Annotated in this window: 422 protein-coding genes, 1 other RNA gene and 4 pseudogenes (2 of these 427 only partly in view); 254 read left to right on the top strand and 173 right to left on the bottom strand. The window is 62.1% G+C overall.

Annotated features, from left to right (window positions below):
* Window positions 1-614, top strand: partial view of a LysR family transcriptional regulator gene (locus PCO31010_RS02555; protein ID WP_246184410.1) — the 3' portion only. Its footprint begins 301 nt before the window's first position; 614 of the gene's 915 nt are visible here — the last part of the coding sequence; the start codon falls outside the window, past its left edge; it ends in the stop codon at window positions 612-614.
* Window positions 615-700: 86 nt separating this feature from the next.
* On the opposite strand, the gene PCO31010_RS02550 is transcribed toward PCO31010_RS02555, so the two are convergent.
* Window positions 701-1147 (bottom strand): type II 3-dehydroquinate dehydratase, encoded by a 447-nt coding sequence (locus tag PCO31010_RS02550; RefSeq protein ID WP_150574287.1) that lies wholly within the window; start codon window positions 1145-1147, stop codon window positions 701-703.
* A 4-nt stretch (window positions 1148-1151) separates the two neighbouring features.
* Window positions 1152-2495 carry an MFS transporter gene (locus PCO31010_RS02545; RefSeq protein ID WP_373275311.1) on the bottom strand — a complete coding sequence of 448 codons (1344 nt, stop codon included), beginning with the start codon at window positions 2493-2495 and terminating at the stop codon, window positions 1152-1154.
* A gap of 127 nt (window positions 2496-2622) precedes the next feature.
* Between PCO31010_RS02545 and PCO31010_RS02540 the strand changes: the two genes are divergently transcribed.
* Window positions 2623-3408, top strand: coding sequence for an IclR family transcriptional regulator (locus PCO31010_RS02540; RefSeq protein WP_039398139.1), 786 nt, complete (start codon window positions 2623-2625; stop codon window positions 3406-3408).
* A gap of 68 nt (window positions 3409-3476) precedes the next feature.
* Complete coding sequence (locus PCO31010_RS02535; RefSeq protein WP_246184409.1) at window positions 3477-4154, top strand: HD domain-containing protein; 678 nt, start codon at window positions 3477-3479, stop codon at window positions 4152-4154.
* Window positions 4155-4170: 16 nt separating this feature from the next.
* Here PCO31010_RS02535 and PCO31010_RS02530 read toward each other — a convergent pair whose 3' ends face one another.
* Window positions 4171-5070 carry a LysR family transcriptional regulator gene (locus PCO31010_RS02530; RefSeq protein ID WP_150662851.1) on the bottom strand — a complete coding sequence of 300 codons (900 nt, stop codon included), beginning with the start codon at window positions 5068-5070 and terminating at the stop codon, window positions 4171-4173.
* Window positions 5071-5179: 109 nt separating this feature from the next.
* On the opposite strand from PCO31010_RS02530, the gene PCO31010_RS02525 reads away from it, so the two are divergent.
* Both PCO31010_RS02525 and PCO31010_RS02520 read left to right on the top strand, forming a co-directional pair.
* On the top strand, window positions 5180-5701 hold the full coding sequence (locus PCO31010_RS02525) for a DMT family transporter (protein WP_217426124.1): 522 nt from the start codon (window positions 5180-5182) through the stop codon (window positions 5699-5701).
* A 325-nt stretch (window positions 5702-6026) separates the two neighbouring features.
* Window positions 6027-7664 (top strand): methyl-accepting chemotaxis protein, encoded by a 1638-nt coding sequence (locus PCO31010_RS02520; RefSeq protein WP_150662849.1) that lies wholly within the window; start codon window positions 6027-6029, stop codon window positions 7662-7664.
* Between the two features lie 25 nt (window positions 7665-7689).
* Here the strand turns inward: PCO31010_RS02520 and PCO31010_RS02515 are convergent.
* From PCO31010_RS02515 to PCO31010_RS26565, 9 genes and pseudogenes are all read right to left on the bottom strand, one after another.
* Window positions 7690-8175 (bottom strand): annotated as a pseudogene (locus PCO31010_RS02515) (dihydrodipicolinate synthase family protein); the annotation flags it as partial.
* 202 nt (window positions 8176-8377) lie between these two features.
* Window positions 8378-9610, bottom strand: a complete 1233-nt coding sequence (locus PCO31010_RS02510) for a phage head morphogenesis protein (protein ID WP_150662848.1) — start codon at window positions 9608-9610, stop codon at window positions 8378-8380.
* 23 nt (window positions 9611-9633) lie between these two features.
* Window positions 9634-9999: a Gp49 family protein gene (locus PCO31010_RS02505; RefSeq protein ID WP_150662847.1), complete on the bottom strand. Its 366-nt coding sequence runs from the start codon at window positions 9997-9999 to the stop codon at window positions 9634-9636.
* A 48-nt stretch (window positions 10000-10047) separates the two neighbouring features.
* Window positions 10048-11577 carry a phage portal protein family protein gene (locus tag PCO31010_RS02500; RefSeq protein WP_150662846.1) on the bottom strand — a complete coding sequence of 510 codons (1530 nt, stop codon included), beginning with the start codon at window positions 11575-11577 and terminating at the stop codon, window positions 10048-10050.
* Window positions 11567-13183 carry a phage terminase large subunit gene (terL, locus tag PCO31010_RS02495; protein WP_150662845.1) on the bottom strand — a complete coding sequence of 539 codons (1617 nt, stop codon included), beginning with the start codon at window positions 13181-13183 and terminating at the stop codon, window positions 11567-11569. The genes PCO31010_RS02500 and terL overlap by 11 nt, the downstream gene beginning before the upstream one ends.
* 6 nt (window positions 13184-13189) lie before the next feature.
* Window positions 13190-13687 (bottom strand): DUF1804 family protein, encoded by a 498-nt coding sequence (locus tag PCO31010_RS02490; protein WP_150662844.1) that lies wholly within the window; start codon window positions 13685-13687, stop codon window positions 13190-13192.
* Window positions 13688-13690: 3 nt separating this feature from the next.
* The gene (locus tag PCO31010_RS02485; protein WP_246184408.1) at window positions 13691-13975 is read right to left on the bottom strand and encodes a hypothetical protein; all 285 of its coding nucleotides are present in this window, start codon (window positions 13973-13975) and stop codon (window positions 13691-13693) included.
* Entirely contained in the window at window positions 13972-14199 is a 228-nt protein-coding gene (locus PCO31010_RS02480) for a TraR/DksA C4-type zinc finger protein (RefSeq protein WP_150662842.1), read from the bottom strand. Before PCO31010_RS02480 ends, PCO31010_RS02485 begins: the two co-directional genes overlap by 4 nt.
* The gene (locus PCO31010_RS26565) at window positions 14192-14338 is read right to left on the bottom strand and encodes a hypothetical protein (RefSeq protein ID WP_174984237.1); all 147 of its coding nucleotides are present in this window, start codon (window positions 14336-14338) and stop codon (window positions 14192-14194) included. The genes PCO31010_RS02480 and PCO31010_RS26565 overlap by 8 nt, the downstream gene beginning before the upstream one ends.
* Window positions 14339-14486: 148 nt before the next feature.
* Between PCO31010_RS26565 and PCO31010_RS26560 the strand changes: the two genes are divergently transcribed.
* Complete coding sequence (locus tag PCO31010_RS26560) at window positions 14487-14813, top strand: hypothetical protein (protein WP_174984234.1); 327 nt, start codon at window positions 14487-14489, stop codon at window positions 14811-14813.
* Here the strand turns inward: PCO31010_RS26560 and PCO31010_RS02470 are convergent.
* The 5 genes from PCO31010_RS02470 to PCO31010_RS02450 all read right to left on the bottom strand — a co-directional run bounded on the left by PCO31010_RS02470 (window position 14771) and on the right by PCO31010_RS02450 (window position 17707).
* Window positions 14771-15451: a transglycosylase SLT domain-containing protein gene (locus PCO31010_RS02470; RefSeq protein WP_150662840.1), complete on the bottom strand. Its 681-nt coding sequence runs from the start codon at window positions 15449-15451 to the stop codon at window positions 14771-14773. The two genes, PCO31010_RS26560 and PCO31010_RS02470, sit on opposite strands and share 43 nt — an antisense overlap.
* The gene (locus tag PCO31010_RS02465) at window positions 15448-15765 is read right to left on the bottom strand and encodes a putative holin (RefSeq protein WP_150662839.1); all 318 of its coding nucleotides are present in this window, start codon (window positions 15763-15765) and stop codon (window positions 15448-15450) included. The genes PCO31010_RS02470 and PCO31010_RS02465 overlap by 4 nt, the downstream gene beginning before the upstream one ends.
* A gap of 119 nt (window positions 15766-15884) precedes the next feature.
* Window positions 15885-16478, bottom strand: a complete 594-nt coding sequence (locus PCO31010_RS02460; RefSeq protein ID WP_150662838.1) for a hypothetical protein — start codon at window positions 16476-16478, stop codon at window positions 15885-15887.
* 4 nt (window positions 16479-16482) lie between these two features.
* Window positions 16483-16980 carry a hypothetical protein gene (locus tag PCO31010_RS02455; RefSeq protein WP_246184407.1) on the bottom strand — a complete coding sequence of 166 codons (498 nt, stop codon included), beginning with the start codon at window positions 16978-16980 and terminating at the stop codon, window positions 16483-16485.
* Window positions 16981-17056: 76 nt separating this feature from the next.
* The gene (locus PCO31010_RS02450) at window positions 17057-17707 is read right to left on the bottom strand and encodes a helix-turn-helix domain-containing protein (RefSeq protein WP_246184406.1); all 651 of its coding nucleotides are present in this window, start codon (window positions 17705-17707) and stop codon (window positions 17057-17059) included.
* Between PCO31010_RS02450 and PCO31010_RS02445 the strand changes: the two genes are divergently transcribed.
* The 36 genes from PCO31010_RS02445 to PCO31010_RS02270 all read left to right on the top strand — a co-directional run bounded on the left by PCO31010_RS02445 (window position 17631) and on the right by PCO31010_RS02270 (window position 42885).
* Window positions 17631-17795, top strand: coding sequence for a helix-turn-helix domain-containing protein (locus tag PCO31010_RS02445; protein WP_246184405.1), 165 nt, complete (start codon window positions 17631-17633; stop codon window positions 17793-17795). The two genes, PCO31010_RS02450 and PCO31010_RS02445, sit on opposite strands and share 77 nt — an antisense overlap.
* On the top strand, window positions 17792-18835 hold the full coding sequence (locus PCO31010_RS26850) for a hypothetical protein (RefSeq protein WP_246184404.1): 1044 nt from the start codon (window positions 17792-17794) through the stop codon (window positions 18833-18835). Before PCO31010_RS02445 ends, PCO31010_RS26850 begins: the two co-directional genes overlap by 4 nt.
* 69 nt (window positions 18836-18904) lie before the next feature.
* Window positions 18905-20500, top strand: coding sequence for a Mu transposase C-terminal domain-containing protein (locus PCO31010_RS02435; RefSeq protein ID WP_246184403.1), 1596 nt, complete (start codon window positions 18905-18907; stop codon window positions 20498-20500).
* A gap of 9 nt (window positions 20501-20509) precedes the next feature.
* Window positions 20510-21502: an AAA family ATPase gene (locus PCO31010_RS02430; protein ID WP_150662833.1), complete on the top strand. Its 993-nt coding sequence runs from the start codon at window positions 20510-20512 to the stop codon at window positions 21500-21502.
* Between the two features lie 7 nt (window positions 21503-21509).
* On the top strand, window positions 21510-21707 hold the full coding sequence (locus PCO31010_RS02425; protein ID WP_150662832.1) for a hypothetical protein: 198 nt from the start codon (window positions 21510-21512) through the stop codon (window positions 21705-21707).
* A complete protein-coding gene (locus tag PCO31010_RS02420; protein ID WP_150662831.1) occupies window positions 21694-21999 on the top strand; it encodes a hypothetical protein in 306 nt (101 codons plus the stop codon). Before PCO31010_RS02425 ends, PCO31010_RS02420 begins: the two co-directional genes overlap by 14 nt.
* The gene (locus PCO31010_RS02415) at window positions 21986-22573 is read left to right on the top strand and encodes a hypothetical protein (protein ID WP_150662830.1); all 588 of its coding nucleotides are present in this window, start codon (window positions 21986-21988) and stop codon (window positions 22571-22573) included. The genes PCO31010_RS02420 and PCO31010_RS02415 overlap by 14 nt, the downstream gene beginning before the upstream one ends.
* Window positions 22570-23196 (top strand): DUF3164 family protein, encoded by a 627-nt coding sequence (locus PCO31010_RS02410; RefSeq protein WP_150662829.1) that lies wholly within the window; start codon window positions 22570-22572, stop codon window positions 23194-23196. The genes PCO31010_RS02415 and PCO31010_RS02410 overlap by 4 nt, the downstream gene beginning before the upstream one ends.
* Before the next feature lie 10 nt (window positions 23197-23206).
* Entirely contained in the window at window positions 23207-23608 is a 402-nt protein-coding gene (locus tag PCO31010_RS02405; protein WP_150662828.1) for an ASCH domain-containing protein, read from the top strand.
* A 51-nt stretch (window positions 23609-23659) separates the two neighbouring features.
* On the top strand, window positions 23660-23944 hold the full coding sequence (locus tag PCO31010_RS02400; protein ID WP_150662827.1) for an HU family DNA-binding protein: 285 nt from the start codon (window positions 23660-23662) through the stop codon (window positions 23942-23944).
* An RNA gene (locus PCO31010_RS02395) (hammerhead ribozyme type II) lies at window positions 23944-24010 on the top strand. The genes PCO31010_RS02400 and PCO31010_RS02395 overlap by 1 nt, the downstream gene beginning before the upstream one ends.
* A 12-nt stretch (window positions 24011-24022) precedes the next feature.
* A complete protein-coding gene (locus tag PCO31010_RS02390; RefSeq protein ID WP_150662826.1) occupies window positions 24023-24373 on the top strand; it encodes a DUF2528 family protein in 351 nt (116 codons plus the stop codon).
* A 15-nt stretch (window positions 24374-24388) separates the two neighbouring features.
* Entirely contained in the window at window positions 24389-24841 is a 453-nt protein-coding gene (locus tag PCO31010_RS02385) for a hypothetical protein (RefSeq protein WP_150662825.1), read from the top strand.
* Window positions 24842-24868: 27 nt separating this feature from the next.
* The gene (locus PCO31010_RS02380) at window positions 24869-25192 is read left to right on the top strand and encodes a hypothetical protein (RefSeq protein WP_150662824.1); all 324 of its coding nucleotides are present in this window, start codon (window positions 24869-24871) and stop codon (window positions 25190-25192) included.
* A gap of 1 nt (window position 25193) precedes the next feature.
* Window positions 25194-25622: a regulatory protein GemA gene (locus tag PCO31010_RS02375; protein WP_150662823.1), complete on the top strand. Its 429-nt coding sequence runs from the start codon at window positions 25194-25196 to the stop codon at window positions 25620-25622.
* Window positions 25623-25651: 29 nt separating this feature from the next.
* A complete protein-coding gene (locus tag PCO31010_RS02370) occupies window positions 25652-26020 on the top strand; it encodes a hypothetical protein (RefSeq protein ID WP_246184402.1) in 369 nt (122 codons plus the stop codon).
* Between the two features lie 158 nt (window positions 26021-26178).
* Window positions 26179-27387 carry a hypothetical protein gene (locus PCO31010_RS02365; protein WP_246184401.1) on the top strand — a complete coding sequence of 403 codons (1209 nt, stop codon included), beginning with the start codon at window positions 26179-26181 and terminating at the stop codon, window positions 27385-27387.
* Window positions 27388-27433: 46 nt separating this feature from the next.
* Window positions 27434-27790: a capsid cement protein gene (locus PCO31010_RS02360; protein WP_150662821.1), complete on the top strand. Its 357-nt coding sequence runs from the start codon at window positions 27434-27436 to the stop codon at window positions 27788-27790.
* Between the two features lie 59 nt (window positions 27791-27849).
* Entirely contained in the window at window positions 27850-28794 is a 945-nt protein-coding gene (locus tag PCO31010_RS02355) for a phage capsid protein (protein ID WP_150662820.1), read from the top strand.
* Between the two features lie 72 nt (window positions 28795-28866).
* Window positions 28867-29262 carry a hypothetical protein gene (locus PCO31010_RS02350; RefSeq protein ID WP_150662819.1) on the top strand — a complete coding sequence of 132 codons (396 nt, stop codon included), beginning with the start codon at window positions 28867-28869 and terminating at the stop codon, window positions 29260-29262.
* Window positions 29259-29762, top strand: coding sequence for a phage protein Gp36 family protein (locus PCO31010_RS02345; protein ID WP_150662818.1), 504 nt, complete (start codon window positions 29259-29261; stop codon window positions 29760-29762). Before PCO31010_RS02350 ends, PCO31010_RS02345 begins: the two co-directional genes overlap by 4 nt.
* On the top strand, window positions 29759-30190 hold the full coding sequence (locus PCO31010_RS02340) for a phage virion morphogenesis protein (protein WP_150662817.1): 432 nt from the start codon (window positions 29759-29761) through the stop codon (window positions 30188-30190). The genes PCO31010_RS02345 and PCO31010_RS02340 overlap by 4 nt, the downstream gene beginning before the upstream one ends.
* The gene (locus PCO31010_RS02335) at window positions 30190-30789 is read left to right on the top strand and encodes a phage protein Gp37 (RefSeq protein ID WP_150662816.1); all 600 of its coding nucleotides are present in this window, start codon (window positions 30190-30192) and stop codon (window positions 30787-30789) included. The genes PCO31010_RS02340 and PCO31010_RS02335 overlap by 1 nt, the downstream gene beginning before the upstream one ends.
* On the top strand, window positions 30773-31048 hold the full coding sequence (locus PCO31010_RS02330) for a hypothetical protein (RefSeq protein ID WP_150662815.1): 276 nt from the start codon (window positions 30773-30775) through the stop codon (window positions 31046-31048). The genes PCO31010_RS02335 and PCO31010_RS02330 overlap by 17 nt, the downstream gene beginning before the upstream one ends.
* A gap of 53 nt (window positions 31049-31101) precedes the next feature.
* On the top strand, window positions 31102-32580 hold the full coding sequence (locus PCO31010_RS02325) for a phage tail sheath subtilisin-like domain-containing protein (protein WP_150662814.1): 1479 nt from the start codon (window positions 31102-31104) through the stop codon (window positions 32578-32580).
* 44 nt (window positions 32581-32624) lie between these two features.
* A complete protein-coding gene (locus PCO31010_RS02320; RefSeq protein ID WP_150662813.1) occupies window positions 32625-32996 on the top strand; it encodes a hypothetical protein in 372 nt (123 codons plus the stop codon).
* An 84-nt stretch (window positions 32997-33080) separates the two neighbouring features.
* Window positions 33081-33635: a phage tail assembly protein gene (locus tag PCO31010_RS02315; protein WP_150662812.1), complete on the top strand. Its 555-nt coding sequence runs from the start codon at window positions 33081-33083 to the stop codon at window positions 33633-33635.
* Window positions 33636-33683: 48 nt separating this feature from the next.
* Window positions 33684-36056, top strand: a complete 2373-nt coding sequence (locus PCO31010_RS02310) for a phage tail tape measure protein (RefSeq protein ID WP_150662811.1) — start codon at window positions 33684-33686, stop codon at window positions 36054-36056.
* Window positions 36056-37534 carry a DNA circularization protein gene (locus PCO31010_RS02305; protein WP_150662810.1) on the top strand — a complete coding sequence of 493 codons (1479 nt, stop codon included), beginning with the start codon at window positions 36056-36058 and terminating at the stop codon, window positions 37532-37534. The genes PCO31010_RS02310 and PCO31010_RS02305 overlap by 1 nt, the downstream gene beginning before the upstream one ends.
* 3 nt (window positions 37535-37537) lie before the next feature.
* On the top strand, window positions 37538-38704 hold the full coding sequence (locus PCO31010_RS02300) for a phage baseplate assembly protein (RefSeq protein ID WP_150662809.1): 1167 nt from the start codon (window positions 37538-37540) through the stop codon (window positions 38702-38704).
* Window positions 38701-39222, top strand: a complete 522-nt coding sequence (locus PCO31010_RS02295) for a phage baseplate assembly protein domain-containing protein (protein WP_150662808.1) — start codon at window positions 38701-38703, stop codon at window positions 39220-39222. Before PCO31010_RS02300 ends, PCO31010_RS02295 begins: the two co-directional genes overlap by 4 nt.
* 83 nt (window positions 39223-39305) lie before the next feature.
* Window positions 39306-39890 (top strand): phage GP46 family protein, encoded by a 585-nt coding sequence (locus tag PCO31010_RS02290; protein ID WP_150662807.1) that lies wholly within the window; start codon window positions 39306-39308, stop codon window positions 39888-39890.
* Window positions 39887-41008, top strand: a complete 1122-nt coding sequence (locus PCO31010_RS02285) for a baseplate J/gp47 family protein (protein ID WP_150662806.1) — start codon at window positions 39887-39889, stop codon at window positions 41006-41008. The genes PCO31010_RS02290 and PCO31010_RS02285 overlap by 4 nt, the downstream gene beginning before the upstream one ends.
* Window positions 41008-41604: a putative phage tail protein gene (locus PCO31010_RS02280; protein WP_150662805.1), complete on the top strand. Its 597-nt coding sequence runs from the start codon at window positions 41008-41010 to the stop codon at window positions 41602-41604. Before PCO31010_RS02285 ends, PCO31010_RS02280 begins: the two co-directional genes overlap by 1 nt.
* Window positions 41605-41615: 11 nt before the next feature.
* Complete coding sequence (locus PCO31010_RS26845; RefSeq protein WP_246184400.1) at window positions 41616-42431, top strand: phage tail protein; 816 nt, start codon at window positions 41616-41618, stop codon at window positions 42429-42431.
* Window positions 42432-42525: 94 nt separating this feature from the next.
* Window positions 42526-42885, top strand: coding sequence for a phage tail protein (locus PCO31010_RS02270; protein ID WP_150662804.1), 360 nt, complete (start codon window positions 42526-42528; stop codon window positions 42883-42885).
* Between the two features lie 116 nt (window positions 42886-43001).
* Here the strand turns inward: PCO31010_RS02270 and PCO31010_RS02265 are convergent.
* Window positions 43002-43520 (bottom strand): annotated as a pseudogene (locus PCO31010_RS02265) (dihydrodipicolinate synthase family protein); the annotation flags it as partial.
* A gap of 577 nt (window positions 43521-44097) precedes the next feature.
* Between PCO31010_RS02265 and PCO31010_RS02260 the strand changes: the two are divergent.
* Complete coding sequence (locus PCO31010_RS02260; RefSeq protein ID WP_150662802.1) at window positions 44098-45225, top strand: BON domain-containing protein; 1128 nt, start codon at window positions 44098-44100, stop codon at window positions 45223-45225.
* Window positions 45226-45303: 78 nt separating this feature from the next.
* On the opposite strand, the gene PCO31010_RS02255 is transcribed toward PCO31010_RS02260, so the two are convergent.
* Window positions 45304-46254, bottom strand: coding sequence for a sigma-54 interaction domain-containing protein (locus tag PCO31010_RS02255; protein ID WP_150662801.1), 951 nt, complete (start codon window positions 46252-46254; stop codon window positions 45304-45306).
* Window positions 46255-46422: 168 nt separating this feature from the next.
* Here PCO31010_RS02255 and PCO31010_RS02250 point away from each other — a divergent pair, with 168 nt between their 5' ends.
* From PCO31010_RS02250 to PCO31010_RS02240, 3 genes are all read left to right on the top strand, one after another.
* Window positions 46423-47838 carry a sigma-54-dependent transcriptional regulator gene (locus tag PCO31010_RS02250; protein ID WP_150662800.1) on the top strand — a complete coding sequence of 472 codons (1416 nt, stop codon included), beginning with the start codon at window positions 46423-46425 and terminating at the stop codon, window positions 47836-47838.
* 40 nt (window positions 47839-47878) lie between these two features.
* Window positions 47879-48499, top strand: coding sequence for a DUF4142 domain-containing protein (locus tag PCO31010_RS02245; protein ID WP_246184399.1), 621 nt, complete (start codon window positions 47879-47881; stop codon window positions 48497-48499).
* A 99-nt stretch (window positions 48500-48598) separates the two neighbouring features.
* Window positions 48599-51565: a VTT domain-containing protein gene (locus tag PCO31010_RS02240; protein WP_150662798.1), complete on the top strand. Its 2967-nt coding sequence runs from the start codon at window positions 48599-48601 to the stop codon at window positions 51563-51565.
* Between the two features lie 11 nt (window positions 51566-51576).
* On the opposite strand, the gene PCO31010_RS02235 is transcribed toward PCO31010_RS02240, so the two are convergent.
* Together PCO31010_RS02235 and PCO31010_RS02230 are read right to left on the bottom strand one after the other, a co-directional pair.
* On the bottom strand, window positions 51577-52047 hold the full coding sequence (locus PCO31010_RS02235; protein WP_039398153.1) for a VOC family protein: 471 nt from the start codon (window positions 52045-52047) through the stop codon (window positions 51577-51579).
* 55 nt (window positions 52048-52102) lie between these two features.
* Complete coding sequence (locus PCO31010_RS02230; protein ID WP_150662797.1) at window positions 52103-52291, bottom strand: hypothetical protein; 189 nt, start codon at window positions 52289-52291, stop codon at window positions 52103-52105.
* Between the two features lie 52 nt (window positions 52292-52343).
* On the opposite strand from PCO31010_RS02230, the gene PCO31010_RS02225 reads away from it, so the two are divergent.
* Window positions 52344-52805, top strand: coding sequence for a hypothetical protein (locus tag PCO31010_RS02225; protein ID WP_150662796.1), 462 nt, complete (start codon window positions 52344-52346; stop codon window positions 52803-52805).
* A gap of 145 nt (window positions 52806-52950) precedes the next feature.
* Complete coding sequence (locus PCO31010_RS02220; RefSeq protein ID WP_150662795.1) at window positions 52951-54351, top strand: GGDEF domain-containing protein; 1401 nt, start codon at window positions 52951-52953, stop codon at window positions 54349-54351.
* A 31-nt stretch (window positions 54352-54382) separates the two neighbouring features.
* Here PCO31010_RS02220 and PCO31010_RS02215 read toward each other — a convergent pair whose 3' ends face one another.
* Complete coding sequence (locus PCO31010_RS02215; protein WP_150574278.1) at window positions 54383-55168, bottom strand: FRG domain-containing protein; 786 nt, start codon at window positions 55166-55168, stop codon at window positions 54383-54385.
* A 159-nt stretch (window positions 55169-55327) separates the two neighbouring features.
* Complete coding sequence (locus tag PCO31010_RS02210; protein ID WP_150662794.1) at window positions 55328-55843, bottom strand: DUF2938 domain-containing protein; 516 nt, start codon at window positions 55841-55843, stop codon at window positions 55328-55330.
* A gap of 103 nt (window positions 55844-55946) precedes the next feature.
* On the opposite strand from PCO31010_RS02210, the pseudogene PCO31010_RS02205 reads away from it, so the two are divergent.
* Window positions 55947-56327, top strand: a pseudogene (locus tag PCO31010_RS02205) (helix-turn-helix domain-containing protein); the annotation flags it as partial.
* Window positions 56328-56469: 142 nt separating this feature from the next.
* Here the strand turns inward: PCO31010_RS02205 and PCO31010_RS02200 are convergent.
* A complete protein-coding gene (locus PCO31010_RS02200) occupies window positions 56470-57393 on the bottom strand; it encodes a helix-turn-helix transcriptional regulator (RefSeq protein WP_150662792.1) in 924 nt (307 codons plus the stop codon).
* 217 nt (window positions 57394-57610) lie between these two features.
* On the opposite strand from PCO31010_RS02200, the gene PCO31010_RS02195 reads away from it, so the two are divergent.
* The 5 genes from PCO31010_RS02195 (at window position 57611) to PCO31010_RS02175 (ending at window position 63421) form a co-directional block, all read left to right on the top strand.
* Complete coding sequence (locus tag PCO31010_RS02195; RefSeq protein WP_150662791.1) at window positions 57611-58369, top strand: crotonase/enoyl-CoA hydratase family protein; 759 nt, start codon at window positions 57611-57613, stop codon at window positions 58367-58369.
* Window positions 58370-58397: 28 nt separating this feature from the next.
* Entirely contained in the window at window positions 58398-59324 is a 927-nt protein-coding gene (locus tag PCO31010_RS02190; RefSeq protein WP_150662790.1) for a 3-hydroxyacyl-CoA dehydrogenase NAD-binding domain-containing protein, read from the top strand.
* Between the two features lie 65 nt (window positions 59325-59389).
* Window positions 59390-60310, top strand: coding sequence for a beta-keto acid cleavage family enzyme (locus tag PCO31010_RS02185; protein ID WP_150662789.1), 921 nt, complete (start codon window positions 59390-59392; stop codon window positions 60308-60310).
* Between the two features lie 64 nt (window positions 60311-60374).
* Window positions 60375-61556, top strand: a complete 1182-nt coding sequence (locus PCO31010_RS02180; protein ID WP_150662788.1) for an ABC transporter substrate-binding protein — start codon at window positions 60375-60377, stop codon at window positions 61554-61556.
* On the top strand, window positions 61541-63421 hold the full coding sequence (locus PCO31010_RS02175) for a feruloyl-CoA synthase (protein ID WP_150662787.1): 1881 nt from the start codon (window positions 61541-61543) through the stop codon (window positions 63419-63421). Before PCO31010_RS02180 ends, PCO31010_RS02175 begins: the two co-directional genes overlap by 16 nt.
* Window positions 63422-63526: 105 nt before the next feature.
* Here the strand turns inward: PCO31010_RS02175 and PCO31010_RS02170 are convergent, their stop codons facing one another.
* Entirely contained in the window at window positions 63527-64789 is a 1263-nt protein-coding gene (locus tag PCO31010_RS02170) for an MFS transporter (RefSeq protein ID WP_150662786.1), read from the bottom strand.
* A 210-nt stretch (window positions 64790-64999) separates the two neighbouring features.
* Here PCO31010_RS02170 and PCO31010_RS02165 point away from each other — a divergent pair, with 210 nt between their 5' ends.
* Both PCO31010_RS02165 and PCO31010_RS02160 read left to right on the top strand, forming a co-directional pair.
* Window positions 65000-65677 (top strand): cupin domain-containing protein, encoded by a 678-nt coding sequence (locus tag PCO31010_RS02165; protein ID WP_150662785.1) that lies wholly within the window; start codon window positions 65000-65002, stop codon window positions 65675-65677.
* 33 nt (window positions 65678-65710) lie between these two features.
* Complete coding sequence (locus tag PCO31010_RS02160; RefSeq protein ID WP_150662784.1) at window positions 65711-66568, top strand: IclR family transcriptional regulator; 858 nt, start codon at window positions 65711-65713, stop codon at window positions 66566-66568.
* Window positions 66569-66586: 18 nt separating this feature from the next.
* On the opposite strand, the gene PCO31010_RS02155 is transcribed toward PCO31010_RS02160, so the two are convergent.
* Together PCO31010_RS02155 and PCO31010_RS02150 are read right to left on the bottom strand one after the other, a co-directional pair.
* Complete coding sequence (locus tag PCO31010_RS02155; RefSeq protein ID WP_174984231.1) at window positions 66587-67102, bottom strand: DUF2165 family protein; 516 nt, start codon at window positions 67100-67102, stop codon at window positions 66587-66589.
* Between the two features lie 112 nt (window positions 67103-67214).
* Complete coding sequence (locus PCO31010_RS02150; RefSeq protein ID WP_150662782.1) at window positions 67215-68237, bottom strand: NAD-dependent epimerase/dehydratase family protein; 1023 nt, start codon at window positions 68235-68237, stop codon at window positions 67215-67217.
* A gap of 96 nt (window positions 68238-68333) precedes the next feature.
* Here PCO31010_RS02150 and PCO31010_RS02145 point away from each other — a divergent pair, with 96 nt between their 5' ends.
* From PCO31010_RS02145 to PCO31010_RS02095, 11 genes are all read left to right on the top strand, one after another.
* Entirely contained in the window at window positions 68334-69224 is an 891-nt protein-coding gene (locus tag PCO31010_RS02145) for a LysR family transcriptional regulator (protein ID WP_150662781.1), read from the top strand.
* A 104-nt stretch (window positions 69225-69328) separates the two neighbouring features.
* Window positions 69329-70072 carry an alpha/beta hydrolase gene (locus tag PCO31010_RS02140; RefSeq protein ID WP_246184398.1) on the top strand — a complete coding sequence of 248 codons (744 nt, stop codon included), beginning with the start codon at window positions 69329-69331 and terminating at the stop codon, window positions 70070-70072.
* Between the two features lie 29 nt (window positions 70073-70101).
* Window positions 70102-71727 (top strand): AAA family ATPase, encoded by a 1626-nt coding sequence (locus PCO31010_RS02135; protein WP_150662780.1) that lies wholly within the window; start codon window positions 70102-70104, stop codon window positions 71725-71727.
* Window positions 71728-71955: 228 nt separating this feature from the next.
* On the top strand, window positions 71956-73455 hold the full coding sequence (locus PCO31010_RS02130; protein ID WP_217426134.1) for an NCS1 family nucleobase:cation symporter-1: 1500 nt from the start codon (window positions 71956-71958) through the stop codon (window positions 73453-73455).
* A gap of 64 nt (window positions 73456-73519) precedes the next feature.
* Window positions 73520-74248: an aspartate/glutamate racemase family protein gene (locus tag PCO31010_RS02125; protein WP_150662778.1), complete on the top strand. Its 729-nt coding sequence runs from the start codon at window positions 73520-73522 to the stop codon at window positions 74246-74248.
* Window positions 74249-74487: 239 nt separating this feature from the next.
* The gene (locus tag PCO31010_RS02120; RefSeq protein WP_150662777.1) at window positions 74488-75588 is read left to right on the top strand and encodes a PAS domain-containing sensor histidine kinase; all 1101 of its coding nucleotides are present in this window, start codon (window positions 74488-74490) and stop codon (window positions 75586-75588) included.
* The gene (locus PCO31010_RS02115) at window positions 75579-76223 is read left to right on the top strand and encodes a response regulator (RefSeq protein ID WP_150662776.1); all 645 of its coding nucleotides are present in this window, start codon (window positions 75579-75581) and stop codon (window positions 76221-76223) included. Before PCO31010_RS02120 ends, PCO31010_RS02115 begins: the two co-directional genes overlap by 10 nt.
* A gap of 261 nt (window positions 76224-76484) precedes the next feature.
* Window positions 76485-77756 (top strand): amidohydrolase family protein, encoded by a 1272-nt coding sequence (locus tag PCO31010_RS02110; RefSeq protein WP_150662775.1) that lies wholly within the window; start codon window positions 76485-76487, stop codon window positions 77754-77756.
* Between the two features lie 28 nt (window positions 77757-77784).
* Window positions 77785-78321, top strand: a complete 537-nt coding sequence (locus PCO31010_RS02105; RefSeq protein ID WP_150662774.1) for a DUF1097 domain-containing protein — start codon at window positions 77785-77787, stop codon at window positions 78319-78321.
* Window positions 78322-78684: 363 nt separating this feature from the next.
* Window positions 78685-80235: a gamma-glutamyltransferase family protein gene (locus tag PCO31010_RS02100; RefSeq protein WP_425495000.1), complete on the top strand. Its 1551-nt coding sequence runs from the start codon at window positions 78685-78687 to the stop codon at window positions 80233-80235.
* A 129-nt stretch (window positions 80236-80364) separates the two neighbouring features.
* The gene (locus PCO31010_RS02095; protein ID WP_150662772.1) at window positions 80365-81255 is read left to right on the top strand and encodes a LysR substrate-binding domain-containing protein; all 891 of its coding nucleotides are present in this window, start codon (window positions 80365-80367) and stop codon (window positions 81253-81255) included.
* 47 nt (window positions 81256-81302) lie between these two features.
* Here the strand turns inward: PCO31010_RS02095 and PCO31010_RS02090 are convergent, their stop codons facing one another.
* From PCO31010_RS02090 to PCO31010_RS02070, 5 genes are all read right to left on the bottom strand, one after another.
* On the bottom strand, window positions 81303-82142 hold the full coding sequence (locus tag PCO31010_RS02090) for a bifunctional allantoicase/(S)-ureidoglycine aminohydrolase (RefSeq protein ID WP_039398200.1): 840 nt from the start codon (window positions 82140-82142) through the stop codon (window positions 81303-81305).
* A 186-nt stretch (window positions 82143-82328) separates the two neighbouring features.
* A complete protein-coding gene (locus tag PCO31010_RS02085; RefSeq protein WP_150662771.1) occupies window positions 82329-83564 on the bottom strand; it encodes an amidohydrolase family protein in 1236 nt (411 codons plus the stop codon).
* 244 nt (window positions 83565-83808) lie between these two features.
* Window positions 83809-84342, bottom strand: a complete 534-nt coding sequence (locus tag PCO31010_RS02080) for an AidA/PixA family protein (protein ID WP_174984228.1) — start codon at window positions 84340-84342, stop codon at window positions 83809-83811.
* A 101-nt stretch (window positions 84343-84443) separates the two neighbouring features.
* Entirely contained in the window at window positions 84444-84947 is a 504-nt protein-coding gene (locus PCO31010_RS02075; RefSeq protein WP_150662769.1) for an inclusion body family protein, read from the bottom strand.
* A gap of 301 nt (window positions 84948-85248) precedes the next feature.
* Window positions 85249-85902: a GntR family transcriptional regulator gene (locus tag PCO31010_RS02070; protein ID WP_150574252.1), complete on the bottom strand. Its 654-nt coding sequence runs from the start codon at window positions 85900-85902 to the stop codon at window positions 85249-85251.
* Between the two features lie 262 nt (window positions 85903-86164).
* On the opposite strand from PCO31010_RS02070, the gene PCO31010_RS02065 reads away from it, so the two are divergent.
* The 3 genes from PCO31010_RS02065 (at window position 86165) to PCO31010_RS02055 (ending at window position 89893) form a co-directional block, all read left to right on the top strand.
* A complete protein-coding gene (locus tag PCO31010_RS02065; protein ID WP_246184396.1) occupies window positions 86165-86632 on the top strand; it encodes a VOC family protein in 468 nt (155 codons plus the stop codon).
* 292 nt (window positions 86633-86924) lie between these two features.
* A complete protein-coding gene (locus tag PCO31010_RS02060) occupies window positions 86925-87974 on the top strand; it encodes a porin (protein ID WP_150662767.1) in 1050 nt (349 codons plus the stop codon).
* A gap of 113 nt (window positions 87975-88087) precedes the next feature.
* The gene (locus PCO31010_RS02055; protein ID WP_150662766.1) at window positions 88088-89893 is read left to right on the top strand and encodes an LVIVD repeat-containing protein; all 1806 of its coding nucleotides are present in this window, start codon (window positions 88088-88090) and stop codon (window positions 89891-89893) included.
* Between the two features lie 148 nt (window positions 89894-90041).
* Here the strand turns inward: PCO31010_RS02055 and PCO31010_RS02050 are convergent, their stop codons facing one another.
* Entirely contained in the window at window positions 90042-91010 is a 969-nt protein-coding gene (locus PCO31010_RS02050) for a 2-hydroxyacid dehydrogenase (protein WP_150662765.1), read from the bottom strand.
* Between the two features lie 156 nt (window positions 91011-91166).
* On the opposite strand from PCO31010_RS02050, the gene PCO31010_RS02045 reads away from it, so the two are divergent.
* The 9 genes from PCO31010_RS02045 to PCO31010_RS02005 all read left to right on the top strand — a co-directional run bounded on the left by PCO31010_RS02045 (window position 91167) and on the right by PCO31010_RS02005 (window position 100220).
* Window positions 91167-92123, top strand: a complete 957-nt coding sequence (locus PCO31010_RS02045; RefSeq protein WP_150663459.1) for a fumarylacetoacetate hydrolase family protein — start codon at window positions 91167-91169, stop codon at window positions 92121-92123.
* Between the two features lie 37 nt (window positions 92124-92160).
* Window positions 92161-93195 carry an ABC transporter substrate-binding protein gene (locus PCO31010_RS02040; protein ID WP_150662764.1) on the top strand — a complete coding sequence of 345 codons (1035 nt, stop codon included), beginning with the start codon at window positions 92161-92163 and terminating at the stop codon, window positions 93193-93195.
* 62 nt (window positions 93196-93257) lie between these two features.
* Window positions 93258-93815, top strand: a complete 558-nt coding sequence (locus tag PCO31010_RS02035; RefSeq protein ID WP_150574247.1) for a VOC family protein — start codon at window positions 93258-93260, stop codon at window positions 93813-93815.
* A 36-nt stretch (window positions 93816-93851) separates the two neighbouring features.
* Complete coding sequence (locus tag PCO31010_RS02030; RefSeq protein ID WP_052653280.1) at window positions 93852-94595, top strand: ABC transporter permease; 744 nt, start codon at window positions 93852-93854, stop codon at window positions 94593-94595.
* Window positions 94592-95452 (top strand): ABC transporter ATP-binding protein, encoded by an 861-nt coding sequence (locus PCO31010_RS02025; RefSeq protein ID WP_246184394.1) that lies wholly within the window; start codon window positions 94592-94594, stop codon window positions 95450-95452. Before PCO31010_RS02030 ends, PCO31010_RS02025 begins: the two co-directional genes overlap by 4 nt.
* Entirely contained in the window at window positions 95452-96408 is a 957-nt protein-coding gene (locus tag PCO31010_RS02020; protein ID WP_150662763.1) for an alpha/beta hydrolase, read from the top strand. The genes PCO31010_RS02025 and PCO31010_RS02020 overlap by 1 nt, the downstream gene beginning before the upstream one ends.
* 86 nt (window positions 96409-96494) lie before the next feature.
* Window positions 96495-97400, top strand: a complete 906-nt coding sequence (locus PCO31010_RS02015) for a dihydrodipicolinate synthase family protein (protein ID WP_150662762.1) — start codon at window positions 96495-96497, stop codon at window positions 97398-97400.
* A gap of 93 nt (window positions 97401-97493) precedes the next feature.
* Window positions 97494-98759 (top strand): porin, encoded by a 1266-nt coding sequence (locus PCO31010_RS02010; RefSeq protein WP_174984225.1) that lies wholly within the window; start codon window positions 97494-97496, stop codon window positions 98757-98759.
* Window positions 98760-98810: 51 nt separating this feature from the next.
* Window positions 98811-100220: an amino acid permease gene (locus PCO31010_RS02005; RefSeq protein ID WP_150662760.1), complete on the top strand. Its 1410-nt coding sequence runs from the start codon at window positions 98811-98813 to the stop codon at window positions 100218-100220.
* 16 nt (window positions 100221-100236) lie between these two features.
* Here the strand turns inward: PCO31010_RS02005 and PCO31010_RS02000 are convergent, their stop codons facing one another.
* Window positions 100237-101727, bottom strand: a complete 1491-nt coding sequence (locus tag PCO31010_RS02000; protein WP_150662759.1) for an MFS transporter — start codon at window positions 101725-101727, stop codon at window positions 100237-100239.
* 105 nt (window positions 101728-101832) lie between these two features.
* Window positions 101833-103410, bottom strand: a complete 1578-nt coding sequence (locus PCO31010_RS01995; protein WP_150662758.1) for a hypothetical protein — start codon at window positions 103408-103410, stop codon at window positions 101833-101835.
* A gap of 222 nt (window positions 103411-103632) precedes the next feature.
* Here PCO31010_RS01995 and PCO31010_RS01990 point away from each other — a divergent pair, with 222 nt between their 5' ends.
* Together PCO31010_RS01990 and PCO31010_RS01985 are read left to right on the top strand one after the other, a co-directional pair.
* On the top strand, window positions 103633-104319 hold the full coding sequence (locus tag PCO31010_RS01990) for a class I SAM-dependent methyltransferase (protein ID WP_150662757.1): 687 nt from the start codon (window positions 103633-103635) through the stop codon (window positions 104317-104319).
* A 13-nt stretch (window positions 104320-104332) separates the two neighbouring features.
* The gene (locus tag PCO31010_RS01985; protein WP_150662756.1) at window positions 104333-104776 is read left to right on the top strand and encodes an Rrf2 family transcriptional regulator; all 444 of its coding nucleotides are present in this window, start codon (window positions 104333-104335) and stop codon (window positions 104774-104776) included.
* Here the strand turns inward: PCO31010_RS01985 and PCO31010_RS01980 are convergent.
* Window positions 104773-105489, bottom strand: coding sequence for a hypothetical protein (locus tag PCO31010_RS01980; protein WP_150662755.1), 717 nt, complete (start codon window positions 105487-105489; stop codon window positions 104773-104775). The two genes, PCO31010_RS01985 and PCO31010_RS01980, sit on opposite strands and share 4 nt — an antisense overlap.
* 89 nt (window positions 105490-105578) lie before the next feature.
* Window positions 105579-106109, bottom strand: coding sequence for a thioredoxin family protein (locus PCO31010_RS01975; RefSeq protein ID WP_039398233.1), 531 nt, complete (start codon window positions 106107-106109; stop codon window positions 105579-105581).
* Between the two features lie 229 nt (window positions 106110-106338).
* Here PCO31010_RS01975 and PCO31010_RS01970 point away from each other — a divergent pair, with 229 nt between their 5' ends.
* The 5 genes from PCO31010_RS01970 to PCO31010_RS01950 all read left to right on the top strand — a co-directional run bounded on the left by PCO31010_RS01970 (window position 106339) and on the right by PCO31010_RS01950 (window position 109401).
* Window positions 106339-106707, top strand: a complete 369-nt coding sequence (locus PCO31010_RS01970) for a GFA family protein (RefSeq protein ID WP_150662754.1) — start codon at window positions 106339-106341, stop codon at window positions 106705-106707.
* A complete protein-coding gene (locus PCO31010_RS01965) occupies window positions 106704-106895 on the top strand; it encodes a hypothetical protein (RefSeq protein WP_150662753.1) in 192 nt (63 codons plus the stop codon). Before PCO31010_RS01970 ends, PCO31010_RS01965 begins: the two co-directional genes overlap by 4 nt.
* A gap of 8 nt (window positions 106896-106903) precedes the next feature.
* Complete coding sequence (locus PCO31010_RS01960; RefSeq protein WP_150662752.1) at window positions 106904-107644, top strand: response regulator; 741 nt, start codon at window positions 106904-106906, stop codon at window positions 107642-107644.
* Complete coding sequence (locus tag PCO31010_RS01955) at window positions 107641-108978, top strand: ATP-binding protein (RefSeq protein WP_150662751.1); 1338 nt, start codon at window positions 107641-107643, stop codon at window positions 108976-108978. The genes PCO31010_RS01960 and PCO31010_RS01955 overlap by 4 nt, the downstream gene beginning before the upstream one ends.
* Before the next feature lie 189 nt (window positions 108979-109167).
* On the top strand, window positions 109168-109401 hold the full coding sequence (locus PCO31010_RS01950; RefSeq protein WP_039398243.1) for a DUF4148 domain-containing protein: 234 nt from the start codon (window positions 109168-109170) through the stop codon (window positions 109399-109401).
* Between the two features lie 127 nt (window positions 109402-109528).
* Here PCO31010_RS01950 and PCO31010_RS01945 read toward each other — a convergent pair whose 3' ends face one another.
* Window positions 109529-110500, bottom strand: coding sequence for an AraC family transcriptional regulator (locus PCO31010_RS01945; protein ID WP_150662750.1), 972 nt, complete (start codon window positions 110498-110500; stop codon window positions 109529-109531).
* Window positions 110501-110594: 94 nt separating this feature from the next.
* On the opposite strand from PCO31010_RS01945, the gene PCO31010_RS01940 reads away from it, so the two are divergent.
* Window positions 110595-111428: an oxidoreductase gene (locus PCO31010_RS01940; RefSeq protein ID WP_150662749.1), complete on the top strand. Its 834-nt coding sequence runs from the start codon at window positions 110595-110597 to the stop codon at window positions 111426-111428.
* Between the two features lie 85 nt (window positions 111429-111513).
* On the opposite strand, the gene PCO31010_RS01935 is transcribed toward PCO31010_RS01940, so the two are convergent.
* The 19 genes from PCO31010_RS01935 to PCO31010_RS01845 form a co-directional block, all read right to left on the bottom strand.
* Window positions 111514-111801, bottom strand: coding sequence for a YciI family protein (locus PCO31010_RS01935; protein WP_046292047.1), 288 nt, complete (start codon window positions 111799-111801; stop codon window positions 111514-111516).
* Between the two features lie 85 nt (window positions 111802-111886).
* Window positions 111887-112303, bottom strand: coding sequence for a DUF4440 domain-containing protein (locus PCO31010_RS01930; RefSeq protein WP_150662748.1), 417 nt, complete (start codon window positions 112301-112303; stop codon window positions 111887-111889).
* A gap of 144 nt (window positions 112304-112447) precedes the next feature.
* On the bottom strand, window positions 112448-113776 hold the full coding sequence (locus PCO31010_RS01925; protein ID WP_150662747.1) for an NAD(P)/FAD-dependent oxidoreductase: 1329 nt from the start codon (window positions 113774-113776) through the stop codon (window positions 112448-112450).
* 49 nt (window positions 113777-113825) lie between these two features.
* Window positions 113826-114593 carry an ABC transporter ATP-binding protein gene (locus tag PCO31010_RS01920; protein WP_150663457.1) on the bottom strand — a complete coding sequence of 256 codons (768 nt, stop codon included), beginning with the start codon at window positions 114591-114593 and terminating at the stop codon, window positions 113826-113828.
* A gap of 65 nt (window positions 114594-114658) precedes the next feature.
* Window positions 114659-115426 carry an ABC transporter permease gene (locus PCO31010_RS01915; protein WP_174984222.1) on the bottom strand — a complete coding sequence of 256 codons (768 nt, stop codon included), beginning with the start codon at window positions 115424-115426 and terminating at the stop codon, window positions 114659-114661.
* A 70-nt stretch (window positions 115427-115496) separates the two neighbouring features.
* Complete coding sequence (locus PCO31010_RS01910) at window positions 115497-116510, bottom strand: ABC transporter substrate-binding protein (RefSeq protein ID WP_150662745.1); 1014 nt, start codon at window positions 116508-116510, stop codon at window positions 115497-115499.
* A 105-nt stretch (window positions 116511-116615) separates the two neighbouring features.
* A complete protein-coding gene (locus tag PCO31010_RS01905) occupies window positions 116616-117578 on the bottom strand; it encodes a LysR family transcriptional regulator (protein ID WP_150662744.1) in 963 nt (320 codons plus the stop codon).
* A 433-nt stretch (window positions 117579-118011) separates the two neighbouring features.
* Window positions 118012-118974: a formimidoylglutamase gene (gene hutG, locus PCO31010_RS01900; protein ID WP_150662743.1), complete on the bottom strand. Its 963-nt coding sequence runs from the start codon at window positions 118972-118974 to the stop codon at window positions 118012-118014.
* A gap of 25 nt (window positions 118975-118999) precedes the next feature.
* Window positions 119000-120217, bottom strand: coding sequence for an imidazolonepropionase (gene hutI, locus PCO31010_RS01895; protein WP_150662742.1), 1218 nt, complete (start codon window positions 120215-120217; stop codon window positions 119000-119002).
* A 7-nt stretch (window positions 120218-120224) separates the two neighbouring features.
* Window positions 120225-121604, bottom strand: a complete 1380-nt coding sequence (locus tag PCO31010_RS01890; RefSeq protein ID WP_150662741.1) for an amino acid permease — start codon at window positions 121602-121604, stop codon at window positions 120225-120227.
* Window positions 121605-121802: 198 nt separating this feature from the next.
* Window positions 121803-123359, bottom strand: a complete 1557-nt coding sequence (hutH, locus tag PCO31010_RS01885; protein WP_425494994.1) for a histidine ammonia-lyase — start codon at window positions 123357-123359, stop codon at window positions 121803-121805.
* Between the two features lie 25 nt (window positions 123360-123384).
* On the bottom strand, window positions 123385-125064 hold the full coding sequence (gene hutU / locus PCO31010_RS01880) for a urocanate hydratase (RefSeq protein ID WP_150662739.1): 1680 nt from the start codon (window positions 125062-125064) through the stop codon (window positions 123385-123387).
* A 128-nt stretch (window positions 125065-125192) separates the two neighbouring features.
* Window positions 125193-125948: a histidine utilization transcriptional repressor HutC gene (gene hutC / locus PCO31010_RS01875; RefSeq protein WP_150662738.1), complete on the bottom strand. Its 756-nt coding sequence runs from the start codon at window positions 125946-125948 to the stop codon at window positions 125193-125195.
* A gap of 323 nt (window positions 125949-126271) precedes the next feature.
* Window positions 126272-127480, bottom strand: a complete 1209-nt coding sequence (locus PCO31010_RS01870; protein WP_150662737.1) for a porin — start codon at window positions 127478-127480, stop codon at window positions 126272-126274.
* Between the two features lie 93 nt (window positions 127481-127573).
* Complete coding sequence (locus tag PCO31010_RS01865; RefSeq protein ID WP_246184393.1) at window positions 127574-128149, bottom strand: TIGR00725 family protein; 576 nt, start codon at window positions 128147-128149, stop codon at window positions 127574-127576.
* Window positions 128127-128942: an ABC transporter permease gene (locus PCO31010_RS01860; RefSeq protein ID WP_150663455.1), complete on the bottom strand. Its 816-nt coding sequence runs from the start codon at window positions 128940-128942 to the stop codon at window positions 128127-128129. The genes PCO31010_RS01865 and PCO31010_RS01860 overlap by 23 nt, the downstream gene beginning before the upstream one ends.
* A gap of 92 nt (window positions 128943-129034) precedes the next feature.
* The gene (locus PCO31010_RS01855) at window positions 129035-130150 is read right to left on the bottom strand and encodes an extracellular solute-binding protein (RefSeq protein WP_150662736.1); all 1116 of its coding nucleotides are present in this window, start codon (window positions 130148-130150) and stop codon (window positions 129035-129037) included.
* Between the two features lie 70 nt (window positions 130151-130220).
* On the bottom strand, window positions 130221-131258 hold the full coding sequence (locus PCO31010_RS01850) for an ABC transporter ATP-binding protein (protein WP_150662735.1): 1038 nt from the start codon (window positions 131256-131258) through the stop codon (window positions 130221-130223).
* Window positions 131255-132154 carry an ABC transporter permease gene (locus PCO31010_RS01845; protein WP_150662734.1) on the bottom strand — a complete coding sequence of 300 codons (900 nt, stop codon included), beginning with the start codon at window positions 132152-132154 and terminating at the stop codon, window positions 131255-131257. Before PCO31010_RS01845 ends, PCO31010_RS01850 begins: the two co-directional genes overlap by 4 nt.
* A gap of 261 nt (window positions 132155-132415) precedes the next feature.
* Here PCO31010_RS01845 and PCO31010_RS01840 point away from each other — a divergent pair, with 261 nt between their 5' ends.
* Together PCO31010_RS01840 and PCO31010_RS01835 are read left to right on the top strand one after the other, a co-directional pair.
* The gene (locus PCO31010_RS01840; protein ID WP_150662733.1) at window positions 132416-133312 is read left to right on the top strand and encodes a LysR substrate-binding domain-containing protein; all 897 of its coding nucleotides are present in this window, start codon (window positions 132416-132418) and stop codon (window positions 133310-133312) included.
* Window positions 133313-133725: 413 nt separating this feature from the next.
* Window positions 133726-134343 (top strand): hypothetical protein, encoded by a 618-nt coding sequence (locus PCO31010_RS01835; protein ID WP_150662732.1) that lies wholly within the window; start codon window positions 133726-133728, stop codon window positions 134341-134343.
* A gap of 62 nt (window positions 134344-134405) precedes the next feature.
* Here the strand turns inward: PCO31010_RS01835 and PCO31010_RS01830 are convergent, their stop codons facing one another.
* The 4 genes from PCO31010_RS01830 to PCO31010_RS01815 form a co-directional block, all read right to left on the bottom strand.
* Window positions 134406-135419 (bottom strand): ABC transporter substrate-binding protein, encoded by a 1014-nt coding sequence (locus tag PCO31010_RS01830; RefSeq protein WP_246184392.1) that lies wholly within the window; start codon window positions 135417-135419, stop codon window positions 134406-134408.
* 55 nt (window positions 135420-135474) lie between these two features.
* Window positions 135475-136563 (bottom strand): LLM class flavin-dependent oxidoreductase, encoded by a 1089-nt coding sequence (locus tag PCO31010_RS01825; RefSeq protein WP_217426123.1) that lies wholly within the window; start codon window positions 136561-136563, stop codon window positions 135475-135477.
* 130 nt (window positions 136564-136693) lie between these two features.
* Window positions 136694-137851, bottom strand: a complete 1158-nt coding sequence (locus tag PCO31010_RS01820) for a DSD1 family PLP-dependent enzyme (RefSeq protein ID WP_150662731.1) — start codon at window positions 137849-137851, stop codon at window positions 136694-136696.
* An 11-nt stretch (window positions 137852-137862) separates the two neighbouring features.
* A complete protein-coding gene (locus PCO31010_RS01815; protein WP_150662730.1) occupies window positions 137863-138528 on the bottom strand; it encodes an HAD family hydrolase in 666 nt (221 codons plus the stop codon).
* A 107-nt stretch (window positions 138529-138635) separates the two neighbouring features.
* Between PCO31010_RS01815 and PCO31010_RS01810 the strand changes: the two genes are divergently transcribed.
* Window positions 138636-139619 carry a LysR substrate-binding domain-containing protein gene (locus PCO31010_RS01810; RefSeq protein WP_150662729.1) on the top strand — a complete coding sequence of 328 codons (984 nt, stop codon included), beginning with the start codon at window positions 138636-138638 and terminating at the stop codon, window positions 139617-139619.
* Window positions 139620-139624: 5 nt separating this feature from the next.
* Here PCO31010_RS01810 and PCO31010_RS01805 read toward each other — a convergent pair whose 3' ends face one another.
* Both PCO31010_RS01805 and PCO31010_RS01800 read right to left on the bottom strand, forming a co-directional pair.
* Window positions 139625-140890 carry an MFS transporter gene (locus PCO31010_RS01805; protein ID WP_150662728.1) on the bottom strand — a complete coding sequence of 422 codons (1266 nt, stop codon included), beginning with the start codon at window positions 140888-140890 and terminating at the stop codon, window positions 139625-139627.
* 98 nt (window positions 140891-140988) lie between these two features.
* Window positions 140989-141963 (bottom strand): LysR family transcriptional regulator, encoded by a 975-nt coding sequence (locus tag PCO31010_RS01800; RefSeq protein WP_150662727.1) that lies wholly within the window; start codon window positions 141961-141963, stop codon window positions 140989-140991.
* A gap of 147 nt (window positions 141964-142110) precedes the next feature.
* Here PCO31010_RS01800 and PCO31010_RS01795 point away from each other — a divergent pair, with 147 nt between their 5' ends.
* Together PCO31010_RS01795 and PCO31010_RS01790 are read left to right on the top strand one after the other, a co-directional pair.
* Entirely contained in the window at window positions 142111-142845 is a 735-nt protein-coding gene (locus PCO31010_RS01795; RefSeq protein WP_150662726.1) for an SDR family NAD(P)-dependent oxidoreductase, read from the top strand.
* A gap of 66 nt (window positions 142846-142911) precedes the next feature.
* A complete protein-coding gene (locus PCO31010_RS01790; protein WP_150662725.1) occupies window positions 142912-143127 on the top strand; it encodes a tautomerase family protein in 216 nt (71 codons plus the stop codon).
* Window positions 143128-143197: 70 nt separating this feature from the next.
* On the opposite strand, the gene PCO31010_RS01785 is transcribed toward PCO31010_RS01790, so the two are convergent.
* The 5 genes from PCO31010_RS01785 to PCO31010_RS01765 all read right to left on the bottom strand — a co-directional run bounded on the left by PCO31010_RS01785 (window position 143198) and on the right by PCO31010_RS01765 (window position 149455).
* Entirely contained in the window at window positions 143198-145417 is a 2220-nt protein-coding gene (locus PCO31010_RS01785; protein ID WP_174984219.1) for a TonB-dependent receptor, read from the bottom strand.
* 97 nt (window positions 145418-145514) lie between these two features.
* Complete coding sequence (locus PCO31010_RS01780; RefSeq protein WP_150662724.1) at window positions 145515-145913, bottom strand: hypothetical protein; 399 nt, start codon at window positions 145911-145913, stop codon at window positions 145515-145517.
* 271 nt (window positions 145914-146184) lie between these two features.
* Window positions 146185-147180, bottom strand: a complete 996-nt coding sequence (locus tag PCO31010_RS01775; RefSeq protein ID WP_150662723.1) for an aliphatic sulfonate ABC transporter substrate-binding protein — start codon at window positions 147178-147180, stop codon at window positions 146185-146187.
* A gap of 103 nt (window positions 147181-147283) precedes the next feature.
* On the bottom strand, window positions 147284-148825 hold the full coding sequence (locus PCO31010_RS01770; protein WP_150662722.1) for a glycosyltransferase family 39 protein: 1542 nt from the start codon (window positions 148823-148825) through the stop codon (window positions 147284-147286).
* A 225-nt stretch (window positions 148826-149050) separates the two neighbouring features.
* Window positions 149051-149455 (bottom strand): hypothetical protein, encoded by a 405-nt coding sequence (locus PCO31010_RS01765; RefSeq protein ID WP_150662721.1) that lies wholly within the window; start codon window positions 149453-149455, stop codon window positions 149051-149053.
* A gap of 215 nt (window positions 149456-149670) precedes the next feature.
* Here PCO31010_RS01765 and PCO31010_RS01760 point away from each other — a divergent pair, with 215 nt between their 5' ends.
* The 3 genes from PCO31010_RS01760 (at window position 149671) to PCO31010_RS01750 (ending at window position 152520) form a co-directional block, all read left to right on the top strand.
* Window positions 149671-150621 carry an extracellular solute-binding protein gene (locus PCO31010_RS01760; protein WP_246184391.1) on the top strand — a complete coding sequence of 317 codons (951 nt, stop codon included), beginning with the start codon at window positions 149671-149673 and terminating at the stop codon, window positions 150619-150621.
* 25 nt (window positions 150622-150646) lie between these two features.
* Window positions 150647-151483, top strand: coding sequence for a molybdate ABC transporter permease subunit (locus PCO31010_RS01755; RefSeq protein WP_246184390.1), 837 nt, complete (start codon window positions 150647-150649; stop codon window positions 151481-151483).
* A gap of 131 nt (window positions 151484-151614) precedes the next feature.
* On the top strand, window positions 151615-152520 hold the full coding sequence (locus tag PCO31010_RS01750; protein ID WP_150662720.1) for an alpha/beta hydrolase: 906 nt from the start codon (window positions 151615-151617) through the stop codon (window positions 152518-152520).
* 88 nt (window positions 152521-152608) lie between these two features.
* On the opposite strand, the gene PCO31010_RS01745 is transcribed toward PCO31010_RS01750, so the two are convergent.
* A complete protein-coding gene (locus PCO31010_RS01745; RefSeq protein ID WP_150662719.1) occupies window positions 152609-153910 on the bottom strand; it encodes an aspartate aminotransferase family protein in 1302 nt (433 codons plus the stop codon).
* 102 nt (window positions 153911-154012) lie between these two features.
* Between PCO31010_RS01745 and PCO31010_RS01740 the strand changes: the two genes are divergently transcribed.
* From PCO31010_RS01740 to PCO31010_RS27050, 3 genes are all read left to right on the top strand, one after another.
* Complete coding sequence (locus PCO31010_RS01740) at window positions 154013-154903, top strand: LysR family transcriptional regulator (RefSeq protein ID WP_174984216.1); 891 nt, start codon at window positions 154013-154015, stop codon at window positions 154901-154903.
* A gap of 214 nt (window positions 154904-155117) precedes the next feature.
* Window positions 155118-155246: a hypothetical protein gene (locus tag PCO31010_RS27055; protein ID WP_257125724.1), complete on the top strand. Its 129-nt coding sequence runs from the start codon at window positions 155118-155120 to the stop codon at window positions 155244-155246.
* Between the two features lie 207 nt (window positions 155247-155453).
* Entirely contained in the window at window positions 155454-156992 is a 1539-nt protein-coding gene (locus PCO31010_RS27050) for a methyl-accepting chemotaxis protein (RefSeq protein WP_174984213.1), read from the top strand.
* Between the two features lie 6 nt (window positions 156993-156998).
* Here the strand turns inward: PCO31010_RS27050 and PCO31010_RS01730 are convergent, their stop codons facing one another.
* Window positions 156999-157616, bottom strand: a complete 618-nt coding sequence (locus tag PCO31010_RS01730; protein ID WP_150662716.1) for a nitroreductase family protein — start codon at window positions 157614-157616, stop codon at window positions 156999-157001.
* A 265-nt stretch (window positions 157617-157881) separates the two neighbouring features.
* Here PCO31010_RS01730 and PCO31010_RS26550 point away from each other — a divergent pair, with 265 nt between their 5' ends.
* The 3 genes from PCO31010_RS26550 to PCO31010_RS01720 all read left to right on the top strand — a co-directional run bounded on the left by PCO31010_RS26550 (window position 157882) and on the right by PCO31010_RS01720 (window position 159188).
* Window positions 157882-158049, top strand: coding sequence for a hypothetical protein (locus tag PCO31010_RS26550; RefSeq protein WP_174984112.1), 168 nt, complete (start codon window positions 157882-157884; stop codon window positions 158047-158049).
* Between the two features lie 18 nt (window positions 158050-158067).
* Window positions 158068-158667, top strand: a complete 600-nt coding sequence (locus tag PCO31010_RS01725) for a hypothetical protein (protein ID WP_150662715.1) — start codon at window positions 158068-158070, stop codon at window positions 158665-158667.
* A gap of 128 nt (window positions 158668-158795) precedes the next feature.
* A complete protein-coding gene (locus PCO31010_RS01720; RefSeq protein ID WP_150662714.1) occupies window positions 158796-159188 on the top strand; it encodes a carboxymuconolactone decarboxylase family protein in 393 nt (130 codons plus the stop codon).
* 46 nt (window positions 159189-159234) lie between these two features.
* Here PCO31010_RS01720 and PCO31010_RS01715 read toward each other — a convergent pair whose 3' ends face one another.
* Window positions 159235-160482, bottom strand: coding sequence for an NADH:flavin oxidoreductase/NADH oxidase family protein (locus PCO31010_RS01715; RefSeq protein WP_150663449.1), 1248 nt, complete (start codon window positions 160480-160482; stop codon window positions 159235-159237).
* Between the two features lie 92 nt (window positions 160483-160574).
* Here PCO31010_RS01715 and PCO31010_RS01710 point away from each other — a divergent pair, with 92 nt between their 5' ends.
* Window positions 160575-161030, top strand: coding sequence for a MerR family transcriptional regulator (locus tag PCO31010_RS01710; protein ID WP_150662713.1), 456 nt, complete (start codon window positions 160575-160577; stop codon window positions 161028-161030).
* Between the two features lie 22 nt (window positions 161031-161052).
* Here PCO31010_RS01710 and PCO31010_RS01705 read toward each other — a convergent pair whose 3' ends face one another.
* The 3 genes from PCO31010_RS01705 to PCO31010_RS01695 are packed head-to-tail and all read right to left on the bottom strand — an operon-like array spanning window position 161053 to window position 164516.
* Window positions 161053-161877, bottom strand: coding sequence for an HpcH/HpaI aldolase/citrate lyase family protein (locus PCO31010_RS01705; protein ID WP_150662712.1), 825 nt, complete (start codon window positions 161875-161877; stop codon window positions 161053-161055).
* A gap of 3 nt (window positions 161878-161880) precedes the next feature.
* Complete coding sequence (locus PCO31010_RS01700) at window positions 161881-163068, bottom strand: CaiB/BaiF CoA transferase family protein (RefSeq protein WP_150662711.1); 1188 nt, start codon at window positions 163066-163068, stop codon at window positions 161881-161883.
* A gap of 50 nt (window positions 163069-163118) precedes the next feature.
* Window positions 163119-164516, bottom strand: a complete 1398-nt coding sequence (locus PCO31010_RS01695) for a 2-hydroxycarboxylate transporter family protein (protein WP_246184389.1) — start codon at window positions 164514-164516, stop codon at window positions 163119-163121.
* A gap of 248 nt (window positions 164517-164764) precedes the next feature.
* Here PCO31010_RS01695 and PCO31010_RS01690 point away from each other — a divergent pair, with 248 nt between their 5' ends.
* Window positions 164765-165742: a LysR substrate-binding domain-containing protein gene (locus PCO31010_RS01690; RefSeq protein WP_150662710.1), complete on the top strand. Its 978-nt coding sequence runs from the start codon at window positions 164765-164767 to the stop codon at window positions 165740-165742.
* A 31-nt stretch (window positions 165743-165773) separates the two neighbouring features.
* On the opposite strand, the gene PCO31010_RS01685 is transcribed toward PCO31010_RS01690, so the two are convergent.
* Window positions 165774-166205, bottom strand: a complete 432-nt coding sequence (locus tag PCO31010_RS01685) for a carboxymuconolactone decarboxylase family protein (RefSeq protein ID WP_150662709.1) — start codon at window positions 166203-166205, stop codon at window positions 165774-165776.
* A gap of 148 nt (window positions 166206-166353) precedes the next feature.
* Here PCO31010_RS01685 and pdxR point away from each other — a divergent pair, with 148 nt between their 5' ends.
* Window positions 166354-167799, top strand: coding sequence for a MocR-like pyridoxine biosynthesis transcription factor PdxR (gene pdxR / locus PCO31010_RS01680; protein WP_150662708.1), 1446 nt, complete (start codon window positions 166354-166356; stop codon window positions 167797-167799).
* A 192-nt stretch (window positions 167800-167991) separates the two neighbouring features.
* Window positions 167992-168933: a serine O-acetyltransferase EpsC gene (gene epsC / locus PCO31010_RS01675; protein WP_150662707.1), complete on the top strand. Its 942-nt coding sequence runs from the start codon at window positions 167992-167994 to the stop codon at window positions 168931-168933.
* 18 nt (window positions 168934-168951) lie between these two features.
* Here the strand turns inward: epsC and PCO31010_RS01670 are convergent, their stop codons facing one another.
* Complete coding sequence (locus PCO31010_RS01670) at window positions 168952-169974, bottom strand: MerR family transcriptional regulator (RefSeq protein ID WP_150662706.1); 1023 nt, start codon at window positions 169972-169974, stop codon at window positions 168952-168954.
* Window positions 169975-170192: 218 nt separating this feature from the next.
* Here PCO31010_RS01670 and PCO31010_RS01665 point away from each other — a divergent pair, with 218 nt between their 5' ends.
* Entirely contained in the window at window positions 170193-172868 is a 2676-nt protein-coding gene (locus PCO31010_RS01665) for a penicillin acylase family protein (RefSeq protein WP_150662705.1), read from the top strand.
* A 14-nt stretch (window positions 172869-172882) separates the two neighbouring features.
* On the opposite strand, the gene chrA is transcribed toward PCO31010_RS01665, so the two are convergent.
* Complete coding sequence (gene chrA / locus PCO31010_RS01660; RefSeq protein WP_150663448.1) at window positions 172883-174157, bottom strand: chromate efflux transporter; 1275 nt, start codon at window positions 174155-174157, stop codon at window positions 172883-172885.
* 368 nt (window positions 174158-174525) lie between these two features.
* Here chrA and PCO31010_RS01655 point away from each other — a divergent pair, with 368 nt between their 5' ends.
* The 8 genes from PCO31010_RS01655 (at window position 174526) to PCO31010_RS01620 (ending at window position 188877) form a co-directional block, all read left to right on the top strand.
* Window positions 174526-177696 (top strand): deaminase domain-containing protein, encoded by a 3171-nt coding sequence (locus PCO31010_RS01655; RefSeq protein ID WP_174984210.1) that lies wholly within the window; start codon window positions 174526-174528, stop codon window positions 177694-177696.
* A gap of 96 nt (window positions 177697-177792) precedes the next feature.
* Entirely contained in the window at window positions 177793-179532 is a 1740-nt protein-coding gene (locus PCO31010_RS01650) for an ABC transporter ATP-binding protein (RefSeq protein WP_150662703.1), read from the top strand.
* 490 nt (window positions 179533-180022) lie between these two features.
* On the top strand, window positions 180023-183784 hold the full coding sequence (locus PCO31010_RS01645) for a nitrate reductase subunit alpha (protein ID WP_150662702.1): 3762 nt from the start codon (window positions 180023-180025) through the stop codon (window positions 183782-183784).
* On the top strand, window positions 183781-185307 hold the full coding sequence (narH, locus tag PCO31010_RS01640) for a nitrate reductase subunit beta (protein WP_150662701.1): 1527 nt from the start codon (window positions 183781-183783) through the stop codon (window positions 185305-185307). The genes PCO31010_RS01645 and narH overlap by 4 nt, the downstream gene beginning before the upstream one ends.
* 1 nt (window position 185308) lies before the next feature.
* On the top strand, window positions 185309-186049 hold the full coding sequence (gene narJ / locus PCO31010_RS01635) for a nitrate reductase molybdenum cofactor assembly chaperone (protein WP_150662700.1): 741 nt from the start codon (window positions 185309-185311) through the stop codon (window positions 186047-186049).
* A gap of 24 nt (window positions 186050-186073) precedes the next feature.
* Complete coding sequence (narI, locus tag PCO31010_RS01630; protein WP_150662699.1) at window positions 186074-186757, top strand: respiratory nitrate reductase subunit gamma; 684 nt, start codon at window positions 186074-186076, stop codon at window positions 186755-186757.
* Between the two features lie 37 nt (window positions 186758-186794).
* The gene (locus tag PCO31010_RS01625; RefSeq protein ID WP_150662698.1) at window positions 186795-187598 is read left to right on the top strand and encodes a peptidylprolyl isomerase; all 804 of its coding nucleotides are present in this window, start codon (window positions 186795-186797) and stop codon (window positions 187596-187598) included.
* 10 nt (window positions 187599-187608) lie between these two features.
* A complete protein-coding gene (locus tag PCO31010_RS01620) occupies window positions 187609-188877 on the top strand; it encodes an MFS transporter (protein WP_150662697.1) in 1269 nt (422 codons plus the stop codon).
* Here PCO31010_RS01620 and PCO31010_RS01615 read toward each other — a convergent pair.
* Together PCO31010_RS01615 and PCO31010_RS01610 are read right to left on the bottom strand one after the other, a co-directional pair.
* The gene (locus PCO31010_RS01615; protein ID WP_150662696.1) at window positions 188855-189559 is read right to left on the bottom strand and encodes a cupin domain-containing protein; all 705 of its coding nucleotides are present in this window, start codon (window positions 189557-189559) and stop codon (window positions 188855-188857) included. The two genes, PCO31010_RS01620 and PCO31010_RS01615, sit on opposite strands and share 23 nt — an antisense overlap.
* Window positions 189560-189561: 2 nt before the next feature.
* Complete coding sequence (locus PCO31010_RS01610) at window positions 189562-190770, bottom strand: MFS transporter (protein WP_150662695.1); 1209 nt, start codon at window positions 190768-190770, stop codon at window positions 189562-189564.
* A 553-nt stretch (window positions 190771-191323) separates the two neighbouring features.
* Here PCO31010_RS01610 and PCO31010_RS01605 point away from each other — a divergent pair.
* The 19 genes from PCO31010_RS01605 (at window position 191324) to PCO31010_RS01515 (ending at window position 218026) form a co-directional block, all read left to right on the top strand.
* On the top strand, window positions 191324-191899 hold the full coding sequence (locus PCO31010_RS01605; protein WP_150662694.1) for a Pvc16 family protein: 576 nt from the start codon (window positions 191324-191326) through the stop codon (window positions 191897-191899).
* Window positions 191900-191913: 14 nt separating this feature from the next.
* Complete coding sequence (locus PCO31010_RS01600; protein WP_150662693.1) at window positions 191914-192855, top strand: hypothetical protein; 942 nt, start codon at window positions 191914-191916, stop codon at window positions 192853-192855.
* A 22-nt stretch (window positions 192856-192877) separates the two neighbouring features.
* Complete coding sequence (locus PCO31010_RS26830) at window positions 192878-194638, top strand: phage tail sheath family protein (protein WP_150662692.1); 1761 nt, start codon at window positions 192878-192880, stop codon at window positions 194636-194638.
* A 134-nt stretch (window positions 194639-194772) separates the two neighbouring features.
* A complete protein-coding gene (locus PCO31010_RS01590) occupies window positions 194773-195231 on the top strand; it encodes a phage tail protein (protein ID WP_039398341.1) in 459 nt (152 codons plus the stop codon).
* 116 nt (window positions 195232-195347) lie between these two features.
* Window positions 195348-195812 carry a phage tail protein gene (locus PCO31010_RS01585; RefSeq protein WP_150662691.1) on the top strand — a complete coding sequence of 155 codons (465 nt, stop codon included), beginning with the start codon at window positions 195348-195350 and terminating at the stop codon, window positions 195810-195812.
* Between the two features lie 31 nt (window positions 195813-195843).
* Window positions 195844-196038, top strand: a complete 195-nt coding sequence (locus PCO31010_RS01580; protein ID WP_150662690.1) for a DUF5908 family protein — start codon at window positions 195844-195846, stop codon at window positions 196036-196038.
* A 3-nt stretch (window positions 196039-196041) separates the two neighbouring features.
* Window positions 196042-196725 (top strand): CIS tube protein, encoded by a 684-nt coding sequence (locus PCO31010_RS01575; protein WP_150574167.1) that lies wholly within the window; start codon window positions 196042-196044, stop codon window positions 196723-196725.
* A 4-nt stretch (window positions 196726-196729) separates the two neighbouring features.
* On the top strand, window positions 196730-198520 hold the full coding sequence (gene vgrG / locus PCO31010_RS01570) for a type VI secretion system tip protein VgrG (RefSeq protein ID WP_150662689.1): 1791 nt from the start codon (window positions 196730-196732) through the stop codon (window positions 198518-198520).
* Window positions 198521-198568: 48 nt separating this feature from the next.
* A complete protein-coding gene (locus PCO31010_RS01565; RefSeq protein ID WP_246184387.1) occupies window positions 198569-198865 on the top strand; it encodes a PAAR domain-containing protein in 297 nt (98 codons plus the stop codon).
* Window positions 198866-198880: 15 nt separating this feature from the next.
* Window positions 198881-199324 carry a GPW/gp25 family protein gene (locus tag PCO31010_RS01560; protein WP_150662688.1) on the top strand — a complete coding sequence of 148 codons (444 nt, stop codon included), beginning with the start codon at window positions 198881-198883 and terminating at the stop codon, window positions 199322-199324.
* Window positions 199325-199384: 60 nt separating this feature from the next.
* Window positions 199385-203236 (top strand): baseplate J/gp47 family protein, encoded by a 3852-nt coding sequence (locus PCO31010_RS01555; RefSeq protein ID WP_150662687.1) that lies wholly within the window; start codon window positions 199385-199387, stop codon window positions 203234-203236.
* Window positions 203208-204056 carry a hypothetical protein gene (locus tag PCO31010_RS01550; protein ID WP_150662686.1) on the top strand — a complete coding sequence of 283 codons (849 nt, stop codon included), beginning with the start codon at window positions 203208-203210 and terminating at the stop codon, window positions 204054-204056. Before PCO31010_RS01555 ends, PCO31010_RS01550 begins: the two co-directional genes overlap by 29 nt.
* On the top strand, window positions 204053-204403 hold the full coding sequence (locus tag PCO31010_RS01545) for a hypothetical protein (RefSeq protein ID WP_150662685.1): 351 nt from the start codon (window positions 204053-204055) through the stop codon (window positions 204401-204403). The genes PCO31010_RS01550 and PCO31010_RS01545 overlap by 4 nt, the downstream gene beginning before the upstream one ends.
* Window positions 204400-206988 carry a hypothetical protein gene (locus PCO31010_RS01540; protein WP_150662684.1) on the top strand — a complete coding sequence of 863 codons (2589 nt, stop codon included), beginning with the start codon at window positions 204400-204402 and terminating at the stop codon, window positions 206986-206988. Before PCO31010_RS01545 ends, PCO31010_RS01540 begins: the two co-directional genes overlap by 4 nt.
* Before the next feature lie 2 nt (window positions 206989-206990).
* Window positions 206991-211211, top strand: coding sequence for a contractile injection system tape measure protein (locus PCO31010_RS01535; RefSeq protein WP_150662683.1), 4221 nt, complete (start codon window positions 206991-206993; stop codon window positions 211209-211211).
* Complete coding sequence (locus PCO31010_RS01530) at window positions 211208-212581, top strand: ATP-binding protein (RefSeq protein WP_174984207.1); 1374 nt, start codon at window positions 211208-211210, stop codon at window positions 212579-212581. Before PCO31010_RS01535 ends, PCO31010_RS01530 begins: the two co-directional genes overlap by 4 nt.
* Before the next feature lie 76 nt (window positions 212582-212657).
* Window positions 212658-215762, top strand: coding sequence for a hypothetical protein (locus PCO31010_RS01525; RefSeq protein WP_150662682.1), 3105 nt, complete (start codon window positions 212658-212660; stop codon window positions 215760-215762).
* Window positions 215763-215983: 221 nt separating this feature from the next.
* A complete protein-coding gene (locus PCO31010_RS01520; protein WP_150662681.1) occupies window positions 215984-217189 on the top strand; it encodes a GGDEF domain-containing protein in 1206 nt (401 codons plus the stop codon).
* A 150-nt stretch (window positions 217190-217339) separates the two neighbouring features.
* Window positions 217340-218026 carry a hydrolase gene (locus PCO31010_RS01515; protein ID WP_150574157.1) on the top strand — a complete coding sequence of 229 codons (687 nt, stop codon included), beginning with the start codon at window positions 217340-217342 and terminating at the stop codon, window positions 218024-218026.
* An 82-nt stretch (window positions 218027-218108) separates the two neighbouring features.
* Here the strand turns inward: PCO31010_RS01515 and PCO31010_RS01510 are convergent, their stop codons facing one another.
* Window positions 218109-219452 (bottom strand): MFS transporter, encoded by a 1344-nt coding sequence (locus PCO31010_RS01510; protein ID WP_150662680.1) that lies wholly within the window; start codon window positions 219450-219452, stop codon window positions 218109-218111.
* Window positions 219453-219627: 175 nt separating this feature from the next.
* On the bottom strand, window positions 219628-220566 hold the full coding sequence (locus PCO31010_RS01505) for a LysR family transcriptional regulator (RefSeq protein ID WP_150663446.1): 939 nt from the start codon (window positions 220564-220566) through the stop codon (window positions 219628-219630).
* Window positions 220567-220688: 122 nt separating this feature from the next.
* Here PCO31010_RS01505 and PCO31010_RS01500 point away from each other — a divergent pair, with 122 nt between their 5' ends.
* Together PCO31010_RS01500 and PCO31010_RS01495 are read left to right on the top strand one after the other, a co-directional pair.
* Window positions 220689-221828 (top strand): iron-containing alcohol dehydrogenase, encoded by a 1140-nt coding sequence (locus PCO31010_RS01500; RefSeq protein ID WP_150662679.1) that lies wholly within the window; start codon window positions 220689-220691, stop codon window positions 221826-221828.
* A gap of 79 nt (window positions 221829-221907) precedes the next feature.
* Window positions 221908-223353 carry an NAD-dependent succinate-semialdehyde dehydrogenase gene (locus PCO31010_RS01495; protein ID WP_150662678.1) on the top strand — a complete coding sequence of 482 codons (1446 nt, stop codon included), beginning with the start codon at window positions 221908-221910 and terminating at the stop codon, window positions 223351-223353.
* Between the two features lie 76 nt (window positions 223354-223429).
* Here the strand turns inward: PCO31010_RS01495 and phnF are convergent, their stop codons facing one another.
* The gene (phnF, locus tag PCO31010_RS01490) at window positions 223430-224182 is read right to left on the bottom strand and encodes a phosphonate metabolism transcriptional regulator PhnF (RefSeq protein ID WP_150662677.1); all 753 of its coding nucleotides are present in this window, start codon (window positions 224180-224182) and stop codon (window positions 223430-223432) included.
* A 264-nt stretch (window positions 224183-224446) separates the two neighbouring features.
* Between phnF and PCO31010_RS01485 the strand changes: the two genes are divergently transcribed.
* The 5 genes from PCO31010_RS01485 to PCO31010_RS01460 all read left to right on the top strand — a co-directional run bounded on the left by PCO31010_RS01485 (window position 224447) and on the right by PCO31010_RS01460 (window position 229647).
* Window positions 224447-225346 carry a phosphate/phosphite/phosphonate ABC transporter substrate-binding protein gene (locus PCO31010_RS01485; RefSeq protein WP_039398374.1) on the top strand — a complete coding sequence of 300 codons (900 nt, stop codon included), beginning with the start codon at window positions 224447-224449 and terminating at the stop codon, window positions 225344-225346.
* Window positions 225347-225351: 5 nt separating this feature from the next.
* Window positions 225352-226212 carry a phosphonate ABC transporter ATP-binding protein gene (locus PCO31010_RS01480; protein ID WP_373275308.1) on the top strand — a complete coding sequence of 287 codons (861 nt, stop codon included), beginning with the start codon at window positions 225352-225354 and terminating at the stop codon, window positions 226210-226212.
* Window positions 226209-227021, top strand: a complete 813-nt coding sequence (gene phnE, locus PCO31010_RS01475; protein ID WP_150662676.1) for a phosphonate ABC transporter, permease protein PhnE — start codon at window positions 226209-226211, stop codon at window positions 227019-227021. Before PCO31010_RS01480 ends, phnE begins: the two co-directional genes overlap by 4 nt.
* Window positions 227022-227033: 12 nt before the next feature.
* Window positions 227034-227693: a DapH/DapD/GlmU-related protein gene (locus PCO31010_RS01470; RefSeq protein ID WP_150662675.1), complete on the top strand. Its 660-nt coding sequence runs from the start codon at window positions 227034-227036 to the stop codon at window positions 227691-227693.
* A gap of 109 nt (window positions 227694-227802) precedes the next feature.
* Window positions 227803-229647, top strand: a complete 1845-nt coding sequence (locus PCO31010_RS01460; RefSeq protein WP_174984201.1) for a hypothetical protein — start codon at window positions 227803-227805, stop codon at window positions 229645-229647.
* 126 nt (window positions 229648-229773) lie between these two features.
* Here PCO31010_RS01460 and PCO31010_RS01455 read toward each other — a convergent pair whose 3' ends face one another.
* From PCO31010_RS01455 to PCO31010_RS01445, 3 genes are all read right to left on the bottom strand, one after another.
* Window positions 229774-230712, bottom strand: coding sequence for an SDR family oxidoreductase (locus PCO31010_RS01455; RefSeq protein ID WP_150662672.1), 939 nt, complete (start codon window positions 230710-230712; stop codon window positions 229774-229776).
* A gap of 103 nt (window positions 230713-230815) precedes the next feature.
* Window positions 230816-231352, bottom strand: a complete 537-nt coding sequence (locus PCO31010_RS01450; RefSeq protein WP_150662671.1) for a hypothetical protein — start codon at window positions 231350-231352, stop codon at window positions 230816-230818.
* 11 nt (window positions 231353-231363) lie between these two features.
* Entirely contained in the window at window positions 231364-232098 is a 735-nt protein-coding gene (locus PCO31010_RS01445) for an SDR family oxidoreductase (RefSeq protein ID WP_150662670.1), read from the bottom strand.
* Between the two features lie 164 nt (window positions 232099-232262).
* Here PCO31010_RS01445 and PCO31010_RS01440 point away from each other — a divergent pair, with 164 nt between their 5' ends.
* Window positions 232263-233165: a LysR family transcriptional regulator gene (locus PCO31010_RS01440; protein ID WP_150663444.1), complete on the top strand. Its 903-nt coding sequence runs from the start codon at window positions 232263-232265 to the stop codon at window positions 233163-233165.
* Between the two features lie 27 nt (window positions 233166-233192).
* On the opposite strand, the gene PCO31010_RS01435 is transcribed toward PCO31010_RS01440, so the two are convergent.
* Window positions 233193-234047 carry a helix-turn-helix transcriptional regulator gene (locus PCO31010_RS01435; RefSeq protein WP_150662669.1) on the bottom strand — a complete coding sequence of 285 codons (855 nt, stop codon included), beginning with the start codon at window positions 234045-234047 and terminating at the stop codon, window positions 233193-233195.
* A 208-nt stretch (window positions 234048-234255) separates the two neighbouring features.
* Between PCO31010_RS01435 and PCO31010_RS01430 the strand changes: the two genes are divergently transcribed.
* Together PCO31010_RS01430 and PCO31010_RS01425 are read left to right on the top strand one after the other, a co-directional pair.
* Entirely contained in the window at window positions 234256-235179 is a 924-nt protein-coding gene (locus tag PCO31010_RS01430; protein WP_150662668.1) for a PhzF family phenazine biosynthesis protein, read from the top strand.
* A gap of 162 nt (window positions 235180-235341) precedes the next feature.
* Window positions 235342-236442 carry an asparaginase gene (locus tag PCO31010_RS01425; RefSeq protein WP_246184385.1) on the top strand — a complete coding sequence of 367 codons (1101 nt, stop codon included), beginning with the start codon at window positions 235342-235344 and terminating at the stop codon, window positions 236440-236442.
* A gap of 55 nt (window positions 236443-236497) precedes the next feature.
* On the opposite strand, the gene PCO31010_RS01420 is transcribed toward PCO31010_RS01425, so the two are convergent.
* Entirely contained in the window at window positions 236498-236830 is a 333-nt protein-coding gene (locus PCO31010_RS01420) for a hypothetical protein (RefSeq protein ID WP_150662667.1), read from the bottom strand.
* A 98-nt stretch (window positions 236831-236928) separates the two neighbouring features.
* Here PCO31010_RS01420 and PCO31010_RS01415 point away from each other — a divergent pair, with 98 nt between their 5' ends.
* Window positions 236929-237768: an inositol monophosphatase family protein gene (locus PCO31010_RS01415; protein WP_217426121.1), complete on the top strand. Its 840-nt coding sequence runs from the start codon at window positions 236929-236931 to the stop codon at window positions 237766-237768.
* Here PCO31010_RS01415 and PCO31010_RS01410 read toward each other — a convergent pair.
* Window positions 237765-238136, bottom strand: coding sequence for a VOC family protein (locus PCO31010_RS01410; RefSeq protein ID WP_150662666.1), 372 nt, complete (start codon window positions 238134-238136; stop codon window positions 237765-237767). The genes PCO31010_RS01415 and PCO31010_RS01410 overlap by 4 nt on opposite strands.
* A 451-nt stretch (window positions 238137-238587) precedes the next feature.
* On the opposite strand from PCO31010_RS01410, the gene mqo reads away from it, so the two are divergent.
* Window positions 238588-240303 carry a malate dehydrogenase (quinone) gene (gene mqo, locus PCO31010_RS01405; protein ID WP_150662665.1) on the top strand — a complete coding sequence of 572 codons (1716 nt, stop codon included), beginning with the start codon at window positions 238588-238590 and terminating at the stop codon, window positions 240301-240303.
* Window positions 240304-240392: 89 nt separating this feature from the next.
* Here the strand turns inward: mqo and PCO31010_RS01400 are convergent, their stop codons facing one another.
* From PCO31010_RS01400 to PCO31010_RS01380, 5 genes are all read right to left on the bottom strand, one after another.
* Window positions 240393-241382, bottom strand: a complete 990-nt coding sequence (locus tag PCO31010_RS01400) for a hydroxymethylglutaryl-CoA lyase (protein ID WP_150662664.1) — start codon at window positions 241380-241382, stop codon at window positions 240393-240395.
* A complete protein-coding gene (locus PCO31010_RS01395) occupies window positions 241379-242593 on the bottom strand; it encodes a CaiB/BaiF CoA transferase family protein (protein WP_150662663.1) in 1215 nt (404 codons plus the stop codon). Before PCO31010_RS01395 ends, PCO31010_RS01400 begins: the two co-directional genes overlap by 4 nt.
* 26 nt (window positions 242594-242619) lie before the next feature.
* Complete coding sequence (locus tag PCO31010_RS01390; RefSeq protein ID WP_150662662.1) at window positions 242620-243942, bottom strand: MFS transporter; 1323 nt, start codon at window positions 243940-243942, stop codon at window positions 242620-242622.
* A 233-nt stretch (window positions 243943-244175) separates the two neighbouring features.
* On the bottom strand, window positions 244176-245078 hold the full coding sequence (locus tag PCO31010_RS01385) for a LysR substrate-binding domain-containing protein (RefSeq protein WP_150662661.1): 903 nt from the start codon (window positions 245076-245078) through the stop codon (window positions 244176-244178).
* Window positions 245075-246328, bottom strand: coding sequence for a citrate synthase (locus PCO31010_RS01380; protein WP_246184384.1), 1254 nt, complete (start codon window positions 246326-246328; stop codon window positions 245075-245077). The genes PCO31010_RS01385 and PCO31010_RS01380 overlap by 4 nt, the downstream gene beginning before the upstream one ends.
* 155 nt (window positions 246329-246483) lie before the next feature.
* On the opposite strand from PCO31010_RS01380, the gene PCO31010_RS26825 reads away from it, so the two are divergent.
* Entirely contained in the window at window positions 246484-247257 is a 774-nt protein-coding gene (locus PCO31010_RS26825; RefSeq protein ID WP_246184383.1) for a cupin domain-containing protein, read from the top strand.
* Window positions 247258-247370: 113 nt separating this feature from the next.
* On the opposite strand, the gene PCO31010_RS01370 is transcribed toward PCO31010_RS26825, so the two are convergent.
* From PCO31010_RS01370 to PCO31010_RS01345, 6 genes are all read right to left on the bottom strand, one after another.
* On the bottom strand, window positions 247371-248345 hold the full coding sequence (locus PCO31010_RS01370; RefSeq protein WP_150662660.1) for a zinc-dependent alcohol dehydrogenase family protein: 975 nt from the start codon (window positions 248343-248345) through the stop codon (window positions 247371-247373).
* A gap of 73 nt (window positions 248346-248418) precedes the next feature.
* Entirely contained in the window at window positions 248419-248721 is a 303-nt protein-coding gene (locus PCO31010_RS01365) for an ArsR/SmtB family transcription factor (protein ID WP_150662659.1), read from the bottom strand.
* 107 nt (window positions 248722-248828) lie between these two features.
* Window positions 248829-250181 carry an acetyl-CoA carboxylase biotin carboxylase subunit gene (locus PCO31010_RS01360; protein ID WP_150662658.1) on the bottom strand — a complete coding sequence of 451 codons (1353 nt, stop codon included), beginning with the start codon at window positions 250179-250181 and terminating at the stop codon, window positions 248829-248831.
* A gap of 80 nt (window positions 250182-250261) precedes the next feature.
* Entirely contained in the window at window positions 250262-251203 is a 942-nt protein-coding gene (locus PCO31010_RS01355) for an IclR family transcriptional regulator (RefSeq protein WP_150662657.1), read from the bottom strand.
* Window positions 251204-251348: 145 nt separating this feature from the next.
* On the bottom strand, window positions 251349-252137 hold the full coding sequence (locus PCO31010_RS01350; RefSeq protein ID WP_150662656.1) for an enoyl-CoA hydratase/isomerase family protein: 789 nt from the start codon (window positions 252135-252137) through the stop codon (window positions 251349-251351).
* Between the two features lie 56 nt (window positions 252138-252193).
* On the bottom strand, window positions 252194-253732 hold the full coding sequence (locus PCO31010_RS01345; RefSeq protein ID WP_174984198.1) for an acyl-CoA carboxylase subunit beta: 1539 nt from the start codon (window positions 253730-253732) through the stop codon (window positions 252194-252196).
* A 261-nt stretch (window positions 253733-253993) separates the two neighbouring features.
* Here PCO31010_RS01345 and PCO31010_RS01340 point away from each other — a divergent pair, with 261 nt between their 5' ends.
* Window positions 253994-255583, top strand: a complete 1590-nt coding sequence (locus PCO31010_RS01340; protein ID WP_246184382.1) for an ABC transporter substrate-binding protein — start codon at window positions 253994-253996, stop codon at window positions 255581-255583.
* A gap of 71 nt (window positions 255584-255654) precedes the next feature.
* Here PCO31010_RS01340 and PCO31010_RS01335 read toward each other — a convergent pair whose 3' ends face one another.
* The gene (locus tag PCO31010_RS01335) at window positions 255655-255876 is read right to left on the bottom strand and encodes an acyl-CoA carboxylase biotin carboxyl carrier protein subunit (protein ID WP_150574115.1); all 222 of its coding nucleotides are present in this window, start codon (window positions 255874-255876) and stop codon (window positions 255655-255657) included.
* A gap of 72 nt (window positions 255877-255948) precedes the next feature.
* On the opposite strand from PCO31010_RS01335, the gene PCO31010_RS01330 reads away from it, so the two are divergent.
* The 14 genes from PCO31010_RS01330 (at window position 255949) to PCO31010_RS01265 (ending at window position 271204) form a co-directional block, all read left to right on the top strand.
* Window positions 255949-257559: an FAD-dependent oxidoreductase gene (locus PCO31010_RS01330; RefSeq protein ID WP_150662654.1), complete on the top strand. Its 1611-nt coding sequence runs from the start codon at window positions 255949-255951 to the stop codon at window positions 257557-257559.
* Window positions 257560-257918: 359 nt separating this feature from the next.
* Window positions 257919-258692 carry an SDR family NAD(P)-dependent oxidoreductase gene (locus PCO31010_RS01325; RefSeq protein WP_150662653.1) on the top strand — a complete coding sequence of 258 codons (774 nt, stop codon included), beginning with the start codon at window positions 257919-257921 and terminating at the stop codon, window positions 258690-258692.
* 61 nt (window positions 258693-258753) lie between these two features.
* Complete coding sequence (locus PCO31010_RS01320) at window positions 258754-260319, top strand: ABC transporter substrate-binding protein (protein ID WP_150662652.1); 1566 nt, start codon at window positions 258754-258756, stop codon at window positions 260317-260319.
* Between the two features lie 58 nt (window positions 260320-260377).
* Window positions 260378-262138, top strand: a complete 1761-nt coding sequence (locus PCO31010_RS01315; RefSeq protein ID WP_174984195.1) for an AMP-binding protein — start codon at window positions 260378-260380, stop codon at window positions 262136-262138.
* Complete coding sequence (locus tag PCO31010_RS01310; RefSeq protein ID WP_150662650.1) at window positions 262135-263052, top strand: ABC transporter permease; 918 nt, start codon at window positions 262135-262137, stop codon at window positions 263050-263052. The genes PCO31010_RS01315 and PCO31010_RS01310 overlap by 4 nt, the downstream gene beginning before the upstream one ends.
* Entirely contained in the window at window positions 263045-263944 is a 900-nt protein-coding gene (locus tag PCO31010_RS01305; protein WP_150662649.1) for an ABC transporter permease, read from the top strand. Before PCO31010_RS01310 ends, PCO31010_RS01305 begins: the two co-directional genes overlap by 8 nt.
* Window positions 263944-265014 carry an ABC transporter ATP-binding protein gene (locus PCO31010_RS01300; RefSeq protein ID WP_150662648.1) on the top strand — a complete coding sequence of 357 codons (1071 nt, stop codon included), beginning with the start codon at window positions 263944-263946 and terminating at the stop codon, window positions 265012-265014. Before PCO31010_RS01305 ends, PCO31010_RS01300 begins: the two co-directional genes overlap by 1 nt.
* Window positions 265014-266084, top strand: coding sequence for an ABC transporter ATP-binding protein (locus PCO31010_RS01295; protein WP_150662647.1), 1071 nt, complete (start codon window positions 265014-265016; stop codon window positions 266082-266084). The genes PCO31010_RS01300 and PCO31010_RS01295 overlap by 1 nt, the downstream gene beginning before the upstream one ends.
* Window positions 266081-267259 carry an acyl-CoA dehydrogenase family protein gene (locus tag PCO31010_RS01290; RefSeq protein WP_150662646.1) on the top strand — a complete coding sequence of 393 codons (1179 nt, stop codon included), beginning with the start codon at window positions 266081-266083 and terminating at the stop codon, window positions 267257-267259. The genes PCO31010_RS01295 and PCO31010_RS01290 overlap by 4 nt, the downstream gene beginning before the upstream one ends.
* Before the next feature lie 63 nt (window positions 267260-267322).
* The gene (locus PCO31010_RS01285; RefSeq protein ID WP_150662645.1) at window positions 267323-268510 is read left to right on the top strand and encodes an acyl-CoA dehydrogenase family protein; all 1188 of its coding nucleotides are present in this window, start codon (window positions 267323-267325) and stop codon (window positions 268508-268510) included.
* Entirely contained in the window at window positions 268507-269673 is a 1167-nt protein-coding gene (locus tag PCO31010_RS01280) for a thiolase family protein (RefSeq protein WP_150662644.1), read from the top strand. The genes PCO31010_RS01285 and PCO31010_RS01280 overlap by 4 nt, the downstream gene beginning before the upstream one ends.
* 34 nt (window positions 269674-269707) lie before the next feature.
* Entirely contained in the window at window positions 269708-270193 is a 486-nt protein-coding gene (locus PCO31010_RS01275) for an FAS1-like dehydratase domain-containing protein (RefSeq protein ID WP_150662643.1), read from the top strand.
* Window positions 270190-270618 (top strand): MaoC/PaaZ C-terminal domain-containing protein, encoded by a 429-nt coding sequence (locus PCO31010_RS01270; RefSeq protein ID WP_150662642.1) that lies wholly within the window; start codon window positions 270190-270192, stop codon window positions 270616-270618. The genes PCO31010_RS01275 and PCO31010_RS01270 overlap by 4 nt, the downstream gene beginning before the upstream one ends.
* 82 nt (window positions 270619-270700) lie before the next feature.
* A complete protein-coding gene (locus tag PCO31010_RS01265; protein ID WP_046293714.1) occupies window positions 270701-271204 on the top strand; it encodes a flavin reductase family protein in 504 nt (167 codons plus the stop codon).
* A gap of 32 nt (window positions 271205-271236) precedes the next feature.
* Here the strand turns inward: PCO31010_RS01265 and PCO31010_RS01260 are convergent, their stop codons facing one another.
* Window positions 271237-272058, bottom strand: coding sequence for an IclR family transcriptional regulator (locus PCO31010_RS01260; RefSeq protein ID WP_246184381.1), 822 nt, complete (start codon window positions 272056-272058; stop codon window positions 271237-271239).
* A 271-nt stretch (window positions 272059-272329) separates the two neighbouring features.
* Here PCO31010_RS01260 and PCO31010_RS01255 point away from each other — a divergent pair, with 271 nt between their 5' ends.
* Window positions 272330-273823, top strand: a complete 1494-nt coding sequence (locus PCO31010_RS01255) for a lyase family protein (protein ID WP_150662640.1) — start codon at window positions 272330-272332, stop codon at window positions 273821-273823.
* An 89-nt stretch (window positions 273824-273912) separates the two neighbouring features.
* Here PCO31010_RS01255 and PCO31010_RS01250 read toward each other — a convergent pair whose 3' ends face one another.
* Entirely contained in the window at window positions 273913-274629 is a 717-nt protein-coding gene (locus PCO31010_RS01250) for an SDR family oxidoreductase (protein WP_150662639.1), read from the bottom strand.
* Between the two features lie 129 nt (window positions 274630-274758).
* Here PCO31010_RS01250 and PCO31010_RS01245 point away from each other — a divergent pair, with 129 nt between their 5' ends.
* Window positions 274759-275685, top strand: coding sequence for a LysR family transcriptional regulator (locus PCO31010_RS01245; RefSeq protein WP_150662638.1), 927 nt, complete (start codon window positions 274759-274761; stop codon window positions 275683-275685).
* Window positions 275686-275922: 237 nt separating this feature from the next.
* Here the strand turns inward: PCO31010_RS01245 and PCO31010_RS01240 are convergent, their stop codons facing one another.
* Together PCO31010_RS01240 and PCO31010_RS01235 are read right to left on the bottom strand one after the other, a co-directional pair.
* Window positions 275923-277260, bottom strand: a complete 1338-nt coding sequence (locus PCO31010_RS01240; RefSeq protein WP_150662637.1) for an MFS transporter — start codon at window positions 277258-277260, stop codon at window positions 275923-275925.
* 76 nt (window positions 277261-277336) lie between these two features.
* Entirely contained in the window at window positions 277337-278032 is a 696-nt protein-coding gene (locus PCO31010_RS01235; protein ID WP_150662636.1) for a DJ-1/PfpI family protein, read from the bottom strand.
* A gap of 50 nt (window positions 278033-278082) precedes the next feature.
* On the opposite strand from PCO31010_RS01235, the gene PCO31010_RS01230 reads away from it, so the two are divergent.
* Complete coding sequence (locus tag PCO31010_RS01230; protein WP_150662635.1) at window positions 278083-279084, top strand: GlxA family transcriptional regulator; 1002 nt, start codon at window positions 278083-278085, stop codon at window positions 279082-279084.
* A 289-nt stretch (window positions 279085-279373) separates the two neighbouring features.
* Window positions 279374-279631, top strand: a complete 258-nt coding sequence (locus PCO31010_RS01225; RefSeq protein ID WP_150662634.1) for a hypothetical protein — start codon at window positions 279374-279376, stop codon at window positions 279629-279631.
* Between the two features lie 7 nt (window positions 279632-279638).
* Here PCO31010_RS01225 and PCO31010_RS01220 read toward each other — a convergent pair whose 3' ends face one another.
* Complete coding sequence (locus PCO31010_RS01220; RefSeq protein WP_150662633.1) at window positions 279639-280466, bottom strand: MBL fold metallo-hydrolase; 828 nt, start codon at window positions 280464-280466, stop codon at window positions 279639-279641.
* Between the two features lie 143 nt (window positions 280467-280609).
* Here PCO31010_RS01220 and PCO31010_RS01215 point away from each other — a divergent pair, with 143 nt between their 5' ends.
* Window positions 280610-281119: a DUF4822 domain-containing protein gene (locus PCO31010_RS01215; protein WP_150662632.1), complete on the top strand. Its 510-nt coding sequence runs from the start codon at window positions 280610-280612 to the stop codon at window positions 281117-281119.
* A gap of 127 nt (window positions 281120-281246) precedes the next feature.
* Here PCO31010_RS01215 and PCO31010_RS01210 read toward each other — a convergent pair whose 3' ends face one another.
* The 3 genes from PCO31010_RS01210 to PCO31010_RS01200 form a co-directional block, all read right to left on the bottom strand.
* Window positions 281247-281954, bottom strand: coding sequence for a cysteine hydrolase family protein (locus PCO31010_RS01210; protein ID WP_150662631.1), 708 nt, complete (start codon window positions 281952-281954; stop codon window positions 281247-281249).
* A 253-nt stretch (window positions 281955-282207) separates the two neighbouring features.
* Complete coding sequence (locus tag PCO31010_RS01205; RefSeq protein ID WP_150662630.1) at window positions 282208-282501, bottom strand: DUF1488 family protein; 294 nt, start codon at window positions 282499-282501, stop codon at window positions 282208-282210.
* The gene (locus PCO31010_RS01200) at window positions 282491-283906 is read right to left on the bottom strand and encodes an MBL fold metallo-hydrolase RNA specificity domain-containing protein (RefSeq protein WP_150662629.1); all 1416 of its coding nucleotides are present in this window, start codon (window positions 283904-283906) and stop codon (window positions 282491-282493) included. Before PCO31010_RS01200 ends, PCO31010_RS01205 begins: the two co-directional genes overlap by 11 nt.
* Before the next feature lie 240 nt (window positions 283907-284146).
* Here PCO31010_RS01200 and PCO31010_RS01195 point away from each other — a divergent pair, with 240 nt between their 5' ends.
* From PCO31010_RS01195 to PCO31010_RS01175, 5 genes are all read left to right on the top strand, one after another.
* Window positions 284147-284650 (top strand): universal stress protein, encoded by a 504-nt coding sequence (locus tag PCO31010_RS01195; RefSeq protein ID WP_150662628.1) that lies wholly within the window; start codon window positions 284147-284149, stop codon window positions 284648-284650.
* 4 nt (window positions 284651-284654) lie between these two features.
* The gene (locus PCO31010_RS01190; protein WP_174984192.1) at window positions 284655-285122 is read left to right on the top strand and encodes a universal stress protein; all 468 of its coding nucleotides are present in this window, start codon (window positions 284655-284657) and stop codon (window positions 285120-285122) included.
* Window positions 285123-285235: 113 nt separating this feature from the next.
* Window positions 285236-285880: a response regulator gene (locus tag PCO31010_RS01185; RefSeq protein ID WP_150662626.1), complete on the top strand. Its 645-nt coding sequence runs from the start codon at window positions 285236-285238 to the stop codon at window positions 285878-285880.
* A 137-nt stretch (window positions 285881-286017) separates the two neighbouring features.
* A complete protein-coding gene (locus PCO31010_RS01180) occupies window positions 286018-286806 on the top strand; it encodes a cyclic nucleotide-binding domain-containing protein (RefSeq protein ID WP_150662625.1) in 789 nt (262 codons plus the stop codon).
* Between the two features lie 28 nt (window positions 286807-286834).
* Complete coding sequence (locus PCO31010_RS01175; protein WP_150662624.1) at window positions 286835-287830, top strand: zinc-dependent alcohol dehydrogenase family protein; 996 nt, start codon at window positions 286835-286837, stop codon at window positions 287828-287830.
* Between the two features lie 14 nt (window positions 287831-287844).
* Here the strand turns inward: PCO31010_RS01175 and PCO31010_RS01170 are convergent, their stop codons facing one another.
* Entirely contained in the window at window positions 287845-289827 is a 1983-nt protein-coding gene (locus PCO31010_RS01170) for a PAS domain-containing sensor histidine kinase (protein WP_150662623.1), read from the bottom strand.
* Between the two features lie 218 nt (window positions 289828-290045).
* Here PCO31010_RS01170 and PCO31010_RS01165 point away from each other — a divergent pair, with 218 nt between their 5' ends.
* Window positions 290046-290888 (top strand): universal stress protein, encoded by an 843-nt coding sequence (locus PCO31010_RS01165; RefSeq protein WP_174984189.1) that lies wholly within the window; start codon window positions 290046-290048, stop codon window positions 290886-290888.
* A gap of 24 nt (window positions 290889-290912) precedes the next feature.
* The gene (locus PCO31010_RS01160) at window positions 290913-291956 is read left to right on the top strand and encodes a zinc-dependent alcohol dehydrogenase family protein (RefSeq protein ID WP_150663438.1); all 1044 of its coding nucleotides are present in this window, start codon (window positions 290913-290915) and stop codon (window positions 291954-291956) included.
* 49 nt (window positions 291957-292005) lie between these two features.
* On the opposite strand, the gene PCO31010_RS01155 is transcribed toward PCO31010_RS01160, so the two are convergent.
* Together PCO31010_RS01155 and PCO31010_RS01150 are read right to left on the bottom strand one after the other, a co-directional pair.
* Window positions 292006-292914, bottom strand: a complete 909-nt coding sequence (locus PCO31010_RS01155; RefSeq protein ID WP_150663437.1) for a ribose-phosphate diphosphokinase — start codon at window positions 292912-292914, stop codon at window positions 292006-292008.
* Entirely contained in the window at window positions 292914-294452 is a 1539-nt protein-coding gene (locus tag PCO31010_RS01150; RefSeq protein ID WP_150662621.1) for a thymidine phosphorylase family protein, read from the bottom strand. Before PCO31010_RS01150 ends, PCO31010_RS01155 begins: the two co-directional genes overlap by 1 nt.
* 597 nt (window positions 294453-295049) lie before the next feature.
* Between PCO31010_RS01150 and PCO31010_RS01145 the strand changes: the two genes are divergently transcribed.
* From PCO31010_RS01145 to PCO31010_RS01135, 3 genes are all read left to right on the top strand, one after another.
* Window positions 295050-295565, top strand: coding sequence for a hypothetical protein (locus tag PCO31010_RS01145; RefSeq protein ID WP_150662620.1), 516 nt, complete (start codon window positions 295050-295052; stop codon window positions 295563-295565).
* Window positions 295566-295632: 67 nt separating this feature from the next.
* Window positions 295633-296664, top strand: coding sequence for an Acg family FMN-binding oxidoreductase (locus PCO31010_RS01140; protein WP_246184379.1), 1032 nt, complete (start codon window positions 295633-295635; stop codon window positions 296662-296664).
* Window positions 296665-296703: 39 nt separating this feature from the next.
* Window positions 296704-298011: an NRAMP family divalent metal transporter gene (locus PCO31010_RS01135; RefSeq protein WP_150662618.1), complete on the top strand. Its 1308-nt coding sequence runs from the start codon at window positions 296704-296706 to the stop codon at window positions 298009-298011.
* A gap of 51 nt (window positions 298012-298062) precedes the next feature.
* Here PCO31010_RS01135 and PCO31010_RS01130 read toward each other — a convergent pair whose 3' ends face one another.
* Window positions 298063-298890 (bottom strand): universal stress protein, encoded by an 828-nt coding sequence (locus tag PCO31010_RS01130; RefSeq protein ID WP_150662617.1) that lies wholly within the window; start codon window positions 298888-298890, stop codon window positions 298063-298065.
* Window positions 298891-299123: 233 nt separating this feature from the next.
* Here PCO31010_RS01130 and PCO31010_RS01125 point away from each other — a divergent pair, with 233 nt between their 5' ends.
* From PCO31010_RS01125 to PCO31010_RS01115, 3 genes are read left to right on the top strand one after another with little or no spacing between them, the layout of a single operon-like run.
* A complete protein-coding gene (locus PCO31010_RS01125) occupies window positions 299124-299777 on the top strand; it encodes a BON domain-containing protein (RefSeq protein ID WP_174984186.1) in 654 nt (217 codons plus the stop codon).
* A 58-nt stretch (window positions 299778-299835) separates the two neighbouring features.
* Window positions 299836-300309, top strand: coding sequence for a pyridoxamine 5'-phosphate oxidase family protein (locus PCO31010_RS01120; RefSeq protein ID WP_150662615.1), 474 nt, complete (start codon window positions 299836-299838; stop codon window positions 300307-300309).
* A 46-nt stretch (window positions 300310-300355) separates the two neighbouring features.
* Window positions 300356-300817, top strand: coding sequence for a universal stress protein (locus PCO31010_RS01115; protein ID WP_174984183.1), 462 nt, complete (start codon window positions 300356-300358; stop codon window positions 300815-300817).
* Between the two features lie 28 nt (window positions 300818-300845).
* On the opposite strand, the gene PCO31010_RS01110 is transcribed toward PCO31010_RS01115, so the two are convergent.
* Window positions 300846-301856, bottom strand: a complete 1011-nt coding sequence (locus tag PCO31010_RS01110; RefSeq protein WP_150662613.1) for a universal stress protein — start codon at window positions 301854-301856, stop codon at window positions 300846-300848.
* A 127-nt stretch (window positions 301857-301983) separates the two neighbouring features.
* Between PCO31010_RS01110 and PCO31010_RS01105 the strand changes: the two genes are divergently transcribed.
* The 5 genes and pseudogenes from PCO31010_RS01105 to PCO31010_RS01085 all read left to right on the top strand — a co-directional run bounded on the left by PCO31010_RS01105 (window position 301984) and on the right by PCO31010_RS01085 (window position 306761).
* Entirely contained in the window at window positions 301984-303240 is a 1257-nt protein-coding gene (locus PCO31010_RS01105; protein ID WP_150662612.1) for an MgtC/SapB family protein, read from the top strand.
* Between the two features lie 118 nt (window positions 303241-303358).
* Entirely contained in the window at window positions 303359-303787 is a 429-nt protein-coding gene (locus PCO31010_RS01100; protein WP_150662611.1) for an Hsp20/alpha crystallin family protein, read from the top strand.
* A 301-nt stretch (window positions 303788-304088) separates the two neighbouring features.
* Window positions 304089-305360: a putative glycoside hydrolase gene (locus tag PCO31010_RS01095; RefSeq protein WP_150662610.1), complete on the top strand. Its 1272-nt coding sequence runs from the start codon at window positions 304089-304091 to the stop codon at window positions 305358-305360.
* A 187-nt stretch (window positions 305361-305547) separates the two neighbouring features.
* Window positions 305548-306054: a BCAM0308 family protein gene (locus PCO31010_RS01090; protein WP_343039053.1), complete on the top strand. Its 507-nt coding sequence runs from the start codon at window positions 305548-305550 to the stop codon at window positions 306052-306054.
* A gap of 53 nt (window positions 306055-306107) precedes the next feature.
* Window positions 306108-306761 (top strand): annotated as a pseudogene (locus tag PCO31010_RS01085) (nitroreductase family protein).
* 2 nt (window positions 306762-306763) lie between these two features.
* On the opposite strand, the gene PCO31010_RS01080 reads toward PCO31010_RS01085, so the two are convergent.
* The 6 genes from PCO31010_RS01080 to PCO31010_RS01055 form a co-directional block, all read right to left on the bottom strand.
* On the bottom strand, window positions 306764-307225 hold the full coding sequence (locus PCO31010_RS01080; protein WP_150662609.1) for a universal stress protein: 462 nt from the start codon (window positions 307223-307225) through the stop codon (window positions 306764-306766).
* A 51-nt stretch (window positions 307226-307276) separates the two neighbouring features.
* A complete protein-coding gene (locus PCO31010_RS01075) occupies window positions 307277-307906 on the bottom strand; it encodes a rhomboid family intramembrane serine protease (RefSeq protein WP_150662608.1) in 630 nt (209 codons plus the stop codon).
* Window positions 307907-307924: 18 nt separating this feature from the next.
* Window positions 307925-308278, bottom strand: coding sequence for a hypothetical protein (locus PCO31010_RS01070; RefSeq protein ID WP_150662607.1), 354 nt, complete (start codon window positions 308276-308278; stop codon window positions 307925-307927).
* A gap of 126 nt (window positions 308279-308404) precedes the next feature.
* A complete protein-coding gene (locus PCO31010_RS01065) occupies window positions 308405-308878 on the bottom strand; it encodes a carboxypeptidase-like regulatory domain-containing protein (RefSeq protein WP_150662606.1) in 474 nt (157 codons plus the stop codon).
* 47 nt (window positions 308879-308925) lie between these two features.
* On the bottom strand, window positions 308926-309582 hold the full coding sequence (locus tag PCO31010_RS01060) for a BON domain-containing protein (RefSeq protein ID WP_150663435.1): 657 nt from the start codon (window positions 309580-309582) through the stop codon (window positions 308926-308928).
* Window positions 309583-309721: 139 nt separating this feature from the next.
* Window positions 309722-310672, bottom strand: a complete 951-nt coding sequence (locus tag PCO31010_RS01055) for a universal stress protein (RefSeq protein WP_150662605.1) — start codon at window positions 310670-310672, stop codon at window positions 309722-309724.
* Window positions 310673-311009: 337 nt separating this feature from the next.
* On the opposite strand from PCO31010_RS01055, the gene PCO31010_RS01050 reads away from it, so the two are divergent.
* Window positions 311010-311447 (top strand): hypothetical protein, encoded by a 438-nt coding sequence (locus PCO31010_RS01050; protein ID WP_150662604.1) that lies wholly within the window; start codon window positions 311010-311012, stop codon window positions 311445-311447.
* A gap of 11 nt (window positions 311448-311458) precedes the next feature.
* On the opposite strand, the gene PCO31010_RS01045 is transcribed toward PCO31010_RS01050, so the two are convergent.
* Both PCO31010_RS01045 and PCO31010_RS01040 read right to left on the bottom strand, forming a co-directional pair.
* Entirely contained in the window at window positions 311459-312352 is an 894-nt protein-coding gene (locus PCO31010_RS01045) for a sulfurtransferase (RefSeq protein ID WP_150662603.1), read from the bottom strand.
* 136 nt (window positions 312353-312488) lie between these two features.
* Complete coding sequence (locus PCO31010_RS01040) at window positions 312489-312716, bottom strand: hypothetical protein (protein ID WP_174984181.1); 228 nt, start codon at window positions 312714-312716, stop codon at window positions 312489-312491.
* A gap of 220 nt (window positions 312717-312936) precedes the next feature.
* Here PCO31010_RS01040 and PCO31010_RS01035 point away from each other — a divergent pair, with 220 nt between their 5' ends.
* Window positions 312937-313311, top strand: coding sequence for an ElaB/YgaM/YqjD family protein (locus PCO31010_RS01035; RefSeq protein WP_150662601.1), 375 nt, complete (start codon window positions 312937-312939; stop codon window positions 313309-313311).
* A gap of 149 nt (window positions 313312-313460) precedes the next feature.
* Here PCO31010_RS01035 and PCO31010_RS01030 read toward each other — a convergent pair whose 3' ends face one another.
* The gene (locus tag PCO31010_RS01030) at window positions 313461-313979 is read right to left on the bottom strand and encodes an aspartate carbamoyltransferase (protein ID WP_150662600.1); all 519 of its coding nucleotides are present in this window, start codon (window positions 313977-313979) and stop codon (window positions 313461-313463) included.
* Window positions 313980-314188: 209 nt separating this feature from the next.
* Between PCO31010_RS01030 and PCO31010_RS01025 the strand changes: the two genes are divergently transcribed.
* Window positions 314189-314728 (top strand): cytochrome b, encoded by a 540-nt coding sequence (locus PCO31010_RS01025; RefSeq protein ID WP_150662599.1) that lies wholly within the window; start codon window positions 314189-314191, stop codon window positions 314726-314728.
* Window positions 314729-314807: 79 nt separating this feature from the next.
* Here the strand turns inward: PCO31010_RS01025 and PCO31010_RS01020 are convergent, their stop codons facing one another.
* Window positions 314808-315287, bottom strand: a complete 480-nt coding sequence (locus PCO31010_RS01020; protein ID WP_150662598.1) for a nuclear transport factor 2 family protein — start codon at window positions 315285-315287, stop codon at window positions 314808-314810.
* Between the two features lie 23 nt (window positions 315288-315310).
* Window positions 315311-315889, bottom strand: a complete 579-nt coding sequence (locus PCO31010_RS01015) for a TetR/AcrR family transcriptional regulator (protein WP_150662597.1) — start codon at window positions 315887-315889, stop codon at window positions 315311-315313.
* Between the two features lie 241 nt (window positions 315890-316130).
* On the opposite strand from PCO31010_RS01015, the gene PCO31010_RS01010 reads away from it, so the two are divergent.
* From PCO31010_RS01010 to PCO31010_RS01000, 3 genes are all read left to right on the top strand, one after another.
* On the top strand, window positions 316131-316325 hold the full coding sequence (locus PCO31010_RS01010; protein ID WP_150662596.1) for a YqaE/Pmp3 family membrane protein: 195 nt from the start codon (window positions 316131-316133) through the stop codon (window positions 316323-316325).
* Between the two features lie 326 nt (window positions 316326-316651).
* Window positions 316652-318688 carry a hypothetical protein gene (locus PCO31010_RS01005; RefSeq protein WP_150662595.1) on the top strand — a complete coding sequence of 679 codons (2037 nt, stop codon included), beginning with the start codon at window positions 316652-316654 and terminating at the stop codon, window positions 318686-318688.
* 10 nt (window positions 318689-318698) lie between these two features.
* Window positions 318699-319676 carry an ATP-binding protein gene (locus PCO31010_RS01000; RefSeq protein WP_150662594.1) on the top strand — a complete coding sequence of 326 codons (978 nt, stop codon included), beginning with the start codon at window positions 318699-318701 and terminating at the stop codon, window positions 319674-319676.
* Window positions 319677-322084: 2408 nt separating this feature from the next.
* On the opposite strand, the gene PCO31010_RS00990 is transcribed toward PCO31010_RS01000, so the two are convergent.
* Window positions 322085-322756, bottom strand: a complete 672-nt coding sequence (locus PCO31010_RS00990) for a hypothetical protein (RefSeq protein ID WP_150662593.1) — start codon at window positions 322754-322756, stop codon at window positions 322085-322087.
* Window positions 322757-323281: 525 nt separating this feature from the next.
* Between PCO31010_RS00990 and PCO31010_RS26540 the strand changes: the two genes are divergently transcribed.
* The 6 genes from PCO31010_RS26540 (at window position 323282) to PCO31010_RS00965 (ending at window position 331014) form a co-directional block, all read left to right on the top strand.
* Entirely contained in the window at window positions 323282-323479 is a 198-nt protein-coding gene (locus PCO31010_RS26540) for a hypothetical protein (protein ID WP_174984178.1), read from the top strand.
* Complete coding sequence (locus PCO31010_RS00985) at window positions 323476-325881, top strand: AAA family ATPase (protein ID WP_174984176.1); 2406 nt, start codon at window positions 323476-323478, stop codon at window positions 325879-325881. The genes PCO31010_RS26540 and PCO31010_RS00985 overlap by 4 nt, the downstream gene beginning before the upstream one ends.
* 361 nt (window positions 325882-326242) lie before the next feature.
* Entirely contained in the window at window positions 326243-327175 is a 933-nt protein-coding gene (locus tag PCO31010_RS00980; protein WP_174984173.1) for an AAA family ATPase, read from the top strand.
* Window positions 327176-327222: 47 nt separating this feature from the next.
* On the top strand, window positions 327223-327384 hold the full coding sequence (locus PCO31010_RS27155) for a hypothetical protein (protein WP_425494993.1): 162 nt from the start codon (window positions 327223-327225) through the stop codon (window positions 327382-327384).
* Window positions 327385-327393: 9 nt separating this feature from the next.
* Window positions 327394-328905 (top strand): hypothetical protein, encoded by a 1512-nt coding sequence (locus tag PCO31010_RS00970; protein WP_150662590.1) that lies wholly within the window; start codon window positions 327394-327396, stop codon window positions 328903-328905.
* 39 nt (window positions 328906-328944) lie between these two features.
* Complete coding sequence (locus PCO31010_RS00965) at window positions 328945-331014, top strand: PIN-like domain-containing protein (protein WP_150662589.1); 2070 nt, start codon at window positions 328945-328947, stop codon at window positions 331012-331014.
* 1456 nt (window positions 331015-332470) lie between these two features.
* On the opposite strand, the gene PCO31010_RS00960 is transcribed toward PCO31010_RS00965, so the two are convergent.
* Window positions 332471-333853: an AAA family ATPase gene (locus PCO31010_RS00960; protein ID WP_174984170.1), complete on the bottom strand. Its 1383-nt coding sequence runs from the start codon at window positions 333851-333853 to the stop codon at window positions 332471-332473.
* A 285-nt stretch (window positions 333854-334138) separates the two neighbouring features.
* Between PCO31010_RS00960 and PCO31010_RS00955 the strand changes: the two genes are divergently transcribed.
* The 4 genes from PCO31010_RS00955 to PCO31010_RS00940 all read left to right on the top strand — a co-directional run bounded on the left by PCO31010_RS00955 (window position 334139) and on the right by PCO31010_RS00940 (window position 339707).
* Entirely contained in the window at window positions 334139-335371 is a 1233-nt protein-coding gene (locus PCO31010_RS00955; protein WP_150662587.1) for a site-specific integrase, read from the top strand.
* Window position 335372: 1 nt separating this feature from the next.
* Complete coding sequence (locus PCO31010_RS00950; protein ID WP_150662586.1) at window positions 335373-336920, top strand: site-specific integrase; 1548 nt, start codon at window positions 335373-335375, stop codon at window positions 336918-336920.
* Window positions 336917-338971 carry a hypothetical protein gene (locus PCO31010_RS00945; protein ID WP_246184377.1) on the top strand — a complete coding sequence of 685 codons (2055 nt, stop codon included), beginning with the start codon at window positions 336917-336919 and terminating at the stop codon, window positions 338969-338971. Before PCO31010_RS00950 ends, PCO31010_RS00945 begins: the two co-directional genes overlap by 4 nt.
* Before the next feature lie 259 nt (window positions 338972-339230).
* On the top strand, window positions 339231-339707 hold the full coding sequence (locus PCO31010_RS00940) for a hypothetical protein (RefSeq protein WP_150662585.1): 477 nt from the start codon (window positions 339231-339233) through the stop codon (window positions 339705-339707).
* Between the two features lie 76 nt (window positions 339708-339783).
* Here PCO31010_RS00940 and PCO31010_RS00935 read toward each other — a convergent pair whose 3' ends face one another.
* From PCO31010_RS00935 to PCO31010_RS00915, 5 genes are all read right to left on the bottom strand, one after another.
* The gene (locus PCO31010_RS00935) at window positions 339784-340107 is read right to left on the bottom strand and encodes a helix-turn-helix domain-containing protein (protein WP_174984167.1); all 324 of its coding nucleotides are present in this window, start codon (window positions 340105-340107) and stop codon (window positions 339784-339786) included.
* Window positions 340108-340248: 141 nt separating this feature from the next.
* Window positions 340249-340659, bottom strand: a complete 411-nt coding sequence (locus tag PCO31010_RS27150) for a Mov34/MPN/PAD-1 family protein (RefSeq protein WP_174984164.1) — start codon at window positions 340657-340659, stop codon at window positions 340249-340251.
* A gap of 56 nt (window positions 340660-340715) precedes the next feature.
* Window positions 340716-342359, bottom strand: coding sequence for a ThiF family adenylyltransferase (locus PCO31010_RS00925; protein ID WP_150662582.1), 1644 nt, complete (start codon window positions 342357-342359; stop codon window positions 340716-340718).
* Window positions 342356-343489, bottom strand: a complete 1134-nt coding sequence (locus tag PCO31010_RS00920) for a CBASS cGAMP synthase (protein WP_150662581.1) — start codon at window positions 343487-343489, stop codon at window positions 342356-342358. Before PCO31010_RS00920 ends, PCO31010_RS00925 begins: the two co-directional genes overlap by 4 nt.
* Complete coding sequence (locus PCO31010_RS00915) at window positions 343483-344496, bottom strand: CBASS cGAMP-activated phospholipase (RefSeq protein ID WP_150662580.1); 1014 nt, start codon at window positions 344494-344496, stop codon at window positions 343483-343485. Before PCO31010_RS00915 ends, PCO31010_RS00920 begins: the two co-directional genes overlap by 7 nt.
* A gap of 86 nt (window positions 344497-344582) precedes the next feature.
* Between PCO31010_RS00915 and PCO31010_RS00910 the strand changes: the two genes are divergently transcribed.
* Window positions 344583-345494: a helix-turn-helix transcriptional regulator gene (locus tag PCO31010_RS00910; protein ID WP_246184376.1), complete on the top strand. Its 912-nt coding sequence runs from the start codon at window positions 344583-344585 to the stop codon at window positions 345492-345494.
* A gap of 233 nt (window positions 345495-345727) precedes the next feature.
* On the opposite strand, the gene PCO31010_RS26820 is transcribed toward PCO31010_RS00910, so the two are convergent.
* Window positions 345728-348631 (bottom strand): DEAD/DEAH box helicase, encoded by a 2904-nt coding sequence (locus PCO31010_RS26820; protein ID WP_150662578.1) that lies wholly within the window; start codon window positions 348629-348631, stop codon window positions 345728-345730.
* A gap of 347 nt (window positions 348632-348978) precedes the next feature.
* Between PCO31010_RS26820 and PCO31010_RS00900 the strand changes: the two genes are divergently transcribed.
* Together PCO31010_RS00900 and PCO31010_RS00895 are read left to right on the top strand one after the other, a co-directional pair.
* Window positions 348979-349917: a hypothetical protein gene (locus PCO31010_RS00900; RefSeq protein ID WP_150662577.1), complete on the top strand. Its 939-nt coding sequence runs from the start codon at window positions 348979-348981 to the stop codon at window positions 349915-349917.
* 204 nt (window positions 349918-350121) lie between these two features.
* Complete coding sequence (locus tag PCO31010_RS00895) at window positions 350122-350772, top strand: hypothetical protein (protein WP_150662576.1); 651 nt, start codon at window positions 350122-350124, stop codon at window positions 350770-350772.
* Between the two features lie 378 nt (window positions 350773-351150).
* Here the strand turns inward: PCO31010_RS00895 and PCO31010_RS00890 are convergent, their stop codons facing one another.
* The 8 genes from PCO31010_RS00890 to PCO31010_RS00855 form a co-directional block, all read right to left on the bottom strand.
* Complete coding sequence (locus tag PCO31010_RS00890) at window positions 351151-351666, bottom strand: DUF2127 domain-containing protein (RefSeq protein ID WP_150662575.1); 516 nt, start codon at window positions 351664-351666, stop codon at window positions 351151-351153.
* Window positions 351663-353057 carry an ATP-binding protein gene (locus PCO31010_RS00885; RefSeq protein WP_174984145.1) on the bottom strand — a complete coding sequence of 465 codons (1395 nt, stop codon included), beginning with the start codon at window positions 353055-353057 and terminating at the stop codon, window positions 351663-351665. Before PCO31010_RS00885 ends, PCO31010_RS00890 begins: the two co-directional genes overlap by 4 nt.
* A complete protein-coding gene (locus tag PCO31010_RS00880; RefSeq protein ID WP_150662574.1) occupies window positions 353033-353698 on the bottom strand; it encodes a response regulator transcription factor in 666 nt (221 codons plus the stop codon). Before PCO31010_RS00880 ends, PCO31010_RS00885 begins: the two co-directional genes overlap by 25 nt.
* A 23-nt stretch (window positions 353699-353721) precedes the next feature.
* Window positions 353722-354480: a COG4705 family protein gene (locus tag PCO31010_RS00875; RefSeq protein ID WP_150662573.1), complete on the bottom strand. Its 759-nt coding sequence runs from the start codon at window positions 354478-354480 to the stop codon at window positions 353722-353724.
* 21 nt (window positions 354481-354501) lie between these two features.
* A complete protein-coding gene (locus tag PCO31010_RS00870) occupies window positions 354502-354702 on the bottom strand; it encodes a hypothetical protein (protein ID WP_246184375.1) in 201 nt (66 codons plus the stop codon).
* 23 nt (window positions 354703-354725) lie between these two features.
* Window positions 354726-355322 carry a phosphatase PAP2 family protein gene (locus PCO31010_RS00865; RefSeq protein ID WP_150662572.1) on the bottom strand — a complete coding sequence of 199 codons (597 nt, stop codon included), beginning with the start codon at window positions 355320-355322 and terminating at the stop codon, window positions 354726-354728.
* A 273-nt stretch (window positions 355323-355595) separates the two neighbouring features.
* Window positions 355596-356006 carry a DUF4148 domain-containing protein gene (locus PCO31010_RS00860; protein WP_150662571.1) on the bottom strand — a complete coding sequence of 137 codons (411 nt, stop codon included), beginning with the start codon at window positions 356004-356006 and terminating at the stop codon, window positions 355596-355598.
* A gap of 604 nt (window positions 356007-356610) precedes the next feature.
* A complete protein-coding gene (locus PCO31010_RS00855; RefSeq protein ID WP_150662570.1) occupies window positions 356611-357513 on the bottom strand; it encodes a LysR substrate-binding domain-containing protein in 903 nt (300 codons plus the stop codon).
* A 231-nt stretch (window positions 357514-357744) separates the two neighbouring features.
* On the opposite strand from PCO31010_RS00855, the gene PCO31010_RS00850 reads away from it, so the two are divergent.
* The 5 genes from PCO31010_RS00850 to PCO31010_RS00830 are packed head-to-tail and all read left to right on the top strand — an operon-like array spanning window position 357745 to window position 362230.
* A complete protein-coding gene (locus PCO31010_RS00850; protein ID WP_150662569.1) occupies window positions 357745-358608 on the top strand; it encodes a transporter substrate-binding domain-containing protein in 864 nt (287 codons plus the stop codon).
* A 13-nt stretch (window positions 358609-358621) separates the two neighbouring features.
* Window positions 358622-359287 carry an amino acid ABC transporter permease gene (locus PCO31010_RS00845; RefSeq protein ID WP_150662568.1) on the top strand — a complete coding sequence of 222 codons (666 nt, stop codon included), beginning with the start codon at window positions 358622-358624 and terminating at the stop codon, window positions 359285-359287.
* Window positions 359288-359301: 14 nt separating this feature from the next.
* Window positions 359302-359988 carry an amino acid ABC transporter permease gene (locus PCO31010_RS00840; RefSeq protein WP_150662567.1) on the top strand — a complete coding sequence of 229 codons (687 nt, stop codon included), beginning with the start codon at window positions 359302-359304 and terminating at the stop codon, window positions 359986-359988.
* A 2-nt stretch (window positions 359989-359990) separates the two neighbouring features.
* Complete coding sequence (argH, locus tag PCO31010_RS00835; protein ID WP_150662566.1) at window positions 359991-361496, top strand: argininosuccinate lyase; 1506 nt, start codon at window positions 359991-359993, stop codon at window positions 361494-361496.
* On the top strand, window positions 361493-362230 hold the full coding sequence (locus PCO31010_RS00830; protein WP_150662565.1) for an amino acid ABC transporter ATP-binding protein: 738 nt from the start codon (window positions 361493-361495) through the stop codon (window positions 362228-362230). Before argH ends, PCO31010_RS00830 begins: the two co-directional genes overlap by 4 nt.
* A 69-nt stretch (window positions 362231-362299) precedes the next feature.
* On the opposite strand, the gene PCO31010_RS00825 is transcribed toward PCO31010_RS00830, so the two are convergent.
* Entirely contained in the window at window positions 362300-362950 is a 651-nt protein-coding gene (locus tag PCO31010_RS00825; RefSeq protein WP_150662564.1) for a carbonic anhydrase, read from the bottom strand.
* 349 nt (window positions 362951-363299) lie between these two features.
* Between PCO31010_RS00825 and PCO31010_RS00820 the strand changes: the two genes are divergently transcribed.
* The 9 genes from PCO31010_RS00820 to PCO31010_RS00780 all read left to right on the top strand — a co-directional run bounded on the left by PCO31010_RS00820 (window position 363300) and on the right by PCO31010_RS00780 (window position 371857).
* On the top strand, window positions 363300-364268 hold the full coding sequence (locus tag PCO31010_RS00820; RefSeq protein ID WP_246184374.1) for a MerR family transcriptional regulator: 969 nt from the start codon (window positions 363300-363302) through the stop codon (window positions 364266-364268).
* 34 nt (window positions 364269-364302) lie between these two features.
* The gene (locus tag PCO31010_RS00815; protein WP_150662563.1) at window positions 364303-364878 is read left to right on the top strand and encodes a lipocalin family protein; all 576 of its coding nucleotides are present in this window, start codon (window positions 364303-364305) and stop codon (window positions 364876-364878) included.
* Window positions 364879-365068: 190 nt separating this feature from the next.
* The gene (locus PCO31010_RS00810) at window positions 365069-365860 is read left to right on the top strand and encodes a DUF1295 domain-containing protein (protein ID WP_425494999.1); all 792 of its coding nucleotides are present in this window, start codon (window positions 365069-365071) and stop codon (window positions 365858-365860) included.
* 39 nt (window positions 365861-365899) lie between these two features.
* A complete protein-coding gene (locus PCO31010_RS00805) occupies window positions 365900-367015 on the top strand; it encodes an SAM-dependent methyltransferase (RefSeq protein WP_150662562.1) in 1116 nt (371 codons plus the stop codon).
* The gene (locus tag PCO31010_RS00800; RefSeq protein ID WP_150662561.1) at window positions 367012-367605 is read left to right on the top strand and encodes a lipocalin family protein; all 594 of its coding nucleotides are present in this window, start codon (window positions 367012-367014) and stop codon (window positions 367603-367605) included. The genes PCO31010_RS00805 and PCO31010_RS00800 overlap by 4 nt, the downstream gene beginning before the upstream one ends.
* Window positions 367606-367620: 15 nt before the next feature.
* Entirely contained in the window at window positions 367621-368922 is a 1302-nt protein-coding gene (locus PCO31010_RS00795) for an NAD(P)/FAD-dependent oxidoreductase (protein WP_150662560.1), read from the top strand.
* A complete protein-coding gene (locus PCO31010_RS00790; RefSeq protein ID WP_150662559.1) occupies window positions 368919-369707 on the top strand; it encodes a DUF1365 domain-containing protein in 789 nt (262 codons plus the stop codon). The genes PCO31010_RS00795 and PCO31010_RS00790 overlap by 4 nt, the downstream gene beginning before the upstream one ends.
* Entirely contained in the window at window positions 369704-370915 is a 1212-nt protein-coding gene (locus PCO31010_RS00785; RefSeq protein ID WP_150662558.1) for an SAM-dependent methyltransferase, read from the top strand. The genes PCO31010_RS00790 and PCO31010_RS00785 overlap by 4 nt, the downstream gene beginning before the upstream one ends.
* An 87-nt stretch (window positions 370916-371002) precedes the next feature.
* On the top strand, window positions 371003-371857 hold the full coding sequence (locus PCO31010_RS00780; RefSeq protein ID WP_150662557.1) for a class I SAM-dependent methyltransferase: 855 nt from the start codon (window positions 371003-371005) through the stop codon (window positions 371855-371857).
* Here the strand turns inward: PCO31010_RS00780 and maiA are convergent.
* Window positions 371854-372507, bottom strand: a complete 654-nt coding sequence (maiA, locus tag PCO31010_RS00775) for a maleylacetoacetate isomerase (protein WP_174984142.1) — start codon at window positions 372505-372507, stop codon at window positions 371854-371856. The two genes, PCO31010_RS00780 and maiA, sit on opposite strands and share 4 nt — an antisense overlap.
* A gap of 302 nt (window positions 372508-372809) precedes the next feature.
* Between maiA and PCO31010_RS00770 the strand changes: the two genes are divergently transcribed.
* Complete coding sequence (locus PCO31010_RS00770; RefSeq protein WP_150662555.1) at window positions 372810-373688, top strand: hypothetical protein; 879 nt, start codon at window positions 372810-372812, stop codon at window positions 373686-373688.
* 44 nt (window positions 373689-373732) lie between these two features.
* Here the strand turns inward: PCO31010_RS00770 and PCO31010_RS00765 are convergent, their stop codons facing one another.
* Window positions 373733-374473, bottom strand: a complete 741-nt coding sequence (locus PCO31010_RS00765) for a lysozyme inhibitor LprI family protein (protein ID WP_150662554.1) — start codon at window positions 374471-374473, stop codon at window positions 373733-373735.
* Window positions 374474-374624: 151 nt separating this feature from the next.
* Here PCO31010_RS00765 and PCO31010_RS00760 point away from each other — a divergent pair, with 151 nt between their 5' ends.
* Window positions 374625-375974, top strand: a complete 1350-nt coding sequence (locus tag PCO31010_RS00760; protein ID WP_150662553.1) for an MORN repeat-containing protein — start codon at window positions 374625-374627, stop codon at window positions 375972-375974.
* Here the strand turns inward: PCO31010_RS00760 and PCO31010_RS00755 are convergent.
* The 7 genes from PCO31010_RS00755 to PCO31010_RS00725 form a co-directional block, all read right to left on the bottom strand.
* The gene (locus PCO31010_RS00755) at window positions 375965-376618 is read right to left on the bottom strand and encodes a hypothetical protein (protein ID WP_150662552.1); all 654 of its coding nucleotides are present in this window, start codon (window positions 376616-376618) and stop codon (window positions 375965-375967) included. The two genes, PCO31010_RS00760 and PCO31010_RS00755, sit on opposite strands and share 10 nt — an antisense overlap.
* A 12-nt stretch (window positions 376619-376630) precedes the next feature.
* Window positions 376631-378058: a BatD family protein gene (locus tag PCO31010_RS00750; RefSeq protein WP_150662551.1), complete on the bottom strand. Its 1428-nt coding sequence runs from the start codon at window positions 378056-378058 to the stop codon at window positions 376631-376633.
* Window positions 378055-379734, bottom strand: a complete 1680-nt coding sequence (locus tag PCO31010_RS00745) for a vWA domain-containing protein (protein WP_150662550.1) — start codon at window positions 379732-379734, stop codon at window positions 378055-378057. Before PCO31010_RS00745 ends, PCO31010_RS00750 begins: the two co-directional genes overlap by 4 nt.
* Window positions 379724-380827 (bottom strand): vWA domain-containing protein, encoded by a 1104-nt coding sequence (locus PCO31010_RS00740; RefSeq protein WP_174984140.1) that lies wholly within the window; start codon window positions 380825-380827, stop codon window positions 379724-379726. The genes PCO31010_RS00745 and PCO31010_RS00740 overlap by 11 nt, the downstream gene beginning before the upstream one ends.
* On the bottom strand, window positions 380814-381389 hold the full coding sequence (locus PCO31010_RS00735) for a DUF4381 domain-containing protein (protein WP_246184373.1): 576 nt from the start codon (window positions 381387-381389) through the stop codon (window positions 380814-380816). Before PCO31010_RS00735 ends, PCO31010_RS00740 begins: the two co-directional genes overlap by 14 nt.
* Window positions 381386-382291 (bottom strand): DUF58 domain-containing protein, encoded by a 906-nt coding sequence (locus PCO31010_RS00730; RefSeq protein WP_373275403.1) that lies wholly within the window; start codon window positions 382289-382291, stop codon window positions 381386-381388. The genes PCO31010_RS00735 and PCO31010_RS00730 overlap by 4 nt, the downstream gene beginning before the upstream one ends.
* Window positions 382292-382456: 165 nt before the next feature.
* Window positions 382457-383416: an AAA family ATPase gene (locus PCO31010_RS00725; protein ID WP_150662548.1), complete on the bottom strand. Its 960-nt coding sequence runs from the start codon at window positions 383414-383416 to the stop codon at window positions 382457-382459.
* Window positions 383417-383684: 268 nt separating this feature from the next.
* Between PCO31010_RS00725 and PCO31010_RS00720 the strand changes: the two genes are divergently transcribed.
* The 5 genes from PCO31010_RS00720 (at window position 383685) to PCO31010_RS00700 (ending at window position 391462) form a co-directional block, all read left to right on the top strand.
* The gene (locus PCO31010_RS00720) at window positions 383685-384929 is read left to right on the top strand and encodes a formylglycine-generating enzyme family protein (protein ID WP_150662547.1); all 1245 of its coding nucleotides are present in this window, start codon (window positions 383685-383687) and stop codon (window positions 384927-384929) included.
* 57 nt (window positions 384930-384986) lie between these two features.
* Window positions 384987-386045, top strand: coding sequence for an HAD family hydrolase (locus tag PCO31010_RS00715; RefSeq protein ID WP_150662546.1), 1059 nt, complete (start codon window positions 384987-384989; stop codon window positions 386043-386045).
* A gap of 17 nt (window positions 386046-386062) precedes the next feature.
* A complete protein-coding gene (locus PCO31010_RS00710) occupies window positions 386063-387679 on the top strand; it encodes an arylsulfatase (protein ID WP_150662545.1) in 1617 nt (538 codons plus the stop codon).
* 85 nt (window positions 387680-387764) lie between these two features.
* Window positions 387765-390395, top strand: a complete 2631-nt coding sequence (locus PCO31010_RS00705; protein WP_246184372.1) for a fused MFS/spermidine synthase — start codon at window positions 387765-387767, stop codon at window positions 390393-390395.
* A 23-nt stretch (window positions 390396-390418) separates the two neighbouring features.
* Complete coding sequence (locus tag PCO31010_RS00700; protein ID WP_246184371.1) at window positions 390419-391462, top strand: SphA family protein; 1044 nt, start codon at window positions 390419-390421, stop codon at window positions 391460-391462.
* A 67-nt stretch (window positions 391463-391529) separates the two neighbouring features.
* On the opposite strand, the gene PCO31010_RS00695 is transcribed toward PCO31010_RS00700, so the two are convergent.
* Together PCO31010_RS00695 and PCO31010_RS00690 are read right to left on the bottom strand one after the other, a co-directional pair.
* Window positions 391530-392567, bottom strand: a complete 1038-nt coding sequence (locus tag PCO31010_RS00695; protein WP_150662544.1) for an alpha/beta fold hydrolase — start codon at window positions 392565-392567, stop codon at window positions 391530-391532.
* Between the two features lie 234 nt (window positions 392568-392801).
* Complete coding sequence (locus PCO31010_RS00690) at window positions 392802-393584, bottom strand: alpha/beta fold hydrolase (protein ID WP_150662543.1); 783 nt, start codon at window positions 393582-393584, stop codon at window positions 392802-392804.
* A 157-nt stretch (window positions 393585-393741) separates the two neighbouring features.
* On the opposite strand from PCO31010_RS00690, the gene PCO31010_RS00685 reads away from it, so the two are divergent.
* The 3 genes from PCO31010_RS00685 (at window position 393742) to PCO31010_RS00675 (ending at window position 397411) form a co-directional block, all read left to right on the top strand.
* Window positions 393742-395196, top strand: coding sequence for an HD domain-containing phosphohydrolase (locus PCO31010_RS00685; RefSeq protein WP_150662542.1), 1455 nt, complete (start codon window positions 393742-393744; stop codon window positions 395194-395196).
* Window positions 395197-395275: 79 nt separating this feature from the next.
* Entirely contained in the window at window positions 395276-395710 is a 435-nt protein-coding gene (locus PCO31010_RS00680; protein ID WP_150662541.1) for a DUF2946 domain-containing protein, read from the top strand.
* Between the two features lie 141 nt (window positions 395711-395851).
* Entirely contained in the window at window positions 395852-397411 is a 1560-nt protein-coding gene (locus PCO31010_RS00675) for a PepSY-associated TM helix domain-containing protein (RefSeq protein ID WP_150662540.1), read from the top strand.
* 39 nt (window positions 397412-397450) lie between these two features.
* Here PCO31010_RS00675 and PCO31010_RS00670 read toward each other — a convergent pair whose 3' ends face one another.
* Complete coding sequence (locus PCO31010_RS00670) at window positions 397451-398662, bottom strand: citrate synthase family protein (RefSeq protein WP_150662539.1); 1212 nt, start codon at window positions 398660-398662, stop codon at window positions 397451-397453.
* Between the two features lie 266 nt (window positions 398663-398928).
* Between PCO31010_RS00670 and PCO31010_RS00665 the strand changes: the two genes are divergently transcribed.
* Entirely contained in the window at window positions 398929-400311 is a 1383-nt protein-coding gene (locus PCO31010_RS00665) for a CoA transferase (RefSeq protein ID WP_150663425.1), read from the top strand.
* A 55-nt stretch (window positions 400312-400366) separates the two neighbouring features.
* Here PCO31010_RS00665 and PCO31010_RS00660 read toward each other — a convergent pair whose 3' ends face one another.
* Both PCO31010_RS00660 and PCO31010_RS00655 read right to left on the bottom strand, forming a co-directional pair.
* A complete protein-coding gene (locus PCO31010_RS00660; protein WP_150662538.1) occupies window positions 400367-402142 on the bottom strand; it encodes a GGDEF domain-containing protein in 1776 nt (591 codons plus the stop codon).
* A gap of 212 nt (window positions 402143-402354) precedes the next feature.
* A complete protein-coding gene (locus tag PCO31010_RS00655; protein WP_150662537.1) occupies window positions 402355-404385 on the bottom strand; it encodes an NADPH-dependent 2,4-dienoyl-CoA reductase in 2031 nt (676 codons plus the stop codon).
* 180 nt (window positions 404386-404565) lie between these two features.
* Between PCO31010_RS00655 and PCO31010_RS00650 the strand changes: the two genes are divergently transcribed.
* From PCO31010_RS00650 to PCO31010_RS00620, 7 genes are all read left to right on the top strand, one after another.
* Complete coding sequence (locus PCO31010_RS00650) at window positions 404566-405135, top strand: PadR family transcriptional regulator (RefSeq protein ID WP_150662536.1); 570 nt, start codon at window positions 404566-404568, stop codon at window positions 405133-405135.
* A 151-nt stretch (window positions 405136-405286) separates the two neighbouring features.
* Window positions 405287-406321, top strand: coding sequence for a YVTN family beta-propeller repeat protein (locus tag PCO31010_RS00645; protein ID WP_150659332.1), 1035 nt, complete (start codon window positions 405287-405289; stop codon window positions 406319-406321).
* A gap of 12 nt (window positions 406322-406333) precedes the next feature.
* Window positions 406334-407338, top strand: a complete 1005-nt coding sequence (locus PCO31010_RS00640; RefSeq protein WP_150662535.1) for a sterol desaturase family protein — start codon at window positions 406334-406336, stop codon at window positions 407336-407338.
* Between the two features lie 331 nt (window positions 407339-407669).
* The gene (locus PCO31010_RS00635) at window positions 407670-408857 is read left to right on the top strand and encodes an efflux RND transporter periplasmic adaptor subunit (protein WP_150662534.1); all 1188 of its coding nucleotides are present in this window, start codon (window positions 407670-407672) and stop codon (window positions 408855-408857) included.
* Window positions 408854-412009 carry an efflux RND transporter permease subunit gene (locus tag PCO31010_RS00630; protein ID WP_150662533.1) on the top strand — a complete coding sequence of 1052 codons (3156 nt, stop codon included), beginning with the start codon at window positions 408854-408856 and terminating at the stop codon, window positions 412007-412009. Before PCO31010_RS00635 ends, PCO31010_RS00630 begins: the two co-directional genes overlap by 4 nt.
* Window positions 412006-415299: an efflux RND transporter permease subunit gene (locus PCO31010_RS00625; RefSeq protein ID WP_150662532.1), complete on the top strand. Its 3294-nt coding sequence runs from the start codon at window positions 412006-412008 to the stop codon at window positions 415297-415299. Before PCO31010_RS00630 ends, PCO31010_RS00625 begins: the two co-directional genes overlap by 4 nt.
* Complete coding sequence (locus PCO31010_RS00620) at window positions 415296-416846, top strand: efflux transporter outer membrane subunit (RefSeq protein ID WP_150662531.1); 1551 nt, start codon at window positions 415296-415298, stop codon at window positions 416844-416846. Before PCO31010_RS00625 ends, PCO31010_RS00620 begins: the two co-directional genes overlap by 4 nt.
* A 1-nt stretch (window position 416847) precedes the next feature.
* On the opposite strand, the gene PCO31010_RS00615 is transcribed toward PCO31010_RS00620, so the two are convergent.
* On the bottom strand, window positions 416848-417246 hold the full coding sequence (locus PCO31010_RS00615) for a hypothetical protein (RefSeq protein ID WP_174984137.1): 399 nt from the start codon (window positions 417244-417246) through the stop codon (window positions 416848-416850).
* 185 nt (window positions 417247-417431) lie between these two features.
* Between PCO31010_RS00615 and PCO31010_RS00610 the strand changes: the two genes are divergently transcribed.
* Together PCO31010_RS00610 and PCO31010_RS00605 are read left to right on the top strand one after the other, a co-directional pair.
* The gene (locus PCO31010_RS00610) at window positions 417432-418505 is read left to right on the top strand and encodes an Lnb N-terminal periplasmic domain-containing protein (protein WP_150662530.1); all 1074 of its coding nucleotides are present in this window, start codon (window positions 417432-417434) and stop codon (window positions 418503-418505) included.
* Window positions 418502-420625, top strand: a complete 2124-nt coding sequence (locus PCO31010_RS00605; protein ID WP_174984134.1) for an esterase/lipase family protein — start codon at window positions 418502-418504, stop codon at window positions 420623-420625. Before PCO31010_RS00610 ends, PCO31010_RS00605 begins: the two co-directional genes overlap by 4 nt.
* 16 nt (window positions 420626-420641) lie before the next feature.
* On the opposite strand, the gene PCO31010_RS00600 is transcribed toward PCO31010_RS00605, so the two are convergent.
* Together PCO31010_RS00600 and PCO31010_RS00595 are read right to left on the bottom strand one after the other, a co-directional pair.
* Window positions 420642-421295, bottom strand: a complete 654-nt coding sequence (locus PCO31010_RS00600; RefSeq protein WP_246184370.1) for a putative pterin-binding protein — start codon at window positions 421293-421295, stop codon at window positions 420642-420644.
* A 115-nt stretch (window positions 421296-421410) separates the two neighbouring features.
* Window positions 421411-423303 carry a sulfatase family protein gene (locus PCO31010_RS00595; RefSeq protein WP_150662529.1) on the bottom strand — a complete coding sequence of 631 codons (1893 nt, stop codon included), beginning with the start codon at window positions 423301-423303 and terminating at the stop codon, window positions 421411-421413.
* A 210-nt stretch (window positions 423304-423513) separates the two neighbouring features.
* Between PCO31010_RS00595 and PCO31010_RS00590 the strand changes: the two genes are divergently transcribed.
* The 5 genes from PCO31010_RS00590 (at window position 423514) to PCO31010_RS00570 (ending at window position 431026) form a co-directional block, all read left to right on the top strand.
* The gene (locus tag PCO31010_RS00590) at window positions 423514-424491 is read left to right on the top strand and encodes a LysR family transcriptional regulator (protein ID WP_174984131.1); all 978 of its coding nucleotides are present in this window, start codon (window positions 423514-423516) and stop codon (window positions 424489-424491) included.
* Window positions 424492-424579: 88 nt separating this feature from the next.
* Window positions 424580-426868 carry a 5-methyltetrahydropteroyltriglutamate--homocysteine S-methyltransferase gene (metE, locus tag PCO31010_RS00585; protein WP_150662527.1) on the top strand — a complete coding sequence of 763 codons (2289 nt, stop codon included), beginning with the start codon at window positions 424580-424582 and terminating at the stop codon, window positions 426866-426868.
* Window positions 426869-427176: 308 nt separating this feature from the next.
* Window positions 427177-427836, top strand: coding sequence for a response regulator transcription factor (locus PCO31010_RS00580; RefSeq protein WP_150662526.1), 660 nt, complete (start codon window positions 427177-427179; stop codon window positions 427834-427836).
* Window positions 427815-429245, top strand: a complete 1431-nt coding sequence (locus PCO31010_RS00575) for a sensor histidine kinase (protein WP_150662525.1) — start codon at window positions 427815-427817, stop codon at window positions 429243-429245. Before PCO31010_RS00580 ends, PCO31010_RS00575 begins: the two co-directional genes overlap by 22 nt.
* 53 nt (window positions 429246-429298) lie before the next feature.
* The gene (locus PCO31010_RS00570; RefSeq protein WP_150662524.1) at window positions 429299-431026 is read left to right on the top strand and encodes a glycosyltransferase family 39 protein; all 1728 of its coding nucleotides are present in this window, start codon (window positions 429299-429301) and stop codon (window positions 431024-431026) included.
* Window positions 431027-431054: 28 nt separating this feature from the next.
* On the opposite strand, the gene PCO31010_RS00565 is transcribed toward PCO31010_RS00570, so the two are convergent.
* The 4 genes from PCO31010_RS00565 to PCO31010_RS00550 form a co-directional block, all read right to left on the bottom strand.
* Entirely contained in the window at window positions 431055-432383 is a 1329-nt protein-coding gene (locus PCO31010_RS00565) for a type II toxin-antitoxin system HipA family toxin (RefSeq protein WP_150662523.1), read from the bottom strand.
* A gap of 3 nt (window positions 432384-432386) precedes the next feature.
* Entirely contained in the window at window positions 432387-432635 is a 249-nt protein-coding gene (locus tag PCO31010_RS00560) for a helix-turn-helix domain-containing protein (RefSeq protein ID WP_150662522.1), read from the bottom strand.
* A gap of 254 nt (window positions 432636-432889) precedes the next feature.
* A complete protein-coding gene (locus tag PCO31010_RS00555; protein ID WP_150662521.1) occupies window positions 432890-433717 on the bottom strand; it encodes a family 1 encapsulin nanocompartment shell protein in 828 nt (275 codons plus the stop codon).
* Window positions 433714-434835 (bottom strand): Dyp-type peroxidase, encoded by a 1122-nt coding sequence (locus PCO31010_RS00550; protein WP_150662520.1) that lies wholly within the window; start codon window positions 434833-434835, stop codon window positions 433714-433716. Before PCO31010_RS00550 ends, PCO31010_RS00555 begins: the two co-directional genes overlap by 4 nt.
* A 348-nt stretch (window positions 434836-435183) precedes the next feature.
* On the opposite strand from PCO31010_RS00550, the gene PCO31010_RS00545 reads away from it, so the two are divergent.
* The 5 genes from PCO31010_RS00545 to PCO31010_RS00525 are packed head-to-tail and all read left to right on the top strand — an operon-like array spanning window position 435184 to window position 443390.
* Complete coding sequence (locus PCO31010_RS00545; RefSeq protein ID WP_150662519.1) at window positions 435184-438408, top strand: efflux RND transporter permease subunit; 3225 nt, start codon at window positions 435184-435186, stop codon at window positions 438406-438408.
* A 56-nt stretch (window positions 438409-438464) separates the two neighbouring features.
* Window positions 438465-439712: an efflux RND transporter periplasmic adaptor subunit gene (locus PCO31010_RS00540; RefSeq protein ID WP_150662518.1), complete on the top strand. Its 1248-nt coding sequence runs from the start codon at window positions 438465-438467 to the stop codon at window positions 439710-439712.
* On the top strand, window positions 439709-441199 hold the full coding sequence (locus tag PCO31010_RS00535; protein WP_150662517.1) for an efflux transporter outer membrane subunit: 1491 nt from the start codon (window positions 439709-439711) through the stop codon (window positions 441197-441199). Before PCO31010_RS00540 ends, PCO31010_RS00535 begins: the two co-directional genes overlap by 4 nt.
* Window positions 441200-441208: 9 nt before the next feature.
* Window positions 441209-441883 carry a heavy metal response regulator transcription factor gene (locus PCO31010_RS00530; protein WP_039398512.1) on the top strand — a complete coding sequence of 225 codons (675 nt, stop codon included), beginning with the start codon at window positions 441209-441211 and terminating at the stop codon, window positions 441881-441883.
* A 31-nt stretch (window positions 441884-441914) separates the two neighbouring features.
* Window positions 441915-443390 carry a heavy metal sensor histidine kinase gene (locus PCO31010_RS00525; RefSeq protein WP_150662516.1) on the top strand — a complete coding sequence of 492 codons (1476 nt, stop codon included), beginning with the start codon at window positions 441915-441917 and terminating at the stop codon, window positions 443388-443390.
* On the opposite strand, the gene PCO31010_RS00520 is transcribed toward PCO31010_RS00525, so the two are convergent.
* Complete coding sequence (locus PCO31010_RS00520) at window positions 443378-443959, bottom strand: hypothetical protein (RefSeq protein WP_150662515.1); 582 nt, start codon at window positions 443957-443959, stop codon at window positions 443378-443380. The two genes, PCO31010_RS00525 and PCO31010_RS00520, sit on opposite strands and share 13 nt — an antisense overlap.
* Window positions 443960-444083: 124 nt before the next feature.
* On the bottom strand, window positions 444084-444704 hold the full coding sequence (locus PCO31010_RS00515; protein WP_150662514.1) for a hypothetical protein: 621 nt from the start codon (window positions 444702-444704) through the stop codon (window positions 444084-444086).
* Between the two features lie 570 nt (window positions 444705-445274).
* On the opposite strand from PCO31010_RS00515, the gene PCO31010_RS00510 reads away from it, so the two are divergent.
* The 7 genes from PCO31010_RS00510 (at window position 445275) to PCO31010_RS00480 (ending at window position 451582) form a co-directional block, all read left to right on the top strand.
* Complete coding sequence (locus tag PCO31010_RS00510; RefSeq protein ID WP_150662513.1) at window positions 445275-446108, top strand: DUF2092 domain-containing protein; 834 nt, start codon at window positions 445275-445277, stop codon at window positions 446106-446108.
* 605 nt (window positions 446109-446713) lie between these two features.
* A complete protein-coding gene (locus tag PCO31010_RS26530; RefSeq protein ID WP_174984110.1) occupies window positions 446714-446899 on the top strand; it encodes a hypothetical protein in 186 nt (61 codons plus the stop codon).
* Between the two features lie 113 nt (window positions 446900-447012).
* Window positions 447013-447429, top strand: a complete 417-nt coding sequence (gene arfB, locus PCO31010_RS00500; RefSeq protein WP_150663423.1) for an alternative ribosome rescue aminoacyl-tRNA hydrolase ArfB — start codon at window positions 447013-447015, stop codon at window positions 447427-447429.
* Window positions 447430-447552: 123 nt separating this feature from the next.
* Window positions 447553-447840 carry a helix-turn-helix transcriptional regulator gene (locus tag PCO31010_RS00495; protein WP_246184368.1) on the top strand — a complete coding sequence of 96 codons (288 nt, stop codon included), beginning with the start codon at window positions 447553-447555 and terminating at the stop codon, window positions 447838-447840.
* Between the two features lie 69 nt (window positions 447841-447909).
* Window positions 447910-449205 (top strand): type II toxin-antitoxin system HipA family toxin, encoded by a 1296-nt coding sequence (locus PCO31010_RS00490; RefSeq protein ID WP_150662511.1) that lies wholly within the window; start codon window positions 447910-447912, stop codon window positions 449203-449205.
* Between the two features lie 112 nt (window positions 449206-449317).
* Entirely contained in the window at window positions 449318-449938 is a 621-nt protein-coding gene (locus PCO31010_RS00485; protein WP_150662510.1) for a DUF2239 family protein, read from the top strand.
* A 213-nt stretch (window positions 449939-450151) separates the two neighbouring features.
* Complete coding sequence (locus tag PCO31010_RS00480) at window positions 450152-451582, top strand: MATE family efflux transporter (protein ID WP_217426120.1); 1431 nt, start codon at window positions 450152-450154, stop codon at window positions 451580-451582.
* On the opposite strand, the gene PCO31010_RS00475 is transcribed toward PCO31010_RS00480, so the two are convergent.
* The 9 genes from PCO31010_RS00475 to PCO31010_RS00435 form a co-directional block, all read right to left on the bottom strand.
* Window positions 451480-452694: an MFS transporter gene (locus PCO31010_RS00475; RefSeq protein WP_150662509.1), complete on the bottom strand. Its 1215-nt coding sequence runs from the start codon at window positions 452692-452694 to the stop codon at window positions 451480-451482. The genes PCO31010_RS00480 and PCO31010_RS00475 overlap by 103 nt on opposite strands.
* A 372-nt stretch (window positions 452695-453066) precedes the next feature.
* A complete protein-coding gene (locus tag PCO31010_RS00470; protein WP_150662508.1) occupies window positions 453067-453303 on the bottom strand; it encodes a ChaB family protein in 237 nt (78 codons plus the stop codon).
* A gap of 29 nt (window positions 453304-453332) precedes the next feature.
* Window positions 453333-453488: a DUF3309 family protein gene (locus tag PCO31010_RS00465; protein WP_072633275.1), complete on the bottom strand. Its 156-nt coding sequence runs from the start codon at window positions 453486-453488 to the stop codon at window positions 453333-453335.
* A gap of 345 nt (window positions 453489-453833) precedes the next feature.
* A complete protein-coding gene (locus tag PCO31010_RS00460) occupies window positions 453834-454274 on the bottom strand; it encodes a PRC-barrel domain-containing protein (protein ID WP_150573993.1) in 441 nt (146 codons plus the stop codon).
* Window positions 454275-454439: 165 nt separating this feature from the next.
* Window positions 454440-454802 (bottom strand): BON domain-containing protein, encoded by a 363-nt coding sequence (locus PCO31010_RS00455; RefSeq protein ID WP_150662507.1) that lies wholly within the window; start codon window positions 454800-454802, stop codon window positions 454440-454442.
* A 229-nt stretch (window positions 454803-455031) separates the two neighbouring features.
* Window positions 455032-455982, bottom strand: a complete 951-nt coding sequence (locus tag PCO31010_RS00450; protein ID WP_174984128.1) for a BON domain-containing protein — start codon at window positions 455980-455982, stop codon at window positions 455032-455034.
* 332 nt (window positions 455983-456314) lie between these two features.
* The gene (locus PCO31010_RS00445; protein ID WP_150662505.1) at window positions 456315-457865 is read right to left on the bottom strand and encodes a GGDEF domain-containing protein; all 1551 of its coding nucleotides are present in this window, start codon (window positions 457863-457865) and stop codon (window positions 456315-456317) included.
* 19 nt (window positions 457866-457884) lie between these two features.
* On the bottom strand, window positions 457885-459294 hold the full coding sequence (locus PCO31010_RS00440) for a DUF2252 domain-containing protein (RefSeq protein ID WP_373275401.1): 1410 nt from the start codon (window positions 459292-459294) through the stop codon (window positions 457885-457887).
* Window positions 459295-459406: 112 nt separating this feature from the next.
* Window positions 459407-460036, bottom strand: partial view of a mechanosensitive ion channel family protein gene (locus PCO31010_RS00435; RefSeq protein WP_150662503.1) — the final stretch only. It continues 1095 nt past the right edge of the window; the window shows 630 of its 1725 coding nt (coding positions 1096-1725); the start codon falls outside the window, past its right edge; its stop codon occupies window positions 459407-459409.

The raw sequence follows: 460036 nt of genomic DNA, 5'->3' as shown, positions 1-460036 counted from the left end.
TGAACATCGATCCGTTCTTCTCGCGTCTGATTCTCGGGCCGAGTCTTGAAGCGTTCCTCGCACAACATCCCGCGTTGCACCTCGAACTGATCACGCGGGACAGTCTGGGCGACATGATTGCCGACGGCTTTGATCTGGCGGTGCGTTTCGGCGTGCCGCCCGACTCGACGCTCGTCGCACGCAAACTGCTCGACACACCGATCCTGACGGTCGCTGCACCCGCCTATCTGAAGCGCTGCGGGCGGCCGCTCAAGCCGGAGGAACTGGCGTCGGACGCGCACACCTGCATCGAATTTCGCGATCCGCGCACGGGGCGTCCGTTCCCGTGGGAGTTTCATCGCAAGCGCAAGCGTCTCGTCGTACCGACGAACGGGCGGCTCGTCGTGAACGATGCAGGCACGCTGCTCAGCGCCTGTCTGGCCGGTTACGGTGTCGCGCAGGTGATGGGCTTCGGCACCGAAAGCTGGCGCGAGAGCGGCCAACTCGTCGATCTGTTCCCCGACTGGCCCGACGAGCGGTTTCCACTCTATGCCTATCATCCGTCGCGGCATCATCCGCCCGCCAAGACGCGGGCGTTTCTCGACTTTGTGACGTCGCTCACGGCGCAGACATAAGGGACATCCTTGCGAAGCACCTGTATCTGCTGTGTTTGCGGCGCTTTCGGGATCAGGTCGTGAGCACGCGCATGCATGCGCTAACGTCAGCGCGGGGCGTTCCACAGATCGTCAATCGCGCGGATGGCGAGCAGATACCCGTTCGCTCCCGCGCCGCAGATCACCGCTGTCGCCGCGACGGAAATCGTCGAATGGCGATACTCCTCCGAGCGCCGGTGAATGTTGGTGATGTGCAGCTCGACCACGGGCCGCACCAGTAGCTTGACGGCGTCCAGCACGGGAATCCGCCCGAACGAAAAGCCGGCGGGATTCAGGATCAGTGCCGCGTCCTGAAGGAACGCTTCCTGAATCCAGTCGACCAGTTCGCTCTCGCTGTTCGTTTGACGGAACACGCAATCGAATTCGAGCGTCGCGGCCAGCTTCAGACAGTTTTGTTCAATGTCCGCCAGTGTGGTGGTGCCGTAGAGCTGCGGCTCTCGCAAACCCAGCATGTTCAGGTTCGCGCCGTTGAGGATGTAGAGTTTTCGGGTCATGACGTCAGTGAGTGGATGATCGGTCCAGGGGCGTGCCCTTCGTTTCGGGCGAGATGGCGATCATCAGGAAGGAAAGCAGATTCAGCGAACCGCACACTGCGACGATGGCCCAGGGCGAACCGTTGAAGGCGCCCAGCAGCGCCACGGCAACGATGGGCATCGGTCCGCCCGTCAGCAGATTGGCCCCCGAGTACGACAGGGCAGAACCGGTGTAACGGGCTTCGGTCGGGAAGGACTCCGCGAACCACACGGGTTGAATGCCGCTCTGGAACTGCGTAAAACCGAGGAACGCGCCCATCACGATCATCGTCAGGGGCAGCGAGTTCTGACCCAAAATCGGGAAGTAGATCAGGCAGCAGACCAACGTGCAGAACGAACCGAGCAGCAGCGCGCGCTTGCGTCCGATCCGGTCGCTCAGATAGCCGCCTGCCAGCGCGCCTACGATGGCGCAGACGTTCGCCACCATCAACAGCATGAACCCCGTTTGCTTGGGCACGCCGAGTTGTTTGGTGAGATAGCTGAGCGAGAACACCACGATCAGATAGAACAGTGCAGCGGGTCCGCAGAAGAACAGCGTCAGACGCAGCGCCGTACGCCAGTGATGTTTGAAGACGATGCCGAGCGGGTTCGACACGCGGGTGCGCTGCCCGTTTTTCTTGAGCGCTTCGAACGCTGGCGTCTCGCTGACCTTGCGGCGAATGTAGATCCCCAGCAGCACCAGCACGAAGCTGGCGAGGAACGGCACGCGCCATCCCCACGATTCGAAGGCGTCCGGCGAGAGCAGACCGGCCAGCGCAAAGAGCGAGAAGTTGGCGAGGATCTGGCTCAGCGGCGAGCAGATGCCCAGCAAGCCGGAATACCACCCACGCCGCTCGGCGCTCGCGTGCTCCACGGCCATCAGTTGCGCGCCGGTCGATTCGCCACCAAGCGCGAAGCCCTGGATGATGCGCAGCGTCACGAGCAGCGTCGGTGCAATGATGCCGACCTGTGCGTACGTGGGCAGCAGCCCCATCAGAAACGACGAAGCGCCCATTACCGACACGGTAATCAGCATCAGCTTGCGACGTCCCCAGCGGTCGCCAAGCATGCCGCAGATCACTGCGCCGAGCGGGCGTGCGGCGAGTCCGGCCCAAAAGCTCGCGAGCGAGGCGAGCAGCGACGCCGTCGGATCGAGCGACGGGAAGAACAGCTTGGGAAAGATCGTGGCCGCGACCACACCGTAGAGTGCGAAGTCGAACCATTCGAGCGCGGTGCCGACCGTTGCCCCCGCGACCGCCCGACGCGCCATCAATTGGGCCTGCGTGGATTGTGCTTCCACGTTCAGGTCCGAATCCACCAAAGTTGACATGTTGTCTCCTGAGTTCTCGATATATTGAAACGTTCGTTTCTGGCGACGAACAAGTGCTATTGTTTGCGCGCACCGGAGAGGTCGTTCCAGACCGGAACTCCATTCCACATTATGGAAGATGACGTCGATGTCACTGAAAAACGGGCTGAGAATTCTCGATTTGCTGGCGTCGGAAGGTGAGGGCGCGGGCCTTGTCGCGATTGCCGAAGCGCTGTCACTGCCGCGCAGCACCTGTCACCGCGTGCTGACCGAGCTGGTCGAGAGCGGATACGTCAGGCAACTGGTCGATCACGGCCGTTACATCCTCACGATGCGCATGACGTCGAACGGGCTCGAATTTCTGAGTCTGACGGGCATCGCGGACATCGCACAGCCGATCATCGAACGTCTCGCTGCGCAGACGGCCGGGCTGGTGCGTCTGTCGCTGGTCGACTGCGACGCCATCATCTGGGTGGGCCGCGCCGACGGTCAGCGAACGGGCTTTCGCTACGACCCGGACATGGGACATGCAGCGCAACTCTCCTGCACGTCCACGGGCCATGCGTGGCTCATGACGATGACCGACGAACAGGCGGCGTCGCTCGTGCTCAAGCAAGGCTTCGGACAACCGAACGAGTTCGGACCGAATGCGCCGACGACGCTCAAAGCATTGCTGGGTTTTCTGCACGCCGCGCGCGTGCGGGGTTACGCGATGATCGACGAAGTCTTCGCACCACGCATGGCGGCGGTGGCGGTGCCTGTCGTGAGCGGCTCGCGTTGCGTGGGGGTCATCAGTCTCGCAGCGCCCCGGGTGCGGCTCACGGCGAAGAAGATTCACGAGTTCTCCGGGCTGATGCTCGAAGCGGCCAACGAGCTGGCACAACTGAGCAACATGGCGGGCTTTCCGAGCCGTCCGCCGCTGGGTAAGGGATAAGCACTCACGCTGATGCGCCGTGAACGGGAATCGCGGCGATAATCGTGGGCTACCCAATGGAGTATCAGATGGACATGCGTAATCAGCGCGATGCAACGCACGCGGAACCAGAGGCGGCGAGCGTGAACATTCCGAGCGATTTCAGCCGGATCGATGTGCCCGCTCGTCTCAGAGCACAGTTGTTGTTCATGCGCGAAGTGGATGCGCTCAAAGAGACCTGGCGCAACACGTTGCTGATCACCGGAAAGCGTTTCGAGAACGATGCCGAGCACAGTTGGGAAATGGCATTGATGGCGACGGTGCTGGCCGAGTATGCGCCACAGGGCACGCAGATTGCCCGCGTCATGCTCATGCTGCTGATCCACGATCTGGTCGAGATCGATGCTGGCGACACCTATGCCTACGACGCCGTGGCCGCGCAGGATCAGCACGAACGCGAGCAGGCGGCGGCCGAGCGCATCTTCAATCTGTTGCCCGTGGATCAGGCGAAATCGTATCGCGCGCTGTGGGAGGAGTTCGAAGCGCGCGAGACGGTGGACGCCAAGTTCGCGCGCGCGATGGACCGGCTCCAGCCGCTGCTGCACAGCTATCACACGCACGGTCGCGTCTGGGCCGAGCGCTCGATCAAAGCATCGCAAGTGCGCAAGCTGATGCATGTGATCGGCGACGCGTCCCCCGCGCTCGGAGAACTCGCCCACCGGATGATCGCCGACGCTATCGACAGCGGCTTCCTCGAAGATCACTGACGTCTAACGGCGGATTCTAGCGGCAGATCTCCGCGATCTGTTCGCGCAGCCATCGATGCGCGGGGTCCACATCGCGTCGCGCATGCCAAGCCGCCTGAAACAGAAAAGGCGGTACCGCAAACGGCGCGGCGAAGCGGCGCAACTGGCGGTCGTGGCGCAGATGCGCGACGGCCGTTTGCGCGACCGTCAGAATTAGATCCGTCCCCGCAATCAACTCCGGCGCGATGCTCCAGTGCGGCAGCGTGACGGCTACGCGCCGCGTGTGTCCCAGCTCCCCAAGTGCCTGATCGATCTCGTTGTCCGCCCCCGGACGCATCGCGACCAGCACATGCGGGCGCGCCAGCCATGCCGCCATCGTCAGACCACCGCGCGCAGGCAGCGTGGTGCGATCCGCCAGACAGATGAACGATTCTTCGAACAGCGTCTGCGTCTCCAATTCCCCCGGAAATTCGTGAAACACACCCAGCGCCAGATCGATTTCACCGTCGAGTAGCTGGGTGAGCATCGCTTCGCGGCTTGCTTGCGTTGCCGCAAGGTCGATGCCCGGTGCTTGCTCTCGCACGCGTCGCGTGAGTTGAGGCAGCGAGACGCGCGAGCCGTAATCGGAGAGCGCGATACGAAAGGTCCGCTTCGCCCGGCGTGGATCGAACGCCGGCGCGTGCAGCAACCCTTGCAACTGGTCGAGGGCGTCTTCAAGCGGACGTTGTAGTTCCAGCGCTCGCGAAGTCAATGCGAGGCCGCCGTCGCGTCGTACCAACAGCGGGTCATCGAAGATGCCGCGAAGTTGCGCCAGCGCGTGGCTTACTGCCGGTTGGCTGCGATGCAGCCGCAACGCTGCGCGCGACACATGGCGCTCCGCGAGCAAGGCGTGCAGCGTCAGCAACAGATTGAGGTCGATTCGACGCAGGTCATCCATGTAACGAATAGTTTATGTGACGAATTAGAATTTCCATTATTGAAATGGATGACTCATGCTGAAGGCAAGCGATTTTTACGAATAAAGAGGTCACTTCATGAATGCATCAATGACACCCCAAATCCCCGCGACAGTCTTGCTGCCGCTCGTCATCGCGATGCTGGCCGGTGCTGTTGTCCCGTTTCAGGCTGGCAGCAACGCAGCGCTTGGGCGCGCACTGGGTCATCCGCTGTGGGCGACGGTGGCGTCGTTGCTCGTGAGTCTTATCGTTGTGCTGCCCGTGCTGATCGGCATGCGCGCCGGGTTGCCGGACATTGGCGCCGCCGCGCGCGGGCCGTGGTGGCTGTGGATCGGCGGTATTGCGGGCGTGGCTTACATCACGGCGGCGCTGGTGCTCACGCCGCGTCTGGGGGCGGCGAACTTCATCGTCTGTGTTGTGGCGGGGCAGGTCGTCGCGTCGCTGATCATCGACCACTTCGGGCTGATGGGACTTGCCGCCAAGCCCGTCAATCTCGCGCGTATCGCAGGCGTGGCGCTCATTGTCCTGGGCATGCTCGTCGTGCAATGGGGAACGCGCGCGGCATCAACGGGGGCGACAGGGGCGGTCGCGGCGAAGTCCATCGTTTCCTGAGAGGGACGCAACCCGCATCGTCGTCACCCGTTCGGCATTGCGCTCAACGTCGATGTAATCAGGTGGCTTGATATATTTGGTGGATACGCAATTAGCGTTGTTAGGACCCCATTTTGGTGCGCTTTTCCACCAGTGGAACGCCCTGCCTGGCGGGCGTTTGCGGGGTGTCGCGCGAATTTGTCGCGGCAAGGCTCAAGTTTCGTGAAAAGCACTCGTTAAGTCTCGTCAGAGGTACCGAAAGCGGTACGCAGAGAGACAGTGACCTGCCGCGCGTGCCGGCGGCAGGGCGAAACCAAGACCCCCAGGACGAATCGCGCAACCACCGATGTTCAAGAATCTGAGTATCAGCAAACGGCTCGCCGCCGCCTTTTCCCTTAACGTTCTCATGCTGTTGGTCGTGGCGGTCGTCGCCGTGACGAAGATGGCGACGATGGACACGAACACGCAACTCATCGTGTCCGACCTGAACAACAAGATTCTCGAATTCCATAACCTGAAGGATCGCGCGGCCTATGTGGCTGTGCTGCTGCGCGACATTGCGATGTCCGAAGACGCTTCGCAGCTCGATACGCGCCTGAAGAAGATCGAGGAGCTGCGTCAGGCGAACCTGAAGAGCATCGAGGGCATGGCGACGATGTTCTACACGGAGAAAGGCAAGGCGCTCTATCAAACGCTCACGCAGGCCAGCGCGGAGTACGGCAAGCAACTTGACGTGTTCAAAACGCTCGTGCACAACGGCGACTACGCCGGTGCCAAGGCGCAACTGCTGGGCAGTCTCCAGAAGGCGCAACTGGCGTTCTTCTCGCCACTCGACGACCTGATGGGCGTTGGCAAGGCGGTGAGCGCGAAGGAAGCGGCCGACGCTAACGACGCCTATCTGTCCGCCCGCGTTTGGCTGTTCGCGACGTTATTGCTGTCGGTGACGTTGTCCGTGGTGGCGGGTATGGCGATTGCGCGTTCGGTGACGCGTCCGGTGCGTGCCGTCTCGGAAGGGGCTTCGGCGCTCGCCAACGGCGATCTGACGCATCGCGTGCAAGTGGCAAGCCGCGACGAAATCGGCGAGATGGCCAACGCGTTGGACACGGCCATCGCACAACTGAGTCATCTGGTGCGCAACATTCAGGGCGCATCGGGTGCCATCGACACCGCCGCGCGTGAGATCGCGCAGGGCAACACTGATTTGTCGCAGCGTACGGAAGAGCAAGCCGCCTCGCTTGAGGAGACGGCGGCGTCGATGGAAGAACTGACGTCGACCGTGCGTCAGAACGTCGAGCATGCCGTCGAAGCGAAGCGTCTGTCGCAGGAGGCGTCGGGCGTGGCGGATGCCGGGGCAAGCAGCGTGCGCGCCGTCGTAGAGACGATGCAGGCCATGGCCAGCGCCTCGGCACGTATGAGCGAGATGATCACTGCTATCGAAGGCATCGCCTTCCAGACCAACATTCTCGCGCTCAATGCGGCGGTGGAAGCTGCGCGTGCGGGCGAGCAAGGTCGCGGGTTCGCTGTCGTGGCGGGTGAAGTGCGTACGCTGGCGCAGCGCTCGGCGGGCACCGCCAAGGACATCCGCGAACTGATCGCGGCGTCGGTTCAGCAGGTGCAGGACGGCTCGTCGCGTGTGGAAGTCGCCGGTCGCACGATGGATCAGATCGTGGTGTCCGTGCGTCGTGTGAGCGAACTCATCACCGAAATCGCGGCGGCGAGCGATGAGCAGGCACGTGGCATCGAACAGGTCAATCAGGCCGTCGCGCAGATGGATCAGGTGACGCAGCAGAACGCAGCACTCGTCGAGGAGGCTGCGGCGGCGGCTGAGCATATGCGTCAGCAGGCCGCCGACCTCGTGAGCGAGACGTCGAAGTTCCGCGTGGACAGCGGCGTCGTTGCGCACGGTGACTTTGCGCACCATCCCGTGTCCATGACGCCGAGGCTCGCCGCACCCGACGACAGGCATCTGCGCGTCGTCGCCTGACGACGCGCCCATCGCCGTCTTCCCGTCAGGCGGCGTCGGCGATCGCGGCCCCTTGCGCTGCCTTCGCACCGAACGCAGTGTCGATGGCGGCGACCGCATCCACTAACTGCTGCGCAAGCGCCGGTGATGCACTCGTCATCGGCGCGCGCAGCACGTCTTCCAGCCAGCCTTCACGCGCGAGCCACGCCTTCACCGGACCGGGGTTCGCTTCGGCAAACAGCAACTTCACGACTGGCATGAGTGCATGAAAGAGCACGCGCGCGACGTCGAGTTGCTGCGCGCGTACGGCACGATAGAGCGCCGCGAAATGGGCCGGACGGCAATGCGACGACGCAATAATCGCGCCGTGGCCGCCCATCGTCAGTGTCGACAGTAGTTGATGATCTTCGCCCGCAAGGACGGACAGACGTCCATCGGCGATCAATGCCTGCGTCGTGTGCGCGTTGCCGCCGCAATCCTTGATGCCACGAATGTTGGCGTGACCGGCCAGCGTGAGCAATGTCTCTAAAGAGGGGGACTGTTTAGATTGACCTACTCCAGGAAGGTCTAAAAAGGTCGAAAAATGCCCGAAAAGCCTTGTCGGGTGGTCCTCGGGCTGTGGATAAGTCAAATTGTTGATCAGACGTTTAATTTGACCCAAAAACTAACAAAATCCGACGACAATTTCGCCAATAATTCGTCCGGCATCTGCCAAGAACACATCCACTGATCGCTCAAAGTGAGCCGCCAACGACCCGGAATCGAGGCGATGACATCTCGGCCGGGTCCATTGTCCCGAGTTCGATTCCGGTTCCTGTTTGATTCCCGTTCGAAACCTGGTCGAGTCGCAGCCGAATGACAGGCTGTTTCCCCGCGATCTTCCCGTCTGGCACAAGAATGACAAGCGGAGTTGCCCCGTTATCTGTCGTGTCGACCAGCACAGCCTTGTAATCCCACAGCAGCGAGGGCACGCGCTCCTGCCACGGGCGGGGCCAGCTCGACAGCGCGGCCATTTCCCCGGCCGACGCGATGGCTTCGTCCGCCCCCGCCTGGGCGACCGCGACAAGCGATTCCGTCGAGTACGCGGGGAACTCCTGCGCAATGATCGCCGGCAGTTCGGCTTCCATAAAGCCGGCAACCGCAGGCTCTGCCACTTGGGTTGACGTCACCGGCCGATCAAGCCAATCACTCCAGCGCTGCCGCATCGCATTGCGATACTCAAGGCCGACCGAATTCATGATCGCGTTGTTTTGCATGTCCACCGGGAGGCTCGCCAGCTTCTGGCCAAGTGCCATATCCGGCCCCAGCCAGGACTGGCCGACGTTGTGATCCCAGCCGGGATCAATCCCTTGAGGCACGCGATCGGTGACTTCACCGTCGGCGTTGGTGATCAGCCGATAACGGACGTCGGGTTCGTTCGACGCCTGTTTGCCGGCCGTCGACATTTCAGCCTCGGAGTATGAACGTACTGTGCATCGGCAATTCCAGCCGCATGGAGGGTAATGCGTTCGCCAGAACGGCGACGTGACCGGCAAAATTGTGCCATTCCACGCACGATGTTGAGGCCGAGTCTTGCTGTCGAGCACAGCCCGATATTCAAGGAACGGGCGGCGGTCAGCATTCTCAACGATTTGCTGCCAACGCCCGGCCATATAGGCCGAGTGCATGTTCGCCCGAAAAATCAACTCCGTGCGCCAGCCGCGCGAGCCACGATAAGCCCAGCCTGATCGCTGTACCGTCGCGTCGAAGTCTTTGCGGAACTGCGACAAGGTCGTACCGGCTTCCTGCGCACGCACCAGCGCGGCCTGGATGTCCTTGACCACGTCGAGCGGTGCGCCCGCGACGGTGAAAGCCGTGGCATGCATCGGCCCGAGCATGTCATTCCAGCGATCCGTGGCTACGGGAACCTTGTCACGCAGGTTTGCGATGGCATTGTCGGCACGTACGCCGAAAGGTTGAACATCCATATTGGTGAGCCAGGAGGTAGAGGTTACGCGCCAGCTTGGTCATGCAGCCGTTGACGAAGCAAATAGCCTTCGTATTGCCAGATCCTGGACACCGCATTTTGCCGAGCGATTTTGCGACCGATTTCAACGTCGAAGTTCTCCGGACTCACGCATGCGCTTTCGCCTGTCACGGTGAAACCGTTACGCAGACGCAGTACGCAGATGGTCAGAACACCCAACGCCGAGTACGAACCGGCGGGGATGCCTTCGTCTTCGTTGGCGCGCTGATATCCTTGCTCGGCGGTGAAATACACCTCATCAATGATGGTCGCCTCGATATCGGCGGGAGTCAGTCGGGGAGCGGTCTTCCCCGTCTCCTGAATCAGTTGTTCGACGGCTTTATCGTTCATGGAAATCTCCTTTAATGGTGCTTGAAACCCCGATCAAACGGGGGGATGTCAGCCTTCGCTTGACGAGTCGACATAGCCCTGGGTCGCTGACCAGTCCAGCGCTTGTCGCATGATCGTGATGAGCTCGGAGTTGTCGATCTCGCCGACCAATTGCGTCAGCTTTACGTGAATATCCGCCAGCGACAGCCCGTCGCGCTCGGCTTGCTCCAGCATGCGGGCGATCGGCTCGATTACAGCCGCACTCAGTGCCGCGTCGGCCGCGTCGGACGCCGCGCGCACGCGAGAATCTTCGGCACGAGCTGATGCAAAAACGGCTGCGTCGTCTGATGCCGCGAACTCAGCCTCCGATGGGTGGCTGTCCATCGGCATGAGCGCGTCGCCTTCTTCCGTCGCCTGCGGAATATTCAACTCTTCGAGCATTGCCTTACGAGACGGACGTGCGCCCATGTTCGCGGCGATCTGGTACGTCTGGGCGCGATCCTTGCCGGCCGCGTTGATCTGGAAGAACTCCAGCTCGGGCGACGGTACGTCTTCACCGAAATTGAAGGTCGTAATCCACCTGAAAATCTGTGACATCGATGCCGACGCAATATCGCGATCGGAATCGTTGATATTGCTTTGCCGCGTCATCGCAGTCTCGGTGGCGGCGCGCGCTCCGACGTTTTGCAGCTCAGCGAGCATTGCCTGGCCGGTAAGGCACTTCGACATTTCGCGGTTGGCCGCGTTGATCATCGATTCCTGCGGCAGCATCGAGCCGGTGGTGTTTGCGATCAACAGCTCCACGCCAGTTCCTTCAGGGACGATGGCATATCCGCTGTCAATCATGGCCTCAATCGCCCGCGCCAGTTCTTCCTGTTCGCCTTCGGTCGCGCCCATTCCGTAACGTGCCACGGGCCACGGCAGCCCGTGGCGCTCGCAGAACTTCACGAAGTACTTCCAGCCCCCGGTCTTGAAGGTCCACGGCCAGAAACACCCGGACAGGAGTGCGGATCCGTACGGGTTGGACATCGTGGCCATATGGCGCGACACGATGAAGCGATACGGGTCTTCCACCACAGCGCCGACCGGTTCCGATCGGGTCTTCAGCATCAATTGAGCGTCGACATCAAAACCGAAACGACGGTTCGGCCGGTCAATGACACTCGTTGGAACGATAAAGCCGTCCCAGTTGTTCCACACCAGCTCGTGCACGCGATAGCCGGTGAAAATGGCTGTGAGCATTTGCCACATGACCTCAAGCCAGTCGGTAACGACGCCGTTCGGCTGAAACCTCTGCATCCACTGCTCACACAAGTCCCGCGCTTGTTGGGCTTTTGCGTCATCTTCTGCCCACGTCACGATGCGGTAGTCCATACCGCGAAACTCACCACGAATAGAGCGAACTTCGCCGATAACGTGAGCGTCGGCCAGGATCGACGCATAAACCGTGTCTGCGACACCCATCGCGCGAAGCACCGGATCCGGGTTCGGCAGCATATGGAGCTTGCCGAAGAAATTCGGATCCGAATCGGCCGCAGCCGCCTGCTTTCCGAATGCGTTACGCACTGAGCGCGCGAATCCTTTGATATCAAGCCCCATAGAGAGACACCTTTCGCTTGCCGAATTTGATTTTGGGAATGACCGAGCCCAGTCCCGAGTACGCGAGCATGAAGAGCATTTGCAGCGCGTCCGGACCATCGTCGTGGTCGGCCTCCGGGTAATGCGTCAGCTGCTCAATCAGCACTGTCTGGTTTTTGTGAAGCCGCACTGTGCCGTTCGCGGTGTGAGGCTGTAGCGATAGGATCCGCAAATCCTTGTCTTCGTCTGAACGAATGCCACGCGCCGGAATCGGGACGCCTCGCTCTCGCGACCGCTCGACCAAAACGTCCTTGAAAAACTCCTGAAACTGGATGATCTCGATGCCCCAAACTAGGCAGCGATATTCCTCCTGGAAGCTGATCATCGTTTCGATCTGCAGGTTTGGCACCATGCGTGCGATCTTCGCTTCGACCACATCAAGAACGCCTGTTTTGCGGTTGAGTCCGCCGACTAGGCACGCGCAAGGGTCGCGGCCTTTGTTGCGTTTGCCCATTGACGGATCGTGGGCCCCGTAGAAGATCCATGCATCCGATGGGTGGACCCAAAAAACGAGCTTCTGGAACGGGGCGTCTTCGCTGTTCGTCGGATCGTTCTGATACTCGCAATCGAACGCATGATGATCGTTCGCACGAATCTTCATCAGGCGCAGCAACGGCCGCATACTCGGCCAGGAAACGATTGCGCCATCGTCCATTTCGGCGCGGCGCTGCTCATAGAATTCGTCTGCAGCTTCCTCGCCTTCGTTGAGAAACGCTTCCTCCCACTTTTCCCAAAGGTCCATACGCTTGGGCCACTCGATGATGGCCCGGAACTTCCGGGACTCCCACAACGGGCTACGGTGCACACGGTTGGCCACACCGTCGTAATGCAGAATCGTGTTCAGATAGATGATGTCCATCGAACCATCCGGCGGGCCGAGCGGCATCACGACCTTCTTGAGCCAACGTTCGAGCTTGTCACGCTGGGTCTTCTGTTGGACGTTCTCATCGTTTTCAATATCGTCCAGGAGCACCAGGTCCGGACGGAACGGGCCATGCCGAATGCCGCGCATGCGCTTGCCCGAGCCGAATGCCTGCAGCTTGATATCCGTAGCAGTCAACGCAACGCCCACGTTCCACACGCGGCCCTTTCCGACGTGCTCCGGAAAGTCCATCGCCAGGCGTGGATTGTCCGTTAGCTCTACCTTGATCGCTTCCAGCATCATCTGCGCCTGGTCGCTGCTGTCCATCACAATCGGGATGAAGTGCTTGGACTGGCGCACGATGCAAAGCAACGTGAACACCTGCGTGACCAGGGTTGACTTGGCCTCACCGCGCGGCGCAGACAGATTGATCAGCTTTCCTTGTTTGGCGGCTACGCGCTTTGGCAGGTTGTCGAAACACCAGTCATGGAACACCGACGACTCGGCGCTGTTGCTGTAGTGCGGAAAATACGTCTGGAAGAAGAACCGATAGTCGCCTGCGAAAACACGCATGCGGCGCTCCAGGCGCGCATCTTCGTTCGGCGTGAAGCCGTCGCACGCGGCTTCAATCAGCCTGCGCTGGTCATCGGTGAATGCCATCAGCTCCTTCAGGAACTGTTCGGCGGCGTTAGATTTTTTGGGCATCTTCTATCAGGAGTACTTCTTCGCGACTTCCTGGCCGAACTCTTCCAGGTATGCGATGAACCGGGCGTGCTCTTTCGGGTACTTCGCCTGCACGAACGCGGCAAAGTCTCGCAGCACGTCCATGCAAACCGACAGCGTGGCCAGCTTAGGATTGGAGCGACCAGCCGCGTTGACGGTCTTGATAAAGCTGTCTGAGAGGCGAGCGAGAATGTCGGCCTTTTGAACCGGCTGCAGTTTGCTGTTGTTCTTGAGCTCTTCGAGAGTAGCGAGAAACTGAACCGACATCTCTTCGACCACTTGGCTCGTCATGTTCTCGATGTTGCCGCGAGACATGCGCTGGGCCGAGCGAGCGATATCCCAATCGTCGCCCGCTTCTTTTGCCGCTCGCTTCCAGTTCCGTGCGGTTTGGTAAGACACCTTGCAGACGTCGGCAGCCGTCGTGAGGGGCATGCCCTGCAGGTATTTCGCGCGAAGTTGGTTGCGAGTCTTCGGGTCGTGAGCCATGCTTTAGCCCTTGGTCACAAACTGCCGCACGATCTCGCCTAAGGCGACCATCGCGACACCCGCAATGCTGCCCATGCCCGCAGTCTTGACGACAAGCTTCCCGTGATCGCCTTCCAGTTTGCTCACCCGATTTTCGAGCCCGTCGATACGGTCGGTGACGGCCCCTTTTAGGTCATCAATGCGCTGATTCGTGGCCATCTGACCGCTCTGGACCATTGCGCGAATGCCGCTCAGCTCCCCTTGGATTTTCCCGAGCGCAATAAGCACTTGGTCGTTGGTGTCACTCATGCCCATCGTGGATTCCCCGTTCTCCGCACTTCAAATTGTCCCTGGCACTCCGTGCAGCGCGTGGCATATGGCACGCATGCGCGTCGCTCGGCGGGGATCGTTACGCCGCAATCGACACATTCCGATGTGCCGGATCCCCGGCATTGGGCGCGTGCGAGCGCGATCGCGTCGTCTCGCTGCGCCTGCTCTAACTGCTGCGCCAGCTCGAACTGACGTTCATTCATTGTTGTTGTCGTCCTTCAGTAGATACGGCTCGCATTCCGCCGGCATTGCGTCGATCGCTTGCAGCACTCCACAGAACCGTGCGGCAAGGCGGTAGTACAGCTGCGCGACATCACGGTGATTGGCCTCCAGATCCTTCATCTGCCCGCTCTGCGGTTGCGGAAGAGGCTCGGGGGCTCGCGTCAGGTTCGGCGGTGGGGGCACTCGCAAAGGGGCCTGCATTGGAGGCACGCCAACGCTGCAGGCGCTCATTAGGCAACACGTAATCGTCAATAGGAGCAGTCGCGTCATGGCGGGCTTCCTCTTCGAGTTTCTTGTAATAGCGATCGACACGCTGTGCGCTCTTGTCCGCACGTACGCCGGCTTTTTGGCCTCGCTCGATGTCACCCTCGACCCGGTTTCGGTCGGCCTGGTAAGCGCGTTGTGCGTCGGCCAGTCGCTCATCCGCCGAAACGCTCTTCCCGTCAGCGCGCCCGACCAGATAGGCCGCGAGGTGCGTCGCGATTGGTGCGAGTACTGCGAGGACGATGAGGATCACGCGAACGAAAGGCTTGACGTCAGGAAGTTCAATATTCATTTCGTGCAACTCCCCAAGCCCCAGCCAGCGCGCACATAAAGCGGTTCGTGCTGCATCAAGATCCGGCGCGGGTAATCAGCGTTTTCACGCTGATTACCAGGTGTTATCCCAGGATTGATGTCGCATGTTTTTGCCAGGCAGTAGTCGGGGAATCCGGACAGCTTTTGCCGCTTGTAGACCCAGCCGAGACCGCCGTTGTAGCCGCTCAGCGCGAACGCCATGCGCTCGCAGTGGTTTGCGGCCTTCACGCGGTCATAAAGGTGTTTGTCGTAAGTGACGAGCGCACGTAGCGCCCAGGTGGGATTGAATGGATCGTTCTCGCGAAGGCCTGCGTATGCACCGCTGATCCAGCTCGCGGTCGACGGCATGAACTGGGCCAGACCTTCGGCACCGACAGGACTCTTTGCGTCAGCGCGCCATCGGCTTTCTTGATGAATCTGAGCGGCAAACGTGGAAACAGGTGCGTCGATGCCCCAGACGAGCTGCGCCTGGCGGCGAAGGTCGAGGCGATAACGAGCTGCGTCCTGAGGCACCTGTGCATGCGAGGGCGTCGAAGCCACCAAGCCTGCCACTGTGATCGCAAGAATGAGGACGAGCGCAGCGAGAGCTGCGAGCAGTGCACGAAACGCTCGCAAGGTGTCTTCACGCACGGCGCGCATGATCAGATCGAAAATCATGCGGCGAGGCCCACGCAGATCAGGCTGGCTGCGACGATGATCGCGCGACGCAAGGATGCCGCCTGAAATCCATCGACGCACTGCTTTCCGTCGACATCGCAGTCGTCCAGGAACTCATGCGGACGAGCGTAGGGAAAGATCAGTCGATCAAGCCAGTAGCCGCCCCAGCCGCCGAGCGACATAAGATGGGCCTTGTAGAACGTGATCGAGAGTAGCGGATCGGACTGCCGAGTGATGTAGGCCAGAACGGCCAGCACGATACTGGCAAGCAGCCAAACGGTGAGGCGCGGGGTTTTGAGGCGAGACAGTTTCACGTAGAGCACTCCATGACTCGGGGTGCACTCGTGAAGGTGGCACCCGTAACCTGAGACCTCAGGTTACGGATTGGGGGACGCTAGGGCATTATGAAACGTTTCACCAAATGCACTCAGGCTCAGCCAGTGGCGGCACTCGCCTCGCGGCAGCGCCAAAGCGCTTTCCCCTCAGCGACTTGTTTCAAGAGCTCAGGCTGACAGCTCTCGCCGGGAGCCGCAGCACCTGCTTGCGTTTGAATGAAAACTTGTGCCTGAGGTTCGGACTTCAGTTGCCTATCGCAGTCCGCAATGGTGATTTGATAAGCCTTAATTCTCTTTTCGGCCGCAGTCGTAAGCTCCGGTTCGGAGGCACTGCGGATCGTCTCGTCTATGGCCGAAAGAGCAGCGGAGCCGAGCATGCCGCAGGTGCCCAGTGGCTCCGACATCGGCTTGCCGAATACATCAGACGCCTCGCTCGCTAGACGGACATTCTCAAGCGCGATTTTGAGCGTGGCCGCATCGCCTACGCCGAAGTTTTCGGGCGTAGAAACCATCTTGACCATGAGAGCAGTCGACCGATTCATTGAGTTCACGACAGCGTCACGATAGCGCTGAGCGTGTTCGCGATGCTCCCGGTAAAACCTGATCTCGTCAGCGTTATTTCCAACAACAGTGTGTGAGCTGTCGCAGCCGGTGACGACAAGCAGGGCTACGCAGCCGGCCAATATCTTCATGCGATTAAACACCTCTCGCCTCCCAGTAGGAATTCCATCTCGTCATCGTGAAAGCCAGAGTGGCCCGCAACTCCCACACGGTCATGTCGCGAAGCAACTCGTTGTTGAAGTTTGCTCGTGCGAACTCGATCGTCGGCATTTTGAGGAGAGGAACGATGCCCCACATTCTCATCACTTGGGCCACCATCGCGTCGTTCGACAGTTCTCGACCATGAGCACAATTCCGCCATCCGTTAAGGAAAATGGCCGCTTTCGGAATCATGTCTGGCGTGATCCCCTCGACGCTTTGCACGCCCAGATATGAGTTCAACGCGCCACGCACGATCTTGCTCGAGACGCATCCATGCTCAGCCGTCACTACCTCTTCGGCCCACGCAGATAGTTGCCCTCGTTCTTGGCGCGACAGTTTTCCGACCGAAGTGGCTTTTGCCCGTTGGACAACTATATTTGTAACAGACAAGTCCCCCGAGACTTGAATGATGTTGCTGCCCATCGCGGTCATCAATGGAGTGTCGTTTTCTGGTGCTCTGGTCATCCGTCGGTGTTCCCCTTAGCAAATACGATTCACACTTTGTACATCATTTGGTGTTCATTTTACTGCCACGAGAAATAGAAATTCGGCCTCCTACCTGAGTAATTCCGCTGCCGGTAGCGATCATGTTCCTACGTCCCACCGGTTCGCGCGCAGATGCCGCCTCTTCGGGCGGGAGTGCTCTGATCGTCTGCGGCATCAGCGTTTTTACCATTTGCACAAATTGGTTCGATGACACCTCCACTCCGGAGGTCTTAATCATTTCGAACGCCGTAGCGACGGCCTTCTCCATTGCATCGATCGGAACACTGTTCTCTACGGTGCGAGTCCCCGTCGTTATGTACTGAATGTCAACGCCCACCGATGCGATCGCGACCAAGTAATTCAGGTCCGGCGAGCGCTTACCCGTTTCGTACACAGTCTGAGAACGTTGGGTCGTTCCCGCGACGGCAGCGAAGTCCGTTTGGTTGTATCCAAGGCGAATTCGCTCCTCACGAAGCCTGTCGTGAGCACCAATTAGTGTTGACATAGCACCAAATGTTCCTATAATGGGTGTCAGTTGTACTTCTATCGACGTATGAATGGGGTTCAATATGACAGGTGAGCAAGTCAAGCGCAAGTTGCGCTCCGAAGGTAAGACCATCCGCCAGTGGGCGGATGAGAACGGTTTTTCGTACATCCTTGTGTCGCGGGTCATTCGTGGTGTCCAGCGAGGCAACTACGGAAAGGGCCACGACATCGCGGTCGCATTGGGAATGAAACGGGCTGTCGGGGAGGACGCATGAGCCGCGCAAAAAGCATCGTGTCGTCCGAAAATGCGCCCGAATTCAAGCCCGGATCGGGAAGCACCGACATCGTGGAGATGAAATCCCCGGATGTTCGGGGATTTGGTGACGCAGAACGTGCGTTGGCCGATGCGCTCGGCGTGTCTGTAATGGCCCCCCCGGAAATGCGCGTCGGCTCTGCCGTTTCGAAGATGAACTCCGCCCTGCGCCTCATCATCGAGGCCGGGCTTGAGCTTCTTAGCGTTCGCGTCGAATGCCCCCACGGAAGATTCGAAGAACTGCTCGCAGATCGAGGCATCCCCAGCCAGCGCGCCAGCGAGGCCATGACCTACGCTCGATTCGCAGCATCGCTGTCGCCCGATGATCGGGACCGCGTCATCGAAATGCCGAAGTCGAAGGTTCTCGAGCTCGCCAAGGCAGACCCTGAAGTTCTGCAGGATTTGTTCGAAGACGATGCGAAGTTTGACGAGCTGACAGCGCTGTCGGTGCGCGACCTTCGCGTCGCACTGCGCGATGCCAACGCAAAACGCACGGACCTCTCCACCCGTAACGAGACGCTGGAGCGCGAACGCGATCGCTTGCAGGAAGAGCTGCGCGTGTTGCGCGAGGGTCGGGTGCGCACTGGTGGTGACGTGCCAGCCGTCGTGCAGGACATTCGTCTGGAATGCGCTGCACTTCACAAGAAGGCGCTTATGGCGGTCGAGGATGTCGGGCGACTCGGGCGGGAATTCTTTGCGAACGGCCTTCCCGAAGACTCCGAGTGGAACGTACCCGTCGTGCGTCATCTGTACGGCTCACTCGCCTCCCTGCATGCCGTCATCGGCGGGCAGCTCGCGGACCTTCATAAGAGCTTTGGCCCTCGCGTGGGCGGTGAATTGTCGGTGCTCGATACGTTTTCGCCGGAGGAGGCGACGCGGTGCGCGCTTGAATACCGCGCGTTGATCCAAGAGCACGACCACGAAGCCAAGGCTCGCGAGTGGGAGCGTGAAATGGACCGCCCGCGCAAGGCTGGTCGACCACGCACCACTCCGAAGAAGTAATCCCCCGATCAGATCGACTACCGCCCATCAAGGTGCGATATGCGCTCCGTACTCATCAAATCCGACACCATGACCAGCCAAGTTCCGGCTGCGCTGAATAGCGACCCCTGGCTGGTCGCCACCGAAGCGCAGCGGCAGACGGCTGAGCTGCGATATCAGTTGATCGGCCCAGGCGTTCAACTGATCCAGTCCGGCGCCAGCGTCAACAACGTTGCGGCGTTGCTTTGCGAGCGTCTGCGCGATGCAGAGTCCGCTGTCCAGAAACAGCTGCTCGCCCACTTGGGTGAGGTGCCGTCCCTGTCCACGCTCAAGCGCTGGCTCTCAGCGTTCCGCCGCCAGGGCAAGGTCGGTCTGCTGTCCCATCACACCGGCCGCGTCCGCAAGGAATATGGCTGGGAGCTGCGCGCCACGGCGTTGTTCAATCTGCCGAGCAAGCCGAGCTATTCGGCCGTGTCGCTGAAGCTGCGCAAGGAAGGATTCGATACCGCGACGGAATCGCGCGTGAAGACATACCTGAAGTCTTTGCCAGCGACGTTGGGGGAGAACAGTCCCGCCCGCGTTGGCAAGCACCTGCATAAGTTGCGTCACCAGAAGTACCAGCCCCGCACATTGGAGCAGATCAAGGTTGGCGACATCTACGCAGGCGACGGCCATACCTGCGACTGCTATGTCGCGCATCCGAACACGGGCGGCTTGTTCCGTCCCGAACTTACCGCGTTCATCGACATTCGTTCGCGGTACGTGCCCGGTTGGTATCTGTCGGAGTCAGAGTCGGCGCTGTCGACGGTATTCGCGCTGTCGCATGCGATGCAAACCCACGATCACCTGCCGCTCTTTCTTTACCTGGACCGAGGCGCTGGCTATCGGGCCAAGATGCTCAACGACGAATCGACGGGCTTTTATGCGCGATTCGAAATGGACGTCATCGGCGCGCTGCCCGGCAATCCACACGGCAAAGGCTGGATTGAGCGGTGGTTCCGCACGGTGCGTGACCATCACGACAAGTTCTTTGCCGGTGGCCAGCTTTACTGCGGCGACGACATGGCCGAGGAAGTGAACCGCCGCTTGTCCGTACAAGTGCGCTCGGGCAAGCGCCAGTTGGCGTCCCTGGCCGAATACATGGCCAGCCTCGCCAACTTCATTCACGAGTACAACCACACGCCGATGGAAGTACTGGAGGGCCGCACGCCCGCCCAGGTATGGGCATCGCTTGATCGCAATCCCGTTGTGTTGTCTGCCGAAGCCATTGTCCGGCCGCGCGAGAAGCGCACCGTTCGTCGTCAGATGGTGGAGCTGCACAAGCGCCAGTACTACGCCGCCGAGCTGGCGCTGTACGACGGCAAGTCACTCACGATCGAGTATGACCTGCACGATGACAAAACCGTGTGGCTTTACGACGCCAAGGACCGATTTATCTGCCAGGCGTCCATCGTTCGCACGATCGGCGTCGTACCGCAGTCGCGCATCGATGAGCAACGCGAGAAGCGTCTGCAAGGCCAGATCAAGCGCCTGGAGCGAAAGACCGACGAAGCCCGCGCCAGGTCGTTGGACAGCGTGACCGTCCAGGACCAGCTCGCGCAACTGCCCGACCTGCAAGTTCAACCTGTCATCGATCTGGAGCGCCCTGGCAAGGGAATCGTGATCGATTTGCTCGATAACAACTAAGGAGCGTCCATGACTTCCAAGAGCCAAAACGAAGCGTCGCTGCCGGTGCCGACCGAGTGGACCGAGCACTACAGCGACAAGAACCGCGCCGAAGCACTCGCGATCTCGACGCAACTGGCCGACATCGGCAAGACGCGTGCTTGGCTCGCACGACTTTCGCGCGTCAATGTCACCACGCTGTCGACCGTACTCAACGGCAACTATGCGTCGGATCCGTCGAAATGGCTGCGGATGATGGCTGACGCGCTGGAGACGATTGTCGGGCGCGCGACGATCGCCGCCATGCCACACGTCCAAACCAGCGTGTCACAGCTTGCGACCGTGGTGTGCGATCGCGCTCGCAAATATCGCAACTTCGGCGTACTCACCGGATTCGTCGGTGTTGGCAAGACGGACGCCGTACGCCAGTACAAAGAGCAGAACAGTCACACGATCATCATTGAGGCGAATCCGAACATGTCGCCTGCCGTGATGCTCGATGAGCTGCGCGCGAATCTGTCGGCACCGATGGCACGCACGCTCGATGGGAAGTTCGCGACCATCGCTGAAGCGCTTTCGAGCTCAACGTATCTGATCATCGTGGACGAAGCCGAAACGATGATGCCGAACTGTCTGCACTACCTCCGTCGGATCCGCGACAAGGCAGGCATTGGCATCGTCCTTGTCGGTACGGACCGCCTGCTCCAACTCATCAAGCCCAGCTACGGCCAGTTCGACCAGATCCGCTCGCGTGTGGGCTTCTGGCCGCAGAACGTTCGCGGCATTTCGCGCGACGACGCTGACGCCTTGGCGCAGGCCGCACTGGACGACCAGGGCGAACTGTCCGCCGAGGTGCTGGAGGCGCTTTGGCATTACTGCCGAGGTTCCGCCCGCATGCTCATCGAGAACTTCATTCCGGCACTGCGCGACTACGGCCTGAAGAAGAACCACGAACTGTCTGCTGAGCTGGTCCATGCCGTCGCTCGCGACGCGCTGCTGCTCGGCGATCAACGCACCGTGTGAGGCAACCATGACGAAGAAAACGCGCTCATGCATCACCATCACTCAGAAGCCTGGCCGCACGCGTATCAGCGTAACGGGACGCTTCGCGCTGCCGATGCTCGAAGCACTGGCGAATGGTGCCCCGACGCCTCAGGCGGCAGCGATTACCGCGTGGCTCACGACACCGCCGACGGCAGAACAGGAGGCGCAGCATGAACCGGTCTAACCGATGGAAGCGGGGCCCAGTGCTGGCGGAAGTACTTGCTGGCCTGCAGCGAGTCGCTGCGGAGGCGCGCCTTACTGCCCAGCGCGTGCGCGTGCACTTCCAATTGCGCGCGTTGGAGCGCGACGAGCGTCGAGCGATTCGGGAGCTCGCGTGGCTGCACGGCGAGTACTTGAGTGCCCAGGCCAATTTCGCTCTGATCGAGCGGCGTTGCAAGAACCAACGGCGCGCACTTCAGCGCCGCTTGCAGGAAACCTTGCGTGATCGCTCGGGGGGCTGCGATGCCGCTTCCTGAAATCACCTGCCCGAACTGCCGTGTGCGCATGAGCCTGGATGTCGTGCTCGCTGACGACAGCATGCGCGACATCGTGCTCGCGCTGACCGACATTCACCCGGCCGGCGATGCCTTCATCAAGCCGCTGCTGCGCTATCTGAGCCTGTTCGCGCCGCGCAAGTCGCAGATGGCCTGGGGACGCATGGTGACGTTGATCCGCGAGCTTGAGCCCGAAATGCGCGCCGCGCAGTTGACCTGGAACGGAACGACGTACGCCGCGCCGCTCGCCAATTGGTCGTCCGCGATGGCTTATGCCGTCGACCAGGCACACCAGGGAAAGCTTGATCTGCCGCTCAAGTCGCACGGTTGGCTTCGTTCCGTGATGGCCAGCCAGATCATCCGCGCCGCTGGGCGTGCGGAAGAAGCACGCGAAGCGCAGCTGCGCGGCGTCTCTGGCGCAGGGACCGCCGAAGAACGTCGCGCACAAACCGGGCCTGAGGGAGGCCCGATCCGATTGGACGCTTCCCTGCCCAAATCGAAGATGCCGCAGCACATCCGTGAACAGCTGAAGTTAAAACCGAGGGATCCATCATGACCAAGCAGACCAAAGAAGTTATTCCGACGGGCTACCGCAAAAACGCTGTGGGCCACCTGGTGCCCGAGGCTACGATCCGCGACATCGATCTGGAGCGCGACGGCCTGGTCCGGGAAATGATCGACGCAGCAAAGGCCGCGCAGGAGAGCTTGAGCGGGCTCAAGCAACGTCTGTTTGGCGATGCCAACGCCTTTATCTCGCTCTCAGCGGACAAGTACGACGTGAAGCTGGGCGGTGCCAAGGGCAACGTGACGCTGCACTCGTTTGATGGCTCGCTCAAGGTCGTCATCCAACGCGCAGAGAACATGTCGTTCGATGAGCGTCTGCAGGCCGCAAAGGTGCTCATCGATGAGTGCATCACGGAGTGGGCGCGCGGTAGCGATCCGAAGATTCAGGTGCTTGTCCAGCAAGCATTCGAGACGGACAAGGAAGGCAAGATCAACGTGGGCCGTGTGCTGGCGCTGCGTCGCCTGGAGATCGATGACGAGAAGTGGCAGCGCGCCATGTTGGCCATCGGCGAGTCGGTGCAAGTCGTTGGCACGAAGACGTACATGCGCTTCTACGAGCGCCTGGAGGGCAGCGAGCAGTACACGGCAATCAGCCTTGACTTCGCTTCGCTGTGAGGCCCTGGACATGCACCTGCTCAACTTTCAATCGCACTTCGAGCCGCTGATCATCAGCGGCCGCAAACCTCACACCATTCGCGCCAAGCGCGTCGACGGACGGGATCCGGAGCCAGGCGACGTGCTGCGCATGTACGTTGCTCTCCGATCGCCGCGCGCCCGGATGATCGCCCAAGAGGTTTGCGAGTACGTGTCCGAGATCCAGATCCTGCCGCCGCTCGCCGACCGCTTGCCGCAGGTGTTCGTCGGCGATCGCTTGCTGGAGGAAGCGCAGGTCGAGGCGCTGGCCCGTGCCGACGGATTCGACGGATGGCGCGACATGGTCGCTTTCATCGCAGGCCAGTACGGATTGCCGTTCACCGGCAACCTCATCGGCTGGGTTCACACGCCGTCCTACGTTCGATTGCAGTAACGCCCGCCGCGAGCGTTTCGCGGCATCTCAATCCAACTGGAGAGCTACCTCATGAACAAGTCGCAACTGATCGAAGCCGTCGCCAAGAATGCCGAGCAAACCAAGGCGCAAGCCGCGCAATCCGTCGATGCGGTGCTCGACGCCATCCGTATCGGTCTGCAGGAAGACGGCGATGTCTCCCTGTCGGGTTTCGGCACCTTCGGCGTCTCGCAGCGGGATGCGCGCACTGGCCGTAACCCGGCGACCGGTGAGGCGATCGAGATTGCTGCCAGCAAGGCCGTGAAGTTCAAGGCCGGAAAGACGTTGAAAGACGCTGTAAATACGCCTGCGTTCTGATGCGAAACGCCCGCGAAAGCGGGCGTCTATCCGGCGTGGTTGCCGGGTACTGACGAGCAGCCACATTTGAGGAAGCCAATGCCTACCATCAAGAAATACACCTTGGAGCACGAGTTCGGTGCCCAGATTGACGTGGAGGTCGATCACGACATCCTGACGCCTGAAGTGCTCACCGAGTTTGTGATGTTTTGGGGTGACGGAGCCGAAAAGCTCGCAGAGCATGGGCCGCTCCACGCGTTTCTTCGCCGCTTCACGGTCGCGTTTCTGGTCGAGGCCATCACGTCAATCTCGCCATGCGACAGCTTCGATCGAGGGTGTGTCGAAGGCTACCCGGCAGTGGACGGATCTACTGGCCTGCGAGTGCTGCGTTACGACGCTTTCGACTTTGATGACGTTGACGTCTACGTGCGGGAACGCGCCGCAGCTTAAGGAGCGAGACAAGACATGACAAAAGACACGCCCGTGAAATGCACGCGTTGCCGCTTCCAACATCGCGAAGCCGAACGCATTCTGAAACCACGTCCACGTCAATCGGCCGCTGCGCTTCAGGTTAGCGATACCTGTTGCCCGCGATGCAACTGCAAGAGCTTCTACGACATGCGCCCACAGGTCGCGTGGTGCTGGGCCTCCGGTCTCATTGAGATCGGTGACGCGGCACCAGAGAGCAGCGCAGATGGTCGCGGCCCTATCGTCATCGCTATAGGACCGAAATATGCACTGAAGCCGTTTCTGGATGCTGTTGCCCGGCACGGTAAGGGGGAGAGCTCGGGATTGCTGCTCGTTCCTGGTGTGCCCGAATCGACGGATCCGCTCTGTGCCGCCCTCGCGCTCCGGACTTGGATCGACTGGTGCGCGAAAGGCAAATCGTGCCGGCGCGACGGGATCAAATTTTCCTAATCGCCGCTTCGGCTTCGGGGCATACGCATGAAGGACGTGAAAATCTATTACGAGGTTGTCGTTGGCGAACAGCTGACTACCGTATGCGGGGAATGCATTCGTCTGCCGTACACGAATGCGTCGTTCGGCATCCACGCACGCCACAGCGCCTTAGGGGAGTTCCAGGGGTGGACCGTAACGCACCTCCTGTCTGGCGCGTGCTTCGGTGAGGGTGGTACGAAAACGGCTGCATTCCGAAATGCGGTCGAGCACGTTCGCAAGTATGGGAGCGAAATGCCTTCAGTCCTGGCGCGCGCCATCGAATTCCGGGCGCAGCTTGAAAGCGCCCTTGTTGCTGCTCAAGGAGGTTGACATGGCACTGTCTCAAGATCCGGCAAAGCGCGACACACAGATGGTCCGTCTGAAGGCCATGAAGGCGGGCATGACCGAGGACCAATACAAGGATTGGCTGTTCGCCCAGTTCGGCGTGCGCTCGGCAACCGCGCTGACGGAGCGGCAACGAAGCCAGGCACACGGACGCCTGCACAAGCTGCTCGATGCGGGCAAGCCGCAATCCTGGAATGAGCCGCAGTTGCGCAAGCTGCGTGTCTTGTGGGGGATGCTCGCTGAGCGCGGAGCGATCCAGGTCAAGACAGAGGACGCGATGGAGGCCTGGGCCAAGCGTCGTATTCCTGGACTCGACTCGCTTCGCTTTGCGCGAAGCGAGGAACTGCAGCATCTGATCGAATCGGCCAAGAAGTGGCTACTTCGGGTAGATCCCGAAGTCGACCTGACGCTATGAGCACGGGGGCCGTCATCAATCGCGCTGCGTTGCCCGAGCTGCTGCGCGAGCTCATCGATTGTATCGGTGAGGCCGCTGCATTCGCACTGATCGACTGGCGCGGTGGCGCATATCTTTCGGTGCCCAAGCGGGTCGATCCGCAGCATATGCTGGTCGATCATATTGGCCCGGTCGCCTTCGTGGCCCTCGTGGATCGCTTCGGTGGCGAGACGGTCATGCTACCGAAGAAAGACGCCATCACGCGCCAGCAGCGCCACCAAATCGTGCGCCATCTTCGCTACTTCGAGCGACTGACCGTTGATCAGATCGCCATCCGTACCGGATACACGATGCGCCGCGTTTTCCAGATTCTCGGAGAGCGCCCCGCCGAACCATCGAGCGGCGATTTGTTTGAGTGAGGTTCACTGTCCAAGGGAACCCCATTCAAAAACCTTCAAACCGTATTTCAAAACCGCTGCTACCCTCCGGGACGACCCTTCGGTCACCTAACCCCGCCAACGGCTCCTAGGCCCTCTCAGTCCGCCTGCCTCAAACCGTCCCAACGAACCGTTTGCTTGTGAAATGGTTCACCAATTTTTCCTGGTCCGAGCCGCGCACACTGCGAGGCATGGACAAGACCACTCTTCCTCAAGCTAAGGGCCTCGCCAACTGGATCGAGGTGTTTCGGGCCGGCAGTCATACCGACGCCAAAGGTCAGCACATCACGTTTTCGCGTGCCGATCTCGATCAGATGGTCGCCAATCACGCATTGGGCGCAGCCCCGGCAGTGCTTGGTCATCCGAAACACAACGATCCGGCGTACGCCTGGACCAGCGACATTAAGCGGGACGGCGACACGCTGTTCGCGCGCTTCGAAGACATCAACCCGCAATTCGCCGCAGGCGTTGAGTCGGGTGCATACCGGAATCGCTCCGTGTCGGTGTTCAAGGATCCGCAGCACGGCTGGCGTGTTCGTCATGTTGGCTGGCTCGGTGCGACGCCTCCTGCCATCGATGGCCTGCGCCCCGTCGAGTTTTCAGACGGCCAGGAGTGCTTCGAGTTCGCCGCACCCGGCGTTGCGCAACTCGGCTGGGGCCTCAATTCGGCAGCTCGACTGTTTCGCGGCATCCGTGAATGGATCATCGGCTCCCAGGGCATGGAGGTAGCTGACTCGGTGCTACCGAACTACCAGGTCGAATCCATTGAAGAGGCAGCGCGTGCGGCGAACGATGCCGACACGGCGTCCGCCATTCCCGCTTTTTCCCACCCCGGAGGTAATGACGTGAACTTCACGAAAGACGACCTGGACCGTGCGCGCCAGGAAGGCATGGCACAGGGCCGCGAGACGGCAACCGCTGAATTCAGCCAGCGCGTGGACGAGGCTGACGCCCGCACGGCGCGCGTCGAGGGCGAACGTCGCGCCGAGCGAATCCAGACGCAGATTGCCGGTTGGCTCGATGAAGGCCGAGTGCTGCCGGCCGAAAAGACGGGCCTGGCCGAGTTCATGGCGCAGATCGAGACCGCCGGCCAATCGTTCGAGTTTTCGGCGAACAACGGCACGGTCACCAAAACCCCCGCGCAATGGTTCGCAGAGTTCATGTCGGCTCGTGCCCCGGTTATCAAGCTCGGCCAGCGCGAAGACGGCGGCACGCCGACCGATGTCAACGACGCAGCAGCGCTTGCCGAGAAGGCCAAGGAGTTCATGACGAGCCAAGCGGCTAAGGGCGTCACGGTGTCGTATGCCGACGCCGTCATGAAAGTCTCCACCAGCGCGGCAGCCGGCTAAGCCAGTCGAGGCACACGCACTTCCACTTATCCGATAGAGGATCGAAATGCTCACCAACAAACGAATTTTGGTCGCCAACTACGTTGCGGCCACCGCGATCGCCTCGCACCAACTTGTTGCGTATGGCGACGCTGATGACCAGATCAAGACCGGGACCGGCACGGCCGGCGAAAAGCTGCTGGGCGCGTCCACTGACGCGACGGCCGCGATCGGAGAGCGCGCCGACGTCGTGCTGCTCGGTCCGACGCCGGTCATGTACGGTGGTGTGGTCACGCGTGGCGACCGCATCAAAGCCGATGCACAGGGACGCGCAGTAGCGGCGGCCGAGGGTGACGTCTCGGTCGGCGAGGCGTTGATTAGCGGCGCAGTTGGGGACATCGGCTCGGTGTTCATCGGTCGCTAATCGCCCAGCTTCGCCTTCAGCACACACATCGCAGTTCACTCTAAGTTTAGGAGCACTCTATGGGTCCGTTTCCGATCGATCCGCAGTTGACCGCCATTGCGGTGATCGTGCGCAACCAGGCGATGATCGCCGACCTGGTCCTGCCGCGCACGTCACCGCTGGGCAAGCCGACTTTTGCGTACCAGTACTACCCGCCCGAGCAGCAGTTCACCGTGCCGGACACGAAGGTCGGTCGTCGCTCGCAAGTCAACGAAGTCGAGTTCAACGGCGAGCGCAAGACCTCGGAGACCGAGGACCACGGTCTGGATCACCCGCTGCCTCAGACCGATATCGACAACGCGCCGGATAACACCAATTTGCAGGCGCTGACGACCGAGATGCTGTCCGGCCTGATCCTCCTGGGGCGCGAGATCCGTGTCGCCCGCCAGGTGTTCAACGCTGCGACGTACAACGGCAACTCGGAGAACGTCGCCGCGACGGATCGCTTCGACAACGCGAACAGCGACCCGCTCGAATACCTGCTCGATGTGCTGGATCGCCCGATCATGCGCCCCAACGTCGCGGTGCTTGGCCAGTCCGAATGGCGTGCATTGCGCACCCATCCGGTCATCGCCAAGGCTGTGCACGGCAACGCGGGCGACAAGGGCGCAGCGACGCGTGAGCAAGTGGCCGAGCTGCTCGAAATCGACCAGATCCTGGTCGGCCGTGCTCGTGTGAACCTCTCGAAGCCTGGTCAACAGGCCAAGATTGCACCGGCCTGGAGCGGTGGCATGTCGTTGCTGTATCAGGACACCGCTGCCGCCAAGATCGCCGGCGTTGTCGACGGTGCGAACGTCACGTTCGGCTTCACCGCTGAATACGGCTCGCGCATCGCTGGTGCCGAATCGGACTCGAAGATCGGCCTGCGTGGCGGCGTTCGCGTGCGCGTCGGCGAATCGGTCAAGGAAGTCGTCTGCGCACCGCAGCTCGGCTTCTTCCTCAAGGACGTCATCACGCCGGCATAACAACCCGCGAGCGTGCCAGCGACCCCGGCCGGTGTGGAGTGCAGCGCCGGCCGGGCAACGGCAGGAGAGATCATGAGCGAGAAGAAAACGTATGAGGTGGTGCAGCCGATTCGCCTGGAGCGTCGTTCGCATCCCATTGGTGCGCGTGTTCACGCTGAGCCCGATCACGTCGCCGACCTGGTGGCCGGCGGCGTGCTGCGTGAAGTGGGCGACGCCGTCGCACAACAGCGCCCGACCGATGGCGCACAGTCGAAAGCCGGTGCAAATCCCGATGCCGCGCTGGACACTGCCCCGAAGGGTACGTCGGCTGGGGTTGAAAGCGGCTCGCAAGCCGCCAAAGCGCCCGACAGTACGGCGCAGGCAACAAACGACCAGCCGACGCGCAGCCCTGTGAAGAAGCCGGCCGCAAAAGTCGCAGCGTCGAAAAACGCCCCGAAGCGCGGCACCGCAGCGAAGAGCCGGCAATGACCGCATACGCGACGCTGGCCGAGTATGTGCAGGAGTTCGGGCTTGAGGAAACCTGCCAACTGTTGCGTGATGAAGGCGGCGATCTCCTGACGCCCGAGCTGTTGCGCGAAGGCATCGCTGACGAGTACTCGCCGGAACGTACGGCCGACGAGCGCGACGCCTGCGACCGCGCAATGGCCAGATTGAGCGCCATGCTGGATCAGACCAGCCGATTCATGGACGGGTATTTGCGTGCGAACGTTCGCTTGCCGCTTCTGCAAGCGGATATCGACCAAACGCCTCTGAAGACGTGCTGCCTGGCGCTCACCCGGTGTTCCCTGCAAGACGACCCGGACAACGCGACAGACCTGCAGGAGAAGCGCTGCAAGTCCTGGTACGACTGGCTGCGGGATGTCTCAACCGGGCGCGTGCGGCTGCTGCCGCCGCCAGTGGCAAGCGGTCGACGTGTGCTTTGGGGCAAGGTCGATAGCGGCTATGACTGGGGGAACTACGGGCGATGAACGGCGCATCCGTCCAGTGGTCGTTTGACGACGGCCAGATCCGCAGGCACCTCGCCGCAATCGGGGGCGCGACGTTTGAGCGTGTGCGTCAAGACATCGGCGAATACATGCTCGGGCAGATTCAGGATCGATTCGATCAGCAGCAGCTCTGGGATGGATCGGCGATGCCGCAGTCGCGCGCAGCTCTGGCGCGCGGTGGCCAGACACTCATGAATACCCGGCGACTCTATAGCAGCTACGTTTATCGGCTGGTTAGTGGCGGCGTGGAGATCGGTAGCAACCTCGTCTATGCCCGGATACACCACTTCGGCGGCGATGCCGGGCGCGGGCACGCCGTGCGCATCGAGGCCCGGCCGGTGTTGGGTGTGAACGATGAAAACGCGTCCGTGATCGGCAACATGCTGCTCGACGCCATAAGGATGATGTGATGTCCCACCCGCTGAAGTCCGTTGAAATTCTGGACAGCGTGAAAGCTGAGATCCGCGCGCGCATGGGCTCGATGTTTAAGACCATCGAAGATTACGGCGGCGATTTCGGCGACGAAGAGATCGGCGCGAAGTCGTTCGTATCTCCTGCTGCGTTCACGACCTGCCTGGGATGGCGCAAAGCGGCAAAGGGGTCGTACGTCGGCGGGAAATTTGTCTGGGAAGCCCGCTTCGCCGTATTCATCGTAACGAAGCATAGCGAGCGAGCCGAGCGCATGCGCGAGGCAATGGTGCGCGCTGAAATGGTGTCGCGCGTGCTTCAGGCGTGGTCGCAGCCACCGTGCGCGGGCCGTCCCGAGGGCTTGATGGCAGAGAACCTTTACAACCGCAAGCTCGACACCAAGGGTCTGGCGCTCTGGATGGTTGCCTGGTGGCAGGAGGCCGAGTTTAACGGCGCGCCGTCTCCTGACGATATCCCTGCGATGGACGCGGTTGGTATCACGAGCGAGCCGATGGTGTCGGTAGAGGATCCGCCTGGCGAGATGCCTGATTTGACTGTGGAACATGAAATCAAAGGAGTGACGAATGGCAACGAAATCTAAGTCCGGCGGCAGCGCCTCCACCGCGCCGACGCAAATCGCAACGGAATTCGACGTGACCGAGTCTCCCGTCCCGCAGGTGCGTTTGCCCGCACCGCGAATGGGGCAAGTGATCCGTGTCGTTGCCGGCGCTGACCGTTTCGTCATCAATCGTGAATTCGGCGGACGCTACAGCGAGACCGAGGCGTCCCCTGCGACCGTCAATCTCCGCATCATTCGCTTGCTCCAGGACAGCGACCTGATCCGCCAGCCCGACGAGTGATCTTTCCCGCCGACTGAAACGCACTTTCAACGAACTTTAATGAGGCTTTCGACATGTTGCCGAACCTGCTTTCCTTGAACTTTCTGGTGCCGTTCGTGGCACACAAATTCGATGCATCCAAGGCGATCCGTGGTCTTCGCGGCATGCCGCGCAGCCTGCTGCTCATCGGCCAGGCGAGCCCTCCCGTCGGCGTCGATATCACGAAGCGCCAACGGGTGACCAGCGAGGCCGAAGCCGTAGGCCTGCTTGGCGAAGGCTCGATGCTGCTCTCGATGTGGCGCAAGGCCAAGGCGAATGCCGACCTGGGCATGCCGATCGATCTCGTGATCCTCGCGGATGACGAGACCGCGATCGCATCGACCGGGAAAGTGACCGTGCAAGTCAGCGCGCAACACGCTGCTGGCGAATTGCCGCTGTACATCGGCGGCGTACGTGTGCGCATCGGCGTTGCCATCAACGACACGGCGATCACGGCGGCGACAAAGCTGGTCAACGCTATCAACGCTGTTCCCAGCCTGCCCGTAATCGCTGCGGCGGGTGCGGTGGACGGCGAAGTGAAGCTGACCTGCCGCTGGAAAGGCGCGACCGGTAACGGCATCGATCTGCGTGGCACGTATTACGCGGACGACCGTCTTCCTCAGGGCGTGACGTTGGCGGTTTCACCGATGGCTGGCGGCGCGGTCAATCCCGACATTACGCCCGTGGTGTCCGCAATTCAGGGCTTCTGGCCGACGGAATACGCAATGCCGTACACCGACAGCCCGAACATGGGGGTGCTGGAAACCGAGCTGGAGCGGCGCTGGAACTTCGACAACATGAAGGACGGCCAGGCCGTGACGGTGATGCGCGGCACCGAAGGTGAGGTCGTCGGCTGGCTGGCCCCCCGGAACAGCCCGCAGGTACACACCATCTGCGTCACTCGCGACCTGACGAATACCTGGGAGACGGCAGCCGCTGCTGCGGCTGCGATCGAAAGTCAGGCTGCGATCGATCCCGCTCAGCCGTGGACGGGCGTGAAACTCGGCGGGTATGTCGCGGCACGCCTGGAGGACGACTGGGAAGTCGAGCAACGCAACAACATGCTCGTGGCCGGCGGCTCGGTACTCGAAACCATGGAGGACGGTACTGCGAACATCCTGCGCATGGTGACGAACTACACCACGCATCCGACGGGGGCCGCAGATGCTTCCTGGCGCAATCTGAACTGGGTGAAGACGCTGTCGTATTACCGGTGGTTCATCGTCTCCGAGTTCCAGACGAAGTATCGCGGGTACAAGCTGGCTGAATACGTCACGGAGCCGATTCCGGGCCAGAAGATCATGACGGCCCAGCTCGGCAACGACATCATGCTCAACTGCTACGAGCAGTTCATGGGGGCGGGCCTGTTCCAGAACATGGAGTACTACAAGAACGCGCTTCTGGTGGAGGTCGACGGGCCGAACGGGAAGCTGAAGATTGTGGATCAGCCGGTCCTCATCACGCAGCACTACCAGACAGAAATCACCAGCGAGTTCATCGCCGGGCACGTCTGATCAACCGCACATCACACAATTTTCTGACTGACTGGAGGGGCTAAATGGCCTGCGATAGCGAACTTTTCCGCGTGGATAGCTTCACCGTCGATGGTGAGGAATGGGCGATTGAAGACGGCAGCGCAACGATCGAAGGTGCAGCCGGCTTCGAGCGCGAGGCTGCTCTGGCGGCAAACGGTCCGGATTTCACGACGCGTAAGCGCGTGGCCCGTGTCATCAAGGCCAAGCTGCTGTTCACCGGGTCGCGCAACCCGGACACGATCAGCCAAATCTGCGAAGCGCAGATCGTTATGACCAACTTGCATACCGGTCGACGCGTGCGGGCTGGCAAATGCTCATTCATGAGCATGGGCGAGGTCGGCACGGGGGCTGTTGATATCCAGTTCGCGGTCCTCACGGCGCTCCAGTGGCTTTAAGCATCATCAGCTGACACAACTCTCCCGAAGGCAGGATTTTTCCTGCCTTCGTTACTTTCCGCCCACACATTCGAGGCTCACACCATGAATCAGCAAGACATCCATGTCGTCACGCTCGTTGACGGCCTGCGCTCCCAGGTCGGAGATCAGGAAGTCCGATATCGCACGGTGCGCCTGCGCGAGACGACCGTCGCAGACGAATACGCTGCCATGCAGCTCGCGGAACGCGTTGTCGACGTGAAGGGCAAACCCACGCTGCTCGTGTCCGACGAGTTGTATCGCGTCGCGTTGACGCTGCGCCATTGCGATCGCTTCCAGTGCGCCGGTCTGGACGACATCCCGTTGAGCCTCATGACGCTGGAGATGTTCGGCCGTCTGTCGCCGCTCGATTTGGCGCGCATCGAAGAGCGTTGTGTCCTGGTCGACTTGGCGGCGCAGCTTCGTCACGGTCTGATTTCGCAGGACGCATTCGAAACGATGCTCAGCGACGTGTCCAAATCGGAGGGCACCGGCCCGCGATCCGAGGGCCAGGCTGCAGAACTGGGAGACGTTGGCGCGTCAGCTCAGTCTGGCCCTTCCATGCTCACTGACTACGCTGCGCGAGACACCGAAGGTGCAACTGATGGCGCAGGCCGCTGACTTGGAGCGGATGCATAAAGCACGGCAGGCAGAAGCGAGGAAGAGACGATGAGCAGCATGACGTTGCGTTACATCATCAATCTGGCGGGCGACCTTAAACGACGCGCAGCAGAAAACGCACGCGCGGTCGAGCAAGCTGGAAAGCGGCAAACCACGGCGCTGACCAACACCGACAAGGCAGCCCAGAAGGCCGAGAAGTCTGTAGAAAAGGTCGGAGCCAAGACGGGCGCGAGCAAGCTCGAATCCGATGCGCGTCGCATGCAATCGGGCTTGAACAATGTCACGTCGGCCACACAGCGAGCGGACAGTGCGCTGGCCCGCCTGGGCAGCTCAACGGCACTTGATCGGCAGTTTCGTTACCTGGGCAGCATCGCACGACGGATGAGTGATATTCGCCGTGACGCGGATCGCATGGCTGCTGTGCTCGGTCGTGCTGGCCAGACGGCCGGCGCTGTCACCGGCGGCGTAGTCGCAGGCGGCGCGGCTGCAGTGGCTACGCTCAAGCGGCCGGTGCAATTCGACACGCGGTTGGCCAACATGGCAAACGTGGCCTATGGCGATCGTAATCTCGCGGGCCGCCTGCTTGGCATGAAGGAACTCGAAGGCACCATCAATGACGCGGTCCGCCAAGGCGGCGGTACGCGTGACTCTGCTGCAGAGGCGTTGAACAAGGTCATTTCGTCCGGCGTTGTGAAGATTGATACGGCCAAGGCCATGCTGCTTGATCTCCAGCGCGGAGCAACCGCTGGAGATGCCGACGTCGGAGATATCGGAAACATTGCGATTGCCGGCCTACGAAACTATGGGCTGACCGAAAAGAATATCGGCCAAGCCATTTCCAAAGCCGTCGTCGCCGGACAAGAGGGAGGATTCGAGCTGAAGGACATGGCTCGTTGGTTGCCTGAGCTCATGGCTGCATCGAGTGACAAGCTGGGCATGCGCGGGATGGCCGACTTCGAGCGGCTGGTGTCATACGCACAGGCCTCCATCATGACGGCTGGGAGCGCCGACGCTGCAGGCAACAACCTCAAGAACTTGTTGTTGAAGATCAACTCAGCCGATACGGAAAAGGACTTCGCTCGTTTGGGCGTTGACCTTCCGAAGTCACTTGCGCGCGCGCGCGAGCGAGGCGTTGACGGTATCGCGGCGTTTGTAGATTTTGCCGAGCAGATTGCCGGCAAAAACAAGAGTTTCATATCTCTTCGCGATCGCGCCGCGTCCGAACAGGGCGACGAGAAAAAAGCGACGCTTCAAGCAATGGCGTCGATTCTTCAGGGATCGGCCATCGGACAGGTTATTCAAGACCGGGAAGCCCTGATGGCGCTCGTCGGCATCATGCAGAACAAGGGCTACGTGAAAGATGTGCTGGCGAAAGTCCATGAAGACACAGGGCAAGCCGTCGCTTCCAACTTTGATGTCATCTCTGGGCGCGCGGGATATAAGGCGCAACAGGTCGCAAACGAAACGGACATGGCGCGAAGTCGCGTGTTCGACCAAATCGACAGCCCGCTCAAAGCGGTGCTGACGAGCGCGACGGATCTCGCTCAAGCATTTCCAGGCGTAACAACTGCGCTGACCGGATTTGGCCAGGCGGTCGGTATCGCTACCGCTGCAGGTGCCGGCGGCGCATTCACCGCTTTTCTGTTGTCGCGCGGCCGCTCGGGTGCTCCTGGTGGTGCAGGCCCCGGTGGACTCGGAGGGTTCGGAGCCGGTCCTATTCCGGTCTGGGTGGTGAACAAGATGCCTGGCTGGGACGCCCCCATGCCTGGAGGCCCAGGCGGAGCCGGTGGCGCTGGCGGTGCTGGTGGTAAGCGTGGCGCTGCATTCCTTGGCGGTGCGCGCGGTGCTGGCATGGCGGCGGCCGCGTATGCCGCTTACGAGGCGATCCCGACGCTGCTCGATGGTTCGAAATCAGCGACGGAGAAGGTCAATGATCTCGGCCGTATTGCGGCAGGAGCAACTGGCGCGTGGGCTGGGATGCAAGCCGGTGCAGCAATCGGTGCATTTGGCGGTCCCCTCGCACCGATCACGGTTCCGATCGGCGGCGCAATTGGCGGGGCGCTCGGCTATTTCGGTGCGACGCGCGCCGGTGACGCCCTGGCACGCATGACGGCCACGCCGTCCCAGCGGGCAGGACTCCTGGCCGATGCGGCTGGATTGCCCACAGATACGCAGGACCGTATGAGCGTCCTGCGTACTGCGCCCGCCTACATGGCAAACCCGCTCATGCAACCATCCGTCGGGCTCGACATGATCAAGCGCATCCAGGCGGAACCGCAGCGGGTCGAGATCGGCAACGGCCAGCTCGGCATTAACGTCACCGTGCGTGACGATCGCGTGATGATTGGAACGCAGGTTTTCCGGCAGCCCAATGCGCTGCGCATTGATCCCGGCGCAACAAATCCAGGGGGAACGAACTAATGTCACTGATCGACAATCTGCCAAGCGTCCCGAGTCTGCCGAGCGTGCCCAGCCTGGGGAGCCTGACCAACTTGGCCGGCTTAGGCGGTCTATCGAGCCTCGCCGGTGCTGGCAAAAACACCTGGTTGAATCAGCTTCGTACTGCATCGTGGCGCGACGTGCCGTTCCAGGTCGATTCGACCGAAATGACCGATGGTGACAACACCGTCCTACGCGAATACCCGTTTCAGGATCTGCCGACGGTCTTTCGCATGGGCGCTGGTGCGAATGAGATTAAATTCTCGGCGTACCTCATTGGCGACGATTACCTGGATCAGCTCGGCAAGTTGCGCCAGGTGCTGACGGGTGATGGCGTGCTAGTCCATCCGACGCAGGGCAGCATTCGCTGCTGGTGCAATGGCAAGTACACCATCAAGGAAGCGCCGACGTCTGAGGGCGGGTGCGCTCGCCTGGAGCTGTCATTCGTCAGGGCCGAGCCGCGTCGGTATCCGGCCGGGGTAACCAACACCACCGACCAAGTTTCCGATGCGGCCGACAACGCAGAAAAGTCGCTCATTGACTCGCTGGCTGCCAATTTCAATGTCGCAGACCTGACAGGCTGGGCCAAGGACAACGTGCTGTCGCGCATGCGCTCGGCTCTTGATACTGTCTGGGACGGTATCTCGGCGGTCAATGGCGCTTTCGACACGTACAACAGCCTTGTGCGCCAGTACATCACGTTTCCGCTGAACGAGTTGTCGGCCATCTCATCGGTGCTCGGCAGCCGATTCTCGGACCTCACGAAGATCCCAGATACGCTGACGTCGAGCGATGCTTGGTCGGTCTTCGGCGCGGCACGCAATCTGTGGAAAGCGCCGACGGCGACTCAGAGCCTCCTGTCTCAGTCGACGCCGGCGTCACCGTCTGGATTGCCGCAAGCGATCAGCCCTGACGTCGCGGCTGCGTACGCTTCCACGGGCTTCACCCCCTCGTCCGCACAGGCCAAGCTGGCCGAGGCCTTCACACCGCCCGTGAGTCCTTACCAAACGGCGTCGCGTCAGGCAGAAGCGCAAGCGCTCAAGACGCTCGAAGGCTTCGTCAACGGTGTCATGACGATCATGGCCGTTCGGGCGGTGACGCAGATCGACCTGGACAACTATGACCAGGCGCTTGCGCTTCGCTCGGACTTCGGCCAGCAAATCACTGAGCTGATTCTAGCCAGCGCAGCTGAGCCGATCGGCGGCGTTGGCACGACGACGACTCACGATTCTCTTGTGCGCCTGAAAACCGCCGTGCTCACGGACCTGCAGGCCCGATCGCGTGACCTGGCGCGTCTCACGACATACACGCCCGAGTCCTGGCAGCCGGCGCTGTACGTTTCGTATCGGATGTTCGGCACGACTCGCTGGGCTGACGAGATCATGGCCATGAACCCCCATGTCCGTCATCCGCTGCTTGTGCCGCCTGGTACTCCTTTGCGCATCACGAAGCACGACTGACCTATGGCAAAACCCACTCAGTTCACGCGCGACGACGCGAAGATTTACGTGACGGTCAATGGCCGCGACTACCAGGGGTGGCTTTCGTCCAGCGTCGAGCGGTCACTGGAGACGCTGTCGAGTCGCTTTAGCATCCCGGTTTCCCTTATTCCCGGCAATCCTCCGAACATCAATCGCCAGGACAGCATCAAGATTCGGATCAACGAAACGCTGGTCGTAACCGGGACGGTACTCGCCGCAGAGCCGTTCTACCGGCGTGATGACTGCGGATTCAAGATCGAGGGCCGCAGCCGTAGTGGCGACCTGGTGGCGTGCTCGGCGATCTATCGCGGCGGTCAGTGGCGAAATGCGAAACTCGATAGGATCGCGCGGGATCTGTGCTCACCTTTTGGCATCGACGTGCGTATCGATACGGACATCGGCGAGCCGATCCGGGATCTGAAGATCGAGCATGGAGAGAAGGTCGTCCAGGTACTCGCCCGAGCCGCGCGATTGCGCGGTGTTCTGGTGACGACCGATGCCGAGGGGCGTGTGCTCATTACCCGCGCGGGACAAACGAAAAGCCACGGTGCCATCGTGCGAGGCGTCAACGTGATCAGCATGGAGAGTGCCAGCACCGACGCGAATCGCCACTCGGATTACTTCTGTTACGGCCAGGGCAACGTCACGCACCACAAGAGCCTTCAGACGCTCGATGTCGGGGGAACGATGGGCGACGTCGCCAAGGCATTCGGCCAGGCCGTGCAGCAGAAGGCCCATGCCAAAGATCCCGGCATGAAGCGATATCTGCCGTTGGTGATCCATGCGGATGGCAACAACGAAGCGCCGGACATGCAGCGCCTGGTCGACCACACGATGCGCGTTCGCCGTGGCCACGCGTTCGGCTTTAAGTACACAGTGGAAGGCTGGACGTGGCAAGGCAAGCCGTGGGAAATCAATACTCTTGTGCCGATCTATGACGACATCGCGGGTCTGGACGGTGAAGAATGGCTGATCTGTGAGGTGAAACAGACTGTGGACCTCAAGGAAGGCGACGTAACCGAACTGCTGGTACGGCCGACGGAGGCATACGACACTGTGCCGCTCAAGACGAAGGTGCGACGCGGTCGCGGCAAGGGGAAGCGCGGAAAGGACGGTTCCGTACTCGAATTCAAGGGAGACCCGTCATGAACCTCATGAACATGCTACGCCGGGCGCTGCTACGCGGTCTCAAGGAAGGCCCCGTCCAGGAAGTCTCAGTGCAGGTTTTCGACAGCAGCGGTCGTGAAAGCGTCGAGCGCTGGCAAGACTACGGCTTTGCGGGCAATCCGATCGACGGTCAAGGGCTCGTCATCGAAGCTGGTGGACATACGATCGTGTTACGCATGGACCGCATCGACGGCCGCCCCCACCTAGCACCTTACGACGTGGCCGTATGGCACAAGGAAGGGCATTGCATTCAGCTCAGCCAGGGCGGGAAGATCACGGCGAAGTGCACAGATTTCGAGGTGGAGGCCGACAATATTGCTCTCAAAGGCAAGAACGGCGTAGCAGTCACGACGCCAACGTTGTCGACCAGCGAAGCGCTTACGGTCGGCACGCGCGCGGAAGTCGGCGAGTCGCTGCAGGTCTCAGAAAGCGAGTATTTCGGCCACAAGCACGACAACGTTCAACACGGTAGTGACCAGTCAGGCGGCGTCTCCCGCTAACTCCCTCCTGTCGTTTGTGAAATGTTTCACAGCGACTTAACTCCCTCCTGAACCGATCATGAAGGCCTAATCAATAGGCCATCATGATCGATATCCTCACCACCTCCCGAGCATCCGTTGATACCGGCATCCCGTTCGACTGGAGCGTCGTTCGGAGCGGTCGCACGACCAAAGGTGCCTGGCACGATTTCTCGAATCCCTGCATCGCCGTTGGTCACTATGCCGACCTCCTGGAGGTTCGCGCTCTGGAGCTCGATGACAGCCTTTGCACGGCAGTCATTCTGTCGCTCTTTTGCGACCGCCGAGCTGACGACGACACGGTGTTGCCTCAGAACCAGACGGACCGTAGAGGCTGGTGTGGCGACGAGTTCGCCATGCCTGCTGCTGAAGCGCCGCGCGATGAAACCGACGCGTGGGGCTCGCATCTGTGGCTCTGTTATGTCACCAAATCGACGGTCGACATGCTGGAGCGGGCTCGCTTCGCCGCGTGGGAGTCCCTGCAGTGGATGGTTCGCTCTGATGTCGCCAGCCAGGTCGACGTAGTCGCGCAGTGGACCGGCGCGACAAATGAACGTCTCGCGCTACGCCCGCGCATTTTTCAAGGGAACACCGAGCGCCCGGTCTACGACGTACTTTGGGGCACAAGCCTTCGGAGGGCTGCTGCATGAGCACATCCGTCCAGGTAGCGATCCCTTCAATTGCAGAGCTCAAGGACAACGCCGCTCGCCAGCTCCAGCAAGGACTTGTCGACGCCGCGACTGAGCAAGGGGCGGACTTGTCCGCCGCGGACGTGGCGCTCGCACGCTCGAACATCGATGTGCAGGCGTTCGTCCAGGGCGTTGGAATTCACGGCGCATACCGTTATCTGCGCGACTACATCGCCAAGCAAGCCATTCCGACCAAGTCGAGCGACGCGTTTCTGGACGATTGGCTGGTCGCCTACGGCTTGCCGCGTAAGGAGGCGAACGTTTCACGCGGCGTGGTGGTCGGCACCGGCACCGCGAATTCCTTGCTGGAAGCTGGCAACGTCATTCGGGCTGATGGCGACCAAACGTTCACGATACTGGAAGACGCTCGCGTCGCCGCCGATCTGAGCATTACGGCCAAAGTAGCTTGCGACATCGCAGGTAGCGCCGGCAACCTCGCGGCCGACACGCCGCTGGAGCTGATTGCGACTGTCCCCGGCATTGATGTCAGCTTCAAGGTCGGCCCGGATGGCATTGCCGCCGGCACGGACCGTGAGACAGACGCCGAAGGCATCTATCGGTTGGGACAGCGTTTGGCTAACCCGCCCCGAGGCAGTGCGCCTGGCGACTACGAACGCTGGGCACTCTCCGTGCCGGGAATCACGCGCGCATGGGGTGTTCGCAACCCGAGTGGCCCGACAACGGCAGGCGTCGTCATCATGGCCGACAACAACACGCCGTACGGTCTGCCGACGGCCGCGCAGAAGCAACTGGTGTACGACTACATCCGTGATCCGATGCGTGGTCCGCCCGACGAGCTGTTTGTGATTGTGCCGGATCCGGTCTTCGTCGACATCGAGCTGGAGATTACGCCGGATACGACCGCAACACGCGATGCGATCGAGCTGGAGCTGAAAGACCTGTTCTTTCGCGAGGCAGCACCGCATGGCCGCATTCCGCACTCACACCTGCGTGAAGCCGTTTCGACAGCGCCAGGCGAGTTTGATCATCGGTTTATCGCGCCGGTACTCACGGAGGGCGGCTTTCTGGTCGCCGGTGCGTACGAGATTCTGATCCTTCGGTCGGTGACGTTCCGCTGATGGACAAGTTCTGGCAAGCCCTCACGCACCTGTTGCCACCTGGCTTCGCGTTCCCCCGCGCGCCCGGATCCGTCGTCATGCGCTGGCTCAAGGCATGGGCGGGCGTCCTGCGCGAGCACCACGAGTGGGTCGAAAGTGCCGTTCGACAGTGGATTCCCCACCGGACGTGCTCACGCCTTGAGGAATGGGAGGAAGCGCTGGGCTTACCTGATCCCTGCTTCGAGGGCGAACAGGATGGCGAGCAACGGCGCACGAACATGCTCGCGCGGCTGCGTGGCGACGTTGACCTGGCATACGACGACAGCTCGGCGGAAAGCCCGGAGGCGATCAAAGCCTATCTGGCCAGATACGGCTATCAAGTCGAAATCTGGTATTCGACGCCGTTTCGCGTTGGGCGAAACCGGGTCGGCGATCGGCTCGGCAGCCTATCAGGCGTGCTCAACGTGAAGGTGCTGTATCTGTGCGTCCCTTTCCGGGTTGGGGCGAACCGTGTTGGCCAACGTCTGCGCATCTGTAGCCAGGACGGCATTGAAATCCAATGCCTGCTTGGCCGAATCGCGCCAGCGCGCTTTGAAATCAACGTAATCTACCTTTAAAGAGGCTTTGAATGGACTACACAACCAGTGCCGACAATGTGGTGCACGGCCCGACTGGCCACCGCATGCACAGCGACAGCGTCGCCGTGCCGACGGTCTGGTCCGGGGATGACGGCAATATGATCATCTGGAGCCTGATGGAGCTGCTGAAGCTGGCCAACATGGACGGCCAGCCGTTTAATCCTGATGATCCCGACAGTTACACGCTCCTGCGTGACGCACTCCTGGCCGTCTTTGCCAAGCGCTCTGACTATCCCCGCGTCTACTCAATTACGTCGCTGCCCACGCAGAATATCGGTCCGATTACCGTGGCCGAGGCCGGGGAGGTTTGGATCTGGAGCGCCAGCGCGTATTTCACCGGCTACCGTTCGCCGCTTTGCGGCCGCCCGATCGACGGACATACATTGACTCCGCTGGCCAGCGAAATCGACGCCGTTGGTGGCACGTTGAGCAAGACCGCATACGCCGGTCTGTGGGGCTACGCGCTGGAAAACAACCTGGTTGTCGCCTCCGGTGCGTGGACGGCCGGCATGCACAAGTTTGTCGACCTGGGCGGGGACAATTTCCGGTGTCCGGACCTACGCAACCAATTCCGCCGATATACGGGGACCGACGCTGACACTGCAAATGCAAGAACGCTCGGTTCCGCTCAAACCGCTGCATTTTTGCATCACTCTCACGCCTACGGTACGGCCGCTATCGTGCAGAGCGGCGTGGGTGCTGGCGTGGTGACTGGCGGTAATTCAAGGGCAGGCACCACTGAGGAAAACGGCGGGTCGGAAACGCGCCCCGTGAATACTGCATTCGCTCCGCGGATTCACGTATAAATGTGCACGCGCGGCGCGTACGTGGTGCTAGGCGGCCGTGCTTCCGCGCCCCGAGCGCTCGTGCATTCGCTATGAAACGGCCCTATGAGGATGAATGATGGAAGAGAAAATTGTGTATCAAACCGATCCGGCGGGATTCTTCCTGTACCAGGAAACGGCCCATGAGCTGTTTATGTCGCCCGGTGAATTCAACGTGCCCTACGGTGCGGTGGAAGTAGGGCCGCCGGCAGCGAACGAAGGCTATGCTCCCAAGTGGGACGGTGAGAAATGGGCGATCGTTGAGGATCATCGCCAGAAGTCGTTCTATGTTGTTACTACGGGTGCCCCCTATATGTTGGGCGATTCCATTGAATTGGAGAACGAAAGCGTCAGGTATGACGGGGGCGGTCCTATCCCCGTTTGGCTCACTTTGGATGTTCCGCCTGTCACCGATCCGCAGCTTGGCGTGAATTGACACTCGGGCCATGGCTTTGGCGTCTCGCACCGCGAGAACACTTCTCGGCTTTCCGGACGAGCCAAAAATTGCGGCCGTAATTGCTGGGTCAAATTAAACGTCAGCGCGGGTCAAAATAAACGGCGCGCTACTTCTAACGTCAGCGTGGCCCCTGTGCGATACGGAATGTCGTAGAGCACCAGCGGCGCGGCCGAGCGGTCGGCCAGCGCATGGAACCAGTCGACGAGCCCCGCCTGCGACGGGCGGATGTAATACGGCGCGGGCGTCAGCACACCAGCGAGCGGCAGTGCGTTCAGAGCGTCCATGCGCGTGAGCGTATGCCCGAGATGATTCCCCGCGAGACCGGCGATGACAGGCAGCCCGTCGGCTTCTGCCAATACGGTCTCAAGCACCGCGATTTGTTCGACATCCTCCAACGCGGCCGCTTCACCGGTCGTGCCACAGATCACGAAGCCCGCAATTCCCGAGTGACGGTAGTGCGCAACGATCCGCCGCAGTGCGGTGTGATCGACCGGCGCATGTGCGCCTTCGCGCTTGAAGGGCGTGATGAGCGGCAGCCAGATCCCACGAAAGCTGGACGATGCGTGAAGCGAAGTCGACTGAGCGGCGGCGATGGGCGATTGCGAGTCTTGCATGGTGTCTCCCTGATACGAATGCGATGAACGTGTGGTGACCTTGTACGGAAACCGTTCAGCAGGGCGACGCAAGATTTGACGCGTGGTGTTCGGGGCAGATTGGCCGGTGATGCGGGGCGGTACGGGTATTGCAGGCGCGCACTGGGCGCTGGGCGGGACTGCCGGTCCACGTGGCTATTCCGTCGCTCAACTGACGGAACAGCACGCTCCGGTCAGTTGAGCGACTGTTTTTTGCTTTTGACGAACGCACCCCGTTGTCCCGGAAGGGCAACGCGCAGAGCCTGCGAGCGGAGGTGGGCGGAATTCGTCATGCGGTGACTCTATACGCAATGCGCGGGTAACGTCAAGCACGTCAACATGAAACATCAGGTCCATGTCCACACTGTCACAGACAGGACGAACTTGCCACGAATGGAAAAAACGCCTCGGCGGTCGTCCACCCGACCGGGATTCGCGAGCGTCGTGGCTACGTCCGACGCATGGCATGCGACTTGCACAAGTATGGGTCCGGTGCCGGAATGGTTGAACAGGAGCCGTTGCTTCTGGACCGCTGGCGCTGCTCATCTGGAGAATCATCATGCAACGACGATACGCAACGCGCGATAACGAGCGGCAAATGCAAGGTGGCGGACAGCGCAGCCAATACCGTCGCGATTTCGACGAGGAGGCCATGCAGCGGGATTTCTCCGCGTACGACCAGGAAGACGAGTACGGCACGCGGCCGTCGCGCGAGCGTGGCGAACGAGAAGGACAAGGGGCATGGCAAGCCGACTGGAGCGAAGCAGGCCGTGCGCGCATCGACGATCCGCGCAATGAGCGTAACGAACGCCATGGCAACAGCGGCGATTCGCGCTACGGCTATTCCCGCGACACCTACGGCCGTTCGCAAGCCGGGCAAAACCGCGACACCTACGGCCGTTCGCAAGCCGGGCAAAACCGCGACGCCTATGGGGCACGCAGCGGTTTAGGTGGCGCAGGCGGCTATGGACGCAGCTATGGCCGGGATTACGGTCGCGATTACGAGGACGCCTTCATGGGCGAATACGGCGGCGACTACGGTGGCGATTTCAGTACCGACTATGGTCGCGATTACGGGCGTGACTATGACCGTGATTACGGCAGCCGTGTGTCGCAAGGCGGCGGACGTCGCCAGAGCGGCGGGCAGTCGATGCAGCGCGGGCCGCAAGGCTGGGAAGGTCGGGAATCGCAGGCGCAGCAGCGGGGCTACGGCAACTATGGCAGCTACGGAAGTCAGGGCGGTCACGGTGGCGCCTCGATGGACATGCGTCATCGTCAGGGGCCGAAGGGCTACAGCCGTTCGGACGAACGCATTCGTGAGGATGTCTGCGAGCGCCTTTGCATGGCGCATGAGCTTGAAGTCCACGACGTCAGCGTGCAGGTGAAGGACGGTCGCGTCGACTTGCAGGGCAGCGTGCCGGAGCGCTGGATGAAGCACGCCATCGAAGACTGCGCTGAGCAGTGCTTCGGCGTGCAGGACGTCGAGAACCGCATTCGTACGCAATCGTCGCATCGCGACCACCCACACGGTGGCACCGGTTCGGGCACCTCGGCGTCGCAACGTACCTCGGGGCAGACGGGTACGGTCGGCACCCCCGGGGCGCAGACTGCGTCAAGCGCAGCAGGCTCGACCGGCTCGTCGTCGGGGACGTCCGGCTCGGGTAACGACGCAGGTAAGCACCACTAAGCAGGATCGCGGCCGCCACGTAGGTTGCACACAGGGGAGCGGCCGCTACTTCCGAGCGCTGTGGGGACATCAGTGCACTCAATGTCCGCCATACGTCGCCAGCCGGTTGTATAGCGTTTTCAGACTGACACCGAGTGAGCGTGCGGTGCGTGGCTTGTCGTTCTCATGATGAGCTAGAGACGCCGCGATGAAGTGATGTTGCGCGTCGGCAAGCGTCACGACACGCGGTAATTCGAGCGTGCCGTCATGGACGACGGGATCGGCGGGCGTGACGGTGTCGGTCGTCACATGCAGCACGTCGTCGGAAAGAATGAACGCACGTTCGATCACGTGATGCAGTTCGCGCACGTTACCCGGCCACGCATGCGCGCCGAGCGCACGCACGGACGTGGCCGACAGACGTTTCGACGTTCGCGCCCGCGCGTTGAGCGCGTCCACATGGGCATGCGCGAGCGTCGCGATGTCCCCGTCGCGATGGCGCAGTGCGGGTACATGCAAGACGAACGCGGCGAGCCGGTAGAGCAGGTCGTCGCGCAACGCGCCATTTCGCAGCGCCTCGGTAACGTTGTGACGCGTCGCCGCAATCACGCGAACATCCACAGGCACCGGCTGACTGCCGCCGACGCGGCACAATGTACCCGATTCGAGCGCCCGCAGGAGCTTCACCTGCATCGCTGGCGGCATATCGCCGATTTCGTCGAGGAACAATGTGCCGCCGTGCGCCGCTTCGAAGTAGCCGCGACGCTGGTCGACCGCACCCGTAAAGCTGCCACGCTCATGCCCGAACCACTGGGATTCGGCGAGGTCTGCGGGCATCGCGCCGCACGGCACGGCAACGAACGGCCCGTCGCGACGATCGCTCGCGGCATGCAGCGCACGCGCAGCAAGCTCTTTTCCGCTGCCGCTTTCGCCAAGTATCAGGACACTGACGGACGTTCGCGAAACACGCTCGATCTGCGCGCGCAAAGCGCGAATCGCTGACGAATTGCCGAGCAGCGAAACGACGGGAATGTCGGGCTGAGGTGTCATGCCGTTGTGACGCGAAGTGCGCCGCGAATATCCCGTCCGATCCGAAATTCGACATTGAAATTTTGTAGTCGATGCGCGTATCGCATAGGAAGTTTCGATGACATCGCGCCGAACGGCATCGCAGATTACGTAGTCGAACAGAGCATCTGCGGTACCCCGGAGGAGTTCATGTCAGTCCTTTCTGACGCGTCACGTCATGCTGCCGACCGGTCGCCCATTTTGTTGGTCGGCGCGGATACGGCGACACGCGATGCGTTGTCCGACCTGTGTCGCGCCGTCTGCCCGCCGACGTTTCCACCGCCCGCATGGGCCGGTACGCTGGCCGAAGCCGATGCGTGTCTCTCGCATCTCTCGGATGCACCGCCTTCGCTCGTGATGACCGACGTCGACATGCCGGACGGTTCCGGTTTCGACGTGCTCGACGGCTGGGCAAATCATCGCAACCTGGATGTGGTGATGTGCACGGCGTGTCCTGGCTGGGAGAGCGCCGTGCAGGCGCTGCGCCGGGGCGCAAGCGACTATCTCGTGCTGCCGGGGGACCGACAGCGCGCGGGCGCGTGGATCGCGAAGGCGTCGGAGAGCGCGGTTGCGAGCGAGGCAATGTGGGATGCTGCGGCGTCGTCGGTCGTCGGCGCGTCGACCACCGAAGCATTTGCCGCCTTGCTGGGCAAGTCCGTGGCGATGCAGCGTGTCTTCGATGCACTCTCACGCGTTGCACCCACCGATGCCGCTGTACTGCTCACGGGAGAATCAGGCACCGGCAAGGAACTGGCGGCACGTGCAGTGCACGATCTCAGCGAACGCCGGGATGGGCCTTTCCTTGCTGTGAACTGTGGCGCCATCGCACCGAACCTCGTCGAGAGCGAAGTCTTCGGTCACGACCGTGGCAGCTTCACGGGGGCCGAGCGCCGACATCGCGGCTTCTTCGAGCGCGCCCATGGCGGCACGCTGTTTCTGGACGAAGTGGCCGAGATGCCGCTCGCGTCGCAAGTCAATCTGTTGCGCGTACTGGAGACCGGCAGGCTTATGCGTCTGGGGGGCTCGGAAGAAATTGCGGTGGACGTGCGCATCGTCGCCGCTACCAATGTGTCGCCCGAGGCTGCCATGCGTGCGGGCAAGCTTCGTCCGGACCTCTATCATCGGCTGAACGTGTTTCCCGTCACCATGCCCCCGTTGCGCGAGCGTGAGGACGACGTGACGTTGCTCGCACAAGCGATGTTGAGCGAGGCCAATGCCCGCGATGGCCGCGCAATGCGATTCGCGCCGCACGTGTTGACGGCGTTGCGCCGTCACGACTGGCCGGGCAATGTGCGCGAGTTGCGCAACTTCATTCAGCGCGTTCGCATTCTGAGCGCGACGTCCGTTATCGATTCTCTGCCGCCGCCGATCTTTGACGAACTCGCCCGCTATCCGGTGCGCGACGACCGTGCGACGATTGCGCTCGACGCGCCGCTGGCCGACCTCGACCGTCAGGTCATTCTCGGCGCGCTTTCGCAGTGCGGCGGTGTCAAAGCACAAGCCGCCAGACAGCTCGGCATCAGTCTGAAAACGCTGTATGCGCGGCTGGCGCAGATGCAAGCATAGACATCTCACAACAATGCCGGGAGGACATATGTATTCACGAATGACGAAAGTGCATGGCGCTTGTGTGCTAAGCGCGGCGCTCATGGCGAGTCCGTTCGCCATCGCGCAGGAACTGCCGAAGGGCGAACCGGGGCAGGGCGGCGGCACCGATCAGGCGTCGCCCACGGCGGGCGTCGAAGTGACGCAGGCGACCCCGAAGGCCACGCGCACGGCACAGCCCAGCGCGGGCATCGACGTGGAATTTGTCGACAAGGCCCAAAAGGCGGGTAAGGCGGAAGTGCAGGCGAGTCAGGTGGCGGTGCAACGCTCCAGCAACCCCGCCGTTAAGCGCTTCGCCCAGCAGATGGTGAAGGATCACAGCAAGGCGAACGAAGCGCTGCGTCAGTTGGGCGCGCAGAAGGGCGTGAGCGTGCCGAACGACGCCGCCGTCGATCCGGATATCGAAGCGCTCAAGAGCAAGAAGGGGCGCGAGTTCGATGTGGCCTACATGGCGCTCGCCGGTCCCGAGGCGCATGAGAAAGCCGTCACGCTCTTTCAGACGGAGTCAGAGAAGGGGCAGGACCCCGATCTGAAGGCCTTCGCCACGAAGACGTTGCCGACGCTTCGTCATCACCTGAGCGAAGCCCGGGAGGTGTCGGCCAAGGTCGAAATGGGGAAGTAAGTGCCCGGCGCGAGCTCAGGCCACGGATCGGCATCGCCGGCACCCCCGACACTACTGCGCGAAGGGCGGAACTGCTGGCGCATCGCGCCGGCGGCACGCATGCGCATGCTGGTGGATGGCGAGCAGTACTTCAGTGCGCTGCGTGAAGCGCTGCTGGCCGCACGTCACACCGTGTTCATTCTCGGGTGGGACATCGACAGCCGGATGCTACTCACCCCCAATGGACCGGACGACGGATTTCCGCCGGGACTACGTGACTTCCTCGACGCGCTCGTGCGCCGCCGCAAGACGCTGCGCATCTATTGCCTCAGTTGGGATTTCGCGATGCTCTACGCGTTGGAGCGCGAGTGGTTGCCGTCGGTCAAGCTCGACTGGAAGACGCATCGGCGGCTGAGCTTTCGGCTTGACGGCCGCCATCCGACGGCGGCGTCTCATCACCAGAAGGTCGTAGTGATCGACCAGCGCGTGGCGTTCGTGGGTGGCCTCGATCTCACGCGCAATCGCTGGGATACAACGGCACATGCCCCCAATGACCCCGGCCGCAAGGATCCGTCAGGGCACGCCTATCCACCGTTTCACGACGTCCAGGCGATGGTTGACGGTCAGGCGGCGCACGCACTGGCGGAACTGGCCGAGGATCGGTGGCATCGCGCGACGGGTATGCACGTCGACCTGCATCTGCGCACCCCACGCGACGCCCCTTACGCGCCGCTCGACCCGTGGCCGGTATCGGTCGCCCCCGACCTGACGGATGTCGACGTTGCCATATCGCGCACGGCACCGGCGTTCGAGGGCCGGCCGGCGGTGCAGGAGATCCAGTCGCTCTACCTCGATGCCATTGCCAGCGCGCGTCATCGTCTCTATTTCGAGAACCAGTACTTCACCGCAAAGTGCATCGGCGACGCGTTGATCGAGCGCCTTGCGTCGCCCGACTGTCCGGATGTAGCCGTCGTCTCACGTCGCGCAGAAACGGGCTGGTTGCAGGAGCAGAGCATGGGCGTGCTGCGTGCACGGCTCTACCGACGCTTGCGCGAAGCGGATCCGCAGTCGCGCTTTCGTCTCTACTGTCCTGAAGTGCCTGGCATCGCCCCGGCGTGCGTGAACGTCCACAGCAAAGTGATGGTCGTCGACGACGCGTTGCTCGTGATCGGATCGGCCAACCTCAACAACCGATCGATGGCGCTCGACACCGAGTGCAATCTGTCCGTCGCCGCCAATGGCGATGCGCGTATCGCGGCGGGTATTGCGCGGGCACGCAACCGTCTGCTCGCCGAGCATCTCGACGTGCCGGAGGCGGCAATGGCGTCGGCGTTGTTGCGAGACGAAGGGCTGCACGAGGCCATCGACGAACTGCATCGCGACGGTGAGCGAACGTTGTCCGCGTTCACGCCCGCGCTGAAGGACGCTGACGACGCAGCCTCGCCCGGTGCGGTCGTGCTCGACCCGATGGAGCCGATTGACTTCGAGAACGTGATGGGGACGTTCATCGAGACCGAGGCGCGACCACTTCTTGCCGGGCGCATCGTCGCGCTCGTCCTACTGTTGCTGGGGCTTGCCGGACTGGCATTGGCGTGGCGTTACACGCCGTTGCGTGAGTGGGCCGATCTGCCGCGCGTGTTGCGTGTCGTCGAGCGCATTCGCCTTCTGTCGTTCGCGCCGCTCGTGATCATGGCGGTGTACCTGCTGGGCACGCTGGTCATGGTGCCGGTGACAGTGCTGATCATCGTGACGGTGGTCGTGTTCGGGCCGTTCGCGGGCGCGGCGTATGCGCTCGCAGGAACGTCGCTCGGCGCGGCGGCCGGGTATGGTGTCGGCCGGACACTGGGACGCGACGCGGTGCAGCGCTTCGGCGGTGAGCGGCTGAACGCGTTGAGCCGTCAGATCGGCAATCACGGGTTGCTGGCGATGGTCGTGTTGCGTCTGATGCCCATTGCGCCATTCACGCTTGTGAACCTTGTCGTGGGCGCGTCGCGCATCCGGCTGCGGGATTGTCTGCTGGGTACCGTCATCGGCATGTTGCCGGGCATTCTGATCGCGGCCGCGCTGGTGGATCGCGTGGCGGCGCTGGCACAACGTCCCAACGGCTGGACGGCTGCACTGCTGGCCGCCGTGCTCGTGTTGCCGGGCATGGGCGTGGTGGCGCTGCGGCGACGTATCGGGGGGATGCGGGGCATGGGCGGCGAGACGTCGGAAGATGACCGTGCGCCACGGCGCTTGGGCGATGACGAGATTGTGCGTCCGGCGTTCCAGGATGTCTCGTCGCTGCGCGTTGAAACCCTTAGCCGCGAGATGAGTGTGGCGAGCTACAACGTGCACGGATGTGTCGGCACGGACGGCGTTCACTCGCCGGACCGCATCGCGCAGGTACTCGACGAGATCGACGCGGACATCGTCGCGTTGCAGGAGATCGAAGCCAGTGCGACGGACGTCGGCACGTTAGCCCGGCTGGCCGCCGCGCGAGACATGCATTTCATTCCGGGACCGACGCTGCGGCGCGGCGGACAGGATTACGGCAACGCCATCATGACGCGCTTCGCGCCGGTGGCCGTACGACACATCGATCTGAGCGTGGCAGGACGCGAGCCGCGCGCTGCCATCGACGCAACGCTTGCGTGGGAAGACGCATACGGACGGGAAACGCAACTGCGCGTGATCGCGACGCATCTCGGCCTGAGGCCTGGCGAGCGGCGCGAGCAGGTGCAACGTCTGCTGGAATGTTTGGCAAATCAGCCGGGGGCGGCGACGGTGCTGATGGGGGATGTGAACGAGTGGTGTCTGTGGGGGCGGCCGCTGCGATGGCTGCATCGCTTCTTCGAACGTGCGCCGCATGTGGCGACCTTCCCGTCACGCTGGCCCATACTCGCCCTCGACCGCATCTGGACGTCACCGCGCGCGCATCTCGGCACCGTGCGCAGCCATGCGACGCCGCTCGCGCGACGCGCGTCCGACCATCTACCGTTGGTGTCGGTGTTGCGCATCACCGTCCCGGTGCCGCAGCGCGCCAGTGCACGCCGCGACCCCGAGACAGCGACACAAGCCGTGGCCGCTGTGGCGGGCGGCCGCTGACTCGACCGGCTTCAGCCCGCTGCCGCGCGATCGAGCGTGGCGATATCGATCTTGTGCATGGTCATCATGGCTTCCATCGCACGGCGCGCTTTGGCGACGTCGGGATCGGCCATGAGATCGAGCAGTCGCTTCGGGGTGATCTGCCACGAGAAGCCCCAGCGGTCCTTGCACCAGCCGCAGGCCGATTCGGCGCCGCCGTTGCCGATGATGGCGTTCCAGTAGCGGTCGGTCTCTTCCTGATCCTTCGTGACGACCATGAAGCTGATCGCCTCGTTCGGCTTGAACTCCGGGCCACCGTTCAGGCCGACGAACGGCTGACCCAGCACGGTGAACTCGACCGTCAGTTCCTGCCCGGCGCCAATGCCCGGAATGGGCGAGACATGGCGCGCCTGCACGTGACTGTCGGGAAAGGTGGCGGCGTAGAATTCGGCGGCCTGGCGGGCCTCGCCGTTGAACCAAACACATGTGACGAGCTTCGTCATGAACGTCTCCTGTCGTGAGTCGCCGACGCGAAGAAGGCGAAGGCGAGTCAGGTTACTACACCGGTTCGTTGTGGAAGCCGGGCATCCCACGGCCGGTGTAGAGCGACGGTGCTGCGCGTGAGTACGCCGCCGCCAGTTGGAAGGCCGAGAGGTCGTCGAGCGTATTGGCCACGATCTGCAGTATCGGTACGTTGCCCGGACCGATACCGGCAGGCGCAGAGACCACCGGATACAGGCCCAGCAAATCAGGGTATTTAATTCGTATTCCGATGCAATGAAGGGAATAAAAATATCTGATGAATTTTCGCGGCCATCGCGTCGAAAACAATCGGCGGATCGATAGTCGATTCGTGGCCTCCGTCGCCCGGAAAGCCCCGTCGCGCGGGCGCCACGGGTCTGTTTTGCCGGTTGCTTATTTGAAAAGTCCAAGTGACAATCACCGAAACCCGGACAGTCAAAAATATCGGGGGGAAGAATGGCGGGCAATAACGAATAAGAATCGGGACAAGATGGCAGCCAAAGTGGTGAAGTATTCGCGCGACGGGGTAATTTATTACGAAATTCGAGGCGCTTTACCGGACGGCACGCGATACGTCGACCGGGTGGGCTTCAGCGAACGGGAGTTGGGATTCCGTCATCTGGTGGCGGCGAGAATCAAGCTGCTGCGTACCGAGTACGCGGCGGCATGCAGCAAGGTGCGGGAGGAATGCGCGGCGGATGTCGTCACACCGCGTTGGGTCAAGCAATTGATTTTTTAAGCGAAATCGGTCGGAGTGGCTGGTCGGTCCTGGCAACGGCCGTCGCAGGAAGGCAATCGCAGGTCTTGCGTTGTCATGGTGATGAAATATTCACATGTTGAGATTGCCTTATCGGGGCCGGGCGCTTGATGGCCGTTCGAAATAAATGGAATTCGTAACAAAAGACGTCCTGGCAAGTTGCATGGAGTTGCTGCTGGACGCAGTGTTTCTCGTCAATCGGTCCGGAACTCTCGTCTACGTGAGTCCGGCCTGCGAAGCTATTCTCGGCTATAGCTCGCAAGAGTTGATGGGGCGCTCGATGATCGATTTCGTGGCGAAGGAAGATCGCGACAGAACCATCGAAGAATCCAAGCTGGTCATGGCGGGCCGCCCGCGGATCGGGTTCGAAAACCGTTACATCCACAAAGACGGTCATTACGTCCACATCATGTGGTCGGCGCGCTGGTCCGAAGAACACGGCATGCGAATCGGTGTCGCCCGCGATGTCTCGGCCCGCAAGCGCGCCGAAGCCTTGCAGCGCGCTACCTACTCGATTTCCGAAGCGGCCCACGACGCCGCCGATATTCGCTCCCTCTGCAAGGCCGTCCACGACACGCTGGGCACGCTATTTCCCATCGACGCTATTGTCGTCGCGACCTGCGACGCCGACCTGCGTGTGTGGGACAAGGCTTATCAGTACCGCGATAGCACGGACGTCCCGCTGCTCGACTGGACGCAGGCAGAAGCGCTTTCGACGCACGCCACCAATGCACAGGAGCCGCTCTGGCAACTGATCGAGACGGTGCCCGACGCCGATCCCGCGAAGGATGCCGTGCACGTGCGCACCGAGTCATTCTCACTGAGCGATAACGTTGAGGCCGCACGGCACGCGCTGGCGGTGTTGCCCATGCATACGGCGCGGCGCGCCGTCGGCACGCTCATGATTTACGGACCCGTGAAGGCGTTGCAGGCGGAAGCGGCACAACGGCTGTTGGCGTTCGTGTGCGATCAGACGGCGCTCGCTATCGAGCGCAAGCAACTCATCGACGATCTCTACAAGGCCGCGCGGTTCGACGAGCTGACCGGACTGCCGAATCGCCGTACATTCGGCGAATTCGCCAGCGAAGCGGTACGCCGCGCGCAGCGCACCAACGGCAAACTGGCGCTACTCTTCGCCGATATCGATGGATTCAAGGACGTGAACGACAGCCTCGGACACGCGACCGGCGATCTGCTGCTCAAGGAGATCGGACGCCGCATGAAGGCCGGGGTGACGGACTGCGGATTCGTGGCGCGGCATTCGGGCGACGAGTTTGTCGCCATCGTGCAGGACGCCGAGATCGTCGAGCGCATCGACTTCGCCGTGAACCGGCTGCGCTCGGAGATCGAACAGGCAATTTCGGTGAACGATGCGAGCCTGACGGTGCGGGTGAGCGTGGGCGTCGCCGTCTTCCCTGACGATGGCGAATCGATGAGCGAACTGATCCGCGTGGCCGATCAGCGCATGTACGCCAACAAGGCGGCGCGCAAGTCAGGTGGCGCGAGTTTTCTCGAACGTTTGATGTGACGCGGCACTGAGCATCGCTGTATCGCCTGCATTACCCCAGCGTCTGCGTTGGCCAGACCATTTCGATTTCGACGGCAATTGAGCGCGCGAGTCCGTCGAGATCCGGAAACAGGGACGCGTTCGTCACGTTCATCCGGTAGAGCCACTTCATCGCGTCGGCGCGCAGCGCGACCGGTAGCACGATCTTGCGCAGCAACGGTTCGTCGCTCTCGTAGCCGTCCAGAATGCGATGCATCGGCCGGTCGATCACGCCGGGCACGACGAAGGTGCCGGACTGCGCGATCAGGCGGCCATCCATTTCTTCCGGCTCGCCGAACCAGACCACCTCGTTGTCGTTGCCGAGGAAGTACTTCTCCATATTCCCCTTGACGCGCGGATCGATGGTATCGCGGGTGAGCCACGGCGCATGGCGCGGGCGTGCGCGGTCGTCGTACAGCGCGGGTGTGTTCAGCGCAAAGATGGCAGAGTCGGACGTTGCGCGTTCCAGTGCAAAGAACGCCGCCACGAATGGTGACTTGGTGAAATCGAGCAGACGAGTGGGCGCGCCGTGGTGCTGCATCAGCCCGAGGCAGCGCAGGTCGTCGTGCAGCAGCTCGGGCCAGGGCACGTGATTGTGCGCCTTGCGACGGAAGATGCGAATCGCGCGGGCCTCGCGGCTGCGCCACTGCTCTTTGTCCGACACGTAGGCGTGCAGGTAGCGGGAGAGCGAACTTTGCAGATGCCAGCGGGCGTCTTGCTGCCCGCGAAACGCCCAGCCTTCGAAGCGGGAGGACAGCTCCATGAAATCCTTCCAGCTCTCGACGACAGTGGTGTCCATAGTGGGCGAAATCCTTGTGTCGGCGTGCCACGGTGCCCTGTGCCGCCATGCAATTTTGTGAGGACGCCACAGCGCAACGAGTGCGGCATGGCGTCGGCCACTATAGTACGGCGTCCGTGACAGCTCAAGCGCGAAGGGTTCGTTCGCGCGGACTTGCGTTCAGTCCGAGGTGGCGATTATGACCACTGCGGCGCTCACCACCGACGCGCCCGCATATAAACCCAGACCGAACACCGTGTGCGTCATCAGGCTGCGCAGGCGTGCCTGTGCCGGTTTGGGTGTCTTGCTGGCGGCAATGCCGGCGCCGAACGCGGGTTGCATGACGAAGAAGGGCATCACGACGGTGGCTACGCCGAATGCGAGCGGCATGGGCCACGTCGGCGCATCCAACCACTCCGAACCCGCGAGCATGACGAGGGCGGCCGCGAAGCCAACACCGATAGCGTAGTGCGCAAACCACCCGAGCGCTTTCTCGCCCGCAACGGGCGTCGCACGGGCGATGCCAGCGTGAGCAAAGCGACCGGCAGGCATATGCCCAAGCCAGCGTCCGACCATCGCGAAGTCGAGCGATGCAATGCCGAAGACGCGGCGAAGCAACAGCGCCCAGAGGTCCATCACAACCGTCGCGAAGACGCCGATCGCAAGGATCTGCGCGACGAAGGTAAGCGTTGTCATTGTCATCTCCTGAGTCGACAGTGCGTCCGTGCCGTGACGGCAAGTCCGCGATTAGGGCACTATACGAATTCAAGTCAACTTGAAGTCAAGCGGGAGTCTCGACATGACACTGGACATTGGCGACGTCGTCGCGCATGCGGGTGTGCCGCCGTCCACGCTGCGGTTTTACGAAGAGAAGGGGCTGATTGCCGCGACGGGCCGACGTGGGTTGCGACGGCAATACGATGAGTCGGTCTTGCAGACGCTGTCGCTCATCGCATTGGGTCGCACGGCCGGATTCTCGCTGGACGACATCGCCGGGATGTTGTTGCCGCAAGGCAAGGCGAATATCGACCGAGAGCGGTTGCGGGCGAAGGCGGAGGACATCGACAAGACGATCCGGCAACTGAGCGCGTTGCGTGACGGCTTGCGCCACGCGGCGGAGTGTCCGGCGACGGAGCATCTGGCATGCCCGCAGTTTCAGCGTCTGATGCGGCTTGCCAGCATGAAGGGCGTGAAGGGCGTGAAGGGCGTGAAGGGCGTGAAGGGCGTGAAGGGGGCGAAGGCGGCGAGGGGCACGAACGCGTCCCCGCTGGAGACGCGTGCACCCCGATCCGGCAAGCCTGCGAAGCAGCCCTCGCGAAGCGTCATCCGCGCGATATCCCGCAGGACGACAGACGGACCTTGATGTCGGCAAGCGCGGCCTCGGGCGTGATGTCCGACGTGTCGAGCGTGATGTCGGCGAGCCGGTACAGCGACTCGCGGGCGTCGAGCATGCGATGGATGTGATCGAGCGCCTCGTTGCGCAGGGCTTCGGTGGCGATGCGTGCGTCGTTCTGCTGCATCACGCGCTGGAAGTGGACTTCCGGGCGCGCGCGCAGCCATACCGTACGGAACGCACGCAGCACACGTTCGAAGGTCGGCGCTTCCGAAACGATGCCGCCGCCGGTGGCCAGCACGACACGCTCTTGCTCGCCGATGATCCGCTCGATGCACTGCCGCTCGATGCGACGCATCGCGGCCTGCCCGTATAGGGTGATGACTTCGCCGATGGCAATACCGGCTTCGCGTTCGACTTCCTTGTCGAGTTCGATGAAGGGCGCGCCGATGGCTTGCGCCAGTTGAGGCCCGAGCGTTGACTTGCCCGCACCGCGCAGACCGATGAGCGCGATGCGCTGGCCCATCCGTCCCGTGTCGGCCGCGACAGGCACGACGAGTTGGCGGCGCAGCCGCGAGAGTACCTCCGGCGATTGCTGACGCAGGTACTCGATCAGGATGAGCAGATCGCCGTCGTGAATGGAGCGCTCGGCAACCAATGTTTCGACGCCCACGTTCAGAGCCTCGGCCAGCTTGTGCAGCACCGCGAGAGACACGTTGCCGGTACCGGCTTCCACTCGGGCGAGATACGGCAGCGAGACGCCGGACTGCGCAGCGAGCTGTTTGCGCGTCATGCCGCGCTGGGCGCGCAGCATGCGCACCTGCCGGGCGAGGGAGGCCAGACGCGACGTCACCCCGGCGTCGGCATCTTCGGCCGGATCGGGCTGTGACGTGGCGGCAGGCGGTGTTTTCATGGGCTAACGGGGTAGGGTGCGGTTGCTGATAAATATACTATGAGATAGCACATAGGAAGCGTCTCGCCGCTCGTTTCCTGCATCGGTGCCTCTAAATATGCATTAAATTGCTTTTAATGACAAAATATCCCTGTTAACCCTGAACTGCATTGCACAAATCGCGCAACGAGGAAAATATCTTATAAGATACTTTTCACGATTTGGAGCGATGCAGACCATGACCTATCCCCACCTGCGCGTGCGCGTCGAAGACGCCATCGCGTTCGTCACCCTCGACCGCGCCGAGAAGCGCAACGCGCTTTGCGATGCGGCCATCAATTCGCTCGAAGCCGCCTTTCGCGATTTCGACGACAGCGTCCGTGCCGTTGTCCTGAGCGGTGCTGGCGAGCACTTCTGCGCCGGGCTGGATCTCTCGGAGAACAGCACGCGCGATCCCATCGACGTGCTGCGCGTCTCACAGCGTTGGCACAAGGTCTTCCATGAGATTCAGTTTGGTGGACGCCCGGTGGTTGCCGTCCTGCAAGGCGCTGTCATTGGTGGCGGGCTGGAACTGGCGCTGGCCGCCCATGTGCGCGTGATCGAGCGCAACGCGTTCTTCCAACTGCCCGAGGGCAAGCGCGGCATCTTTGTCGGCGGCGGCGCCTCGGTGCGTGTGGCGCGCATTCTCGGCCCGGACCGGATGACGGAAATGATGCTCACGGGCCGCCGTTACGACGCCGTCGACGGTGAGCGCCTGGGCCTCGGACACTATCTAGTTGACGGTGGCGACGGACTCGCGCTGGCGACGCAACTCGCGCGTGACACGGCGGCGAACAGCCCGCTGTCGAATTGGGCGACGATACATGCGCTGTCGCGCATTCACGATATGTCGATGGCCGACGGCCTCTTCACCGAATCGGTGACGAGCGCACTCATGCTCGCCACGCCCGAAGCGCGCGAGCGTATGGAACGCTTTCTGGGCCGCGCGGCGCGCTAGCCGTCCGGCCATCCCCACGGAGACGAATGTGAAATACGACAACATCGAACAGGTCGCCGTCATCGGCACCGGCGTCATCGGCGCGAGCTGGGCCGCGTACTTTCTGGCACGCGGTCTGCGCGTGAGTGCGTGGGACCCCGCGCCGGGCGCACGTGAGCGCCTGCGCGAAGCCGTCGATGCGCACTGGCCGACGCTTATCCGCATCGGGCTGACGGCGGGCGCAACACGCGACAGCCTCACGTTCCACGACACGCTTGACGCCGCGCTCGAAGGGGCTGACTTCGTCCAGGAGAGCGGCCCCGAGCGCGAAGACCTGAAGCAGGATCTTTTCCGCAAGATGGACGACGCGTTGCCGCCGTCGGTGGTGATTGCGTCGAGTTCGTCGGGATTGTTGATGAGCCGGGTGCAGTCGGTGTGCGCGCATCCCGAGCGCGTGGTGCTCGGGCACCCGTTCAATCCGCCGCATCTGATTCCGCTCGTCGAGGTGATCGGTGGCGAACAGTCGTCGCAAGCCGCCATCGACACCGCCATGCAGTTCTATCGCGCCATCGGCAAGCGCGCGATCCACGTCCGCAAGGAAGTGAAGGGGCATATCGCGAACCGCCTGCAAGCGGCGCTGTGGCGCGAGGCGATTCATCTGGTGGATACGGGCGTGGCCTCGGTAGCGGATATCGACGACGCCATCGCTTACGGTCCCGGCCTTCGCTGGGCGGCGCTGGGGCCGTTTCTGAATCTGCATTTGTCGGGCGGCGCGGGCGGCATCGCGCATCTGCTCGAACACCTCGGCCCGCCCATCGAGTCCTGGTGGGCAGACCTTGGCGAGCCGGTGCTGACGGACGACCTCAAGGCGCGCATCACCGCGGGTGTTGAAGCCGAGTTGGCTGGCCGGGGCAATGCGCGTCTTGAAGCACAGCGCGACGCCGTCATCCTCGGCATTCTCGCGAGCAAGCCCTGAACCCTCCGCATCCCCGCTGAAAGTATCCGATCCAACGAACGACCGATTCGAAGAAGGAGACACGCATGAGCAAACCCAAAGTCATCGTCACCATCGCGCCCACCGGCGGCATGGCGTACAAGTCGCAGAACCCCCACCTGCCCACGCAGCCGGACGAGATCGCACGCGATGTCTACGACTGCTACAACGCTGGCGCAAGCGTTGTGGCGATTCACGCGCGGCGTCCAGGCGACGACGGCGCGACATGCGATCCGGCGATTTATCGCGACATCAACCGCCGCATTCGCGACAAGTGCGACATCGTCATCAATAACTCGACGGGCGGCGGCGTCCACGGCGACATGATCGGGCAGGCCGACAACGGCTATTGGGAAATCCTCTGGGAAGAACGCCTGAAAGGCATGGATGCGGGTGCCGAGATGTGCACGCTCGATGCGACGACCATCATCGCGAGCTTCGGCGGCCGCGAGCTGCTGATGCACACCTCGCCGGAGCGCTCGAAGCATCTCGCTATTGAGATGAAGAAGCGCGGCATCAAGCCGGAGTGGGAGGTCTTCAGCCCCACGCACATCGTGCAAGACCTCGCCACGCTGACCGCCGCCGGATTCGACGACGAACCGTTCTTCGTCAATCTCGTGCTCGGCGTGCATCGCGGCTTCCAGAACGCCATGCCGTACACGCCGCGCGTGTTGCAGTCGATGGTCGATCTGTTGCCCAAGGGCAGCATCTTCTGCGTGAGCGGCATCGGTCCGGCGCAACTGCCGTCGGCGATGAATTCACTTCTGCTCGGTGGCCACGTGCGCGTCGGTCTGGAGGACAACCTGTATTACGAGCACGGCGTGCCTGCGACGAACCAGCAACTCACCGAGCGCGTCGTGCGGCTCGTGCGCGAGATGGGTTACGAACCGGCCACGCCGACCGAAGCCCGCGAAATCATGGGCCTGCCGCGCAACCGTGAAGTGCTGCCGGAGTTCGCCGTGCGGTAAGGCGAAGGTGTGCGTCGCAAGCTGTCCGGCCCCTAGAACGAAAACATCCCAGGAGACAAGTCACATGGCGGCAAACAGATTCACACGCAGTTTCGCGCTATCTCGCATCCTTTCGTTGTCGACGCTCGCCGGTGTGGCGATGCTCTGCGCGACCTCGCAGGCGAACGCGCAACCGGCGGGCGTCACCATAGGCGTTACGCTCTCGACAACCGGCCCGGGTGCTTCGCTCGGGATTCCGGAGAAGCAGGCCGTCGGCATGTTGCCGCCCACGCTCGGCGGTTTGCCAGCGCGCTACATCGTGCTCGATGACGCTACCGATCCGACCACTGCGACGAAGAACGCGCGCCGTCTCGCGACGGAAGACAAGGTCGACGCGATCATCGGGTCGTCGACCACGCCCGCATGTCTGGCCGTCGCCGCTGTAGCAGCCGATACCCGCACCCCGCAGCTCGGCCTGTGTCCGTTCGTGCCGAGCGCCACGCAGATGCGCTACGTCTTCTCGCTGCCGCAATCGGTCGCCGTCATGGCCGACGCGGTACTCGACGACATGAAGGCGCACAAGGTGAAGACGCTGGGCTTCATCGGCTTTAACGATTCCTATGGCGAAGCGTGGCTCAAGGACATTCAGGCGCGCGCCGTCGCTCGTCAGATTCAGGTCGCACCGGTCGAGCGTTACGCGCGCAACGATCAGTCCGTGACCGCGCAGGTGCTGAAGGTCATGTCGTCCAACGTGGACGCCGTCATCATCGCGGCGAGCGGCACGCCGGGCGCGCTGCCCATGAGCACGTTGCGCGAGCGCGGCTACAAGGGACGTATCTACCAGACGCACGGGGTTGCTAACAACGACTTCCTGCGCGTCGCGGGCAAGAGTGCAGAGGGCGTGATTCTGCCGGTGGGTAACATCCTCGTCGCTGAGCAATTGTCGGCGAACCATCCGGGCAAGGCCGTCGCCACCGACTTCGCGAAGCGTTACGAAGCACAGTACGGTGCGGGCTCGCGCAACCTGTTCGCCGGTTACGCCTACGACGCTTATCTGGTCCTCGACCGTGCCGTCGCGGTGGCGGCAAAGCAGGCGCAACCGGGCACGCAGGCGTTTCGCGACGCACTCGTTACCGCCGTCGAACAGACGCGCGGTCTGGCGGCCACGCACGGCATGATCAATGTCAACGCACAGGACCACTCGGCTTATGGCGAAGACGGTCGCGTGCTCGTCACGGTGAAGGGCGGAAAGTGGACCATCGAGTGAACCTCGCGGCGGCGGGCGCGCGCCGCCTCGCCCGGCCCGATATCGAACGCGAGGTGCGCGCAGACGGCAGCTTCGTGATTCGCTCGCGCACTACGCTCGACGAGTTCGAGCGCAGCCCGGCCGACTGGCTCGTGCAATGGGCTTCAAGGACGCCGCAGGCTGTTTTCGTGGCCGAGCGGCGGCAGCCCGGCGATGCCGCGTCCGGTACAGGCCTCTGGCGTGAGATCACGTATGGCGAAGGGCTGGCGATGGCGCGCGGGATCGGGCAGGCGTTGCTCGATCTCGACGTGCCGCGTGAGCGTCCCGTCGTGATTCTGTCCGACAACAGCGTCAACCACGCGCTGCTCGTGCTCGGCGCGATGATGGCGGGGCGCCAGACGGCCATCGTGTCGTCGGCGTATTCGCGCATCGCCAAGGACATGAGCAAGCTGCACGGTATTCTCGCGCGGCTCGACCCGGCGCTCGTGTATGTCGAAGACGGCGATGCCTACGCGCGCGCGCTCGACGGCGCGCCGATCCGTTGCCCCGTCGTCGCCACGCGTAATGGGCATGCGGAGTGGTTGCGTTTCGACACGCTTGCGTCGACGTCGGCATCGGCGGCGCTGGATAACGCCTTCGCGCAAGTGCGCCCCGAGGATACGGCGAAGCTGCTGCTGACCTCCGGCTCGACGGGCAAGCCGAAGATCGTCGTCAACACGCACCGCATGCTGGCAGCGAATCAGCAGATGATTGCGCAGTGCTGGCATTTCCTCGACGAGACGCCGCCGGTCGTGGTCGACTGGCTGCCGTGGAGCCACACGTTCGGCGCGAACCATAACTTCCACATGGCGTTGCGCAACGGCGGAGCATTCTATGTAGACGACGGTCGCCCTGTGCCCGAACTCGTGGGGCGCTCCGTCGAGGCACTGCGCGACGTGTCGCCCACGCTGCACTTCAACGTCCCCAAGGGGTTCGAAGCGCTCGCGCCGTTTCTCGAAGACGACGAGGCATTCGCCGCGCGTTTCTTCGGTCGTCTGCAAGTGTTGTTCTACGCGGCGGCGAGTTTGCCCCCGGCGGTATGGCAGCGCTTCGAGCGACTGGCCTCGCGGCACTGCGAGACACTGCCGTTCTTCACGTCGGCATGGGGGGCGACCGAGACGTCGCCGTTGATCACCAGCGTTCACTTCCCGATCCCGGGCGCGGGCAATATCGGTCTGCCCGCACCGGGTAACGAGCTGAAGTTCGTGCCCAATGGCGACAAGCTGGAGATGCGCGTGCGGGGTCCGTCGGTATTTCGCAGTTATGCGGGCGATCCCGAGGCGACGGCGCAGGCGTTCGACGAAGAAGGCTTCTATCGCACCGGCGATGCGGGTCGTCTGTCCGATGCGAACGATCCCGGCGCGGGGGTGATTTTCGACGGCCGGGTGTCGGAGGACTTCAAGCTGACGAGCGGCACGTGGGTTTCCGTAGGTGCACTGCGGCTGCGGGCCGTAACGGCGTTGGCCCCTTACGCGTCGGATGTCGTCATCGCGGGCCACGATCGCGATGAAATCGGGCTACTGATCTTCCCGAGTCCTGCCATGCGGGCAAAGGCGGCGTCTGCTCAGGTGTCCGCGGACGATCACGCAGGCAAAACGCTCGCGATGCACGACGATGTCCGCTCACACATCGCACAGGCGCTTGCGCAACTGGCGCACGACGCCGGGAGTTCGCAACGCGCGGCGCGCGCGGCCATCCTGGCATCGCCGCCGTCGCTGGAGCAAGGTGAGATCACAGACAAGGGATACGTGAATCAGCGCGCAGTGCTGACGCTGCGTGCCGACGACGTTACACGGCTTTACTCGGACTGCCCGTCGGTCATTCGCTTGCCGTCTTCCAACGGTTAAGTGCGACAACTTGAGAGGCGGGGGAAGTGAGAGCGACGACGCGCCGGTGGCGGGGAATGCCACCGGCGCGTCAGATCGCCGGAACTGAGTGTCTGCGCCGAGTGATCAGGCGAGCGCTTCGCCGTGACTTTCCGGGAGGAAGAAGTAGACGATGATGGCGGCAAGCAGGAAGAAGCCTGCCGTGGCGCCCAGTGCGACGCTCACGTTCTCGCCGCGCGACAGCAGGCCGACGGCCGCCGGGGCGAGGGCGCTCGCGGCGCGTCCCGTGTTGTAGATGAAGCCTTGTGCCGTCGCGCGCACCTGCGTCGGGAACATCTCGGCGAACGTCGGAGCGAAGCCGCTATAGAAGCCCGTGCCGAAGAACGCCACGACCGGACCGAATACGAGCAACAGCATCGGCTCGCGAATCGCGACATAAAGCGGCACTGTAATTGCCGACACGATGAAGAACAGCAGAAACGACTTACGGCAGCCGATGCGATCCGCGATGTAGCCGAAGCAGATGAACCCTGCCGCCGCGCCGATCTGCATGATGACGATCCACGTCGTCGAGCGCATCAGATCGAAGCCCGGGCCGCCCTGATCGACTGGCGTCGACAGATATGCGGGAATCCACGTGAACAATCCCCAGTAACCGCACATCGCCGCCGCCGTGAAGGCGAGGCCGACGATCGTGCTGCGGGCGTACGGCCCAAACAGCATTCCGAGCGTCTGACCGAGCGTGAGACGCACGCGCTGCTCGCGCCAGATCGCAGGCTCTTCCACGTGACGACGCACCCAGAACGCCAGCACCGTCGGCACCAGACCGAAGGCGAACACCCAGCGCCAACCGAAGTGCGGCAGGATGACGGCGGCCACGATGGCCGCGACTGCATAACCCACAGCAAACGCGCTCTGCACCCAGGCCATCACCTTGGCGCGGTGCTCGGCTGGCCACGTTTCGGTAATCAGCGCAGCACCCGCCGACCACTCGCCGCCAATGCCCAGACCCAGCAGGAAACGGAAGATGAGGAGCGACGTCACCGAATCGGCGAAGCCGCACAGCGCGGTGCCGATGGAGTAACACAGGATCGAGAGAATCATCGACTTCGTACGGCCGATGCGGTCGGCGAGGAAGCCGAAGAACAAACCGCCGAAGGCCGTCGCCAGCAACGTGAGCGAAGCAATGATGCCCGCCACGCCCTTGTCGAAATGCAGGTCGACGCTGATGTAGCGAATCACCATCGCGAACAGCATCAGATCCATGATGTCGAGCATCCAGCCGATATAGGCCGAACCAAATGCTCGCCATTGCGCAGGGCTCGCGCCGCGATACCACGGCCGACGTGCCGTGCCCGCCGCTTTCAGGGCGGTCGTGCCAGTGTCCATTCTTGTCTCCTTCATGGAACCATCCTAGTGTCAGACCTCGTGTATCGATTATCGATACGCATGGGAATGATTTCGTTTGAATAATATCAGCACATTTCCCCGTCATGTCTCGTGGTAAACCATAAATGGTACTTTGCGTATCGATGATCGATACTCAATGCCAGTGTTGTCTCGATGGTCGGGGCAATCGACTGGTCACAGGAGATCGAAGTGAAGCCGTTTCAATTGCGTTTGTACGAGGATGTCATCGCACCGAACCATCCGCCCGTGTATCTGCCCTCAGCGCGTCGCGCAATTTACGTCGTGCGTGGCGACGTCGCTATCGAGTTCGACACGGGCGCGCAGCATCATCCGGCAGAGAGTGCGTGGCTGGGCGACGACAGCGTCGCGCTGATCGCGGGGAGTGAAGGGGCGACGCTATGGCGTTGGGAGCTGATGTCGGGCAATGAGCCGACGCCGGGCGAGATCGCGTCCGCACCGGGGGCGTCGTCGACGCTCAAGCTCGACGCACCTGTCGAGCTGGACCCGCGTCAACAGTGGCTCATGCGTTGCGACAAGGTACAATTCCCCCCCGGCGGCGTGGCGCATACGCACGTGCATCAGGGGCCCGGCGTGCGTTGCACGCTCGAAGGCGAGATCACGATCGAGACGTTGGGCGCGTCGCACACCCATGCGGCAGGGCAAGCCTGGCTCGAACTCGGTCACGCACCGGTGCTGGCGCCGACGACCGAGGCACGCGATACGACGTTCATCCGTTGTTTCATCCTGCCGCGGGCGTGCCGTAATCGCAGCTCGATTCGTTACGTGCGCCCCGAGGACGCGAACAAGAACAAGCCGCAGCGCTATCACGTGTTCGGCGAGCGTTTCATCTCGCTCGACGCACAGTAATCGGCGCGCGACGACAGTGACAAAGGACACGCAGTGAAAGGATCGAAGGACACCCCGAACGACGTCACCCGTCGCCCCCGCGCCGCCGCTGTGCCGAGTGCCGCCAGCGACGAACAGGGCGGCGACGAAATCAACACGTCGTCGACTTCGGTCATTTCGTTGCGGATTCTCGAGTTGCTGGCCGAGCGCAATGCCGAGTGCGGCGTCACGCACCTGGCCGAAGCGCTCGGCGTCCCCAAAGCGCGGGTTCACCGGCATCTCACGGCACTGCGTCAGGAAGGGTATGTCGTGCAAAACCCGCGCACGAGCCGTTACCGGATCGGCTGGCGGCTCTTTCTGCTCGGACAGAAGCTCGTCAAACAGTTCGACGTGGTGGGGCTGGCACGCCCGGTCATGGAAGAATTGCGCGACGCCGTGGGACAGACCATCGTCATCAGTTCGTTCACGGAGACCGATGTGGTGGTGCTCGACGTGATGCGTGGCCGCAGTCCGCTGGAGATCCTGCTGCACCCCGGCACGCAGTTCAAACTGCACAGTGTGGCGCAGGGCAAGATTGCGCTGGCGTTCGGCGCAAAGGAGCGGCGCGACGCCGTGCTCGAAGGTCCGCTCGACGCTTGTACGCCGCACACCATCACCGATCCGATGCGCCTGTCGCACGAACTCGCGCTGGTGCGCGAGCGTGGATGGGCCGATGCGCCGGAAGAAGTGTTTCTCGGCGTGAACGCGCTGGCGGCGCCGATTATGCAGGACGACGGAACGCTCTTCGGCACGCTCGCCATCGTCGGCTCGATTCACTATTTGCCTGCGCACCCGAACCCGCAAACGGTCGCAGCGCTCACCGACGCGGCACGTCGCATCTCGCTTCTGCTCGGGAGCGGGCGCGGTAACTGAGCGCCACGTTCACCTCCCTCACATCCGCAATACAGCGGCCATGGCAATCGTTAGCGTCAGCAACATCATGTGCGTGAGTTGCAGGCCTTCCTGACGAATCCAGTAGCCGAACCACAAGCCGCCGATCATCATCAGCAGCCACGCTGCGCTCAGGGCCGAGAGGCCCAGCGTCGCCCATGCAATGGCGGCGTGGGTGGCATGGGCGGTACCCACACGGATGGCCCCCGCCAACTGAATACCGCCCCAGCCGAGGCACACCGTCGCTGTGAGCTGAAGCGCGATCAATACGAGCAACGCCAGCACGGACCAGCCTTTCGCATGCATCGCGCGACGCAGCAACGGAATCTCGATCGCCGGTACTTCGCGCAAGGGCGACATGTTCAGCGTTCGTCCGATGGCCCATGACGACGCGCCGAACGCCACCACGTTGTTCAACGCGGCAATGGCCGACCATAACGTCAGGCCGGTCACGAGCACCAGCTTGAAAATCACGAACGCATCGAAGGCATCGAGAACACTGACAGCACCGGGCATCGATAACGGCTCCTGTGGTTTGAGATTGCACGTTTTCGCAAAGACGAGCATGGGGAAGTAGGCCAAAGGATAGGAGCGCATCGTTATTTATGCAAGTTAATACTTGTATAAATCAGGGGTATGCGAAACCTATGGCGGAAGGCTTTCCCGGCAAGCATCCGAGGCCGTCGAGGGTCATGTGGATGGCGACGTCGAGCGGCGTGTGCGGCTCCTCGCCAAGCGCATCGACGAGACGTGCATTGTCCATGCGAACCGGCTGCTTCCAGAGATAGCGCATCTCCTGCAACTCACGCAGCGTCGTGACGAAGGGCGACGCCAGCGTCATCAGCCACCACGGGAAACGGCGGGTTTTGACTTCGACGCCATGACGCGCCATCACACGCGTGATCGCTGCGGCCATTTCCGTGCCGTCGGCATCCCAATGCCCGGCCATGTGGAAGTTGGCGAACGCGTCGAGCGTGTGGCGGCGTTCGATCAGCATGACCATTGCGCGGGCTACGTCCGGCAGATACGACCATTGATGGCCGATGCCGGGGGCGTTCGGGATTTGCACCACGCGTGTCGTCTGTCCCGGCTTCACCAGACCCTGAGCGAACCAGCTATTGCGGGTGAGCGGGCCGAAGAAGTCGCCCGCACGCACGATGATCGTCTGCACGCCGTTGCTGCTGGTTCGGCTGGCATCACGCAGACGGCCTTCCATCGTCGCGCGAATACGGCCCTTACGGGTCAGCGGCCGTTGGGGCGCATCTTCGTGCAGCACGGGGAACGTCTCCGGACCGAAGTTGTAGACGGTGCCCGGCAGGACGATGGTCGCGCCATAACGCGTAGCGGCGGCAATGGTGTTGTCCAGCATGGGCAGCACCTGCGTGTTCCAGTTGCGATAGCCCGGCGGGTTGACGGCGTGCACGATCACGGCGCAATCGCGGGCGGCGGCGAGGACGTCGTCGGCGCGCATGGCATCGCCGTCGATCCACTCGATGCCAGTGTCCGTCATCGAACCGGGCGCGCCGCCCCGGCGCAGGGCACGGACTTGCCAGCCCGCCGCGAGCAACTGCCGCGCGACTTCGCCGCCGATGCCGCCCGTAGCGCCCAGCACCAGTGCACGGGATGTTGTCTGTTGAGTGGAATGGCTCATGAGGAGACTCCTCGTTGGTTGTCGGTGATGCCATTCTCCGCGCGAAGTGATTGGAATAAAATTACTGAAAACAATCGATCAGCTATACATTTTTGTATGACCTCAAATCTCAGCTGGGATCTCTACCGAACATTCCTCGCCGTGCTGACGGAGGGCTCGCTCTCAGGCGCGGCGCGTGCGCTGGGCATCACACAGCCGACGGCGGGACGGCACATTGTTGCGCTGGAGCAAGCGCTGGGGCAGACGCTCTTCACGCGCTCGCAAACGGGCTTGCTGGCGACGGATGCAGCGCAGTCGCTGCGTTCGCACGCGCAGGCGATGCAGCACACGGCGCTGGCCTTCGAGCGGGCGGCGGCGAGTCATGGCGACGGGGTGAACGGGGTGGTGCGCATTTCGGCGAGCGAGGTCGTCGGGGTGGAAGTCTTGCCGCCGATCCTGACAGCGTTGCGTCGCGCCCACCCGGATCTGACCATCGAGCTGGTGCCGACGAACCGCATTCAGGATTTATTGCATCGTGAAGTGGACATCGCGGTGCGCATGGCGCCGCCGCAGCAAGAGGCGCTGATTGCCCGCCGCGTCGGCGTTATCGACGTCGGTCTGCACGCGCGCGACGACTATGTCGCTCGCTATGGCGCACCGACTTCGCTGGCCGACCTCGCGCATCACACGGTGATCGGATTCGATAAGTTGACGCCGTTTCTGCGCGAAGCGACGCGGGGCGTGCCGATGTGGGCGCGGGAGACGTTCGCGTTCCGGGCAGACAGCGATCTGGCGCAACTGGCGATGATTCGCGCCGGATACGGAATAGGTGGGTGTCAGGTGCCGCTGGCCAGACGCGACCCGCGACTGGTGCGTCTGCTTCCGAGCGCGTTCCGATTCCGACTACAGACGTGGGTCACGATGCACGAAGACCTGCGCGCCAATCCACGTTGCAAAGTCGCGTTCGACGCGCTTGTGGCCGGATTAACCGCCTACATGGCCGGATAAGACGCAGAGAAGTCGCGAGCGCGACAAATAACGAACGTCATCGACGATGTGTGTGATATACAATATATCAATAACATCAACGATTACGGGACAATCATCGCGCCATGTTCGACCCTTCCTTGTTCGGACGCATGCCACCGGACGTCATTGCGTCCGCCGCCCCGAGCGCGCCAGCGTCGGCCTCTGCTTCTTTGCCATCTCCCGCGTCACCTTCCGACCCGCTGCCTGAACCGTTCGCGCCCGGTCGTCATCCGCTGGGCCTGAGCGAGACACGCGACGCAGTCCTATACGTCCCCGCCGATCTGCCCACCGACAAACCGGTACCGCTGTTCGTGATGTTTCACGGCGCAGGCGGATTCCCGGAGAAGGTGTTGCCGTTCATCGAGCCGCACGCGGATCAGCACAAGTTTCTCGTGCTCGCACCGCATTCGACCTTCCCAACGTGGGACATCGTGATCGGCGGCAACGGTCCCGATCTGGAGCGTCTGCAAGCGGCGCTGCGAAGCGTTGCCACGCGCTATCGCATCGACGCGCAGCGCGTGGCCTTCGCGGGTTTTTCCGACGGCGCGAGCTACGCGCTGTCGATTGGCGTGACGAACGGTGATATCGCGAGCCATGTCATCGCATTCTCCGGCGGTTTCATGTCGATCTTCGTGCAGGAAGGGCTGCCGAAAGTGTTCATCGCCCACGGGCTGATCGACGAGCAATTGCCGATCGCCACGAGCGGACGTCAAAACGCAAACAAACTAAAAGCGGCGGGCTACGATGTGCAATACGTCGAATTCGACGGGCTGCACATCATCGAGCCGGGCGTCGTGGCGCGTGCCATCGACTTCTTCCTCGCCTGAACCGACACGCCATACGGGGAGTGCCGTCCATGGATTTCGAAATTCCTGAATCACTGATTCATCCGCTGATGCAACTGATCGGCACCGACTCACCGCTGGGCAAACAACTGACCGCCTATGGCGTGTGTCGCGGCAATATGCTGGTCTCCAGCGAATGGTTCGACGCGAAGTCGCTCAACACGCTTTACGTCCTGAGCAAGTCGCAGAACGAGCGCGCACTGATGTTCCAGATGCTCGCACTCGATAACGTCTACAACGCGCCGCAAGCGCGCGTGATTCCCAGTCTGGACAAACTCGTGCCGGGGCTGGTCGCCTACCTCGCGCGCGATGTGATCGACGGCTGGCTGTATCAGCGCCATCGGGACGGTGCGTTGTTGCCGTGGCTGGTGCGACGGTTGCGCTACGTCGAACCGGATCAGGGCTCGCCGTACGTCGTCGTCGACATGCTGGCGAACACCATGCAGTCGGCGAACCTGAGTCCGACGGAGCATCGCCCGCGTCGCTCGGGCATGACCACGTCGCTCGTCTTCACGCGCGACGACATCGCGAATCGCACCATTCCCGAATTGCTCGCGGAGTTCGGTTTCTACAAGGAATGTGCGGAGTTCAAGACCGAATACGAACAGCATGCGCAACGCTTCCTGCGCGTGCAGCGCGCGTTTGGTGCGCAGTTCGTGCTGAGCCGCGCGGCGTTCTCCGTCGACCCGAAGGGCGCGACGGAACTGATTCGTGTGGGCGACGGCGTGACGGCTAAGTGCGTCAACGACGAAGAGCGGCTGGAGCGCAACTTCGAGATGGCGTGCGATGCCGATTTCTGGCGCAACGCCGAGATCGGGCAGGCGTTCGAGACGATTCCGCTGCACTGCTACGTGCACGTCTTCCATCTCGACTGGCACCGCAATCTTTGGGTCCACGTGCAGAACATGACCGAGTACGAATATCAGCCGAGTCTGCGCGACAAGCTGGTGTTGCCCGCACATCATCACGATCTCATCGACATCCTGACGTCGAACATGGATGTGATGATGCCGGACTTCGTCCCGGGAAAATCGGGGGGCGCGACGATCCTGTGTCAGGGCGCACCGGGCCTCGGCAAGACGCTGACCGCAGAGATCTACTCGGAAGTGGTCGGCAAGCCGCTGTACCGGGTGCACTCGGGGCAGTTGGGGACGACGGCGGCGTCGGTGGGGGCCACGCTCATGAGCATCTTGCGACGTGCCATGCGATGGAACGCGATCCTGTTGCTCGACGAGGCCGATGTGTACATCCGGCGTCGCGACAACGATCTGGAGCACAACGCCATCGTTGCGGAGTTCCTGCGCTCGCTGGAGTACTTCCACGGTTTGCTGTTCATGACGACGAACCGTATCGGCGACGTGGACGACGCGATCCTCTCGCGCTGCATCGCCACGATCCACTACGAAGTGCCTTCGGCGGTGGATGCGCGCAGGCTCTGGCGCATGCAGGCAGATCAGGTGGGTGCGCATCTCGACGACGGGCTGATCGAGACGCTGGCCGCGAGATATCCGAAAGCGAGCGGGCGCGACATCAAGGAGTTGATGAAACTCGCGAGCCGCTATTGCAAGGTCAAGGAACTGCCTTACACGGAAGACGTGTTCCGCTTGTGCGGTCTGTTCCGTGGCTACGACGCGTAGCGTTTCTACCCTTTGTTCGTATCCATTTTCCGAATACCACTCAACCAAACATTTAATTTCCCAATTCAAAACGTCCCACCCATACTCCATTGCACCAACACGCATTCAGCAAGGGCGATGCATAGACCGCGCCAATAAGCGGTCAGACCGAACGGTCAGGTCGTCCTTGCTTCAATCAAGGAGACAATGCGGATGCAATTGGACGTTTCGAACGAGGTCCTGGGCGGCATGCCCACGACCGGGCAGTCCCGTGCCCAAACTCACGCTCATCACACCGCGCATGGGCTCAGCCCACGGCTGCATAACGCCGATCTGGCCCCGACAAAGGCCGAAGGACGGCGCTGGGGCCGCTACAGCATCTTCGCGCTGTGGACCAACGATGTGCACAACATCGCCAACTACTCCTTCGCGATCGGACTCTTCGCACTGGGTCTGACCGGCTGGCAGATGCTCGCGTCGCTCGGCATCGGCGCGGCGCTTGTCTACGTCTTCATGAACCTGACGGGCTACATGGGCCAGAAGACCGGTGTGCCGTTCCCTGTTGTCAGCCGCATGAGCTTCGGCGTCTACGGCGCACAGATTCCTGCCATCGTGCGTGCGGTCATCGCCATTGCGTGGTTCGGCATTCAGACGTATCTCGCCTCGGTCGTGCTGCGCGTGTTGCTCGTAGCGGTTTGGCCTGCGGCCGGCGCCTACGATCACAACAGCGTGCTCGGTCTGTCGACGCTCGGCTGGCTCAGTTTCATCGCCATCTGGCTCGTGCAACTCGCGATTCTGGCTTACGGCATGGAGATGGTGCGCAAGTACGAAGCGTTCGCCGGGCCGATCATTCTCGTCACCGTGACGAGTCTTGCGGTGTGGATGTATCACCGTGCCGGAGGCCATATCGCCATGTCGGTCGGCACGCCGCTCACGGGCCTCGCCATGTGGACGAAGGTCTTCGCGGGCGGCGCGTTGTGGCTCGCGATCTACGGCACGCTGGTGCTCAACTTCTGCGACTTCACACGCGCTTCGCCGAGCCGCAAGGTCATTCGTACCGGCAATTTCTGGGGGCTGCCCGTCAACATCCTGATCTTCGCGGTGATCAGCTTCGTGCTCGCCGGTGCGCAGTTCAGCCTGAACGGTCAGATCATCCATAGCCCGACCGATATCATCGCCACGATTCCCGACAAGACGTTCCTCGTGCTCGGCTGTCTCGCGTTTCTCGTCGTGACGGTCGCCGTCAACATCATGGCGAACTTCGTCGCTCCGGCGTTCGTGCTCACGAGCCTCGCCCCGCATCGGCTGACGTTCCGTCGCGCAGGTCTCATCAGCGCCACGATTGCCGTCGTCATCCTGCCGTGGAATCTCTATAACAGCCCCATCGTGATCGTGTACTTCCTGTCAGGTCTCGGTGCGTTGCTCGGCCCGCTCTACGGCATCATCACCGTGGACTACTGGCTGCTTCGCAAGACGTGCGTGCACGTGCCGCATCTGTACAGCGAAATGCGCGAGGGCACTTACCACTATGTGCGCGGCGTGAACCCGAAGGCGGTGGTCGCGCTGGTGCCATCGGCGCTGGTCGCGGTGACGGCGGCGCTCGTGCCGGCGTTCAGCGCGCTCACGCCGTTCTCCTGGCTGCTCGGTGCGGGCATTGCCGGTGGCGTGTACTACGCGATCTCGGACCGTCGCCGGGCATTCGAAGATTGCTCGGGCGAGCACTTCGCCGTCGACAGCGCCGCACACTAGGGTCTGTGCTGCGCCGGTAGCGCAGGCGAGTTTCACCTCTGTATTCATCCCCTCTGGAGTGTTTATGAAGATCCTTGTCGTGAACGTCAACACGACGGCCGCGATAACCGACGCCATCGCGCACCATGCACGTGCGAGCGCGTCGCCGGGCACGGAAATCGTCGGACTCACGCCGCACTTCGGTGCGGAATCCGTCGAAGGCAATTTCGAAAGCTATCTCGCGGCCATTGCCGTGATGCAGCGCGTGATGAGCTACGACGAACCGTACGACGCCGTGATTCAGGCCGGTTATGGCGAACACGGACGCGAAGGCTTGCAGGAATTGCTGCACGTGCCCGTCGTCGACATTACCGAAGCCGCCGCGAGCATGGCGATGCTCCTCGGCCACCGATACTCGGTCGTCACCACGCTCGATCGTACGGTGCCGCTCATCGAAGATCGTCTGAAGCTGGCCGGTCTCGACGCTCGCTGTGCCTCGGTGCGCGCGAGCGGCATGCCGGTGCTGGAACTGGAGCGCGATCCGCAGCGGGCCATCGCGGCCGTTGTCGCACAGGCGGAGATCGCCGTGCGCGACGATCATGCCGAAGTCATCTGCCTTGGTTGTGGCGGGATGGCCGGACTTGACGCCAAGATTCGCGAGCGTACGGGCGTGCCGGTCGTCGATGGCGTGTCCGCTGCCGTTGCACTCGCCGAATCGCTGGTGCGGCTCGGCCTGAGCACGTCCAAGGTGCGCACGTATGCGCCTCCCCGTCGCAAGCAGATCGTCGGCTGGCCACAGGCGCTGTTCGGTTGAAGCGGATGACATCTGCCTGTCGCTCCCGCCACGCTGCGGCATCCATCAGAAAAACTCATGAATCAACGCAGCATGCCGATATGCGGGAAAACTAGAGGCGCGCTCGCACGCCGGTCTGGCTATATTGGTTGCGGACCGGTGTCGACGTCATGGCGAACCTCTGACAGGGCAGACGCCTTGTTTGCAAGCCTTTGACTGTGCTGCGCCGCGTCATTTCATCGGTACGGCAAGGAGACGCAGTGGAGACGCATGGCGAACTGCACCGGGCGATTCTGAACAACATCCCGGATCAGGCGTGGCTTAAGGACACCGAGTCGCGCTACATCCTCGTCAACGACGCCTTCATGGCCGCATGCGGGCGCACCGAGGCTGACATCATTGGCAGCACGCCGGACAAGGTATGGTCCTCCGAGTGGGGACGTGTGTACCTTGCCACCGACCGTGCCGTCGTCGCGAGCGGCGTACGTCGTCGCTACGAAGAGAGCCGCCCGGGTGCAGACGGCGCACCGCGCTGGTTCGACACCGTCAAGATGCCTGTGCGCGATGCCCACGGACGCATCGTCGGCACCGTCGGCATCTCACGCGACATCACCGACCGCAAGCGATCCGAGATGGCGCTGCTCGATTCGCGCGCTCAACTGCGTCAACTCTCGGCGTATCTGCAAACCGTACGTGAAGCCGAGCGTACGCGCCTGTCGCGCGAATTGCATGACGAACTCGGGCAGTGGCTGGGCGGCCTGCGTCTCGGTCTGAACTATCTGGAGACGCAACCGAACCTGCCTGCGGCCGATCAGTCGGCGCAGATCCAGATGCTCAAGGAGCTGGTCGACGAGACGATCGACGCCGTGCATCGCATCGCGGCGGACCTGCGCCCGGCGGTACTTGACGAACTCGGCCTGCACGCCGCGCTGGAATGGCTCACGGAATCGTTTGCACAACGTCACGGCTTACCGTGCGAACTGGTGATGCCCGAGTCGGTGACGGCGTGTCTCGATAGCGAGTGCAGCACGGCCATCTTCCGCATCGTGCAGGAGTCGCTCACGAACGCGAGCCGGCACGGACAGCCGACGCAGGTCCGCGTGACGCTCGAATTGCGCGAGGGTCACTGCCACGTGTGCATCAGCGACGACGGGCGGGGCATGGACCCGTCGCGCGCCGGACACGGCCAGCGGCTCGGTCTCATGGGCATGCGAGAGCGGGCGCTGATGCTGGGCGGTGCCTTCGATATCGAAAGTGCGCCAGGGCAGGGCACGCGTATCGTCGTGCGGATTCCTGCGCGGCCAGCCACGCATGCCTCGACGATTCCTGCAACTCACGATGCGGGGTGGCCATGCGTGTGATGATTGCCGACGACCACGCGATCATTCGTGACGGTCTGAAAAAGATCATTTCGATGGCCCCCGACATGGCCGTCGTGTCCGAGGCGGTGGATGGCGAAGACGTCCTGAAGCGCCTGCGCCTGACCACCATTGACGTGCTGTTGCTCGATATGTCGATGCCCGGGAAGAGTGGCATCGCGCTCATCGCCCAGATCAAGGCAAGTTATCCGTCACTGCCGATTCTGGTGCTCAGCATGTATCGCGAGTCGCAATATGCGGTGCAGGCCATTCGCGCTGGCGCAGCGGGCTATCTCACGAAGAACGCCGAATCGGAGCAACTGATGAGCGCTATCCGGCGCGTGTCACGGGGTGGCACGGTCGTGTCGCCGCTAGTGGCCGACAAGCTGGTTCGTCAGTTGCAACAACCCGCCGAGGCGTTGCCGCACACGCGTCTGACCGCGCGCGAGTTCCAGATTTTCCAGATGCTGGTCGAGGGCAATGGCATCAACGACATCGCCCGCTGCCTGTCGTTGTCGGCCAAGACCGTCAGCACGCACAAGGCGAACATCCTGACCAAGATGGACATTCCATCGACGGCGGGGCTTGTGCATTACGCCATTGAGCACGGTCTGATCGTCGCCGGTACCGACGCCTGATCCGGCGTTGGATTGCCCTGGCCGGACGTTCTGTCCGGTCAAACCCTTCCCCACGTTTTGATTGCTGCACCGCGTCTAGGGAAATTCTTAGACGAAAACCAGCAAATCCCGATGCCCCGTATTCGGGCGCTCTTCTTATCTTGGTTCAGGCCTTTCAGAACCTTTGCCACCCCGGCCGCCGACGCACTCCGGCCAAGTCCATCAACCTCACTCTGCGACCCTATTCGCAAGTGCTTTTCGTGACGTAAGGAGACCCGCACCATGCATGTGGACCTGCTGATCAACAATGTGTGCGTACGCGACGACGCGCCGCTCGTGGATATCGCCATCAAGGGCGGGCGCATCGCCGCGATAGAGCCGGGCATCGACGCCACCGCCGAGGAGCAGATCGACGCGCAGGGCCGGGCCGCGATTCCCGGCCTCGTCGAAGCGCACCTGCATCTCGACAAGGCGCTGCTGCATCGTCGTCTGCCCGCACGCTTCGGCACGCTCGACGAGGCCATTCGCGTGACCGGCATTCTCAAGAGCAAGCAGGAGCGTGAGGACGTGCTCGACCGCTCGCGTCAGGTGCTCGACATGGCGGTCAAGAACGGCACGGTCGCCGTGCGTGCGCACCCCGACGTCGACCTGATTCAGGGCCTCATCGGTGTGGAGACGCTGCTTACGCTTAAGGACGAATACGACAGCCTGCTCGACTTGCAGATCGTGGCGTTCCCGCAGGAGGGCATTCTCAAGTCGAAGGGCACCTATGAGCTGATGATCGACGCGCTGCGCATGGGCGCGGACGTCGTGGGCGGCTGCCCGTACAACGAGCTGAACTGGGAAGACACGAAGCGCCACATCGATATCGTGTTCGAGCTGGCGCAGCGCTTCGATGCGCCCATCGACATGCACGCGGACTTCGCCGACGACACCAGCGATCAGCGCTTCGCCGCTATCTCCTACATCGCGCAGCGAACCATCGACACGGGCTATCAGGGACGCGTGTCCCTCGGCCACGTGACGAGTCTGGGCGCGCTCGACAACGACGAACTCGCACCGGTGATCGAACAGATCCGCCTGGCGGGCATCAGCATCGTCACGTTGCCCGCGACGGATCTGTATCTGGGCGGGCGCAAGGATGCGCAGAACCAGCGTCGTGGACTGACCCCTGTGAAAGCGTTGCATAGCGCCGGTGTGAACGTTGCGTATTCGTCGAACAACGTGCGCAACGCATTCACCCCGTTCGGCAAGGCCGACATGTTGCAGATCGGCAATCTGCTCGCACACGTGGCGCAGTTCGGCGTGCCCGAGCATCAGCAGGCGATTCTGGACATGGGCACGCATAACGCCGCGCGCGCCATCGGCCTGTCGCACGACTACGGCATCGCCGTGGGCAAGCAGGCCGATCTGATCATTCTCGATACGTTCCGGGTGGCCGACGCGCTGCTCGATATCCCGCCACGTCTGTGGGTCATCAAACGCGGCCGCATCACGGTCGTGACGCAGCACAGCTGCGAGATTCACCGGCATTCATGTTGTTGTGCGCAATGAAGTTCTTATAAAACTCAAGGAGACAATCATGAAGAAGCTGCCTGCGGAAGTCGTTGCCTCACTACTTGCTGTCACCACCATCCCGATTGCGATGCTGCCGTTGCATCTGCCGCCATGGGCGATCTTTATCAGTTGGGCGGCCACGTTCGCGATGGGCGGCCCGACGCTGGTGAACCTAAAACGTATCTGGGCGACGCTACCGATCGGATCGTTCTTCGCGTTCCTGATCGTGCTGGGCTTCAAACAGGCCGCCACGCAGTTCAGCGGCAACACGCTGGTGGTCGCGGAGATGGTGATTCTTTTCGCAGGCAACGGCTCGATGATGGCGCTGGCGCGCTTCTTCCCCGGCCTGAACTTCATCCCGGGCATGTTTTTCGGCTTCGCGACTTACTTCGCCACGCTGTTCGGCGGCTTCGGTCCCGTTGCACAGGACCCGCTGGCCGCACTGGCCGCCGCCGTGGCGATGAACGCGCTCGGTCCGGTCTACGCCTGGCTCAAGGAGCGCTACTCCGCCCCGGAAGTCTCGCATCAACGCAACTGGAAGGGCTGGAAGGCGGAAGTCTGACCTCCAATCCCACGACGATTTGACGATTCAACGATGTACGGGCGAAGCGCTGCCAGTGTCGGGTGCGCTTCGCCTTCCAATGACATCCCCAAGGGAGACGGCATGACGTTCGCACCAAAACTGGCCGATGGCCTTACTCCGACACCACCGCAATCGACGCCGCAGCCGTCTGCCGCTGGCGATGCGAGCAGCATCAACACGCGTCGCAATTTTCTGATGGGGACGGCGGCGCTGGCCGGTAGCGCTGTCCTGCCGCTCTCGGCCGTGGAGGCTGCCGAAGCTGTGGCAGCCGCACCGTCGGTGACGACGAAAGCAGACACGAACGCAAAGCCGGACGGGCGTCTCGCACAATCGACGCGTGGCATGGTGACCAGTCCGCATGAGCTGGCGAGCGAAGCGGGGCTGGAAGTGCTGCGCGCGGGCGGGAACGCCATCGAAGCGGCGATTGCCATTGGCGCGGTGCTGAGCGTGACGTATCCGCATTTCACCGGTCTGGGCGGCGACGCCTTCATGGTCATCAGTGATCGTGACGGCAATGTGCGCACGCTCTCTGGCATCGGTCAGGCCGCAGCCCAACCGCCCGAGTACGGTAGCGCGATTCCTGTGCGCGGCCCCGGCGCGACGCTGACCACGGCTGCGACGGTCGCCATCTGGGACAAGGCATTCGAATTGAGTCGCACGCAGTGGGGCGGTCAGCAATCGTGGCCGTCGCTTTTTTCGCGCGCGACCGAGTACGCTGCGAACGGCTTTCCCGTGACGCCGTCGCAGCACTTCTGGCAGACGTTCCGGGCCAACGAGTTGTCCGGCTGGGAAGGCTTCTCAACCACTTTCATGCCGAACGGACGCATCCCGCAGGCCGGTGAGCGCTTTCATCAGCCAGCACTGGCGCGAAGTCTCGACAGCATCGCCACCCACGGCGGACGCGAATTCTATGAAGGCGATCTGGCCGGACGCATCGCGGCCGGTCTGAAGAAGGTAGGCTCGCCGTTACGCGCGAGCGATCTGTCCCGTGCGCAGGCGCGTGAGGAAGTGCCGTTGCGCGTGGCGTATCGGGACGGCGAGTTGCTCGGGCTGCGTCCGCCGACACAAGGCGTGACGACGCTTGAGATCATGGGCATCCTCAATCGCTTCGATCTGAAGTCGATGCCGGAGGGCAGCGCCGACTACTATCACGTGCTGGTCGAAGCGGTGAAGCTCGCGTTTCTCGACCGCAACCGCTACGTGGCCGATCCCGATTTCGTCGATGTGCCGGTGGATCGTCTGCTATCCAGTGTGAATCTCGACGCCCATGCCCGCAGCATTCGCATGGACCGCGCGATGCCTTGGCCGCACGTCTTCAAGACGGGCGACACGGTGTACATCGGGGCGGCGGACAGTCAGGGCAACTGCGTGAGCATGCTGCAAACCGTCTACTTCGACTGGGGCAGCGGTGTGGTGCTGGGAGACACCGGTGTGCTTTGGCACAACCGAGGGGCGTCTTTCAGCATGGACCCGGCGAATCCCAACGTGCTGCGCGGCGGCAAGCGTCCGTTCCATACGCTCAATCCCGGTATGTACCTGAAGGGCGGACGTCCACAATTGCTTTACGGTACGCAAGGCGCAGACGGGCAGCCGCAGACGCTCGCAGCCGTGCTGACCCGTCTCATCGACTACGACATGGATCCTTTGACGGCATTGAAGCGCCCGCGCTTCCTGCTGGGCAAGACGTTCTCCGATTCGCGCGACAGCCTCAAGCTGGAACAGGACGCCGGTGCGGGTGTATTCACCGCGCTCGCCGCGCGAGGGCACGAGATGAGTCCGCTGCCACCCCAAAGCCAGTTGGCGGGGCATCCCGGCGCGATTCGTATCGGCCCGCAAGGGCAGATGAGCGGCGCACACGATCCGCGTAGCGACGGACGGGCGTTGGGTGTCTAGCCAGGCACTACATGCACGACGCGGTGCCGGTAGCCATCACGGCGCGGGCACCGCCGAAAACCCCAGTTGTCGGGCGTTCGTCGCGCGTGATACAAGTTCTGCCATTCATCGCAAAAATAAATACGAGACATGGCTGGCAGTGCGAAATCGAATCGACCGCTGTTCGATCTGGACCTCTTGCGCTCGATCATCATGGTGGCCGATTGCGGCAGCTTCACGACGGCGGCCGCCCGTCTGCATTCAACGCAGTCCACCGTCAGCCAGAAGGTGAAGCGTCTGGAGGACATGGTCGGCCATAAGCTGCTCGACCGGGGCAATCGCGAGGTGCACGCGACCGATGCGGGCGAGTTGCTGCTCGGTTATGCGCGTCAGATGCTCGCACTCAACGATCAGATGTTCGAAGCGCTTTCGGGCGCGGTGGTGGCGGTGACGGTGCGTCTCGGTGTGCCGGAGGACTTCGCCACCGGCGCGACGACGCAGGTGCTCGCCCGTTTCAACCGTCAGTATCCGCAGGTCAAGCTGGAAGTCACGAGCGGCCTGAGTCGCGATTTGCTAGGTAGTTACGATCACGGTGAACTGGATCTCGTGCTGGTCAAGCAGCGCCGCAACAGTCGCGAGTCGGTGGCGAGCAGTCCGGAAAAGCTGGCATGGATCGACAGTGCGAAGCATCCGTCGTTCGGTCTCGATCCCGTACCACTCGTGACGTTCCCGACGCGGGGGCTGTACCGCGACGACATGATCAACGCGCTCGAAGCGATGGGGCGCAACTGGCGCATCAGCTTCACGAGTTCGAGTCTGAGCGGTATTCAGGGCGCTGTGGCCGATGGTATGGGGATCAGTCTGGTTCCGCCGCGCGCGGTGCTGCCGGGGCATGTGGTGCTCGGTCGTGCGCAGGGGCTGCCTGTTGTCGACACGTTCGAGCTGGCGATCTTTCATCGGCCGACGGCCGACCCGATGGTGGGTGCGCTCGCCAAGGTGCTTGTCGGGATGCTGGAATCGAAACCGCGTGCGTCGAAGTAATCACGACGCACGCGGCTTAGCGACTATTTAGCTCGGCTGAGTGCCGCTTACTTCGGCTGAGCGCCCAGCGTCAGATTCATGTGGCGGTTGACGTCTTTGTACAGCAGGTAGCGGAACGGGCCGGGGCCACCGGCGTAGCAGGCCTGCGGGCAGAACGCACGCAACCACATGAAGTCACCGGCTTCGACTTCCACCCAATCCTGATTCAGACGGTAGACGGCCTTGCCTTCGAGCACGTACAGGCCGTGCTCCATCACGTGCGTTTCCGCGAACGGGATGACGCCGCCCGGCTGGAACGTCACGATGTTGACGTGCATGTCGTGGCGCATATCCTGAATGTCGACGAAGCGCGTCGTTACCCAGCGGCCGTCGGTGCCCGGCATCGCGATCGGCTCGACGTCCTGCTCGTTCTTCACGAACGGTTCCGGATACGGCAAACCTTCCACGGCCTGATAGTGCTTACGGATCCAGTGGAAGCGCGCCGTGCTCTGGCTGTTGTTGCGCAGTTGCCAGTCGGTCGCGGGCGGGATGAACGCATAGCCGCCCGGCGTGAGCGTATTCGCCTTGCCTTGAATCGTGACGGTGATTTCGCCTTCCACGACGAACAGCACGCCTTCGGCCTTGTCGTCCTGCTCGGGCTTGTCGCTACCGCCGCCTGCACCCACTTCCATGATGTATTGCGCGAACGTCTCGGCGAAACCCGAGAGCGGACGTGCCAGCACCCACAGACGCGTGTTGTCCCAGAACGGGAGGTGGCTGGTCACGATGTCGCGCATCACGCCCTTCGGGATGACGGCGTACGCTTCGGTGAACATGGCGCGGTCGGTGAGCAGTTCCGTTTGGCCCGGATGCCCGCCGTGCGGCGCGTAATACGTAGTCTTCGACATGCTTGTTAGCTCCTGATGATTCCGATGCGTCGTTCTGTTGCGTCGTTCTGTTTTCTCCCCATCGTCCGCCGCCGGGTTCCTGGGTCACGATCCACGCTTGGGGGCGCGCACGGATCGCTTCACCTCGGTGCGACGAACGTGAGCGACGCCGTCGCCTCGCGCAGGCGGCTGCGTCGCGCATGACAGTCAGGTCGGGGTGACCCCTGCTGTGTCCTTGAGCAGGGCGGGGTCCAGCGCGAGTTGCGCCGGGCCGCCCCAATAACGTCCGTGACGAATCACTGCGCGCGCCGCCGGTGCGGCTGCCACAGCGGCGGCGGCGTTCGGTGCGTCGAAGACGACGAAGCTGGCTTCGTTGCCCGCGCGCAGGCCGTAGTCCGCTTTGCCGATCACGGCGGCAGCTGCCGTCGTCGCCATTTCGAGTGCGACGTGCAGGTCTTCGTCCGTATAGAAACCCGACCGATAGCCGATGAGCATCGCGCGTTGCAGCATGTCGCCGTTGCCGTACGGCCACCAGCTGTCCTGAATGTTGTCGTTGCCCGTGAACACACGCACACCTGCTTCGCGCAAGCGCAGAATCGGCGGGAAGGCACGGTCGCCCGGGGCGTTGGTCATGATTGAGACGTCGGCGTCGGCCAGCGCGCGGGCGATGGTGTCGAGTTCCTCCGGGCCGATGTCGCCCAATCCGTAGGCATGGCTGACGGACACACGTCCCTGCAATCCGGCTGCCTGCGTGCGCGCCGCAATGCGATGCAACTGTGCGAGACCGATGTCGCCCGGCTCATGCAGATGGATGTCGATCTTCGTGCCGTGCTTCTCGGCGATGCCGAAGATCACGCTCAGTTGCCCGTGCGGGTCGCCGTCGAGCGTGGTCGGGTCGATGCCGCCCACGACCTGCACACCGGCGCGAACGGCGTCGTCCAGAACCTCGGCTGTACCGGGGCACGTCATCACACCCGCTTGCGGGAAAGCGACGAGTTCGATATCCAGCCATTCGCGCCACTTTTCGCGCATGGCCAGGATTTCGTTCAGGTGCGTGAGGCCGGTGCTGGCGTCGACGTCCACATGACAGCGCATGGCGACGGTGCCGAACGACACCGTTTGACGCATCAGGGTGTCGGCACGCTGAGCCATTGGCGCTGCGGCGGTGATTTCCTGCTTCTCGGCGGCAAGGCGCTCGCGCAGGGTCGCAGCAGGGCGATGGGGACGCCAGCGATCGCCGACGAAGCTCTTGTCCAGATGGATGTGACCGTCGACAAATCCGGGCAGCACGAGCTTGCCTTGCAGATCGATGATCTGAGCGCCGGTGGTGTCGGGGGTGTACGAGTCGGGCGCGCCGACGTAGGTGAAACGTCCGTCGCGCACAGCGAGGGTGATGGGGTTGCCGTCGGCACCGACGGCGCCGACGAAAACGCGGTGAGTCATTGGGAACGCCTCTATGCTGCCCGGGGCCTCGCTGGCGCTGCCTCACAACGTGCCGTATGAACGTGTCGTGTGGCGGGACGCAGCCGCGCTGCGGGGTCTCGTGGGGGGTGAAACTGCGGGGTAAGACTTACAAGATAGCGAACCGATCGGGCATCGACAAATTAAATATCAGAATGCATACCATTCGATTTCTAAATGGATGGCGAGGGGGCCGCGATGCGTGAGGGGGAAGCAGGTGGACGCATCAGGGCACGACGATTTGCAGCGACCACGTGAAGCGCCCGAGGACGTTGGCGTCGCGATCGGTCACCGTGGCGTCGACATTGACGTCGGCCGTCCCGCTGGCGATCACCTCTGTCTCCCAGTAAGCATCTGGTGCTTCACGCGGAACCGGTTCGTCGGGCTTTCCTGACTGCGGCGCGTAGCGCGTGGCGTGGCTCTCGACATGCAGGCTCGACCGTCCCAACGTGGTTTCGTCGACGAGCGCGAATTGCAGCAGTGCCGCGTGCTCGCCACGCATCGCGAGCGGCGTCCAGCGCAGCTTCATGCGGGTGCCGGGGGGCGCGTCGATGACCCACTTTGCGCCGTTGACGCCAGTCAGGGCGTCGGCGTTCGGGGCCAAGGCGTAGTAAGCATTGTCTGGGGCGGGCTGCGGTTTCCCGTCACTAGCGGACGCTCGGTCGAGCAGCGTCACCGTATCGACTACGAGCAATACGTCGGTGCTGGCGGCGCTGCGGGCGTTGTCCCGCGTATCGCCGCCGGGCTTCGCTTCGGACATGGAGGCTCCCTGCTGTGGGCCGTGACGACCGCCACGCATCGTGTGCCTTAAGCCGCTTAAGGCACACAACAAATGGCGGATCGGCATGATGACGTAACGACTCAATGGTTGCGAATGGTGATGAACGGATCCCACTGATAGCAGCCACAAACATTGCCGCTACGGTCGAGAATCATGAACTGGAAGTGATAGGTGACGCGACCGGTCTTGAGCGTTTCGCTCGACCAGAAATAGTTCGAGCAGGATTGCTTCTTCGGTTTGGTCGGGTCCGGCGGGTTCGGCACGGGGATCGTCACCTCGGCTTCGCGCGGGGAGGGCGGAGAAATCAGCTCATTACCCTGATTGCCCACGAACTTGTAGAAGATGCACGACTGCTCGAAGCCCAGCGAGAGCGAACATTCGCGCCACCGGATGACATCGCCGACCGTGGCCGCGACGTCCAGCTCGCCGCCTGCTTGCCCGCTCACCACGTTGCCCTGCGTCACGATCATGAAAACATGCTTGAAGTCGATGAGCGGCGGATTCGCCATGCTGGAATTCTTGCCGTAGCGGTCGACGATGGTCTTGGTGTCGATGCTGACCAGCACATCGGTGATTTGCGACATGTGAGTCTCCACGAAAGGCTGAGTTGAATGCCGTCGATGACAACGACGACGGCGCCGAAATGACGAAACGACGTAGCGTTTCTGTTGTGGAGGCTAGGCAGCCGTGGCGGATGTTCAACCTCGCAACGGATGAACACTATTAGTGACATCTCCGTGCAAAGCGGCATGGCGTCTCGATTGGCACTCGCGGGCCCGCCGCTGACCAATCGACGGATTGGAAGGGGACACACAAAAGAAAAGCCCATGCGCGCGCGGGGCGGGCATGGGCCGGATGACGTGGTGTGCGCGCAATGGCGCCGGATCAGTCGTCCTTGCGGCTATGTTGCAGACGTTCGAGTACGTGGATGCTCAGACGCGCCGTGTGGCTGCGCATTGCGTTGTAGGCAGCTTCGGCATCGGCCGCCAGCACGGCTTCGACTACGCGGTCGTGTTCGTCGAACGATACGGTGAAGCGCTCTTCGACGTCGGACTGGGCCGCCCGAAACGGGGCGAGCCGTTCGCGGTGGCTGTCGATCAGCGCCATCAGCGTCTTGTTCTGCGTGCCTGCGCTCAGCAACTGATGGAACTCGCGGTTGAGCGCGAGGTAACCGGCTTCGTCGCCCGCGTCCATGCACTGCTTGCTCTGGACGTGAATCATCTCCAACTGCTTCTTCTGCATGGCGCTCATGCGCTGTGCACTCAGACGACAGCAAAGCGCGTCGAGCTCGCACATCGCTTCAAGCATGTCGGACAGGTCGTCGACGCTGATGCTTGCGACGACACCGCCCTTGTGCGGCGTGAGTTCGATGAGGCCACGGGCGTTCAGCTCGCGCAGTGCTTCGCGAATGGGCGTGCGAGACGCCTTGAAGCGCTCGGCCAGCACGACTTCTTCAAGCTTCTGTCCGGGAGGCAGGCGGCCGTCGATGATTTCGCCCGTCAGTACGCGGCAGATCCGTGCGGCAATGGTTTCGGCCATGCTGGTTTATCTCGCTCCGTAGATGCGTCGTTTGAGTCGGATTGTATACATGCGGATTATACGAGTATTTTTCCTTATGTTCTCGTGTAAAAAGGGCGCAACGCCATATGGGACGGGGTTTGATCGATTTCCGGAACGATGGGAGGCTCAACATGCATTCAAAAATACGTTTTTGAATGCAATGTGCTGAGATAGTATACATAAGCCATTCGCCGGAGGTGCCGGCGAGGCCTATCACCTCAATCCGAAGGAGACATTCATCATGGCCAAACTGCGTCACATTGCGCTTTCCGTGCCGGACCCCTGGAAGGCGGCCGAGTTCTATATGCAGGCGTTCGATTTCAAGAAGGTCGGGGAGACGGACTCCTCGCTCGCCCGGGGCGTCTACCTCTCGGACGGCGTCATCAATCTCGCGCTGCTCAACTATAAGAACGACGAAGCGGCGGGCGACCGCGGCCGCGAGTTCGTCGGCCTGCATCACATCGGCATCTGGGTGGAAGACGTGGCCGCCACGCGCGCGAAGATCGAAGCCGCTGGCGGACGCTATTACATGGGCGAAGTGCCGGTGAAGAGCAACATCTTCTACGAAGTGAAATTCTTCGACCCGAACGGCGTGATCTTCGACGTCACCGCCCACGGCTGGGGCGGCGCTTCGAAAGACGGCACCGGCAGCGACAACGCGCCGAAGCTGCGCCATGAAGGCCTCCAGGCCGACCGCAGCGGACTTTGATCCGTGCGCGACCCATCTCGATATTCCCCACGTTAGTGCCTCAAATCGCCGCCGAACACCTCGCGTGCATTGCGCCTGGTGTGTCGGCGGCGATTCATCATCCGAAGTCCTAAGGGGTAACCCGCTATAAAAAAATAGCCCGTTTGTATAAGCAAATAGCAGTAGAAATTCAATTTCTTTGATATGTATAATCCATCGAAAGATTGTATACATACAACGGGCGAGCGGCAGACATCCCAGCAGTTAAACAGGGGAGGCGTCGCAAATAAAACGAGAAACATCAGGAGACAGCATGAAGAAGCGAGTGTTGTGTGCATTGCTGCTGGGTGCAATGCAGGGCGGTGCGTACGCGCAGTCTTCCGGGGGTGTCACGCTCTCGGGGTTTATCGACCTGAACATGGAACAACTGTGGGGGTCGGGCGCGAATGGCGGCAAGGTCACGAGAATGTCCAGTGGTGGGCTGAACAACTCTCGTTTCAACCTGAGCGGCTATGAAGAACTGGGCGGTGGCAATCGCGCGTTCTTCACGTACGAGCCGATGTTCTCAGCCAACAACGGCACACAATCGGCGCAGGCGCGTCAGTCGTTCGTGGGGATCAAAGGGCCGTGGGGCGATCTGTCGTTGGGCCGTCAGTTCACGCCGTCGTACTGGATCGCGGGTTACGCCGATCCGAGCTGGGCGGCCGACTTCAGTATGGTCAACAACATGGAGTTCTTCTACGCGTCGTATCGCGTCGACAACTCCATCCAGTACAAGACGCCGACGTGGTACGGCCTGAACGCACGCTTCATGGCGACGACCGGCGTGGGCGACGGCACGCGCTCCGGCCGCTTCTACTCCGCTGCATTGGAATATCGTCACGGTGGCATTTTCCTCGGCGCGGTCAGTGAGCTGCAATACACCCGCGACATCTACTCGGCTAGCCAGATCCGCTCGTCGCGCGACAACTATTTCGCGGCGACGTACAAGTTCGGCAGCATCGAGCCGACGTTCATCTATCACACTTACAACGGCTACTACGCTTATCCCCCGTACGTCGCGTTCAACGTGCGAGGCTGGGACATTCAGGCAGGCGTGCGCTATGCGCTGACCGACCGCCATCGCTTCTACGCGAGCTTTGTCCACCGTCAGGACGACGACAACAAGGCGCTCTCCAACGCCAACGGCTTCGTGGTCGGCTACATGTACGGCTTGTCGAAGCGCACCACGCTTTATGCGACCTACGCTCGCGTGCAGCACAGCAACGACACGACCGTCCACTACCCGGTGACGTTCCAGGTCACGCCGACCGGCTCGCAGAACCCCTCGGGCGTGCAGTTTGGTATTCGTCACGCGTTCTGACGCAGACGTCGTTCGGCAACAGCATTTCCGCATTCCCGCTTTTCAGTAATACGCCGCCGGCGAAGGTCGTTCACAGCGCCGGCGAGAAGACTTTTGAGACGAAGGAGGAAGACATGTTTCGCATGCAGACACGCGGTGCAGCCCCCGCCATGTTGACAGCCACGGCAGTGCTCGCGGCGCTCACGATGACGCTCGCCGCGCACGCCTCGGCTCCCGAAGGCGCGCCGGTCGCGCAGACAGCGCCCGCCGAGAATCCGTCGGGCACGCCCGGCACGCCGAACGTCAAGGACCCGTATCTGGCCGGATGGCTGCGCCTCACGCCGGACCGCGAACCGAAGCCGCTCAAGGCTGGCGTCGACTACGGTATGGATCCGGCCACGGGCAAGTTCATCTGGCCGAAGGCATCACCCGAAATTCACACGGGCCAGCGCTTCCCCGGCGAACTGACTACGTGGGACAAGAAGAGCTATTCGAAGAACGTGAAGGTGTTGGCGTTCTATCCGGGCGTTGATTCGCCGTTCCACGCGTGGAACAACATCGCCGACTTCAACGGCAAGCGCTATCTCTACATCCATGACCGCGACTACCTGCGCATCATGGACGTGACCGATCCGGCCAACGGTAAGGTCGTCTATTCGAAGGGCGGCGTGTGGGGGCCGAAGGGATCGAGCGAGAAGTTCGATGCCAACAACGTGCAGGACTACCTCGGCGGCGCCACCATCGTGTGGAACAAGAAGCTGGGCAAGCCGATCCTCGTCGCGTCGTTCGAAATCGGCCGCTACGGGTTGATGCAGGACAAGTCGAAGCAGCCGGACAAGGTGGCTGCGCAACGCAATTACAACTCGCTCAAGGGCTTCAAGGTCTTCGAGATGGATGGCCCGTTGCCGTCCGACTGGAAGCTGATCGCGACGCGCACGACCGACTACAAGCATCCCAATGCGCCGGTCGGCCAGCAGCAGGGCTCGGGTTCGCTCGACTCTCCGGAGTTCTACGGCGGCAAGTACATGATTCTCTCGTCCGCTCCGGACGACAGCTACGCGCTCACCGAATACCCGAACTATCTCTACTCGCCGGGCTACCAGGTGTGGGATATGTCGGACCCCGCGAATCCGAAGTTCATCTCGCAGATTTCGGTGCCGGGCCAGATTCTCGGCAACGAAGAGCATGAGCAGGCCTATCTTCAAAACCCGCGCGCGGGCAACCGTACGTCATGGATGGGCTCGCGTATGCCGATCTTCCTGCCCAAGCCGCTGGAGCAGGGCGGCAAGGTGGGCTTCGGCGCGATGGGGGGTCTCGGACTGTGGTCGTTCGATCTGAGCGATCCGGCGCATCCGAAGGTCGTTGGCAACGTGAACACGGCACCGAGCTTCGCAGGCACGGAGTATGACAACGCCGACGTCAGCCAGTACGAGCGCACGGGTTACGTGCTCACTAGCGGCTACCCGATGAACCGCGACTGCTACGAGCCGTACAAGGACATCTTCGTCGTCGACGCGCGCAATCCCGCCAAGATGAAAGTGGCTGGCAAGCTGCCCGAGCCGGAAGTGCCCGAAGGCGCGCCGTTCACCAGCTTCTGCCAGCGTGGCGGCAACTACGGTCCGAAGCGTTCGAACTCCATCGGTCAGCCGGGTACGTGGCGTCAGGGCATCGTGCCGTACTCGTTCTACAACGCGGGCGTGCAGATTTTCGACGTGAAGGACCCGACCAAGCCGCGCATCGCCGGTTACTTCGTGCCGGGTCTGGCCGACGAGACGGAACTGCCGGTCTACACGCTGGGTAAGGGCGTGTTTGCGATGTACACGGAGTACGACCGCAACATCATGTGGGCCTTCACCGAGAACGGCGCCTACGCATTGTCGAGCCCGCTGCTGGGTGAGCCGGTGATGGGCGCGCCTGCTAAGCCGTACCCGGCACGCTAACGAACGATTCGACGTCATGGGCGGCGCGACCGGAGGGATCGGTTCGCGTCGTCACCGCCGACTTCACAGGGCCTCCAAAGCGTGAAGTGTTGAAGCGGGCAACCTCCGATGGTCTCCCGGTTGCCCGCTTCTTTTTTTGCTTCCTCTTTTATTCCGATGCGCTGCGATGTCCAGCGGAGTTGACGATAGCCGGTAGCGTCGTGCCAGCGAGATGGGCGCGTACGTTGGCCAGCAGCAGGTCGATCTGTGCTTGTAGTGCCGCCGGTGAGCGACCGGAGATATGCGGCGTGAGCACCACGTTCTCGAGCATGCGCAGTGCGGACGGCACCTCGGGTTCGGTCTCGAAGACGTCGAGCGCGGCACCTGCAATCACGCCGTCGCAAAGTGCTTCGATCAGTGCCACCGTATCCACCACGCTGCCTCGGGCCACATTGACGAGAAAGCCGTGTGTGCCCAGACGTGCCAGCACATCGGTGTTCACGAGGTGATGCGTGGCTGGACCACCGGGACAGGCGAGCACGAGGAAGTCGCTCACGTCGGCCAGCGCGCCGATGTCGTCGAAGTGCTGCCAGCGACAGTTCGTGCGGGCCGTGCGCGTGTGATAGCCGATGGACATGCCGAAGGCTTCCGCGCGCGTCGCGATGGCCTGACCGATGTTGCCGAGGCCGACGATGCCGAGTTGTGCGCCACTCAGCGTGGGACGCGGTGCGCGATGTTTCGCCCAGCCTCCCGCTTTCACGGCGCGGTCGAGCGTGACGAGTCCACGGGCGCTGGCAAGCATCAGCGCGAGCGCGTGATCGGCGACGGTCTCGCCGTTCGTGTTCGGCGCATGCGCCACGGCGATGCCGCGTTGCGTGGCGGCGTCGACGTCGATGTTTTCAAAGCCCGCACCGAAAGCGCAGATGAGTTCGAGCTGGGGTAGCGCGTCCATTTGCGCAGCCGTGAGGCCGGTGGTGCCGTTCGTGAGCACGAGGCGCACATGGGGCGTCACGGGGTCACCAGCGACGCAGAGCATGGTTGTGTCGACGTCATGCAGACGCAATCCGGCAGCAAGCAATTGCGCGCGGGCCAGCGGTTCGAGCGGGATGAGATTGAGCAGGAGCGGCATGTCGTTCATGGGCCTTAATCGTCTCGACGAGATGGATTGAAAAATAAAATACAAATCAGTTGCTATGTATACATATGCTATGTATTGTGTTTCAACATAGCAATCAAAAAGACAGCCGATACGTGAAAACGAGATCGGTTACCGATGGAAGACAAGGAGGAAGGTGTGACCTGGTTTGGATTGGCAACTTATGAATCGCTGGCGCCGGGCGCCGTGGCCGCACGTCGTACGGCACTGGTGCAGCACGGCCGTCTGTATGACCTCGAAGCGGTGCTGCGTCACGTGGGCGCGGGTGCGGAAGATGGCCTCGCGTCGGCACAAGACCTGACGGCGCTGCTCTCGGACTGGTATGTGCATGGCGATGCCGTATCGGCCGCCGTGCGTCGCGCGTTGGACGCAGGCGTTCCGGCCAAGGTGGGTGCGCTGGCGACCGATAGCTACCGTCTGTGCGTGCCGTATCAGCCGGGCCGCATCTTTGCCACGGCGTCCAACTTCTACGAACACGCGGCGGAAATGGGCACCAAGCTCGCGCCGCGCAGCGAAAGCTCGCCGTACATGTTCATGAAGGCCGAGACGAGCGTGACGGCGACCGGTACCGATGTGGTGCTGCCTCCGCATGCCGAGCGTGTCGACTGGGAGGTCGAGCTGGCCGTGGTGATCGGCCGCCCGGGCCGTCACGTGCCGGTTGAACAGGCCCACGAATGGATCGCCGGTTACACCGTCATCAACGACGTGAGCGCACGGGATTTGAACCGTCGCACCGACTATCCGTTCACGCACGACTGGTTTCGCGGCAAGAGTTTCGATACCTTCGCTCCTCTGGGGCCGTGGTTTGTGCCGCGCGACGTCATTCGCGATCCCCAGAACCTGCGCATGACCCTGTCGGTGAACGGCGAGTCGATGCAGGACGACACAACGGCAGGAATGATCTTCAACATTGCGGAGCAGATCGCTTACCTGTCGGAAATCCTCACGCTCAAGCCCGGCGATCTGATCGCCACGGGTACGCCGACCGGCGTGGGCATGGGGCGTGGCGTGTATCTCAAGGCGGGTGACGTGATGGTGGCGGGTATCGAGGGCATCGGCGCCATCGAGAACCGCGTCGTGGCACAACGCAAATAAGAAAGACCGCTCATGTGGCGGTCAGGAGGAGGCAGCAATGCAGCAGTGGCAGTGGACCCGGCGCTGGTGGACGGCGCTCGCATGTGTCGGCACGATCGGCATGGCAGGGATTGTCGGCGCAGGCGCGTTGTGGGCGACGCCGGTCGCCGCACAGGACAAGGTCAAGTTCAACCTCTCATGGCTGCCGCAGGGCAGTACCGGCGGCGTGCTCGTCGCGATCAACAAGGGCTATTACCGCGAGGCAGGGCTGGAAGTCTCGGCCATTGTCGGTCACGGCGGGCAACGCACCGTCAATGAAGTCGATCAGGGCCTGTTCGAGTTCGGCTACGGCGACCCGATCAGCGTCATGCTCAATCGCGCTCAGGGCGGTAAGACCCGCATGGTCGGTTCGATCAACGCGGTCTGGCCCGGCGCGATCTGCTATCTCGCCAAGCCCGGGCGCACCATCACCAAGCCTGCCGATCTGAAAGGCATGTCGATGGGCGGTGGCGGCGCGTCGCCGTTGCAAAACATCGTACCGGCGTGGCTCAAGGCGAATGGCTTGCCGCCGACGTCTGTCAAGCTGCTTCGCCTCGATCCGTCCACGATCAATCCTTCGTTCTTGCAAGGGCGTGTGGATCTGACCGAGTGCTGGGAAGGCGCGAATCTGCCGGTACTCAAGTCGCTGGCGTCGAAGCAAGGCCGCGAGATCGGCTCGCTGCGCTATCGCGATTTCGGGCTGGACATGGTCGGCAACGGCATCGTCACGACCGAAACGATGATCGCCCAGAAGCCGGACGTGGTGCGTCGCTTCGTGCAGGCAACCTACCGGGGTTATGCCTGGATGCGTGAGCATCCGGAGGAGTCCGCTGGTGTGATCGTCTCGCAGTACCCGATGCTCGACAAGCAGGTCATGGTCGAACAGATTCGCCAGATCGGCGCGCTGGAGACCGATAGCGAGACGAAGGGCCACAAGCCGGGCTGGCTGCCGGTGCCGCGTATGGAGTCCACCGCGAAGTTCGTGCGCGATGCCTTCAATCTCGCGCCGACGCTCAAAGCCACCGACATCTATACCAATCAGTTCGTCGAGTGATTCTCGGTGATCGGGAATCCGATCGCGACCCGATGAGAACTGATGCAATGCAAGGAGTGGAGATGACAAGCCCCAAACCCAAACTCAATCCGAAGCGTCTCGGCCATCTGGTGCTGGTCGTGCGCGATATTCAGAAGTCGGTGAAGTTCTATACCGAAGTGCTCGGCCTCACGGTCTCCGACTGGATCGACGACCAGATGGTGTTCCTGCGTGCGGGCAGCGATCACCACGATCTGGCGCTGTCGCAGATTCCGAAGAACTCGCCCGATATCGACGATCTGCCGCGTTACGGTCGTCCTGGCATGGAGCACTTCTCGTATCTGGTCGACAGCGTCGAGGAGATGGAGAAGGCCGTGGAAGTGCTGCGCGCGCATGAAGTCGAGATCGTGCGCGGCATCGGCCGTCACGGTCCCGGTGCGAACTACTTCCTCGTGTTTAAAGATCCGGATGGCAACAACGTCGAGCTGTATTGCGAGATGACGCAGATCGACGCCGAGCATCCGTACGAGGCGAAGGTGTGGGAGCGCAACATCGAGAGCTTCGACCGGTTCCGGTTCGAGCGTTTCGTCGTGCCGCCCCCGCCGGGGATGGTCAAGGAGAAGTCGGGCGGCAAGGCCTAACCCGGCTTACCCCATCCATCCGGAGGAGACATTCGAATGAAACGCATCGCACAGACGATCGTATTCTGGGGCGTGCTGCTCGCCCTGTGGGAAATGGCCGTGACGTACTTCAAGGTGCAGTCGTACCTGATGCCGCCGCCGTCGGCCATCTTTCGCGCCGCGTGGGAAGTGCATCCGCAGATGCTGGCGGACACGTGGGTGACGACCGTCGAAGTGCTGACGGGGTTTGTCGCCGCCGTCGTCGGCGGGCTGGTGATCGGTGTGGTCATCAGCTACAGCGCGTTCGCGCGCCGCACGCTGTATCCGCTCGTCACCGCTTTGCAGAGCATGCCGAAGATCGCGCTCGCGCCGCTCATGATCGTGTGGTTCGGCTACGGCTTTGCCTCGAAGCTGGCGTCGACGTTCCTGTTCGCCTTCTTTCCTGTCGTGGTGGCGACGATGGGCGGTCTCGCGTCCGTGGCCCGCAATCTCGACGAGCACTTCCGTGCGCTGGGCGCAAGCCCGTGGGACACCTTCTGGCGGTTGTATCTCCCGGCGGCGCTGCCCGCGTTTGCGGACGGTCTCAAGATCGCCATGCCGCTCGCGGTCATCGGCGCCATCGTCGGTGAGTTCATCGGCTCGGAAGAAGGGCTGGGGCATCTGATCGTGTTCGCCTCGGCAGCGGCACGCACCGACGTGATGTTCGCGGCGATTCTGATGGTGACGTTGCTGGCGGTGGTGCTCTACTGGGCTATCGAACGGCTGGCGCGGTTTGTCTGGTGGCGGGGGATCAACGTATGAGCGGTCTGACTAATTCGAAGGCGAATACCGTGACGCCTCTGCATTCGACGCGCGCGGCTGATGCGCCGTCCACGGCCCCTCAGACGTCGGACGCCATGATCGAAGTGCGCCACATTGACAAGACCTTCCCTGCGAAGAACCGCAAGACTGCGCCAGTGAAGATCCTCGACGACGTGTCGCTCTCCATCGCAGACCAGGAGTTCGTGTCGATTCTCGGCACCAGCGGTTGCGGTAAGAGCACGCTGTTGCGCATCGTGGCGGGCTTGGTGCCCCATGACGGCGGTGAAGTGCGCGTGGCGGGGCAGCGCGTGTCGCGTCCGGTGCCCGAGATTGGTGTCGTCTTCCAGACGAGCAACATGCTGCCGTGGCTCACCGTGCGTCAGAACCTGCTGCTCGGCACCAGCCTGCGCAAGATTCCGAAGGAGAAGAGCGAGCCGCGTGTGACGGCGCTGCTGGAGATGCTGGGACTCGCTCAGTTCGCCGACCACCATCCGCACGAGCTGTCCGGCGGCATGCGTCAGCGCGCGTCCATCGGCCAGATTCTGGCGCTCGAACCCAAAGTGCTGCTCATGGACGAGCCGTTCGGCGCGCTCGATGCGCTCACCCGCGACAACCTGAACGTCGAGCTGCTGCGTATCTGGCAGGAGCATCGGCAGACAGTGTTGCTCGTCACGCACAGCATCGAGGAAGCGGTGTTCCTGTCGGATCGCGTGATTGTGATGTCGGCGCGTCCGGGCAAGGTCGAGCAGGAAGTGGTGATCGATCTGCCGCGTCCGCGCTCGCCGCAGACGATCAAGCAGCATCCTCGCTACGCCGGGTACATCGCGCAGCTTTCGCAGTTGATGGGAGTCTATTGATGGACGGACAGACGTCAGCCGTCGCCGAGTGGGAAGTCGCGCGCGCGACCATGCGGGTGCTCGGCCCCTCGTGGACCGACGACATCGCCGCCGGACGCCGCGCCGTGCTCGACACCTACACGCCGTTGCTGGCGAAAGCGTCGACGGAAGGCTTCGCTGTCGTGCGGGATCTGGCCTATGGTCCGCATGCGCGGCATCGGCTCGACGTCTACCGTCCGACAGCGCCAATAGTGCCGGCAGGACCGGTGAGCGCACCCGCGCCCGTGGTGGTCTTCGTGCACGGTGGCGGGTTCGTGCGCGGCGATATGAATGCCAACGCGCAGATCTACGGCAATGTGCCGCGCTACTTCGCGCGTCACGGGTGCGTGGCCGTCAACGTGGAGTATCGGCTCGCACCGGAAGCCGCGTTCCCGGGCGGCGCAGAGGATGTCGCGCTGGCGATGCGATGGATTCGCGAGCACATCACGCAATATGCGGGCGAGGGCGGGGCCGACTTGTCCCGCATTCTGCTGATCGGGCATTCGGCGGGCGGCTCGCACGTCGCGAGCTATCTGTGCGATCCACGTGTGCGTCCGGCGGCACCTGAAGTGGCAGGGGCCGTGCTGATCAGCGCGCGTCTGCGTGCCGACGTCCTGCCGGACAATCCGAACGCCCCGGGCGTCATCGCTTACTACGGCGACGACGCAGCGCGTCACGAGGCGGACGCCCCGATGGCGCACGTCGATGCCATGCCGGTGCCGGTGATGACGGTCGTTGCCGAGTTCGAGAATCCCCATCTCGATACTTACGCGCTCGAATTCTGTCATCGGCTCGCGAAGCGAGATGCCCACGCGCCGCGCTTCGTTCAGGTGCACGACCACAACCACACGTCGGTCGTTGCGCATCTCGACACGGGCGACGATTCGCTCGGCCGCGAAATTCTGCAATTCCTGCACGAAATCAACCCATCGCCCTGATGCGGTCCGCGCCTGCCTGAATCGCTGAACGGGGACGTTCAGCGAGGGCAGCGCCGCAACTCTCTCCCTCTCTCTTAGGAACTGTCATGGTCGATCACGAATTGACCGGGGCGTTTGCGCCCGTCGTCACGCCGTTTCACGCGGATCTGACGCCGGATGCCCCCCGTTTTCTCGCGCATTGCGAATGGTTGCTCTCGCAAGGTGTCGGTCTCGCGCCGTTTGGCACGAACAGCGAAGCGAACTCGCTCGGACTCGGCGAGCGCATGGCGTTGCTCGACCTGCTCGTCGACAACGGTCTCGACACGCGGCGCATGCTGCCCGGCACCGGTTGCTGCTCGTTGCCGGAAACGGTGGCGCTCACGCGTCATGCCGTCGAGCGTGGCTGCGCCGGTGTACTGATGCTGCCGCCGTTCTTCTACAAGGGGATCTCGGACGACGGCTTGTACGCCTACTACGCCCGCGTGATCGAGCAGGTGGCCGATGCGCGTCTGCGGCTGTACCTGTATCACATCCCCGCGCTGTCGGGCGTGCCGATCACGCTGCCGGTGATCCAGCGGCTGATTCGCGACTTCCCGCAAACAGTCGTCGGCATCAAGGACAGCTCGGGCGACTGGAACAACCTGAACGCCATGCTCGATGCTTTCCCTGGCTTCGGCATCTTTCCGGCGTCGGAGTCGCTCGTTTCGCGCGCGTCGGCCAAAGGCGCGAAGGGCTGCATCTCGGCGACGGTCAACGTCAACCCGCAAGTCATCGGACGGTTGTGCCGCGAGTGGGCGGACGGAGCGGGCACGGCGCTTCAGGCGCAAGCAGATGCTGTGCGCAGCATCGTGCAGTCGTACCCCATGATTCCGGCGCTCAAGGCGGTGCTGGCGTCGCATCGCGACGACCCGGCGTGGTCGCGTGTGCGTCCGCCGCTCACGCAGTTCTCGGATGAGCAACACGAGCGGCTGCTTGCGCAGTTGGCCGCTTGCGGTTTCACGTTGCCGGGTTAAGCGACGATGCGCGGCGCGTTGCGGTATCGGTTCTCACGCCGACGGGACACGAGTCATGCGACACGTTCGGGCATTGCGCGCGCTGGCGCGCGCATGCCCGGCGCGGTGCTGGCGATGGCCGTCGGACTCGGCGCTTGCGAGATGTCGCAGGCGCAGGTGCAGATCTATGGACATCTCACGCCGATGACGGACTGGGTCAGCGTGAGCGGACGTCAGGTGCCGGCCTCCGCGCCGCGTCCGACGCAAGCGCCCGCAGGCGCGATCAATGTGCCGGAGATGAGCGGCACACGCATGCTGTCGAGCATTTCTTACTTCGGTATGCGAGGCAAGGAAGATCTCGGCGATGGTTATGCCGCCATCTGGCAGATCGAAACACCGGTCTCCATCGACGGCAAGGCCACGGGCTCCATCGGCGGGCGCAACTCGAACGTTGGCCTGAAGGGGCCGTTCGGTACGGCGTTTCTGGGCAACTGGGACACGCCGTATCAGTGGTCGACGCTGTCCGTCGGCTCGCCGGTGCGCAATCCCTATACGGGCGATCTCAGCACCATCCTGAGCAATCCGGGCTTCAACGTGCCGAATACGACGACGCAATCGGGGCGCGTCAACAACGCGTCGGATGCGACGTTCAATCGCCGTCAGGGCAACAGCCTTCAGTACTGGACACCCGAGTGGTACGGGTTGCAAATGCGTTTTTCGTACTCGCTGTCGAACGGCAGCGTAACGACACCGGCAGGCAGCATTTCGCCACAAGTGTTCGGCGCGGGGCTGGAGTACGTAAACGGTCCGTTGCGCGTGCGTTACGCGTACGAGATGCACAAGGACTACTTCGGTCTGGCGTGGCTTGGCGCACCGGCGAGTGGGAATCCGTCCAACGTCGGTTCACGTGCGACGGGGTCGCGCGACGACGGGCACAAAGTGCTGGTCGTCTTCACGTACGCGAACACGAAGTGGGTGGCGGGCTGGGATCGGCTGACTTATCGCACGGACGACGGCACGAGCGGCAACCTCAACCACTACCGCCGCGACGCCGTCTACGCGATGGTCCAGCACTTCTTCGGCGGGGGAAAGCACTCCGTCTGGCTCGGTGGCGGCTATGCGATGAACGGTTCGTGCTCGCGCGTGGGGGGCGCGGTGTGTAGCACTGCCGACCTCGGTGCGACACAGATGAACCTCGGCTACCGCTACGACTTCTCGAAACGCACCGACGTGTACCTCGCTTATTACCAGGTCATCAACCGGGCGTGGGGCAGCTACGGCTTCTCACCGCGTCCGAACTTCAGCGCCACCAATGGCGGGGCCGCGCCGCCCGGTGCGCACTACCGGGGCATCGGCTTCGGCATCGAACACACTTTTTAGTCATTTCAATACTGCAATAGCGAAGTAACGCAAGGAATATAGGAGACGATCTTGAGTACGACACAACCGGGCTTCGACAGCATTGTCGAGCGAGAAAAGGGACTGCACCGTGGCCTGACCAGCGGGCAGTTATCGATGATTGCGATTGGCGGTGCGATCGGCACTGGCCTCTTTCTGGGCAGCGCGTTCGCCATCGGCTTTGCCGGTCCGAGCGTCCTGCTGAGCTATGCCATCGGCGGTGCGATTGCGCTGCTGCTCATGGGCTGCCTCGCGGAGATGACCGTGGCGCATCCGACGTCCGGCTCGTTCGGCGCGTACGCCGAGCACTACATCGGGCCACTGGCTGGGTTTCTGGTGCGCTACGGCTACTGGTCGTCGATTGTCTTTGCCGTGGGCACGGAAGTCACGGCGATTGCCGTCTACATGAAGTACTGGTTTCCGGCCGTGCCGGGCTGGTACTGGATCGTCGGCTTCTCGGTCGGCCTGATCGCGATCAATGCGGCGAGCGTCAAGGTGTTCGGCGCGGTCGAGTATGCGTTCTCGATGCTCAAGATCGTGGCCATCGTCGCGTTCCTGATTCTCGGCGCGTACATCGTGTTCCGCGCCCCGGCGGAAAGTGGCATCGGGCTGGCGAACTACACGTCGCACGGCGGCTTCTTCCCGAAGGGGGCTTGGGGCATGTGGGTGGCGGTGATCGTGTCGATCTTCAGCTATCTGAGCATCGAGATGATTGCCGTGGCGGCGGGCGAGGCGCAGGACCCGCAGCGCGCCATCACGCGGGCCTTCCGCGCGACGATGTTCCGTCTCGTGTTTTTCTATCTGCTCACGCTGGCGCTGACGCTCGCCATCGTGCCGTGGAATGCCGCAGGCGAGGACGGCAGTCCGTTCGTGAAGGTGATGGCCGCAACGCACATTCCGGGCGCAGCGGGTGTGATCAATCTGGTGATTCTGGTCGCGGCGTTATCCGCGATGAACAGTCAGTTGTACATCACCACGCGCATGATGTTCTCGCTCTCGCGTGCAGGGTATGCGCCGCGCCGCTTCGGTGAAGTCAGCCGCAACGGCGTGCCGGTCGCCGCGCTCATGCTCTCGACCATTGGCATTGCGCTGGCGGTTGCGCTCAACGTGTTTGCCCCGCAGGCATCGTTCACGCTGATGATGTCGGTGTCGATGTTCGGCGCGATGTTCACGTGGCTGATGATCTTCGTCACGCACCTGTTCTTCCGCCGTGCGCACGACGCGAAATCGCTGAGCTTCCGCATGTGGGGATATCCGTACGCCAGTCTGGCGGGCGCGTTGCTGATGCTGGCGACGCTCGTCACGACCTACTTCACCGACGAGTTCCGCATGACGCTGGTCTACGGCGTGCCGTTCGTCATCGCGTTGTCGGTGGTATATGCGGTCTGGTACCGCCAGCGAGGCAACGCCGCCGCTGTTCCTGCTCAGGGGCAGGGTAACTGAGGCTGCACGCCAGCTGTCAGGGTGGATCGCGCCGTGCCGTGGACAGCGGCGCGGCCACTGATTCGAGCGCTCGACGTTCGGCCGCGACGCCCCAGCGTGCGGCGACACCAGCCGCTATGAGCATCAGCGCGGCCCCGATCGCGTAGCCGATGGCGACATCCGCACGGTGCCCCGTATCGATGAGCCAGCCGAACAGCGCCGGTCCGGCCACGCCGCCGAGCAGCGTGCCGATGGCGTAGAACACGGCGATGGCCAGCGCGCGGATCTCCAGCGGAAACGTCTCGCTCACCGTCAGATAGGCCGAACTCGCGGCCGCTGAAGCAAAGAAGAAGATGACGGACCACGCAAGCGTTTGCGTGGTCGTCGTCAGCCACCCTTGTGCGAATGCCCAGCCGCTCAGCGCGAGCAGTGCGCCGGAGACGGCATACGTTGCGCTGATCATCACGCGTCTGCCGAGCACGTCGAACGCGCGGCCCAGCACGATGGGACCGAGCACGTTACCTGCCGCGAAAGGCAGCAGATACCAGCCGACGCTCGCCGCAGGCACAGCGTAAAAATCCGTGAGCACCAGCGCATACGTGAAAAAGATGGCGTTGTAACAGAACGCCTGCGCGATCATCAGCGTGAGGCCGACGAGGGAGCGGCGACGATACGTGTGGATGAGCGTGTGCCAGACCTCGCGTAGTGGCGTTGCCTGCCGGGCGTGCAATCTTAGACGTGTGTGCGCATGGGGTGGAATCGCTTGTCCGTGCACACGGATCGAGCACTCGATCTCCTCGACAATCGCCTCGGCCTGCGCCGTGTGTCCGCGAAGGATCAGCCAGCGTGGACTTTCAGGCACCCACATGCGCATCAGCAAGATGCCAAGGCCGAGCGCCGCGCCGATGAAGAAGCACGTCCGCCAGCCCCAGTCCGGCGGGAGGACACCCGGTGCGAGCAGCACGAGCGACCCCGCAGCGCCGAGCGCCGCACCGGCCCAGAAGGTGCCGTTGATGACGAGGTCGGCCCAGCCGCGAACCCGGGCGGGTGTGAATTCCTGAATCGTCGAGTTGATGGCGGTGTACTCGCCGCCAATACCCGCACCCGTCAGAAAACGGAACGCCACGAAGCTCGCAAAGTTCCACGAGAAGCCGGTGGCGGCCGTCGCGGCAACATACAGCAGCAGGGTGACGAAGAATAGCTTGCGGCGTCCGAGCCGGTCGGTAAGCCAGCCGAAGCCCAGTGCGCCGAGTACAGCCCCGGCAATGTAGGCGCTGCCAGCAATACCGACTTGCGCGTTGGTGAGGGCGAGGGCAGGGCTTGTTTTGAGCGCTCCGGCGACTGCGCCTGCGAGGGTGACTTCGAGGCCGTCGAGCAGCCATGTGACGCCCAGCGCGACGACGATCAGCGTGTGAAAGCGCCCCCAGGGCAGGCGATCAAGGCGAGCGGGCAGGTCGGTGTCGACCAGATGCGGCGCGGCGTCGAGGGAAGGTGAGTGGGTGGTTGTCTCGTCTGTCGTCCGTGACATCAGGCGCTCGAGAACTCCGGAAATCCCCGTGGTTCGTCAATATTTGCCTGACATCATACTCCCGCGACGGTGACGGACCGTCGCGGGGTGACGCGCATGTCGTGCTTACGACTTGTGCGTGCCGTCCAGACGAAGGGGATCGATCTCCAGCGCGGTGCGCTTGCGTACGGCATCGGTTGCTGTGTCGTCGCTGGTGCCTGCCGCATCGTTGCGCATGATGGACTGGAGCAACGTCATCAGATCGGAAGTGCTCGATGCCGACAGCGGCGTGGTGACGTCGCTCACCAGCTTCGCCATCTCATAGCGTTGCACCTGCGTCTTCTGGCTAGCCGAGCGGCTGACCTGGGCGTGGGCAAGCAGGCCGTCGCGATAGTCCACGTCGACATTGCTCGATGCCGAATCCTGCACTTTCACGTATTCGTAGTTCTGCGACTTCGGATCGCTCGTCAGTTGCAACGCCACCCCTGCCCAGAGCGAGCGGTGATAGCTCGCCGTCAGTGTGGCCTGCGTTTGCTGCTGAATCTTGCGGTTAAGCGTATCGGTGCCGCCGATCTGAGTGCTCTGCGAGATCTGGTAATCGAAGCCGTCGACTTCCGACGGACGCATCGGATTCGGCGACGTTTTCGTCTGCGACAGCGAAGCGCTGAAGTCTGCAAGACCGCTCAGCGTAGCCTTGTCCGTGTTGCTAAGCGTGATGCGCGGCAGCGTGGGCGCGGGCGGGTAATGGCTGTTCAGACCCGTGAACGCGGCCTTGAACATGTTCATAAGCGACTTATCGCCGTCGCCTCGCGCCTGAGCGGTGTCGAAGCGGGTGAGCCAGGCGTCCAGCGCGGCGGCTTGCGCCTTCGGGCTGCCGATAGCCTGAAGATTCTTCAAGTCGACGTTGACGTCGAACTTGCCGCTCGCGCCGTCGACGTGCATCGAACGTTGCGTTGCGTCCGCGTGGAACACGAAGTTCTGCGGTGTCGTGCCGTTGGCATTCAGCGTAGCGTTCAGATCTACCGACGTGAGCACGGACGTGTCGAAGCCCGTCAGAGCGCTGAAGTCCACGACCGGTGGTTGCTGCGCAAGGCCGTTTACGGCGTTCTGGAAGGCGTCGCTCAACTTGCCGAGCTGATCGCGTTCAGCGTCGGTCAACGTGCCTTTCGTGACGGAGAACTCGACGGACAGGCCGTCGTCGCTGCTGCCCAGCTTGACGTTGACCTGCGCGCCGCTGGCGGTCGTGACCGTCAGTGCGAACTGATTGTCGGCGCTCGTTTGCAGCTTGAATTGTTGCAACGCAAGCTCGGCGTCGGTGGCGGGCGTGGCGGATGTCGAGCGCACCACGCTTTGCGAGAAGGACGTAGCACCCGTCGCGATGGCGGACATCAGCTTCGATCCGAGTTGATCGAGGCGATTGCCTAGCGAGGTGGTCGACAGGTTGCCCGACATCAGTAGCGAGATGGCATCTGAGGGCAACTGCCGCCAGTTCAGCGCGGCCCCATTGGCGACCGGCTGGGTGTACGTCGGCCAGTTGGCGACGGGCGGGGTCTGCGTGAGCGTGACGCGCGTGGATTCGGGGACTATAGAAGCACCCGAGCCAGTGGCGCCGGTGCCGGACACCGCGCTCGGACTGGCGGCACGCGACGCAATGTCGCTCGTCGTCAGAGGAATCAGATTCGTTGCTGTGTTGATAGACGTCATCGGGGGGCGTGTCGTCAAGAGGGTTTTTGTAAGGCCTTGTAAGGAAGGCGGGCCAATCCTATGCATTAACGACCACAGGTCGCCAATATTTAGCGGTACCCCTCAAATTGCATGGGCCTCGATGGCGTTCTCCGTGCGGCCTTGTGGAATAAGGCGCTTGCATCCATCGGATCTCTCATGGCATGATGAAACATCAAAAGTTACATGAATGTGGAGCCAGCCATGCAACAAGACACCATCGCGATGTTCGACCAGCACGCGGCAACGTACGACCAGACCTGGAGCGCGATGACGCCTTTGCGCGATGCGCTCCAACTGGTGCTCGATAACGTTTTCGCACCGCTGCCGGTTGAGGCGAACGTCTTGTGTGTCGGCGCTGGAACGGGCGCGGAGATTCTGTATCTGGCCGAGCGCCATCCGGCGTGGCGCTTCACCGCCGTAGAACCGTCTGGGCCGATGCTTGACGTGTTCCGCAGCAAAGCCGAAGCGCAAGGCATTGCGTCGCGCTGTGTCTTCCATCAGGGCTTTCTCGACTCGCTGCCCGAGAGCGAACCGTTCGACGGTGCAACTTCGATTCTCGTCTCCCAGTTTGTGACGGACCCGGCCGAGCGGCGGGCATTCTTTCGCGGAATTGCCGACCGGCTGAAACCGGGTGGCTACCTGGCGAGCGCAGATCTGGCGTGCGACATGACGTCCGAAGCGGGGCGACGGCTGCTGGAGGTCTGGTTCGGGATGATGTCCGTGTCGCCCGAAGCACGTGAGCGTGCGAAGGCCATCTATGGGACGCAGGTGGCGGTTGTGCCGCCGGAGGCGATGGACGACATCATCTGGGAAGGCGGCTTCGACGAGCCGGTGCGCTTCTTTCAGAGCGGGCTGATTCACGCGTGGTTTGCGCGTCAGGTGCTGTGAGCGGGGGGCGACGATGAGAAGCGATAGCCGACTCTCGCGCATGCTCCACGTGCTGCTGCACATGGCGCGGCATGACGCACCTTTCACCTCGGAGCAGCTCGCGCAGATGCTGCGCACCAATCCCGTTGTGGTCCGTCGCACGATGGCGGGGTTGCGCGACGCCGGGTACGTTCGCTCGGACAAAGGGCATGGGGGCGGCTGGAGCATCGCCTGTGATTTGCACAAGGTGACACTGCTCGACATTCATCGCGCTGTCGGTGGTCCGAACATCTTCGCCATTGGCGTGGAGAGCGATAACCCCGAGTGCGCCGTCGAGCGCGCGGTGAACGCAGCGCTCGACGGGGCGTTGCGCGAGGCGGAAGCGATCCTTATCGCAAGGCTCGGTGCCGTGTCGCTCGCTGATCTCGCGCAGAACTTCGATGCGTTGTGCTCCCAGCACGAGGCGATGGCGAATTAAACGACGACTGGGGCGGACGTGAAATCGAAGGTGGTGTCCTCGTAGATATCTTCGTGGCTGTCCAGCAAATCTAGTTCTTCCACGAACGCTTCGATGGTCGGGCCTCCCGCCTCCCCGGGGTGTGCCTCGTTAGCGTACGAGAAAATCACTTTCTGCAAGGCTTCGACCCTCCATTCGGACGCGTCGCCGGACAGGCCAGCGAGCATATGACGTGCCCCGTGCCAAAGCAGCGTGCGCCCGAACGGGCCGTATTCGTGAACGCCCAATGCGAGTGAGGGCAGCAGACTATTGAACGTGCGCGAGCTCGGCTGGAATTCGCCGGGTTCAAGCACGGTGAGATGCGGCAGATCGAGGCATTTGAATGCCTTTGCCGCAAGATGCTCGGTAAGGGGCGTTTTGCCCCCGTCAAAACAGTTGTCGAGGATGCTATCGAGTAGCAGGTCGTCCGGCGAGTCCCGGCGGACGCCAGTCATGCATTGACGAATGTTGTTCACGAAGGTGCGCGCCTCAACCGATGCGAGAGGTTTTGCTAGCGCAGCCAGTCTGCTGAGCGCGTCCCAGGCGAGATTATCAGGCACCCACGGATCACCCGATTCTGGCCGGTTTGCGAGCGCCAGGTTAAGCGTCGAAGCGAGGGCGCCGATAACGAGATCATCTGCGCGACTCTGGTGGGTGGCAGGGATAGCGCTTTGGGTACCCTGAATTCCGTGCATACAACCCTCCATAAGAAAGTGGCGAGAGCTGTCTACTGTCTCGCCACTGAAGGGTTTGCGCTTACGGATTTGGCTCTTTTACGTTCGATTTACGACGGTTGCGCCGCCAACTGTGCCTTGATGGCCGCTTCCGTCTTGTCGTAATCGCCTTCGCCGAAGTGGGTGTAGACGATCTTGCCCGACTTGTCGACGAGATAAAACGCGGGCCAGTAGAGGTTGTCGTAGGCCTTCCACGTGGCGTAGCGGTTGTCCTGCGCGACCGGGTACGTGATGCCTGCGCGGCGTACGGCTTCCTGCACGTTCTTGGTGTCGCGCTCATAGGCGTATTCCGGCGTGTGCACCCCGACCACAACCAGTCCCTTGTCCTTATACTTTTCGTACCACTGCTTCACGTACGGCGTGGTGTGGATGCAGTTGATGCAGGAGTACGTCCAGAAATCGACGAGCACGACCTTGCCGCGCAACTGCGACAGGGTGAGCGGCTGACTGTTGATCCAGTTGTCGATGCCGGTGAACTCGGGCGCAGTGCCGCCGGAGATCGGACGAGCCTGCGACGGTGCGCAAGCGGTAAGGCCAGTGAGGGCGAGGGCGACGAAGGCACTTCTGAGTAGCGTCAACATGGCAGTTCTTCTCCTGTGAACAGTGCAACGGTTTCGGTGAGTCGGTAGCCGTATTTCACTGTCCGCGCGTATCTGCCATGTGTGCAAAAGGCTGCATTTCGGCAATGTCGTGTATCGGCGTGCCGTCCAGACACATTGAGATACAAACGGGGATAACACGCGCGGCCGATTGCGATATAAAGCTTTCAACGACCGTGCCGCCGGCGCGGGCTTATCCGGGAGTCGATCCATGTCCGAAACGTTGCAAGGTTCCTGCCACTGTGGCGCTGTCCGATTTGAAGTAGTCACGCCGGTCGAACCGGCCGCGCGCTGCAATTGCAGCTTGTGTCGTCGTAAGGGGGCACTGATGACGCCGCCTTTCCCGGAAGCCAATTTGCGCATTTTGTCCGGCGAGGACGATCTGACCCTCTATCAGTTCAATACTCACCTGGCGAAACACTACTTCTGCAAGCACTGTGGCATTTACCCGTTCCACGCCTCGCGCATGATGCCCGGCATGTGGCGCGCCAATATCGGTTGTCTCGAAGGTGTGGACCCGTACGCACTCGAATACACGGTCGCCGATGGCCAGAAGCACTCCGTGGTGGAGGATGCATGAGGCGTCTGCTGAGTCTGCTGGCATTTCTGGCGGGTGGCCTGACGACCGAAGCCGTTCATCCGCTGCAATGCGATCTCGCGCCTGCGAGCCGTCGCCTGATGCCTGAGGCAGAACGAGCGCGACCGCGCAAAACACCTGATCTGACGGGCACTGGCGGCGGCCGTGGGCGCGGGGACTCGTCGCTATAATCGTTCACATGGAAAAAATCGATCATGTGCTGATCGTCGACGACGATCGCGGGATTCGGGAGTTGCTCGCCGACTACCTCGAAAAGAACGGCATGCGTGTGAGCGTGGCCGCCAATGGACGTGAGATGCGCGCGGTGCTGGCCGACGGCGCGCCCGATCTCATCGTGCTCGATCTGATGCTGCCCGGCGACGACGGCCTTGTGCTGTGCCGCGAGCTTCGTGCGGGCAAGTTCAGGGCGGTGCCGGTGCTCATGCTCACCGCGCGCAGCGAAGAGACCGACCGCATCGTCGGCCTCGAAATGGGCGCGGACGATTACCTGGCCAAGCCTTTTGCCGTGCGTGAGCTTCTGGCACGCATCAAGTCGGTGCTGCGTCGTACGCGCATGCTGCCACCGGGGATGCAGGTCACGGAAACGGCCGAGATTCTCGGCTTCGGCGAATGGCAGCTCGACACGACCGCGCGTCACCTGCTCGATACCGACGGCACGCAGGTCGCGCTCAGCGGCGCGGAGTATCGCCTGCTGCGCGTATTGCTCGATCATCCGCAACGCGTGCTCACGCGCGACCAGTTGCTCAATCTCACGCAGGGCAGACAGGCCGACGCCTTCGACCGGTCCATCGATCTGCTCATCAGCCGGTTGCGCCAGCGCTTGCGCGACGGCGCGCGTGAGCCTCGTTACATCAAGACGCTGCGCAACGAAGGCTATGTGTTCTGCTCGGCTGTCACCGTCGTCGCCGCGCCAGAATGACTCCAACCCTGACACAAGGCCCCGCTACCGGGGCGTTCCAATGGCACTGGCCGCGCTCGCTGTTCGCGCGGCTCGCACTCATCCTCTTCGTGGGGCTGGCGCTCGCGCAGGCGCTCTCGTTCTGGCTCACCATGACCGAGCGCAATCGAGTGACGTCCAACATGATGAGCGTGTACATCGAGAGCGAAGTTGCCAGTTCCGTCGCGTTGCTCGATCATTTGCCCGCCGCCGAGCGGGCACAGTGGTTGCCGCGTCTGGCGCGTCGCAGCTATCGCTTCGAACTTGGCACCGGTGCGGCAGGTGGCAAGCCCGATGCGGGTGCCGCCGCGCAGGTCGCACGCGTCATCGAAGATTCCATCGGTGTGTCGTATCCCGTAACGGTCAATAGTGTGCCCGGCGACCCGGATCAGCTTCAGGCGCACTTGCGTCTGAGCGATGGCTCGCCGCTGACCATCGAGGTCTTCCCCACGCCGACCTTGCCGCTTTCCGGATGGCTCCCTGCGATACTGGTGCTGCAACTGGTGCTGATTGCCGGGTGCTGCTGGCTGGCGGTGCGTGTCGCGACGCGTCCGCTGAATGCGCTGGCGAAGGCCGCCGATACGTTGGGGCCGGACTTGCGGGCGGAGCGTCTGAGCGAAGACGGACCGTCGGAAGTGGCGCGTGCCGCGCGGGCGTTCAATGCGATGCAGGATCGCATCGGCGGCTACATGACCGAGCGCATGCAAATTCTCGCGGCCATCTCCCACGACTTGCAGACGCCGATCACGCGTATGCGCCTGCGTGTCGACACGATGGAAGACGAAACCTCGGCGGTGCGTCTGCAACAGGATCTGAAGGAGATGGAGTCGCTGGTCAAGGAAGGGGTGACGTACGCCAGGACGTTACACGGTGCGTCAGAAGCGCCTTGCAAGGTGGATCTCGATTCGCTGCTGGATAGTCTTGTCTGCGACTATGTGGATGCGGGTTCGCCCGTCACGCTGACCGGGCAGGTGGGACAGCCGATTGTGACGCGTCCGCAGGCGTTGCGGCGCATTGTGGGAAACCTCGTGGACAACGCGCTCAAGTACGGCAGTGAGGCACATCTTGACGTAACGCGGCGTGCCGGAGGGATCGACGTGATCGTGACCGATCGTGGTCCGGGCATTCCGGAGGACATGCTTGAAGCCGTCTTCGCGCCGTTCGTGCGGGTGGAGACGTCGCGTAACCGTCACACCGGCGGCACGGGATTGGGGCTGGCGATTGCGCGTCAGCTTGCGCAGGCGATGGACGCGACGCTCACATTGCGCAATCGCGATGGCGGTGGTTTGGAGGCGCGCTTGTCGCTCAAGGCATAAGCCGGAACGACGAATTCCGTAGCGGCTTTGTATCGCAGTGTGTCTGGCAGCGTTGCAGGTACTTACGATTGCACTGGGCGCTGTATCGGACAAATGCCAGATACCTCCGAGAGGTCTAATGGTTTCAACGGCGGCGCAACAGAAACACACCGCGCGTTACCTAACCTTTACATCCTCTGGAGTTACACCATGAAAGCCCTTCTGATCGCAGTTTCGCTCGCTACCCTCGGCACCGCTGGTGTCGCTTACGCCGCAGGCACCGATGAAATCCTGACGAGCACCGGCAACTCGCTGTCTGCCGCTCACTGGACGCCGGACAACGGTCCGACGCTCAGCACGGCGCAAGTGCAGGCGCAACTGAAGAGCGCCGAAGCCTCGGGACAGATCGACCACCTGAACATGACGCTGTACAAGGGTGCATGAAGCGCATCGATAGGCGATGCCGGGCGCACATGCCTGGCATTGCCGAGCGGCTTGCCGGTTTGAAACGGGGTGGGTTCTGTCTTGCGCAGATCTCAGCCCGTTTTGTTTTGGTGGCGTCGCCATAGCCTCAGTGGGACGACACATAGATCCCATCGGCGAACGCCTCGGGAAGCGCGAAGCTCTCGCGCATGCGTTTTGTTTCGGCGGCGGGTGTCAGACCGAATAGCCGCTTGAATTCCCGGCTGAATTGAGACGGGCTCGTGTAACCGACGGCATGGCTTGCCGCCTCGGCAGTGAGGTCCTGACGCACCATCAACAGCCGTGCCTGATGCAGGCGTGTCGACTTGACGTATTGCATCGGCGAGACCTGCGTAATCGTCTTGAAGTGACTGTGGAAGCTCGGCACGCTCATGCCTGCCTCGTCTGCGAGCTGCGTTACGTCGAGCGGCTGGGCGTAACCGGCATGAATCAACCGCAGCGACCGCCCAATCCGGCCGAACTGGCCCCGCATCGAAAGCGCCTCGCGCATCGCGCCGCCTTGTGCCCCTGTGAGTACCCGGAAGTAGAGTTCACGCAGCAGACCGTGTCCAAGGACGGCGGCTTCAAGCGGTTCGCTCATGGCTTCGAGAAAACGGAGTACGGACGTTTGCATCCGTGCGTCCATCGGCGTGGACATCATGCTTTGCGGCGCGGCTTCACGCACGGCAATGCCTTCCCGGTCGATCTGCGCCGCGAGTTCTGCGGCCAGTGTGAAATCCAGATGCAGATAGAGCGCCAGCAACGGCCGCTCGCGCGTCGCGTCCGTCTCCATGCTGAAAGGGACGGGGACGGAAACGGCCAGATAGTGGTCTTCGTCGTACTCGTACAACCGCTCACCGAAATATCCACGCTTGCGCCCCTGACACACGATCACGATGCCAGGGTCGTACAGCACCGGCGTGCGCGATAGCGTGCGGTCGGAGCGCAGGATACGGACGCTGGGCAGTGCAGTCAGGTTGTAACCTTCGGCAGGCGCGAGGTCACCCAACAGGGCAATCGTGCGCGAGCGTACGTCTGTGCCCGCCGCTGGCGCCTTCCGCGCAGATATCTTCGGTTTCATAGTTTTAGGCAAGAAAATAAGTCAATTTTAACTTAAACGTCCATTTCAATGAGACTAGTATGCACCCATCGATTAACGTTTGGGAGAGGTAACGATGTCATCAGGAAAGATCTTGCTCATTACGGGCGTGAGCAGCGGCTTTGGTCGGGCGCTGGCACAAGAGGCGCTGGCGGCGGGGCACAAGGTGGTGGGAACGGTGCGCAGCGAGCAGGCGAAGCGCGACTTCGAGTCGCTCTCGCCGACTTTGGCATTCGGTCGTTTGCTCGACGTCACCGACTTCGATGCGATCGACGGTGTAGTGGCGGAGATCGAAGCCAACGTCGGTCCGGTCGACGTCCTCATCAACAATGCGGGCTACGGACACGAGGGCATCATGGAAGAATCGCCGCTGTCGGAGGTGCGACGTCAGTTCGACGTCAACGTTTTCGGCGCAGTGGCGATGATGAAGGCCGTATTGCCGTTCATGCGTAAGCGCCGTCGCGGCCATATTCTGAACATCACGTCGATGGGCGGGCATATCACCATGCCGGGCATCACGTACTACTGTGGCAGCAAGTTCGCGCTAGAGGGGATTTCGTCGAGTCTGGGCAAAGAAGTCAAGCCGTTCGGCATTGCCGTGACGGCAGTCGCGCCCGGGTCTTTCCGAACAGACTGGGCGGGACGTTCGATGGCGCGTACCCCGCGCTCGATCCCGGACTACGACGCTAGTTTCGATCCGGTGCGTCGCGCTCGTGAGGAGAAGAGCGGGAAGCAGCTTGGGGACCCGGTGAAGGCTGCGCGCGCCATGCTCGCCGCCATCGACTCGGCTCATCCGCCTGCGCACCTCTTGCTCGGTAGCGATGCGCTCAGACTCGTTCGGGAAAATCTCACGGCATTGGAATACGAGTTCAGCCAATGGGAGACGGTCACGCTCTCGACGGATAGTTGAGGCGGACGACGGGCGTCCAATCGGCCCGCGCGATGCGAGAACCCCTTGAGGAGTCGCGAAAGCGCGGGCCGGTGGTCGATGCCGCTCAGAGCAGATCGGCGATCTGCGGATGGAACTTGACCGGATCGAAGACGGTGACGCGATAGTCGGCAAGACCGTGAATGCGGAACGGGTCTTGCTCGATGAGTGCGTCGAGTTCGTCACGCGAAACCTTACCGGAGACGATGAAGACGCCACCGTTGCGCGGCTCCTTCGGTCCGGAGGCGATGAAGATCCCGCGCTCGTACTGCGTGGAGAGAAACGCGCGATGCGCCTGCAACTGCGCATCGATGGCATTCAGCGGTTGAATGTAGGTCAGTTCAACGATGTACATCAGGGTGGCCCCGTCAGGAAAATACGGCGATTGCCGCTTGAAAGGCAGTGTAGCAATTTGCCTGCCGACGCGTACGGCACATCGATCAATCAGCGTTGGCCGGTGTTTCGTGCAGGTGACGCCAAACGATATGTCCGTCGGTCTCGCGTTCGAACACTGCCGTGGAGCGGCGCACCGTCGTGAGACCTTCACCGTCGGTTTGCGTTTCGCGGTACGCCACGACACCTCCTGTCGGCGATTCTGCGATTGTGTCGACCTCGTCGACGACGATTCGCAATCCGGGCCGCTTGCCATGTCCCTGTCCGAACAGCGCGTCGAGCGCGGCGCGATTCACACGAGCGCCGGAGAGCGCGATCATTGAAAACGCCGATGAGAATCGGGCCAGCAGCGGTTCGAGCGCCGAGGGGGCCGCGCGGCCGCTCAGCCACTGTTCGATGGCGACGTGAGCGTCGATGACTTCCTGAACCAATGCGGACGAGAGCTGAGAGCGATGGTTTGTCATGACGTGGCAGGCGTGAACGGGAAGACGGACATTTTAGCGAGGTCCCATCCGACCTGCACAGCGCGTTACGGCGGCGGCGCGCACCGATCTGCTGCGCTGCCGCTGCCACTGTGACCGCCGTGGACGGAGGCAAGAGGTGTGGCCTTATCGCTCCAGCCCCGCGCGATGCTTCTGATACTGGATCGCGGAGACGATGGCAACACGTCGGATTGGTTCGGGCGGCAACCACGTCGGGCGCTCGAAGCCCAGCGCGTCTGCCAGTTCTGGTGACTGCTGGCCGCAGGCCATCTCGCCGAGCAGCTTGCCGAACATGCTGCCCTTGAGCACGCCCGCGCCGTTACAACCGAGCGAAGCGAACAGGCCTTGCCGGATCTCACCGAAGTACAGCGCGCCGTTGCGAGTGAGCGCCGTCACACCGCCCCACACATGTTCGAACTTGTGCGAGGCCATCTGCGGATAACGGCGCTGATAGGCGTCGGTCAGCATGGCGTTGACGTCGCCCAGCGGACGCTCCTTCTCGTACGAGTAGGCGCTACGCACGACGAAACGGCCGCCGAGCGTTTTGCGCAACGTTGTCCCCAAACGGTTCGCCGGGATCACGCCCCATTCGGCCGCCGGGCCGAGCTTGGCGAGTTCGTCGGCGGACAGCGCGGGAGTCATCGCCGCGTACGTGTAGATCGTGAAGACGCGATCGCGCGCTAGTCCCAGTTTGCTGGCAAAGCCGTTGTTGGCGACGATGACTTGCCCTGCGCGCAGTTGTGTCGTCGCCGTCGTCACCGTGAAGGGGCCGGTGCCGTCGAGCGACACCACCGGCTCGTTTTCCCAGAGTTGGACATTCGCGGGCAGGCTGTCGGCGAGCCCGCGCACGAGGGCGGCCGGTTGCACGAAGACGTTGTTGTCCGAGTGGTAGCCGTAGCCGTAATAGCTGGTGCCGATCTCGCTGCGCAGGGCGTCGCGCGACAACTCACGGTACGTCACTCCCCATTCGCGGTATTGCGCGAGCGTGTCGCGCAGACGTTGCTCGCCGTCGGGCGTGGCGGCCGCATGGTACTTGCCGACCGGGTTCCATCCGCAATCGATGTCATACGTCGTCACGAGTTCATGCAGCCATTTCAGACCGAGGTCGTACAGGCGGATCTGCTTGCGCGCGACCTCGACCGGGCTGCCGTGTCCGCCCATGCCGGTGTTATGGGGCAGGTTGATGAGAAAACCCGAGTTGCGTCCTGCGGACCCGTTGCCGACGGTGGTGGCGTCGATCACGAGCACCGTAGCGTCCGGGCGAAGTTCCGCAACGCGACGTGCCGCCGCCAACCCGGTGAAGCCCGCACCGATGACGATGACGTCGAAGTTGCGCGCGACCGGCGCTTGCGTGTGGGGCACGCGAGACGGCAGCAGCGCGTTCCAGCCTGCGCCCGCCTGATAGGCGGGGAAAGTACCCCGCGAAGCGCGGGAGGGAGTGACTTGATTGGACATGACGATTGAAGTGCGGGGGCTTGCGAAACGTTGCTGAGGGAGTAAAGCCTTATGCCGCCTGACTCTCCAGGCTGCGCATGACTTCGGTTTGCACCGTGTTCCAGATTTGCGATTTGAGTTCGTTGTAGCGCGGCGAGAGCTGCACCTGTGCGTCGCGCGGCATCGGGAGATCGTTCGTCAGATCGCAGGCCACGCGACCCGGACGGGCGCTCATGATCACCATGCGCGTCGAGAGCATCAACGCTTCGTCGATGGAGTGCGTGATGAAGACGATGGTCTTGCCGCTCTTCTGATAGATCTGAAGCAACTCTTCCTGCAACACCTGACGCGTCATGGCGTCGAGCGCGGCGAACGGTTCATCGAGCAGAATCACGTCCGGATCGTTGGCGAGCACGCGGGCAATCGACACGCGCTGACGCATGCCACCGGAGAGCGCCTTCGGGTAGCGGTCTTCGAAGCCTTTGAGGCCGACCATGTCGATATAGCGTCGCGCCGTGGCGTAACGTGTGGTCTTGTCGATGCCTTTCATCTTCAAGCCGAACGCGACGTTATCGAGCACGCTCAGCCAGGGGAACAGCGCGTACTGCTGGAACACCATGCCGCAATGCGGGTCGATGCCTTTCACTTCGCGGCCGTTCACGCGGATGCGGCCGGTCGTCGGCTCGTCGAACCCGGTGATCAGGTTGAGCAGCGTCGACTTGCCGCAGCCGGACGCGCCGAGCAGTACCACGAACTCGCCACGGGCGATGTTCATGTCGACGCGCTCCAGCGCCTGAAAGTCGCCGTACCGCTTCGATACGCCTTCGATGGCGATCATCGTGTCGGACGAGCCGTTGCCGTGATGCGCCGCTTGTGCGCCTGCGTGGGAATCGATGCGATCGTTCATGCTTGCCACCTCAACACCTTGCGCTCGATGGCGCGAAATACGATATCCGTCACGAGCACCGTGACGCTGATCATCACCATGCCGAGCACGACGACTTCCGTCTGGAAGAACTCCTTGCCGTTCATGATGAGAAAGCCAAGCCCTTCACGTGCGGCGACCAGTTCGGCGGAAATCACGCACGTCCACGACAGGCCGAGAATGATCTTCATCCCCGAAAGGATCTGCGGCAGGCTCGCGGGCAGGATGACCTCGCGCATGACTTGCCAGTTGCTCGCGCCGAGGTTTTTGGCGGCGCGCACCAGCAGCGGGTCGACGTTGCGCGTGGCCTCGATCACATAGACCAGCGCCGGGGCGAACGTCCCCATGAACACGATGCTGTACTTCTGCGTCTCTGAGATACCGAACCACAGCAGCGAGAGCGGAATCCAGCTCATCGACGGTAGTGGACGCAGGAAAGACAGAATCGGGTCGAAGGCGGCGCGTGCGTAGCTCGACGTACCCAACACGATCCCTAACGGAATGGCCACGACCGTGGCGGCGATGAAGCCGGTCATGACGCGACGCGTGGAGGCGAGCACGTTCGAGAGCAGCGTGCCGTCGCTCAGCATGGCGACGATGCGCTCGCCCACGGCGGAGGGCGGCGGCAGGAACAGGGGATCGATGACCCCGGTGCGGCAGGCCGCTTCCCACGCCAGCAGGAAGACGACCACGGACGCAAATCCCACGCTCAGCAGCGTGGCGCGGGACGGTTGACGATGATTCACAATCAGACTCCTCAGGCGGAAGCCGGTACGTGTCGGGGGTGTAGAGGGGGACGTACCGGCGCGCGGATGCTTACAGATACGACGTGTTGATCCACTGGCGCACGGCGGGCGCCTTGTCGATCTGCTTGTACGTCACGAGCATTTCGGCCAGACGCTGGAGGCCGTCGACATAGCTGCCCGGCGACTTCAACAACTGCGTCTGTTGCGCGTGGCTATACCACTCCGCTCCCTTGATCGTCTCGATCTGGTCGAGTGCCGACATGCTGGTGAGGCCGACGAGCGTGCGTGCGGCTTCGTCCGGCTTGTCGCGCAGGGTCTGGCAGGCGTCGAAATACACCTTCAGGTACTTGCGCACCACGTCGGCGTTCTTCTCCGCCCATGCATTGCGGACGATCAGGACGTCAGGCCCCGGCGTCACGTTGTACTTCTTGTAGAGCGAGAACTGCGTGTCGTCGGCGAGCAGCCTCATGCCCGTCATCGCGCGGATGCGATTGAACTGCGGCGTCCAGGCGGCCGCGGCGTCGATCTGTCCGGACTGAATGGCGCCGGGAATTTCCGGGGCGGGGACGTTGAGTACCGTGACGTCGTTCGACAGACCAGCGCTGCCCAGTAGATCCAGCACCAGCAGATGGGCACTCGACGCGAACGTCACGCCCAGCTTCTTGCCCTTGAGGTCCTGAAGCGAGTTCACCCCGTCACGCACGAACAGTCCCTCGACGCGCCCGAAGCTTTCCGGCACGGCCACAATCGAGAAATGCTTCGAGCCGCGTGCCATCAGGGCCTGCGCTGAGACGATCCCCGTGCAGGCGATATCGATGCCGCCGGAGAGCACTGCGCTCATGCGGGCCGACGACGTGCCGAACGATTGCCATTGCTGATCGATGCCTGCTGCGCTCAGTGCGCCCGACTTCATCGCGAGATAGGCGGGATAGTGGCCCAGCCATGCCGAGCCGCCGTACTGGACCGTCGTGGCGTCGGCGGCGCGGGCGATGCCCGACAGCGACAGACCGCCGACGGCGGCAGCGGCGGGCAGGGCCGAGAGTGCGGCGCTCGTGTGGAGGAATTTGCGTCGTGAGAGGTTCATGCGTGTCTCCTTTGTAGGCTATGTGTTATTCGCGTTGAACGGTGGGCGCACTTCAGGTGAGGTTCGGTGTGAAATTCATCTGGCCCGGCGCCCCGGGGCGGTGGATCAGCAGAGCGCCAACCGCTCGCCCAGCCAGGGCATCACGCGGCGCAGTTCCGGGAAGGCTTCCTGCGCGAGTGCGAGACGCCCGGCAAGAAAGCATTGCGAGGCCATCTCCGAGACCTCGCCTTCGCGCGAGACCTGATAGATCGTTCGCGAGAGTGCGGGGCCGGGCAGCGGCAGGGCGGCGACTTGCGAGAGCGACGCGCGGCCTTGCAGCAGACAGAGCGGTGTCGCGATCGTGAAACCGACTTCGGCGGCGACCATCGACATCACCACGTCCGACGTATCGATTTCGAGGTGCATGCGCGGCGAGTGCCCGGTGCGACGCAGGTGGCGTTCGATCACCGCACCAAAGTGCGAGCGCCCGGAAAAGCGAATCAGCGGCATCGACCGGATCAGTTCACTGAGATCGGCGTTCGCAAGCTCGGCTTCGCGCGCTTTCGGCACGACGACGATGAACGGCTCGGTGAAAATCGGACGGCGCACGAGACGTTCCATGTCGTGCATCGGATCGCTGGTGACGATCAGATCGAGTTGGCGGGCGAGGAGCGCTTGTGCGTGACCGTTAGCGAGGCCGGACCAAAGAAGCAACTCGCTGGTGCTCCCCGACATCTGCTTGACGATGGAGGGGCCGACGGTGGCGGCGAAGGAGTCGATCATGCCGACGCGCACGGCGGCGCGGCTGGCGACGTCGGCGTCCTGTACCTGAGCGATGAGCCGGTCCATATCGTCGACGATTTGTCGGGCATGACGCGAGAGCGCGAGACCGGCGGGCGTCAGTTTCAGCGGACGGCGCGACCGGTCGAGCACACGGGTACCGACGGTTTGTTCGATCTGTGCGATAGCTTGGGAGATGGCGGACTGGGTGACGCCGAGGGTTTCGGCGGCGCCGGAGAGGCTACCGGCGCTGGCGACGGCTTCGAAGATCCGGAGTGATCGGACGTCGAGGTCTGCGCGCTTTTTCATCGGCGTGTCTCCATTCGGGGCGGCGAGTATCAGGAGATGAGAAAGACTTTCCTGAGGCACCGCGATGAATCGGTATAAGAATTTCTGGCGATTGTAGGGATACGGAGGGCTAAAACAAAACTAAGTTAAGCAAAACTAATACTTGGTATTAGACGGTGGGAATCGAGAGCGAAAGAAGGGGGAATTCTGACGATGTCGGTCTCAGTGGATGAAATCAGCGAGACGAAAGAGAGAGGGGGGAGGTTTCGGTCGAGGGACTGATAGCGCTGAGAGGGACGGATCGGCGCCCCCTTCTGAATCGAGTTGGGTTTATGTCTGAGAGGCGGAAGGGGGCGGCGGTCCGTCGGACTGAGGATGCGTGAAGCGGGTCAGTCGAAAGACAAATGCCGAGGCATAAGACAATGCCTCGGCAGGATGACATCGGAAACCCAAATCAGAACAACCGATAAGCCAACCGCGCGGCAACACGCGCTCCGGTGCCTTGCGCATCGAAGCGGGGGTTGTATTCGGCGAGATCGGCCACGCGGAGTTTGCCGGAGCGGCGCACGTGGGTGACGATGGCTTCGATGACGGAGATCGGCACGCCATAGGCCGCAGGGGCGGAGACGCCGGGCATGACGGGGGCGGGGAGCACGTCGAGATCAATCGTGAGGTAGACGTGACTCACGTCGGCAATCAGTGCGTCGATCTGTGCAAGACGCTCGTCGAGATGGCGGTCCTGCATCTCCGTATCTTCGACGTACGTCACGTTTAGCGCATTGGCGCGTTCGAAGAGGGATGCCGTATTGCTCAACCGGCTGACCCCAAGACATGCATAGTCGAACGCAAGCCCCGCAGCCTCGCAAGCCTGAGCGATCTGATCGAACGGCGTGCCCGACGTACCGGGTCGTGCTGTGCGCAAGTCGAAATGCGCGTCGAGGTTCAGGATGAGCACCCGGGAGCGATCACCCCGTGCGTCGAGGTGAGCGCGCAGCCCTTGCCATGTTCCCCACGCAATCTCGTGTCCACCGCCAAGCACCACCGGCTGTGCCCCGGCGTCGAGTTGTCGGCGCACAGTGTCGGCGAGGGCTTGCTGTGCGGCTTCGAGGGCGTCGCCGTCGCAGACCACGTCGCCTGCGTCATACAGACAGGCGATGTCGTGCGCAGGCAGGTTCGCCAATGCACGGCGAATGGCAAGCGGGCCTTCGGCGGCACCGATGCGGCCCTGATTGCGTTTGACGCCAGCGTCGCTTGCAAACCCGAGCAGCACGGGGGCGCCGCTTGCCGGAGCATCGGTCAGCGCGTCGATCTCGCGCACGACATTAAAGAGACGGCGCGTGTCGCCGCGCTCGCCGACGTCCGTACGACCGTGCCAGATTGGCGTGTCGCCGGATACCGGTTTCAATTGTGTTGCCATGAAGATGTCTCCAGTTCGCGGATGCTCAGCGCGTCGAAAGATCGCGCCACTCACCGTTGCGCACTGCGCGCGAGGGCAGTTCCCCGCCCAGCCAGTACGACAGCTCCGCCGGACGCTCGATTTCCCAAGCCACAAAGTCCGCCGTTTTACCGGCTTCGATCGTGCCGTGCGTGTCGAGCATGCCGAGCGCTTTGGCTGCGTTGCGCGTCACGCCAGCCAGGGCTTCTTCCGGCGTCAGCCCGAAAAGCGTGCAGGCCATGTTCAGCATGAGACGCAGGGACAGCGCAGGCGATGTGCCCGGATTCAGATCCGAGGCCACCGCAATGTCCACGCCGTGACGCCGCAGCAGATCCACTGGCGGACGACGCGTCTCCTGCAACATATGGAACGCGCCGGGCAACAGCACAGCTACAGTGCCCGCGCGGCCCATCGCAGCAGCGTCTTCCGGCGTCATGTACTCAAGATGGTCTGCCGACAATGCGCCCAGCTCGGCGGCCATGCTCGATCCGCCGAGCGGGGACAACTGCTCCGCGTGCAGCTTTACCGGCAGCTTCAGCTTTTGAGCGCGAAGCAGCACACGCATGACCTGCGCCGGTGAGAACGCAATTGTTTCGCAGAAGGCGTCGACCGCGTCGACCAGACGTTCTTCCGCGAGCGTCGGCAGAATTTCCGAGCAGACGTAATTCACATACTCGTCTGCCTTGCCTGCAAACTCCGACGGCACCGTGTGAGCGGCCAGACAGGTCGTCTTCACCGTGACCGGCAGCGTCTCACCGAGACGACGTGCCACGCGCAGCATCTTGCGTTCGCTATTCAGATCCAGCCCGTAGCCGGACTTGATCTCGACGGTGGTCACGCCGTCGCGCATCAGCGCGAGCAAACGCTTGCGGGCGGATTCGTAGAGGGCGTCCTCCGTGGCGTCGCGGGTGTGACGCACCGTGTGCTTGATGCCGCCCCCGGCCGCCGAAATCTCCGCATAACTCACGCCTTGCAACCGCTGCTCGAACTCGAGACTGCGGTTGCCACCGAACACCAGATGCGTATGGCAATCGATCAGACCGGGCGTGACCCACGCGCCCTGAAGATCGATGCACTCATCCGCGCCAGAAGCCGAGCGCTCGCCACGCGGGCCAACCCATTCGATTTGCTTGCCGCGCGTGACGATCACGGCGTCTTCGATAGTGTTGTAGCGGCCGTCGCGCATTGTCGCGACATGGCAGTGCTTCCAGTAGGTACGTTTCATGTGAGGCTTATTCCAGACTCATTTGGTTGCGCAGTTGCGCTTCCTTGGGTTTGACACCGAATTGATACGCCACCGACATCAGCGCGATCCAGCCTGCACCGACGTAGAGCGCGACGCGCGTGTCTTCCATATACCCGAGCACACCGATCACGAAGAGCATGAAGGCGATAGCCAGCGCCGGACCCACCGGCCACAGGGGCACCTTGAACTTCAGGGCGGCCACTTCCTCTGCCGAGAGACGACGGCGCATCGCCACCTGCGAGAGCAGGATCATCAGCCACACCCACACCGTCGCAAACGTGGCGATGGACGCAATGATCAGGAACACGCCTTCCGGAATCAGGTAGTTCAGCACCACACCGCCGAGCAGCGCGAACGTCATCACCAGCACCGTGACCCAGGGCACGCCATGACGCGACGTCGCCGAGAAGGCGGCCGGGGCCTGACCATGCTCGGCCATGCCGAACATCATGCGTCCCGCGCCGAAGATGTTGCTGTTGATGGCCGAGATCGCCGCCGATATCACGATCACGTTGAGAATCGCTGCGGCCGACTTGATGCCCAGTCCCGAGAAGATTTGCACGAACGGGCTACCCTGGCTGCCGATGCCGGTCCACGGGAAGATCGTCATGAGCACGCACATCGTGAGCACGTAGAACAGCAAAATACGGGCCGGTACAGCATTGATCGCACGCGGAATCACCTTCTCCGGATTCTTTGCTTCGCCGCCCGTAATGCCGATGATCTCGATACCACCGTAAGCGAACATCACCACCGCCAGCGAGGCCACCAGCCCACCCCAGCCATTCGGCAGGAAACCGCCGTGCGACCACAGATTGCTCACCGCCGGCGCATGCTCGCTGTGCAGTTGCACACCGGCAAAGAGAATGACACCCCCGCCCACAATCATCGCGACGATGGCGAGAATCTTCACCAGCGCCAGCCAGAACTCCATCTCGCCGTAGACCTTGACGTTGCAGAGGTTCAGCCCACAGATCAGCATCACGATGCCGAGCACCCAGATCCACTGGGGGACGTCCGGGAACCAGAAACCCATGTAAATCCCGAAGGCGGTTACGTCCGCAAGACAGACGATCACCATCTCCAGAATGTAAGTCCAACCGGTGAGGAAACCGGCCAGCGGGCCGAGGTTGTCGCGAGCGTAGCGGCCGAACGAGCCGGACACCGGCTGACGAACGACCATTTCGCCCAGGGCGCGCATCACCATATAGACGGCGGCACCGCCCACGATGTACGCGAGAATGACCGCCGGGCCTGCGAGTTGGATGGCCGACGCCGAGCCGTAGAACAGACCGGTGCCAATGGCTGAGCCGAGCGCCAGAAAGCGGATGTGCCGCGCGCTCAGATTGCGTTGCAGGTTTTTCAAGCTGTCTCCTGAATGCCTAATGAGCCGGCCCGCGTGTGCGGGCGGCAGGTGAACTCGGGTTGTGCGTGGACCGGTCCGACGGACGAACCCGTGGACCGGCGAACGAGGGGGCAACCCGGTACGCCACAATGCCGGTGCGCGAATCACTGTTCGTTTCGCCCCGGCAAGGGGCCAATTCAAACGCGAATCAACGGTGAATCAGACGCTCGGCAACGTACCGGCGGGCACAAGTGCGCTCAGTTGTCGTTGCGCAATCAGTTCGCTGGCGCCCTCGATGTCCGGTGCGAAGTAGCGATCCTTATCGTAGAACGGAACCGACTGGCGCAGCAGTGCGCGTGCCTTTTCAAGGGCCGGCGTGGTCTTCACACCTTCACGGAAGTCCAGTCCCTGCACGGCGCTCAGCCATTCGATCGCAATGATGCCCTTGACGTTATCGGCCATCTCCCAAAGCCGCTTACCGGCATTCGGGGCCATCGAGACGTGGTCTTCCTGGTTGGCCGAGGTCGGGAGACTATCAACGCTGGCCGGATGTGCCAAGGCTTTGTTGTCGGACGCGAGCGCGGCAGCCGTTACTTGCGCGATCATGAAGCCGGAGTTCACGCCGCCGTTGGCTACCAGGAACGCGGGCAATTGCGACATGTGCTTGTCCATCATCAGCGAGATGCGACGCTCGCTCAGCGCACCGATTTCGGCCAGTGCCAGCGCGAGATTGTCGGCGGCCATTGCCACCGGCTCGGCGTGGAAGTTGCCGCCGGAGATTACATCGCCCTGTTCCCAGAAGACGAGCGGGTTGTCCGACACCGCGTTCGCTTCGACGGCAAGGACGTCCGATGCCTGACGGATCTGCGTCAGACACGCGCCCATCACTTGCGGCTGGCAGCGCAGCGAGTACGGATCCTGCACCTTCTCGCAATTGGCGTGCGACTGGCCGACTTCGCTCGTCTCACCCAGCAGGTGACGGAACACCGCCGCCGCGTCGATCTGGCCGCGCTGACCGCGTGCCGAGTGAATACGGGCGTCGAACGGTGCGCGCGAGCCGAGCATCGCTTCGACCGTCATCGCGCCGCACACACTGGCGGCTGCGTACATGTCTTCCGCTTCGAACAAGCCGCGCAGCGCATAGGCTGTCGAGACTTGCGTGCCGTTGAGCAGCGCGAGGCCTTCCTTCGCGGCGAGCGTCAGCGGTTCCAGACCCGCGATGGCGAGCGCTTCACGGGCGTTCATCCACTGACCGCGATAGCGCGCCTCGCCTTCGCCGAGCAACAGCAGCGACATGTGGGCGAGCGGGGCGAGGTCGCCCGACGCGCCGACCGAGCCCTTGAGCGGAATGCGCGGATAGACTTCGGCGTTCACCAGCGTGACGAGCGCGTCGATCACCTTGCGGCGAATGCCTGAGAAGCCGCGCGCCAGACTGTTGATCTTCAGGACCATGATGAGACGCACGAGGGCGTCGTCGAGCGGTGCGCCCACGCCAGCGGCGTGCGAGAGCACGAGCGAGCGTTGCAGGTTCTCGAGGTCGTCGTGTGCGATGCGCGTGGAGGCGAGCAGGCCGAAGCCGGTGTTGATGCCGTAGGCGGTGCGGCCTTCGGCCACGATGGCTTCCACACAGGCCACGCTCTTGTCGATGGCGGCGTACGCCTTCTCATCGAGCGTAACGGTGGTCGGGGTCTGATAGACGTCGCGCAGTTGCGCCAGCGTGAGGGTGCCGGGCGTCACGAACAGTTGTGCCATGGACGGATTTCCTTGATTCGACATATCGGGGGGTGTCTTGTCTTGATGTTTACTTTGCGGTGTTCAGCATCGGCAGATTGAGGCCGTGTTCGCGGGCGCAATCGATGGCGATGTCGTACCCGGCGTCGGCGTGACGCATGACGCCAGTCGCCGGATCGTTATTCAGCACGCGGGCGATGCGTGCGGCGGCGGCATCGGTGCCGTCGCACACGATCACCACGCCGGAGTGTTGCGAGAAGCCCATGCCGACGCCGCCGCCGTGGTGCAGCGAGACCCACGTCGCACCGCTGGCCGTGTTGAGCAGCGCGTTGAGCAGCGGCCAGTCGGACACGGCGTCCGAACCGTCGCGCATGGCTTCCGTTTCACGATTGGGGCTGGCGACCGAACCGGAATCCAGATGGTCGCGGCCGATCACGACCGGTGCCGAGAGTTCTCCCGAGCGTACCATTTCGTTGAACGCCAGTCCGAGCTTGGCACGCAGGCCGAGCCCAACCCAGCAGATACGTGCCGGCAGGCCCTGGAAGGCGATGCGCTCGCGCGCCATGTTGAGCCAGCGGTGCAGATGGGCGTCGTCGGGGATCAGTTCTTTGACCTTGGCGTCCGTCTTGTAGATGTCCTGCGGATCGCCCGAGAGCGCAGCCCAGCGGAACGGGCCGACACCACGGCAGAACAGCGGACGGATGTACGCCGGTACGAAGCCGGGGAAATCGAACGCGTTCTGCACGCCTTCTTCCTTGGCCATCTGGCGGATGTTGTTGCCGTAGTCGAACGTCGGCACGCCCATGGCCTTGAAGTCCAGCATAGCCTTCACATGGACGGCCATCGATTGCTTGGCGGCCTTCACGACTTCGGCGGGCTTCGAGCGGGCGCGTTCGCGGTATTCGTCCCACGTCCAGCCGATCGGCAGATAGCCGTTGAGCGGATCGTGGGCGCTGGTCTGGTCGGTGACCATGTCCGGGCGCACGCCGCGACGCACCAGTTCCGGCAGAATTTCGGCCGCGTTGCCACACAGGGCGATGGAGACGGCCTGACCTTCAGCCGTGTATTTGGCGATGCGGGCGAGGGCGTCGTCGAGATCCTTGGCTTGCTCGTCCACATAGCGCGTGCGCAGGCGGAAGTCGATGCTCGTCTGCTGGCACTCGATGTTCAGCGAGCAAGCCCCGGCCAGCGTGGCGGCCAGCGGTTGTGCGCCGCCCATGCCGCCCAGACCGGCGGTCAGTACCCAGCGGCCCTTGAGGTTGCCGCCGTAATGCTGCCGGCCCGCTTCCACGAACGTCTCATAGGTGCCTTGCACGATGCCCTGGCTGCCGATGTAGATCCACGAGCCGGCGGTCATCTGGCCGTACATGGCCAGCCCCTTGGCGTCGAGTTCGTTGAAGTGCTCCCAGGTGGCCCAGTGCGGCACCAGATTCGAGTTGGCGATGAGCACGCGCGGCGCGTCGGCATGCGTCTTGAACACGCCGACCGGCTTGCCCGACTGGACGAGCAGCGTTTCGTCGTCGCCCAGCGTCTTGAGGGTCTCGACGATCTTGTCGAAGCATTCCCAGTTGCGTGCGGCGCGGCCGATGCCGCCATAGACCACGAGCGCGTTCGGATTCTCGGCGACGTCCGGATCGAGGTTGTTCATCAGCATGCGCAGCGGCGCTTCGGTCAGCCAGCTTTTGGCATTGAGCTGCGTGCCGCGCGGGGCGCGGATCGTGACGTCGCGATATCGGGTGAATTGGCTCACGGTAAGTCCTCTAGTTCTGAGCAGATGATGGCTTGTACAGTATTGTATATACAACCAATCGGGAACTAGGGTTTTCACGAACGCCGAACCTGGGTAGGGCGTTCGTCGGGCCTTACTTGTTGACGAGATTACTCGGCGTCGCCGAAACGCCCTTCGAGACGATGGCGCGAACCCGGATGCAGCAAACGGGCGACAGAGACGACACGCTTGCCCGACCATGTTCTCCGGCGAATCAGCAGGCAGGGTTCGGTGCGCTGGATTTGCAGCATGTGCGCTTCGTCCGGCGTCGCTGTGACGGCTTCGACCACATGCTCGCCCGACGTCAGTGGCGAGGTGCGCTGCAGGTAGGCGTTGGGCGTGAGCTTGGTGAAGTCTTGTTCGAGATAGTTGGGGGCGAGCGAGGGATTGACGAAGCGGTCTTCGATCTGTACCGGAATGTTGTCCTGATAGTGGACGATGACCGAATGGAACAGCTTCTCGCGTTCCTGCAAGCCCATCGCCAATGCGCGCTCAGGCCCGGCCAGTTCCTCGCGCAGCAGTTTCACTTCGGCGCGATGGCGGTGGCCGTGCTCGGAGATTTCGTCGGCAATGTTGTTGACAGCGAGCAGCGGCGAGTGTGACTTCGGTTCGGCGACGAACGTGCCTACACCCTGCATGCGCACGAGTCGGCCTTCGGCAGTCAGCTCACGCAGCGCGCGATTGACCGTCATGCGGCTCACACCGGACTGTTCGACCAGTTCGTTTTCCGATGGCACGCGGTGGTGCGGCGGCCAGGCGCCCGTGTCGATCTGACGGCAGATGAACTGCTTGAGCTGCAAGTAGCGCGGCGCAGGCCCTTGTTCGTTGAGCGTTTCGGCAGTGGGCTGAGCAGTTTGGCGTGGCACCTTGTTGGCCTCTCCGGTCACGAGTGTGCGTGTGGGGAAAGCCTGAAGGATAAGCCAATCGCCTGCCGGAGACGAGAAAAAAAGCGGCACGCCTGCGCACGGCACGGCTTGAGGCAAGGCCGTGCGAGGGGGGTGCGAAAGCGTGCCCAAGGGTGAGCCGGTCCGTCATGCAACGCCACACCATGTCCACAACGTTGCCTGTCGATCCGGTTCTCGCGAAGTCCCCGAGGTGAGACCAGAGCCCCCCGCCGTGGGGCGGCGGGGGACCGTCCAACGTGACCCTACTTCTACTACGGTGCTACCACTACGATCCGCTCAGACGCTTAGAACGTCTGACGGACACCCACGCGCACGAACGTCTGCGTCGCCGTGGCGGAGGAGATGCCGTTGCCCACGTCGCCGACCGAAGCCGTCGCCGAGACAACGTTGCCGAACGTGTCGAGCGTGTTGCCCGACGCCTTCTGATAGCCGACCAGACCGTACAGCGACGTGCGCTTCGACAGCGCGTAGTACGAGGCGAAGTTCACCGTGTGGTACTTCGGACCGCCCGAACCCTTCACGTCGCTGCCTTGCGTGTAGTTGTACGCCGCGGCCAGACGCAGGGCCGGCGTGAACTGATAAGCGATGCTCGTGCCGATCGTGTTGAACGTGAAGGAGCTGGCGAACGTCGACAGCGCGCCCGGCGTGTACTGCACATTGCCGTACTGGATACCGACCTGCGTGGCGCCGAACGTGTAGCTACCGGCGGCCGAGATGATGCGCTGGCTGGCAGCCGAGGCGAAGCCTTCGTTGATCGACGAAGCGAACGTGCCGTCATACGAACCGGACCACGTGCTCGACGACGTGCCGTAGGCGTTCGTTGCCTGCAGGTAGCCCACGGCCACGGCGAACGGGCCGGTGGCGTACGAACCGCCGAAGCCCCACGTGTTCTGGTTCTTCACGCTGCCGGGTTGACCGCCGAAGCCATAGATCGCGCCGAACTGGAAGCCGGCGTAGTTCGGGCTGGCCCACTTCACCGAGTTGTTCACGCGCGACTGGTTGTCCTGGTTGTCGATATCGCCCGGGTGTGCACCCATGCCGGTCACGAACGTACCGGCGCTGATCGGGCCGACGTAGTCGACGATCGGATCGTACTGACGGCCGAACGTGAGCTTGCCGAGCGTGGCGCTTTGCAGACCCATCCACGATTGACGACCGAACTGACGGCCACCCTGACCCGACGTACCGTTACCGATGTTGAAGCCGTTTTCCAACTGGAAGATGGCCGAGTTGCCGCCACCCAGATCTTCCGAGCCCTTCAGGCCCCAACGGTCGCCCGACCAGGTTCCGCTCGCGAAGCCCCAGACCGAACCGTTCGTGTAGTTGATCGGTGCGCCGACGCCGCCCTTGGAGTTGGCCGTGCGCTGACCGCTGGCATAGCCCACGCCGGCATCGACGATGCCGTACAAGGTCACGCTGCTCTGAGCGTAGACGGGAGCCATGATGCCGGCCATACCGCCAAGGCCGAGTGCAGCGAGAAGAATACGTTTCATAATATTAGTGGTCCTAAATTTATATTGCAGGAACATCACGAAAACGCACCGGCAGTTCCCCGGTGTGGGTCGGTTTTTATCGAACTGCCGGTGTTACTTTCCGGGGTGATCACCTCCGGGAAGTCCGGTGACGCTCAGCCAGGTGGCCACGGCCACGACCAATGCGTCGATATCGTCGAAGCTCTCCGTGCCCGGTACTGCCGGGGCGTCGAGGACGGTAAAGACCGGTTTGCGCCACTGAAGGCCGAGCGCGATTTCCGAAAGCGTGCCCAGCCCGCCGCCCACGGCGACGAGGCAGATCGAAGCACGCGCGATCAGGGCGTTGCGCGTGATGCCGAGGCCAGTGGGCAGCGCCACGCTCAGGTACGGATTGGCGTCGTTCGCATGCTCCTCGGGCAGCAGGCCGATCACGATGCCGCCAGCGGCCGATGCCCCGGCGGAAGCTGCTTCCATCACGCCACCCTTGCCACCGCATACCAGCGCGATACCGGCCGCCGCCAGCGCTTCGCCGATGCATTGCGCGGCGTAGAGTTGTGCGGGCGAGGCTTCGCGCGGGCCGATGAGACCGACGGGCGTCACATGACGCGAGGGACCTGCCTGACGGGCTGCGAGTTGATCGAGAGCGTGGCGGGCCGCAGCCGACCACTCATTGAGGATGACGCCGTACAAGACACTCTCCGAGAGCGAGCACACCGCTGCATACCGCCATCAACACGAGCGACAGCGCGGCAGCCTGAGGGAAATCCGTTTGCCCGTCCGACATCTTCAGGAACATGAGCAACGGCAGGATGTTGATCTGAGTACCGGCGAGCGCCAGTGCCGTGCCGTACGTCCCGAGCGCAATCGCCGTGACGAGACACCACGCGGCGGCCAGCGTGGGCCACAGTTCGCGCAGGGCGACGTCGACGATCGCGCGCAACGGCGTTGCACCCAGCGTGAGCGCAGCTTCGATGGGGCGGCGATCTAGGTTGGCGATGGCCGGATAGACCATCAGCGCCACGCGCGGGATCAGGTAATACGCATAGGCGGCGACGAGTCCGGGTGCGGTGTAGATCAGCGCACCGAGGTGCACCGGATCTGCGCCGAGCGAGGCGAGGGTCATCGTCACGAAGCCGGAGCGGCCGAACGCCAGAATGAAGCCATACGCAATCACCAGCCCCGAGAAGGCGAGCGGCACGCCCATAGCCGCCAGCCAGATTCGACGACGGCGCGGCGTCTGACGCGCAAGCGTCACGGCGATCAGCGCGCCGACGATCAGCGAGACGGTACCCGCGCCGACGGCCAGCGCCAGCGAGTTGACGAAGGCATCGCGCACCAGCGGATCGAGGGCAATGGCGGAAATCGCTCCACCATGTCCTTCGAACGCCGCCACGACCAGCGACGCGAGCGGCAGGCCGAAGCCGAGTGTCAGTACCACGGCGGCGGGCAGGCCACCGAAGCGGCGCACCCAGCCACGCGGCATGTCTTTCACACGCTGCGGTCCTGGCGACACGTGGGGATCCGGTGGCTCGACGATGCCGGTCGATGCGCGCGCTGACGTCATGGTCTGCGAACTCACTTGGCGAGCGCGGCGGCCGACCACAGACGATCGACTTCGGCCTTTTGCGCAGCGGCGCGAGCGACGTCGAGCGGATGCACCTGCGGGGCGTCCGGCATGCGGGCGCGCATCTCGGCAGTGAACGGCGTGCCGGGCACGGCCGGTCGCACATAGCCCTGCGCGAACAGCGACTGACCGACCGGGCTCATGATGAGGTTCAGCCACAACTTGGCTGCTTCCGGATTGGGGCCGTTCTTCACGAGGCTGATCGCGTAGGGTGCCGAGACGCTGGCTTCCTTCGGAATCACGACCTGTGCGGCGTCGCCCATCCCGTCGGTGTACTTGGCCTTCAGGCCATCGTTCTCGTAACCGATGAGAATCGGGATCTCGCCCTTGACGAACTTGGCATACGGCGTGGTGCCTTCGACGCGCATCACGTTGCCTGCATCACGCAACTTGCCGAAGAACTCGGCACCCGGCTTCGGATTGTCGACGTTGCCGCCGAAGGCGTAAGCCGCTGCAAACACGGCGACCTGACCCTGACCGGTCGAGCGCGGATCGAGGTACACCACCGAGTTCTTGTACTCGGGCTTGAGCAGGTCGGCCCACGACTGCGGCACGTGCTTAACCAGCTTGGTGTTCACGAGGAACGCGATATTGAGCGAGTGGATGGTGAACCAGCGACCGTCGTTGTCGCGGAAGACCTTCGGCAGCGTGTCGAAGTTGATCGGCTTGAACGGTGCGACCACATCCTTCTGGACGGCGTCGAGCGCTGAGCCTGCGAAGTAGTAAGCCGTGTCGGCTTGCGGACGGCGACGGGACTTGTCCAATGCGGTGACGGTCGCGGCGGAGCCGATGTCGTTGTACGTGATCTCGACCTTCGGATAGCGCTTGCGGAATTCGGCGAACAGCGCCTTCCAGTTGGCCCACTCCGGGCCGGTGTCGAACGACACGACCAGACCTTCTTCGGCCGCCTTGGCATACAGTTCAGTCTCGCCCGGATACAGCGGCGCGGTAGCGCTGGTTTGAGCGGACGCGGAACCCGCGGCACCCGACAGCAGTGCAAATGCAGTCGCGAGCGTCGCCAGTGCGGGCAGGGCGCGCGGGCGCAGGTAAGAGGCGGGGTGGATCATCGACATAGCTCCGTCTTGGACATGAATCGGGAAATGTTGGGCAGCTCGCGCGGTCATGAGGGCAGGCATCTCAGGCCCCCGCCGGCGGCAATACGCGCAGATGCGCGGGGTCAAGCGCGATGGCGAACGACGCGGGCGTGCGACTCTCGCCGAGCAGTGGGGTCGTTGCGCCTTCGGGCAGGAAATCGAATCGGCAGGTCGCGCCGAAGAAGCGCACCGCGCCCGGATGACCGCCGAGACGGTTGATGGTGCTCACAGGCGGGTCACACTGGATGTGTTCGGGGCGCACCAGCAGCGAGACGGCCGTCCCCGGCCGCCATGCGCCGGTCTCGACGTGCAGCTCGGCGAAGCCGGTATCGACCATGCCGGGACGCGTCACCCGCGCAGGCAACACCGTCGACAACCCGGTAAAGCTCGCCACCGTTGCGCAGGCAGGGGCGTCGTACAGGCGTTGCGGCGTATCGATTTGCAGCAGGCGGCCGTTATCGATGACGGCAACGCGGTCGGCCATGCTCAGCGCCTCGTCGCGGTCGTGCGTGACGATCAAAGTGGTTGCGCCGCTGGCCTGTTGCAGCGCGCGAATTTCGTCGCGCAATTGTTGACGGATGCCTGCGTCGAGCGCGGCGAGCGGTTCGTCGAGCAGCAACACGCGCGGCGAGATGGCCAGGGCGCGGGCAAGTGCCACGCGCTGTTGCTGACCGCCGGAAAGGGACATCGGGCGACGCGTTGCGAATTCGGCCAGCCCGACACGTGTGAGCATGTCGAAGGCCGCACGCTGACGCTCGGCCGCCTTGACGCCTTGCATCCGAAGTCCATAGGCGACGTTATCGACGACGCTCAGATGCGGGAACAGCGCGTACTGCTGGAACACCATGCCGACGTGACGACGCCAGACCGGCACGCCGCCGACGTCTTCACCGCCGATGGCAATGCGTCCGCGATAACCGTCGAGCAGACCTGCGACGAGGCGCAGTACGGTGGACTTGCCCGAGCCGCTGCGGCCCATCACGGCAAGCAATTCGCCCTGACGCGCTTGCAAGCTGACGTCGTCGAGGCCATTGGCCGCGCCTGCGTAGCGGAAGCTGACGTTTTCGAGAGTGAGGCTCATGAACTGACCTTCTGGCGGGACGCAGCAACGATCGACATGCCGGTCGCGGCAAGCGCGAGCACGAGCAGCACGACGGTGGCCGCGCAGGCGAAGCCGGTCGCACCGTAGAACGCCTGAAGCAACACCACCGGATAGTTGCGATAGCGGAAACCCGCGATGAGATTGGAAATCTGGAATTCGCCGATTGAGAGCGCTGCGACCATCACAAGCCCGGCCACCAGACTGTGCGTGAGATTCGGCACGGCAATCGTCAGGAACTGACGCAGCGGCGATGCGCCCAGCGTGGCCGCGCAATCCTCAAGTTTGGCAATGTCTAGATGCCGCAGATCGGCAAGCAACGTCTGCGTGAGATAGGGCAGCGTGAGTACGGCGTGCGCCAGCACGAGCAGCCAGAGCGAGCCGAGCCACGGCAGGGTGTCGCCGCTGAAGACGGCGATGTAGCCGAAGCCGAGCGTGAGGGCGGGCACCGCCACCGGCAGCAGTGTCACCAGCCGTGCAATCGCGCCGCGGCCGCTGCGCGAGCGGTGATGAAGCGAGTACGCCAGCGGCAGACCGATCAGTGCGGTCATCGCACAGCAGCTCAGCGCGACGATGAGGCTCGTCGAGAACGCACGGCGAAACGACGGGTCGCCCGCCAGATCGGTGAACCAATGCCCCGTCACCCCCGTCGGCAATACGGTATTGGTCCACGTCTGGCCGAAAGCGCCGATCAGCAGTAACAGCACGGGCAGGCAGAGGTAGATCAGAAACAGCGCGGCCACGGCGCGCACGGTCCAGATCAGCAGCCCCGTCTTCGCACTTGGCGCGGCATGCCCCACGGCACCTGCGTCGGCAGGGGCTGGGTTGTGCCGGGGTGGCACAGTTTGGGCAAGGCGGTCGGCGTGAACGTCGGACATCGGGGAAACCTGAACGGCATACGGTGACAAATTCGCATCGGTCGGCCGGATGTCTTGCAATCCCTTACTGCAAAAGGGCAGGCGGGGAGACAGCCGGATCGACGTTGGGCGAGAGTTTCACGGTCTGAAATGTCATCGTCATGAAGAAAACACACGATTCGGGCATCGTCCTGTGCGAAAACGGAACAGTTGGTGCGTCGTCGGAATCGACGGCGAACCGCTGTTTCTGACCGGAACCCAACGCCAGCCTGACATTCCCCGATGCGCCACTGCTATCCGAACATCGCAGAACTGCTCGCCTTCACCAGCGCCGCGAGACACTTGAATTTTTCTCGTGCCGCTCGTGAGCTGGGCCTGACGCCGAGTGCCGTGAGTCGGCAGATCGGGGCGCTTGAGACGCTGGTCGGCACTGCGTTGTTCGTGCGCGAAGGACGTCATCTGGTGCTGACCGAGGCGGGGCGTCGTTATCACGACCGCGTGGCGGAGCCGCTTCGCGAGATCGGCAATGCGTCGCTGGAACTGATGACGTCGCGCGGCGAAAGCGATCTGCTGACGATTGCCAGCGTGCCGACGTTCACCACCAAATGGTTGATCCCCCGTTTGCCCGACTTCCTGGCGAGCACGCCTGGCGTTACGCTAAGTTTCAGCCGTCATCTGGCGCATGGCGATGCTTTCCCTTTCACGCTGGACGCGGCCGTGCGCTATGGCGATGGCTCGTGGGAGGGTGTCGTGAGCGAGTATCTGGATGGACGGCGGTTCGTGCCGGTCTGTGCGCCTTCGTTCGTTGCGCGTTATCCGCTGGCGAGCGCAACGGATGTGGCTCGCGCACCGAGGCTCGTGCACAATCAGGCGGAAGAAGTGTGGGGAACATGGGCAACGTGCTTCGACGTCGCGCCCCATGCGCAGCGCCCGGGGCCTCGCTTCGAGCAGTACTCGGTGCTGCTACAGGCGGCGGAGGCGGGCATGGGTATGGGACTGGTGCCGGAGTTTCTGGCGCGCGAGGCGATACAGGCTGGCCGCCTCGTCGTGCCCGTCGATGCTGGCGTGGATGTGCCGCGTCATGGGCATTACCTCTGCTATCCGAAGGAGCGCCTGCAACAACGTTCGGCATTGCGGACCTTCCGCGAATGGATGCTCGCTCAGGCATCGCAGAAGTAAGTTGCCTATCAGGGACGACCACGCGACGGCACCGCCTGTGATGATGGCTGAGTGGTGGGTCTTGCACCGGGCCGCGAGGTGCAGTGTGTGCAGCATCACGCGCACGGCGCGCAGGGAGCTGCGGCACTAAAGCGCAGCTATAGCGATGTACCACTGGCGTGGTTCAGGATCGGGTCTGCGCCAAATCTCGTGCCGAAATCGGTGCACTAGTCGGCCGGACGGTTGAGTCAACGCAGGGGCGTCGTACATCGCTTGCCAGCGAGGATCTTGAGCGGTTGCCTCAAGGTTTTGTTGGGAGAGGACGCCTCCTTCCGCGTCCGGTACGCAAATACCAAAGGCAGAGGGTGGTAACGCAAAGTGGTGTGCGCTATCGGTGCCAGAGTGGAATCTCCACTCACCGATGGAGAACCCTCATGAATCCTCCGACAGTCTCGTCAACGGGCGTCCAGCCGCTCGCATTAGTCTTGTCTGAAACGCAGACTCAAGCGCCGACCAAAGATGGCGTCGCCAGTGGCTTGCTCAAGGTCAGTCAAGTGGACTACTCGTACGAAGCGCCTCACTACGACTACACCCCACCTTACTACTCCTACACCCCGTCGTATCAGCCATCGTCTCAGGCGTCGTCTCAGCCGTCGTACTACCCTTCGAACCATCCCGCATACGCTCCAACGCCCACTGAAAACGCTAACACCTCCTATCAGGGCTATGGCTATTCGGCTCCGCTTGACCCCAACCTTCATCCGAACGACGCTGGTCAGCCGGGCGCCGGACATGCCGCCGGAATGCCGGGCGACCGCTTGGCGAAGATGTCGCCACGACACGGGAACAATCCGCCGGACGTTCGGCGCTGGTCTGGCGCTGTCGGCAAGGGGGACGGTAGGCCCGTAACTGCGAACCTATCGATCGCGGTTCAAGGGACGGCTGCCGTGGGGTTCCAGATTAGTTCCGACGGCGTGGGCCCTAGCCGCTTCAAGGCGGATGAGCAGGCGTACTGGAAGGCGCTCGGATTCCAGAACACATCGAGAACATGAGTCAGCCCAAGCCGCCTGTCGACGCGGCTTGTGTCCGAGTCCTTGCAATGCCGGACCTCAGATCATCGCGACGCGCTTTGACGCGTCGCCGATCCCTTCGCCTCAAGCACGGTATTGAACGACGTATCGACGATCTTGCTCACATCGAAGCGATTCGGCAGTGCACCGGTTTGCGTCAGGAAATCACTCGTGCCTTGATAGTCGGCCACGGCTTGCTTGTCGACGGCATCGACCGTCATTCCAGCCTGACCGATCCAGTGTCGTGCGACGTCGCGATCCAGCCCGGCTTTCTTCGCCCATTGATCGGCATACACTTCCTTGTGGCTCTCCACCCACGCACGCGCCTTTTGCAGCCGTGCGAGGAAGTCCCCAATCGCCGCGTGCTTTGCGCTGACCGACGGTGCATACGCGGCAACGCTACTCAGTCCCGGCATCAGATTGCGCGCGGTGATGATCGGACGCGCACCGTTGTGCACCACTTGCTGCGAGATATACGGCTCCCAGACGGGAAACGCGTCGATAGCGCCATTCGGCAGCGCGACGGCAGCATCGACCGGCATCAGCTTGACGAACTGGACGTAATCGGTCGGAAGCCCGGCTTTCTCCAGCGCGCGCAGCGTCAGTTGCTGACTCCACGCGCCCGGCCAGTAGGCGACCTTCTTTCCCTTGAGATCCTGAATCGATTTGACGGGCGAATCCTTCGGCACAAGTAATGCAATCGTGTCGGGGTTCTGACGCGAGACGGCGATGAGCTTGACGGGGGCGCCTTTCGCGGCGAGGAACAGGAAGCCCGAATCGCCGAGGAAGCCGAGGTCGAGCGCCCCGGCGTTGAGTCCTTCGGCCACCGGCGCTGCCGACTGGAAGTGTTTCCATTCGACCTGATAGTTCGCCCCTTCGAGCGCACCCGAAGCCTCCATCGATGCCCGCACGTTGTAGTAGTTCTGATCCCCGACACGCAACGTGACGCCTTGCGCGTTCACCACGCCGACGTGCATGACGCCGAACGCAGTGAAAGTGAAAATAGAAAAGGCGGGAAGGGCAAAGCGGGCGCGACGAATCCAGCGCAGCAACATCATGACACCTATGAAAAACGATTGAAAAGAGGACGAGGAAAAGTAATCGCGACGCGAATCACGCCGCCTGAGGCGTGCGCTGTCGGTCGAGTTCCGCGGTATGGCGGCGGATAACGGGAATCAGCGATTCGCCGTAGCGGATCGTGTCTCCGAGCGGGTCGAACCCGCGAATCAGGAATGTATCGACGCCAAGCGCGTAATAGCGCCCCAGCGCTTGCGCCACCTGTTCTGCGGTCCCGACGAGTGCCGTCGAATTCCAGCGCGCGTCCGTCGCTTTTGCTACGCCCATCCACAGACGTTCGTCCACGACGTCACCGCGCTGGGCGGCGGCCAGCAAACGCTGTGAGCCGACGTTCTCCGGGGCTTCGGTACGAAGGCCAAGCCGCGCGCGCGTTGCCTTGACCTGACGCAGCACGTCGTCGGCCCGGGCCCATGCTTGTTCTTCGGTGTCGGCGACGATGGGGCGAAACGAGATCGAGAAGCGCGGCGTGCGGCCGTGGCGTTGGGCTGCGGTGCGCACGCGGTTGATTAGCGACTCGACGGCGTCGAGCGGCTCGCCCCAGAGCATGTACGTATCGGCGTGGCGTGCCGCGACGTCGATGGCGGCGTCGGACGCGCCGCTGAAGTAAATCGGAATGTGCGGCTTCTGCCACGTCTGTACGGCAGGCGATGCTTGCTCGAAGCGATAGTGCTCGCCGTCGAAGTCGACCGGACTGTCAGCCGTCCAGATGCGCTTGAGGGCGTCGAGATATTCGTCGGTGCGGGTGTAGCGCGCATCGTGATCGAGGAAGTCGCCGTCACGACGCAGGTCGGCGTCGTTGCCGCCGGAGACGACGTTCAGCGCCACGCGTCCGCGTGAAAACTGATCGAGCGTGGCGAGTTGACGCGCCGCAAGCGGCGCTGCAATGACCCCGGGACGGTAAGCGAGCAGAATGCCCAGCCGTTGCGTCGCGGCGGCGACATGACTGCTGACGAGACTGCCTTCCGGGCCGTTAGAGAAGTAGCCGATGAGTGCGCGGTCGAAACCGGCGGTCTCATGCGCTTGCGCCATGCGCGTAATGAACGTGGGGTCGACGGCTGCGCCCGTGGGTTGATCGACTTCGGACCCCGGCGCTGCCGTGATCATCCCGATAATTTCTACGCTCATGAGTGCACTCCATACAGGCAAAGTGCGAGCGTAGCGGGCGCACGGCCCGCCGTGAACGAAGGAAATCGGGATACGTTATGCCGCGAGGCGGCATAAGCATCGCCAGCGTGCTTAAGACACGCCCCGACGCTTACCAGCCATGCAGACGCGGCCACGTTGCGACATCGCGATCCGGATCGATGGCGTGGTACTCGGGAAACTGCGCGCCTGTCGCGCACGCGTGATTCGGAAGAATGCGAAGCAGCGTGCCGATGGGGAAGCGCGCCACGATGTCCGGGTCGGCTTCGCCCTCATGCGAGAGAATGCCGTGTTCCTGATTCGCACCGCTCAGCACGTAACCGGGCACGACGCTGCCGTCGATTCGGCACACCTGCCCGTAACCGAAGTCGCGCTTTTGCTTTTGCGTGCCCCGGTCGCGGCTCATGGCCATCCAGCCAGCGTCGACGATGGCCCACCCTTTGTCCGCCTGATGCCCGATCACCGTCGTGAGCACGCTCAGCGCCAACTCGTCAGTCGTGCACACGCCAACGTTATGCATCACCAGATCGAAGAACACATACACCCCGGCGCGGACTTCCGTCACGCCTTCGAGATGTTCGGCGGCGAGCGCGGTGGGCGTCGAGCCGACGCTCACAACCGGACACGGCAGACCGGCGTCGCGCAGCCGCGTCGCCGCCAGCACGCAGCCCGCGCGCTCTTGTTCGGCGATGGCGGCGAGCGCTTCGGGTGTGTCGAAGTCGTAGCTCGATCCGGCGTGCGTCATGACGCCGCCTAGCGTCGCGCCGCCGTCGTGCAGCACGTGGGCGACATCGATCAGCGCGTCTTCATCGGGACGGATGCCCGAGCGGTGTCCATCCGTGTCGATCTCGATCCACACGTCGAACGTCTCGCCGTACTCGGCCCCGAAGGCGACGATTGCCTGCGCCGATGCCACGCTGTCCGTGATGATCTTCAGATCGCAACCCCGGCGACGCAACGTCAGCGCGGCTGGCAACTTGCTCGCCACCATGCCCACGGCATAGAGGATGTCGGTTACGCCGTCGTCGAAGAAGCGCGCAGCTTCCTTGAGTGTGGACACCGTGATGCCCGACGCGCCTGCCTCGATCTGCGCATGCGCAACCTCCACGCACTTGCTGGTTTTGACGTGCGGTCGGAATCGCACGCCGAGCGCGTCCATGCGAGACTGCATGCGGCGGATGTTGTGCTGCATGCGCGGCACGTCGATAACTGCGGCGGGCGTTTCCAGCGTTTGCAACGACGCGAGCGGAACGTTGTGGATCGAAGTCATGGCGATGAATCTCAGGCGGTGGCGTGGAAGTGGCGAAGCCAGTCGAGCGCAGGTGCAAGCGTAGGCGCTTCGCTGTCGGGGGCGGGTGCGCCGTCAGGACGGGACAGGCCGACACGGTTATGCCAGAACGTGCGCAAGCCAACGGCCGACGTGCCGAAGAGGTCGTAACCGGAACCGGCGACGAAGGCTGCATCGCCGGCGTCCACGCCGAGATTATCGAGTGCGAGACGGTACGGGCGCGGGTCGGGCTTGTAGAACCCGGCTTCCTCCGACGTCACGACGACATCCCAGTCGATGCTGAGCAACGCGGCTGCCTGATGTCCGAGCGACTTCGAACAGTTCGTGACGACGCCCAGTTTGCAGTGCGGGCGAAGCGCCTGAAGCAACTCGCGCGCGCCATCCCAGGCGGGAAGCGTCAGCCACTCGGCTTCGAGTGCGAGAGGTGCCGATGGCGGCAGGCCGACGTGCGCCGCCGCCTCACGCACCAGTTGTTCGTAGCTCACGTATGCGCCGCAACCGTATGTGCGCCGCAAATACTCGGCGCGCCACGTCCGGCCAGCAGTTTCGCTACCGGCGGCGCGATTCCATACGGTCCACGAGTCGAGCAGCGCGGTCAGAAGATCGAAGAGCACGGCGCGCGGCCAGCCGGTCTCGCGGGCGGGGGATATGTCGGACATGACAGCCTCTTTCGTTGTGATTTTGCGTGAGATGACTGGACGCAGTGTAGGAAGGATAGGGCGTGCCGTGGTTAAATTACGGCACATCAAACATTAAGCCCAGGTGAATGATCCAGATCGAAGACCTGCGTCTGATCGAGGCGCTGTCGCAGTCGGCATCGTTGAGTGCGGCGGCGCGCATGCTCAATGTGACGCCGCCCGCATTGTCCGCCCGTCTGCGCAAACTCGAAGCGTTGCTCGGACTGGCGCTCGCGACACGCACCTCACGTCAGCTCAGCCTGACGGCCGAAGGCGAGCGTCTGGCCCGCGAAGGGTCGGCGCTGCTCGCACAACTGGACGCGCTGCCTGAGTCGTTTCGACGCGAAGACAAACGTCTCACCGGCACGCTGCGCATTTCTGCCCCATTCGGTTACGGACGGCACCACGTGGCCCCGGTGCTCGCGCGCTTCGGACTATTGCATCCGGATCTGAAGCTGCAACTGGAGCTGCGTGAAACCCCGTGGCCGGACAAGCACGACTCGGACGCCGTCATTCATGTGGGCGCCGTGCGCGATTCGTCGTGGATTGCCCGACCGCTTGCGCCGAACGACCGCTGGCTGTGTGCGAGTCCCGCCTATCTGCAACGACACGGCACGCCGACTGAGCCGCACGCGCTACTACAGCATCGCTGCATCTGTATTCGGGAGAACGACGAGGACGCTTCATTGTGGCGGTTCCGACGTCGCACGAAGACATCTGCCAAAGCGGCACCCGCGACGTCTCGGCGTGCCGCGGCACGCGACAGCGTGCGCGTGGTGCCCGCCTATACCACCAACGACGGCAGCGTCGCACGTGAGTGGGCGGAGCAGGGGCTGGGGTTGGTGCTGCGTTCCGAGTGGGACACGCGCGACGCCGTGGCGGCGGGACGTCTCGTGCGCGTGCTCACAGACTGGGACTTCGACAGCGCACCCGTCACGCTGCTGGTGCCGACGCGTCGCGGGCGCACCGCACGTCTGCAAGCACTGATGGCGTTTCTCGAGGAGGCGCTGGCGGCGTCGGCATCTGCCCGCCGTCCTACACGTTCTGAACGTCCTGCACGCACGGGGCGCTGAAGTGCTCAGGCGGGTTGATGGGAGAGCCGGGCGCTGAGGGTGCGCGCCCGGTTGGCCAGCCCACTGCACAGTACGAGCAGGATCGCCGTCATGAAGAACACCGCCGGGAGTCCGAACACCACGGCGATCTGGCCGCCGATGATCGGGCCGATGACCTGCCCGCTGAATTGCGCCGACTGCAGATACCCGAGCAGCTTGCCAGTGCTGCGCTCGTCCACGGCGTGACGCGCCAGCTTGCCGATCGCGGGCAGCAGACCGGCCAGCGTCATCCCCATCAGCACGCGCAGCGCAGCCAGTTGCCACCATTCGGTGACGAACGCCTGTGGAATCATCACCAGCGCGGTCGCGATGAGACACCCGACGATCACGCGCCAACTGCCTACGCGGTCCGCGAGCGCGCCGAGCTTCGCGGCCGTCAACATGCTGCCCAGCGCCGAGCTGGCCATCACCACACCGGCCACGCGCGTGAGGTGCGCACCGTCCACACCCAACTGTCCGATGTAGACGGTAATGATCGGTTCAATGGACATGTTGGCAAGCAGCACCATCATGCCGGTGAACAGAATGGCGGCGATGATGCCCACGCGCGCACGGGGCATGGGCGCGGTCGTACCCGGTGCGGCTTTGCGTTTGCTGTCGCGTATGCGGTCGAAGTCTTCGCGAACGCCGAAGATGGTGAGCAACGCCGTGATCGAGATCATGCCCGCACAGGCGAAGAACGTACCGCGAATGCCGAGCAACGGCGGCAGCAGGCCGCCGATCAGCGGGCCGATCAGGTTCCCCGCAAGTGCGCCGGTCGAGAGTACGCCGAGCGCCCAGCCTGCACGATCGCGCGGCGCTTGCGTGCCGATCATCACCGTGGAGGCCGACGCATAACCGCCGATCAACCCTGTCAACAAACGCAACGCGACGAGTTGATAAACATTGTGCGCAATACCGATGAGCGACGTCACGATCACCATGCCCACAGCGGCGCGAATCAGCATTGGCCGCCGCCCGAAGCGGTCCGCCAGATGTCCCCAGATCGGCGCGGTTACGGCGGTGCCGAGAAACGTCGCACTGAACGCGACGCCGGACCACTGAATGACTGCCGATTCCGGCGCCACGCCGAGTTGCTTGACGTACAGCGGCAGGAACGGCAGCAACATGCTGAGTCCGGCAAGCGTCGTGAACGAGCCGAAGACACAGATGGCGAGGTTGCGTTGCCAGTAGGGATGGTTGCGTTCGGTGTAACTGGCGCTCGGGGGAGTGGATTCGGACGGGGGATTCACAAAAGCCTCTGAATTTCGCGATGCGTGTGCGGCACGGTGCAGACATCGTCTGTTGGCAAGCAGCGCGAAAGCTGCATGCCGACGGTCATGTGCCGAGTCTATTCCGCGCGAGGGCGCTCGGATACGGCTGCGGCGCGTACGTCACTCTTACGCGGCGCGGATGAATGCGCAAGCGTCTCCATCAAATAATCGACGAAAACCCGCGCGCGGGACGGCAGCGTCTTGCTGTGTGGGTACATCAGACTCACCGGGCGAGAACGTCCCGCGTAATCGGCGAGTACCTCGACGAGTTGACCCGACGCGAGATCCGCTTCGACGATGAAGCGGTAGGTCTGGAAAATGCCGCCGCCGTTTCGGGCGAGCGTCACACCGGCAAGCACATCGTCGGCACACCGAAAGTTGCCGTGCGCGTGGTACTCGATGTCGTTGCCTGCATCGCGGAAGAGCCACGGGATCGGGCGTCCCGTACTCGGCAGATCGAACTCGATGCATTCGTGGGCGGCGAGATCGTCCGGTGTCTTGGGCGTGCCCGCGCGCTGGAGATAGCCGGGATGCGCGACGACGACCAGTGCCGCGTCTTCGAGATGCCGCGCCACCATGCGCGACTCGGGTTGGGCCCGGAAGCGAACCGCAAAGTCGAAGCGCTCCTCGTGCAGGTCGATGTTCTGGTTGCTGACCTGAATGTCGAGCTTGATGAGCGGGTAGCGCGCCCGGAACGCGGGCAGGACCGGTAGCAGCCGGTAATGTCCGTAGGTCGTAGGCACGCTGATGCGCAACGTGCCCGACGGCTGCGATTGCGCGCCCGAGACTCGTCGTTCGGCCTCCGCCAGCAGGCTCAGCGCAGTCCGGCATTCCTCGAAATACGCGGAGCCGCCCTCCGTAAGACGGATGCTGCGCGTGGAGCGCACGAACAGGCGCACGCCCAGTCGTTGCTCCAGCCGTGCGACGGACCGGCTGACGGCAGCGGGCGTCACGCCCGCCTGATTGGCTGCGGCCGTGAAGCTGCCAGCCTCCGCCGCCAGACAAAACAGCTCGATGCTGCCAAGCAGCACATCGTCGAATTGACGTTGCATATTCGCGATTGATTACATGATGTAAAAAGACAAGTGTAATCGCATGCGTTTTTCGCGTCTTCAATCATGAATAGAGTGTGTTCAACCGGCGGGGCGGACGGATTGGCCGACGCCCCGGCAGGCGAAATGACACCAAGGACACACATCATGAGCAAGTCGGAACGTACGGTCATCATCACGGGTGCCACGAGCGGCATTGGTCTTGGCCTGGCAGAGGCATTCTTGCGCGACGGATACAACGTCGTGGGCACGGGGCGCAGTGCCGCTCGCCTCGAACAGACGGCAGCATTGCTAAACGCCGGTGAGCGTTTTCTCCCGGTCGCGGGCGACGTGGCCGATCCGTCGGCGGCCACCACAGCCTTCGCGAAGGCCATCGAGACGTTCGGTCACGTCGATGTGCTGATCAACAATGCAGGCATCTTCGCGGCGAAGCCGTTCGTCGACTTCACGCCGGAGGAGATCGAAGTGCAGATCGCCACCAATCTGAAGGGCACGCTGTACTTTTCGCAGGCGGCGGCACGCCACATGAGCGAGCGCTGCAACGGACGGATCGTGAACGTGACGGCATCGATCGCCCTTCAGGCAAATTCGGGCGTGCCCGCCTTGCTGGCTGCGGTGCTCAAGGGCGGGATGAATCAGGCGACGAAGGCGCTGGCGCTGGAACTGGCGCCGTTCGGCGTGACTGTCAACGCCGTGGCCCCGGGGGTGGTGAACACACCGATGCATGCGCCTGAGACGCACGACGCGCTGGGCAAAATGCATCCGCTGGGCCGTATCGCAGTGGTCGAGGATGTCGCGCGCGCGGTGCGGTATTTCGTGGAGAGCGATTACGTGACCGGCACGATTGCACCGGTGGACGGCGGTTACGCCGCGGGTCGTTAATTACTGCGATGACCGGTCATTTGCAATGAGTCGGTCGTCTCACCCCAACATTAATAGGAGCCAGTCATGCCGTTCGTCAGCATTCGCATTACCCGTGAGGGCAACACCGTCGAGCAGAAGGCGCAGGTCATTCGCGAAGTCACCGACACACTGCAACGCGTACTGGGCAAGACGCCGCATCTCACGCACATCGTGATCGAGGAAGTCGATACCGATAACTGGGGCTACGCGGGCCAGACAACCACTGAGTTTCGGCGTCAGTCTGCCGAGAACAAGGGCTGACGCCCGCGCGTTTCCGATGGCACGCCGCCGTCATGCGTTGTGACGGCGACGTGCTTTCGTTCGGACGTTGTCAGAACGGCTTCGACATCGCCAGATAGAACGTCCGGCGCGGCCCGAACTGCGGGGCGCCGACACCGATGCCAGTGCCGTCGCGCAGCTCGTAGACACGGTCGAAGACATTCAGCACCGACAGCTTCGCGTCGAAGCGGCCGACGCCAGGCAAGTTGAACTTCTCGCCGACACCGAGGTTGACCTGAAGGTACGCCGGAAGGTGCTCGCTGTTGACGAACCCGCTGCGCAGGCCTGAGCCGAACAGCGCATCGGCCGATAGCAGCGTTCTGCCCCATTGATACGAAACACCGGCCGAGCCCGTCACCTGCTGGTCGTGGTCCAGATGCACCCAGTGATTGGCGATGTAGGCCAGTTCGTCGGCACCGAAGTTGAACTGGCCGGTCTCGATGCCTTGCCCCATCGCGCGCGAAACGGCGACGTTCAGGTACGCGCCGACGTTGCCCTGACGGTAGTTGACGGTGCCTTCCACGCCGTAAATGCGGCCCTTCTCGTAGTTGAACGTCGAATAGATGAGCGCATTGCCGAACTGACCTTCGTCTTGCAGATGGTTCACGCGTCGATAGTAGGCATCCAGCCCGACGGTAATCGCCGACGTCAGTTGATGCGAGACACCCAGATCGAAGTAGTCGGAGCGTTCGGCGCGTACGGCGGTGTTGGCGTCGGAGGGCAGGGCATTGGTCGTGTTGAGGAATTTCGCGACCGACGTCGTATCGATCTTCTCGGTGGCTGGCGGCGTGAAGTAACGCGAATACCCGGCGTGCAGACGCGTGCGGCTCGTCAGGTCGTACGTCAGCCCAAGACGCGGTGACAGTTGCCCCTCGTTCGTCACGGTATTCACATGATCGTAGCGAGCGCCATAGTTGACCGTCAGACGATCGGTCGCCTTCCACTCGTCTTGCAGATACAGGCCGTAGGTGGTGCCCCGGTCGTTGGCGTTGTCCACGATGGTCAGCGGCGTGCCGCTCGTCTGCTGACCGTTGTCGTCGGCCGGGAAGACGTTCGACGTGTTGTCGACGCTGAAATGCTCCTGCTGCACGAACAGTCCGAAACGCAACGTGTGACGGTCGGTGAGCTTGTAGCTGCTGTCGGCCTGCACGCCATAGGCTTCATTGCGGCGCGTGATATTCGATGCCACGCCGTTGTAGACGAGATCGCCGATCGGATCCGGTGTGTAATCGACGCGGCTGGTGCGATGGAACAGGGAGATCTGGGTGTCGAGCTTTGACGAGACGTGGCTCTGCCACGACAGCACCTGGAAGTCGGTCAGCTCGCGTTGGTGCGCGTCCAGGCCCGACGAATCGGGAATCGCCCCGTTGTCCAGCGTGAACTGTGGCGCAACGCCCGGCAGGTTCGGAATCTGGAAGCGGTTATTCGACGTGCCGAACATGAACGACACGCGGTTATCCGGGTTCAGCAGGTACGACATCATGCCGAACGCATTCGTCTGATTCGTATGGTCGTGAATCGCGTTGCGGTCGCCGGTTGGATTCTCGATCCCCATGTCGTTGGCCGAAACACGCGCGCTGAAGTAGTAGCTGAGCGCCCCTTTGGTGCCGTACAACTGGGTGTTGACCTCGCGGTCGGCATGACTGCCGAACACCACGCCCACTTCGCCGCCGAAGGCCTTGGGAGGCTCGCCGGTGTCGGCGGTGCCGTCGGCGAGACCGGGTGAGCCTTTGGTGTGAATGTCGACGATGCCCGCTGTGCGATAGCCGAACTGCGCGGGTAGCGCGCCGGTGATCAGATTGATTTGCGACGCGATGCGCGCGTCGATAGCCTGACCGAATCCGCTGATCGATTCGGGAATGATCACACCGTCGATACGGTATTGCAGGTTTGCGTGATCGCCGCGCACGTGCAATTGGCCGTATGAGTCCTGCACAACGCCGGGCGCTTGCAGGAGCACTTGATTGAGCGGTGTGTTTGCGCCGAGCGGCAGCGTCTGAATATCCGTCTGGTCGAAGTTGTAGACCGAGCTGCCGGTATCGGGCGAGAGTGCGTTACGCGCGGCGTCGAGGCGCTTGGCAGAGACGGTCGTGCCTGAGAGCGCGACGTTGGCGTCGCCCGGACTGCCGGACGTTTGGGCGTGCACGTTGACCGCGAAGGCGGACGCCGCTGCTGCCGCGAGGGCATGACGGGTGAAGCGGGTTAGCTGCGGGAAATACTGGGAATGCTGGAATTGCGTGAGACGAACGAAAGGAATCCATCGGGCAGACATGCCGGACCTCAGTGTGTTTGACGTGTGGACGCCGCGCAGCCGGTGGCAGACGCGCCAGCGTTGGCGCGTCGCGACCTGCGACGGCGAATGTTCTGATTTAGACGAACGACACGGAGGGGCGTGGAGGGTCGCGATTACGTGTCGGCCCCCGCAAGACGGAGCGCACCTGCACCGGTACAACCGGTGGGTAGTGCCACTCGCGCAGCGGCGGGAGCGCACCGAAGACGGGCAGTGCGGGGAGTGCAACGTCGACCGCGATGAACGCCAGACATTGCTCGCAGACGGCGTCTTCGTCGTCCGAGCGCTGGCCGTTACCGCCATTGCCTCCGTTGCGACCGACATCGCCGTGTTGGCGTTGCGCGTTTGTCGATTCCACGGCGGCCGCCGACGCAGCCGCCAGCGCGGACGCAGTGTGAAACACCACGTGCCGTGCAAGGGCCATCTGCGAGACGAGCACGCAGACGATCAGCCAGAAAGGAAGCCAGCGGCGATGCATGAGCCGACGAGAATCGGAACGAGAAATGGGGATAGGGGACGTCGAAAACCCGACGACAAATCGTGACGAAATTAAATGCAACTCAATTGCAATGCAACTGAGTTGCGAATTCTGTCACATTCGCGGGGGCTTTGCCAAGTCGGAAAGCCAGACGGGAGCGAGCGGGGAAGATCGGGAAAGCGCGGAAGATGGAGTGCACCGCGAGGCGGGGCGACGCGCCACCGATGGCGGCCACACGGCGGTGGCGTCCGTTCAGGTGGCGCGCAAGAGCTTAGGCAATCGGCTGACGCAGCGTGGCGTCGGCGACACGAATTTGTCGCGGAATCAGTTTGAGTTGCAGGAACGTGTCGGCAATCCGTTGTTGCGCCGCCAGCAGGGACGGTGACACCGGCTTGTAGACATGGGCGTAATGACGCAGTCCCTTCTCGATGATTCTGGCGTCAAGCCCCTGAATGGGGGCCAGTTGCGCGGCGGCTGCGGCATAGTCGCCACGAATCTGCTGACCCGTCTGGCCGAGGGCGTCAAGCGTCGCCTTGATGACGTCGGCACGTTTTTCCGCGAAGGCCCGTTGACTGAGGAAGAACTGATGATGGTCGGCCGCGCCTTCGGCATTGGCGAGCAGACGCACCGGACTCTGGTCGAGCGCAGCGGTGAGGAACGGGTCCCAGATGGCCCACGCGTCGACTGAGCCGCGCTCAAGTGCTGCGCGCGCGTCGGCGGGCGCAAGAAACACAGGGCTGACGTCGCCATAATCGAGGCCGTGCTTGCGCAGCAACGCAACGAGGAACCAGTGGACATCCGATCCCTTGTTGAACGCCACGCGCTTGCCGCGAAGACCGGCCACTGTCTTGACGGGCGAATTGTTGGGCACGACGACACCTTCGGCGAGGGGCGTAGGCACCTCGTAAGCGCTGTAGACGAAGTCGGCCCCGGCCGCTTGCGCGAAGACTGGCGGCGCTTCGCCGACGTATCCGAAGTCGATTGCGCCGACGTTCAGCGCTTCGAGCAACTGCGGCCCGGCCGCAAACTCGGCCCACGTGACCTCCACGCCCAGCGGCTTGAGTCGCGCCTCCAGCGAGCCATTCGCTTTGGCCAGCACGAGGGTGCTCGCTGCCTTCTGATAGCCGATGCGGAACTTGCCCGGCTCGTGGGCGGCGCGCGCCGGAAACGACGGCAGCGCGGCCGCAGCCGCCCCTGCACTAAGGACCGTAAGGAACTGACGGCGTGAGATAGCTGGGATGGCCGAGATTGTGTTTCGCGGTTTCATGAGCGTTGCCCCGTGCAATGGCGTTGTAATGGATGTCAGTCGATGCACAAGAATTATCCGGACCGGGTCCACGCGGGCAACGAAGCGATTCTGCTTTAGATATTCACGGCTGCGGTGCAATGTAAGCGACGCAAAGCGGCATTGCCGAGCCGGGCTTGTTGCCGCCGTGGTACGAGAACGGCAGCGTTTCGCGGGCGTCGATCGTCAGCGACGGCCACAGGGCGAGCGTGTGCGCGAAACTGGCGCGTCGACACGACCGGCCGGGGTGGCCGAGCAGGATCGCCCCGCGCGCGCGGACCTCCACCTCGTCGATGTCCTTTGTGTAGATGTTGGGGCGCTTTTTCTCCGACCAGCGGGTGAGCAGGCGCGGGTGGCCCGGTGCGTAGAACGTCAGCCACGTGGCGAGATGGTCGTTGCCGACGTAAGCCAGCGGCGCGTGATAGCGCGCCCACCAGCGCTGTTCGAGGGCGATGCTCGCGGCCTTGATACCGGCGAACTTCTCCCCGGCGTTACGCAGGTTCAGGCCCAGCACCGTCGCATAGCCGATCCACACCGTCAGCCCGACGACCGGTAACCAGCGAGAAATTCGCGGAGCGCGCTTTGCCGTGACGGGTACGACGCACGCGACGAGCAGCGCGGGCAGCGGGACGGCAAACGGTTGCAGCCATTCGGAGATGCGTCCGCCTTCATGCAGAGTGAAATACATGAGGATGGGCAGTAGCGGCGCAAGCATTGCGACCGCGACGAGCCGGACCGGCGCGGCCGGACGCGTGAAGCGCAGACCGGCCAGATGCATGACGAAAGCGAGCGTCGCCACAGGATAGAACGCAGTGAGTGCGCCGCGCAGACCGCGCCAGTTCAGCCGTTGATGAATCTGGTCGTCGACCCAGCGCAACGCTGCGAAATCGTGCTGTACAAGCCAAAGCATGTTCGGCGCAATCAGTGCGAAAAGAACGAGCAGCCCGAGCAGGAAGGCCGGATGGCGGTAATGGCGGCGTGTCTCAGTTGTCCACAGCGTCATAACAAACATCGCGCCCAGCAGTGCGAACGTCGAATACTTGGTCATGGCGGCCAGACCGGCGACGACGCCGAACGCCAACCAGAACCTTGGCGAGTCGAACATCGCGCGCACGAAAAGCCAGAGCATCCACGGCCAGAGCATGACCAGCAGATAGTTGTCGTTGTACGGGAGGATGTCGATGTTGATCGCGCCCGTCAGGTGCAGGCTCAGCATGGCGAGCCAGGCGAGACGCCGGTCCCCCGACAACCGTTTGGCCAGATGCCAGACACCGAGCATCCCGACGGCAACCACAGCGAAGTGCGACGCGTACCAATAGAACGCAAGCGCTTCGCCGTTCAGCCCTAACCCTAAAGCTGGCCACATCGAGAACCCGACCAGCCAGGGGTTCTTCGGTGTTCCCCATTCTGCATTGCGCGCCCAGTTCAGGGCCTCGACGGCGTCGAAAGGCACCGTGGGATCGAGGGCTGCGCTCGTGAGCGTCCAGACGATGGCGTACACCGTCACATAGAGCGAAGGCGAAAACTGAACGGCGACGGCCGCGCGGCTGACGAGTGCTCGCAACGAGAGCGTGCGACGCACCGGCGCATCGGTCGGCGAAGTGGAGGTGGCGGCGTGATTTTGCATGCGCGCTTCGACCGGGCGAACGCGCGCATGTTCTTCACGTTATTTTGCAATCCGAATCAAAGAAAGTGGTGATGAATTGCAATGTATGTTGTTGTTTTTGTTGGGATTGTTGGCGCCTGAGCGGCGTGCCGCAAGCCGTTTCCGGTCAAGCTTGTTCACAAACGCCAACAAAACAAAACGAATGAAAAAGGACGACAACAAACTTCCGGTCGACGACGTCGCCCGTCAGCCGTTTTCGAGCGGTGCGTCGACGATCAGTGCCACGTTCACCTGACGAATGCGTTGATCGACAAAATAGCCGCCGCCTTCCTGATAGCGCAGATACAGACGACCGCATTCGCGGCACCGGCAGACGTTCGCGCGGTTGTAGGGAAAGTAGCGCGGCGCGATGGGCGCGTTCGTTGCCCAGTAGGACGTGCCGTCGGGGTGATATTCGCTGAACGTCGGTTCCGGCTCATCTGGCGCGAACAACGTGCCGACGACTTCGAGCTGCGCATCGGGCAACGAGTTGGGCAGACTCGCCCAGCCGTCGAGCGGCGTTCGGGTGCATTGGCAATCGGCGCAAAGGGAGGTGGACGATTCGGCGAGGGCGGCGAAGGCTGTGTGATCGAGGTAAGGAAGATCGCTCATGGGGGCTTTGGGAGTGGCGTCTGGCCGTCATCGTGCCCGAACATGCGTTAGCGGGGCGGCACGGTGCGACGGTGTTCGCCATGGTAGCGCGCTCCGGAAAATGAAACACGGCTCATCGCCGCAAACCATTGAATTTCGCAGGGATGTCATGAAGCCGCGCATGGACTGATATATGATATTCGCTATATATCTAACTATATAACGGAGTTCAGGCTGTGAAGAAGACGGGGTTTTCGCGCGCTGTCGCGACGATGACGCTGGCGATGTGTGTCGGCGCGACGATGGTGATGGCAACGCAGGTGCGTGCCGACGACACGTTCCGTGTCGCGTATGCCGGTTCGATGGGCGTGGTGATGGACAAGGGGCTGGGTCCGGCCTTCGCGCAACGCGAGCATGTGACCTATCAGGGGCAAGGCGAAGGCGCGTACGGTCTGGCCCGTCTGCTGGCTTCGGGGCGTTCGACGGTCGACGTGTTCGTCTCGATCACCCCCGGGCCGATGGCGATTCTGAAGGACGCGGGACTGATCGACGAAGCCGTGCCGGTCGCCAGCACCCGGATGGTCATCGCCTACAACCCGAAGGGGCGCTTCGGCGAAGCTTTCCGTCTCGCGGGCGCCGACGCGGCGCATCCGGCGTGGTGGAAGGTACTGCAAACGCCGGGCCTGCGTTTCGGTCGCACCGATCCGGCAACGGACCCGCAGGGACAGAACATCGTCTTCACCCTGATGCTCGCGCAGAAATACTACGAACAGGCGGGTCTCGCACAATCGGTGCTGGGCGACGTTCGTAATCCGCAGCAGGTATTCGGCGAAGGCGGATTGCTCACGCGTCTCGAAGCAGGGCAGGTCGACGCGGCGTCTGGCTACGAGAGTGCGACGCGCTCGGCCAAACTGCCTTACGTGGCACTACCCGACGAGATCAACCTGAGCAATCCCGTCTTCTCGAAGTCGTGGTACGACACGGTGTCGTTCACCTTGCCGAGCGCCGACGGCAAGGAAAAGACGGTGCGTCCCCAGGCGCTGGTGTTCTACGCGGCGAAGCTCAAGAACGCCGCGCATCCGAAGGCTGCCGATGATTTCCTCGCTTTCATGACGTCGTCGCAGGGGCAGAAGCTGTTTGACGACAACGGTTACGGCAAACCCAAGGGCGACGCCCTGTACCACTGACCTTCACCGATTGGCGGAACGTTTCGTGCAGAAGTGGAGGGATGACCTGCCTGTTGACGCGGAAGTCGGCAGCCGGGTCGGATCGGGGCTGGGTCGGCTGGGCGAGGTCGTGACGTGGGTGTTGCTGGCGGTGCCCTTCGTCGCTCTGGCAGTAGAAACGCCGTGGCGGCACTTTCGTCTGGCCTACGGCGACTGGGATGCCGTTGCCGTCTCGCTCGGACTGTCGTGCCTGTCGATGACGATCATCGTCGTCCTCGGCACGCGCGTCGCGCATTGGCTGGCTTCGACCCGCTCGCGCCTCGCACGTCTCGCGCAAGGGCTCGTGCTGGTTGCCCTCATGACGCCGCCACTGGCGATGGGCATCTTGCTGGCGACGGCCTATGGGCCGGTCGGCACGTTCGGAGCGCTGCTGGCGCGTGGCGGTATTCTGCTCGGCAACAATGCGCCTGCGTTCGTTCTCTCTCAGGTCTACGGTGGGCTGCCGTACTTCATCCTCGCGGCGCGCGCCGCGTTCGAAGCTGTGCCGCCGGTCTTGCCGGTGGCCGCGCGCAGTCTCGGCGCAACGCCGTGGCAAGTCTTCCGTCGTGTGACCTTGCCGCTCGCGCGCGGCGGACTTGCGGCGGGACTCGTCGTTGCGTGGGTGCGCGTGATCGGTGAGTTCGGCATCGTCATGATCTTCGCCTACTTCCCGCAGGGCATCCCCGTGAAGCTCTACGTCAACCTGCAAAACGACGGGCTGGGTGCGGTCTATGCGCTGCTCTGGCTGTTGCTCGTCGTGGCGCTGCCGTTGCCAATTCTCGTGCTGATGATGACGCGCCGTCGGCACCTTGCGGATCACACAAGCGACGACCCGGTGTTCTGACCCCTGATATTCGCTGCCCCGAAATTCACTTCAGATGTTAATCTTTCGCGCGTCCGTCCTCGAAGGCGGATGTTATGCATAACTAGCGATTCACTAGACATCGATTGACATCAGGAGGGTATGTGTTCGAAATGTTCCGTCAACAAGGTGGGCGTCTGACCCGGCAGTTGCCGAAGGTGGCAATGGGTTTGATGGCCGCGGCAGCATTGCTCGGTGCACCAGCGCACGCGAGCGAGGTGTTGTCGAGCGAGGTCTACAGCAAGAATCTTTCGCGCCCGCTGACCTACAACGTCTACCTTCCGACAGGCTATGAAGCCAACGGCAAGACGACGTACCCTGTGCTGTATCTGCTGCACGGCAACGACGGCGTGAAGAACGACTGGGCGGTCAAAGGCCACATGCAGTCGACCATGGACAAGCTGATCGGCCGCGGCGACATTCCGCCTGCCATCGTGATCATGCCGGACGCCAATACCAACTGGTACGTGGATCTGAAGGAGCGCATGGAAACGGCGTTCTTCAGCGAGCTGATCCCGCACGTCGAGAAGACGTATCGGGCGATCAAGACGCGCGACGGACGCCTGATCGGCGGCCTGTCGATGGGCGGGTATGGTGCGATGCGTTACGCGCTCAAGTATCCGGAGAAGTTCAAGGCGGCTGCGCTCTTGAGTCCGGCTATCTACAATCCGGAGCCGCCGAAGGACTCGTCGGCCCGCTTCGTGAAGGTGTTCGCCGAGCCGAACACGAACGGCGAGTACAGCGCACGTGTCTGGCAGCAGAACAACTACCCGGCGTACTTCGACGAGTTCCTGAAGAAGGGCATCAAGGTGCCGATGTACATCAACTCGGGCGACGACGACGATTTCAACATCGAGATGGAAGCCACGCGCTTCTATGAGTTGCTGCGTGCGAACAAGCAACCGGCGGAATTGCGCATCGTAGACGGCAAACATGAGTGGCCGGTTTGGGCGAGCACGCTGCCCGACGCGCTGAAGTACATCTTCCGCGATGTTCAGCGTCCGCAGCGCAACGACTGACGTCCGATCCAGCTGTTGACGTGATTCAACATCGGCCCCTCGAATCCATGCGATCGAGGGGCCGGTCGTTTTGACGCGATGGTGTTGACTACAGCGAACGCTCGATCGCCTGCCCGAGCAACGACAGGCCCAGATCGACTTCATCCTCGCTGACCGTCAGTGGCGGGGCAATACGAAACACGCCGCCCATGCCGGGCAACTGCACGATGTTCATGCTCAGGCCAAGGTTCATGCATTCGCGCGTGATCTTCGCGCCGAGGCCGTCTGCGGGCGCTTTGGTGCGTCGGTCTTTCACGATCTCCATACCGAGCAGCAAGCCGCGTCCGCGAACGTCGCCCACGCACTCGAAGCGCTCCATCAATCCCAGCAAGCCGTTGCGCAGCCGCTCGCCCATCACGTTGGCGCGGGCGACGAGGCCATCGCGCGCCACCACGTCGAGCACGCGCAGGCCGACAGCCGCCGGTAGCGGGTCGGAAACGTGGGTCGTGTAGAACAGATAGCCGCGCTCGTGGGCGCGCTCCTCGATTTCCGCCGACGTCACGATGGCCGCGAGCGGCAGGCCTGCGCCGAGCGTCTTCGAGAGGGTCAGAATGTCAGGCGTTACGCCGTCGCGTTCGAACGCGAACATGGTGCCGGTGCGTCCGATGCCGGTCTGCGCTTCGTCGAGAATCAGCAGCATGCCGCGCTCCTCGCACTTGCGCTTGAGGGCAGCGAGATAGCCGGGCGGCAGTTCGATGATGCCGCCGGAACTCAGGATCGGTTCGGCGATGAACGCAGCCAGATTGCCGCTCGATTGACGATCGATCAGGTCGAACGCGTAGTCCAGCTCGGCAAGATAGTCGTATTGTCCGGCCGGACCGAAGCGCGGGCGGTACGTGAATGGCGCGGGAATGGCAAACGAGCCCACGGCCGCCGGGCCGACGCCTTTGCGTCCTGCGCTGTAGGTCGCAGAGGCTGCTGCGCCCGTCATTCCATGCCACGACTGTGCGAATCCCACGACTTCGTACTTGCCGGTGACAAGCTTGGCCATGCGAATGGCCGCCTCGTTCGACTCCGCGCCCGTGCTCAGCAGCATCACGCGGTCCAGTCCCTCGGGCGTGATTTCGGCCAGCCGGGTGGCCAGATCCACGACCGGGCGCGACAGCATGCCGCTGAACAGATGATCGAGCTTGCCGATAGATTCCGTCACAACCGAGACGATGTCCGGGTGGCTGTGGCCGAGCACCGCGCTCATCTGTCCGGAGGTGAAGTCGAGGATGGCACGCCCGTCGGCGTCGTAGACGAAGCTGCCCTGGGCGCGCTCGACGATCATCGGCTCGAAGGTGCCGCCGTAGCGGATCAGATGCTCGCGGGCATTGCGCCAGAAGTCGGCGTCTTGGTTCTTTGACACGGCAAATCTCCGGAGAACGGCATTGGACGAAAAGCAACGGGAGGCACAACACTCGCTTGCAGTCTAAGCAGCGCTCTGCTTTCATAAAAGCGAATAATGCTAATGAGAGATAGTAGTGAGGCTAATATCGTGAGCGCGACTCTGGAAATCGATTTGCTGCGCTCGTTCACGGCCATTGCACAAGCCGGTTCGCTCAGTCGCGCCGCGCAACGCATCGCCCGAACGCAGTCGGCGCTGAGTCAGCAGATGAAGCGTCTGGAGGAGATCGTCGACCAGCCGTTGTTTCAGCGCACGGGCCGTGGGGTGGTGCTGACCGGCTCCGGCGAGCGTCTGCTCGGTCACGCGCAGCGCATTCTTCGCGCGCACGACGAGGCGATGGCCGACATGTCGGGGCGCGGACTGACCGGGACGATCCGGTTCGGCTGTCCGGATGACTATGCTGCGGCGTTCCTGCCCCATTTGTTGCGTGAGTTCGCAGTGGCGCATCCCCACGCGCAAGTCGAGGTCATTTGCGAGCCGACACCGAGATTGCTGGAGCAGTTATCGCGTCATGCGCTCGATCTGGCCCTGATTTCTTTACCTGACGGCGTGGACGCGCCCAATGTGATCCGGCGTGAAGCCCTGGTCTGGATCGGGAGTCCGGGGCTCGACGGGGTACTGTCGAATCCGGACGAACCCTTGCCGCTGGCGCTCTCCGATCCCGACACGCTGGACCACATCGCCGCCTGCGATGCGCTGTCGAAGGCCGGAAGGGCGTACCGGATTGCCTACGCGAGCAGCAATCTGGCCGGACTGACGGCGCTCGCGCGCTCGGGACAGGCGTTCGCGGTGATGACGCAGACGGCGGTGCCACCGGACTTACGCATTGTTACAGCTGATACCGTGCCGACGTTGCCGTCCGTGGGGATTACGGTAAAGTTCGATCGCGCGCGTCCCAGTCACCTGAGCGTGGCGTTCGCCGATCACATTCGGCAGACGCTGGCAGTGATGTGAGGCGGACGTGCATCGACAGGGCGTCGGTATGCGTTCCCGTGGCGACGAATTTCAAGCACAATTGCGCGTTGCGCAGGCGAGCGGGCCAAGTCCCGGGCAGGCGCGGCAGTCAGTCAAAAGAATCCGGGTTCTGTGCATTGGGGGCATCGATCGCCAGAGATCCGGGGTAATGCAGTCTTCGCAAGTTTTTGCGATTTTTTGTATCGAGGTCGATATGTTGGCGCGTTTCGTGGCGTTTTCTCTGGTAATCGGTTCGCTGTTTGCACTGGCGGGTTGCAATACGGTCGACGGCGTCGGTCAGGACATTTCGGGCGCTGCTCGCACCGTCAAGCGCGCGCTGTAAGCGTTCGTGTCGCGTTAGCGTTTTTATGCCTCGCTTTGGTGCCAATTCGCCGAAAAGAGGCCGCGCTTTACACGCTATCTCAAGTTTTCCGCTTTCTCGCCGTTGGAGCCGCTAACGCTGTCATGAAGGTACGGGTATCGTGCCGGGTGGCAGACGGTGGCGGCCGCTCTCGGTGGCCACGAAATGGAAAGAAAGGCGGAAGCGCAAATGTTGAAAAATTGGACGATTCGTTGGCGGTTGCGGATGGCCGTGGCCGGTCTGGCGGCCCTTGTGCTGATCATCGGTGGGCTGGCGCTCATTGGATTGCACGATACCGTGGGGAGCTTGCGCGAGGTCTACGACAAAGAACTGGCGAGCACCCGTTTGCTGGGCGAATCGGAAATTCATATCGGCCGCGCGCGTGCTGTCGTGCTGCGTGCACCGCAAGCGCCGTCCGAAGAGATCAAGGCGGCTGACGTCAAGAAGGGCACCGAGTACTGGGGCGAGTCCGAGAAGGCATGGCAGGCTTATCTTGCGTTGCCGTCGGACGCCGACGAACAACGTCTTGCGAAAGACGTGACTGGCACCCGGCAGGCGCTCAAGGACGCCTTCACGTTGGTCCAGAACAGCATTGCTGCGGGGCAGACCGACGTCTACTACGCGCAGGCGGCGGTGCTGGGCAAGCGCTACACGTCATACGTCAACGCTAACGAAGCGCTCAAGAAGCTCTACGACGAGCGGGCGAAGTCCAGCTTCGATTCGGCGGTGTCAACCTACGATCGCTTGTTTGTCGTGACCTTCGGCGCGATTGCGTTTGCGATTATCGCGGCCTTCCTGACGGCGCGCTCGCTGAACCGCGCGATCACGCGACCGCTCGACGATGTCCTTGAACACTTCCAGGAAATCGCCGACGGGAATCTGCAACGTGCCGTCCATGCAACGTCGACCGACGAGATGGGCCGGTTGCTGGGCGCGCTCGCCAATATGAAGACGCAGCTCAACGATACGGTCTCCCGCGTGCGCAAGAGCGGCGAAGCGATTGCGGCCAGCGCGCGTGAGATTGCCGCGGGCAATCTGGATCTGTCGGCGCGCACGGAGCAACAAGCGGCCTCGTTGGAGGAGACGGCGGCCAGCATGGAGCAACTGACAAGTACGGTGCGTCAGAACATGGAGCATGCGCGTCAGGCGAACCAACTGGCGCGGCAGGCAAGCGATCAGACGGGGGCGGGCGACACCGCAATGACCGAGGTCACCGACACCATGCGTGCCATCGATGCCGGGTCTGCGCGGATTCGGGACATCATTGCGCTGATCGACGGCATCGCTTTCCAGACCAACATCCTCGCCTTGAATGCGGCGGTCGAAGCGGCGCGTGCGGGCGAGCAGGGGCGTGGGTTCGCGGTCGTCGCCGGTGAAGTGCGGACGCTGGCACAGCGCTCGGCGAGTGCGGCGCGCGACATCAAAACGCTGATCGAGACGTCGGCCGAGCGCTCGGCGGCGGGCAGCCGTATCGTCGGTGAGGCGGGTGCGGCGATGAGCAGCATTGCGAACAGCGTGCAACGCGTGACGGACATCATGGCGGAGATTTCGGCGGCGTCGGAAGAGCAGACGGCGGGCATCGATCAGGTGGCACGTGCCGTGACGCAAATGGACGAGGTTACGCAGCAGAACGCGGCGCTGGTCGAGCAGGCGTCGGCGGCAGCGCAGTCGCTGGCCGAACAGGCCGAATCGCTGAAGTCCGCCGTCGCGGTGTTTCGTCTGGCGTAAGCCCCGTCAGATCGAGGAACGCCCCCACCATTCGCGCACGAAGTCGCCACGATCCGGGCGGGGCGTGACTTCCGGGTTCTCAGGCGACGTACCGACGAAGAGGAAGCCGAGCACTCGTTCGTTCGGTTCGAAATCGAGAATGCTATGGATGTCGGGGTCGTAGGCGTCGACGCCGGTGGCCCAGAAACCGCCATAACCCAGCATATGAATGGCGTTCAGCAGATTCATGCTGGCCGCGCCCACGCTGAGGAGTTGTTCGATTTCCGGTACTTTCGTCGCCGTCGAAATAGACGCCGCAATCACGATGATCATGGGGGCCGCAAAGGCTTTGCGACGGCGCTGCTCGTGCGCTTCGGCAGGCGCTTCGGGGTCGCGTCTGGCGGCGGCTTCGACGAGGGCTTGTCCGAGATCGTGACGGGCCTCGTCGCGCACGACCACGAAACGCCACGGACGCAGACGTCCGTGATCGGGTGCACGCAACGCGGCGTCGAAGATCAGGTTCAGTTCGGTATCGCTCGGCGCTGGCGCCGCGAGCGGCCATTGGGACTGTCTCGAGAGCAGTGCTTCGAGGGCCAATTGGCGCGAAGCCACGTCCGGCGGTGAGAATTCAGGGGTCGTACCCATCGGGGGGATTCTCCAGAAACGGAACCCCCATCATCCGCCATCTACGTATAAATTGCAAAATGATTCTCATTTGCAATATTGCGATCGACTTTTCGACGACACCGTTGTCGAGCGAACTTCGACGGGCGCAGAAAACGTGGTCCTACTATCGCGTGCTAGCATCGATTTCGCATTTGCAGCCCGGTATCAAAAGGAGGAACACCTTATGGCGAAGCGCTCGACAGCAAGTCAATCCAGGAAGAGTTCATATCCACTGTTCGGCGAAATGACTTCTCCGGCGAAGAACATCCGACTCTCCGACCCGGAAGCCAGGGAAGCCATGGCCGCCGCGAAGGCGGTGGTGACGGCCAGCAAGGAGAACGCGTTACGGTTCCTCCAAAGCGTCGGCATCGTTACGGCGTCGGGACGGTTGGCGAAGCGCTACGGTGGGTGAATGACGCGTCGGTGGGATATGTACAAGCGGCAACCCGGTTTCGTTCTTGGCTTTCACGGTTGCGACCAACGTGTTGGGGAGTCGGTGCTTGCCGGGGAGCGGCACCTGACGCCGAGCACAAACCCATATGACTGGCTCGGCTCAGGAATTTACTTCTGGGAAAGCAGCCCGGCTCGCGCACTTCAGTTCGCGGAAGCCGCCGCGAGCACGGCGAAAATGATAACGAAGGGCAATATAAAAACGCCGTTTGTGCTCGGTGCAATTATTGATCTGGGAAATTGCTTCAATTTGATCGATGCATCGGCGCTGAAGGAGTTACGAGAGGCGTACGACTTCGTTTCCAGTGCGTTGGCAGCGACCGAACTGCCCAAAAATGTCGGTGGCCCTGACAAGTTGATGCGGAATCTGGATCGTGCAGTACTCGAGACGATGCACCAACTGCGAGCCGGGTTTCACGAGGCTTCGCGGGCAACCCCGCCTTATGACACGGTACGTAGTCCCTTCGGGGAGGGCGGTGAACTCTATCCGGGTTCGGGCTTTTCGAGTAAGGCGCATATTCAAATTGCGGTACGCAATTCAGATTGCATCCGCGGTTACTTCCGACCCATTCAACGATGATTCAGCGCCTCGTCTTCGGACGAGGCGCAGTTGTTTGATGCGCTGAATCCGGTGACGGAGCGCCCTTTCGCGAAAGCTTGTAACCTACGCGTTCACTTCCTCGCACGCCTGTCCGGCGCACGTCATCCATGAGCCAGCAAAAACCTGTCGAATACGTTTGCGCGACGCCCGAAGTCAAAGCCGTCTTCGACGACATCAAAGCCACGCGGGGTGTCCCCGACGTCAACAACTTCTGGAAGTACATCGCACAGCATCCGCCGACTCTGGAGCGCACCTGGAGCAGTCTCAAGGGCATCATGGCGGACGGTGCGCTTGATCCGCTGGTCAAGGAGCTGATTTACGTCGCCGTCAGCGTCACGAACAACTGCGGATATTGCGTTGCGAGTCACACCGCAGGCGCGCGTCGTGCGGGGATGACCGACGAGATGTTCGGCGAGCTGCTGGCCGTCGTGGGCATGGCCAACGAAACCAACCGGCTCGCCGTCGGCTATCGGGTGCCGATCGATCCGGCCTTCGAGTAAGCGGCTCGGCTGCGACGTCGATATTCAGTCGACACTCAGCCGACAATCAGCGCGCCAAGTTACGTGTCGTGTCCCGCGCCATCCAACGGCGATATCGGCGCGTCTGACATGCCGCCCCAAGTTGCTGGGCAATCAGCGCTCGCATCGGTGAGACGGTCGGGTTCGTCGCCCGGCCGGTACTCAGGCGCATGAGCTGAAACTTGACGACGGCCATGTTCGCCATCGACCCCAGCATCTTGTTCTTCCAGCGAATCGGATTGAGTTGCGGCTCCGACGTCTGACCCAGACGCCAGCGATTCGGCAATTCGGGATCGATGGAGAGTGCCGTCGCCATGCCCACCATCGCGACACCGCTCGCGATCACCTGGTCTGCGACCGTCCGACGGCGAATGCCGCCCGTCACCATCAGCGGCATCGTCGCCACGCCAATCATTTCACGCGCGAACTCCAAAAAATAGGCCTCGCGTGCCAACGTCCGTCCGTCGCGCGACTCGCCCTGCATCGCCGGGGCTTCATAGCTGCCGCCGGAGAGCTCCACAAGGTCCACGCCAAGAGAGCCGAGCATCTGAATGACGCGACGCGCGTCGTCCGGACCGAACCCGCCACGTTGAAAATCGGCCGAATTCAGTTTGACGGCGACGGCGAAGTCGGTCGCGACAGCCGCACGTACGGACCGCACGATGTCGAGCAGCAAGCGTGCGCGATGCTCGAGACTCCCGCCCCAGCGATCCTGACGCTTGTTCGTCAGCGGTGAAAGGAACTGACTGAGCAGATACCCATGCGCCGCGTGAATCTCTACGCCGGTAAAACCGCTGCGCTCGGCGAGCATCGCGCTTTGGGTGAAACGTGCAATGACGTCCGCAATGTCCGTCTCCGTCAATTCTCTGGGCATCGCGAAGCGCTTCGAGAAACTGCCGAGTTCAAGGGCCACCGCAGACGGTGCGACAGTGGCCTGACCCAGCGCGGACTGCATTTGGCGACCCGGGTGATTGAGCTGCATCCAGATCTGCGCGCCATGCTGCCGCGCCGCCTGAGCCCATTGCTGGAAGCGTTCGAGGTGCGCGTCGTCCTCCAGCACCACGCCTCCCGGACCGGTCATCGCCCGCGCGTCGATCATGACGTTACCCGTGATGATCAGGCCAGCGCCCCCTCGACCCCATGCGTCGTACAGGCGCAGCAGTTCGTCCGACGGGGCGTGATCGGCATCCGCCATGTTTTCTTCCATCGCGGCCTTGGCGATGCGGTTGGGGATCGACGTGCCGTTCGGCAGGGCAAGGGGAGCAAAGAGAGACATGGTTGACATGGCCGTACCTCGAATCTTCAGTTGACGATGGCACGACCATAACCTTAAAGTTCACTTCAAGGTCAAGTGCTTAGAGCGCGAAAATGAAAATCGGAGAGTTGGCGCAGGTGAGTGGCGTGGCGGCGTCTCGAATCCGCTTTTACGAAGCGCAGGGCTTGCTGCCCAATGCGCTGCGACAGACCAATGGCTACCGCGAGTACGAGGAAGACGCGCTGACGCGTCTCGATTTGATTCGGCGCGCACAAAACGCAGGGTTTTCGTTGGACGAAATCCGCGCTATTTTGCCGCCGGATCTCAACGACTGGCCACACGACAAATTGCTCGAAGTGCTGCGCCGCAAGGTGGACGAGATTGAGGCGCTGGAGCGGAATCTGGCGCTATCGAAGCACAATCTGAAGGCGTTGATCGATGCCATCGAGCATCGCGAGGAAGGGGAAGACTGCCGGGCCGCGTCGCAACGTGTGCTGACGTCGGTGCGTCGTGCCGACGACAGCCCCGAGCCTGCGTCCCGGCGCGCCCCGATTAAAAAGCGCACCTGACGCGGGTGACATCGCGGCATAGTCAGCGACTGGCAAGAATCTCGTGTGCCTTCGCGATGACAGGCGCGTCGATCATCTTGCCATCCAGTGCGACGGCGGCCCCTGCGCTGGCATTGGCGGTGGCGACAACGCGTTCGGCCCACGCGATTTCATCGTCCCGCCACGCGAATGCGGCGTGAACCGCCGCCACCTGACGCGGGTGGATGCACAGCTTCCCCCGGAACCCGAGCGCACGGGCACGGCGGGCGGCGGCTTCGATCAGTGCCGGATCGTCGAGCACCGTAGTCACGCCATCGACCGGCGCAGCGATGCCCGCGATACGTGAGGCCAGCGTGAGCTGCGAGCGGAAGTACAGCAGTTCGTCGGCGTCGCCTTCGATGCCGATGTCCAACTGGAAGTCGATGGTGCCGAACATCAACCGGTCGACGCGTGGCGCAGTGGCGATCTCTCCCAGCACGGCAAATGCCTGCGCCGTCTCGATCAGCGGTACGAGTCGCAGCGATGGTGCTGCACCTTGCGCAACGCGGGCGAGGGTGATGGCATCTTCCGTCTTCGGTACGACGAGACCGCTCAGCTGCGACAGGCCAGCGAGTGCATCGACATCCTCGTCAAACCAGGGTGTCGATGCAGCATTGATGCGCACATAGACCGGGACCGACGTTGCGGGACTTTGCTCAGCTAGCCATTGCACAACCTGTTCCCGGGCAGTCAGTTTGTCGGCGGGCGGCACGGCGTCTTCCAGATCGAGAATGACGGCGTCAGCGCCCGAAGCACATGCCTTGTCAAAACGCTCCGGACGGTTGCCCGGCACGAAAAGCCAGCTACGAATGACGGGATGTTTTTGCATCGCTCACACCGCCTGCGCTGCGTGCAGCGCTTCGATCTGCGCCGACGTGCGGCCAAGCTCGGTGAGGATCGCGTCGGTGTGCTGCCCCAACGCGGGGATCGGATCCATGCGCGGCGTGAATGCTGCGCTGGCCGACGGCATGCCCGGCGGAATCGGTGCCTTGATCGTGCCGTTGGGCGTTGCGACGTCTGCCCAGCGCTCACGCGCGGCGAGCTGGGCGTGCTGCCACACGTCGTGCATCTCGTTGAGGTTGGCGTTGGCGATACCCACGGCATCGAGTCGGCTCACCAGTTGCGGTGCCGAGAGTCGCATGAAGACCTCGCGGATGATGGCACGCAGGGCATCGCGATTCTCAAGACGCTTAGGGTTGGAGGCAAAGCGTCCGTCTTCGGCGAGCGTCGGCTGTTCGAGCACCTTGTCGCAGAAAATCTTCCACTCGCGCTCGTTCTGCAAGCCCAGCATGACGGTCTTCCCGTCACCCGTTTCGAACGGGCCGTACGGGAAGATCGTTGCGTGCGCCGCACCCGCACGGGGCGGGGGCGTCTGATCGTCGACGGCGTAATACAGCGGAAAGCCCATCCATTCGACCATGCATTCGAGCATCGAGATGTCGATGCGCGAGCCTTTGCCGGTCTTGCCGCGCTGGATCAGCGCGGAGAGGATGTTCGTGTAGGCGTACATGCCTGCCGCAATGTCGGCAATCGAGCAGCCAGCCTTGGCTGAGGCGTCGGGCGAACCCGTCACCGACAGAAAGCCCGATTCGCTTTGGATGAGCAGGTCGTAAGCCTTCTTGTCGCGATAGGGGCCGTCCGGACCGTAACCCGAAATGCCGCAAACGATGATGCGCGGATAGCGCGCCGACAGCGCTTCGTAGCTCAGGCCAAGGCGGTCGGCCGCGCCGGGGGCGAGATTTTGCACGAGGACGTCGGCGTCGGCGAGCAGGTCGTGAAGGACCGACTGAGCAGCGTCCTGTTTCAGGTCGAGCGTCAGACTTTCCTTCGAGCGGTTCGTCCACACGAAGTGCGACGACATGCCGTTCACGCGCCCGTCGTAAGCGCGGGCGAAGTCGCCTGCGCCGGGACGCTCGATCTTGATGACGCGCGCGCCGAGATCGGCCAGTTGACGGGTGCAGAACGGTGCCGCAATGGCGTGTTCGAGCGCAATGACCTTGATGCCGTCCAAGGGCCTCATGACAGAAATCTCCGAGAAAACCAGTTGAGTTGAGCGAGGCGGTGGCCGGGTCAGACGATCTTCGCGAGCACGATAAGGCTCAGCGTGATCGTGATGGCACCGCCGATGCGTGTGGCGATTTGTGCAAAAGGCATGAGTCGCATGCGGTTCGCTGCGGTGAGGATGGCGACGTCACCCGTGCCGCCCATACCGCTGTGCGTGCCGACGACGATGGCCGCATCGATGGGATGCATGTTCATGCGACGCGCCACGACGAAGGCGGTGGCCATCAGCGTGAGGACCGTTGCGACGATGGTCACGAGCGTCGGCACGTTGAACGAGGCGACGACTTTCTGCCACGGCGTGATCACGACACCGATGGCGAACAGCAGCGGGTACGTGACCGCCGTCGCGAAGAATTTGTAGACGACGCCGGCACCGGCTTCGAGTTTCGGCGAGAAGATGAAACCGATCTTCGCGGCGACGGCCAGCACCAGCATCATCACCGGGCCGGGCAAGCCGAGCGTGTTTTGCGCGAGCATGCCGACGAAGTACAGGCACACGGCGATCATGCCAGCCGCAGCGATGTCCGTCGCATCGACCGCCTTCGCAGGCTCGGCGTGAACGTCGTGCGCGCCGATGTCGTCGCTTCCCGTTCGCATGAGCTGCCCGTTACCGGTCAACGAGGGGTAACGTTTGCCGAGCGCGTTGAGCACACCTGAGAACACGATGGCGCAAACGTTGCCGAGCATGACGGCGGGCAGTGCCTGCGCGAGGAGGTCGCCCGCGCCCTGATGCATGACTTCCGAGTAGCCGATGGTCAGTGGAATAACGCCTTCGCCCAGGCCACCGGACATGACCGGGATCACGACGAAGAACACGGTGTGGAACAAACCCATGCCGAGCATTGTGCCGACGGCTGTGCCGACAATGCCCGCGAGCACCGAGCCGATGGCGAGCGGGACGAAGATGCGCACAAAACCACCGATCAGCACCTTGCGGTCCATGCTCAGAATGCTGCCGACGATAATCCCGGGAATGAACAGGTACAGGAAGTTGCTTTGCTTCCAGAACGCCACGATGGGTGTGACGACAGACGGGGGCAGCACGTTCGCGAATACCAGCCACGAGGGCAGGAACGTCACGAGAATCACCGGGCCGCCGATGCTGCGAAAGATGGGGATTCGCTGACCGACTTCCATGCAGGTAAAGCTGCACACGGCCAGCAGCGCGATGATCGGCGAGAGTTCGGCGGAGAGCTTGCCGGTGGTGAGGACCGTCGTCGCGATAGCGGCGATGAGCACCAGATGGACGGGCAACGGGACGATGCCCACGCGCATGTCCATGATTCGCCACCACAAGTCGCGCAGTGGATGGTGCTGTGCTGCCTGAGAAGTTGCCTGACCGCTTTGATTGCTTTGGCCGCCCTGACCGCGTTGTGCGGCAGTGGCCGAGAGTCCGTCTCGCATCCTGCTGTCTCCGTCCATTTGGAATTGGTTTGTTGACCGGACTATAGGCGCGTAGCCAGCGTCGAAGGAAATACCGATTTTGGATGCGGGTATAGGGTGAGGCTATGGCTTGTGCTTCTCGTTGAGCGGGAATGACGTGGCGATGCCTTTCAATGTCACGAAAACCTGAGTTTCACGATGCGTTGTATAGCAGTACGCTATGGCTTTTCATTGCTTCCAACCGACCCGTCTCGGAGGCCGATGCCGTTATGGACGTGAGACAACTCAGGAATTTCGTGGCTATCGTCGATAGCGGCAGCTTGTCGAAGGCGGCGGAGCGGTTACATATCGCGCAGCCATCGCTGAGCGCGCAATTGCGTGGGCTGGAGGACGAATTGCAAACGCAACTGCTGGTACGCAGTGCGCAGGGCGTGACGCCGACCGAAGCGGGCAAGGCGTTGTATCGCCATGCACGCGTGGTGTTACGCCAAATGGAGCAGATACGTCAGGAAGTGAGAGAGGGCGGCGGCAGCGAGGCGGGGCCAGTGGCGGTGGGGTTTCCGACGACGATTGCATCGATTCTCGCCGTGCCGTTGTTTGCGCGCGTGAGGGAACAGTATCCGGGGATTCGATTGCAGATATTCGAGAGCATGAGCGGGTACATCGGCGAGTTGCTGGCCAACGGACGGCTCGACCTCGCGATGCTCTTTCGCGACTCCGAAACGCGGGGCATCTCGGTGATGCCGTTGTTCGACGAGGAGCTGTATGTGCTGGGCGGACACCGGGTGTGTCCATCGATCTATGAGGATGCCGAGGACAACGCGGACGGGACTTGCGCACTGGGGAAGCTGGACAACGTCCCGATTGTGGCACCGAGCGCGTCGAACGGCTTGCGGCTGCTGATCGAGCGGAGTTTTGCGCAGGCAAACGCGGAGTTGAACATCGTCGCGGATATTGACTCGCTGCCGACGCTCATCGACATTGCCCGCTCGGGCGACGCGTGCTCGATCCTGCCGGTGTCGGCATTGGCGTCGCGCGACCCGGCCTTGCGCCCGCCCTCGCGTCGCATCGTCGCACCGCACCTGCAACGCCCGGCCAGCGTGTGCTGGTCCAACTCACTCCCGGTCGGCTCGGCGACGGTCGCCGTGCGTCAGTGCATCGCAGACCTCATCCGCGAGTTGCAGGCGGATGGACATTGGACGGGGATTACGTTGCGTGCGGTTGACAAAGACGCCGTGATCGTGTGATGCGACGATCACGGCCTTCCGTCCGAGCGACTTACTGACGCATCCCGATCGCCAGACGGTTGAACGCGCTCATCAATGCGATGGCGAAGGTCAGGTCGGCGATTTCCGCGTCGGTGAAGTGTTCGCGCAGCGGGTTGAAGTCTTCGTCCGGGGCGTTGGTGCGATCGATGGCGCCGACAGAGTCGGCCCAGGCGAGGGCGGCACGCTCACGGTCGTTGAACTGCGAACTCACGCGCCAGCCGCCGACACTGTCGATCTTGGCGTCGGCCATGCCACCGGCGCGCAGCGCCTTGCTGTGCATCTCCAGACAAAAGGCGCATCCATTGATCTGCGACACGCGCAAATAAACCAGCTCGATCAGCGGTTTGCCGAGGCTGCTTTTCTCCAGCGCCTTTTTCGTCGCGACGAACCCTTGATAGGCGTCGTTCGACAGCGTGAAATAGGACAGGCGAAGCGTACTCATCGAAATTCTCCAGAAATGAACTGAGCAAGGGGCATTGGTTAAGCTTGATGCGAACTGCAGGCGGGGCTTGTCGCAACGTCACCAATTTACGAGAATCATGGCCTAGTGATCAGATGCAAGAATTGACGAAATCAATGGGACATCGCGAATGGATTTTCCGCTTTTAAGCCCGCACCTGAAACCCGGACCGGGTGACGACGCGCCGCTCTACCTCCAGCTCTATCGGCGCTTTCGCGACGCCATCGCCTCCGGAAAACTCCGGGCGGGAGACCGCGTGCCGTCCGTGCGTAGTCTTGCCAGCGAACTCAATCTCGCACGCGGCACCGTAGAGCTGGCCTATCAGATGCTCACCAGCGAAGGCTATTTCACGCCGCGCGGCGCAGCCGGAACGTTTGTGTCGCCACGTCTGGAGCATCTCAGCGAGACTGCCGCGCCGGTCACCGCCGCAGTGACGTCGATCCCCCCGCCACGGGATGCACTCGCGGCCGTCGGTGCGCCGCGTCCGTTTCAACTGGGCCTTCCTGCTCTGGATGCGTTCCCCCGCAAGACCTGGGTGCGTCTGGCCGGACGGAGTCTGCGCGTCATGGACCTTGCGTCGATGGCTTATCCGGACCCTGCCGGGTACGCGCCGCTGCGCCATGCCATTGCCACCTATCTCGGTATCTCTCGCGGCATCGTATGCTCCGCGCAGCAGGTCTTTGTGACGGCGGGCTATCGTGCTGCCCTCGATCTCGTGTGTCGGACATTGATCGAGCCCGGCGCGCAAGGATGGTTCGAAGATCCCGGATACCCCTACGCTCGACATTTCCTGACGAGCGTCGGCATGCGCCTTGCATCGATCCCGGTGGACGAGGAGGGGCTTAACGTCGACGAGGGCGTGCGCCTTGCACCGAAAGCCCGCTTCGCCGTCGTGACCCCGACGCATCAAAGTCCCACCGGGGCGACGATGTCCTTGCCCCGGCGGTTCGCACTGCTCGAATGGGCGAATCAACAGCAGTCGTGGATCGTGGAAGACGACTATGACAGCGAGTTTCGCTATCACGGACGTCCGTTACCCGCGCTCAAGAGTCTCGATCACGACGGGCGGGTACTGTACACGGGCACGTTCAGTAAAGTGCTGTTCCCCGGACTTCGTCTTGCGTACCTCGTGGTGCCCGACGCCCATATCGAGCGCTTTACGCAGGCCGCGAATCAACTGGGCGGACCGGGAGCGGTCCACGTGCAGACGACGGTGGCGGACTTCATGGAGCAGGGACATTTCGCACGGCACTTGCGCAAAATGCGTGCGTTGTACGCCGAACGGCGCGGCTATCTCGTCGATGCGCTGGCCGACGTGTTTGGTGAAGACCTGTACGTGCAACCACAGGCTGGCGGCATCCAAACGCTGGCGTATCTGCGTCATGCGTTCGCCGAACAGAATGACGAAACCATCGCACTTGCCGCCCACGCGCAAGGGCTGGCGGTGCATGGGCTGCGCCACTGGTACGGCAACGCGCCCTCGCGATCGGCCTTGCTCCTGGGCTTCACCAACATCCCGGATAGGGCGACGGCACAGGCGCTGAGCCTGCGTTTGCGCGCATCGATAGCGGGCTGAACGAGACCGGATCGCGCAGTTCGTCAGCGCCCATAGGGGTTTCGGTGCGCGGCGCCCGATAAGACCACGTCAGGACAGGTGCTTTCGAAACCCGCTATGCTTCGTTGACTGGCGCACGCGCGTCCCAAAAAAGACCATGTCGGTGGCGACTCAGGCTCGCCCCGCATCCCATGCTTCTCAGGAGTCCCCCTCGTGGCAGCGTTCGACATCGACGATATCGTTTCTTCATTGCATTCGGCCCGCCTGCGCTGGCGCGACGGGCAGCGACGCCTGCTCGAACCCGGTGGCCGCGATCTGCCTTCGCGCGAACGTCTCGCAGACATCGTCGTGCAACTCAAGGGTGCGCTGTTCCCCATGCGTCTCGGCCCGCTAGACTTGCACCAGCAAGGCGAGAACTATTACGTCGGTCATACGCTGACGAGCGCACTGAACGGTTTGGCCGAGCAAGCGCGCCTCGAATGGCGCTACAAGGCGCGTCACGACGCCGCCATCACGGCAACGCTCATCGAAGAGCGTGCGCATTCCGCCATTCAGCAATTCGCAGGCAAGCTGCCGGAGATTCGCGAATTGCTCGATCAGGATGTGCTCGCCGCCTATCAGGGCGATCCGGCGGCGGGTAGCGTCGACGAAGTGCTGATCTGCTATCCGGGCATCCACGCGATGATTCATCACCGCATTGCCCACGAGCTGTACCGGCTCGAACTGCCGCTGCTCGCCCGCATCATCGCCGAGCAGGCGCACTCTGAAACCGGGATCGATATCCACCCCGGCGCGCGTATCGGTGCAGGCTTCTTCATCGATCACGGGACCGGCGTCGTCATTGGCGAGACGGCCATTCTTGGCCAGCGTGTGCGCGTGTATCAGGCGGTCACGCTGGGAGCCAAACGTTTTCCGGCCGACGACGATGGCAACCCGCGTAAAGGCCTTGCGCGTCACCCGATCGTCGAGGACAACGTCGTCATCTATGCCGGTGCGACGATTCTGGGCCGCGTCACCATCGGCGAAGGCTCCGTCATTGGCGGCAATGTGTGGCTCACGCAAGACGTGCCGCCGTTCAGCAACATCACGCAGGCACGCTCCCGCACCGAAGCTGGCTCGCCGCCGGTCTCCGGCTGCGATAACGATCGTTCCTGATGTGAGCGACGCGCGTCGTCAGAGCCGTGTCGGCGGCGCAGCGATGCGCGCGCGTACCTCGGGCGACGCAAGGCACGTCGCCACCGCTTCGAAGCCCGGCGCGCCCGCATACGGCGCGACGCGCACCGGCGGGCTGTGATTCGCCGGACAAAGGACGATGGCTTCGTCGCTGCCGACAGCGCTCAGGTCGAGAATCGACGACGAGCGCGTCATCATGAAGAGCGGATGTGCACGTGTTCGCGCCCGCAAGCGAAGATAGCGAATCAGCGCCTCCTGCGTCGGCTGCGCCAGATCCTGTTCGATCATGTCGACAACAAGCGCACCTGCATGATCAGCTTCCAACGCCGTCAGCAAAGTCGTCAGGGCAGCGGAGGCTTCGGCCCCGTCATCCTTTAGCCAGATGAGCGCCCGATCGACACGTTGTTGCAGCGCATCGTCGTTCGAAGCCGATGGACAAGCTGCCGTGCGCGGCGCGTCCAATCGGTCCAGTCCAAGAAACGCTCCGTTCGGCAAGGCTTGCGCCAGACGCATCGCCAGTCGTGTCTTCCCGCTACCCAGCGAGCCGATGATGTAGTTCAACGGACGAATGTCGCGCATTTCGAACCACTCGCCGCCCCAAGGCCAGGGGAGTTCGAAGGCGACACTCGGTGCCGCTTGTTCGACAAGACTTGGTAGTTCGCCGTGAGCGGGCATTCTGCCGCTGGCGAGCCCGGCGCGAAGGCTTCGCACCGTCTCCAGTCGACCCAGTCGCTCCCGGATCTCGACATCGAGCGCGTGTTCGTGCACTTCAAGCGCTGTCGACAACGTTTGCACATTGCCCTTCAAGACACCCGCGACCTGCGCGAGGCTCAAGCCCAGTGCCCGCAGTGCGACAACTTCGGACGCGCGCGCCATCTCTGCACTGCCATAAGTGCGATAACCGGCCGAGGATCGTTTCGGCGACAGCAGACCGTGCTGCTCGTACAGTCGAAGCGCCTTGTTCGAGACGCCAAGCCGCCGCGCTGCCTCGGAGGCATTCAGGCGCATCACAGAATCCTTCATCGTTCACCTCTTGGTGTTTGTCGGGGTGACGCCATCGTCAAGCCGTCCCCAAGGGGCAGGTCAAGTCTTTGCGATCTGTCGGGACGATTCACGACCGCTCCATACGCTACGCAAGCCACAGATAACTGTCGAGTTATCTTGGGAATAATTAACCGACCGGTCGGTTTTTGTCATGTTAGGCTTCAATGCGCTTTCTCAAAAAAACTACGGAGACATTGATGACTTTGATTTTCCGCTCGCCTGTTTCAGTGAATGCAACATCCACTGGCATTCGACGTCAAGCTGCGCGTCCCGGCCGTAGTCGGGTTTCGCTGGTGTCTGCAAGCGTCTCGGCGGCGCTGCTGAGTCTGGCGCTGGTCGCGCCGAGCGTTGTGACTGCCGCGCCGGGCGCACCGACGGCCACCGCCGTCGACAAAGTGCCGGGACGTACCGACGTCACCATCAAGCGCGACGAATTCGGTGTGCCGCACATCTACGCGTCGACGACATACGCGCTGTTCTACGGCTACGGCTATGCCATTGCGCAGGACCGTCTGTTCCAGATGGAGATGGCGCGACGCAGCACGCAGGGCACGGTGGCGGAAGTGCTGGGCGAGAAGTTCGTGGACTTCGACAAGTCGATTCGCGGCAATTACTGGCCCGCGTCGATCCGTCGCCAACTGGCCGATCTGCCGCAACGCGAGCGGGATATTCTCGACGGCTATGCGGCTGGCATGAACGCGTGGATCGCGCAGATCCGCGCGCAGCCAGGCCAGCGCATGCCCAAGCAATTCAACGACTTCGGTTTCCAGCCGACGAACTGGGACGCGTTCGACGTCGCAATGGTCTTCGTCGGCACGATGGCGAATCGCTTCTCAGATGCGACGAGCGAGATCGACAACCTGGCGCTGCTCACCGCACTCAAGGACAAGTACGGCGCGCAGAAGGGCATGGCGCTGTTCAACGAGCTGAAGTGGATCGTCAATCCGGATGCGCCGTCGACGGTCCCCGCGTCGGAAGGCACCTATCCGGTGAAGGTCGGCCCGGCTACCGGAGCGCCCATGCAACCGCTCGCACGCTACGACGGGCCGGCACCGATGTTCGCGCGACTGGCACGTGGTAACGACGGCGCGCTCCTGCATCAGGACACCGAGACCAATGCCGCGACGATGCTCGCGCAATTTGCCGAGTCGGGGCAGCCGGGTCTCGCCGGTTTCCCCACGACGAGCAATATGTGGATCGTCGGCAAGGGCAAAGCCCGCGACGCCCGCGCAATCATGCTCAACGGCCCGCAGTTCGGCTGGTTTGCACCGGCCTACACCTACGGCATCGGTCTGCATGGCGCGGGCTTCGACCTCGTCGGCAATACGCCGTTTGGCTACCCCTGCATTCTGTTCGGTCATAACGGCAAGGTGTCCTGGGGCTCGACGGCTGGCTTCGGCGACGACATCGATATCTATGCCGAGAAGCTCGACCCGGCCAATCCGAACCGCTACTTCCACAACGGTCAGTGGCACGACATGGAAAAGCGCGTCGAGATCATCAAGGTGAAGGGCGGAGAGCCGGTCGTGCAGGAGGTGTACCGCACCGTGCACGGCATCGTCATGCAACGCGACGCAAAGCAGCCGATCGCCTACGCCAAGGCGCGTGCGTGGGATGGCCTCGAAGTGCAGTCGCTGCTTGCATGGACGCATCAGGCGCAGGCGCAGGACTGGAAGTCGTGGACGGCGCAGGCCGCACGTCACGCGCTGACCATCAACTGGTACTACGCCGACGTGTCCGGCAATATCGGCTACGTCCACACGGGGGCATATCCGGCACGTCAACCCGGCCACGATCCGCGTTTGCCGGTGCCCGGCACGGGCGAGTGGGACTGGAAGGGACTGCTGCCGTTTTCCACCAATCCGAAGGTCTACAACCCGAAGCAGGGGTGGATCGCCAATTGGAACAATTCGCCACAGAAGGGTTACCCGGCGAGCGATCTGTTCGCGTTCCTGTGGGGCGGCGCTGACCGCGTGGTCGAGATCGACAAACGCATCGAAGCGCACGACAAACTCGGTGTCGACGAGATGTGGCAGATCCTCAAGGATACGAGCGCGGTGGATGTCAATCGTCGTCACTTCCTGCCGTTCATCGAACGCGCGACGGCGAACCTCCCGGCCAGCGACGCACGCCGTCAACTCGCTATCCAACTGACCGCATGGAATGGGCTGAGTCGCGATGAGAAGCACACGGGCCATTACGACACGGCAGGTCCGGCTGTCATGGACGCCTGGCTGAGCGCCATGCTCAAGCGTACGCTGGGTCAGGTCGTGCCCGCACCGTACGACAAATGGTTCCTCGCGAGCGGTTACGCCGCCCCGCAGGACGGCCCGACGGGTTCGCTCAATATCGGCAACGGCAGTAAGGTGCTGTACGAGGCGTTGCGCGGTGACAAGGCTGGCGTGCCGCAGACGTTCGACATCTTCGACGGCAAGCGTCAGGACGACGTCATTCTGGCGGCGCTGGACGACACCATCGCGTCCCTCAAGACGAAACTTGGCCCCGACATGGCGGCATGGCGTGCGCCCACGGTGCCGCTGACGTTCCGAGCGAACAACTTCTTCGGCGTGCCGCAGGCCAATGCGGCGGAAGCGGTGCGTACGCCCGTCTACATGAACCGGGGCACGGAGAACGACCTGATCGTGTTCGGGCCGAAGGGTAGCGCTGCAAAGGTCGAGGCGTTCGACATCGTCGCGCCGGGGCAGAGCGGTTTCATCGCGCCGGACGGCACCCGCTCGCCGCACTACGCGGATCAGGTAGAGATGTACACGTCGTTCGGCCGTAAGCCGCTGTGGCACGACACGGCGGACGTGAACCGGGCAGCGAAGTCGGTGGAGCGACTGCGTATCGAGCGCACGTCGGACGGTCAGTAAGTCGCACCAAGGCGTCAGACAAGCCCCGTCGCACCGGCGATCACGCACAACGCGACGACCGCCAGCGGCGGGGTTTTCCATCGGATCAGCAGCACGCAGGCAACGACGGCGAGCACGACGTCGGCAGCGCTGTGAACGGCGCTGGTCCACACCGGCGAATACAACGCCGATGCCAGAATCCCCACGACCGCAGCATTAACCCCCGCGAGCATGGCCGCTGTCGACGGCCGTGTCCGAAGCGTCTGCCAATGCGGGAGCGCCGCGATCACCAGCAGAAGTCCCGGCAAGAAGATGCCGAGCGTGGCGAGTGTCGCGCCCAGCCATGCGTGAGACGGTGCGCCCGACATCCACCCGAGATAAGACGCGAACGTGAACAGCGGGCCGGGCACGGCCTGCGCCGCGCCGTAGCCTGCAAGAAAGTCGTTCGCGGACACCCATCCTGTCGTGACTGTCTGCGCCTGAAGCAGCGGTAACACGACATGGCCGCCACCGAAGACCAGCGCGCCCGAGCGGTAGAAGCCATCGAAGATGGCGATGGCGCGTCCGCTCGTCCACTGATGCAAGAGGGGCAGGCCAGCCAGCAATGCGACAAAGAGCGCGAGAGACAACACACTCGCCGTGTGCGAAATGTGGAATCGCAGTGTCGGTATGGCCGGAGACGCCGGGGTGGCGTTCGATGTGCGGAGCAGCAAATAGCCGAGCGCTGCGCCGAAAGCGATCACGATGAGCTGCGCAAAGACCGTCGTCGTCAAGGCAAGGATGGCAATCGCCGCCAGCGCAATACCCGCCCGCCGTACGTCGGCGCATAGCCGACGCGCCATGTCCCAGACGGCTTGCGCTACGACGGCGACTGCCACCAGCTTCAGCCCGTGCACGACGCCATCGCCGACCGTGCCGCCGAGATGTGGCGCGAGTATGGCGAACAAGAGCAGCACGCACACCGACGGCAACGTGAAACCGCACCACGCAGCAAGACCGCCCAGCCATCCTGCGCGCAGCAGCCCGATGGAAAAGCCGACCTGACTGCTCGCCGGGCCGGGCAGGAACTGACACAGGCCGACCAGATCGACAAAGCTTGCGTCGTCAAGCCACTGGCGTCGCGTGACGAATTCGCGGCGAAAGTAGCCGATGTGCGCGATGGGACCGCCGAAGCTGGTCAGCCCCAGCACGAGGAACGCGCGTAGCACGTCGAGTGCGGCGCGCGGACCCGCAGCGGTGGCGGAGGACGGTGTGAGGTTGGACGAAGACCGGTCGGGCACGGCGCGTTCAAGAGAGGGTGTCGATGTCATGACGGTAGCACGTCCGGATGTCACGCCGTTGCGCGGCGATGCGTCCCGCCACGCGCTGCGCGTCGTCATGAGTTTCCCAATCTCGCGACGAGATTGGGGCAATCGGCTATTCCGGCACAGTTGCCGGTTCGTTTCAGCAATCGTGTGGCGTGTCGGCGCGATAGCGTTGGCTCCCGTGCCGCCTGCGGCGATCTGCCATGCCTTCGCATGGCGGCCGCTGGCGGCCCGACACTCAGGAGAGACGCTTCATGACTCGTATGCATCCATCGATGCCACACCATGCCCATCGTCCAACCGCTCACGTGCGCGATGCGCCACCGCGCAGGCGCTGCCATGCCCTTGCGGACGACTGGCGCGCGGGGTGCGCATTGCCCCGCAGACAGGTGCGCAACAGCGCACGGGTACAACGCGGCAACGTCGAGTCGTCGCGTGCGACGCGTGCTGACGCGTGCAATCAGGCGGCCGCTGCCGCGTTCGCTGTGACGCTGCTGGCGGTCGCGAGTGTCGCAAGCGTCGCCAATCTGGCTGCGGCGGGCGTGCCGAGAGGGCCTTTCACCGGTTTGCGGGCGATGGGGAGGAGCCGGGCGGCGTCGCCCGTCGTCAGCACCGAACCCCCAGCGACGTTGGCGCACTCTCAGGCCATCAGCGGCATTCGCACGCTGCTCAAGTTGCGTCCGGCTCGTGAGGATAACGGCGGTGTCACACCTCAATGCCTGCCGTCGCGGAGCGCATTGGCGATTGGCATGTCGCCGCCCGCAGCCGACAGCGACGCGGCGCTTCGCATGGGGCTGTCCGCCTATCGGGAGGACTTGCAGCGGGTGGTCGTCGCCATGATCCGCGACGCCGTGGCCAACGCCGATCACGACACGCGCGAAGCGTTCGCGAACGCCGAGGTGCTGCGTCCCCGGTACATGACGCTACGTGTAAGCCACAAGGGAACGAAGGGCTGGCCACCGCCCAGCATTTACTTCGCATCGTCCGGCATCACGCTCAATTTGCGCGACGAACAGGGCCGCTGGCGACCGTTCGCGCTCACGCTCGCCGAGCAGGCGTCTGCACTCGTCGTGCCGCTCTCGGCTTGTCGGGTGCGGAGCCCGTCCGACGTGGACTGTATCAAGCGGACACTGGGTCCGTTGTTCTGGGGGGACCGATGGGCCTCGATTGCCGAGAAGATCGATGACACCGACACGATACGGTTCGTATCGATGCGTGCCGGTGCAACGGTGTCGCCGGGATGGCCGTCGCCCGACACCCCGGTGCTTGAATCGCCCGACATGGAGGAGGTCGCCGAAATCCTGCTGGAGACGGTGATTCGCGGTGAACCGTCGAATGAAAGGCTCGGGTCACGTTCCCGGCGAAGTGCGATGGACGACGCTGGCGGCGCACGGGCGTTGGCAACACGTTTGAGTGCGTCCGGGCTCGAGTGCCTCGCCGCCGTAGTCGGAACCGGCGGGTTCCACGACGATGCCATCACATTGCTGCGGCACCTCTGGCCTGCAAGTCCCGTCAAGGTTGCCGATGTCGTCGCTTCGCCGCCGCTCCCCGCGCTGGCGACGTTCCCGCACGAGTCGTTCAGCGGCCCGCTCGGACGCGGCGTGCAGTGGGTCTTGCCCGCAAACGTCTATGTCGAGTATCGGCCTGACCTCACGCAGAACGGCGTGAAGGTCTTCGATGTCGACGGGACGCTATATGGCACAACCGTCGCCCGCACGCGCAAGCACGCTTCCGACCTGCGTCCGTTAGACCAAATGCGCAACGAACTCGGACCGCTCGCGTTATGCCGCATTTCGCGCGGCGTCGGTATCGATGTCGATGGCATGTGTCTGGAGTGCCATACCGAACGGGACGGTGAGGTATCTGTCACCGAGCAGGGCGCAACAGTCACGCAGCATCAGGTGCTTGAGGCATCGCCGCTGGCGCGTCTGCGGGTCGCGGTGTATTCGCAGCCGTTCGAAGCCGGGGACGGACGACGGCAGTTCTTCGCTTTTGGACGTCTGGGCGAATTCGACGCGCAGGGCGTCCCACAGGTGACGTCGAATTCCCCACTGGTGGCGGGTGACGTCTACGCAAGAGCGCTGGAGGGCGAACTCGGCTACTTCGAGCAGGCGACGACTGCCGGACCGGTGGGCGGACGCCGCGTTCGTCTCACGCTCGGGAACATGCATGTCGCGGCGCCCTTCGGCACGTATCGCGACCGTCACGAGGTATTGCACGGCGTGGTGCAGTTGTCCCGTGAGGTCTATTACCGCTTCACGTTGCCCGGCGCGAATGTGGGAGAGGCGGGCGGTGCGCCGGGGCGAGTGCGTTTGCAGTATCGCCACGTCGGGCATCGAGATATCCGCGAATACTGGATCGCACAGCATCACCGTGCGGCGGCTGAGAGCGCGAGCGTTCTGCCAACGATCTCGTACGGTGAGACGCGCACGCTGTTGCAACTGTATCTGCGCATGTGGGAGCAGGCGCCTTCACCGTCCGACGTGTGGCAGGGGCTGGAGGATGTTCCGCTGTCGGTCGCCGAAGCCCGCGAAGCTGTGGGGCAGCTCACGCATGCCATCGAGTGGCATGTAGCTTCAGCGCGAGGCGCTGATAGCGGGGAGGGCGCGGGCGGCGATGAACTCGATGGTTCCCGCGCGCGCTCATCTCCCGATGTCGATCCGGCATTGCTTCCGATGTTCAACCGTCTCTGGTCGCATTGGCAGCGCTATCCCGGTCAGGCGGACGCGTTCATCGGAGCCATGGCACGCAACTTCATATCGCGTCCGTCGCCACTGGCCGTATGGTCGCAACTGCCCTTCACCGGCGACGTGCAAACGACCCGTGATGTGCTCGCGCTGTTCGAGGAGGTCTTTCCCGGCATGCCGGACCTTCAATCGTTGGTGTCAGGCGAGGCCCGAGCCGCGCGCGACGTCGACGATGATATGCGCCTCGTGTCGCTGAACGCCAACATCGCACTTGCGGAAGTCACGCTCGCGGACGGCACACGGACGATCTACTACTGCCTCTCGGGGCTCCAGCGGCGTGTACTACCGACGAACTCCCCCACGGTGAGATTCGTCGACGCCGGGCGCGCCTATCTCGAACGGGAGAACAATGTCATCACGCAGCAAGGCGAGGGTCCACGCGCTCGCGCGCAGGCGTATCCCACTGAGCCACCCGAATTGCGCTATGTCGTCGCCGACGCCAATCTGCCGACATACCACGCCGCGTCCGGCACTGCGAAGTCCCGTACGCTCGATACCGAGCGCCTGATTCTGGCGCAGATCTACGCGGATCATCCGGCTGGCGAAAACGTCGTTCGCTCGATCGTGCTGTGCTCGCGTCTGCCGTTCTGCGACTCCTGCGCGGTCAATCTGGCGATGGTGCCGTATCACTATCCGGATGCGGCATTGCGCTTCTACTACGTCGCAGGGTCTTCCGCCCGCACGCCGCCCGAGGCCGTGCCAGTGCCCATCGCCGTTACGGCGCCGGCGATGCCACCGGACGCTGTGGGCAGCGCAGGTGCTCACGCGCCCGACAGTCACGTGCATTCGACCCTGTAAGCGGGACTTCCGCAGATTTTTCCCCTATATTGACCGGTCGCGCCTGCATCGCACGGCGATATCTCAGCCATTTCCACATTTAGGAGCGAAGAACGCATGACGGCGCCAGAGGCTTCCCCGCGCAAACCTGCCATCGGACTCGGCAGTGCCGCTCGTGACCTGTATCGCGCGCTGTGGCGACATGCGCAGGGCGTACGCATGCATCTGCTGGGCGCAGCGGGGTTGCTCTCAGTGGCACAGTTGCTCCGGCTGACCATGCCGTGGCTCGCCGCGCAGGCCATCAATGCGCTTCAACAGGGCGATATGACGGTCGCGGGACGCTGGATCGTCTACCTCGTCGGCATTTATCTCCTGTCATGGTTACTGCACGGACCGGGGCGAATTCTTGAGCGTAACGTCGGCGTTCGGGTGCGCTTGCGTCTGGCCGATCAGTTGTATGCACGCATTGCGGCCGCGCCGCTGGCATGGCGAGACGGTCGACATTCGGGCGAGTTGCAGCATCGCGTCGTGCAGTCCAGCCGCGCACTGTCGGACTTCGCGCAGAACCAGTTCGGTTATCTGCAAAGCGTATTCAACTTCGTCGGCCCGCTGGTCGCACTGGCGCTGTTGTCGCGCACCAGCGGTGCGATTGCCGTGACCGGGTATGTCGTCATCGCCATCATCATCCTTCGATTCGACCGCGTACTGATGCAGCTCGCGCGTGCGGAGAACGATGCCGAGCGGCGCTATGCAGCGGCACTGCTCGATTTCGTCGGTAACGCGGGCACGGTGATCGGTCTGCGCTTGCAGGCGGCATCGCGCAAGCTGCTCGGACACCGGATGGACGCTGTGATGGTGCCGCTACGCCGCACGGTGACGGTCAACGAAGGCAAGTGGTTTGCCGTCGACATTCTGGGCATGGGGCTGACCTGGATTCTCGTCGTGGTCTACGTGTTGCAGTCGCGCGAACCGGGACAGGCCGTGATGCTCGGCACGGTATTCATGATCTACCAGTACGCGCAACAGGCGGCGACGGTGGTCGGTGCGATGGCGTCTAACTTTCAGAGCTTCGCGCGGATGCACACGGACTACGGCAGCGCCGAGCCGATATGGGACGCCCCGAGCGATCCGGATGCCGTCGTCCCGGCGGTCATCGCGGACGCGCCGTGGCAAACGCTGACGCTACGCAACGTCTCGTGGAACTATTCCGACGATGCGCGCGGCGGGTTGCGTGGCGTCGATCTCACGCTTCGACGCGGATCGCGCGTAGCGCTCATCGGCCCGAGTGGCGGTGGAAAAAGCACCTTGCTGCGAACGCTTGCCGGTCTTTACCTTCCCCAACATGGCGAACTGCTACGCGATGGCGACGTCGCCGATTGGTCGGACCTGCGCACATTGGCGACGCTGATTCCCCAGGAAGCCGAAGTGTTCGAGGCGAGCGTCGAAGAGAACCTGACGTTCGGTGAACCCGCCGATGCACAGGCGCTCCACACTGCCGTGCATGCAGGCGTGTTCGACGACGTGCTGCAACATCTCCCGGACGGCCTGTCGAGTACGCTCAACGAGCGCGGTAGCAATCTCTCCGGTGGGCAGCGCCAACGGCTTGCGCTGTCGCGCGGTGCGTTGGCGGCGCGGGGGAGCTCGCTGTTGCTGCTGGACGAGCCGACGAGCGCACTCGACCCATTGGCCGAAGGGCGCGTGTTCGACCGCATGTACGACGCGTTTCCGACGGCGTGCATTGTGGCGTCCGTGCACCGGCCGAGTTTGCTTAGCCGTTTCGACACCGTCGTGGTCATGGAAAGCGGTCGTGTCGTAGACGCGGGACCGAGAGACGAAGTGCTCGCCCGGCGCACGTGATCGTTTCGTTGTGCAATGCGACTGTCAGACCCTGATGGTGCCTCGGGCGCGGCTGCGACGCGGGTGGAAATTCAACGCGACGATCATCGCTTTTCATGGTTCCAGAGATTCGCTGTGTCGCCGAACGGTATGACCTGCTAGATATAGCGGCCTGCGTTAAAAGCTGTAGAGCGTGGACAAGGTAACAATTCGATCCATCTTCGATCACCACTAAACGGCTGGCGCAAACCTACCGGAAATCCGGCTTCGCCGTTGCTGCATGGCGAAAAAAATCGCGTCCCGTTGAGCCAGCGCAAGACTTCAGTTCGACGTGCTTTACATGACGTCCGCAACGAGGCAATAATCGCCCCGTAACTGAAGACCCGACTGCGCAGTCGTTACCATAATGCCGGCGGGACCGCCCCCCAGAACACTCGGAATCGCGTGGCGTTCCTGCTTTCGCTCGCCTGTCGGTGCAGGTCTCTGCACCGGCTCAAGCAAGGGAAACGCCATGAGTCACTTCGTTGACCGTCTTCGTTTCTTTACGTCGTCCCGGCCGCAGTTCTCCGACGGGCACGGTGCGACGACAGACGAAGACCGCCGCTGGGAAGACGCTTACCGCCAACGCTGGCAATTCGACAAGATCGTGCGCTCCACGCACGGCGTGAATTGCACCGGATCCTGCTCCTGGAAGGTCTATGTCAAAGGTGGCATCGTCACCTGGGAAACACAGCAGACCGATTATCCTCGCACCCGTCCCGACATGCCGAACCACGAGCCACGCGGCTGCTCGCGCGGGGCCTCGTACTCGTGGTATCTCTACAGCGCCAACCGCCTGAAGTATCCGCTCGTGCGCAGCGCGCTCGTCTCCCGATGGCGCGAGGCGCGCAAGACGTTGCCACCGGTCGAGGCGTGGGCGTCCATCGTCGGCGACGAGACCTCGCGTCGCGCGTATCAGTCGCGTCGCGGACTCGGCGGCTTCGTGCGCGCCTCATGGGATGAGGTCAACGAAATCATCGCGGCGGCCAACGTGTACACGGTCAAGCGTTATGGTCCGGACCGTGTGACCGGTTTCTCGCCGATTCCCGCAATGTCGATGGTGTCGTACGCGGCCGGCGCGCGCTACCTGTCGCTGATCGGCGGGGTGTGTCTGAGCTTCTACGACTGGTATTGCGATCTGCCGCCGGCATCGCCACAAACGTGGGGCGAACAGACGGACGTGCCCGAATCCGCCGACTGGTACAACTCGACGTTCATCGTAATGTGGGGCTCGAACGTGCCGCAAACGCGCACGCCGGACGCGCATTTCATGACCGAGGTGCGATACAAGGGCACGAAGATCGTGTCGATCTTCCCCGATTACGCGGAAGGCGCAAAGTTTGGCGATCTGTGGTTGCATCCGAAGCAGGGGACCGACGCAGCGTTGGCGCTCGCGATGGGCCATGTGATCCTCAATGAGTTCCATCTCGCAGGCAAGAGCGATTACTTCATCGACTATTGCCGTCGCCTCACAGACATGCCGTGTCTTGTCCGTCTGGTGAAACAGGGCGATGGATATGTGCCGGAGCGTCAACTGCGTGCGGCAGATTTCGACGGCGCGCTGGGTCAGCCGCACAACGCCGACTGGAAGACCGTCGTCATTGACGAGCTGAGCGGTGACTTCGTCGCCCCGGTCGGTTCGATCGGCTATCGCTGGTCGCAGGCTGACGAAGCGAACAAGGGCAAGTGGAATCTACGCGAGGAAGGACCTGAGGGTCAGCCGATCAAGGCGCGACTCAGTCTGGTCGAAGGGCACGACGAGGTTGTCGCGGTGCAGTTTCCGTACTTCGGCAATCAGCCGCATGCGCATTTCACCTGCACGTCGCATGCGTCGATTCAGCGCCGTAACGTCGGTGTTCGACGAATTCAGACGACCGAAGGCGAAGTACTTGTCGCCACCGTCTACGATCTATTCGTCGCCAACTATGGCCTCGATCAGGGTCTCGGCGGAGAACACATCGCACACACCTACGACGACGATGTGCCGTACACGCCTGCATGGCAGGAGAAGATCACCGGAGTGAAGCGTGAGGACGTGATTTCGGTGGCGCGTCAGTTCGCCGAGAACGCGCACAAGACGCAAGGCAAGTCGATGGTCATCATCGGCGCTGGGATCAACCACTGGTTCCACATGGATATGTCGTATCGCGCCATCATCAATATGCTGGTGATGTGCGGATGTATCGGCAAGTCCGGCGGCGGCTGGTCGCATTACGTCGGTCAGGAGAAGCTGCGACCGCAAACAGGCTGGACGCCGCTCGCCTTTGGTCTGGACTGGCACCGTCCGCCGCGTCAGATGAACGCAACGTCGTATTTTTACGCGCATACCGATCAGTGGCGATACGACAACAGCGACCCGTCCGGCCTGCTGTCGCCGCTGGCTGACAAGACGCCGTTCCACGGCCGTCCCATCGACTACAACGTACGAGCGGAGCGCATGGGATGGCTGCCGACGGCCCCCCAGTTACAAACCAATCCGCTGGAGGTCGGACGCTCCCTGCCCGATCCCGCCAGGGCAGGTGAGTTTGTCGCGAACGCCCTGAAAGACGGCACGCTGCGCATGTCGTGTACCGACCCCGATCATCCGGACAATTTCCCTCGCAACCTGTTCGTCTGGCGGTCGAACTTGCTGGGGTCGTCCGGCAAGGGGCATGAGTATTTCCTGAAACATTTGCTCGGCACGACCAACGGCGTGCAGGGCGAAGACATCGGCAAGCGTCATGGGGCGCGTCCGGAGGAAGTCAAATGGCGCGATGAAGCGCCCAAGGGCAAGCTCGATCTGCTCGTGACGCTGGACTTCCGTATGTCGACCACGTGTATGTATTCCGACATCGTGCTGCCGACGGCCACATGGTACGAGAAGGACGATCTGAACACGTCCGACATGCATCCATTCATCCACCCGCTGTCAGCTGCCGTTGACCCTGCGTGGCAAGCGCGCAGCGACTGGGACATTTTCAAGGGCCTCGCAAAGCGCTTCTCGGAACTCTGCGACGGTCATCTCGGCGACGAGACGGACGTGGTGCTCGCCCCTATTGCTCACGACGCACCCGGCGAACTCGCGCAGCCGTACGAGGTAAAGGATTGGGGCGCGGGGCAGTGCGATCCTGTGCCGGGCAAGACTGCGCAGGGCGTGGTCGTCGTCAAGCGAGACTATCCGAACACGTATCGCAAGTTCACGTCGCTCGGCCCGCTGATGGACAAGCTGGGCAACGGTGGCAAGGGCATCCAGTGGGAGACGCACGAGGAAATCGACCTGCTCGGCAAGCTCAATTACAGGGTGACGGACGAGGGGGTGTCGCACGGCCGCCCGCGCATCGATTCTGCACTCGATGCGGCCGAAGTCATCTTGTCGCTGGCACCGGAAACCAATGGCGAAGTTGCCGTACGCGCATGGCAGGCGTTGTCCAGGGTCACCGGTCTCTCGCATCAGCATCTGGCCGAAACCCGCGCCGATGAAAAGATTCGCTTTCGCGACATTCAGGCGCAGCCGCGCAAGATCATCTCGTCGCCTACGTGGAGCGGGATAGAGTCGGAGCACGTGTCGTATAACGCGGGCTACGTCAACGTCCATGAACTCGTGCCCTGGCGCACCCTGAGCGGACGTCAGCAGCTCTATCAGGACCATCCGTGGATGCGGGCGTTCGGCGAGTCGCTGTGTGTGTACAAGCCGCCCATCGACACGGGCAGCTATGCCCATATGCTCGGTCAGCGCACCAACGGCAATCCGGAAAAGGTGCTCAACTTCCTCACGCCGCACCAGAAGTGGGGTATTCACAGCACCTATACCGATAACTTGCTGATGCTGACGATGTCGCGCGGCGGCCCGATCGTATGGATGTCGGAAGACGATGCGCGCTCGCTCGATATTGTGGACAACGACTGGATCGAGTGTTTCAACGCGAACGGTGCGCTGTGCGCGCGTGCGGTGGTCAGTCAGCGCATTCCGAGCGGCGCGGTGATGATGTATCACGCGCAGGAGAAGATCGTGAACACGCCGGGCTCTGAAATTACCGGCACGCGTGGCGGCATCCACAACTCGGTCACGCGCATCAGCGTCAAGCCCACGCACATGATCGGTGGTTACGCGCAGCTTTCGTATGGCTTCAACTACTACGGCACCGTCGGCTCGAATCGCGACGAGTTTCTGGTGGTGCGCAAGATGAATCGAATCGACTGGCTCGACGATACCGCCGACCAGGTTCTCGTGCCCCCGACCGGAGAACGCCAATGAAAGTGCGCGCTCAGATTGCAATGGTGCTCAATCTGGACAAGTGCATCGGCTGCCATACCTGCTCGATCACTTGCAAAAACGTATGGACGAGCCGCGAAGGCATGGAGTACGCGTGGTTCAACAACGTCGAGACCAAACCGGGCATCGGTTATCCGAAGGACTGGGAGAACCAGAAGCGCTGGCGCGGCGGTTGGACGCGCAAACCCAACGGCAAACTCGAACCCTTGCAAGGGGGCAAGCTGAAGCTGCTTGCGAGCATTTTTGCGAACCCCCATCTCCCGGAGATCGACGACTATTACGAGCCGTTTACGTACGACTACGGTCATTTGCAAACGGCCTCGGATGCGAAGGCCATGCCGGTGGCGCGCCCGCGCTCGCTGGTCACTGGCGAGCGCATGGAGAAGATCGAGTGGGGGCCGAACTGGGAAGAGATTCTCGGCGGCGAATTCGCCAAGCGCTCGCAGGACTACAACTTCGAAGCGGTGCAGAAGGATATCTACGGACAGTTTGAAAACACGTTCATGATGTACCTCCCGCGCCTTTGCGAACATTGCCTGAATCCGGCGTGCGTGGCGTCGTGTCCGTCGGGTTCGATCTACAAGCGCGAGGAAGACGGCATCGTGCTGGTCGATCAGGACAAGTGCCGCGGCTGGCGCATGTGTGTCTCGGGGTGTCCGTACAAGAAGATCTATTACAACTGGCATAGCGGCAAGGCGGAGAAGTGCATCTTCTGTTATCCGCGCATTGAAGTCGGCCAGCCGACCGTGTGTTCCGAGACGTGCGTCGGACGCATCCGTTATCTCGGCGTCTTGCTTTACGACGCCGACCGCATTAGCGAAGCGGCCAGCGTGGCCGATGAAAAAGACCTGTACGAAGCCCAGTTGTCAGTGTTCCTCGATCCGAACGATCCTGCCGTCATTGCGCAGGCAAAGCTCGACGGCGTACCTGATGCGTGGATCGAAGGCGCGAAGGCGTCGCCCGTCTACAAGATGGCGATCGACTGGCGCATTGCCTTCCCGTTGCATCCGGAGTACCGCACGTTGCCGATGGTGTGGTACGTGCCGCCGCTCTCCCCGATTAACGCGGCAGCCAATAGCGGCGATCTCGGTATGAATGGCGCGCTGCCCGACGTGTCGTCTTTGCGCATTCCGCTGCGCTACCTCGCGAATCTACTGACGGCCGGCGACGAAGCGCCGGTGAAGCTCGCACTCGAACGGTTGCTGGCGATGCGGGCGTTCATGCGTGCGCGGCATGTGGACGGCGTGCAGGCGGATGACGTCTTGCAGCAAGCCGGGCTGACAGTGGCGCAGATCGAGTCGATGTATCGCTATCTGGCGATTGCCAACTACGAGGATCGTTTCGTCATTCCGACGGCGCACCGTGAGTATGCGGAGAACGCCTTCGAGCTACATGCCGAATGCGGCTTCTCGTTTGGCAATGGTTGCTCGACCGGCAACGACACCGGCAATCTGTTCAATCCGGTCAAGAAGAACAAGCGGACCATTCCGATTCAGGAGATTTGAGATGGCCGTGCCCCATGCTCAAAATCACGTCAGCACCCTTAGCCTGCCGTGCCGTCTGCTCGGCGCACTGTTGCATTACCCGGGCGAAGACGTCACCGATGCGATGACCGACATTCGGCAAGCGCTGTTGAATACGCCGCGTCTTAGCGGTGTTGCCCGTCGCGAGCTGGTGTCCTTCTTTGACTATTGGCAGACGCGGGAGCTGCTGACGTTGCAAGAGAATTACGTTGCGCAATTCGACCGGGGGCGTGAAACGTCGCTCTATTTGTTCGAGCATGTCTATGGCGAATCCCGCGATCGCGGGCAGGCCATGGTCGATCTCATGCAGACCTATGAGCGCAGTGGCATTTATCTCGCGCCCGGTGAGTTGCCGGACTATCTGCCAGCGTTCCTGGAGTACGTGTCGGTCTTGCCCGAGCCGGACGGCATGGCCCGTCTTCAGGATATCGAGCACCTTGTGCAAACCATTGACGCGGGACTGGCCAAACGCGGCTCGCCTTACGCAGGACTGACGCGCGTATTGCTGTGGTTGGGCGGCGCGTCGACAGCACTGCGCGACCCGCAAGCCCCACCCGAGCATGTCGACGACGCGTCGGTCGTGCCGCAAGCGCAGGACTTCGAGGCTATCGACGCGAGCTATCAGGACGCCCCCGTGCGCTTCATGGGCGCGGGCCATCCCGGTGGGCAGGGCAATACCGTCGGCGAACCGATTCAGTTTTACGCGCGCCGTCCCGGGCGCTGAATGCGAACAGCAAGGAGTTTGACCATGGACGCTTTCATTCATCAGTTCCTGTTCGGCATTTATCCGTACATTTGCCTCACCGTGTTGCTCGTCGGTAGTCTGATTCGCTTCGACCGAGAGCAGTACTCGTGGAAGAGCGATTCGTCGCAGTTGCTCAAGCATGGCATGTTGCGTCTGGGCAGCAACATGTTCCACTGGGGCATTCTGGTGGTCGTGGCCGGGCACTTCGTCGGCTTCCTGGCGCCGCACTGGCTTGTCGCGCCGTTTCTGTCGGCCTCGCAGCACCAGATGCTCGCGATGGTGGGGGGCGGCGTGGCCGGCGTGGTGGCGATTATCGGCCTCACGGTCCTCATCATCCGCCGGATCGGCACACCGCGTGTACGCGCTACGAGCCGCACGTGGGATATCGTCATCGTCTTCATGCTCTGGTTCCAGCTGGCGCTCGGCCTCGGCACCGTGTTGTTATCGATGCGCCATATGGACGGTGCCATGTTCGAGCAGTTGACCGACTACGTGAAGGGTGTGGTGACGCTCCAGCCGGGCGTGGCCGCATTGCTCGAAGGCGTGCCACTGACGTACCGCGTGCATATCGCGCTTGGATTCACGATCTTCCTCGTATCACCGTTCACCCGAATGGTTCACATCTGGAGCGGTTTGGCCTCCATTGTGTATCTGATCCGTCCGTATCAACTGGTGCGCAAGCGCTGAGTGAGTGCCGTTCGGCAATCTTCTGAAGGTCATCGACATGGAAAATCTGTTGACGGATGCGCACGCGCCGCTGCGCGTGAACGGTATCGAAATATCGGCGAGCGATATCGATGCTGCAGTGGCCGAACTGGCCGACGCCCCGGGGCCGGGCGAAGCGCCCGCAGCGGACGTGGCGCAAACGGCCCGTTACGCGCTGGCCATTCGCGAATTGGTGCGTCAGCGTGCCGTCGAGCTTGGGGTGCCGATCGACACCGACCGGCCCGACACGATGGCCGACGCGGTCTTCGCCAAAGAGGTCGTGACACCGGTCGCGACGCCCGAAGAGTCCCGTCGCTATTACGAACAGCATCGCGAGCGTTTCACCAGCGGAGAACTTGTGCACGCGAGCCACATCCTGTTCGGTGTGACAGGGCGCGCGCCGCTCGCGCTCGTGCGCGCCAAGGCCGAAGAGACGCTGAACGCCATTCTGCAAGCGCCGGACCAGTTCGAGAGCCTGGCGCGGGAGCGTTCGAATTGCCCGTCGGCACAGGTCGGCGGCAGTCTCGGTCAATTGGATCGTGACAGTTGTGTGCCGGAGTTCGCGCAAGGCATCTTCGGCTCGCAGGAGACGGGGGTATTGCCTCGGCTTATCAAGACTCGCTTCGGCTTCCATCTCGTTCGCATCGATCACCGCGTTCCCGGTACGTTGATTCCGTTCGACGCGGTGAAGGACGACGTGGCCACGATGCTCACCGAGCAGGTTCGCTTGCGCGCAACGCGTCAGTACGTGCTGCTGCTTGCCGCTCAGGCGGAATTGGAGGGCGTGAGCTTCGCACCCGCCGATGGTCCGCTCGTTCAATGAGGGAGAGGGCATGGAAAACGCACTCGTTACCGTATCGAAGTCATCTGCCGACGGCACGCCTGCACCGGGTGGCAAGGCGTATTCGGTGCTGTTTGCCAGTACGCTCGCGTTTCTCGTGTGCTTCGTTGTATGGATGATGTTCGGCGTGTTAGGCATCCAGTTGCGCGAGGACCTGGGGCTGAACAGCACCGAATTCGGTCTGCTCACAGCAACGCCGGTGCTGACCGGTGCGGTGATGCGCTTGCCGCTCGGGATCTGGACGGACCGCTTCGGCGGCCGCATCGTGATGACCGTGCTGCTCGTCGCCTGCGCGATTCCGGTGTACATCGTGAGCTACGCCACACAGCTTTGGCAGTTCTTGCTGATCGGGTTGTTTCTGGGGTGCGTCGGGGCGTCGTTTGCTGTCGGAACGCCGTACGTAGCGCGATTCTTCCCGCCCGAGAAGCGGGGTTTTGCGATGGGTTTTTTTGGCGCGGGGACAGCGGGCGCTGCTGTCAATCTGTTCATTACGCCGAGTCTTCAAGCCGCGTACGGATGGCGGGAAGTGCCGCGCATTTATGCGATTGCGCTGCTCGTCACGGCGGTGATCTTCTGGGTTGCCTCGGCACCAGACCCGGGCGCGGGAAAGAAGGGCGGCTCGATCCTGCAATCCTTCAAGGTGCTGGGCAACGTGCGCGTCTGGCGGCTGTGCCAGTACTACTCGATCACGTTCGGGGGCTTCACGGCGCTCTCGTTGTGGATTCCGCAGTACCTCAAGGCGGAGTACGGCATGACGGTGGTGATGGCTGCGGCGGTGGCTGCGGGCTTTTCGCTGCCGGGGTCGGTGCTGCGCGCCGTCGGCGGCGTGCTTTCCGATAAGTTCGGCGCGCATGCGGTGACGTGGTGGTGCCTGTGGGTGGCGTGGATTTGTCTGTTCCTGCTGTCCTACCCGAAGACGGATTTCGTCATCTACACGATCGAGGGGCCGCAGACGTTCCACATTAGCGTGTCGGTGGTGGCGTTCGTACTGCTTGCGTTCATCCTCGGTGCGGTGTTCGCGTTCGGCATGGCGTCGACATTCAAGTACGTCTCGGACGAATTTCCGGAAAATCTTGGCGTGGTCACCGGTATCGTGGGGCTTGCCGGCGGACTCGGCGGTTTTCTGCTGCCGATCATGTTCGGCGCACTGCTCGACATCCTCAAGATCCGGTCGAGCTGCTTCATGCTCATGTACGGCATCGTGTGGGTGTCACTGATCGTGATCTATCTATCTGAAGTCAGGCGTACGCGGGTGATGTAGCCGATGCCGGGGGCAGCGGTCTCGGGGACGCATAGGCCTTGTGGTAGACCGTCACGCCGGTGTTGCCAGCGGCCAACGAGGCGATATCGTCCGCAGGCAAGCGTATCCAGCTTCCTGCCGCGTGAGCATCGCCATCGACCAGCAACGTCCCATCGAGAACAAGCAGTTCGACGATGCGTGGCTGAGTGATGAGGCGCGGTGAGCGCAACGGCGCATTTGCCGCGAGACGGATCAACACAACGCGCTCCTGTTCATCGCTGAACAGTGGACAGACATCCTGTCCGGGGAGCGTACGCCAGTTGGCCGCGTCGCTCGTGTCGATGCGCACTACGGTGTCTTGTGAAGCAGGCATCTGCATGAGCTTGACGAAAATCGTCGCACCGTCCCGGCTCGACGGACGATGTGAAGAGCCAGGTGGATTACGCAGATACCATCCGGCCGGATAGTCGTGTCCGTCGGCGGAGAACGTGCCGGACAGGACGAGAATCTCTTCGCCGCCCGGATGGCTATGCGCGGGAAAGTCGGACGCCGCGTCGTAACGAACGATACTCGTCGCACGCGCCTTTTCTGTGCCGATGCGGTCGAGCATCACGCGCTCGACCCCAGCTTGCGGTGACGGTACCCATACGTACTGCGTGGGCGTGACAGCGGCTCGTTGCGAGAAATCGGCGTTCACGCGCATGGTCAGACAGCCTGATGCTTTCGCGAGCGGCTCCATTGAAGCCACACGACGCCGATCACACCAATGGCCAGCGGCGGCAGCATGAGACCGGCCACGGCCGTCCAGCCCAATGACGTTAGCAGACTGCCCGAGGCGAACGAACCGATGACCATTGCGCCGAAGACGACGAAGTCGTTGACCGACTGCACGCGCGGACCTTCCTCAGGGGAGTGACACGTCAGCACCATCGCTGAGGCACCGAGGAAACCGAAGTTCCAGCCCAGTCCGAGCAGCACGAGTGCGACCCAGAAGTGGCCGACCGTGAGCCCGGCCATACCGGCGAACGCCGCACACGCGGTCAGCACCAGCCCCAGCAGCACGATGCGATGCGCGCCGAAGCGTGTGATCAGGCGTCCGGTGAAGAAGCTGGGGGCGTACATCGCAATCACGTGCAGTTCGATGCCGAAGTTTGCATGCTCGCGCGCAATGCCGCACAGCTCCATCGCCAGCGGTGCGGACGTCATCATGAAATTCATCAGCATGTACGTGACGACACCGCAGAGCATGGCGACGAGCAATCTCGGGTCGCGCAGGAAGACAGCAACGGGACGGCCTTCCTGCGCGGTTTGCGATGCCCCCGGCTGAGCGGGCTTGCGCGGCATGTCGAACTTGCCGCCGGCCAGCACGATGGCAGACAGCAGGGCGACGACAGCGGCGCTCAGATACGTCACGGCGTAAGCGTGCGGTGGCCACGCGTTCATCGTGCCGGTCACGAGTTGCGGGCCGAGCACACCTGCGGCCACACCGCCCGCCAGCACAGTCGATAGCGCTCTGGGCCGTTCTTCAGCGGACACGCACTCTGCCGCCGCGAACCGGAACGTCAGCACGACGGCCGCATACGCGCCGCCGAAAATCATGGCGAAAGTGAAGAGCGCGAACGAATGGAAGATGAGCGCGACGGCCGCCAGAAGACCCATCGCCACGCCGCAGGCATTGCCCGCGATGAACGCAGCGACGCGTCCGTAGCGCTTGGTGATGGATCCGACGGGCAGTGTGGAGATGGCCATGCCCAGGACAAAGACAGAGATCGGTAGCGTCGCCAGCGTCGGATCGGGCGAGAGCATGTGGCCGATGATCGCTGCCGTCGCGTAGACGACCGTCGAGTTGGCACCGGCAAGGGCTTGCGCGAAGGACAACCGCAGCACGTTGCGGTTGGTGATCAGGCCGAACATCGTTGGCGTCCTCTTGAGGCATGGCGAAGCGGAGAAGTCTGACGTGTTCCGGCCGACGTCGCAAATCAGTTTATCTGTGCCAGTGCGAAAGAAATTCTTTGTCGCAACCGTCGATCTTCGAGATGCGAACGCCCGGTCCGGATCGCGGGGCAGGGCGAGAAGGTCTACCCGGCCTTTGGGGCGCGTCTGAGCGAAGCGGAACGCTTTGCGCTGCGTCAGGACAAGTATTCGGGACGTGCGCCAGGGCATCTCTACTCGCTCGAAATGCACAGCCCGCCGGTCCGATAACCGGTGGGCTGTTTCCATTGGAAGACTGCGCAATTCATTACGAATTTTCACGAGCGCGCTATTCGCCACCCGCTTGTGCTACAGTTCCGCAGCAAAAAATCAAAAGCCAACATTCCGGGCGGCGCAAGAACGCTCAGGAATCCAGATCGTCGTGTTTCGCCATACGACACGATGTAAGAAATTTTGCGACACGCAAGTTCCGGTAGTTGAAAGTGTTGTACCGAATCAGATTTTGCAACCGCATTGCGAAAGGGTATCGGGGACCATGATTAACGCTGCTGTGGGGCACCTTGCGGGGCGGCTCAACGAACACTTAAAACAAACGTATACGCTCGACGGCGACATCGTGACGATGTCCGGTCTGGTCGACGTCAACGGTCAAGCTGTCGCCAACACCAGCAACCGTCTGGTCGTAATGCTCACGCACATCGAGCGCGACTCCGGCCCGGTGCGCAAGGGCATTCCGGGAGACGCGGGTGCATCGAGCCTGTCGCTTGGCGTGGCACCGTTGTATCTCAATCTCTATGTGATGGTGGCGGCCAATTTCACGGGCGGCCATTATCAGGATTCGCTTAAGCTGATCTCAGCGGCCATCGCATTCTTCCAACGCAATCCCGTGTTCGATCATCGCTCGTCGCCGTCGCTCGATCCGCGTATCGACCGGCTGATGCTCGAGATCGAGAATCTGGATATCCGCGAACTCAGCAACCTCTGGACGATGCTCGGCGGCAAGTATTTGCCGTCCGTGTTGTACAAGGTTCGCCTGATGGCACCGGATACCGGCGACATTACCGGCACTGTGCCGACCGTGCGTGCGCCGGTTCCGGCGATCAGTCACTGAGCGGACCTAAGGGGATGCCCACGTCTGCTTCCACGCCGGTGGTGCCGGGCTATACGCGCCTGTTTTCCATCGACGTTACCCACGCCTACTGGACGGTGCCGCATCTGTGGCTTCGCCATGAAGCCACGCCGGACACTGCCGAGTGGGTGCGCCGCCGCGACCTGCTCGTGCGTGCGCATCGTCAGGGTGTGGCGGTTTTCTGCGCCACTGAGCGTCGCGACGTTCTGCTCCACGGCCTCCGACGCGGTGATGCAATGGCGACCTTCAAGTGGTACGCGCAGGACACCGCATTTTCCCTTTACACGTCACCGACACGCCCGGCCGCGCAGCTTGGCCCGTCAGTGTGCTTCGTCACCAGCGAAGCGAGTGTGCCCGTCGATGGACTGCCGTCGTCACGTCGGCTGCATGCGCAACCCTACGTCGATGCTAGCGATGTCGTTCCCGTCGATACGCCATCGCTCTCGCCGTATCTCGAACGCGCCGATCGTGTGAATCCGCCTGTGCTGGTGGTGCAGATCGATCTCGCCGATCAGGTGACAGGCGGCGAACCGGGCGGCGTCGACTACGTGGCGAATTTTGGCGCGCGTGAGAGTTGCTGGCGTTATTACTACGTGTGCGCGGATGGAGCAGAAGCCGCGGATAGCGCGGACGCGCTCAATATCGTCGATCTGGACGAGAAGGTGAGCTTTGTCACGGCAGGCCGCGAGGCGCGGCCGGGTGGACGTCACGCCGTGATCTTCGAGAGTGAGCAAGCGATTGCAATGCAGCAGCAATACCCGCAGCGATTTCAGTTGCGGGAACGGGGCCGGTCGGGTGAACGCGTGTTGATCCGGAGACTGCCCAATGCCGACATCGGCAGCCTGACGCAGAAGACGCCGAAGGTGCACAAACCGCAGGACGCTGAACTAGCGGCGCAAAGCCGGGCAGTACTGGTATCCGAGATCTACATCAATTGACATCGATGACCGAGGTGAACACATGGCGCAATACAAAACACCAGGCGTATACGTAGTCGAGCAAAACGCGTTTCCCAATTCCGTGGTCGAAGTCGCCACGGCCGTGCCTGCCTTCATCGGCTACACGCAGTTCGCCGATAACAAGGGCACGCCGCTGGCCGGTACGCCGTGGCGTATCAGCTCGATGGCCGAATTCCTGATGTACTTCGGTGGCCCGCCGCCGACGACTTACTCGCTCGACGCGGTGGCCGCAGCGACGGCACCGACCAAGCCAGCGACCGATGCTGCGGCCGGTGATGCCGCCGGGGGCGACGCTGCCGCCACGCCGCCCGCACGTCCCGTCGTTACCGACCTCTTCATCGGTGCACAGGGCGCACGCAAGCCGTTCAAGTTCACGCCGCAAGGCATCGAGTACTTGCTGTACTACAGCATGCTGTTCTTCTTCCAGAACGGCGGCGGCCCGTGCTATATCGTGTCGGTCGGCACGTACGATGGCGGCAGCGTCAGCTCAGACGACCTGATCAAGGGAATTCAGTCGCTCGTGAAGGAGCAGGAACCGACAATGGTGCTCGTGCCCGACGCGGTGCGTCTGTCGCGTCAAGACTGTGCCTCGGTGCAGAAGGAAATGCTCATGCACTGTGGTTACACCATGCGTAATCGGTTTGCGATTCTCGACGTGTTCGGTGGCGCGTGGGACCGTCAGACGCCTGGCGGCGATTGCATCACCGACTTCCGCGACGACGTCGGTTCCTCCTTCCTCGACTTCGGCGCGGGGTACTACCCGTGGGTCAACACGTCGATCGTGACGGAGAAGGATCTCGACTTCACGAAGCTCGCCAACCTGAGCCAGCTCCAGACGCTGATCACCGCCGAACTCGATTCGGTGCTCAATCCTCCGGCACCCGTGTCACCGGCCGCACAAGCGAAGGCCGCACAGGTCAAGGCTGTCCTGGCGAAGCTCACGGGCGGCGACGCAGCGAAGACGGATGCCGCACCGGCAGGTGCAGCCGATGCCGCCGCCACGCCAGCAGCCGCACCGGCCGCCGAGGGTGACGCAGCCGCAGCCGTCCCCGCCAAGGCGGACGCCACGGCCGCAGCCAAGCCTCCGGTCATGACGAAGGCTGCCATCGCCGATCTGCACAAGACGTTGAGCGTCATCAGCGCTGTCTATGTGCAGGTGCTCCAGTCGCTTCAGAAAAAGATCAACCTGATGCCGCCCGCCGCTGGCATGGCGGGTCTTTACACGCTGGTCGACAACACGCGCGGCGTGTGGAAGGCCCCGGCCAATATCAGCCTGAACGGCGTAGTGTCGCCGTGCGTGAACATCTCGAATGCCGATCAGGAAGACCTGAACGTGCCGACCACGGGCAAGTCTGTCAACGCCATTCGCAGTTTCATCGGCGAAGGCGTGATGGTGTGGGGCGCACGTACGCTCGACGGTAACAGTCTCGACTGGCGCTACCTGAGCGTGCGCCGCACGATGATCATGATCGAAGAGTCGCTGCGCCTCGCGTGCAAGGCCTATGTGTTCGAGCCGAACACGGCCAATACGTGGGTGACGATCAAGAGCATGGTGCGCAACTTCCTCACCAGCGTGTGGAAGCGCGGCGGTCTGGCGGGTGCGAGCCCGGACGATGCCTTCCAGGTCTTCGTGGGGCTGGGCGAGACGATGACCGGCGAGGACATTCTCGAAGGCATGCTCAAGGTGACGGTGCTGGTGGCGGTGAGCCGTCCGGCCGAATTCATCGAGCTGACGTTCCAGCAACAGATGCAGAAGTCCTGAGCGCGCTCGGGCGCGATCCGCTAGGCCGGACGATAGCCGCTGCGCGCTGAGGAGATCGACAGATGTCGACGCGAAGCGCGAAACGTGGGCACGGTCCGGCATTTTCCGCATGCAATCAATAGACGAGGTGTGTGATGGCAGACGATGGTTCGAAACAATCCACCACGGTTTGGCCCCTTCCCAAGTTTTACTTTCAGGTCAAGTGGGACTCGCAGGTCATGTCGTTTCAGGAAGTGAGCGGCCTGGACGTGCAGTCCGAAGAAATCAAATACCGTCATGGCGATAGCCCCGAGTTCTCCGTGATCAAGATGCCGGGCATGAAGAAGTACGGCAACGTGACCATGAAGAAGGGCGTGTTCAAGTCCGATAACAAGTTCTGGGACTGGTTCAACCAGATCAAGATGAACACGATCAAGCGGGTGCCGGTGACGATCAGCCTGCTCGACGAAGCGGGCAAGCCGACGATGGTCTGGACGCTCGCCAACGCGTGGCCGACCAAGATCACGGGCACCGATCTGAAGTCCGAAGGCAACGAAGTCGCCATCGAGACCATCGAGATCGTGCACGAAGGGCTGACCATCGCCAATAGCTGACGTGTGTATGCCGCACTGGTGTGCCCGCCTCGCGGGCCGCCAGCGTCGGCCGCCGTCGTGCATGTCCGGGGGATGCGTTCGATTCCCTGCTGTTCCGATTACCACGCTTGTGCGCTATGCCGTCATCGCCGTTCGATCCCTATCCACCGTCAGCCTTTCATTTCCGCGTGATGTTCGCGTCCACCGCCGGTGCGATGGATGCTTCGTTTCGCGATGTGTCGGGTATCGCGACGGAACTCGATACGGAAGCAGTGCCCGAGGGCGGGGAGAACCGCTTTGTGCATACGCTGCCGAAGGGCGTCAAGCATCCGCATCTGGAGCTCAAGCGGGGCATCGCTTCAATGACTTCGCCCTTGGTGATGTGGTGCCGTTCGGTGTTCGAGGGCGAGTTCACCGTGCCGATCCGGCCACAGTCGCTGATGGTGCAGTTGCTCGACGAATTGCATCTGCCGATTCGCATCTGGACGTTTGCGAACGCTTTTCCGGTGAAGTGGGAAATCGAGAGTTTCGGTTCGACGAAAAACGAAGTGGCCATCGAGAAGATCGTACTGAGCTACACCTACTCGAACCGCATGGCGTGAAGACAAGCAAAGCGCACAAGGGGATTCGCCGATGCCAATCGAAATCGGTCATCTGAGCATCAAATCTACGGTCGTGCAGCGTGCCTCCGACACCGTCGGTGCACTGACGACGCCGATCGACGAGCCGGGCGTGTCGCGCAGCTTCGACGAACAGGCGCGAGCCGATTTGCTCGCCGAATGCCGTTCGTTGGTGCTCGACCTGCTCGAACGGGCGAAGGAGCGTTAAGCCGTGGCGACCAGTCTTACCCGTCGCAAGTTCAGCATTGCGCCGTGCACGGTGTCGAGCGGCCAGATTGCCGTTGACAACAGCCGCACGCCGTTCGAAGCGCTGATCAACCCGGTCGGCTATAAGCGCAAGCTGAGCATCGAGTACAACAAGAAGCAGACGCTCGGGCAGCCGAGCGCTACGCCGCGCTTTAGCGCCGTGCGGCCCGAAACCATCAGCATCGACAATCTCGTGCTCGACGGAACCGGCGTGGTGGATGGCACCGACTCGCGCAGCGTCAAGGACATGATCGACGCCATGCTGGCGGTGATCTACAAGTACGACGGCAAGAAGCACGAGCCGAATTACGTGCGTCTGTTGTGGGGCACGTTCATCTTCTTTGGCCGTGTCGAGTCCATCGGGCTCGACTACACGATGTTCAAACCCACCGGCGAGCCGCTGCGTGCCCGTGTGTCGCTGGGCATTGTCGGCTGGGTGAGCGCGACCGAGAGTTCGCTGCGTGCAAATCTCAGCTCGCCGGACCTGAGTCACCTCGTCGAAGTCACGGCGGGCGACACGCTGCCGCTGCTGTGCAACCGCATCTATAACGATCCCTCGTATTACCGCGAAGTCGCGCGCATCAACAATCTGACCGGTTTCCGCAAGCTGGAGCCGGGCATGATGCTGCGCTTCCCGCCGCTTGTCTGACGCTATGGCCGATTCTCCCGCACTCAATTCCAGCGGCGTGCTCAAGCTGACGATCACCAGCAACGGCTCGCCCCTTGCCGACACGATCCGCGTGATTTCGGTAGATATCGAGCGCGCCGTCGGGCGCATATGTCAGGCGCGCATCGAGATCCTCGACGGCGATATGCCCGACAACGACTTTCCGGTCAGCGACATGGACACGTTCGCGCCCGGCGCGGCCATCGTGATCAGCGCGGGCTATGGATCGAATGCCACACAGATTTTCGACGGCGTGCTGATCCGCCACAGCATTCGCATTACAGGCGGTAACGAAGCACGGCTGGTGCTGGAATGCCGTCACAAGGCCGTGAAGATGACGATTGGCAGTTGCAACGCCAACTACATCGACATGAAGGACAGCGACATCATCGGCCAGTTGATCGGCAAGGCGGGTGCGACGTCCGATGTCGCCGCGACCACCACCCAGCACAAGGAAATCGTCCAGTTCTACAGCACGGACTGGGACTTCATGCTGCTGCGCGCAGAGGCGAACGGTGCGCTGGTCATTGCCGACGACGACGGCAAGATCACGGTGAAAGCGCCGCAAACCAGTGCAGCCGCCGTGTTGAAAGTGACCTACGGCATGGATCTCATGTCGTTCTCGGCCGACATCGATGCGCGCACGCAGTTGCAGAGCGTCGTGGCTGCTGCGTGGGATCCGTCCACGCAGGCGATGGTGCAGCAAACGGCGGGGTCCGCGTCGCTCTACGAGCAGGGCAATCTGAGCGCATCGACACTGGCGAGCGTCGCAGGGCCAGCCACGTTCCGTCTGCAATCGACGGTGCCGGTGCCGTCCGACGATCTCAAGTCCTGGAGCGACGCCACGCAAATGCGCGCGGCACTGGCTCGCATTCGCGGACATATGTCGTTTCAGGGCAGCGCATTGGCTAAGCCGGGCACGATGATCGAAGTTGAGGGCGTGGGCAAACGCTTCAGCGGCAGCGTGTTCGTGAGCGCCGTGCAGCATCGCATTGCCGACGGCAACTGGATCTCCGAGGTGGATTTCGGCATGTCGCCCGAACGCTTCTCCGAGCGCCGGGGCGCGGGGGATGTCATGGCGTCGGGCCTTGTGCCGGGTGTCGGCGGCTTGCAGATCGGCGTCGTCACGAAGCTCGATGCCGACCCCGAGAGTCAATACCGGATTCAGGTCGCGGTGCAGGTGTTGCAGGCGGAGACGGTCGGTGTCTGGGCACGGCTCGCGAGCTTCTACGGTTCGTCAGGCGTTGGAGCATTCTTCATCCCCGAGATCGGCGACGAGGTCATTCTGGGATATCTCAACGGAGACCCGTCCTATCCCGTGGTGCTGGGCAGCGTCTACAGCAGCCAGCACAAGATGCCTTACGAGCTGACCGCCGAGAACTTCACCAAAGCACTCTGGACGAAGGGGCTGCTCAAGGTCATCTTCGACGACGACAAGAAGGTCATCACGCTCATCACGCCGCAGAAGAACACGATCGAGATGAGCGACGATGCCAAGTCGATCTGCCTGACCGATCAGAACGACAACAAGATCCAGATGACGCCGGACGGCATCACGCTCGACAGCCCCAAGGACATCGTCATCAATGCGAAGGGCAAGGTGAGCATCAGCGCGGTGGGGAATATCGAGCAGACCGCGCAGGCCGACCTCAAGAGTCAGGCGCTCAACATCACCAGTACCGCGAACGTTGGCTTCACGGCCAAGGGATCGGCCACGGCCGAGCTTTCGGCCAGCGGCCAGACGACGGTCAAGGGCGCGCTGGTGATGATCAACTGACGCGCACGCCACGCGTCGGAAAAAGACAAAGGAGATAACGACATGCCGATGGCCGCCAGATTGACCGACATGCACACCTGCCCGATGCAGACACCCGCCGTGCCTGCGCCGATCCCGCACGTCGGCGGTCCGATCATCGGTCCGTGCGTGCCCACGGTGCTGGTCGGCAAGCTGCCTGCCGCCGTGGTGACGGACAACTGCGTCTGCGTCGGTCCGCCGGACAGCATCGTGATGGGCTCGACGACGGTGATGATCGGGGGGAAGCCGGCGGCACGCGTGGGAGACACGTGCGCGCACGGCGGCGCGATCGTGATGGGATGTCCGACCGTGATGATCGGCGGCTGAGCGCGGGAGGCGCGTTTGAGCACAGATAAATCCTTTCTCGGCACTGGCTGGGCGTTTCCGCCGCGCTTCGGCGACAGCGCGGGCAGCGGCCGCACGCAGATGGTCGAAGCCGAGGCCGATATTCGCGAAAGCCTCGGCATCATCCTCTCCACGGTGCCGGGCGAGCGCATCATGCAGCCCACGTTCGGTTGCGGGATCAAGGCGTACGTCTTCGAGGAAATCAGCGAGAGCGTGATGACCGAGATGCGCGACGCCATCGATCGGGCGATTCTGTTCTTCGAGCCCCGCGTCACGGTGGAGCGTATCGAGATCGACGCGTCGAACGCGATGGAAGGGCGCGTCGACGTGCTGATCGATTACACGGTGCGCGGCACGAACACCCGCAGCAACATGGTCTACCCGTTCTATTTCCTCGAAGGCACCAACGTGCCGACGGTGCAGATCGAGCCGCAACGGTAACCCGGCCCGGTGTCCCGATAACAAGAATCGTCACGATCAGCGCAACGACAACACGAACCGATGCACAACCTCATCATTCGAGATGGCACCAGTCAGGCGATGCGGGCGCTGCCCGCGTTGCAGGATGGGTATTTCCATCTCGACGAGATGACGTTTCACGAGCTGCTCGATGTCGTTGTCGAGTTCGCGGCGCTGGTGCGCTTTCACAACGCCGACGACAAGCCTGAGGGCGACTGGTCGCCATTCTTTCGCGCCGACGAAACCGTCGTCATGAGTCGCATTCTGGCGTTCGATTTGTCGCGCGAGACGGAGCGGTTCGCGCAATGGTGGCGGGACACCCCGGAATATGACGGCGTGCGCGGCCACGGCGCAGGCGTTCGCGCGATGATCGGCGCATCCCCGGTCCCGGAACTTGTCGTCACGCTCAACGGCTGGTATGTGGCGCTCTCGCAAGCGCAGACGGACAACGGACTGGCACTGCGCACGGTGCTGCGGGCCGTCATCATGCAACTGAGTCGGCGGGCTTCCGGCGTGCCGCGCGTGATCGAATCGATGTCGCTGCGCGAGCCGCTCGACGCCGTCTGGACCGAGGCGGAGCGCTCGCCGCATGCGCCTGTGACCAACACGGCTACGCCTGAACCTGACGCCGTGCCGGGCAAGGCCGACGTGCGCGCGGATTTTCATGCGTACATGAAGGCCATTGAGATGGTGCGCAAAGAGGCGCTGGCCCGCCTGCCTGCGTCGCTCCAAAGCGGCAATCACGATCCGGCCATCGGCTTGCTGATCGCGTTCGTCAAACAGTTCGAAAAGCTTCAGAACAAGCTCAACGGGTACACGCAGAAGTTCATCGATTTCTACTACGAACGTATGCTCGGCAGTGCGCCGCGTGGCGTGGTACCCGATCGGACGTGGTTGGTATTGCGTCGCAATCCCGATGCCAGGGATGTTGTGGTCCCCGCAGGGACGGCGTTCCCCGCCGGGGTCGACGCACACGGTCACGACATCGTCTACGAATCGGAAGACGAACTGCGTGTGAGCGGTGCACGTGTGACGCGCGTGCAGACGCTGTATCTCGACCACAACGGATACAGCATGCCGGAGAACCTGCTACCGGAGGATCCGGACAACGGTGCGACGGGGCGCAAGTGGCCCACGGCGGCGTGGTTCGAAGACGTGCCATGCGGGCCACCCGGCGTGGAGCATCCGCAAGCCTGGCCGGTGCTTGGCGCGCCGAAGCCCGGCGCGGGTATCAGCCCGCATAGTGCCGCGCGGGTCGGCTTTGCGCTGGCCAGCAAGGTGCTGTTGCTCAAGGAGGGCGAGCGCGTCATCCGGCTGACGATTACGTTTGCCGACGAACGGCTGGTCACGCAACTGGGGCACATCGCCGACGCCGTATTCAATACGCCGGTAGAAAGCACTGCCATATCCGTTGACGGCAGCGAGGCGCCGGACGGGAGGCAATCGTCGGATGAAACCCATCTGCGTCGTCAGGACCTCTATCTGAAAATTCTACGCAGCTTGTTCTCCGTCTCACTGACGGGCGAGAAGGGTTGGATCGATATTGCCGGTTACGTGCCCGGACTGTTCGGCAACGAACTGACGCTCAGCTTCGCGCTCGCTCCGGAGGCGCCGTCGGTGGTGCGCTATTCGCCCACGCTGCACGGTGAGAATTTCGACGTCGACACGCCGCTCGTGCGCTGCGTCATCAATCCCGGCGCGTATCTGTTCCCGTATGGCCTGCTGCGCAATCTGCCCGTGACCGGCGCGCAAATCGATGTCGACGCGCATGGCTGTCGCGATCTGGTGCTTTATAACAACATCGGTCAGCTCAGCGCGGCAACACCGTTTGCACCGTTCGGGCCGCTGCCGCGACTGGGTAGCTATCTGGTGGCGGGCAGTACGGAAATGGCGGCCAAGCGCATCACACGGTTCGGTCTTCGCATCGAGTGGGCAGACCTGCCGCGTGTGACCGGCGGCTTCGGCACGTGGTACGACGGCTACGACGTGCGTCTCACGAACGAAGATTATGTGGCGTCGGTCGAGGTGCTCGCCAAGGGTGGATGGTTGCCCGCTGGGGACGCGCCGCGTCCCGTCGTGCCGCTCTTTCACACGCGGGTCACGCCCGGCAAGGGCGAGCGCATCGACAACGTCATCGTGTGGGAGGCGGGTTCGCTCGCGCATCTCTTCGAGCCGGACGAGGGTGTTAGCGCCGCGCATCCGCTCACGTGGGGGCCGGGGGCGAAGAATGGATTCTTCAAGTTCACATTTGCCGCGCCCGCATTCGCTTTCGGGCATGAGGCGTACCCGCAGGTGCTGTCGTCGACGATGCTCGCCAACTCACGCAAGCGTATGTGGCGCAAACAGCGCCCGATGCCGCGTGCCCCATACACGCCCATCGTCAACACCATCTCGTTCGATTACAGCGCGACGGGGGCGATCAGCGTCGAGCGGATTGCGAATCGAGACGAAGACGGGCGCTTCCTGCATCTGTTCCCGTCCGGCTGGGAATCGCTCGACATGACGAGCTATCCAGCCCCCGAGCTACTCCCACGCTTCGAAGATGCGGGCAACCTGTACATCGGCATCGATGCGAACGACCTCGGCGACACATTGACCTTGCTGTTCCAGCTTCGCGAAGACTCCCGGCCGGTGACGGGAGCCGCGGACGACGCCAGCGGTGACGGACGACCGGCAGGCTTGCGCTGGAGCTATCTCGGCAACAACGTTTGGAAGCCGCTCGCGCTTCGCGACGTCCTCACGGACGGCACGCACAAGCTCATGACTTCGGGAATTGTGACGTTGCGGGTGCCGGACGATATCGGCCGTCGCAACACCGTCATGCCCGACGGGCTGTACTGGCTGCGCGTGAGCGCCAACCGCGATATGGAGAAATATTGCAGTTTGTACGCGGTGCATGCGCAAGCCGTGCAGGTCCGTCGCGGGGCAGACGTGCCGCCGGAAGTGCCGATGGTCCTGCCAGCAGGCACCATTGCGCGCAGTCGACGTCCGCTCCCGGGCATCGTGTCCGTCGTGCAACCGCTGCCATCGTGCGGCGGCCGGGCACAGGAGACGCGAGAACAGATGCGTACGCGTGTGAGCGAACGGTTGCGCCACAAGCAGCGCGCGGTCACGCCCGCCGACTTCGAATCGATGATTCTCGAGGCGTTTGCCGAAGTCTACAAAGTGAAGTGCTTCGCGAACCTGTCGACCCGGCACGGTCCGGTCGATTGTGTTCGCCCAGGGCAGGCGCTCGTAGTGCCGCTACCGTACTGGCCTGCCACGAAAGACGGTGAGCAGATGCCCATGCTCGACGGCAACGTCGTCCAGCAGATCGCCGAGTTTGCGAATGCGTTGTCGTCGCCCTGGGCGAGTGTTTCCGTCGAGAACCCGGTCTACGAACGCATTCAGGTGCGCTGCAAGGTGCGCTTCACCGATCGCGCGGGCAACGGTCATTACCTCGCGCTGCTCAACGCGGCGATCTCGCGCTATCTCACGCCGTGGCAGGACGATGTGGGCTACCGAACGCACTTCGGATGGTGTATCCGGCAACACGATCTCGAGGCGTATATCGGCTCGTTGCCGTATGTGCAGTACGTCTCGGGCTTTTCGATGCTGCGCATCGCGACGGTTGTCACGGACCCCTACGCGACCGCAGCAGCGGGCACCGACATGCAGACCTTCACGCTGTTCGACACCGCCCGGCGCTCGGGCGCTGCCACGGCCCCGCAGACGGACATCGTTCCGCTGTATCCGTGGAGCATTGCGATCCCGGTAGCGAATCACGCCATCGAAGCGGTGGACGACGACAAGGATTACGCGGGCGTGCCGACCACGCTCAGTCAGTTGGAAATCGGCACCACCTTCATCATTTCGGATGACGACCATGAACGGAAAACCGATCGCCCGGCGTAACCGGGACACTTTGCGGCGTAAGTTCGGCAACGGCGAGATGCCGTCGGCCACGGCATTCTCCGAACTGATCGACTCCATGCTCAACATCGTGGACGAGGGGTTCGACAAGACCCCGGTCGATGGCCTGAAGGTCTCCCAGCTCAATCAGGGCAAGTTGCTGAGCTTCTATCAGAACATCGACCTGAAGAGCCCCATCTGGACGATCCAGCTTGACAGCGAGGCGGGCGGACTGGCTTTCGGCAACCCCGACAACCCCAACGCGCTCACCTTGCGACAGTTAGGCAAGAAGCCTGCGCGCGACGCGGTATCGGGGCCGCCTCAGGGGCAGGGCGCGCTGGGAGCGCCTGCGACCATACCCACGTTCGAACTGGACGTGGCCGGGCGCGTGGTTGCCGACGGACGTCGCGGCCGCCCGGGCGCGCGCAGCGTGCAGGCCGATGGCAAGTGGCACGACATCACGGACCCGCTCACGGGATGTCAGGCGTTCGAGATCACCGCCGGTGTCGGCAAGCGCGGCAGCGGCAAGTTCGCGCTGATGCATGCGTACGCCGTGATGGCGTACAACGGCAAAGGGGACATCGACTACCGTCAGTCCCATTTCGGCAGCAAATGCAATCGTCTTCAACTGCAATGGGTCGATGCCCCCGACGGCGCGAAGCATAGCTATGTGCTGCAAATGCGCGTCGGCTGTCCGTACGACTCGACGCGGGATGCCGCCGGTGCGCCCAAGACATGGGTGACGTATTACCTCACCACGCTGTGGTTCGATCCCGACATGACGGGCAGTGCTACCGACCCGGAACCCAAGGGGGCGCAATGACCCACGAGAACGAGCGCGCCACGCCCGCGACGGTGGACATCGTCATCGGCACCGACGACGCGCAGCTGCTGATGGCCGCGCTGGGCGAGTTGCCGTTCAAACGGGTCTTCGAGCTGATCGGCGCGTTGAACCGCCAGGCCAACGCCGTCGCGGCGGGCGCGCCGGTCGTCTGTGCGCTCGACGCGTCGGCTTTCGCACTGATCGTCGAAGCGCTGGGGCATCTGCCGTATCACCGCGTGCACGGGCTGATCGACGACCTGAAGGCACAACTGCATGCGGCGAGGCATGCGTTCGGCAACGCGGCGATAGATAGTTCTGGCCGTATGCCCGGGGCGAGGGTGCAATGAACGCCCCCGAGTCCATTGCCCGCTTTGCGCCCGATCCTCAGGGGCTCGATTTCGATGCGCTGCGTCGCGCCGGGATCGCGACTTTGCAGGCGCTGTGCGGCGATTGCTGGACCGATTACAACCTGCACGACCCCGGCGTCACGATCCTCGAACAGCTGTGCTACGCGATCACCGAACTCGGTTACCGCTCGGACTTTCCGCCCGAGGACTATCTGACCGATGCCGACGGACAGATCGATTACCGGCATCACGCGCTGCATCCGGCGGACGAGATTTTCCCGAGCGAAGTCCTGACGTTCGAGGACTATCGCAAGGTGCTTTACGACACGATCCCGGAGCTGGAAGACGTCTGGCTGACGCGGGACGAACGCCCGACGAGCACCGGCCAGCCCGCGCACGGGTTGTGTCGCATCGCCATCAAACTGAACGATGCATTGCACGACAGTGCCGACGAGGCGTCGCTTTCCCAGATCGAAGCCGACGTGTGTCTGCGGGTGCGGGAAGTCTTTCACGCGCACCGGAATCTGGGTGAAGACCTGTCGGACGTAACCGTCGTGCCGGTTCAGCCGGTGTATCTGAGTGGCGATATTCAGATTCACAGCGAGCGCGACCCGGCGTCCATCTTTGCGGATGTTTTCTTCCAATGTGCGCGTGCCGTGCATTCGGGATTTCGCATCGAGCGGTACGTGAAAGCGTTCGAGGCCGGATTGACGCTCGACACGTTGTTCGCCGGGCCCCGGACGGTGCACGGATACGTCGCCAGCACGGGTGCGCAGGCGCAAGGCGCACCGGTTGCGGTGGCGCGCCTCGTCGGACTGGTGCAAGCGGTGGACGGCGTGGCGCACGTGCAACGTCTGGCGCTGTGTACCGCCGATGGAACGCCCGTGAGCGGCGACAGTTTGACGGGTGCGTCCGGTACGGTATTGCGCCTGCGGTTTCCCGGCGACGCGCAGAGCAACTTCCTGCGACTGCATTTCGCCAGCGGGGCGCTCGGGAGTGGCGCGCATGCGGCGACGTCGGCCAGCGATCATCGACGTGAGGAGAAGTCGCGGGTCGTACTCGACGACGCTCGCGTGGCGCTCGCCAAAGCACGCTTCGAGTTCGATACGCTGCGAAATACGAAGCAGTCGCTGGCGACTGTGGTGCCTGCACCGACGGGCGCGTCGCGCGAATTGCGCGAATACTTCTCGATTCAGCATCAGTTTCCGGCAATCTACGGCATCAATCGCTTCGGCGTGCCGCCCACGGCACCGCTGGAGAACCGTGTCAGTGCGCACCAGTTGAAGGCTTATCTCTATCTGGCCGAGCAACTGATGGCGAACTATCTGGAGAATCTGCAATCGGTCGGCCGCATGTTCTCGGTCGACACGCTGTACGAGACCTATTTTTCGCAGCGTATCGACAACGAGGCGTTGCCGGACATCGAAGCGTTCTATACGGATGCACCGGACGCCATCCGCAGTCAATTGGCCGGGATCGTCTCGCGCAAGGACCGCGCGGAGGACCGTCGCAGCCGGTTGCTCGACGTGCTGCTGGCCATGTACGGCGAGACGTACTCACAGAAGTCCCTGCGACGATTCGACGATTATCAGGACGTGCACGGCGCGCGCTGGCTGATCGACAACAAGCTGGATTTTCTACGTCACATTGCGACGCTCTCTCGCGACCGGGCGTCGGCGTTCGATATCACGGCGGTGGACGTGCGGGTGGACGGACGGCCCAACGTGGCGGGCGTGCACGCGAAGATCTCGATCCTGCTGGGCTTGCCTGCCGAGCCACCCGGTGCACCGCTGAGCGATGCGCTGAAGCGTTGGCATTTGCGGTTGCAGGGAGATCACACGGCGACGAAGGAAAGTTACGAATTCGCGGCGGCGCGTCTGATTGTGCTTAAGTCTCAGGGCGAGCCTGAGGAGCGTCCGGCCGGGGCACACGCTCAGCCCGGCGACACGTTGCCCGGTGGCCTGCTCGTGCATGGCGTGCGTCTGGAGAACTTCATTCTCCGACAACACGACGACGCGGTGCACGTCCATTTCCGCACGCACGACGCGCGCCTTGGCAGCGACTCACCCGGCGAAGTGCCGCTCGCGCGATTTCATGGCGACGACGCGGTGACTTATGCCGGACGCTATGTCGAAATTCTGCGCGAATTTCTCTGCACGCTGAACCAGGCATCCGAGGGCTTCTATCTGGTCGAGCATGTGCTGTTGCGGCCAAGGCGTGCCGGTGCGACGCAAGACGGAACGACGGCAGACGCCGACGCGCAGGCGCGTGAGGCCGAGTCGTTTTTCAACGCACGGGTCAGCGTAGTCTTCCCCGCGTGGACGTCGCGCTTTAGCGATCCCGACTTCCGCCAGTTGGCGCAGGAGACGGTATGCCGCAATCTGCCCGCGCATCTGCTGCCGGAGTTTCACTGGATGGATTACGTCTCCATGCGCGACTTCGAGCATCGATACGGACTCTGGCGCGCACGGCTGCGCGAGCGGGAAACGGCAACCTCACCGGACCGGCTTGACGCCGCGAGTGCCAGCTTGCGCGCGCTCCTGATGCGACGCCGTCGCGCGCACAACCTGACGTTGTGGGTGTAGCGATGGATACGCGACATCGGATCCGCTCGCTCGATTTCGATCTGACCTTTGCGTCGGGCGGCATGGCCATGTCGCAAGGCGACCCGCTACGAGCGCTGGTCGTCGACCAGTTGCTGCCGGTGGTGGCGTCTGTGTTCGATGAGGCGACGGGCGATGGCGCAGCGGCCGACATCTACCGTATCGATCGGCTCGATGTCGACCTTGGCGAGGTGTACGCAGAGGATCTGCCCGAGACGCTGGCCGAGCGGCTGGCGGAAGCGCTGGCGAGTGTGTTGGTCATGTGGCGGGGCGAAGGTTCGGCAGTGGATGGCGCTGCGGAGCATAGCGGAGCAGGTGAGGGTATTGGTGGCGTCGGCATTGGTAGTCGTGCTGTTGGAAGCGGTCATCGTGGTTCGGCGGTCGGGCAACGGCAACCGGACGGTGCCGATGCTTCCGTGCAGTCTCAGGCGGCGTCGCGACCTCATGTCAGCAAGTTTGCGACCGCCGCGACGGCTGATGCGACGGATCTGATGGCGTTTCTGGCGTCCGGCCAATGGGTGAGGCCGGGTTCGATGCCAGGGTCCGTGCAGACAGAACCTAACCATGTGTTACGCCGCGACGAAGGTCCGCATCGAGATACCGACGCAGCGGCAGCCGACGGTATCGAAGCGCTTCTGGCCCGGGTGCTGGCGGGCGACGTTCAGACCGTGCGGCAACGAATTCGGGCAAGCGCTTCGTCGGACACGCTGATCCAGCGGCTGGCGAAGCAGTTTCCGGCGGACGGAGTCGAAGCACTCATTCGGGCATTGCGTCCGGCGGAGGCGTCCGGGTGGTTGCGACAGCTGGGTGGGCTGGATCGCTTGCTGGAGAGCGTCGGTTGGAATTCGAGCCAGCGCGCCGAGGCGCAAACGGCCGCACGTGCTCGGCTGCTCACGATGGGCCTGCTTCCGCCGGGCGTCGACCTGCGAGAAATGCCGTGGCATGGTGTCTGGCAAGCGGTGCTGTCGATCGCGTCGGTGCGGGGGCTGGTGCACGACGAGTTAGATTTCGTCGCGAAGGTGCGAGAACACACGCGGGCTGATGAGGGACGCGCGGGTGCGGAAGACGCTGCGAGGACGGGCCAGGTATCTCAAGCGGGTTCGGCACGTTCACCGATGATCGATGCCCTGCACCGCGTTGCCGAAGCGAAAGCGAATGGGGCGGTGAGGGAAGGCGGTATGGCTGGATTTCTTTCACCCGACGCCACACCCAGCGCGATTCACGACGCGAGATCCGGTGGACTGCCTCATGCGCCGGTACTCACCTCCAACGCATCGCCGAGATCGCTCACACGGTCTGGCCTGAAGGCACTACTCGCTACGGCCCTGATGCGTGCACAGGCGAAGGCGCTTTACGGCGTCTGGCCGACGCTTGTGGCCAACGAGGCAGACACTTTGCGCGAAGCGCTGCGTCGCTATCTGTCTGTCTCCGATCTGCGCGAGCACATCGCACTGACGTTTCCGGTGTCGATGCTTGAGGACATGTTGACGCTTCTGGTGGCGGTGCGTCTTGATGTGACACAAGGATCGGCGCAGGGACATGGCAAACAAGCCGATGCCTCTGTCGTTGCGACAAGTTCACAGAGTACCGACCATGACGTCTATCGAACGTGGGGGTGGCGAAACGCGTGGTCTAACGACATCGCAGCGATATTGGGCATCTACGATTCTGACGCGATGCCCGCAGCCGTAGGCGCACCGGCAGGTCGATCGCAAGCATCAACGCGCGGCGAGAGTCGTCTCACTGACGGCGATCGGCGTGACGACGATGGTTTGCCACTGGCGAGCAGCGATGCCAGCAGTACCGGACTCGCTCATCGAAGTATTGGCGGCGAGCCGACGTCGGCCGAACCCGCAGTGCCACCATCTGTAGCAGACGCGCAGCCAACCTCAGACGACTTCGACCCGCATGTGCAGGCGAAGAGCCGCCGTGACACGCTGATCCAGGCGCTGTTGAGCGGTTCAGCTGTGGCACTTCATGAGGATTGGGCTGAATGGACCGACGCAGAGCGCGCCGCGCTTGCGTCCATCTGGCGTCATTATGCGACGTACGACACGGTGTTGATGCGCGTCGTGGAGGGCTTTCCGGAAACGATGCTTGTCGATCTGGCAACGTTGACGGTGCCGTCCGCAGCGGCCATTTGGGAGGCGTTCGCCGAGGTTTCAGTCGGTCAACTGGTTGATGCGGTTCAGGTGTCGGCGAGTTCTATTGAGCGGCCGCCCGGCGACACTTCCCGTGTGCTCGACGGATTTCTCAGCCTTGCCCATACCGGCGGACGTGAGACGCACGCCGAGCCGATCACACGGAACGTGCCGTCGCAGACCGAGTTCGACCGATGGAAGCGGGAAGTCTGGCATGAAATCTTCATGCGGTTACGTGCCATTGCGCCGGTCACGTCCACGTCGTCAATCCCATCCGTTTCGTTCGCTGCGCTAGAAGCCGTCGCTCTGAGTCGCGGGACGACAGCATGGACACGTCAGGCGCTTGATCTGTGGCGAGCCACCGTCACAACTGCTACCGCTACCACCACTTCGCCGGGCACGGTTGCGCATTCCCGGAGAACGGCCAACAGGATCGACACGGATGACAGTGACCGCCGACAGCTGGAGTCATCGACGGCCGATGCAGTACCTCCAGCGCCGGTGCCAGTCCCAATGGGCCTTCACACCGCTACCGCAACGATCCAGCGTCTCATTCAGTTTCGCCAGCAGGTGAACCTGCAAGGCGGGGATCTGATCGCCCGCGCCTCGTCGCTGTCCGACGCTCAGCGACTCGACCTCCGGCAAATGGTCGCGGAGATAGCTTCGACGCGCGAGTCCGCTCTTGCCGGGATCGACGCGCACCACTGGCAAGCCATCATCGACACGATGATCGCCGTCAGCGTGTCGATTCCCGATGCGCACAGAGAAGTGCTTTATCGCTCGATTCTCGACAATGCGCCCGACATCGACATCGACATCGACATCGACATCGACATCGATGCTGAGAACGGTGTTTTACCTGCCTACGCGACCGGGCGCTATTACGCGAGCGTGGCTACCGCGCTTGCCAGCGACACCGTACTTGATCTTGATCTGTTAGCGGAGTCGGCGATTGCGCAAGCCGCTTCGTCATCCCCGGACGATCTGGATCTCAATGCACTCGGCCCATTTCCCCCGACATCCCCAACCCGTCCGCCCGCCATGCCGGAAGACTTCATCGCCTACCTTACCTCCACGGACTTCCGCCAGGGCAGGACTCCGCCTGCAGGCTTCGACATCTGGCTTCGACAGTCGGTCTACTCGGGCGCGTATGTGCTGAGGCCGGTCATCGCGACGGCCGCTGAAGACGAGGCGCTGGCCGAGCGTTGGCTGGATCTGATTCCGCAGCCGCTGTGGCCGGGTATCGCGCGGCTGTCGTCCCGCGATACGCCGCAAGTGGCGCAAATGCTGCGCGTCTCCAGCGACATCACGGATCTGTTCGCGACGACCGTCGAGACGGTCGCACCGGCGAGTCTGCAACGTGCGCGCTGGCGTTTCCTGTTCCCGTGGCTATTCCTGCCGCAGCGTCCGTTCGACGCCGCAACGTTCGCAATATCACTTGTGGCGCAACTTGCCCGTCACGCGAACGTCGCCGTGCCACCCGCGCTCGCCTCGCGCGTTCAACAGCAAACCGGCATCGATATGCGCACTGCCGACGTCACCGATGATGCCCACCTCTTGCAAACCCCGTTGATGGTGCCGTACGCCGGGATGGTCCTGACCTGGCCGTTCACGACTCACCTCTGGGACAAACTCGGCCTGACAAAGGAGCACCGATTCGTCAGCGACGAAGCCGCAGAGCGCGCCGTGCTGCTGCTGCATTACGTCGGCTCGGGCCTTACCGAAGCCCCTGAGCCGCATCTGACGATGCACAAGCTGCTTTGCGGACTGCGCTTCGACACGCCAGTGGCACGCCATCTCGACATCACGGAAGACGAGTCGATGATGTGCGAGCAGATGCTCGACGTGATCATTCAGTATTGGTCCGCCCTCGGTAACACCTCTCGCGACGGGCTCCGCGGAAGCTTTTTGCAACGTGAGGGCCGGTTGTCGCTGGAGGAGGATGGCTGGCATTTGAAAGTGAGACGAGCGCCATACGACATGCTGCTGGATCGTCTGCCGTGGAGCATCGCGACAATTCGTCTGTCCTGGATGGAGCAGACGCTATGGGTGGAGTGGGCATGACCGATCCATCAGACCCCCTCGACCCGTTGGGTGCGAACGCCGCGAGCCTGTCGCGCGAGATCGACTGGTTCGGCGCAGTGCTGGAGACGCGGCTGCACGCATATTTCATGCATGAGGGCGTGCCGCATGACATCTATGCGCATACGCCGCCGGATCTGACGGACGATCCCTCGCCGTTCGCCCGTGCCTTGCTCGAACACGCGCTGGCGGATGATTTCGACGCACGTATCGTGCTCATGCTCGCGATGCTGCCGCACGTCCGCCCGCAAGCCCTGGATCTACTTTTTACGCAGAACAAGAACACCGAGCGCCAGTTCACCGAGTTCGGGGGATGGCGCGCCCAGCATCACAACGGTCTGCTGCCGACCGGGGAGACCGCTGCGTTCGTCCTTGCAGGGGACAATCTGAGCCGCCGCTTCGACGTCATGGCGCTGTTCGATGCGGACCACGTCTTCGCCCGCGCCTCGATTCTGCGACTCGAACGCCGGGCGGACGGCGAACCTGCCCTCGCCGCCGCGTTGCATATCGAGCGCGACTTCCTTGAGCGCAGCACATCGGGCCGCGAGCATAAGCCGGACTACAGTGCCGGATTTCCTGCCAAGCGCATCACGACGCAGCACGACTGGAAAGACCTCGTGCTCACGCCGGACGTCATCGAGGAGATCGACCAGATCCGGCAATGGCTCGACGACGGCGAGGGCATCATGCAACGCTGGCAACTCGATCGCATCGTCAAACCCGGCTTCCGGGCATTGTTCTACGGTCCGCCGGGCACGGGCAAGACGCTTACGGCAACGTTGCTCGGCAAGGCGGCTGGCGTGGATGTGTATCGCATCGACCTGTCGAAGATCGTCTCGAAGTACATCGGTGAGACGGAGAAGAACATGGCGAACGTCTTCGATCAGGCGCAGAACAAACACTGGATTCTGTTCTTCGACGAAGCCGATGCGCTGTTCGGCAAGCGCACCGAGGGCAGTACCGCCAACGACCGTCATGCCAATCAGGAGGTCGCTTATCTGCTTCAGCGCATCGAAGACTATCCCGGTGTGGTGCTGCTCGCGAGCAACCTGAAGGACAACATCGACGAAGCTTTTGCTCGGCGCTTCCAGAGTGCGATCCATTTCCCCATGCCGGATGAAATCCAGCGACTGCAACTGTGGCGCAATCTCTTCCCAGCACGCCGGGGGCTGTCGGATGACGTCGATCTGCCCGCGCTCGCAGCGGAACACGTGCTCTCGGGTGGTGCGCTGCTCAACGTGGCGCGGCATGCCGTCATGTGGGCGGAGCGCGACGGCCGTCAGGTCGTGAAGCAAGGCGACTTGCTGCGCGCGATCCGACGCGAACACATCAAAGAAGGACGCACGATCTGATATGAGCCCTGTCGACTTTCTGAGATGTGCCCGCAGGTGGATGCCGTTACTCGGCGCGGCGGTGCTCGGATTTTTCATGCTCACAGCGGCCGTCGACGCAGAGCCGATATTGGCGAGCGCGGCGGTGGCGTCAGCACCGCAAGCGGCTTCTGGCACGGTCGCGCCGGTCGCGTCGCGCGCGTCGGCCGCTGTCGCGAAGCCTTCGTCTGCCGTCACTACACCAGCGGCGCCGGTGGCGACTCCTGCGTCATCTCCCGGAGTCCCCTCCGACCCTGTCGAAGCGACTGCACCAGCCTCGCAACCCGTCGGCGTCAAAGGTGCGCCCACGCAAGCCGTCGCGGCACCCGCCGAAGCGTCCACGGCGAAGTTCTCACGCATGGCGCCACCCATCGGCAGCGATGGCAAGCCGATGACGCCCGAGCAGGCATGGCACATCGTGAACACCGTTCAGGTGAAGCCCGAACCGACGTCCGGCCCCGCCACCGTGCTGATTTCAGCGGATCTCGTGCGGCATCTTGCCCCTGCCACGCGTCGTGCCATCCAGCAAGCGTTGCTCATCATCTACTCGGAAGATCCGGCCTATCTTCAGGCGTACCGCGAGAGCACGCGGCCCCTGTCCGACAACCTCGTCGGCCCGATCACCTTGTCGTGGCTGAACCGATTCTGGCTCGACTTCAAAATGCAGCCAGTGGGTAATCTGACGAGCGCGTCGGTGCAGGCGCTGCTGAAGTTCGCATCGATTGTGCGCGCGCATCCGCAATGGAAGGCCGATCTGGTCGGCGCAGACCTCGGGAAGTGGATCGACGGCTTCGAGCCGAAAGAGCAGGCGCGCTACTACCAGATCCGTCTCGCGGGCACGGACGACGAGATCGCCGCCATGTTGTGGCTGTATCACCTCGACACCGACGGTAGCCGCAACGCGGGTCCCGATCCCGACCGCGCGCTGCTCACGATCTACAACTACACGCTCGACGCCGCCGACTTCACATTGCTGGCGTCGAAGTCGAAGGTCATCGATCACCTTTCCGCGTTGCAGGACAAGGTGTATCTGAACCAACCACTGTTCGACGCCGCGGTGCTCGATGCGCTCAAGGACCTGGGCAAGCAGGCGGACGCCTATCTGCCGGAAGCGCGTGCGGTCGCGATCACAACGACCTATCAGCTGACGGATGCCTCGCTTGCGCAACTTCGCAACGACGCCCGTGTGCCCACGGCGATCATCGATGCCGTCTCCGGGCTGACGGAAGAGTATGCGAGTCAGGCGGACTTCAACGAAGCCATTCTCGACGCCACTGCCGACATCAAAACCCCGGTCGACCCATATGTCCCCGAGATCGTACGGGCGGCCCAATCGCAAACCACCTATGTGCTGACGGCGCAGGCGCTCGCGGAGCTGGCATCAAGCCGGAGGAACGAGTCGGTGCCACCGGTCATCCTCGGCATGCTCAAGGGGCTGCAAGGGTTGCAGTATCCCCAATTGTGGCTGTTCGACCGGGCCGTGATGGCGCGTTTGCGCGAGGGCGTGGGCGCGTGCCCCACAGGCATTCCGGGCAGCGTGGCCGACGCACGCAAGGTCTCCGCCGAACAGATGCAGCAACTGTCGGCGGTCCTGCGCGATCCCGCGCTGTTTGCACAACTCGAAGCACTGTGGCGCAAGGGCGCATGCAGCAACGTCGACACGTTGTCGCTGCCGCAACTGATGCAGGCGCTGTACGACCGATTCCGCCCGTCGCTGGTTGCCACCGCGCGCAAGAAGCCCGCGTTCGACCCGAACAAACAGGTGAGTTGGGACGGCAACGGCTGCGGGTGTGTACTGGACCGTCTGGACGGGGAGGTGTACGGCTTCTTCCCGTTCTGGATGGCCGGGCCGAAGCAGAACGTCGACTTCAGCACGCTCTCGCGCATTGGCTACTACGGGGCGACCTTCGACGATACCGGACGGCTGGTGCAAGCCAACTACGGCAGTAGCTTCGTGGATCTGGCACAGACGTCGGCGTCATTGCCCGCAGACTTCGTGTCCGTCGCTCAGCGCCATCAGAGCAACGTGCAGTGGGTCATTCAGCGCAACGACTGGCGCTCCTGGACCCGGCTCGACAAGGACCGTAAGGTGGCCGTCCTCAATCGTCTGAGCGACGACATCGTGCGGCTGCTCTCGACCGGGCTGAAAAACTGGACCGCCACCGTCTCGAATCATCTTCCATTCGGCGCGCGCTTTGCACCGACCAACGGCAGTGGCGTGGTGCTGTTCTTCGACGGCTATCCGGAAGACCCGGTGTCGGTGCAGGCCTTCAACCAGTTCGTGGATCAGTTGCGCAGCCGTTTGCGCAAGGCAAGGGCGGGGGATCGTATCGACGTCATGCTACGGCACGACCGCGTCGGGCATGGCGTCTACAGTTACGCGAACCTCATGCAACTGGTGACGGACAGCGACAAGAACGCCGTGACGGACCTGCTGGCCCGCGTCGACCGCGACCAGAAGCGTCGGCCGAACTTTCTGGTGCTGCTCGACGAGCCGACCACCGATTCGAAGAAGGCGCTGCGCGAATCGGTCGAAGCGGGGCTACACGGTGAGGAGCGCATGACCGTGCTGCGCCAGATCGTGCCCGTCATCACGTTCGACAACGACAACTGGCAGCAACTGCAAGACGATATCGTCTATGCGCAGGACAATTTCGGCGGGATCGGTTTCTGGCCAATGCCGCTGAGCGCCGCCGACGCAGCGCAGAAGACCGATCCGACGATGCCGACGGTCGACTCGCTGGTCCCCAAGGCGATGGAGGGCGTGCAGGCCTGTACGCTGACGCGCAGCATCAGTGAGTGCATCGCGGATCACTATCAGGATCCGCCCGGCGCGCAATCGTCTGCCGTGTGCAAGACGGTCTGCGAGAACCTCTACGCGTTCCGGCTGGCGACAAAGCTCGTGCTGCTGTTGCTGATCGGGTGCGGCGTGGCGTACTACGCGTCGTGCCGCTGGCGGGAATGGATGGCGCGTTACCATCACGCACCTGCGGTGGTCATGGCTGCCATGTGGATTCTGCTGGGACTGGCGTTGCTGTTCTGCGATCCGTTCCTGCGATGGCTCGCGCGCGGCTACATGATCCCGATTTTCCTGGTGCTGTTCATCATCGCGGTGATTGCCTGGTACCAGTACCAGCTCAAAGCGCGCGACGATCAGCCTTAATCGGACAAGATTCCTCAACCTTGGCGGTAAGAGAGCGAAATAGGACGGGCCACGCCGTTTGTAAAACGACGTGGGCCCGTCACCGATTTCAGCTATGCTGGCGACTAAACAAGCCGAGAGACGGGGTCATCGCGGGGATGACCATCGAGGGGGCCGCGCAGCACTCATAGCCCATAGCCCGTCCCGGCGATATACGAAACAAAATACTTCGCCAGGCCTACATGTCTATCCCGGCAGTCTTCATCAGCATCGCGATCCTCTCGTGCGTCATGAGCGTGGCGGTTCTCGGCTCGCTGTATCAGGCGCACGTGCCGGGGGTTCGCTTGTGGAGCGTGGCGAGCGGACTGCTGGCGGTGACGTCTGCGCTGTTGCTCTCCGGCACGTCGGATATCGTCGTCGCTACGTCGAGCAGCCTGCTGATGATTGCCTCACTGCTCGGAGTACAGGGTTTCCGCCAGTTTCTGAACACACGACCCGACTACGCGTGGGAATACGTGGCGATTGCCGCGGTCCTCGGTTTGCTGATGTACTGGACGTTCGTGTCCCCGCACGTCGATGCCCGCAGCGCAATGATCTCGGGCGTCATTGCCTATGTACGCTTTAACATCGGCTGGATGGTGCTGAGGCACCGTCCGCCCGGAAGGCCCAAGTACGCGTATTACTTTGTATCGGTGGCCGCAACGCTCGGGGCGGTTGTGCACGGGGTTCGCTCGATTGCCTATGCCGTGGGCCTCGTCCATGAAACGGTATTTCTTGAGCCGACACCCCTGAACGTGCTCTTCCTCGGCATGGCGACGCTCACACTTCCATGTCTGTCGGTCGGCATGGTGCTGCTGGCGCACGACCGGCTCGCGGACCGGATGGAGCGGCTCGCCACCTACGACGACCTGACCGGCGTGTTGGCGCGCCGCGCCTTCATTGCACGCGCCGAAACGGTTGCCATGCAAAGCGGGATGGGGCGCGTGCCATTGTCCGTCGCCATTCTCGATATCGATAACTTCAAAAGCGTGAACGACCGGTATGGGCACGCTGCCGGGGACTGTGCATTGGCGCATGTGGCGTCAATGATCTCGCGCTCTGTCCGAGCCGAGGATGTCGTCGGGCGCATCGGCGGGGAAGAGTTTGCCTTGCTGCTGCCGCACGTCACGAAAGAAGAAGCGGGCCGCCTCGTCGATCGGTTGCGTGACATTGTGGCAACCTCCGGCTCATGCGTCCCGAACCGGGATGTGGTGCCCACGCTCAGTGCCGGTGTGGACGCTTTCGGCGCGGACGACACCCTGGCGACTGTGATGGCCCGAGCCGACGCTGCGCTCTATGCCGCAAAGGCACACGGTCGGAACTGCGTCGTGGTCGTGCCGGACACGATAGTGCGTCCAGCCGAGGGCTGGGACCGGCGCGCGGGCGCTGGCAAGGCGGCTGCGGGCTGACGGCCGCGCGCTTGCCGCGCCACCGTTTTGAGGACTAATACCATCAGGTGATATTCCGGCATCCCCTGGGTCGACTAGTCTTTCGTCGGGTTGCACTGTGCACCCGCGCGCGTAATGTAACGTCAAAGGTAAAGTCAAAGGACCCTGACCATGTCGAATCCCAAGCTCGAAGTCTTGACCCCTCAGAACAGCCAGCTCATCATCATCGACCACCAGCCGCAAATGGCGTTCGGTGTTCAGTCGATGGACCGTCAGGCACTGAAGAACAATGTGGTCGGTCTGGCCAAGGCCGCAAAGATCTTCAATATCCCGACGACGATCACGACCGTCGAGAGCGAATCGTTCTCCGGCTACACCTATCCGGAAGTCCTCGATGTATTCCCCGGCGCGAAGACGCTTGAGCGTACCTCGATGAATTCGTGGGACGACCAGAAGGTGCGCGACGCGCTCAAGGCCAACGGCCGCAAGAAGGTGATCGTGGCGGGTCTGTGGACCGAAGTCTGCAACACGACGTTCGCCCTGTGCGCCATGCTCGAAGGCGACTACGAAATCTACATGGTCGGCGACGCCTCGGGCGGCACCAGCAAGGAAGCCCACGATTTCGCCATGCAGCGCATGGTGCAGGCGGGTGCGGTGCCGGTCACGTGGTTGCAGGTGCTGCTCGAATGGCAGCGCGACTGGGCACACCGTGATACCTACGACGCCGTGATGAAGCTCGTCAAGGAGCACGCCGGTGCTTACGGCATGGGTGTCGACTACGCCTATACGATGGTGCACAAGGCTGCGCAGCGCACGTCGGGCACGCACGAATCGCTGCCCCCGGTCCCGGCCCGCTGATCGTTCTGAGCCGTTCGACGCAATAAGAAAGGCCGCCAGTTTGACGCTGGCGGCCATTTTTTGCGAGTTGCGAGCGAGACGGTTAGTCGTCCAGCGGCAATCCGCTACGATCCTTCACCAGCGCGACGGCAACGACCGACACGAGCGCACACGCGATCATGAAGAAGACCACCGGCACGTAGCTGCCGCCGAAGTAGGCGACGAGCGCGGTGGCAATCAGCGGCATCGGACCGCCCACGAGCGCAGCACCGATCTGATAGCCGAGCGACATCCCGGTATAGCGAATCGACGGTGGGAACGCCTCAGCGAGCAATGTGCCGATCATTGAGCCATAGGTCGTCCAGATCACGCTCAGGCCCACGCCCACGGCCACCGACGCCAGCACAATCGACTTCTGATTCAGTAGCCAGAAGTACGGCCCGATCCACACGATGAATGCGACTGTGCCCCACAGAAAGACCTTCTTGCGCCCGATCTTGTCCGACAGATGCCCGAAATAGAGCATGAACGGGAAGGCGATCAGCGCGCAGACCAGCACGATGTTCAGAATGTCCGAGCGCTGGAAGCCGTGGCCGATCATGTACGAGATCGTGAACGTGGCGTACAGGAAGAACGTAGACGTCTCCACGACCTTCGCGCCAATGGCGATCAGCACCGAGCGCCAGTGATCCTGCAACGTTTCCTTGAGCGGAATGCGCGTCTCGGTTCGCGTGGCCATGATCTTCTTGAACGACGGCGTCTCGCCCACGGCGTTACGAATCCACATGCCGATCAGCACGAGCACGATCGAGCCGACGAACGGAATGCGCCATCCCCAGCTTTGGAAGTCGGCGTCGCTGATCGAGTTGCTCAGCAGCGACGTGATGATGTTGCCCAGCGCCAGCCCAAGCACCGCGCCAGTCTGCGGTACCGCACCGTAGAATCCACGACGATGGCGGGGCGAATATTCGACCGCCAGCAACACACCGCCGCCCCATTCGCCGCCCAGCGCCAGCCCTTGCATCAGGCGCAGCAGGGAGAGCAGGATCGGTGCCCATACGCCAATCTGGTCGTAATTGGGCAGCAAGCCCATGAGTACCGTCGACATGCCCATCATCGTCAGTGTGATGGCCAGCGTCTTCTTGCGCCCGACACGGTCGCCGATGTGCGCGAAGATCACGCCGCCCAGCGGACGAATGACGAATGCCAGCGCGAACGTCGCCAGCGCCAGCAGATTGCTGACCAGCGGGTCGGTGCTCGGGAAGAATTGCTTCGCGAAGATGATGGACGCCATCGTTCCGTAGAGGAAGTAGTCGTACCACTCGATGGTGCTGCCCACGGCACTGCCAAGGAGTGCGCGCCGACGCTCGGCGTCGGGCACCATCGATTCTTTCATTGCTGACGTCAGGCCGGGGGTGCCTGCGCTGTTGGGCGCTATTCCGCTCATTGTCTCCACCTTGTTTTTTAATGACCGGACGAAGTCTACAAAGGCGGAGGGCGGCAGTACACTGAACGTTTGCGTTAGCGCTATAACTTTTACTCAGAGCAGACGGCCGTTTTGCGTCCCTTAGCCATGCGAGAGACGCATACCTGCAACTCCGTGGGCGAGAAGGGCGTGCGGCTTATTCGCCCGGGGCGGCGCCGTTCGCGACGATGGCATCCATTAGCATCTGTGCGCCGTGCGACAGCGGGGCACCGCGTCGCGTGACCAGTTCGTATGGCTCGCTGAGCGACGACAGCGTCAAGGGCAGCGTGCAGGCGATGCCGTGTCCGGTATGGAAGCGCGCCACGTCGATCGACACCAGCGCGACCAGCGACGGGTTCTTCTGGAGCAACGACACAGTCGCAAAGGCGGACGTCGTTTCCAGTAAATGCGCGGGAAACCGCAGCCCTGCGTCATGAAACTCCCGCTCCAGCAGCCGTCGCATCGGCATGTTGGCCCGGTAGACGACCCAGCGATAGTGTGCGAGATCTTCCAGCGACACATGGGCGGCGTCGGCCAGCGGGTGCGCGGTATTGGCGATGACGGCGAGCGTTTCGTCCTGAACGAAGGTGCTGTCGTAGAGGTAGGGCGTCTGGCTGACGCTTGTGCGGCACACGGCGAGATCGAGCCGACCGGCATCGATTTGGCTGAGCAGGGCGGCGCTCGTGTCTTCCACGATTTCAATCGACATCTCGGGCTGCGCTTCACTGACCGCCGTGATGGCGTCGGTGAGCAACGGCACGGCCCCCATGATCACGCCCACCGACACGCGCCCACCATGTCCGCGCATGATCCCGACCATCTCTTCGCGCAGGTGCGCCAGATCCGACTGGATCAGGCGCGCGTAGCGAATCACACAGTGCCCGACGGCGTTTGGCTCGAGGCCGCGGTTCGAGCGTTCGAACAGCGCGGTGCCGAAGGTCGTCTCGATCTCATGCAACGCCTTGCTCGCCCCAGGTTGCGTCATCGCGAGCTGCTTGGCCGCGCCCAGCAACGAACCGTGTTCCTCGATGGCGATGAGCAATCGGAGTTGTTTGACGTGCAGCCGGGAAATGATCGAATTGAGCGAGGGAGGCATCATTGTCTTGATGAAAAGTTATATCGCTATCAAATGCTGTCAATATCGCCGCAGCGCGATGGGCCATACACTGCGAAATCTCTGCGTGAGCATAGCTTTCCTATAACTTTTCGTCATCCACTATGTCCCTCATCAACTACATCACCCAGATCCAGTTCGGCTTCGACTCGATCCGGCTTCTCGCGAGTGAATGCGAACGCATCGGTATCCGCCGCCCGTTGATCGTGACGGACGCGGGCATTCGGGCCGCCGGTTTGCTCAACACCGTATTGAGCGCGCTGGGGCAGAGCGAGTCGGTGCCGGTCTTCGATGGGACGCCGCCGAACCCGAACGAATCGGTCGTGCGCGAGGCGGTCGCTATGTACCGGTCGAACGAATGCGACGGTGTGATCGCGCTGGGCGGCGGCTCGTCCATCGATCTGGCCAAAGGGGTTGCGGTGTGTGCAACGCACGAGGGACCGTTGCAGAGTTTCGCCGTGATTGAAGGGGGCGCGGCGCGCATCACGTCGGCGACAGCCCCGGTCATCGCCATTCCGACGACCGCCGGTACCGGCAGCGAAGTCGGCCGGGGCGCCATCCTGATCCTCGACGACGGCCGCAAGGTCGGGGTGATCTCTCCGTACGTCGTGCCGCGCGTGGCCATCTGCGACCCAGCACTGACGCTGGGTTTGCCTGCCGGAATGACGGCAGCGACCGGCATGGACGCCATCGCGCACTGCATGGAAACGTTCATGGCCCCGGCGTTCAACCCGCCCGCCGACGGTATCGCGCTCGACGGCCTGTGGCGCGCCTGGCGGCACATCGAGCGCGCGACACGCGAGCCGTCCGATCGTGAGGCTCGCCTGAACATGATGAGTGCATCGATGCAAGGGGCGCTTGCCTTCCAGAAGGGCCTTGGCTGTGTGCACAGCCTGAGCCACTCGCTGGGCGGCATCAATCCTCGCCTGCACCACGGCACGCTCAACGCTATCCTGTTGCCTGCCGTGATCGCGTTCAACCGCACGGCACCTTCGATGCAGGACGATGCAAAGCTCGACCGGCTGGCGCAGGCGATGGGGCTAGCCTCGGGCGACGACGTCGGTCCGGCGATTGCCGCGATGACCGCAAAACTCGGCCTGCCGGGCGGACTTGCGGAACTGGGGGTGACTCGCGAGCAGTTCCCGCGCATCATCGAGGGTGCGCTGAAAGATCACAGCCACAAGACCAACCCGCGAGATGCCTCGGCTGAGGATTATCGCGAGATGCTGGAAGCGTCGATGTAATGCGCAGCGAGGCGTACGGAGGGCCGATGACGGTCGGTTCGTGCACCTTTCATTGCCCAATCATTCTCAGGAAATACATATGGTTACGTCAGGTTATACAGACACCAAACTTCTGATTAACGGCGAGTGGTGCGATGCCGCCAGCGGCAAGACGCTCGATGTCGTCAACCCGGCGACGGGCAACGCCATCGGCAAAGTCGCACACGCGGGCATCGCAGACCTCGACCGCGCGCTCGAAGCCGCCCAGCGTGGTTTCGCCACGTGGCGCAAGATTCCGGCCGCCGAGCGTGCCGTGACGATGCGCAAGGCTGCTGTCCTCGTGCGCGAGCGTGCCGATTCGATTGCGCGCCTCATGACGCAAGAGCAGGGCAAGCCGTTCGCCGAAGCGCGTGTCGAAGTGCTCTCCGCCGCAGGCATCATCGAATGGTTCGCCGACGAAGGCATGCGCGTGTATGGCCGTGTCGTGCCGTCGCGCAATCTGAATGCGCAGCAGACGGTGCTCAAGGAGCCGATCGGTCCGGTCGCCGCCTTCACGCCGTGGAACTTCCCCGTCAACCAGGTCGTGCGCAAGCTGAGCGCTGCGCTGGCCTGCGGCTGTTCGTTCCTGGTCAAGGCGCCGGAAGAAACCCCGGCGTCGCCTGCCGCGCTGCTCCAGGCCTTTGTCGATGCGGGTGTTCCGGCAGGTGTGGTGGGGCTGGTCTTCGGCGATCCGGCCGAGATTTCCAGCTATCTGATTCCGCACCCGATCATTCGCAAGATCACGTTCACCGGCTCGACGCCGGTCGGCAAGCAACTGGCCTCGCTGGCCGGTCTGCATATGAAACGCGCGACGATGGAGCTGGGCGGTCATGCGCCGGTGATCGTGGCCGAAGACGCGGACCTCGCACTGGCCATCAAGGCAGCAGGCGGCGCGAAGTTCCGTAACGCCGGTCAGGTGTGCATCTCGCCGACGCGTTTTCTCGTGCACAACAGCATCAAGGACGAATTTGCGAAAGCGCTCGTCAAACACGCCGAATCGCTGAAGCTGGGCGACGGTCTTGCCGAAGGCACGACGCTCGGCCCGCTCGCCAACGCACGTCGTGTCACGGCCATGAGCCGCGTGATCGAAGATGCTCGCAAGACGGGCGCGACGATTGCAACCGGTGGCGAGCGCGTCGGCACGTCCGGCAACTTCTTCGCACCGACCGTGCTGACCGACGTGTCGCTCGAAGCCGATGTGTTCAACAACGAGCCGTTCGGACCGGTGGCCGCCATCCGTGGCTTCGATAAGCTCGAAGACGCGATTGCAGAAGCGAACCGTCTGCCGTTCGGCCTGGCCGGTTACGCGTTCACGCAATCGTTCCGCAACGTGCACCTGCTCTCGCAGCAGTTGGAAGTGGGCATGCTGTGGGTCAACCAGCCGGCCGCGCCGTCCCCCGAAATGCCGTTCGGCGGCGTGAAGGATTCGGGTTACGGTTCGGAAGGCGGACCGGAAGCGATGGAAGCCTATCTCGTGACGAAGGCCGTCTCGGTTATGGCGAACTGATGTCAATGAAGTGATTGCGGGACCGGTGGCACGGCATCGATATCGATCAATGCCGCCGTTGCCGGTCCCGCGCTGCTTAGGTCGAAGTATCGACCATCAGCTGAACGCGGTCCGCAGCGAAGTGCGTGATGCCGTATTTGATCGGCACACCGTCGAGATCGACGTCGACATTCTCGACCCACAGCACTGGTTGCTGCCGATTGACGCCGAGCCGCCACGCGATCTCGGTGTCCGGCAGGACGCTGCCGATACGACTCCACTTGCGCAGATAGTCGGGCACGCCCATCGAGGCGAGGGCGTGCGTGATGCTGCTGTCTTCTTCGAGCAGGCTAGGCAGATCCGGGAAGCGCGCAGCAGGGTACCAGTTGCAGGCGTAGGTCAGCGCCACGCCGTCGGCCGCATGCAGCGACTCGATGCGCCACACCGGGGCGCGCACACGCAATTCCAATTCCTTAGCGACGGCCGCATCGGCCTGAAGACGCACCGCTGAGAGCATCCGTCCCTCGGCTGCGTGATGTTGCTGACGCAGATTCTCGGTGAAGCGCGTGCGTCGTCCGATCAGATAGTCGATGGCGCCGCGCTGTACGAAGGTGCCGCGTCCTTGTTCGATGCTCACCAGACCGTTCGCGGCCAGCCCCAGTACCGCGCGTCGCACCGTGTGACGGTTCACGTCGAAGCGTTTCGCGAGTTCCCCTTCGCTCGGGAGGCGGCCTTCGTCACCGAAGCCGTTGGCGGCAATCTCCCTGGCGAGAATCTGCTCGATCTGACGCCAGACGGCTACGCCTGCGCCGCGCTCCACACGCGCCCCATTGCCTGCATTTGTACTCAATACTGCATTCCCGCTCGCTGTCATAGCGACGTCATCCTCTGGACTTCATATGTTCATCGATCAGGGCGCATTGTAGTGCGCGCGACGTGATGGATGTGTGACGTTGGCGTGTCCGTATGCAGAATCGTCACGAATTCAGGGCGTAATTTTTAGTAACAAAATCGTCTAGACGTTCAGATAAATGCATCACGGTTCTGTCATATCCGATTCCTAGAATCCGCAGCAGAGTTTTCGCACGCCCGTAGTACAACCCAGAGGGAATTCATGAAAGCTATCAAACGCTTCGCCGCGCTCGCCTTCTTTGCCGCTGTCGCCAGCGGTGCAGCACACGCCGCAGGCGAGTGCCCGAACAATGGAGTCGTGCGCTTCGGCGTCGAGCCGTACGAATCGTCGGCACGCATGCTGCCGGTCTACACCGATCTCGCCAAGCTGATCGGCGACAAGCTTGGCTGCAAGGTCGAGTTGTACATCGCGACGAGCTACAACGCCGAGATCGAAGCGATGCGCAACAACAAGCTCGAATTCGCACAGTTCGGCCCGCTCGGCTACGTGCTCGCGCATCAGGTCGCGCACGCCGAAGCCGTCGCCACGTTCGCCAACGAAAACGGCTCGCCGCAGAACTACTACGCATCGATCGTCACATGGCCGGGTTCGGGGGTGACGACGCTTGCCGACACGGCGGGCAAGTCGTTCGCGTACGCCGATCCGGCATCGACCTCGGGTCACCTGTTCCCGGCCTACGGTCTGCGCAAGAACGGCATCGACCCGGACAAGGGGGTGAAGGCCATCTATGCGGGTAGCCACACGGCGTCGTTCGAAGCCCTGCGTAACCACAAGGTCGTCGCTGGCGAGCTGAACAGCGAAGAAATCTCCAGCGCACGTCTGCACGGCGAATACGACGACAAGGCTTACGTCACGCTGTGGAAGTCGGACCCGATCCCGGTGGACCCGATGGCCGTTCGTGGCGATCTGCCTGCTGAGTTCAAGTCGCGTCTGGCGAAGATCCTGTCCAACCTCGACCTGAAGGAACTGCCCGAAGCCGACCAGAAGTTCATGGCCGCCAACGCGACCCCGGCGCTCAAGACCGTGCCGCAGAACGACGCGGCTTACAACCAGATTCGCGATCTCGTCTCCACCCTCCATATCGATCTGTCGAAACTGTGAACACCTTGTCCAAATCAACGGACGGATTGGCATTGACCCCGGCTGGCGCGTTCGCGGCCACCGGGGCTGCCCATGCCAGCACGCCGGGAGCGTTTCGCCGCACCAAACTCGCCCCCGGTGTGAAGCTCGCCGTTCAGAATCTGACGATGTGCTACGCGAACGGTCATACCGCGTTGCGCGATTTCAATCTGTCGGTCGAGGCCGGCGAAATGGTCGTGGTACTCGGCAGCAATGGCTCCGGTAAATCGACCTTCATGAAGTGCGTGGTCGGCATCAACCGGCCGACGCAGGGCAGCGTGAATCTGGCCGGACGCGATCTGGTCAAGCTGTCCGGCGAGCCGCTGCGCGAAGCGCGTCTGCCGCTCGCACTGATCTCGCAGAACGCCAATCTGGTCAAGCGCCGCAGCGTGATCGCCAATGTGTGCTGTGGCGCGCTCGGACGTCATCGCACGCTCGCGACCGCACTCGGACGTGTGCCGCGCGAAACTGTCGAACCGGCGCGGGCTTATCTCGACGAAGTCGGTTTGTTGCATCTCGAAAAGCAACGTGCTGGAACGCTGTCGGGCGGTCAGGCGCAACGTGTCGCCGTCGCCCGTGCCCTCGCGCAGGAGCCGCATGTGTTGCTGGCCGATGAACCCGTCGCGAGTCTCGATCCCGAGGCCGCCGACGAAGTCATGCGCCTGTTGCGCCGTCTTGCGACCGAGGACGGACTGGCTGTGGTCGTGGTGCTGCATCAGCCGGATCTCGCCATGCGCTATGCCGACCGTATGGTCGGACTGCGTCGCGGTGTGATGGAGTTCGACCAGCCGGCGAGTGAAGTGTCCGCCCGTCAAATCGCCAATCTTTATGTCGCCGAGGCTTCATGAGTACAGTGCTTGAAATGCGGGGCGGTCGTGGCCCGGGAGAGATGCCTGCGGGCGTGCGCCACGCGCTGACGCTGATCGGTGTGTTGATCGCCATCGCGTTGTTCGTGCAGGCGTGGATCGTCGTGCAGGCGCGTCCGCAGGATCTGATCACCGGTGCACACGGTATGGCCGACATCATCTCGCGTGCCATGCCGCCGGATTTTGCTCAGTTCATTCCGAACCTGCGCCCGGTACTCGAAACCATCGACCTGGCGATCTTCGGCACGGTATTCGGCATTCTGCTGGCGTTCCCGCTGGCGATTCTCGCGGCGAAGAACGTCACGCCGGGATTGCCGCTGTACTACGGTGCACGCGCAGTGATCGGTGTGACGCGCGCGGTGCCCGATCTGGTGTGGGCGTTGCTGTTCGTGACGGCGGTCGGTCTCGGTCCGTTCCCTGGCGCACTGGCGCTCGCCGTGCACTCGGTCGGCATGCTCGGCCGTCTGTTCGCTGAAGTCATCGAAGACATGGACATGGGGCCGGTGGAAGCGCTGACGCTCACCGGCGCGGGACGCATCGCGGTGCTCACTCATGCGGTCATTCCTGGCGTGTTGCCTTCGTTGTTGGGGATCGGGCTGTTCCGTTTCGACGAGAACCTGCGGTCGTCGCTGGTACTCGGCTTCGTGGGTGCGGGCGGCATCGGTTTCCAGTTGCTCACGGCGATGAACCTGTTCGACTACCAGACGGTGTCGTACCTGCTGATCGTCACGTTCGTTTTGGTTGCTTGTGCGGAGCGCGCTTCGGCGTACCTGCGCAGTCTGGTGCATTGAGGGCAGGGCGGTATGCAACGTATCAATTGCGGGGAGGGCGTCGATCCGTGGACCGGCGCGCGAGTGTTGAGCGAGGTGCCGGAGATCGATCCCACGTCACTTGTGCGCGATAGCGATTTCGGGCGCTTTACCTATCTCGGACCGAATTCGGCGGTGCGGGCGTCGACAATTGGCGACTACGGCTACGCGATGGGCAGCAACCAGATCGCGCACGCGCACATCGGCAAGTTCGTGAATATCGCGACGGGCGTTCGCATCAATCCGTCGAATCATCCGATGTGGCGCGCGACGCTGCATCACTTCACGTATCGTTCGCGCTCATACGGTATGTCGCTCGACGACGATGCCGAGATTTTCGACTGGCGGGCGCAGGACGCGATCACGATCGGCCCGGACGTCTGGATCGGCCACAACGCGATCATCATGCCGGGTGTGAGCATCGGCACGGGGGCTGCCATTGGCTCCGGTGCCGTGGTGACGAAGGACGTGCCGCCGTACGCCATTGTCGTCGGTGTACCCGCCCGGGTGCTGCGCTATCGCATGGACGACCGCACCGCCGAGCGTATGCAGGCGATTGCGTGGTGGGACTGGAATCCAGCGCAACTGGACGCGGCGCTCGCCGATTTCAGAAACCTGAGTTCGGCGGCGTTCGTGGAGAAGTACGAGCGGTAGGACTCGCGGTTTGGGGCTGACGCGCCGCAGTTTCAGGTGCGTCAGCCCCACGCTTCCGTAGTAGAATCCGCCGGAATTGCCGGGACAACCGACGGGAGCGTCACCGACCATGCAATTCCATGCGAAGCCGCATCAGGATAACGACAATCGGACCCCGGTCGCGCCGGAGATGTCCCGCGCTGAAGCGGCCACACAGCGTTATCAATTTGTCGATAACCGGCCGGCCACCGCGCAGTTGCACAGTCTGCAAAGCGCCATGAACGACAGCCCTCGAGTCATCGCACAGCGCAAACGCATCGGCAGTCTTTTTCCCTCGGAGGCCACGCCCGCGCAACTGCGTGTCACCGACGATCTCTACACGCGCGGTCTCGCAGGTGCACTCAACGACGGCGAAGTTACGTTGAGTCGGCGGCCCGACGTCGGTGCCGTCGATCTCCACCATCTGGCGCAATCGCTCAAACCCGTCATCCAGCCCAACGCGACGCCAGTGGCCGATGCACTGAACGGCAACACTGCCGCGGTCACGTCCGGCCAGGTGCAGATGAAAGGCATCGACGCGAGCTCCGATCCGATTTCGATTGCGCGTCAGGTGGGCCAACTTCGTCCGAAGGACGCACGTATCCGACAGTTTGCCGGTGGACGTTTCGAGCTTCAGGCGCGTCTGAATCCCTGGGTTTCCGTGGTGACGGGTACCGTCGTTGAGGGTCTCGCCAGTGGTTCGGAGAAACCGAAGAACGGGGAGCGACATTCCGACCGGCCGGACGTCGTTTGGCGCGATGAAGCGCCTGAAGATGACGATGCAGATGCCTACGCAGCATTCATGCAGTGCCTTGCGGAAATCGATGACGACGAATCGCTGAAGCCAAAAGTCAAACAAGCGCTTAAGAGCGAGATGCTGCTCGCGTTCCACGGCCACCTGCAAACGCTACCGGCTGCCGCCATACTGAAGTTTGGCACTGACCTCAAGGGCGCGATCGACGCGCATGAGGAAGCGGATTCGCTCGACACGGCATTTGGCGAGAACCGGGCGATTTACCGCACATGGCACGAGCCTAAGCGCATCGCAGAGTCGACCACATTGGGGGAAAGCGAGGAGGGCGGGAAGGAACTGGTGGGCGCCGACAGTCTGAACGTTGCCCTCGATCCGGTGCGATTCAGGGCGCACAAGGAGCAAACGAAAAGGGCCGAGTCAGGACTCGCGCCACTCGGCGCCGCACCGTCGTCGTTGCTCTACGGCGACCTCAAAGGCAATCTGAGAAATACCGTCTTCTTGCGAGATCGCGCCACCGCCGCCGCGCTCCTGCCGGAAAATCTGAACGCGGGTTTCAGTCTGTTCAACGAGACCGCCAAATCGATCTTCCGATCCAAAGCGCCTGATGACGAGCTGGACCCTGTCGAGCAAGAGTTGCACCAGCACGCAAAATTGATGCGGTCTTCGGTTACCCGGCCGGTTTTCTTCGACAACGGAGACATTCAATCGTCCGTGGGAGCCTATCGGCATGACGAAAAGGGCGAGGGTCTCCACGTCAGGAAGACGCATTCTGCCTTGGGTGAAGATCACAACCCCTTGCGCGAATCCCTCGAAGAAAAGCTACAAGACCCGCTGCGTCGTAATGCCATCTTCTACCAGACGTTCTCCCAACATTCGCGGGCCAATGTTCATGGTGGCGCGTGGAACGAGATGGTCGTCAAGTATCGGGGGACGGGGAAAACTGCGGCACTTGATGACAACGTGGCGCAATGGGTGCCGGGCATCCCTACGAACGACACCATCGCCCCGCAACTGCTCGACAGCGGCAAATTCAGCAAAGAGTATGCGGCCGCCACGAAGGCAGAGGCAGACACGGCGCTGGACGGGAAAGCGTTCGACCCCGACGCAGAACAACTTGACGTCGAACAGGCCGTATCGGCAGTCGGCAAGCGTCGGGGAAAGAAGAAAAAGGGCGGGCAATAACGGCGCATGCACTGAGGCACTAAGCCGCTTCATGCAGATGGCGCTTTGCGTAAGGCTGAGGGCGTCCGCCGCGCGCGTAAAACTGAGCAGCTTCGCCGCCACGGGCGGCGTGCCGGGCCTCTTTGCTTACCGCGATACGTTGTCGCAGACTGCGGCGGCCACCTGACGTGGCGTCAGCAAATCGCCAAGCCCGATGGCGTTGTGGATTTCACGGCGCATGCGGTCGGCCACCGCATTGACGACTTCCGCGCCATCCTGCGACGGGTCGACGTGCACGCGGAACGGCCGACGGCCGTGCGGCAGATCGACGACACGCACGATCTCTCGCGCGACTTCCGCAGGGTCGGCGTCGCTTGGCTCCAGACTGGCGAGCCCTTTGAGCGCAGCTTCGGCCACCCCCGCGTACGGCCCTTGCTCGTACTCGGCGGCGATATGTGCATCGGCAGGCTTACCCGAGTGGGCGAAGTGATTCGTCCCCTTGGTGAATGCGCCCGGCACCATGATGGTGGTCTCAATGCCCCAACGCGAAAGCTCTGTCGAATACGACACGGCCAGCGCATCCATGGCGGCCTTCGCAGCGAAGTACGGTGCGAGGAACGGCGGCGTACCGCCCCGCGTCGACGACGAGCCCACCCACAACATCAGCGCGCGACCCTGCTTACGCAGGTGCGGCAAGGCGGCCCGATTGACGCGTTGTGCACCGAGCACATTGACGTCGTACTGCTGAATCATTTGTTCGGGCGTGAAGGCTTCGGCGGGACCGAAGACCATATGTCCCGCGTTGTGGATGAGGACATCCAGACGGTCCACGTCGGCGAGCACGCTCTGAATGGCAGCAGCAGCCGACGCCTCCGACTGTACGTCCAGCTCGACGGTGCGCAGGTCCACGGCATTGTCCGACGCCCATTGCGCCACTTCCTCTACGCGCGGCGCATTCCTGCCCAAGGTGTCGCGCATGGAGGCGTAGACGGTGTGGCCAGCCTTGGCGAGCGCCTTGGCGGTCATAAGGCCGAAGCCCGACGAGGCACCGGTGATAAGAATGGTTCGAGGCACGGCTTGAGACATGACGATGGCTCCCTATGAAGAGAAAATCACGAGAAAACGCAGATTGAATTCGATGGAATCGGATGGAATCGGATGGAATCGGATGGAATCGACACCGCCTGCGCTACTGCGCGGCAGGCAATCCGTTGCTTGCATTCAAACCGCCGTAGAACCGCTTTCCTGCGGCGAGGTGACGATCGAACCTGAAACCTCGCGCCAGCATGTCGTCCATATCGGCGGCGGCGATATGCATGACGTAACTGTGGTCGTTGGCAACGAGCCGGAAATCGTGGTTGCTAACGAGACCACGGTTGAACCATTTCCCCGGATCCGCGTGTCCGCTCGGGTAGCGTTGACCGCCCACGACCAGATCCCATCCACCATCCAGCAAGATCCAGTACCCGTCGAAATCGTTCTGGCTTTCCGGTGTGACGATGGGTTGCCCCTTGGTCACCTCCCACTCCTGCGAGTGTCCGATGACCCACCGCAACTGCTCGGTCGTCAGCTCGGTGAAAAACGGGGTATGGCGCAGCAAGTGCAAGTAGGTCACGCTGGGTTTCATGGACGGTGTCTCCTGCGGGTCGGGGCGCGCACATGCGGCCATCGCTCCGATCAGCGCCGTGAGCGACAGCAGCACGGCGGCTTGGCGAAAGCGCTTCATGGCTGTGACGTTCAGACCACGCCGCCGTTGGCGCGCAGCACCTGACCATTGACCCAGGCGCTGTCCGGACCGGCGAGAAACGCCACGACGTTGGCAATATCGTCGGGCTGCCCGAGGCGTTCGAGCGGTGGCATCTTGGCAAAGGTCTGAATCTGCTCGTCGGTCTTGCCGTTCAGAAACAATTCAGTCGCCACCGGCCCCGGCGCAACGGCGTTGACGGTGATGCGACGTCCGCGCAACTCCTTGGCGAACACACGCGTGAAGGACTCCACCGCCGCTTTGGTGCCGTTGTAGATGGCGTAGCCGGGCATGTTCAGACCGAGCGTAGTGCTGGACACATTGACGATATGACCGCCTTCGTTCATGCGCGTCGCCGCTTCGCGCAGCGTATTGAACACGCCACGTGTGTTGATCGCGAAATTCTGTTCGTACAGTTCGTCGCTGGTCTGCGCGAGGGGCGCCGTCTTGAGAATCCCGGCGTTGTTCACGAGCACGTCGATCTTGCCGAGCTGCTGCTCGACCGTGTCGAACATCGCTTTCACCTCGGCCGACTTCGAGACGTCGGCCTTCACGGCGATGGCCGCGGTCCCTGCCTCGATCAGTTCGGCCACCAGTGCGTCGGCCTCGGCGGCGTTCGAGGCGTAGTTGATGGCGACGGAGAAGCCGTCACGTGCGAGACGTCGCGCGATGGTGGCGCCAATGCCGCGCGAAGCACCGGTGATCAGAGCGATTTGAGACGTTTTCATGGTGGTTTCCAGTTCAGGTGGTTGGTGAAGACATTCTGGTTCATTCCATTTGAAAGATAATTGGTGTCGATTTGTTTTCAGAATTCCATTTGCTTTAACAAATCGATGGCACTATGACGGGCAACGGCGCGGATGACCGACAACACCCGGGGGGGCGGAACACCATGGACAGATTTCAGGAAATGCAGGTTTTCGTGCGCATCGCCGACCGGCACAGCTTCTCGCTCGCGGCCGACGACCTGCAGATCCCGCGTGCGACTGTCACCAATCTGATCAAGCGGCTGGAGGCACGCATCGGCGTACGGTTGCTGGAGCGCACGACGCGCCAGGTGCGGTTGACGCTGGAGGGGGAGGAGTACTACCGCCGCTGCGTGCGACTGCTGGCCGATCTGGAGGAGACCGACGGGGCATTTCGCAATGCGCCGCCCAAAGGGTTGTTACGGGTGAATCTTCAGGGGACGCTCGCCAAACACTTCATCATGCCCACGCTCGGCACTTTCCTTGACGCCTATCCGGGCATCGCCTTGCATGTCGGGGAGGACGACCGGCTGATCGACATGGTTAGGGAAGGGGTGGACTGCGTGCTGCGCGCGGGGGTGCTACAAGACTCGTCGCTGGTCGGAAGGCAGGTCGCGACGATGGAGCAGGTCACGGTCGCCAGTCCGGCGTATTTGCAGCGTTATGGTCTGCCGGCCGACATTGAGGATTTAGATGCGCACCTTGCCGTCGACTATGTATCCAGCGCGACCGGGCGGCCCGTACCGCTGGACTTTCGCCTTGACGACGAATACGTCACCCGGCGGTTGAAATCGAACATTTCCGTGAACGGCGCGGATTTATATACCGGTGCGGCCCTCGCCGGTCTTGGGCTCGTTCAGGTGCCGCGATATCGCATCGAAAGCGAGTTGGCGGCGGGGCGGTTGCAGATCGTTCTGGCGGACAATCCGCCGCCGCCGATGCCGGTCTCGGTGCTTTATCCGCACAGCCGTCAGTTGTCGCGTCGCGTGAAGGTCTTCACCGAGTGGCTCTCGGAGCAATTCGCGCGCGCTCAGGACAATAATCGCTGAAGGTGTGAACTCGCAAGCCCGCGAAGATTAGTCGATATCCGGTGCGCCCTGCTTGAAGGCGTTTGGCGGTGCGTAGCCGTGTTGTCTGAACAGGCGCGCGAGATAAGACGGAGAGTCCAGTCCGACAGCCGCTGCGACGGCCAGCACCGTCATGCCGGGCGCGCGCAGCAATGTTGCCGCGACTTCCACGCGGCGTCGCGACTGGTAATCGACGACGGACTCGCCTGTGGCGTCCCGAAAGATCCGCGTCAATGTGCGCCGTGACAGGCCGAATTCATAGGCGACGCGATCGAGCGTAACTGGCTGATCGAGCGTTGCATTCAGAAACGTCTGGATGTCGCGCACGATCTCGGCATGGGCATCGCTAGGACTTTGCGGGATCGGAGCGGACGTCAAACCGGCTTCGACGCAACTCACAGCCACCGTGCGCACCGCGAGATCCGCGCGGAAAGCAGCCAGCTCAGGGAGGGGGACGTCGTTTGTCGTGCGCGTGTCGCCTGCGACACGAACCGCATCGAGCAGGGCCAGCGGTGCCGACCAGATCGAGATGCGGCTGCACGCGAGCTTGCGTCGTGCCTTGCGTTCGCAAAAGGCGACGAAATCGCTCGCGACATACACGGCGACATGCTCCTGCCCGGGTCGGTAGCCCCGCGTATCGTGAACACGCTGCGGCGGCACCACCACGAACGACTTTGGCGCTACACGTACCGGCGCGACATTCGACTCGACGTTGAGCACGAGTTGCCCGGTCCTGGGGAGCAGGAACATGTACTCGTCGTCATGCGCGTGAGGGTGGGTGCGGTATTCACCGACGCTCACGTGCCGGACATCGGCAATGCGATCTCCGTACAAATGACGCGATGCGGTGGGATAGGGCTTCACTCTCGATTCCTTAGCTGGACAGGCCGGATGACACGTTTGCCAGAGCATATTCCGGCGTGCAGGCGACCAGTATAGTCTTTGTCCAAAACGTCGGTGGTACCGCCCTGAGCGAGGTTTGGCCCGATCGGACGCATGGACTGGCCCGATTGACGGCGACTGTCGTTCCGACGTTGGGCATGCTTGCGTCACTTGCCATCAGGAGTGTCCGATGACCACCCCAACCCTCGTTCCCCACAGCATTCCCTCGCCCGGGGTCGCCGCACCGGATTTGCGCTTCGTCAATGTGTTCTCTGCCGGTGCTGGTGGCGGCAACCCGGCCCCGGTCGTGTTCGACGCCGATAGCCTCTCGTCGGATGACATGATGGCAATTGCGGCCCGCTACGGTCACGAAAGCGCATTCGTCTGCCGGGCCAGCGATCCGCGCAACACGGTTCGTCTGCGCTTTTTCGTCCCCGCACATGAGATGGAGATGTGTGGGCATGCCACGCTCGGCGCGATGTGGCTGTTGCGTGAAGCGGGGCGCTGGACGACCGCAAGTGCGACCGTGGAGACGCTGAGCGGTCTGGTCGATGTACGTTTCGACGAAGCGACGCAGCGCATTGACGTCGGCCAGCCGCGCGGCATCGTCGAACCGGTGGACGACCCGACGCGGGTAGCCGCCATTTGCGAAGTGCTTGGCATCGGTGTGGACGATCTGGCGCCGATGGGCGTTGTCAACGCCCGCACGAGCCGCACGAAGACGCTGGTGCCCATTCGCTCCGTGGAAAAGCTGAACACGCTCACGCCGAACCTCGGTGCAGTCGCTGCATTGTGCGACGTCCTCAATTCGACCGGACTGTATCCGTTCGCCGTCGAGCGTACACGCCCGCTGGAGTTGCATGCGCGGCAGTTCCCGCGTTCGTCGGGGTATCCGGAGGACGCCGCCACGGGCATCGCCGCCGCCGCCACGCTTTACGGCGTGCTGCATTACGGGCTGCTGGCAAACGGGGAGTCGGCCATGCGCGTCTATCAGGGCTTTGCCATGGGACGTCCATCGTGCATTCGCGTGGCGCTACGCGAACCCGGCAATCGCGAATCCGGCTGCTGGATCAGCGGCGCAGTCGAGTTTGCCATGCTTGAGCCTCATGGGTGAACCCCACGCATGAGCGCGCCGACGTCACTCGACGACACCTGAAACGTCGACCTCGTGGGAATCTTCGGCCTCTTCCTTCGCAGTCCAAAAATTGTCAATATGTCGGACATCACGCCAGCTCTCGGCGCGATGCTCGATAAACGACATAACAGGAGCGAATTCATGACATCGTCGAAGACCCCTTGCCAGGTTCTGATGCACTCGATCGCGATTGCTGCACTGACGTTGAGCGCTGGCAGTTACGCCTTGACGGCCAACGCCGCCGGTTCGGACCAACCCAAGCCGCGCATTCTCGTGCTCGCGACCGGCGGCACTATCGCCAGCACAGGCGACGCGCGCTCGGCCATCGGCTACAACGCCGGCGGCGTAACGGGCGAGCAACTGACGGCCAGCGTGCCGGGTCTGGACAAGCTGGCCACGATCAAAGCGGAGCAGATTTCGAACATCGGCTCGCAGGATATGAACAGCAAGGTCTGGTATCAGCTGGCCGCGCGCATCAAGCAGGCGTTCGAGCGCAACGAGGCCGACGGCATCGTGATCACGCACGGCACCGACACCATGGAGGAAACCGCGTTCTTCCTCGATAACGTGCTCGCCACGAGCCAGCCGGTCGTGCTGGTCGGCTCGATGCGCCCGAGTACGGCGGTGAGTGCCGACGGTCCGGGCAATCTTTACGAAGCTGTCGAAGTGGCCGCCAGTGCGCAGTCCCGCAACCGGGGTGTGCTCGTCGTTCTGAACGACACGATTCACTCGCCGCGCTGGGTCACCAAGACGAATACAACATCAGTGCAGACGTTTCAAAACCCGAACGGCGGGCCACTCGGATACGTCGATCCTGCATCGATCCGGTATCTGGCCGCAGCACCGGCGGGTCGAAAAGGTTCGCTGGCCGTGCCCAATGCCGGTTTGCCGCGCGTCGACATCGTCTACGCGCACGCCGACATGGATGCTACCCAGATCGACGATGCCGTGCGACGCGACGCCAAGGGCATCGTGCTCGCGGGCGTAGGCGATGGCAATGCCTCCAAAGCGGCACTCGATGCACTCGAAGCCGCTGCGCGCAAGGGCATTGTCGTGGTCAGGTCGTCGCGCGTGGGTGCCGGGTTCGTCAACCGCAACGTCGAAGTCTCCGACGACAAGACGGGGTTCGTCGTCTCGTACGATCTGAATCCGCAGAAGGCCCGGGTACTGACGCAACTCCTCATCGGCAACGGCGTGAGCGCCGCAGACAAAGTGCAAAAGGCGTTCGACGCCACCTATTGACAGGCGTTTCCCGTGCGACTGGCGCTGACGCGACGCTGGTGTTTCGCCGTCCGCGTCAGTCCAGCGCAGGCTCTTCTGCGACCTTTCGTTCGTGCAGTTGGCGGAAGAATCGGGCGTTGTGGTGATCGGCGACGGTGAAGACGTCGTCCGAGGCACGGGCTAGCGCGGCGAAGAGCCGTTCGAGTTCGTCGTACGCCGGGCCGGACATGCCGCAGCGAACGACCAGTGATTGCCGTATCTCGTCCATTGCGGCCTCCCGGAAGCAATCGAAGGCAGGGGCAGGTGTGGCATCGAGATGATTGATGTGCGCAAGTAGCATGCCGAGCACCTGCGCGTGCACGAGCGCCGTTGCTCGCTGTTCGATAGCCAGTACGTCGGTTTCCGTCATGATGACCTCCGTCGGACGCGGGTGGGAATGCGAACGAATGCACTTGCAGCATAGCATCGGCGCACGGGACAGGCCGGTGCAGAGAAGCGCTGTCGGTAATGACGCAAAAGTGTCGCGTCAAAAAGCCAGAATGTCGTGAGCCGATTCCGGCCAGCCATCGAACCTCATTTATGCCTGACATTGACCAACGATTGGCCGTCGCAGTGTGCATCGTCCACGAGGCCGCGCGCTCGGCGCTTGAATTGTTTGACGCACGCGGGCGCTTCGCGCTCGAGGAGAAGGGGGCGCGCGAATATGTGTCCGAAGCCGACCGGATGATCGAACGCCGCATTCGCGAAGCGCTGGCGATCGACTTGTCAGAAGACGATGTGATGGGGGAAGAGATGGGCGGAAAAGGCTCGAACGCCTTCTGGGCCATTGATCCCATCGACGGCACCGCCAATTTTCTGCGCGGATCGCCGCTGTGGGGCGTGTCGCTGGGTTTTGTCGAGGACGATGAGCCGGTCGTCGGTGTCATCGCCTATCCCTCGCTGGGCGTGACGCTAAGCGCTGCGCGCGGGCGCGGCGTATCACGCAACGGGCAGTCGTTTGAACGAAATATCGACTTTCCGTCCGTTCATCTTGCAGCCGTAGGCGACAACGCCCGTTGGCCAGCCACCGAAATCGCTCAGGTCGAATACGCGTTGCGGACATCGGGTTGGGGCTTGGCCGAGTATCGGTGCGCCACCATTGGCCTTGGCTTCGCTGCGCTCGGGTTCGTCGACGGCTATCTGGAAAAACACACAAGCATCTGGGATATCGCCGCCGGATCGGTGATTTGCCGTGAAGCCGGGTTAGGCGTCCACGCGCACGGGACGTATGACGGCGGCGGCCAGACGATCTTCGCCGGGACCGACGCGTTGCACGCCGTCGTCGACCGCCATCTCAGCCGAAGCTAGTCGCGCTGTGAAAGCTGGAAGACGTTGCCCTCCGGATCCTCCCCATCGCACATCGATTGTGGGAAGCCATCGTAGCGCTTCATTTCACGCATCTTGACGCCCGCGTTAAGCAGCGCCTCCCGCAAATCCTCCAGCCCTGATTCCACCGAGAAGACGAGTTTTGCGTTCGACGTCTCGCCGCTCGACGGACGGTCTCGATAGGCCGCGCCGACGCGGTGCAGTGCAATCTCCACTTCACCGGCTTTGAGCGCCGCCCATTCGTTCTCGATTTCTTCGATCACAGGGAAGGCGAAATGCGTCCGGTAAAACGCTTTCAACAACTCAACATCACGGACGTAGAGGATCAATCTGGACATGAAAACCGGCATTGCGCGCTCCGAAATGACTGGATCGTATTAAGAGGATCGATGTTGCCGGATTCACGTCATTTCGAAAACAAAGTCCCGCTTTGGGACGGCATTCGAACGTCAACCCGCACGCGTTTAGCATCAAGACGATTCGGCTTTGCGGATATTCAAGCAGACGCTCGATTAAGGCCGAAATAGGGTCGAAATAGGGTCAGAAAGCGGGTGAAAAGCCGTTGTTTCTCGGGAAATTTCATCTGACCCCCACTTCAATATTAGGGTTTCCACCCATGTTTTAGACGGTTTCAGCTACAATCCGGCGTTTTCGATGCTCGGCTTGTGCTATCTGCCGAAACACCGGCTGGATGACGTCTGTCGGTCCGAATCCCGCCAGCACGCCCGCCAAGCGTGCGCTTTCCCCCCGGCGTGTGGAAGATGGCGACGCCACACGTAATTGATAAGGTGACTGATTCCCATGACTCAAACCGATAAGAAGCCGGTGCCAGGTAGCGGCCGCAAGCGCTTTACCCGCCGCAAATTCCTGGGCACCGCCGTTGGCGCCGCTGCGGTGTGGGCCGGATATTCGTACTTCTTCGGCAGTCAGTACCGCGCCGCCAAGGCGGACCGTAAGGTCGACGTGCTGCTGATCGGCGGCGGCATCATGAGCGCGACGCTCGGCGTTTATCTGTCCGAACTGGAGCCGAACTGGACTTACGAAGTCTTCGAACGTCTGGACAAGGTCGCAGAAGAAAGCTCGAACGGCTGGAATAACGCCGGTACCGGTCACTCGGCCCTGTGCGAACTGAATTACACGCCGATGGACGATAAGGGCAACGTCCATATCACGCAGGCCATCAACATCAACGAGAACTTCCAGATCTCGCGCCAGTTTTGGTCGCATCAGGTGCGCCAGGGCGTGCTGGGCAATCCGCGTGAGTTCATCAATTCCACGCCGCACATGAATCTTGTGTTCGGCGAAGAGAACCGCGAGTTCATCAAGAAGCGCGTGGAAGCACTGAAGGCTTCGCCGCTGTTCGCAGGCATGGAAATGGCGACCGACCCGGCGAAGATCGCCGAGTGGATTCCGATCATGATGGAAGGCCGCAAGCCTGACGAGGTGGTCACCGCCACGCGCTCGCCGCTCGGCACGGACGTCAATCTGGGCGAGATCACCCGTCAGTTCTACAAGCACCTGACCGAGAAGTCCGGCGTGAAGGTCTCGACCGGTTACGAAGTCCGTTCGATCACCCGTAACGAAGACGGTAGCTGGCGCGTATCCGCGTTCGATATGAACGACAGCTCGAAGATCCAGACGGTGGATGCACGCAATGTGTTCATCGGCGCGGGCGGCGCTGCACTCCCGCTGCTGCAACTGTCAGGCATTCCGGAAGCCAAGCAATACGGCGGTTTCCCGGTGGGCGGCGAGTTCCTCGTCACCGAAAAGCCCGAGATTGCTTCGCGCCATCTGGCCAAGGTCTACGGTCTCGCGGATACCGGTTCGCCCCCCATGTCGGTGCCCCACCTGGACACCCGCGTGCTCGACGGCAAGAAGGTCATCCTGTTCGGGCCGTTCGCGACGTGGTCGAGCAAGTTCCTCAAGAACGGCTCGTACTTCGACCTCGCGAAGGCAGCAACGCCGTCGAACGTCATTCCCCAGTTGCAGGTGGGCGTGCATGAGTTCGCGCTCGTGAAGTACCTCGCGCAGCAACTGCGACTGTCGATGGACGAGAAGATGGCGGCGCTTCGTCACTACATGCCGGAAGCGAAGAACGAAGACTGGCGTCTGTGGGAAGCCGGTCAGCGCGTGCAGATCATCAAGAACGATCCGGAGAAGGGCGGCGTACTGAAGCTCGGTACGGAAGTCGTGGTGTCGAGCGACCGCACGGTGTCGGCCCTGCTCGGCGCATCGCCGGGCGGCTCGACTTCGCCTGCGATCATGCTGTCGCTTCTCGAGCGCGTTTTCCCGGAGCAGATGAAGACGCCCGCGTGGCAACAGAAGATTCGCGAGATCGTGCCGAGCTACGGCAAGAAGCTCCACGACAATCCGCAGATGCTCGCCACCGAGTGGGCGACGACGGCCGAAACGCTGCAACTGGCCATCGCACCGCCGAGCCTGAATGGCGTTGTGCCTGACAATGCGCCGATGGCGAATCCGGGTGTCGTGAAGAAGACGCCGGATATGGCGCTGTAATGACCTTTAAGTAGCGCGAAGCATCAAAGGGTTCCGGGATCTCCCGGAACCCTTTTTTCGTTGGAAGACGCAAAGCAGAGGGCCGCGTTTCAGACTGTGGCGCGTGGCGTCACGCCCAGCGCACGTTCCCGAATGGCGTCCATATCCTTGGGCAGCGGATGGAGGTCAAGTCGACGACCCGCTTTCACGATCTGACTGGGTGTATCGTGACCGATCAGCGCCGGAAGGCGATTCGACGCATCGATCAACTTCGCCAGATCGACGCCGGTGTCGTACCCCATCAGCTCCAGCGCATGCACGATTTCCTCGGTGCACACATTGCCGGTCGCGCCCGGTGCGTAAGGACATCCGCCGATGCCGCCCAGCGACGCGTCGAAGCGATCCGCCCCCGCGTCGATGGCCGCCAGCACATTCGATAAGCCCATGCCGCGCGTGTTGTGGAAGTGCAGCGTCAATTCGGTCTGAGGCCACCGCGCCCTGAATTCGCTGACCAGCGTGCGTACCTGACCGGGGTAGGCCATGCCGGTGGTGTCGCACAGCGTCACGCCCGCAACGCCCATGCCGCCCACGAAGCGCTCGCACAGTGCGAAGACGTCCGACTCCGGCACATCGCCTTCCATGGGGCAGCCGAAGACGCATGAGAGCGAGATATTCACCGGAACCGAAGCCCCCTTGGCCGCGTCGACGACCTGGCTCAATGCGTCGATGGACTGATCACGGGTCATGCGCAGGTTGGCCAGATTGTGGCTCTCGCTGGCCGACATCACCAGATTCAGTTCGCCCACGCCGCAGGCCATCGCGCGCTCAGCGCCCTTGAGGTTCGGCACCAGCGCGCTGTAGACGACGCCCGGCATGCGCTCGATCCCTTGCATCACCGCCTCGGCATCGCGCAACGCGGGAATGACTTTCGGCGACACGAACGCGGTCACTTCGACCTTGTTCATACCCGCGCGCGAAAGCGCGTTCACCATCGCGATCTTGTCGTCGGTTGGAATGAACGCCGACTCCGCCTGAAAACCATCGCGGGTTCCCACTTCGTTCATGTAAATGCGTCGGCCGCCGCCATGCCACACGGTCATGCAATCACTCCTTTGCTTCTTAAGACGTCGACGTCCTTTGCCGAGAGTCCGAGTTGTGCCAATACGTCGTCGGTATCGTCGCCAAGTCCCGGGGCGGACGACCGGATCGTGCCCGGTGTGCCCATCAACTTCGGTATGACACCGGGCACTTCCAGCGCATAGCCGTCGCGCGTGGTCTGCGAAACGATCATGTCGCGAGCGCGGTAATGCGGATCGGCGACGATGTCCGCGACGGTGTACACCTTGCCTGCGGGCACACGCGCCTCACCCAGTGCGTCCAGCACCTCGACGACGGTCTTCGTCGCCGTCCAGACGCCAATGGCGGCGTCCAGTTCTACAACACGCTTCGTGCGACCGGCGTTGTCCGCGAGACTGGGATCCTCGGCGAGATCGTCACGTCCGATGGTCTGCATCAGGCGCTTGAAGATGCTGTCGCCGTTGCCAGCGATCAGCACATAGCCGTCGGTGCACCGATAGGCATTTGAGGGCGAGATGCCGGGCAGGGCGCTGCCAGCGGCTTCGCGCACGGCGCCAAACGCGCTGTACTCGGGAATCAGACTTTCCATCACGTTGAGTACGGCTTCGTTGAGCGCCACGTCGATGACCTGTCCCTTGCCACCATTCACCTTGCGGTGATGCAGCGCGGTCAGGACACCGATGGTCCCGTGCAAGGCAGCCAGCGTGTCGCCGATCGAAATGCCGCAGCGCACCGGCACGCGCCCCGGTTCGCCCGTCAGGTGACGCAATCCGCCCATGGCTTCGCCGATGGCGCCGAACCCCGGCAGATCGCGGTAGGGGCCGGTCTGACCGTAACCCGAAATGCGCAGCATGATCAGCCCGGGATTGAGTTCGGACAGGACATCCCAGCCCATGCCCCAGCTCTCCAGCGTTCCCGGGCGAAAGTTCTCGATCAAAACGTCGGCCGAAGCGATCAACTGACGGGCGATGTCCTGACCTTCGGGGCTGCGCAGATCGAGCGCAATCGAGCGCTTGTTGCGCGATTGCACTTGCCACCAGACTGACGTGCCTTCCTTGAGCATGCGCCAGTTGCGCAGTGGGTCGCCCGCACCCGGCGGCTCGATCTTGATCACGTCTGCGCCAAACTCGCCCAGCGTCTTCCCGGCGAACGGCCCGGCAATCAGTTGCCCCATTTCGATGACCCGAATGCCGCGCAGCGCAACATCGGGACGGTCTTGTTCATCGGTCTTCATACGTCGTCTCTCAAAAAGCGGATCTTTCAGTCACGCGCTCGCAGCTTCTCCGGCATCGCAATCGTCAGGATCACCACACAGACCAGCCCGAGGCCACCGATCAGATACAGCGCCGGTGTAGTGCTACCCGTCATGTCCTTGATCCTGCCGACCACGACCGGGCTGACGATCCCGCCCAGTTGCCCCAGCGTATTGATGAGCGCGATGCCACCGGCGGCGCCTGCGCCGGTCACGAGCTTCGGAGGCAACGCCCAGAACGCGGGAATCGCAGCCACGACGCCTGCACCGATGGCGGCGAGCGAGATCACCAGCACGGCGGTCTGCTTGTCGAACATCCCCGCGCTGAAGAAGCCCAGCGCAGCCAGCAGCATCAGTCCGATCACGTACTTGCGGCGCTCGCCGGACCGGTCGGACAACTGCCCGACGATCACCATCGCAATCGCACCGCAGAGGTAGGGCACCGCCGTCAGAAGACCGATGGTCGTCGAGTTGCTGATACCGGACGCGCGGATCATGTGGGGTGCCCAGAAGTTCAGGCCGTAAGAGCTGACCTGAATCAGGAAGTAGACGAGACCCAGCGTCAGGAAGCCCGGCGTCTTTACGGCATCGAGCAACGAATGCCCGCCGATATGTCGGTTCTGATGCGTGATGTTGGCGAGCAGCACAGACTTCTCCGCAGGCTTGAGCCAGCGCGCATCTTCGATTCGGTCGTTAAGCACTTTGTAGACGACGAAGCCGAGCAGCACGCAAGGGATACCGCCCACAAGAAAGAGCCAGTGCCAGCCACGGATGGCGAATACGCCGTCGAGTTGCGATAGGACAAGACCCGACGCGGGTGCGCCCAGCAAGCCTGCAAAGGCCGACGCGAGAAAAAGCAGGGAGGTCATGCGTCCCCGATAGGCCGTAGGAAACCACAGCGTCAGATAGAACAGCACGCCGGGCGCGAAGCCCGCTTCCATCGCGCCGATCAGAAAGCGCAGGAAGTAAAACTGCCACTCGGTCTGAACGAAGACCATCAGCGCCGTAGCGATGCCCCACGAGACCATAATGCGGGCGATCCAGCGTCGTGCCCCCACTTTGTAAAGCATGAGATTGCTCGGCACCTCGAACAGCACGTAGCCCACGACGAACAGGCCAGCGCCCAGCCCGTAAGCCGTGTCGCTCAGCCCCAGATCCGTCTGCAATGAGAATTTGGCAAAACTGATGTTGATGCGATCGAAGAACGCAAACAGGTAGCACACCATGATCAACGGCATGATGCGCCAGGCGATCTTGCGAACGATTTGCGATATTTCGGTGTCCGCCAGCGTACCGGTGGATGGAACGGGAATCGACTCGGTGCGAGCCATGACTGTCTCCTGATGAATTGGATGGCAGCGGAGGCCGCAAGCGCGAGGACTTGCCGGACGACTCGCACTGCATCGCCAGAACGGCGCTCTGTGTGGCGCGTACTGGAATTCTGGTCGCAGGCAAGTCAGGACTGAAGCCCAAAGGCGCGAACCGAGCTTTCGCGAAATGCGAAAGCTGGTGATACAGGAAGGACAGTGGGTGGGATATTGGGGGATCGTGAGCGTCGAGGGAATCAGGCGTCGCGACTCGAGCGAAGGTGCTCGATCAGCGTGCGGACGTGGCGCGGCACGGCGTTCACGTCGCGCAATCCGATCAGCAACCGCCGCTCGGCCCATGCGTCTTTCAACGAGATCTGACGCAGATTCAGCGAGCGCGCCAGCGCCCGCACGGCGTCGGACGGCAGTACGGCAATGCCCATGCCCGCCGCCACCATCTGACACATCGCGTCGAAGCTGCGCACCTGAATGTGCAACTTCAGACGGCGTCCAAGCGCTTCCGTCTCCATCTGAAGCCGATTGGCGAGCGATGTCCCCTCCGACAGGCTGACGAAATCGTAGTCCAGCACTTCATTGAAATACACCTCGCGACGACGTGACAGCGCATGCCCCTTAGGCACCACGAGGCTCAGATGATCCTCGCGATAGTCGAGGCATTGCAGGCCCAGCGCCGGTGTTCGATCCGCAAAGATGCCGATGTCGGCGCGCCCGTCGAGTACCGCCAGCACGATCTCGTTACTGTTCTTCTCTTCAAGCTCGATCCGTATACCGGGATTGGCTTTCGTGAAGCTCGCCAACTGACGTGGCAGGAACTGCGTCACGGCCGATGTGTTGGCCCAAAGGCGCACCACGCCGACGATACCGGAGGTGAAGTCGGAGAGCTCGGCGGCCAGCACATCGACATCGGTCAGGATGCGTTGCGCGTGCCGGTACAACGCCTGACCGGCGACCGTCAGCGTCACGCCGCGCGAATGACGTTCCAGCAACGCCGTGCCGACCGCGTGCTCCAGGTCTGAGATCCGTTTGCTGGCCGCGCCGACCGCGAGGTGCGCCAACGCCGCGCCCTTGCTGATGCTGCCCGTGCGCGCGATCAGATTGAAAAGGGACAACGAAGCGAAATCGATACGGTGAGGGTTCATGACACGGAGGAAATGTAGGTGGCGCGCGGACGCAACATGAACGCCTGCGCGTATTGCTCGACCACGTGGGCGCACCATCCGGCGGTGCGTGCGAGTATCCAGACGGCCGCAGCGCTGCCGCGCGGCATGTCCAGCGCACGGGCGAGGGCGACGAGCGCGACAGCGAGGCCCGGCGTCATCTTCGTCTCGTCTTTCACGCGCTCGATGAAACCCAGGATGTGCTTAACATCAGGACGGTCGGCACCGCATCGGGCGGCGAGCGAAAGAATCAACGTTGCACGCGGATCGCCTTCGGGGTAGAGCGGATGATTGAAGCCGAACAGCGCGACGCCGTGATCGCGCACGCGTTTGATTTTCCCCGATAAGGCCTTCGGCGTGCACGTCTCGAACAGTTGGGTCTCGACGCGTGCCGTCCCCGCCCCCGTCGCGTAGCCGACATGCGTGCTGATCGCCGATGCGATGCAGTTGTACAAACCGGCATCGCTCGATGCGGCCACGCGTGCCGCAAACGTCGCCGGAGCAAGCTCGTGGTCGGCGAGGATGATCAGCGTGGCGTCGATAGCGGCAACCGCTTCGGGCGTGACCGGCGCACCGCTGGCACGCAGCGCATGGACGGCCAGCCGCTCGCCGGGCCTGCGCGCAACATGGCGACCCGTCGGCGACAGGTAGCCGAAGCCCCCGGCAAAGACCTCCAGCATCGTGCGTAGCGCAGGCATCGCCGCCTCGCTGGAGACGTCATGCAAATCGCGCCCCCGTGTGCTCATTGCGAGCGCGAGCATCGCCATGAAGTGACCGATGTCGGCGGGCGCGACCTCACCGGCACGCATGTCCAGCAGCGATTGCACATCAGGAGGGACGTGGGTCGCCGGCCAGTCGGCCTCGGCGTCGTGCCACTGTCCCGTCACGAGGAACTTGGCCACGACCTCGAACGCATATCCGGCCATGGCGAGGTCTGCCGCCGGACGATTGCGATAGGCCGGGCCGCGTGCGTCGATCGCCGTAATGGACGACATCACCACAGGCTCGCCCCAGCGCATCGACGTCGCGGCGGCGACGGCACGCGGCAGACGTCCGCGGCCACGAGCGGCAAAGCGCTCGACATCGTCGCGCGCATATAGATGCCGGTTCGTCCCCTGCGCGGGCGTGCTGCGAATCAGACCCCGGCTCACATAGGTGTAGAGCGTCGCGGTCTTGACGCCCAACGTCGCCAGCGCCTCCTCACGCGTCAGGAAATCCTTCTTCGATGTCATGGTCGATTTTCAGAATCAATCTTGTTCGCCTTGTGGCGATTTCCTAGTATCAGTGCCGGGATCGACAAATCGATGGATCGAGTATAGCCGCGCACTTCGACCGCTGTGCCTCTGCGCATACGAAGCGTTCCGGCGAGAACAGAATGGAGACAACCATGAACGCCGTTGCAAGCGAACTTTCCGGGTCGGCCAACGAGGCCACCACGACCGACGAAGGCAAACCCGTCACCTGGCACGTCGACGACGCTCCCTGGATTCCCCTGACTGGCCTGTTCATCAATCGGTCTGGCTACAAGACGGTGACCGATGCCGCCTATACCGGCAATGCGTACAGCATCGAGTTGACGTCCGTCGGCGCGGGCGGGTCGTCGCCCACGCACGTCGAACCGCACGCGCATTTGTTCTACGTGCTCTCAGGTCACGGTGAGGTGAGCGTCGGGGAAGAGGTGACGGAAGTCCGCGCCGGTTCCGTCAGCCCGATTTCAGCGGGGATGCCGCATTCGTTCCGCAATCTCGGCGACGACGCACTCGAAATGCTCGTCGTCTACCATCCGCCGCGCGTGCGCAAACCCGTTACGGGTGATCAGGCGGATGCCGAACCGAGTGGCGAGCGCGCATCCGTCGAGCGAGTTGCCCCGCGTGAGGCACCGGCCGAGCGGCCAACGGACTACGAAGTCGAGCTGCGACGCTCGGGCCGCACGCTGGAAGTGAAGTCGTCGGAATCGTTGTTACAGACACTGCTCGATGCGGGCGTCGAGGTCTCATACGGGTGCATGCAAGGCATGTGCGGCGAATGCAAGACGCGTGTGCTCGAAGGCGAGCCCGATCACCGGGACTCTGTGCTGACGCGTGACGAGCAGGCGAGCGGCGAGGTAATGACGATCTGCGTTTCCGGCTGCAAATCGGGAAAGCTGGTACTTGACCTGTAGCTGCTAGTCGGCGGCGTCGAGCAGGCGTGCCAACGTCAGCACGCCTTTTTCGATGTTTTCCGTCGAGATGGCGGAAAAGCCCATCACGAAGCCAGACGGCGCACGCCGACGAATTACGCTTCGGACGAGGGAACGACCGCAATCGCAATCTTTCCCCGCAGACCGTTGTTGCGCCGCTCCAGCAGGGCGTGAGCCGCCGGAATGTCGGCCAACGAGTAAATGGCGCCGACATGTGGCCGCAGCTGGCCGCGCTCGACCAACGCGCTCAGTTCGTCGAGCTTGCCCCGGTTTTGCCGTGTGAAGACGAAGTGATAGCTGGCGTTCTTGCCCCAGGCCTGTACGAGGTTCTGCGGCTGCGCAATATCCACGATCGTGACGACGCAGCCAAGTTGTGCGAGCACATCCGGGCTGCGCGACAAGGTGTCGCCGCCGATGGTGTCGAAAACGACGTCGACGCCGCGGCCGCTCGTCTCTCGCAGGATGACGTCGACGTAGTCCTCCTTCTCGTAGTCGATCACAACGTCGGCCCCCATTTCCCGGACGAAAGGGACGTTTGCTTCACGCGCGGTCGTCAACACGCGAGCGCCCATGGCTTTGGCGAGCTGAATCGCCACGTGTCCGACACCACCGGCACCGCCGTGAACGAGAACGCTCTCGCCGACGCGCAGCGCCGCGCGTTCGACCAGCGCTTCCCACGCCGTGCCACCCACCAGAGGCAGACTGGCCGCTTCGAGATGAGTCAGGGAAGGGGGCTTCTTGCCGACGATGTGCTCGTTGGCGACGTGATACTCGGCATAGCTGCCGGGACCGTCGAAGATCTGCGGGGTGTACCAGACCTCATCGCCCACGGAAAAGCCCGTGACGCCCGGCCCGAAAGCTTCCACAACGCCGGAAACGTCATGTCCTGTAATCGACGGCAACGGGACGAGGTCCGGATAGTCGCCACGTCGCACCTGATAATCCAGTGGATTGATGGACGTGGCATGGACCCGAACCAGCACCTGTCCGGCCCGAGGTACGGGCGTCGGCACTTCCTCAAGCGCGAACGATTCCGGACCGCCAAACGACTTCAGCACGACTGCTTTCATTGAGAGCTCCTGATTCGATAAAAAGGGATATCGGGATTTATCGATATTTAGGGATAAAAAAATTGAACGTCGATTACAGCTCCTTCCCGATCATGCGGGCAAGGGCACTGATGGTGGCTTCATTGCGCTTGTAGTAGGTCCACTGACCGATGCGTCGCACTTCGACGAGGCCAGCGCGTTGCAGCGTTGCCAGGTAGTCGGACACGGTCGACTGCGACAGTCCGACCCCTTCCTGAATGCTGCTGACGCAAACACCCACCGTATGAACGTCGCCTTCGTCCTGAGGCGGAAAGTTCTTCACGGGATCCTTCAGACCCTTCAGGATCTCAAGGCGGGTGCGGTTCGAGAGCGCTTTGAAGATTTCGAGCAAATCCATGAGCGGGATTGTATCGAGATTTTCCGATATGTCAATGCGCTGCGGAAGTCAGAGGAACGAGGGCGAGTCGCTGTCCAGCCCAGAATATGCATGACGGCGAGGCCAGCTCAATGACGTGCGGCAGCGAGAATATCGGTCCCGAGTCCGGTGTGGATGTGTCCGAGCTGAAAGAGCTCGTCGTCGAGCACCTGGAGCGCGAACGGGATATTCGTTTTTACCCCGCGGATCTGCGTCGCACTTAGGGCTTCGCGCATCCGGCGAATCGCCGCGGCGCGGTCTGTCGCGTGCACGATGACCTTCGCCAGCAGCGGATCGTAATACGGCGTGACCGTATTGCCCTGCCCATATCCAGTCTCCACGCGGATGCCATCCCCCTTAGGGAGTTCGAAAGTGTCCAGCTTTCCGGGCGACGGGAAGAAGCGCACCGGATCCTCGGCGTACACACGCACCTCGATAGCGTGGCCGGTCACGCGTGGCGAATCGGGTATGACCGTCGCCAGCGCTTCCCCCGCCGCCAGCCGGATCTGCGACGTCACCAGATCGATACCCGTGATCGCCTCCGTCACCGCGTGTTCGACCTGCAAACGCGTATTCATCTCCAGGAAGTTGCAGGTGCCATCGGCGCCGAACAGCGTTTCGGCAGTGCCGATGACGTCGTAACCGATCTCCTGAAGCAATCCGGCAATCTTCTCCGCAGTGGTCTCCATGTCGCGACGCGGCAATAGCGGGGCAGGCGACTCCTCAATGACCTTCTGATGTCGGCGCTGCACCGAACAATCGCGCTCGAACAGGTGACATGCGTTACCTGCCTTGTCCGCCAGTATCTGAAACTCGATGTGGCGCGGGCGCTCGATGAGCTTTTCCAGATAAAGCTCGCCGTTACCAAAGCTCTTTTGCGAGACGGAGCGGGCCTGAGCGATCGCCGCAAGCAGCGAAACTTCGTCGCGCGCAGGCACCATGCCGATGCCACCGCCGCCGGCCGCTGGCTTGATCAGCACCGGGTATCCGATGGCGCGTGCGGCGGCACTGATCGAATCGGCATGGTCGTCGAGCAGTCCCGAGCTGGGTGACATTGGCATGCCGTAGCGAGCCATCAGCTCTCGTGCGCGGGTCTTGTGCCCCATCGCTTCGATCCAGCGCGGCGACGGTCCGATGAACGTTGCCCCGGTTTCCATCACGCGGCGCGCGAAGGTCGCGTTTTCCGAAAGGAAGCCGTACCCCGGGTGCACGGCATCCGCCTTCGAGCGTGCCAGCACGTCGATCAGGCGATCCTGATCGAGGTAGCTCGACATCGCGGGTGCGGGACCGATGGCGTACACCTCGTCGGCCTGCGCCAGATAGGGGAGTGTGGCATCCGCTTCGGAACAGACCGCCACGGAACGAATGTTCATCTGGCGCAACGCACGGATGATGCGTGCTGCGACCGCGCCGCGATTCGCTACGAGAACCTTCGCAAACATGTCTTCTCCTTCGTCGTTTTCATTCTCCACCGCAACGGGTGCGCAAAGGCGCTACGGTTAAGTCGCGGCACAGGCAGGCGTCAGGCGCAAAGGCTGTCGGCCAATCCTCCCCAGGCGATCCGTGCGTCGTCCAGGTGACGACCGAGCGCATCGGATTCGAGACGCAGCGCGTGCAGCGCCTCCTCAAGGTGCTCACCAGTCATTCGCGACGCAATGGATGCAACGCTGATTGAGACGAACGCAGGACCTTCCTTGCGCGGCAACGTCATGCCGATGGCGCTTACGTCGGCGATCACCGTTTGCACGTTCGTCGCGTAGCCATCAGCGCGCGTTCGTGCGACCAGCTCGCGCAGGCGCGCTGGCGAGATGTCGCGATAGCGGGGCAAATGCACGGCGTTCGCTGCGATTGCGGCTTCTACGGCGTTGTCAGGCAACGCAGCGAGCAACGCCATCGCGCCGGCACCCGCGCCGAGTGCCCGGCGCGCACCGATCTTCAGGCTATGGGTGCGAATCGGGTAGCTGCCCTGCAAATGATCGAAGCACACGGCGTCATGCCCGCTTCGCACCATCAGAAAGACAGAGTCGCCCGTCAGGTCGGCCAGCCGTCGCAGCGTTGGCTGGCAGCGTTCACGAAGATCGAATGCCGGCGACGCATTGAGGCCGAGCAGATACGCGGTATGACCGAGCGTGTAACGGCGCGCCTGCGGGTCGAGTTGCAGCATGTTGCTGAACGCCAGCCCTTTGACGATGCGATGCGCAGTGATGCGCTCCAACGCCAGGCCCTCGGCGATCTCATGAAGACGCAAGCCTTGGGGGCCGCACATGGCAACAAGGCGCAGCACGGCGATTGCGCGCTGGATGCTCTGCGTGCCTTCGCTGGCCCGGCGTCCGGCAGCGGCGTTTGCATGGTTGCCGTTCGTCGTGAGGTCGGGCATGAAGTCTGCGGCGTCGGCGATGCCATCGGCGATATCCTCGGACGAGGTGTCGTCAATATCGCTGGCGTGTCGTGGAGGCAGGCTCATGAAAATCTATCCGTTTCGGCGTCTGCTGCGGGCAGACAAAGTGGAGCTGACAAACAAGGGAAGTGGCATGGCATCGTCGATGGTGTGGCGCCGCAGTGTTCGGAGGACGAAGGAAACCGGTATTGTCTCGCAAACCGGGATTGCGTCAGCGGCCTCGAAACACCGCTGCGCGCTTCGCAGCGAAAGCCTCACGTCCCTCCTTGCGATCTTCGGTGTCGCGCAACAGCCCCCACAGATGACGCTCGTAGGTCAGCGCAGGCGACAGTGGCATATCCAGACCATTGCGTGCCGCCTGTTTGATCGCCCGCACCGCAAGTGGCGCCGCGTTGGCAATGCGGCGTGCGATCGACGTCGCCACCTCCATCAGTTCGTTCTGCGCGACCACGTGACTCACCAGGCCGATGCGTAGCGCCGTCTGCGCGTCGATGGCATCGCCAGTCAGCAGCATCCACATGGCATTCGCGTTACCAATCAGACGCGGCAACCGCTGCGTTCCACCCGAGCCAGGCATGGAGCCGACGGTCACTTCCGGCAGTGCAAAGCGAGCCGTGTCGGCGGCGATGCGGATGTCGCATGCCAGTCCGATTTCAAGTCCGCCACCGTACGCCAGCCCGTTGAATGCGCAAATCACAGGGGTGTCGAAGTCCATGCCCAGCGTGAGCGATCCTGCTTCGGGCTCGGCACCTTCGCCGCGAAACGTCTGTGCTGCGAATGAGCTCGTCGGTGGCGGTGTGAGCCGAAGATCTGCGCCGCTGCTGAATGCACGATCCCCGGCCCCCGTGATGACGACCACGCGAATCTCCGGCGTGCCGCCGATGTGCCGCCAAAGCGCCTGCAGTCGCGTACGCATCGGATAGTCGATCGCATTGAGCGCTTCGGGGCGGTTTAACCGTACCGTCGCGACGCCGTCGCTCACACTGAAGTCGATAGTCATGGTCGCAATGCCGCGCTTCGCAAATAGGTAGATATGTAGAGACGCAGTGCGTTGTCTCAGGGATCGATACGGTGCTTGAATCCGGGCTGACGTGAGTCTGCTGCTGCCGCAAGCGCCTGACGGATCGCGTCGCGCGTTTCGGCAGGGTCGATCACGTCGTCGATCCAGCCCTGTGCCGCAGCTTCGTAGGCGCTCGATTGCTCGTCAAGACGCGCCATAATCTCCGCCTTGCGTGCGGCCGGATCCGGTGCGGCGGCAATCTCCCGACCGAACACCAGTTCAACGCCAGCTTCAGGCCCCATCACGTCGAAATGCGCCCCCGGCCAGGCCGCAAGATAGTCGGGCCGCATGGCGCGGCCGCACATCGCCAGATACGCCAGACCAATGGCTTTGCGGGCGACGAACGTAATCTTGGGGACCGACGCCGCGCACACGGTGTTGAGCAGCCGGGCAGCGAGCGACACCATGCGATGTTTCTCGATGTCGGGGCCGACGAGAAATCCCGGTGCGTCGCAAATGAAGACCAGCGGGACGTGAAACGCGTCGCAAACATCGACGAACTTGCGCGCCTTCTGTGCGGTTTTCTCGTCCATCACACCGCCGCGCGCCATCGGATTCGACGCGACGAAGCCGACCGGCTGCCCATCGATCCGGCCGAACGCCGTAATCAGATTGGGACCATAGCGCGGCCGATAATGGAAGAGGTCCCCTGCGTCGACGATCAGACTCAGCACTCGCTTCATGTCGTACGCCTGACGCCCGACATCCGGAATGAGCGTGCGCAGCTTTTCGCGTCCTTCCTCCGTATCGAGCGCCGCAGGCTTCGCCTCGACGACCGGCGGCAGCTCGCCGCTGTGGCTCGGGAGAAACGACAGGAACGTTCGCAGACTGCGCAGCGTGTCGGCTTCCGTGTCACCGACGTAGTCGACCTGACCGGTGACGGTCTCGCTGACATCCGCGCCACCAATGGCGTCGGGGGTGACCATCTCGCCGGTGCCAACCTTCACGACGAGCGGTCCCGACATCCCCATCACGCCCGTGCCGCGCGCGAGCGCGGTGAAATCGGACTGTGCGGCAGTGAAGGACGGACCGCCAAATGCCGGTCCAAGAATCGCGGCGAGCTGCGGAATCTGTCCGGACATCCGGAAGTGATCCGCAAACCGCGCGCCCATGTTTGCAGCCATCGCGCCAAAGCTTTCTTGCACACGCGCCGCACCGGCTTCCATCAGTGCAATGAAAGGTTTTCTGTGACGCAACGCAGCATCGCGCACGCGCGCGATCTTGATTTCCCCCACACGTCCTCGCGTGCCGCCCAGCACGGTCGCATCGTCCGCTGCGACATAGACAATGCGCCCGTCGACGGTGCCGTGCCCGGTCACGATGCCGTCGGCCGGCGTTCGCTCGCGCAATGCCGGGTGCGCACTGTGCGCGTGCACGCCCATCTCGACAAAGCTGCCGTCGTCGAGCAGCAGCGCGATACGCTCGCGCGCCGTGAGCTTGCCTTGCTCTCGCAGTTTGTCGATTGCAGCCGCCGATGTCGATGACCGGATGGCGTCGCGGCGGTTTTGCAGTTCTTCGATCTTGCGTTTGTCCATGAGCGTCCTGGCGGTGCGATGGGCACGGAAAGCAGGTGGGTCTTTCCGTATATCCATATATTGAAATAGATAGCGATTATATGGTGCGCTACGTGAGCATCGATGTCGTGTCGGTATGATCGCTTATTGACATCGTTAATCATGTTTCCTAGCTTTTATAGCGGATATTTCAACAAGGCGCCAGATAAATTGGTGCAAATCCGGGTGGAGTTTTCGATGCTTCTGTAATTCCAATATGTGTACAAATTAAGAGAGGTCGAAATGAATCGATTGACGGGACGGCGCGTCGTGACGCGCATGGCATCGGGGTTGCGGGCAGGGGCGGCAGTGGCAGCACTGGCCGCGGGAGTGCTGGGCGCAATGGGTGCGTCGGGTGCGATGGCAGCCGACAAGACGGGGCCTGCTGTAGATCGGAACACGCTCGTCGTGGCGCTCGACAAGGAAATCCAGAGCCTCGATGCACTGGTTACGGCGAGCGGCGATTCCCAGCGTTATGCGATGTCGATCTTCGACACGCTCTACGGCTTCGATGCCAAGGGCAACATCGTGCCTCGCATGGCGACCAGCTACACCATGTCCTCCGACGGCCTGACGTATACGTTCAAGCTACGGCCGAATATCAAGTTTCATAACGGCGACCCGTTCACATCGGGCGACGTGAAGTACTCCATTGAGCGCGTGATCGATCCGGCCTCTAAAAGTACGCGACGCCCTTATTTCGCCCCCGTCATCGATGCCATCGACACGCCGGATCCGCTGACGGTCCGCATTCGCCTGAAGCAGCCGGACGGTGTCTTCCTCAACAAGATCGCAGGCTTCCTGTTCATCGTTCCGCAGAAGTACACATCGTCGTTACCGAGTGTCGAGGCTTTTGCGGCCGCGCCCATCGGCTCGGGGCCGTATCGCGTAAAGACGAACAAAGTCGGGCAGTACCTTGAGCTCGAACGCTTCGATGACTTTTACGGCGACAAACCAGCGATCAAAACGTTGGTATTCAAGTACATCCCCGAGCCGTCGAGTCGCGTGAATGCGATCGTCTCCGGCGAAGTGGATATCGCCGCCATGATCCCCCTTGCCGAAGTTGCGCGACTGCGCCAGGACGCAGCCCTGGATGTCATCACAAATCCGGTGTCGTCGCCTATGCACGTGCGCCTGTACTCGAACGTACCGGACTCGCCGCTAGCCAAGCGAGACGTTCGACTCGCACTGAACTACGCTGTCGACGCCAACGCCATCATCAAGGGCGTTTTCCACGGCGTTGGCGCGCCGATGGGCACTTTCATCTCGAAATACTTCCCCTACGGCGGCGACCCGAGCGTCGCGCCGTACCCATATGACCCGGCAAAAGCGCGCGCATTGCTCAAGCAGGCCGGCTACCCGAACGGCTTCTCGATCAAGCTCTACGACGCTGTCGGGACGCCCAAAGAGTTTGCCGAAGCACTGGCCGCCTATTGGGGGCAGGTTGGCGTCAAGGTGGACATCAATCGCATCGACTACGCGGCGTGGAGTCGACTGAACAACACGCACAAAACCGGGCCGATGACGACCACCCAATTCACCAACGCGATCTACGACCCGATCCATCCGGTCGCGGGATCGTTCTCAAAGGACGGCGCCTGGTCCGACTACTACAACCCGGAAGTCGAGGCACTGCTCAAACAACTCGATACGACAACCGGCGCCGAAGCGCGCGGCGCGCTCTTCCGCAAGATCGGCAAGATCCTGCACGACGACGCCTCAGCCGTGCTCGTGACAGAGCTGTTCAACGTCTTTGCGAAGAAGAAAACGCTGACATGGGAAGTGCAGCAAGGCTCGGGCTTCCTGAACTTCCGCAAGGTGGCCTGGCATTGAGATGCGTTGCCGTGCGTCACGCGAAGCGACGCACGGCGACTCGATCTGACGGGCAGGCGAGGGCGCAGCCTTCAGCCGTCGAGACTGACGGCGGCGTCGCCCTCGCCAATCGGATCGCCCACATTGAAGTGCACTTTCGTCACGCGCCCGGCGCGCGGCGCAATGACGGGAATCTCCATCTTCATCGATTCGACCATGAGCAGCGCCTGATCTTCGGACACCGTGTCGCCCTCGGCGACAAGCACCTGACAAACGGTGCCGGTGATTTCAGAGCGAATGGCTTGGTGGGACATCTCGGTTTCCTCCGGGTGGTGATGAATGGCTCAACAGATGATGGTCAGTGAACAACGAGGAGTCGTCGACACATGGTTGCATTCTTGGAAGCTTCGGAACATCGGGGTGCGCACGCGCAGTGGCACGCGACGTACGACGTCATCGTCGCGGGCTACGGCGCAGCCGGGGCGGTTGCCGCCATCGAGGCCGCGGATGCGGGTGCGCGAGTGCTGCTGATTGAAAAGATGCCCGACCCCGGCGGCATTTCGATCTTGTCTGCTGGCGGCGTGCGCGTCTCCGACGATGCCGAGGCAGCGTTTGCCTACTTGCAGCACACGTGCGGTGGCCGCACGCCGGACGATGTGTTGCGCGTGCTCGCCGTCGGCATGACGGAAGTGCCCGGCTATCTGCGCGAACTGGCACGCACGAACGACGCCGTCGTGCGCGTCGACGCAGCACTCGGCAACTATCCATTCCCCGGTTGCGATTCGCTGGCTTACGCCGACATCGAATCGATTCCCGGTTTCGGTGATCCGGCCGGTTATCTTGCGGCGCGCCCATTCCGCCCGGGCTGCCTGCTCTTCAAGTTGCTGCTCGATAACGTCGAGGCGCGTCGCGCTCAGGGGCGCATCGACGTTTGGCTCTCGGCCAGCGTCGAACGACTGGAGCAGGGAGAGCGGCGCGAAATACTGGGTGTGCGACTGCGACGCGGCAGCGAATCGCTGCGTGTTCGCGCGCAGCGTGCCGTCGTGCTCGCATGCGGGGGATTCGAAGCGGACGAAGAAATGAAGCGTCAGTTCTTTGTCTCGACGCCCGTTCTGCCGGGCAGCTTTCGCGGCAACACCGGCGACGGCATCCGCATGGCGCAAGCCGCAGGCGCGGCGCTCTGGCATATGTGGCACCACCACGGGCCGTACGGCATCCGACACCCCGATCCATCGTATCCGTTTGGCATCTACGCGAAGATCCTGCCGATGTGGACGCCCGAGCGCGAGTCGAAGCCGCTGCCGAAGATGGCGTGGATCGTTGTAGATCAGCGCGGACGCCGCTACGTCAATGAGTATCCGCCGTACATATCGGACACCGGCGTACGCCAGTTCGATCACTACGACCCGTCGGCTTACCGACACGACCGCCTGCCGTCGTATTTGATCTTCGATGAGGCCGGACGTCGCATGTATCCGATGGGGCGCTCGATCACGAATGATCGCGAGGCCTGGTACGAGTGGAGTAGCGACAACCTGAAGGAGGTAGAGAACGGTTTGCTGCAAAAGGCCGACACCCTCGAAGCGCTGGCGCAAAAGCTTGGCATCGACGCAGCAGGACTTACGCGCACAGTGAGTGAATGGAATGCCAGTTGCGAGGCCGGGCGCGACGACGCATTCGGCCGCCGCCCCGAGACGATGACGCCACTCACCGAGGGGCCGTTCTATGCCGCATCGCTGTGGCCGGTCGTCATCAACACGCAGGGTGGCCCCGTACACGACGCCGCCCAACGGGTGCTGGATCCCTTCGGCGAGCCGATTGCTGGCCTCTATGCGGCGGGTGAGCTCGGCAGTGTGTTCGGGCACATCTATATGGCGGGCGGCAATCTGGCGGAATGCATTGTCGGCGGGCGAATTGCCGGCCGGAATGCGGCCCGCGCTCGCGACGCCGCCGCGACGCGTGACGAAGCGAATTCCGCCGATGTGCGGCGCGCTTGATGCGCCCCGGGCATCCGGGTGCATCAAGCGACTGACATGAACCGCACTTCGGATGCCCATGCTTCAAATCCCGTATAAATGTTCAAATAGTGGAATAAATGACGTGTTAATTTTCGCAGAAAAACGTGAATGAAGCACTGTGATTTGCTAAGCAAAAATCCATATAAAGACTGGCTCACGCTTGCGTTATAAAGATAACCGATGGTGTATCGATTGAACTGAGAGTTATCCCTGATGAAAATTAAGCAAAGTTATTTGTTTCAAATATTGACCATCGCGTCATGCGTGACTAGACTGGTTTCCATTACGACGACTGCCGACACAGATCAGGCAGCGCCACAACCAGGAGACGCAAGCGCATGAGCAATCGCTTCCAGGGAAAGGTGGTTCTAGTGACGGGCGGCGCGCGTGGCATCGGCTACGCAACAGCCGAACGGTTCGCGCAGGAGGGTGCGCGCGTAGCGATCTGCGATATCTCGGCAGATGCAGCGCAATCCGCGGCCGAAGCGCTGAAGCGCGACGGCGGGCATGACGCCGCAGGCTTTGGTTGCGACGTCACGGATGAGGCGCAAGTCGAAACGCTCTTCACGCAAGTGATCGCGCAACTCGGCGGACTCGACGTCCTCGTGAACAACGCAGGCGTCACACGAGACAATCTGCTGTTCAAGATGTCGGTGGACGACTGGGATCGCGTCATGAACGTCCATTTGCGCGGCACTTTTTTGTGCACGCGCGCCGCGCAACGACACATGGTCGAACAACGCAGCGGCAAGATCGTCAATCTTTCCTCAACATCGGCACTCGGCAATCGTGGGCAGGCGAATTACTCGTCGGCCAAGGCGGGGTTGCAAGCCTTCACGCGCACCGCTGCCATCGAGCTGGGCCCCTTCAATATCAACGTCAACGCGGTAGCGCCGGGGTTCGTCGACACCGAAATGACGCGCCAGACGGCGGAGCGTCGCGGCATCGATCCCGAGGAATACAAACGGCAGCGCGCCAAGAGCATTCCGCTCGGCCGCGTCGGCGTTCCCCGTGACATCGCCAATGTCGTCGCTTTCCTTTGCAGCGAAGACGCGTCGTTCGTTTCGGGGCAGATCATCTATGTCAAGGGCGGGCCGGAGACGTTGCGCTAACGTCGGTTGATCTTTGTCAGCCGGGTATCGCTTCGTTCATCGCTCTTCTTCGGAGAATTCAATGCACACACGGGCATTGCATGCATGGTCACGCCAGGTAGCGTGGATCGGTTCGGGTATCGCGCTGTGCGCGGCGCTCCTGACGTCGACGGCCGCATACGCCATTGGCGGAAAGCCCGCCGTCGACCGCGACACAGTGGTCTTCGCCGTCGGCAAAGATATCAATAACCTCGATGCTCAGGTCGCCGCCACGGGCGATTCTCAGCGCTACGGCTGGCAGTTGTTCGACTCGCTGTACGCGTTCGACATCGACGGCAACCTGAAGCCCAGCGTCGCCACAGGCGTGAAAATCGCGCCCGACGGCCTTCAATACACGTTCACGCTGCGCAACGACGTCAAGTTCCACAACGGCGCGAAGCTCACAGCCAGGGACGTGAAGTATTCGCTTGAGCGCATCGTCGCGCCCGAGACGAAGAGCACACGGCGACCATACTTCGCGAACCTCGTCGACCACGTGGATGCGCCGAACGACACGACCGTCGTGTTTCATCTGAAACGACAGGACGGGGCGTTCCTCAACAAGATCGCAGGTTATCTGCTGCTGGTGCCGAAGGCGTACACCGAAGGACTCGCGTCGCCCGAGGCATTCGCCCGCGCGCCGATCGGGTCCGGACCGTACAAGTTCGTCGAACAGAAGATCGGGCAGTCCGTGACGCTCGACCGTTTCGATGGCTACTGGGGCGCGAAGCCGGGCATCAAGCGGCTTGTCTTCAAGGTCATTCCCGAGGCGAGTAGCCGCATCAATGCGCTGCTCAACGGTGAGGTCGATGTCATCGACTATGTCCCGAGCGTCGACGTGGCGCGCCTGAAGGCTAACGCTGGCCTCACCGTCAAGTCGGTGCCGGTGGGCAGCCCGCTCGCCGTGCGACTGTACTCGAACGTGCCGGGCACGCCGCTCTCGAAGCGAGAGGTGCGCCTCGCGCTGAACTACGCGCTCGATACCAAGGCGATCATCGGGCAGGCGTTGCATGGCGTGGGCGCACAGATGTCCTCCTATGTTTCGTCCAGCTATCCGTACGGTGTCGATCGCACGCTCAAGCCGTATCCGTACGATCCCGCGCAGGCGAAGAAACTGCTGGCGCAAGGCGGCTACCCGAACGGCTTTACGACCGACTTGCTGTGCCCGACAGACAACCCGAAGGAACTCTGCGAGGTGATCGCGGCGTACTGGTCGGCCATCGGAGTGAAGACGAATGTGAAGGTCATCGATTACGCCGCGTGGAGTCGCCTGAATAACACACACAAGGGCGGGCCGATGACGATGATGCAGTTCTCCAACGCCATCTACGACCCGGTCCATCCGATCAGCGGCGCGGCAACGAAGGACGGCACCTGGTCGGATTACTTCAACCCGGAAGTCGAAAAGCTCGTGGCACAGGGTGATGCCGCGACCTCGCGCGAACAACGCGACGAGATCTTCAAGAAGATTGGTCGCTTGTTGCATGACGATGGCCACGCCGTGCTGATTACCGAGCTCTATTACACGTTCGCGCAGGACGTGAAGCTGAACTGGGAACCACAGCATGGCAGCGGGTATTACAACCTGCGCAGCCTGAGCTGGAAGTGATCTTCGAGATGTCGAGAACTCAGGCCACCAGAGCAGCCCCGAACCGATGAATCCGAACATGAACCGACACGACGACAGTGTTCCGCCCCCGGCCCACACCGCCTCGGCGGTGGTGGCCGCGCGGGTTGACGCGATCGACTGGACGCACGAGACGTTCGCGAGCGCGCTGACATGGATCGCCCAGGCACATGGCGAGCGCGAGGCGGTGGTCCATGGCGACACGCGCCTGACCTTCAGCCAGCTCGTGCAGCGCATTCATGCGTTCGCCCGTGGCCTGATGTCGCTGGGTGTGGGGCCCGGCGAGAACGTAGCACTGTGGATGTCCGACAGCACGGAGTGGCTAATCGCCCGCTGGGCCGTGCCCCTCATTGGCGCGGTGCTTGTGCCCGTGAACACCCGGTTTCGCGACAGCGACGTGGCGTATGTACTCAGCCAATCGGAAGCCACCACGCTTATCGTTCAGGAGCGAGGCGGTTCGTCGGGGCGGGGCGTGCGCTACTTCGACATTCTCGCGCAGCTCGTACCCGACTGGACCACGCAGCGGCGCGGCGCGTGGCAGTGCGAGCGCATGCCGGCCCTGCGCCGTGTCATCGGTCTGCCGGATGAACGCACGCTGCACGCTGGCATGGAAAGCTTTCACGCTGTCGAAGCACACGGAAAGAGCCGGTTGGACGACGGGACACTGGAGCGCCGTTTCGCAAAGGTGAAGGCCGACGACGTCGCCCAGATTCTCTACACGTCAGGGACGACATCGTTCCCGAAGGGCGCGATGGTCCGCCACGGCGCATTGCTCGCCAATAACCACTACGCGGCGCAGTGTCTGCGGCTGACATCGCAAGACCGCTACCTCTCGTGTGTGCCCCTTTTTACCGCGACGGGCACGTTCTACACGCTGGCCATGGCGCTCTCCGGCGCGGCCATGGTCATTGCCGACCAGTTCTCGCCGAAGGGCTTCTGTGAACTTGTCGAGCGTGAGCACATCACCGTCAGCTTCTTCGTCGACACCATCGTGCAGGACCTCAAGGCGTTCCCCGATATCGGGAATTACGACCTGTCGAGCCTGCGCACCGGCACCGGCGCGCCGCTACCCACGGCGTCGTTCGAATGGGTCAGCCGCACGCTGGACGTGCCTGAACTGGTCAGCGCGTACGGTATGTCGGAGACGTCCAACGCGGTCGTGCGCACGCGCTGGGATGATCCGTACGAAAAGCGCTCGCGCACGAACGGCCGCCCCGTGCGTGGGGTGAAAGTACGCATTACCGACATCGAGACCGGTAAGGAGCTGCCCGCCGGATCTATCGGCCAGATCTGCATTTCCGGTTACGTGGTCATGAAGGGCTACTACCGCATGCCGGACGAAGATCGCAAAGCCATCGACGCCGGTGGCTGGCTGCTCACCGGCGACCTCGGCGAACTCGACAGCGATGGCTATCTGACATATCGGGGCCGCGTGAAGGAGATGATCAAGCCCGGCGGCTTCAACGTTGCGACGCAGGAAATCGAAGTCTTCCTTAAGACCTATCCGGGTGTGCGCCAGGCCGTCGTGGTGGGTGTGCCCGATGCGCGTCTGGGCGAAGTCGGATATGCGTACGTCGAACGGCAGGAGGGCGCGGATATCTCGCCCTTCGCCTTGCAACAGTATTGTCGCGAGCACATCGCGAGCTACAAAGTGCCGCGCTACGTGGAGTTTATCGATGTCTGGCCGCTGACCGGCAGTCAAAAGATCCGCAAGCTGGAGCTGCGCGATCGTGCCACGCGCAATCTGAAGGGCGACGACGAGTCGACCAGCGCGACGGCCGATGGGGGAGCACACGCATGATTCGCTATCTCACGCGACGCGTGGCGCAGTCTCTGATCACGGTGTTGCTCGTCACGCTGGTCATCTTCCTGATCGTGCGGCTGATCGGCGATCCGACGCACCTGATGCTCCCGCCCGAGGCCACCGAAGCCGACCGCGCGCTGCTTCGTCACGAAATGGGGCTGGATCGTCCGGTGGCCATGCAGTACGGGAGCTACCTCTGGCATCTGCTTCAGGGGCAACTCGGCATCTCCTACCGATTCTCGCGTCCCGCCCTCGACGTGGTGCTCGGCGCGCTGGGCCCGACGTTGCTTCTCACAACGTCGGCGCTCGGATTGGGCATTCTCGTCGGAGTACCGCTCGGGGCCATCGCCGCAGTGCGTCGCGGCGGCGCGATCGATCAGTGCGCCAAGCTCTTCGCCGTCTTGGGGCAGGCCGCACCGCCATTCCTGTTCAGTCTGCTCTTCATCCGCCTGTTTTCCATTCAGTTGTCGTGGTTCCCTACGAACGGCTACGGCACGTTCTCGCATCTCGTCATGCCCGCTGTAGCGCTGGGGTGGTATTCGGCGGCGGGGATCATGAGACTGACGCGTTCGAGCATGTCGGAAGTGCTCGACACGGAGTACATCAAGTTCGCGCGCATCAAGGGCGTGCCCGAGCGCACGATTGTCTTTCGACACGCGTTGCGTAATGCGCTGCTGCCGATGATTACGTTCACGGCGTTGCAGTTCGGCATTCTGATGGGCGGCGCTGTGTCGGTCGAATTCATCTTCTCGTGGCCGGGCATCGGCCGCCTGATACTCGATTCGATCTCCAATCTCGACTACACGGTCGTGCAGGCCGCTGTCACTGTCGGTGCGCTGATCTTCACCTTGCTCAACCTGGCGGTGGACGTGCTCTACGCCTACGTCGATCCGAGGATTCGTTATGCATGAGATCACTCCCCAGGACTTGCAGCAACGCCCGGCCGAGGTCAGTGTGCCGGTGCCGCAGATGCGTGCGCGCCGCCAACTCTGGCGCGACGTACAGCTGTGGGTATGCCTGGCGCTTGCCGTGGCGCTGATCGTCGTCGCGCTGGCCCCGCAATGGCTCGCGCCCTACGACCCGAACGCAATCTCGTTGAGCGACATTCTCAAGCCACCATCGGCGGCCCACTGGTTCGGCACCGATCAGTTGGGCCGCGACCTGCTGTCGCGTGTGATCTGGGGCTCGCAGATTTCGTTGTATGTGGCGTTTTGTGCAGTGCTCATCGCAGGCATCTTCGGCAGCCTGTTCGGCATTGCTGCGGGCTATCTCGGCGGGTGGGTCGACGCCGTCGCCATGCGCATCGCCGACATCCAACTGGCCTTGCCGGCGGTGATTCTCGCGCTGGTGCTCGTCGGCGCCATCGGGTTCAGCGTCTTCAATCTGGTGATCGTGCTGAGTCTGGCCAACTGGGCCCGCTTCGCCCGTGTCACCCGCGCCGAGGCGTTGTCGTTGCGCTCACGCGACTTCGTGCTGCTCGCCAAACTCGCGGGCGCGTCGCGCTTTCGCGTGATGTTTGCCCATATCGTCCCGAACGTGGTCAACACCTTCATCGTGCTTGCCACGCTCGACATCGGCACCATCATCATTCTCGAGGCAACGCTCTCGTTTCTCGGCCTGGGCGTTCAGCCGCCGACGCCGTCGTGGGGCGCCATGATCGCCGATGGCCGGGGCTATCTGGAAACCGCGTGGTGGATCTGCGGTATTCCGGGGATCGTATTGATGGTGACCGTGCTGCTGGCGAACCAGCTCGGCGACGCGCTACGTGACCGGCTAAGTCCGACGATGTCGAGGGGGTGGTGATGACGATACTCCTCGAAGCGAAGAATCTTACGACGATGCTGCGCGGCAAGCAGGGTGTCGTCACGGCGGTGGACAACGTGAGCCTGCGCGTCGAAGCAGGGCGCTCGCTGGCACTGGTCGGCGAGTCCGGCTCGGGCAAGAGCATGACGTGCAATACGCTGCTCGGCCTGCTACCGTCGAACGGTCGGGTCGTACAGGGGGAAGTGCGCTACAAGGGGCGCGATCTCACTCGGCTCTCGCATGCGGAAATGGCAAAGATTCGCGGCCGCGAGATCGGCATGATTTTGCAGGATGCCATGACGTCGCTCAACCCGCTGCTGACCATCGGCGACCAGGTCGCCGAGATCTTTCGCGTGCATCGGGGCATTCGCGACAAGGCCGAACTGCGCCGTCTGTGTGTCGATGTGCTCGAGCGCGTGAAGATTCCGGCTGCGCTGGAGCGTCTGGACAGCTACCCGTTTCAGTTCAGCGGTGGCATGCGTCAGCGCGTATCGATCGCCATCAACATTGCGCTCTCGCCGGAATTGCTCATTTGCGACGAGCCGACGACCGCGCTCGATGTCACCGTGCAGCTCCAGATTCTCAAGCTCCTGCGTGAGCTTCAGCAGCAACGCAACATGGCGTTGATCTTCGTCACACACGACCTGCACCTGGCATCGCAGTTCTGTGACGACGTCGCGATCATGTACGGCGGTCGCATTGTCGAATCGGGGCCGATTGCCGATGTGTTCGCGCGCCCGGCGCATCCGTACACAGCAGGATTGCTGCGTGCCGTGCCGTCGCTGGGACGCTACGAGAAGCGTCTCGAAGCGATTCCGGGGCAGCAGCCGGGCCTCACCGAGTGGCCTCAGGGTTGCCGGTTCGCGCCGCGCTGTCCGCTCGCGACGCAGCAATGCCGCGACGAGTATCCGGATTGGTTCGAGTGGCAGGGCGGGGCGCGCCGCAGCGCGTGCTGGCAGACCATGCAGATGTGGACGCAACCGTCTGCACCGCGCGGTCATGAGACTGGCGACGCCAATGCCGACGCCGCAGTGAATGGTGCAGCGCGCGTGCGCAGGGAGGTGGCGTGATGTCTCAACCGTATCTTTCCGTGCGCAATCTCCGAAAAACCTACGATGTGCGCCGCGGCTTGCTGGGTCGCGCCCGGCCGCTGCATGCCGTGGCCGGCGTCACCTTTGACGTGGAACCCGGTGCGACCTTCGGCCTGGTGGGAGAGTCAGGCTCAGGCAAGAGCACCATCGCCAAGATGCTGATGCTGGCCGAACCGGCAACGAGCGGCGAAGTCAAGGTTGACGGGCAAGACATCCAGCAACTAAGCGCACAGGCACGCGAACACTTTCATCGTGTGTTGCAACCCGTCTTGCAAGACCCGTACAGCGCGCTGAATCCGCGCATGCGCGTCGGCCGGATTATCGACGAGCCGTTGCGCATCCATCGCACGCTCGACGATGCCGGTCGCGTCCAGCGCGTCGACGAACTCCTGCGACTCGTCGGGCTGCCGAGCGGCGCAGGACGCAAGTTCCCGCATGAGTTGTCCGGCGGACAACGTCAGCGCGTAGCGATTGCACGCGCGCTCAGTCTCAGCCCGCGCTGCATGATCCTCGACGAGCCGGTTTCCGCACTCGATGTGTCGATTCAGGCGCAGATCCTGAACCTGCTCAAGGACCTGCAGGGCACGCTCGATCTGACCTATCTGCTGATCTCTCACGACCTGGCGGTCGTGGCGTACATGAGCCAGCGCATCGGAGTGCTGTACCTCGGAGAGTTCATGGAGGTCGCGGATACCGCGACGCTGATGCGAGGCGCGCGTCATCCGTATACGCAGGCGCTGATTGCGTCCGTCGACGCGCGCGGCGGCAGCGGCGAACAGGCGGTGGCCGGCGAAATTCCGTCGCCGATGAATCCCCCGTCGGGATGCCCGTTTCATCCGCGTTGCCCGCATGCGGCAGCGCGGTGTCGTGAGGAGAAGCCGGTCGCGCGGGAGATTGCGCCGCGCCACTGGGTGACGTGTCATTTCGCGGAGACGATTCCCGTCGCGACAGCGAACACCGCTGCGCGCGCCATCGGCCCGAAAGCGATAGAAACCGCCAAGACCTCCGCTCCGGAAGCTCAGGCGGTCCCCTTTCAGGAGGCAACATGAATTTTGCGGAAACCCCTTCATTGTCCCGGCAGGGCAACCCCGAGGTGCTCGCCGCACTGGAATCGGTCGTGCAAAGCCGCTTTCCGGCACGTGAGCGCGCGTATCACGACGCGGCTGGCATGCCGTTCGAGAACTTGCAGGACCTGTTCGAACTCGGCCTGCTCACCGCCACCGTGCGTAAGGAGCACGGTGGTCTTGGCAGCAACGTCATGTCGTCCGATCCGGCCACATTCCTGCAAGCGATGCGGCGCGTGGCTCGTGTGTCGCCGGGCACAGCGCACTGCATGCAGGTACAGAACCACGTGGCGTGGGCACTCGACGAACTGGGGACAGATGCGCAGCGCGAGCGCTTCGTGAAGCCTATGACGCAGGGGATGAGCGTGTCTTCGTTCGTCGGCAGCGAGGCCGGGCGCAAGCACATGTACGTGCTTAAGACCACGGCAAAGAAGGTCGACGGCGGCTACATCGTCAACGGCAACAAGAACTATGCGACGAATGGCTATGAGAACGGCGTCGCCATCGTATTCGCGACCATCGAAGGGGAAACCGAGTACTTCAAGTCGCATCTGATGGTCATCGTCGAGCCGGGAATGGAGGGGCTCAGCGTCAATCACGACTGGTATCGCCCGACCGGCATGCGCGTGTGTCCGAGCCCGGAGATCTACCTGAACGACGTCTTCATCGACGAACTCCACGTGCTCGGCGAGCCAGGCGTCTACCCGCGCGGACGCTGGCAGGGACGCTTCCACCTCGGATTCACGGCGAACTACCTCGGCATGATCGAAGGCGCTTACGAGTGGGTGCGTCAGAGTCTGGTCGAGCGCGGCCGGGGCAAAGACCCGTTCGTGCAGTTGCGCATGGGCGAGGCGAAGACCCAGTTGCATGGGGCACAAGTCGTCTTCGAGAACGCCATCGACGCCTGGCGCACGGGCGATGTGCAACGCGCGGAACTGATCTCCATGCAAGCGAAATCGATCTGCGCGCATGCGGCACTGGAGATGTCGCACACGCTGATCATGCTGGCCGGTTCGACGGCACTGTTCGACGAGTTCCCGCTGGCGCGTCTGATTCGCGATCTGAACACGCACATCCTGCACGTCGGGCACGACAAGACGGCACAGATCGTAGGTGCAGCCGAACTGGGCGAGTCCTTCGATTCGACGCTGCAGCGCTGAGCCCCGCGCTTATACGTTGGATACACCGGACCTATCCCGTCAACCAAGACTTCGAGAGTTTTCATGGATTTTCAGCTCACCGAATCGCAGCGCGAACTGATTGATGCCACCGAGAAGTTGTGTCGTCAGTTGCTCCCGTTCGCCAAGGAGGCGCACGAGGCCGAGACCAAGGGCGACTTCGCGCCGTTGCAACGGCTACGCCGACAGATGGCCGAAGCCGGACTGCTGGCGTTGAACATGCCGCAGGAGTATGGCGGCATGGGCCTGCCGCTGCTGGAGACCCTGCTGCTGATCCAGACCATTCAGCGTGTCGACTCCACGCTGGGCGGTCTGGCGCACCGCACCTCCACCGGCGCCATCGGCGCCGTGCTGGAGCTGGGCACGCAGGCGCAGAAGACGCGTTTCGTGGGCGGTGTCGCACGCGGCGAGATCGGCGTGTCGATCGGCATCACCGAGCCGGATGCGGGATCGGCCGCCACGGCAATGAAGACGCGCGCGCGCATCGAGGGCGACGACGTCATCATCAATGGCCAGAAGATCTTCATCAGCGCGGCAAAAGGGCATCACTACACGATGCTCTATTGCCGCTTCGGCAATACCGGCCGTGCGAGCGACATCGGCGCCATCATGGTGCCGCACGATGCACCCGGATTCTCGTGCAGCGGCGGGACGTTGAACATGGCTGGCGAACGGCAGTATGAGCTGTACTTCGACGACTGCCGCGTGCCGAAGGTGAACATCCTAGCGGAGAGTCGTGCATTTGCGAAGCTGATCAGCGTGTACAACGTGGAGCGGCTGGGCAGCATCTCGCGCATGCTCGGCTCCGCGCAGGCGGCGTTCGAGTTCGCGCTGCAGTATGTGCAGGAGCGTAAGCAGTTCGGCCGCGAACTGGCCGACTTCCAGGGTTTGCAATGGATGCTGGCCGACATGAAGGTCAAGCTCGAAGCAGCCCAGATGCTGACCTACCGTGCGGCATCGAACACCGCAAGCGGACTGCCGTCGCCGCTGGAGACGTCGGTGGCAAAAGTCTACGTCGCACAGGCCGCGAAGGAAATCTGCGACGACGCTATTCAGCTTCTCGGCGGCTACGGCTACATGGCGGAGTATCCCGTCGAAGGGTTGTATCGCGAAGTGCGCGGCGGATCGATTTACGGCGGCACCCTGCAGATTCACAAAAACATGATCGCCGGGCACCTGCTTGGTCGCAAGAACAGCCAGTGGGCACCGACGTCCGGGGAGTCAGGCGAATGAAAGCCAGTGCGCTTGCCGACCGGGAGCCGGTCATCGTCGACGTCGTGCGCACGCCTGTCGGGCGTCGCAATGGCGCGCTCAGAGAATGGCATGCTGCGGCGCTGCTTGCTCAGGTCCTGAGTGCAGTGCTGGTGCGCAACGGCGTGCCAGCAGGCGATGTCGACGACGTGGTCGCCGGATGTGCGACGCAGGTGGGCGAACAGGCTGGCAACATTGCCCGCACCGCGTTGCTGATGGCCGACTTCCCGGTGACGGTGCCGGGAACGACCGTGCAGCGTGCTTGCGGATCGTCGCAGCAGGCCATTCACTTCGCCGACAACCTGATTCGTAGTGGCACGTGCGACGTGGTCATCGCGGGTGGCGTAGAGCTCATGTCCACAACGCAAGGCGGGAACGACGACACACGTTACGGACGCCGTTATCCCGAGTCGCTGGTGGAGCGGTTTTCGATGCCCTCTATGGGCATAGCAGCCGAGCGCATCGCCGCGCACTGGAAGCTGGGACGTTCCTATCTGGACGAACTGGCGCTGCGCAGTCATGCACTGAGCGCAGCGGCGCACGACGCCGGCAGGTTTTCGCGCCAGCTTCTGCCCATAGCCGGGGCCGATGGCCAGCCCCTCACGCGGGACGAAGGGGTACGACGCGATACCTCGTTGGAAAAGCTGGCCTCGCTGAAACCGTCATTCCGTGAAGACGGCAGGGTAACCGCAGGCAACGCCAGCCAGGTGTCCGACGGCGCAGCAGCCATGCTGCTGATGACGGCCGCGAAGGCGCGTGAGTACGGCTTGCGTCCGCGTGCCGTATTGCGTGCGCAGCTCGTTGTCGGCGTCGATCCGGCGATGATGCTCACCGGCCCGATTCCGGCGACACAGCAGATTCTCGCACGTACCGGGCTGGCGCTCGAGGACATCGATCTGTTCGAGATCAACGAGGCCTTCGCATCGGTGTTGGGCGCATGGCTTGCCGAGATCAAGCCCGATCTCTCGAGAGTGAATGTGAATGGCGGCGCCATCGCAGTGGGGCATCCGCTCGGGTCGACGGGGGCACGCCTGATGGCCGGTTTGGTCGACGAGCTGGAGTTGCGCGGTGGCCTGTACGGATTGCAGTCGATGTGCTGCGGCGGCGGACTCGGTACGGCGACCATTGTCGAACGTGTCGAGTGAGGCGGCCCGCAAGCGACGAATGAGGAGTGTGACGATGACAGAGATCGACCATTCTCTGATTGGCACGAGCGCACCGCCGTTTCTGGTGGAAGTCGAACGCGGGGCGATTCGCAAGTTCGCAGACGCGATCGGAGACGACAACCCGCTGTATCGCGACGAAGGATTCGCGCGTCGACACGGCTACGACGGCATCGTGGCACCGCCCACGTTTCCGACCTGCTTTCGCGCGCCGAAGGATCCCCCCTGGATGGCGACGCTGGACCGGCGTCGCATCGTCGCCGGAGAGATGGGGTTTCACTACGCTCAGCCCATCGTGGCGGGCATGCGTTTCGAATGCCGCCTCCAGCTCGTCGGCGTCGACGAAAAGACAGGCGCGCGCGGTGCAATGTCGCTGATGCGCCAGGTGATGTCCGGCTACCGGATAGGCGACGACGGCGTGGCTCGGGAATGCGTGTTCACGGTGCGCCGCACAACCGTCTATCGATCGGCGCAGCAAGTCGCGTCGGGGAGTCTGGCATGAACGAGAAGCCGCTGTTGCAGGCGCGCGTAGGCGACACCTTCGCGCTTTCGATTCCGGCGGTGACGACCACGCAGCTCGTGAGATATGCGGGTGCGTCGGATGACTACAACCGTATCCACTACGACCAGCACTATGCGCAAGAGGCTGGTCTGGGCGGCGTGATCGCCCACGGCATGCTCACGATGGGATTCATGGGGCGCGCGGTATCGGACTGGGCGGGTCCGGCGGCGGCCATCGTCGACATCGAGGCGCGCTTCAATGCGCCGGTGAGACCGGGTGACGTGGTCGTCGTGACGGGCACCGTGGCAGACAGCGCCCCCGGCGGCGACGGACGTCAGCGTCTGCTGTGCGAGATCGTGGCACGCGTCGGCGAAAAGACGGTCGCCAGTGGTGCTGCCGTGGTGGCCGCGACGTTGGCGCACTGAAGAGGTTGCAAGCGCTGTCGTGCGTCGGCGACGCCGGGCACGACAAACAGAGATCGTTTTGACGTCTTTCGAGGAGGCTTCCGTGACTACCACGTTCGATGCCAGCCACTTTCGTCACGCGTTGGGGCGCTTCGCCACCGGCGTGACCATCGTCACGACCACCATGCCCGACGGCACGCCGGTGGGGCTGACGGCAAACTCATTCAATTCCGTGTCGCTCTCGCCGCCGCTCGTACTCTGGAGCATCAACAAGCGCTCGCGCAGTCTGGAGGTATTCGAGACTTCGGGACGCTTTGCGATCAATGTATTGTGTGCAGATCAAATGCCGCTCGCAGCGCGGTTCGCGTCTCCGGTGCCGGATCGCTTCGAAGGCGTGGAGTGGCGCAGCGGCCGTGGCGGCATGCCGCTCTTCGACGGGTGTGTGGCGTGGTTCGAATGCGATCTCGCCTTCAAGTACGAGGGCGGCGACCATTTCATCTTTGTCGGCGAGGTGATGGATCTGCATCACTGTGACCGGGTGCCGCTGCTGTATGCAGGCGGGGCGTATGGGGTGCCCACGCCACACCCGGATATCGCGCTAGGCTAATGGAGGGGCGGCGAGCTATTTGCCTCGCCGCGTTATTCCCAGAGGAGCGATTCCGCGTCCAGCTTCTTTTCCAGCGCGCGCACTTCTTTTTGCAGGAGTCTGGCCATCTCGATGCGTCGCGCGCCGGAAAGCCGCGATTCGATAGCCGCAATGCTGATCGCCGCATACGGTGCACCCTGACGCGGACGGATCGACAACCCGATGGCCGACACGCCCGGCAGCACATCTTCCTCGTTGATTGCATAGCCGGCGTCCGTCGATGCTGCAATCGCCTTTTCCAGTCGTGACTGAGTGAAATTGCCAAACGTATTGAGACGTCCTGCATTGGTCGACATGACACGCTCGCGTTCGTCGGGCGGCAGCGAGATGAGCAGGGCCAGACTGCCCGCACCGACACCCAGCGGGCGTCGACCGCCAATTTCCAGCGTGCGCGTCTGAATCGGGTAGCTGCCTTCGAGCAGATCGATGCAGACGGCGTCGAGGCCGCTACGCACCATCAGGAAGACGGAATCGCCCGACTTGTCGGCCAGTGTTTGCAGTGTGGGCTGACAAAGCTCGCGCAAGCTGAAATGCGGCGACGCAGCGAGTCCCAGTTCGTAGACGACGTGGCCGAGATGATAGTGCCGCGTCTCCCGGTTCTGCATCAGCATGCCCTGCGCGACAAGTCCTTTGACGATACGGTGGGCGGTCGGACGTTCGAGCGAGAGCGCGTCGGCAATGTCGGACAGGCGCAAGCCCTTCATGCCGTGCGCGGCGATTTCTCGCAGAACGGTCACGGCCCGATGGACGCTCTGAGTGCCGAGCGGCGGTGCGTTGCCGACGGGCTTCCCAGTGACCTTGTTGGCAGCTTTCACGGGTTGACCGGAGGCGCCCGCCTTGGCTTTCGCATTGGCGGACTTGGGCGCTATTTCGACGCTTTTCGTGGGCACGATGAAATGGGGCAGGGGAGTGAGCGCAATATTGAGATCCTACTATATCGGCGCAGCCGAATGTGGCGCGCAAACGTCGACCGGAGTATCGTGGTCGACTGCACAAAACATCGGCGCCGATCCCCCTTCGGACGCCGTCAGGATCAGGAGACACGCAGTGCGCAAGACAAGAATTGCCGGACTAGGAGTGTGCCTTATGACGATGCTTTGCGCGCCGGGCATGGCGCAGACCTCAACCGATACCACGGCGGCGACGGCGCCTCAGCGAGACGCGTTTTTCTGGCTGGGCGAAATCAACAAGGCGTCGCTCGTCATCAACACTCGCCAGGGGTTGCTGGATGCGAAGCTGGCGCCGCACATCGCTCAGGGACTCGATACGGTGCTGCGCGCGGGCGATCAGCCGGGCGGCGCGCGTCCGGATCTGGTGATCACGTTCGAACCGTTGCTGATCAAGGCGGCGGGCGTCGAAGCGACACTGCTGCATGCCGGACGCTCCAGCCAGGACATGCTCGCGACAGTGCGCGCTGCAATGTATCGCGACCGGTTGCTCGTCCTCGCCGCCCAATTGCGTACGACGACCGCCACGCTGCGCCGGCTCGCGCAACAGTACGAATCGACCGTCGTGCCCAACTATACGAATGGCGTCGCAGCGCAGCCGAACAGCTACGGGCACTATTTGTTGGGTCATGTGGCCGGATTGCAGCGAGACGCTCAACGTCTGCATGAGCTGTATGCACGGGTGGATCTGTCGCCGATGGGCACCACCGTGCTCAATGGCACCAGTTGGCCGCTCGATCGCGACAAGATGGCGCACGCACTCGGCTTCGCCGACAAGGTCGACAACGCGTACGATGCCGCCCAGATCGCGGCGACGGACTTGCCGGTGGAGATTGGCGCACTGTCGACGAGCATTGCGCTGCATACCTCCGCGTTTGTGCAGGATGTGATGGTGCAGTACGCGCAGCCACGTCCGTGGATCTTGCTGCGCGAAGGCGGTGGCAACACCTACGTCTCCAGCGCCATGCCGCAAAAGCGTAACCCTGGGCTGCTCAACGACACCCGAACGGCGGCGTCGATGGTCGTGACGCTCGGCGTCGGGCGTGCGATCACCGCGCACAACATCCCGCCCGGGATGAGCGATGCAAAGCACATCGACGAAAACATGGCGGTACTCGACAAAACGACGGCGCTGCTCAAGCGCTGGGATCGTGTGCTCAACGCACTGGTGATCGATCCGCAGCGCGCGCTCGACGAACTCGACAGCGACTGGACGGCGTCGCAGGAAGTCGCCGACGTGCTGATGCGCGACTACGGACTGCCATTCCGCGTGGGGCATCACTTTGCGTCGGAGATCGTCGATTACGCCAAGGCCAACGACCTGCGTCCGAGCCAGTTTCCCTACGTCGAGGCGCAGCGCATCTTCAAGCAGACGCTCAGTGAGATGAAGGTGAGCGGGGGAGACCTACCGATGAGCGAGGCGCAATTCCGCGCGGCGCTCGATCCGGTCGCCATCGTCAAACATCGTGCAACGTCCGGTGGCCCGCAACCGGCCGAAATGAAGCGCATGCTGGCGCGCACGGATAGCGAACTTAGCGCCGACGGCAAGTGGATCGATACCCATCGTCAGACGATCGACCGGTCGCTCGCGTCGCTGGACGGGGATTTTCGGAAGTATTTGACGGCGAATTAAGGCTTGAGAAGCCGTCGCCATTGCCGGACGATCGCCGCGTCGTCCGGCATATCATTTAGACGCATGCGACTCGGGTGCGGAGGTCGCTATCACCAGCGAACCGTCTGCCCCCGGTAATCCCGATACTCCAGCCCCGGTCGCCCACGTTTCGCGAGAAGCACGTCCACGACACCGGGGACACTTTCGTCAATCGACAGTCGCCCCTCGGGGCCGCCCAACTCGGTACGCACCCAGCCCGGTGCGACGAGCAACATGGCGCGCTGCGTGGCCGCTGCCTGACGTGCCGCAAAGCTGCGCATGAACTGGTTCAACGCAGCCTTGGTGCCGCGATAGAGTTCGCGCTGGCCGGATTCGTTATCCGCGATGCTGCCTTGCCCCGACGACATGATGCCGATGAGACCATCCGTGGGCACAAGGTCGCACAGTCGTTCTACGACCCGCATCGGACTTAACGCATTGGTGATCATGAGGTCCACGAAGTCCTCGGTCGACACCTCACCGATGGTCTGCGTCGGATCGGGGTTCGTCGTTCCCGCATTGACGAAGAGAATGTCGAATTTCCGTTGATCAAGCCGCTCACGCAGAGCCGTGATCTGCTCCGGGCGCGTGATATCGAGCGTCTCGATGTCGACTTGTTCGGGGTGCGCGGCGGCCAGATCGTGGAGGCGCGTGCCGTGGCTGCCCGCTCGTACCGTCCCCACAACGCGCCAGCCGCGCTCGACGAATTCGACGGCCATCGCATGCCCGAGGCCGCGCGACGCGCCAACGAGCAAAATGGTGGGTACGGAGTCGATGGATTTATGCATGGTGTTCTTCCTTGACGGGTTGACCTGGTGAATTTTCCAGCGCTCCCTTCGGTTGCACAAGACGCCTCACCTGCAATCATCGTTTGCGTCTGACGCCATCCGTCGCGGATTTTGGCTTATCCTGAGCGAATGTCACGTATCGACCTCAACCTTCTGACTGCGCTGGATGCCCTGCTGAGCGAACGTAGCGTTACGAAAGCGGCTGAGCGCATGAAAATCAGTGTGTCCGCCATGAGCCGGACGCTCACACGCTTGCGCGCGACGACCGGCGACCGCCTGTTGTTGCAGGCAGGGAGAACGCTCGTGCTGACGCCGTACGCGGAGCGTTTGAGTCAACGCATCCCGGCACTGGCCCGCGAAGCCGAAGCAGTACTGAGTCGGGCCGAATATCGATTTGATCCGGCCACGCTCGAACAGCGCTTTACGTTGCGAGCGGGGGAAGGGTTCATCGACTTGCTTGGCGCGGCGTTGGTGGAACGGATTCATCGTGCAGCGCCGGGCGTGCAGTTGCGCTTCGCGCCCAAGCCGGACTGGAACGCGCAGCCGTTGCGGGAGGGTTTGATCGATCTGGAAATTGGCGTCGTCAAAGTGTCGGCACCGGAGGTGCGCGCGCGTCGGCTCTTCCGCGACCGATATGTCGGCGTGTGCCGCAAGGGGCATCCGTTGCGGGGCAAGAAGCCGATCACCATCGAGCGATGGCTGGCGTATGGCCATGCGATGGTTTCACGCACCGGCGACGCTGAAAATCCGGTCGACGCGGCATTGGAACTTGGTGGGCGGAGGAGGGCGCTGCCTATCGTCGTGCCGTCCTACACGAGTGCGATGCAACTGGTGCGCCAGTCGGACCTGCTCACAGTCATTCCCCATTCCTGTCTGGGCCATTCGCGTTCGCCAGACTATGCGGCGGAACAAGGCTTGCAGTCATTTGTTCTGCCAATCGAAGCACCGGAATTCAACGTCTCGGCAATCTGGCACCCCCGCCTCGATCATGACCCCGCGCAGTGCTGGCTTCGCGCGCAGGTCATGGCGGTGTGCGCTGCGCTTTATCCGGAGTGAGGAAGGAGCGAGGAGGAGTCAGTGGAGCAAACGAATGATGTCGTTGGCGATTGATCCTGCAAGACCATAGAGGGCAGCGGCAATGACGATCGGGTTCATGATGTCTTCTCCTTGATCCGTGATTCGGTGGGTGTGTCGACTTTCGACGTGTCGCGTCAGTCGGTGAATGAAGTATCGGCATTCGCCTTAACATCCGAAACTGAGACAAATACAAGTGCGTGCTCAGCCGCATTGCGCTTAGGTCAGGGTCGCCTTGCCACCACCATTCCGCCGTTTCGCCACAAGAATCGCGACGACCGAAACCACACCGACGACCGATACCGCAGCGATGAAAATGCCCGGCGCGGCGTGGTCTTGTGTGAGGCCGGTCAGCAATGAAGTCACCAGCGGCGTAAATCCCCCGAGCAGCGCCGCAGCGGCGTTGTAGGCAATGGCAAGTCCGCTGAACCGCAGGTTCGTTGGAAACAGGTCGGCAGCCAGCGAACCGAACGTTCCTGCAATCAGCGATACGATCAGTGCCGCCACGCCAAACAGCAGATATGGACTGATGGCACCGTTCGCTACCGTGACATAGAACGGATAGCCGCCCGCCGAAATCATCACGGCCCCGATCAGGTAAAGCGTCGGCTTACCAAGGAAATCGCTGAGATACCCCACGATCACGATGAAGATCGACAAGGTGGCAATGGAGAACATGACAAGTTTGCTTGCCACGTCGGGCGAATACATTGCGACTTGCGTCAGATATGGGACCATCGCGACGCTCAGCAGTGCGATGAGGGCTTGATTGAGCCCGACGATGCCAATCGTGGCGATGACCTGAAACCAGTGACGCTGCAAGACCTCGACCGCCGGAAGCTTCGTGCGCTTGTGCTGTCTGATCGACAAGAAGAGTGCCGTCTCCTTGAGTCCGCTACGCATCAACGCACCGGCAGCCCCGAGTGCGCCGCCCACGAGAAATGCCGTCCGCCATCCGTAGGCCAGCATTTCCGCGTCCGTCAGCCAGGCGTGCAAACCGATACTGACGATGGCCGCCAGCAGGCTCCCCGAGTTCACACAAGCAAACATGACCCCGCATGCCAATCCGCTTTTCCTGGGGGCCGACTCGACAACATAGGCAATCGCGCCAGGCAACTCTCCGCCAATACACGCGCCCTGTAGAAAACGTAACGCCACGAACGCGATGCTCGCCGTCACGCCAATCGACTGATAAGACGGCATGAGGGCCATGCCCGCCGTGGTCGCGGTCATCAGCACGAGCGAAAGCTGGAAGGCCATCCGACGTCCGAACTTGTCCCCAATGTGACCGAGAATGATCCCGCCAAGCGGGCGCGCTAGATAGCCCACGGCAAAGGCAGCAAACGTCGCGATCATCGACGTCGCCCCGTTGCCCGTCGGGAAAAAGGACTTCGCCACATAAGGGGCAAAAATGCCGTACACGATGAAGTCGTAGAACTCCAGTCCACCGCCAACACTGGCCAGGAAAATCGTTCGCCAGTCGACCGGCTTTTCGGACACCCCTTCCGCGCCGTGCGGAAATGTCTGATCGTCTAACACCATGTCATTTGCTTTCATTTGACGCTTCCTGTCTGCCGTGTCGTATGCGCTTCGGTGCGCTTGTCGTTATCAGCCATCAAATCCTGCATTGCCGTTATGCGAACCCGGCAGCTTTCGATGCGCTTAGTACGGCTTGCAATCGACGCTCCCGACGCGCCGTGGTGGCCGCCTTAAGTCGCTCGACGACAGCAGCAGGGGCTGTCTCGGGAACGCCCGCCTGAAACGGCGGCTCCGGGTCGTATTCGATGAGCAGTTGAATGCCCTGTGCGACGTCAACGCCCGCCAGTTCGCCGACGACTTTGAGGGCCATGTCGATGCCCGCAGTCACACCGCCGGAGGTAAAGAAACGACCGTCGATCGTCATTCGATCCCGGCTCGGGATCACACCGAAGTACGTCAGGAATTCGACGGCTTGCCAATGACAACTGGCGCGACGCCCGGTCAGGCATCCGGCGGCCGCGAGGAGCAGGGAACCGGTACAAATGCCGAACACGTAACTGCTGTGGGCGGCCTGCGTCCGCACGAACGCGACGATGGACGGGTCAAGCATCGCGTCGTCTACGCCGGGACCGCCGGGCACAACAAGCAGGTCGTACTGGGGAGCGTTCTCGAAGTCGACAGTCGGCGTGAACGCAAACCCTCTGCCACAGAGTACCGGCGACATCGTCGAGGCGACGAGATCGACCGTCCAGCCGGGCACGGCGCTCAGGACCTCCAAAGGCCCGGTCATATCGAGCTGGGTCATGCCCGCAAACATCACCACACCCACACGGAGTTGCGCATTCGTCATAACATCGGTCTCTCGTCGAAAGTGAACGATCCGATTCTAGGTAGCGAGGAATGGAAAAAAACTCAAAAACCCCGCCTTTTCCGTCACCGCCGACGCGTCGCGTCGTTTTTCTTGTCTACGACGGCTACCAGCCACTCGATCTGGTCGGTCCGATGCAGGTCTTCGCGCTGGCGAACCGGGACGTTCTCCATCCGCCTTACGAACTGACGACGATCACGGCGACACCCGGCCGGGTGCATGCCAGCGCAGGACCGGACATTCTGGTGGAGGAAGGGCTGGAGAGGCTCTCGCAAGCAGATACCGTCATCATTCCGGGCGGCCCCGGCGTCGACGCGGCTTGTACCGACATTGGCATCACCGACGCGATTTCCCTCGCGCAACCCACTGTCCGGCGGCTCTGCTCTGTGTGCACCGGTGCCTTTCTGCTGGCGGCCACCGGGGTGCTGGACGGACGTCGCGCGACGACCCACTGGGGGCGTTGCGATGCACTTCAGGCCGCCTATCCAAACATCGACGTTCAAACGACACCGATCTTCGTCAATGACGGCAACGTCTGGACATCGGCGGGGGTCACGGCGGGCATCGATCTCGCGCTGGCGCTGGTGGAGCAGGACTGCGGCTACGGCGTTGCTGCGTCGATTGCCAGAAAGCTGGTCGTCTATCTGAGACGCCCGGGAGGGCAGGCGCAATTCAGCGAAACTCTGTTGATGCAGGAAAGCGCCGGTGCACAGGAGTTCTCCGCGTTGATGACAAAGGTCTCCGTCAGCCCGAATAAGCGCTGGAGTGTGGAGGAGCTAGCCGCCGAGATGGGCCAGACGCCGCAAACATTTCAGCGACGTTTTAAGCTTGCCACGGGATGTTCACCATACGCTGCCGTACAGGATGTACGGCTTGCGCGGGCCAGATTGATGCTCGAGACGACAACCAGCGGCATTTCACTCATCGCTGACCGATGTGGGTTCACGTCGGAAGAGCAAATGCGTCGGGCATTCCAACGGAAATTCGGATTGCCACCTGCGGCGTTTCGAAGTCATTTTGGGATTGAGGGGTGAATCATGCGACTTTCATTACACTTAGTGCTTGCGACGACTTTGATGACTATGGTCACGAGCAGCTTTGCCGTTCTCCCACCCAAATACCTTGGGATTAAGGATTTCGACAATTGCCTGACTGACAGGCAAGTCGACACATACAGGGCGCTGTGCATACCGGCCAGCAAGCCCAAAGCCTGTCCGAGATCAAGCTGGAAACAACTACGTTCATTGAAGGGCCAGGACCGCATCCCCCGATGTTCGGAAAAGTGATTGCTATATTGAGTACGTTTTTAGATAGGAAAGCACCATGGCCAAGAAGAGCGATGGCGAAGTACAGGCTGAAATCAACGCGCTGACGGAGTTGCTACCGCAACTTCCGCAGCGCGCCCGGCAGGCAGTCGAAGCCGCCATTGAAGTTCTGCGAGACGACTTGTCGAACGATGCGATCCACGAGAAGTTCGAGGAGGACACCGAGGAATTTGAGGACGCATTGACGGCATGCCTGTGGCGCAACGGCGTCGCGGGTAGCGACGCGCTTTCGGCGTGGTATCGGGAACTGATGTGATCATGAATTACGGCGAGGGCACGGTGCCGCACCCGGCGACAGCGTGAAACGCAAATGCCCCATCGCGTTCGGTGACGCGTCCGATGCCGGGAAAGTCCAGGTGTGCCCCGGCCACATATAGATTCGGTTGCGTCTGACGCTGAAGCAGTGATTTACGCGATGCCACTGCCGTGGTCGGGTCATCGTCGTACTCCCAGGCGATGTCCGGATGAAAAAACTGCACGGACGGCACATGAACGAGATCGCCCCAAGCCAGCAATCGGCCCGCGCTGCTTGTCGCTTCGTAAGCGGTGTGACCGGGGGAATGGCCGACCGCACGGATTGCCGAAACGCGATCCGTAATACGCGCGCCATCTTCAACCACGCACACGCGGCTGCGTAGCGGCGCAAGCCGTCCGGTGAAGACGGATATCTCCTCCTTGGCGACGAACACCTGCTTTAGCCTCGGAAAGGCTTCCGAGCCGTCGGGCGCGATCAGTCCATTGACATGGTCTTCATGGGTATGAGTCAACGCCACGTACGACACCGAGTCTCGTTCCACACCGGCCTCTTTCAGACCTTCCAGAAGTGTGCCCGTCGTGTCGTGCCAAGTATTCGATGCGCCGGTATCCACGAGGACCGAGACGTCCTTGTCGATAATCAGAAACGCATTGACCGACAAGCGCAAATGTCCGTCGACCAGCTTCAGGCCAACGGGCGACGTACTCAGAAGAGCACCTGAACCAGTGCGCAAGCGAGTCGGCGGCAAGTCGGCATATCCGTCGCGAAGCGCAATGATCTGCAGCTCACCGAAGTCGAACGACGCGTGGTTCTTTCCCTGAGATTTGAGCTTCATTTGTTTTGTGTGCACACAAGAGGAGGGCGCCCCGATGATGGCCTCGCGGCCACCGTCACAAAAGGGCTATGGGCCGACGCTCTTGATGCGCAGAAAAGTGGTGTATAGATGTCGATCCGAAATCGGCAGACAGACAACTATCCATGAAGCGCATATCGACGTACGGCTTGTTGCTATGGTTTGCGACCGTTATGTTACCGGCTGCCCACGCCGAACGTGCGGCAGACATCGATCCTGCCGCGTTGACCTCGACAGTCTGGCAAACGACAGCGGTGTATGAAGGGGAAGATCGATCTCGGAACGTGATGGAACGTTACCCGGGCGTCGTGGGTATTTCGATCTGGGATGCGAGCAGCAACCGATTTGAATACTTTGATCCGGCGACAGGGCTATCGAGGCGCACTCAGGGCGGCGAGGGCTACTTTCTCATCACCGGCGACCGACGCCATCAGATCAACGCCTTCGACGCTGGGGGCAAGCCGCTGGTGCGCCGCCTGGAAGTGCTGAACGAGCACGAGTTTACCTATTCCAGAGTCGTGCCACGGAACATGGTCGACGGGAATCCGAATGTCACGATTCGTGTCGTCCATACCCCGTATGTCGGCCCGTTTAGCATTCACTTCAGCGAGCGAGAGTCCACGTCCACGCGTTGATGCGTGAGGACATCGACACAATGCCGGTGATAACGCTCACCGGCATTGGTCAAGGCGAAAGGCGTGTGCTGCGGTTGACCAGCGCCACGCCCGGTGTCGCCTCCGTCCGCTTGAGGCGAGACGTATTTCAGCGCTGCGGCAACTTCAGGATCTGGGCCGTCGTCAGCACATCGCCGAAGGTGTCTTCGATCTCCGAGAGGGCCGCCTGATGAAGCGCGGCGCTCTTGACGCGGGTGCCGTCGAGGCGCTGAATGTCACGGGTCGCGGACGCGTCCGATGCCACCACGACGCGATAGCCCAGCGGTGCGGCGTCACGGGCGGCACCGGCGACGCAGGCGTGCGTCATCAGGCCTGCGATCACCACCGTATCGATGCCCTTGGCCTTGAGGCGTTTGTCAAGGTCGGTGCTCGCGAATACGCTCACGGTCGTCTTTTGCAAAACGGTGTCGCGAGCACGCGGTTCGGCACCGGGTGCGAAGTCGACGGTCTTGCCGCCCAACGCAAAGACGGCGGAACCGGCGGGGGCCACGTGCTGAACCTGATAGACCTCGATACCGGCACGGTCGGCCATGTCGATCAGCTTCTTCGTATTGGCCAGTGCCTGTGCACGATCCGGGATCGGCATACGACCGGTGAAGTACTCGTTCTGGAAATCAATCACGATCAGGGCCGTACGCTTCGGGTCCAGATGGTCGATCGGTGTCGCGCCCGACATGGCACGGATGGTGGGCGCAGCGGCGGCCTTGTCTGCTGCGTGTGCAGTGGCGGACACGGCGGCGGACAGCGAGAGACCGAACGTTACGAGTTTTAAAGTCTTGAGTAGCAAATGCGTCATGATGAGGCTCCTGGGTTGTCGGTTCAAAGGAGCGCCCAGTCTAGGGACGTGCGCCCATACCGACCAGATGTCGCCGCACACATCATATGTGCATCCGCTGCACAAATGGATTTGGGGAATCGGGCGCTCATGGCGACTTGTGATGCGCCCTGAGACTGAATGTACAACCCGGTCGGACGCGGATTTCCGACGCACCCAAACTCGTTGGGGCGAAGGTATTGCGCGCGATATCCTCACACAGACGCTCCGGCTTCTATTCACCGGGCCTGCGACCTGACTTCCATCGAAAGTGCCCACTACGCAGCAGAACCGGGGCGCCGTGACACAACAGCAGATAGCGTTCAGCGGTCTTTTCGATGGAAGCTCTGTGCGCTTTGAAGGCAACCATCAGATCATCGACATGGCACGACTTTGCGTCGAAATGATCTTCCAGTGCTTCCGCTGAGATCGCACACACAATTCGCTTACGCTCACAGTCCGCAGCAAATTCGATCGTCATGTCGTCTGCGTTATACGCGGGCGCGACGTGCGGGAATTCAATCTTCACGGTGTTCGCCATCGAAATAGGAATCGCCAGTCGGAGCGACGGTGCTGTCATCCAGGCAAACGCTTTGCATCGGCTCTACCACCTGACAGGGCCATCCAAAGCGATCGGCAATACGCCTGCGCAAGCTGTCGGCTGCGGCAGGCTCGCCATGATTCAGGAAGATGCCGCCCACCGGTTTGCGAAACTTCGAAAGCCAGTTCAAAGTTTCGACGTAGTCTGCGTGAGCAGATAGCGTGTCGAGTTGAACGACTTCCGCATTGACGTGAACGTAATCACCAAATATTTTGACTTCGCTGCCGCCGTTCACCATGGTCGAGCCGCGCGTACCCGGCGCCTGAAACCCGGTGAAGAGCACCGTGTTTCGCCAATTGCCGCTCATCACCTTGAGATGGTGCAGGACACGTCCGCCCGTGGCCATGCCGCTTCCCGCGATGATGACGGAAGGCATCGCGCGCGTGTCCAGCCATTTGGACTGATCGACGCTGGTGACGAACGTGGCTGCGCCGCACATTTGCGCGCACTCCGACGCACTCAAGCGCTGGTCGGCAAGATGTGAAGAGTAGGTTTTCGTCACATTGATCGCCATTGGGCTGTCCAGATAGACGGGCACATCGGGCATCTCTCCGGCCGATTTCAGCCGGGCAATCCAGTAAAGCAGGCTTTGCACCCGTCCAACGGCAAACGCGGGGACGATGACACTCCCTCCGCGTGCAAACGTCCGATGCAGTATCTCCGCCAACTGAGCCCCGGGATCGGTGCGGTCATGCAGACGATCCCCGTATGTGGACTCAAGGACGAGGAAATCCGGCGTTTCGGGATTGGCCGGTGCGGGCATGATCGGATCGTCGGTGCGACCAAGATCGCCCGAGAAGAGAATCCTCCTCCCGTTGGCATCCACCTGAGCCATCGCGGCCCCAAGGATGTGCCCCGCATGCCAAAAGGTCACTTGAACTTCCGGGCAGACCTCAAACGGGGTGTCGAACGCTCGCGGCGTCAATCGCTCAATGGCTCGCCGGGCATCGTCCGTCGTGAAAAGCGGCAGTGCAGGGTGGTGTTTCGACTTGCCGTGACGGTTCAGGAAGTCGGCTTCCTCCTCTTCAAGATGCGCACTATCGAGCAACAGAATCTCGCATAAATCTCGTGTCGCGGACGTGCAATAGATCGGCCCGGCATACCCTTGGCGAACGAGCACCGGAAGATAGCCACTGTGGTCGATATGGGCGTGTGTCAGCACAACCGCATCCAGACCCCGGACATTGAACGGCGGGGGCGCCCAATTGCGGTTGCGTAGATTCTTGACACCCTGAAACAGGCCGCAATCCACCAGCACATTCCTGTCCGCGACGCGAAGTAGCGTCTTCGATCCGGTTACCGTGCCCGCAGCACCGAGGAAACTCAATTCCATGAAGGCACCTCTCGCGTCGACTCGGCAACGGAATGTCGCCGGGCAATCACAGCATAGTCGTCCGGTACCTGGAGACACGATTTCAGAACCTGCCACGTTGATGTGCGTCAAGGAGGTGGCTCATGCCAGCGCACGCTCAGGCGACGTTGGGCTACCGTCTAATCGCAACATTGACCGTCGCCGCGTAGATCGACATCTGCGGCACAGTCCGAACGCGTCAAACTCAGCGAGGACGACACAATGTCTCATCGAATCCTGCTCGCCATCGACGGCAGCGAAACCTCATGGCACGCCTTGCGCGAAACGATCCGATTCGCCATGCCGGACGACGTCGTCCGAGTCGTCAACGTCATCGACGATCCGTTCGCCCACTATCAATCTGCGTTTTCTTCGTACATCGACCTCGAAGCCGTAAGAGAGTCTTTGATTGCGGAGAGCCAGGAGATATTGAGCACCGCTTACAAGCGGCTGCATGAAGAAGGTATTCAAACGGATACCCGCTCCATCGACCTACGGACGTGGGGCGGCACCATCGCTGGCGCCATTATTCGTGAAGCCCGGCGTTGGCAAACCGACCTTCTGGTCCTTGGCACGCATGGACGCAAGGGCGTTCGCCGCATGCTGCTCGGCAGTGTGGCTGAGCAAGTCTTGCGGCACTCGCATCGCCCCGTCATGCTGGTCAAAGAATCTACGACGCTGCCTACGGGGGCGGCCAGCGTACCGACTGCTGTCGCGGAGAACTGACACCATGTATGAACGAATCCTGGTTGCCATCGATGGCAGCCCCACGGCGGACACCGCCTTCGACTATGCGCTGTCGCTTGCCAAAGCGCGTAAGGCGAAATTGCATGTGTTGTTTGTCGTCGATATTCCCGTGGCCTACATCAGCGACGCGGATCCGTTTCCCTTCATCGAAGCTTTGCGAATTCAGGGGAACAGCATCCGGGAGCAAGCCACGAAGCGCCTGAAGGACGAGAAGGTCGCGGGCGACGTGGAGATCCGTGAACTCCTGCCGCTCGGCGGCGATGTCGCGTTTCAGATCAACGCCGCAGCGCAAGAATGTCAGGCCGACCTGATCGTGATCGGGACCCACGGTCGGCGCGGCGTGCGACGTCTGACGCTGGGCAGCGTGGCGGAAAACTGCGCCCGGCAGGCGCAGCGGCCCGTCATTCTTATCCCGCCGCCAGGAACCGAGGAATTCGCCGAAGTGTTGTAATCCGCCAGTGCGCGAAGACTTGCGCCGCCCGGGAGTCGCGCGTGTAGAATCGATTTCATGGATGTCCGGGCATGGACATCCCGAAACGACGTACACGATCCAAAGGCGGACGCATGATTCGCATCATCGTGACAGACGACCACACGTTGGTACGTGCCGGATTGCAACGCATTCTGGCAGGCACCGGCGATATCGAAATCGTTGGGGAAGCCTCGAACGGCGCGCAAGCGCTGGCGCTGCTCGCGGATACGCCGTGCGATGTCTTGTTGCTCGATCTGTCGATGCCCGGGCGTAGCGGCGTCGACCTCATCGCGCAGATCAAGGCGTCGTTTCCCCACCTGACCATTCTTGTCCTCACGATGCACGGCGAAGAGCAGTACGCCGTGAGAGCGCTCAAGGCCGGGGCGGCAGGCTATCTGACGAAAGAGAGTGCGCCGAACGAACTGGTGAGCGCCGTACGCAAGGTCAATGACGGTGGGGTTTACCTGAGTCCCTCGATGGCGGAGCGAATCGCCCGGGATCTCTCATCTGCCGCCATCGAAGGCCCAAGTTTTCGTCAACTGTCCGACCGTGAGTTCGATGTTTTTCTGATGCTTGCCCGTGGTCTGACATTGGGTGACATCGCTAGTCGCCTTTGCGTGAGCGCCAAAACGGTCAGCACGTACAAGGCACGCGTACTGCAGAAGCTTCAACTCAAGAACCAAACCGACCTGGCGCATTACGCGATCCGCCACGATCTGCTGCGCGATAAGCTCTGAGGCGCGTCTTGTAGTCCGTTGCCTACAGGCTGTCATACCGGCTGACATCAGATCGCGCCCGTCGCTTATTTTTTTTCCCCGCTTCGTCTCCGATACTTCAGACGTGATGACACGATGCTGAATTGCCGGAGTTTGCCATGCATGCCATTTCCCGCCAGTTGGACACCGTCCCCGTCGAAGCCCCTCAACACGTGAGGGTGCATCGCGCCTTCGACGTCGTCGAATCCGCAAGCCCAAGATGTAGCACTTGTCTGATGCGCCGGTTCTGTCTGGCCGAAGGACTCAATGATGAGTCGATCCGCCGTCTGGACGGTGTGACACGTGTTCGGCGCACGGTTCGCCGCGGCGAAGTGCTGTTCCGACCGGGGGACACGCTCGAGTACATCTACGCCGTGCGCGCCGGTTCGTTCAAGACGGTGCTGACACACCCCGACGGACGCGAGCAAGTCACAGGCTATCTGCTTGGCGGAGAGCTACTGGGTCTGGGAGGCATTGCCAGCGGCCGATATGTCTCCGAAGCCGTGGCCCTCGAAGACAGTCAGGTCTGCGCAATCCAGTTCGCAGAACTGGAGGCCGTTGCCGCGAAGGTGCCGGTCGTGCAGCATCAGCTTCATCGGCTGATCGCCGCGGGCATCGTGCGTGAACAACAACAATTACTTCGTCTGGGAACGGCTCGCGGGGAGGCCCGACTGGCGAGTTTTCTGCTGGACGTGTCATCGCGGCTGGCCGCGCGGGGATACTCACCGAACGCGTTCCTGCTTCGCATGACGCGCGAGGAAATCGGCAGTTTTCTTGGACTACAACTTGAAACTGTCAGTCGCATGTTCTCCCGCATGCAGGCACAGGAAGCGTTGCGGGTACGCCAACGCGAAATCACGCTGCTCGATACGCAGCGACTGAGTCAAATGGCGAACGCCGTTCAGTAATCGCGTTACATTCACGGAGCACGACGGCATGCGAGCGATGCAACTCTCCAAGTCTGACGGCACGCTCAGACTCGTCGACATTCCTGTGCCGACGCCACCCCCCACACAAGTGCTGATACGTGTCAGTGTGTGCGGGGTTTGCCGCACCGACCTGCATGTCGTGGATGACGAATTGCCCGGCGTGCCCGACGGCATTGTTCCCGGCCACGAAATCGTGGGGATCGTCACGGCCACAGGGGCGAGTGTAGGGGATTTACACATTGGCGACCGTGTCGGTGTGCCGTGGCTGGGATCGACCTGTGGCCGCTGCCGTTTTTGCCTGAACCACAAAGAAAATCTCTGCGAAGCGGCGCAATTTACCGGGTATACGCTCAACGGTGGTTACGCCGAATATGTCGTCGCCGAAGCGCAGTTCACCTTCAGGCTCCCTGATGCCTATGATGACGCGACTGCCGCGCCGCTGCTGTGTGCTGGCCTCATCGGCTACCGATCGCTCAGCATGACCGGCGACGCGCGGCGTCTGGGGATCTACGGTTTTGGCGCTGCGGCCCATCTCATTGCGCAGATCGCGAGCGCTCAGGCGCGCGAAGTGTATGCCTTCACCCGGCCGGGCGACGACGAAGGCGCGACGTTCGCCCTCTCGCACGGCGCCCGTTGGGTTGGCCCGAGCGATGCGGATCCGCCCGTTCCGCTGGATGCCGCCATCATCTTCGCGCCGGTCGGCTCACTGGTGCCTCAGGCGCTCGCGGCCGTCGACCGGGGAGGCGTCGTCGTGTGCGCCGGCATTCATATGAGCGACATCCCGAGGTTTGCTTACCGACTGTTATGGGGCGAGCGTCAGGTGCGCTCCGTCGCGAATCTGACGCGCGCAGATGGTCTGGCATTTCTCGCCCTTGCCGAGAGGATCGCGTTGAAAGTGGCCACGACAGCGTACCCGCTCGAAAAGGCCAACACAGCACTCGACGACCTGCGTCGCGGTGCCATCTCGGGCGCTGCTGTGCTCCAAGTGCGGGCGGCTGCCTAGATATCCGCCTGCGTTCAATGCGCTGCAGGCGGCGTCGAAGCCGAGGGTTCCAGCGGAATGATGGTGGTAACCACGGTGCCGCCCTCCAACGGGCTGCGGACTTCCAGCGTCCCACCAAGCAGGCGTGCCCGTTCCCGCATGCTGATCAGCCCCAGGGAATCCGGTTTCGGACGCGTCGGCGGCAATCCTCGCCCGTTGTCGGAAATACGAAGTCTGTACTCCCGGTCGCAGGTCAATTCGACCGTAATCGCGGTGGCATGCGCGTGTTTGGCGACGTTGTTCAGGGCCTCCTGCACGATACGGAACAAGGTCGTCGCCACTGCCGGTGCGACAGCGGGTAACCCATGGGTGCCCGTCACATCGACGGCCACGCCATAGCGACGTGAAAACTCCTGCGCATACCATTCGATCGCCGGACCGAGCCCCAGATCGTCGAGCATCGGCGGACGCAGATCCGCCGCCATCTGGCGAACTGCACTGACCATGCCGTCGATCGATTGCTCGATGCGCTTGACGTCTGCCGACACTGCGGGCTGCCCGTCCAGCGCTTGTCTGAGCATCGCCGCGTCCATTTTCAAGGCGGTGAGACGTTGGCCGAGATCGTCATGCAGCTCTCGCGCGATACGGGACTTTTCGTCTTCGCGAACCTCCTGAAGGCGCGCGTTAAGTTTCTCGAGTTCGTGGCGGGATGTTTGCAGAGCGCTCGCCATCTGACGTTGTTCCGTGACGTCACGCAACACGACCGTAAAGAACTTGCCTCCGGCGTCGGCACTCTGTGAAATGGACGCCTCCATCGGAAATTCCTCACCGTCCGCTCGCAGCCCCCAGAGCGCACGACCGCGTCCCATCAATCGCTCCGACACCCCGGTCGCACCGAAGCGTTCGATGTGCTGAAAGTGGGCGCCGCGGAATCGTTCGGGAATGAAGCGTTCGATCGGTTCGCCGATCACCTCCATGGCGCTGCACTTGAAAATGCTCTCGGCGGTCGGGTTGAAGATCTGGATTCGCTGCTGGGCGTCGATGGTGATGATCGCCTCCCGCACCGATTGGATGACGCTGAATAACCGACTTTCGGAGCGTTGCTTGTCGATGGCCTCTCGCTCGTTGACCGCCATGGCGTGCCGACGGGAGAGCAGGGCGACGACCCAGGCGAGTACCGTGATGACGCTCAGCAAGATGCCAAAGGCAAGCGCCCAATTGGCGACGCCCGCGCCGCGCAGTGCAGCAAACTCGCCCGAGGCCGTGTAGGCCAGTTCCAGCGCTGGCCGGTCCGCGTAAGTCACGTTTGCGACCGTCCGATAATCGACCGGCGGGCGCGGCTCTGCTGGCGCGCGAGGCGAGAGGCTGTCGAATATCAGTTGCCCGGGCCCTTTGTCGCCGTCCACGGTAATTGTCAATGTCAGGTCATGAAGCAGCGGTCCGATGGCCGCGTGAACCAGCGTATCGACATTGGCGATGGCATAAGTACAGTCAGGCGACGGCCCCTTGCTCGTCAGAAAGACAAGTGATGGCGGAGTACCGGACACGGTGGCGCTGGCAAACAGGCGTTCCCGAACATCAGGGCCGGAGGGAAGGCGCACGCGGTCTCGGGTGCCGAGCACTGACTCCCCGCTCGGTGAGTAGCCGGACGTTCTAACGATGTCCCCACCTGATTGCTCGCACTTGCCGAAACTTGTGAGACCGGGCAAACGTTCCGACAGCTTCATCCCTTTGACGTAATCCATCCAGCGGGCGTCGCCGGGCTTGGGCGTAGCGGACAGGAGGTCGGACGCGCCATGCAAGGCGTCCCGGTAGGCGGTCAGTGCAATCGAAAGCTTGTCGGTGGCCGCGCTCGTGCGCAAGGCAAATCGCGCATCGACATTGCTCTGAAGCGCTGTCCGGACTGAGAGCCAGTTGGCCAGCGCAACAACCACACACATCACACAGAGCATGGCGACGACCACGGCATCCGCCCGGCGGCGCGAAGGGAATTGCGTGCTGCGAAGCGTTCTGACCATCGATCGCCCCGATTCAAGAGTGATTCAATTGTTCTAGTGCGGTGAATAGCGCAGTTGTATCACCGTTCTCCCCAATTTCCCATACGCATCAATCCGCAATGTCGACGGCCGCTGGCAGGCACGTCTGACAGACCAATAGTCGTCTTGATGCTTATCAAAGGCAGCTCCAGCGTCTGCACTACTGTTCAGAGATGACCTCATAACTCGGGAGCATGGCCATGCCTTACCGCACGTTACTCGTACATGTCGACAATAGTGATCGCTGCCGCGCCCGCATTGAACTCGCGGCGGACTTCGCCTATCGATTCCCTGCCCATCTGACGGGGATCTACCTGCCATTTCATCCGCCGGGCTTTCCCGATGTGACGGCCATGGGCGGCACCGGGCTGCCGCCGCCGCCCGCGCCCGAGAGCGACCCAAAACGGCTAGCTCAGGCGGAACAGATGTTCACGGAAGTCTGTCGACGACAGGACGTTAGCCCTGAATGGATCACGCCGCCTTACGAAGACAATCCCGAAATGCGGACCCATGCCCGGTATGCGGATCTCGTGATCGTCGGACAAGAAGACCGTTCCGACCCCGAGTCCTCGCCGACGATCGGATTTGTCGCGTCGGTCGTGCTCGGCGGCGGGCGGCCAGTATTGATCATCCCGTACGCCGGGAAGCTGACCACCGACTTCAAACATGTGCTTGTGGCGTGGGATGGCGGCCGTGAAGCCGCACGTGCCGCCGCCGATGCCATGCCGTTTCTGCGCTCGGCGAAAGCGGTCGACGTGATGCATGTCAGCCGGGGCGCTCGTCCGGACGATCTGGGCCCCATTCCCGGCATGGACATCGCCATGTATTTCGCGCGGCATGGTGTCAACGTCACGGTGACACCGGAGCGAAGGACAAACGATGTCGCGATTGGCGAGGCGTTACTCTCGCGCGCCGCCGACCTCAACGCCGACCTCATTGTGATGGGCGGGTATGGGCATTCGCGCATGCAGGAGTGGGTATTGGGCGGCGTGACCCGCACCATGCTTGAAGCCATGACGGTTCCTGTGCTGATGTCGCACTGAACCTGAGCAATGTGGAGTGACGCCATGAAAGCCCTTGTATTCCACGGTCCACAGCAGATCACGCTGGAAGACCGGCCGATCCCCGAAATCCTGGCGCCGACCGATGCCATCGTGAGGATTCGCAAGACGACGATTTGCGGCACGGATCTTCACATCCTGAAGGGGGACGTTCCCACGGTGACACCGGGCCGCATTCTTGGGCACGAGGGCGTCGGGGAAGTCGTGCAAACCGGCGAGGCGGTCACGTCCTTCAAGGCCGGCGACCGGGTGTTGATCTCGTGCATTTCATCCTGCGGAAAGTGTCCCGCGTGCCGCAAGGGCATGTATTCCCATTGCGCCGTGGGTGGGTGGATTCTAGGCAACCGCATTGATGGAACACAAGCCGAATACGTCCGCGCGCCCTATGCAGACACCAGCCTCTACCACGCGCCCGCCAGCGTAGATGACGATACGCTGGTCATGCTGAGCGACATTCTGCCGACCGGCTTTGAGTGCGGCGTTCTGAATGGCAAGGTTCAACCGGGCAGCAGCGTCGCCATCGTCGGGGCGGGGCCGATCGGACTGGCGGCATTGCTCACGGCGCAGTTCTTCAGCCCGGCGCAGGTGATCGTGATCGATCCGGACATCGCGCGGCTGGAAGTGGCCTTAAGGCTCGGCGCGACGGCCGTTGTGTCTCCGGAAAAGGAGGACGCCGCTGCGTTCGTCAAAAGGCAGACAGGCGGGCAGGGCGTCGACACCGCCATTGAGGCGGTCGGCGTGCCTGCGACATTCGAACTCTGCGAAGCGATTGTGGCTGCCGGGGGCACGATTGCGAACGTCGGTGTCCACGGTCGGAAGGTGGACTTGCATCTCGAATCCCTATGGGACAGGAATATCAGCATCACGACCCGGCTGGTCGACACCGCCGCAACGCCTATGTTGCTCAAGACCGTCGAGTCGGGGCGGCTCGCGCCGGGTGTCCTGATCACTCACCACTTTTCGCTCGCCGATATTCTCGACGCCTATCGAACCTTCGGGGACGCGGCAAACACGCATGCGTTGAAAGTGATCATCACACCGAAGGCGTAGCGCCCGACTCGCCGATAGGCACTGCGCAGTGCGCCGTCGGCGAAGCAATTCACCGGCGGCTGGCCAGTTCGTCGAGCAAGTCGCCAAGCGCCTCACGCACGGCCGGTGTGACATCGATGGCGTTCGACGCGTGGGGCACGGTATTACAGGTCACGACCGATCCGGCACCTGCAGCGATCAGTTCGTCAACGCTGATCCCGTCGAACAACCCGTGCACCGCGATACACACGGGACTTCCGAAGCCGCCTTTGACCAACGCGCCAATCGTGGCGAGCATCGTTTGCCCGCTCGCGAGAATATCGTCCACGATCACCGGCTGGCGATGCGCATACGCCGCTGGCACATGTAGTTCAAGGCTGACCTGCCGGTCACCGTGTCGAGTCTTGTGAGCCACGACCGAAGGCGCGCCGATTCGCCCGGCGATCTGTGCCACCCACGCGGCGCTTTCGTCGTCCGGGCCGACAATGAGCGGATCGGGAACGTTCGCGGCAATCCACGCGGCTGTCGCCGTCGCACTATGGGGAGAGCGCACCGCAATCGTATAGACGGCGCTAAGCGATGGCAGGCGGTGTAAATGGGGTTCAACGGCAACCAGACCATTGAACCAGGTACTGAGCAACCGGCCGAAACTGTTGGCCGATACCGATTCTCCCGGACGAAAACGCGCATCCTGACGCAAATAGCACAGGTATGGCGCAACCAGGATCACCTCACGCGCGCCGAGGTCTCGTGCCGTATCTGCGGCAAAGAGGAGTGGCAACAGCTTCGCGTCGGGCCGATTCAACGAGCAGACGATAACGATCGACTTTCCGCTCAGCGGGCCGTCAAGCGTCACAAGTTGCTCGCCGTCCGGAAATCGATGGATCAGCAAGCGTTGCAGGGGACATTCGACGAGTCCGGCGAGCACCCGGGCAAATGATTCGTTTCCAGGCATAGCGTAAATGGCGACGTCTTTCATCATGCCCTCACACAGACAATGTCCGGAAAGCGGTTTGCATACTCGAATGCATATTCGAGTTCACCGGGACTTTCCGCGTAGATGGTAAAAAGCGGTTGCCCCGCGCCGACTACCGTACCGATTGGCGATTCAAACACCACTCCGGCGCGCGTCGCGAGGGGAGCGCCGGCAAGCTTCGCGACGCGCGACAGGTGACGATTGTCTACGGTGGTGACAACACCGGCGTGGCGTGCCGTTATCGGCTTGCTATGACGACCGACGACCGGCTCCAGCATGCCGCCCTGAGCCTCGCAGATGCGCTGAAACTGTTGCCAGGCAAGCCCGCTGATCAACACCCGGCGCGCCACCTGTGCCCCTTCGCCGGGTAACGCCTTGCCGCCGGCTTCCAGGATCCGCCCTGCGACTTCTACGCTCTTGGCCATCAAATCCTTCGGTGCCCGGGCGCGATTCTGCAGCACGGCCAGTACGTCGCGGGCTTCGAGACTGGGGCCGATACCACGCCCAACCGGTTCGTTGCCCTGGCAGACGTACGTGACGACGTCCAGCCCAAGCGCGCGTGCGATGGTGCGCAGTCGTTCGGAAAATAGCGTGCTGGCGTGGTCCGAGCGAATCTTGGTGGTTGGGCCGACCGGAATATCGATCAGGACGTGCGTCGCGCCGACCGCAAGCTTCTTCGACAGAATCGAGGCGATCATCTGGGCCTCGCTGTCCAGCTCCAAGGGACGCTCCACCTGTATCAAGATGTCGTCTGCCGGACTCAGGTTCGCTGCACCGCCAAAAACGACGCATCCCCCGACATCCTCGACGACACGACGCATTTCGTCTGCACTGAGATCGACGGGGGCTAACGTTGCCATCGCGTCGGCGGTGCCTGCGGGAGACGTAATCGCACGCGAAGACGTTTTTGGCATGACCAGACCTTGCGCCGTCACGATTGCCACCACGATAGGTGTCGTCCGATTGCCGGGCAGTCCACCGACGCTGTGCTTGTCCATGACCTTGTCGGCACGCCACGTCAGCGTCTTTCCCGTTGCGACCATCGCCTGCGTGAGCGAGACGATTTCGTCGTCGGACAGACGATTTCCCGTACACGCGGTCAGGAATGACGAGATATGAATGGATGAATAGCGTCCGGCAGCGATATCGCCGACCACTTCGGTTAATGCGTCGTGCGTGAAGGGTTCACCATACATGCGGCCGCGAACGTGGCGAAAGGACTCCAGAGGCGGCATGTGATGAACCCTCACCCAATCTCCCTCGGCAACGTCCAGCGCTTGCATCGCCGCCTCGCTCAAGCCGATCTCGTCGAGTTCCAGCCAATCGCCCGTAACCGTTTGCAACGTGGCCACGATAGTCGTCTGACCATAGTCGAGCTGCAAACGTGTCTGCGCGGCAAAGCCTTCGGAACGGCAGACCTGGCTGTCGTGGCGCAGGTACGCAACGGCCTCACGAAGCGTGTCGACACTGACATGACGGGCACGTAAGCATCGCCCGCAGGGCGCTGCGGCGGCGTCGGGCGTGGATTGACGGTCCGCCATCCCGGTCTCAGGATCGGGAGCCGCAATCGGGCAAGCGCTTTGGACGTTCTCCGGCACAGGGCACCTTCCTTGCAGAATGGGAAGCGGGGGCATGGCGGAAATTGCGCTCATACGGACCGACATGCTGGTGCCTCAAAGCCTAGTCGGAATCCCTCCGAAGGTAGCGATTGGTTGGCATGACGTTGATGCGGGTCAAACGGCCGGGCGTCACAGACGTCATGCAATCCGAGGGTGAGAAGACATTGAGATATGTCAACCGCATGCCTGCCGATCGGCGCTAAGGTGGGAGCGTTGTCGGTGCCAGTCGCACCGACGTCCGGATCCCCCGATGTTGCCGAGTCAATGGCACTTGCGCCCGTATACGGCCCCGTTCAGGGCGCAAGCAAGTTGGGATTACGCCCGCTTCGGCGGGCTTCTTTTTTTGCCATACGGCGGCAGCGCACGCTGCGCGCATTGACATTGACATTGACATGGCGCAAGGCGTGATTGCAGGGCGCGATTATGGTTCAAGTCAGCATGCCTCATCACGCGTGCGCGCCAGGCCCGGGTCGATACTGCCGCGGCGCGGGCACGCAATTGGTTCAAGGAGCTTCGACAATGCCCACCGAACAGAATCCGCCGCTGCACTTTTGCACAGCACCGATGCTTGCAGCGCTTGACGCGCATCGCCACTGGCTCGCCAATCTCCAATGCCTGCGACAGGTGCAATTACAGGCGGATAAGGGATTGCTTGAAGCAGACGATGCGTTGGGTACCGAACTGGCCAATGCGCCAAGCTTTAATGCTGTCTTCACCAGCCAGCTCGCGTTCATCAACCGCCAGTTAGCGGTCCAGCAGCTGATCTGGCAGGGGTGGTTACAGATGGGAGCGCGTGCGCCCGCTGCATGGGCGGAGCAATACCAGTGCGCCGAAAAGGCGTGGCAGCACATTTTCTCGGACACGCTCGATGCCTCGTCGAATCGCGGCTTGAGTGCATGGGAAGCGTGGGGAGATTTGACGCGATCTGCGATGGATGCCGCCAACACCCTGTCAGGAGAAGCCGGGCGAACGCTGGCGCAGCGGCTGGCCTCGCTCCAAACGGCGCTCGTCGGCGCGGGCAGCGAAAAACCGTGAGGTCCGTGCGCAGCGTCGATCATGAATGACAACGGCCAGACGTACCGAATTATCCGAGGAGACTATCGTGACCCAAACCCAAGACGACCGGCTTCACGCGTGGTGCGTTGACGAGCAGACATTCCCAACGTCGGCCTCTGCGCACGAAAAGCTCCGGTTCTGTCTGCAATACGCGATTCTTGCCCCCTCGACCCACAATACGCAACCGTGGCGCTTCGTCCTGGGCGACGATAACGTGCTGCTGTGCGCGGATCGGTCTCGAGGACTTCCCGTGAGCGACACTTACGACCGCGAACTGGCGATCAGTTGCGGTGCGGCGTTGTTCAATCTACGCGTCGCGCTCAGTCATTTTGGTTGTGCCTATGCAATCCGGACTATGCCCGCGTCTGCCGAGCCCGATGTCATCGCCAGTGTTCAGCTCCTGGACGAAGGATTCATCGACGGTCCCGTTGCCGGGCTTTTCGCTGCGATCCCCCGGCGTGTGACGAATCGCCAGATGTACGACACTCGGCGCGTTCCCCAGGCCGTCGTCGATCAGTTGTGCGCGTGTGCCGAGTCCGAGGGCGCGCGGCTCCAGCCTGTCGCGGACGACGCGGGCCGCATGCGTCTTGGCGAACTGATCGATCGGGCAGATCGGGCGCAACTTGGCGATGCTCGCTTTCGCAGAGAGCTTGCGTTGTGGGTCAGCGCGGCGCGGCGCGACGACGGCATGGCCAGCTACTCGTCGACCGAAAGCAGTCTGCTCGACTTCGCGTCGCCGGTGCTGACGTCCGTTGTCAGAACGTTCGATATCGGCGGCGGCATCGCCGCAAGCCATCGCCGTATCGTCGAAGGCTCGCCGTTGCTCGTGTGCCTGAGCACTCCCGCCGACAATCAGGAAAACTGGATTATGGCGGGGCAGGCCATGCAGCGCGTTCTGCTCACACTGACGGACAACGGGCTGTACGCCTCGTTTCTCAACCAGCCGATCGAAGTCGAGGCATTACGCGCGGATGTCGGCGCAGGCGCTTCGGATCATCCGCAATTGCTGCTGCGCGTGGGGTATGGCGCCTCGCAAGCGCACACGCCGCGCCGCAGCCTGGCGTCGGTCGTCTCCTGACCTGTGTCGGACATCCGCCTTCGCCAAAGAGACTCGGCAATGACATCGGATCTAGCGAACGAACGCTCACCGACGCGCTTCGAGTCCCTGCGCAAACGTTTGCGCGAGCATCCGTTCGCCCATGTCGGACCGGGCCTGATCACGGGGGTGGCGGACGACGACCCCAGCGGCGTCGTCACGTATTCGCAGGCCGGCGCGCAGTTCGGCCTGAATATGCTGTGGACCATGCCATTGGCCTTTCCGCTCATGGCGGCGATACAACTCATCTGTGCTCGTATCGGTCGCGTCACCGGCAAGGGATTGGCGGCCAATATCGGCACGAGATTTCCGCCGTCGGTGCTTCGCGGCACTGTTGCGCTGCTGCTTGTAGCCAATACGCTCAATATCGCCGCAGATCTCGCCGCGATGGGGGAGGTCGCAGAGCTGATCGTCGGTGTCGAGCGGCACTGGATGACGGTCGGTTTTGCGGTGGGCACATTGTTGCTGCAGATATTCGTGCCATATCACCGGTATGTCGTCTTCCTCAAATGGCTGACGATGTCACTGCTCGCCTATGCCGCCGTGCTGTTCACAGTGCATGTGCCGTGGCATACCGTGGCGCTGAGAACCTTCCATCCCGAATTCAAGCTCGACGCGTCCGCTGCGGCAGTTGTCGTCGCCGTGTTCGGCACTACCATCAGTCCGTATCTCTTCTTCTGGCAAGCTTCGGAGGAGGTTGAAGACATGGCGCGCAATCGGGCCGCGCAGCCACTGGTCGATGACGCGGCCGCCGCCGACACCGAATTGCGCCGGATCGGGTGGGATACCTGGAGCGGCATGTTTTACTCGGATCTGACGGCCTATTTCGTGATCCTCGCGACGGCGCTCACCTTGCACGCCGCTGGCGTGACGCGCATCGACACCGCAGCGCAGGCGGCCAGCGCACTGCGCCCGCTGGCGGGAGATATGGCGTACGTGCTATTCAGCATCGGCATTGTGAGCGTCGGACTGATCGGGGTGCCGGTGCTTGCGGCGTCCGGCGCCTACGCGCTGGCCGAGTCATTGCATTGGGAGGAGGGGCTCGAGCGCAAGCTCACCGGCGCAAAGGGCTTCTACGGCATCATCGCACTGAGCATTCTGATCGCGACGGGCATGCAGTTCACAACGATAAGCCCGATGAGAGCGCTCTTCTGGAGCGCGGTGATCAACGGCGTGGTGGCGGTCCCGCTGATGGTGGTCGTGCTTTTGCTTGCCGCGAGCCGTTCGGTGATGGGCCAGTTTACGGCGCGTTGGCCGATCCTGGCGTTGGGGTGGATCGCGACAGGGGTGATGGGGGCGGCGGCGCTCGTCATGCTACTGCCCGATTGAAAACCGCCGCCATATCCGTTGCTTCAAGGCGCCGGACATGGCGGCGTCGAATCAGTGAGACAACAAGACCGGCGTGGACATGTGCTTGAGCATTGTCCGGGTGGCGCCTCCGAAGACCAGTTCCCGCGTCGGGCTGTGCCCGTAGGCGCCCATCACGATCAGATCGACCTGATAAGCCTCCGAGACCGACAGCAGTTGTACACCGTCGCTGCCTTCCGTGTCCTCCCTGACCGATACCGGCTTGGCACGCAACCCGTGCGCTTCCATCAAACGCACGATGTCGTGAAGCGAGGGATCGTCCTCACCGGGCGTGCGGTCGATGCCGACAACGAAGATGTCCTGTGCGCGTCCGAGCAATTGCCAGGCGTCGCCGATAGCGCGCCGGGCCTCGCGCGAACCGTTCCACGCTACGACAATGCGTCGGATTTCGCGCGGTAGTGTCACGTTGTGCGGGAGACCCATGACAGGCACGCCAGCCCACCGGATGACGTCACTAAGTCCATCGAGACCCAATGCGGCAACACTGCCCGGCGCATCCGGTTGACCGACGATGCAAAGGTCCGTCGCACGTGCGGCATTCGCCAGGATCGTCGGCGCTGCGCCGTAAGGCGTATGCCAATCGCCAGCGATGTCCGTCTCGGCACACAACTGGGAGAAGAGATGCTCGGCCGCCTGGAGTGCCGTGCGCGAATGCGACTCGGTCTGAAAATGCTCGCCCGACGACTGAAGCTGTCCTGAGTGAACCGCCCCGGGACGGTGAGGCAAATAGATGCCCGAGAGACGGGCTTCGTGCTGTCGCGCCAACTCGGCGCTAAAGCGCAACCGCGCCGCCCCCGTCGCGGTGTCGTCCACGTGAACGCAGATTTTCCGTAGGCTCATTTAATCGCTCCTGAGATGGGTGTCTTCCTGTTCACCCGAGGGTTGGCCGTGACGTTGTATCGCCACTGTCTGCCTATTTATAGCCGCATGACCACGATTCGCGGGGGCCGCCGATGCCTCGCGTTGACGTGCGTCAAGCTGCAGCAAGCCAGATCGGCGCAACGCGATCCCGGGCCCTAAAGTTCAACCACACGACGGACTCAACGGTTCAACGCATCCCCCGGAGACATTCGATGAAGACAGATATCCAATTGCAGCGCGACGTCATGGACGAACTGGCACGTGACACGAACATCCACGCGAACGACATCGGCGTGGAAGTTCGGGACGGCATCGTCACCCTTTCCGGCGATGTCGGCAGCTTTCTCGAAAAATGCGAGGCAGAACGCGTCGCGAGCCGGGTCGCCGGCGCACGCGCGATCGTGGTGTCACTGGAAGTCAAACCCACGAACCATGACCGTCAGACCGACGCCGACATCGCGCGCGCAGCGCTCGCCATTCTCAAATGGCACGCGGGCCTCCCCCCCGAAGGCATGCACGTCAAGGTAGAGAACAGCTGGGTGACGCTGGAGGGCACCGCGCCGATGTACACGCAGCGATTGCTGGCGGAGAACGCCGTACGCGCACTGCGAGGCGTCAAAGGCGTCATCAACGACATCAAGGTCGAAGGCAGTCCCCATCGACGCGAGATCGTCGGGCACATTGCTGCGGCGCTTTCGCGCCAGGCGCAACGGGAAGCGAGCCACCTTGAGATCTCGTTGCTGGGCAACGGAGAGGTACTGCTAACGGGGACGGTGCACTCGCTGGCCGAGAAAGAGGCGATTCGCGGTGCAGCGATGAGCACCCACGGCGTCAGCGCGGTCGTGGACCGGTTGCAAGTGGAATGAGAACACGGTCGATGTCGTCGCGTTGCGAGGCGCGGCGCGATACCACGGGAGACGATCAATGAATCCGAAGCTGGAGACGGTCGTGATGGAGATTCTGGACGGCTGCCGGGAGTTGTCGCTGGCCACACTGATGCATGACGGCAACCCGCAGTCCGACATCGTATGTTTCGTCCATCAGGGGCTCGACATCTATTTTGCGACAGCACGCGACAGCCGCAAGATCGCCAACATCGAGTACAACGCGCAAGTGTCCTACTGCCTTTTCAGGCCCTACGCCGGGTGGCCGGAGATCAAGGCGATCTCCGGGCATGCCTATGCCGAAATCCTGCCCGATGAATCCGCCGAGCGCTCTCTCGCCATCCGTTTGCTCGACGCCCGCTTTCCCAATGCGTGGACACGAGTCCCGGAGCACGGATCGAGCCGGACGACGATCGTGAAGCTCGAATCCTGGGCAATGAAGGTGCTCGACTACAGCCGTGGCTTCGGTCACGCCGATATCGTTTCGATTGCGTCGAAACGCAAATGCGAATGACATTGTCCGGGACTGCTCATGCCGTCTCATGAACCGGAGGTGCCACATGTATCGACACATTCTGATGGCTTTCGATGGCAGTCCTTCATCGGAGATCGCGCTTACCCATGCCGCACGCCTCACACGTGCGTTGGGTGCCAGCCTGCGTGTCGCTTATGTCGAAATCGACCCCGCGCTGTACTTTCCCCTGATGGCTGCGGCGTTGCCGTCGCTTACCGACGTTAGAGACTCGGTCGGTGCGGAAACGATGGCCGTGCGGGAGGCGGCATTGAATGTGCTGTCGCGCGAAGGGGTGGCGGCCGACTTCATCACGCTGCCGCTCGTCGACAGTCGCATGCACGTGGCCGACCGTGTGCTCGCCGAGGCGCTGCGTGCCGGATCGGATCTTGTCATCTCCGGCTCACATGGCCGCCGCGGGCTGTCTCGTCTGGCGCTCGGGAGCGAAGCGAGCCGTCTTGTGTCGCACGCGGAGATCCCGGTGCTCGTCGTAAAGTCGACTGCTCAGTGATCTCGGTGGGAAGACAGTTCAATTCGCTCTATTGCGCCACATTGACCACGAGAAGCGGGCGGTCGATTTCTCGCGCCACGCGCTCGTTTTCGTGCCCTCGGAACCAGGAAAACATCCCGTTCCGATCCTCAGCGCCTACGACCACGATATCGGCCCTCCAATCGTGCGCCTCCCGTTTGATGGCGCACGCCACGTCTTCGGTCAGACGGGTGTGCGACACCAGACTCTCGATGGTCATGCCGGGGTTGCCTTCGGCCATGACAGCCTTTGCTTGCTCCACTGCGTGATCAGCCGTCCTGGAATCAAACGTCGGAGAGACGAGAAACTGACGCAGTTGAGCCAAATCGATACCCCTGTCTTCGACGAACAACGCCAGCAACCGGGCGTGTGGCGGGGCAAGCCGCAAGCCGACGCGCACCGCGTGCAGCGCGGCATCGCTGCCGTCCACAGCAAACAAGAGGCGCTTCGCGGGGCGCAGCGTCGACTCGTCCGCATCGCCCGGCACCACGAGAATGGCGCGGTGTGTGTGCTCGGCCAGCACGGCGGACACTTTGGTCGCCAGCAAGGAAATCACGCCGGCCGTGCGCTCGGCCCCGACGACGATCAGATCGGCGTCCCAGTCGCGGGCAGTGCGTGCCAATTGTGTGGATATTTCAAGGTTTCCGAGCGCCGGGCCGAGTAAGCGAAGATGGACTTGCGCACCGGTGCTGCGCAGCGTTGAGCGTGCCGTTTCGAGCGACGCCAACTCGTCGTTTTTGAGTTCCTCGAAGGCCTCGCGAACATCGGCGGGCGTGGCGGAGTGGGGCAGGAGGTAGGCTTTCGGGTCCTCGAATATTCCCATCACCAGCACCTGCGTCTGCGCCGAGCAAAGGTGGGCCGCGTAGCTGACCGCCTTGGACGAGGCGCCGCCAGGGTCAACGGCGATGAGAATCCGCTTGAAGGGGCGATGTGCGGTCTGAGGCGAGAGCAATGGCGAGTTGGGAGACATGATGGATATCACGGCAGATGCCGTGCCAAAGTGAGGTGTCGATACCAGCATAGGCACGCGAACGGTCAGGGCGATTGCGTTCGATCAATGTTGGTTCATTGCGTGGGCACCGACGCCATGCACCCACTAAGCTGGAGGCATTCTCGCTACTACGGTGGCAACTGTGCCGAATTTCCTCATGACCGGACCCATGCATGACCTGTTACCGTTCGCGACGGCACTGGCCATCGGTTTGCTGATCGGTGCCGAACGTGAGCGGCGCAAAGGCACGACACGAGAGCGTGGCGCAGCGGGTATCCGGACGTTCGCACTGACCGCCATGCTCGGCACCGTCACCATGACGGTAGGGGGCGTATGGTTCGTCGTCGCGACGGCTGTCGGTCTCAGCGCGCTTCTGGCCGTGGCCTACTTGCGACCGCACGACGACCCCGGACTGACGACGGAAGTCGCGCTACTCCTTACCCTGACGCTCGGCGCACTGGCTCAACGGGCACCGGAACTCAGCGTCGCGCTCGGTGTGGCCGTGGCATGCGTGCTACAGGTGCGATTTCACCTCCACCGTTTCGTGACAGGCGTCATTACCGAGGGCGACTTGCAGGACGCGCTATTGCTCGCCGTTGCAGCGCTCGTCATTCTTCCCATCCTTCCCGACCGGCCAATCGACGGGCTCTACGCCCTGAACCCTTACACGATCTGGCGGTTCACGATCGTCATGTTGCTGGTCGCGCTGATCGGACATATCGCACAGCGTGTACTCGGGCTGCGGGCCGGGCTGCCCGTCACAGGCTTCGTGTCGGGATTCGCTTCGAGCATTGCGACGATCAGCGCCATGGGGGCGCTGGCAAAACGAAATCCCGAACGGCTTCCAACAGCGGCAGCCGGTGCCGTGTTATCGACGATTGCGACAATGATACAGCTCGGGATCGTGATCGGAACGATCCATCCCGGGGTGCTGATCCATCTGGCTTTTCCACTTGGCGCCGGTGCGCTGACCGCGCTGGCCTATGCCCTGTGGGCACTGTGGCGCGCAAGCCGCCAGAGCGGGGCAGACATGCCCGTTATCGATGTAGGTATCGACCTGAAGTCGGCATTGATCCTGACATTGAGCGTCTCTCTGGTCATGCTCGCATCGGGTGCACTTTCGCAATGGTATGGGAGCGCCGGTTTGCTGGTCGTAGCGATGACCGGAGGATTGGCCGATGCGCACTCGGTGGCCGCCAGCGTCACTTCGCTCGTCGAACAGGGGCGGCTAGGCATGCAGAGCGCGGCGCTGCCCATACTCGCCGGTGTATCGACGAACGCACTGGCCAAAGGTGTTGTCGCCGCGATTTCGGGGGGGCGGCGATTCGCAAGGACGGTGGTGCCAGGACTTGTCTTTGTCGTCGCCGCGATCTGGCTTGCCGACATTTTTTCTTCCACAGTCGGCTCCCACTGAGGCGGCACACCGGCTTGACTTCGGTCAATGGCGGCGCGCGACGCGCTTATACAGTAGAAAGGGTGCGAGCCGGGGGGAACGGAGCGCGCCACCGCATCAATCACCTTTGGAGTTAATCATGGCAAACCTTACCCGATTCGATCCGCTGGGCATCGATGAACCTTTCGAGAATTTCTTCCGCAACGCTTTCTGGCGTCCGCTAGCGCTGGAGAGCAGCAAGCGCATGCAGATCAAGCTCGACGTCGAGGAGGACGACAAGCAGTTCACGGTTCGCGCCGACATGCCCGGCGTGAGCAAGGAAAACATCAAAGTGGCGCTGGATGGCAATCAAGTTTCCATCAGCGCCCACTTCAGCGATTCGACGGAAAAGAAGGACAACGGCAACTTCGTCCATCGCGAGCGTTACGAAGGCGATATGTATCGCAGCTTTTCGCTGTCGCAAAGTGTCGACAAAGACAAGGCGCAAGCAAATTACCGCGACGGCGTGCTGGAACTGGTATTACCGAAACGCGCCGATGCGGGCGAGCGTCAACTGATGATTCAGTGAATCGCAGCGTGCAAGCGGTTCTCCCATGATTGGGGCGGAGGGCGGCGCAAGCCCCCCTCCGGCACGCCGCCTTTCTATACGACTCACACGCGGCAGCACGCTGGGCGCTCACACGCATGCAGCGATGAGGCATCGTCGCGATACCAACGACCATGAGCGCAAATATGAGTGTCGATGCAACAAGCGGACAAGCGGTTGCCGCATTGGTGCGTTTGAGCGCTCGCTGGCTCGCCTTGTCGTTGTCGGCGGTGGCGTTGCTACTCGGGGTGCCGACGCATGCTCGTGCAAGCGCAGACACATCATGACTAGTCAGGTGAAGCGCGTCGGCGCAATACTGATCTGCCTGCTGACGCTGGCGTCACTCGCCGCAAACGCTGCGTCGGGCATGGTCGTGGACGCCAGAACACGGCAACCCATAGCGGGCGCAATCGTCGTTGCGGGAGAGCAGGTGGCGATGACTGCGAAGGACGGATCGTTCACGATCTCCGACGTGGGTGCCGAAGTCGCGACGCTAACGGTAAAGGCGCCGGGGTTCTTGCGCGTAGCGGTGCCGATCGCGCAGCCGGGGAAGGGCGGCATGGTCGTGACGATGACGGCGTTTCGTCCGAAGGCCGTCTATCTATCAGCCTACGGCGTCTCGAGCCGGACGCTGCTGGCGGCAGCGCTTGCACTCACGGACACCACGGTCATCAACGCTTTGGTCATCGATCTGAAGGGGGATCGTGGCGTGACGCCATACCAAAGTGTCGCGCGCGGACATATCGGCGCTCAGGCGTACATCCCGAGGAACGCGCCGCACGTCGCGGACCTTCCCGGTCTGGTGAAGGTGCTGCATGCGCGCGGACTCTACCTCATCGCGCGAATCGTCGTCTTCAAGGACGATCCTTTGGCGCAGGTACGCCCGGAGTGGGCCGTGCGCAACGCTCACGGCGATGTCTGGCGCGACCACGAACAACTGCGATGGCTTGATCCAACGTTACCGGTCGTCTGGTCACACAATCTCGATCTAGCGGAAGAGGCGGCGCGCATGGGATTCGATGAGATCCAGTTCGACTATCTGAGATTCCCCGATGCGGCGGGGCTGCAATTTCACGAACCCAACACCGAGGCCCACCGGGTGGCCGCCATTACGGGCTTTCTCGATGCGGCGCAAGAACGCCTCACGCGCTATGGCGTGTACACGTCCGTCGACATCTTCGGCTACGTGTGCTGGAACCTGAACGACACCGACATCGGCCAGCAACTTGAGACATTCGGTAGTCGCGTGGATTACATCTCCCCCATGCTTTACCCCTCGGGGTTCACATGGGGACTTCCCGGTTGCCGCAAGCCGACCGAGCATCCCGGCGAAATCGTCTCGCGCTCGCTCAGTGAAGCTATCCGGCGCTCCGGACTGCCAGGCGTGAGATTCCGGCCGTGGTTGCAGGCGTTCCGTGATTACGCCTTCGATCGCAAAGCGTTCGGCCCGTTGGAGATTCAGGCGCAGATCAAGGCTGCCGAGTCTGAGCAGACGGACGGTTGGATGCTGTGGAACCCCAGAAATCAATACGACCGTGACGCATTACCCCGATAGCGCGAAAGCGCATGTTCGATGAAGGTCCGGACGGCGTGCACAGAGTTTGATTCAGGCCAAGGCGCGAGCGCAATGAACAGCTACCGTTGACATATTGATCGTCTCTGCGGGGCTTCCGGCAGCGGCCTCTCTACTCACCGGACGTGGGCCCACAGCGCGCCCCACGGCCGGTATTTTCAGGAGTTGCATGATGAAATTCAGAGCCCGTTCGACCACGGTTCGACCTGTGACTTGGGACCATTTTCCCGATGCGAATCTCCCGGACAGCTACCAGCAACCCGACGCGGCGCCCGCCCTGGCGGTTTGCCCCGGCTGTCACGCCGTCTATATGCGGGGGCGTTGGCAATGGCGTGCCATACCACCGGGGACGACGTCGCTGACATGTTCCGCATGCCATCGTATCGCTGATGGCGTTCCTGCCGCACGCCTCATGCTCGAAGGCGATTTCGAGGTGACGCACCGTGCCGAAATTCTCGGCCTTGTCGCGCATCGGGCGCAACGATTGCAGCGTGAGCATGCCATGGAGCGTGTGATGAAGATCGCGTCGGATGAATCGGGGACCGCCATTACCACGACCGGCGTGCATGCCGCGCGTGATATCGCCACGGCGATTCACCGTGCCTACGGAGGCAAGCTCCATTTCGACTATGGTCACGGCCAGTCCGAGTTACGTGTGCGTTGGCATCGTCCGTAAATTTCAGGCGTCCGCGCGCGCACCCGGACGCCATCCATCGACGGATTCAGATCATGAACGACCTTCATCGCTTTCCCTACGAAATCGTCCCCGCCCCGACTGTACCGACTTCGGTGACCGGATCCCCGGACATCATCGATCTTCCCTCACCGGACCTTGGCGATGGGGCATCTCTGATGGTCGCGCTGGCACGGCGCAGAACGACACGCGAATTCTCGCAGGCTTCGCTTTCGCCACAGCAACTCGGCGACCTCTTGTGAGCCGCCAATGGGATCAATCGCGCGGATACCGGTGGACGCACGGCACCCTCTGCTCGTGGCGTGCATGAAATCGACATTTATGCAGCGTTGCCGGAAGGGGTCTACCGGTACGACCCCATGTCGCACGAGCTACGGCTCAAGCGTGCGGTGGATGCCCGAAATCTGACCGGGTATCAGGACTTCGTCGGGGACGCCCCGTTGGACCTCGTCTACGTCGTCAACCATTTCCGTGCAGATCAGTTTCCTGCCGAGCAACGCGACACGTTCGCTGGTGTGGCGATCGGTGCGATTTCGCAGAACGTCTCGCTGTACTGCGCGGCTGTCGGGCTGGCTTGTGTCGTCAGGGGCTGGCTGAACCCGCGTCTGCTCGCTGGCGCCATGTCGCTGAATGAAAGCGAAATCCCGGTGCTCGCCCAGACGATCGGGCACGCGGGCGCGACTGTCTGAGCTCAGACCTGATCTTCCTCGCCGCTACGCATGAGCAATACCGGCTTTGTGCTGGCGTTCACGACGCCCTGGGCGACACTGCCCACGACCAGCCGCGCCAGACCTCGGCGTCCGTGAGTCCCCAGCGCGATTAGGTCCGCATGCCAGCCGGCGGCCTGAGCAAGAATGGTCTGCGCAATGCGGCCTTTCATCACGGGCTTTCCGACGATCTCCGTCACGCAAGGCACCCCTGCGGAATCGCACAGCTGACGACATGTGTCCAGGACGTCCTGACCATACGCCGTCATGCTCCGCAACAGGCCCGCACGATCGATATACACGTTATCCATCAGCGTATCGCTATCGTCGACGATAAAGATGGCCTTGATTTCCGCATGACTGAGCTGCGCGATTTCGATAGCCTCCAACATGGCCAGACGCGACGCATGACTCCCATCGACCGACACCAGAATCTTCTTTAGCACGATGACACCTCAGTTGCAGAAGAGGGTATAAGCCGCGTCGTGCGGGCGACTTCACCCGCGGGCGCGCTGCTCTCGGTTGTATTGCCGCCAGTACAGCATCAACAGCGCACTTCCCAGCATTCCCCCCACGTGAGCAAAGTGCGCAATGCCGTTGAGTGTCCCGGAAACGCCCACGGCCAACTCGGCGATTCCATAGAGCGTGGCGAACAGCCACGCGGGCAAGGGGATGGGCGGTATCAGCAGAATGACAGTCCTGCGTGGAAACAAAACGGCAAAGGCGAAGAGCAGACCGAAAACACCGCCGGAGGCTCCCACGGTCGGGTAGGGAGACGGAAAGATCAGTGACGTGACCAGCAGTTGCGTGAGCCCGGCGCTGATTGCGCTACCGACATAGAGCGCGAGCAGGCGCATCGCCCCAATTTCGTTCTCGATATCCCTGCCAAAGAGATAAAGCCCCCACATGTTGAACGCGAGATGGACCCATCCCGAGTGAAGCAGGCTGTAAGTCAGGAGCTGCCACACGTGAAATGGAGCTACTGCGTATGGGGCGCCGGGGGCATGCGCAATACTCGACGAGGCGGCCCTCAATGGCCAAAGCCCAAGCGCATCGATGGCGGGATCACCCACGGCCAGCTGGAGCAAAAATGCCACGACATTGATCAGGATGATGAGTTGGGTCATGGCATTTCTTCACGTCCATCAATGAAGCACGCGGGGCATCGGGATGGGGACTGGTGCCATGAATGCCATGTCGAATTCAGTCGCAGGCATCGCATCGATCACGCCACGCGCATAGGCAACAGCGACCTGAATCGCTCGAAAGGGATCGGTATCCAAGCGCTTGCTCAGCCGGATGTGTATGACGACGCCTTCCGACACGACAGCATCGCGGTGCTGGCTCTGAGCGTTGCCGCCCTCGACGCCGATACCACGCAATACGGCGACGGGCATATAGCGGCGCTCCGTGCTTGGAACGGTATAACCGCCCGGGCCGACGAGTTTGGCCTGCGCTTCAATCTCGAAACCTTTGTATCGCTGCTGAATGGACGACATGGAATCTCCGGAAGGTGTTGTGCGCCTTGCAACGAAATGCATTGCGCCTTGGGTTATCTGACATGTATAGATCCCGCGTACGCCCCTCGCCATGACCCACATCAAAACGACATGCTTCGCCTGCCATCAGCGTTTCAACGGCTTCGGGCAGTTCGCGCAAAGGTGCAAATCACCGAGATAGTCAGGGATATCCCAATGGAAATTCAATTCCACGCTCCCCCGGGTGGGAACACGAACGTTGCGGTGCTCGGTCATTTGCGGCACTTGGGCCGCAACGCCGTAACGCCCAGGTGGCAATTTGACGAACAGGAACGGGCCTTCGGTTCTCACGGTGAGTATCGAGTGCCCAGCGGCATCGGAGATCATGACATCCACATCCGACAGATAGCTGCCGGAGGTCGTTGCGAACGTCATCCGTAGGTTGTACCCGGCGGCCGCCTCGCGGAATTGTCTGACTTCGTCCTCACCGATACCGCCGGTGATATAGGTGACATCCGACGATTTCTCTTGTGTCGCGATGGGGGCTGATACGGCATTGTCTGCCATCCATAAGCCCGGAAGCCAGGACAGCAAAAACATGAGGGCAACAAATCTGATCATCGCAATTCTCCTTGGAAGCGTGACGATGCAACCGGCTGAAGCCGCGCCTATGGGCGGCCAACGGACAATTTGTCGATCACGTGTCGCACGCCGGGGGCGGACCATGCAGCGTTACACGCCATCGTCTTCTCGTCCAAAGAGCTGACATTCCCGCACAAGGTGACGGTGCCGTCGGCGACCTGAACGGAGATGTGTCGTGCATCTTCTTCGGCGTGCCGCCTGAGCGCCGATTCGATTTTGCTTGTGATGTCGGTCGGTGCCGTACGGCGCTTGATGCGGATATCGTTGAAGACAGTGTTGACACCGCGAAGGTGCGCGACGACCTTTTCCGCCGCCAGCATCTGATAGCCCCAGTCGACTTCCCCTGTGAGCGTGACGCACCCTTTTTCGACCGTGACCTGTACGGCACGCTCGGACAGGCCTGCGCTCCAAAGCAATACGGTGCGCGCGGCGCTCGCGATGTCCGCGTCGGTGCGTCGGTGTTCGTTGGGTACCGCTACCACCAATTCGACGACCACGGCCCGCACGCCTTCGACACGCTGCGTCGCCCGCTTTGTCGCGAGTTTTTCTGCGTAGCTTCGCAGATGGCCCGACAGCGTGACGATACCGTCGTGGACTTCTACACCGATGTCCGCTGCGTTGATGGCAGGATCCCATTCCAGTTCCTGCTCCACGTCCTTCTTCAATTGAAGATCGCCTTTCATCCCAACCTCCTGGTTTTGACCGGAGGTGGCGCGACCCACATCGGTGACACCACCTCCCCACGATTCAAGCTAATCCATCGGGGCTCGGCGGGATTGACGCTCGTCAATGATCGTGTCGTAGGGAGCGATGTCGGAGGCGTCACACGTGTGGCGCACGTACGAGCAGAACAGGTGTCCGGGCAATCTGCGCAACGCGTCCGGCGACTGTGCCAAGCATCCAGCGGACGATGCCGCGTCGCCCATGCGTACCCATCACGATCAGGTCGGCATGCCAGCGCTCTGCCTCCCGGACGATCGCGTGCGCAACGTCGTCCCGTGTGCGGTCTGTTCTGATGAGAGCGGTGCCAGGTCTGGCTACCGTTCCTGCGAGCCTCGACTTCGCCGCCTCAAGCGCGCGAGTCCCTTCTTCCACGAATGCGTTTTCGAGAATATCGATAGGAGCAAGATCGCTCAGGCGCACCGCACAATCCACCACATAGATTGCGCGGGCATGTGTGGTGCTCGTGGCAAACCGCAGGCCAAAGCGCATTGCCTGCGCAGCCTGATCGCTGCCGTCCACGGCGAAAAGCAAGCGATTGAGCGAATGGCCAGCCTTATCCGAACAGTTTTCGGGGACGACGAGGACTGGGCACTCGGCAAGTCGCGCCAGCGGTTCCGAAACGGCGCCCTCGATCCAGCGCACCAAACCATGGTGCTGGCGCGCACCAAGCACGATCAGTTCCGCGTGCCACGCTCGCGCGTCCTCGACCAGTGCATGCGCGACATCGCCACCGTGCTGAGACAGGTCGATGGTCTGCGTTTCGACATGCACGTCGCGTTGAGCAAAAACGCCGCTGGCGGCGACAACCGCTTCGTGCGCCTTCTCCGACAGTTCTGCGCGCGCAGCATTCAGCGCGTCGCCCACGAGCGATCCTGCAGGCACATGTGTGAGTGGGTTCTCCGCGACACTCACGAGACGAACCGCGCCCGAGGTCGCGATAACCCGTCTCGCAACGGCAACGGCATGTTCCGACGCGCCATACGGGTCGATGGCGACGTACACGCGGGCGGGCAAGTGCAGGGGTGATTTCGGGGAAGTCGGTCCATTCATTGTTCACCGCCGTTACGAAGTAGGTTGTGCCAGGGCGAACGATCAAGGCTGAAAGCGGCGCATGAAGCGCGCTCACGAACGTCACCGTCCCGCGATCCGGCCACTGATTTCAGCATGGACGAAACGAGTCCTCGCAGGTTGATTGAGGTCAACCGTCGAGCATGCCGCAACGGACGACGCACCAGCGACGAGCATGCGGTACGACGCCGCCGACGCGCCTTGTTGATATGCCTCAATCCACGCGCCGTCCCGGGAACTAGCGTTAAGACGGGCTCCCGGGAAGGGGCGTGCAACGGCATCGCCAGTCCGGGCCTGTAACGTTGAGGAGATAAACACCATGCGAAGCGAGATGAGGCACGGGCGCATTTGCGTTTTAATTTCTGCAGTATTTGCCATGCTGGCAGGGGCCGCAGGCGCACAACCGACGGACGGAAACTGGGGGTGTGCGCAGGGATACGGTCCCGGCATGATGCGCGACGGGTATGCCGGCCGAATGATGGGACAGGGCATGATGGATGGGCCTGGAGGATGCGGTCCGTGTGCCGATCCGGACCGCATCCCGCAGCGCGAGAAGCTCAATCTGAGCGTCGATCAGGTGCGCAGCAATATGGAACAGTGGCTCAAACGATCGGGCAACCCGCGTCTGAAGGTTGGCAAGGTGGCTGAACGGGACGCCGATACGGTTACTGTCGAGGTCGTAACGGCCGAAAAGAATGTGCTCGTGCAACGCTACGACGTGAACCGGCACTCCGGCTGCATCCGACCGGCACGGTGAGGCGCGCGGCGTCACCCCCGGATGGGAGGTGACGCCGCCGACACCTTGTACGGGAGGCCTTCCTCGATGGGAAGTGCAGGATCCCGCGACCACTCGTTCCACGAGCCAAAGTACAGACGAACGTCCTTCAGTCCCGCCTCCTCGAGCGCGACGAAGGTATTCGACGCCCTCGCACCTTTGAAGCAAAAGACAATCACTGGGGTCTCCCGGGAGATGCCCACCGTTGCGCACTCCGCCAGAATCTCGCTCGGGCTCTTGAACATTTTTCCCGTCGGAGTCGGCTTCATCATTCGATACCATTCGATCCAAACGGAGCCTGGAATACGCCCCTTGCGCGGGCAAAAATCGCGTCCGTAAGGCGACGAACTCTCCGCGATCCATTCGTCCACGTCGCGTACGTCGAGCTTGACGATGTGCCGGTCGGCAACCGCCGTCTTCATCGCTGCGAGGTCGACGAGAATGTCGCGGGCGCGTGTCGTGACCGGAAAGACCACAGGCTTCGGGTGCGGAACGTCCGTCGCGCTGGGTAAACCCGCCGCGCGCCAGGCGGAAAATCCACCGTGGAGGACCTTGATCTTGTCTCGCGGATAACCGAGATACCGAAGCAGCACGTAACCCCGGCAAGATTGTCCGAACCCCGTCTCCATGGATTGCTCATAAATGACGGCCGTCTCCTTGCCCGACAAGCCCGCGTTGCCGAAAGCGGTCGCAAAGGTCTCGCGCAGTGCGCTCAGGCCTTCCGGCGTCGAAGTCGCCAGATAGGTGAATATCTCGTGGATATTGACGGCGCCCGGAATGTGGGCTTCGGCGTAATTGGCGGCATCGCGGGTGTCGATGACGACGGTGGGCGCCGTTGTCCGCATGGCGGCCAGCGCCATCGGCGAAATAAGAACGCGATCGTTCATGGCATGCTCCTGCACAGTCAAACGCCGGGTCCACTACCATCGGCCGCTGTTCGCTCCTGGCGTACCGGCGTCACGTATCTATTTCCCCGTGAAAAGCGACAAGCGTGTCTGGAACGGCCCGACACAATCTCCCGCTTCAGCAGGATTTTGATGCTCGTTCCTTTTTCTGCTTCTTTCGCGACATGTCGGAAATGAGCCACCGCGCAACGGCCTCGGGGCCGTTGATATCGCAGGAGGCAAGACGGCAATCGTCGCCAAGGTACGCAATCACCGATCCATTGACGACGCGATAGTGCCCCACGTACTGGCGACCGTTGATTTCGACTTCCACCGGCGTGCGACTCTCGGCATTGAATGGCGACATGATCAGCCTCGTTCTGATGTTTTTTACCGCTTCACGATAGTCACAACGACGCTTGGGTTTGTACAGAAGTGGGGGGGAACTTGATTTACGTCATCATCGCCCAGAAGTGCCTGGGCGTTGACCTGAGACAAAGTCGGCGGACGAATCGGTGCCACTATCCAAAAGGTGCCAGACAGGCCAGCAGCGGCAAATGCCGTGCCGAAACTCACAGGAGTCGGACATGAACGACATTTCGATGGACCATCAGAATCAACGGCAGACCCTTATCAACGATGCAGATGCGCTGCTCGCGGACGTCAAAGCGCTTTTGAAAGACCTTGCCGACGAAGCAAGTCTGGAGGTGGAAGCAGCCAATCCGGCACTCGGCGTGCGACTGGAGAATCTGAGCGCGCATCTCGACGATTTGCGCAAAGCAAGCCGTCAAACAATGTCCGAATGGGCGAAAGCAACCGATGACTATGTGCACGCGCATCCATGGAAAAGTCTCGCGGCGACGGCCTCGGTCGCAGCAGTGGCGGCAGCAGCGGGAGCGATCGCGGTGCCCAGGATCGTGCGACGTCGGGCACGTGAAAACAATGGCGACCTCCACTTGTAACGCGCTAGCGCGCGAAGCGATCAATTGCGCGCTGCATGACACGGTGCGCGTCAAGCGCCCGGAGTACGCAGAGGAAGCTGAATTTGCGCATAACGTTGCCTGATTGTCGTCGGCGGACGCCATTGTAACGACGTCGAAACCACGCGCCGTCAATGGTTCATGCCGGGATGGACGTGTCCCTCCATCGCATGCGCGCCGTGATCGGACAACTGGGCATCGAACCACTGGTGTAGCGCCTCGACCCAATGATCGTTCTTCGTCGAATACCGAATTTCGCCACCGCTAGGAATATCTTGATAGCTGACGTCGATCTCTCCGGATCTGGCGTTTTTCAGTTCAGCCAGCCCCGGCATTGCCGCCCCGTGAATGTCGGTCGGCCCAGAGAAGTCACCTCGACGAAACTGTGCGGCGATGCCCTTGAGATGCGTTTGGGTCAGACGAATCTGTTCTGTGTCCGCCGGGTTCCTGACTATCACTTGCTGGACACCGCCGTACGACGTCTTGGTAAAGACGTGTGTGGTAGCCGCGAGATCGAAGGGCATGACCTGCGCGCCTCGCGTTGCGACTTCGGCTTGACGGGTTGCGTCTGCGGCCATTGCTGCGGGAAGCGCAGGGATCGCCAGCAGGCTGAAAAGGGTGGCTGAAAGGAGGAGGGGAGTGGCTCGCATTGGGGGCCTCGATCAAGGTGTTTCCTTCATGCTAGGCATTTTTCGGCCGACGTCCAATAGGACGCGCCTGCCCGGTCACCATTCTGTGGAATGGGGAACTTGCTAAGTCTTTGCTAAGTTTCGTGCGTCAAAATTTGCCGTAATGGGCCACGACATTGAGCGATAGTGCGGGCCGAATGCAGCTCTTAACTGACGGACAAGAGGTTCAGATGAAACAAAGCATCACGCGCTACGATACGGCGTCCCGCTATTTGCACTGGTTCACTGCGGCGCTCTTAGCGGTTCAATTTGGTGTCGCCTGGGCGATGCCGGATATCACGAGGCAAACACCTGCCATCGGTCTCGTCGCGTGGCATCTCTCGTTAGGCGCGACGATTCTCGGGCTTACGGCAATACGGATGCTATGGACGCGTTACCGGATCAAGCCGGAAAGCAGGCAGAAGTCGCTGGTGCATGCGTTCGTCGCTACTGCACACAAGGGGCTCTACGCACTTCTGGTGATCGTGCCGGTGCTGGGCTGGATCAATGCGTCGGCCCGAGGTTACGGGGTCAAGCTCCTTGGCGTGATTTCTTTGCCTGCTTTATCGGCGCAGGGGTCATCGTTCGGTCACGCAATGGGTGACGTCCATTCGCTGCTGGCCTATGTGCTGCTGGGCGCAGTAGCGCTGCACGTTTGTGCTGCGCTTTACCATCACTGGGTACTTCGGGACGGGACGTTGCACAAGATGCTTCCTCTTTCGAGGACTTAACGGCGCCTTGATGCGGGGCGCCGCCAACCGAGCGCGACGCCGCTGGTGCGGCGTGCCCGGTTGCGGGTCGAACATGCGATCAGAGTCCGAGATCGGACAGCCCCGGATGATCGTCCGGCCGCCGCCCAAGCGGCCAGTGGAACTTGCGTTCGGATTCCTTGATCGGCAGGTCGTTAATACAGGAATAGCGATTCGCCATCAGCCCGTCCGGTCCGAACTCCCAGTTCTCGTTACCGTACGAGCGGAACCAGTTACCGGAATCATCTCGCCATTCGTAGGCGTAGCGCACTGCGATACGGTTATCGGTAAATGCCCACAGTTCCTTGATCAGACGATAGTCGAGTTCCTTGGCCCACTTGCGCTCGAGGAAGGCCTGCGCTTCGGCACGGTTGTTCACGAATTCAGCGCGGTTGCGCCATTTCGTATCGACGGTGTACGCGAGGGCGACCTTGGCAGCATCTCGGCTGTTCCATCCGTCCTCGGCAAGGCGGATTTTCTGAATCGCGGTCTCACGCGTGAACGGCGGAAGCGGCGGACGGCTTTCGTTGGTGGATGACACGTTGGATTACCTCACGGGTTAGGTTAAGACACGGCAAGAAGTCGACGCGCTACACGCGCGGCAGTGTCGGCGGCTTCGGTTCCGCCGAAAACGAGCGCGACCGAAATCGCGCCGTCAATCAGGATCAACAACTCTCCGGCGAGCGCATCCGGCTGAGGCAATCCGCTCGCGGTAGTGAGTTCACTCAGGTAGTCGAGAAGCCGTTGTTTATGCAGTTTCGATACCGACCGTATGCCGCTGGCCGGGTCGCCAATCTCGCCCGCTGCGTTCAGGAACGCGCAACCGTGAAAGCCGTCGGAGGCAAACCACGTCCGAAGGGCGTCGAAGCACGATTGCAGGCGCTCGACGGGATCGTTGGTTTGGGATGTCGACGCGACGAACCATTGCATCCAACGCTCGTCGCGACGCAGGAGCGCAGCTTCCACCAACGCTTCCTTCGTCGGATAGTGACGGTAAAGCGTTTTGCGGACGACGCCCGACTCCCTGACGATGGCATCGACGCCAGTGGCGTGAATACCCCCTGCGTAGACCAGTCGCTCGGTGGTGTCGAGCAGCGCGAGTTGAGGTGCAGAGAGATCCGCGGGTTGAGAAGAGGAGGCCATTAGGAAACGCGAGAATGATCGTTCTCCGCAGTGTAGAACGATCATTCTCCAAAGTCAAAGTGATTTCAAAGGGCGCATCGACTGTCTCGGAATGGAGATATGCGAAGACGTTAAGAAATTGCGTTTATGCTGATGGCTTATGAGGTGGGGGGAGAACCGGATCGTTTCGATCTTAGATGAAAGGTTTACCCACCATGACCGTGCCGACCGGACGCCGGCGAATTCCTTAACGAGGATGGACATGCGTTTGCTGCTTGCTTTGATTCTTCCCTGGCTGCAATTTTTTACGATCGGACGACCGTTTGCAGGGATCATCTGTTTGCTGCTTCAACTCACGGTGATCGGATGGATTCCGGCTGCTATCTGGTCGGTGTACGCGTTGAGCCAGTACAAGACGGACAAGAAGATCGAGCGAGCGCTCTCGGGTCGCGGCTGAGCGACGGGAAAAGACGCACGCGTGTGGTGCCGATGCGTTTGTTTCCTTGGACGACTTCGCAATAAGCCTCGAAATCGTCGGAGATGGTAGGCGTCAATTTGCATAAATTTGTTCCGACTCGCAGGAATTCCATCACAATCCCAGCCTCTTTCGCGCACCTTCTGAGGAACAAAATTGCACAAAATAATTTTACATAATTTTGTTCTTTCTTTTGACCTTGAAAGCAATTTTGTTCCTTCTTTGGCTAGGGTTGGCGCCACCTTGAAATCGCAGAAAAAGCGCCTACTGTTCGGGTGTATGGACGCTCGCACCCGCCAGGGCAGCATATGCATCAGTTCGAGATTAGCAACGAGCACGGCGCATTAGTTCGGACCATCGGAGGTCAATACATCGATGCGTCGGGCTGGCCAACGCTCGATATCAGCACCCTTTCCGCGAAAAGGCAGGCCCAGTACTTCGATCGAAAAACCGCGGTCTTGCTCTTTATTGCCGGCGCTCCTTTGGCCGAAATTCGACAGCGGACACAAATATCGGGGAAGCAAGCTTATCGGCTTATTAGGGAGCGATGCTTGCAGCCCCATCCTGACGGGAGAGTCTTTGGGTGGAGAGGACTGAGCCCTTGGACACGCATTCGCCAGTACCGGAGGAATAAAGCGGTTCATGTCGATCAATTTGGTCATGGCGCAGCTGGGGCGATGCAGGCTGTTTTGGATCGGTATCCCGATTTGCGGAACGAATTTGACAAGCTGATCTGCAAAGAACTGCCAAAAGGCCGGTTGACCGAAACACGGCACAACCGAAAGCAGCAACTAGCATGGTTTCTTAACAAGCTCAGAGCCCTTGGTTTGGAGGCCAGAGGTGAATGGCCATTTTGCACTGCAACCAGAGGATATTTTTCAGTCCGAAGATACGTAGACCAAGTGTTAGCGGCGAACCCGAAGGCTTTAGCCAGAGCGACAGGGGGGAGCGACCTAGTCAAAAAACTTCGGTCCGGTGATGGTGCCGAGCGCCCCGTGATCAGATTCATGCAGCGCGTTGAAATGGACGCACACAAGCTCGACGGGCGTTTTTGTGTTTCGCTACCGCTGCCGGAAGGTGGCTTTCAAGAGAGAATCATCCATCGTCTTTGGGTCGTCGTTATCCTTGAAGTGATGTCCCGAGCAGTACTTGGTTACTACTTCAGTATGGGACGCGAGGTTTCAACGGACGACGTGCTTCGCGCCATTAAGCGTGCACTGTTGCCATGGCGAGCTCGTCCCGTGAATTTTTCCGAAGAGCCCTACCGTGTCGGAGGTGGACTATTGTCCGTGCTCGGGGAGGCGTTCTCGGGCCTGTGCTGGGATGAAACAAGCGTCGACGGTGCACTGGCAGAGACATGCCAGCATGTACGCGACACTCTGAGCAATGTAGTTGGTTCAACTTTATTGCATCCGAAGAATTCGTTCGCCAAACGTCGGAGTAAAGACGACCGCCCATTTATCGAAGCATTTTTCCGTAATCTGGCCAGCGGGGGCTTCCAGCGTTTGTCCAATACAACCGGGGCGAAAGCAACCGATCGACGAGGGCAGGACCCGGACGCAGTGGCGCTCACGAGTGCTTTTCAGGTTGAATACGCGGAGGAACTTCTCGACGTTCTCATCGCGAACTACAACGCGACCGAACATAGCGGGATCGGGTACCGCACGCCCCTCGGATACGCAAAATTCTTGCTTCAACACACTGAAGGAAAATTGCGTCGCGTGGACCCCAAACTTGTTGCACAGTTCTTTAGCGTGAAGAAGCAATGCACCGTAAAGGGCGGGGCAGCAGAAGGGCGCGCGCCATACGTCACGTTCTTCTACGGTCGATATTCAAACGAAATACTCGGTGCTCGGCACGATTTGGTCGGACGAAAAATCTGGGTCACAAGCCACATGGAAGACGACGCCCGAGTCGCTTTAGCGTCGATGCTAGATGGAACTCATCTTGGTGTTCTACGCGCGGCTCCGCCTTGGCATGTCTCTCCTCACAGTCTCATGGTGAGAGCAAAAATTCGCCAGCTTTCTGCCGTAGGAAAACTGCAAATTCCACCGGGGGGCGACGCGATCCAAGAATTTCTCGGCTTTGTTGAAAGTCAACCGAGGAAAAAGCTGCCGATATACCCCGCTTACCTTGAGGCGCGAAGAATTCTTGAGCTCGCTGCGCAGAGGTCGATTGGCGAGCAAATGCTCGATAGAGCACTCGTCAACGCGGAGCATCGCGACATGGCACCCCGGAAGCGCAGGCCCACCAATGAGCTCGGAGACAACCGGTCGGACGGATCAGCGATGCAAGAGCGAGTCGCCACACCGCTTCCACCTCGCCGAATGACTCGAGCCAAATAGAAAAATAACAATGTTCTCGCTCCCCCCTCGTATCGATACAAGCCACAGCATCGTGACACAACAGTACGCTGTCTACACTCCTCCAATGCACGAAATGATCGAACAAATGGGCGATTGGATCGATCAGCGACGTCCCGGAGGATACATTTACGGCGCGTCAAGATTGGGGAAGTCTCGTTGTGTCCAATGGTATCTCTTGAAAGTTCTGGAAGAGCGATTCAATGAGGTGGTACCTATGGTGGTTTGGAACAGACGCGCGGACAGTCAAGTTAGCGAAGCAGCGTTTTGGCAGCAGATTCTGATGGCCTCCAAGTTTTCTTTCGCGGACGCTCGAAAACGGCCTGCACGAGTCGAGTCAATTTTTTTATGCAAAGAACGCTTCATCGCGATTGCAAATAGTGCGAATCGCAACTACGCGGTGCTTCTCATTGATGAAGCGCAGGACATGACGCTTCGAGAATGGAAATGGTTGGTAGGTCTTCAAAACGATCTCGATTACGAGGGCTACCTGTTAAGCGTCTTCTCAATAGGCTCTCACCAACTGAGTTATCGTCACGAATATATGGCGAGTACAGGAAACGCCCACATCGCTGCTAGATTTATGGCTGCTCACGCCAAGTTTCGCGGCTTACAGTCACCTCTAGAGCTCGAATATGTACTGAACGCATACGACGTTGACTCGGAATGGCCGGCAGGAAGCAACATCTCGTTCCTCGAGTATTTTGCGCCAGGAGCATATCTATCCGGTCGTCGATTAACAGAAGCCGTCCAACAATTCTGGATGGCGCTAGTCGAGTTGTCGCCGAACGAGGCGCGCAGGCACCGTGAGTTCCCAATGCAGCACATCGCAAGGACGGTGGAGGCGCTGCTTCTGCAGTTGGCTACCGAAACTCCTTGGGATGACGTCATGTCCTATGAAAATCTCTTGCGAGAGCTGTCACGGACAAACTTCTCCGACCACATGCGCATAATATCCACGGGTGCCTAATTGGCCGAATATTCTGCGGAAAATTGGTCATCTCACAGTATTCGCCAGTACGAATCGCTATTGTCCGTTGTCACCAGATTCTGCGAGCTAAATGGTATCAAACCCCGCGAAGGATTTGAGTACTTGGGGCTCTCTGCATATGGTTACTCGAGCTCAACAGCGAGCCTGATCTCCAACCTGTCAGGAGTTCTTCTGGAGCCGAAATCAGTCATCCAAGCACTTCTAGCCCCAGAACCATTCTCAGGATGTGGGCACTACGCACCTAAAGTTGAGAAAACTACTGCCCACTATGTCAGATATTGTGAGGAGTGCGCGAAGCACGGCTATCACTGCCCCCTTCATGAGGCGCCCTGGCTTGCCCTGTGCCCGTTCCATGAGATAGCACTAACGCAACAAATGTTACCGACTGGCGCCGGCGCAATCTCGCACCAGCGAGTCGCCACACTACGCGACATTATGAAACCTAGGTGTGCCTCGTGGCCGGGGTGCCGTAAGGCGGCTCAATCGAGTTTCTCAGTAGAGTCCATGGCTTCTCTCCAGGCCTGGCTAGCCAATGTGCAAGTCGCAGCATCGGGTCTGGCTAATCATGAGATATGGCGGTCGCGATACATTCATGACTCCGCATCGGAAAGTGCGCCTCACGCCATTGACAAGTTGCGTGCGCTCTCTCCGATGCAGAACACCATCACCCATTTGGTCGAAACACACGGGGACACATGGCGGTTTGCTAAACGCCGGTTGCCACATGAGTTCACAGTGGCATTAGACAGATTGGCTGCCAAAGGTCTCACTTTCGCGAGTGTTTTCGAATACTTCAAGGATATGGCCACGAAATCTGCAAGGCCACCTAGCTTTGTGACACGGCGTGTACAAGCGCAACGGAAGCTGGCGCTTCGGCACGGGGAGTGCCGCTGTGAATGGGCATACATCAGCGGGGGCTGGACATCGTTCTGGCGAAGAGTGCACCCAGACGATTGGCCGAGAATGGGTTCGCATTGCCCGTATGCGGTGGCAATTAACACGCTTGCGCAAGGTTGGGGAAACCCAAGTGAAGCGTTGTCCCTTCGCGCACAATCCAATGAGCACGAACGCCTGCTGCAATGGTCGAGGATCATGCTTGATGCGGGCATTGCGCGACTGGTACGCCACCCAACTCCGACACACGATCTCTACGAACCAATGTCGCCAGATCCGGCATACTTCGAATGGAATAGTGAGTTGCCCATGACGGCCGTCCTAAATGAGCTTGCGGAAGAGGAGCTTGACATCACGTACGAATCATTTTGCCGGTGGATAGACGCAATCGAACGGGGAGCGCACCCCGGATCTACGGATGCATCACAAAGCGCCCTATGCTTGGTCAAAACGGCTGATGGCACCGATCTAAGCAGATGGCACCTCGTAGGCGACTCGAGCACTGGCCACTCACGATCACACATTTGAGATAGACGCCAACTGTACAAAAGGTGTGTGTGAATAGAAGTTCTAGAGGGCGGCCCCATACTCGGTTGATAACCTCGATGCCGCAATCAGGTGCGCCAGCGTCAAATGGTGGCGCTGGCAAGACGAGCTAAGATCCGCTTGCGTCGGCCCTTTGTCACTTTTAAGTACAACATCGTGACGAAATTAACGAGCTGCGCACTGCCCAGGCAACGAGAATCGCGTTATCACTCAGGTGATGCACACAACTGTTAGAAGCGTCCGATTTAGAAGTCTGATCATGATACGAATGTATTCTCTTGTTGTATTCCCCCTCAATGCAGAAGGCTGCACAACGTTGCCCGTTATTTGCTCATAGTCTAGCCGCCGACTGATAACCGACAACCATGAGTCCGATGATGCCGTATCTCCCAAGCGACCGACGTCCACGCAGTCCGTGGAAGAAGCGATATTTCATCGATACAGAATTCACCAATTTCGAGGCAGAATCCTGCCAACTCATCAGCATCGCCATTGTGGGTGAGACGGGGGAAGAGTTTTACGGAGAGAGCTCGGATTTTGACCGATCACTGTGCAGCCGATTTGTGAAGGAAAACGTACTCCCGCAACTGGGAAATTTCCCCGACCGATCGATGCCAAACGAGGTGTTGGGTAGGGCGCTTATGACATGGTTGTTGGCGGCACCACTTAAACCCAGGCCTATACTGAGCTACGACTCCGATTGGGATTACCAGCTTCTTGTGCGATTGCTCCGCGGGCCACTACCGCAGGGATGGAGGCACGAAAACGTATTCCTAAAAATCCGCCCCGAACGGTTCGCACAGTTCATCTCGACGCACGGCGGGAGGCATCATGCGCTGCAAGACGCGCGTGCCAATGCTTTCGCATTCACATAATGCGCAGAAGCAACCATACTGCAAGCTCGGCTCGCAGTATGGTTTTCCTTCTGCGAACCTGGAATTTGGTGATCACTCCCCTTTGTCATCGTGCGAAGCAGCAAAGAGGTCACTTTCGGCGATGGTGTGAAACTTTCTTACGCCATCACTTGGAACAATGTGAGTTTGCTTTGCTATCGGGTCATACACTCCACACGCCGTAGCTCCGCAGGCAATAAGAAAACCTTGGATTCCGACAATCTCGCCTCGTACGACACGCTCAATACGCACTGGAATCGGACCTCGGCCGGTTGCGGGGCCGATTTGGCGTGCATCGATCGAAGAGATTTCGTTCATTGCCTTTTCGCGTCCCTTGGATGTGGTCCACAAAAAAGCAAAGGCAAGATACATGCAAGTCAAGAAGATGACAAGCAGCCCGCCGACAACATAGGTCAGAATCGCATCAACAGTTTCAGAGTTTGATGCACTTTCGGAGGCGTGGACGGAACGCCGAATCTTCCTCGTGGATCGGCGAGCTCGTCGGATGAGACTTCTCCCCACATCGTAGATGCTGGTGCCAGTGAATATCACCCCACCGGCTATCAGCGCAGACAGGCAGATCCACAGCAAGCCGTGGCTTAGGCCGTAGTGAAGGTAGTCATCCCTTCCCCACGGAAAAGCCGAAGGCTCAAGTCTCCACTGATGCAAATAGCTATCTCGAAATACTCGGCCTTCTTCGTAAATAAATGCGCCGAGTACCGTCAACCACACACCGACCTGCAGAAGCCATGCTAGCGGCCTCTCAGTACTCCTTGAGGAGCGAGCTACGCCGCCCCTCGCAGGGTGCTTGAGACGGCGGTCCGGATAGCGAGGTCTATTCCAAGATGTCATTCCGTGTTTTCACTCAGGGTGTGCAATATTAAGATCGCAAGGGTGTGGGAGGAGTACAGACTGAACATAAGACTGCCCGCAGAAAACCATCCTCAAAAACCTACCGGTTCAACATGGCTTGTCCCTTGACGACCTATTCTGGTCCGGACGCGCCAACCTCATAAACTTTGGAATTTCCAAAGACACGATGTGATTTTATTTTACATTAACCATGTTGCACTACGAATTATGTAGAATGCAATGTTCATTATTTAAATAAACAACCATAGTTTTCTCCACGAACACTATTCGATCACGTACTAACAGCGATTGATCACGAGCTTCGAAAGTCGCGCTTGCATCCTAATCGGGGTAAAGGTATGTCTGTATACAGAGACATCGCAGTTTGGATAAACGGCCATGGTCAACCAGAGTGGCAATCCGACGCGGTTCGGCGAATTCTGGAAAAAGGCAGGCTCGACGACGATGACGTCAACGAACTACTGGCCCACCTTCTATTCAGGTGCGGCCTACAGGATCAACCCGCGAAACCTTTGGTCAGAGTGGACCCTGAAAGACTTCCGCGGGAAGCAACAGCACAAAGGCGTGTTGCGTTGAAGTCCATCAATGGTCCAACGAATGTGAATGCGTTAACCTCAAAGGGAAGGCTAGACTTTGAGGCCGCAGGCCTGTCAATCGTCTATGGTGAAAACGGCGCTGGAAAATCTGGGTACTCCCGAATTCTCAAAGCCGCCTGCCGTGCGCGCGACTCGGAAGACATTCTGCCAAACGTTTATGGGGAGCTCGGCGCTGGGATTCCATCCGCCATCGTTTCCTGGGAAGCAGATGGCAATGTGACAGAGCAGCGTTGGACACAGGGGGCGCCTGGCTCGGATGATTTGGCATCCATCGCGGTTATGGACAGTCGTTGCGCCAGCATGTTTGTGGACGACGAGTTGAGAGTCCATGTTCTGCCTCAGGGACTTGAGGTTCTAAGCGAGCTTGCGCGTGTTTGCGATCGGCTCAAGGAAAGGATAGAAGCCCTGTCTAGGGCAAAGAATCGGGACTTCAGGGCCATTGACACACTGCGTGGGAACACAGCAGTAGGGCATTTTATTGATAGACTCAATAAAAGCTCAAACGTCGCCGACATTGAGAAGCTAGCGTCCATTAGCGACGAAGACCGTGTTCGAGCGGAGGAGGTGCGAAAGCAGCTTGGAGCCGACCCAACTAAGCGCAAGGCTGCCGTGCAGCGCTTAGTCGCACGTATCCAAGCAATGCACCGAGATATCAAGGAAGCGCGCGCGGCATTGTCGGACGAGGCTCTGGAAACGCTTTGCGTCTCATATAAACAATATGCAGCGGCACGTCAGGCGACTGATCTTGCGTCAACGAGTTTGCTTGAGGACGGTCAGGCACTTCGCGGCACAGGGTCTGATCCTTGGCGGGAGTTAGTAACTTCGGCGATGAATTTCGCGAAGGAAGGTCCATACCCGCATGCGGACTTCCCGGCTCCGCAAGACGATGCGCGATGCGTGTTGTGCCAACAGCAACTTTCCCAAGAAGCGTCTGAGCGATTGACGCGTTTCGTCCGCTTTCTGCACGACGACACACAAAAGCGCGCTGAACATCTGCGGGCCCAATCGAGGGAAAAATATATGGCGCTGATGTCCGTGGACTTCAGTGCCATGCCTCGCGACGTCCACATCATCGAAGAGCTAAAGGAAACGGCGCCGCACGACGTAGCGGCAGTAGTCCAATTCATCGAAGCACTCTCGTCACGGAAGACCGCCATCGCAGCGATGTTTGCTGCGAAAGATATTACCGAGCAACCACGCTGTCCGGAGATCCCAGAGATAAGCATCCAGCAGATTCTTGCGCCATATCAGAAAGAGCTCGCCGGCATTGAAGATCTGCTTAAGGATGAGGGGCGGCAGCGCCTTACCCAAGAGCTCGCTGAGTTTGACGCAAGGACTCGTGCGGCCCCTCTGCTAGGCCTGATCAAGGAGCGGGTCACGATGTTGTCCGAACAACATCGGCTTTCCGAGTGCCTGAAATTCACCGGCACGAGTGGGATTACGCGAAAGAACAACGAGCTTTCAGAGATCGCCTTGGCTAAGGGTCTCAATGAAAAGCTTGCGAGCGAACTTCGGGCCTTGAACATTGAGTCGAAGAAGGTGGATTTGACATTGCGTGGCCAGAAGGGAGTATCCAAGCAGCAACTGCGTCTGGTGGATGCGCGTGACCTCGGTCGCAGCAAAATATCCAGTGTCCTGAGTGAAGGCGAGCAACGTGCGATCGCGATCGCAACGTTCCTCGCCGAAGTAATCACCTCCGGCTCGTCCTCAGGAATTGTGTTTGACGATCCTGTATCTTCCCTTGACATTCACCGACGCGAAGCCATCGCAGTACGTCTGGCGAAAGAGGCTAAACAACGTCAGGTCATTGTGTTTACTCACGACCTGGCATTCGCCTGGACGTTATCGGAGGCGGCGCAGGCAGAGGCCGTGCCTTTTAGAGCAGACCGAATTTTCTCCGCCGGAAGGGAGAAAGGTGTGGCCGCTAATGGCCTGCCTCACGAGGCCGGAAAAATTCAAGCGCGCGTTAATGGGTTAGCCGATCTGGCCAGGCTTGCGCGAAGAGTGCTGGAAGAAGATCATGACCCCGATCGGTATGAGCAAATGGTCCGAGACGGCTATCGCAAGCTAAGAGATTGTTGGGAGCGCATCGTAGAAGAAACGCTGTTCGGGGATACGGTTCGCCGCTTTCGTAAGAGCGTCAACACCAAGATGCTCAAGCGCGCCTATGTTGACGACGCCGATTTTTTAGCGGTTTGGGAGGGCATGAGCCGCTGCTCAAACTACACCCATGATGGCGCTATGGAAGCCCCGCCACCGATGCCGACACCGGATAATTTTGATACCGATATCTCGGCCATTCGTGAGTACTTGGAGCGAGTGACGCTCCGCGCAAAAGAAGTGGAGCAAAAAAGAGTTGAAATGATACCGGCAGCAAGGTAGCCGAAGCCTCATTTTGAGGACGCTGAACACAGATGGGGCAACAGGCAAGAGTGTAACCCGCGATTGCAACCTCTCCGAGCCTGAGATTCAGGCTGTGACTGCTTTGCCTCGGTTTTCTCTGATCGTAGAATCTTCTACACAGACCGATCAAGTGACCAAGGTCGGTCGCCTTAATCATGACGGGTTTATTTGTCGGGCGCAAATCGCCTGCGATTCAATGTACCGCTATGATAGATTCACCGCGGCGCTACGAGTGAATCGTGGATATACTGAAGGACAACTAACAATAGGCTCCAAGACTTCGATCTGCGCGGCGGCGACCGCCTGATCGGGTGCTTTGCCAGTTCATGCGGGGGAAATCGTGGACGCGGGATGGTGGACAAAATCAGAGCAGTTGGATCCGCAGCAAGCCCACATCGTCAATAAGGTGGGCGTTGATGAATCGTTTCTTGTCACTGGGGGTCCCGGCTCAGGGAAGACAAACATCCTGTTGCTTCGGGCACAGTACATGCATCTGAAGCGGTTCAAGAACATTGTTGTGCTCACTGTAGGGCGGTCCCTGACAGAGTTCATCAGAACAGGCATTGCGGTCAAGCAGGTGCTTGAGATCGATCACGTCTCCACGCATCGACAGTGGTCTATTGATCTCATTCGGCAGAGCAGGCCGCATCGACTGGCCGAAGCGACGGAAGGGGACTTCCGGCAGTCCAGCCGGCGCTGCGCGGAAATTCTTTCGGAAGTAGCTGCGGAACTGGGCCCCGAACGATATCAGGCGATTCTTGTGGATGAAGTCCAGGATCTAGGCAGCGAGGAACTGGACTTCATGAGGAAGATTACGCCGCGACTGATTCTCGCGGGCGACGGGAATCAACAACTGCAGGCAGGAAAGGGCATTGCTTCGGCGTTGGATCTTGGCCTTCAACAGTTTGATCTGCCGTTCCACTACCGTATCGGACAGGCAATCTGCACCGTCGCAGACCGGATCCGCCCGCCGATCCCGCCAGCAAAAAGTCTGCTCGCAACTTGCAAATACGATGAAGACGTACTGCCGTCCTCGGCGAAACTCTTCCCGTGCGGGTCCATCGACGAGCAGCTTGAGAAGCTCGTGACGGCGATCAAGCGGCAGTTGAAGGCCTATCCCAATGAATTGATTGGTGTGCTGATGCCATTCAATAGCGATGTCCAACGTGTTAAGGAGCGGCTGTCAGACTGCGAGTTTGGCAGCGTCGTCGGCTACCACGAAAGCGGCGGAACGGGGACCGTTCCTTCACCGCGAACCAGCGAGTATGCGTAGTCACGATCGATTCAGCCAAGGGGCTAGAGTTTCGCGCGACGCATCTCATGTTTGTGGAAAAGCTGCGAACCGCGCGCCCCGAAAAACTCTTCACGGCCGTGACGCGCGCCAAGACGAGTCTTTCCGCCTATTCGACTGGCTCGGTGCCGCCCCTGTTGGACGCCGCGTTCGCAGAACCTGCAGAGCCTACCCTGGAAGACCTTTTTTAACATCCGATAATGACCTCACGCTCAATTACCTGGTTTTCCGTTGAACGGGGCGACATTTCGAAGGCTCTTGTTGGTGCTTCGAAGCCTGCGTCCAGTCATGCCGACTGCGCAACACCGCTAAACGGTCCGGCCAGTGAAGGTGATCTTGCTGTTGGCTTTTCCAAGAATGACACCGGAGTGACATTTGCTGCGGTGGCCGTGGTCGACCGCGTTAAGTCGGACGACCTTTTCGCGTGGCTGGCGACATATTCGCCGGACGTGTTCCCGATCAGCCAGTACGTTCGCCTGCTGGATCACGATGAGTTCAGGCTGTCCGAGCAAATCCCAGCGTCAGCATCAGCTGGTGCAGACACCATCTGGCCATCGCTCATCCTTGGCGAGCTACTCGCACAGGGTGGCAACCCGGAGTCCGGAATAACAGCGGTGCCTCTGTCCCGAGTGCAGTTCTGTCATGGATTCACCGCAGCAAGGGTCTCGGCGCTCTTCCGGAGCGACAGTCAAGCGCTTCGGGTCGCAGCCGATCGGATTGAGCTGCTTGAAAAAGCTGAGAAGCGTTGGCGAATGATCGGCGTCGATGTGCTGCGCATGACCTGGGCGCTAGCAGAGGACACGTTCGGGCAAGATGCATTCACTCGCGAACTCGTAAGCCTACTTTCCTGGACGTTCGAACGACTACGCGAGCAACGGGGGGCACAGCCAGCATTGCCTGAGGAATTGCAGGCGATATCACTGAATCTTCGCAAGCTGGCATCCGGTCCGCTGGAATATCGCGTAGAGGAGTTCGAGCGCGCTACGTCGGTCCTGCTTGCGAACAGTCACTCCTTGGGCACCGTCGCACATGCACGGCTGCCCGCGCTGCTGGCCGCTCTCGCACTGTGGGTCGGAACCGGTACTGGTCATGTCAGCCTGCTGGCGGAGGTGGCAGAAAAGCAGCCTGCGACGTATGCTTGGTTCGGTGCGTTCGCTGGCGCTTTGGGGCCTACTTACTGGCATGCGGACTGGGCACGGACCACGGCAGCCATATCAAAGCAGTTGCGCAATGGCTTTGACATTGCTGCACCGTCAACCGCGGACTTGGCGTGGACGGAGTTCGCGTGGTTGCTGTCGGTCGGGCAGTTCGACCTTTTGTCACGCGTTCCGCGTGTTTCCGCAAAGGTTGTTTCTGTCGACGTGCTGCCAGGCGCGCCAGCCTCGTTCCGTCTGTCAAGTGACGAGGGGCATGCTGCCCACGGCGATGCGCCCCGGGTTGAGCCCGCCTTGAGGAGTCAGCCGAAGCTGGATGTGCAGGCTCCGTCGGCCGTCGCCGTGCGGACTGGCAGGTCTGCTAGCGGGTCTTTGCTGCCAGAGCAGATGGACGTCATCCTCAAGGCTGTGGCAAGCCTGTCGTCCCTGGTCAATGATGCCCGCAGACCGCAGCCAGATGTCTCTGACGACAAGTTCGAGCTCAAGCCGCCACCTGCTGCCACCAAGAAAACTTCGGTGGGCCGCAAGACATCGAGGAAGACGAACGCGCGCAAATGATGCATCGCATCGAATATGGGTACTGCCCGGCGAGACGCAATGGGCGGCAGTGCAAGCAACCTGTCATTCAAAGGCATGAAATTCGCTGTGTCGAATCTCTTCGATCTTAACGAACCAATCGGACTGTGGGAGCTTCCCCTTTCGCCCAGCCAATACGAAGCAGCCTGCTTTCAGGCGTTGGTGGACGAGAGGACGCTGGTATTCCTAGACACCAACGTTCTGTCCGCAGCCTTCAGGCTTCATCAGGAAGCGAGGGAAGGACTGTTCAAGCTGCTGCGCATACCACTGGCGACCAAACGCCTCATTGTGCCTGCATGGGTTGCGAACGAATACGTGCACAACGCATTCAAGACGGCAAAAAAAACGCATGGTTTTCGCGAGGCGGATCTGGAACGCTTGCGATCTTCGCTGCCCGCGACGAAACAGTTATCAGCGATTCTCCACCAGGTTGCATCCGTGCGGGACATGGAGAGAATCGCGAAGCGTTTGAACGTCACACCGGCCGAGGCCAGCCGCGAACTGAACGCTCGCGTCGAGCAACTGACGAACGCGTTGGGTGATGCGGGCGGAGACTTGGCCATCGATGCGGTGCACCGGGAACTGTTGACCGAGCTACGTGCTGCGTTTGTGGCTAATGACCTTGGCCAGATCGCAAGAATGCTTGCCGATCAGGCTGCCTATCGTAGAGCAAGCCGGATTCCTCCGGGACTGACCGACGCCGAAAAGGGCGTAGCGCAGGGCGACGACGAGGCTGCGGGCAACGCCGACGGTGACCTTGCGATATGGCTCGAGATTCTCTCCCTTTCCGAAAGTCACTCGGTGACCGGCAAGTCGTCCACTGGCGCGCAGGTGTCCTTCAATATCCTTGTCATTTCGCAGGAAAAGAAAGAGGACTACCTGTATCGCCCGAGGCTACGGATAGCAGAAGCAGCAAAAAAGATCGGGATTGAGGAAAATCCCGATATCAGGCTGATCGACCCGCGGCTTGTCTCGGAGTTCGAGCACAGGGTAGGCCACCGCCGTGTCGCGTTCGTGAACCTGGAATCACTCGCCGCGGGAGCACTGGCATCGATAGAAGAAAGGGAATTTCAGGACTCGGTGGGTCTGTTCATCGCCGCGATCCGCAAGCAGAAGCGTGCTGCCGACACGAGGCGAGAGGGTGGAGAGGATGTGCTCTCGGGTGAAGCCTCCGTGGATTTGCATGTCGATACCGATGCGCAGGGCGGTCTTGAGCCAGCTTCGGACCTCCCGTTTGAGATGCCGAAAAAAGACGCGTTGCCGCCAAAGAACTTGCCAGTCGACGCTGACGCCGCGTTGGCGCTACAAATTGACGAGGCGGTCATGATCGATAGGAATCGACTCGCTTCACTGCCTCTGGTGGCCGACTACGTACAGGTGGTGACGAATCTTCTGTCCGAGAGCCGTAAGACGGAGGAGATGGCGGTGCGCAGGATTCTGCTCATGGGCGTGCCGCCGCGGCCGGATGCTGCATTTGCGGTCGGCCGGGCCATGTTCGTCGCCCTGCAGTACGGTGCTTCGAAGGCGGCCATCCTGTTTGGCGGAGCACATATTGCAAGCTCGACTGCCTCGCTTGCAGAGCAGGCGTTTGTCGCAGGAGGACTCTTCGAAGCCTTCTTCGAATCGATAGGGCAGCTTCGGGAAAGCGTTTTGAGGGAAGGCCTGCCAATGCTGCTGGATCGAGTTTCGCAGCCGGGCTGGGAGTCAGCGTGCCAATTCATTAACGCACAGCTTGCCCCGTTCACCGCGAGATTTTTCTGGATCCCTGGGACGGAGCAACAGGTGCTTCATGTTCGCATTGGCTGCGACCCCGAAGGTGAATCGATGATCGTCCGGAGTGTGACGGCGGCTTATCCGGGCAGAGCGGACATCGAGCTGCTGCGACCGAAGCAAAGCGAACTGCAGTCGAGCTATCTTGCCAGCACGGTCAACCTCGCAACGCTTCGGGCAGCACTCTCGCGGTTATCGTTGCTGCCGGATGAGCGGGTTCAAATTCAGCTCCCGGGAGATACGCAAAGTCCGCCTATTCTGGTATTGCCACCGGACCACTTCATCAACACGGAGCTTGTCAGCGTGCCGTTGCCGGCATGAACTTGATAGTGAGATAGGGGTTGGTTCGCTTGACTGCGCATACCACCGTCGGTGAAAAATTTTGAAACCGACTGGCCAGTACGTGGTTTTCTCTCAAGTAGCAGTTTGCTTCAGTCTCGCAACGCGCTAACAAGCGGGCGTCGCTCCTGGAAATGTGAATGCTCGTTGACTAAAGTTTAGCCAAGGCTCACCGGCCAAGCGGGGAGCAAATTACGTCACCGATCGCAACTAAAAATTAACGCATGCCAGTTGTCGCGCCAGAGAGGCTCTGGGCGACAAGTGACGTTCGTCGCTTCCGTGACGTGACGTAGATTGCTTTAGTCGCGCATATGTGACGTGAGTTGCTTTAGTCGTGCAATGAACCTGCGGACGATGCCAGATGATGCTTCAACCTCGCAGTAGCCTTAGCCCGTTCGCTACGGAACCGCCGTGACGCCCACCACTCCTCGCGTGCATCTAGAAAATACGAATGGTTCTCATCTTGTCATTTACAGTACCGTAATACTCTTAAGCGTCATTTTTCTGCGTTTAGTCCGGCGTTTTAGAGTACATCAGACCTGAAATGCAGGTAGTTCAATGGCTTAGCGGAGAATTGATGGTAGCGACTGTCTCGTTTGTGGCGTGCCCGTCGACAGCAACGAGCACCTGTTCAGTTCATTGTCACGACGCACGACCCGCTATGCCTCCGCGGTATGGACGACGGTGAGGTTGTCGTCCTTCAGCGTAGTGAGAGATTGTCCAGCTCAAGGATCTTCCAAGCATCAAAGGTGTGCGTGCAGACCAGCTCCTTACCTCGGATTATTTTGGTCTGTCGAGCACAGTGGATCCTGAGACTGAACTCGGGGAGGCGCGCTACGTGGCCCGTATAGCGGATCTTCCTTAGGAAGGGGTGCACGAGGCAGACAGACTCGTTCGCCAGCTCGCGTTGGGAGACAACGCGCTCGAGCAGGTCATGCAGTCGGCTCTGCTCCGCTTCCTCAAGGAGAGAGCTAGACCCCGCGAGGCACGCTTCGTCCCGATGTCAGGAGCGAGGCCGTCCAAGCCATCATTGACGCGCTCGAACGCGATAGACCGACTCCCAGCGGTGAGGTCGCTGGTCCATGATCTTCGTTAAGCGCAATGCTCCCGAGCCAAAATCGCTGTCCTCAGTGTGCTCAGAGCGGTGTTGAAGGCTTGAGGGCACACGCCGAACCCGGGCAGCCATACTCCGCGATGGCTCAGGCGCTTGTTGAGGACCTCGCAGCCGAGCTGCGCGCGTGGATCGCGGCGAGAGCCATCTGATTTTACCGAAATGTGGGAGAAAGGCGACTGTGCGGCAAAAGAATGGCCTTGCCTGAACGGCACTCGACCTTCATTTCTGGGAATTGCGAATGCAACGCGAGACCGGTGCGGCCCGGAGAACTGATGAGGCCGGAGAGGGGAGAACAGTCAACGCCGTGAAAGCACCGCCGCCTGCTCATTTTGATCGTCGCCCAAACGATGGACGCTCATACAACGGGTTGATACCCTGTGAAACGCGAACCGTACTTTCTCGCCTAGGGTCGGGAGCGGACGCATAATCCAAAGCAAGCTGTATGCCCTTAGCTTCGGCACGAAGTCGCACGTAGCCGCGAAACACATTTTCGCAAAATTCGTTGACCCCACGACGCCCTTTATACAGTCGCACTATCGGTTCGTGACCCGAGCGAAGCTTCGCGAGCAGCGGTGTGAACTCCTTTTCCTGCACGGGAGGCAAGCTCAGCCTTTCCAGAATCTTAGAATACGAGTCGAAAATGCTTCGCTGTGTTCGGGTGAGATCACTATGGTCCGCTAGTGCCCACAGTACGAGCTCCAACGTTTCACCGTCGGTACGAAGCAGGGTGGCGTCATATGGCTTTCTGATGAAGTGCTCGATCGCGATGATCGTCTCAACGATGGCCGTGTCCAAATGAGAAATACCGACAACGTCGACAATCTCTTCATCGTAGAACACGGTCTGATAAAGTTTCTCGCAAATTCGATGGATGTAGACCGGAAAACCATCACTTATTGCCGCAATACGGTGGCGCACTTCATCATCAACCGAAAGGCCTAGAGCGGTGGCGGACTTGTCAATGATGTCCCAGCGTGAAGAAACGTTCAGCCGCTCAATTTTCACGCCGTCGAAATAGCGGTTCGCGGAGCCGTGAGCCTCCAGCAGATCGTCGACGGTATCTCCGATGCCACAAAAAATGAACTTGATAGGAACTCGCTGATCTCCAAGTTGCTTCAACAAGTCGGCAAAATGAGAGCGCTCCACGGTGCTCATCAAATCAAACTCATCTATCACAACGATTGGCTGCTTGCTCAATCCACGATCATCTTCGTGAAGCAACAGCGTTACGGCAGCATTCGCATCACGAATGTGCGGCAAGAGTGCTTCCTCCGTCTGACTGGTCGTATCCTTAGTCGCCGTTGCATTCACTGACAGGAAGCTAAGTGGCAACGCTGCAGCCAGATTCCGTGTCAACCGAGACGATAGGGTCCGCTTTGACTCGTACGGATTTCCGCCCCTCAACTTGACGATCACATCCTGCATGACCGACTCGAAAGTGGATGCTTTATGGCAGCTAGTAATAACAGGTTGAGAATCCGCTGACTGGAAACGGAAAGCTGCGGTCTGAGCTAGCGAGGTTTTTCCGACACCACGGTCCCCATGAATGAAAATCTGCCGGCCCCGCATCGCCAAACTGGTCCGAACTCTTTCAAGAGCAGCCTCTCGACCGAACAAATGCTCCGGCGAGGTGACGGGAGACGACGCGCTCAGTTCTTCGTTGAGAATGCGAAACAACTCCTCCTCGGTTGTTCCTCGGATCGCCATTTTCGTCCCTTTCGATAATGTTAATGACATTATACGAAGATGCGGATAACGAACAAAATCGTGTAAAAGAACGCAGGTACAAAGTTGCGCAAAATCCGGGAACAACGTTGCGCAAACCAACGGTAGGGAACGGGTATTCGCTCAACCGCCCCCATCCATCATTTAACATAATGTACATTATGCGAATCAATGGTACCAGAACAAGGTGTTGCGTGATTGTCGGATTCCTCCATGAAAACGAGCAACACTTCACGTATTATTTGGCACCATTTTGTGATTGCATAAATGCCGTATCTGCATCTGTCCCATCCGTCTGTTCCTCGCGCACTCAGAGTTCCAACCCTTGTTGATGCTCACGGCGTACCGCGCTACTGGGCTAACGTCTGGTCCACTATGTGCCTCGGCCATCTGGCTGACTCCACCAAGACAGCAAAACTTCGTCAGCTTGAAACGCTGTACACACACGCAGATCGAATGCTCGGGCCGAGTGGCCTCGATAATGCGCTGTCGCGCCAAGATCACACCGTACTCGCTGACACTCTTGAATCATGGTTTGTCTCGATTCGAAATCGAGCGCCTGGAAGCAGATCCGATGAACTGCGATGGAATACCGGGCTAGCGTTCGTCACGAACATCTCCGCCTGGCTCACCAAAGCCACAAACGCACCCAGCGACGAACGTTCACGAGCTGCTCGGATTCACCGCCTGGGAACACTCTATAGCCAACTGCATGTAGCGAAGAGTTTTTCTTCCGATGCGGTGCGCTCGTTGCCTGCAAACGTGGTTCAGGCTCTTTACGAGCTGCTTGATCCAACGTCTGCGATCAATCCGTTCAAGCATCCCTCAACGCGATGGCGACTTTACTTGGCGTTCACGCTTATGTTGCATCAAGGCTTGCGCCGTGGTGAATTGTTGATCTTGCCCGTGGATTGCGTGAAATCTGGGGTCGACTATCGCACCCAAAACCGCCGCTACTGGATCAACGTGCAGCAGCACGAATATGATGACGATGGCGACGCCTTCGATCCGAGATATTCACGACCAAGCGTAAAGACGGCCAGCTCTATCCGACAGATTCCGGTCAGCGCCACCATGGCCCGCCTGGTACAGACGTACACCGACAACTACCGCGGACGGCCCGATCACCCGTACCTGATCAACTCGTACAAAGATCGTCCGCTGGCGACAGAGTCGCTGACCAAAGCTTTTCGCACAATCTCGGCAGCACTTCCGGAGCTGGCCGCCAGCGAGCTTTTTGATCGGTGCAATAAGACATCGGTTACGCCACATGACTTGCGTCACACGTGCGCCGTCGTCCGCCTGAATCAACTAATCAGCGCGGGTGACTCAATGGACGAAGCCCTTCAAAAAATGCGTACTTTCTTCGGATGGTCTCGCACGTCAACGATGCCTTCTCGTTACTCACGGGCCGTCTTTGAAGACCGGCTCGCCGGCGTTTGGAATGACAGTTTCGATGACCGCGTCGCACTAATCCGAGCAATTCCTCGGGCGGAGTGAAATGAATCAGTTGCACTTGTTCGGCGCCATTTCGTCAGAGGACGAAATGAAAGTACGCCCGCAGATCGCATCCTTCCTAAAATGCGCCCCTGCCCTTCCCCCCGTGATCCGCTATTACGACGAATTTGACGACGTTACGCGCTCAATCGACGCCCCGCAGTCGGCGACAGTTTTCCAAGTGCATGTTTACGGGACTTCCGTTGATTACACTTTCGATCATTTGCCGACCGATTGCGCGGCACTTGTGAAACAAGCATTTCTGTTCGTACTGGGCTTAGGTCGACATGTTGCTACGGCTCGTAAGACCTTTGACGGCGCAAAGCTACTCAGCCCATCGGATGTCGAGCGGATCATTGCAGCGGGGCCGTTGGAGATATCCCAAGAGTGGGTCACACTGCGCGCCCGTGAGCTCCCGATGAGCGCCTATGTATACGTCAAAACGATACTCCGTATGCTCTGCACACTGCGGTTCAACGGTTGGTCCCCTGACCACGAGGGGCTGCTATACACCGGACTTCCCAATCCGACGGTGGTGGCAGATGCCGCCGTTCGTTCTGGCCAGGTATTCCTGACGATTGAGCAAGAATCTCACCTAGTTCGCCATTTGGACAGGATTGCGGCTCAGTTGGACTCTTTGTCACAACCAGATGACCTCGCAGTTGAAGACGCAGGACTTCTGCTCTGCTCGTACCAATTCGCCATGCGTCCCATCCAGATTGCGTCGGTAAAGATGAGCAACTGTCGCATCTGGAGCGATCTGCCCGATGCGGCACCGTCCGTGCATATGACGTTCCACATGGCCAAGCAACGTTCCGTATCTGCTCGACATCCGCTTACGAGACGTGTGAAGCGCGAGTGGGGAGTCATCATAAGGGCCCTCCACGAGAAGCGGACTCGTCGGAAAGGAGCGACAGCCGCTGATCGATTGTTCGACGTTGATTCCGCACGGGAGGTCGGCCTTCGCCTGTCCAGACTCACGGCAGAGCTTTTGGGAGTCGATTCAGTAGGCACCGCAACTGACTTGCGCCACAGTGCGGCGCAACGTCTCGTCGATGCCGGAGCCAATCACGAGGAACTCGCCGAATTCATGGGACACAGCCGTACAGATACCGGTCTGATTTACTATGATGTGTCGCCCACACACGCCGAACGGGTCAACCGAGCCTTAGGCGTGTCCGATGTCTATCAGCGCGTCGCGCGCGTTGCGCATGATCGATTTATCTCAGCCGACGAACTCGCGCAGCTCAAGGAGGAGCAACAGATCGCGGCCGTACCTCACGGAATCCCGATTGCCGGGATTGGCGGATGCAGCAGCGGGCAGCCGACCTGCAGGTTCAATCCCGTCATGGCGTGTTACGGCTGCCACAAATTTCTGCCCCTCCACGACAAGCCAACGCACGAGAGTGTTTTGGCCTCGTTGCGAGAGATCGTGGTGTTTTTTGAGAAAAGCGCGAAGGGCGACGTCAACTCGCCAGCGTACATGCAACTTCGCAGGACCATTAGTGATGTCCAAATGGTTATCGACGAGCTTGCTGAGGATGACAAATGACCCCGCAATTCGAAGCATATATTGGTCTGGGGAAGCGTTTGATGCTCGAAAAGGGGATCAACTGGGACTTCATGCTGGATGACCAAGGGAAGGCAACCGATGGAATTGGCTGGCCGTTGTCTCTGATGGCAGGCGATGTCCCTCCCCCCGCCTTCTACCTGCGCGACTTGTCCGTTGATCCAAAGGCGTTGGAGATCTATGCCGAGAAATTTGGTCGCTCAGGAGAACTGAAAGCTAAGTGTCGTCCGCTATCTGTAGCCTGGCAGGACCTCATCAAGGCCGCAGTTGCCGAACAGCTACTCTTCAAACGAAACACCGCTCCTCACGCCGCACAGCAGGTCGCTCGGCCGCTACGCGTGCTCGCAACCTGTACGACCGCTGCGCCTTGGGCCCTCACTATGGATGACTTTCGATCCGCGATGACCGTCGCGAGCGAGATTCAAAGGAGCGGACAACTGAGCGACCGAATCGTTGGGCTTGCGCGAACGTTGTTTGACACACATCACTTGCTACAAGCGGGCCCCATCTATGGCCTCCTCGCCCAGAAACGACTCATCACTGGCCCGTCAAGAATCGCCCGTCACACTTGGTCCGAAGCACAGTTACGCGATGACCTATCCGACAGGAAGCGGGCTGAGCGCCTGCCTGAAAAGCGAGCATTCTGGGAGCTGGTTCGGATCATCACGACGGAAAAGCCTCAAACCTTTGTGGACGCCCTACGGTTTGTGGCATTGCAGACCATGATCGTTTCTGGGCTGCGAATCTCCGAGGTCGCGTTACTGCCGGCAGACTGCCTTAGAGAGCGTGACTATTTCGACAGAAACGGCAGCCCCGCAGCACATGCAGGTGGAATCTCAAAAGCACTTCTCCTCCGGCATTTCGCAGAAAAACAACATGATGAGAATTCGGATAGTCGCCTGTTGATCGAACGACTTCAGCCTGTACCGACCATGTTCGAGTCGATACTAAGACAGGCGTTGGAGCGCGTCAGCGTAATGACAGCTCCGCTCAGACACACGCTACGCCTGCAATGCGAGACTGGGCGAATTCTCCCGTGGTACGGTCTCGATGATCTCGTTCCGTTTCGGGAACTGTATCCCCACTTGACCGGAAATCCGTTCTTCCTCGACATAGAACAAACGCCATACTTTGAGCGCTATAGAAGTGCGTTCGATCCGGCGGTGTTCGACGAAATTCACGCGGATCAGCTCGCAGCGCCCACCAGCACGCGCTTGAACATGGCGCTGTACATATTTGGCAATCGGTTGAAGGCACTGGTGAGCAGCGGCAAAACCACCTTGCGATTTCGACGTTCCGATGGATCTCCAATCCCGGTCGATACCCGCATGAGTTGGCCCCAAGTCTATTTGCATGTTGGTGAGCTTGAGGCACACCTGCGCGTGCATACCCCGACAAAGCTATCCGACACGTCCGCATTTCCTATTGAGTATGGAACTTTGCAGCCGTGGGAGTTCATGTTCCTGCATCCAAAGCGTTCGGTAGCAGAAGAGCGAAATACGGGCATCTGTGACGTCTCGAGATGTATGGGGGTAAATCGGCCGGACGCAATGCTCATTCAGCTTGCACTCGGCGACCACCCCAGCACCCCCAACCTATTCGGAAAGTACGGTGAGACAGCCGAGGACCGAGCCCTGACCCTGGCATCTCACTCTTTGCGTCACCTGCAAAATACTGAACTGTTCCGCCTTGGCGTCGCGGACACAATCATCTCGAAGCGATACAACCGTAAAAGCGTCGCCCAGAGCTATGAATACGACCACCGCAGTCTCGCAGAGGATCTCGATCTAATTGAGATCCCCGAAGACATTGAATTCCGATTGGGCGAGAAATCGGCCACCGTGGCGCGACTTATTGCGTCAGATAAGATTCGTGGGCCGATTGTTGACTCGTTTCGACGAATCCAAACGTCCGAAGGGGACGTCGCCGCGTTCGAATACCTAAAAATCGAAGCTGATGGATTTCACGCGACACCTTACGGCTACTGCATGAGCTCCTTCACGGTGGATCCCTGCCCTAATCACCTTGAGTGATTCAACGATTGCCGCCACCTGTCAGCGACAGGGCTGCCGGAACACCGGCAAAACCTGATCAACCTAGACACCAAACTTCAGGGGGCCCTCGATGCAATCCGAGCTCGACCGTCAACGAGTGTCGGTAGGAAGAACCAGCTTCTACATGCCGAAGCCCGGCTGAGCGCAGTCCGGAGGTTGCTCGAAACGCCTAAAGGCCATCAGCCTTTCCCTGACGGGCAAGACCTTTCGCAGTCTCTCTCGTCGTCTGGAGTCCTCGATGAATAACGATGCAGTGGAATCAAAAAACGCCGACGAGCAACTTCGCGAAGTGCTCGAGCAGCTTCTAGAGAAAGACGAAGACATCACCGCGCGTGCTGTCGCGCGTTGCCACCCTACAATAAACTCCGCGTCATCAATGACACGCAACGAAGCTCGGCGTGAGCTGATCGCCGAGTACCAGGCTCGGCAGGATGAACTCCGTCGTTGGCGAGGAGCCACAGTCCATCGCGCGAATGCTGCAACGGCAAAGTTACTGGCTGAAAAGGACCGTCGAATCTTGGAGCTTGAGGCTCAGGTACAGCTTCTTACGAGCTCACATTTGGCGGCAATTCGTGCGGTGGGCGAGCTCGGTGGATTTTCGCGGTGGGCCGAGTTTTACGCCGGCTACACTGCCGCCCAACGCGTGCTGGGCGCGGAAACCGCTTCGGCGTCGGATAATGTCAGGCCATTACATGCGAATTCAGATCGCCTGTGACCGGCCCGTTGCAGGTCGACGCCAACAATTCAGCGTTCCATTTTCGCGGACGCGAAAATACCTATCGAGAGAGAACTTAACGAGATTGCAAAACTCGGATGTTCCCCTCCTGAGTCGGATTTTTGGCGTGCTGAACAATTATTTGAATGTCATGCCCCAATCGGGTAACCCCCCTCAGAATAGTCATAACATCAACCGCCCTGAAATTCCCCCTGACAATTTCCGAGTAAATATGAACCGGGAGTCCAAGCACATCGGCCGCCCGTTGCGGCGACCACTCTCGCTGCTTCACTTCCGACGTAAAAATCAAAACAAGTTGAGCCTTCACATGCATCTCATCCCCGTCAGGCATGTCCAGGTCAGCGTAGACGTTTCCAGAGCCAAGCTCCACATTCTTCATTTTCAGCCTCCTGGTAAGGTTCTTCATAGGTTCGATGTTGATTAATCTTTGCGCAAATCACGGTCAAGCACGATTTTCGCGGACGCGAAAATTATTGACTGGACACGCCAGCATGTTCCGTCATGCCCATACAGTCCAGCCTTATGCGTGAACCGATTCGAGCGTGATCCGATGGATTCCAGATCTCCAGACCGCAACGTGATATGAATCGATACCGACAATTACGGCGAGGAATGAAAGCCCGCCTGGCATGCCCTGAGATGATTGATGCCACTGTGAGACGTCCGTGTGTGACGGCGTCGGGGCTCGTTCTGGATGAGTGTGCCATTCCCCTAAATACCCAACTTCGTGTCCAGACGAATACCAGTGTTCTGTGGCCTCCTCTTGGTGTCCGTTTGGTTCGCGCAAGAAAGACGTCCGCGTTCGTGAGTCCGTTGGAAAAGGTGTTGTCGCAGCTGTTATTTCGAAATGACGGCCGCGGCGGCGCCCCAACAAGATGCCTCCGGCCTCCTTGTCTGACGGTTTGAGTTGCCTATAGACGGCGAATGTCATCAGAACTTGTTCCGAAAACAAAGCTATCGTGCGCGTGTCTGCGCTCACCCATGAATTCAAGCACTGCACGCCGGGCATTCTGCTTGACGTCTAGGGTCGACTTGTTCGATTGAGCCGCGAACTGCGCCGTCCAAAATGCAGGTGCGCAGTCGTGCGTGTGTCGTGCCTGCAGCCCAGTCTAATGCCATGCCCACCGCCAGACAGGCTGCTTGTATCGATGCTGTGACGGGAAACGGCACATATAGGCTTTCGCATCCGTGTCCTGCGAATACGACCTCGTCGCTTGCGCCGCCCACCGGGTAAACCTGCCTTCGATCCACCGTCTTTAGACAGCGAACGCAAGCCGCCTCAGAAGAGTCCCGCAAAAGCGCGCGAACAGCGGTGCCGGGACCCGCAACCCAAACTGACAGGAATGGTCGAAAAGCTTCACCGCTGAATTTCTTGGCGAACAGATGCCCGAGTGCTTCCTCTCCGGTCGCATCAATGACGAGGTCAACGCCAGAAAGATCAGCATCAAGTGCGTCCACCGGGAACGGACGAATGGTCGCGGAGGGTGCTGTGCGGCTGAGCTCCTCACCGAGTGCTACGGCCTTGTTCTGGCGAATACTGTTAAAGCCCAACCGGTGACGCCCGACGTTATGGGGGAAAAGAATGTCCGTATCGTAAAGATTGAGCTCGCCGCCATTGGTCCCGGCTCCGGCCTTGACAAGGTATTCCGCAAGGAAGCCGCCTATTGTTCCGCACCCCACAAGTGCTAGCTTTTTGCCAGCAAGTGTGGCGCGTCCAGGTGTATTTCGTTGGGCAATATGAGTGTCGTCGATGCGCAAACAGTACATTGGTATCACAGCGCTGCTATAGGCAAGCTCGCGGGTTGCTCGGTTGGTCGAACGTTGCGACGAGCGTTTAAATACCACGGCAAAGGCATACGTAAATCTAGGAGACTGCACCACGCAGACAAGTCCATTCGTATCAGTTTTTGCTTCGGCAATGATGGCATCCTCAAGCTTCTTCCGTGTCCGGTGATCTATGATCGCCTGCCAATGCAGAATATTTGCAACGGTCTTCGGTGGCCAATTTGACTGCAGCGGACGCGGAGCTATCTCAGTGCGAAAGCACCTAACTCGGACACCCCGTTGCATATCAACTGAGAAGCCGCATGAAACAAGTTTCCGTGTCGTTCGCTCGATATCCTCCGTTACCGCGATGGGCGAATGCCCTCCCTCCAGCGCGGATTGCAGCACGATGGCCCTTGCCGGGACGTGCTGACGCCCCTCAAGGTCAAGAAAACAGAACGCGCCGCTCGGCCAGCATGCGAAAAACTCGTCCTCCATGTCCTTTACCATCTCGCCGCGCAGGATTTTTCCCAGTACTTCAGTTCCCCTGTCGATACAAGCCATTACCTGGCCTACAAGGTCGAATACGTCGAGCACGATGGTCCCGGCGGCGGCGTAGCACAAGTGTCCAGTCGGAAAGACATGAGCGGCAACCGGTTGAAGCTCGTCTGGAATTGGCGTAAGCCGGATTTGTGGCAAGTCTTTTCCAACCGGATCAACCTCCAGCTCGACCGGATAAGACTCACCATCGACAATCAAGGCCCCACAGTATCTGAACCACTCACCGCAGTCGGTTGTATTGAGCGCGAAGCCACGTAACGCGAGCGCGCGAGTAAGGGCTGCAGGGGCTGCCATTTTTTTGCTCATCCGGCTTGGCTCCGGCCCACCAAAGGTGAAGCAGCAGTTGTCGCGGGAGTGGCAAGTACAGCGGCTGCAACGGATGCCACCTTCACTCGTGAAGCCGTGTTCGGGAAGCGCTCGCCAAACTGGTCTCTCATCCATGCGCACGCCTGATGCGGACTGCTGCTATGTAATGCAGCTCGCAAATGATTTTCCAAAACCTCAAATTTCTTGGCCGCTTCCTCAATACCTGCTTGGCCGAGACGCTTCGTGAGCGATTCCTCCTCATCTACGGGATTGCAAACACCATCTCGCAGGACGGTCGGTAACTGCTCCACCACATCGAGCAATGCAAGATCATCGCGCTTTTCCCTGGCACCGAAGATCGGTGCGGACGCAGCCATGAGGAGAATGGAGGACGGACCGCCCGAACTCCACTGCCAATCGCGGAAACCTTTCAGATAGCGCACAACGCGGCGGTATTGCTCACCGTGACGCTCGACTTCATCAATGAACCATGTCTTTACAGGGCGCGGATCTGACTTCACCCAATCGTCTTCGCGGTGAGCTAGCAAAACATGGTCGCGCGGGAGTGCAGTCCAAGCATCGCGCTCCGCTCGTTCGGCCGAATCGAAAGCGTGACTACGCGCGGCCGCGGCAGCTTTTTGAAGTGTTTCAAATTCCTCGTCAGGAATCGCATAAAGCGGAATATCGACATGTGCAAAACTCGATATTTCCAAGCGGATGCACGTTGGCTTGCTCGTATCCAGCCTCCAGCCGCGACTAATGACAAGCGGTCTGAGTGCCGCTTCTGCTGCAGCAAAGAAGATTCCGCTTGCCACGCTCGGTCTTGCCTCTTGACAAATGAAACTCAGTGGAAGATACGCACCGTCGTCAACATCTGCTTGTTGAGGATATTGCGCAGGAGCATTAATGGTTTTATATGCCCAAGACCCTTGAGTAAAGAAGCGGGGATGAACTGCCGGTCCGTCATACCCCTGCTCGCGCAATACCGTCATCAAGTTTGACCGCAGACACTGTCGCACGGCATTTTTTGCTTCGGCGATGAATTCGCGCTGATCGTCGGAGAGATCCATGTTTCCGAGCAGCGTCGGGGCTTCCGCAGTCGAGAAGAAAAGCGAGCTGAGATTTAGCATGTGGATGACTCCGTTGTTTTGTTCGGCCCGTGATAGAAGGTAGGTGATAGCGCTATATGAGATTTGAAAACGTCCAATCGCGGGTCGCCGAGCGTGCGACGAGCTGCCTGCGCCCCCCTGTCGAGAAGCACGTTCGTCGCGCCCGTCGTTACAGAGTCAAGCGACGCAACGTCCTGGCTTTGCTCCGGAGTGGCGTTGTCATCGATTCGCAGATAGTCGTGGCCGAGGGCGTGTTTGAGCATGTAGTCAACTGCCCCCTCTTGGGCAGACATCACCAGATCAAACACCTTGGAGCGCCAGCGAAGAATTCCGCAGTCCAGCTTCGCGGACCCGCGAACGGTTGCGCCAAGTGTCATGGTGCCGATTGCCAACACGCGAATTTTGGTTTCGGTGCCCACGCGAAGGACTTGGGTTGCTTCGTGCAGACCAAACAACCCCGGAGAATTGCCGACCAGGCCACCATCCGCGAAGGTCCCTTCCCCGTCGATGCGATGCATGGGAAAGTAAGTCGGAGCAGCGGCTGTGGCCAAACCGACGTCAACAAGTGAGCGTTTGTGGTCGCTCGCGAGTGCAGGTGTATGCGGTGTCTTAAAGAACTGGCCCTTGCCCGTACTGCAGTTGACCGTTGGAATAAGAACCCGGTGCTCAAGGTCACCGATCGTGCGGTTACCCAATCGGTCAACGAGTACAGATTTCAATCCATCGGACGAGTGTTTCGCTAGAACCCACTTTCCCAGCGCTTTCCGTATGAGTCCTCGACTGTCAAAAATCCGTTTCCCGTCCTCGACAAACATGCTCTGGAGGTCAACGGCCGGAATTCTTGCCGCGAGACCCAACGCGAGCAATCCACCTGCGGACGTTCCACAAATAAGATCAAAGTGGCTAGCCAGCGGCTTGCCAAAGAACTCCTCGAGCGTACGCAACACCGTGGCGGTGTAGAGCCCACGGTACCCTCCGCCCGACAGCGCAAGGATATGAAATTGGGGAGCATGCGGATCGGCGTTCATGGGAACCAATAATCGCAATAGGTAAACTAACTATACGCATTTTTTCTGGATACGTATACTTTCTTTACTTATGGCACACTATGGGCATGAAAACCGAAATTGACAGCGTCCAGCCAGCCCCAGTAAACGAACCGAAAACAGGATCGCGCTGGGGGCAAGAGCGCCGACTTGAATTCATCGACTTCCGTTTGCAGTGGGACGGGCGTCTTAATCGCAGTGCCTTGACCGATTTTTTCGGGATTTCGGTACCCCAAGCGTCTGCCGATATCGCCCGTTACCAGGAAATGATGCCGGCCAATATGGAATACGACCGGAGCTCCAAAGCCTACGTAGCGTGCAAGGAGTTCTCGCCAGCGTTCCCGGTCAGCCACCCGTCGCGATATCTGAACGAGCTGTTGGCGACTACAACTGGCATATTGCCAAGAGATGCAACTTTCATCGGTTGGTGGCCGTCAGTCGCGGTGGCCCCCTTGCCATCGCGTGCGCTAAGAGTTGACGTGCTATCTGCACTTCTACGCGCAATCCGGACCCACGTTGGCCTCAGGATTTGCTACCAATCGATGTCACGAACCGAGCCGACCATTCGTGTAATTAGCCCACACGCATTGGCGTTCGACGGTTTTCGATGGCATGTCCGCGCTTACTGCCACAACCGTGAGCGATTTCTCGATTTTGTAGTTGCCCGCATTCTAGACGTCGATGGCGAATCGCCGGCGGGTCTGGGGCAGGATGATGACAAAGAGTGGCAAACGACCGTAACTCTTGAAATTGCGCCGAACCCAAGCCTCAACGCTGCTAAACAGAGAGTTATCGAATTAGACTACGGCATGCTGGGAGGTCGGCTTGAACTTCAGTGCAAGCAAGCCCTTCTCTTCTACTCTCTGAAGCAACTTGGACTGGACGTCAAAACAGAGGCGAAGCCTGAAGTGCAACAGATCGTGCTGATCAATCGGGAAGAGGTGGAGAGACTTATGCTCCAGCGAGTCAGCGAATCATGACGCGTGACGAACACTCGATCAGCGTGGAACGTTAAATGCGTTGCCCGTTGGTCGCTCCACGCCGATCTTTTTCACCGCGTATAGCTACGAAAGACTACAGAGCTCTTTCAAACTCGACGATATGTCGCAAGTTTTATCATATCGATCTGCGAAACCGTGCCCCCGCCGTCTGAAAATAGGCGCGTCTGAGAGCAACATGCAAGCTAGCGGGTTCGCGAACCTCCTTCGCATACTTACGCGTATTCTCGATACGGAAGGTCGGCAATTAGCGACTGTCCTGGAGTCGCTAGCCAACGATACAACTGCTCCCCCGAGAGGGTGCCTTCGCAATAGCGCAAGAGCGCCTCGCCGAGGTCTACAGCCTCGATAACGGATAGTCGTTCACATGACGCGATAACGGTCGGAACGCTGGGGTCAACCCCGGGCTGACACAACGTCACGCAGAACGCGTCCTTGTAGCCGTGAACTTCTGACGCAGCCAACACCTCAACAGCGCGGTTGTAATCGATGAGCTTGCCCGCCTCGCGCGACTTAAGTTCGACGACGAGCGGCGGCGAACTGGGCAACTGAATAAGATAGTCGGGCGCTCCGGTCTTAGTCTTGTCATCAAGTCGCTTGCAATCCACCTTCAGGTAGGCAAGCACGTCTTCGAATACTCTCTCGAAGTCATTTCCTGCGGCATGATAGAAGCGTTCAACGAAGTCTGCGCGCGGGCACTTCTTCGCTCGTCTAGCCTGCCTTTCCGCAGCCCTGACCCGCTGATTGCTCTTCCAGGAGCGGCATGCATCTCGCAGCCAATTCGCCTTCGCCTGGGAGTCCTGCTTCGCTCCGGCGAGCGCCTTGACCCGAGCTGCGTCTGCGTCCTGCGACCCGAGCATCAGAGCCTCGGGGGTAGTGAGTCCAACTTCACGTAGTGCAAGCACCTCATCTCTCCTGAGTTGATATGGCGAGCCGGGAGTGCTCAAGCCGACCATCCAAAGGACATCATCAGGAAGTCCTTCCGTCAGGCGGTAGCTGAGGCGCCGAATGGCGCGCGGGAGACGTGCCAGGACATTCAGCGTTCCATCGTCAACATGCAGAGAAACCGGCCGGTTTGACTGCGGTACGCGCTTGTCGCAGGCAGCTGCGGCTATTTCTGCCATCCCTTGCAATGCCCAGCCCAGATTGCGGAACAACTCGTGCAACATCCCAGCTCTTAGGTTCTCCAAAGTTCCTTCTAGCGTTCGGATTGCTACCCCATCCAGCCACTCGCATGAAAGCCAGGTTCCATTGATGGGCATAATGTCCGCGTTCCACATCGGCTCCGCCAAGTCAGCGCTATACCCATCAGCGTCCACCAAGGGCACTGCATCAAGTGGATACGGTAAAGTCCTGGTGGGTTTCATGCCGCCTTGCGGCCGAAACTCTGGACTGGCGAGACAAGCCGAGAAAAGCAAGAAAGCCAACCTGCGCGTATCGCCGCCCGATATGGCACTGGGCAAGAGTTGGACGAGCGCGTTGGCCTTGTTGACCAAATATCGAAGCAGGAACACTCCTGTTTCGGGAAGCAATCCGCTATGACCGATGGCCTTACCAAGCGGCGTGGCCGCCAACCTGCCGGTGGACGTGGATACAACAAACCTCAAATCGACCAGGCCAGCAACTGCACCTTTTAGCAATTCAGGCCAGCGCCTGAATGCCACGGTGTTACGGTCTTCCTCGCGCAGAGCGCTGAAGGAAGAACATACGAGGCGCTCAACCTCATCTTGGGTAACACATAGCCCCGACGCGACCAATTGCAACGCGAGTTGACTAAAGCGCTGAGGCTGAACCCGCGGCTCAATCAGGGGCAGTTCGCCTAACGCAAGATACTTGGAGGCAACCGCGAGTTCGTGCTTCGTCGATGCAAAGAAGACGACACGCCCGCGCTCGTGCGCAAAACCCATACGACCGACCCGCCCGGCCATGTTATGAAAGTCGCTAGTCTCCATGGGAACACGGGTTCGAAGATCGCTGTCCCAACGAGACCATCCCGCGAACACCGCCGCTCCCAGAGGGAAGTTGACTCCCGCTGCCAGGGTGCTGGTCGCAAAAACGACATCTAATCGACCGTCGAGAAGATATGTCTCAACGACGTGCCTCTCTTCATCCGTCAGGTCGGCGGTGTGGCAAGCTACACGTCTCTCAAGAATGCCAGCGAGAAACTCATTTGCCGATGTTGCAGGTAGACCATCGAAGGCAAGGGACATCTGCCCCTTCTGGCCTTTGTATGCCGTTTCAACGAACCGTCTTGCAAGGTCATACGTGTCCTGCTTCTTCATGCAGAACACAATGACTGGGCGCGGGGAGTCCTGCTGACCTAGAAGCGACATCAGTGCGGCTATAGGATCTAGCGTAACGCCAGCCGGCAGGGACGCCTCTTCGGTCTGGTCAGGCTTGTCCGAATTCACCACGACCATTCGGCCTTCAGTCCAACATTCGTACCGAAGGTGCTTCTCCCTCGCGTTCAGTGCTACCAATTTAACTTTAAGCCAGTTCGCGAGATCGTTCGCATCTCGTTGCTGAAGGACCGCGGATAAGCCAACAAACTGCTTCCAACCAGCATTGCGCAGCAACGTGAGCAAAACCTCGACATTCTGCCCTCTGGAAAAATCGCCAATCAATTGAATTTCGTCGCACACGACGACCGTATTGCGCATGTCTTTTGGCGCGCCAGACGCTGATAGGAGGGCCAGGTACTTTTCGTAGGTCGCGACAAGTAGCGGTGCCCGAAGTGGTTCGCTGGGAACGATGCCCTCGGCGTCCTCGACATAGTCGCCTGTCGCCACCACCAGCGAGGCAGCGTTGTCGCCTAGGAAGGGGCCAAGCAACTGCGATCTGAAGTCCTCAAACTTCTGCTTGGCCAGTGCGCGGTGGGTGACGAGATAGACAGTGTTGCATCCTCTTTCTAACCCGCCGGCGATTGCCCACAGCGCGATTTGCGTCTTCCCCGTGGACGTCGGCGAGACAACAAGAACACTTTCCCCGCGTGCGACACCTGCTGCAAGCGCTTCGTATTGAACGTCACTGACCGCAGGGCCACCGCTCGCGTCCCTGAAGAGAAGATGCTGCTCAAGCTCACCCGACAGGCCGTGATCGACTGGAAGTTCGTATTTCATGTGCCCCCTTTCTCGGTCGCTTTCGTGGTCATTGCTTTACGCGTCAAGTTACAGAAGACTACACGATGTTCAGCAGTTGGCTGCCGCTCACCGAGTAAGCTCGTCGGCATTATCGCAGTGTGGGTGGGTATTCAGTCTAAAATCGGCAAACGCCCCACCTCGGCCTGAAAGTAGCTAATTAGAAACTCTCGCCGGCTGGCAACTCTGGCCGGTCCAACAAGCCCCAAAGATCAGAATACTGACCACACAGCATGACAAAAAACCAGTCACGAGGAATTGTCTACGTCATTGGAGCAGGTCTATCAGCTGGCCTTGGTTTCCCAACGATAGGAAATCTACTACCTCGAATGTGGGAACGCCTTGAGCGTGCAAAAATTTCCGAGGAGCTAGCAAAGGTTATTCGATTTCACCATCCAGCATTTAATGCGACCCTAGAGGATACCTTTCCAAACATTGAGCAGCTTCTTTCTGAGATGCAGGCCAACGAACAGCTTTTCGATTCTAGCCGTCCTGCGACAGGCAACTTTACCTCGACGAAGCTAACGGGAATCCGTCAAACCCTTCTTCTTGAGTTGGCCAAATGGTTCCACGAACTTAAGGCGTCAGCATTGAAGGCGCCACCCAGCTGGCTGGCTCAGCTTTCCAGCGAAATGAAGAATGAAAATGCCCAGATAATTTCATTTAACTGGGACTTGGTTCTTGATGAACTCATATTTGGAGATGCTCTCGATAGTTCCTGTTACGGCTTTGGCGACAACAAGGGGAAAGTGCGCTTGCTAAAGCCGCATGGATCGCTTAACTGGTATGAGAAGAAGTCCGGACATCACCTGAAATCAGAAAAGAAATTTACACTTGCGGGCACCGGAGCATCAGAGGTACTTGCGTTCCGTCCATACCGCGCGCCTACCTCTGAACGCCGATCGTACATGCCTCTTATCATCCCGCCGGTGTACGCAAAACAATTCAAAGGAGACACGTTTAGGCGACTCTGGCAGGAAACGGTAGCCGTTCTCAGCACGGCCAGCGAAGTTCGATTCCTAGGCTATTCATTGGCACCCGCTGACTTTCACGCTCGCTTTATTCTGAGGTGTGGGTTTCACAATCAAGAAGCTGGCGCCTTGAGAAAAGACGGTGGTCGTAACCCACCGACAGGGCGCTCTCGAGTAACTATTGTTGACCCGTGCGATAACGACTCGGTATTGAAGCGGATTGGGGAGGTCGTTGGGTGGGAATGTGCCTTCCATCGACAAACAATACAAGAATGGATGGAGACAGAACGTCAGTGAAATACGACTTATCGACATGGGTCGTCTCGACCAAAATACCAAGCACTTTTCGATTCACGGAGATGGGTTACCATCATTGACGTGAAAAACCTAACACTCAATGAGCCTCTAACTGAGACGATACTTCAAGTTAAATATCCATTAAAGAGTAAAAAATAAGTGACGACGCCAACACAACGGGCTTGGGAGGGCTTGGCGAATAGCATGCGCCTCTATGCTGAGACCAAGCTGCGATTCAAGGACGTTTTTGCAGTCGACCAAGAAGAGGCCGTCAGAAATCAGGATATGGCCATGGAATCGAAACTCGAGAAGTTCCATGCCCTGTATGACGTCACAAAAAATCTTCCAGGGTTCGGCTACTTCAGCCACGCCGACACCTCCCTCGTTATCGCATTGCGGAATGCCATCCACCACCACGAAGACCACCAGCTATTCCAGAGCTGGAACGCCCGAGTTTTCTTGAATGGCGGATTTAAGCAACTATCAGGTCAAAAATTTCTGCTTGGAAGCACGACGCCCGAAGAATACCCAGTCGTAGTGCGCTTCTACTACCGGCTCGATGACTTTTTCGCTCGTCTGACGGCAATAAGGAATGGCAACAAACTCCGCACCATGTGGGAGCACGATCTGCAATTTTCGGCCATCGAAAAAACTGGCGCGGACGAAGGTTATCCGAGGACACATGTGTATGTGGACGTTATGCCGGCGTTCATGGCAGCTGTGCGCAGGGTGCGAGGCTGGCTAGCATCAACAGGTTTTGTTCCGTCGGGGTTCGATAGTGAGACCTACTACGAACACTTCGGCCAGCCCGCATTGGAGGAAAGATTGGGTTTCAAGAGGCTTCAGCTACCGTGAGAACGCAACCCAAACAGCCCGCCCGACGCTGCGGAACCGCCAGTCGCTCTATCCATTACGCGCACTCTTCCTTGTGACGATGCGTGCATGACAGGTAATCGACATCCAAATTTGCGACCGTTCGCATCGCAGTGAGTGTTGCGCATCGCCCCACCGCGCCCGCAACAGTCCGAGAGAATTCAAGCACGCAACAGGCAGCGATATCAAAAAACTGTAAAACGCCAACAGCTCGTAGAGTTTCACAGCGCAACGTATAAAATTGGTACCAAGTTTGTGCGTATAAAACATCTACACTGGGATGCAAGTGCAAAGGCACGCCGATCAAACGGTCTTTGGCGTGCCGGCAACATCCGAAAATTATGACGATGACATCCACTATTAGTGCTGAATCTGTGGAACAGACCTCGCCAGTACTTGTTGCTTCACATGGCGATACTCATGCCATGTCAGCACAATGACTCCAAGATCGAGCGCCGAAAGCAACAATAGCCAAATCGAATGTGTGTATGTGTACCGATACAACTGGTACGCAATAAATAGCGCAAACGCGACCATCGATACCGGGAAATACCAGAGGCGTTCGCGCAGTAGCCCAACGATCAGCCACAACTTGACGATACCGTGAGCAAGCAGGTAGATCGCGGCAAACTTCTGCGAGCCCACCGAAAGATGTTGCACGGCATGCAACAAGAAGCCCGCCACGATGTCATGTGGATCTTCAGTCAGTTCGTTACCTGAGAACCGCAGCACGATCGACAGGAACACGTGCGTGGGAACGAAATATGCTAAAACGCCCGCGAGGATCTCGGACAGTGCAAAAAGTGCCTTGATCCACAAGCTTGTCTCAAATACCCAGTGCAGGCGTTTCTCCGTGGTGTCCGAAAACGGCGTCACGAGCCTCTCCCCTCCTGGTTCATTACCAACGCGTTCGGGACGATAACGCTCACACTCAAGCCGCGGCGCGTACTTTCGTCGGTATATGCAAAGTGCACGCGAGCACCAAACTTGTCAGCGATTGCCTTAACGATTGACAGCCCGAGGCCCGACCCCGTTTGCACCGTTCCGAGAATTCGGTAAAACGGGTCGAAGACGCGCTCCCGTTCCTGCGGCTCAATGCCTGGCCCCGTGTCCCTGACGCTCAATACGGTCTGCCACCCATTGGATTCCAGCACCAGATCGATGCGCCCGCCTGCCGGTGTGTAACGAATTGCGTTGTCGACGAGGTTTTTCATCAGAACGCCCAAGTCCGCCTCGCTCACCGGCAGCGCTACGTCCCCATGCTCGTCAATACCGATGTCGATCTGCTTGGCTTCGGCGAGCGGATAGAGCGTCTCAAGCGTATGTCGGAACACCGTAAGCACGGAATTGGTGTAAGCCTGCGCGTCTCGCTGCGTGGCTTGTACACTGGATAAGGTGAGCAAATGATCAAGCAGGTGCCGACTTCGCTCGATTCCGTGCCTCAATTCGATCAGACGCTCGCTCGCCGTCTCAGACATCGGCGCGTCGGCGAGTCGCTCGGCCTGCAACGAGAGTGCCGTGAGCGGCGTGCGTAGCTCATGTGCAGCGTCGGCAACGAAGCGGTGCTGCGCATCGACGGAGGTCGCCACACGCGAGAGCAGATTGTTGATCGCTTGAAGGAAGGGGCGAATTTCGTTGGGCAGATGTTCGGTCGGCACCGCATGCAGCTCGCTGTACTGGCGCTGATCGATTTCGCGAGAAAGGCTCGCCACGGGACGGAAAATTCGCCGTACAAGCCAGCCGACCACAAGGAGCAGCACCGGAACGAAGGCAACCAACGGCATGACAGTGCGGATCGCGCTGGTGCGGGCGATTTCGTCTCGAACGTCGGTTTCTTGCGCGACAGCGATTCGCTCACCGGATTTCAGAGTCTTCGCAAACACGCGGTAGGGTTCTCCGCCGACCATTACGGTCGCGAGCCCATCGGGCATTGTCAAAGTCAAGGGCAGAGGCAGTTTGTCGTCACCATCGCTCACGCCGCTGCCAGGCGGGGGCGCCATCGCAAGGCGCTGGACGACAACCCGCGCATCTTCACCGCTTGTCTGTGGTGCTTGAATATTGCGAAATTCGCTGGCGGGCAAATTATTGTTGTCGACGAGCGCAGCAACTTGTCGCAAAACGTCGTCCTGAAGTTCATGAGCCTCATCGAACGCGGCGCCAAACGAGATCACGCCTGCAATGACGGCAAATACAAGAATGGCGATCGAGAGCCATAAACTCAAGCGCAGGCGAATGGAATCGTTCAGTCGCCCTTTAAGACCATCCATCCTGCTCCCCTCACGTTCTTGATGGTGCTCGCACCAAGCTTCTTGCGAAGTGAATGGATGAGAAACTCGATTGCATTACTCTCGACCTCCTCGCCCCACCCATAAATCCGATCTTCAAGATCGCTGCGCGACAAAATCGCGCCTGGGCGTGTCAGGAGCGCTTGAAGCAGCGCGAACTCCCGATTGGACAGTTGCACCGCCTCCGAGTCTGTCGTTTGCGCCTCGCGCGTACCCGGATCGAGCGTGACGACACCATTCGTCATGATGGGCAAAGCCTGCCCCGACTGGCGGCGCATCACCGCACGAATGCGGGCCAGCAATTCGGCCATGTCGAACGGCTTCAGAATGTAATCGTCTGCCCCAGCATCCAGACCCTTGAGCCGTTCCGACAATGCGTCCCGTGCGGTGACGATAATGACTGGAACGCGCTGCCCTTTGGCCCGAAGACTTTGTAGGACTGCGTGACCATCTTTATGCGGCAGGCCAAGATCGAGCAGCATCAGGTCGTAATGCTGGCAGTCCGCGGCGGCCAGCGCCGCTTGCCCATCGTTGACCCAATCGACTGCGAATGTCGCGTCCTTAAGCGAGTCATGAACGACGCTGCCAATCATCGGGTCGTCTTCGACGAGCAAAATTCGCATCTCATGTCCTTTCACGCCGCTGGTCAGTGCGCTTTCGCCGCCGCACGTTGCCTAAACAGTATCAAACTTGTCAGGATGAATGCCAATAGCGCGAACGATGCCGAATAGCGGCTGAGCGCAAGGCCTCCGGCGCTGACCGGCTTGTCCAGAAAGTCCCCGACGACCGCTCCCAGTGGACGCGTCAGAATAAACGCGGCCCAGAACAGGAACGTGCGTGATGTGCGAGTCCACAGGTACGCTGCGACCAGGACCAGCAGGAGAGCGCCGAAGACTACCGCGGCACCTGTGTACCCCAAACCGGCGGTGTCCGCGGTCCAGTCTCCAAGCGCAGTCCCCAGCGTCTGCGAGAACATGATCGTCACCCAATAGAATACTTCCGCTTTCGGTGAATTGACCGTGTGCACGGATACCGACCCCATAGTCCGGTACCAGATCCAAAGCGAGCCGAGCAGCAACGCGAGAAGGATCGACGTCCCTCCGGCATAACCGATGCCCAATGAACGGTCGGCAAAATCCGCGAGCGTCGTGCCGACCGTCGTCGTCGCGATGATCGTCGCCCAATACAGCATGGGCGAGAATGCCTTGGCGCGAATTTGCGCCGTGACGGCGACGGCAAAGATCACCGCAAAAATCGCCGTGCCAATCAGGTAACCGAGATTCATCGACATGGAAACGGCGTCGCCGCCCGTCTCGCCCAGCGTCGTTGCGGCAATCTTGAGCACCCAGAACAAGAGCGTGACCTCGGGGACCTTGCTTAGCGTCTTCTGTACGGTTGTGTTCATGGTTGGAGATAGTGTGAGAACTCAGGTTTGCTGACGCGCGGCTGCGCAGTCGGCTATTGACAGATAGAGAACGAGCGCCACAGCCGCCACGGCAAGCAAGGCGCCGAACATCAACGCTGAATTGGCATAGCCCAGATTCAGAACTTCGGCTACCCAGTCGCCTGCCGTTGTTCCCAGCTCGTGATTACGGCGGAATTTTCCAACAGGACGCTTAGGGCACACTTAGTTCGATCGGCATCAGATGCCTACGCCCTCACCCATCCGCGGTCGATAAATCGTGCGAAGATCTTGTGATATATCGTCATCGTCAGGCGGAATGCGGGGGCCAGCAGCCAGTCCATCTGTTGAGTGACCAGCCATGAGGCCGTGCCCGCAACGATTACAGAGCCGACCATATCCAGCGGAAAGTGAACACCCAGAAAAATGCGTGCCCAAGCCACGGATACGCCAAGCATCATGGTGACTATTCCTGCGATGCGTGTGCGCTTGTTGGCAACTAACGCAAAGGCGACCGACCAAATCAATGTCAGGTGGTCGCTGGGAAATGAACTGTCGGCGGCATGTGCAAGATAGGTATGACCTATCCCCATCACAAAGGGGCGGGGATGCTGCCATACCCAGCCGATCGCTTGATTGAGCGCCAATCCGACGACGCCGGCGACGGCGGCCGCGATCAACGCGCGTCGTTGCGTCTCGGTGACACGCATCCACGCTACGACCAGTCCGACCGGAACAGCCAGTATTAAATACTGTGCCAGAAACGTCGCGAGCGCGAACATCGGCGGCGTAGGTAAAGCCCGCGCGTTAAGCAGCAGGAAAAGCGTGTCGTTTAAGTGTTCCATAGGACTTGTGAGACGAGAAGTGCGTTTCGGCTACCCTCATCCGAGAGAAAGCCAATTGCAATCGCCCGCGAGCACCCAAGCGATGCGCGGGCGAATTGACAAGCTGCTGGGTGACTTTGCTACCTTGTGCAACGTGCCATCCCGAAGCACCCCGTGTTGGTAAAGCGTGGCCCGCTACGTAAAATTCTGAGGCACGACACTTAGCAAAGACTTAGCAAGCCCTCATTTGTGCGATAGACGACCGGTTGAGGAGATTTTGACTGGCGCGCAGTCTCACGGGTTTTCATACAGATGCTGGATCGACGACTCGCCTGCGACCAGTATCTTCGGTGCCCAGGCTGTGCCTTTTCGCATCGCGGTGTGGATTGCCGGATATTCGTTCCCTGGCTGCGTCAGCAAGCCGTGCCGCTCCGCACGGGCCAGACTGTTATCGACGGAGAGCCGCGAGACATGCGCATGCGGGCCGTAACTCGCCGCAGTTTCGGGATAGACGGTGTCGCCTTGTTGCAGAAGCCCGCGCTTTTCTGCGCTCACCAGTTGCCGATACACCTGTGCTCGCGTGAGTGAATCGGTCGCTGCGCTGCTGGACACCATCGAATGGGGAGTTGCTGCTTGGGCATTGGTTTGGACAGCGCCGACCAGACCCAGCACGGCAACCAATACGGCAATATATGAAGTCTTCATGATTGTGCTCCTAAGGTTGACGATCAATGTGAAGGTGCGATCACAAACTCATCGCGAAACCTTCAACTTGATCGTAGGCGTGAAGCCTTAGCAGATCCTTAGCGCAACGTATGAGGTCATAGCCTCTATCTGTCGTCGGGATTGCAATCGACCGCTCTAGTGATTCGGAGACAACCTTCCTGCGCGTAGCCGAATGCCTAGAGCAATATGACCACGATTCGGACGATCGCCGCGAGTGTGGCAAGTGCGAGCACAGGGCCGAGCGCTGCGCAGAGTAGAACGGCGATCATTTGCGTTGGACTGATTCGCCACGGACGACCGGTTTCTGTACGCCAGCGCATCGCTTCCGGGTCATACCCAGCCGCCCGCAATAGCTCGTCCGAGCGCAACGGCCAAGCATGTTCTGCGCTCGGTGCTGGCGGTAACGCCCCCCCGATGGCAGCATCTCTCTTGATGAGGAGTTGAGTCCTCCCGAGTCCTGCCCAAACCATAATTTCCCCACGTCGGTGAGAACCATCAAATGACATAGGCGCAAATTGAATGATAGGCCCCATAGACGGATAACGGGATTCAACGACCTCAGCACTGAACGCGCCAAACTAAGTCATCCCCCCAACGCCGTCCCCTCGACCACTTCGAGCAGCGTAGCGGCAAAGCGTTGGGCAAGCAGACTGTGCGGGACGTGTTCCGCTCGCAAAAGATGCGTGGCGAACAGCACTTCGGGCGCGAACGGTCGATACTCCAGTCCACGGCCGACATATGCCTGGGCGACCGAACGGCTCACGATGCTCACGCCCAGTCCGCTGGCCACCATGGCACACACCGTCGCTTCGTATGGCGTTTCAAGTTCCTTGTGCCGTAGCTCCACACCAGCCTCACGAAAGCGCTGGTCAATTTTCATGCGCGTGCCGTCCACCAATGACAGCGCGATGAACGGCTCGTACTCGAGATCGGCAGGCGTCACCACCTCCAGATCCCGCAACCGATGTCCCACGGGGAACGCGCAGACGCCCGCAACTTCACTGATCTTCGTCGCTTCGATGCCGGAGACATCCCGGCTAACGTACGACGTCACCCCCAAATCGCAGAACTGCGACGCGACCCAATAAGCCACGCGCGGCGAATCGTTTGTCAATAACGAGACCGCTACCCCCGGATGCGCTTGCCTGAACCGGCGAATCGCTTCAGGCATTTGCGTCAGCGCAATCGAAGGCACAGCCCCCACGCGCAAACGCCCGGTGCCGGAACGGCGAATCTGTTGCGCCGAGTCCTCCAGACTTTTCAAGCTCACGAACGCGCGCTCGACGTCGCGAAACAGTTCTGCGCCCTCGTCGGTCAGTTGCAAACGTCCATTGATCCGCTCAAACAGACGAAATCCGGCGCTCTCCTCCAACTGCCCTATCAGCCGGCTGATGTTCGGCTGTGACGTATGTAACGCCTCCGCAGCGGCCGTCATGGATCCGGTCTGGATCACCGCCCGAAATGCCTCCACCTGCTTGAATTTCATCGTCACCTTCCCCCGGCGTGCTCGCGCGTCGTTCCCCCATCGACACCTTCATCGTCAATACAGGGCATATCAAAAATGTATAGCCTCGTATTCTATTGTGATTTTTAAGAATGCCTACATCCGACTACAGTCGTTCGTATCCCGTCTGCGCGGCGTGGGGCAACGTTCCCGACCTACCGATGCGCGGCCGCTCAGATGTTCCAACCGCCCTTTTCGCTTCAGGAGCCATCGATGTCACGCCTGCCACGCTTGTTCGTTACTTCCCTAGCGGCCGCTTCCGCCGTGCTCGCCCTGACGACCCTAACCATCCGTCAGGCCAGTGCCGCGCCGGGCGACCTGCCTCCGGTCCCGGCTGAAATCAAAGCGCAGAACCAATTGCGCGTCGGCGTGCGTTGCGATCAACCGCCTTATGGCTATCAGGACAGCAGCGGTGCATTCGCCGGTGTGGAAGTCGAAATGGGACGTCAGATCGCCGAATGGGCGCTCGGCGGCAAGGACAAAGCGGTCTTCACCTGCGTGACCGCAGAGAATCGCGTGCCACAACTCCTCGGACGCAAAGTCGATCTGTTGATCGCAACACTGGGCGTTTCGCCCGAGCGCGCCCGTGTGATCGACTTCACGCAGCCGTACCGCTGGGGCGCGAGCGACGTTGTGGTTCGTCGCGACAGCGGCATCAACTCCATCGCCGACCTCAAAGGAAAGACCCTCGTCGCGCTCAAAGGCTCGGTGCAGGCCAAGTGGTTCGAGGACCACATGCCCGAGGTGAAAATGCTGCGGCTGAATACCGCCGCCGACGCCATGCAAACCTTCCGTCAGGGGCGCGCGGATGCCTACACGCACGACGCCGCCACGCTCGTCGTCGCCGCCGCGCAGGATCCGCAGGCCAAGCTGCTGGGTCAGTACTTCCAGATTTCGGACGCCGCCATCGGCGTGCGCAAGAACGAGGCCGCCTGGCGCGACTACCTGTCGGCAACCATTGCCCGCATGCGCTATGAAGGCCGATTTGTGCAATGGGTCAAGCTCAATGTGCCGGAATCGATTCGTAGCTATTACCTGTCGGTGTTCCAGCAGGGACGTCCGAAGGAAACGCTGTAAGCGGGTGCCGATCATGGATTTCGACGTCGCCTACCTGCTTGCGCAATGGCCCGCGCTCTGGCGCGGAGCGCTGATGACGCTGGAAGTGTCGGTCATCGCCATTGTCTGCTCCGCGTTGATCGGCATCGCCGGTTGCGCCGTTCGCCTGTTTCGTGTGCCGGTGCTCTCGCAGATCGTCACCGGGTACGTGGAATTGATGCGCAACACACCGATTCTCGTGCAGTTGTTTTTCATCTTTTACGGACTCCCGGCGATCGGCCTCGGCCTGTCGCTGTTCACCTCCGGCGTGCTTTGCCTCTCCCTGTGGGCTGGCGCGTATCAGATCGAGAATCTGCGCGGTGGCATGGCCAGCGTTGGACGTCGCATGTACGAGTCGTGTCATGCCCTGTCGCTGCGTCCGTGGCACTACTTCACGCTCATCGCTTTGCCGATCGCCTTGCGTCATGCGCTGCCCGGCATGCTCAACACTGCGATCTCGCTGCTTAAGAACTCCTCGTACTTGCAAGCCATCGGGCTCATGGAACTGACGTTCGTCGCCGTGGACCGCATCGCGACAGACTTCCGTCCACTCGAGATGTTCGGCGCAATCCTCGTGCTGTACCTGTGCATGGTCGCCGCGCTTTCTCTGCTCGCGCACCGGCTCTCCGCCTGGATGCAACGACCGTTCCGCACTCATTGAGGCGCTTGCTCACCATGCACGTCATTCTCGAAAACTGGTTGCTCATCGCCAAAGGGCTGGGCATGACACTGGCCCTCGCCGGAACAGTCCTGCTGTGCACGACGGCGATCTCTCTGGTGCTAGGGGTGCTGGCCACCCTGCCCTCCCGCTGGCTCAAGGCGACGATTCACGGCTACGTCGAGCTGTTTCGCTCGATTCCGCTGATCGTCAATGTGTTTTGCGTCTTCTTCGTCGCACCGATGTTCGGTCTGGATCTCAGCCCTTTCGTTGCGGCCACAGTCGGGTTGTCGCTATGGGGCGGCGCCAACGGGACGGTCGTCGTCTCCGGCGGCATCCTGTCCGTTCCCCCGCATCAGTGGAAGAGCGCGGCTGCCCTCGGTCTGCGCCGCTGGCAGATCTACCGCTACGTGATCGGACCGCAATCGGTCGGCGCAATTCTGCCTGCCTATACAGGACTACTCACGCTACTGGTCCAGTCGACTTCGCTCGGCGCCCTGATCGGCGTAAGCGAGTTCCTCAAGATCAATCAGAACATCATCGAGCGCGTCACCGTCATGCAGGGCCGCAATCCGGCTTTCGAAGTCTACGGTTTCGTTCTCATCGTCTATTTCATCGTTTGCTCGGCACTGAGCGCGCTGTCCCGTTACCTCGAACGACGCCTGCAACGCGAGCCCGTTCGTTCCTTTCCCCAACAAGGCTGAACATGTCCACCTCCAAAGTCAGTCGCCGGCTCACCGAAGCCGCCGCGCCCGAAGTCAACGACATCATCTTCAAACCTCGCCTCGACGGCTTCGACGAAACCTTCGTCCCGCTCGGCGACATCAACAAGGCACATGTCGTGATGCTGGCCGAGCAAGGGCTGATTCGCCCCGAACATGCGTCGGCGCTTGCGCGCGGCATTCTCGCGATGGAGGACGCAGGCCCGGCCGCCGTACCGCTCGATCCCAGTCGGGAAGACAGCTATTTCAACTACGAAGCGCACCTGATGGACAACGTCGGTGCAGACGTCGGCGGGCGGATGCACACGGGGCGCAGCCGGAACGACATTCTTGCAACGCTCGACCGCCTGCGTGGACGCGCCGTGCTGCTCGACCTTGTCGACGCCCTGTTGCGCGTGCGCGAGACGGCATTGGTGCAAGCCGCCCACCACGCGGACATCGTCATGCCCGGCTACACGCATTTGCAACCGGCGCAACCGATCACCTACGGCTTCTATCTCGCAGGGGTCGCACAGGCGCTTGAGCGCGACACCCGTCGCCTCATGGATACGCTCACGAACATGAACGTCTCCCCGCTCGGCGCCGCAGCATTCGCTGGCACGCCATTCGCGATCGATCGTCAGCGCACCGCCGACTTGCTCGGCTTCGATACGTATGTGGACAATGCGCTCGATGCTGTAGGCTCGCGCGACTTCATTCTGGAGAGCATTGCCGACCTGAGCCTGCTCGCGGTGCTGTGGAGCCGCGTCGCGCAAGACTATTTCGTGTGGACCACGCACGAATTTGGGCTAATTGAATTCCCGGACAGTGTCGCCACGACGTCGAGCATCATGCCGCAGAAGAAGAATCCGGTCGTACTCGAATATCTGAAAGGACGCACCGGACAGATCGTCGCCGCGCTGATGGCCAGCGCGATGGCGATCAAGGGCACGAACTTTACCCACTCCGGCGATGCCAGTCGCGAAGGTACCCAAGGCTTCTGGGACACAGCGCGCGAGGCCATCCGGTGCCTGCAACTGCTCGAACTCGTGCTGCGCACGGCGCGACCGGTTGCCTCGCGTGCGGGCCGACTGGCCGCCGAAGACTTCTCGACGGCGACCGCCCTGGCCGACCATATGGTGCGCGAACACGACCTCTCGTTCCGGGCCGCGCATCATGTCGTCGGGTCGGTGGTGCGCAGTGCAATGGACCACGGCGTGCCGGCCGACAAGATCGATGTCGCCATGGTCGAAGCCGCTGCGCGCGAGCAGCTTGGCGCGCCGCTAGGCATCGACGCCGCCTCGGTGCGCGCCTGTCTGGACCCGGCGAGCAATGTCGCCGGGCGAGCGTCGGCGGGCAGCCCGAATCCGCAAACCCTGCGCGCGCACCTGGAGGACGCTCAGGTCAGGCTCGACGACGCCCGTATAACCCTCGTCGGCTGGCACACCCGTCTGGCGGATGCCCGGCAGGCACTGCAAAGCGCTACCCGCGCGCTGGCGGGACTGCAATGAACGCACTCCTCTCGATTCGCGGACTCCGTAAGCACTTCGGCCCGCATCAGGTGGTCAACGGCGTGGACCTCGACGTCTATCCGGGACAGGTTGTGGTCGTCATCGGACCGAGCGGATCGGGAAAATCGACGCTGATCCGCTGCCTGAACAGTCTCGAGACACCGACCGACGGCACGGTGACGCTCGGCGACGCCGCCACCAACGTGCGCGACCATCGGGCGATGGCCCGGCTGCGCGAGGATGTCGGCATGGTGTTTCAGGATTACACGCTGTTCCCGCATCTGACCATTTTGCGCAACATCACACTGGCACCGGTCAAGCTCGGACGAATGACGCAGGCCGACGCCGAGCAGACCGCGCATGCACTGCTGGCACGCGTCGGGCTGGGCCATAAGGCGAACGCGTACCCGGTGTCGCTCTCGGGTGGGCAGCAGCAGCGTGTCGCGATTGTGCGAGCGCTGGCGATGAAGCCGAAGCTCATGCTGTTCGATGAACCGACGTCCGCGCTGGATCCGGAAACCGTCGGCGAAGTGCTCGGCGTGATGCGCGATCTCGCGCGTGATGGCATGACGATGATCGTCGTCACGCATGAGATGGCCTTTGCCCGGGAGGTCGCCGATCGGGTCATCTTCTTCGACCACGGGCGAATCGTCGAGAGTGGCTCTCCCGCCGAGATTTTCGGTGCGCCGAAAGAAGCGCGAACGCAGCAGTTTCTTAGCAGCGTGCTGCGCTGAACGGCATCGCGCCGATTCGTACCGACTAGGGGTTGCGCAGCGTCGCGCAACGCTGCGCAACCCCTCTCGTTATCGACTGCGAGAGGCGACGGCCACCGTGTTCGGCGAGTCGGCCAGCGGGACGAACTTGCGGGTCTCACCGTCAAGCGCGTCGATGCCGCCGGTTTCGATGTCGTACACCCATCCATGCAGGTTCATACGACCCTGCTCAAGTGCCAGGGCGACCGACGGATGCGTGCGAATGTTCGCCAACTGCGCAATCACATTCTCCCTGACCAGCCCGTCGAGCTTCGCACCAGGTGTGTCATACGAATGCGCTGCGTTGATGGCCTTCGCGGCGTCGGCGTGACGTAGCCAGTTGGCCACCGCAGGCATGTGGTCGAGGCAGGTGCAGCGTGAAATCGCGCCCATCGCACCGCAGTCCGAGTGACCGCAGATCACGATGTCCTGTACCCCCAGTACCGAAACCGCGTACTCGACCGTAGCGGAAACGCCACCCGGCTCCGGTCCGTATGACGGAACGATGTTTCCCGCATTGCGAATGACGAACAGCTCGCCGGGCTCGCGCTGCGTGAGCAGCTCCGGAACGACACGGCTATCCGAACAGGTAACAAAGAGGGCTTTGGGGTTCTGACTCGTGGCGAGCCGCTTGAAAAGCTCGACGCGCTGAGGAAAGGCCTCCCGCTGGAAACGCAGAAAACCGTCAATGATGTCACGCATAGCAAATCTCTGAGTTAAGACGTCGGTGCGAGGGCGATCGTTCTGCACAGCAATGATCCGCCATCGACCGGCGCTCATTATCCCCTATCCGCCTCCACAAGCCCAATGACCTGTCGGGCGAATTCGGCGTTGGTGCAGGCTGAGCGTCGCATCGATGCGAGGCAAATTACAGACCGTCCGGGGTGGCGCCCCTAAGACTCCAATGAGTTATGAGCGAATCATAATGCAAACTCACAATCTTCGATAAGTACAATTTTGAGTCCGATTATTGACTCAATTGAATTCATAGACTACGGTTTGAGTCAGAGATTTGATTCGAATCACAACATCATTTGGAGCGAACGCCCCCGTGAGTTCAGCGAGACGTTATCGAAGCGGCGAGGCCGCAAAACTCGTCAACATGCCAGCGGCGACGTTGCGAATATGGGAGCAGAGGTATGGCGTGATCTCCCCGCCTACCAGCGCCTCCGGACAGCGTCTTTATTCAGACGAGGATGTGAGTCGGCTCAGAGCGATCAAATCGCTGGTCGACAGCGGGCGCCCCATCGGGGTTATCGCGCGCCTGGACAACGCGCAACTGATGAGACTGGCGAGTGGCGCCGGCAGCGCTTCGGTCCCCGATGACACGCACGGCGCAAAGCTGTTCGTCGTCGGCTTCGGGGACGGCATCAAGCCCGACTTGCCCGCAGGCGTCATCCACGAGTCATTCGATAGCGTCGAAGATATTCCGCAGCTCGCCGACAGGGCCGGTGCCGCGAGCGGGCTGGCCGTACGGGTCGAGGCGCTGCGTGAAGACACGGTACTTTCCATCGTCTCTGCGGCGCAGCGAGCCCACTGCGAGCGTGTACTCGTTGTCTATGCATTCGGCACGCGTCAGGCCGTCGAACTGGCTCGGCTTGCGCGAGTACGACTGGCGCGCACGTCCGATGCCCTGATCCACACACACGCGTTGTTTTCCGATTTTGTGCAGTCATCGGCACATGAGGATGACGCAACGTCGGCGCACCACCAGCTTTGGTCGCGGGCGCCACGCCGGTTTGATGAAGAGACATTGAGCCAATTGGCGCGTCAGTCGTCGATCATCGCCTGTGAATGCCCCAAGCATCTCGTTGAACTGGTGCTGCAACTCGCCGCCTTTGAGCGTTATAGCGACGAATGCTTGTCCCGATCCCCGGCCGACGCCCTGCTTCATCGACAACTGGGCGATGCCGCCAACCAGGCGGTCGCATTGTTTGAAGACGCATTGGCTGCGGTCGTCGAGCATGAGGGCTGGTCGCTTCCATTGTCCGCGCCTGTCCCACGGCCCGACGACCGCTGACCCTCCGTCCCCCATCACGCTGCATAGGTCAACCATGAGAAACCTCGCTGGCACTAGACCATCACTGCGCATACCACTGCTGGGATTACTTTCGTTCGCGCTGATATTGCTTTCCGCCTGCGCCAGCACGAAGCCCCCACCGGGCGTGGTTCCCGTATCGCCATTCGATATCGGTCGCTATGAGGGGCGTTGGTATGAACTCGCACGTCTGGACCACTCATTCGAACGAGGCATGACCGACGTATCAGCAACGTACACGCCAGCACAAGACGGCAGCGTCAAAGTACAGAACCGCGGATTCGACCCAGTGAGCGGTCGGTGGAAGGAGGCCATCGGCAAAGCGCGCTTCACCGGGGCGCCGACAATCGCGTCACTGAAAGTTTCGTTCTTCGGGCCCTTTTACGGTGGCTACCATGTAGCGGCGCTGGATCCCGACTATCGATGGGCGTTGGTGCTCGGACCCGATACCGGGTATTGCTGGATTCTGGCTCGGGAGAAGCATATTGATGACGCCCAGATGAAGCAGATCGTGGCTCGCGCAAAGACGCTCGGCGTCGATACTGAGTCGCTGATCTGGGTGAGTCACAGTCGGGTGGACCCAACCCAATGACATGCATAGCAAGCCCGTCCTCCGCAGCAAGGTATGCCAGAAGGACGGTCGACCGGTCGTCTGCCGATCGTCACAGGAATCCCGCCTCCCGCAAATACATCACCGGCCGCATTTAAAAAAAATCTCGTCAGGAGTGCATCCGGCGACGCCCCATCTTCGTATACATCGCAACGACACTCACATGCCGGATATGTCACCGATGCTAACGACTGCTGTGATGACCCTGTGCGGACTGATCATCGCCTTCGCTTTGGCCTGGGTATTGCAGAAACGGACGAAAAACGCTGGCCTGGTCGATCCCATATGGGCTGCCGCACTGGCCGCAGTGGCCATTCTCGTGGCATTACAGGGCACCGGGGATGCCCTCACCCGGATTTTTGTCGGAGTGGCCGGTGGCGTCTGGGGCGCGCGCCTTGCTATGCATCTGTGGCGTCGAAATTGGGGCAATCCGGAAGATGCGCGCTACCGGGCCTTCCGCGAGCGATGGGCGGCGGCGGCCGACCGCAACATGTTCTGGTTCTTCCAATTTCAGGGCGTGATAGCAATGTTGCTCGCGGTCGCGTTCTTTGTGCCTGCCTTCAGCACACAGGCCGCCTCGCCGGTGAGTGTGGGCGTCGCGGCGCTAGTCTGGGCAAGTGCGATCGCAGGAGAGACGGCTGCTGATCACCAGTTGCGCAACTTCGTATCCGATCCCGCACATAGGGGACAGGTCTGTCGCGCGGGCTGGTGGCGGTACTCGCGTCACCCCAATTATTTCTTCGAATGCCTGCACTGGTTCAGCTACGCCGCACTCTCCATCTCGATGCCGTGGGGCTGGACGACGCTTCTCCCCCCGCTGCTCATGGCATGGCTGCTGCTCAAGGTGTCGGGCATTCCGCTGCTGGAAGCACACCTGATGACGACCCGCCCGGCCTACCGGGAATACATGAAGACCACCAGTTCGCTGTTCCCCTGGCCGCCGAAACCCTCTCGCGAGACGTGATCGGCTTGACCAACATCCGCATGCCCGGAGTACGACACTATGACTGTCTCTCTTACGCGGCCACCTTCGGTCAGCGCTGGCGCTACCGAAGCATCGGGATTGATCCGGCTTTGTGAGCAGGGTGTGGTGCCCGACGCGCTGTTGCGCGCCGGTATGCGCCGGTTGATACGCCAACGACTCAGGCAGGAGCACGCCGACCATGTCGAACACGGCGTGTCGGCGCTGGCGGCGCTCGTGAAAGAACTGCGCGCGAGTCCCATTGCCGTTGCGTCTCAGGAAGCCAATGCACAGCACTACGAGGTGCCGAGCGAGTTTTTCCAGGCGCACCTTGGTCCGGCGATGAAGTACTCCTGCTGCTATTACGAGCGCGAGGAGACAACACTTGAGCAGGCCGAACAGGCAATGTTGACGCGTTATGCCGAGCGCGCACAGCTCGCCGACGGACAGCGCATCCTCGATCTCGGCTGCGGATGGGGATCGCTCGCGCTGTGGCTGGCCGAGCGGTACCCCGGCGCCCAGATCGTCGGGCTTTCCAATTCCCATGGTCAACGACGGTTCATCGAAGCGACGGCCGAAAAACGAGGGTTGCGCAACCTTCGGATCGTGACGGGCAACGTCGCGGACTTCGATTTTTCCGACGACGTCCCTGCGCGATTCGACCGCGTCCTCTCCATCGAGATGTTCGAGCACATGAAGAATTACGGTGCGCTGATGCAGAAAATCGCGCACTGGCTCGACGAGCGCGGAATGTTGTTCGTGCACATTTTCGCGCATCGCTATCTGGCGTATCACTTCCAGGATCGGGACGGCTCCGACTGGATGTCGCGACATTTCTTTACTGGCGGCACCATGCCGAGCGCCGATCTGCTGCTTCACTTCCAGGACGACCTGCGTCTGACCGACCGGTGGTGGGTCGACGGGCGGCACTACGCACGCACGGCCAACGACTGGGGCAACGCGCTCGACGCCTCCAGAGCGAACACACTCCCGCTGCTGGAGGCGGCCTACGGAGCGCAGGCGCGTCTGCAATTTCAGCGCTGGCGCATGTTCTACATGGCCGTGGCGGAGCTTTTCGGCTACGCCCAGGGCCAACAGTGGGGTGTAGGCCATTACCTGTTCGAAAAACGCGGAACCACGGTCGGAGGCACGCCGTGATTCGATATTCGGCCGCATGCGCGGCACTCGTGTTCGCGACGCTTGCCGGTTGCTCCGGCTCGCAGCCCAACCCGAACCCGCTCGCGGACGTGCCGCTCAAGGTCGCACCGGTCGATTTGCCACGCTATATGGGCCGTTGGTATGTGATTGCCAATATTCCTTATTTCGCCGAGCGCGATTTCGTCGCAAGCCGGGCTGAATGGGCGCTACGCGAAGACGGACGCATCGACGATCACTTCTACGGTCGCAAAGGCGGGTTCGACCAACCCGAGCGCCACTACCAATTTGTCGACAGCGTTGTACCCGGCAGCGGCGGCGGCCATTGGCGGGTGCGGCTCTTCTGGCCGATCTACGTTTCGCAACTCACTTTGTATGTGGACCCGGAATACCGCTACACGCTACTCGGCTATCCGGACAAATCGCTGGGCTGGATATTTTCGCGTACCCCAACGATGGACGACGCGACGTATCGCTCGCTACTAACGCGCTTATCGGCCATGGGTTACGACACCTCGCGCTTTCGGCGCGTGCCGCAATTTCCTGAGCAACTCGGGAAGCCCGGCTTCTCCCCATCGGAAGGATCTGACTGACGGAGAGATCGTGCAATGAGTCCAACGACGGTTCTGCCTCCTGGGCAACGAATTGCGGTGATCGGCGCAGGGATCTCCGGGCTGGCGAGCGCCTATCTGCTTGCACGCAAGCATCGGGTGACGGTATTCGAGGCGGGCGACTATGCGGGCGGACACACCAACACCGTCGATGTGGAGCTCGACGGCATGCGGGCGCCCGTCGATACGGGCTTTCTCGTGTTCAACGAGCGCACCTATCCGAACCTGATCGCGCTCTTAGACGAGCTTGGCGTGCGGTCCATCGCCAGCGACATGTCGTTCTCCGTCTCCATCGGCAGCGGCGCACTTGAGTGGGCGGGGACCAATTTGAATACCGTCTTCGCGCAACGCAGGAATCTCTGTTCACCGAGTTTTCTCGGCATGCTGCGTGACATCGTGCGATTCAATGCGGCGGCACAACAGCATCTCGAAAGCGCGTCGCGCGATCGGCAGTCCGTCGGCGAGCTGCTGCTCGCGCATGGTTATGGCCAGCCGTTTCAGCAGCACTACCTGCTGCCCATGGCGGCGGCTATCTGGTCAAGCCGTGCGACCGATATTCTGCGGTTTCCAGCGGTCACGTTCCTGCGGTTCTGTCTGAATCACGCCCTGCTGCAAATCCGGGATCGACCACAGTGGCGCACGGTCGCCGGTGGTGGCCGCGAGTACGTCAGGCGGATTGCCGTCACGCTGGAGGACGTTCGACTCCGAGCGCCAGTGAAGCAAGTCACGCGCGACAGCAATGGCGTGACGATCTGCTTTGGCGACGCACAGACCGAACGCTTCGACGCCGTGGTGATGGCCAGCCATACGCCGACGAGTCTTCATTTGCTTGCAGACGCCGACCCCACGGAACGCCGCGTGCTCAGCGGCGTGCGCTATCAGCCCAACATCGCCGTGCTCCATACCGACCCGACGCTGCTTCCCCGGCGTCGACGCGTATGGTCGGCATGGAATTACGTGAGCCATGCGAGCCGCACGACCGCTGACGAAGCCCCGGTTTGCGTGAGCTACCTGATCAACCAGCTTCAGGCCCTGCCATTCCGCACGCCGGTCATCGTGACGCTCAACCCGGTACGTGAGCCCGCACCGTCTACGGTGCTCGGTCGTTATGCCTACGAGCATCCGCTACTCGATCTCGCCGCAGTGGACGCACAGTCGCACCTTCCGGGGTTGCAGGGCCGTCGGCGAACCTGGTTCGCCGGGGCTTGGACCGGCTACGGGTTTCACGAGGACGGCCTCAAATCCGCGCTGCGTGTCGCCCGGGATTTCGACGTTCTGCCGTCATGGGCCTCCCTATGAACCCGACCAGCCCAACCGATCCGACGGATGCCCCGGCCGCCTGGCTGCTCAAAGGGCAAGTCGTGCACCAACGTTTCTACCCCGTCTCTCACCGGTTCACGTACCCCTTGTTTCAGATCGCTTGCGACGTTGCGCAGATGCACACGCTGGTGCGTTGGTGGTTCGCCGTGGACCGACGTCGCCCTCTCAGCCTGAAGTCGACCGACTACGGGCCGCGAGACGGCCGTTCGCTGGACGTCTGGATGCGTGAACGACTCGCCGAAGCCGCGATTCCAGCCGACGGTGTCATCTGGCTGCAAACCATTCCACGCATCGCCGGTTACGCGTTCAACCCCGTGAGCTTCTGGTATTGCCATGATCGCGCGGGGGACCTGCGCGCGATCTACGCGGACGTGAACAATACGTTCGGCCAGCATCATGGCTATTTGCTGTGCGCACCGGATGCAGGACCCATTCGCGGCGATGTCGCGCTCCAGTGCCGCAAGGAATTTCACGTCTCCCCGTTCTGCAGGGTCGAAGGGCGGTATGCGTTTCGCGTCAACCGACACGGGCGGGTGTGGTCGGTCGGTATCGATTACTACGTGGACGACAAGCACCTTCTGCACACCGCCATCGGCATGCAAGCCGAGCCGCTCACCGACGTGGCAGTGCTGAGGGCCGTGCTCGGCGCGCCGCTCAATGCCCTGAGCGTCGTTTTTCGAATTCATTGGCAGGCACTGCGGCTATGGCGCAAAGGGGTGCCGTTCCACGGAAAGTCGCCATCCGATCAGGAGATCAGATCATGACCCTGCTTCGCCTTCTTTCCCCTCAGGCGTCAGCCCCACTGGGCGCCCGCATATTCTGTGCCCTATTGCAGCGGCTTCGCATCGGCCATCTGACGCTCGTGACACCCGACGGCTCGATACAGGTTTTCGGCAAATCCAGCGACTCGCCCGGCGCAACGCTTCAGATCCACGACTGGCGAGCCTGTCGTCAGATCTTGCGCGCAGGCGATATCGGCTTTGCCGAAGCCTATATTGCGGGGTGGGTCGATACGCCGGACATCGCCGCACTGCTGCGCCTGGCGCTACGCAACCAGTCATCGATTGCGAGACCGATCGTCGGGTCGCGTTTGAGCCGGATCTGGTTTCATCTGCGGCACGCGATGCGCCGCAATTCACGGGCGGGCAGCCGACGCAACGTCCATGCACATTACGATCTGGGCAACCGGTTCTACGGCCTGTGGCTGGACCCGACGTGGACCTATTCGAGTGCGCTGTTCGAGGGCGACGCACAACGCTCGCTGTCCGACGCGCAGTGTGCCAAGTACCAACGCATTATCGACACGCTCGGATTGCGTCCTGGCGATGAGGTGTTGGAGATCGGGTGCGGATGGGGCGGATTTGCTCTGCACGCAGCGCGGCAAGGCATTTCGGTCCAGGGCATCACGCTGTCGCAGGAGCAACTGGCGCTCGCACGTCGCCGGATCGCCGACGCCGGTCTGGCGCACGCGGCAACTGTCTCGCTCACAGACTACCGCGACGTTCGGGGACAGTTCGATGCCGTGGTGTCCATCGAAATGTTCGAGGCGGTCGGACAGGCCTACTGGGCGCCGTTCTTCACCTTACTGGCGCAGCGCCTTCGCCCAGGCGGCCGCGCACTGATCCAGACCATCACGATTGCGGACGAGGCGTTCGACGCCTATCGCGACTCCAGCGATTTCATTCGGGAGTTCATTTTCCCAGGCGGTATGTTGCCGAGTGTGCCGCGCTTCGTCGCCGCTGCGCGAAGCGGCGGCTTGCATGCCCGCGAGACGCTGACGTTTGGCCCGGACTATGCTCGCACGCTGAGTCTCTGGCACGCGGCGTTTTCCTCACGCATCGACGACGTCCGCGCGCAGGGATTCGACGAATCGTTCATCCGCACGTGGCGCCTGTATCTGAAATATTGCGAAGCGGCGTTCGATGAACGGCGTATCGACGTGAATCACTTTCTGCTCACGCGCGACGACTGACTCGGTCACATCGGGAGCATTTCCCCCATTTTCGATAAACTATCGGTTTCCGGGAGGCGTGGCCTCCCGCAGCTTATTCAGTTTCCCATGTCGAATACCCACGAAATCCGTCCCGGTCAGTCCATCGAGCTGCTCAAGGAACTCCATATCCTGACGCGCGACGGCAAGATGAATCAGGACAGCCGACGCAAGCTCAAGCAGGTCTATCACCTGTTTCAGTTCATCGAGCCGCTGCTCCAGGAGGTCAAGAACGACAACGGTCGCGTCACGCTCGTCGATCACGGTGCCGGGAAGTCCTATCTGGGCTTCATCCTCTACGATCTGTTCTTCAAAGCGCTGGCGGACGATTCGCATATCTTCGGGATCGAAACTCGTGAGGAACTCGTCAAGACCTCCACGGCGCTGGCGCAACGCCTCGGCTTCCCGGGCATGTCGTTCCTGAACCTGTCCGTCGCCGATTCGATCACCTCCCCGGCATTGCCCGAAACGGTCGACGTCGTCACCGCACTCCATGCCTGCAACACCGCAACGGACGACGCCATCCGTTTTGCGCTCGCCAAGCAAGCCCGTCACATCGTGCTCGTGCCTTGCTGTCAGGCCGAAGTCGCCGCCGTCCTGCGCAAACACAAGGGGCAGCAACTGGCGGGCAATCCGTTGACGGAAATCTGGCGTCACCCGTTGCACACGCGCGAATTCGGCAGCCAGGTCACCAACGTGCTGCGCTGCCTCCAGCTCGAAGCCCATGGCTATCAGGTCAACGTGACCGAACTGGTCGGCTGGGAGCATTCGATGAAGAACGAACTGATCATCGCGCAGTACAAGGATCTGCCGCGTCGTCGGCCTGCCGAGCGTCTGGAAAGCGTGCTGGCGTCGCTGGGACTCGAAGAGATGCGTGAACGTTTCTTCACCACCGACGCGCCAGCCTCCACCGCAGAAGCCTAAATCTCCACCGCGCGATACCCCGGTTGCCGGAACGGATGCGCTTCGGCAAATTCCGGCATCTCGAAGCAGCGCTGCGTCAATTCGGCCACCCGGGGAAATTCGTCCATGTCGACCTGATACAGATCGGCAATGATTTTCTGACCGGCGATGCAGATGTCCGCCAGTGTGGGCGTCGCGCCGATGACGAACGGCGCGGCCGGGCGCGTCATCAGCATTCGCTCGTACGTCGCCAGCCCTTCCCTCCCCCAATGCGCGCACCAGGCCTCGATGGCGTCGGTGCCCACGCCGTACGTCTGCGCCAGATGCTTGCGAACACGCGGCACGACAAACGGATGTGAATCCGCTACGTGGACCTGCGCGACCGCACGGACATATGCGCGCTCACGCGCTGCCTCCGGCATCAATCGCGGTTCGGGATACACCTCGTCCAGATACTCCATGATCGCCATCGACTGAAAGACGCGATGGCCGTCGTGAACCAAGGTCGGCACCACGCGCTCGGCGTTGACGTGCGCGTAATCGGTGTCGAATTGGCGTCCCGCAAGAATGTCGACCTCGATCTCCTCAAACGGGAGCTTCTTCAAGGCAAGCGCAACCTTCACGCGAAACGCAGCGTTCGAACGCCAGAATCCATAGAGCTGAATTGTCATTGCGATGATCCAATCGTGATGTCGTTCAGGAGGCGCAAACGCTCGTGAGGTGATTGCCCCAAATCGATTGCATTTGCAATTCATTCGAACGCGATGATGCCAGCCAACGATTGCATTTGCAACCGATGTTCAGCATCCTGCGATGAACCCCGCGTAATCAGCGAAGGAAATTCATCAGTTCTTGAAATGGATGACAAACACGGGCATTTCAGACAGAATTTCCCCGGCTCGCGGGATTCGGACAGACGCGCCCGACGTGCCACCTCCCGATGCACCGACCAACTCAGCAGAAGGCTCAAGAAATGTCACATCCTGTCTTTCTCGAGAGTCCGCCGTGGCCACGCATGCCGGAGGGCCGTAAGGGCGAATTGAAGACGTATTTCTCCGCCGACGGCCCGTCGTTGGAAGCCAATGCCTATCTCCCGCTGTTCTGGCGGATGCTCTTTTCCGTCGAAGACATTCACTTTGCCTACGTTATCGACGAGTTCGACCCGGACGACGAAGCCATAGAAATCGAAGAGTTTCTGGAAGGCGCGACACAAGCGGAAAAGGATGCGAAGTACCCCTATCTGGTGACGACGAAAGCGCTGGCGCTTGAACGCGCCGCCCGCCGTCGCGACCACGTGATCGAGCTGCTGGGCGAACGTTACCGGTCGATCTTCGATGCCTTCGTAGACTACCTCGGCACCGCGTACGGCGGCTTCGTCCTTATCCGCACCGGCGGCCTGCCTGACGTGACCGACGCCACCGAGTGGATGACCACCGAGCTGGAACAGGTGGCGGCACTGGATCACGGCACCCACGTCCAGGCCGCACTTGCCGATGAAATCGAAGACCTTCGGCGTATCCCAGATACCGACGCCGTCTGGCGTTCGACCGGCACCGGCAATCCGCGCGCCGAGGTGAACCCGTGGCCAAGCCGGTCGCTGGTGGACGCATTCCCGGCATGTGCGCCACGTGCACGTGCGGCGGCAGCAGAGCGTCCGCCTGCCGTCGAGAGGTATCAGTACCGGGATCCCAACGCGTTCGACAAGGCGCTCGAATGGGTGGCGATTCTGGTGTTTGCGGCGGTCGCTGTCGGCACCTGGGTCGTCACGCGATCGGTCTGGAAAGCGGTTGTCGCGACGGTCGTTGTCACCGGCGTCATGGCCTGGCTGTTGGTGCGCGTCAGACGCAAGTAGCGCACAACACCGGCACAACACCGCGTTCGAATTGTCCGGACAGATCAGTCAGCACCGATCATCCCATCGAGCCCTTTGAGCCATTGCACGCGGGCGGTCGTCTCTCTCGCCGCCTGCGCGTTGCGGCAGACCTGCGCATTCGGATTGCCGTCCGACGGGCACACGGCGGCAATCAACCCCTTCTCGGCAGACGTAAAGTCGCGCCACTTCTCGTTAGACGTCCGCACGATACCGCGTGACGCCGACGGTAGTCTCCGCGCCATTCGACGGCCCCAGCGATCGACCTCGGCAGATTGGGCATGACCCGCCACCTTCACGGACGCTGGGAGTGAGCCCTCAGACGCGGCCGACGAGACGTCGCCGCGATAACGGGCGAGCGTCTGCGCCCGACGTTGTGTCAGCAGCATCACGTCGTTGGCGTTCGCCGGAGCGTACATCGTGCCGTGCACAGTGGCATAGACGGCGGCGATGAGCTTCAGATCCGCGTCCCGACTCGCAAGCCAGGCACGCTGCGCCGCGAGCAACGCCGGACGAGCCGATTCCGGCAACGCATCACGCAGCGATTGATAGGTCGCATTCAGACGGACGTCCCAGGCGTGGGTGGCATCCACGATGCACTCGTCCTGCCCGCCGGTCGACTGTTTCTCCGGGTCGGCAAGGCATCTCGTGAGCGTTTGATCGATGTCCACCACAGCGCCGGAAGCTGGCGCATCGGCAGCCCCGGCGGCACACGTCAGGCAGATGGCCAGCGCAGGCAGGCCGCACAGCAGCAAGCGATTCACCATATCGGTCGTCGGTCCGTTAAGAATATCGGATGAGCGGATTCAAGCGCGTACACCATAAAAAATCAAGCATCCCCCAAATGGTGGATGCGTCGAGCCCTCGCCCACGACTATTCTCCTGTCAAAACAGCACCACAAAACGCAGGGGGAAAATATGGCACATTTAAGCAAGCGGGCCTATCGCGCAAAACTCGCCTTGACTGCCGCAAGCGCAGTCGGGCTATTTGCCATCGTCGGCATTGCACACGCCGAAGAAGGCGCGTTCATTCAGGCGGAAGGTCCAAACCATTGCAAGGTCTGGTCGGACGCCAAGCCGGAAGAGCGTCCGGAGTGGACATCCACCTGGACCGGGCCTTGCAACAAGAGTGGTATCGCCGATGGCCCCGGGGTCCAGGAATGGAGCCGTAACGGTGTCTTTTCGGCCCGCTTCGAAGGCACGATGGTCAATGGCAAACGCGGGGGTATCGGCGTCTACACATGGGCATCCGGCGACCGCTACGAAGGACCGTTCGCCGCCGACGGACGCACCGGCAAAGCGAAGTACTACTGGCCCAACGGCGACGCCTACGATGGCGACTTCATCGCAGGCAAGCGCACCGGCAAGGGCGTCTACATCTGGGCCAGCGGCAAACGCTACGAAGGCGACTTCATCGACAGCGATATGACCGGCGAAGGCTACCAGTTGGAACCCAACGGCAACACCTATCGCGGCGGATGGCTGAACAACCAGTTCAGCGGCAACGGCGTGATCGTCTTCGCGCAAGACGGTTCGATTCGCGCGGGCCAGTTCGTCAACAGCAAGATCGTCGAAGGTACCGATAGCAAGGCGGACGGTACGATCATCGCGACGTACTCCAACGGTGTGCGAACCAAGGTGGCGTCGGCAGATAGCGGCTCAGGCGTGTTTTCGTTCGTCGTTGGCCTGCTGGGCGCGGCTGCACAAGGCGTCGCCAGCGGCGGCGGACGCAATGCCGCGCAATATCAGGCTGCCGCCACCGCCCTGCAAGCGGCCTCGGGAACAGGGTCGTCCGGCGGCGGCACGATGCCGATGGCACAGCCCGTCTCGACGATGGCGTCGGCTGGCAATGGCAGCGTCGGAAGCGTGGGATCAGGAAGCGGACGTAACTCGTCCAACGATCCGTTCGCCGGACGCAAGGCCACCGAGCCCGTCCAAGGCTGCATGGAGCAGGTGCGCATCAAGCGTGGCGCATCCGGCTGGGGCGGTTGGTACGACTACGAGACCGGTATCGTCAACAAGTGCGGCTATATCGTGAACACCGCCTGGTGCGTGACCAGCCTGAAGGGGGAAAGCGATACTGCGCAGTGCGAGAAGCAATACTCCGGCATGTACGGCCTGAATCCGGGGCAGCAATCGTCGCTGCATGCCGACCGGTTCGGCGAGTTGCAAATGCTTTCGTGCAAGGAGCCCGCCATGCCGCTCAAGATTCAATGGAACGGCACACGCTTCACCGGCACGTGCTACCTGCCGCCGGGTCAGTCGTAACGCGACCTACCCGGCTTGTCCGGCTTATCCCTTGCGCCCGGCGTTTCGGCACCGGGCGCCTCGGACATGCGCCCGCGAATCCCGTCCCCCCCTCGTTCGCGATGCCCGTGATGGCTGAGCGCTTCGGCTAACGCCACACGCGCCGCCATCAGCATGGCGGTGAGTTCTTCTGCGCGCACGCGCAATGCACGATTTTCCCCTTCCAGACGCTGCAACCGCCGGTAAGCATCCATCGCGTCGAACGGCGCATCCGCAGGCGGATCGATCGCCGGGCGTCCGCTGTCGTCCGGGCTGAGCAGCGCCATGACACGCGCGACGTGCTGCGCCAGCGTCTGCTGTTCTGCGGCACGCATGCCGGGATGCATCGCATCGCCCGCCGGTGGAATGCCGCTCACCCCGAGCCGTGCCCGCGTAATCGCCCGCTGCACGGTGCCCGCGCTGGGCAAGCGTTCGATGCCCGCGCCCGCCAATACGCGCAAGTAAGTTTGTGCGCTGTGCAGGCGATGCGTCGCGCCGGTGGCGTCGCGAATGAACTGGTCGAGAAATGCCGTGTTCGACTCGCGATGCGCTGCGTTGGCCCGTCGGGCGGCCGCGTGAAGTACGCCCAGCGTGACGTCGTCGAAATGGGGGGAAGAACGTGGCATCGGAGCTCCTCGTCAATTGGGAGAGCGACGGCTGGGGCGGTGCTGCGGCACCGGGGCGTACAACGGCGGCAGATCGTCTGACTGGGACGACTGCCGCGACGCGCGAATCATTTGGGCACGGACGACTTTCAAGCGCTGCGCGAGCTGCGGATCGACGGAGGCCTCGTGCGACGCGCCGGGTGCATACCGCGCATACACCGCGCTACGAAGCGCCTCCATGTCCTGAGATCCCTCCAGCGTCAGCCCGCCCGGCGCATCCGCCTGCCGATCCAGCCAGGCGTACAGCGCCCCCACGAACGCGGGCCATGACGCGCCTCGCATAGCGCGCATCAACTGCCGCCACGCGTGTGGTTCGCCCGTCGTCATCGTCCGACGCCAGAGGGCAACGCGTTGCCGCGCACGGCGTGCGGTGCCCAGCAGCCGGGGGCCGATCCACACAAGCGCAAGCACGAGTGCGAGGCCCGCCCCTGCGAACCACAAGTCGGAGCGATCCAGCACGATCACGCGATGCGCCGCACGGCCGACGGCATCGACCGGAATCTCGAACAGCGGCGTTTCATGGGCACCCCGGGCGCTCAGGGAAATCGCGGGCAACGAGACGTGCTCGCGCCGCTGCGCCGAGGTGTTCCACCATTCGATCTCGATGGCCGGTAGCTCAATGTGGCCCGACCGGTTGACGACGTACATCGCCGAGTCCGTACGCACCCCGGCGACGAGACCGCGGCCGCCTTGCAGGTCGTCAGCCGTCTGCGCAGGACGCATGTAGCGCTGGAGACCGTCTACGTCCGCCAACGGCGCGGGCGGAATCAGGATCGCTTCAGTCGCCGTTGCCCGCTGGGTAATGGTGCGGGTGATGGTGTCACCCACCTGAAGATGCGACGGCGACGGCTCGATCTTCTGGCTGACGCTCAGGCCGCTCGTCGGGAAGAACACGGCCATGCCCTGCGCGCCCGGCGGCACCGTAGCGACGAAGGAAAGCGATGGCGTGTGGAGCGCGACCGGCCCCGTTGCCCCACCCGGAAGCACATGGATCACGAACGACGGCACGGTGTATCGCTGCCCCGCCTGCGGTGCGATGCGATACGCACGGCTCACGCCGAACCAACGCTCATCGCCGATCGTCTCGCTGAGGTTGCGCGCCTGTTCGTCCGGCAATGTGACGATGGCACCCGGCATGTCGAACAACGGCCAGTCGGGGGCGTCGGTCAGCCACGTGGTCGTCAGAATGTCGACGACGAGTTTCACTTGCGTGCCCGCGACCACGTTGCCCACCGGTTCGAGATGCGCGCGAATCATCGTCTTCGGCGGTTCGTCGGCGTGCGCGCCCGGCGCGAACGCCGCGCTGACGGCGAGGCACGCCGTGCAAAGCCAACGTCCGATGGCTGGCCTCACGATCCGCGCCATCAGGCGCTGCATGACCTGCTGCATGATCTTCGTCATGGTGCGCCCGCCTTTGCACCATCGACCGGTGCAGACGCCCCGGGCACCACGGGCTTAGCTGTTGGAAGCGACGGCGTCGCGGCCTCCTGCTCGAAGCGCTGACGCAGAAACATCGCGGGCGACGTGTTGAGTCCTCGCATCCAGACGTCCTCCGTCGGTGCCATCGACACCACCGCCTGCTGCGCACCCCGCCCCTTCTTCGTATCTTCCTTGTCCTGCCCCTGAGATGGCTGCTGGTGCGCATCCTCCGTCTGCTCGTCGGCCTTGAGCAGGTCTTTCATCAGTGCGATGTTCGCCGTCGCTTCCGCCCAGCCGGGATGCAGCTTCAACGCGATGTGGTAGGCCTTGATCGCGCCTTCGTAGTCGCCCAGATGCGCCAGCGAGTTGCCCATGTAGAACGCGGCTGTCTCGCTTTTTTGCTGTGTGAATATCTGCGAGAACGTGGCGAGCGCATCGCCATAGTCCTTAGCGGCGTATTGGGCGCGACCTTTCCACATCGGGTCCTCGAAGCGCGCAGCCGCCGTCGCGAAGTCGCCTCGCTCGTAATACCAGCGGCCCTGCTGATCGCGCGTTGCGAAGGCGTCGATCCATCGCCAGCCGTCGTGTTGCGGCGCTGCATCGGCGGCGCGAACGACATCCGGCGTTGCAGCAAACGCCAGCGAAAGCACCACGACAGGCAACCATTTCACCGTCCAGCCGCGACGAAACGACAGCAAAACGAGCAACAGCACAGGGACGATCAGCCAGAACCCGCTCTCCTGCCAGCGCGCTTCGCGATGTGCTTCGTCCATCTCCGCGAGATAGGTCTGCGCGCGGCGCTGCACCCAGACTACGTCGTCTGCATCCGCTCGCAAGCTCGCCAGCGGTATGCCCGCGTCGCTCGCCAGTTTGCGGATCCCATCGGCATCGAATCCGGCGGTCACCGGTACTCCGCTCGCATCGGTGGCCACCGTGCCGTCGGCGTTACGCACGGTTCCGCCCTTCGACGTGCCCGCCGCGAGCCATAGCAGTTGCTGCTTCGAGGCTTTCGCCCGTGCGACGAACGCCTCGCGCGACGCCGCATCGAAGCCGTCCCCGATGAACACGACGGTGCCAGCCGCCGCGTCGTGTGAGAGCAGTCGCTCAGCCACGTCGAGGGCCAGACCCATGCGCTTGCCGTCCTTGGGCATCAGGCCTGTGGCCAGAGCAGGCACGTAGAGTTCGAGCATCGCAGGGTCTTCCGTCGGCGGCACGACCAGGTGCGACGTTCCGGCGTAGACGACGAGCCCCGTGCGTGCGCCTTTGCGTGAGCGCGCGATATCCAGCACCTTCGCCTTTGCGCGTTCCAGCCGCGTGGGCGGCACGTCGGTGGCGTCCATCGAACGGTTCAGGGCGAGCGCGATGACCATCGGGGCCTTGTCCTGACTGAACGGTGGCCGTACCTGCTCCCACGTCGGGCCCGCCGCAGCCACCGCGCCGACAGCCAGCAGCACGGCCAGCGTATGCACGGGCTGAAGGCGGTACGTCCGCGTGTCGCCGACAAGCAGATGCTCCAGCAGTTCCGGCGCGATGAATTTGCGCCAACGCGCGCGAACGTCGCTGCGCCGTCGCCAGACCAGCGGCAACAGGACAGCGGGCACGAGCAGCCACAACCAGAGCGGCCGCAGAAAGTGGAACGCGCTCAGGTCAATTTCCATGCGCGGCTCCTGCCATGACTTCAGGCTTCGCTTCGGATGTTGGCGGGTTCCCCGGTAGGGACGGCTTATCGCCGTCGACCTCCCCGTCCGTCGGCACTCGCTGCCGTGCCGCGCCGCGAATGATTGCGATGAGCAGCGCGCACAGGTGGTACGCCGTCACGATCAGCAAGGACAGTCCCAGCGGTATCCAGAAATATTCTGTCTGCGGCCGGTAGACCTCTTGCTTGATGCGCTCGGGGGTCAGACGGTCAAGCTGTGTGTAGACGTCGGCCAGATCCTGTTCGCGGCCAAACGCCTGATATGACCGGCCACCGGTTGCCTGCGAGATGCGCTGTAAAGCCGCCAGATCGACGCGATCTTCGCCGGTCGCATCCACGTCGCCGATGCCGATGGTGTGAATCACCAGTCCGTGCTCTTTGGCAATACGCGCGGCCTGATCCGGGGGAATCTTGCTGGCGGTATCGTTCCCGTCCGTCAGCAAAATCAGCACTTTTTCGGGCGCTTTCGAATCGGCCAGCAGCTTGACGGTCAGCCCGATGGCGTCGCCAATCGCCGTACGTGGACCGGCCATGCCGATCTGCATCTGATCGAGCAGGATCATCACGCTGTCGTGATCCAGCGTGAGCGGCGCTTGCGGATACGCGGCGTCGCCGAACACCACCAGTCCGATACGGTCACCGCGTCGTTTCGCAATGAAGTCGGCCACCACGTGTTTCACCGCCGTCAGCCGGTCGGTCCGCTCACCCGTGGCCGCGCTGACGAAATCGGTCGTGCCCATCGACTGAGACAGATCGATGGCCAGCATCAGGTCGCGCGCTGGTGTCTCGTGCGTAATCGGGGCTTCGACGTGCACCGGTCGGGCTGCCGCCATCACCACCAGTAACCACACAAGCGGCAACAGCAGCCATTGCAGCCAGTTGCGCCGCATACGTACGCCGCCCGGCGACGGACGCTCGCCAGCGGCATCCGCCATCTCGTGGAAGAACGGCGTGCGCAGCGCAAGCGCCATCGCCCGATACGGCGGCACAAGCCACGCGACCAGTATCGGCAGCGGCAATAACGCCAGCATCCACGGCAGCTCAAACTTCCACATGGTGATCACGGATCCATTGACGGGCACGCTGCATAAGCGCGTCGATATCGCCCTGCGGGGTGTCGTCCACGCCTCGCGGTGCGTAGCTGGCCATCGCCAGGTAATGACCATCGGCCACCACGAAGTGGCCCCGATGCCCATTCAGGAACTCGATCCACGCAGCGCCGCGCAGGCGTCCGACACCCGCACCCGGGTATGCCGCCAAGGCCGTGCGCTTGAGCAACGCGGCCAGCGATGCAACGGCAATCGTGCGTCGGGCCGGATCACGGGTCATCGACGCCAGTGTTTCGAGTTCGGCCAGCGCCAGACGACGGTATCGGTCGCGACGGTATCGCCGCCAGGCGCGCCAACCGCACCATGCCATGCCGAGCAGCAAGAGCAGTGCCACCACGCCCCATCCCCACGTCTGCGGCGCATACGACACGGGCGGCGGGAGCGAGAGTTCGTCCAGCCCGGTCAACGCGAGCGAAGCGTCCATCGTGTCCGGCGCATCGTTGGGCATGTCGTCGGCGACGTTGGGGACCGGGGTGGCTGTCTGGGCAAGAACCCACGTAGTGCTCACAATCCACCTCCGTGCGTGCCCGAATGGCGTGCGCCCAGCAACCGACGCACCTGATCGACCGCCGCTTCCGCGCTGGAGAGCGGCATCCACGGCACGCCGCTCGTGCGCAGTAGTTCCGCGACCTCGGCGGTGCGTCCCCTGAAAAAGGCGGCGACGGGAGTACGCACCCGTTCGTTCGCGACGCGCAGCTCGACCTGCAAATGTCCTTCGCTCACGACGAGCGCACTGCGCTCGTCGACGTGCTGCCACAGTGGATCGAAGACCAGTCCGGCGACGACGTCGTTATGCACGCTCAGTTGCCGTAGTAACGCCTGTGTGCGCGTGTCGGCACCAGCGAAGTCGCTCACGATGCAGATCAGATGATCGTGCGGGGCCATATGCAGCAGCTGACCCAGTGCCTGATTCAACTGCGCGTAGTCGGTCCGCACCGGACTGTCCGCGTGCAATTCGGCATTCATCTCAGCGATGGCGCCGAACAACCGGGCGATGCGGCTCAGACTGCGCAAGGGACGCACCCGCTCGATGCGCGCGTCGTTGAAGACAACGCCACCGACACGGTCCCCTGCCGCGTAGCCCATCCATGTCGCCAAAGCCGCTGTCTCTGCCGCGACAACCGACTTGAACGCGCGTTGCGATCCGAAATGCATACTCATGCGCTGATCGACGACCACCTGCACGGGCCGGTCGCGCTCTTCCGTATAGGCACGCACAAGCGGTCGCGCCACGCGCATCGATGCGCGCCAGTCGATGTGTCGGATGTCGTCACCCGGCACGTAGCCGCGAATCTCGTCGAAATTCAGCCCCCGCCCCCGCAGCCGCGATGTGTGGTTGCCGGACAACACGCTCCTGACCGGTGCAGGCGCGACGAAGCTCAGTCCGTGCACTCGAAACCGCAGCCGCATCAGATGCGGTACATCGACATGCACCGTTCCGAGCGTGTCGGCGGGAACTTCGCGACGGCGGGCAGGCAATGGCGGCGATGCAGGCATGAGCACGCTCCCCGAAGGTGTTCTGCTACTGGCGCAACGACTTGATCGATGCGCCCGATCCACTCGTTACCCACGCTTTCAGGCAGGTACGGGTGTTGTCTCCACCAGACGGTCGACAATGCGATCAGCGTCGATGCCGTCCGCGTTCGCGTCGTAAGACAACACCAGACGATGGCGCAATACTGGATGCGCGACTGCCCTCACGTCGTCCGGCGTCACGAAATCGCGATCCTCCAACCACGCGTGCACGCGCGCCGCGCGGTCGAGTCCGATGGCCCCACGCGGACTAGCACCGACTTCGATCCAGCGCGAAAGATCGGCATCGCTGGCGATCCCGTGACGCGTGCCGTTCACCAGCGCGACGATGTACGCGTCCACCGCAGGCGACACGCTGACATCCTCGATTTCGCGTCGCGCGGCGAAGACCTCTTCCTGTGACAACGTCCCGCCCACCGGCGACGTCTGCTTGGTCTCGTTTCTGAGCAGTTGCAACATCGCCTGCTCACTTTCCGGCGTCGGATACGTAATGAGTATTTTTAAAAGAAAGCGATCCATTTGTGCTTCTGGCAATGGATACGTACCTTCCTGCTCAATCGGATTTTGTGTCGCCATCACCATAAACAGATCGGCCATCGCATGCGTCTTGCCCGACACCGAAACTTGCCTTTCCTCCATCGCCTCAAGCAGTGCCGACTGTACTTTGGCAGGCGCGCGATTAATCTCGTCCGCAAGAATCAGATTGCCGAATATCGGCCCGGGCTGAAACTGAAGAACACGTTCCGTTCCCGATTGAAGCAGCGTTTCGCCCCCGGTGATATCGGAAGGCAGCAGGTCCGGCGTGAATTGAATGCGACGCATCGTGACGGCCAGACGGGCCGCAATCGCCTTCACCGTGCGGGTTTTGGCTAGTCCGGGCAGGCTTTCCAGAAGGACGTGCCCGTCAGCAAGCAATGCGATCAGGATCTGACGCACCACCGCCTCCTGCCCGACGACCGCATCGCCGATATTTTTTTCGAATTCAATAATAGTATTCTTCATAATGCCGATAATTTAAATTACTTTAAAAATAACTCGGCAATTCTCAATTCAACAAAGCACCCTACAAACCTTAAGCAAACAAATGGTTGGCGTCAAAGATTAATTTCCATCCGCGTTGAAAATTTCAATTGAGTTTACTCAAATTAAATAATAATCTTTAACCCACATCAGGCGGGGCGACTCACTCTTTCCATTGCGAAGGCATTTGCCTCGCGCACCTACGGCAAAAGAGCAGGTACGCCAGCGCGTATTGCGGGAGCTTCAGCACATGTCACGACGCAAGCGAATCGCGCAACACGACACTTCATCCGGCCGCGCACCCGCCGCATCGCCTCCGGTGCGCGGCCGTCGGACGTTCCTCCTGTGGGCTGGCGCGGCGCTTGGCGTCTCAGTCGCGGCTGGCGGTGCGATGTCCTGGGCAATGAGCCGCAATGACGCCGCAAGCCCACGCGATATCAAGATCGTCATGGGCGACGGCGTTCGTGGCCCCGAAGGCATGGCGTGGATTCCCGGCGGCGCGTTCCTGATGGGCAGCGACAGCCGCATGGCGCAGCCCAACGAGAAGCCCGCCCATCCCGCGCGCGTGCATGGCTTCTGGATGGACGCGCATCACGTCACGAACGCGCAGTTCCGACGCTTCGTGGCGGCGACGGGCTACGTCACGACCGCCGAGCGCAAGCCGGATTGGGAGACGCTCAGGGTGCAGTTGCCGCCGGGTACGCCGCGTCCGCCCGAGAGCGCACTGGTCGCCGGAGCGATGGTGTTCGTCGGCACCGACAAGCCCGTCCCCCTACAGGACTATTCGCGCTGGTGGCGTTTCGTGCCGGGCGCGGACTGGCGGCATCCGGGAGGACCGGACACCAGCATCGCGGGCAAGGACGACCACCCCGTCGTGCAGGTCTCGTTCGAAGACGCGCAGGCCTATGCGAAGTGGGCAGGCAAGCGTCTGCCGACCGAGGCCGAATGGGAATTCGCCGCGCGTGGCGGACTGGAGCAAGCCACCTATGCGTGGGGCGAATCGTTCGCACCGAACGGCAAGCAGATGGCCAACGTCTGGGAAGGCGAACAGGCGCAGCCATTCCCGGTCGTCAACCCGAAGGCCGGTGGCGCCGTCGGCACGAGTCCGGTCGGCACGTTCCCCCCGAACGGGTATGGCTTGTCCGATATGACGGGCAACGCCTGGCAGTGGGTCGCCGACTGGTATCGCGCCGATCAATTCCGGCGCGAAGCAGCGGCCAGCAAGCTCGCGGACAACCCGACCGGCCCGTCCGACTCATGGGATCCGGCCGATCCCGGCGTGCCCGTGCAGGCCCCCAAGCGCGTGACGCGCGGCGGCTCGTTCCTATGTAACGAAGCGTATTGCCTGAGCTATCGCCCGAGCGCACGACGCGGCACCGACCCCTACAACAGCATGTCGCATCTCGGCTTCCGGTTGGTGATGGACGAGAGCGCGTGGCAAGCGTCGCGTCAAACGACGCAGAACAAGCTCGCTTCGGTCACCCCGTCGCGCTGACGTCTCATCGCTTCACGTCGACGAACCCGCACCATTACAACGATCAAGGATTGGGGGATGGAGAGACTTCGCTCGCGTTTTGGCCGGGCAGCGGCCGCCGTCGTGGTGGCGCTGTCCCTTGCTGCCTGCGCAACACCGACGCCGACGCCGCCTGAGCAGCAAGCTGCATCACCGGCATCGTCGTCTGCGCACACCGCCGACGCTCTGCCCTCGTGGCGTGACGGCGGGGCCAAGCAGGCCATCGTGCGCTTCGTGGCCGACGTAACCCGCAACGGTTCGGCCAGCTATGTCCCGCCAGCCGAGCGCATTGCCGTATTCGATAACGACGGCACGCTGTGGAGCGAACAGCCGCTGTACTTCCAGTTTGTCTTCATGATCGATCAGGTGAAGGCGCAGGCCGCAGCGCATCCGGAATGGAAACGCAATCCGGCATTCCAGGCCCTGATGGCCGGTGATCTGCGGGAACTGAGCGCACAGAAGAAGTCTCTGTTGCAACTGCTCGCGCAGGCGAACAGCGGCATGAACGTCGCCGACTACGACGCGCGCATCGAGGCATGGCTCGCCTCGGCAAAGCACCCGACGCTACATCGCCCCTATACGTCGCTGGTGTTCCAGCCGCAGCTCGAACTGCTGACTTATCTGCGCGCGAACGGCTTCAAGACTTACATCGTCTCCGGCGGCACGACGCAGTTCATGCGCGCGTGGGTCGAGCGTGTTTACGGCGTGCCGCCCGAACAGGTGATCGGCACCGACGAAGGCCTCAAGTACGAAAGCCGTGACGGTCAGGGTCAGTTGGTTCGTCAGCCCAAGATCGACTTCGTCGACGACGGACCGGGCAAGCCGGTCGGCATCTACCGCCGCATCGGACGCAAGCCGATCCTCGCGTTCGGCAACTCCGACGGCGATCTGCAAATGCTTGAGTACACGACCACGGGCCAGGGCCCGCATCTGGCGCTGCTCGTACATCACGACGACGCTACCCGCGAGTTTGCCTACGACCGTCAGTCGAAAATCGGCCGACTCGACCGCGCATGGGATGTCGCCGTCACCCGAGGCTGGACCGTCGTGAGCATGAAAGACGACTGGGCCACCGTGTTCCCGCTTTCCTCCCAATGACCTCACCGGAGACGACGATGTCATTCTCACTCAGACGAGTCTTCAGCTTCACCAGTACAGCGGTCCTTGCCGTTACGGCCGCGTACGTGCTGGTTGCGCCTGGCGACGCGCCAGCGCAAAGCGGTACCAAGCCGCCGAACATCCTTGTCATCTTTGGCGACGATATCGGCCAGACGAACATCAGCGCCTATTCCAACGGGCTGGTCGGCTACCGCACGCCGAACATTGACCGCGTGGCTAAGGAAGGCATGATCTTCACCGACTACTACGCCGAGAACAGTTGCACGGCTGGGCGCTCGTCGTTTATCACGGGGCAGTCGCCGCTGCGCACCGGTCTGTCGAAGGTCGGCGCACCGGGTGCCACGGTCGGTCTGCAAAAAACGGACATCACCATTGCGGAAGCACTCAAGCCGCTCGGCTACGCCACCGGCCAGTTCGGCAAGAACCACCTCGGCGACCGAAACGAGTACCTGCCGACGGCGCACGGCTTCGACGAATTCTTCGGCAACCTGTATCACCTGAACGCCGAGGAAGAACCAGAGCGACCGTATTGGCCGAAGGATCCCAACGATCCGTATGTGAAGAACTTCACGCCGCGCGGCGTGATTCATAGCACGTCTGATGGCAAGGTGCAGGATAGCGGGCCGTTGACCAAGAAGCGCATGGAGACCATCGACGACGAGACGGGTGCCAAGGCGGCAGAATTCATTCAGAAGCAAGTCAAAGCCAACAAGCCCTTCTTCGTCTGGATGAACTTCACTCGCATGCACATCTACACGCACGTGCGGCCGGAGTTTAAGGGCAAGAGCGGTATGCCCGGTAATGAGTATGCCGACGGCATGTGGGAACACGATCAGGACGTGGGCAAACTGCTCAAGCTGCTGGACGATCTGAAAATCACGGACAACACGATCGTGATCTACACGACGGACAACGGCCCGAACATGTTCACCTGGCCTGATGCCGCCATGACGCCATTCCGCAGTGAGAAGGACTCGAACTGGGAAGGCGCTTTCCGGGTGCCCGCGATGATTCGCTGGCCGGGCAAGATCAAGCCGGGCAGCGTGTCCAACGAGATCGTTTCGGGGCTGGACTGGTTCCCGACGCTGCTGGCCGCAGCAGGCGACGATGGCGTCAAGGATCGGCTGCTCAAGGGCTGGTCGCCCAAGGGCAACAAGACCAAGTTCCGCAATCACCTGGACGGATACAACCAGTTGCCGTATCTGACGGGCAAAGCCCCCAAGGGAGCGCGCGACGAGTTCTATTACTTCAATGACGACGGTGAACTGGTAGCCATGCGCTTCGGCAACTGGAAAGCGGTCTTCTGCGAACAGCGTGCGCCGGGCAACTTCAACATCTGGCAAGAGCCGTTCGTTTGCCTGCGGGTGCCGAAAATGTTCAACCTGCGAATGGATCCCTACGAGCGGGCGGATATCACTTCGGATCAGTACAACGATTGGCTGGCGAAGAACGCTTATCTGACCGCCATTGCCACAATGAAGGCCTCGGTATTCCTCCAGACCTTCGTCGACTATCCGCCGAGCCAGCGGCCTGCGAGCTTCAGCATCGATCAGGTGCGCAAGCAGGTGGACAAGAAGATCGATCAGTCCTTCAAGAACCGCGGACTGGAGTAAGTCCGACCGCAGACCTCGCCGTGCCGGAACTTGACGTCTCTCCGGCCCGGCGGGGTTGTTTCATCTGACTCACCTCCGAAAACCAATGCGCGATATGACCGATACGCTGGCTTCCCCGTCGATTCCCGCGCCTCGCGGCCGCCGCAAGGTCGCATCGCCGTCTGCGTCGCCCGCCCTCGCCTTACCTGATTCCCCTGCTGTCCCCACAAGCACGCCTGCGCCGTCGTTAGCATGGCCCGCATTGTTGCTTGTGCTCTCGGGCGCATCGGCACTCGTCTTTCAGATGATATGGATCCGGCAGCTCTCGCTCGTCGTGGGCGTCGAAGTGCATGCCGTGTCCATCGCGATCAGCGCCTTCTTCGGCGGCCTCGCGGTCGGTGGCTGGTATTTCGGACGGCGCGCCGACGGCGTCGCCAATCCCATGCAGCTCTACGCCGTGCTTGAAGCTGCCGTGGCGCTCACGGCTATCGTCAGCACGCTTGTCCTCGCACGCGCCGCAGCACCCTTCGCCTGGCTCGAAGCCCATGTGGGCCTCGCCGCGTGGGTGTTGCCGTTCGTGCTTGTCGGTGTGCCCGCCGTCTTCATGGGCGGCACGCTTCCGGTCCTCATGCGCTCGCGCCGCGGTATCGACGGCCACGTCGGGCATGCGGGTGCGCGTCTGTACGCGGCCAATACCGTCGGCGCTGTTGTCGGCGTGCTGGCAGTACCGTTCTGGCTGATACCGTCGTTCGGTATGCAGGGTGCCGCGTGCGCTGCGGCCGGGCTGAGCGTCCTGCTGGCGCTGGCGGCGGTCGTGGCGTCGCGACGCGCGTCGGCAACAATGCCGCTGGCTTCGGCACCTATCGAAACGCATGCCGACACGTCCGACGCAGTCCCATCGCTTGCACGTCGTCGGGGCACGCTTGCCATCGGGCTGTATGCCGTCGCTGGTGGTGTTGCACTGGGCTACGAAGTTATGTGGTCGCAAGCCATCGTGCAATTCGTCAGCACCCGCGCATTTGCGTTTGCCATCGTGCTCGCCACCTATCTCTGCGGGTTGACGCTCGGTAGCGCCCTCGTGGCCCGACGTGTGGAGCGTTCCCGTGATCCGTGGGGCGTATTCGCGCTGCTGGTCGCCGGTGCGGGCGTGGTCGCTGCCGTCACGCTGTACGGGCTGGGCGACTGGATCTTCGTCGCTCAGGGCAAGCTCGCGAGCATGGTCTATGCGACGACGCAAAGCGCCACGCTTGCAATGTGCGCCCGCTTTCTCGTGGCGGGTCTGGGTATCGTCTTCCTGCCGACGCTGTTGCTCGGCGCGGCCTTCCCGTACGTGTTGCGCCTGGCGGTGGACGCCGGTTACGTCGGCCAAGGGGTCGGCCGGGTCGTCGCGCTCAACACGGCGGGCGGCATCGTCGGATCGCTCGCGACGGGCTTCTGGCTGGTCCCGTCGTTCGGTCTGGTGCGAACGCTTGGCGTACTCGCAGGCATTGCGTGCATCGTGGCGCTGGTTGCCGTCTGGCGCGGCGCAGGTGTTGGAAAGGTGGCGCGCATAGCCGTCATCGGACTCGCTGTGGTATTGGGTGTCGCCACCGTCGCCACGCCGCCGCAGCGGCTCGCGACTTTGCTGACCGACGCGCGCGGTGGCGAACTGACGTTCTATGAGGAAGGTCGGGGGGCGACGGTCGCCGTGCTGCGTCAGTCAACCGGTTCGAACCGGTTCGAGCGTCTCTATATACAAGGCGTGTCGAATTCGGGGGACGCCATGACGTCGCTGCGCTACATGCGGCTTCAGGCGCTGCTGCCGCTCATCGTCGCAAAAGCACAGCCGCAAAGCGCACTGGTCATCGGACTCGGAACCGGCATTACGGCGGGCGCGCTGTTGCAGTATCCGGGCCTCACGCACCGGGTGACGGCAGAACTCCTGCCTGCGGTCGTCAAGGCGTCGTCTCACTTCAAAGGCAACTACGGCGTGGCCGACGACAAGCGCATGGACATTCGCGTGCGCGACGGCCGTCGCGAATTGCTGCGCAGTGCGGATCGCTACGATCTCATCACGCTGGAACCGCCGCCGCCGAGCGCTGCGGGTGTCGCCAACCTTTACTCCACCGACTTCTACAAGCTGGCGTCGTCAAGACTTAGCGACGGGGGCGTCGTCGCGCAATGGTTGCCGTTGCCCACGCAGAACGAAGCCGAAACGAAGGCGCTCATCGCCAGCTTCATTGCCGTCTTCCCGCACGCAAGCCTCTGGACGACCGAACTGCACGAAATGTTGCTCGTCGGCGGCCAGTCGCCGCTGGTACTCGACGCCGCATCGATTCGTCAGCGCTTTGCACAGCCGGGCGTGGCGCAATCGCTTCGGGAAGTCGGCATCGATTCGCCGGGTGCGCTACTCGCGACATGGATGACGGATCGCTCGGGGCTCGCCTACTACGTGGAGGATGCTGCGCCGGTGACCGACGACCATCCCCGCATCGAATACGCGCCGTGGGTCGGGCGTCAGGCCTTCGCCCCGACGCTGCGCAACCTGCTGGCACTGCAAAGCGAACCACCGGTGACCGGCGCCGACGAGGCACTCACCGCCGAGATCGCCCGGTCGCGACAGGCGTTGCTGGCGTTTTACGGCGCGTCGCTGGCCGCCCTCGACGGCGACCGCAACACCTGGGCGCGTCAGTTGGGTACTGCACTGCAACTGGAGGCCAATAACCCGTACTTCCGCTGGTTCGCCGGACAACGCTAAGTCACGGACAGCCGTTCCCACTCATGACACCCGACGCCAACAACATGCTGCCATCGCGCCTCTCGCCTACTTCGTCGCCTCGCAGCGCTTCCGCCACGCGTGCCCGGCGCCACCGCACGCCTCTGGCGTTCGCTGCGACACTCGTCGCACTGGCCGCCGTCACGCCGAACGCCAACGCCGCGGAAGGTGCGCTCGGGCGTCCGGTCAGCGGCACGGGCGTGCAGCCGAATGCGGGCGTCGTCTCGCCGGAGCCGATCTGGGCGGTCAATTTCGCGGAAATCTATTTCGACGGGAACATCGGCGGCAGCCGTCAGGCACCGATTGCTGGCACGACGTCGCTAGGGCTTAACGGTGAACTGTCGTTCACGCTCGCCACACTGATGAAGACGTGGAAGACCGACACCGGTGCGTGGAACTTCGCGTCGAGCTTCACGCTGCCGTATCTGTGGACAAAAGCGACAGCGACGCTGAGCGGCGGCCGGGGCAACTCGGTCGGTACGTCGCAGACGGCATCGAACCTATTCGACATCACCTTCACCCCGATCATCGCTGGCTACCACTTCTCGCAGACCGATCACATGTCGTTCTCGGTCGCCATCTGGGCACCGACCGGCCGTTATGATCCCAATGCACTGGCGAACCCTAGCCTGAACAACTGGACGTTCATTCCTCAGGTCGCCTATACGAAGTTCGTGCCGTCCTACGGGCTGGAGTTCGACGTCATCGCCGGTGTGCAGTTTTATACGCGCAACACAGCGACCGATTACCAGAACGCGCCGCTCTTCACGCTCGATGTCATGGGCCTGAAGAAGTTCTCGAACGGACTGGGGATCGGGCTGGTCTTGGGGACGACGCAGCAGTTAGGCAGTGACAGCGGCCCGACCGCCGATCAATTGAACGGCTTCCGGGGTCATGACTTCGCATTGGGGCCGATCGTCACCTACGACACCAAGATCGACGGCAAGCACCCGTTGTCGTTTTCCGCGCGCTGGGTGCCGACGATCACCGCCACCAACCGCCTCAAAAGCACGAAGACGTTCATGGCGACGGCGACGCTGATCTTCTGATCCCTACGCTTCGCACACGGGCTTCACCGTCGGCAACCCATCGGCCAAACGGTGAAGCCGTGCCGCCTTACAGCGTAACGACTTCCAGAATCGCGTCGGCGAACGCCTTCGGGGCTTCCTGCGGCAGGTTGTGACCGATGCCGCCGCCGATATCGCGGTGCTGATACTTTCCGGTGAACTTCTTCGCATAGGCTGCCGGTGCCGGGTGCGGCGCGCCGTTGGCATCGCCTTCCATCGTGATCGTGGGCACGGTGATCGCCGGGGCCGTCGCGAGACGTTTTTCCAGTGCATCGAACCGCGCCTCGCCTTGCGCGAGGCCAAGACGCCAGCGGTAGTTGTGAATCACGATGTCCACGTGATCGGGGTTATGGAACGCAGCGGCCGAGCGCGCGTACGTCGCGTCGTCGAACTGCCACTTCGGCGAAGCCAGTTGCCAGATCAGCTTGTTGAACGCGTCGGTGTTGGCGGCGTAGCCCTTCGCACCGCGCTCGGTCGCGAAGTAGAACTGATACCACCATTGCAATTCGGCTTGCGGCGGCAGCGGCACCGCATTGCCCGCCTGGCTGCCGATCAGATAGCCGCTCACGGACACCATCGCCTTCACGCGCTCCGGCCAGAGGGCCGCGACGATGTTCGCCGTGCGTGCGCCCCAGTCGTAACCGCCGAGAATGGCCTGATCGATCTTCAGCGCGTCCATCAGGGCGATGATGTCGGCCGCCACCACGGCTTGCTGACCGTTGCGCGGGGCGCTGGCCGAGAGCAGAAGCGTCGTGCCATAACCGCGCAGGTACGGCACGATCACGCGGTAACCGGCGGCGGCCAGCAACGGCGCAACGTCCACATAGCTGTAGATGTCGTACGGCCAGCCGTGCAGCAGGATGACGACCTTGCCATTCTTCGGTCCGGCTTCGGCGTAACCGACGTTCAGGTCGCCCGCGTCGATCTGACGGATCGCTTCGAACGACGTGTGACCACCGACCGAACCTGACGCACCGGCGGACGAAGCCGCATTGGCCAGTTGCGACAGCCCCAGTTCGGCGAGCGTGACGCCTGCGAGCGTGGTGCCAAGAAGACGACGACGGCGAAGATTGACCGGATCCGACATGACTGATGACCTCTCTGAGTGATATTCCGGCGGCTGCCGGGGGTAGCTCCAACCTCACACCTGCGGTGCGTGCCGAGCGCTTACCCGTAGTTATATCGGCGAGTTCATCGTCGTTTATGTCCGAATGTATCTGGCCGGACAAGTGACACATACGGATTCAAAAAACCCCGGTTTCCCAGGGTAATTCGAGGAACGAAGCGGCGCTGGCCGCCCCGTCACACCGGACGACAAGTCTTACTTGACGCTGGCGACCGCGTCGAGAATCACCTTCGCCACGTCGGCCGGACGCGACTGCTGCGGCACGTGGCTCGTCGGCAGCTCCGTCACCTTCGCACCGATCGTGCGGGCCATGATGCGCTGGGCTTCCGGGTTGATCATGCGGTCGTTCTGGCTGATCACGAACCAAGACGGCTTCTGGTGCCACGACGCCACGCTGATCTTGTCGCCGAACGCCGATCCCTTGATCGGGCCTTGCGTTGCGGCCATCACACGCGCTTGCTTGGCGGGCACGTCCTGCGCGAAGAACTTGGCGACATCGGCCGGGGGCAGGCTCAGCCAGCCGCTGGCGTCGGCCACGATGTGATCGATGCCCGGTGCCTTGGGCAGGTCTTTCGAAAGCGTTTCGACCGACTGACCGGCGTCCGGCGCGAAGGCGGACACGTAGACGAGGCTGGCGACCTTGTCGTCGTTGCCAGCTTCAGTGATAACTGCACCGCCCCACGAGTGGCCGACGAGCACGACTTTACCCGGTTGATTGTCGATGGCGCGCGTGGCGGCTGCGACGTCGCCGGAGAGCGAATCGAGCGGGTTCTGCACAGCCGTCACGTGGACACCCTTTTCCTGAAGGATGGCGACGACCTTGGCCCAGTCGGAGCCATCGGCGAACGCACCGTGCACGATCACCACGGACGGCACGCCTTCGCGGGCGGTGGCCGCAGGGGCGGCGTGTGCGGAAGCGGCAGCGCCCAGCAAACCGGCGCTAAGCAACATGGCGGCGAGAGTAGAATGGCGGTTCATCGAAATCTCCTTGATTCGGGAAAACGAGCCACGAGGTTGGCTCGACTGGTTGCCAGTGTCGTCGTCTCGCGCTCGAGCCGGTATCGGACGATCGACCGATGCAGGCACTTGATGACCGATAGCGACTCCTTCCTTGCGCCCCTCATCCACGTCCAACATGTCATCGAGCACCGCCGGCCTCACCGACGCGATTCTTGCGCTCGCCTTCATCGGCGACCTCAGCATGGGCCGCTCGACGGATCACTCGCGCCGCGCCGCCTGCCTCGCTGGCTGGCTCGCGCAGGAATGCGGTGCAGACCTCGACGCGCAGAATCATGCCCGCGCGACGGCACTGCTGCGCTGGTCCGGCTGTACGGCGAACGCCGGTGGCTTTGCCGAATTGCTGGGCGACGACGTCGCCGCGCGCGAGGCCATGATGGCGCAGACGCTGCCGCCGCTCTCCGCGCAAACGCAATCGCTCATCGTGCCGTTGGCCCTGATTCACTGTGAAGTGTCGGGCGACGTCGCCGCGACGATGGGCATGCCGTCGCGCGTGGTCGAGGCGCTGCGCAACGTTTTCGAGCGCTTCGACGGTAAGGGCATGCCTGCCGGGCACGATGGCGATGCGATTCCCGAGACCGTGTTCTTCGTCAACGTCGCGAGCGATCTCGAAATTCTGGCGCGTGCTCATGGACGCGAAAGCGCCCTCGCCTTCCTGCGCAGTCAGTCTGACGCCAAGTATCCCGCGCGGCTGGTGGATGCTGCCTTGCGTCAGGCAAACCGTTGGCTGGATGCGCTGGACGCGGCCGATCCCGATACCGGCACGTGGCAACTCGCCGAGCCTGAACGTCACGCCGACGTGCCACTCTCGCTGCTGGCGGATGTCACAGAACTGAAGCTGCCGTGGCTCGCCGGTTTCTCGCGTCGCACGGCAGATCTGGCGTCGCGCACGGCGCAAAGCGTGGCCCTCGACATCGACGTCCAGACGCAATTGCGCTCGGCCGCCCTGTTGCACGGGATCGGCCGCGCAGCCCTGCCAAACCGGCTCTGGGAGACGGACGGCAAGCTGTCCGCCGATCAGTGGGAGAAAGTTCGTCTCGTCCCGTACTGGAGCGCGCGTGCGGCCAAACAGATCGACGGGCTGCGGCAAGTGGCCGACCTTGCGTCCTACGCTTATGAGCGGCTGGACGGTAGCGGCTATTTCCGTGGCGTCGACGGCTCGACACTGACAACGCCGCAACGTGTCCTCGCTACATCGGTCGCGTTCGAAGCGCTGCTGGCAACGCGTCCGTGGCGCCCCGCCCACAGGTTCGACGAGGCGGTGGAACTGATCGAACGCGACGCCGCCGCTGGAAAGTTCGATGCGGACATTGTGGCGGCGGTCGTTGCGACGTCGCAGGGGCAAACAGTGCGCCCGCGCGCAACGCCACCGGGCACCGCCTCGCTGCTCTCACCGCGTGAGATCGACGTGCTGCGTCAAATCAGCGCAGGGCTGAGCAACAAGGAAGCCGCCCGCGCGCTGGCCCTGAGCCCCAGCACCGTGCGCACACACGTCGAAAGTATCTTCCGCAAGCTGGATTGTTCTACACGCGCAGCTGCGACCCTCAAGGCACTCACAGCAGGCATGATCTGACGCCCCGCGTGATAGCATTCCGGCTTTAGCGCCCCAGCCCACCGCAATCTACGGTCCACTGAATACGGTCCACTGACGCATGACATCGTCTTCCCGCAAACGTCTCACTGCATGGCTCGGCCTCGCCGCCATGTGGCTGGCGATTTGCATGCCGATCGTCAGTCAGGGACTTGCGGCGCATCGCGCCGGACAGGCGCGTGTGCTGGACGCCGCGTTCTGTACCGTCGACGGTGCCACGCACGCATCATCCGCCATGCTGGTGGCAGCGACGACCCACGGGCATGACGATGCGACACACGGCGCGGGCATGTCACATGCCGCGCATGAGACTCAGGGCGACCTTTGCGGCTACTGTTCGCTGCTCGCCAATCATCCGCCGCTCGTCATGCCCGCGCTCGCCGGTGCGATCTCGTTCGCATGGATCGCACGCGCCGGACCGGTCGCGGATGCCGTTTCGTCGAACACCCAACTCGCTTACACGCCGCCTGCGCGTGCCCCACCTGCCGTTTCCTGATCTCGCGTTCAGTCCGATGCCTCGCCACGCCCGGTGACGGCGTCGCTCCCTTTTCGCGCCCAATGCCTGTCTGACGCTTGCGCCAGCGGCACGCGCGCGCCGCTGCCATGCAGTGGCGACACGAGACGGAATCGTCACAACATGCAGACCTCTCACCCGCCGTACTCACAGACGCCTCACACCCGTGAAGCGCAACCGACGGCCGCCGCAGGCCAATACCGCACCCTCTGGCGCTGGCACTTCTATGCCGGTCTCTTCGTCATGCCCTGGCTCATGGTGCTCGCCATCACCGGCACGATTTACGTCTTTCAGCCGCAGATCGAACCTTGGCTCTATCACGACCGGCTGATCGTCGCGGCGTCCACCGAGCCGCGTCTGGCCGAGCAGACGCTGATGGAACGCGCCGCGGCGGCGCTGCCCGCAGGCGCGAAAGTCAGCTCCGTCGAGGTCAATCGCGATCCGACGCGCAGTGCGGAATTCATCTTTCGTCTGCCCGGTGGCGAGCGTGAGAGCGTCTATCTGAATCCTTACACGGGTGCAGTGCTCGGTACGCTCAGCGTCGAGCACCGGCTGATGGCGCAGGCGCGTGCGTTGCATCGCTCGCTCATGCTAGGCAAGCCCGGCGAATTGCTCATGGAGCTGGCCGGGTGCTGGACACTCGTCATGCTCGTGACCGGACTCGCGCTCTGGTGGCCGCGTGCGGGCGCAACGTGGGCGAATGCGCTGCGGCCGCGTTTACAGTTGCGCGGGCGTGCGCTGCTGCGCAATCTGCACGGCGTCGCGGGCTTGTGGCTCGCCGCCGGTGGACTGGCGTTCGTGCTGTCGGGGCTGCCGTGGTCCGGCTCGTGGGGCGCACAGTTCAAGGTGCTGACGTCGAAGATCGGCATGGGCTCGCCGTCCGGTGTCTGGGGCGAGGCACCGGTGCGCTCGCAGGCACCCGCAAAGCCCATGAAGATGGACGATCTGCCTATCGCCCAGATTCCGTGGGCCGTGGGGAACACGAAGGTCCCGCAGTCGACGCCGCCTGCAAGTGCCGATGGAATGGCCGGAATGGCGAACATGCCAGGCATGAACCATGCCGTGCATGACACGAAGGGAGCGGCCGACGAACATGCAGCCCATAACGGAGGTAGCGAACACAGTGCCCCGGGTGACGCAGGCCTGTCACCCGCTGCGTTGCGCGCAGAAGGCGCGCTGTCCGTCGACGACGTGATGGCCATTGCTTCGCGTATGGGTGTGCAAAGTGGCTATAGCCTCGTCGTACCGAAGCGTCCGGATGGCGTCTACACCGTGTCGTACTTCCCCGCCGACCCGAATGCCGAGCGCACGATTCACATCGATCAGTACAGCGGCCGCGTACTTCGCGACATCGATTACAACGCGTACGGTGCCGTTGCACAGGCGGTTTCGTACGGCACCGCGCTGCACATGGGCCGGTACTTCGGCGTGGCCAATCAATGGTTGTGTGCCGCCATTTCGATGGGACTGTTCGGCATGGCGGCGACGGGCGCGATCATGTGGTGGATGCGCCGTCCGGCACGAGCGCTCGGTGCGCCGTCGCGCCCGCAGGCGCGTCCGCCGATGCGCGGATGGACCGCCGGTATGGTGGCGCTCGGCTGCGTTTTCCCGCTCATGGGGGCGACTATGGCGCTCGTCTGGGTTGGCGACCGGGCGATCTTCGGACGACGTTCGGGCGCTTAGTCCCCGTCGGCGACACCCGAGCGACTTCGCGGGTGTCGCTCACTCGACGAGCGCGTCGTCAGGTCGCGGGCCGACATAGGCGGCACGCGGACGAATCAGTTGCGTACTCTCGCGTTGCTCTCTGGCGTGCGCGATCCAGCCGATAGTGCGTCCGAGTGCGAAGAGACCGAACGCAGCCCCGACCGGCAATCCAAGGTGACGGCGCACCGCCACGAGGGCGAAATCGAGCGACGGGCGTTGACCGATCAATGCGTCGGCCGAGTCGATCATCGTTTGCCACGCGGGATGCGCAGGCAAGACCCGCGCGAGCATCGCACTCGCCCGTACATCCCCGGCCGGATAGAGATGATGGCCGAAGCCGGGCAGCTTCTCACCCCGCGCCAATCGCTCGCGCATGCGCGCGGCGGTATCGATCTCGCCGACTTCGTCCCACATCGCTTCATTGCGTGCCGTGGTGCCACCATGACGGCCGCCGGTCAGCGCGGACAGCCCCGCCACGATCGCCGCGCGCAAGCTCGCGCCGGTCGATGCCACGCAGCGGGCCGTGAAGCTCGATGCGTTCAACTCGTGGTCCGCGCACAGCACCAGCGCCATGCGGATGAGGTCGGCACCCTCGGCGTCGCTCACGCTCCACGCGGCTGCACATTGTTCGTGAATTGGCGCGTGACTTGGCAGTGTGCCCAGCAAGCAAGCCGTCATCGTACGTAGCAACGCGGCGCTGCCCTGCGCCACGCGCACCGGATCGCGTTGCCAGATCGCGGTCGACGCGTCATCGCTCGCGACGGTGAATGCGGGCAGCAATGCGTCTTCGGCCCGGCGGTCGCGATACCGTTCGAGCAACATCACGGGCCAGTCGACGGCGAGGTGCTTGATTGAGGCGGTTGCGTCGTCACCAAATGCCGACGCCTCATCGCATTGCCACAGCCACGCCGCCGTGGCTTCGACGGAGGCTGTCTGCGCCATCTGCAACGCGTCACGTCCCCGGTAGTAGCACCGTCCATCTTCGATCAGCGTGATGGACGACTCCAGCACCGGCATGCCCCAGTCCAGCGCGGCCTTGACCACCTCCTTCGGCTTGCGTCCGCGCGTGCGTTGCGTCGCCAGGTGCTCTACATCCGATGCGCGATAGCGACGCTCACGATGCGTCTTGCCTGGCTCGGCATGCAGCAGGCCACGACTGACGTACGCGTAGAGGGTCTGGAGCGACACGCCGAGATGCTCGGCCGCTTGTTTCGCAGTGAAGTATTGCATCGCCGAAGCCGGTAGATGACCAACAGATTGATTAAGTTAATCAATATTGACAATAAAATCCATCGGCTTAAGCTTCAATGCGCCGGCAGTCTTGCATCGCGACTCATTGCGATGCCACGTATCGAATCGTTCGAGGACTTCCCATGCGTTCCCCTGTTTCAGAGACTTCCCCCGCGACATCCCCAACGCCCCCAACGCCCCCAGCGTCCCATCGTGCGCTTCCGTTGGCGGAAGACACCGGTGTTGTCGCGTCGTACCTGAGCGAGATGCGCCATGCCGTCGACGGCGGCAAGCACGCGGCAGCCGATCTCACGCTGAGTGGCACCGGTGCATTGCCCTGCACCTTTCCGTACACCGATTTCGCGACCGCCTCGATCGCTACGGCGACATTGGCTGTGGCCAGTCTGTCTACAGGGGCTTCGGGCGACTACGGCCTGAGCGCACGCGCCGTTGCACCGCACGTCAATGTCGACCGGCGACTGGCGTCGTTCTGGTTCCAGACGTCGTTGCGTGCACAGGGCTGGTCATCGGCGCCCATGTGGGACCCGGTTGCAGGCGACTACCGGACGGCCGACGGCTGGATTCGTCTGCACACCAATGCCCCGCATCATCGTGCGGCCGCACTAGCGGTACTGGGTGTGGAGGCCGACAGAGACGCCGTCGCGGAGATCGTCTCGACGTGGCAGGCCGACGCGCTCGAAGCGGCCGTCGTGGCGCACGGCGGTTGTGCCGCCGCCATGCGTTCGCTCGCGCAATGGCGTGAGCATCCGCAAGGGATGGCCGTCGCCAGCGAACCCTTGCTGCATTGGGAGACGTTCGACACTGGAAGCGCCAGCAACACACGACGCAGCACATGGCAGCTCATGCGCGAACGGCCGCTGAGCGGCATTCGCGTGCTGGATCTGACACGCATCCTCGCGGGGCCGACAGCCACTCGCTTTCTCGCGGGCTTCGGCGCACAGGTACTGCGCATCGACCCGCCCGGCTGGGACGAACCCGGCACGGTGCCGGAAGTCGTGCTCGGCAAACGCTGCGCACGGCTCGACCTCAAGCACCCCAACGGACGCGAAGCCCTTGAACGATTGCTGCGCGACGCGGACATCGTCGTCCACGGCTATCGTCCCGACGCATTGGAAGGTCTGGGACTCGGTGCCGCACGGCGTCGTGAACTCAATCCGACGTTGATCGACGTCTCGCTCGATGCCTACGGGTGGCAAGGTCCGTGGTCCGCGCGACGCGGCTTCGACAGTCTGCTGCAGATGAGCGCAGGCATTGCCGACGCGGGGATGCGTGCTGCCGGTGCCGAACGTCCGGTGCCGCTCCCCGGGCAAGGCATCGATTACGCGACCGGATACCTGATGGCGGCGGCGGCCGTGCACGCGTTAGCGCTTCGTCAGACGCTGGGAGTCGGAAGTTCAGTGAAGGCTTCGCTGGCCAGAACGGCCAACTTGCTTGTGACGCACCGTACACCGGAGAATGCGCTGCCACCGTTGGCTACCGAGACGGCGGACGATCTGTCACCGCGCATCGAGGACACGTCGTGGGGGCCTGTCCGACGTGTCGCCACGCCGATGTCGGTGGCGGGTACGCCCGTCGACTGGGCATTGCCCGCGCTGGCTTTGGGAACGGCAACGCCGCAGTGGCCGTAATCGTCTGAGACAGGGTGTGCGCTCGTCGCCGCGCACCCCGTCGCTGGCCGTGCCGTCAGTCGATGACGTGTCGCTTCGCCTGACGCGCCGCGTGCAACTGGCGTTCCGCCTGACTCAGCAAAATCGACACGCTCGCGGGTGCGCCGCTGCCCGTGCCGGTGACGTCGAAGGTGGCGGGATCTGCCATCGCGATGCCGAAACTGGCGGTCAGCGTCAGCGTTTCTCCGTTCGGCAAGGCGAGCGTCGTGGCTTCGATGCGCCCACGCAGCAATTCCGCGAACTGTCGGGCGCGCGATTCGTCGAGCACGCGCGCCAGAATCACGAACGCATCCGCGCCCAGCCGCGCCACAACGTCCCCCGGTTGGCATGTATTCAGACAGACGGCGCCCACTCGGCGCAGCACATCGTCGCCCACGCTGTGGCCCCACGCGGCATTGAGTTGCGTGAAGTTGTCGATATCGAACTTGATCAGTGCAATGGGGCCAGGCGTACGCATCGCACACAGCACCCGCGCCTGACGCTCGAAGGCGCGCCAGTTCATCAGGCGTGTGAGCGGATCGGTATCCGAACTCATCTCCAGCTCGCCGACCAGTCGCGCGCGCTCGCGGCGCAGTTGGACCAGTTCGACGGCATTCAACCGCAACACGCGCAACGCGTCGAACACGGCACGCACCTGTGCGCGCTTCATCGGGACACCGTCGACCGGCACCGTTGCGTCGAGATTACCTTGGGCGAGATCGTCGACGAATCGGGTGGCGGACTCAAACGGCAGCACTACGGTGCGCCGGAAGTTGCGCATCGCCACGATGATGACAAACACCAGTACCGCCTCCACCAATGACGTCAGGATCAGCCATCGCAACGCCCGGGAACGTTGCAGTTCGACCTGGTGTTGCGCAAGCCGCAGCATGCTGTCGCGCAAGTCCGTGATGGCCCGCATTGTCGGCACATACTGGCGGGCGAACTCGGCCGTCGTGAGCACGGGCGGCGTCGGCTGTGCGGCCAGCGTGCGAACCGTCGCCACGTAATGCAGCCCCGTCCCGAAGTATTGCGCGTTCAGGGTGCTCAGTGAGTCGGGGCCCAGTTCCGGCGGTTCGTTGACGCGCGCACCGATCATATCGCGCAGCTGATCGATACGGCCGAGCGTGCGCTCGATGGCACGCTGATCGGCTTCGGTCAGGGTCTGTCGGGTGGTGAGTGCGGCGGTGAAGTGCGATCCGAGTTGGCCGGCGTACTCCCGGAGATCGGCCGCAAGACGCGCGAGGATGACGTAATGCAGTGCGCCCGGTGCGCCGCGTGACACGATATCGATGCGCGACGACGCCACGGGTGTGAAGTCGGCGATGACACGAACCATGCGATCGACGGCATCGCGCACGGAGGCGTCGCTGCGCATTTCGCGCGGGCGCTGCACCAGCAGATCGACGTTCGCACTGGCCGCAGCGAGATCGAGCCGCGCCCGCTCGACGGCATGCAGACCGCTTGCACATTGGTTGCAGTCGTCCGAAGACAGCGCCGAGAGCAGTTCCTCTAGTCGTTCGTTGGTCGCTTCGCGCGCATTGCGCAAGGCGGTGACAGACGACGCAGGCAGCGGGAGGTCCGCGCCCAGAACGGCATTGGCCGGGCCGCGCTCGGCGGACGCCTTTTCCATCGCCAGCAAGGTCGCGCGCAACGCGTCGAGCGCGAGCGCTGCGTCGCTGGCCCGCCGGTACGTTCCCCACGCCAGGCACAGCAGGCCGCTGCAAAGCACGACGACGGCGCAGACGATGGCGAGGTTCTGTAACCGGAGACGACCCGTGAGCGAAATGGCCGAAAGTAACTTGCGCTTCATTGACGATGACACCGTCGGCCACACGGTACGGAGTCCCACGGAGGCCGCGACGGATGCCCCGCGATGGTGGCAATCCGGGGCATGCCTCGGAAACGTCGTGCCCGGCACTTGGCACACACGCTTGGCATCGCAAAAACCGCCTTCGGAAGGCAGGAATCACGAGGCGCCATTGTCGCACACCGGTATGCCGCGCCCCGTGTAGCTCCCTAAACTTATAGGTCGATCGCCAGCTCTGTGCCTTGCTTGATGGCGCGCTTTGCGTCGAGTTCCGCCGCCACATCGGCCCCGCCGATGACATGCACACGCACACCCGCCGCCTGCAACCCTTCAGCCAATTCCCGCAGCGGCTCCTGTCCCGTGCACAAAACTACGTTATCAACGGGCAGCACATGCGGCACATCGTCAATGGTGACGTGAAGCCCCTCGTCGTCGATACGCCGATAGGTCACGCCCGGGATCATTTCCACGCCGCGATGTTTGAGCGACGTACGGTGAATCCAGCCGGTGGTTTTTCCCAGACCGTCGCCAACCTTCGAGGTCTTGCGCTGCATCAGGAAGACTTTGCGCGGCGAGGTTTCGGGAACGGGAGGACGCAGGCCACCCGCATGGGCGTACGACGGATCGATGCCCCACTCCGCGTAGAACTTCTCGGGCACCAGCGTGGCGCTCTCGCCCGCTTGCGTGAGGAATTCGGCCACGTCGAAACCGATACCGCCCGCACCGAGCACCGCGACGGTTCGGCCGACCTCGGCCCCCCCGCGAAGCACATCGATATAGCGCAGCACCTTCGGATGATCGACGCCTTCGATGTCCGGCGTACGGGGCACAACGCCGGTCGCGAGGACCACGTCGTCATAACCGCCCCCGGTAAGCGACTCCACCGTCGCGCGGGTGTTCAACTGAACGTTGACGCCGCTGGCGTCCAGCGCGTGCCGGAAGTAACGCAGCGTCTCGAAGAACTCTTCCTTGCCAGGAATGCGCTTGGCCATATTGAACTGCCCGCCGATCTCGGTATCGGCTTCGATGAGCGTGACGTCGTGTCCGCGTCGCGCAGCCACCGTGGCCGCCGCCAATCCCGCAGGCCCCGCGCCGACGACCGCCACGCGGCGTCGACGCCCGGTCGGCTCGATGCGCAACTCGGTCTCATGGCACGCACGCGGGTTGACCAGACACGAGGTGATCTTGCCGCTGAACGTGTGGTCGAGACACGCCTGATTGCAGCCGATGCACGTGTTGATCGTCTCTGCGCGGTCTGCGGCCGCCTTGTTGACGAATTCGGGATCGGCCAGCAGCGGGCGCGCCATCGAGACCATGTCGGCCTCGCCGTCCGCCAGAATCCGCTCGGCCACATCCGGCATGTTGATGCGGTTGGTCGTGATGAGCGGAATGCCCACGTGGCCCTTGAGCTTTCCCGTCACCCACGCGAAGGCAGCGCGCGGCACGCTCGTGGCAATCGTCGGAATGCGGGCTTCGTGCCAGCCGATGCCCGAGTTGATCAGCGTCGCACCGGCGGCCTCGATCGCGCGGGCGAGCCGGACGACTTCGTCAAACGTAGAGCCGCCCTCGACCAGATCGAGCATCGACAGACGGTAGATGATGATGAATTCGTGCCCGACGCGCTCTCGCACCCGGCGAACGATCTCCACCGGAAAGCGCATGCGATTCTCGTAGCTGCCGCCCCATTGGTCGGTGCGATGGTTGGTCCGGGCGGCAATGAACTCATTGATCAGATACCCCTCGGAACCCATGATTTCGACGCCGTCGTAACCCGCGCGCTGCGCGAGTGCCGCACAATGCACGAAGTCGTCGATGGTCGACTCGACTTCTTCGCTCGTCAGTTCGCGAGGTTTGGCCGGTGTGATGGGGGCCTGCAAGGCGCTCGGAGCGACGAGATCGGGATGGTAGGCGTAGCGGCCGAAATGCAGGATCTGCATGGCGATCTTGCCGCCAGCAGTGTGAACGGCGTCGGTCACGACACGATGCTTGTCCGCTTCCTCTTCCGTGCTGAGCTTGGCACCGCCCGCATACGGACGGCCCGCCTCATTCGGCGCGATACCGCCCGTCACCATCAGCGCCACGCCGCCGCGGGCGCGCTCGGCGTAGAACTCGGCCATCCGGGCAAAGCCGTTGCGCGCTTCTTCCAGTCCAACGTGCATCGAACCCATCAGCACGCGGTTGCGCAACGTCGTAAAGCCCAGATCCAGGGGCTGCATCAGGTGGGGATAGCCGCTTGTCGCGCTCATGGCTTGTCTCTCTCGTCGTCCGGCCCGGAGATAGCGGGCCGCGGGTCTTGTGGGATTGGGGGATGACCACGTATATGGCCGGTTATGCAACCGGTTGCATAGTTTGATGGCGATTCTAGCGCGTCCCGACGACTATGCAACCCGTTGCATAGTGTGATTAGAGTCCTTAGACTACCGGGCATGCCGCTCGCCCACGCCCTGATGACCTCGCTGCTGGAGAAATCCTCCTCGGGGTACGACCTCGCCCGCCGCTTCGACAAGTCCATCGGCTTCTTCTGGCACGCCACGCATCAGCAGATCTATCGCGAATTGGCGCGCATGGAGACCGCCGGTTGGATCGCGTCGACGGCCGCCCCGGACGGCGGACGCACGCGCAAACGCGTCTACCGGGTGCTCGACGGCGGACGCGACGAACTCCTCAACTGGGCCGCCACACCGACCGAGCCGTCCGACCTGCGCGACGACCTCATGGTCCGATTGCGCGCCGACGCCGCCATCGGCTCCCTGCGTCTACAGCCCGAACTAGCGCGGCGGGCGACGCTTCACGCGCAAAAACTGGCCGCCTATCAGGCCATCGAAGCGCGCGACTTCCCGGCGGACGCACCGCTGACACGCGAAACCGCCTTGCAACGTCACATCCTGCGACTCGGCGTGCGCTACGAACAAGGCTGGCTCGACTGGACCCGCGAGGCGCTGGCCCTGCTGGCACAATGGGACGGCCCCGCGACCGGTGCGCCTGACGAAGCCTGATCAGGCAGCCTGATGCCATCGAACGAGATCGCGAATTCGTCCCATTTTCTTGTCAACGGACGAGGTGTCTGGCGCGTTTAACGTGAGAATCGACGTTAAGCCTACCGGCGAACGTCACCGTTTTTCGCCCTACCCTACACCCTACGCATTCATGGTGTTTTCTTCCAAGCGCTCCAAGCTTTCCCGGCTGGCCGGCCGCGCCCGCGTCGCGACGCTCTCCCTGCTAGCCGCCGCCGTACTCCCGCTGACGTTCTCGTCCGCCCACGCCGGCACGGTCATCGTGCTCGACTCGGGTGCCGCGCAGCTTTCCCTCATCGATCAGGCGTCACATAAGGTCATTGGCACGATGCCCACGGGCAAAGAGCCGCATCACCTGATGATTACGCCCGACAAGCGTTCGCTGATCGTGGCCAATTCGGTCTCGAACAGCCTGATGTTCCTCGACCCGAACACCGGCAAGTTCCAGCGTCAGGTCGCGGACATCGACGATCCTTACCAGCTTGGCTTCTCGCCCGACCACAAGTGGTTCGTGACGGCGGCATTGCGTCTGGATCGTGTCGATCTGTATCACTACGACGGTGAAAACGTCACGGTCGCCAAACGTATTCCGCTGGCCAAGACCCCGAGCCACATGACGTTCTCGTCCGACAGCAAGACGGTGTTCGTCACGCTTCAGGACTCGGGCGAGCTGGCCGCCATCGATCTGGCGACGCAAACGGTGAAATGGCGCATGCCGGTCGGCAAGACCCCGGCGGGCCTGTGGATGACGCCCGGCGACAAGTATCTGCTCGTCGGCATGACGGGCGAGGACGACGTGGCCGTGGTCGACTGGCGGGCGCAGAAGGTCGTCAAGCGCATCCAGACCGGCCGTGGCGCACACAACTTCCGCTCGTTGTCCGACGGACGTCATATTGCGGTGAGCAACCGCGTGGAAAGCACCATCAGCATTCTCGATTACGAGTCGCTGACCAAGGTGGCCGACCTCACCGGTCTGATGCCGGGACCGGACGATATGGAATTGTCCGCAGATAAACGCTATCTTTGGGTAACGTTCCGATTTGCCCGCCACGTTGGCGTGATCGACCTGACGACCCGTAAGCTGGTCGACACCATTGCTGTGAACCGTTCGCCGCATGGCATCTATTTTGCCGATCGCGCCCCGGTTCTCTCGCCGAATCCGGACTGACAAGGCCGATAGATGATTCAGGAAGCCCTCAATTTCGTCGATAGCGGCATTTCCGCCGTCCAGACGCTCGTCTATGTCGATGTGGTGCAGCCGCTGCTGTTCCACTTCAATCTGATGGGTTACGACGACGATATCTACGACGCCCTTTATCTCGTGATCATCGGCGTATTGCAGGTCGGCCTGACGTACGTGCTGTTGCGCCCGCTAGAAGCGCTGCGTCCGATCGAGCAGTGGCAAGATCGTAAGCAGGTACGGGCGGACGTCATCTACACGTGGATCGCCAAGCTGGGCATTCTGAATCTGCTGTTCTTCGTGGTGTTGCAGCCGTTCTTTAACGACTTGCAGAGCCAGATGGTGATTCGCGGGCTGCCCAGCGTCGATCTGGACGGCCTGGTGCCCGGCGTGACCGACCAGCCCATCGTCTCATTCCTGCTGTATCTGACGGTGCTCGACTTCGCTGGCTATTGGTATCACCGCTGGCAGCATCGCTTCGGCGTGTGGTGGGAACTGCATGCCGTGCATCACAGCCAGCAACAGATGTCGCTGTGGTCGGACGACCGCAATCACTTCCTCGACGACATCGTGCAGGCCGCGTTCTTCGCCGGAATCGCTCTGTTCATCGGCGTGCAGCCTGCGCAGTACGTCGTGCTGGTGGCCGTGGGCAACTTCCTGCAAAGCGTGCAGCACGTCAACGCCCGCTTGCCGTATGGCCCGGTGCTCGAACGCCTGATCGTGAGCCCGACGTTCCATCGTCGCCATCACGCCATCGGCTACGGTCACGAAGGCACGCGCTATGGCTGCAACTTCGGCGTGCTCTTCCCGTGGTGGGACATGCTGTTCCGCACGGCATCGTGGGAAAAGACCCTAGAGCCGACCGGCATTCGCGACCAGTTGCCAGCCCCGGCAGGACGTTCGCGCCGCTACGGTCTGGGCGTCGTTGCCCAGCAAGTTCGTGCCTTCGGCCGCATCGTCAAGCGTCTCGCACCGCGCCGTACATCGCCCCGCCAGCCGGTCTGAAGCGCCTTCCCGGCGTGAAAAGGCTTCCGGCCCCTTACCGGCAAGCCCCGCAGTAACACGATGTAACAGGGGGACGACGACCGTCCCCCTACCTCCCAAGCCCCTTCTCGCTCGCACCTTTCCGCTACGACTTCCCTGTCCCGACAGGCTTTCACGGGCGTTTTCGACCCGACGCCGCCCTCCCATTTCAAACAGCCGCAGGTAACACGCCGTAACGTCGGGCGGCCGTTCGCATCGCCAAAACCGGCATGCCCCTAGCTAGACTGCTAAGCGTGGTCTTCCCGGTGGTCCGGGGAGCTTCCCGGCAGGCTCGCCGGGCGGAGAGGCGAAGATGGAAAATACGTCGAACACAGCGGCGTCACCCCAGGAAACGAACCCCCCGAAGCGACGTCGCACGGCGCTCTGGATCGGCATTGTCATCCTTGTGCTGGTGGCATGGGTCGCATGGCATCTGATGCACCGCCCGGCGACCAAGCGCGGCGCGCAGCCGCAAATCGTTTCCGTCGCCAAGGTCGCTTACGGCGAGATGCCCGTCACGATCACCTCGCTCGGCACAGTCACTCCCGAAGCGACGGTGACGGTATTGCCGCAGTTGAGCGGCTACCTCACGCAGGTCGGCTATCAGGAGGGGCAGGACGTCAAACAGGGCCAGTTCCTCGCCCAGATCGACCCCCGCCAGTACGAAATCAGCAAGGAACAGGCCCAGGCGCAACTGGCCAAGGACCGAGCAGCCCTCGCGCAGGCGAAGGCCGATCTGGCCCGTTACACCCAGCTCCACGAGCAGAAGTCGATTGCCGAGCAGACGTTCGTCGACCAGCAATTCACGGTCGCGCAGGACGAAGCCGCTGTGAAAGCCGATCTTGCCAACATCAAGCAATTCGAACTCGATCTGACGTACTGCCGCATCACTGCACCGGTATCGGGGCGTGTCGGTCTGCGCCTCGTAGACCCGGGCAACTACGTCACCGCAACGAGCACGACGGGCATCGCCGTCATTACCAGCATCAAGCCAACGACGGTCGAGTTCACGGTCGCTCAGAACGCCTTGCCTGCCGTCATGAAACGCTACCGCACCGGCGAACCGCTGGCGGTCACCGCGTATTCCAGCGACAACCGCGAGCAACTCGCGACCGGCACGCTTTACGCCGTGAGCAACCAGATGGCGACGGCGACCGGCACGGTCACGCTGCGCGCACGCTTTGCGAACGACGACGAAGTGCTGTTCCCACAGGAGTTCGTCAACGTGAAGCTGCTCGTCGACACGATGCAGCACGCCGTGCTGGTGCCGACACCCGCTGTCCAGAGCGGCGCACCGGGCGACTTCGTCTACGTGGTCACGCCGCAAAAGACCGCGTCGCTGCGCAAGGTCACGATCGGGCCGAGTGACGGTAAGCACACCGTCGTCACCGCAGGCGTGAACGCGGGCGAGACGGTGGTCACGGACGGTATGGACCGACTCAGCGATGGGGCCCACATCGCCCTCCCCTCGACGGCGAGCGGCGCGAGCGCCCGCCCATGAACTTTTCGCGAATCTTCATCCTGCGCCCGGTCGCGACCTGGCTGCTGATGATCGCGCTCGTGCTGATCGGCCTTGTGGCAGTGCGGGTGTTGCCGGTGTCCTCGCTGCCGAGCGTCGACTATCCGACCATCCAGGTGCAGACGTTCTACCCGGGCGCGAGTCCGTCGGTGATGGCGACGACGGTCACCGCGCCGCTCGAAGTGCAGCTCGGGCAGATCCCCGGCCTGCAACAGATGATCTCGTACAGCGCGGAAGGCTCGTCCGTCATCACGCTGCAATTCGATCTGGCGCTCAATCTGGACGTCGCCCAGCAGAACGTGCAACAGGCAATCAACGCTGCGAACAGCCTGCTGCCGAGCGGGCTGCCCGCACCGCCGACCTACGCCAAAGTCAATCCGGCAGACCAGCCGATCATGACGCTGGCCGTCACGTCGTCCACGCTGTCGCTCACGCAATTGCAGGACGCCGCCAACAACCGGCTCGCCGCGAAAATCTCGCAGGTGGCAGGCGTCGGCTTCGTGACGCTCGCGGGCGGCAACGTGCCTGCGGTGCGCGTCGAAGCCGATCCGCAAAAGCTCGCGGCGTACGGCCTGAATCTGGACGACCTGCGCACGCTGCTCGCGAACGTCAACGTCAGCCAGCCGAAGGGCAACTTCGACGGCCCCGAGCTCGATTACACATTAGACGCCAACGACCAGATTACCGATCCGCAGGACTATCTGGACACGGTCATCGCCTATCAGAACGGCAACCCCGTCTATCTGCGCGACGTCGCGCACGTCGCTAAGGCCGCGCAGGATGTCGAGCGCGGCGCGTGGCTGAACAAGACCCCGGCCATTGTGCTGAACGTGCAACGCCAGCCCGGCGCGAACGTCATCGCTACCGTGGATCAGATCAAGCGGGCGCTGCCGCAACTGGAAGCCACTCTGCCCGCCGGTATGAAGGTCAGCGTGGTGTCCGACAGCACGGGCGTGATCCGCGCGTCGGTCAGCGACGCCGCGTTCGAACTCGTGCTCGCCGTGGTGCTCGTGGTAGCCGTGATCTTCGTCTTCCTGCGCAACGTTCCGGCCACCGTCATCCCGAGCATTTCGGTGCCGGTCTCGCTGATCGCCACGCTCGCGGTCATGTACGAGCTGGGTTACTCGATCGACAATCTCTCGCTCATGGCGCTCATCATCGCCACGGGCTTCGTGGTCGACGACTCCATCGTCATGATCGAGAACGTCGTGCGCTATCTCGAAGCGGGCATGGCACCGCTGGAAGCCGCGCTGGCGGGGGCGGGACAGATCGGCTTCACGATCATGTCGTTGACGATCTCGCTGATCGCTGTGCTGATTCCGCTGTTGTTCATGGGCGGCGTGATCGGACGCCTGTTCGGCGAATTCGCCGTGACGCTCGCCGTGACCATCGTGATATCGGCCATCGTATCGCTCACCGTGGTGCCGATGTTGTGCGCGCGCATTCTCCGGGCACAGGAGGCGCGCCATCCGAGTCGCTTCGAGCGCGCGAGCGAGCGAGTGTTCGACAAGACGTTGGCCGCTTATGAGCGTGGACTGAAATGGGTGCTCGATCATCAGTTCCTGACGCTGATGGTCGCGCTCGTCACGGTGGCGCTGACCGTCGTGCTGTACGTTGTGATCCCGAAGGGCCTGTTCCCCGTGCAGGACGTCGGGGTGCTGCAAGGCATCACGGTGGCGGACAACTCGGTCTCCTACGCCGCGATGGTCAGGCGGCAGGCCGCGCTGGCCGACGTCGTCCTGCAAGACCCGGACGTGACGTCCATCACCTCCTACGTCGGCATCGACGGGATCAACACCACGCTCAACAACGGCCGGTTCCTCATCAACCTGAAGGCACGGGACGACCGTTCCGATAGCGCCGTCGAGATTGGTCGTCGGCTTCAGCAAGCCACGGCGAAGGTGCCCGGCATCCGGCTTTATGTGCAGCCAGCGCAGGATCTGACGCTCGACACCACCGTCTCGCCTAACCAATACAAGTTCGTGATGCGCGGCCCCGATCAGGCGACGCTCGCGAAATATGTCCCGCCGCTGATCGCCCGGATGAAACAGATCTCGTCGATCACGGACGTGGCCAGCGACCTCGATACGAGCGGCCTGTCGATTCAGGTGGAAGTCAACCGTCAGTTGGCGGCGCGCTACGGCATTACGCCTGCGACCATCGACAATGCGCTGTACGACGCCCTCGGCCAGCGCATTGTGTCGACGATCTTCGAGCAGTCGGCGCAGTACCGCGTGATCCTCGTGGCAAAGCCCGAATCGCTCAACTCGATCCAGTCGCTCGGCACGATCTATCTGCCGAGCCAGACGAGTTCGAGCGGACAGGTGCCGCTCTCGGCCATCGCGTCGCTCAAGGTCGTTCGAACGCCGCTCGCGATCAGCCACCTCCAGCAATTCCCGGCGGTCACGGTGTCGTTCAATCTCGCACCAGACGCCTCGCTGTCGAGCGCCGTCAAGGAAATTCGCAACGCCGAGCAGGCCGTTCATCTGCCACCCTCGATTGCCTCGTCGTTCCAGGGCGCGGCGCAGGCGTTCGAAGATTCGCTCTCCAGCGAGGTCTACCTGCTCGTGGCCGCACTGGTCGCCGTCTACATCGTGCTCGGCGTGCTCTACGAGAGCTTCATCCATCCGGTCACCATTCTGTCGACGCTGCCGTCGGCAGGGATCGGCGCGCTGCTTGCGCTGATGCTCACGGGCAGCGATCTCGATGTGATCGGCATCATCGGCATCGTGCTGCTGATCGGAATCGTCAAGAAGAACGCCATCATGATGGTGGACTTCGCGCTGGACGCCGAACGCACGCATAACAAGCCGCCGCGCGAGGCCATCTTCGAGGCGTCGCTGCTGCGTTTCCGGCCGATTCTGATGACGACGCTGGCCGCCATGCTCGGTGCATTGCCGATGCTGCTCGGCTCCGGGACAGGGTCGGAGTTGCGGCGACCGCTGGGGCTGGCGATCATCGGCGGTCTGGCGATGAGCCAGTTGCTCACGCTGTTCACCACGCCTGTCATTTATCTGTACTTCGATCGCCTTGCTGCCCGGGTCCGTGAGCGCCGTGCCGCGCGACGCGAACGCCGTGCGCACGCCGGCCATATGAGAACACCGCCGGACGATGAACCAGGAGGTGCGCCGTGAACCTCTCGGCGCTCTTCATCAAACGGCCCGTTGCGACCACCCTCTTAGCGGTCGCCGTGCTGATTTCGGGACTGCTCGCCTATCTGCGCCTGCCGGTCGCGCCCTTGCCCAACATCGCCTTCCCGGTGATTGCGGTGCAAGCGAGCATGGCGGGGGCGAGTCCCGAGGTGATGGCGGCGACGGTCGCCGCGCCGCTGGAACGGCGGCTGGGGGTGATCGCCGACGTCACCGAACTCACGTCGACGAGCACCGTCGGCTCCGTCTCGATTCCTGTCGTCTTCGGCCTGAAGCGGGATATCGAAGGCGCGGCGCGCGACGTCGAAGCCGCCATTCAGGCCGCGCGGGCCGACCTGCCGAGCACGCTGCGCAGCAACCCGAGCTATCGCAAGTTCAACCCGGCCGATACGCCGGTGATGGTGATCGCACTGACGTCCGCCACGCTCACCACGGCGCAACTCTACGATTCGGCCGACTCGATCATCCTGCAGCAGTTGTCGCAGGTCGATGGCGTGGGCCAGATCACGGTCGGCGGCGGCGCGCTGCCCTCGGTGCGTGTCGAGCTGGAGCCCGGCAAGCTCAATAGCTACGGGATCGGACTGGAAGACGTTCGGGCCGCCCTCTCTGCGGCCAACGCCAACAGCGCCAAGGGCCATCTGGATCAGGGCGACCAGCGTTTCGAAGTCACCTCGAACGATCAGATCAGCAAGGCCGACGGCTACAAGGACCTGGTCGTCGCGTATCGCAACGGCGCGCCCGTGTTGCTGCACGACGTCGCGCTCGTGCGCGACAGCAACGAGAACATCCGCAACGCCGGGCTGTTCAACAACAAGCCCGCTGTGCTGGTCATCGTCTACCCGTCGCCCGGCAGCAATGTGGTCAAGACCGTCACCCAAATCCGCCAGATCCTGCCGCTCGTCGAAGCCACGCTGCCGCATGACATCAAGGTGGGCGTGGCGCTGGACCGTTCCGTGTCAGTCGAAGCGTCGCTCAAGGACACCGAACGCACCCTGATTCTCGCGGTGCTGCTGGTCATCGGCGTGGTGTTCGTCTTCCTGCGCTCGGCCAACTCGACGCTGATCCCCGCAGTGGTGCTGCCGCTCTCCATCATCGGCACGTTCGGCCCGATGTACCTGCTGGGTTACAGCCTCGACAACCTGTCGCTCATGGCGCTCACCATTGGCACAGGCTTCGTCGTGGACGACGCCGTGGTTGTGATGGAGAACATCGTGCGCCATCTGGAACTGGGCGTGCCGCCGAAGGAAGCCGCCCTGCTTGGCGCAGGCGAAGTCGGCTTCACCGTACTGTCGATGAGTCTGTCGCTGATCGCCGTCTTCCTGCCGATCCTGCTCATGCCTGGCATTGTCGGCCTGCTGTTCCATGAGTTCGCGGTCACGCTATCCATCGCCATTCTGATCTCGATGGTGATCTCGCTCACCGTCACGCCGACGTTGTGCGCCTATGTGCTCACGCGGGAATCGGCCACATCCGAAGCCCGCTGGTCGCAGTGGATCGGCCGTCAGTTCGACCGGTTCCGCGATGCCTATGCCCGCTCCCTCGCCGCTGTACTCGACCATGCCGGGCTTGTCGGTCTGGTGATGCTGGGCCTGCTCGTCGGCAATCTGTTCCTTTTCCGGTTGCTACCCGCGACATTCTTTCCCGAGCAGGACACCGGCATTCTGATCGGTCAGATCATGGCGGATCAGAGCATCTCGTTCCCGGCCATGCGCAAGAAGCTGGAACAACTGCAAACCATTGTGCAGACGGATCCTGCGGTCGCCTCGGTCGCGGGCTTCACCGGCGGACGCTCACTCAACTCGGCGACCGTCTTCGTCCAGTTGAAGCCGTTGGCGGAACGCCATCTGACGGCGGACGCCGTAGTCAACCGCCTGCGTCCCAAACTTAATGCCGTATCGGGCGCACGGCTATTCCTTCAGGCCCAGCAGGACTTGCGCGTCGGTGGACGCCAGTCGGCCGCCGAGTATCAGTACACATTGACGAGCGACGACGCGCAGGCGCTCTACAAATGGGTGCCCAAGCTGGTCACCGAACTTGGCAAACACCGCCAGGCGGTGCTCGACGTGAATACCGATCTCCAGCAGAACGGTTTGCAGATGTATGTCGACATCCATCGCCAGATGGCTTCGCGGTTCAACCTGCAACCGAACCAGATCGATAACGTCCTGTACGACGCCTTCGGGCAACGCACCGTCTCTACGATCTACAACCCGATCAATCAGTACTTCGTGGTGATGGAAGTCGCCCCGCAGTATTGGCAGTACCCCACGTCGCTCAATCAGATCTATCTGAGTACGGCCGCCGGTAACGCGAGCGGCACCGGGCAGACGCAGATGTCGGGCAAGACGGTGAGTGGCACGACCGTGAAGGCGGTCGCATCAGGCACAAACGCCCTAAACGCGAACGCCGTGGCCAACCAGCAGAACAACGCCATCTCGAACAGCCGGGGCGGGAATTCGAGTGGCAGCGCGGACAGCACCGCCTCGGAAACCATGGTGCCGCTGAGCGCGCTCGCCAGCTTCTCGGCACGTCACACTGCCACGCAGGTCAACCATCAGGGTGGCATGGTGGCGGCCACGATCTCGTTCAACCTTCCGGCGGGCGGGTCTTTGAGTGAAGCGCAGGTCGCTATCGACGACGCCGCACGGGCGATCGGCATGCCCGCGTCCGTGCACGGCGCGTTTGCGGGCGCAGCGCAGGCGTTCTCGCAATCGGTCGGCACGGTTCCGCTGCTGATCCTTGCGGCGCTCGGCGTCGTCTACATCGTGCTCGGCGTGCTCTACGAGAACACGATCCATCCGCTCACCATCCTCTCGACGCTACCTTCGGCAGGCATTGGTGCGACGCTCGCTCTGCTCATCTTCGGCACGCCGTTTTCCGTCATCGCGCTGATCGGGATGATTCTGCTGATCGGCATCGTGAAGAAGAACGGCATCATGATGGTCGACGTGGCGATCCAGTTGCAGCGCAACCAGAACATGCCCGCCAAGCAGGCGATTCACGAGGCGGCCGTCGTGCGTCTGCGCCCGATCATGATGACGACGTTCGCCGCCGTGCTCGGCGCGGTGCCGCTCGCCATCGCCCTCGGTCAGGGGGCGTCGTTGCGCCAGCCCCTCGGCGTGACGGTGATGGGCGGCCTGCTGCTCAGTCAGGTCTTCACGCTATACACCACCCCGGTCATCTATCTGTATCTCGACCGCCTGCGCGCCCGGCTGGCGCGCTGGTCCACGCGCCTTCCCTGGCATCGCGATTCCGGCCCGGAGGTTCGATCATGACGCTCATCAGAAACACTCGCCGAATGTCCCCACGTCCGATGCATCGGCTCACGCTCGCCTGCCTCGCTAGTCTTGTCTTGCTGGGTGGCTGCGCCGTCGGCCCCGACTATCAGCGCCCCCTCGTCGACATGCCCACCCATTTCACGGAGCTGGACGGCTGGACACAGGCACGCCCGGACGCCGAAGGCCCCAAAGGGGAATGGTGGAAGGCATTCCACGACCCGCTGCTCGACGAGCTGGAGCCTCAGGTAATGGTGTCGAACCAGACGGTGCGCCAGAGCTACGCCAATTATCAGCAGGCGCTCGCGGAGGTGCGTCAGGCACGCGCAGGCCTGTTCCCGACGCTCGGCATCGACGGCTCGGCCAGCCGCTCGCGCGGCAGCAGCGGCGGCGCGAGCACCACTGCGGCGCTCGCGTCGCGCAGTGGTGCGAACATCGTGAACTCGGCGTCGGCTGAAGGCAGCGTCAGTTGGGCACCGGACATCTGGGGGCAGGTGCGGCGAACCGTCGAACAAAGCAGCGCGACGGCGCAGGCCAGTCAGGCAACGTTGGCGAACGCGACGCTGTCCGAACAGATCGCATTGGCCAACGCCATCATCGACTTACGCATTACCGACGCCAATATCGACCTGCTGACGCAAACCGTCGCCGCCTATACCGAATACCTGCGCGTGGTGGCCGATCAGGATCGTGCCGGGACGGCGCCGCCATCGGACGTCATCACGGCGCGCACCCAGTTGGAAAACGCCCGGGCCAGCCTGATCGCGCTGGGCGTGTCGCGCGCCCAGTACGCGCACGCCATTGCCGTGCTGGTCGGGCGCAACCCGGAATCGCTGACGATCCCGCACAGCACGGCGCTCCCGACATTGCCGGACGTGCCGATCGGATTGCCGTCGACGCTGCTGCAACGGCGTCCGGACATTGCCGTGGCGGAGCGGCAGATGGCCGCCGAGAATGCCGCCATTGGCGTGGCCATCGCAGCTTACTACCCGAACATCACGCTCTCGCTCACGGACGGCTTTTCCGCCGCACCGGTTGCGGGACTCTTCAAGATCGCCAACTACGTGTGGTCCCTCGGCGCGAGTGCATCGGAGACGATCTTCGACGGCGGCGCACGCAGCGCCAAAGTGGATGCCACCCGTGCCGCCTACGACGCCGCCGTCGCCAACTATCGCGGCACGGTGCTCACGGCGTTGCAGGGCGTGGAGAACGATCTGTCGTCGCTGCGAATTCTGGAGCAGCAGGCGCAGGCGCTGGACGCCGCCGTGCGCGATTCGACCGATGGTGCACGCATTGCCATGAACGAATATCAGGCCGGAACGGTGGATTACACGACGGTCGTCACTGCGCAAACGACGCAGCTCAATACGCGACAGAACGCCCTGACGGTGCAGGAGTCGCGCTTGCTGGCGGCCACGTCGCTCATCGGCGATCTCGGCGGAGGCTGGTCGAACGAAGCCCTCGCGCAGGACACCGGCCCCCGCCCCGCGCAGACGAACGGGGCAACCGAGGCAACAGAAGCGAAGGTCCCAGCCTCGGCTCGCTGACCTAGCGGGGCTTATTCGCGGCCGGACCAAAGTCCGGGTCCGAGCCGAACGTCTTGCCTCGCGGCACGTTGGCGCACGCGGGTAAGTCCGGGAAGTCGGTGCAAATGATTCGCCGATCCTGATACTGGAATCCGTGGTCGATCATGCACAACTCGCCCTTGGCGAAGTCGTTGAGCGTCATGTCCTTGCGGTCGACGTATGCCGAATTGGGGAAGCCGCATGCCAGCATGGCGTTGCGCACGCCCTGCTCGTCGACGCCTCGCTTTGCCCAGAGTTTGTAGAGCGGTGGCGAGGGCTGAAACGGGCGCGTCGTGCATGCGGCGAGACCGACGGCCCCGAGCGTCACCAACAGCCAGGCGCTCCAACGAACGAGAAAGTCCCCTTTAGGATGCCTCAGCATGCCAACCTCATAACGTCTCCAATTCGTGAAGTGAATACGCAAAATCCGCGTCGAAGACGCACGGATTGCGGGGCATTGTAGCGCGCCGCCGCAACGGCAAATGACGATCCGGTGCAGGGTTGTAGGCGCCAGACGCCGGTCTGCTGGTATTCTTCGGCGCTGAACCGGATTGAACTCTGCGAAACATGGTGCAACTGCAATCCCATGCTGGCGATGCGCTCGCCAGCCATCACATCGCGTGGTACGTCTACGTGCTGCGCTCGTTCCTCGCCCTGCTCGTGCTGGGCGCGTGCGCCTGGGGGGCGATGGCCCTCGCCTACCGTTGCCCGGGCCCGGCGCCCGTGCGCTACCTCGCGATCGCCGTGTGGGTGCTGCTCGGGGTCGTCGCGATCGTTGCGCTCTTGCGCGTGCGCGCCGGTATGCCACTGCGGGGCTGGCCGCTCGCCTTTCTGATTGCATTAGTGCTGCTCGTCGGCTGGTGGCAGACGATCCGCGCATCCAACGACCGCCTCTGGGCGGCCGACGTCGCGCAATTGCTCGATTCCCGAATCGACGGCGAACACGTCACGCTGCACAACGTGCGCAACTTCGAATGGCGCACGGAAACCGACTTCACGCCGCGCTGGGAAACCCGCGAGTACGATCTCGACAAGCTCGAGAGTGCCGATCTCGTCCTGTCGTACTGGATGGGTCCGGCGATTGCTCACACCCTGGTGTCGTTCGGCTTCTCGGATGGTCGCCGCGTGGTCTTTTCCATCGAGATTCGCAAGAAGCAGGGCCAGAAGTTCTCGGCCATCGGCGGGTTCTTCAAAGACTTCGAAGCCACGCTGGTGGCCGCCGACGAGCGCGACATTCTGCGGGTTCGCAGCAACGTGCGCGGTGAGACGACCTACCTGTATCGACTCAACATCCCGCCCAAACAACTGCGAGAAGTGTTCATCGGCTACCTCGCCCGCGCGCGCGAACTGCACGATACGCCCGCCTGGTACAACACGCTCACGAGCAACTGCACGACCATCGTCTTCGAGATCGCCCGCCTCATCGCGCCGGGATTGCCGCTCGACTACCGGTTGCTGCTGTCGGGGTACTTCGCCGAGTACGCCTACGATCAGGGCGGTCTGACACCGGGCTTCACCTACGCGCAACTGTACGACCGGGGCAATTTCGTTGCCCGGGCACTGGCCGCAGGCGACTCGCCCGAGTTCTCGACCCTCATCCGTCAGGGCGTGCCGGGCGACGATCCGAAGGTGACGCCATGATCTCGTTGCACGCATCTGGCAAGGCGCTCACGCTGCGGCGTGCAGGTCTGCTGATGGCTGCCGTATGGCTGGCGGCCCTGTCCGGGTGCGCAATGGTGGAAGTCCGCTCGCTCGGCCCCGAGCAGTACATCGCCATGAAGCGCGGCGACATTCTGTCGACCGGCAAGCTCAGCGCCTCGACCGATGAAACCGTTCGCGTCGCAGGGCTCGACGACACCCTTTGCGCCAAATCGTCGCTCGACTGTATCGACGCGTTGGGCCGCGCCAAGGAAATCGACGTCGACCGACGACTCGCCGCCATGGCCGAAATGTCGATGCAGCTCGCCATCGCGCAAACCCCCACGGGCGAGCGGCAATGGAACGACGCACAGTTCGATCTGTGGCTGCGCTCCGCACGCTACGCGTACGCGTACCTTTTCTACGGCGACCGTCCGTCGAGCGAACGGGCCTTCGAAGACCGTCAGACGCAGGTCCGCGACTATTACAACTACGCGGTGCAGAACTTCTCGGTCGCGTTGTTCCGTCGCGTGCAGCAAACGGGCAGCGACAAAATAGCGGGATGGCTCCTGCCGGTTGACGCCAGCAGCGTGCGATTCGCCGATAACCACATCCAGCCGCGCGAAGTCTTGCCCGCGTCCACGCTGTCGTTCGCCGGGCTGCGCAGCCCGTATCGACGCGACGGTTTCGGCGCTGAGCTGGTGGCCGTGCTCGATGAGAAGTCCGCCGCCGAGGCGCTCGCCGCCGCCGGACAGAATCCGATGCCCCGGGGCGACGCCGCAACCGGTCCGGACTACCGCGACACGACGCCCAACCCACGGGAAAGCCGCGCCTCACGCGACTTCCGGCGCGCCACCGACCCCAACGCCGGGCCAGTGTTCAGCGAGATGCCCTCGCCGTCGCTCACGCTTCTGTTGCGCTTTGACGGCACCACACTCGAACAGGTCCTCACGACGAAGGTCGCCACGCTGGTGGTCTACGACCCGTACCGGCAGACGTCCGTCGAACTGAATCACCAGACGGTGCCGCTGGCGGGCAACTTCACGGCCGGTTACGGACTGTGGCTCGCGCGCTCGGGCTTTGCCGAGCAGTCGCTGCGCACGCTGTTCGGACGCGACCGAGGCATCGTGCGTCCCCACATCTACCTGATGCAGCCTTTCGATCCGGGACGCCGCGTCATTCTGATGCTGCACGGGCTGGCCAGCAGCCCGGAGGCGTGGGTGAATCTCGCCAACGAAATTCAGGGCGATGCGACGCTGCGCGAGCACTTCCAGGTCTGGCAGGTGTATTACCCGACCAACGCGCCGATTCTCGTGAACGCGATGGCCATTCGCAACGCGTTCGAGACGACGCTCAAGCACTTCGACCCGGACGGTCAGTCGGCCGCGTCGCACGAAGCGGTCGTCATCGGACACAGCATGGGCGGCGTGATTGCACGCCTGATGGTGTCCAGCTCGGACGATCAGCTCTGGGACACTTTCCAGCACGAGTACCATCTGGACGAAGACCAGATCGACCGTGCCCGCGACCGGCTCAATCCGCTTTTCAGCTTCAAGCCGGTGCCACAGTTCGAGCGCGCCATCTTCATCGCCGCGCCACACCGGGGCACGCCGTTTGCGCGTAACCGCATCGGACGCTGGGTCTCGAACCTGATCAAGCTGCCGGTCACGCTGCTCTCGGGGATCGACGACGTGCTGCACTACGCGACCGGGTCCGAAGACAGTCCGTCGGAGGGCAAAACACGCTACGTGCCGAACAGCGTCGATCAGTTGCGTGACGACGATCCCTACGTGATGGCTGCGGCCGGACTGAAGATCTCGCCGTCCGTGCAATACCACTCGATCATCGCGCGGCGCGATGCCAAGGGGCCGCTGGAGGCCTCGAACGATGGTGTGGTGCCGTACACGAGCGCGCATCTCGCGGGCGCGCAGTCCGAGCGCGTCATCGTCTCAGGACATAGCGTGCAGGAAACGCCACAGGCGATTCTGGAGATCCGTCGCATCCTGCACGAGGACGTCGACGAACTCGATCCGGTCAAGCTGCCCGGGCGCCTGAACCCGTATCAGGCGATCGTTCCTCCGCCGCGCGCGACGTCGACGCCAGGGCGCCCAACGTCGTACTGAGACAGGATCGGGCGCGTCAGGAAACGGCGTTGATCTGAATGTGATACACGCCCCACGGACACAGGGTGAACTGCTCTTTGAGCGGTTTGCCCGCCAGCGCCGGAATCGCGGCCGGGTCGTACACGGCCCACAGCGGCCCGAGACCGCCCAGCGCGAGCGGCTTGTCGTCGATATGCGTGGCGAGCAGGAAGCCGTACTCCCGCACCTGCCCGATCGTGGTCGCCACCACGTAGCCGTCGATGGCGCGCAGCAACACCTGCGTGAGCGGATTCGACGGTGCCCCCGCCTGCACCAGCACATCCGCCAGACGCGGACCGCGCAACGTGTGCGGCTTGGCGTCGTACTCCAGCGTGGGGCGAATCGTCTGCGCTGGCATGCGCGTGAGCATGGCGAAGTCGAGCGCATACGCCGCGTCGAATTGCACGAGTTGCTTGTGAAACAGCTGGTCGAGCGCCGGGTCGACCGGCCCCCGGTTGTGACGCGCAATCGCGCCGCTGAGCGTGACGAGCGGTGTCGACGCCGGTGCAGTGGTGACGGAAGTGGCGGAGGTGCCCGCAGCGCCGGGCTTGGCAAAAGCAGGCACCGATGCGCCCAGTGCCACGGCACCGGCAAGGAATTCACGTTTCTTCATGGCGTTGGCAATAGCGAATGACGGAGGCGGCAGATCCATACAGGAATAGCCTCGGCTCGCGCGCGCGAGGTCGCAAGAGCGTACCACCGATGTCATCCGGCACGCCAACGGCAACGGCGTCGCCGCCGTGCCGTCGGATCAACGTGCAATTGAATCAGCCGACCTGCGTTTCGAACGTGAAATGCACGCGCCCGTCGCGGATCGGCAGGATGTCGGCGCGATCTTCGCCCACTTCCGCGTCCAGACGATCGTTGAGCAGCGTGTTCATCGCCATCAGCAAAGCCCCGTTGCTATGGGCGTCGAGCGCCAGATTGTGCGACTCCGTCGGATCGGCGTGCAGATCGTAGAGTTCGACGTCATTACTGGCGAACAGCGTCTCCAGCGATGTCGGCCGGTTGAACCCTTTCGGCGAAAAGTAGCGCGAGAAGCGATAGCGACCGTCGAACACACCGCGAATCATGCCGCGATGCCGGAAGTCCGGCTGACGGGCGATCACCCGTCGATGGATCTCGTCGACCGGCACGCCCTTCTGACGCAACGTCGCATATTCCTGCGCCAGCCACTCGCTGTCGTAGAACAGCAGCATGGCGTAGTTGAACAGCGTGGCCGGACGCAGCACATCGACCGCCTGCCGCTCAGGGCGGCGCAGCAGCGGTGTGAGGTCATGCCCATGAGCAGCCTTGCCAGCAATGCGGGCCACGTTGTCGGCGTCCAGCCCCGTCAACCCGAGCAACGTCGGCGTGATATCCACATGCGAGCTGAGTGCGGCGCATTGCTTACCGCCCGGATATGCCGGATGACGGATCACGAGCGGTACGTGATTCTGCTCGCGATAGGTCGTCGGCCCCTTCCCTACCAGCTTGTGCGCACCGACGTGATCTCCATGATCGGCACTCATCACGACGATGGTGTTCTTGTCGATGCCCAATTCGCGCAGCGTATCGAGCAGCGTCACGACATGGGTGTCGCAGTCGCGGATGCAGTTGAAGTAATAGTCCTGATAGACCTGAAGACGCGCGTCGTCGAGCGGATAGTCCCCGACCAGCACGCCCTCGGCCGCGTTGTAGACGCCGTGCGCAGCGGGTCGACCGGGGGCGTCGTAGGCCTGCTTTCGCGTGGCTGCGAGCGGGACGTCCCAGTGCTTGTCGTACAGACTGTCCTTCGGCGGACGGGCGTTGCCCAGCGTCGGCTTGCTGGCGTTTTGCGTGTCGACGCCCGCCGGATCGGTGTTCAGGAACATCGCGTCGTGCGGGTTGACGAGATTCACTGCCATGAACCACGGCTTCTGTTCGCTCGCCAGTTGTGCGCCGCGTCCGCGCAACCACGACACGGCGGACGACGTCGTCAATCCGTCGTAGGTATAGCCCCCGCGCACGCGCCCGATCAGATCGCCCACGCCGAAGTAGTCGTCGAAGCCGTACGACCGGATCAACGCGTTGTACTCCGCCGTCGGCGTGTCGTAGGGCGTGTGGTTGTGATGCAGTTTGCCGCTCAGATGCCACTTGCCGAGATACGCCGCGTAATACCCTGCGTCGCGCATCATGTGTCCGATCGTGCGGATATCGGTCGACATATCCGGCTGCCACGGAATGCCGCAGTTGTCGAATACGCGCGTGTGCTGAATGTGCTGGCCGGTGTAGACGACCGAGCGCGACGGCGAACACACGCACGCGGCAATCTGGTGGTTCATAAACGTCACACCTTCGCGACGCAACCGTTCGCGGCCCGGCACCGGAAACGGCCACTTGTCGAAATGCCGCTCCTGATCCGTGAGGATGAACAGGATGTTGTAGCCCTTGGGCGCGACGGCCGGGGCCTCCGTCGGCATGATGTAGCCATCGTCGGCCGCGTGCCGGGTCGGCGATGCCGCTCCGGTGGCCGACATGGCCGACGGCACCAGCCCGGCCGATGCCATCGCAACACCGGCCTGCTTCAGAAAGTCGCGTCGCGCCTTGCGGCTGGGCGTGTCCGGCTGTGTTGCGGACGCGGTGTCGGTCGGTGTCGCGTCGTCGGTGGTCGTGGAGGATGAAGGTTTTCGTGTCGTCATGCGTCTCGCTCCTGATGGGGTGCCAGCGTCGTGTCGTGCGCCAGCTACCGGATGGGAGTCTCATTATTCGGTTGAATTCTGAACAGATCGATGAAAAGTCACGCCACATTCATTACCCGGAGGACATCAATAGTGCGGTAACGTATCGGCAACGCATCGATGCATTACCCCGCCGACATGACCGAAGACCCCCGAACGGACCGAGATCCTTTGCCTGCGTCGCAGCTCGCCCGCCAGATTCCGGCCGTCCTGCGCAAACTCCGGATCCGCGATCTCGAGACGCTGCGCTGGCTGGGCCGCACGCGCAGTTTCGCCCGCACGGCGGAAGCTGCCGCGATTACCCAACCCGCATTGTCGAAGTGGTTGCGCGAGATCGAGGACGCGCTGGGCGTGTCGTTGTTCGAGCGCACGACCCGGCGCGTGACCCCGACCCCGTACGGCGACGCCCTGCTCGAACGCGCCGAGCGCATGCTGACGGATCTGGCCGGCGTTGCGCCCGCGATGCAGGCGTTGCGCGACGGACTTGCGCAGCCGGTCAACGTCGGCATCCTGCCGGGCATGGCGAGCGTGCTCATGCCACAAACGCTCGCGCGGTTGGAACACACTGGGCCTGCGCTTCGCATCAATCTGTTCGAAGACACGCTCGACCGGCTGCTACCCCGCGCGCGCTGGCACGAAATCGATCTGCTCGTCTGCCGACTGGACGAAACCGCCATGAACGCGGGCTTCGGCACCGTGCCGCTATATGAAGACGATGTGCGGGTGTTCGGCGCACGAAACCACCCGCTGGCATTGCACCCGTCGCCCGGCTGGCCCGACGTCGCACGCTATCCGTGGATCGTTCCGCCGCCCGGCACTCCCATGCGTCGGGCCATCGATACCGAGTTCGCCCATCAAGGCCTGCCGCTGCCGCGCGTAATCATGGAATCGGTCACGCTCATGACCAATGCGAGCGCAGCGCAGGCCATGCCGTGCCTCTTCCTCGCATCGACGCTGGGCGTGGCGCGCTCGCCACTCGCCCCGGCACTTCACGACTTCGGGTTGCCGTTCTCTCACGTCGCGCCGACCGTCGGTGTCCTCCACGGGCACGCGCCGAGTGCCGCAACCCTCGCGCTCATCGAGGTGCTGCAGGATGTTTCGCGCACGCTCGCTACCCCTTTCATCATGAATAAAATTAACGTTACTTAAAAATAAGACCATTTTCATTCATGAATTGAAGTCTCTATGATCGATGTCACCGTTTCAATTCCTCCAGTGACAAGGGTCGATAGAGAACATGGCAAAGACACACAATCTGGGATTCCCGCGCGTTGGCGCGAAGCGTGAGCTGAAGTTCGGTCAGGAAGCGTACTGGAAGGGTCAATCGTCGCGCGACGAACTGAAGGCGCTCGGTGCTTCACTGCGTCTGCGTCATTGGCAGGATCAGGTGGCGCTGGATCTGGCTCCGGTCGGCGACTTTGCGTTCTACGATCAGGTGCTGGACATGAGCTTCACGCTGGGCAATCTGCCCAAGCGCGTGCAAGGCTTTCACGGCGACGTCCTGGACAACTATTTCCGCGTGGCCCGTGGTCGCTCGGCCCAGAGCGCCGCAGAACACGCGGACTGCTGCGGCGGTGTCGCCGCAGGCGAGATGACGAAGTGGTTCGATACGAACTACCACTACATCGTCCCCGAGTTCGCCGCGGACACGACCTTCACGCTGGACGCGTCGCGTCTCGTCGAGCAACTCGCCGAAGCACGCGCCGCCGGAGTCAAGGCCAAGCCGGTCATCGTCGGCCCCGTCACGTACCTGTGGCTAGGCAAGTCGAAAGACGACAGCGACAAGCTGGCGCTGCTGCCACGCCTGTTGCCGGTCTACGTAAAGCTGCTGGCGACGCTCGCCGCACGAGGCGTGGAATGGGTGCAGATCGACGAGCCGATTCTCGTCACCGAACTGAATGCGCAATGGCGGACAGCCTTCGAAACCGCCTACGCCGCGTTGGCCGCCGTGCCGGTCAAACGTCTGCTCGCCACGTACTTCGGTGAACTGCAAGAGAACCTGCCGCTGGCGTGCCGCCTGCCGGTCGACGGTCTGCACATCGACGCGGTGAATGCGCAACGTGAAGTCGCCGAGGTCATCGCTGCGCTGCCGACGGACAAGGTCGTCTCGGTGGGCGTGGTCAACGGTCGCAACATCTGGAAATCGGATCTGGCGGCCGTGCTGGACTGGCTGGAGCCGGTGGCGAAACGACTGGGGGAGCGTCTATGGATCGCGCCGTCGTGCTCGCTGCTGCACGTGCCGGTCGATCTGGACAGCGAACAGAAGCTCGATGCCGAGATCCGGTCGTGGCTCGCCTTCGCCAAACAGAAGCTCGCTGAAGTGACGGTGCTGGCCCGTGCCATCAATGAAGGGCGCGACACTGTGGCCGCCGAGTTGCGCGCCAATGCCGCCGCCATCGCGAGCCGCCGTGCGTCGCCGCGCGTACACAACCCGGCCGTCAAGGCGGCGGTCGAACGGATCGAAGCCGCCTTGGGGCGTCGCAAGCGTCCGTACGCCGAGCGGGCACCGAAGCAGGCCGCGCGACTGAACCTGCCGCTCTACCCGACCACGACCATCGGCTCGTTCCCGCAAACCACTGAGATCCGCAACGCCCGCAGCCAGTACAAAGCAGGCGAGCTGGATCAGGCGGGTTACGTGGCTGCGATGAAAAAGGAAATCGAGCGCAGCGTACGTGAGCAGGAAGCACTCGGGCTGGATGTGCTGGTGCACGGCGAAGCCGAACGTAACGACATGGTCGAGTACTTCGGTGAGCAACTCGAAGGCTACGCGTTCAGCCAGTTCGGCTGGGTGCAGTCGTACGGCTCGCGCTGCGTGAAGCCGCCGATCATGTTCGGCGACATCAGCCGTCCGAAGGCCATGACGGTCGAGTGGATCAAGTACGCGCAATCCCTGACCAGCAAGCCGATGAAGGGCATGCTGACGGGCCCGGTCACGATCCTGAACTGGTCGTTCGTGCGCGACGATCAGCCGCGCTCGGTCTCATGCTTCCAGCTCGCACTCGCGATCCGCGAGGAAGTGCTGGATCTGGAGCGCGCCGGTGTGCGCGTGATCCAGATCGACGAAGCGGCGCTGCGCGAGGGCCTGCCGCTGCGCCGTTCGCAATGGGCGACCTATCTGCACTGGGCGGTCGAGTCGTTCCGCATCGCGGCGAACGGCGTGCAGGACGACACGCAGATCCATACGCACATGTGCTATTCGGAGTTCAACGACATCATCGCGGCCATCGCCGAGATGGATGCCGACGTGATCACCATCGAGACCTCTCGTTCGGATATGGAACTGCTCGACGCGTTCGACTCGTTCCAGTACCCGAACGAGATCGGACCGGGTGTGTACGACATTCACTCGCCCAACATCCCGACGCAGGACCACATGGTCTCGCTCATGAAGAAGGCCGCCGAGCGCATTCCGGCGCAACGTCTGTGGGTCAACCCCGACTGCGGACTGAAGACGCGTCAGTGGGCGGAAGTCATTCCGGCGCTGCAAAACATGGTCGCCGCCGCGAAGACGCTCCGCGCGCAGTAGGTCCCGCTCGCTGGGCGCATCCCGACGAATTCGTGCACCGGGAAATGCGTCAAATGAACGGGCCGACGAAATGTCGGCCTGTTTGCATTAGGGCGCCGAAACGGGCCCAGCGATCACATCACTTGAGGAATCTTCGCTAAGTCATTGATTGCTGAAGTGTTTGCATGGCATAGTCGCGCAAACGCACACGCGCACGAGCTAAGTTTCTCCTAAGTTTCGCGCGCTATCGTGCGCCCGTGCCGTCCTCCGTGGACGGTAAGGATTAGGCGTAGGCTGATCTCAGCACGCCAGAATGCGTACGGAAACCCATGCGGATATTGCTTGTAGAAGACGACGCCATGATCGGTGAGGCCATGATGCAGGCGCTCAAGGACGCCTCGTACGCCGCCGATTGGTGTCGCGACGGCGACGCCGCGCTCGCCGCTCTCGCCGCTCATGCGTACGACCTCATGCTGCTCGACCTTGGCCTGCCCGGTCGGGACGGCTGGGACGTGCTACGCGCCCATCGCGGCGCTGGCGGGCGCACGCCGATCATCGTCGTCACCGCCCGTGACGGCGCAGAAGACATTATTCAGGGCCTCGATCTCGGAGCGGACGACTTCGTCGTCAAGCCCTTCGAAGTGGGTGAGCTGCTCGCCAGAATGCGCGCGGTCATCCGACGTCAAGCGGGTGTGGCCGTGCCGGTGCTGACCAACGGCGCACTGGCGCTCGATCCGGCGACGCATCAGGCGACATACGGCGAGAACAGTTGCGTTCTTTCCGCGCGCGAATACGCGCTGCTCCACGCACTGATGCTGCGCCCGGGCACGATCCTTTCTCGCGACGCGCTCGAACATCGCCTGTACGGCTGGGGCGAAGAGATCGAGAGCAACATGATCGACTTCCTGATCCATTCGATTCGCAAGAAGCTCGGCGCCGACGTCATCCGTAACATCCGCGGCGCGGGATGGCTGGTGCCCAAGGCATGATGCGTTCGTTGCAGTCACGGCTCGTGGTTACGCTCTCGGCCTGCGCGCTGGCACTGGCCATCGTGGCGGGCTTCGTCTCCTACGGTGCGGCCTTTCGCGAAGCCTATCGCTTTCAGGACGACCAACTGCTGCAACTCGCCGCACTCGTCGACACGCGCAATCTGGCCGGTGCCGATTCGGCCATGCACGGCCTGCCGATTCAGGATCACGACTACCGTCTCACCGTTCAGCGCCTTGGCGGCACCTTTCCCGTGACGCTGTCCGACGGCTTCCACACCGTCAACACCGGCGACCACACATGGCGTGCCTTCGTGCGCACCATCGAGCCGGACCTGCGCATTGTCGTAGCGCAGCCGACGGAAGGCCGTAACGAGATCGCGCGCAATAGCGGACTTCGCACCGCAATGCCCTTCGTCGTGTTCCTGCCGCTGCTCATCGCCGCCATTGTGTTGACGGTGCGCCGCGCCTGGCGGCCTGTGCAACAACTGGCCGCCGAAGTCGACAAGCGCCGCGATACCGATCTGCGCGGTCTCGACACGCAAGGCGCACCCACGGAAATCGAACCGTTCATCGTGTCGATCAACCGTCTGCTGGCGCGGCTGGCCAAGGCGCTCGACGAGCAACGCCGTTTCGTGGCGGACGCCGCGCACGAATTACGCTCACCGGTCACCGCACTGGTGATTCAGTCCGAAAACCTTGACCGAGCACTCGCACCGGCAGCGCTCGATGAGGAAACGCGTCACCGCCTGACCAAGCTCAAGAGCGGGCTGCATCGTACACGCACGCTGATCGAACAATTGCTGACGCTGGCCCGCGCCCAGAGCGCGCCGACCGTTCCGGCCAATCCCCTGATGTTGCTCCCCGCCGTACACGAAGCGCTCGAAGATGTGTTCGTTCTGGCGGATCGCAAGCAGATCATGCTCGATCTGTCGGACGCGTCGACCGGAGCGTCGGGCCGCGCCGGACTGCCCGGCCTACGTGTTGCAGGGTCGAAGCGCGACATCGTCACATTGCTGAGCAATATTGTGGGCAATGCCGTGCGCTATACGCCCGCTGGTGGCACAGTCTCCGTGCAGCTGTCGGCCAAGGGAGCCGATGTCCTGATCGACGTGATCGACTCAGGCCCCGGGATCGACGTCGACAAGCGCGAGCGCGTGTTCGACGCGTTTTACCGCGCCACAGATCACCGCGAACCGCGCGAACACGGTGGCGACGGGACCGGGCTGGGGCTGGCGATCGTGCGGGCCATCGTCGACCGCCTCGGCGGGCAGGTGTCTCTGAGCGACGCGAGTCTGTCGCCGCCGCGCGGGCTGCACGTCCGGGTCACGCTGCCGAATCCCGATGTCTCCGACTCACTCGATGCGCCCGATGCGCAGGCCGGTGGGTCCGGTCAGCCGCGTCAGTCCTGAACCGAACACTCAACGACCCCAACTTCATCCTCAAGACCGGAAGCCTCGTATTCATGTCTACACGTCCTCAACGTGACGCCGGGTTAGAGCCCTGGCCGATTTCCCCCGCCGCCCTGCTCTGGCTGATCGCCATGTTCGCGCTGGTCTGGTTCGGCGTTCTGAACCTGCGGCACCTCATTCCCAGCGACGAAGGCCGCTACGCCGAGATGGCGCGCGAAATGCTGGCCACCGGCGACTGGGTCACGCCGCGTTACAACGGCTATCTGTACTTCGAGAAGCCGCCGCTCCAGACCTGGATGAACGCCCTCACGTTCATGATCTTCGGGCTGGGCGACTGGCAGGCGCGCCTGTGGACGGCGCTGACCGGGTTCGGCGGCGTGCTGCTCGTGGGTTACACGGGCCGTCGTGTGTTCAGCGCCCGCGCAGGCCTGTTCGCCGCGCTGGCACTGGCAAGCGCCCCGCTTTGGAGCCTGCTCGGCCACTTCAACGTGCTGGACATGGGCCTGTCGTTCATGATGACGCTGGTCCTGTGTGCGCTGCTGCTGGCACAACGTCCGGGTCTCAACCACACGCAGACCCGCAACTGGATGTGGCTGTGCTGGGCGGCGATGGGCCTGTCGATTCTGAGCAAGGGGCTGATCGGTGTGGTCCTGCCGGGTGCCGTGCTCGTCATCTACACGCTGATCGCGCGTGACTGGGCCTTGTGGAAACGTCTGCACATCGTGAGTGGCCTGATCGTCATGCTGGCCATCACGGTGCCGTGGTTTGCTGCGGTCATGTCGCGCAACCCGTCGTTCTTCGACTTCTTCTTCATCAACGAGCACTTCAACCGCTTCCTGAAGCCGGACCACCATCGTCCGGGCGCGCTCTGGTACTTCGTGCCCGTTCTGCTGATCGGCTTCCTGCCGTGGCTCTCGACGATCCCGCGCGCCATTGCCGGTTCGCGCGCCGTGCCGCGTCAGGCAAACGGTTTCCGACCGGTGCTGATGATCACCGTGTGGGCCGTCTTCATCTTCTGCTTCTTCTCGATGTCGCACTCGAAGCTCATTTCGTATGTGCTGCCGATCGTGCCGGCCATCGCGATGCTGTTCGGCCTCGGTCTGGCCACCATGACGCGCGAGTCCCTGCGCAAGCACCTCGTCGTGTCCGTCGTGCTGTTCATCGCGACGATCGTCACGTGCCTGGTGTTCCTGTCGCATCACTCGGACAGCCGTAACCCGGTGGAGGCGTACCGCACGTTCTCGTACTACCTGTATGCGGCGAGTATCGTCGGCCTGATCGGCATCGGCATCACCCGCTGGCTGAGCACCCGCAGTACCAAGCAGGCACTGGTGGCGTTCGCGGCCACGTGGCTGGCCTTCGTGATGATTGGTGGCTCGGGTCACGAAGCGTTCGGTCGCGCAAGTTCGGGGATCGATCTGGTGCCGGCGGTGCGTGCGGAGATGGATCGTCTGGGACCGGACACGCCGTTCTACTCGGTCGGCACGCTCGACCACACCATGCCGTACTACCTGCGTCAGCCGATGATCATGGTCGCAGTGCAGGACGAGCTGGAGTTCGGTATCTCGCAGGCCCCGGACAGCTGGGTGCCGACGCTTGATAAGTTCGTGGATGTCTGGATGGAAGACCCCAAGGCGCTCGCGCTGGTCGATCCAGACAAGTTCGCCGTGCTGGAAACACTGAATCTGCCGATGAAGGTGATTGCGCGCGACAACCGTCGCGTGATCATCGAAAAGCCGATGGCGGACGGTGCGGGTGCCAAGGCTGCTGGCGGAAACTGACCAGGACACGGGTCAACAACAAGCCAAATCAGGGGGATGCAGGCGCTGCCAAGTGATCGGCGGCGTGCTGCAACCCCGAAAAAATGCTCTCTGCCACGCGTTCCGGGAAATCAGGGGGTAGCCTGCCCGCAACTTCGGCGATGGCCTGCGGGACTCTCGCGAGTAACGCGTCGAGGATAGATGCCGCGCCAGCCCCGAGATAACACTTCACCGCCATTGCATCGAAGTGCCGACGCTCAATCTCGTAATGTCGGCGCTTGCCAGCCACCGCCATCGCGAGCTTGGCGCGTTGCCACGGCACCTGATTCGGCCCGTCGCCGATAATCGGCCACATCGACAGCACATCATAGAGCGGGGTAAGACGGTAACGGCCGCCCGGCAAAAGGTGGATGCTGAAGTTCTTCGCGTGACCGTCCGTCGCCGCCAGCATCCAGAACACGATCTGCGTGCGAAACACCGCTTCAAGGTCTTCGTCCGATGTCTGCGATTGGCGCAAGGTCGCGGCCAGATCGGCAATGCCGGGGCCACCGTCTGCCTCATATTTGAGATGGGGCGGCAGCCCGAATACCTGACAGAAATCTTCCTGCGGCAAGCGCATGATCCACGTACCGCTGGAGTGCATCTGGCGGTCGAAGCGCGTCACCGACAGCACTTTCTGATCACCGAACGTCAGCATCTCGCTAGCCGCCGTCGGCAACCCGAGCGCCGCGCACAGTTGCATGCAAAGCCACTCGTTCTCGACGGACGTCGACAAGTCTGCCCGCCGGTTGCCTACGAGCCCTATCGGCAACTTGAGGATGTGGGTCGTTGGCGTGGCCCCATGCGGCAAACACCACCGCCCTTCGTGGTACAGCAAGGCCGTCTTTTCTTGCGCCCCGGCGATCGAAAGCCGCAAGTCGTCGTGAGCATATCGCCCAGGCATCACACCGCCAGCGGCTTTGCGCAGATGCTCCGCGACGGCTTCCTCAGACAGCGGACTCGCTTCAATGGTTTGCACATTGCCAGGTACGTCGTCTTCGCCAAGAAGTTGAATGGCTCCGACACAGTCCCGTCCGATGGCCTCAAGCAAATCGAAGCCATCTGTCGATGGCGTGCCGTACCGTCCTGCGAGCCGACGCCGGATGACATCGCTGTCCGGTAGAAGATTCTCGAAATAGAAACCGACCCGGTCCCCGGTCAACGGTGTCGAATCGATGCCGAACGGTAACGAGAGCGAGAGTGGACGCCCCGCCGCGGAATCGCGCCAAGCGTCGTCGTACTGCAATGCCATGCGGTTTTGTGACTGCACCCGCCATGTGCCGACACGCTGATTATTCGCCCAGATGGACAATGCCCGGGCATGTGACCTGCGCCCCATCGATTACCACTCCGTGTTGGAAGAAACAGGAGCAACATCGCGTGACTGGACGACAAGGTCAAGGCGGTAAAGGCCCATTAACGCCAGTAACTGCTCGACCGAGATGATTTTCGGATCGAGCTCAAGCGCGGACAGGCGACTCTGACTCAGTCCCAGACGCGTAGCCGCCTCAAGCTGAGTCAACCCCGCCGAGCGACGGGCCGACCGCAAGATCTCGCCGAGTTGTGTTGACGAAGCAATGAGCTGGTTCATCACGATTTACCTCATATGCAGGTAATGTATATTTTAGCTGATATTCGCGTAAATACGGAATAGCTGAATATAGCGTAAATGTTTTTTACCTGCTATTCAGGTAAAAATCTCGAAAGCACTGTCAGAAGCGCTTTGAGCGTATCCGCCCTGCGCCCCGTCGATCGGGGACCCTATTGAAAATAGAAAAGGGCTGAGGAAATCGCGCATGCGAATCCTCAGCCCTTCCCTTTCACCACTTCAGCGACTTAACGGCTTTACTTACCCTTCGACGTCTTGGCCGCCACACCCGGCGCCACCGACACACTCGCCTCAGCCGTCAGCATCAGGAACGTGAACGTCTCTTCCAGATACAGCCGTACCGTTTCGGCGTTGTGGTCCAGATAGCCAATCGACAGGTCCTGACCGATGTGCATCTCGTAGTCGCCGCCGCGCGTCGAGACGATCGCGCCACCGTCGATGGCCGGTGCCCAGATGATCTCGCCGCTCACGATGTGACCGATATGTTCGAGAATCGGGTAACCCTGGTCGTTCGCTTCAGCCACAGCCGTATAAGCGTCCGCGCCCAGCAACACGCTGTACGGGCCGTCGACCCCTTCAAGCCGCAATTGCTCCAGCGCCTTGGCGATCACCGTCGGGTAGTCCGCGATGTCCTTAGGCAGCGGCAGAACCGGATTCGACGTGCCTTCACGCACCCCGGTGATCTGCGCCGCCTTGTAGCCGTCGAAAATCGCACGGTCTTCGGCATAGGCCAGCTTGATTGCCGCATCCTTCGCCGGTTGCCAGTCGGAATCGTTCGCGCCGCGCTCGACATCGTCAATCGCTTCGCGCGACAACTCGAACGGCACGCGCAGCACCACCAGCGGCAGCACCTGACGCTGACGAGCATCCACGCCCTTGAACGGCGATGCAATCGATTGCTGATGACCGGTGCCTACGCCAGACAGCGCCAGACCTCCCGGCCCTTTCACGTCGACCACGCGGCGCGCGGCGACGGTGCGCTTGAACGTGCGGGCCACTTCTTCTTCGATCTGCGCCCATGCGGCGCTCGAAATAGGGGCCAGTTCGCGATGCAGGTTATTCATGCCTGAGAAACTCCTTTGAGCGATCCGATTTGCAGCGAGCCGTCCGCGACTGCGGGACTCGCCTGATGAGAAGCGGTAGTGGCGTCGAACACTTGCACGCCCGAAGGCTGTGCGTCGATCAACGTCTTGATGACATGGCTGGATTCGGTGGCGGCCGCTTGCGGCGCACGGTCGGCAAGTTCTTCCAGCAGCGGGGCCGAAGGCACGAAGAACAACCCGCCGGTCACGGCCGTGCTGAAGTCCAGCAAGCGGTCGTAGTTACCGGGCGGCTTACCGACGAACATGTTCTCGAGCATCTGCTCGATGGGCCACGGCGAGCGCGCGTAGCCGATGAAGAACGTGCCGAACTCCCCCGATCCCGGGCGGCCGAACGGCATGTTGTCACGCAGGATCTTGACTTCGCGGCCATCGACTTCGAGCGTCGTCAGGGCGCTGTGCGAATTGCTCGGCTTCACGTCCTCGTCCAGTTCCACGTCCGAGAACTTGGTGCGACCGATGATGCGTTCCTGCACTTCCACGGGCAGCGCGTTCCAGCCCGTCATGTCGTGCAGATACTTCTGCACCAGCACGTAGCTGCCCCCCGCGAATTCGGGGTCTTCGTCGCCCATGACCGTGAAGTCGACCGCCTCCTGGCCCTCCGGGTTCTCGGTGCCGTCGACGAAGCCGATGATCGCGCGCATATCGAAATAGCGGAAGCCGTGCACTTCGTCGACGACGCTCACCGCGTCGCCCAGCTTGTTCAGCAAGAGCGTGGCGAGGTCGAAGCACAGGTCCATCTGTTCGGCACGAATGTGCAGCAGCAGATCGCCAGGCGTGGCCGGGGCGTGCCGCTTGCCCGCGCCGAATTCACGGAACGGATGCAGCTCGGCCGGGCGCGGATCGCCGAACAGGCGGTCCCAGGCGCTGTCGCTGAAACCCGCCACACAGGTCAGGTTACCGGTCGGCACACGCTTGCCCACGGATCGGACATACGCGGCCACATCGGCACACCAGCCGCGCACGGCGGCGTGCGCGGCCTCGTCGTCGCGAATCGTGGCGACGAGGAAGATGGCGCTGCGGGTCACTTTGCCGGAAACCGGCTGCGGTTCGGGAGGAGGAGACGTCGGACGTTCGGTCATTGCTTTCCTGCGTGGGACTGGAGTTCGTGACGCTGTCGACCGCCAACGCCCGGTCCCGGGTGGACCACAGGCTATCGGACGGCGACTTTTAGTGTGACAACTTTATAACGCAACACGCCGTAATATGCCACTCTCATCGATATGGCGGTGTGTCGGGCCTTGTGCGACGGGGGTTTCCGGGCGGCGTCGCGAATTCTGTCAATTTCGCCATATTCGCGCCATTTTGGCGTTGGGGGTGCGCCCATAACATGGCGGCGTTCCTTCCGGTACCGGTGGCGCGCCCGCGTGCGCGCCGTTGGCACCGCCCTTGTCCGTACGCCTGTGACTGCGCCCGAGCGCGTCTGAATCATGTGGATTGTCAACGTTGCGCTCAAACGGCCATACACGTTCATCGTGATGGCCATTCTGATCCTGCTCGCCACGCCGCTCGCGCTGTTGCGCACGCCCGTCGACGTGCTGCCGGAAATCAACATCCCCGTCATCAGCATCATCTGGACCTATAACGGGTTGTCCGCACAGGACATCGCCGACCGGATGATCTCCGGCAACGAACGCGGCCTGACGACCACCGTCAACAACATCGAGCATATCGAGTCGCAATCGCTGCCGGGCATCGGCATCATCAAGATCTTCCTGCAACCGACAGCCAATATTCAGACGGCCATCGCGCAAGTCGTTGCCGTCGAGCAGGCGCAGGTCAAACAGATGCCGCCCGGCGCGACGCCGCCTCTCGTCATCAGTTATTCGGCCTCGTCGATTCCGGTGATGCAGTTGGGCCTGTCGAGCCCCAGCTTGTCGGAACCGGCGCTCAACGATACGGCACTGAACTTCCTGCGCCCGCAACTGGTGACGATTCCGGGGGCCGCCGTGCCATATCCGTATGGCGGCAAGACACGATTGATCTCGGTGGACATCGACTCGCGTGCCCTGCTCGCCAAGGGCCTGACAGCGCAGGACGTGGTCGCGGCCGTCAACGCACAGAACCTGATCCTGCCGACCGGTACGGCGAAGATCGGACCCCGCGAGTACACCGTCGACATGAACGGTTCGCCGCCAACGGTCGAGGGACTGAACAACATTCCGGTGCGCACCGTGAATGGAGCGACGACCTATCTGCGTGAAGTGGCCCACGTTCGCACGGGCTTCTCCCCACAGACGAACATCGTGCGCCAGAACGGCCAGCGCGGCGTGCTGATGTCGATCATGAAGACGGGCGATGCGTCTACGCTGTCCGTCGTCGACGCCATGAAGGCGCTGCTGCCCGAGGCGCGCGCCGCCCTGCCCGCCGACCTGCACATCGCGGCGCTGTTCGATCAGTCGGTCTTCGTGAAGGCCGCCGTGCAGGGTGTGATTCATGAGGCGCTGATCGCCGCCGCCCTCACGGCGGCCATGATTCTGCTGTTCCTCGGCAACTGGCGCAGCACCTGCATCATCGCCATCTCGATTCCGCTCTCGATCCTGTCCTCGCTGCTCGCCCTCCATGCCCTCGGGCAGACCATCAACATCATGACGCTGGGCGGACTGGCGCTCGCGGTGGGGATTCTGGTCGACGATGCGACCGTCACCATCGAGAACATCGAGCGACACCTCCACATGGGGACACCGCTGCATCAGGCGATTCTCGACGGTGCCGGGGAAATCGCGGTCCCCGCGCTCGTCTCGACACTGTGTATCTGTATCGTCTTCGTGCCGATGTTCTTCCTGACGGGCGTGGCGCGTTACTTGTTCGTGCCGCTGGCCGAGGCAGTGGTGTTCGCGATGCTCGCGTCGTATGTGCTCTCGCGCACGCTGGTGCCCACGCTCGCCATGCTGCTCATGGGCCACGCCCATCCCACGGATCCGAACGCGAAGCCCGGTGCGTTCCGCCGCATCTACCTGCGCTTCGACGCCAGCTTCGAGCGCATGCGCGCGGCGTACATCGTCGTGCTGTCCACCCTGCTGGTGCGCCGCCGCGTCTTCGCGATGGGCTTCCTGACGTTCTGCGTGCTGTCGATGGGATTGGTGTTCGCGCTGGGTGCCGACTTCTTCCCATCGGTCGACGCGGGCAACATCCGCATGCACATGCGCGCACCGACGGGCACACGCATCGAAGAAACGGCGCGTCTGGCCGATCAGGTCGAGAAGGTCGTGCGCGAGGTCGTGCCAGCCAACGAACTCGAAACGATCCTCGACAACCTTGGCCTGCCGTACAGCGGTATCAACCTCTCGTATAGCAACTCGGGCACGATCGGCACGCTCGACGGCGAGATCCAGATTGCACTCACGCCCGACCATCGTCCGAGCGCGGAGTACATCGATAAGCTGCGCGCCTTGCTGCCGCAGCGCTTCCCCGGCGTGGAGTTCTTCTTTCAACCGGCGGACATCGTCACGCAGATTCTCAACTTCGGTTTGCCCGCCGCCATCGACATCCAGATCAGCGGCAATCAGCAACTGGCGAACTTCGATGTCGCGACCAAGCTGCTCAAGCAGGTGCGTCAGGTGCCGGGCACGGTCGACACCCATATTCAGCAACGGGTCAATGCGCCGACGATCCATCTGAACATGGACCGCACGCGCTTGCAGCAGTTGAATCTGAACGCCAATGCCGTCGCCCAGAACGTGCTGATTTCGCTCTCGGGCAGCTCGCAGACGTCGCCCGGCTTCTGGTTCAACGAGCAGAACGGCGTGGAGTACAGCCTCTCGGTGCAATCGCCGCAGTACCGCATCAGCTCCATCGACGATCTGTTGCGCCTGCCGGTGGCGGGCACGGGCAACAACGGCCAGCCGCAATTGCTCGCCAACTTCGTGCAGGTGGAGCCGACGCAGAAATTCGCCGTGGTCAGCCACTACAACATTCGCCCGGTCATCGACCTCTACGTGAGCGTGGAAGGCCGGGATCTGGGCAGCGTGGCGAGCGACATCAACAAGCTCGTCGCACAAGCCCGCAAGGATCTGCCGCGCGGCAGCCAGATCGTGGTGCGCGGCCAGGTCAGCACGATGCAAAGTTCGTACATGGGACTGGGTATCGGTGTGGCCATGGCGATCGTGCTCGTCTACCTGCTTATCGTGGTGAATTTCCAGTCGTGGGTCGATCCGCTCATCATCGTGAGCGCCCTGCCCGCCGCACTGGCCGGCATCGTCTGGATGCTGTTCCTCACCGGCACGCGCCTGTCGGTGCCCGCGCTCACGGGGGCCATCATGACCATGGGGGTCGCGACCGCAAACAGTATTCTCGTGGTGGCGTTCGCGCGGCAACGCATGGAAACGGGCATGGCGCCGCTCAAGGCGGCGCTCGAAGCCGGGGCGAGCCGGATTCGTCCGGTGCTGATGACGGCGCTCGCGATGATTATCGGCATGGTGCCGATGGCGCTCGGTCTGGGCGAAGGCGCGGAACAGAACGCGCCGCTGGGCCGTGCCGTGATCGGCGGGCTGATGTTCGCGACGGTCTCGACGCTATTTTTCGTGCCGCTGGTTTTCGCAGGCGTGCACACGCGACTCGTACGCCGCAAGGCGCGTCGCGCAGGGAACACCGCCACGCCGGCGCATGGCGACCGTAGTGATGACAACGCAAATGACGATAACGCCAGCCAGTAAGGCACGGCGACCGACACTTCACACACCAGATATCAAGATTTGACGGGTTGAACGACATGACCGAGAAACATCACGCCGAACTGGCCATTCCAGAGCACGATCCCGCCGACGGCCGGCAGTTGCCCCCGCGTCACGGCGAGTTCCGTCGCGCGAAGATCGTGCTGATCATCGTGGCCCTGCTGCTGGTCGCAGGGGCAGCACGCACCACCATCTCCAACTTCCTGCAACGCCGTGCGGTCGCCAGCGTGACGGCACAGAACGCCAAGCAATTCGTGAGCGTAGTGACGCCACAGGCCACCGCCGCCAGCGAAACGCTGTTGCCTGCAACCCTGCGCGGCGCCGTGGAGTCGCCCATCTACGCCCGTGCGACGGGTTACTTGCTGCATCGTTACGTGGACATCGGCGCGAAGGTCAAACAAGGCCAGTTGCTCGCCGACCTCGATACGCCGGAAATCGATCAGGAACTGGCGCAGGCCATCGCCCAGCGCAATCAGATCAACGCCAGCCTCGGCCTGGCCAAGTCGTCGCTCGACCGGTGGCAGCAACTGCGTCAGCGCGACGCCGTCTCGCAGCAGGAACTGGACGAACGTCAGAGCACCTACACCCAGGGCGTGGCGAATCTCGCGGCGGCCGACGCCAACGTCAAACGACTTCAGCAACTCGAATCGTTCAAGCGCATCGTCGCCCCGTTCGACGGCGTGATCACGCAGCGCAATGTGGACGTCGGCGATCTCATCGCGGCGGGCAGCGGCAGCGCACGGGCGATGTTCTCGCTGGCGCAGACCGACCCGCTGCGCGTCTACGTGCAAGTGCCGCAGGCCTATGCGCAGAGCGTGTCCGTCGGTCAGCCGGTGGTCGTGACACAAGCCGAACTGCCCGGACAACACTTCCAGGGCAAGATCACGCACGTGTCCGGCGCCATCGACGTGGCGACGCGTTCGCTCCAGATCGAAGCCGCATTGCCGAATCCGGACGGGAAGTTGCGCCCCGGCGCGTATGTGCAACTCGCGCTGCCCGGCGCCGTGCAACCGCATCTGAGCGTGCCAGCCAACGCGCTGCTGTTTCGCGCCGAAGGCCCGCGTGTGGCGGTGGTGGACGATCAGGGCGTCGTGCATCTGCACAAGATCGTGATCGCACAGGACCTCGGACAAACGCTGGAGCTGGCCGATGGCGTGTCGCCCAACGACCGCGTGATCGTCAATCCGAGCGATTCGGTGGACGACGGCGACCACGTGCAGGCCAAGGCGCTTCCCGCGAAAGGCGGCAGCAAACCCGCAGCCAAGGCGCAGGGAGACGAATCGTGAGCCGCACGGATCACGACGGCCGGGGTCACCTCCGAAGCGGCATCCGGCTCAGCGCAACGCTGCTCGCCGTCGCCACGCTGCTCAGCGCGTGCGCCGTAGGCCCGGACTATCATCGCCCGGAAGTCTCGACCCCGCCCGTATGGAAAACGGACGGCTACTGGAAGGTCGCGCAACCGTCGCGCGCTGCGATGCAGCCGGACTGGTGGAAAGCCTTCAACGAACCGGCGCTCGACGCCCTCGAAGACAAGGCCCTCGCACAGAGCCAGACGCTCGCCGCCGCCGTCGCGCATTACGATCAGGCACAGGCGACGCTGTCCGGCATTTCGGCGCAGCGGCTGCCGGAAGTCGATGCCTCGTTTGGGTTGGCACGGCAGCGCATCTCGGCGAATCGCCCGGTCACGAGCTACTCGTCTAGCAGCATGTCGACCGTGCAGAACAACGTTCAGGTGGGACTGGGCGTGAGCTACGACACCGATCTTTTCGGCCGTATTCGCCGTCAGGTCGAAGGTGCGCAGGCGTCCGCCGAGCAAGCGGGCGACGATCTGGCAAATGCGCAACTCGTCCTCACGACGCAACTCGCCACGGCCTATTTCCAGTTGCGCGCCATCGACGCCGAGATCAAAGTGCTGGACCAGTCGGTCGTCTTGCAGCAGAAGGCGCTCGATTACGTGAGCGCCCAGCACGATCTCGGTGCGGTCTCGGGACTGGACGTCCTTCAGCAGCAATCGCAACTCGACACCACGCGCGTGCAGGCTCGCCTGCTGCATCAGCAACGCGACCAGTACGAGCACGCCATCGCGGCGCTCGTGGGCGTACCCGCGCCGACGTTCTCCATTCCGGAAGGTGTGCTGCCTGCAACGCTCCCCGAGATCCCGCTCGGCGTGCCGAGCGATGTGCTGCAACGGCGTCCGGACGTGGCGTCGGCGGAGCGCAGCATGGCTGCGGCAAACGCGCAGATCGGGGTGGCGAAAGCGGCCTTCTTTCCCAGCCTGACCCTGAATCCCGGCATCGGCTGGCAAAGCACCGAGTTCGCCAACCTGCTGTCTGCCCCCAGCCTGCTGTGGACGCTGGGCACGTTGGCGTCGCAGGTCGTCTTCGACGGCGGACGCCGTCAGGCGGGTGTCGACTACGCCAGCGCGGGCTATCGCGCCGTGGAAGCGAACTACCGTCAGACGGTGCTCACCGCCTTCCAGCAGGTGCAGGACGGCGTGACCGGTCTGTCGGTCCTCAATGCCGCCGCGCAGGAATCGCACGCGGCCGTGGTCGATGCCGAGCGCCTGCTGAGTCTGGCGAACGACCGGTATTCGGGCGGGCTGACGGCCTATCTCAGCGTGATTACGGCGCAGCAGGCCGCGCTGGCGAGCGAGCGTCAGGACGTCCAGATCCGGGGGCAGCAACTCGTGCTGTCGGTGGCACTGGTCAAGGCACTGGGCGGCGGATGGCAGCCCTCGGAGACATCCTCTGACTCGTATAATGCGCAAAGATGAGGTGACGACATGAAAGTGCTGATCGTTGAAGACGAACAAAAGGTAGTGGACTATCTGCGCTCGGGGCTGACCGAGCAAGGCTGGGTGGTCGATGTTGCGCTCGACGGCGAGGAAGGCACGCACCTGGCGCTGGAGTTCGATTACGACGTCATCGTGCTCGACGTCATGTTGCCCAAGCGCGACGGCTTTGCCGTGCTCGGGTCGTTGCGCGAGCGCAAGTCCACGCCCGTCATCATGCTCACCGCCCGCGACCACGTGAACGACCGGGTGCGTGGCCTGCGCGAAGGGGCGGACGACTACCTCACCAAGCCGTTCTCGTTCATCGAACTGGTCGAACGTCTGCACGCACTCGCCCGTCGCACCCGCGTGCAGGAATCGACGCTGATCTCGGTGGGCGACCTGTTCGTCGATCTGATCGGCCGCCGGGCGACGCGCGACGGGCACCGGCTCGATCTCACCGCGAAAGAGTTCCAGCTGTTGTCGGTGCTTGCGCGCCGCCAGGGCGACATTCTCTCGAAGACCGCCATCACCGAACTGGTCTGGGACGTCAACTTCGACAGCCATACGAACGTGGTGGAGACTGCCATCAAACGGCTGCGCGCCAAGCTCGACGGCCCCTTCACCACCAAACTGCTGCACACTGTGCGCGGCATGGGCTACGTGCTGGAAGTGCGCGAGGCCTGAGCGCCCCGCCCTCCACGCCAGCGACGTCACCGTGAAACACTCGATCTCCCGCCGCCTTGCCGCCATGTTCGCCGTCGTGGCGCTGTCGGTGTTCGCGCTCGTCGGTGCGGCGTTATATCTGGTGTTGCGCGTTCAACTGGAACGGCACCTGCGCGAGTCGCTGGACGACCGCGCGCAGATCGCGCACATCATCGTGTATCACGGCGCCACACCCGAGAAGTGGCAGATCGTGCGGGAAAAGCTGAGCGACATGACCCCGCGCGACGGCACCACGACGTACGCCGTCTCCAGCGACGACCCAAGGTACACGTTCGGCACGCCTGTGAGCGGCATGTTCGTCAAACGACTGTCCAACGGTTATGTGCGCCTGAGCCCGGACGGCGGTGGCGACGACATGCTGACGACTCGGGAAATCCTGCCGCCCTACGGCGCGCGACCGGCCGTCACACTGCAAGTCGCGGCCAGTTATTCCCCCAACGAGCAGACGCTACGCGCATTCGGACTGAGTCTCGCTGCGCTCTCCGGATTGGGCGCGCTGGGCGTGCTGCTGCTCAGCTACTCGGTGACGCGTCTGGGCCTCTCACCGCTGACTCGGCTCACGCGCGAAGCGTCCGAGATCCGGCCAGACAACCGCTCGCAACGACTCGTGACCCGCTCACTGCCCGTCGAACTGGACGATCTTGCTCATTCGTTCAACGGCGCGCTTGCCCGGCTCGACGGTGCCTACGAACGGCTGGAATCGTTCAATGCCGACGTCGCCCACGAGTTGCGCACGCCGGTCACCATCCTGATCGGGCAGACGGAAGTCGCCCTTACGCGCGACCGACCGGCCGAGGAACTGCGCTTACTGCTGCAATCGAACCTCGAAGAACTCGGTCGCATGCGCACCATCATCAACGACATGCTGTTCCTCTCGCGCGCCGATCAGGGCGAACGCGCGACGGGACTCACAGTCGTGTCGCTGGCGAGCGAAGCGGCGCACACGCTGGAGTTTCTGGAGTTTCCGCTGGAAGAGGCGCAAGTCACGGCCCGTTTGCATGGCAGCGCGTTCGCGCAAGTCAACAAGGCGCTGTTCGGGCGCGCGCTGGCCAATCTGGTGATGAACGCCATAGAACATTGCGCGCCGGGTGCGAATATCGACGTGCGCATTACCACCGAGATCCCCGACGCCGCCACTGTCGAACCGAACCGTACCCGTCACGTGCGCATCGAGGTCGTCAATCCGGGGGCGGAAATTCCGGCGGACGTGCTCAAGCATTTGTTCGACCGGTTCTACCGCGCGGAGGCGTCGCGCACCAACAGCCGTGAGAATCACGGCCTTGGGCTGGCCATCGTCAAGGCCATTGCGGAAATGCACGGCGGTACGGTGTGGGCACACAGCGCGAACGGTTTCAACGCGTTCGGCTTTTCGGTCAGCTATCGCGAAGACGCGGGTGCCGCCGGTACGCCACCCACCACGTCTTCCACTGCCACCACATCGACTCAACTCGCGCGTCAGACTCCGTGACGACCCAGGCTGTTCGCCTGCTGCACGGCATGCGGCGCGAACACCGTGAGCGTCTCGCCCAGTGCCTCACGGGCATAGGCGGCGGTCACCGTCATTTGCGCCAGACGCGCCCGTAGCTCCAGATTTTCCCGTTCCAGATGCTGTACGCGACGCATGGCGTCGGCCACGTCGGTGACACCATCGCTGGCTGTGCTATGGCTTTCGGGCATCGCGTCGAGCAGCGTCATGGCGCGCGCCAGATTCTGTTCGAGCTGCTGCGCCCAGACGGACTGCCCTGCGACGGGAATTCCCCCGAACGCCGGGATGACCGGGACTTCGTACATGCTGCGGGCACGCACGATGGCTTTTTGCACGGTGCCGGCGCTGGGGCGGCGCGTGATACCGGCCTGCGCCATGAAGCGCAGATAGGTTTGCGCACCGTAGATCCGGCGCGCGGCTTTCCATGCATCCGCCAGAAAGGCATCGAGGAAGGCGGGGTTGTTGTGGGGGTGTGCGGCGTCTGCATCGCGTGCAGCGCCGAGCAAGGCAGCGTAGGTTGCATCGTCGAACTGCAAGGCGGACCGTGCCATGGCGATCTCCGGGTGCTTACCGTATCGGGGGTATCGCGCCCCGGCAAGCCAACATGGGCCCTACCGGGGACACGACGGTCAATGCGACTGCGCGCTGCGCGGCGCAGCCGCCGGGTGACACAACTTAGGGCTTCGGGGCAGAAGCCGGTGCGGGCGGCACCCACTTCTTAGCGCGGCTCTTGGCTGACGGATCCGGCGTCACGGCCACGGCAACCGCTTCGGTGTAGTTCACCGTCACGGAGTCGCCCACCTTCACGCCTTCGAGCAGCTTCGGATCTTCCACGTTCACGTCGACCGTGCGGTTCGGGCCGCGCAGCGTCACGACATTCGACTTGCGGTCGATACGTTGCACCGTCGCTACGACCTTCAGATTGCGCGCGGCATCGGCGGCGGGCTTTTCACCCGGTGCCGCACGGTCGGCCCCTTCGGTCAGCACACGGCTGCGAATGCCGTCGCCCGGCGCAACGGAAATGGCCACCGAGCGCTTGAACGCCACGATGACTTTGTCGCCCTTGCGAATCTGTTCGAAATTCCGGACATCCGGGCCAACGATGAAAGTGACTGGCTTACCGTTATCGTCGGCTACCTGAATGGTGCGTTTCTTGACGTCCACACCCAGCAACGTGGTCCGGAATTCGACGACGTCGCCCGCAACGATCGGCGCCGGACGCGCCGCATCCTGTGCGTGTGCCAACGTCCCCAACGACAACAGACCGGCCAGAATCATGGCATTCGTGAGCTTCATGCTGAGTCCTTTTGTTATCGATGTATGCAAATGCCGAATGCAGATGCTGCAACCGGTTTTGCAAATTAGTTAATTATCCAAGCTAAAACACCGGGTATTCGCCGACTGCGTAAAAACCCGAATGTTTCCATCGGATAGTAACAAAATAATTCAAAGCTGCAAGTTTCTTTCGGATTGCATGCCAAATTTCATCATCGACTTACGTAATTAAAATTACGGACAAATTCTCACGCAATCCCTTAACAATCCCTAAACATGGGGACTGCAAATATCGTACTTTGATGTAGATCAGCACTTCTAGACGATTCATGGGGTAATAGATTTTCCTTTTGCATCGATTCGGATACAGCTTGTTACAAAATTATTCATAAGATTCAAGTAATTCTTAATCCGTTTGGACGATGGTTTCGCGGCTTGACAGTTTGCAATCCGAATCACTATTCTGATTTCACATACCTAGCACCATGCCGCATCGGTATTGCCTGAAGTTCATGTTTGCGCGCCATCCGGCGTCGCGTCCGCACGTGTTGGTCGTCCCGTTCAATTCCATCATTCGAATGAGGTCACACAGTGCTTTTTCCATTCTCCCGACGAAAAATCCGGCGACATTCGCCCCGCAGCGTCAAGCTGGTTCTGCTGACGGGCGCGCTGCTCGTCGCCGCGCCGGTATTGGCGCAGGCCCCCGAATCGGACAGCACTTTGCCAGTACAGGGCATGCCGGAGATGCAGCAAGGTGCCGTCGATGCGTTGACGACAATGAGTCGGTATTTGCGCTCGCTCAAACGATTTCAGGTACACGCGGATACCGTGACCGATGCCGTGTTGAGTACCGGACAGAATGTCGGCTTTCTTCACCAAACAGAGCTTTCTGTTCAACGCCCCGATAAGGTCCGTGCCGTTGTGACGGGTCAGGCGCGCAATCGCGGGTTCGTCTACGACGGCAAAACCTTCACCCTTTACCAGGAGTCGCAAGGCAAGCGGTATTTCAGTCAGGCAAGCGCCCCGCCGACGATCGACGAGCTGATTCGCGACATCGACGAGAAATATCAGGTCGGTATGCCGTTGGCCGATCTCTTCTATTGGGGCATGGACCCGGACGACGCCACGCAATTGCGTTCTGCCCTGTTCATCGGCCTTGACCGCGTGGGCGGCGAGTGGTGCAACCATTACGCGTTCCAGCAGCCCGATGTCGATTGGGAGCTTTGGATTCGGGTCGGTTCGCGCCCGCTGCCATGCCGCTTCGTGATTACGGATACGTCTCAACCGTCGCGTCCGCGACATTCCGTGAATTACCGCTGGGATGTGAATCCGACGTTCCCGTCAGGGACCTTCACGTACAAGGCCCCGGCTGGCGCGCAACGCATCGAGATGCGGCCGCCGTCCGCCGCTGGAGGTCAGCAATGAAGCGAACGACCTCTTCGGCAATCACATCGGCGACGGTGGGCAAACCCGGCATCCTCACTTTGGCTCGCGCCACGTGTCTTGCCACAGCGGCGGTGCTTGTCCTGACGTCCACGGCCAGTCATGGCTTCGGTTTTCGGGGCGGCGCGCGCACCAGCCTTCACGGTGGCGGCGGTGGTGGCAGTGGCTTCCACGGCGGTGGCGGGTTCCATGGCGGCGGAGCGCCGCAAGGCAACTTGAGCGGCGCCACGCGCGGTGGCGGTCCTGCGGGTGATGGCGCGATGCACGCCAACGGCGGCGGACAACCGCCCGGACCGGGACCTCAGCCGCATCCGAACCCCAGCCCAAATCCGTCACCCAATCCTGGCCCGCACCCGCCTGGACCTGGACCTGGACCTGGACCTGGACCTGGACCTGGACCTGAGCCGCACCCGCCCGGACCACCTCCCGGACCTGGACCTGGACCTGGACCTGGTCCGCACCCGCCCGGACCACCTCCCGGACCGGGGCCGGGGCCCGGGCCACATCCTCCGCCTCCTCCGCCTCCTCCACCGCCCCCACCGCCCCCACCGCCGTATTGGGGGTGGGGTGGTGGTTGGTATGACCCGGTGGCGGCCGCTGTCACGATCGGGGTGTCGGCAGCGATCATCGGCTCGACCGTTGCCTCGTTGCCGCCGAGTTGCGTGAGCACTGTCGTCAACAACGTTGCTTATCAGCGTTGCGGCTCGACCTGGTATAAGCCGGTCTATTCCGGCACCACCGTCCAGTTCGTCGTCGTGACCGCCCCGCACTGAAGCAGTCGTCTCAACGCGTATGTCGGCAGCGCCGGATGTCGTCTCCGGCGCTGCCGCATCGCTTTTTGGGTGTCGCTTGTGGGCGTCGCATCGGGAACGTTATGCTTGAGCCCATGAACCGTCGCATTCTTATCGCCCCCGAAGATGTCGAACTCACGGCCATGCGCGCGCAAGGCGCAGGCGGCCAGAACGTCAACAAAGTCTCCAGTGCCATCCATTTGCGCTTTGACGTCATGCGCTCGTCGCTGCCCGACGAGGTGAAAGCGCGCCTGCTCGCCCGGCTCGATCACCGCATTACGCAAGACGGCGTCATCATCATCAAGGCGCAACAACATCGCTCGCAGGAACTCAACCGCGCCGATGCGCTAGCGCGTCTTCAGGCACTGGTCGACGCCGCCGCCATCCCACCCCGCCGCCGCGTGCCCACGCGACCCACGCTCGCGAGTCAGGTACGCCGCCGCGATGCGAAACAGGAGCGCTCTCGCGTCAAGGCATCGAGAGGCAAGATACATTCCGGACATGAGGGTTAATGCTAATTTTTATTAGCATATGCGAGTAAAAGCTAATTTAAATTAGCTTATTTACATAAATCATCCGAAAGAATGCTAAGATAAATCATCATTTATCCTGAAAAGCACACGATGATGAGCTTCATGGAACCGCTAATCTCAGCACGTAAGGACGCTGGACTGACCCAGGCCGAGCTGGCCGATCAGGCCGGGCTGTCACGCATGACCGTGCAAAAAATGGAGTCGGGCGCGCTCGATCCACGTATGTCGACCCTACTGGAGACGGCGCGCGCGCTCGGTCTGGAACCGATGTTCGTGCCCGCGGCACTGCGCAAGGAAGTCGAAGCGTTTCTGCGCTCCGGCGGCAAATATCTCGCGCAGCCGAGCGGCGTGTCGGCCCCGCCCTCCATCGTGGAAACGCTTCGGGGGTAACCGACCCGACGGGCATTATCGGCACCACCGGCACCACCGGCGCACGACCGCCCGAACGAGACTCTCGCCATGAATATCAAGTACTTGCGCGCCTATCTGCACCAGCCGGACGGCAGCCGTCGCGCCATTGGCTATCTTTCGCAGTATGGGGATATCCTGCGCATGTCGTTCGATGAGGACTACATTGCGGACGCGCGGCGCCCCGTTCTCTCGCTCGCCTATCGCGGTGCCAACGAGACGGCGACCCGCGAAATTCTCGCTTCGCCGCAGGACGTTCGTCTCGTGCGCACCGATGGCCGCTGGCCTGTGTACTTCGAAAATCTGCTACCCGAAGGCCACAACCGCGAACGCCTCGCCGCCGAGCGTCATTGCAGTCCCGACGACGAGTTCGAGCTGCTCGCCGCCGCCGGTCATGACCTGATGGGTGCACTGGAAGTCGAACCGGTACCGCCGCGCGAAGGCGTGCCGGATGTCGTGCATCGCTGGCACACCGCATTGGGACTCGAAATGGTCGAACCCGGCTTCGTCGACACGCCGGTGGAAGATGCGGCATCGCTGCCCGGCGTCGTGACGAAGTTCTCCGCCATTCGCGACGGCCGCCGCTACATCGTGAAGCGTCAGGGGCGCGCGGGATCGGTCATTCTCAAGTTGCCGACCACGCGCCACCCCGATCTCGTCGAGAACGAATTCACCGGCTATCGGCTGTGCGAAGCCCTCGGTCTCGACTGCGCAAAAGCCGAAATCATCTCGCGGCACGACGCCGATCTGCCTGAGCACGTGCCCTTCGAGCACATCCTCGCGGTGCCACGCTTCGACCGGCTGCCCGATGGTCGGCGAGTACATATGGAAGAGTTCGCGCAGGTGCTGCAATACCCGCCGCGCAGCAAATACGGACGCGGCCTCGACGTCGACTACACCACGATGCTGCGCGTGCTCGATCAGCTCTCCGGCCAGCCCGTGCGAGACGTACGCGAGTTCATGCGACGCCTGATCGCATTCATCCTGCTCGGCAACACGGATGCCCATCTCAAGAACTGGGCGTTGATCTATCCCGACGCGCAGACACCACAACTCGCCCCCGTCTACGATCCGGTGTGCGTCGCCGCCTTCTTTCACGATGTGCCGCCCTCCCACTACGGCGTGAACCGGGCCATCGACAAGACGCTGCGCGCCTTCGACTGGTCCGCCCTCGAAGCGCTGCTCAAAGGCGCCGGACTGCTGCGCGTGGGGCGGCTGATGACGATTGCTCGCGAGACCGTTCGCGAAGCGCAAGCCGTCTGGCCCACCTTGCTCGACGATGCACCGGGCGCCGTCAAGGCCACCGTGCTGGAGCGACTGAACGGTGGCGTGGCGCTGACCGCCTGAAACACTGCCCCGCCACTCCGGTAAGAATATTACCCGGGTGATATTGCAATTAAAATAACACCCGGGTAATATTCGCCACATCGATCATCCGTCATCGTTATCGGAGTCCGTTGTGGCTACTCAATCTCTTGGCTATACCGTCTTTCGCGACAAGCGTCGCATCGCCTCCGGCTCACTTGCCGACGCCGCCATCGCCTATCAGCAGGCCGTGCTTGCCGACCCGCACGCGTCGGTCCTCATTTTCGACAACCTGACAGGCGACACGCGCGACGTCGACACACGCGGTAGCGCCGCCGACATCCGTGCGCGCTACCCCGCCGCCGTGACCGAGAACCCCGTCAGCGCCGACAGCGCGTCCGAACCGGACGACGCCCCCAAAGGCCGGGGCCGCCCGAAGCTCGGCGTCGTGGCGCGCGAAGTCACGCTGCTGCCGCGTCATTGGGACTGGCTCTCCGAGCAGCGCGGTGGCGCGTCCGTCGCACTGCGCAAGCTGATCGACGAAGCCCGCCGCGCGAACGCCGAGCGTGATATGCAACGTCGTGCGCAAGAGCGTTCTTACAGCTTCATGTCGACGATGGCGGGCGACCTGGCGCACTTCGAAGAGGCGTCCCGCGCGCTCTTCGCCAACGATCACGACGCACTGGCCCAGCGCATCGTCGAATGGCCCGAAGACGTGCGCACGCATCTGATGCGTCTCACATCCACCGACGATCTGGTCGACGCGCTGACCTGATCACGCCGTAGTCCATCGGCGCGAGGGGGCCGTCGCCCCCTCGCCGCCCCTCACGGTTCTCACTGATTTCACTGCTCACCGGGCGGACCGCCGTCCCGGATAGGCCTCGCTTTGCTTGTCGCTTTTGCGACACCCCTTTCGACGTCCCCCTTCCGACGTCCTTGTCCGACGTGTCCCGTCCGACGTTTGCGTTCTCACCAAGGAAAACGAACCATGACGCAACAACCCTCCACACCACCGCAGCCACCCAGGCCGCTCTGGAAAACCTGGCTTCTCATCGCCGTGCCGATGATGCTGACCAACGCGCTCCAGTCCATTGCAGGCACCGCCGACGGCATCTACCTCGGGCACCTGATCGGTACCGACGCGATTGCGTCCGTCTCCGCCTTCTTTCCCGTCTTCTTCTTTTTGCTGGCCATCGTGATCGGTCTGTCCGCGGGCGCAACCGTCATGATCGGTCGGGCGTGGGGCGCGCAGAATCGTGCGCTCGTGCGCAACATTGCAGGCACGGCGCTCGTGATGATGTTCGGCGCGGGCGTCGTGATCAGCGTGCTGGGCGGCTTGTTCGCGACACCGCTGATGCGCGTATTCGGCACCCCCGAGCCCGTGTTCGACGCGGCGACGCTATACGCCCGGTGGATGCTCATCGGCATGCCCGTCATCTTTACGTTGTGGCTGACGACGTCGATGAGCCGGGGCACAGGCGACGCGGTGTCTCCCCTAATCGCGCTACTGATCGCAACGCTGCTGTCGCTCGGACTGACACCGGCGTTCATCTATGGCTGGGGACCATTCCCGGCACTGGGTGTGGCGAGTGCCGTGGCGTCGACGATGATCGCGTTCACCGTCGCCCTGCTCTGGATGGCTTTCCACTGGCGACGCAAGGGTCATCCGCTGGCACCGGACGCCGATCTGTGGCGCGCGATTCGATGGAACCCGACGTTGGCGCGCGGCATCCTCCACATCGGCGTACCCGCAGCGATTCAGATGCTAACGATGGCGATTGCCGAAATGGTGCTGCTGAGCATGGTCAATCGGCACGGCGCGAATGCTACCGCCGCTTACGGCGCGGTCACGCAGGTGATGAGTTGGTTGCAGATGCCGGTGATGACGCTGGGCATTACGGCGTCGATCCTGTGCGCCCATGCCATCGGCGCAGGACGCAGTGAGCGCATCGGCGCTATCGTGCGCACCGGTCTGTTGTGCAATCTCGGACTGACTGGCAGCCTGATCGTGGTGATCTATCTGATCGCGCCGACGATCCTTCGCGGCTTCCTGACCGATCCCGACGTGCTGTCGCTCGCGACGCACCTGCTCTACATCGTCGCCTGGAGTGTGCTGGTGATGGGAACCACAGCGGTGATGACAGGCGCGATGCGCGCGAGTGGCCGCGTATGGGTGCCGACGCTACTCGGCATGATCGGGCTGTTGGGCATCGAAGTGCCCGCCGCGTGGATGTTCGAGCGGATCGCCGGACTCACCGGCATCTGGTGGGCGTATCCGCTCGCGTTCATCGCCATGCTGACGATGCAGGGCTTGTGTTACCGGGCCTTCCGGCGAGCATCGTGCCGCGCCCAGAAGAACATGACCATTCCGGCGCAGGAAAGCAAAGCACCGACCCAACCGGTCGACGTCCAGCCGTAACCCGCAGTGATCGCCACACCGCCGAGCCATGCGCCGGCGGCGTTGGCCATATTGAAGGCCGAATGATTCAGCGCCGCCGCCAGTGTTTGCGCCTCGCCTGCCACGTCCATCAGACGAATCTGCAATGCCGGGCCAATGATGATGATCGTGCCGATCGCCAGCACGTTCACCCCCGCCAGCCAGGGGCTCGACGACGTGAACGTGAAGGCCACGAGCAGCAACGCCGACCAGATCAGCGTGCCGCCGATAGCACGCATCAACGTAGCCGCCGCCACCAGACGCGGGCCGATGATCGTGCCACCGACCATCCCCACGCCGAACAGCGCGAGATAGAACGGCACCCACGACTCGGGCACACCGGCGACTTGCATGAGCGTCGGCTTGATATAGCTGAAGACGGCAAACATGCCGCCGAAGCCGATGGCCCCGATGCCCAGCGTGAGCCAGACCTGTGAGTTGCGCAGCGCATTGAGCTCACGCAGCGGACTTGCACCATGCGGCGCGGGCGCGTCCGGCACCCAGCGCCACACGAGCAAGGCCGTCAGCGTGCCGATCACACCCACCATCACGAACGCCGCACGCCAGCCCAGCCATTGGCCGAGGCCTGCGGCAATCGGCACACCGAAGAGTGTCGCGAGCGTGAGTCCCAGCATGACTTGTCCGACGGCATGCACGCGGCGATGCGGCGGCACAAGCGACGCCCCGACGAGCGCCGCCACACCGAAATAGGTGCCATGCGGCAGACCGCTGAGGAAGCGCAACACGATCAGCGAGAGATAGCCCGGGGCCAGCGCACTTGCGAAATTGCCAATAGCGAACATTGCCATCAGGGCGATGAGAAACGCGCGACGCGGTAGACGCACGCCAAGCACCGCGAGCAATGGCGCACCGATCACGACACCCAGCGCATAGGTGCTGATCGCGTGACCCGCCTGAGGAATGGTGATGTCCAGACCTTTGGCAACGTCGGGCAACAGGCCCATGATGACGAACTCGCCGGTCCCGATACCGAAGCCGCCCATGGCGAGCGCCACGAACGAAAGCCAGACAGGAATGGACGACGGGGGCAACGTTTCAGTCGCCTCGACGGGGAGGATTTGGGGGGAACTCATTGGGATTCGGAGATGACAGCAAGCGTGGATTTTACGCGAAGCCGTCAAAGTCTGCAGACTCACTGCGGCGTTGCAACATCATCAAAACGTCACAAATACGGGCAAATAGTCCATTTTTTGCACGCACCTGCCGCACTGCAATATGACCGGCGACGAACATTTCTCCAGAAACATCCCGCCAAGTATGCACACGCGTGCACGGCGCAAAAAAAAGCCGGCCCAGTGGGTGGGCCGGCAAGCTACGAATGCGCTCCGGTTGCGGGAACCGGATGCAGTCGTATTGGGGGTCAACGGGGAGTGACACATCGCGCGCGCTGCATGGATGCCACTGCGCAGCGCTTCATATCACTCCCCGGAACAACCGGTCAGTGCTCAGTGATGCTTCGAATGCCACTTCCCGGACTTGTCATCCTTTTCATAAGTCTGTTTCACGGCGCTCCATGCCACTTTGTGCGCCGTCTCTTCACGCGATTCATGACCGCGCCGCTCGCCAGGATCCTTGTACTCATCCCAGGCCGAATTGAACGCCTTGAGATAGATCTCCTGAGCGTGCGCGGGCAAGTTGTCTTTCACGCTTGCCGGTAAATCGTGAGTCTGTCGATACGGCATGACGAGTCCTCCTTGAATGGGGCTAATCGTCAGATATGCCCCATCACCACGAGCAACACCACAATCAGAACGATCAGTCCAAGACCGCCGGACGGGTAGTAACCCCATCCCCGGCTATGCGGCCACGCGGGTAATGCACCGACCAACAACAAAATCAGAACAATCAACAAGATGGTGCCAAGCATGACTTTCCTCCCTTGCCGATCTGACGACGACCGTTACCTGCCGGTCATCCGGGCGATCAGCACCCCGCCCCGTCCCAACCGCGCGATCGCTCGACATACTTGCCGGGCGGGCGCAGCGGGGGTTCTTCTACCGGCGGATCGAGCGGCCGGTCGGGCGGGGGCATCGGCGTCGGTTCGTCCTCATCAGGGGGCGACTTCGGCGGCGGTGTCCCCGGCGGCGTCCTCGGTGGTTTACCCGGCGGGTTGCCCGGGTCGTACGGCTCAGGCAAATGCCCGTCCAGTCGGGGGGCCTGCGTCAGCCAGCGAACATGATTAAGGCTCGGCATGAGCAAGGACTCGTACGGCTTAATGCCAATACGGGTCGACGGTGTAATACGTATGCACCTGCTCGGCCCAATGCATGTCGGCCATACTCGGCCAGTGATCCTTGTCGAACCCCGGCGCCTTCTTGAGGGCCTCTTTGTCGATGTTCAGGATGAAACGCTTGTTCTCCACGTCGAGCTGCAAGGCGTGCCACGGAATGGCGAACAGCTTGTCGCCCATGCCGAGGAACCCGCCAAAGGACAACACGGCGTAAGCCACGGTGCCGCGCTGGACGTCGAGCATGATGTGCTTGACCTTCCCCAGGCTCTCGCCTGCGGTGTTCACAACGTCTTCCGCGTCGAGCGTATCGGCCGCCATTACGGACGGGCCCGGCCCGTCGGGCAGCTTGTGCGATGCGCCCACGATGCGAGCGCCTGATTGACTGGTTTGGGGCGTCTGACCCCGGCCGGATTGCATAGTCATGATTCCTCCTTCGCTAATGAAGTCGAGGCGCGCATTTCAGAACAACGGCGGACAACTCACAGCGTCATCCCAATAAGGCGACTTCGACAGGGCGAGAGTGCGGTCTCTTTTACGTTGCGGCGACGCTTGTCGTGTGTCGCCGCAACGTCCTGCAATGACTGGCGCTTACTTGGCGGATACCTTGATGTCGTTCTTGACATCGACCACGCCGTCTACGCCCTTGACCGTATCCTCGACGAGGGTCTTCTGTGCCGACTCGGGCACCGAACCCGTCAGATGCACCACACCGTGGCGCGTTGTGACGTGGACCTTGGTCGACGGCACATCCTTCTTGGCGAGCAGCTCGGCCTTGACCTTGGCGGTCAGCGCCGAATCGTCGATCTTGCGGCCGGTATCGCTCATCACGCCGCTGGCGGTCGCGTTGTCGGCAATCTTGATGATCCCGCCCTGATCGAGCGCGTGGGCTGCGATGCCCGTGGTAGCAAGTGCACCCGCCATGATGAGTTTGAGCAGATTGGCTTGTTTCATTGTGTTGACCTCCCGAAATTGGCCGTCGCATCGTTGGCATTGCGTCGCATTGCCTTTGGGCGTCACCTCCTGCACGTCGAGCGTGCGGCGCCCATCCGACGACCGAGTCTTAGGTGATACATCCCCTCGCCCGGAGATGCCCGGTCTTGCCTCTTGGCCGACGTCTTCAGTGCTTTGCCTGTATCGCTGCACCTCGGATGCCGGTGTGTCCTTTATTCGTTTGTCCGCGCTAAATCTTGTGGCCTTCCTGGCTCTCGCCCGGGCGGCTCATCGCTTTCATACGCCGCTCGTGCAACCGGTTGTCGACGCCCTTTACGCCGTCGACCTTCTCCACTTCCGTCTGCACGACGTGTTGCATCCACCGTTCGGGCACATACCCCGTCAGCAGTACGAGGCCCGACGTCACGGTCACTTCGACGTGGGAGACGTCGAGGTCGACGGCACCGGACAACGACTTTCGAATCGCATCGTGTACCGCGCCATCGGCCCTAACGTCTCCACTCTCGTCTACACGCCCACCGCTACGGCCCCGACTCCCTGCTGCCTGTCCGGCTTCGCCCTCGATATCCTTGACGTTGCTGGCCTTCGCATTGCGCTTCACCGCATCCGCGACATCCATCGGGTCGACGCCAACCGTGCCTTCCGGCCAGTCGACCCGTTGCGACTGCGACGGACTTCTTACCGGCGGCACCGATCCGGAGGCATCCCGTCCCGTACCGGCATAGTCGTCGTGCGGGCCATAGGCGCTTTGCCGTCCGAATCGCGGATGCGCGCCCGGCGCTGCATCCGCCGGGCCGTAACCGCTCTCCTCGCCGTGAGCGATCTCCGGGGCATACCCGTGACCGCCCGCCCCACTTGTCGATGTCTGCGCGTCACCTTTGGACTTCGCGCGCTTCGGCGACGATGCACCCAACCATTCCGGCTGGCTTTGCTTACCCGCTTGCGCCGTTTGTTCGTCACGCGCTACGGACTGCCGGGCCTCGTGAGGCTGCGGCGAGTCCGCGTCGTCGGACGTCGACATCGGCGCACCATGCGTCTCGGCATCACCGTCTTCATGCGTCAGTGCGTGTTGCTCATGCTCCGACGGGTACTGCGTGCCGTCCTGCGTTCCTTCGCCCGCCAACCCACGCTTGTCAGTCTTGCTGGGCGGTGTTGGCGATGGGGGGTTACGCTTCGCCATGACTGACTCCTTGACTGCTATCCGTGCTGTTGCAACTCGCACCGGACCTGTTGAAATCGATTGTAGAGAGGGAGTTTCATTCAGCGAATCGGCGGAATCTGAAAGACGTGTAGGCGGGCGCTGGCAAAACGTATAGGGCGCGCACATCAATACGTCGAGGCGAAAATAATCGCCACAGGATCAAAGACTTACAGCCGTCTTTTGATCCTCTTGAAGAATGAGAGATTCGGGAGAAAATGCGGGCCGTGCAGCGCCGATCCGCACCCGTGGCAGGTGCGGAATCAGACAATTCCTACGAAGAGATGGAGACGACCAGCCCGAGGTGGACGGACTTACGATTCCAACGCCGCCACCGCATCGTCTTCGGAAGCGACGATCACGCGATTGCGGCCGGTGGCCTTGGCACGATAGAGCGCGCGGTCGGCCGCTTTGACTAGCATGTCGACGGATTCCCCGGCCTGTGGCTGTCGGCAAGCCACACCGATGCTCACCGTCACATGACCGAAGTCGCTCGACGCGTGGTCGAGATTGAGCCGGTCGACCGCGAGCCGGATTCCCTCCGCCACGCGCTGAGCGCCCGGTGCATCGGTGTCCGGTAGCACGGCAATGAATTCCTCTCCGCCGTAACGCCCGGCAGCATCCGACGGGCGTTGCAACGCCGCCCCGATGGCGCTGGCGACCGCAGCAAGTGCAGCGTCACCCGCTTGGTGCCCGTGCGTATCGTTGTAGCGTTTGAACCAGTCGATGTCGATGAAGGCGACGGCCAGCGAATGACCGGCACGGCGCATGCGCCGCCATTCCATGGCAAGGATCTTGTCGAGCGAGCGGCGGTTCGAGAGGCCGGTCAGACCGTCGGTACGAGCCAGAAGCCGTAATTCCCGCTCGGCCCGCAGGCGTCGCCGCAACTGGGCGGCGAGGAGTAGCGACGTCAGCACGAACCCCGCGTTGAGCAGCAGGAACAGTCCGCCGAACTCGAACACCCGCTTTCGCCACGGGGCGAGCGTCTCGTCGCTGGACGTCACGATGATCAGCGTGAGCGGCGCATTACTGAGGAAACGCCGGGACATCAGGCTGTCGCGTCCCAGAAAGCGAATGGGATAGATACGCTGATCGTCACGCCCCGGCGGCAGCGACTCGTAGCGGCCGGTCTGCGCCATCGTCAGCCCGATCACGCTTTCGTCGTACGGTTTGCGCATGAGAATTGCGCCGTCCTTCCCAAGCAGGAGAATCACCCCCTCGCGCCCGACCTCGATGTGGTCGAACAAATGACGGAAGTATTCGATATCTACGGCCAGCGACACGACCCCGGCGAACGAGCCGTCCGCGCGCGAGAGGCGTCGGCTGAGCACCATGGTCGGCGCGTTGCTGCGAAGGCGCGAGTGGATGAAGCCGCTCACGTATAGTCCGGCGTTCGAACCAGCGCGATGAACGCTGAAGTAATCCCGATCGGCAAAGTTAAACGGCCGCGGCACAGTGCTCTCCGCGTCGATAGCGATGTTTCCCTCGGCGTCGAGCACGACGAGCGACCCAATGTAACGCGACGCGCCCGCCCGCTCGAAGATCAGCTCACGGCGAAGTGCGGGTGCCATGGCCTCGACGTCGGGACGCGCCAGCAACTTAACGACCGCATCGAGGGAAGCCTCGTATAGCTGGAAGTTGAGCTCCAGATCCCGCTCCATCACTTCAGCGATGTTGCGCTGATTGTCGGCCGCACGGGCGAGTACCAGCAGTCGACCCTCGTAGAGCAACGCCACGGCCACCACCATGACGAGAATGGAGATCCCGACGCCGCTCCAGACGATGAGCGTCGGCGTGCGCGCCACCCAGCGCACCGCCGTTTCCAACGCGACGACAATCCGGGCCTGCAACCGATGCAGCGGCATACTTCAATGCGCTCCTTGTTCAGGCCATAAAGTCGGCGGCCATATCCGCGTCGGTGCGGGCTTCGAGCCGCCCGTCTCGACACGCCTTGCGGAACACCTCATAGTCCCGCTCGACCTGATCGGCGTAGTCCGTCGCGTAATGAATCATCGCCTCGCCCAGACGAATCCCCTTGCCGACATAGCCCACGAGTTCGGGCGCGCATCCCCCCGCTTTGGCATGCGCGCGGGCCAGCACCCAGCCACACAGACCGGCGTATTCGCGGAAGCCGTCGGCCCGGAACAACTCGAACTGCGCGGATATCTTCATGTCGCGCAGCTGGCGGCCATAGATACTGCGACCGAACGGTCCCGAACCCCAGCCGAGGAAGGCATCGGAGGCCGCCTGCATGAGGCGCTGCCCCTCCACGACACGACGCCCGTCATGCTTGGGCGTGGCACTGCGGAAGAAGCGAGAGACGACCGAGCGAGAAGCCTCCTTGAACTGGAGGAACAGCGGCTGCTCGTGGGTATCCATCATCAGCAACACCAGACAACGCGTACCGACGCTGCCGACGCCCACAACTTTGAAGGCCAGGTCCTGCTGCGTATAGCTATCAAGCATTCGGGCACGATCGGGCGGGAGCGAATTGGCGTAACTCTTATAGACGGGGGCGAACAAGGTACGCCAGTCGCCCAGACCCAGCCAGTCGTCTTCCGGACCGAAAAGCGTAGTCGTGCCGTGGACGTGGAACACCGTGGGCGGCGCGTCGCGAATCTGCCAGTGATCGCCGACCTGCTGCGCGAACTTCGGCAGGACGTTCTCGTGGGTGCGGCCGGACGCCCGGGCGATGCCGCGCTTGACGCCCTCACGCACACGATCGGTCCTGGCCAGATCGATCATGCGCTCAAAGGTGATCTGCTCGTGCCAGAGTTCAATGGTCGGCATGTGAGCGTACTCGTCCAACCGTCGGGCGTAGCTGTCCACGGCGGCGCGCACCATCTCGACACCCAGCGTGTCGCCGAAGCCGAACTGCCGTGCGGCTAGCACCAGACTCGCGCACAGCCGCTTCAGATCCCACTCCCACGGACCGGGCGCAGTTTCGTCGAAATCGTTCAGATCGAATATCAACGTCCGCTCCGGGGTGGCGAAGCCGCCGAAGTTCGCCAAATGGCAGTCCCCGCAGATCTGCAGGGTGAGCCCGGTGTTCGGCGTACCTGCCAGATCGTGCGCCTGGATAATCGCACTGCCGCGATAGAACGCAAACGGCGACGCGAGCATCCGGCCGTAACGCAGCGGTACGAGCGCCGCCACCCGCCCGTCGCTGCTCGTTCGCAACAGTTCCACGATATCGCGGTCGGTGTTACCGAGATGCGAATGGCTGCTGCGGGGCGTCTTTTCGCGAAGCTGCCGCCCCGCTGCGACGCGAGCCTCGAATGGCACGCTAGGCACCGTCGGCTGTGAGGTTGCGGTAGGTGCGACAGGCACTGCGGTCGGAGCGGCTGGGGTCGCTTTCGCGGCACTTGCCTTTTTCGTCAACGATTTAGCGGTCATGACCAGCTCCTTATTCTTGTGATGTCGGTGATGTCGGCGATGGCGCGGATGTCGACGGCACACCGCCCGCATCCACGGGCGCACGCGCCGGGATCGGATACCAGTGTTCCGGCCGGATCGTCAGCGGCGAATGCGGTTGCTCTTCGAAGTGCGGCGACATGATTTGCACGCCGTAACGGTTGAAGACGTCCTGAATGTTTTCGTGAAGCGCAGAGATCGCGGCAAAGCGCGTGGATGGATCGCGCAAGGTGCCGAAGACTTCGTACTCGACGTAGAAGTCCGACAGCGCCCGCTGCAACACATACGGCGCGGGCTCAGCGGCGATTTGCGACGTCTGCGTCGCCGCTTCGATCAGCATGGCGTGCACCTGGCGCCACGGCGTGTCGTAGCCAATGGTCAGCGTCGTGCTGATCGCGATGCCGTGTCCACGCCCCTGCGTCGTGAAGTTGCGCACCGTGGACGCCACGACGACGGCGTTCGGGATGGTCAGCTCTTCCTGTGCGAGATTGCGCAGCTTGACCGAAAGCGCATCGACGCCGATGACCACACCGGTAGCGTCGCCGATCGACACGAGATCGCCCTTCTTCAGCGAGCGGCTGTAGATCACGACCATCCCGCTCATCAACTGATTCACAATGCC

Source organism: Pandoraea commovens (assembly GCF_902459615.1).
Classification (GTDB): Bacteria; Pseudomonadota; Gammaproteobacteria; order Burkholderiales; family Burkholderiaceae; genus Pandoraea; species Pandoraea commovens.
Note: the sequence above shows the minus strand (reverse complement) of the source record. Positions and strands in the feature narration are given on the sequence as shown.

Excerpts from the sequence above, each read along its gene's own strand:
- PCO31010_RS02550 (WP_150574287.1), bottom strand. The coding sequence starts at position 1,147 with ATGACCCGAAAACTCTACATCCTCAACGGCGCGAACCTGAACATGCTG.
- PCO31010_RS02545 (WP_373275311.1), bottom strand. The coding sequence starts at position 2,495 with ATGTCAACTTTGGTGGATTCGGACCTGAACGTGGAAGCACAATCCACG.
- PCO31010_RS02540 (WP_039398139.1), top strand. The coding sequence starts at position 2,623 with ATGTCACTGAAAAACGGGCTGAGAATTCTCGATTTGCTGGCGTCGGAA.
- PCO31010_RS02535 (WP_246184409.1), top strand. The coding sequence starts at position 3,477 with ATGGACATGCGTAATCAGCGCGATGCAACGCACGCGGAACCAGAGGCG.
- PCO31010_RS02530 (WP_150662851.1), bottom strand. The coding sequence starts at position 5,070 with ATGGATGACCTGCGTCGAATCGACCTCAATCTGTTGCTGACGCTGCAC.
- PCO31010_RS02525 (WP_217426124.1), top strand. The coding sequence starts at position 5,180 with ATGACACCCCAAATCCCCGCGACAGTCTTGCTGCCGCTCGTCATCGCG.
- PCO31010_RS02520 (WP_150662849.1), top strand. The coding sequence starts at position 6,027 with ATGTTCAAGAATCTGAGTATCAGCAAACGGCTCGCCGCCGCCTTTTCC.
- PCO31010_RS02510 (WP_150662848.1), bottom strand. The coding sequence starts at position 9,610 with ATGGATGTTCAACCTTTCGGCGTACGTGCCGACAATGCCATCGCAAAC.
- PCO31010_RS02505 (WP_150662847.1), bottom strand. The coding sequence starts at position 9,999 with ATGAACGATAAAGCCGTCGAACAACTGATTCAGGAGACGGGGAAGACC.
- PCO31010_RS02500 (WP_150662846.1), bottom strand. The coding sequence starts at position 11,577 with ATGGGGCTTGATATCAAAGGATTCGCGCGCTCAGTGCGTAACGCATTC.
- terL (WP_150662845.1), bottom strand. The coding sequence starts at position 13,183 with ATGCCCAAAAAATCTAACGCCGCCGAACAGTTCCTGAAGGAGCTGATG.
- PCO31010_RS02490 (WP_150662844.1), bottom strand. The coding sequence starts at position 13,687 with ATGGCTCACGACCCGAAGACTCGCAACCAACTTCGCGCGAAATACCTG.
- PCO31010_RS02485 (WP_246184408.1), bottom strand. The coding sequence starts at position 13,975 with ATGAGTGACACCAACGACCAAGTGCTTATTGCGCTCGGGAAAATCCAA.
- PCO31010_RS02480 (WP_150662842.1), bottom strand. The coding sequence starts at position 14,199 with ATGAATGAACGTCAGTTCGAGCTGGCGCAGCAGTTAGAGCAGGCGCAG.
- PCO31010_RS26565 (WP_174984237.1), bottom strand. The coding sequence starts at position 14,338 with ATGAAGGATCTGGAGGCCAATCACCGTGATGTCGCGCAGCTGTACTAC.
- PCO31010_RS26560 (WP_174984234.1), top strand. The coding sequence starts at position 14,487 with ATGGCGGGCTTCCTCTTCGAGTTTCTTGTAATAGCGATCGACACGCTG.
- PCO31010_RS02470 (WP_150662840.1), bottom strand. The coding sequence starts at position 15,451 with ATGATTTTCGATCTGATCATGCGCGCCGTGCGTGAAGACACCTTGCGA.
- PCO31010_RS02460 (WP_150662838.1), bottom strand. The coding sequence starts at position 16,478 with ATGAAGATATTGGCCGGCTGCGTAGCCCTGCTTGTCGTCACCGGCTGC.
- PCO31010_RS02455 (WP_246184407.1), bottom strand. The coding sequence starts at position 16,980 with ATGACCGCGATGGGCAGCAACATCATTCAAGTCTCGGGGGACTTGTCT.
- PCO31010_RS02450 (WP_246184406.1), bottom strand. The coding sequence starts at position 17,707 with ATGACCCGCGACACAAGGATGTACGAAAAACCGTTCTCATCCGCCCAC.
- PCO31010_RS26850 (WP_246184404.1), top strand. The coding sequence starts at position 17,792 with ATGAGCCGCGCAAAAAGCATCGTGTCGTCCGAAAATGCGCCCGAATTC.
- PCO31010_RS02435 (WP_246184403.1), top strand. The coding sequence starts at position 18,905 with ATGACCAGCCAAGTTCCGGCTGCGCTGAATAGCGACCCCTGGCTGGTC.
- PCO31010_RS02430 (WP_150662833.1), top strand. The coding sequence starts at position 20,510 with ATGACTTCCAAGAGCCAAAACGAAGCGTCGCTGCCGGTGCCGACCGAG.
- PCO31010_RS02425 (WP_150662832.1), top strand. The coding sequence starts at position 21,510 with ATGACGAAGAAAACGCGCTCATGCATCACCATCACTCAGAAGCCTGGC.
- PCO31010_RS02420 (WP_150662831.1), top strand. The coding sequence starts at position 21,694 with ATGAACCGGTCTAACCGATGGAAGCGGGGCCCAGTGCTGGCGGAAGTA.
- PCO31010_RS02415 (WP_150662830.1), top strand. The coding sequence starts at position 21,986 with ATGCCGCTTCCTGAAATCACCTGCCCGAACTGCCGTGTGCGCATGAGC.
- PCO31010_RS02410 (WP_150662829.1), top strand. The coding sequence starts at position 22,570 with ATGACCAAGCAGACCAAAGAAGTTATTCCGACGGGCTACCGCAAAAAC.
- PCO31010_RS02405 (WP_150662828.1), top strand. The coding sequence starts at position 23,207 with ATGCACCTGCTCAACTTTCAATCGCACTTCGAGCCGCTGATCATCAGC.
- PCO31010_RS02400 (WP_150662827.1), top strand. The coding sequence starts at position 23,660 with ATGAACAAGTCGCAACTGATCGAAGCCGTCGCCAAGAATGCCGAGCAA.
- PCO31010_RS02390 (WP_150662826.1), top strand. The coding sequence starts at position 24,023 with ATGCCTACCATCAAGAAATACACCTTGGAGCACGAGTTCGGTGCCCAG.
- PCO31010_RS02385 (WP_150662825.1), top strand. The coding sequence starts at position 24,389 with ATGACAAAAGACACGCCCGTGAAATGCACGCGTTGCCGCTTCCAACAT.
- PCO31010_RS02380 (WP_150662824.1), top strand. The coding sequence starts at position 24,869 with ATGAAGGACGTGAAAATCTATTACGAGGTTGTCGTTGGCGAACAGCTG.
- PCO31010_RS02375 (WP_150662823.1), top strand. The coding sequence starts at position 25,194 with ATGGCACTGTCTCAAGATCCGGCAAAGCGCGACACACAGATGGTCCGT.
- PCO31010_RS02360 (WP_150662821.1), top strand. The coding sequence starts at position 27,434 with ATGCTCACCAACAAACGAATTTTGGTCGCCAACTACGTTGCGGCCACC.
- PCO31010_RS02355 (WP_150662820.1), top strand. The coding sequence starts at position 27,850 with ATGGGTCCGTTTCCGATCGATCCGCAGTTGACCGCCATTGCGGTGATC.
- PCO31010_RS02350 (WP_150662819.1), top strand. The coding sequence starts at position 28,867 with ATGAGCGAGAAGAAAACGTATGAGGTGGTGCAGCCGATTCGCCTGGAG.
- PCO31010_RS02345 (WP_150662818.1), top strand. The coding sequence starts at position 29,259 with ATGACCGCATACGCGACGCTGGCCGAGTATGTGCAGGAGTTCGGGCTT.
- PCO31010_RS02340 (WP_150662817.1), top strand. The coding sequence starts at position 29,759 with ATGAACGGCGCATCCGTCCAGTGGTCGTTTGACGACGGCCAGATCCGC.
- PCO31010_RS02335 (WP_150662816.1), top strand. The coding sequence starts at position 30,190 with ATGTCCCACCCGCTGAAGTCCGTTGAAATTCTGGACAGCGTGAAAGCT.
- PCO31010_RS02330 (WP_150662815.1), top strand. The coding sequence starts at position 30,773 with ATGGCAACGAAATCTAAGTCCGGCGGCAGCGCCTCCACCGCGCCGACG.
- PCO31010_RS02325 (WP_150662814.1), top strand. The coding sequence starts at position 31,102 with ATGTTGCCGAACCTGCTTTCCTTGAACTTTCTGGTGCCGTTCGTGGCA.
- PCO31010_RS02320 (WP_150662813.1), top strand. The coding sequence starts at position 32,625 with ATGGCCTGCGATAGCGAACTTTTCCGCGTGGATAGCTTCACCGTCGAT.
- PCO31010_RS02315 (WP_150662812.1), top strand. The coding sequence starts at position 33,081 with ATGAATCAGCAAGACATCCATGTCGTCACGCTCGTTGACGGCCTGCGC.
- PCO31010_RS02310 (WP_150662811.1), top strand. The coding sequence starts at position 33,684 with ATGAGCAGCATGACGTTGCGTTACATCATCAATCTGGCGGGCGACCTT.
- PCO31010_RS02305 (WP_150662810.1), top strand. The coding sequence starts at position 36,056 with ATGTCACTGATCGACAATCTGCCAAGCGTCCCGAGTCTGCCGAGCGTG.
- PCO31010_RS02300 (WP_150662809.1), top strand. The coding sequence starts at position 37,538 with ATGGCAAAACCCACTCAGTTCACGCGCGACGACGCGAAGATTTACGTG.
- PCO31010_RS02295 (WP_150662808.1), top strand. The coding sequence starts at position 38,701 with ATGAACCTCATGAACATGCTACGCCGGGCGCTGCTACGCGGTCTCAAG.
- PCO31010_RS02290 (WP_150662807.1), top strand. The coding sequence starts at position 39,306 with ATGATCGATATCCTCACCACCTCCCGAGCATCCGTTGATACCGGCATC.
- PCO31010_RS02285 (WP_150662806.1), top strand. The coding sequence starts at position 39,887 with ATGAGCACATCCGTCCAGGTAGCGATCCCTTCAATTGCAGAGCTCAAG.
- PCO31010_RS02280 (WP_150662805.1), top strand. The coding sequence starts at position 41,008 with ATGGACAAGTTCTGGCAAGCCCTCACGCACCTGTTGCCACCTGGCTTC.
- PCO31010_RS26845 (WP_246184400.1), top strand. The coding sequence starts at position 41,616 with ATGGACTACACAACCAGTGCCGACAATGTGGTGCACGGCCCGACTGGC.
- PCO31010_RS02270 (WP_150662804.1), top strand. The coding sequence starts at position 42,526 with ATGATGGAAGAGAAAATTGTGTATCAAACCGATCCGGCGGGATTCTTC.
- PCO31010_RS02260 (WP_150662802.1), top strand. The coding sequence starts at position 44,098 with ATGCAACGACGATACGCAACGCGCGATAACGAGCGGCAAATGCAAGGT.
- PCO31010_RS02255 (WP_150662801.1), bottom strand. The coding sequence starts at position 46,254 with ATGACACCTCAGCCCGACATTCCCGTCGTTTCGCTGCTCGGCAATTCG.
- PCO31010_RS02250 (WP_150662800.1), top strand. The coding sequence starts at position 46,423 with ATGTCAGTCCTTTCTGACGCGTCACGTCATGCTGCCGACCGGTCGCCC.
- PCO31010_RS02245 (WP_246184399.1), top strand. The coding sequence starts at position 47,879 with ATGACGAAAGTGCATGGCGCTTGTGTGCTAAGCGCGGCGCTCATGGCG.
- PCO31010_RS02240 (WP_150662798.1), top strand. The coding sequence starts at position 48,599 with ATGCGCATGCTGGTGGATGGCGAGCAGTACTTCAGTGCGCTGCGTGAA.
- PCO31010_RS02235 (WP_039398153.1), bottom strand. The coding sequence starts at position 52,047 with ATGACGAAGCTCGTCACATGTGTTTGGTTCAACGGCGAGGCCCGCCAG.
- PCO31010_RS02225 (WP_150662796.1), top strand. The coding sequence starts at position 52,344 with ATGAATTTTCGCGGCCATCGCGTCGAAAACAATCGGCGGATCGATAGT.
- PCO31010_RS02220 (WP_150662795.1), top strand. The coding sequence starts at position 52,951 with ATGGAATTCGTAACAAAAGACGTCCTGGCAAGTTGCATGGAGTTGCTG.
- PCO31010_RS02215 (WP_150574278.1), bottom strand. The coding sequence starts at position 55,168 with ATGGACACCACTGTCGTCGAGAGCTGGAAGGATTTCATGGAGCTGTCC.
- PCO31010_RS02210 (WP_150662794.1), bottom strand. The coding sequence starts at position 55,843 with ATGACAACGCTTACCTTCGTCGCGCAGATCCTTGCGATCGGCGTCTTC.
- PCO31010_RS02200 (WP_150662792.1), bottom strand. The coding sequence starts at position 57,393 with ATGAAAACACCGCCTGCCGCCACGTCACAGCCCGATCCGGCCGAAGAT.
- PCO31010_RS02195 (WP_150662791.1), top strand. The coding sequence starts at position 57,611 with ATGACCTATCCCCACCTGCGCGTGCGCGTCGAAGACGCCATCGCGTTC.
- PCO31010_RS02185 (WP_150662789.1), top strand. The coding sequence starts at position 59,390 with ATGAGCAAACCCAAAGTCATCGTCACCATCGCGCCCACCGGCGGCATG.
- PCO31010_RS02180 (WP_150662788.1), top strand. The coding sequence starts at position 60,375 with ATGGCGGCAAACAGATTCACACGCAGTTTCGCGCTATCTCGCATCCTT.
- PCO31010_RS02170 (WP_150662786.1), bottom strand. The coding sequence starts at position 64,789 with ATGGACACTGGCACGACCGCCCTGAAAGCGGCGGGCACGGCACGTCGG.
- PCO31010_RS02155 (WP_174984231.1), bottom strand. The coding sequence starts at position 67,102 with ATGCCCGGTGCTGTCAGTGTTCTCGATGCCTTCGATGCGTTCGTGATT.
- PCO31010_RS02150 (WP_150662782.1), bottom strand. The coding sequence starts at position 68,237 with ATGAGCCATTCCACTCAACAGACAACATCCCGTGCACTGGTGCTGGGC.
- PCO31010_RS02145 (WP_150662781.1), top strand. The coding sequence starts at position 68,334 with ATGACCTCAAATCTCAGCTGGGATCTCTACCGAACATTCCTCGCCGTG.
- PCO31010_RS02140 (WP_246184398.1), top strand. The coding sequence starts at position 69,329 with ATGTTCGACCCTTCCTTGTTCGGACGCATGCCACCGGACGTCATTGCG.
- PCO31010_RS02135 (WP_150662780.1), top strand. The coding sequence starts at position 70,102 with ATGGATTTCGAAATTCCTGAATCACTGATTCATCCGCTGATGCAACTG.
- PCO31010_RS02130 (WP_217426134.1), top strand. The coding sequence starts at position 71,956 with ATGCCCACGACCGGGCAGTCCCGTGCCCAAACTCACGCTCATCACACC.
- PCO31010_RS02125 (WP_150662778.1), top strand. The coding sequence starts at position 73,520 with ATGAAGATCCTTGTCGTGAACGTCAACACGACGGCCGCGATAACCGAC.
- PCO31010_RS02115 (WP_150662776.1), top strand. The coding sequence starts at position 75,579 with ATGCGTGTGATGATTGCCGACGACCACGCGATCATTCGTGACGGTCTG.
- PCO31010_RS02110 (WP_150662775.1), top strand. The coding sequence starts at position 76,485 with ATGCATGTGGACCTGCTGATCAACAATGTGTGCGTACGCGACGACGCG.
- PCO31010_RS02105 (WP_150662774.1), top strand. The coding sequence starts at position 77,785 with ATGAAGAAGCTGCCTGCGGAAGTCGTTGCCTCACTACTTGCTGTCACC.
- PCO31010_RS02100 (WP_425495000.1), top strand. The coding sequence starts at position 78,685 with ATGGTGACCAGTCCGCATGAGCTGGCGAGCGAAGCGGGGCTGGAAGTG.
- PCO31010_RS02095 (WP_150662772.1), top strand. The coding sequence starts at position 80,365 with ATGGCTGGCAGTGCGAAATCGAATCGACCGCTGTTCGATCTGGACCTC.
- PCO31010_RS02090 (WP_039398200.1), bottom strand. The coding sequence starts at position 82,142 with ATGTCGAAGACTACGTATTACGCGCCGCACGGCGGGCATCCGGGCCAA.
- PCO31010_RS02085 (WP_150662771.1), bottom strand. The coding sequence starts at position 83,564 with ATGACTCACCGCGTTTTCGTCGGCGCCGTCGGTGCCGACGGCAACCCC.
- PCO31010_RS02080 (WP_174984228.1), bottom strand. The coding sequence starts at position 84,342 with ATGTCCGAAGCGAAGCCCGGCGGCGATACGCGGGACAACGCCCGCAGC.
- PCO31010_RS02075 (WP_150662769.1), bottom strand. The coding sequence starts at position 84,947 with ATGTCGCAAATCACCGATGTGCTGGTCAGCATCGACACCAAGACCATC.
- PCO31010_RS02070 (WP_150574252.1), bottom strand. The coding sequence starts at position 85,902 with ATGGCCGAAACCATTGCCGCACGGATCTGCCGCGTACTGACGGGCGAA.
- PCO31010_RS02065 (WP_246184396.1), top strand. The coding sequence starts at position 86,165 with ATGGCCAAACTGCGTCACATTGCGCTTTCCGTGCCGGACCCCTGGAAG.
- PCO31010_RS02060 (WP_150662767.1), top strand. The coding sequence starts at position 86,925 with ATGAAGAAGCGAGTGTTGTGTGCATTGCTGCTGGGTGCAATGCAGGGC.
- PCO31010_RS02055 (WP_150662766.1), top strand. The coding sequence starts at position 88,088 with ATGTTTCGCATGCAGACACGCGGTGCAGCCCCCGCCATGTTGACAGCC.
- PCO31010_RS02050 (WP_150662765.1), bottom strand. The coding sequence starts at position 91,010 with ATGAACGACATGCCGCTCCTGCTCAATCTCATCCCGCTCGAACCGCTG.
- PCO31010_RS02040 (WP_150662764.1), top strand. The coding sequence starts at position 92,161 with ATGCAGCAGTGGCAGTGGACCCGGCGCTGGTGGACGGCGCTCGCATGT.
- PCO31010_RS02035 (WP_150574247.1), top strand. The coding sequence starts at position 93,258 with ATGACAAGCCCCAAACCCAAACTCAATCCGAAGCGTCTCGGCCATCTG.
- PCO31010_RS02030 (WP_052653280.1), top strand. The coding sequence starts at position 93,852 with ATGAAACGCATCGCACAGACGATCGTATTCTGGGGCGTGCTGCTCGCC.
- PCO31010_RS02025 (WP_246184394.1), top strand. The coding sequence starts at position 94,592 with ATGAGCGGTCTGACTAATTCGAAGGCGAATACCGTGACGCCTCTGCAT.
- PCO31010_RS02020 (WP_150662763.1), top strand. The coding sequence starts at position 95,452 with ATGGACGGACAGACGTCAGCCGTCGCCGAGTGGGAAGTCGCGCGCGCG.
- PCO31010_RS02015 (WP_150662762.1), top strand. The coding sequence starts at position 96,495 with ATGGTCGATCACGAATTGACCGGGGCGTTTGCGCCCGTCGTCACGCCG.
- PCO31010_RS02010 (WP_174984225.1), top strand. The coding sequence starts at position 97,494 with ATGCCCGGCGCGGTGCTGGCGATGGCCGTCGGACTCGGCGCTTGCGAG.
- PCO31010_RS02000 (WP_150662759.1), bottom strand. The coding sequence starts at position 101,727 with ATGTCACGGACGACAGACGAGACAACCACCCACTCACCTTCCCTCGAC.
- PCO31010_RS01995 (WP_150662758.1), bottom strand. The coding sequence starts at position 103,410 with ATGACGTCTATCAACACAGCAACGAATCTGATTCCTCTGACGACGAGC.
- PCO31010_RS01990 (WP_150662757.1), top strand. The coding sequence starts at position 103,633 with ATGCAACAAGACACCATCGCGATGTTCGACCAGCACGCGGCAACGTAC.
- PCO31010_RS01985 (WP_150662756.1), top strand. The coding sequence starts at position 104,333 with ATGAGAAGCGATAGCCGACTCTCGCGCATGCTCCACGTGCTGCTGCAC.
- PCO31010_RS01980 (WP_150662755.1), bottom strand. The coding sequence starts at position 105,489 with ATGCACGGAATTCAGGGTACCCAAAGCGCTATCCCTGCCACCCACCAG.
- PCO31010_RS01975 (WP_039398233.1), bottom strand. The coding sequence starts at position 106,109 with ATGTTGACGCTACTCAGAAGTGCCTTCGTCGCCCTCGCCCTCACTGGC.
- PCO31010_RS01970 (WP_150662754.1), top strand. The coding sequence starts at position 106,339 with ATGTCCGAAACGTTGCAAGGTTCCTGCCACTGTGGCGCTGTCCGATTT.
- PCO31010_RS01965 (WP_150662753.1), top strand. The coding sequence starts at position 106,704 with ATGAGGCGTCTGCTGAGTCTGCTGGCATTTCTGGCGGGTGGCCTGACG.
- PCO31010_RS01960 (WP_150662752.1), top strand. The coding sequence starts at position 106,904 with ATGGAAAAAATCGATCATGTGCTGATCGTCGACGACGATCGCGGGATT.
- PCO31010_RS01955 (WP_150662751.1), top strand. The coding sequence starts at position 107,641 with ATGACTCCAACCCTGACACAAGGCCCCGCTACCGGGGCGTTCCAATGG.
- PCO31010_RS01950 (WP_039398243.1), top strand. The coding sequence starts at position 109,168 with ATGAAAGCCCTTCTGATCGCAGTTTCGCTCGCTACCCTCGGCACCGCT.
- PCO31010_RS01945 (WP_150662750.1), bottom strand. The coding sequence starts at position 110,500 with ATGAAACCGAAGATATCTGCGCGGAAGGCGCCAGCGGCGGGCACAGAC.
- PCO31010_RS01940 (WP_150662749.1), top strand. The coding sequence starts at position 110,595 with ATGTCATCAGGAAAGATCTTGCTCATTACGGGCGTGAGCAGCGGCTTT.
- PCO31010_RS01935 (WP_046292047.1), bottom strand. The coding sequence starts at position 111,801 with ATGTACATCGTTGAACTGACCTACATTCAACCGCTGAATGCCATCGAT.
- PCO31010_RS01930 (WP_150662748.1), bottom strand. The coding sequence starts at position 112,303 with ATGACAAACCATCGCTCTCAGCTCTCGTCCGCATTGGTTCAGGAAGTC.
- PCO31010_RS01925 (WP_150662747.1), bottom strand. The coding sequence starts at position 113,776 with ATGTCCAATCAAGTCACTCCCTCCCGCGCTTCGCGGGGTACTTTCCCC.
- PCO31010_RS01920 (WP_150663457.1), bottom strand. The coding sequence starts at position 114,593 with ATGATCGCCATCGAAGGCGTATCGAAGCGGTACGGCGACTTTCAGGCG.
- PCO31010_RS01910 (WP_150662745.1), bottom strand. The coding sequence starts at position 116,510 with ATGAACCTCTCACGACGCAAATTCCTCCACACGAGCGCCGCACTCTCG.
- PCO31010_RS01905 (WP_150662744.1), bottom strand. The coding sequence starts at position 117,578 with ATGAAAAAGCGCGCAGACCTCGACGTCCGATCACTCCGGATCTTCGAA.
- hutG (WP_150662743.1), bottom strand. The coding sequence starts at position 118,974 with ATGGCAACACAATTGAAACCGGTATCCGGCGACACGCCAATCTGGCAC.
- hutI (WP_150662742.1), bottom strand. The coding sequence starts at position 120,217 with ATGAAACGTACCTACTGGAAGCACTGCCATGTCGCGACAATGCGCGAC.
- hutH (WP_425494994.1), bottom strand. The coding sequence starts at position 123,359 with ATGTCGAATCAAGGAAATCCGTCCATGGCACAACTGTTCGTGACGCCC.
- PCO31010_RS01870 (WP_150662737.1), bottom strand. The coding sequence starts at position 127,480 with ATGAAACGTATTCTTCTCGCTGCACTCGGCCTTGGCGGTATGGCCGGC.
- PCO31010_RS01860 (WP_150663455.1), bottom strand. The coding sequence starts at position 128,942 with ATGCCGCGTGGCTGGGTGCGCCGCTTCGGTGGCCTGCCCGCCGCCGTG.
- PCO31010_RS01855 (WP_150662736.1), bottom strand. The coding sequence starts at position 130,150 with ATGATCCACCCCGCCTCTTACCTGCGCCCGCGCGCCCTGCCCGCACTG.
- PCO31010_RS01850 (WP_150662735.1), bottom strand. The coding sequence starts at position 131,258 with ATGAGCCTCACTCTCGAAAACGTCAGCTTCCGCTACGCAGGCGCGGCC.
- PCO31010_RS01845 (WP_150662734.1), bottom strand. The coding sequence starts at position 132,154 with ATGTCCGACGTTCACGCCGACCGCCTTGCCCAAACTGTGCCACCCCGG.
- PCO31010_RS01840 (WP_150662733.1), top strand. The coding sequence starts at position 132,416 with ATGCGCCACTGCTATCCGAACATCGCAGAACTGCTCGCCTTCACCAGC.
- PCO31010_RS01835 (WP_150662732.1), top strand. The coding sequence starts at position 133,726 with ATGAATCCTCCGACAGTCTCGTCAACGGGCGTCCAGCCGCTCGCATTA.
- PCO31010_RS01830 (WP_246184392.1), bottom strand. The coding sequence starts at position 135,419 with ATGATGTTGCTGCGCTGGATTCGTCGCGCCCGCTTTGCCCTTCCCGCC.
- PCO31010_RS01825 (WP_217426123.1), bottom strand. The coding sequence starts at position 136,563 with ATGAGCGTAGAAATTATCGGGATGATCACGGCAGCGCCGGGGTCCGAA.
- PCO31010_RS01820 (WP_150662731.1), bottom strand. The coding sequence starts at position 137,851 with ATGACTTCGATCCACAACGTTCCGCTCGCGTCGTTGCAAACGCTGGAA.
- PCO31010_RS01815 (WP_150662730.1), bottom strand. The coding sequence starts at position 138,528 with ATGTCCGACATATCCCCCGCCCGCGAGACCGGCTGGCCGCGCGCCGTG.
- PCO31010_RS01810 (WP_150662729.1), top strand. The coding sequence starts at position 138,636 with ATGATCCAGATCGAAGACCTGCGTCTGATCGAGGCGCTGTCGCAGTCG.
- PCO31010_RS01800 (WP_150662727.1), bottom strand. The coding sequence starts at position 141,963 with ATGCAACGTCAATTCGACGATGTGCTGCTTGGCAGCATCGAGCTGTTT.
- PCO31010_RS01795 (WP_150662726.1), top strand. The coding sequence starts at position 142,111 with ATGAGCAAGTCGGAACGTACGGTCATCATCACGGGTGCCACGAGCGGC.
- PCO31010_RS01790 (WP_150662725.1), top strand. The coding sequence starts at position 142,912 with ATGCCGTTCGTCAGCATTCGCATTACCCGTGAGGGCAACACCGTCGAG.
- PCO31010_RS01785 (WP_174984219.1), bottom strand. The coding sequence starts at position 145,417 with ATGTCTGCCCGATGGATTCCTTTCGTTCGTCTCACGCAATTCCAGCAT.
- PCO31010_RS01780 (WP_150662724.1), bottom strand. The coding sequence starts at position 145,913 with ATGCATCGCCGCTGGCTTCCTTTCTGGCTGATCGTCTGCGTGCTCGTC.
- PCO31010_RS01775 (WP_150662723.1), bottom strand. The coding sequence starts at position 147,180 with ATGAAACCGCGAAACACAATCTCGGCCATCCCAGCTATCTCACGCCGT.
- PCO31010_RS01770 (WP_150662722.1), bottom strand. The coding sequence starts at position 148,825 with ATGCAAAATCACGCCGCCACCTCCACTTCGCCGACCGATGCGCCGGTG.
- PCO31010_RS01765 (WP_150662721.1), bottom strand. The coding sequence starts at position 149,455 with ATGAGCGATCTTCCTTACCTCGATCACACAGCCTTCGCCGCCCTCGCC.
- PCO31010_RS01750 (WP_150662720.1), top strand. The coding sequence starts at position 151,615 with ATGTTCCGTCAACAAGGTGGGCGTCTGACCCGGCAGTTGCCGAAGGTG.
- PCO31010_RS01740 (WP_174984216.1), top strand. The coding sequence starts at position 154,013 with ATGAGAGATAGTAGTGAGGCTAATATCGTGAGCGCGACTCTGGAAATC.
- PCO31010_RS27055 (WP_257125724.1), top strand. The coding sequence starts at position 155,118 with ATGTTGGCGCGTTTCGTGGCGTTTTCTCTGGTAATCGGTTCGCTGTTT.
- PCO31010_RS27050 (WP_174984213.1), top strand. The coding sequence starts at position 155,454 with ATGTTGAAAAATTGGACGATTCGTTGGCGGTTGCGGATGGCCGTGGCC.
- PCO31010_RS01730 (WP_150662716.1), bottom strand. The coding sequence starts at position 157,616 with ATGGGTACGACCCCTGAATTCTCACCGCCGGACGTGGCTTCGCGCCAA.
- PCO31010_RS26550 (WP_174984112.1), top strand. The coding sequence starts at position 157,882 with ATGACTTCTCCGGCGAAGAACATCCGACTCTCCGACCCGGAAGCCAGG.
- PCO31010_RS01725 (WP_150662715.1), top strand. The coding sequence starts at position 158,068 with ATGTACAAGCGGCAACCCGGTTTCGTTCTTGGCTTTCACGGTTGCGAC.
- PCO31010_RS01720 (WP_150662714.1), top strand. The coding sequence starts at position 158,796 with ATGAGCCAGCAAAAACCTGTCGAATACGTTTGCGCGACGCCCGAAGTC.
- PCO31010_RS01715 (WP_150663449.1), bottom strand. The coding sequence starts at position 160,482 with ATGTCTCTCTTTGCTCCCCTTGCCCTGCCGAACGGCACGTCGATCCCC.
- PCO31010_RS01710 (WP_150662713.1), top strand. The coding sequence starts at position 160,575 with ATGAAAATCGGAGAGTTGGCGCAGGTGAGTGGCGTGGCGGCGTCTCGA.
- PCO31010_RS01705 (WP_150662712.1), bottom strand. The coding sequence starts at position 161,877 with ATGCAAAAACATCCCGTCATTCGTAGCTGGCTTTTCGTGCCGGGCAAC.
- PCO31010_RS01700 (WP_150662711.1), bottom strand. The coding sequence starts at position 163,068 with ATGAGGCCCTTGGACGGCATCAAGGTCATTGCGCTCGAACACGCCATT.
- PCO31010_RS01695 (WP_246184389.1), bottom strand. The coding sequence starts at position 164,516 with ATGCGAGACGGACTCTCGGCCACTGCCGCACAACGCGGTCAGGGCGGC.
- PCO31010_RS01690 (WP_150662710.1), top strand. The coding sequence starts at position 164,765 with ATGGACGTGAGACAACTCAGGAATTTCGTGGCTATCGTCGATAGCGGC.
- PCO31010_RS01685 (WP_150662709.1), bottom strand. The coding sequence starts at position 166,205 with ATGAGTACGCTTCGCCTGTCCTATTTCACGCTGTCGAACGACGCCTAT.
- pdxR (WP_150662708.1), top strand. The coding sequence starts at position 166,354 with ATGGATTTTCCGCTTTTAAGCCCGCACCTGAAACCCGGACCGGGTGAC.
- PCO31010_RS01670 (WP_150662706.1), bottom strand. The coding sequence starts at position 169,974 with ATGAAGGATTCTGTGATGCGCCTGAATGCCTCCGAGGCAGCGCGGCGG.
- PCO31010_RS01665 (WP_150662705.1), top strand. The coding sequence starts at position 170,193 with ATGACTTTGATTTTCCGCTCGCCTGTTTCAGTGAATGCAACATCCACT.
- chrA (WP_150663448.1), bottom strand. The coding sequence starts at position 174,157 with ATGACATCGACACCCTCTCTTGAACGCGCCGTGCCCGACCGGTCTTCG.
- PCO31010_RS01650 (WP_150662703.1), top strand. The coding sequence starts at position 177,793 with ATGACGGCGCCAGAGGCTTCCCCGCGCAAACCTGCCATCGGACTCGGC.
- PCO31010_RS01645 (WP_150662702.1), top strand. The coding sequence starts at position 180,023 with ATGAGTCACTTCGTTGACCGTCTTCGTTTCTTTACGTCGTCCCGGCCG.
- narH (WP_150662701.1), top strand. The coding sequence starts at position 183,781 with ATGAAAGTGCGCGCTCAGATTGCAATGGTGCTCAATCTGGACAAGTGC.
- narJ (WP_150662700.1), top strand. The coding sequence starts at position 185,309 with ATGGCCGTGCCCCATGCTCAAAATCACGTCAGCACCCTTAGCCTGCCG.
- narI (WP_150662699.1), top strand. The coding sequence starts at position 186,074 with ATGGACGCTTTCATTCATCAGTTCCTGTTCGGCATTTATCCGTACATT.
- PCO31010_RS01625 (WP_150662698.1), top strand. The coding sequence starts at position 186,795 with ATGGAAAATCTGTTGACGGATGCGCACGCGCCGCTGCGCGTGAACGGT.
- PCO31010_RS01620 (WP_150662697.1), top strand. The coding sequence starts at position 187,609 with ATGGAAAACGCACTCGTTACCGTATCGAAGTCATCTGCCGACGGCACG.
- PCO31010_RS01615 (WP_150662696.1), bottom strand. The coding sequence starts at position 189,559 with ATGCGCGTGAACGCCGATTTCTCGCAACGAGCCGCTGTCACGCCCACG.
- PCO31010_RS01610 (WP_150662695.1), bottom strand. The coding sequence starts at position 190,770 with ATGTTCGGCCTGATCACCAACCGCAACGTGCTGCGGTTGTCCTTCGCG.
- PCO31010_RS01605 (WP_150662694.1), top strand. The coding sequence starts at position 191,324 with ATGATTAACGCTGCTGTGGGGCACCTTGCGGGGCGGCTCAACGAACAC.
- PCO31010_RS01600 (WP_150662693.1), top strand. The coding sequence starts at position 191,914 with ATGCCCACGTCTGCTTCCACGCCGGTGGTGCCGGGCTATACGCGCCTG.
- PCO31010_RS26830 (WP_150662692.1), top strand. The coding sequence starts at position 192,878 with ATGGCGCAATACAAAACACCAGGCGTATACGTAGTCGAGCAAAACGCG.
- PCO31010_RS01590 (WP_039398341.1), top strand. The coding sequence starts at position 194,773 with ATGGCAGACGATGGTTCGAAACAATCCACCACGGTTTGGCCCCTTCCC.
- PCO31010_RS01585 (WP_150662691.1), top strand. The coding sequence starts at position 195,348 with ATGCCGTCATCGCCGTTCGATCCCTATCCACCGTCAGCCTTTCATTTC.
- PCO31010_RS01580 (WP_150662690.1), top strand. The coding sequence starts at position 195,844 with ATGCCAATCGAAATCGGTCATCTGAGCATCAAATCTACGGTCGTGCAG.
- vgrG (WP_150662689.1), top strand. The coding sequence starts at position 196,730 with ATGGCCGATTCTCCCGCACTCAATTCCAGCGGCGTGCTCAAGCTGACG.
- PCO31010_RS01565 (WP_246184387.1), top strand. The coding sequence starts at position 198,569 with ATGGCCGCCAGATTGACCGACATGCACACCTGCCCGATGCAGACACCC.
- PCO31010_RS01555 (WP_150662687.1), top strand. The coding sequence starts at position 199,385 with ATGCACAACCTCATCATTCGAGATGGCACCAGTCAGGCGATGCGGGCG.
- PCO31010_RS01550 (WP_150662686.1), top strand. The coding sequence starts at position 203,208 with ATGAACGGAAAACCGATCGCCCGGCGTAACCGGGACACTTTGCGGCGT.
- PCO31010_RS01545 (WP_150662685.1), top strand. The coding sequence starts at position 204,053 with ATGACCCACGAGAACGAGCGCGCCACGCCCGCGACGGTGGACATCGTC.
- PCO31010_RS01540 (WP_150662684.1), top strand. The coding sequence starts at position 204,400 with ATGAACGCCCCCGAGTCCATTGCCCGCTTTGCGCCCGATCCTCAGGGG.
- PCO31010_RS01535 (WP_150662683.1), top strand. The coding sequence starts at position 206,991 with ATGGATACGCGACATCGGATCCGCTCGCTCGATTTCGATCTGACCTTT.
- PCO31010_RS01530 (WP_174984207.1), top strand. The coding sequence starts at position 211,208 with ATGACCGATCCATCAGACCCCCTCGACCCGTTGGGTGCGAACGCCGCG.
- PCO31010_RS01525 (WP_150662682.1), top strand. The coding sequence starts at position 212,658 with ATGCTCACAGCGGCCGTCGACGCAGAGCCGATATTGGCGAGCGCGGCG.
- PCO31010_RS01520 (WP_150662681.1), top strand. The coding sequence starts at position 215,984 with ATGTCTATCCCGGCAGTCTTCATCAGCATCGCGATCCTCTCGTGCGTC.
- PCO31010_RS01515 (WP_150574157.1), top strand. The coding sequence starts at position 217,340 with ATGTCGAATCCCAAGCTCGAAGTCTTGACCCCTCAGAACAGCCAGCTC.
- PCO31010_RS01510 (WP_150662680.1), bottom strand. The coding sequence starts at position 219,452 with ATGAGCGGAATAGCGCCCAACAGCGCAGGCACCCCCGGCCTGACGTCA.
- PCO31010_RS01505 (WP_150663446.1), bottom strand. The coding sequence starts at position 220,566 with ATGCCTCCCTCGCTCAATTCGATCATTTCCCGGCTGCACGTCAAACAA.
- PCO31010_RS01500 (WP_150662679.1), top strand. The coding sequence starts at position 220,689 with ATGTCCCTCATCAACTACATCACCCAGATCCAGTTCGGCTTCGACTCG.
- PCO31010_RS01495 (WP_150662678.1), top strand. The coding sequence starts at position 221,908 with ATGGTTACGTCAGGTTATACAGACACCAAACTTCTGATTAACGGCGAG.
- PCO31010_RS01485 (WP_039398374.1), top strand. The coding sequence starts at position 224,447 with ATGAAAGCTATCAAACGCTTCGCCGCGCTCGCCTTCTTTGCCGCTGTC.
- phnE (WP_150662676.1), top strand. The coding sequence starts at position 226,209 with ATGAGTACAGTGCTTGAAATGCGGGGCGGTCGTGGCCCGGGAGAGATG.
- PCO31010_RS01470 (WP_150662675.1), top strand. The coding sequence starts at position 227,034 with ATGCAACGTATCAATTGCGGGGAGGGCGTCGATCCGTGGACCGGCGCG.
- PCO31010_RS01460 (WP_174984201.1), top strand. The coding sequence starts at position 227,803 with ATGCAATTCCATGCGAAGCCGCATCAGGATAACGACAATCGGACCCCG.
- PCO31010_RS01455 (WP_150662672.1), bottom strand. The coding sequence starts at position 230,712 with ATGTCTCAAGCCGTGCCTCGAACCATTCTTATCACCGGTGCCTCGTCG.
- PCO31010_RS01450 (WP_150662671.1), bottom strand. The coding sequence starts at position 231,352 with ATGAAGCGCTTTCGCCAAGCCGCCGTGCTGCTGTCGCTCACGGCGCTG.
- PCO31010_RS01445 (WP_150662670.1), bottom strand. The coding sequence starts at position 232,098 with ATGAAAACGTCTCAAATCGCTCTGATCACCGGTGCTTCGCGCGGCATT.
- PCO31010_RS01440 (WP_150663444.1), top strand. The coding sequence starts at position 232,263 with ATGGACAGATTTCAGGAAATGCAGGTTTTCGTGCGCATCGCCGACCGG.
- PCO31010_RS01430 (WP_150662668.1), top strand. The coding sequence starts at position 234,256 with ATGACCACCCCAACCCTCGTTCCCCACAGCATTCCCTCGCCCGGGGTC.
- PCO31010_RS01425 (WP_246184385.1), top strand. The coding sequence starts at position 235,342 with ATGACATCGTCGAAGACCCCTTGCCAGGTTCTGATGCACTCGATCGCG.
- PCO31010_RS01420 (WP_150662667.1), bottom strand. The coding sequence starts at position 236,830 with ATGACGGAAACCGACGTACTGGCTATCGAACAGCGAGCAACGGCGCTC.
- PCO31010_RS01415 (WP_217426121.1), top strand. The coding sequence starts at position 236,929 with ATGACGCAAAAGTGTCGCGTCAAAAAGCCAGAATGTCGTGAGCCGATT.
- PCO31010_RS01410 (WP_150662666.1), bottom strand. The coding sequence starts at position 238,136 with ATGCCGGTTTTCATGTCCAGATTGATCCTCTACGTCCGTGATGTTGAG.
- mqo (WP_150662665.1), top strand. The coding sequence starts at position 238,588 with ATGACTCAAACCGATAAGAAGCCGGTGCCAGGTAGCGGCCGCAAGCGC.
- PCO31010_RS01400 (WP_150662664.1), bottom strand. The coding sequence starts at position 241,382 with ATGACCGTGTGGCATGGCGGCGGCCGACGCATTTACATGAACGAAGTG.
- PCO31010_RS01395 (WP_150662663.1), bottom strand. The coding sequence starts at position 242,593 with ATGAAGACCGATGAACAAGACCGTCCCGATGTTGCGCTGCGCGGCATT.
- PCO31010_RS01390 (WP_150662662.1), bottom strand. The coding sequence starts at position 243,942 with ATGGCTCGCACCGAGTCGATTCCCGTTCCATCCACCGGTACGCTGGCG.
- PCO31010_RS01385 (WP_150662661.1), bottom strand. The coding sequence starts at position 245,078 with ATGAACCCTCACCGTATCGATTTCGCTTCGTTGTCCCTTTTCAATCTG.
- PCO31010_RS01380 (WP_246184384.1), bottom strand. The coding sequence starts at position 246,328 with ATGACATCGAAGAAGGATTTCCTGACGCGTGAGGAGGCGCTGGCGACG.
- PCO31010_RS26825 (WP_246184383.1), top strand. The coding sequence starts at position 246,484 with ATGAACGCCGTTGCAAGCGAACTTTCCGGGTCGGCCAACGAGGCCACC.
- PCO31010_RS01370 (WP_150662660.1), bottom strand. The coding sequence starts at position 248,345 with ATGAAAGCAGTCGTGCTGAAGTCGTTTGGCGGTCCGGAATCGTTCGCG.
- PCO31010_RS01365 (WP_150662659.1), bottom strand. The coding sequence starts at position 248,721 with ATGGATTTGCTCGAAATCTTCAAAGCGCTCTCGAACCGCACCCGCCTT.
- PCO31010_RS01360 (WP_150662658.1), bottom strand. The coding sequence starts at position 250,181 with ATGTTTGCGAAGGTTCTCGTAGCGAATCGCGGCGCGGTCGCAGCACGC.
- PCO31010_RS01355 (WP_150662657.1), bottom strand. The coding sequence starts at position 251,203 with ATGAGCCTGCCTCCACGACACGCCAGCGATATTGACGACACCTCGTCC.
- PCO31010_RS01350 (WP_150662656.1), bottom strand. The coding sequence starts at position 252,137 with ATGACTATCGACTTCAGTGTGAGCGACGGCGTCGCGACGGTACGGTTA.
- PCO31010_RS01345 (WP_174984198.1), bottom strand. The coding sequence starts at position 253,732 with ATGGACAAACGCAAGATCGAAGAACTGCAAAACCGCCGCGACGCCATC.
- PCO31010_RS01340 (WP_246184382.1), top strand. The coding sequence starts at position 253,994 with ATGAATCGATTGACGGGACGGCGCGTCGTGACGCGCATGGCATCGGGG.
- PCO31010_RS01335 (WP_150574115.1), bottom strand. The coding sequence starts at position 255,876 with ATGTCCCACCAAGCCATTCGCTCTGAAATCACCGGCACCGTTTGTCAG.
- PCO31010_RS01330 (WP_150662654.1), top strand. The coding sequence starts at position 255,949 with ATGGTTGCATTCTTGGAAGCTTCGGAACATCGGGGTGCGCACGCGCAG.
- PCO31010_RS01325 (WP_150662653.1), top strand. The coding sequence starts at position 257,919 with ATGAGCAATCGCTTCCAGGGAAAGGTGGTTCTAGTGACGGGCGGCGCG.
- PCO31010_RS01320 (WP_150662652.1), top strand. The coding sequence starts at position 258,754 with ATGCACACACGGGCATTGCATGCATGGTCACGCCAGGTAGCGTGGATC.
- PCO31010_RS01315 (WP_174984195.1), top strand. The coding sequence starts at position 260,378 with ATGAACCGACACGACGACAGTGTTCCGCCCCCGGCCCACACCGCCTCG.
- PCO31010_RS01310 (WP_150662650.1), top strand. The coding sequence starts at position 262,135 with ATGATTCGCTATCTCACGCGACGCGTGGCGCAGTCTCTGATCACGGTG.
- PCO31010_RS01305 (WP_150662649.1), top strand. The coding sequence starts at position 263,045 with ATGCATGAGATCACTCCCCAGGACTTGCAGCAACGCCCGGCCGAGGTC.
- PCO31010_RS01300 (WP_150662648.1), top strand. The coding sequence starts at position 263,944 with ATGACGATACTCCTCGAAGCGAAGAATCTTACGACGATGCTGCGCGGC.
- PCO31010_RS01295 (WP_150662647.1), top strand. The coding sequence starts at position 265,014 with ATGTCTCAACCGTATCTTTCCGTGCGCAATCTCCGAAAAACCTACGAT.
- PCO31010_RS01290 (WP_150662646.1), top strand. The coding sequence starts at position 266,081 with ATGAATTTTGCGGAAACCCCTTCATTGTCCCGGCAGGGCAACCCCGAG.
- PCO31010_RS01285 (WP_150662645.1), top strand. The coding sequence starts at position 267,323 with ATGGATTTTCAGCTCACCGAATCGCAGCGCGAACTGATTGATGCCACC.
- PCO31010_RS01280 (WP_150662644.1), top strand. The coding sequence starts at position 268,507 with ATGAAAGCCAGTGCGCTTGCCGACCGGGAGCCGGTCATCGTCGACGTC.
- PCO31010_RS01275 (WP_150662643.1), top strand. The coding sequence starts at position 269,708 with ATGACAGAGATCGACCATTCTCTGATTGGCACGAGCGCACCGCCGTTT.
- PCO31010_RS01270 (WP_150662642.1), top strand. The coding sequence starts at position 270,190 with ATGAACGAGAAGCCGCTGTTGCAGGCGCGCGTAGGCGACACCTTCGCG.
- PCO31010_RS01255 (WP_150662640.1), top strand. The coding sequence starts at position 272,330 with ATGACGATGCTTTGCGCGCCGGGCATGGCGCAGACCTCAACCGATACC.
- PCO31010_RS01250 (WP_150662639.1), bottom strand. The coding sequence starts at position 274,629 with ATGCATAAATCCATCGACTCCGTACCCACCATTTTGCTCGTTGGCGCG.
- PCO31010_RS01245 (WP_150662638.1), top strand. The coding sequence starts at position 274,759 with ATGTCACGTATCGACCTCAACCTTCTGACTGCGCTGGATGCCCTGCTG.
- PCO31010_RS01240 (WP_150662637.1), bottom strand. The coding sequence starts at position 277,260 with ATGAAAGCAAATGACATGGTGTTAGACGATCAGACATTTCCGCACGGC.
- PCO31010_RS01235 (WP_150662636.1), bottom strand. The coding sequence starts at position 278,032 with ATGACGAATGCGCAACTCCGTGTGGGTGTGGTGATGTTTGCGGGCATG.
- PCO31010_RS01230 (WP_150662635.1), top strand. The coding sequence starts at position 278,083 with ATGGAAAAAAACTCAAAAACCCCGCCTTTTCCGTCACCGCCGACGCGT.
- PCO31010_RS01225 (WP_150662634.1), top strand. The coding sequence starts at position 279,374 with ATGGCCAAGAAGAGCGATGGCGAAGTACAGGCTGAAATCAACGCGCTG.
- PCO31010_RS01220 (WP_150662633.1), bottom strand. The coding sequence starts at position 280,466 with ATGAAGCTCAAATCTCAGGGAAAGAACCACGCGTCGTTCGACTTCGGT.
- PCO31010_RS01215 (WP_150662632.1), top strand. The coding sequence starts at position 280,610 with ATGAAGCGCATATCGACGTACGGCTTGTTGCTATGGTTTGCGACCGTT.
- PCO31010_RS01210 (WP_150662631.1), bottom strand. The coding sequence starts at position 281,954 with ATGACGCATTTGCTACTCAAGACTTTAAAACTCGTAACGTTCGGTCTC.
- PCO31010_RS01200 (WP_150662629.1), bottom strand. The coding sequence starts at position 283,906 with ATGGAATTGAGTTTCCTCGGTGCTGCGGGCACGGTAACCGGATCGAAG.
- PCO31010_RS01195 (WP_150662628.1), top strand. The coding sequence starts at position 284,147 with ATGTCTCATCGAATCCTGCTCGCCATCGACGGCAGCGAAACCTCATGG.
- PCO31010_RS01190 (WP_174984192.1), top strand. The coding sequence starts at position 284,655 with ATGTATGAACGAATCCTGGTTGCCATCGATGGCAGCCCCACGGCGGAC.
- PCO31010_RS01185 (WP_150662626.1), top strand. The coding sequence starts at position 285,236 with ATGATTCGCATCATCGTGACAGACGACCACACGTTGGTACGTGCCGGA.
- PCO31010_RS01180 (WP_150662625.1), top strand. The coding sequence starts at position 286,018 with ATGCATGCCATTTCCCGCCAGTTGGACACCGTCCCCGTCGAAGCCCCT.
- PCO31010_RS01175 (WP_150662624.1), top strand. The coding sequence starts at position 286,835 with ATGCGAGCGATGCAACTCTCCAAGTCTGACGGCACGCTCAGACTCGTC.
- PCO31010_RS01170 (WP_150662623.1), bottom strand. The coding sequence starts at position 289,827 with ATGGTCAGAACGCTTCGCAGCACGCAATTCCCTTCGCGCCGCCGGGCG.
- PCO31010_RS01165 (WP_174984189.1), top strand. The coding sequence starts at position 290,046 with ATGCCTTACCGCACGTTACTCGTACATGTCGACAATAGTGATCGCTGC.
- PCO31010_RS01160 (WP_150663438.1), top strand. The coding sequence starts at position 290,913 with ATGAAAGCCCTTGTATTCCACGGTCCACAGCAGATCACGCTGGAAGAC.
- PCO31010_RS01155 (WP_150663437.1), bottom strand. The coding sequence starts at position 292,914 with ATGAAAGACGTCGCCATTTACGCTATGCCTGGAAACGAATCATTTGCC.
- PCO31010_RS01150 (WP_150662621.1), bottom strand. The coding sequence starts at position 294,452 with ATGGCGGACCGTCAATCCACGCCCGACGCCGCCGCAGCGCCCTGCGGG.
- PCO31010_RS01145 (WP_150662620.1), top strand. The coding sequence starts at position 295,050 with ATGCCCACCGAACAGAATCCGCCGCTGCACTTTTGCACAGCACCGATG.
- PCO31010_RS01135 (WP_150662618.1), top strand. The coding sequence starts at position 296,704 with ATGACATCGGATCTAGCGAACGAACGCTCACCGACGCGCTTCGAGTCC.
- PCO31010_RS01130 (WP_150662617.1), bottom strand. The coding sequence starts at position 298,890 with ATGAGCCTACGGAAAATCTGCGTTCACGTGGACGACACCGCGACGGGG.
- PCO31010_RS01125 (WP_174984186.1), top strand. The coding sequence starts at position 299,124 with ATGAAGACAGATATCCAATTGCAGCGCGACGTCATGGACGAACTGGCA.
- PCO31010_RS01120 (WP_150662615.1), top strand. The coding sequence starts at position 299,836 with ATGAATCCGAAGCTGGAGACGGTCGTGATGGAGATTCTGGACGGCTGC.
- PCO31010_RS01115 (WP_174984183.1), top strand. The coding sequence starts at position 300,356 with ATGTATCGACACATTCTGATGGCTTTCGATGGCAGTCCTTCATCGGAG.
- PCO31010_RS01110 (WP_150662613.1), bottom strand. The coding sequence starts at position 301,856 with ATGCTGGTATCGACACCTCACTTTGGCACGGCATCTGCCGTGATATCC.
- PCO31010_RS01105 (WP_150662612.1), top strand. The coding sequence starts at position 301,984 with ATGACCGGACCCATGCATGACCTGTTACCGTTCGCGACGGCACTGGCC.
- PCO31010_RS01100 (WP_150662611.1), top strand. The coding sequence starts at position 303,359 with ATGGCAAACCTTACCCGATTCGATCCGCTGGGCATCGATGAACCTTTC.
- PCO31010_RS01095 (WP_150662610.1), top strand. The coding sequence starts at position 304,089 with ATGACTAGTCAGGTGAAGCGCGTCGGCGCAATACTGATCTGCCTGCTG.
- PCO31010_RS01090 (WP_343039053.1), top strand. The coding sequence starts at position 305,548 with ATGATGAAATTCAGAGCCCGTTCGACCACGGTTCGACCTGTGACTTGG.
- PCO31010_RS01075 (WP_150662608.1), bottom strand. The coding sequence starts at position 307,906 with ATGACCCAACTCATCATCCTGATCAATGTCGTGGCATTTTTGCTCCAG.
- PCO31010_RS01070 (WP_150662607.1), bottom strand. The coding sequence starts at position 308,278 with ATGTCGTCCATTCAGCAGCGATACAAAGGTTTCGAGATTGAAGCGCAG.
- PCO31010_RS01065 (WP_150662606.1), bottom strand. The coding sequence starts at position 308,878 with ATGATCAGATTTGTTGCCCTCATGTTTTTGCTGTCCTGGCTTCCGGGC.
- PCO31010_RS01060 (WP_150663435.1), bottom strand. The coding sequence starts at position 309,582 with ATGAAAGGCGATCTTCAATTGAAGAAGGACGTGGAGCAGGAACTGGAA.
- PCO31010_RS01055 (WP_150662605.1), bottom strand. The coding sequence starts at position 310,672 with ATGAATGGACCGACTTCCCCGAAATCACCCCTGCACTTGCCCGCCCGC.
- PCO31010_RS01050 (WP_150662604.1), top strand. The coding sequence starts at position 311,010 with ATGCGAAGCGAGATGAGGCACGGGCGCATTTGCGTTTTAATTTCTGCA.
- PCO31010_RS01045 (WP_150662603.1), bottom strand. The coding sequence starts at position 312,352 with ATGAACGATCGCGTTCTTATTTCGCCGATGGCGCTGGCCGCCATGCGG.
- PCO31010_RS01040 (WP_174984181.1), bottom strand. The coding sequence starts at position 312,716 with ATGTCGCCATTCAATGCCGAGAGTCGCACGCCGGTGGAAGTCGAAATC.
- PCO31010_RS01035 (WP_150662601.1), top strand. The coding sequence starts at position 312,937 with ATGAACGACATTTCGATGGACCATCAGAATCAACGGCAGACCCTTATC.
- PCO31010_RS01030 (WP_150662600.1), bottom strand. The coding sequence starts at position 313,979 with ATGCGAGCCACTCCCCTCCTCCTTTCAGCCACCCTTTTCAGCCTGCTG.
- PCO31010_RS01025 (WP_150662599.1), top strand. The coding sequence starts at position 314,189 with ATGAAACAAAGCATCACGCGCTACGATACGGCGTCCCGCTATTTGCAC.
- PCO31010_RS01015 (WP_150662597.1), bottom strand. The coding sequence starts at position 315,889 with ATGGCCTCCTCTTCTCAACCCGCGGATCTCTCTGCACCTCAACTCGCG.
- PCO31010_RS01010 (WP_150662596.1), top strand. The coding sequence starts at position 316,131 with ATGCGTTTGCTGCTTGCTTTGATTCTTCCCTGGCTGCAATTTTTTACG.
- PCO31010_RS01005 (WP_150662595.1), top strand. The coding sequence starts at position 316,652 with ATGCATCAGTTCGAGATTAGCAACGAGCACGGCGCATTAGTTCGGACC.
- PCO31010_RS01000 (WP_150662594.1), top strand. The coding sequence starts at position 318,699 with ATGTTCTCGCTCCCCCCTCGTATCGATACAAGCCACAGCATCGTGACA.
- PCO31010_RS26540 (WP_174984178.1), top strand. The coding sequence starts at position 323,282 with ATGGTCAACCAGAGTGGCAATCCGACGCGGTTCGGCGAATTCTGGAAA.
- PCO31010_RS27155 (WP_425494993.1), top strand. The coding sequence starts at position 327,223 with ATGTTTGTGGAAAAGCTGCGAACCGCGCGCCCCGAAAAACTCTTCACG.
- PCO31010_RS00970 (WP_150662590.1), top strand. The coding sequence starts at position 327,394 with ATGACCTCACGCTCAATTACCTGGTTTTCCGTTGAACGGGGCGACATT.
- PCO31010_RS00965 (WP_150662589.1), top strand. The coding sequence starts at position 328,945 with ATGGGCGGCAGTGCAAGCAACCTGTCATTCAAAGGCATGAAATTCGCT.
- PCO31010_RS00960 (WP_174984170.1), bottom strand. The coding sequence starts at position 333,853 with ATGGCGATCCGAGGAACAACCGAGGAGGAGTTGTTTCGCATTCTCAAC.
- PCO31010_RS00955 (WP_150662587.1), top strand. The coding sequence starts at position 334,139 with ATGCCGTATCTGCATCTGTCCCATCCGTCTGTTCCTCGCGCACTCAGA.
- PCO31010_RS00950 (WP_150662586.1), top strand. The coding sequence starts at position 335,373 with ATGAATCAGTTGCACTTGTTCGGCGCCATTTCGTCAGAGGACGAAATG.
- PCO31010_RS00945 (WP_246184377.1), top strand. The coding sequence starts at position 336,917 with ATGACCCCGCAATTCGAAGCATATATTGGTCTGGGGAAGCGTTTGATG.
- PCO31010_RS00940 (WP_150662585.1), top strand. The coding sequence starts at position 339,231 with ATGAATAACGATGCAGTGGAATCAAAAAACGCCGACGAGCAACTTCGC.
- PCO31010_RS00935 (WP_174984167.1), bottom strand. The coding sequence starts at position 340,107 with ATGAAGAATGTGGAGCTTGGCTCTGGAAACGTCTACGCTGACCTGGAC.
- PCO31010_RS27150 (WP_174984164.1), bottom strand. The coding sequence starts at position 340,659 with ATGACATTCGCCGTCTATAGGCAACTCAAACCGTCAGACAAGGAGGCC.
- PCO31010_RS00925 (WP_150662582.1), bottom strand. The coding sequence starts at position 342,359 with ATGAGCAAAAAAATGGCAGCCCCTGCAGCCCTTACTCGCGCGCTCGCG.
- PCO31010_RS00920 (WP_150662581.1), bottom strand. The coding sequence starts at position 343,489 with ATGCTAAATCTCAGCTCGCTTTTCTTCTCGACTGCGGAAGCCCCGACG.
- PCO31010_RS00915 (WP_150662580.1), bottom strand. The coding sequence starts at position 344,496 with ATGAACGCCGATCCGCATGCTCCCCAATTTCATATCCTTGCGCTGTCG.
- PCO31010_RS00910 (WP_246184376.1), top strand. The coding sequence starts at position 344,583 with ATGAAAACCGAAATTGACAGCGTCCAGCCAGCCCCAGTAAACGAACCG.
- PCO31010_RS26820 (WP_150662578.1), bottom strand. The coding sequence starts at position 348,631 with ATGAAATACGAACTTCCAGTCGATCACGGCCTGTCGGGTGAGCTTGAG.
- PCO31010_RS00900 (WP_150662577.1), top strand. The coding sequence starts at position 348,979 with ATGTGGGAACGCCTTGAGCGTGCAAAAATTTCCGAGGAGCTAGCAAAG.
- PCO31010_RS00895 (WP_150662576.1), top strand. The coding sequence starts at position 350,122 with ATGCGCCTCTATGCTGAGACCAAGCTGCGATTCAAGGACGTTTTTGCA.
- PCO31010_RS00885 (WP_174984145.1), bottom strand. The coding sequence starts at position 353,057 with ATGGATGGTCTTAAAGGGCGACTGAACGATTCCATTCGCCTGCGCTTG.
- PCO31010_RS00880 (WP_150662574.1), bottom strand. The coding sequence starts at position 353,698 with ATGCGAATTTTGCTCGTCGAAGACGACCCGATGATTGGCAGCGTCGTT.
- PCO31010_RS00875 (WP_150662573.1), bottom strand. The coding sequence starts at position 354,480 with ATGAACACAACCGTACAGAAGACGCTAAGCAAGGTCCCCGAGGTCACG.
- PCO31010_RS00865 (WP_150662572.1), bottom strand. The coding sequence starts at position 355,322 with ATGGAACACTTAAACGACACGCTTTTCCTGCTGCTTAACGCGCGGGCT.
- PCO31010_RS00860 (WP_150662571.1), bottom strand. The coding sequence starts at position 356,006 with ATGAAGACTTCATATATTGCCGTATTGGTTGCCGTGCTGGGTCTGGTC.
- PCO31010_RS00855 (WP_150662570.1), bottom strand. The coding sequence starts at position 357,513 with ATGAAATTCAAGCAGGTGGAGGCATTTCGGGCGGTGATCCAGACCGGA.
- PCO31010_RS00850 (WP_150662569.1), top strand. The coding sequence starts at position 357,745 with ATGTCACGCCTGCCACGCTTGTTCGTTACTTCCCTAGCGGCCGCTTCC.
- PCO31010_RS00845 (WP_150662568.1), top strand. The coding sequence starts at position 358,622 with ATGGATTTCGACGTCGCCTACCTGCTTGCGCAATGGCCCGCGCTCTGG.
- PCO31010_RS00840 (WP_150662567.1), top strand. The coding sequence starts at position 359,302 with ATGCACGTCATTCTCGAAAACTGGTTGCTCATCGCCAAAGGGCTGGGC.
- argH (WP_150662566.1), top strand. The coding sequence starts at position 359,991 with ATGTCCACCTCCAAAGTCAGTCGCCGGCTCACCGAAGCCGCCGCGCCC.
- PCO31010_RS00830 (WP_150662565.1), top strand. The coding sequence starts at position 361,493 with ATGAACGCACTCCTCTCGATTCGCGGACTCCGTAAGCACTTCGGCCCG.
- PCO31010_RS00825 (WP_150662564.1), bottom strand. The coding sequence starts at position 362,950 with ATGCGTGACATCATTGACGGTTTTCTGCGTTTCCAGCGGGAGGCCTTT.
- PCO31010_RS00815 (WP_150662563.1), top strand. The coding sequence starts at position 364,303 with ATGAGAAACCTCGCTGGCACTAGACCATCACTGCGCATACCACTGCTG.
- PCO31010_RS00810 (WP_425494999.1), top strand. The coding sequence starts at position 365,069 with ATGTCACCGATGCTAACGACTGCTGTGATGACCCTGTGCGGACTGATC.
- PCO31010_RS00805 (WP_150662562.1), top strand. The coding sequence starts at position 365,900 with ATGACTGTCTCTCTTACGCGGCCACCTTCGGTCAGCGCTGGCGCTACC.
- PCO31010_RS00795 (WP_150662560.1), top strand. The coding sequence starts at position 367,621 with ATGAGTCCAACGACGGTTCTGCCTCCTGGGCAACGAATTGCGGTGATC.
- PCO31010_RS00790 (WP_150662559.1), top strand. The coding sequence starts at position 368,919 with ATGAACCCGACCAGCCCAACCGATCCGACGGATGCCCCGGCCGCCTGG.
- PCO31010_RS00785 (WP_150662558.1), top strand. The coding sequence starts at position 369,704 with ATGACCCTGCTTCGCCTTCTTTCCCCTCAGGCGTCAGCCCCACTGGGC.
- PCO31010_RS00780 (WP_150662557.1), top strand. The coding sequence starts at position 371,003 with ATGTCGAATACCCACGAAATCCGTCCCGGTCAGTCCATCGAGCTGCTC.
- maiA (WP_174984142.1), bottom strand. The coding sequence starts at position 372,507 with ATGACAATTCAGCTCTATGGATTCTGGCGTTCGAACGCTGCGTTTCGC.
- PCO31010_RS00770 (WP_150662555.1), top strand. The coding sequence starts at position 372,810 with ATGTCACATCCTGTCTTTCTCGAGAGTCCGCCGTGGCCACGCATGCCG.
- PCO31010_RS00765 (WP_150662554.1), bottom strand. The coding sequence starts at position 374,473 with ATGGTGAATCGCTTGCTGCTGTGCGGCCTGCCTGCGCTGGCCATCTGC.
- PCO31010_RS00760 (WP_150662553.1), top strand. The coding sequence starts at position 374,625 with ATGGCACATTTAAGCAAGCGGGCCTATCGCGCAAAACTCGCCTTGACT.
- PCO31010_RS00755 (WP_150662552.1), bottom strand. The coding sequence starts at position 376,618 with ATGCCACGTTCTTCCCCCCATTTCGACGACGTCACGCTGGGCGTACTT.
- PCO31010_RS00750 (WP_150662551.1), bottom strand. The coding sequence starts at position 378,058 with ATGACGAAGATCATGCAGCAGGTCATGCAGCGCCTGATGGCGCGGATC.
- PCO31010_RS00745 (WP_150662550.1), bottom strand. The coding sequence starts at position 379,734 with ATGGAAATTGACCTGAGCGCGTTCCACTTTCTGCGGCCGCTCTGGTTG.
- PCO31010_RS00740 (WP_174984140.1), bottom strand. The coding sequence starts at position 380,827 with ATGTGGAAGTTTGAGCTGCCGTGGATGCTGGCGTTATTGCCGCTGCCG.
- PCO31010_RS00730 (WP_373275403.1), bottom strand. The coding sequence starts at position 382,291 with ATGCGGCTGCGGTTTCGAGTGCACGGACTGAGCTTCGTCGCGCCTGCA.
- PCO31010_RS00725 (WP_150662548.1), bottom strand. The coding sequence starts at position 383,416 with ATGAAGAATACTATTATTGAATTCGAAAAAAATATCGGCGATGCGGTC.
- PCO31010_RS00720 (WP_150662547.1), top strand. The coding sequence starts at position 383,685 with ATGTCACGACGCAAGCGAATCGCGCAACACGACACTTCATCCGGCCGC.
- PCO31010_RS00715 (WP_150662546.1), top strand. The coding sequence starts at position 384,987 with ATGGAGAGACTTCGCTCGCGTTTTGGCCGGGCAGCGGCCGCCGTCGTG.
- PCO31010_RS00710 (WP_150662545.1), top strand. The coding sequence starts at position 386,063 with ATGTCATTCTCACTCAGACGAGTCTTCAGCTTCACCAGTACAGCGGTC.
- PCO31010_RS00705 (WP_246184372.1), top strand. The coding sequence starts at position 387,765 with ATGCGCGATATGACCGATACGCTGGCTTCCCCGTCGATTCCCGCGCCT.
- PCO31010_RS00700 (WP_246184371.1), top strand. The coding sequence starts at position 390,419 with ATGACACCCGACGCCAACAACATGCTGCCATCGCGCCTCTCGCCTACT.
- PCO31010_RS00695 (WP_150662544.1), bottom strand. The coding sequence starts at position 392,567 with ATGTCGGATCCGGTCAATCTTCGCCGTCGTCGTCTTCTTGGCACCACG.
- PCO31010_RS00690 (WP_150662543.1), bottom strand. The coding sequence starts at position 393,584 with ATGAACCGCCATTCTACTCTCGCCGCCATGTTGCTTAGCGCCGGTTTG.
- PCO31010_RS00685 (WP_150662542.1), top strand. The coding sequence starts at position 393,742 with ATGTCATCGAGCACCGCCGGCCTCACCGACGCGATTCTTGCGCTCGCC.
- PCO31010_RS00680 (WP_150662541.1), top strand. The coding sequence starts at position 395,276 with ATGACATCGTCTTCCCGCAAACGTCTCACTGCATGGCTCGGCCTCGCC.
- PCO31010_RS00675 (WP_150662540.1), top strand. The coding sequence starts at position 395,852 with ATGCAGACCTCTCACCCGCCGTACTCACAGACGCCTCACACCCGTGAA.
- PCO31010_RS00670 (WP_150662539.1), bottom strand. The coding sequence starts at position 398,662 with ATGCAATACTTCACTGCGAAACAAGCGGCCGAGCATCTCGGCGTGTCG.
- PCO31010_RS00665 (WP_150663425.1), top strand. The coding sequence starts at position 398,929 with ATGCGCCATGCCGTCGACGGCGGCAAGCACGCGGCAGCCGATCTCACG.
- PCO31010_RS00660 (WP_150662538.1), bottom strand. The coding sequence starts at position 402,142 with ATGAAGCGCAAGTTACTTTCGGCCATTTCGCTCACGGGTCGTCTCCGG.
- PCO31010_RS00655 (WP_150662537.1), bottom strand. The coding sequence starts at position 404,385 with ATGAGCGCGACAAGCGGCTATCCCCACCTGATGCAGCCCCTGGATCTG.
- PCO31010_RS00650 (WP_150662536.1), top strand. The coding sequence starts at position 404,566 with ATGCCGCTCGCCCACGCCCTGATGACCTCGCTGCTGGAGAAATCCTCC.
- PCO31010_RS00645 (WP_150659332.1), top strand. The coding sequence starts at position 405,287 with ATGGTGTTTTCTTCCAAGCGCTCCAAGCTTTCCCGGCTGGCCGGCCGC.
- PCO31010_RS00640 (WP_150662535.1), top strand. The coding sequence starts at position 406,334 with ATGATTCAGGAAGCCCTCAATTTCGTCGATAGCGGCATTTCCGCCGTC.
- PCO31010_RS00635 (WP_150662534.1), top strand. The coding sequence starts at position 407,670 with ATGGAAAATACGTCGAACACAGCGGCGTCACCCCAGGAAACGAACCCC.
- PCO31010_RS00630 (WP_150662533.1), top strand. The coding sequence starts at position 408,854 with ATGAACTTTTCGCGAATCTTCATCCTGCGCCCGGTCGCGACCTGGCTG.
- PCO31010_RS00620 (WP_150662531.1), top strand. The coding sequence starts at position 415,296 with ATGACGCTCATCAGAAACACTCGCCGAATGTCCCCACGTCCGATGCAT.
- PCO31010_RS00615 (WP_174984137.1), bottom strand. The coding sequence starts at position 417,246 with ATGCTGAGGCATCCTAAAGGGGACTTTCTCGTTCGTTGGAGCGCCTGG.
- PCO31010_RS00610 (WP_150662530.1), top strand. The coding sequence starts at position 417,432 with ATGGTGCAACTGCAATCCCATGCTGGCGATGCGCTCGCCAGCCATCAC.
- PCO31010_RS00605 (WP_174984134.1), top strand. The coding sequence starts at position 418,502 with ATGATCTCGTTGCACGCATCTGGCAAGGCGCTCACGCTGCGGCGTGCA.
- PCO31010_RS00600 (WP_246184370.1), bottom strand. The coding sequence starts at position 421,295 with ATGGATCTGCCGCCTCCGTCATTCGCTATTGCCAACGCCATGAAGAAA.
- PCO31010_RS00595 (WP_150662529.1), bottom strand. The coding sequence starts at position 423,303 with ATGACGACACGAAAACCTTCATCCTCCACGACCACCGACGACGCGACA.
- metE (WP_150662527.1), top strand. The coding sequence starts at position 424,580 with ATGGCAAAGACACACAATCTGGGATTCCCGCGCGTTGGCGCGAAGCGT.
- PCO31010_RS00580 (WP_150662526.1), top strand. The coding sequence starts at position 427,177 with ATGCGGATATTGCTTGTAGAAGACGACGCCATGATCGGTGAGGCCATG.
- PCO31010_RS00575 (WP_150662525.1), top strand. The coding sequence starts at position 427,815 with ATGGCTGGTGCCCAAGGCATGATGCGTTCGTTGCAGTCACGGCTCGTG.
- PCO31010_RS00570 (WP_150662524.1), top strand. The coding sequence starts at position 429,299 with ATGTCTACACGTCCTCAACGTGACGCCGGGTTAGAGCCCTGGCCGATT.
- PCO31010_RS00565 (WP_150662523.1), bottom strand. The coding sequence starts at position 432,383 with ATGGGGCGCAGGTCACATGCCCGGGCATTGTCCATCTGGGCGAATAAT.
- PCO31010_RS00560 (WP_150662522.1), bottom strand. The coding sequence starts at position 432,635 with ATGAACCAGCTCATTGCTTCGTCAACACAACTCGGCGAGATCTTGCGG.
- PCO31010_RS00555 (WP_150662521.1), bottom strand. The coding sequence starts at position 433,717 with ATGAATAACCTGCATCGCGAACTGGCCCCTATTTCGAGCGCCGCATGG.
- PCO31010_RS00550 (WP_150662520.1), bottom strand. The coding sequence starts at position 434,835 with ATGACCGAACGTCCGACGTCTCCTCCTCCCGAACCGCAGCCGGTTTCC.
- PCO31010_RS00545 (WP_150662519.1), top strand. The coding sequence starts at position 435,184 with ATGTGGATTGTCAACGTTGCGCTCAAACGGCCATACACGTTCATCGTG.
- PCO31010_RS00540 (WP_150662518.1), top strand. The coding sequence starts at position 438,465 with ATGACCGAGAAACATCACGCCGAACTGGCCATTCCAGAGCACGATCCC.
- PCO31010_RS00530 (WP_039398512.1), top strand. The coding sequence starts at position 441,209 with ATGAAAGTGCTGATCGTTGAAGACGAACAAAAGGTAGTGGACTATCTG.
- PCO31010_RS00520 (WP_150662515.1), bottom strand. The coding sequence starts at position 443,959 with ATGGCACGGTCCGCCTTGCAGTTCGACGATGCAACCTACGCTGCCTTG.
- PCO31010_RS00515 (WP_150662514.1), bottom strand. The coding sequence starts at position 444,704 with ATGAAGCTCACGAATGCCATGATTCTGGCCGGTCTGTTGTCGTTGGGG.
- arfB (WP_150663423.1), top strand. The coding sequence starts at position 447,013 with ATGAACCGTCGCATTCTTATCGCCCCCGAAGATGTCGAACTCACGGCC.
- PCO31010_RS00495 (WP_246184368.1), top strand. The coding sequence starts at position 447,553 with ATGGAACCGCTAATCTCAGCACGTAAGGACGCTGGACTGACCCAGGCC.
- PCO31010_RS00490 (WP_150662511.1), top strand. The coding sequence starts at position 447,910 with ATGAATATCAAGTACTTGCGCGCCTATCTGCACCAGCCGGACGGCAGC.
- PCO31010_RS00480 (WP_217426120.1), top strand. The coding sequence starts at position 450,152 with ATGACGCAACAACCCTCCACACCACCGCAGCCACCCAGGCCGCTCTGG.
- PCO31010_RS00475 (WP_150662509.1), bottom strand. The coding sequence starts at position 452,694 with ATGAGTTCCCCCCAAATCCTCCCCGTCGAGGCGACTGAAACGTTGCCC.
- PCO31010_RS00470 (WP_150662508.1), bottom strand. The coding sequence starts at position 453,303 with ATGCCGTATCGACAGACTCACGATTTACCGGCAAGCGTGAAAGACAAC.
- PCO31010_RS00465 (WP_072633275.1), bottom strand. The coding sequence starts at position 453,488 with ATGCTTGGCACCATCTTGTTGATTGTTCTGATTTTGTTGTTGGTCGGT.
- PCO31010_RS00460 (WP_150573993.1), bottom strand. The coding sequence starts at position 454,274 with ATGACTATGCAATCCGGCCGGGGTCAGACGCCCCAAACCAGTCAATCA.
- PCO31010_RS00455 (WP_150662507.1), bottom strand. The coding sequence starts at position 454,802 with ATGAAACAAGCCAATCTGCTCAAACTCATCATGGCGGGTGCACTTGCT.
- PCO31010_RS00450 (WP_174984128.1), bottom strand. The coding sequence starts at position 455,982 with ATGGCGAAGCGTAACCCCCCATCGCCAACACCGCCCAGCAAGACTGAC.
- PCO31010_RS00445 (WP_150662505.1), bottom strand. The coding sequence starts at position 457,865 with ATGCCGCTGCATCGGTTGCAGGCCCGGATTGTCGTCGCGTTGGAAACG.